The sequence below is a fragment of the Nocardia transvalensis genome, assembly GCF_015477765.1.
GTDB lineage: Bacteria > Actinomycetota > Actinomycetes > Mycobacteriales > Mycobacteriaceae > Nocardia > Nocardia transvalensis_A.
On sequence record NZ_JADLQQ010000004.1, the window covers coordinates 227,292 to 688,664 of the forward strand.

435 protein-coding genes, 6 tRNA genes, 3 pseudogenes and 1 riboswitch (2 of these 445 running past the window's edge) are annotated in these 461,373 nt (G+C 68.2%); of the genes and pseudogenes, 236 read left to right on the top strand and 208 right to left on the bottom strand.

The features are described from left to right. On the bottom strand, positions 1-484 hold the start of the coding sequence (locus tag IU452_RS12765) for an AI-2E family transporter (RefSeq protein ID WP_324192579.1). 659 nt of this gene lie to the left of the window's left edge; the window shows 484 of its 1,143 coding nt (coding positions 1-484); its start codon is at positions 482-484; its stop codon lies beyond the left edge, outside the window. Between the two features lie 156 nt (positions 485-640). On the opposite strand from IU452_RS12765, the gene IU452_RS12770 reads away from it, so the two are divergent. Then, positions 641-1,303, top strand: coding sequence for a hypothetical protein (locus IU452_RS12770; RefSeq protein WP_195109219.1), 663 nt, complete (start codon positions 641-643; stop codon positions 1,301-1,303). 28 nt (positions 1,304-1,331) lie between these two features. After that, entirely contained in the window at positions 1,332-2,009 is a 678-nt protein-coding gene (locus IU452_RS12775; RefSeq protein WP_195109220.1) for a LysR substrate-binding domain-containing protein, read from the top strand. A gap of 92 nt (positions 2,010-2,101) precedes the next feature. Here IU452_RS12775 and IU452_RS12780 read toward each other — a convergent pair whose 3' ends face one another. Continuing rightward, complete coding sequence (locus IU452_RS12780) at positions 2,102-2,386, bottom strand: DUF2631 domain-containing protein (protein ID WP_195109611.1); 285 nt, start codon at positions 2,384-2,386, stop codon at positions 2,102-2,104. 123 nt (positions 2,387-2,509) lie between these two features. Between IU452_RS12780 and dxr the strand changes: the two genes are divergently transcribed. Together dxr and IU452_RS12790 are read left to right on the top strand one after the other, a co-directional pair. Further along, the gene (dxr, locus tag IU452_RS12785; RefSeq protein ID WP_195109221.1) at positions 2,510-3,649 is read left to right on the top strand and encodes a 1-deoxy-D-xylulose-5-phosphate reductoisomerase; all 1,140 of its coding nucleotides are present in this window, start codon (positions 2,510-2,512) and stop codon (positions 3,647-3,649) included. A 21-nt stretch (positions 3,650-3,670) separates the two neighbouring features. Continuing rightward, the gene (locus IU452_RS12790) at positions 3,671-4,894 is read left to right on the top strand and encodes a M50 family metallopeptidase (RefSeq protein WP_195109222.1); all 1,224 of its coding nucleotides are present in this window, start codon (positions 3,671-3,673) and stop codon (positions 4,892-4,894) included. A 4-nt stretch (positions 4,895-4,898) separates the two neighbouring features. Here the strand turns inward: IU452_RS12790 and nfi are convergent, their stop codons facing one another. Next, positions 4,899-5,582, bottom strand: a complete 684-nt coding sequence (gene nfi / locus IU452_RS12795) for a deoxyribonuclease V (protein WP_195109223.1) — start codon at positions 5,580-5,582, stop codon at positions 4,899-4,901. Positions 5,583-5,833: 251 nt separating this feature from the next. Between nfi and ispG the strand changes: the two genes are divergently transcribed. From ispG to IU452_RS12810, 3 genes are all read left to right on the top strand, one after another. Then, positions 5,834-6,988 (top strand): flavodoxin-dependent (E)-4-hydroxy-3-methylbut-2-enyl-diphosphate synthase, encoded by a 1,155-nt coding sequence (gene ispG, locus IU452_RS12800; protein ID WP_324192581.1) that lies wholly within the window; start codon positions 5,834-5,836, stop codon positions 6,986-6,988. Positions 6,989-7,099: 111 nt separating this feature from the next. Beyond that, positions 7,100-7,963, top strand: a complete 864-nt coding sequence (locus tag IU452_RS12805) for a GNAT family N-acetyltransferase (protein ID WP_195109224.1) — start codon at positions 7,100-7,102, stop codon at positions 7,961-7,963. A 52-nt stretch (positions 7,964-8,015) separates the two neighbouring features. Beyond that, positions 8,016-9,803, top strand: coding sequence for a penicillin-binding transpeptidase domain-containing protein (locus tag IU452_RS12810; RefSeq protein ID WP_195109225.1), 1,788 nt, complete (start codon positions 8,016-8,018; stop codon positions 9,801-9,803). A gap of 64 nt (positions 9,804-9,867) precedes the next feature. Here IU452_RS12810 and IU452_RS12815 read toward each other — a convergent pair whose 3' ends face one another. Then, positions 9,868-10,026 (bottom strand): hypothetical protein, encoded by a 159-nt coding sequence (locus IU452_RS12815; protein WP_195109226.1) that lies wholly within the window; start codon positions 10,024-10,026, stop codon positions 9,868-9,870. A 149-nt stretch (positions 10,027-10,175) separates the two neighbouring features. After that, positions 10,176-10,709: a peroxynitrite isomerase gene (locus tag IU452_RS12820; RefSeq protein WP_195109227.1), complete on the bottom strand. Its 534-nt coding sequence runs from the start codon at positions 10,707-10,709 to the stop codon at positions 10,176-10,178. Positions 10,710-10,869: 160 nt separating this feature from the next. Here IU452_RS12820 and IU452_RS12825 point away from each other — a divergent pair, with 160 nt between their 5' ends. Both IU452_RS12825 and IU452_RS12830 read left to right on the top strand, forming a co-directional pair. After that, the gene (locus IU452_RS12825) at positions 10,870-11,700 is read left to right on the top strand and encodes an ABC transporter permease (RefSeq protein WP_324192582.1); all 831 of its coding nucleotides are present in this window, start codon (positions 10,870-10,872) and stop codon (positions 11,698-11,700) included. After that, entirely contained in the window at positions 11,697-12,503 is an 807-nt protein-coding gene (locus IU452_RS12830; RefSeq protein WP_195109228.1) for an ABC transporter permease, read from the top strand. The genes IU452_RS12825 and IU452_RS12830 overlap by 4 nt, the downstream gene beginning before the upstream one ends. Here IU452_RS12830 and IU452_RS12835 read toward each other — a convergent pair whose 3' ends face one another. From IU452_RS12835 to IU452_RS12850, 4 genes are all read right to left on the bottom strand, one after another. After that, positions 12,504-13,367 (bottom strand): helix-turn-helix domain-containing protein, encoded by an 864-nt coding sequence (locus IU452_RS12835; protein WP_195109229.1) that lies wholly within the window; start codon positions 13,365-13,367, stop codon positions 12,504-12,506. 287 nt (positions 13,368-13,654) lie between these two features. Then, positions 13,655-14,308, bottom strand: coding sequence for an isochorismatase family protein (locus IU452_RS12840; RefSeq protein WP_195109230.1), 654 nt, complete (start codon positions 14,306-14,308; stop codon positions 13,655-13,657). Positions 14,309-14,347: 39 nt separating this feature from the next. Next, on the bottom strand, positions 14,348-15,475 hold the full coding sequence (locus IU452_RS12845; protein ID WP_195109231.1) for an isochorismate synthase: 1,128 nt from the start codon (positions 15,473-15,475) through the stop codon (positions 14,348-14,350). A 9-nt stretch (positions 15,476-15,484) separates the two neighbouring features. Next, positions 15,485-16,285 carry an SDR family oxidoreductase gene (locus tag IU452_RS12850; RefSeq protein ID WP_195109232.1) on the bottom strand — a complete coding sequence of 267 codons (801 nt, stop codon included), beginning with the start codon at positions 16,283-16,285 and terminating at the stop codon, positions 15,485-15,487. Between the two features lie 98 nt (positions 16,286-16,383). Here IU452_RS12850 and IU452_RS12855 point away from each other — a divergent pair, with 98 nt between their 5' ends. Beyond that, positions 16,384-18,033 (top strand): (2,3-dihydroxybenzoyl)adenylate synthase, encoded by a 1,650-nt coding sequence (locus tag IU452_RS12855; protein ID WP_195109233.1) that lies wholly within the window; start codon positions 16,384-16,386, stop codon positions 18,031-18,033. A gap of 56 nt (positions 18,034-18,089) precedes the next feature. Here IU452_RS12855 and IU452_RS12860 read toward each other — a convergent pair whose 3' ends face one another. The 9 genes and pseudogenes from IU452_RS12860 to IU452_RS12900 all read right to left on the bottom strand — a co-directional run bounded on the left by IU452_RS12860 (position 18,090) and on the right by IU452_RS12900 (position 25,758). Further along, entirely contained in the window at positions 18,090-18,329 is a 240-nt protein-coding gene (locus IU452_RS12860) for a phosphopantetheine-binding protein (protein ID WP_195109234.1), read from the bottom strand. Positions 18,330-18,335: 6 nt separating this feature from the next. Then, positions 18,336-19,172, bottom strand: coding sequence for a siderophore-interacting protein (locus IU452_RS12865; protein WP_195109235.1), 837 nt, complete (start codon positions 19,170-19,172; stop codon positions 18,336-18,338). A 4-nt stretch (positions 19,173-19,176) separates the two neighbouring features. Beyond that, positions 19,177-20,400 (bottom strand): enterobactin transporter EntS, encoded by a 1,224-nt coding sequence (gene entS, locus IU452_RS12870; protein ID WP_195109236.1) that lies wholly within the window; start codon positions 20,398-20,400, stop codon positions 19,177-19,179. After that, on the bottom strand, positions 20,397-21,392 hold the full coding sequence (locus IU452_RS12875) for an ABC transporter substrate-binding protein (RefSeq protein WP_195109237.1): 996 nt from the start codon (positions 21,390-21,392) through the stop codon (positions 20,397-20,399). Before IU452_RS12875 ends, entS begins: the two co-directional genes overlap by 4 nt. 26 nt (positions 21,393-21,418) lie before the next feature. Continuing rightward, the gene (locus IU452_RS12880; RefSeq protein ID WP_195109614.1) at positions 21,419-22,114 is read right to left on the bottom strand and encodes a thioesterase domain-containing protein; all 696 of its coding nucleotides are present in this window, start codon (positions 22,112-22,114) and stop codon (positions 21,419-21,421) included. After that, positions 22,005-22,839 (bottom strand): annotated as a pseudogene (locus IU452_RS12885) (ABC transporter ATP-binding protein); the annotation flags it as partial. The pseudogene IU452_RS12885 and the gene IU452_RS12880, both read right to left, overlap by 110 nt. Before the next feature lie 23 nt (positions 22,840-22,862). After that, the gene (locus tag IU452_RS12890) at positions 22,863-23,918 is read right to left on the bottom strand and encodes a 2-aminoethylphosphonate ABC transporter substrate-binding protein (RefSeq protein WP_195109238.1); all 1,056 of its coding nucleotides are present in this window, start codon (positions 23,916-23,918) and stop codon (positions 22,863-22,865) included. A gap of 5 nt (positions 23,919-23,923) precedes the next feature. Then, positions 23,924-24,631 carry a phosphonatase-like hydrolase gene (locus tag IU452_RS12895; RefSeq protein WP_195109239.1) on the bottom strand — a complete coding sequence of 236 codons (708 nt, stop codon included), beginning with the start codon at positions 24,629-24,631 and terminating at the stop codon, positions 23,924-23,926. A gap of 11 nt (positions 24,632-24,642) precedes the next feature. After that, positions 24,643-25,758 (bottom strand): TIGR03364 family FAD-dependent oxidoreductase, encoded by a 1,116-nt coding sequence (locus tag IU452_RS12900; RefSeq protein WP_195109240.1) that lies wholly within the window; start codon positions 25,756-25,758, stop codon positions 24,643-24,645. 96 nt (positions 25,759-25,854) lie between these two features. Between IU452_RS12900 and IU452_RS12905 the strand changes: the two genes are divergently transcribed. Beyond that, positions 25,855-26,568 carry a GntR family transcriptional regulator gene (locus IU452_RS12905; protein WP_195109241.1) on the top strand — a complete coding sequence of 238 codons (714 nt, stop codon included), beginning with the start codon at positions 25,855-25,857 and terminating at the stop codon, positions 26,566-26,568. A 1-nt stretch (position 26,569) separates the two neighbouring features. On the opposite strand, the gene IU452_RS12910 is transcribed toward IU452_RS12905, so the two are convergent. The 7 genes from IU452_RS12910 to IU452_RS12940 all read right to left on the bottom strand — a co-directional run bounded on the left by IU452_RS12910 (position 26,570) and on the right by IU452_RS12940 (position 33,644). Then, a complete protein-coding gene (locus IU452_RS12910; protein WP_195109242.1) occupies positions 26,570-27,757 on the bottom strand; it encodes a hydroxymethylglutaryl-CoA synthase in 1,188 nt (395 codons plus the stop codon). A 13-nt stretch (positions 27,758-27,770) separates the two neighbouring features. Next, the gene (locus IU452_RS12915; RefSeq protein WP_195109243.1) at positions 27,771-28,814 is read right to left on the bottom strand and encodes a hydroxymethylglutaryl-CoA reductase; all 1,044 of its coding nucleotides are present in this window, start codon (positions 28,812-28,814) and stop codon (positions 27,771-27,773) included. Next, positions 28,811-29,914, bottom strand: coding sequence for a type 2 isopentenyl-diphosphate Delta-isomerase (fni, locus tag IU452_RS12920; RefSeq protein WP_195109244.1), 1,104 nt, complete (start codon positions 29,912-29,914; stop codon positions 28,811-28,813). The genes IU452_RS12915 and fni overlap by 4 nt, the downstream gene beginning before the upstream one ends. Beyond that, on the bottom strand, positions 29,911-30,999 hold the full coding sequence (locus tag IU452_RS12925; protein ID WP_195109245.1) for a phosphomevalonate kinase: 1,089 nt from the start codon (positions 30,997-30,999) through the stop codon (positions 29,911-29,913). Before IU452_RS12925 ends, fni begins: the two co-directional genes overlap by 4 nt. Continuing rightward, positions 30,996-32,012: a diphosphomevalonate decarboxylase gene (mvaD, locus tag IU452_RS12930; RefSeq protein ID WP_195109246.1), complete on the bottom strand. Its 1,017-nt coding sequence runs from the start codon at positions 32,010-32,012 to the stop codon at positions 30,996-30,998. Before mvaD ends, IU452_RS12925 begins: the two co-directional genes overlap by 4 nt. Further along, positions 32,009-32,980 carry a mevalonate kinase gene (gene mvk / locus IU452_RS12935; RefSeq protein ID WP_195109247.1) on the bottom strand — a complete coding sequence of 324 codons (972 nt, stop codon included), beginning with the start codon at positions 32,978-32,980 and terminating at the stop codon, positions 32,009-32,011. Before mvk ends, mvaD begins: the two co-directional genes overlap by 4 nt. Positions 32,981-33,104: 124 nt before the next feature. Then, entirely contained in the window at positions 33,105-33,644 is a 540-nt protein-coding gene (locus IU452_RS12940) for a DUF1453 domain-containing protein (protein WP_195109248.1), read from the bottom strand. An 86-nt stretch (positions 33,645-33,730) separates the two neighbouring features. Here IU452_RS12940 and IU452_RS12945 point away from each other — a divergent pair, with 86 nt between their 5' ends. Together IU452_RS12945 and IU452_RS12950 are read left to right on the top strand one after the other, a co-directional pair. Continuing rightward, positions 33,731-34,159 (top strand): MarR family winged helix-turn-helix transcriptional regulator, encoded by a 429-nt coding sequence (locus tag IU452_RS12945; RefSeq protein ID WP_195109249.1) that lies wholly within the window; start codon positions 33,731-33,733, stop codon positions 34,157-34,159. Positions 34,160-34,234: 75 nt separating this feature from the next. After that, positions 34,235-35,533 (top strand): FAD-dependent oxidoreductase, encoded by a 1,299-nt coding sequence (locus tag IU452_RS12950; RefSeq protein WP_195109250.1) that lies wholly within the window; start codon positions 34,235-34,237, stop codon positions 35,531-35,533. Here IU452_RS12950 and IU452_RS12955 read toward each other — a convergent pair. The 9 genes from IU452_RS12955 to IU452_RS12995 all read right to left on the bottom strand — a co-directional run bounded on the left by IU452_RS12955 (position 35,433) and on the right by IU452_RS12995 (position 47,505). Then, positions 35,433-37,256 carry an AMP-binding protein gene (locus IU452_RS12955; protein ID WP_195109251.1) on the bottom strand — a complete coding sequence of 608 codons (1,824 nt, stop codon included), beginning with the start codon at positions 37,254-37,256 and terminating at the stop codon, positions 35,433-35,435. The genes IU452_RS12950 and IU452_RS12955 overlap by 101 nt on opposite strands. 1 nt (position 37,257) lies before the next feature. Continuing rightward, complete coding sequence (locus tag IU452_RS12960) at positions 37,258-38,271, bottom strand: ketoacyl-ACP synthase III family protein (protein WP_195109252.1); 1,014 nt, start codon at positions 38,269-38,271, stop codon at positions 37,258-37,260. Beyond that, entirely contained in the window at positions 38,268-40,031 is a 1,764-nt protein-coding gene (locus tag IU452_RS12965; protein WP_195109253.1) for a prenyltransferase/squalene oxidase repeat-containing protein, read from the bottom strand. Before IU452_RS12965 ends, IU452_RS12960 begins: the two co-directional genes overlap by 4 nt. Then, entirely contained in the window at positions 40,028-42,550 is a 2,523-nt protein-coding gene (locus IU452_RS12970; protein WP_195109254.1) for a UbiA family prenyltransferase, read from the bottom strand. Before IU452_RS12970 ends, IU452_RS12965 begins: the two co-directional genes overlap by 4 nt. Further along, a complete protein-coding gene (locus IU452_RS12975) occupies positions 42,550-43,482 on the bottom strand; it encodes a polyprenyl synthetase family protein (protein WP_195109255.1) in 933 nt (310 codons plus the stop codon). Before IU452_RS12975 ends, IU452_RS12970 begins: the two co-directional genes overlap by 1 nt. A gap of 312 nt (positions 43,483-43,794) precedes the next feature. Beyond that, positions 43,795-45,126, bottom strand: coding sequence for a hypothetical protein (locus tag IU452_RS12980; protein ID WP_324192583.1), 1,332 nt, complete (start codon positions 45,124-45,126; stop codon positions 43,795-43,797). Beyond that, positions 45,123-45,503, bottom strand: coding sequence for a hypothetical protein (locus IU452_RS12985; protein ID WP_195109256.1), 381 nt, complete (start codon positions 45,501-45,503; stop codon positions 45,123-45,125). The genes IU452_RS12980 and IU452_RS12985 overlap by 4 nt, the downstream gene beginning before the upstream one ends. Beyond that, positions 45,500-45,673, bottom strand: coding sequence for a hypothetical protein (locus IU452_RS12990; RefSeq protein ID WP_195109682.1), 174 nt, complete (start codon positions 45,671-45,673; stop codon positions 45,500-45,502). Before IU452_RS12990 ends, IU452_RS12985 begins: the two co-directional genes overlap by 4 nt. Then, positions 45,670-47,505 carry a hypothetical protein gene (locus tag IU452_RS12995; protein ID WP_195109616.1) on the bottom strand — a complete coding sequence of 612 codons (1,836 nt, stop codon included), beginning with the start codon at positions 47,503-47,505 and terminating at the stop codon, positions 45,670-45,672. Before IU452_RS12995 ends, IU452_RS12990 begins: the two co-directional genes overlap by 4 nt. Positions 47,506-47,680: 175 nt before the next feature. Here IU452_RS12995 and map point away from each other — a divergent pair, with 175 nt between their 5' ends. From map to IU452_RS13010, 3 genes are all read left to right on the top strand, one after another. Further along, positions 47,681-48,544 (top strand): type I methionyl aminopeptidase, encoded by an 864-nt coding sequence (gene map / locus IU452_RS13000; RefSeq protein WP_195109257.1) that lies wholly within the window; start codon positions 47,681-47,683, stop codon positions 48,542-48,544. Positions 48,545-48,672: 128 nt separating this feature from the next. Further along, a complete protein-coding gene (locus IU452_RS13005; protein ID WP_195109617.1) occupies positions 48,673-50,178 on the top strand; it encodes a cobyric acid synthase in 1,506 nt (501 codons plus the stop codon). A gap of 151 nt (positions 50,179-50,329) precedes the next feature. Beyond that, positions 50,330-50,893: an alpha/beta hydrolase gene (locus IU452_RS13010; RefSeq protein ID WP_195109258.1), complete on the top strand. Its 564-nt coding sequence runs from the start codon at positions 50,330-50,332 to the stop codon at positions 50,891-50,893. A 13-nt stretch (positions 50,894-50,906) separates the two neighbouring features. Here IU452_RS13010 and IU452_RS13015 read toward each other — a convergent pair whose 3' ends face one another. After that, positions 50,907-51,947 (bottom strand): alpha/beta hydrolase, encoded by a 1,041-nt coding sequence (locus tag IU452_RS13015; protein WP_195109259.1) that lies wholly within the window; start codon positions 51,945-51,947, stop codon positions 50,907-50,909. 191 nt (positions 51,948-52,138) lie between these two features. Between IU452_RS13015 and mqo the strand changes: the two genes are divergently transcribed. The 8 genes from mqo to IU452_RS13055 all read left to right on the top strand — a co-directional run bounded on the left by mqo (position 52,139) and on the right by IU452_RS13055 (position 60,740). Continuing rightward, positions 52,139-53,641, top strand: coding sequence for a malate dehydrogenase (quinone) (mqo, locus tag IU452_RS13020; protein ID WP_195109260.1), 1,503 nt, complete (start codon positions 52,139-52,141; stop codon positions 53,639-53,641). A gap of 21 nt (positions 53,642-53,662) precedes the next feature. Beyond that, complete coding sequence (locus tag IU452_RS13025; RefSeq protein WP_195109261.1) at positions 53,663-54,112, top strand: GNAT family N-acetyltransferase; 450 nt, start codon at positions 53,663-53,665, stop codon at positions 54,110-54,112. A gap of 292 nt (positions 54,113-54,404) precedes the next feature. Next, a complete protein-coding gene (locus tag IU452_RS13030; RefSeq protein ID WP_195109262.1) occupies positions 54,405-54,572 on the top strand; it encodes a hypothetical protein in 168 nt (55 codons plus the stop codon). Positions 54,573-54,600: 28 nt separating this feature from the next. Further along, a complete protein-coding gene (locus tag IU452_RS13035) occupies positions 54,601-55,434 on the top strand; it encodes an aminoglycoside 6-adenylyltransferase (RefSeq protein ID WP_324192585.1) in 834 nt (277 codons plus the stop codon). Positions 55,435-55,591: 157 nt separating this feature from the next. Then, positions 55,592-57,583, top strand: a complete 1,992-nt coding sequence (locus tag IU452_RS13040; RefSeq protein WP_195109618.1) for a magnesium chelatase subunit D family protein — start codon at positions 55,592-55,594, stop codon at positions 57,581-57,583. 766 nt (positions 57,584-58,349) lie between these two features. After that, the gene (gene cobO / locus IU452_RS13045; RefSeq protein ID WP_195109264.1) at positions 58,350-58,964 is read left to right on the top strand and encodes a cob(I)yrinic acid a,c-diamide adenosyltransferase; all 615 of its coding nucleotides are present in this window, start codon (positions 58,350-58,352) and stop codon (positions 58,962-58,964) included. Continuing rightward, the gene (locus tag IU452_RS13050) at positions 58,958-60,361 is read left to right on the top strand and encodes a cobyrinate a,c-diamide synthase (RefSeq protein ID WP_195109265.1); all 1,404 of its coding nucleotides are present in this window, start codon (positions 58,958-58,960) and stop codon (positions 60,359-60,361) included. The genes cobO and IU452_RS13050 overlap by 7 nt, the downstream gene beginning before the upstream one ends. After that, complete coding sequence (locus IU452_RS13055) at positions 60,354-60,740, top strand: cobalamin biosynthesis protein (protein ID WP_195109266.1); 387 nt, start codon at positions 60,354-60,356, stop codon at positions 60,738-60,740. The genes IU452_RS13050 and IU452_RS13055 overlap by 8 nt, the downstream gene beginning before the upstream one ends. Here the strand turns inward: IU452_RS13055 and IU452_RS13060 are convergent. From IU452_RS13060 to IU452_RS13070, 3 genes are all read right to left on the bottom strand, one after another. Next, positions 60,737-61,765 carry a DUF2293 domain-containing protein gene (locus IU452_RS13060; RefSeq protein WP_195109267.1) on the bottom strand — a complete coding sequence of 343 codons (1,029 nt, stop codon included), beginning with the start codon at positions 61,763-61,765 and terminating at the stop codon, positions 60,737-60,739. The two genes, IU452_RS13055 and IU452_RS13060, sit on opposite strands and share 4 nt — an antisense overlap. Before the next feature lie 299 nt (positions 61,766-62,064). Then, positions 62,065-63,177: a hypothetical protein gene (locus IU452_RS13065; protein WP_195109268.1), complete on the bottom strand. Its 1,113-nt coding sequence runs from the start codon at positions 63,175-63,177 to the stop codon at positions 62,065-62,067. 21 nt (positions 63,178-63,198) lie between these two features. After that, positions 63,199-64,338 (bottom strand): phosphotransferase family protein, encoded by a 1,140-nt coding sequence (locus tag IU452_RS13070; protein ID WP_195109269.1) that lies wholly within the window; start codon positions 64,336-64,338, stop codon positions 63,199-63,201. 267 nt (positions 64,339-64,605) lie between these two features. Between IU452_RS13070 and IU452_RS13075 the strand changes: the two genes are divergently transcribed. Beyond that, on the top strand, positions 64,606-65,964 hold the full coding sequence (locus IU452_RS13075) for a DoxX family protein (protein WP_324192587.1): 1,359 nt from the start codon (positions 64,606-64,608) through the stop codon (positions 65,962-65,964). A 92-nt stretch (positions 65,965-66,056) separates the two neighbouring features. On the opposite strand, the gene IU452_RS13080 is transcribed toward IU452_RS13075, so the two are convergent. Then, entirely contained in the window at positions 66,057-67,019 is a 963-nt protein-coding gene (locus IU452_RS13080) for an alpha/beta hydrolase (protein WP_195109270.1), read from the bottom strand. 75 nt (positions 67,020-67,094) lie between these two features. Between IU452_RS13080 and IU452_RS13085 the strand changes: the two genes are divergently transcribed. The 3 genes from IU452_RS13085 to IU452_RS13095 are packed head-to-tail and all read left to right on the top strand — an operon-like array spanning position 67,095 to position 70,314. After that, positions 67,095-67,502: a PPOX class F420-dependent oxidoreductase gene (locus IU452_RS13085; protein WP_195109271.1), complete on the top strand. Its 408-nt coding sequence runs from the start codon at positions 67,095-67,097 to the stop codon at positions 67,500-67,502. A gap of 46 nt (positions 67,503-67,548) precedes the next feature. Further along, positions 67,549-68,823: a uroporphyrinogen-III C-methyltransferase gene (cobA, locus tag IU452_RS13090; protein WP_324192588.1), complete on the top strand. Its 1,275-nt coding sequence runs from the start codon at positions 67,549-67,551 to the stop codon at positions 68,821-68,823. A 6-nt stretch (positions 68,824-68,829) separates the two neighbouring features. After that, positions 68,830-70,314: an MFS transporter gene (locus tag IU452_RS13095; protein WP_324192589.1), complete on the top strand. Its 1,485-nt coding sequence runs from the start codon at positions 68,830-68,832 to the stop codon at positions 70,312-70,314. A 12-nt stretch (positions 70,315-70,326) separates the two neighbouring features. On the opposite strand, the gene IU452_RS13100 is transcribed toward IU452_RS13095, so the two are convergent. From IU452_RS13100 to IU452_RS13115, 4 genes are read right to left on the bottom strand one after another with little or no spacing between them, the layout of a single operon-like run. Then, positions 70,327-71,322 carry an SMP-30/gluconolactonase/LRE family protein gene (locus IU452_RS13100; protein ID WP_228817504.1) on the bottom strand — a complete coding sequence of 332 codons (996 nt, stop codon included), beginning with the start codon at positions 71,320-71,322 and terminating at the stop codon, positions 70,327-70,329. A 50-nt stretch (positions 71,323-71,372) separates the two neighbouring features. Continuing rightward, entirely contained in the window at positions 71,373-72,860 is a 1,488-nt protein-coding gene (locus tag IU452_RS13105; protein ID WP_195109273.1) for a gamma-aminobutyraldehyde dehydrogenase, read from the bottom strand. 25 nt (positions 72,861-72,885) lie between these two features. Beyond that, entirely contained in the window at positions 72,886-74,256 is a 1,371-nt protein-coding gene (locus tag IU452_RS13110; protein WP_195109274.1) for an aspartate aminotransferase family protein, read from the bottom strand. Between the two features lie 14 nt (positions 74,257-74,270). Continuing rightward, positions 74,271-75,761, bottom strand: a complete 1,491-nt coding sequence (locus tag IU452_RS13115) for a CoA-acylating methylmalonate-semialdehyde dehydrogenase (RefSeq protein WP_195109275.1) — start codon at positions 75,759-75,761, stop codon at positions 74,271-74,273. Between the two features lie 134 nt (positions 75,762-75,895). Here IU452_RS13115 and IU452_RS13120 point away from each other — a divergent pair, with 134 nt between their 5' ends. The 4 genes from IU452_RS13120 (at position 75,896) to IU452_RS13135 (ending at position 80,619) form a co-directional block, all read left to right on the top strand. Then, positions 75,896-77,464 (top strand): PucR family transcriptional regulator, encoded by a 1,569-nt coding sequence (locus IU452_RS13120; protein WP_228817713.1) that lies wholly within the window; start codon positions 75,896-75,898, stop codon positions 77,462-77,464. Between the two features lie 149 nt (positions 77,465-77,613). Next, positions 77,614-79,119, top strand: a complete 1,506-nt coding sequence (locus tag IU452_RS13125) for an APC family permease (protein WP_228817506.1) — start codon at positions 77,614-77,616, stop codon at positions 79,117-79,119. A gap of 45 nt (positions 79,120-79,164) precedes the next feature. Continuing rightward, positions 79,165-79,614 (top strand): nucleoside deaminase, encoded by a 450-nt coding sequence (locus IU452_RS13130; protein ID WP_228817508.1) that lies wholly within the window; start codon positions 79,165-79,167, stop codon positions 79,612-79,614. Between the two features lie 141 nt (positions 79,615-79,755). Then, positions 79,756-80,619 (top strand): LLM class F420-dependent oxidoreductase, encoded by an 864-nt coding sequence (locus IU452_RS13135; RefSeq protein ID WP_195109277.1) that lies wholly within the window; start codon positions 79,756-79,758, stop codon positions 80,617-80,619. Between the two features lie 12 nt (positions 80,620-80,631). Here the strand turns inward: IU452_RS13135 and IU452_RS13140 are convergent, their stop codons facing one another. Next, positions 80,632-81,054, bottom strand: coding sequence for an ankyrin repeat domain-containing protein (locus tag IU452_RS13140; protein ID WP_195109278.1), 423 nt, complete (start codon positions 81,052-81,054; stop codon positions 80,632-80,634). Between the two features lie 141 nt (positions 81,055-81,195). On the opposite strand from IU452_RS13140, the gene IU452_RS13145 reads away from it, so the two are divergent. Next, positions 81,196-81,435 carry a hypothetical protein gene (locus tag IU452_RS13145; RefSeq protein ID WP_195109279.1) on the top strand — a complete coding sequence of 80 codons (240 nt, stop codon included), beginning with the start codon at positions 81,196-81,198 and terminating at the stop codon, positions 81,433-81,435. Between the two features lie 27 nt (positions 81,436-81,462). Here IU452_RS13145 and yaaA read toward each other — a convergent pair whose 3' ends face one another. Next, positions 81,463-82,206: a peroxide stress protein YaaA gene (gene yaaA, locus IU452_RS13150; RefSeq protein WP_195109280.1), complete on the bottom strand. Its 744-nt coding sequence runs from the start codon at positions 82,204-82,206 to the stop codon at positions 81,463-81,465. 58 nt (positions 82,207-82,264) lie between these two features. Between yaaA and IU452_RS13155 the strand changes: the two genes are divergently transcribed. Then, positions 82,265-84,022 (top strand): proline--tRNA ligase, encoded by a 1,758-nt coding sequence (locus IU452_RS13155; protein ID WP_195109281.1) that lies wholly within the window; start codon positions 82,265-82,267, stop codon positions 84,020-84,022. Between the two features lie 46 nt (positions 84,023-84,068). Here IU452_RS13155 and IU452_RS13160 read toward each other — a convergent pair whose 3' ends face one another. Continuing rightward, positions 84,069-84,500 (bottom strand): ferritin-like domain-containing protein, encoded by a 432-nt coding sequence (locus tag IU452_RS13160; RefSeq protein WP_195109282.1) that lies wholly within the window; start codon positions 84,498-84,500, stop codon positions 84,069-84,071. Beyond that, positions 84,497-84,997, bottom strand: a complete 501-nt coding sequence (locus IU452_RS13165) for a hypothetical protein (RefSeq protein ID WP_324192592.1) — start codon at positions 84,995-84,997, stop codon at positions 84,497-84,499. The genes IU452_RS13160 and IU452_RS13165 overlap by 4 nt, the downstream gene beginning before the upstream one ends. A gap of 256 nt (positions 84,998-85,253) precedes the next feature. Between IU452_RS13165 and rimP the strand changes: the two genes are divergently transcribed. The 9 genes from rimP (at position 85,254) to IU452_RS13210 (ending at position 95,030) form a co-directional block, all read left to right on the top strand. Then, positions 85,254-85,883, top strand: coding sequence for a ribosome maturation factor RimP (gene rimP / locus IU452_RS13170; RefSeq protein ID WP_195109283.1), 630 nt, complete (start codon positions 85,254-85,256; stop codon positions 85,881-85,883). Next, complete coding sequence (gene nusA, locus IU452_RS13175; protein WP_195109284.1) at positions 85,880-86,911, top strand: transcription termination factor NusA; 1,032 nt, start codon at positions 85,880-85,882, stop codon at positions 86,909-86,911. Before rimP ends, nusA begins: the two co-directional genes overlap by 4 nt. Positions 86,912-87,132: 221 nt before the next feature. Beyond that, on the top strand, positions 87,133-87,426 hold the full coding sequence (locus IU452_RS13180; protein ID WP_228817722.1) for a YlxR family protein: 294 nt from the start codon (positions 87,133-87,135) through the stop codon (positions 87,424-87,426). Positions 87,427-87,538: 112 nt separating this feature from the next. Next, complete coding sequence (infB, locus tag IU452_RS13185; RefSeq protein WP_195109286.1) at positions 87,539-90,496, top strand: translation initiation factor IF-2; 2,958 nt, start codon at positions 87,539-87,541, stop codon at positions 90,494-90,496. 138 nt (positions 90,497-90,634) lie between these two features. Next, positions 90,635-90,925, top strand: a complete 291-nt coding sequence (locus IU452_RS13190) for a DUF503 domain-containing protein (RefSeq protein WP_195109287.1) — start codon at positions 90,635-90,637, stop codon at positions 90,923-90,925. A 97-nt stretch (positions 90,926-91,022) separates the two neighbouring features. Next, on the top strand, positions 91,023-91,466 hold the full coding sequence (gene rbfA, locus IU452_RS13195; RefSeq protein ID WP_195109288.1) for a 30S ribosome-binding factor RbfA: 444 nt from the start codon (positions 91,023-91,025) through the stop codon (positions 91,464-91,466). 27 nt (positions 91,467-91,493) lie between these two features. After that, positions 91,494-92,495 (top strand): DHH family phosphoesterase, encoded by a 1,002-nt coding sequence (locus tag IU452_RS13200; RefSeq protein ID WP_195109289.1) that lies wholly within the window; start codon positions 91,494-91,496, stop codon positions 92,493-92,495. Between the two features lie 195 nt (positions 92,496-92,690). After that, on the top strand, positions 92,691-93,992 hold the full coding sequence (locus IU452_RS13205) for an MATE family efflux transporter (protein WP_324192627.1): 1,302 nt from the start codon (positions 92,691-92,693) through the stop codon (positions 93,990-93,992). Between the two features lie 78 nt (positions 93,993-94,070). Continuing rightward, complete coding sequence (locus IU452_RS13210) at positions 94,071-95,030, top strand: metallophosphoesterase (protein ID WP_324192593.1); 960 nt, start codon at positions 94,071-94,073, stop codon at positions 95,028-95,030. A gap of 33 nt (positions 95,031-95,063) precedes the next feature. Here IU452_RS13210 and IU452_RS13215 read toward each other — a convergent pair whose 3' ends face one another. From IU452_RS13215 to IU452_RS13240, 6 genes are read right to left on the bottom strand one after another with little or no spacing between them, the layout of a single operon-like run. Next, complete coding sequence (locus IU452_RS13215; protein WP_195109291.1) at positions 95,064-95,873, bottom strand: SDR family NAD(P)-dependent oxidoreductase; 810 nt, start codon at positions 95,871-95,873, stop codon at positions 95,064-95,066. 5 nt (positions 95,874-95,878) lie between these two features. Beyond that, entirely contained in the window at positions 95,879-96,844 is a 966-nt protein-coding gene (locus IU452_RS13220; protein ID WP_195109292.1) for a DUF1702 family protein, read from the bottom strand. 39 nt (positions 96,845-96,883) lie between these two features. Then, positions 96,884-97,969, bottom strand: coding sequence for an RnfABCDGE type electron transport complex subunit D (locus IU452_RS13225; RefSeq protein ID WP_228817512.1), 1,086 nt, complete (start codon positions 97,967-97,969; stop codon positions 96,884-96,886). Next, on the bottom strand, positions 97,966-99,969 hold the full coding sequence (locus IU452_RS13230) for a CRTAC1 family protein (protein WP_228817514.1): 2,004 nt from the start codon (positions 99,967-99,969) through the stop codon (positions 97,966-97,968). The genes IU452_RS13225 and IU452_RS13230 overlap by 4 nt, the downstream gene beginning before the upstream one ends. Then, the gene (locus IU452_RS13235) at positions 99,966-101,339 is read right to left on the bottom strand and encodes an aminotransferase class I/II-fold pyridoxal phosphate-dependent enzyme (protein WP_195109293.1); all 1,374 of its coding nucleotides are present in this window, start codon (positions 101,337-101,339) and stop codon (positions 99,966-99,968) included. The genes IU452_RS13230 and IU452_RS13235 overlap by 4 nt, the downstream gene beginning before the upstream one ends. 12 nt (positions 101,340-101,351) lie before the next feature. Beyond that, a complete protein-coding gene (locus tag IU452_RS13240; RefSeq protein ID WP_195109294.1) occupies positions 101,352-107,750 on the bottom strand; it encodes a type I polyketide synthase in 6,399 nt (2,132 codons plus the stop codon). A 287-nt stretch (positions 107,751-108,037) separates the two neighbouring features. Here IU452_RS13240 and IU452_RS13245 point away from each other — a divergent pair, with 287 nt between their 5' ends. Next, positions 108,038-108,592 (top strand): nuclear transport factor 2 family protein, encoded by a 555-nt coding sequence (locus tag IU452_RS13245; RefSeq protein ID WP_195109295.1) that lies wholly within the window; start codon positions 108,038-108,040, stop codon positions 108,590-108,592. A gap of 9 nt (positions 108,593-108,601) precedes the next feature. Here IU452_RS13245 and IU452_RS13250 read toward each other — a convergent pair whose 3' ends face one another. The 3 genes from IU452_RS13250 to IU452_RS13260 all read right to left on the bottom strand — a co-directional run bounded on the left by IU452_RS13250 (position 108,602) and on the right by IU452_RS13260 (position 111,838). Continuing rightward, a complete protein-coding gene (locus IU452_RS13250) occupies positions 108,602-109,303 on the bottom strand; it encodes a TetR/AcrR family transcriptional regulator (RefSeq protein ID WP_195109296.1) in 702 nt (233 codons plus the stop codon). A 70-nt stretch (positions 109,304-109,373) separates the two neighbouring features. After that, positions 109,374-111,005, bottom strand: coding sequence for an MFS transporter (locus IU452_RS13255; protein WP_195109297.1), 1,632 nt, complete (start codon positions 111,003-111,005; stop codon positions 109,374-109,376). Positions 111,006-111,211: 206 nt separating this feature from the next. Beyond that, a complete protein-coding gene (locus IU452_RS13260; RefSeq protein WP_195109298.1) occupies positions 111,212-111,838 on the bottom strand; it encodes a CcdC protein domain-containing protein in 627 nt (208 codons plus the stop codon). Positions 111,839-111,929: 91 nt separating this feature from the next. On the opposite strand from IU452_RS13260, the gene IU452_RS13265 reads away from it, so the two are divergent. Genes IU452_RS13265 through truB form a run of 3 tightly spaced genes read left to right on the top strand, consistent with a single transcriptional unit; the run spans position 111,930 to position 114,214 of the window. Then, entirely contained in the window at positions 111,930-112,583 is a 654-nt protein-coding gene (locus IU452_RS13265) for a TetR/AcrR family transcriptional regulator (RefSeq protein ID WP_195109299.1), read from the top strand. 9 nt (positions 112,584-112,592) lie between these two features. Then, positions 112,593-113,297 carry a 4'-phosphopantetheinyl transferase Npt gene (gene npt, locus IU452_RS13270; RefSeq protein ID WP_195109300.1) on the top strand — a complete coding sequence of 235 codons (705 nt, stop codon included), beginning with the start codon at positions 112,593-112,595 and terminating at the stop codon, positions 113,295-113,297. After that, a complete protein-coding gene (gene truB, locus IU452_RS13275; protein WP_195109301.1) occupies positions 113,297-114,214 on the top strand; it encodes a tRNA pseudouridine(55) synthase TruB in 918 nt (305 codons plus the stop codon). Before npt ends, truB begins: the two co-directional genes overlap by 1 nt. A 50-nt stretch (positions 114,215-114,264) precedes the next feature. Here the strand turns inward: truB and IU452_RS13280 are convergent, their stop codons facing one another. The 3 genes from IU452_RS13280 to IU452_RS13290 are packed head-to-tail and all read right to left on the bottom strand — an operon-like array spanning position 114,265 to position 116,397. Then, positions 114,265-114,924, bottom strand: a complete 660-nt coding sequence (locus IU452_RS13280; protein WP_195109302.1) for a GntR family transcriptional regulator — start codon at positions 114,922-114,924, stop codon at positions 114,265-114,267. Next, entirely contained in the window at positions 114,911-115,645 is a 735-nt protein-coding gene (locus tag IU452_RS13285; protein WP_195109303.1) for an aspartate/glutamate racemase family protein, read from the bottom strand. Before IU452_RS13285 ends, IU452_RS13280 begins: the two co-directional genes overlap by 14 nt. An 11-nt stretch (positions 115,646-115,656) precedes the next feature. Then, positions 115,657-116,397 carry an Asp/Glu/hydantoin racemase gene (locus IU452_RS13290; RefSeq protein ID WP_195109304.1) on the bottom strand — a complete coding sequence of 247 codons (741 nt, stop codon included), beginning with the start codon at positions 116,395-116,397 and terminating at the stop codon, positions 115,657-115,659. A gap of 87 nt (positions 116,398-116,484) precedes the next feature. Here IU452_RS13290 and IU452_RS13295 point away from each other — a divergent pair, with 87 nt between their 5' ends. Together IU452_RS13295 and IU452_RS13300 are read left to right on the top strand one after the other, a co-directional pair. Then, the gene (locus IU452_RS13295) at positions 116,485-117,450 is read left to right on the top strand and encodes a D-2-hydroxyacid dehydrogenase (RefSeq protein WP_195109305.1); all 966 of its coding nucleotides are present in this window, start codon (positions 116,485-116,487) and stop codon (positions 117,448-117,450) included. Between the two features lie 12 nt (positions 117,451-117,462). Then, positions 117,463-118,863 carry an amidase gene (locus IU452_RS13300; RefSeq protein WP_195109306.1) on the top strand — a complete coding sequence of 467 codons (1,401 nt, stop codon included), beginning with the start codon at positions 117,463-117,465 and terminating at the stop codon, positions 118,861-118,863. Positions 118,864-118,891: 28 nt separating this feature from the next. On the opposite strand, the gene IU452_RS13305 is transcribed toward IU452_RS13300, so the two are convergent. Beyond that, a complete protein-coding gene (locus IU452_RS13305) occupies positions 118,892-119,122 on the bottom strand; it encodes a hypothetical protein (protein ID WP_195109307.1) in 231 nt (76 codons plus the stop codon). Positions 119,123-119,309: 187 nt separating this feature from the next. On the opposite strand from IU452_RS13305, the gene IU452_RS13310 reads away from it, so the two are divergent. The 3 genes from IU452_RS13310 to IU452_RS13320 are packed head-to-tail and all read left to right on the top strand — an operon-like array spanning position 119,310 to position 122,756. Beyond that, complete coding sequence (locus IU452_RS13310; protein ID WP_324192595.1) at positions 119,310-120,887, top strand: carboxylesterase/lipase family protein; 1,578 nt, start codon at positions 119,310-119,312, stop codon at positions 120,885-120,887. Further along, positions 120,847-122,079 carry a sensor histidine kinase gene (locus tag IU452_RS38130; protein ID WP_324192596.1) on the top strand — a complete coding sequence of 411 codons (1,233 nt, stop codon included), beginning with the start codon at positions 120,847-120,849 and terminating at the stop codon, positions 122,077-122,079. The genes IU452_RS13310 and IU452_RS38130 overlap by 41 nt, the downstream gene beginning before the upstream one ends. Next, positions 122,079-122,756, top strand: coding sequence for a response regulator (locus IU452_RS13320; protein WP_195109309.1), 678 nt, complete (start codon positions 122,079-122,081; stop codon positions 122,754-122,756). Before IU452_RS38130 ends, IU452_RS13320 begins: the two co-directional genes overlap by 1 nt. Before the next feature lie 10 nt (positions 122,757-122,766). Here IU452_RS13320 and IU452_RS13325 read toward each other — a convergent pair whose 3' ends face one another. The 3 genes from IU452_RS13325 to IU452_RS13335 all read right to left on the bottom strand — a co-directional run bounded on the left by IU452_RS13325 (position 122,767) and on the right by IU452_RS13335 (position 128,882). After that, positions 122,767-124,101, bottom strand: coding sequence for a M1 family metallopeptidase (locus IU452_RS13325; protein WP_195109310.1), 1,335 nt, complete (start codon positions 124,099-124,101; stop codon positions 122,767-122,769). Next, complete coding sequence (locus IU452_RS13330) at positions 124,098-127,979, bottom strand: Pls/PosA family non-ribosomal peptide synthetase (protein WP_195109628.1); 3,882 nt, start codon at positions 127,977-127,979, stop codon at positions 124,098-124,100. Before IU452_RS13330 ends, IU452_RS13325 begins: the two co-directional genes overlap by 4 nt. Positions 127,980-128,156: 177 nt before the next feature. Then, entirely contained in the window at positions 128,157-128,882 is a 726-nt protein-coding gene (locus IU452_RS13335; RefSeq protein ID WP_324192597.1) for a DUF4360 domain-containing protein, read from the bottom strand. 150 nt (positions 128,883-129,032) lie between these two features. Between IU452_RS13335 and IU452_RS13340 the strand changes: the two genes are divergently transcribed. Next, positions 129,033-129,386 (top strand): putative quinol monooxygenase, encoded by a 354-nt coding sequence (locus tag IU452_RS13340; protein WP_195109311.1) that lies wholly within the window; start codon positions 129,033-129,035, stop codon positions 129,384-129,386. 55 nt (positions 129,387-129,441) lie between these two features. Here IU452_RS13340 and IU452_RS13345 read toward each other — a convergent pair whose 3' ends face one another. Continuing rightward, a complete protein-coding gene (locus IU452_RS13345; protein ID WP_195109312.1) occupies positions 129,442-129,939 on the bottom strand; it encodes a DUF3830 family protein in 498 nt (165 codons plus the stop codon). A 19-nt stretch (positions 129,940-129,958) separates the two neighbouring features. Continuing rightward, positions 129,959-131,200, bottom strand: coding sequence for an aspartate aminotransferase family protein (locus IU452_RS13350; RefSeq protein ID WP_195109313.1), 1,242 nt, complete (start codon positions 131,198-131,200; stop codon positions 129,959-129,961). A gap of 77 nt (positions 131,201-131,277) precedes the next feature. On the opposite strand from IU452_RS13350, the gene IU452_RS13355 reads away from it, so the two are divergent. Together IU452_RS13355 and IU452_RS13360 are read left to right on the top strand one after the other, a co-directional pair. Continuing rightward, positions 131,278-132,786 (top strand): NAD-dependent succinate-semialdehyde dehydrogenase, encoded by a 1,509-nt coding sequence (locus IU452_RS13355; RefSeq protein WP_195109630.1) that lies wholly within the window; start codon positions 131,278-131,280, stop codon positions 132,784-132,786. Further along, on the top strand, positions 132,783-133,838 hold the full coding sequence (locus IU452_RS13360; protein ID WP_195109314.1) for a tartrate dehydrogenase: 1,056 nt from the start codon (positions 132,783-132,785) through the stop codon (positions 133,836-133,838). The genes IU452_RS13355 and IU452_RS13360 overlap by 4 nt, the downstream gene beginning before the upstream one ends. A 39-nt stretch (positions 133,839-133,877) precedes the next feature. Here the strand turns inward: IU452_RS13360 and IU452_RS13365 are convergent, their stop codons facing one another. Further along, positions 133,878-134,528, bottom strand: coding sequence for a metal-dependent transcriptional regulator (locus IU452_RS13365; RefSeq protein ID WP_228817734.1), 651 nt, complete (start codon positions 134,526-134,528; stop codon positions 133,878-133,880). Positions 134,529-134,859: 331 nt separating this feature from the next. On the opposite strand from IU452_RS13365, the gene IU452_RS13370 reads away from it, so the two are divergent. The 5 genes from IU452_RS13370 to IU452_RS13390 all read left to right on the top strand — a co-directional run bounded on the left by IU452_RS13370 (position 134,860) and on the right by IU452_RS13390 (position 141,795). After that, positions 134,860-135,831 (top strand): bifunctional riboflavin kinase/FAD synthetase, encoded by a 972-nt coding sequence (locus IU452_RS13370; RefSeq protein ID WP_195109315.1) that lies wholly within the window; start codon positions 134,860-134,862, stop codon positions 135,829-135,831. 154 nt (positions 135,832-135,985) lie between these two features. After that, a complete protein-coding gene (gene rpsO / locus IU452_RS13375) occupies positions 135,986-136,255 on the top strand; it encodes a 30S ribosomal protein S15 (RefSeq protein ID WP_195109316.1) in 270 nt (89 codons plus the stop codon). A gap of 397 nt (positions 136,256-136,652) precedes the next feature. Continuing rightward, positions 136,653-138,917: a polyribonucleotide nucleotidyltransferase gene (locus IU452_RS13380; RefSeq protein WP_195109317.1), complete on the top strand. Its 2,265-nt coding sequence runs from the start codon at positions 136,653-136,655 to the stop codon at positions 138,915-138,917. A 76-nt stretch (positions 138,918-138,993) separates the two neighbouring features. Next, positions 138,994-140,307, top strand: coding sequence for a M16 family metallopeptidase (locus IU452_RS13385; RefSeq protein ID WP_195109318.1), 1,314 nt, complete (start codon positions 138,994-138,996; stop codon positions 140,305-140,307). 99 nt (positions 140,308-140,406) lie between these two features. After that, entirely contained in the window at positions 140,407-141,795 is a 1,389-nt protein-coding gene (locus IU452_RS13390; protein WP_195109319.1) for a tetratricopeptide repeat protein, read from the top strand. Positions 141,796-141,809: 14 nt separating this feature from the next. Here the strand turns inward: IU452_RS13390 and IU452_RS13395 are convergent, their stop codons facing one another. Next, positions 141,810-142,157 (bottom strand): ArsR/SmtB family transcription factor, encoded by a 348-nt coding sequence (locus IU452_RS13395; RefSeq protein ID WP_195109320.1) that lies wholly within the window; start codon positions 142,155-142,157, stop codon positions 141,810-141,812. Between the two features lie 93 nt (positions 142,158-142,250). On the opposite strand from IU452_RS13395, the gene IU452_RS13400 reads away from it, so the two are divergent. After that, entirely contained in the window at positions 142,251-143,450 is a 1,200-nt protein-coding gene (locus IU452_RS13400) for an MFS transporter (RefSeq protein WP_195109321.1), read from the top strand. 166 nt (positions 143,451-143,616) lie between these two features. Then, positions 143,617-145,125 (top strand): pentapeptide repeat-containing protein, encoded by a 1,509-nt coding sequence (locus tag IU452_RS13405; RefSeq protein ID WP_195109322.1) that lies wholly within the window; start codon positions 143,617-143,619, stop codon positions 145,123-145,125. A gap of 6 nt (positions 145,126-145,131) precedes the next feature. Here IU452_RS13405 and IU452_RS13410 read toward each other — a convergent pair whose 3' ends face one another. Further along, positions 145,132-146,262, bottom strand: a complete 1,131-nt coding sequence (locus IU452_RS13410) for a PQQ-dependent sugar dehydrogenase (RefSeq protein WP_195109323.1) — start codon at positions 146,260-146,262, stop codon at positions 145,132-145,134. Between the two features lie 167 nt (positions 146,263-146,429). Here IU452_RS13410 and IU452_RS13415 point away from each other — a divergent pair, with 167 nt between their 5' ends. The 7 genes from IU452_RS13415 to IU452_RS13445 are packed head-to-tail and all read left to right on the top strand — an operon-like array spanning position 146,430 to position 152,405. Then, positions 146,430-147,545 carry an alcohol dehydrogenase catalytic domain-containing protein gene (locus tag IU452_RS13415; RefSeq protein ID WP_195109324.1) on the top strand — a complete coding sequence of 372 codons (1,116 nt, stop codon included), beginning with the start codon at positions 146,430-146,432 and terminating at the stop codon, positions 147,543-147,545. A gap of 27 nt (positions 147,546-147,572) precedes the next feature. Then, complete coding sequence (locus IU452_RS13420; RefSeq protein ID WP_195109325.1) at positions 147,573-147,923, top strand: type II toxin-antitoxin system prevent-host-death family antitoxin; 351 nt, start codon at positions 147,573-147,575, stop codon at positions 147,921-147,923. Next, complete coding sequence (locus IU452_RS13425; RefSeq protein ID WP_195109326.1) at positions 147,920-148,345, top strand: type II toxin-antitoxin system VapC family toxin; 426 nt, start codon at positions 147,920-147,922, stop codon at positions 148,343-148,345. Before IU452_RS13420 ends, IU452_RS13425 begins: the two co-directional genes overlap by 4 nt. 55 nt (positions 148,346-148,400) lie before the next feature. Then, the gene (gene dapB / locus IU452_RS13430; protein WP_324192629.1) at positions 148,401-149,141 is read left to right on the top strand and encodes a 4-hydroxy-tetrahydrodipicolinate reductase; all 741 of its coding nucleotides are present in this window, start codon (positions 148,401-148,403) and stop codon (positions 149,139-149,141) included. Further along, on the top strand, positions 149,138-149,632 hold the full coding sequence (locus tag IU452_RS13435) for a hypothetical protein (RefSeq protein WP_195109328.1): 495 nt from the start codon (positions 149,138-149,140) through the stop codon (positions 149,630-149,632). Before dapB ends, IU452_RS13435 begins: the two co-directional genes overlap by 4 nt. 54 nt (positions 149,633-149,686) lie before the next feature. Beyond that, positions 149,687-151,033, top strand: a complete 1,347-nt coding sequence (locus IU452_RS13440; protein ID WP_195109329.1) for a TIGR01777 family oxidoreductase — start codon at positions 149,687-149,689, stop codon at positions 151,031-151,033. 55 nt (positions 151,034-151,088) lie between these two features. After that, positions 151,089-152,405 (top strand): cryptochrome/photolyase family protein, encoded by a 1,317-nt coding sequence (locus tag IU452_RS13445; RefSeq protein WP_195109330.1) that lies wholly within the window; start codon positions 151,089-151,091, stop codon positions 152,403-152,405. 28 nt (positions 152,406-152,433) lie between these two features. Here the strand turns inward: IU452_RS13445 and IU452_RS13450 are convergent, their stop codons facing one another. Next, complete coding sequence (locus IU452_RS13450; RefSeq protein WP_195109331.1) at positions 152,434-153,384, bottom strand: GlxA family transcriptional regulator; 951 nt, start codon at positions 153,382-153,384, stop codon at positions 152,434-152,436. Between the two features lie 131 nt (positions 153,385-153,515). Here IU452_RS13450 and IU452_RS13455 point away from each other — a divergent pair, with 131 nt between their 5' ends. Further along, a complete protein-coding gene (locus tag IU452_RS13455) occupies positions 153,516-154,175 on the top strand; it encodes a DJ-1/PfpI family protein (protein ID WP_195109332.1) in 660 nt (219 codons plus the stop codon). On the opposite strand, the gene puuE is transcribed toward IU452_RS13455, so the two are convergent. The 6 genes from puuE to IU452_RS13485 form a co-directional block, all read right to left on the bottom strand. Further along, on the bottom strand, positions 154,176-155,060 hold the full coding sequence (puuE, locus tag IU452_RS13460) for an allantoinase PuuE (RefSeq protein WP_195109632.1): 885 nt from the start codon (positions 155,058-155,060) through the stop codon (positions 154,176-154,178). It lies immediately after the preceding gene. Between the two features lie 23 nt (positions 155,061-155,083). Continuing rightward, on the bottom strand, positions 155,084-156,157 hold the full coding sequence (alc, locus tag IU452_RS13465) for an allantoicase (protein ID WP_195109333.1): 1,074 nt from the start codon (positions 156,155-156,157) through the stop codon (positions 155,084-155,086). Beyond that, positions 156,154-157,368 carry a DUF6986 family protein gene (locus tag IU452_RS13470; RefSeq protein WP_195109334.1) on the bottom strand — a complete coding sequence of 405 codons (1,215 nt, stop codon included), beginning with the start codon at positions 157,366-157,368 and terminating at the stop codon, positions 156,154-156,156. The genes alc and IU452_RS13470 overlap by 4 nt, the downstream gene beginning before the upstream one ends. Further along, entirely contained in the window at positions 157,365-158,105 is a 741-nt protein-coding gene (locus IU452_RS13475; protein ID WP_195109633.1) for an aspartate/glutamate racemase family protein, read from the bottom strand. Before IU452_RS13475 ends, IU452_RS13470 begins: the two co-directional genes overlap by 4 nt. A 14-nt stretch (positions 158,106-158,119) precedes the next feature. Continuing rightward, positions 158,120-159,628, bottom strand: a complete 1,509-nt coding sequence (locus tag IU452_RS13480) for an NCS1 family nucleobase:cation symporter-1 (protein WP_195109335.1) — start codon at positions 159,626-159,628, stop codon at positions 158,120-158,122. An 84-nt stretch (positions 159,629-159,712) separates the two neighbouring features. Continuing rightward, on the bottom strand, positions 159,713-160,447 hold the full coding sequence (locus tag IU452_RS13485; RefSeq protein WP_195109336.1) for a GntR family transcriptional regulator: 735 nt from the start codon (positions 160,445-160,447) through the stop codon (positions 159,713-159,715). An 87-nt stretch (positions 160,448-160,534) separates the two neighbouring features. On the opposite strand from IU452_RS13485, the gene IU452_RS13490 reads away from it, so the two are divergent. Together IU452_RS13490 and IU452_RS13495 are read left to right on the top strand one after the other, a co-directional pair. Further along, positions 160,535-160,762: a hypothetical protein gene (locus tag IU452_RS13490; protein WP_195109337.1), complete on the top strand. Its 228-nt coding sequence runs from the start codon at positions 160,535-160,537 to the stop codon at positions 160,760-160,762. Between the two features lie 232 nt (positions 160,763-160,994). Further along, the gene (locus IU452_RS13495; RefSeq protein WP_195109338.1) at positions 160,995-162,329 is read left to right on the top strand and encodes a cytochrome P450; all 1,335 of its coding nucleotides are present in this window, start codon (positions 160,995-160,997) and stop codon (positions 162,327-162,329) included. Between the two features lie 41 nt (positions 162,330-162,370). Here the strand turns inward: IU452_RS13495 and IU452_RS13500 are convergent, their stop codons facing one another. Next, the gene (locus tag IU452_RS13500; RefSeq protein WP_195109339.1) at positions 162,371-163,345 is read right to left on the bottom strand and encodes an alpha/beta fold hydrolase; all 975 of its coding nucleotides are present in this window, start codon (positions 163,343-163,345) and stop codon (positions 162,371-162,373) included. A gap of 81 nt (positions 163,346-163,426) precedes the next feature. Here IU452_RS13500 and IU452_RS13505 point away from each other — a divergent pair, with 81 nt between their 5' ends. The 5 genes from IU452_RS13505 (at position 163,427) to IU452_RS13525 (ending at position 167,775) form a co-directional block, all read left to right on the top strand. Further along, complete coding sequence (locus IU452_RS13505) at positions 163,427-164,053, top strand: winged helix-turn-helix transcriptional regulator (RefSeq protein WP_195109340.1); 627 nt, start codon at positions 163,427-163,429, stop codon at positions 164,051-164,053. 67 nt (positions 164,054-164,120) lie between these two features. Beyond that, the gene (locus IU452_RS13510) at positions 164,121-164,573 is read left to right on the top strand and encodes a flavodoxin family protein (RefSeq protein ID WP_195109341.1); all 453 of its coding nucleotides are present in this window, start codon (positions 164,121-164,123) and stop codon (positions 164,571-164,573) included. A 146-nt stretch (positions 164,574-164,719) separates the two neighbouring features. Continuing rightward, entirely contained in the window at positions 164,720-165,400 is a 681-nt protein-coding gene (locus tag IU452_RS13515) for a response regulator (RefSeq protein ID WP_195109342.1), read from the top strand. A gap of 163 nt (positions 165,401-165,563) precedes the next feature. Further along, complete coding sequence (locus IU452_RS13520; RefSeq protein WP_195109343.1) at positions 165,564-166,748, top strand: sensor histidine kinase; 1,185 nt, start codon at positions 165,564-165,566, stop codon at positions 166,746-166,748. After that, positions 166,735-167,775 carry a hypothetical protein gene (locus tag IU452_RS13525; RefSeq protein WP_195109344.1) on the top strand — a complete coding sequence of 347 codons (1,041 nt, stop codon included), beginning with the start codon at positions 166,735-166,737 and terminating at the stop codon, positions 167,773-167,775. The genes IU452_RS13520 and IU452_RS13525 overlap by 14 nt, the downstream gene beginning before the upstream one ends. Position 167,776: 1 nt before the next feature. Here IU452_RS13525 and IU452_RS13530 read toward each other — a convergent pair whose 3' ends face one another. Continuing rightward, positions 167,777-168,223, bottom strand: coding sequence for a hypothetical protein (locus IU452_RS13530; protein WP_195109345.1), 447 nt, complete (start codon positions 168,221-168,223; stop codon positions 167,777-167,779). 146 nt (positions 168,224-168,369) lie between these two features. Here IU452_RS13530 and dapA point away from each other — a divergent pair, with 146 nt between their 5' ends. Genes dapA through IU452_RS13545 form a run of 3 tightly spaced genes read left to right on the top strand, consistent with a single transcriptional unit; the run spans position 168,370 to position 171,956 of the window. Further along, positions 168,370-169,278 carry a 4-hydroxy-tetrahydrodipicolinate synthase gene (gene dapA / locus IU452_RS13535; protein ID WP_195109346.1) on the top strand — a complete coding sequence of 303 codons (909 nt, stop codon included), beginning with the start codon at positions 168,370-168,372 and terminating at the stop codon, positions 169,276-169,278. Further along, a complete protein-coding gene (locus IU452_RS13540) occupies positions 169,275-171,311 on the top strand; it encodes a ribonuclease J (protein ID WP_195109347.1) in 2,037 nt (678 codons plus the stop codon). The genes dapA and IU452_RS13540 overlap by 4 nt, the downstream gene beginning before the upstream one ends. A gap of 21 nt (positions 171,312-171,332) precedes the next feature. Then, positions 171,333-171,956, top strand: a complete 624-nt coding sequence (locus IU452_RS13545; protein ID WP_195109348.1) for a TIGR03085 family metal-binding protein — start codon at positions 171,333-171,335, stop codon at positions 171,954-171,956. Positions 171,957-171,966: 10 nt separating this feature from the next. On the opposite strand, the gene IU452_RS13550 is transcribed toward IU452_RS13545, so the two are convergent. Further along, entirely contained in the window at positions 171,967-172,770 is an 804-nt protein-coding gene (locus IU452_RS13550; RefSeq protein ID WP_195109349.1) for an SAM-dependent methyltransferase, read from the bottom strand. Between the two features lie 218 nt (positions 172,771-172,988). Between IU452_RS13550 and IU452_RS13555 the strand changes: the two genes are divergently transcribed. Next, positions 172,989-175,589: a DNA translocase FtsK gene (locus IU452_RS13555; RefSeq protein WP_195109350.1), complete on the top strand. Its 2,601-nt coding sequence runs from the start codon at positions 172,989-172,991 to the stop codon at positions 175,587-175,589. Between the two features lie 6 nt (positions 175,590-175,595). Here IU452_RS13555 and IU452_RS13560 read toward each other — a convergent pair whose 3' ends face one another. The 8 genes from IU452_RS13560 to IU452_RS13595 form a co-directional block, all read right to left on the bottom strand. Continuing rightward, positions 175,596-176,297, bottom strand: a complete 702-nt coding sequence (locus IU452_RS13560) for a cupin domain-containing protein (protein WP_195109351.1) — start codon at positions 176,295-176,297, stop codon at positions 175,596-175,598. Positions 176,298-176,514: 217 nt separating this feature from the next. Continuing rightward, positions 176,515-177,369 (bottom strand): isocitrate lyase/PEP mutase family protein, encoded by an 855-nt coding sequence (locus tag IU452_RS13565; RefSeq protein WP_195109352.1) that lies wholly within the window; start codon positions 177,367-177,369, stop codon positions 176,515-176,517. A gap of 241 nt (positions 177,370-177,610) precedes the next feature. Further along, positions 177,611-178,261: an HD domain-containing protein gene (locus IU452_RS13570; RefSeq protein ID WP_228817516.1), complete on the bottom strand. Its 651-nt coding sequence runs from the start codon at positions 178,259-178,261 to the stop codon at positions 177,611-177,613. A gap of 33 nt (positions 178,262-178,294) precedes the next feature. Continuing rightward, positions 178,295-178,741 carry a hypothetical protein gene (locus IU452_RS13575; RefSeq protein WP_195109354.1) on the bottom strand — a complete coding sequence of 149 codons (447 nt, stop codon included), beginning with the start codon at positions 178,739-178,741 and terminating at the stop codon, positions 178,295-178,297. 97 nt (positions 178,742-178,838) lie between these two features. Then, entirely contained in the window at positions 178,839-179,285 is a 447-nt protein-coding gene (locus IU452_RS13580) for a MarR family winged helix-turn-helix transcriptional regulator (protein WP_195109355.1), read from the bottom strand. A 24-nt stretch (positions 179,286-179,309) separates the two neighbouring features. Next, complete coding sequence (locus IU452_RS13585; protein ID WP_195109356.1) at positions 179,310-179,804, bottom strand: hypothetical protein; 495 nt, start codon at positions 179,802-179,804, stop codon at positions 179,310-179,312. A gap of 89 nt (positions 179,805-179,893) precedes the next feature. Then, positions 179,894-180,328 (bottom strand): TIGR03668 family PPOX class F420-dependent oxidoreductase, encoded by a 435-nt coding sequence (locus IU452_RS13590; RefSeq protein WP_228817762.1) that lies wholly within the window; start codon positions 180,326-180,328, stop codon positions 179,894-179,896. Positions 180,329-180,348: 20 nt separating this feature from the next. Continuing rightward, entirely contained in the window at positions 180,349-180,765 is a 417-nt protein-coding gene (locus IU452_RS13595; RefSeq protein ID WP_195109358.1) for a nuclear transport factor 2 family protein, read from the bottom strand. A gap of 104 nt (positions 180,766-180,869) precedes the next feature. Between IU452_RS13595 and IU452_RS13600 the strand changes: the two genes are divergently transcribed. After that, on the top strand, positions 180,870-181,331 hold the full coding sequence (locus tag IU452_RS13600; protein ID WP_195109359.1) for a TetR/AcrR family transcriptional regulator: 462 nt from the start codon (positions 180,870-180,872) through the stop codon (positions 181,329-181,331). 10 nt (positions 181,332-181,341) lie between these two features. Here IU452_RS13600 and IU452_RS13605 read toward each other — a convergent pair. The 5 genes from IU452_RS13605 to IU452_RS13625 all read right to left on the bottom strand — a co-directional run bounded on the left by IU452_RS13605 (position 181,342) and on the right by IU452_RS13625 (position 183,134). Further along, a tRNA-Arg gene (locus IU452_RS13605) sits at positions 181,342-181,414 on the bottom strand. A gap of 67 nt (positions 181,415-181,481) precedes the next feature. Next, a tRNA-Leu gene (locus IU452_RS13610) sits at positions 181,482-181,555 on the bottom strand. 363 nt (positions 181,556-181,918) lie between these two features. Beyond that, a complete protein-coding gene (locus tag IU452_RS13615; protein WP_195109360.1) occupies positions 181,919-182,083 on the bottom strand; it encodes a hypothetical protein in 165 nt (54 codons plus the stop codon). A gap of 197 nt (positions 182,084-182,280) precedes the next feature. Then, on the bottom strand, positions 182,281-182,565 hold the full coding sequence (locus tag IU452_RS13620; protein ID WP_195109361.1) for a YciI family protein: 285 nt from the start codon (positions 182,563-182,565) through the stop codon (positions 182,281-182,283). Between the two features lie 26 nt (positions 182,566-182,591). Beyond that, positions 182,592-183,134, bottom strand: a complete 543-nt coding sequence (locus IU452_RS13625) for an amino-acid N-acetyltransferase (RefSeq protein ID WP_195109362.1) — start codon at positions 183,132-183,134, stop codon at positions 182,592-182,594. 211 nt (positions 183,135-183,345) lie between these two features. Here IU452_RS13625 and pgsA point away from each other — a divergent pair, with 211 nt between their 5' ends. The 7 genes from pgsA (at position 183,346) to IU452_RS13660 (ending at position 189,609) form a co-directional block, all read left to right on the top strand. Then, positions 183,346-184,008: a CDP-diacylglycerol--glycerol-3-phosphate 3-phosphatidyltransferase gene (gene pgsA, locus IU452_RS13630; protein ID WP_416382311.1), complete on the top strand. Its 663-nt coding sequence runs from the start codon at positions 183,346-183,348 to the stop codon at positions 184,006-184,008. Beyond that, positions 184,005-184,529, top strand: a complete 525-nt coding sequence (locus IU452_RS13635; RefSeq protein WP_195109363.1) for a CinA family protein — start codon at positions 184,005-184,007, stop codon at positions 184,527-184,529. The genes pgsA and IU452_RS13635 overlap by 4 nt, the downstream gene beginning before the upstream one ends. A gap of 52 nt (positions 184,530-184,581) precedes the next feature. Continuing rightward, a complete protein-coding gene (locus tag IU452_RS13640; protein WP_195109364.1) occupies positions 184,582-184,998 on the top strand; it encodes a helix-turn-helix domain-containing protein in 417 nt (138 codons plus the stop codon). A gap of 210 nt (positions 184,999-185,208) precedes the next feature. After that, the gene (locus IU452_RS13645) at positions 185,209-186,018 is read left to right on the top strand and encodes a PspA/IM30 family protein (RefSeq protein WP_195109365.1); all 810 of its coding nucleotides are present in this window, start codon (positions 185,209-185,211) and stop codon (positions 186,016-186,018) included. Between the two features lie 324 nt (positions 186,019-186,342). Beyond that, complete coding sequence (gene pspM, locus IU452_RS13650) at positions 186,343-187,350, top strand: phage shock envelope stress response protein PspM (RefSeq protein WP_324192599.1); 1,008 nt, start codon at positions 186,343-186,345, stop codon at positions 187,348-187,350. Positions 187,351-187,474: 124 nt separating this feature from the next. After that, the gene (locus tag IU452_RS13655) at positions 187,475-188,587 is read left to right on the top strand and encodes a hypothetical protein (protein WP_195109366.1); all 1,113 of its coding nucleotides are present in this window, start codon (positions 187,475-187,477) and stop codon (positions 188,585-188,587) included. 2 nt (positions 188,588-188,589) lie between these two features. Next, positions 188,590-189,609, top strand: coding sequence for a phosphotransferase family protein (locus tag IU452_RS13660; RefSeq protein WP_195109367.1), 1,020 nt, complete (start codon positions 188,590-188,592; stop codon positions 189,607-189,609). 160 nt (positions 189,610-189,769) lie between these two features. Here IU452_RS13660 and IU452_RS13665 read toward each other — a convergent pair whose 3' ends face one another. Next, positions 189,770-190,546, bottom strand: coding sequence for a PRC and DUF2382 domain-containing protein (locus IU452_RS13665; protein WP_195109368.1), 777 nt, complete (start codon positions 190,544-190,546; stop codon positions 189,770-189,772). 217 nt (positions 190,547-190,763) lie between these two features. Here IU452_RS13665 and IU452_RS13670 point away from each other — a divergent pair, with 217 nt between their 5' ends. Continuing rightward, positions 190,764-192,128 carry a cytochrome P450 gene (locus tag IU452_RS13670; RefSeq protein WP_195109369.1) on the top strand — a complete coding sequence of 455 codons (1,365 nt, stop codon included), beginning with the start codon at positions 190,764-190,766 and terminating at the stop codon, positions 192,126-192,128. 156 nt (positions 192,129-192,284) lie between these two features. On the opposite strand, the gene IU452_RS13675 is transcribed toward IU452_RS13670, so the two are convergent. Then, positions 192,285-193,043, bottom strand: coding sequence for a PAS and ANTAR domain-containing protein (locus tag IU452_RS13675; protein WP_228817521.1), 759 nt, complete (start codon positions 193,041-193,043; stop codon positions 192,285-192,287). Positions 193,044-193,119: 76 nt separating this feature from the next. On the opposite strand from IU452_RS13675, the gene IU452_RS13680 reads away from it, so the two are divergent. The 3 genes from IU452_RS13680 (at position 193,120) to IU452_RS13690 (ending at position 196,303) form a co-directional block, all read left to right on the top strand. Then, complete coding sequence (locus tag IU452_RS13680) at positions 193,120-194,697, top strand: sugar porter family MFS transporter (protein ID WP_195109370.1); 1,578 nt, start codon at positions 193,120-193,122, stop codon at positions 194,695-194,697. A 69-nt stretch (positions 194,698-194,766) separates the two neighbouring features. Next, entirely contained in the window at positions 194,767-195,393 is a 627-nt protein-coding gene (locus IU452_RS13685) for a class I SAM-dependent DNA methyltransferase (RefSeq protein WP_195109371.1), read from the top strand. 7 nt (positions 195,394-195,400) lie between these two features. Continuing rightward, positions 195,401-196,303, top strand: a complete 903-nt coding sequence (locus IU452_RS13690; RefSeq protein ID WP_195109372.1) for an alpha/beta fold hydrolase — start codon at positions 195,401-195,403, stop codon at positions 196,301-196,303. 25 nt (positions 196,304-196,328) lie between these two features. Here the strand turns inward: IU452_RS13690 and IU452_RS13695 are convergent, their stop codons facing one another. Beyond that, entirely contained in the window at positions 196,329-197,225 is an 897-nt protein-coding gene (locus tag IU452_RS13695) for an endonuclease/exonuclease/phosphatase family protein (RefSeq protein ID WP_195109373.1), read from the bottom strand. 187 nt (positions 197,226-197,412) lie between these two features. On the opposite strand from IU452_RS13695, the gene IU452_RS13700 reads away from it, so the two are divergent. The 5 genes from IU452_RS13700 to IU452_RS13720 all read left to right on the top strand — a co-directional run bounded on the left by IU452_RS13700 (position 197,413) and on the right by IU452_RS13720 (position 201,765). Beyond that, entirely contained in the window at positions 197,413-197,871 is a 459-nt protein-coding gene (locus IU452_RS13700) for a PPOX class F420-dependent oxidoreductase (protein ID WP_195109374.1), read from the top strand. A 154-nt stretch (positions 197,872-198,025) separates the two neighbouring features. Then, entirely contained in the window at positions 198,026-198,199 is a 174-nt protein-coding gene (locus IU452_RS13705; protein ID WP_195109375.1) for a hypothetical protein, read from the top strand. A gap of 286 nt (positions 198,200-198,485) precedes the next feature. After that, positions 198,486-199,718: a fused response regulator/phosphatase gene (locus IU452_RS13710; RefSeq protein WP_324192600.1), complete on the top strand. Its 1,233-nt coding sequence runs from the start codon at positions 198,486-198,488 to the stop codon at positions 199,716-199,718. After that, complete coding sequence (locus IU452_RS13715; RefSeq protein ID WP_324192601.1) at positions 199,715-201,325, top strand: sensor histidine kinase; 1,611 nt, start codon at positions 199,715-199,717, stop codon at positions 201,323-201,325. Before IU452_RS13710 ends, IU452_RS13715 begins: the two co-directional genes overlap by 4 nt. Further along, on the top strand, positions 201,322-201,765 hold the full coding sequence (locus tag IU452_RS13720; RefSeq protein ID WP_195109378.1) for a response regulator: 444 nt from the start codon (positions 201,322-201,324) through the stop codon (positions 201,763-201,765). The genes IU452_RS13715 and IU452_RS13720 overlap by 4 nt, the downstream gene beginning before the upstream one ends. A gap of 6 nt (positions 201,766-201,771) precedes the next feature. Here the strand turns inward: IU452_RS13720 and IU452_RS13725 are convergent, their stop codons facing one another. After that, the gene (locus tag IU452_RS13725) at positions 201,772-202,482 is read right to left on the bottom strand and encodes a PIG-L deacetylase family protein (RefSeq protein WP_195109379.1); all 711 of its coding nucleotides are present in this window, start codon (positions 202,480-202,482) and stop codon (positions 201,772-201,774) included. Positions 202,483-202,558: 76 nt separating this feature from the next. Beyond that, on the bottom strand, positions 202,559-202,990 hold the full coding sequence (locus tag IU452_RS13730; protein ID WP_195109380.1) for an ATP-binding protein: 432 nt from the start codon (positions 202,988-202,990) through the stop codon (positions 202,559-202,561). A 379-nt stretch (positions 202,991-203,369) separates the two neighbouring features. Here IU452_RS13730 and IU452_RS13735 point away from each other — a divergent pair, with 379 nt between their 5' ends. Next, a complete protein-coding gene (locus IU452_RS13735; protein WP_228817523.1) occupies positions 203,370-203,711 on the top strand; it encodes an STAS domain-containing protein in 342 nt (113 codons plus the stop codon). A 133-nt stretch (positions 203,712-203,844) separates the two neighbouring features. Here the strand turns inward: IU452_RS13735 and IU452_RS13740 are convergent, their stop codons facing one another. Further along, the gene (locus IU452_RS13740) at positions 203,845-204,429 is read right to left on the bottom strand and encodes an HD domain-containing protein (protein WP_195109382.1); all 585 of its coding nucleotides are present in this window, start codon (positions 204,427-204,429) and stop codon (positions 203,845-203,847) included. Positions 204,430-204,575: 146 nt separating this feature from the next. On the opposite strand from IU452_RS13740, the gene IU452_RS13745 reads away from it, so the two are divergent. The 3 genes from IU452_RS13745 to IU452_RS13755 are packed head-to-tail and all read left to right on the top strand — an operon-like array spanning position 204,576 to position 207,188. Then, positions 204,576-205,739 carry a glycosyltransferase gene (locus IU452_RS13745; RefSeq protein WP_195109383.1) on the top strand — a complete coding sequence of 388 codons (1,164 nt, stop codon included), beginning with the start codon at positions 204,576-204,578 and terminating at the stop codon, positions 205,737-205,739. A gap of 57 nt (positions 205,740-205,796) precedes the next feature. Next, positions 205,797-205,991 (top strand): DUF3046 domain-containing protein, encoded by a 195-nt coding sequence (locus IU452_RS13750; protein ID WP_195109384.1) that lies wholly within the window; start codon positions 205,797-205,799, stop codon positions 205,989-205,991. Positions 205,992-205,994: 3 nt separating this feature from the next. Next, a complete protein-coding gene (locus IU452_RS13755; RefSeq protein WP_195109385.1) occupies positions 205,995-207,188 on the top strand; it encodes a phosphotransferase in 1,194 nt (397 codons plus the stop codon). A 4-nt stretch (positions 207,189-207,192) separates the two neighbouring features. Here IU452_RS13755 and IU452_RS13760 read toward each other — a convergent pair whose 3' ends face one another. Next, the gene (locus IU452_RS13760; protein WP_324192602.1) at positions 207,193-208,608 is read right to left on the bottom strand and encodes a DHA2 family efflux MFS transporter permease subunit; all 1,416 of its coding nucleotides are present in this window, start codon (positions 208,606-208,608) and stop codon (positions 207,193-207,195) included. Between the two features lie 98 nt (positions 208,609-208,706). On the opposite strand from IU452_RS13760, the gene IU452_RS13765 reads away from it, so the two are divergent. From IU452_RS13765 to IU452_RS39475, 4 genes and pseudogenes are all read left to right on the top strand, one after another. Then, positions 208,707-209,741 (top strand): Lrp/AsnC family transcriptional regulator, encoded by a 1,035-nt coding sequence (locus IU452_RS13765; protein ID WP_195109386.1) that lies wholly within the window; start codon positions 208,707-208,709, stop codon positions 209,739-209,741. Positions 209,742-209,888: 147 nt separating this feature from the next. Then, complete coding sequence (gene recA, locus IU452_RS13770; protein WP_195109387.1) at positions 209,889-210,932, top strand: recombinase RecA; 1,044 nt, start codon at positions 209,889-209,891, stop codon at positions 210,930-210,932. A 600-nt stretch (positions 210,933-211,532) separates the two neighbouring features. Further along, positions 211,533-212,102, top strand: a pseudogene (gene recX / locus IU452_RS38135) (recombination regulator RecX); the annotation flags it as partial. Continuing rightward, positions 212,079-212,363 (top strand): hypothetical protein, encoded by a 285-nt coding sequence (locus IU452_RS39475; RefSeq protein WP_416382321.1) that lies wholly within the window; start codon positions 212,079-212,081, stop codon positions 212,361-212,363. The pseudogene recX and the gene IU452_RS39475, both read left to right, overlap by 24 nt. Positions 212,364-212,682: 319 nt before the next feature. Here the strand turns inward: IU452_RS39475 and IU452_RS13780 are convergent, their stop codons facing one another. Both IU452_RS13780 and IU452_RS13785 read right to left on the bottom strand, forming a co-directional pair. Beyond that, entirely contained in the window at positions 212,683-213,000 is a 318-nt protein-coding gene (locus IU452_RS13780) for a DUF2795 domain-containing protein (protein WP_228817525.1), read from the bottom strand. 115 nt (positions 213,001-213,115) lie between these two features. Continuing rightward, complete coding sequence (locus tag IU452_RS13785) at positions 213,116-213,883, bottom strand: alpha/beta fold hydrolase (RefSeq protein WP_195109388.1); 768 nt, start codon at positions 213,881-213,883, stop codon at positions 213,116-213,118. A gap of 216 nt (positions 213,884-214,099) precedes the next feature. On the opposite strand from IU452_RS13785, the gene IU452_RS13790 reads away from it, so the two are divergent. The 5 genes from IU452_RS13790 (at position 214,100) to IU452_RS13810 (ending at position 222,621) form a co-directional block, all read left to right on the top strand. Next, positions 214,100-215,317 carry a methyltransferase domain-containing protein gene (locus tag IU452_RS13790; RefSeq protein WP_195109389.1) on the top strand — a complete coding sequence of 406 codons (1,218 nt, stop codon included), beginning with the start codon at positions 214,100-214,102 and terminating at the stop codon, positions 215,315-215,317. A 107-nt stretch (positions 215,318-215,424) separates the two neighbouring features. Further along, positions 215,425-217,347, top strand: a complete 1,923-nt coding sequence (locus tag IU452_RS38880; RefSeq protein ID WP_195109390.1) for an ABC transporter ATP-binding protein — start codon at positions 215,425-215,427, stop codon at positions 217,345-217,347. A 352-nt stretch (positions 217,348-217,699) separates the two neighbouring features. Further along, positions 217,700-218,914, top strand: a complete 1,215-nt coding sequence (locus IU452_RS13800; RefSeq protein ID WP_195109391.1) for a DUF6236 family protein — start codon at positions 217,700-217,702, stop codon at positions 218,912-218,914. An 829-nt stretch (positions 218,915-219,743) separates the two neighbouring features. Continuing rightward, positions 219,744-221,408 carry a B12-binding domain-containing radical SAM protein gene (locus tag IU452_RS13805; RefSeq protein WP_195109392.1) on the top strand — a complete coding sequence of 555 codons (1,665 nt, stop codon included), beginning with the start codon at positions 219,744-219,746 and terminating at the stop codon, positions 221,406-221,408. Then, positions 221,395-222,621 (top strand): MFS transporter, encoded by a 1,227-nt coding sequence (locus IU452_RS13810; protein WP_324192603.1) that lies wholly within the window; start codon positions 221,395-221,397, stop codon positions 222,619-222,621. The genes IU452_RS13805 and IU452_RS13810 overlap by 14 nt, the downstream gene beginning before the upstream one ends. A 21-nt stretch (positions 222,622-222,642) precedes the next feature. Here the strand turns inward: IU452_RS13810 and IU452_RS13815 are convergent, their stop codons facing one another. The 4 genes from IU452_RS13815 to IU452_RS13830 all read right to left on the bottom strand — a co-directional run bounded on the left by IU452_RS13815 (position 222,643) and on the right by IU452_RS13830 (position 225,864). Continuing rightward, positions 222,643-223,536 carry an amino acid ABC transporter permease gene (locus tag IU452_RS13815; RefSeq protein WP_195109394.1) on the bottom strand — a complete coding sequence of 298 codons (894 nt, stop codon included), beginning with the start codon at positions 223,534-223,536 and terminating at the stop codon, positions 222,643-222,645. Beyond that, the gene (locus IU452_RS13820; RefSeq protein WP_228817783.1) at positions 223,533-224,159 is read right to left on the bottom strand and encodes an amino acid ABC transporter permease; all 627 of its coding nucleotides are present in this window, start codon (positions 224,157-224,159) and stop codon (positions 223,533-223,535) included. Before IU452_RS13820 ends, IU452_RS13815 begins: the two co-directional genes overlap by 4 nt. Before the next feature lie 104 nt (positions 224,160-224,263). Continuing rightward, positions 224,264-225,091, bottom strand: coding sequence for a glutamate ABC transporter substrate-binding protein (locus IU452_RS13825; protein ID WP_195109396.1), 828 nt, complete (start codon positions 225,089-225,091; stop codon positions 224,264-224,266). Between the two features lie 44 nt (positions 225,092-225,135). Further along, on the bottom strand, positions 225,136-225,864 hold the full coding sequence (locus IU452_RS13830) for an amino acid ABC transporter ATP-binding protein (RefSeq protein WP_195109639.1): 729 nt from the start codon (positions 225,862-225,864) through the stop codon (positions 225,136-225,138). Positions 225,865-226,124: 260 nt separating this feature from the next. On the opposite strand from IU452_RS13830, the gene miaB reads away from it, so the two are divergent. Continuing rightward, on the top strand, positions 226,125-227,684 hold the full coding sequence (miaB, locus tag IU452_RS13835) for a tRNA (N6-isopentenyl adenosine(37)-C2)-methylthiotransferase MiaB (RefSeq protein ID WP_195109397.1): 1,560 nt from the start codon (positions 226,125-226,127) through the stop codon (positions 227,682-227,684). Between the two features lie 344 nt (positions 227,685-228,028). Continuing rightward, the gene (locus IU452_RS13840) at positions 228,029-228,610 is read left to right on the top strand and encodes a hypothetical protein (RefSeq protein ID WP_195109640.1); all 582 of its coding nucleotides are present in this window, start codon (positions 228,029-228,031) and stop codon (positions 228,608-228,610) included. 40 nt (positions 228,611-228,650) lie between these two features. Here IU452_RS13840 and IU452_RS13845 read toward each other — a convergent pair whose 3' ends face one another. Further along, on the bottom strand, positions 228,651-230,108 hold the full coding sequence (locus IU452_RS13845) for a DUF349 domain-containing protein (protein ID WP_195109398.1): 1,458 nt from the start codon (positions 230,106-230,108) through the stop codon (positions 228,651-228,653). A 378-nt stretch (positions 230,109-230,486) separates the two neighbouring features. On the opposite strand from IU452_RS13845, the gene IU452_RS13850 reads away from it, so the two are divergent. The 10 genes from IU452_RS13850 to IU452_RS38145 all read left to right on the top strand — a co-directional run bounded on the left by IU452_RS13850 (position 230,487) and on the right by IU452_RS38145 (position 240,791). Further along, the gene (locus IU452_RS13850) at positions 230,487-231,287 is read left to right on the top strand and encodes a hypothetical protein (RefSeq protein WP_195109399.1); all 801 of its coding nucleotides are present in this window, start codon (positions 230,487-230,489) and stop codon (positions 231,285-231,287) included. After that, on the top strand, positions 231,284-232,222 hold the full coding sequence (gene miaA / locus IU452_RS13855) for a tRNA (adenosine(37)-N6)-dimethylallyltransferase MiaA (RefSeq protein WP_195109400.1): 939 nt from the start codon (positions 231,284-231,286) through the stop codon (positions 232,220-232,222). Before IU452_RS13850 ends, miaA begins: the two co-directional genes overlap by 4 nt. Next, on the top strand, positions 232,219-233,067 hold the full coding sequence (locus IU452_RS13860; protein ID WP_195109401.1) for a TrmH family RNA methyltransferase: 849 nt from the start codon (positions 232,219-232,221) through the stop codon (positions 233,065-233,067). The genes miaA and IU452_RS13860 overlap by 4 nt, the downstream gene beginning before the upstream one ends. Before the next feature lie 108 nt (positions 233,068-233,175). Beyond that, positions 233,176-234,057 (top strand): diaminopimelate epimerase, encoded by an 882-nt coding sequence (dapF, locus tag IU452_RS13865; RefSeq protein ID WP_195109641.1) that lies wholly within the window; start codon positions 233,176-233,178, stop codon positions 234,055-234,057. A gap of 129 nt (positions 234,058-234,186) precedes the next feature. Continuing rightward, positions 234,187-234,990, top strand: coding sequence for an endo alpha-1,4 polygalactosaminidase (locus IU452_RS13870; protein ID WP_324192604.1), 804 nt, complete (start codon positions 234,187-234,189; stop codon positions 234,988-234,990). Positions 234,991-235,051: 61 nt separating this feature from the next. Continuing rightward, positions 235,052-236,545, top strand: coding sequence for a GTPase HflX (gene hflX, locus IU452_RS13875; protein WP_195109403.1), 1,494 nt, complete (start codon positions 235,052-235,054; stop codon positions 236,543-236,545). A 75-nt stretch (positions 236,546-236,620) separates the two neighbouring features. Next, positions 236,621-237,487, top strand: coding sequence for a lysophospholipid acyltransferase family protein (locus IU452_RS13880; protein WP_228817529.1), 867 nt, complete (start codon positions 236,621-236,623; stop codon positions 237,485-237,487). A 211-nt stretch (positions 237,488-237,698) separates the two neighbouring features. Beyond that, positions 237,699-238,844 carry an acyl-CoA dehydrogenase family protein gene (locus IU452_RS13885; protein WP_195109405.1) on the top strand — a complete coding sequence of 382 codons (1,146 nt, stop codon included), beginning with the start codon at positions 237,699-237,701 and terminating at the stop codon, positions 238,842-238,844. 168 nt (positions 238,845-239,012) lie between these two features. After that, the gene (locus IU452_RS13890; protein ID WP_195109406.1) at positions 239,013-239,822 is read left to right on the top strand and encodes an SAM-dependent methyltransferase; all 810 of its coding nucleotides are present in this window, start codon (positions 239,013-239,015) and stop codon (positions 239,820-239,822) included. A 120-nt stretch (positions 239,823-239,942) separates the two neighbouring features. Next, complete coding sequence (locus IU452_RS38145; RefSeq protein ID WP_228817531.1) at positions 239,943-240,791, top strand: hypothetical protein; 849 nt, start codon at positions 239,943-239,945, stop codon at positions 240,789-240,791. Here the strand turns inward: IU452_RS38145 and IU452_RS13900 are convergent, their stop codons facing one another. Beyond that, positions 240,792-241,619: an LLM class F420-dependent oxidoreductase gene (locus IU452_RS13900; protein WP_195109407.1), complete on the bottom strand. Its 828-nt coding sequence runs from the start codon at positions 241,617-241,619 to the stop codon at positions 240,792-240,794. A gap of 189 nt (positions 241,620-241,808) precedes the next feature. On the opposite strand from IU452_RS13900, the gene IU452_RS13905 reads away from it, so the two are divergent. Continuing rightward, positions 241,809-242,867, top strand: coding sequence for an NAD-dependent epimerase/dehydratase family protein (locus IU452_RS13905; RefSeq protein WP_195109408.1), 1,059 nt, complete (start codon positions 241,809-241,811; stop codon positions 242,865-242,867). 6 nt (positions 242,868-242,873) lie between these two features. Here the strand turns inward: IU452_RS13905 and IU452_RS13910 are convergent, their stop codons facing one another. Genes IU452_RS13910 through IU452_RS38150 form a run of 3 tightly spaced genes read right to left on the bottom strand, consistent with a single transcriptional unit; the run spans position 242,874 to position 246,070 of the window. After that, a complete protein-coding gene (locus IU452_RS13910) occupies positions 242,874-243,896 on the bottom strand; it encodes a sensor histidine kinase (RefSeq protein ID WP_195109409.1) in 1,023 nt (340 codons plus the stop codon). Beyond that, entirely contained in the window at positions 243,886-244,581 is a 696-nt protein-coding gene (locus IU452_RS13915; protein ID WP_195109410.1) for a response regulator transcription factor, read from the bottom strand. Before IU452_RS13915 ends, IU452_RS13910 begins: the two co-directional genes overlap by 11 nt. Positions 244,582-244,585: 4 nt before the next feature. Beyond that, on the bottom strand, positions 244,586-246,070 hold the full coding sequence (locus IU452_RS38150; protein WP_416382312.1) for a hypothetical protein: 1,485 nt from the start codon (positions 246,068-246,070) through the stop codon (positions 244,586-244,588). A 125-nt stretch (positions 246,071-246,195) separates the two neighbouring features. On the opposite strand from IU452_RS38150, the gene IU452_RS13925 reads away from it, so the two are divergent. Genes IU452_RS13925 through IU452_RS13935 form a run of 3 tightly spaced genes read left to right on the top strand, consistent with a single transcriptional unit; the run spans position 246,196 to position 248,754 of the window. After that, a complete protein-coding gene (locus IU452_RS13925) occupies positions 246,196-246,861 on the top strand; it encodes a glycosyltransferase family 2 protein (protein ID WP_195109411.1) in 666 nt (221 codons plus the stop codon). Further along, entirely contained in the window at positions 246,858-247,544 is a 687-nt protein-coding gene (locus tag IU452_RS13930; RefSeq protein ID WP_195109412.1) for a TIGR04282 family arsenosugar biosynthesis glycosyltransferase, read from the top strand. The genes IU452_RS13925 and IU452_RS13930 overlap by 4 nt, the downstream gene beginning before the upstream one ends. 49 nt (positions 247,545-247,593) lie before the next feature. Continuing rightward, positions 247,594-248,754, top strand: a complete 1,161-nt coding sequence (locus tag IU452_RS13935) for a molybdopterin-dependent oxidoreductase (RefSeq protein WP_228817533.1) — start codon at positions 247,594-247,596, stop codon at positions 248,752-248,754. Between the two features lie 399 nt (positions 248,755-249,153). Here the strand turns inward: IU452_RS13935 and IU452_RS13940 are convergent, their stop codons facing one another. The 4 genes from IU452_RS13940 to IU452_RS13955 are packed head-to-tail and all read right to left on the bottom strand — an operon-like array spanning position 249,154 to position 251,426. Then, complete coding sequence (locus IU452_RS13940) at positions 249,154-249,726, bottom strand: hypothetical protein (RefSeq protein WP_195109413.1); 573 nt, start codon at positions 249,724-249,726, stop codon at positions 249,154-249,156. Then, positions 249,723-250,493: a class I SAM-dependent methyltransferase gene (locus IU452_RS13945; protein WP_324192605.1), complete on the bottom strand. Its 771-nt coding sequence runs from the start codon at positions 250,491-250,493 to the stop codon at positions 249,723-249,725. The genes IU452_RS13940 and IU452_RS13945 overlap by 4 nt, the downstream gene beginning before the upstream one ends. Next, positions 250,418-251,095, bottom strand: a complete 678-nt coding sequence (locus IU452_RS13950; RefSeq protein WP_195109414.1) for a cation transporter — start codon at positions 251,093-251,095, stop codon at positions 250,418-250,420. The genes IU452_RS13945 and IU452_RS13950 overlap by 76 nt, the downstream gene beginning before the upstream one ends. Position 251,096: 1 nt before the next feature. Beyond that, the gene (locus IU452_RS13955; protein WP_195109415.1) at positions 251,097-251,426 is read right to left on the bottom strand and encodes an ArsR/SmtB family transcription factor; all 330 of its coding nucleotides are present in this window, start codon (positions 251,424-251,426) and stop codon (positions 251,097-251,099) included. A gap of 180 nt (positions 251,427-251,606) precedes the next feature. Between IU452_RS13955 and IU452_RS13960 the strand changes: the two genes are divergently transcribed. From IU452_RS13960 to IU452_RS13980, 5 genes are all read left to right on the top strand, one after another. After that, positions 251,607-252,425 carry an alpha/beta fold hydrolase gene (locus IU452_RS13960; RefSeq protein WP_195109416.1) on the top strand — a complete coding sequence of 273 codons (819 nt, stop codon included), beginning with the start codon at positions 251,607-251,609 and terminating at the stop codon, positions 252,423-252,425. Between the two features lie 76 nt (positions 252,426-252,501). Next, positions 252,502-253,509, top strand: coding sequence for an iron-containing redox enzyme family protein (locus tag IU452_RS13965; RefSeq protein WP_195109417.1), 1,008 nt, complete (start codon positions 252,502-252,504; stop codon positions 253,507-253,509). Positions 253,510-253,559: 50 nt separating this feature from the next. Beyond that, positions 253,560-254,216 carry a HemK2/MTQ2 family protein methyltransferase gene (locus tag IU452_RS13970; RefSeq protein ID WP_195109418.1) on the top strand — a complete coding sequence of 219 codons (657 nt, stop codon included), beginning with the start codon at positions 253,560-253,562 and terminating at the stop codon, positions 254,214-254,216. Further along, positions 254,194-254,439, top strand: a complete 246-nt coding sequence (locus tag IU452_RS13975; RefSeq protein WP_195109419.1) for a CDGSH iron-sulfur domain-containing protein — start codon at positions 254,194-254,196, stop codon at positions 254,437-254,439. Before IU452_RS13970 ends, IU452_RS13975 begins: the two co-directional genes overlap by 23 nt. 71 nt (positions 254,440-254,510) lie before the next feature. Continuing rightward, complete coding sequence (locus tag IU452_RS13980) at positions 254,511-254,972, top strand: GNAT family N-acetyltransferase (protein ID WP_195109420.1); 462 nt, start codon at positions 254,511-254,513, stop codon at positions 254,970-254,972. Between the two features lie 247 nt (positions 254,973-255,219). Here IU452_RS13980 and IU452_RS13985 read toward each other — a convergent pair whose 3' ends face one another. The 8 genes from IU452_RS13985 to IU452_RS14020 form a co-directional block, all read right to left on the bottom strand. Further along, positions 255,220-256,191 (bottom strand): SCO2521 family protein, encoded by a 972-nt coding sequence (locus IU452_RS13985; protein ID WP_195109421.1) that lies wholly within the window; start codon positions 256,189-256,191, stop codon positions 255,220-255,222. Position 256,192: 1 nt separating this feature from the next. Further along, positions 256,193-257,203: an SCO2522 family protein gene (locus IU452_RS13990; protein ID WP_195109422.1), complete on the bottom strand. Its 1,011-nt coding sequence runs from the start codon at positions 257,201-257,203 to the stop codon at positions 256,193-256,195. 5 nt (positions 257,204-257,208) lie between these two features. Continuing rightward, positions 257,209-258,123: an SCO2523 family variant P-loop protein gene (locus tag IU452_RS13995; RefSeq protein WP_195109423.1), complete on the bottom strand. Its 915-nt coding sequence runs from the start codon at positions 258,121-258,123 to the stop codon at positions 257,209-257,211. Positions 258,124-258,133: 10 nt separating this feature from the next. Then, positions 258,134-259,984: an SCO2524 family protein gene (locus tag IU452_RS14000; RefSeq protein WP_195109424.1), complete on the bottom strand. Its 1,851-nt coding sequence runs from the start codon at positions 259,982-259,984 to the stop codon at positions 258,134-258,136. 138 nt (positions 259,985-260,122) lie between these two features. Next, positions 260,123-262,192, bottom strand: coding sequence for an acyltransferase family protein (locus IU452_RS14005; RefSeq protein ID WP_416382313.1), 2,070 nt, complete (start codon positions 262,190-262,192; stop codon positions 260,123-260,125). Positions 262,193-262,515: 323 nt separating this feature from the next. Next, a complete protein-coding gene (locus IU452_RS14010) occupies positions 262,516-262,905 on the bottom strand; it encodes a hypothetical protein (protein WP_195109425.1) in 390 nt (129 codons plus the stop codon). Between the two features lie 69 nt (positions 262,906-262,974). Further along, positions 262,975-263,799: an SAM-dependent methyltransferase gene (locus tag IU452_RS14015; protein WP_195109426.1), complete on the bottom strand. Its 825-nt coding sequence runs from the start codon at positions 263,797-263,799 to the stop codon at positions 262,975-262,977. 37 nt (positions 263,800-263,836) lie between these two features. Beyond that, positions 263,837-264,733, bottom strand: a complete 897-nt coding sequence (locus tag IU452_RS14020) for a helix-turn-helix domain-containing protein (RefSeq protein WP_195109427.1) — start codon at positions 264,731-264,733, stop codon at positions 263,837-263,839. A 170-nt stretch (positions 264,734-264,903) separates the two neighbouring features. On the opposite strand from IU452_RS14020, the gene IU452_RS14025 reads away from it, so the two are divergent. Together IU452_RS14025 and IU452_RS14030 are read left to right on the top strand one after the other, a co-directional pair. Next, positions 264,904-265,089: a hypothetical protein gene (locus IU452_RS14025; protein WP_195109683.1), complete on the top strand. Its 186-nt coding sequence runs from the start codon at positions 264,904-264,906 to the stop codon at positions 265,087-265,089. 1 nt (position 265,090) lies between these two features. Continuing rightward, positions 265,091-265,291, top strand: a complete 201-nt coding sequence (locus IU452_RS14030) for a hypothetical protein (RefSeq protein WP_195109428.1) — start codon at positions 265,091-265,093, stop codon at positions 265,289-265,291. 9 nt (positions 265,292-265,300) lie between these two features. On the opposite strand, the gene IU452_RS14035 is transcribed toward IU452_RS14030, so the two are convergent. The 3 genes from IU452_RS14035 to IU452_RS14045 form a co-directional block, all read right to left on the bottom strand. Continuing rightward, positions 265,301-266,521, bottom strand: coding sequence for a helix-turn-helix domain-containing protein (locus tag IU452_RS14035; RefSeq protein ID WP_195109645.1), 1,221 nt, complete (start codon positions 266,519-266,521; stop codon positions 265,301-265,303). 650 nt (positions 266,522-267,171) lie between these two features. Then, on the bottom strand, positions 267,172-268,467 hold the full coding sequence (locus IU452_RS14040) for a diguanylate cyclase domain-containing protein (protein ID WP_195109429.1): 1,296 nt from the start codon (positions 268,465-268,467) through the stop codon (positions 267,172-267,174). Positions 268,468-269,015: 548 nt separating this feature from the next. Continuing rightward, positions 269,016-269,351: a histone-like nucleoid-structuring protein Lsr2 gene (locus IU452_RS14045; RefSeq protein WP_195109430.1), complete on the bottom strand. Its 336-nt coding sequence runs from the start codon at positions 269,349-269,351 to the stop codon at positions 269,016-269,018. 221 nt (positions 269,352-269,572) lie between these two features. Between IU452_RS14045 and IU452_RS14050 the strand changes: the two genes are divergently transcribed. Beyond that, a complete protein-coding gene (locus IU452_RS14050; RefSeq protein ID WP_195109431.1) occupies positions 269,573-270,271 on the top strand; it encodes a PAS and ANTAR domain-containing protein in 699 nt (232 codons plus the stop codon). Here IU452_RS14050 and IU452_RS14055 read toward each other — a convergent pair. The 4 genes from IU452_RS14055 to IU452_RS14070 form a co-directional block, all read right to left on the bottom strand. Then, a complete protein-coding gene (locus IU452_RS14055; RefSeq protein ID WP_195109432.1) occupies positions 270,268-270,846 on the bottom strand; it encodes a hydrolase in 579 nt (192 codons plus the stop codon). The two genes, IU452_RS14050 and IU452_RS14055, sit on opposite strands and share 4 nt — an antisense overlap. A gap of 39 nt (positions 270,847-270,885) precedes the next feature. Continuing rightward, the gene (locus IU452_RS14060; RefSeq protein ID WP_195109433.1) at positions 270,886-271,347 is read right to left on the bottom strand and encodes a MarR family winged helix-turn-helix transcriptional regulator; all 462 of its coding nucleotides are present in this window, start codon (positions 271,345-271,347) and stop codon (positions 270,886-270,888) included. Between the two features lie 157 nt (positions 271,348-271,504). Further along, entirely contained in the window at positions 271,505-273,262 is a 1,758-nt protein-coding gene (locus tag IU452_RS14065; protein ID WP_195109434.1) for an NRAMP family divalent metal transporter, read from the bottom strand. Positions 273,263-273,379: 117 nt separating this feature from the next. Then, the gene (locus IU452_RS14070; RefSeq protein WP_195109684.1) at positions 273,380-273,556 is read right to left on the bottom strand and encodes a hypothetical protein; all 177 of its coding nucleotides are present in this window, start codon (positions 273,554-273,556) and stop codon (positions 273,380-273,382) included. Positions 273,557-273,879: 323 nt separating this feature from the next. After that, positions 273,880-274,048: riboswitch (M-box (ykoK) riboswitch) on the bottom strand. A gap of 200 nt (positions 274,049-274,248) precedes the next feature. Here IU452_RS14070 and IU452_RS14075 point away from each other — a divergent pair. Together IU452_RS14075 and IU452_RS14080 are read left to right on the top strand one after the other, a co-directional pair. Continuing rightward, on the top strand, positions 274,249-275,235 hold the full coding sequence (locus tag IU452_RS14075; protein ID WP_195109435.1) for a cation diffusion facilitator family transporter: 987 nt from the start codon (positions 274,249-274,251) through the stop codon (positions 275,233-275,235). Between the two features lie 72 nt (positions 275,236-275,307). Then, positions 275,308-276,285 (top strand): cytochrome c oxidase assembly protein, encoded by a 978-nt coding sequence (locus IU452_RS14080; RefSeq protein ID WP_195109436.1) that lies wholly within the window; start codon positions 275,308-275,310, stop codon positions 276,283-276,285. 2 nt (positions 276,286-276,287) lie between these two features. On the opposite strand, the gene lexA is transcribed toward IU452_RS14080, so the two are convergent. Further along, positions 276,288-277,004, bottom strand: coding sequence for a transcriptional repressor LexA (gene lexA / locus IU452_RS14085; RefSeq protein ID WP_195109646.1), 717 nt, complete (start codon positions 277,002-277,004; stop codon positions 276,288-276,290). A 327-nt stretch (positions 277,005-277,331) separates the two neighbouring features. On the opposite strand from lexA, the gene IU452_RS14090 reads away from it, so the two are divergent. The 3 genes from IU452_RS14090 (at position 277,332) to nrdR (ending at position 279,844) form a co-directional block, all read left to right on the top strand. After that, positions 277,332-277,859: a LysM peptidoglycan-binding domain-containing protein gene (locus IU452_RS14090; RefSeq protein WP_195109437.1), complete on the top strand. Its 528-nt coding sequence runs from the start codon at positions 277,332-277,334 to the stop codon at positions 277,857-277,859. A 134-nt stretch (positions 277,860-277,993) separates the two neighbouring features. Beyond that, on the top strand, positions 277,994-279,247 hold the full coding sequence (locus tag IU452_RS14095) for a hypothetical protein (protein WP_195109438.1): 1,254 nt from the start codon (positions 277,994-277,996) through the stop codon (positions 279,245-279,247). Between the two features lie 120 nt (positions 279,248-279,367). Next, complete coding sequence (gene nrdR / locus IU452_RS14100) at positions 279,368-279,844, top strand: transcriptional regulator NrdR (protein WP_195109439.1); 477 nt, start codon at positions 279,368-279,370, stop codon at positions 279,842-279,844. Positions 279,845-280,026: 182 nt separating this feature from the next. On the opposite strand, the gene hrpA is transcribed toward nrdR, so the two are convergent. Then, positions 280,027-284,151 carry an ATP-dependent RNA helicase HrpA gene (hrpA, locus tag IU452_RS14105; RefSeq protein WP_195109440.1) on the bottom strand — a complete coding sequence of 1,375 codons (4,125 nt, stop codon included), beginning with the start codon at positions 284,149-284,151 and terminating at the stop codon, positions 280,027-280,029. A 126-nt stretch (positions 284,152-284,277) separates the two neighbouring features. Between hrpA and IU452_RS14110 the strand changes: the two genes are divergently transcribed. From IU452_RS14110 to IU452_RS14120, 3 genes are all read left to right on the top strand, one after another. Beyond that, a complete protein-coding gene (locus IU452_RS14110; RefSeq protein WP_195109441.1) occupies positions 284,278-284,451 on the top strand; it encodes a hypothetical protein in 174 nt (57 codons plus the stop codon). 582 nt (positions 284,452-285,033) lie between these two features. After that, complete coding sequence (locus IU452_RS14115) at positions 285,034-285,660, top strand: Pr6Pr family membrane protein (RefSeq protein ID WP_195109442.1); 627 nt, start codon at positions 285,034-285,036, stop codon at positions 285,658-285,660. A gap of 134 nt (positions 285,661-285,794) precedes the next feature. Beyond that, a complete protein-coding gene (locus IU452_RS14120) occupies positions 285,795-287,018 on the top strand; it encodes an aspartate aminotransferase family protein (protein WP_195109443.1) in 1,224 nt (407 codons plus the stop codon). Positions 287,019-287,022: 4 nt separating this feature from the next. On the opposite strand, the gene IU452_RS14125 is transcribed toward IU452_RS14120, so the two are convergent. Then, complete coding sequence (locus IU452_RS14125; RefSeq protein WP_195109444.1) at positions 287,023-287,478, bottom strand: GNAT family N-acetyltransferase; 456 nt, start codon at positions 287,476-287,478, stop codon at positions 287,023-287,025. Between the two features lie 132 nt (positions 287,479-287,610). Between IU452_RS14125 and IU452_RS38885 the strand changes: the two genes are divergently transcribed. Then, a complete protein-coding gene (locus IU452_RS38885; protein ID WP_195109445.1) occupies positions 287,611-288,231 on the top strand; it encodes a DUF5134 domain-containing protein in 621 nt (206 codons plus the stop codon). A 10-nt stretch (positions 288,232-288,241) separates the two neighbouring features. Here IU452_RS38885 and IU452_RS14135 read toward each other — a convergent pair whose 3' ends face one another. After that, the gene (locus IU452_RS14135; RefSeq protein WP_195109446.1) at positions 288,242-289,183 is read right to left on the bottom strand and encodes a GlxA family transcriptional regulator; all 942 of its coding nucleotides are present in this window, start codon (positions 289,181-289,183) and stop codon (positions 288,242-288,244) included. 106 nt (positions 289,184-289,289) lie between these two features. Between IU452_RS14135 and IU452_RS14140 the strand changes: the two genes are divergently transcribed. Continuing rightward, entirely contained in the window at positions 289,290-289,763 is a 474-nt protein-coding gene (locus IU452_RS14140) for a nuclear transport factor 2 family protein (RefSeq protein WP_195109447.1), read from the top strand. Positions 289,764-289,766: 3 nt separating this feature from the next. Here IU452_RS14140 and IU452_RS14145 read toward each other — a convergent pair whose 3' ends face one another. From IU452_RS14145 to IU452_RS14155, 3 genes are all read right to left on the bottom strand, one after another. Beyond that, positions 289,767-290,462, bottom strand: a complete 696-nt coding sequence (locus tag IU452_RS14145; RefSeq protein WP_195109448.1) for a PhzF family phenazine biosynthesis protein — start codon at positions 290,460-290,462, stop codon at positions 289,767-289,769. 122 nt (positions 290,463-290,584) lie between these two features. Next, entirely contained in the window at positions 290,585-291,124 is a 540-nt protein-coding gene (locus IU452_RS14150) for a carboxymuconolactone decarboxylase family protein (RefSeq protein WP_195109449.1), read from the bottom strand. Between the two features lie 13 nt (positions 291,125-291,137). After that, positions 291,138-291,725 carry a peroxiredoxin gene (locus IU452_RS14155; RefSeq protein WP_195109450.1) on the bottom strand — a complete coding sequence of 196 codons (588 nt, stop codon included), beginning with the start codon at positions 291,723-291,725 and terminating at the stop codon, positions 291,138-291,140. Positions 291,726-291,832: 107 nt separating this feature from the next. Between IU452_RS14155 and IU452_RS14160 the strand changes: the two genes are divergently transcribed. The 4 genes from IU452_RS14160 (at position 291,833) to IU452_RS14175 (ending at position 297,996) form a co-directional block, all read left to right on the top strand. After that, positions 291,833-292,759 (top strand): hydrogen peroxide-inducible genes activator, encoded by a 927-nt coding sequence (locus IU452_RS14160; protein ID WP_195109451.1) that lies wholly within the window; start codon positions 291,833-291,835, stop codon positions 292,757-292,759. Beyond that, complete coding sequence (locus tag IU452_RS14165; RefSeq protein ID WP_228817538.1) at positions 292,749-293,585, top strand: MBL fold metallo-hydrolase; 837 nt, start codon at positions 292,749-292,751, stop codon at positions 293,583-293,585. The genes IU452_RS14160 and IU452_RS14165 overlap by 11 nt, the downstream gene beginning before the upstream one ends. 191 nt (positions 293,586-293,776) lie before the next feature. Continuing rightward, positions 293,777-294,283 (top strand): gamma-glutamylcyclotransferase family protein, encoded by a 507-nt coding sequence (locus IU452_RS14170; RefSeq protein ID WP_324192606.1) that lies wholly within the window; start codon positions 293,777-293,779, stop codon positions 294,281-294,283. A 239-nt stretch (positions 294,284-294,522) separates the two neighbouring features. Further along, entirely contained in the window at positions 294,523-297,996 is a 3,474-nt protein-coding gene (locus tag IU452_RS14175) for an indolepyruvate ferredoxin oxidoreductase family protein (RefSeq protein ID WP_195109453.1), read from the top strand. 152 nt (positions 297,997-298,148) lie between these two features. On the opposite strand, the gene speD is transcribed toward IU452_RS14175, so the two are convergent. The 4 genes from speD to IU452_RS14195 form a co-directional block, all read right to left on the bottom strand. After that, on the bottom strand, positions 298,149-299,363 hold the full coding sequence (speD, locus tag IU452_RS14180) for an adenosylmethionine decarboxylase (RefSeq protein WP_195109454.1): 1,215 nt from the start codon (positions 299,361-299,363) through the stop codon (positions 298,149-298,151). 8 nt (positions 299,364-299,371) lie between these two features. Further along, the gene (locus IU452_RS14185) at positions 299,372-300,484 is read right to left on the bottom strand and encodes a type III PLP-dependent enzyme (protein ID WP_228817540.1); all 1,113 of its coding nucleotides are present in this window, start codon (positions 300,482-300,484) and stop codon (positions 299,372-299,374) included. A gap of 257 nt (positions 300,485-300,741) precedes the next feature. Further along, complete coding sequence (locus tag IU452_RS14190) at positions 300,742-303,249, bottom strand: DEAD/DEAH box helicase (protein ID WP_195109649.1); 2,508 nt, start codon at positions 303,247-303,249, stop codon at positions 300,742-300,744. 76 nt (positions 303,250-303,325) lie between these two features. After that, entirely contained in the window at positions 303,326-304,270 is a 945-nt protein-coding gene (locus IU452_RS14195; protein WP_195109650.1) for a proteasome assembly chaperone family protein, read from the bottom strand. Positions 304,271-304,510: 240 nt separating this feature from the next. Here IU452_RS14195 and IU452_RS14200 point away from each other — a divergent pair, with 240 nt between their 5' ends. The 3 genes from IU452_RS14200 (at position 304,511) to IU452_RS14210 (ending at position 307,672) form a co-directional block, all read left to right on the top strand. Continuing rightward, a complete protein-coding gene (locus IU452_RS14200) occupies positions 304,511-305,227 on the top strand; it encodes a DUF5642 family protein (protein ID WP_195109455.1) in 717 nt (238 codons plus the stop codon). Between the two features lie 24 nt (positions 305,228-305,251). Beyond that, positions 305,252-306,184 carry an aldo/keto reductase gene (locus tag IU452_RS14205; RefSeq protein WP_195109456.1) on the top strand — a complete coding sequence of 311 codons (933 nt, stop codon included), beginning with the start codon at positions 305,252-305,254 and terminating at the stop codon, positions 306,182-306,184. Between the two features lie 177 nt (positions 306,185-306,361). Then, positions 306,362-307,672, top strand: a complete 1,311-nt coding sequence (locus IU452_RS14210) for a DUF4192 domain-containing protein (protein ID WP_195109457.1) — start codon at positions 306,362-306,364, stop codon at positions 307,670-307,672. A 14-nt stretch (positions 307,673-307,686) separates the two neighbouring features. On the opposite strand, the gene galE is transcribed toward IU452_RS14210, so the two are convergent. Then, a complete protein-coding gene (gene galE, locus IU452_RS14215; protein WP_195109458.1) occupies positions 307,687-308,667 on the bottom strand; it encodes a UDP-glucose 4-epimerase GalE in 981 nt (326 codons plus the stop codon). 3 nt (positions 308,668-308,670) lie between these two features. Beyond that, positions 308,671-309,357 carry a metal-dependent transcriptional regulator gene (locus IU452_RS14220; RefSeq protein WP_195109459.1) on the bottom strand — a complete coding sequence of 229 codons (687 nt, stop codon included), beginning with the start codon at positions 309,355-309,357 and terminating at the stop codon, positions 308,671-308,673. 249 nt (positions 309,358-309,606) lie between these two features. Between IU452_RS14220 and IU452_RS14225 the strand changes: the two genes are divergently transcribed. Both IU452_RS14225 and IU452_RS14230 read left to right on the top strand, forming a co-directional pair. Then, on the top strand, positions 309,607-310,836 hold the full coding sequence (locus IU452_RS14225) for an acetoin utilization protein AcuC (RefSeq protein ID WP_195109460.1): 1,230 nt from the start codon (positions 309,607-309,609) through the stop codon (positions 310,834-310,836). Further along, positions 310,829-313,543 carry a bifunctional GNAT family N-acetyltransferase/acetate--CoA ligase family protein gene (locus IU452_RS14230; protein WP_195109461.1) on the top strand — a complete coding sequence of 905 codons (2,715 nt, stop codon included), beginning with the start codon at positions 310,829-310,831 and terminating at the stop codon, positions 313,541-313,543. The genes IU452_RS14225 and IU452_RS14230 overlap by 8 nt, the downstream gene beginning before the upstream one ends. Positions 313,544-313,564: 21 nt before the next feature. On the opposite strand, the gene IU452_RS14235 is transcribed toward IU452_RS14230, so the two are convergent. Beyond that, entirely contained in the window at positions 313,565-313,807 is a 243-nt protein-coding gene (locus IU452_RS14235; RefSeq protein ID WP_195109462.1) for an alpha/beta hydrolase, read from the bottom strand. A gap of 189 nt (positions 313,808-313,996) precedes the next feature. On the opposite strand from IU452_RS14235, the gene ppc reads away from it, so the two are divergent. Next, positions 313,997-316,765 (top strand): phosphoenolpyruvate carboxylase, encoded by a 2,769-nt coding sequence (gene ppc / locus IU452_RS14240; protein ID WP_195109463.1) that lies wholly within the window; start codon positions 313,997-313,999, stop codon positions 316,763-316,765. Here ppc and IU452_RS14245 read toward each other — a convergent pair. Both IU452_RS14245 and IU452_RS14250 read right to left on the bottom strand, forming a co-directional pair. Continuing rightward, the gene (locus IU452_RS14245; RefSeq protein WP_195109464.1) at positions 316,722-317,555 is read right to left on the bottom strand and encodes a CPBP family intramembrane glutamic endopeptidase; all 834 of its coding nucleotides are present in this window, start codon (positions 317,553-317,555) and stop codon (positions 316,722-316,724) included. The two genes, ppc and IU452_RS14245, sit on opposite strands and share 44 nt — an antisense overlap. Before the next feature lie 83 nt (positions 317,556-317,638). Next, positions 317,639-318,421 carry a putative hydro-lyase gene (locus IU452_RS14250; RefSeq protein ID WP_195109465.1) on the bottom strand — a complete coding sequence of 261 codons (783 nt, stop codon included), beginning with the start codon at positions 318,419-318,421 and terminating at the stop codon, positions 317,639-317,641. Between the two features lie 233 nt (positions 318,422-318,654). Between IU452_RS14250 and IU452_RS14255 the strand changes: the two genes are divergently transcribed. The 5 genes from IU452_RS14255 to IU452_RS14275 are packed head-to-tail and all read left to right on the top strand — an operon-like array spanning position 318,655 to position 321,618. Further along, entirely contained in the window at positions 318,655-319,023 is a 369-nt protein-coding gene (locus tag IU452_RS14255) for a VOC family protein (protein WP_195109466.1), read from the top strand. Next, positions 319,020-319,979, top strand: a complete 960-nt coding sequence (locus IU452_RS14260; RefSeq protein WP_195109467.1) for an ABC transporter ATP-binding protein — start codon at positions 319,020-319,022, stop codon at positions 319,977-319,979. The genes IU452_RS14255 and IU452_RS14260 overlap by 4 nt, the downstream gene beginning before the upstream one ends. Then, a complete protein-coding gene (locus tag IU452_RS14265; RefSeq protein WP_195109468.1) occupies positions 319,976-320,788 on the top strand; it encodes an ABC transporter permease in 813 nt (270 codons plus the stop codon). Before IU452_RS14260 ends, IU452_RS14265 begins: the two co-directional genes overlap by 4 nt. A gap of 21 nt (positions 320,789-320,809) precedes the next feature. Continuing rightward, positions 320,810-321,178 (top strand): ArsR/SmtB family transcription factor, encoded by a 369-nt coding sequence (locus tag IU452_RS14270; protein ID WP_195109469.1) that lies wholly within the window; start codon positions 320,810-320,812, stop codon positions 321,176-321,178. Beyond that, positions 321,175-321,618, top strand: a complete 444-nt coding sequence (locus tag IU452_RS14275) for an SRPBCC family protein (RefSeq protein WP_195109470.1) — start codon at positions 321,175-321,177, stop codon at positions 321,616-321,618. Before IU452_RS14270 ends, IU452_RS14275 begins: the two co-directional genes overlap by 4 nt. Positions 321,619-321,737: 119 nt before the next feature. Here IU452_RS14275 and IU452_RS14280 read toward each other — a convergent pair whose 3' ends face one another. From IU452_RS14280 to IU452_RS14290, 3 genes are all read right to left on the bottom strand, one after another. Further along, positions 321,738-322,541, bottom strand: coding sequence for a hypothetical protein (locus IU452_RS14280; protein ID WP_195109471.1), 804 nt, complete (start codon positions 322,539-322,541; stop codon positions 321,738-321,740). 209 nt (positions 322,542-322,750) lie between these two features. Then, positions 322,751-323,719 (bottom strand): sigma-70 family RNA polymerase sigma factor, encoded by a 969-nt coding sequence (locus IU452_RS14285; protein WP_195109472.1) that lies wholly within the window; start codon positions 323,717-323,719, stop codon positions 322,751-322,753. A 268-nt stretch (positions 323,720-323,987) separates the two neighbouring features. Continuing rightward, positions 323,988-325,520: a DUF7059 domain-containing protein gene (locus IU452_RS14290; protein ID WP_195109473.1), complete on the bottom strand. Its 1,533-nt coding sequence runs from the start codon at positions 325,518-325,520 to the stop codon at positions 323,988-323,990. 135 nt (positions 325,521-325,655) lie between these two features. Between IU452_RS14290 and IU452_RS14295 the strand changes: the two genes are divergently transcribed. Both IU452_RS14295 and IU452_RS14300 read left to right on the top strand, forming a co-directional pair. Further along, a complete protein-coding gene (locus IU452_RS14295; RefSeq protein WP_195109474.1) occupies positions 325,656-325,991 on the top strand; it encodes a DUF485 domain-containing protein in 336 nt (111 codons plus the stop codon). Then, complete coding sequence (locus IU452_RS14300; RefSeq protein ID WP_195109475.1) at positions 325,988-327,601, top strand: cation acetate symporter; 1,614 nt, start codon at positions 325,988-325,990, stop codon at positions 327,599-327,601. The genes IU452_RS14295 and IU452_RS14300 overlap by 4 nt, the downstream gene beginning before the upstream one ends. An 18-nt stretch (positions 327,602-327,619) precedes the next feature. Here the strand turns inward: IU452_RS14300 and IU452_RS14305 are convergent, their stop codons facing one another. Continuing rightward, positions 327,620-328,612: a GlxA family transcriptional regulator gene (locus tag IU452_RS14305; protein ID WP_195109651.1), complete on the bottom strand. Its 993-nt coding sequence runs from the start codon at positions 328,610-328,612 to the stop codon at positions 327,620-327,622. A gap of 38 nt (positions 328,613-328,650) precedes the next feature. After that, the gene (locus tag IU452_RS14310) at positions 328,651-329,388 is read right to left on the bottom strand and encodes a VOC family protein (protein WP_195109476.1); all 738 of its coding nucleotides are present in this window, start codon (positions 329,386-329,388) and stop codon (positions 328,651-328,653) included. Between the two features lie 168 nt (positions 329,389-329,556). Between IU452_RS14310 and IU452_RS14315 the strand changes: the two genes are divergently transcribed. Then, the gene (locus IU452_RS14315) at positions 329,557-330,819 is read left to right on the top strand and encodes an MFS transporter (protein WP_195109652.1); all 1,263 of its coding nucleotides are present in this window, start codon (positions 329,557-329,559) and stop codon (positions 330,817-330,819) included. Positions 330,820-330,913: 94 nt separating this feature from the next. Here the strand turns inward: IU452_RS14315 and IU452_RS14320 are convergent, their stop codons facing one another. After that, entirely contained in the window at positions 330,914-331,357 is a 444-nt protein-coding gene (locus IU452_RS14320; protein WP_195109477.1) for a DUF3099 domain-containing protein, read from the bottom strand. A 73-nt stretch (positions 331,358-331,430) separates the two neighbouring features. Here IU452_RS14320 and IU452_RS14325 point away from each other — a divergent pair, with 73 nt between their 5' ends. Continuing rightward, the gene (locus tag IU452_RS14325) at positions 331,431-331,673 is read left to right on the top strand and encodes a DUF3039 domain-containing protein (RefSeq protein WP_228817828.1); all 243 of its coding nucleotides are present in this window, start codon (positions 331,431-331,433) and stop codon (positions 331,671-331,673) included. Positions 331,674-331,921: 248 nt separating this feature from the next. Here the strand turns inward: IU452_RS14325 and IU452_RS14330 are convergent, their stop codons facing one another. From IU452_RS14330 to IU452_RS14340, 3 genes are all read right to left on the bottom strand, one after another. Continuing rightward, complete coding sequence (locus tag IU452_RS14330) at positions 331,922-333,046, bottom strand: cytochrome P450 (protein WP_228817544.1); 1,125 nt, start codon at positions 333,044-333,046, stop codon at positions 331,922-331,924. A gap of 174 nt (positions 333,047-333,220) precedes the next feature. Continuing rightward, the gene (locus tag IU452_RS14335) at positions 333,221-334,162 is read right to left on the bottom strand and encodes a phosphotransferase (protein ID WP_324192607.1); all 942 of its coding nucleotides are present in this window, start codon (positions 334,160-334,162) and stop codon (positions 333,221-333,223) included. A gap of 96 nt (positions 334,163-334,258) precedes the next feature. Then, positions 334,259-335,017, bottom strand: a complete 759-nt coding sequence (locus IU452_RS14340; RefSeq protein WP_195109479.1) for an APH(3') family aminoglycoside O-phosphotransferase — start codon at positions 335,015-335,017, stop codon at positions 334,259-334,261. A gap of 73 nt (positions 335,018-335,090) precedes the next feature. On the opposite strand from IU452_RS14340, the gene IU452_RS14345 reads away from it, so the two are divergent. Together IU452_RS14345 and IU452_RS14350 are read left to right on the top strand one after the other, a co-directional pair. Then, the gene (locus IU452_RS14345) at positions 335,091-335,642 is read left to right on the top strand and encodes a nitroreductase/quinone reductase family protein (RefSeq protein WP_228817545.1); all 552 of its coding nucleotides are present in this window, start codon (positions 335,091-335,093) and stop codon (positions 335,640-335,642) included. 114 nt (positions 335,643-335,756) lie between these two features. Next, positions 335,757-336,182: a contact-dependent growth inhibition system immunity protein gene (locus IU452_RS14350; protein ID WP_195109480.1), complete on the top strand. Its 426-nt coding sequence runs from the start codon at positions 335,757-335,759 to the stop codon at positions 336,180-336,182. 32 nt (positions 336,183-336,214) lie between these two features. Here IU452_RS14350 and IU452_RS14355 read toward each other — a convergent pair whose 3' ends face one another. The 3 genes from IU452_RS14355 to IU452_RS14360 all read right to left on the bottom strand — a co-directional run bounded on the left by IU452_RS14355 (position 336,215) and on the right by IU452_RS14360 (position 338,384). Further along, a complete protein-coding gene (locus tag IU452_RS14355; protein WP_195109481.1) occupies positions 336,215-336,874 on the bottom strand; it encodes a DUF4360 domain-containing protein in 660 nt (219 codons plus the stop codon). A gap of 138 nt (positions 336,875-337,012) precedes the next feature. Then, a complete protein-coding gene (locus IU452_RS38890; RefSeq protein ID WP_267467542.1) occupies positions 337,013-337,147 on the bottom strand; it encodes a hypothetical protein in 135 nt (44 codons plus the stop codon). Between the two features lie 289 nt (positions 337,148-337,436). After that, on the bottom strand, positions 337,437-338,384 hold the full coding sequence (locus IU452_RS14360; RefSeq protein WP_195109482.1) for a helix-turn-helix domain-containing protein: 948 nt from the start codon (positions 338,382-338,384) through the stop codon (positions 337,437-337,439). Between the two features lie 807 nt (positions 338,385-339,191). Here IU452_RS14360 and IU452_RS14365 point away from each other — a divergent pair. Further along, positions 339,192-340,082 (top strand): alpha/beta fold hydrolase, encoded by an 891-nt coding sequence (locus tag IU452_RS14365; protein ID WP_195109483.1) that lies wholly within the window; start codon positions 339,192-339,194, stop codon positions 340,080-340,082. 36 nt (positions 340,083-340,118) lie between these two features. Then, positions 340,119-341,078, top strand: a complete 960-nt coding sequence (locus tag IU452_RS14370; protein WP_324192608.1) for a cation transporter — start codon at positions 340,119-340,121, stop codon at positions 341,076-341,078. A gap of 10 nt (positions 341,079-341,088) precedes the next feature. Here IU452_RS14370 and IU452_RS14375 read toward each other — a convergent pair whose 3' ends face one another. Continuing rightward, a complete protein-coding gene (locus tag IU452_RS14375) occupies positions 341,089-342,747 on the bottom strand; it encodes a hypothetical protein (RefSeq protein ID WP_324192609.1) in 1,659 nt (552 codons plus the stop codon). A gap of 386 nt (positions 342,748-343,133) precedes the next feature. Between IU452_RS14375 and IU452_RS14380 the strand changes: the two genes are divergently transcribed. Continuing rightward, positions 343,134-343,910, top strand: coding sequence for an arylamine N-acetyltransferase family protein (locus IU452_RS14380; protein ID WP_195109484.1), 777 nt, complete (start codon positions 343,134-343,136; stop codon positions 343,908-343,910). Between the two features lie 6 nt (positions 343,911-343,916). Here IU452_RS14380 and IU452_RS14385 read toward each other — a convergent pair whose 3' ends face one another. Together IU452_RS14385 and IU452_RS14390 are read right to left on the bottom strand one after the other, a co-directional pair. Beyond that, a complete protein-coding gene (locus tag IU452_RS14385) occupies positions 343,917-344,408 on the bottom strand; it encodes a DUF4383 domain-containing protein (protein WP_195109485.1) in 492 nt (163 codons plus the stop codon). Positions 344,409-344,507: 99 nt separating this feature from the next. Then, positions 344,508-345,254, bottom strand: a complete 747-nt coding sequence (locus IU452_RS14390) for a phosphatase PAP2 family protein (protein WP_195109486.1) — start codon at positions 345,252-345,254, stop codon at positions 344,508-344,510. A gap of 141 nt (positions 345,255-345,395) precedes the next feature. On the opposite strand from IU452_RS14390, the gene IU452_RS14395 reads away from it, so the two are divergent. Beyond that, positions 345,396-345,800, top strand: coding sequence for a Fur family transcriptional regulator (locus IU452_RS14395; protein WP_195109658.1), 405 nt, complete (start codon positions 345,396-345,398; stop codon positions 345,798-345,800). 48 nt (positions 345,801-345,848) lie between these two features. After that, positions 345,849-348,074, top strand: a complete 2,226-nt coding sequence (gene katG, locus IU452_RS14400) for a catalase/peroxidase HPI (RefSeq protein WP_195109487.1) — start codon at positions 345,849-345,851, stop codon at positions 348,072-348,074. Here the strand turns inward: katG and IU452_RS14405 are convergent. After that, positions 348,067-349,176 carry a YhjD/YihY/BrkB family envelope integrity protein gene (locus IU452_RS14405; protein ID WP_195109488.1) on the bottom strand — a complete coding sequence of 370 codons (1,110 nt, stop codon included), beginning with the start codon at positions 349,174-349,176 and terminating at the stop codon, positions 348,067-348,069. The genes katG and IU452_RS14405 overlap by 8 nt on opposite strands. A gap of 196 nt (positions 349,177-349,372) precedes the next feature. Here IU452_RS14405 and IU452_RS14410 point away from each other — a divergent pair, with 196 nt between their 5' ends. Next, a complete protein-coding gene (locus IU452_RS14410) occupies positions 349,373-351,094 on the top strand; it encodes a DEAD/DEAH box helicase (RefSeq protein ID WP_324192611.1) in 1,722 nt (573 codons plus the stop codon). Positions 351,095-351,359: 265 nt separating this feature from the next. Here the strand turns inward: IU452_RS14410 and IU452_RS14415 are convergent, their stop codons facing one another. After that, positions 351,360-351,971, bottom strand: coding sequence for a TetR/AcrR family transcriptional regulator (locus IU452_RS14415; RefSeq protein WP_195109490.1), 612 nt, complete (start codon positions 351,969-351,971; stop codon positions 351,360-351,362). A gap of 107 nt (positions 351,972-352,078) precedes the next feature. Between IU452_RS14415 and IU452_RS14420 the strand changes: the two genes are divergently transcribed. Continuing rightward, positions 352,079-352,819, top strand: coding sequence for an SDR family NAD(P)-dependent oxidoreductase (locus tag IU452_RS14420; protein ID WP_195109491.1), 741 nt, complete (start codon positions 352,079-352,081; stop codon positions 352,817-352,819). A gap of 3 nt (positions 352,820-352,822) precedes the next feature. On the opposite strand, the gene IU452_RS14425 is transcribed toward IU452_RS14420, so the two are convergent. Beyond that, positions 352,823-353,734, bottom strand: coding sequence for a helix-turn-helix transcriptional regulator (locus IU452_RS14425; protein WP_324192612.1), 912 nt, complete (start codon positions 353,732-353,734; stop codon positions 352,823-352,825). 55 nt (positions 353,735-353,789) lie between these two features. Between IU452_RS14425 and IU452_RS14430 the strand changes: the two genes are divergently transcribed. After that, a complete protein-coding gene (locus IU452_RS14430) occupies positions 353,790-354,356 on the top strand; it encodes a class I SAM-dependent methyltransferase (protein WP_195109492.1) in 567 nt (188 codons plus the stop codon). Between the two features lie 49 nt (positions 354,357-354,405). Here the strand turns inward: IU452_RS14430 and IU452_RS14435 are convergent, their stop codons facing one another. Then, on the bottom strand, positions 354,406-354,966 hold the full coding sequence (locus IU452_RS14435; protein WP_195109493.1) for a hypothetical protein: 561 nt from the start codon (positions 354,964-354,966) through the stop codon (positions 354,406-354,408). 1 nt (position 354,967) lies between these two features. After that, positions 354,968-356,698, bottom strand: coding sequence for a DEAD/DEAH box helicase (locus IU452_RS14440; RefSeq protein ID WP_195109660.1), 1,731 nt, complete (start codon positions 356,696-356,698; stop codon positions 354,968-354,970). Positions 356,699-356,817: 119 nt separating this feature from the next. On the opposite strand from IU452_RS14440, the gene IU452_RS14445 reads away from it, so the two are divergent. Further along, on the top strand, positions 356,818-357,570 hold the full coding sequence (locus IU452_RS14445) for a TetR/AcrR family transcriptional regulator (protein ID WP_416382314.1): 753 nt from the start codon (positions 356,818-356,820) through the stop codon (positions 357,568-357,570). 102 nt (positions 357,571-357,672) lie between these two features. Here IU452_RS14445 and IU452_RS14450 read toward each other — a convergent pair whose 3' ends face one another. After that, entirely contained in the window at positions 357,673-357,867 is a 195-nt protein-coding gene (locus tag IU452_RS14450) for a DUF7455 domain-containing protein (RefSeq protein WP_195109494.1), read from the bottom strand. A gap of 353 nt (positions 357,868-358,220) precedes the next feature. Here IU452_RS14450 and IU452_RS14455 point away from each other — a divergent pair, with 353 nt between their 5' ends. From IU452_RS14455 to IU452_RS14465, 3 genes are read left to right on the top strand one after another with little or no spacing between them, the layout of a single operon-like run. Further along, positions 358,221-358,601, top strand: coding sequence for a DUF952 domain-containing protein (locus tag IU452_RS14455; protein ID WP_195109495.1), 381 nt, complete (start codon positions 358,221-358,223; stop codon positions 358,599-358,601). A gap of 15 nt (positions 358,602-358,616) precedes the next feature. Further along, positions 358,617-359,099 carry a cation:proton antiporter regulatory subunit gene (locus tag IU452_RS14460; RefSeq protein WP_195109496.1) on the top strand — a complete coding sequence of 161 codons (483 nt, stop codon included), beginning with the start codon at positions 358,617-358,619 and terminating at the stop codon, positions 359,097-359,099. Between the two features lie 4 nt (positions 359,100-359,103). Then, entirely contained in the window at positions 359,104-360,330 is a 1,227-nt protein-coding gene (locus IU452_RS14465) for a cation:proton antiporter (protein ID WP_195109497.1), read from the top strand. A gap of 9 nt (positions 360,331-360,339) precedes the next feature. Here IU452_RS14465 and IU452_RS14470 read toward each other — a convergent pair whose 3' ends face one another. Continuing rightward, positions 360,340-361,104, bottom strand: a complete 765-nt coding sequence (locus tag IU452_RS14470; protein WP_195109498.1) for a rhomboid-like protein — start codon at positions 361,102-361,104, stop codon at positions 360,340-360,342. Between the two features lie 234 nt (positions 361,105-361,338). On the opposite strand from IU452_RS14470, the gene IU452_RS14475 reads away from it, so the two are divergent. Continuing rightward, positions 361,339-362,751 (top strand): ethanolamine ammonia-lyase subunit EutB, encoded by a 1,413-nt coding sequence (locus IU452_RS14475; protein WP_195109499.1) that lies wholly within the window; start codon positions 361,339-361,341, stop codon positions 362,749-362,751. Next, a complete protein-coding gene (eutC, locus tag IU452_RS14480) occupies positions 362,748-363,554 on the top strand; it encodes an ethanolamine ammonia-lyase subunit EutC (protein ID WP_195109500.1) in 807 nt (268 codons plus the stop codon). Before IU452_RS14475 ends, eutC begins: the two co-directional genes overlap by 4 nt. Before the next feature lie 3 nt (positions 363,555-363,557). Here the strand turns inward: eutC and IU452_RS14485 are convergent, their stop codons facing one another. The 5 genes from IU452_RS14485 to ppgK form a co-directional block, all read right to left on the bottom strand. Further along, positions 363,558-364,388: an MHYT domain-containing protein gene (locus IU452_RS14485; protein ID WP_195109501.1), complete on the bottom strand. Its 831-nt coding sequence runs from the start codon at positions 364,386-364,388 to the stop codon at positions 363,558-363,560. A gap of 236 nt (positions 364,389-364,624) precedes the next feature. Continuing rightward, on the bottom strand, positions 364,625-366,250 hold the full coding sequence (locus IU452_RS14490) for a cation:proton antiporter (protein ID WP_228817548.1): 1,626 nt from the start codon (positions 366,248-366,250) through the stop codon (positions 364,625-364,627). 58 nt (positions 366,251-366,308) lie between these two features. After that, positions 366,309-367,901, bottom strand: coding sequence for a Na+/H+ antiporter (locus IU452_RS14495; RefSeq protein ID WP_195109502.1), 1,593 nt, complete (start codon positions 367,899-367,901; stop codon positions 366,309-366,311). Positions 367,902-368,034: 133 nt separating this feature from the next. Then, on the bottom strand, positions 368,035-369,417 hold the full coding sequence (locus tag IU452_RS14500; protein ID WP_416382315.1) for an RNA polymerase sigma factor: 1,383 nt from the start codon (positions 369,415-369,417) through the stop codon (positions 368,035-368,037). Positions 369,418-369,638: 221 nt separating this feature from the next. Beyond that, on the bottom strand, positions 369,639-370,397 hold the full coding sequence (gene ppgK / locus IU452_RS14505) for a polyphosphate--glucose phosphotransferase (RefSeq protein ID WP_195109503.1): 759 nt from the start codon (positions 370,395-370,397) through the stop codon (positions 369,639-369,641). 142 nt (positions 370,398-370,539) lie between these two features. Here ppgK and IU452_RS14510 point away from each other — a divergent pair, with 142 nt between their 5' ends. Next, entirely contained in the window at positions 370,540-371,484 is a 945-nt protein-coding gene (locus tag IU452_RS14510; RefSeq protein WP_195109504.1) for an inositol monophosphatase family protein, read from the top strand. Between the two features lie 15 nt (positions 371,485-371,499). Here the strand turns inward: IU452_RS14510 and cei are convergent, their stop codons facing one another. Further along, the gene (cei, locus tag IU452_RS14515; RefSeq protein ID WP_195109505.1) at positions 371,500-372,177 is read right to left on the bottom strand and encodes an envelope integrity protein Cei; all 678 of its coding nucleotides are present in this window, start codon (positions 372,175-372,177) and stop codon (positions 371,500-371,502) included. Between the two features lie 450 nt (positions 372,178-372,627). Between cei and IU452_RS14520 the strand changes: the two genes are divergently transcribed. Then, positions 372,628-372,930: a DUF4193 domain-containing protein gene (locus IU452_RS14520; RefSeq protein WP_195109506.1), complete on the top strand. Its 303-nt coding sequence runs from the start codon at positions 372,628-372,630 to the stop codon at positions 372,928-372,930. 211 nt (positions 372,931-373,141) lie between these two features. Here IU452_RS14520 and IU452_RS14525 read toward each other — a convergent pair whose 3' ends face one another. After that, positions 373,142-373,627, bottom strand: a complete 486-nt coding sequence (locus IU452_RS14525; RefSeq protein ID WP_195109664.1) for a DUF3093 domain-containing protein — start codon at positions 373,625-373,627, stop codon at positions 373,142-373,144. Positions 373,628-373,751: 124 nt separating this feature from the next. Here IU452_RS14525 and dut point away from each other — a divergent pair, with 124 nt between their 5' ends. After that, on the top strand, positions 373,752-374,249 hold the full coding sequence (gene dut / locus IU452_RS14530; RefSeq protein WP_195109507.1) for a dUTP diphosphatase: 498 nt from the start codon (positions 373,752-373,754) through the stop codon (positions 374,247-374,249). A 2-nt stretch (positions 374,250-374,251) separates the two neighbouring features. Then, complete coding sequence (locus tag IU452_RS14535) at positions 374,252-375,121, top strand: DUF3710 domain-containing protein (protein WP_195109665.1); 870 nt, start codon at positions 374,252-374,254, stop codon at positions 375,119-375,121. Between the two features lie 127 nt (positions 375,122-375,248). Here IU452_RS14535 and IU452_RS14540 read toward each other — a convergent pair whose 3' ends face one another. Further along, positions 375,249-375,965 (bottom strand): alpha/beta fold hydrolase, encoded by a 717-nt coding sequence (locus IU452_RS14540; protein WP_195109508.1) that lies wholly within the window; start codon positions 375,963-375,965, stop codon positions 375,249-375,251. Positions 375,966-376,177: 212 nt separating this feature from the next. On the opposite strand from IU452_RS14540, the gene IU452_RS14545 reads away from it, so the two are divergent. The 3 genes from IU452_RS14545 to IU452_RS14555 all read left to right on the top strand — a co-directional run bounded on the left by IU452_RS14545 (position 376,178) and on the right by IU452_RS14555 (position 378,091). Then, positions 376,178-376,603, top strand: coding sequence for an OB-fold nucleic acid binding domain-containing protein (locus IU452_RS14545; protein ID WP_228817549.1), 426 nt, complete (start codon positions 376,178-376,180; stop codon positions 376,601-376,603). 3 nt (positions 376,604-376,606) lie between these two features. Further along, on the top strand, positions 376,607-377,335 hold the full coding sequence (locus tag IU452_RS14550; protein WP_195109509.1) for a DUF3159 domain-containing protein: 729 nt from the start codon (positions 376,607-376,609) through the stop codon (positions 377,333-377,335). Between the two features lie 99 nt (positions 377,336-377,434). Then, entirely contained in the window at positions 377,435-378,091 is a 657-nt protein-coding gene (locus IU452_RS14555) for a sigma-70 family RNA polymerase sigma factor (RefSeq protein ID WP_416382316.1), read from the top strand. Between the two features lie 16 nt (positions 378,092-378,107). On the opposite strand, the gene IU452_RS14560 is transcribed toward IU452_RS14555, so the two are convergent. Both IU452_RS14560 and IU452_RS14565 read right to left on the bottom strand, forming a co-directional pair. Further along, positions 378,108-378,776 (bottom strand): potassium channel family protein, encoded by a 669-nt coding sequence (locus IU452_RS14560; protein ID WP_195109510.1) that lies wholly within the window; start codon positions 378,774-378,776, stop codon positions 378,108-378,110. Next, positions 378,773-379,444, bottom strand: coding sequence for a potassium channel family protein (locus tag IU452_RS14565; protein ID WP_195109511.1), 672 nt, complete (start codon positions 379,442-379,444; stop codon positions 378,773-378,775). The genes IU452_RS14560 and IU452_RS14565 overlap by 4 nt, the downstream gene beginning before the upstream one ends. 163 nt (positions 379,445-379,607) lie before the next feature. On the opposite strand from IU452_RS14565, the gene IU452_RS14570 reads away from it, so the two are divergent. Together IU452_RS14570 and IU452_RS14575 are read left to right on the top strand one after the other, a co-directional pair. Further along, the gene (locus IU452_RS14570) at positions 379,608-381,596 is read left to right on the top strand and encodes an APC family permease (RefSeq protein WP_195109512.1); all 1,989 of its coding nucleotides are present in this window, start codon (positions 379,608-379,610) and stop codon (positions 381,594-381,596) included. Between the two features lie 29 nt (positions 381,597-381,625). Further along, positions 381,626-382,891, top strand: a complete 1,266-nt coding sequence (locus IU452_RS14575; protein WP_195109668.1) for a class I SAM-dependent RNA methyltransferase — start codon at positions 381,626-381,628, stop codon at positions 382,889-382,891. Between the two features lie 126 nt (positions 382,892-383,017). On the opposite strand, the gene IU452_RS14580 is transcribed toward IU452_RS14575, so the two are convergent. After that, a complete protein-coding gene (locus IU452_RS14580; protein ID WP_324192613.1) occupies positions 383,018-383,689 on the bottom strand; it encodes an SIMPL domain-containing protein in 672 nt (223 codons plus the stop codon). Positions 383,690-383,874: 185 nt separating this feature from the next. On the opposite strand from IU452_RS14580, the gene dxs reads away from it, so the two are divergent. The 5 genes from dxs (at position 383,875) to IU452_RS14605 (ending at position 389,295) form a co-directional block, all read left to right on the top strand. Then, the gene (dxs, locus tag IU452_RS14585; protein WP_195109513.1) at positions 383,875-385,767 is read left to right on the top strand and encodes a 1-deoxy-D-xylulose-5-phosphate synthase; all 1,893 of its coding nucleotides are present in this window, start codon (positions 383,875-383,877) and stop codon (positions 385,765-385,767) included. Positions 385,768-385,918: 151 nt separating this feature from the next. After that, a complete protein-coding gene (locus IU452_RS14590) occupies positions 385,919-386,272 on the top strand; it encodes a hypothetical protein (protein WP_195109514.1) in 354 nt (117 codons plus the stop codon). A gap of 12 nt (positions 386,273-386,284) precedes the next feature. After that, positions 386,285-386,989, top strand: a complete 705-nt coding sequence (locus IU452_RS14595) for a response regulator transcription factor (protein WP_416382317.1) — start codon at positions 386,285-386,287, stop codon at positions 386,987-386,989. Continuing rightward, a complete protein-coding gene (locus IU452_RS14600; RefSeq protein WP_195109516.1) occupies positions 386,986-388,452 on the top strand; it encodes a HAMP domain-containing sensor histidine kinase in 1,467 nt (488 codons plus the stop codon). Before IU452_RS14595 ends, IU452_RS14600 begins: the two co-directional genes overlap by 4 nt. Positions 388,453-388,491: 39 nt before the next feature. Further along, positions 388,492-389,295: an enoyl-CoA hydratase gene (locus IU452_RS14605; protein ID WP_195109517.1), complete on the top strand. Its 804-nt coding sequence runs from the start codon at positions 388,492-388,494 to the stop codon at positions 389,293-389,295. Here the strand turns inward: IU452_RS14605 and IU452_RS14610 are convergent. Together IU452_RS14610 and IU452_RS14615 are read right to left on the bottom strand one after the other, a co-directional pair. Further along, positions 389,283-390,560 (bottom strand): ribonuclease D, encoded by a 1,278-nt coding sequence (locus IU452_RS14610; protein ID WP_195109518.1) that lies wholly within the window; start codon positions 390,558-390,560, stop codon positions 389,283-389,285. The genes IU452_RS14605 and IU452_RS14610 overlap by 13 nt on opposite strands. A gap of 22 nt (positions 390,561-390,582) precedes the next feature. Then, positions 390,583-391,221 (bottom strand): DUF3000 domain-containing protein, encoded by a 639-nt coding sequence (locus IU452_RS14615; RefSeq protein ID WP_324192614.1) that lies wholly within the window; start codon positions 391,219-391,221, stop codon positions 390,583-390,585. A 72-nt stretch (positions 391,222-391,293) separates the two neighbouring features. On the opposite strand from IU452_RS14615, the gene hemE reads away from it, so the two are divergent. The 3 genes from hemE to hemQ all read left to right on the top strand — a co-directional run bounded on the left by hemE (position 391,294) and on the right by hemQ (position 394,793). Next, positions 391,294-392,361 carry a uroporphyrinogen decarboxylase gene (gene hemE / locus IU452_RS14620; RefSeq protein ID WP_195109520.1) on the top strand — a complete coding sequence of 356 codons (1,068 nt, stop codon included), beginning with the start codon at positions 391,294-391,296 and terminating at the stop codon, positions 392,359-392,361. A 141-nt stretch (positions 392,362-392,502) separates the two neighbouring features. After that, positions 392,503-393,852, top strand: a complete 1,350-nt coding sequence (locus IU452_RS14625; RefSeq protein WP_195109521.1) for a protoporphyrinogen oxidase — start codon at positions 392,503-392,505, stop codon at positions 393,850-393,852. A gap of 245 nt (positions 393,853-394,097) precedes the next feature. Beyond that, entirely contained in the window at positions 394,098-394,793 is a 696-nt protein-coding gene (hemQ, locus tag IU452_RS14630; RefSeq protein WP_195109522.1) for a hydrogen peroxide-dependent heme synthase, read from the top strand. 63 nt (positions 394,794-394,856) lie between these two features. On the opposite strand, the gene msrB is transcribed toward hemQ, so the two are convergent. The 4 genes from msrB to IU452_RS14650 form a co-directional block, all read right to left on the bottom strand. Beyond that, positions 394,857-395,300: a peptide-methionine (R)-S-oxide reductase MsrB gene (gene msrB / locus IU452_RS14635; protein ID WP_195109523.1), complete on the bottom strand. Its 444-nt coding sequence runs from the start codon at positions 395,298-395,300 to the stop codon at positions 394,857-394,859. A 9-nt stretch (positions 395,301-395,309) separates the two neighbouring features. Beyond that, complete coding sequence (locus IU452_RS14640) at positions 395,310-396,647, bottom strand: glycosyltransferase family 87 protein (protein ID WP_195109524.1); 1,338 nt, start codon at positions 396,645-396,647, stop codon at positions 395,310-395,312. A 65-nt stretch (positions 396,648-396,712) separates the two neighbouring features. Continuing rightward, positions 396,713-398,269 carry an alpha/beta hydrolase gene (locus IU452_RS14645; protein ID WP_195109525.1) on the bottom strand — a complete coding sequence of 519 codons (1,557 nt, stop codon included), beginning with the start codon at positions 398,267-398,269 and terminating at the stop codon, positions 396,713-396,715. A gap of 32 nt (positions 398,270-398,301) precedes the next feature. Further along, the gene (locus IU452_RS14650; RefSeq protein WP_195109526.1) at positions 398,302-399,075 is read right to left on the bottom strand and encodes a pyrimidine reductase family protein; all 774 of its coding nucleotides are present in this window, start codon (positions 399,073-399,075) and stop codon (positions 398,302-398,304) included. Between the two features lie 35 nt (positions 399,076-399,110). On the opposite strand from IU452_RS14650, the gene zapE reads away from it, so the two are divergent. From zapE to IU452_RS14665, 3 genes are all read left to right on the top strand, one after another. After that, entirely contained in the window at positions 399,111-400,130 is a 1,020-nt protein-coding gene (gene zapE, locus IU452_RS14655; protein ID WP_195109527.1) for a cell division protein ZapE, read from the top strand. Between the two features lie 45 nt (positions 400,131-400,175). Further along, positions 400,176-400,985 carry a tyrosine-protein phosphatase gene (locus IU452_RS14660; RefSeq protein ID WP_195109528.1) on the top strand — a complete coding sequence of 270 codons (810 nt, stop codon included), beginning with the start codon at positions 400,176-400,178 and terminating at the stop codon, positions 400,983-400,985. Positions 400,986-401,158: 173 nt separating this feature from the next. Next, positions 401,159-402,067 carry a class I SAM-dependent methyltransferase gene (locus IU452_RS14665; protein ID WP_195109529.1) on the top strand — a complete coding sequence of 303 codons (909 nt, stop codon included), beginning with the start codon at positions 401,159-401,161 and terminating at the stop codon, positions 402,065-402,067. Here IU452_RS14665 and IU452_RS14670 read toward each other — a convergent pair. Continuing rightward, complete coding sequence (locus IU452_RS14670; RefSeq protein WP_228817553.1) at positions 402,048-402,587, bottom strand: GNAT family N-acetyltransferase; 540 nt, start codon at positions 402,585-402,587, stop codon at positions 402,048-402,050. The genes IU452_RS14665 and IU452_RS14670 overlap by 20 nt on opposite strands. Positions 402,588-402,668: 81 nt before the next feature. On the opposite strand from IU452_RS14670, the gene IU452_RS14675 reads away from it, so the two are divergent. The 4 genes from IU452_RS14675 to IU452_RS14690 all read left to right on the top strand — a co-directional run bounded on the left by IU452_RS14675 (position 402,669) and on the right by IU452_RS14690 (position 406,160). Beyond that, positions 402,669-404,402, top strand: coding sequence for a phytoene desaturase family protein (locus IU452_RS14675; RefSeq protein ID WP_195109530.1), 1,734 nt, complete (start codon positions 402,669-402,671; stop codon positions 404,400-404,402). Between the two features lie 45 nt (positions 404,403-404,447). Continuing rightward, positions 404,448-404,771, top strand: coding sequence for a nitroreductase/quinone reductase family protein (locus IU452_RS14680; protein WP_228817879.1), 324 nt, complete (start codon positions 404,448-404,450; stop codon positions 404,769-404,771). Beyond that, positions 404,768-405,031 (top strand): glutaredoxin family protein, encoded by a 264-nt coding sequence (locus tag IU452_RS14685; protein ID WP_195109532.1) that lies wholly within the window; start codon positions 404,768-404,770, stop codon positions 405,029-405,031. The genes IU452_RS14680 and IU452_RS14685 overlap by 4 nt, the downstream gene beginning before the upstream one ends. A gap of 184 nt (positions 405,032-405,215) precedes the next feature. Beyond that, positions 405,216-406,160: a hypothetical protein gene (locus IU452_RS14690; protein WP_324192615.1), complete on the top strand. Its 945-nt coding sequence runs from the start codon at positions 405,216-405,218 to the stop codon at positions 406,158-406,160. Here IU452_RS14690 and IU452_RS14695 read toward each other — a convergent pair whose 3' ends face one another. From IU452_RS14695 to IU452_RS14710, 4 genes are all read right to left on the bottom strand, one after another. Next, on the bottom strand, positions 406,161-411,047 hold the full coding sequence (locus IU452_RS14695; protein WP_195109533.1) for an HAD-IC family P-type ATPase: 4,887 nt from the start codon (positions 411,045-411,047) through the stop codon (positions 406,161-406,163). Continuing rightward, entirely contained in the window at positions 411,047-411,490 is a 444-nt protein-coding gene (locus tag IU452_RS14700; protein WP_195109534.1) for a hypothetical protein, read from the bottom strand. The genes IU452_RS14695 and IU452_RS14700 overlap by 1 nt, the downstream gene beginning before the upstream one ends. 351 nt (positions 411,491-411,841) lie before the next feature. After that, positions 411,842-413,065 carry a hypothetical protein gene (locus IU452_RS14705; protein WP_324192616.1) on the bottom strand — a complete coding sequence of 408 codons (1,224 nt, stop codon included), beginning with the start codon at positions 413,063-413,065 and terminating at the stop codon, positions 411,842-411,844. Between the two features lie 252 nt (positions 413,066-413,317). Beyond that, positions 413,318-414,706: an MFS transporter gene (locus IU452_RS14710; protein WP_195109535.1), complete on the bottom strand. Its 1,389-nt coding sequence runs from the start codon at positions 414,704-414,706 to the stop codon at positions 413,318-413,320. 120 nt (positions 414,707-414,826) lie between these two features. On the opposite strand from IU452_RS14710, the gene IU452_RS14715 reads away from it, so the two are divergent. Continuing rightward, the gene (locus IU452_RS14715) at positions 414,827-415,594 is read left to right on the top strand and encodes an ArsR/SmtB family transcription factor (RefSeq protein WP_195109536.1); all 768 of its coding nucleotides are present in this window, start codon (positions 414,827-414,829) and stop codon (positions 415,592-415,594) included. 12 nt (positions 415,595-415,606) lie between these two features. On the opposite strand, the gene IU452_RS14720 is transcribed toward IU452_RS14715, so the two are convergent. Further along, positions 415,607-415,984: a hypothetical protein gene (locus IU452_RS14720; RefSeq protein WP_195109537.1), complete on the bottom strand. Its 378-nt coding sequence runs from the start codon at positions 415,982-415,984 to the stop codon at positions 415,607-415,609. Between the two features lie 421 nt (positions 415,985-416,405). On the opposite strand from IU452_RS14720, the gene IU452_RS14725 reads away from it, so the two are divergent. Together IU452_RS14725 and IU452_RS14730 are read left to right on the top strand one after the other, a co-directional pair. Further along, positions 416,406-417,590 (top strand): tyrosine-type recombinase/integrase, encoded by a 1,185-nt coding sequence (locus tag IU452_RS14725; protein WP_195109538.1) that lies wholly within the window; start codon positions 416,406-416,408, stop codon positions 417,588-417,590. Between the two features lie 11 nt (positions 417,591-417,601). After that, complete coding sequence (locus IU452_RS14730; RefSeq protein ID WP_195109539.1) at positions 417,602-419,035, top strand: hypothetical protein; 1,434 nt, start codon at positions 417,602-417,604, stop codon at positions 419,033-419,035. Here IU452_RS14730 and IU452_RS14735 read toward each other — a convergent pair. Then, positions 418,997-419,887, bottom strand: a complete 891-nt coding sequence (locus IU452_RS14735; protein ID WP_195109540.1) for a phosphotransferase enzyme family protein — start codon at positions 419,885-419,887, stop codon at positions 418,997-418,999. The two genes, IU452_RS14730 and IU452_RS14735, sit on opposite strands and share 39 nt — an antisense overlap. Positions 419,888-420,162: 275 nt before the next feature. Between IU452_RS14735 and IU452_RS14740 the strand changes: the two genes are divergently transcribed. The 12 genes from IU452_RS14740 to IU452_RS14795 all read left to right on the top strand — a co-directional run bounded on the left by IU452_RS14740 (position 420,163) and on the right by IU452_RS14795 (position 427,317). Further along, positions 420,163-420,381, top strand: coding sequence for a helix-turn-helix domain-containing protein (locus IU452_RS14740; RefSeq protein ID WP_195109673.1), 219 nt, complete (start codon positions 420,163-420,165; stop codon positions 420,379-420,381). Then, positions 420,378-420,593: a hypothetical protein gene (locus tag IU452_RS14745; RefSeq protein WP_195109541.1), complete on the top strand. Its 216-nt coding sequence runs from the start codon at positions 420,378-420,380 to the stop codon at positions 420,591-420,593. The genes IU452_RS14740 and IU452_RS14745 overlap by 4 nt, the downstream gene beginning before the upstream one ends. Further along, a complete protein-coding gene (locus IU452_RS14750; protein ID WP_195109542.1) occupies positions 420,590-420,835 on the top strand; it encodes a hypothetical protein in 246 nt (81 codons plus the stop codon). Before IU452_RS14745 ends, IU452_RS14750 begins: the two co-directional genes overlap by 4 nt. Beyond that, positions 420,832-421,539, top strand: coding sequence for a hypothetical protein (locus IU452_RS14755; RefSeq protein WP_195109543.1), 708 nt, complete (start codon positions 420,832-420,834; stop codon positions 421,537-421,539). The genes IU452_RS14750 and IU452_RS14755 overlap by 4 nt, the downstream gene beginning before the upstream one ends. A gap of 168 nt (positions 421,540-421,707) precedes the next feature. Beyond that, the gene (locus IU452_RS14760; RefSeq protein WP_195109544.1) at positions 421,708-423,672 is read left to right on the top strand and encodes a hypothetical protein; all 1,965 of its coding nucleotides are present in this window, start codon (positions 421,708-421,710) and stop codon (positions 423,670-423,672) included. Further along, positions 423,669-424,115, top strand: coding sequence for a hypothetical protein (locus tag IU452_RS14765; protein WP_195109545.1), 447 nt, complete (start codon positions 423,669-423,671; stop codon positions 424,113-424,115). Before IU452_RS14760 ends, IU452_RS14765 begins: the two co-directional genes overlap by 4 nt. 33 nt (positions 424,116-424,148) lie before the next feature. Then, complete coding sequence (locus IU452_RS14770) at positions 424,149-424,592, top strand: hypothetical protein (protein ID WP_195109546.1); 444 nt, start codon at positions 424,149-424,151, stop codon at positions 424,590-424,592. After that, a complete protein-coding gene (locus IU452_RS14775) occupies positions 424,589-425,134 on the top strand; it encodes a hypothetical protein (protein WP_195109547.1) in 546 nt (181 codons plus the stop codon). The genes IU452_RS14770 and IU452_RS14775 overlap by 4 nt, the downstream gene beginning before the upstream one ends. Beyond that, positions 425,131-426,321, top strand: a complete 1,191-nt coding sequence (locus IU452_RS14780; protein ID WP_195109548.1) for a hypothetical protein — start codon at positions 425,131-425,133, stop codon at positions 426,319-426,321. The genes IU452_RS14775 and IU452_RS14780 overlap by 4 nt, the downstream gene beginning before the upstream one ends. 66 nt (positions 426,322-426,387) lie before the next feature. Beyond that, positions 426,388-426,903: a single-stranded DNA-binding protein gene (ssb, locus tag IU452_RS14785; protein WP_195109549.1), complete on the top strand. Its 516-nt coding sequence runs from the start codon at positions 426,388-426,390 to the stop codon at positions 426,901-426,903. Next, a complete protein-coding gene (locus IU452_RS14790; protein WP_195109550.1) occupies positions 426,900-427,109 on the top strand; it encodes a hypothetical protein in 210 nt (69 codons plus the stop codon). The genes ssb and IU452_RS14790 overlap by 4 nt, the downstream gene beginning before the upstream one ends. 22 nt (positions 427,110-427,131) lie before the next feature. Further along, positions 427,132-427,317 carry a hypothetical protein gene (locus IU452_RS14795; protein ID WP_195109685.1) on the top strand — a complete coding sequence of 62 codons (186 nt, stop codon included), beginning with the start codon at positions 427,132-427,134 and terminating at the stop codon, positions 427,315-427,317. 85 nt (positions 427,318-427,402) lie between these two features. On the opposite strand, the gene IU452_RS39480 is transcribed toward IU452_RS14795, so the two are convergent. The 3 genes from IU452_RS39480 to IU452_RS14805 form a co-directional block, all read right to left on the bottom strand. Next, positions 427,403-427,690, bottom strand: a complete 288-nt coding sequence (locus tag IU452_RS39480; RefSeq protein WP_416382318.1) for a DUF6374 family protein — start codon at positions 427,688-427,690, stop codon at positions 427,403-427,405. A gap of 616 nt (positions 427,691-428,306) precedes the next feature. Beyond that, positions 428,307-429,479, bottom strand: a complete 1,173-nt coding sequence (locus IU452_RS14800; protein ID WP_195109551.1) for a competence protein CoiA family protein — start codon at positions 429,477-429,479, stop codon at positions 428,307-428,309. Positions 429,480-429,778: 299 nt separating this feature from the next. Further along, complete coding sequence (locus tag IU452_RS14805) at positions 429,779-430,930, bottom strand: hypothetical protein (RefSeq protein WP_195109552.1); 1,152 nt, start codon at positions 430,928-430,930, stop codon at positions 429,779-429,781. A gap of 419 nt (positions 430,931-431,349) precedes the next feature. Between IU452_RS14805 and IU452_RS14810 the strand changes: the two genes are divergently transcribed. From IU452_RS14810 to IU452_RS14820, 3 genes are read left to right on the top strand one after another with little or no spacing between them, the layout of a single operon-like run. Then, complete coding sequence (locus IU452_RS14810) at positions 431,350-432,861, top strand: DNA cytosine methyltransferase (RefSeq protein WP_324192633.1); 1,512 nt, start codon at positions 431,350-431,352, stop codon at positions 432,859-432,861. Then, the gene (locus IU452_RS14815; protein WP_228817555.1) at positions 432,861-433,061 is read left to right on the top strand and encodes a hypothetical protein; all 201 of its coding nucleotides are present in this window, start codon (positions 432,861-432,863) and stop codon (positions 433,059-433,061) included. The genes IU452_RS14810 and IU452_RS14815 overlap by 1 nt, the downstream gene beginning before the upstream one ends. Continuing rightward, a complete protein-coding gene (locus tag IU452_RS14820; RefSeq protein ID WP_195109554.1) occupies positions 433,058-433,762 on the top strand; it encodes a hypothetical protein in 705 nt (234 codons plus the stop codon). Before IU452_RS14815 ends, IU452_RS14820 begins: the two co-directional genes overlap by 4 nt. Positions 433,763-433,775: 13 nt before the next feature. Here IU452_RS14820 and IU452_RS14825 read toward each other — a convergent pair. The 3 genes from IU452_RS14825 to IU452_RS14835 form a co-directional block, all read right to left on the bottom strand. Beyond that, a tRNA-Val gene (locus tag IU452_RS14825) sits at positions 433,776-433,850 on the bottom strand. 16 nt (positions 433,851-433,866) lie between these two features. After that, positions 433,867-433,937, bottom strand: a tRNA-Cys gene (locus IU452_RS14830). Positions 433,938-433,959: 22 nt separating this feature from the next. After that, a tRNA-Gly gene (locus IU452_RS14835) sits at positions 433,960-434,032 on the bottom strand. Between the two features lie 322 nt (positions 434,033-434,354). On the opposite strand from IU452_RS14835, the gene IU452_RS14840 reads away from it, so the two are divergent. Further along, positions 434,355-434,426 (top strand) — tRNA-Val (locus IU452_RS14840). A gap of 173 nt (positions 434,427-434,599) precedes the next feature. On the opposite strand, the gene IU452_RS14845 is transcribed toward IU452_RS14840, so the two are convergent. Then, positions 434,600-435,709 carry a DegT/DnrJ/EryC1/StrS family aminotransferase gene (locus IU452_RS14845; protein WP_195109555.1) on the bottom strand — a complete coding sequence of 370 codons (1,110 nt, stop codon included), beginning with the start codon at positions 435,707-435,709 and terminating at the stop codon, positions 434,600-434,602. A 31-nt stretch (positions 435,710-435,740) separates the two neighbouring features. Then, a complete protein-coding gene (locus IU452_RS14850; protein ID WP_195109556.1) occupies positions 435,741-437,045 on the bottom strand; it encodes an NDP-hexose 2,3-dehydratase family protein in 1,305 nt (434 codons plus the stop codon). 248 nt (positions 437,046-437,293) lie between these two features. On the opposite strand from IU452_RS14850, the gene IU452_RS14855 reads away from it, so the two are divergent. Beyond that, positions 437,294-438,025, top strand: a complete 732-nt coding sequence (locus IU452_RS14855) for a class I SAM-dependent methyltransferase (RefSeq protein ID WP_228817558.1) — start codon at positions 437,294-437,296, stop codon at positions 438,023-438,025. 11 nt (positions 438,026-438,036) lie between these two features. Here IU452_RS14855 and IU452_RS38895 read toward each other — a convergent pair whose 3' ends face one another. Continuing rightward, positions 438,037-439,122: a nucleotide disphospho-sugar-binding domain-containing protein gene (locus IU452_RS38895; protein WP_324192618.1), complete on the bottom strand. Its 1,086-nt coding sequence runs from the start codon at positions 439,120-439,122 to the stop codon at positions 438,037-438,039. A 55-nt stretch (positions 439,123-439,177) separates the two neighbouring features. Continuing rightward, a complete protein-coding gene (locus tag IU452_RS14865) occupies positions 439,178-440,338 on the bottom strand; it encodes a glycosyltransferase (protein WP_195109558.1) in 1,161 nt (386 codons plus the stop codon). 249 nt (positions 440,339-440,587) lie between these two features. Between IU452_RS14865 and IU452_RS14870 the strand changes: the two genes are divergently transcribed. From IU452_RS14870 to IU452_RS14880, 3 genes are read left to right on the top strand one after another with little or no spacing between them, the layout of a single operon-like run. After that, positions 440,588-441,430: an ABC transporter permease gene (locus IU452_RS14870; RefSeq protein WP_228817560.1), complete on the top strand. Its 843-nt coding sequence runs from the start codon at positions 440,588-440,590 to the stop codon at positions 441,428-441,430. Between the two features lie 12 nt (positions 441,431-441,442). Continuing rightward, on the top strand, positions 441,443-441,895 hold the full coding sequence (locus tag IU452_RS14875) for an SRPBCC family protein (RefSeq protein WP_195109559.1): 453 nt from the start codon (positions 441,443-441,445) through the stop codon (positions 441,893-441,895). Positions 441,896-441,914: 19 nt separating this feature from the next. Then, complete coding sequence (locus tag IU452_RS14880; protein ID WP_195109560.1) at positions 441,915-442,448, top strand: EF-hand domain-containing protein; 534 nt, start codon at positions 441,915-441,917, stop codon at positions 442,446-442,448. On the opposite strand, the gene IU452_RS14885 is transcribed toward IU452_RS14880, so the two are convergent. Both IU452_RS14885 and IU452_RS14890 read right to left on the bottom strand, forming a co-directional pair. Next, on the bottom strand, positions 442,449-443,576 hold the full coding sequence (locus tag IU452_RS14885; protein ID WP_195109561.1) for a DegT/DnrJ/EryC1/StrS family aminotransferase: 1,128 nt from the start codon (positions 443,574-443,576) through the stop codon (positions 442,449-442,451). Then, entirely contained in the window at positions 443,573-444,796 is a 1,224-nt protein-coding gene (locus IU452_RS14890; protein WP_228817562.1) for a macrolide family glycosyltransferase, read from the bottom strand. The genes IU452_RS14885 and IU452_RS14890 overlap by 4 nt, the downstream gene beginning before the upstream one ends. A gap of 190 nt (positions 444,797-444,986) precedes the next feature. Between IU452_RS14890 and IU452_RS14895 the strand changes: the two are divergent. From IU452_RS14895 to IU452_RS14905, 3 genes and pseudogenes are all read left to right on the top strand, one after another. Beyond that, positions 444,987-445,883: pseudogene (locus IU452_RS14895) on the top strand (ATP-binding cassette domain-containing protein); the annotation flags it as partial. Beyond that, positions 445,880-446,719 (top strand): ABC transporter permease, encoded by an 840-nt coding sequence (locus IU452_RS14900; RefSeq protein WP_195109563.1) that lies wholly within the window; start codon positions 445,880-445,882, stop codon positions 446,717-446,719. The pseudogene IU452_RS14895 and the gene IU452_RS14900, both read left to right, overlap by 4 nt. 13 nt (positions 446,720-446,732) lie before the next feature. Next, positions 446,733-447,464 carry a class I SAM-dependent methyltransferase gene (locus IU452_RS14905; RefSeq protein ID WP_195109564.1) on the top strand — a complete coding sequence of 244 codons (732 nt, stop codon included), beginning with the start codon at positions 446,733-446,735 and terminating at the stop codon, positions 447,462-447,464. Positions 447,465-447,467: 3 nt separating this feature from the next. On the opposite strand, the gene IU452_RS14910 is transcribed toward IU452_RS14905, so the two are convergent. Further along, on the bottom strand, positions 447,468-448,706 hold the full coding sequence (locus tag IU452_RS14910; RefSeq protein ID WP_324192620.1) for a class I SAM-dependent methyltransferase: 1,239 nt from the start codon (positions 448,704-448,706) through the stop codon (positions 447,468-447,470). 124 nt (positions 448,707-448,830) lie between these two features. On the opposite strand from IU452_RS14910, the gene IU452_RS14915 reads away from it, so the two are divergent. Continuing rightward, the gene (locus tag IU452_RS14915) at positions 448,831-449,808 is read left to right on the top strand and encodes an aldo/keto reductase (protein WP_324192621.1); all 978 of its coding nucleotides are present in this window, start codon (positions 448,831-448,833) and stop codon (positions 449,806-449,808) included. A gap of 62 nt (positions 449,809-449,870) precedes the next feature. Beyond that, entirely contained in the window at positions 449,871-450,500 is a 630-nt protein-coding gene (locus IU452_RS14920; RefSeq protein WP_195109566.1) for an SRPBCC family protein, read from the top strand. Between the two features lie 170 nt (positions 450,501-450,670). Here the strand turns inward: IU452_RS14920 and IU452_RS14925 are convergent, their stop codons facing one another. Both IU452_RS14925 and IU452_RS14930 read right to left on the bottom strand, forming a co-directional pair. Beyond that, positions 450,671-452,374, bottom strand: a complete 1,704-nt coding sequence (locus tag IU452_RS14925) for an ABC transporter substrate-binding protein (protein WP_228817566.1) — start codon at positions 452,372-452,374, stop codon at positions 450,671-450,673. 104 nt (positions 452,375-452,478) lie between these two features. Beyond that, positions 452,479-453,192 (bottom strand): class I SAM-dependent methyltransferase, encoded by a 714-nt coding sequence (locus IU452_RS14930; RefSeq protein ID WP_195109567.1) that lies wholly within the window; start codon positions 453,190-453,192, stop codon positions 452,479-452,481. 19 nt (positions 453,193-453,211) lie between these two features. Between IU452_RS14930 and IU452_RS14935 the strand changes: the two genes are divergently transcribed. Beyond that, positions 453,212-454,252 (top strand): NAD-dependent epimerase/dehydratase family protein, encoded by a 1,041-nt coding sequence (locus IU452_RS14935; protein ID WP_195109568.1) that lies wholly within the window; start codon positions 453,212-453,214, stop codon positions 454,250-454,252. On the opposite strand, the gene IU452_RS14940 is transcribed toward IU452_RS14935, so the two are convergent. Beyond that, complete coding sequence (locus IU452_RS14940) at positions 454,218-455,297, bottom strand: acyltransferase family protein (RefSeq protein ID WP_195109569.1); 1,080 nt, start codon at positions 455,295-455,297, stop codon at positions 454,218-454,220. The genes IU452_RS14935 and IU452_RS14940 overlap by 35 nt on opposite strands. Positions 455,298-455,380: 83 nt before the next feature. Next, positions 455,381-456,619 carry a DUF885 domain-containing protein gene (locus tag IU452_RS14945; RefSeq protein WP_195109570.1) on the bottom strand — a complete coding sequence of 413 codons (1,239 nt, stop codon included), beginning with the start codon at positions 456,617-456,619 and terminating at the stop codon, positions 455,381-455,383. Between the two features lie 285 nt (positions 456,620-456,904). Between IU452_RS14945 and IU452_RS14950 the strand changes: the two genes are divergently transcribed. Then, on the top strand, positions 456,905-458,224 hold the full coding sequence (locus IU452_RS14950; protein ID WP_195109571.1) for a nucleotide sugar dehydrogenase: 1,320 nt from the start codon (positions 456,905-456,907) through the stop codon (positions 458,222-458,224). Positions 458,225-458,229: 5 nt separating this feature from the next. Further along, on the top strand, positions 458,230-459,207 hold the full coding sequence (locus IU452_RS14955) for an NAD-dependent epimerase/dehydratase family protein (RefSeq protein ID WP_195109572.1): 978 nt from the start codon (positions 458,230-458,232) through the stop codon (positions 459,205-459,207). A 75-nt stretch (positions 459,208-459,282) separates the two neighbouring features. On the opposite strand, the gene IU452_RS14960 is transcribed toward IU452_RS14955, so the two are convergent. Next, positions 459,283-460,614 (bottom strand): NDP-hexose 2,3-dehydratase family protein, encoded by a 1,332-nt coding sequence (locus IU452_RS14960; protein ID WP_195109573.1) that lies wholly within the window; start codon positions 460,612-460,614, stop codon positions 459,283-459,285. Between the two features lie 90 nt (positions 460,615-460,704). Here IU452_RS14960 and IU452_RS14965 point away from each other — a divergent pair, with 90 nt between their 5' ends. Continuing rightward, a protein-coding gene (locus IU452_RS14965) for a methyltransferase (RefSeq protein ID WP_195109574.1) crosses the window boundary here: on the top strand, positions 460,705-461,373 show its 5' portion. 336 nt of this gene lie beyond the right edge of the window; 669 of the gene's 1,005 nt are visible here — the first part of the coding sequence; its start codon is at positions 460,705-460,707; its stop codon lies off the right edge, out of view.

The following is a 461,373-nucleotide window of genomic DNA, read 5'->3' on the forward strand; positions in this document are numbered from 1 at the left end:
CGATCTGCTCGGAGCTGGACTGCAAGCGCTGCACGATCGCATCCACGGCCGAGGACAACTGCTCGTCGCGCAACCGCAGCGGTGGGCCCTGCAACCAGTCCCGGACCCGCTCGATGCCCTCGGTCGCCCGGTCGGCCAATTGCGGTGCCTGGTCGGCGACCGAGGGAACGATCAGCGCCACGATCCCGGCGAATATGCCGAGGAACCCCAGCATCGTCACCATCGCCGCGGCACCCGGCCGAAACCTGTGCTGGGTGAGCCAGCGGGTGGGCGGCCACAGCACGCTGGAGACGATCAAGGCCAGCGCGATGGGTAGCAGCACCACCCAGAACCTGGCGACGACGTAGCCGATCACCCACGTCCCCGCCGCTATCGCGACGATGCACAAGGCCCATTTGGCCAGCCAGAGGATCCCCGCCCCGATCACGTCGCCGCGGTCACGCCCCGCGGCCGGTCCGCTGTGGTTGCCGTCCTGGTCACTCACGCACGCCAGTTTGGCACGGGCTGTCCGGATCGGCGGGATTGTCGCTGGTGCGGCGATCCGGGTTTCCGAGGTATCCGTGCGAGGCAAGCGGATTCGGCCGCCGATTCGGCCGCCGATTCGCGAGTGAGACAGACCTCACAGTCATACGATCGACGCATGCCGGATCCATGGAGTGGATCGATGATGATCGAGGGGCGGGTTGTACGTGAGGTGTCGGAGCCGCCGCGGATCGTCTTTCGAAGTGGCCCAGGGGATCCGATCGCCGTAGCGGCGCGCGAGGTGCCCGGCGCGACGCCGCGCAGGAGGCCGATTCGGTTGGGACGCAGCGCGAGTCGCGGCCATGCGCATGTGATCACCTACGCCGACGGGTACCGGGTGCGGCTCGAACCGGACCGGGACGGCTCGACGGTGTTGAAGAGCAGAGACGGCACCCGCATCGGCCTCATCATGGTGACCGACACCGCGACCGCCATCTCGATCACCGGTGGCACGCTGTGCCACTTCGTCCCCCATCCCGACGAATGCCGCACCACCGACTCGTTCCGGTTGCTGGTCCTCGATCAGTGCGGTGCGGAAATGGGCCGGCTGAGCCTCATTCGGGCCGCCGAGGGGTGGGGCCGGCGCGGTGACGACCCGGCCGACACCCATCTGTGGTGGGACCGCACGGGCGAACCGTTGTCCGTCCCGATCCTGGGCGCCCGGCTGGCGGTGGAGCGCCGGATCGACCGGGACGAACGCGATGCCCTGCTCGCCGCGTGCGTGGACATGGTGCTCGGGCTGCGCCCGTACATCACGGAGCTGAAGTGCCTCGACGGTTGAACCGCGACCATGCAATACGCTTGCTGGAATGAGTGGGTTTACTCCCGATGCGCTGCGGGTGGGCTACGTGCCGGGCGTGACCGTCTCCAAATGGGAACGCATCTGGGGTGAGAGGCACCCCGGCAGTCCGCTGGAATTGATCGGCGTGCCGCAGGCCGAGCAGGAGGCGGCGCTGCGCGAGGGCCGGGTCGACATGTGCTTCGTGCGGTTGCCGATCGATCGCGAAGGGATGCACGCGATCCCGCTGTATCACGAGCTTGCGGTCGTGGTGGTGCCGAAGGACCACCCGATCTCGCTGTTCGAGGAGGTCACCCTCGCCGATCTGGCCGACGAACGCCTGCAGGACGCGCAGGACGTCGACGCGATGGCCGACACCGTCGCCCTGGTCGCCGCGGTCGGCGGGGCCGCCGTCATGCCGCATTCCCTGGCCCGGCTGCACCACCGCCGCGATCTGATCTACCGCACGGTCACCGACGCCCCCGACACCCGGATCGCCCTCGCCTGGCCGATCGATCGCACCACCGACACGGTCGAGGAGTTCATCGGCGTCGTGCGTGGTCGGTCCGTACGCAGTACCCGCTCTCCCTCGGCGCGCGCCGAAACCGCTGAGCCCCAGCGGAAAACGGCCAAACGATCCACCACGAAACCGCGGTTCGCCACGAAGAGGTCCGCCAGGAACAAGCCCACTCGGCGCCGCGGCCGCTAGCCGGTCCCCGGCAATCGCCGAGTAGAGGAGGGGATTGAGCACACCTGTGGGCTGCCCGCAACGGCCGTCGGACGGGCCGACCGGAAACCGATCTAGCGCGGGCGGCGCTGCAGCCAGGAGTCGCGGATCAGAATGCCCGCGAGGCCGAGGGCGGTGCCGATGAGGAACAGATAGCCGACATTGCCCGTGCCCGACGAGGCACCCTGCGGGCCCTCGAACAGCATGGCCAGCAGAATCACGACGACGACCCAGCCGGCGACGCGGAAGGTGCGCCGCGATTCACCGCTCCAGCCCCAAGCGGCGGACGGAACCTCGGCGGGGTCGACCTTGGTGACGACACCGGCGCTCTTGGTGGGTTCCAGTTCCGTGGCGGCCACGTTCGCTCCCATCGGTTCATACAGGTACGTGCTGTCGTCCATATGGTGGCATACGACCGGCCGTCGTAGCCAGCGGGGTGAGCGGGTGTCGGGTCCCGGACCGAGTTCCGCGACAATGTGGGAGTGTCCGACATCGTGAGAGTCCTGCTGCTGGGCAGCACAGGTTCCATTGGCACGCAAGCGCTGGAGGTGATCGCGGCCGACCCGGAGCGGTTCCAGGTGGTGGGGCTCGCGGCCCGCGGCGGCAATACGGCGCTACTGGCCGAGCAGATCCAGGCCACCGGAACCGGCAACGTCGCCGTCGCCGACCCGGCGGCCGCCGCGAAACTCGGTGTGGCGCTTGCGGGTCCGGATGCGGTCACCGAACTGGTCCGGCGCACCGACGCCGATGTGGTGCTCAACGCCCTGGTCGGCTCGCTGGGCTTGGAGCCGACGCTGGCCACGCTGGAATCCGGTCGCCGCCTCGCGCTGGCCAATAAGGAATCGCTGGTCGCCGGTGGTTCGCTGGTCACCCGGGCGGCGGCCCCCGGCCAGATCGTGCCCGTCGACTCCGAACATTCGGCGATGGCGCAGTGCCTGCGCGGCGGCCGCGAGTCGGAGGTGGCCAAGCTGGTGCTCACCGCCTCGGGCGGCCCGTTCCGCGGCTGGACCGCCGAGATGCTGGAGTCGGTCGGTCCCGCCGCGGCCAAGGCCCATCCGACGTGGGCGATGGGCCTGATGAACACGATGAATTCGGCCACGCTGGTCAACAAGGGACTCGAGCTGATCGAGGCGCACATGCTGTTCGGCGTCGCCTACGACGACATCGAGGTCACCGTGCACCCGCAGTCGATCGTGCATTCGATGGTGACCTTCACCGACGGTTCGACCATCGCCCAGGCCAGCCCGCCGGATATGAAGCTGCCGATCGCGCTGGCGCTCGGCTGGCCCGACCGGGTGCCGGGGGTGCTCGCTCCGCTCGACTTCGGCGGGGCGTTCAACTGGGAATTCGAGCCGGTGGACAACGAGGTGTTTCCCGCAGTCGAGCTGGCCCGCCAGGCCGGTAAGGCCGGTGGCTGCGTCACCGCCGTCTACAACGCCGCCAACGAGATCGCGGTGCAGGCGTTCCTCGACGGCCACATCCGATTCCCGGATATCGTGCGCACGGTAGGCCGTGTGGTCGAGTCGGCCGACCGGTGGACGGCGGAACCGGCTACCTTGGACGAGGTGCTCGCGGCCGATGCGTGGGCGCGGCAGCGTGCGCGTTCGCACGTGAGTAACTGACGCAGGAGGGTTCGATACCGCATGGGGTTCGCGATCGGGGTCGTGCTATTCGCCGTTTGCATCCTCGTATCGGTCGCACTGCACGAATGCGGACACATGTGGGCCGCCCAGGCCACCGGGATGAAGGTCCGCCGCTACTTCATCGGCTTCGGACCGAAGATCTTCTCGTTCCGGCGCGGGGAGACCGAATACGGCCTCAAGGCGCTGCCGCTGGGCGGCTTCTGCGACATCGCCGGGATGACCGCGCTGGACGAGGTGGAACCGCACGAGCTCGACCGGGCCATGTACCGCCAGGCAACCTGGAAGCGCCTGCTGGTGATGTTCGGCGGCATCTTCATGAACTTCCTACTGGGGTTTTTGCTCATCGTGCTGTTGGCGGTGGCGTGGGGGCTGCCCCGGCTGGAGGCACCGCCGGAAACGATGATCGGCACGGTGGGGTGCGTGCCGGCGCAGAAGCCGGACGGCAAATCCGCGGAATGTGCCGGGGAGGGCCCGGCGCAACGGGCGGGGCTGAAGAAGGGGGATCTGGTCACCGCGATCGACGGCGTTCCGGTGAAGACCTGGAAGCAGTTCCAGGAGAACACTCAAAACAAGACCGGCACGGTCGTGTACACGGTGCAGCGCGACGGGCAGACCCTCGAGATCCCGGTCGTCCCGGAGCGTTCGGTGACCTATCCACTGGATCCGAAAACCAAGGAGCCCTCGACGACACCGCAGGTCGTCTCCAAGATCGGCGTCGGCAATATGGTGGCCTACCCTGCGGTGAAACACGACATCGTCAGTGCGATTCCGGCCTCGGTCTCCTTCACCGGCGATATGACGGTCGAGGTCGCCAAAGCACTGGCGCGTATGCCGCAGAAAGTGGTGAGCCTCTGGCACGCCGTGACCGGCGGTGAACGCGATGACGACACCCCGGTGAGCGTGGTCGGCGCGAGCCGCATCGGCGGCGAAACCGCGGAGCGTGGCCTGTGGAATGCGTTCGTCCTGACGTTGGCGAGCCTGAATTTCTTCCTTGGGGCGTTCAACCTGCTGCCGCTGCTCCCGCTGGACGGCGGCCACATCGCGGTGGTGATCTACGAGAAGCTGCGCAACCTGTTCCGCGGCCGCCGCGGCCTGCCCCCGGGTGCCCCGGTCGACTACCTCAAGCTCCTGCCCGCCACCTATGTCGTCGTCGTGATCGGCGGGGCCTATATGGTCCTCACCCTCGTCGCCGACGTCGTGAACCCGATCAAGCTGTTCCCATAGCCGATCACGCGTCGGACACGTCCTGCCGCAACAGGGTTCGGCAGAGGTGGTCGGCTCGGCGGGTGGTTTCGGGCTGGCGGTAGTGCGGGGAGAGGGCGAGTACCTGGGTGCAGGCGGTGTCGAGGTCGATGCGGTGGCCGGTGGAGACGAAGACCGGTTTGATGGATGGTTGGGTGCGTAGGGCGCGGCCGACTACCTCGTTGTCGATGGTGATGTTGCTTGTCGAGCCTCGGGTTGGGGCGGGGTCGGTGTAGGTGCCCCACACCGTTTTTGCGACGCCGATGGTGGGGAGGTCGGTCAGGACGCCGAGGTGGCAGGCTAGGCCGAAGCGGCGGGGGTGGGCGATGCCCTGGCCGTCGCAGATCAGGAGATCCGGTGTGGTGGAGAGCTTTTCGAGGGCGGTGAGGGTGGTGGGTAGTTCCCGGAAGGCGAGCAGGCCCGGGACGTAGGGGAAGGTGACCGTGCCGCGGGCGGTGGCGGTGTCGATGGGCTCGAGTGTGGTTGCATCCAGAACTACCACGGCCGCAACGACATTGCCGTTGTCGTCGTAGGCCGAGTCGAGTCCGGCGACCGTGCGGAAGGGTGGCGCGGACGGGTCGCCGGGTTCGACGAGAGTCCGTAGCCGATCCTGTAGCGCTGCGGCCGCTTCCGGATCAGCGGGCAGCTCCGCCTCCCGCGCCAATCGCACCGATCCACCTCACTCTCCATGGTTGTGGTCGATCGTAGAAGATTCGCGGAAGGTGCCCGTTCATCGAAGAATGACGATATATCGCCGATACTCTAGGATGTGCTGACTGTTCTGTCGACAGGACGAGACATATCCGGCTGACCGGGGCGGCGGGCACGCTGTCGGCGCACTCACAAGGCGGGGGTTCGAACGGCCCCATTAGACTCGGCCCCGAACGGGTGGAGCACGCAGACGAAAGTAGGCAGCCGAACGTGAGTGCCATTGCATTGGGGATCCCGTCCGCACCGGCGGCGGTCCTCGCACCCCGGCGCAAGACCCGCCAGTTGATGGTGGGGAAGGTCGGGGTGGGCAGTGATTTCCCGATCTCGGTGCAATCGATGACGACCACCAAGACCCATGATGTGAACTCGACTCTGCAGCAGATTGCGGAGTTGACCGCGTCGGGGTGCGACATCGTGCGGGTGGCGTGCCCGCGTCAGGAAGACGCCGACGCCCTGGCGGCCATCGCGAAGAAGTCGCCGATCCCGGTGATCGCCGACATCCACTTCCAGCCCCGCTACATCTTCGCCGCCATCGATGCCGGGTGTGCGGCAGTGCGAGTGAATCCCGGCAACATCAAAGAGTTCGACGGCCGCGTGAAAGAGGTCGCCAAGGCCGCCGGAGACGCAGGCATCCCGATCCGCATCGGCGTCAACGCCGGGTCGCTGGACAAGCGGATGATGGAGAAATACGGCAAGGCCACCCCCGAAGCCCTGGTCGAATCCGCGCTGTGGGAAGCGAGCCTGTTCGAAGAACACGGCTTCGGTGACATCAAGATCTCGGTCAAACACAACGACCCCGTCGTGATGGTCGAGGCGTATCGGCAGCTGGCCGCGCAGTGCGATTACCCGCTTCACCTGGGTGTCACCGAGGCCGGTCCCGCCTTCCAGGGCACCATCAAGTCGGCGGTCGCGTTCGGGGCGCTGTTGAGCGAGGGCATCGGCGACACGATTCGGGTGTCGTTGTCCGCGCCGCCGGCCGAGGAGGTGAAGGTCGGTTCCCAGATCCTGCAGTCGCTGAACCTGCGCCCGCGCAAGCTCGAGATCGTGTCGTGCCCGTCGTGTGGGCGCGCCCAGGTCGATGTCTACACCCTGGCCAACGAGGTGACCGCCGGGTTGGAGGGCATGGAGGTGCCGTTGCGGGTCGCGGTCATGGGCTGTGTGGTCAACGGTCCGGGCGAGGCCCGCGAAGCCGATCTGGGTGTGGCGTCGGGGAACGGGAAGGGTCAGATCTTCGTCAAGGGCGAGGTGATCAAAACCGTCCCCGAGCATCAGATCGTGGAAACCCTCATCGAAGAAGCCATGCGCATCGCGGAGGAGATGGGTGAGGCCGACGGTGCCGGCGATCCCGTCGTCACGGTCGGCTAGGCCGTGCCCGAGGCATCCGCGGATCCCGCCGCGGATGCCCTGGTCGGCGCGGGATCCGCTTGCGCCGTTCAAAAACCAGCACGTTTACACCGTTCGTGGCAGGCTGTGAACGTGCGGAGTGTGCTGGAGCCGACCCGCCGGACGCGACTCTCCGGTGCTCGACAGCTTGGCAATCGCGATCTGGCGCAGGTCCTGCAGGTGCTGGATACCGACCCGATCGCCAGCTGTATGGTTGCGGCCCGATTGCAGGAATACGGCCTCGACACCCGCGCCGGCTATGGCGAACTGTGGAGCCGGGGCGGACCCGTCGACTCGCTGTGCTTCTCCGGCGCGAATCTGGTCCCGCTGCGCGGCGGCCGCGACGATCTGGCGGCCTTCGCCGAGCGCGCCACGCGCTGGCCGCGCGTGTGCTCGTCGGTCGTCGGCCGGCAGGAACTGGCGCTGCCGCTGTGGGAAATGCTCGCCGACACCTGGGGCCCCGCCCGCGACCTGCGCGCCGACCAACCGCTGCTGGCGCTGGAAGGTCCCGCCCGCACGGTGCCCGATCCCAAGCTGCGGCGCGTGCGCCCCGACGAACTGGACCGCTACCTGGTCGCGGCGGTGGCGATGTTCACCGAGGAGATCGGCGTCGACCCGCGCATCGGCGACGGCGGCCGCAGCTACCGGCGTCGGGTGGCGAGCCTGATCCAGGCCGGTCGCGCGTGGGCCCGGTTTGAGGACGATCAGGTGGTGTACAAGGCCGAGGTGGGCGCGCTGTCGCGGCGCACCGGCCAGATCCAGGGCGTGTGGGTGCATCCGGACTGGCGCGGCCGCGGGCTGGGCACCGCGGGAACGGCCGCGATCGCCAATACGGTCGTCGCCTCCGGACGCACCGCGAGCCTGTACGTCAACTGCTACAACGAGGTTGCCCGCCGCGCCTACGCGAAGGTCGGGTTCCGTCAGGTCGCCACCTTCACCACGGTTCTGGTCGACTGACGCCGAGTGTCGCCCCATCTGCAGGGCATTGTCTGGCTACCATCTGATGCCGATGTGGACAAGGATGCTCGCGCCGCTGGCCGCCGCGGTCGCGCTCGCCGCGAGCGGCTGTTCGGTGGCATCGCAGGGGCCCATACCCGTGGCCGATGAGTTCGTGACCGCCTTCGCCCGCCACGATCTACCGGCCGCTGCGCGGCTCACCAATCAACCCGAAAAGGCCAGGGCGGCACTGGCTTCGGCATGGGACAAACTTCAGGCCGAAAAGCTCGATGCGCGTGTCGGCGCGGCGCGGGTTACCGGTGACACCGCCACGGTCGATTACACCTACGAGTGGCGGCTGCCGAAGAATCGCCTCTGGAGCTACACCGGGCAACTGCAGATGGGCCGCAGCGACGGCCGCTGGCAGGTGCGGTGGACCGCATCGGACATTCACCCCAAACTCGGCGACACGCAGACCATGGAATTGCGTGCCAATCCCGCCCCGCGCGCCCGTGTCAACGAACGCGCGGGCACCGATGTGCTGGTTCCCGGTGTGGTACATCGAATCTCGTTCACCGCGGGCGCGGCCTCCGACCCCGAGGGCGTGGCCGCCGAGCTGGCAACGGTCCTGGGACGCTTCGACGGCAAACTGACCCCCGAGGCGATTCTGGACGCGGCGCACGCGACCACCGGCGCGTATACCGTTGCGAGCCTGACGGATCGGGAGTACGAGCAGATCGGCACGGACCTGTTGGGCCTGCCCGGCGTATCGATCGACGAACAATGGGATCTCGTGCCCACCGACCGCGGTTTCGCCCCCGATCTGATTATCCAGGTGCGCAAGACCGTCATCGACGAGGTGGACGGCAAGGCCGGATGGAGCGTGGTGACGGTCAACGCCAACGGCGTCGACACCGACGTTCTGAAAGAGGTTGCGCCGCAACCCGCCCCGTCGTTCTCGCTGAGCCTCGACCGTTCGGTGCAGAATGCCGCGCAGCGCGCCGTGGACGGTCGCACCGAACAGACCGTGATGGTGGTGCTGCAGCCGTCGACCGGGGCCGTCCTGGCGGTGGCGCAGAACCGGGCCGCCGACGTCGACGGCCTGGTGGCGACCTCGGGCCTGTACCCGCCCGGATCCATTTTCAAAACGGTGACGGCCGCCGCGGCGATCACCTCCGGCCTCGCCACCCCCGACACCGTGCTGCCCTGTCCGAGCACGATTATCATCGGCCAGCGCACGATCCCGAACTTCAACCTGTTCACCATCGGTGACGCGCCGATGGCGCAGGCCTACGAACGCTCCTGCAATACGGCGTTCGCGCACCTGGCCAGTCGCCTGGCACCCGATGCGCTCACCGAGGCCGCCGCGCGGCTCGGCGTGGGCCCGGACTTCACCGTGGCGGGACTGTCCACGGTGACGGGATCGGTCCCGCCCGCGGCCGAGACGGTGCTGCGTACCGAGAACGGCATCGGGCAGGGCAAGGTCGTGGCCAGCCCGTTCGGCATGGCACTGATGGCGGCGACCGTGGCGCGCGGATCGGTGCCCACGCCGTATCTGATCTCCGGACACCCGACCACCGTCACCGATGCCCGCCCCGCGCCCCCGCCCGCGGTGGTGAAGGGACTGCGGCTGATGATGCGCAAGGTGGTGACGGGCGGCACCGCCGAACGCATTGCCGATCAGGGCGAGGTGTACGGCAAGACGGGGGAGGCCGAGGTGGAGGGCGGTTCGCACTCGTGGTTCGTCGGCTACCGCGGCGATCTGGCCTGGGCGACGCTGATCGTGAAGGGCGGCAGCTCCGACAACGCGGTCGCGGTGACCCGGGACATGCTGGCCGCGCTGCCGCCCGGAACGGCCTAGCGACGACAACGACCGGAGCCGTCGCGGCGTCCGGTCGTCTCGGGTTGTGGTGGGTGCGGCTCGATTACGGCGACTGCGCAGGCGTGCCGTTCGCGACGGCGGGCGGCACGCGCGGAGTCGGGTCGGACACCTCGGCGGAGGAGGCATCACCCAGCAGCTCGACGACGCCGGCGCCGGCCAGAATCATGCCCACGGTGATGAGGGCCAGTGTCGAACGCTTCATGGTCTTCTCCCTTGTGGGTGAGTGAGATCGAAGCCTCGAGCAAACGGTTCGCCGACTGTTGGCCGACTCGAAAACGGTAGACCGACGACGCTGGAAGATTCAACCCCTTGATGGGCGTTTAGACCGTTCGTGATCGGAATACGGGCAGGTCAGCCCGCAGATTTCGAATCCGGATCGGTGCGGTGCAGGCTCGCGGCCAGGTGGTGCTGCTTCGGTTGCCCGACCGCCGCCATCCGCAGTGTGTAGTCGATCGTGTCGCCGGACAGCCGGATCGAGCGGCCGAGCGCGGTCACGAGTTTGGCGGTGGTGGTGCGGCCGATGTGGGTGGAGTCGAACTCCATCCGCAGCGCCCCGTCGGCGACATCGAGGGTGCCCTCGCAGATCTCGGTGATGCCGGTGGGGTGGGCCAGGATCAGCTCGATGCGATCCGGACCGGCGCAGCGCAGGTACCCCGTCTCGGCGTGCAGCGAGCGGCCGTCGCCGGCGTGGCGGGTGCGCTGGCGGTAGGTGAGGAAGGGGCGGCCGACATGGCCGAACTGGATTTCCTCGTGATAGTCGAAGGCGTCGATGGTGGGGTACTCGCCGTGGCCGGAGCCTCGCCAGGTGCCCAGCAGCGGGGCGAGGTGGGCGATATCGGGATGCGGCGCGACGGGAGGCTGGGCTTCGAGCACGGCGGACAGCATAGTGGGCGGTCGGGTATTCGGCTGGCTGTCGGCGCGCCGAGTTGCACGGAATGGCGGCAGGGGGACTTGACGGCTCGCGGTACCGATGCGGATCCGGCCGATCGCGCGATGTGTCTGGTGAGATGACGATTATGCGGTCGGCGGGTGGGAAGAGGCGGCGGTGAGCATCGATGCGCGGCCGCGTGCCCGGGCGTCCCGGGCCTCGCGTCGGCGCGCGGTTGTGCAGTGCTGGGTGCTGGCGCGGCGGCTGGTGCGCCCCTCGCTGCGCAACGGCGAGGTGCTGACCGCCCTGCTGTCGCCCGCGGTGTTCACGGTCGGCTTCTACGTGCCGCTGAACCGGGTCATGAGCTTCGTCGGCTACGGACTGAGCAGCTACGCCCAGTTCCTGATGCCGATGATCGTGATGCAGGCGGTGTCGTTCTGTGCGACCGCGGCCGCGTTCCGGGCGGCCGTCGACGCCCGCGACGGATTGGACGCCCGGTTCGCGACGATGCCGATGCCGCCGGTGGCGCCGCTGGTGGCGCGGACCCTCGCCACCGGATACCGCATCGCGCTGTCGCTCGCGGCAGCGTTGGTGTGCGGGCACATGATCGGATTCCGGTTCTACGGAAGTTGGTGGCATACCGCCGGTTTCGTGATCTTCGCGCTGCTGATGGGACTGATGCTGAGCCTGGCGGGCGATCTGCTGGGCACGTTGTCGAAGAGTCCGGAGGCCACCACCCAAATGCTGGTTCTGCCGCAGCTGATCCTCGGCATGGTGTCCACCGGATTCGCACCGGCCACCCAATTCCCGCACTGGATCCAGGGTTTCGCGCGCGATCAACCGGTATCGCAGTTCATCGGTGTCATGCGCGTGCTCGCCGGTGACCGTTCCGGCAGGGCCGGGGCGGTGAGCTGGGCGACGCTCGGGCCGGGGCTGGGGTGGCTGGCGGCGGGACTGCTGATCTTCGGTGCGGCCGCCGTGCTGGTGGCGATGCGGAGGCAGCGATGACGATGCGCTTGCCGGTAGCCGACGGCCGCACCGAGACCTGGCGACAGCTGGTGCCGCAGACGCTGATTCAGACCCGCAGGCTGCTGATCCGGTGGCGGCGTGACCCGTTGACCATCGCGCAGTCGCTGATGTTCCCGGCGGCGCTGCTGATCGTGCTGAATACCGTGCTCGGACGGCAGATCTCGGCCTTCTCGGGCGCGAGTGCGCTGTACGGCTCGGTACCGATGGTGACGCTGGTGTCGGTGATGTCCGGCTCGCTGGCCGGGGCCATCACCCTGGGCCGGGAACGCGATGCCGGGCTGCTGGCCCGGTTCTGGGTGCTGCCGGTGCACCGCGCCTCGGGCCCGGCCGCACGCATTCTCGCCGAGGGAGTGCGCATCCTGACCTGCACGCTGGTGCTGTTCGGGGTGGGGGTGCTGCTCGGATTCCGGTTCCGGCAGGGCTGGCCCGCGGCGGTGGCGCTGCTGGGCGTGCCGGTGGTGTACGGGCTCGGATTCGCCACCCTGGTCACGGCGGTCGCCGTGTTCACCGCGAAAGCCGCACCCGTGGAGGCGATTTCGCTGGGTTCGTCGCTGCTGATGTTCTTCTCCACCGGGTTCGTGCCGCTGGCGGCGTACCCGGCGTGGGCGAAACCGATTGTGGCGCATCAGCCGATGAGCTATGCGATCGAGGCCATGCGGGGACTGTCGCTGGGCGGCCCGGTGCGGGCGCCGCTGACGGCGACGCTGGCGTGGTCGCTCGGCGCGATCGTCGTCTTCGCGGTGCCCGCCGTGCTCGGGTATCGGCGGGCCAGTCGTCGCTGATCAGCGCAGCCCGTCGGCCACCCCGGCGATCATCTCCGCCGAATCGCGCGGGCTCAGCGCCATCGCGCGCAGCTGGTCGAACATGACGCCGAACCGGCGAATCTCGTTGTGGCCCTCCACGATGTCGTCACCGGCGATGCCCTCCACATAGACCAGCTCCGGATCGGCCGGATCGGGGAAGTCCAGCACCACGAACGAGCCCACCATCGCCGGATGCGCGCCCGCGTCGAACGGCAGCACCTGCAGGATCACATTCCGTTTGTCCGATTCCTCGGCGAGCCGCAGCAGTTGTTCGCGCATGACGTCGGGCCCGCCCACGACCCGCCGGATCGCCGCCTCGTCCAGCACCACCCACAATTCCAGCGGATTACCGTCGCGGGTGAGCACCTTGGCGCGCTCGACGCGGGCCCGCAGCCGCTGCTCGATCACCGAGGTCTCGACCTTCGGCATGGCGGTATCCAGCACCGCCCATGCGTACCGTTCGGTTTGCAAGAGGCCGGGAATGAACGAGGTCTGGAACAGCCGCGCCGACAGCGCCTCGGTCTCGAAGTTGATGTAGGCGGCGTAGACCTCCGACACCGCGGCCTCGAACGGCCGCGACATGCCCGGCTTCTGCGCCTCCTGCAGTAACTGCACGGCGTCCGAACGCTGCGGATCCTCGACCCCGTACAGGTCGAGCATGGCCATCAGGGTGCGCCGCTGCGGGCGGGCCTGGGCGGTCTCGATCCGGTACAGCGTGGTGACGTTGATGCCGGTGCGGGCGCTGACCACCTCCTTGCTGAGCCCGGAGGTTTCGCGCATCTCGTACAGCAGGGCCGCGAGCCGGCGCAGCCGTACCGTGAGAACCGTGCGTTTGCCTGCCATTGCGCGCTCTCCTCTGCGCACTCCCTGGAACGGACCATTGCGTTCGTGCATGGGTACGAGGCCGCCGTCCGCGGCAAATGTGCCGCGGAGGTGTGTTGATAGGCGCTGAGCATACCGCCTCTCGTGTCGTGGCCGTGGTGACTCGGGCCGTGCAGCTTCTCGGCAGCTGCGGCAACCGCCACACCGAACGCGGCCGATCGGCGTGGCGGAAACCATTCGGCACGAACTGCTTCGGCTCGACAGCGAGGGCGGTGCCGAGACGGTGACGGGATCGCCCGCGCGAAACGTTACGCCGCGCGGAGGGGCACGCCATCCAGGTGGCGCAGCAGCTCGTCGGTGGTGAGGACCGCGCCGCAGCGGCGGGCGACGTAGTTGAGGGCCATGAGGTGTTCCTCGCGGGAGAAGTCGGCGGTGGCGTCGAGGACCAGGAAGGGGCGGATGTCGCTCATGAATGCCTCCGCCGCACTGAGCATGCAGCCCATGTGGGTGTAGACGCCGGTGACCATGAGGTGGTCGCGGTTGTAGTAGGAGAGCAGCTCGCGCAGGTCGGTGCGCTGGAAGGCGGAGTAGCGCCACTTGGTGACCTGGATGTCGCGGTCGTCGGGGCGCAGTTCGGCAATGACCTCGGTGTCGGCGCCGCGGGACATGCCGGTGCCCCAGAAGTCGGCGAGGATGCCTCGGCGCGACGGGTGCTGGTTACCCGGTTGCATGGTGTAGATCACCGGAATCCCCAGCGCGTGACAGCGATTCCGGAGCCGCGAGATGTTCGCGACCAGCGTGCGGGCCGGGTCCTGATCGCCGTCGTAGGCCGACAGGAAGTACTGCTGCATGTCGTGAATGAGCAGCGCGGTGCGGGAGGGAACGAGCGTCCAGGACACCTGATTGTCGACGACGTCCTCGGGCGTCGGCATGGCATAGGGCGCGATCGGTGGGATGGGCATAACAAATCTCCTGGTGGTGGGAACTGTGGTGTGCGTCGGTCAGGCGACGGTGATGGGTAGCTCGGCGATGCCCAGCGGGCGCAGGATGCGCTGGAATTTGCCGGTGGTCTCGGCCAGCTCCGCGGCCGGATCCGATTCGGCGACGATGCCGCCGCCCGCGTGGGCGAGCAGGCTTCGCCCGTCGGCGGCCAGTTCGGCGCAGCGGATGCTCACCATCCACTCGCCGTCGCCCCGGGCGTCGCACCAGCCGATCGCGCCCGCGTAGAAGCCGCGGTCGCCCTCGAGCTCGGCGATCAGACGGGCGGCCTCGTCGGTGGGTGTGCCACAGATCGCGGGCGTGGGATGCAGGGCGGCCGCCAGTTCCAGCGCCGACGGCCCGTCGGCACGCACCGCGGCCGTGATCGGGGTGCCGATATGCCACATCTCGGGAGTACTGGTGAGTTCCGGTGCGGGCGTGTGCACGTCGGCACACCGATCACGCAGCACCGCACCGACCTGCTCGACCACGTACCCGTGCTCGTGCCGATCCTTCGACGAGGTGAGCAGATCGGCGGCGACGGCGCGGTCGGCCCGTTCGTCACCGGTGACCCGGCGGGCCGATCCGGCCAGCGGATGACTGAGCACCTCGGTCCCGTCCCGGCGAATCAGCACCTCGGGACTGGAGCCCACCAGATGCCGACCGGTGAAGGGCGCGCCCGCGGCCGACAGATCGACGAGGAAGCCGTTGCCCATCGGGTCGGTCGCCACCAGCTGCTCCAGAATGTCGTGTGCCCGTACCGGTACGGCCGAGCGGGCGCGAATGGCCCTGGCCAGCACGACCTTTCGGATCGGATGGGTCGGATCGGCGAGCAGCCGCACGGCCTCGGCCACGCGCCGCACATGGGTCTCCGGATCCGGGATGGCGGCCTCGAATTCGAAGGTCGGCGGCGTCGCCGGTGCAACCGGGCGTATGTCGTTGTCGCGCACCGTTATCGATTGCGGGGCCCACAGCGCCGCGGGGGCGTCGGGCGCGAAGGGCAGCGCACCGACGACGTGGGTGACCTCACCGCCGCGCAGGGCGGCGGCGGCCTCGGCCACGGAGGAGAAGACTCGTCCGACGCCCCACGCGCACACGGTGCGGTACGGGCGGGACAGGACGAAGGCGGGATCGGCGGAAATGGAGATCATCCTTTCGGATCACATGTCGAGCGTCGCTCCGCCGTCCACCCGCAGGTCGTGCATGGTGATGTGGCGGGCGTCGTCGGATACCAGGAAGCGGACCGCCGCGGCGATATCGGCGGGTTCGGCTATGCGCCGCAAGGGAATTCCGAGGCAGTACGCCTCGGGGTCGCCGTCGAGCAGGCTCGCTCGGGCGGCGTCGTCGAGCGCGCGATCACCGTCGTCGGCGTAGAGGCCGCGCAGCATGGCCGTATTCGTCGAGCCCGGGGACACCAGGTTCACCCGCACGCCGTGCGGGGCGACCTGCAGCGCCAGTGCGCGGGTGAAGGCGGTGGCGGCCGCCTTGGACGCGCAGTAGGCCGCCATGCCGAGGCGCGGGGTGCTCGCGGCATTGGACGAGACGACCACGATCGCCCCACCCCCGGCGGCGACCATGTCGCGGGCCGCGCGCTGGGTGACGTGCATGGTTCCGGTGGCGTTCACGGCGAGGCTGCGCTCCCATGCCTCGGGCGTGATGTCCAGCGCCGCCCCGGAATCCATCACCCCGGCGGCATGCACGACCACATTCGCCGGGCCGTGCTGCGCGGTGAACGCGTCGAAGGCGCGGGCCACGGACTTGCCGTCGGCCACGTCCACCTCGGCGGCGTGAACGGAACACGGTGTGCGGTCGGCAATGTCACGCGCAACCTCGTGAACTGCGGAGTCCCGGTCCCACAGCGCCACGGCGCGTGCGCCGTCGGCGAGTTCCGCCGCGATCGCCGCGCCGATGCCTGCGGCCGCCCCGGTGACGACGAGTACTCGCTCGCCCGAATCGATCATGGATGTAAGGTTAGCCTAACCTGATGAAAAATGGGGTGTTCGTCCGATTCGTGAACATCCGGCACAGGCCTGTCCCCACTGGAAAGAGGTGTCCCACAATGCCATCCACCGTTCTCCCCGGCTTCACGCCGTGGCCCGCGGCCGACGCGCAGCGGTACCGAGAGCTCGGTTGCTGGGCCGGAGAGACCTTCGGTGACATGCTGGCCGCCCGCGCGGCCGCGGTTCCCGATGCGGTCGCCGTCGTGGACGGCGCGCACCGCTGGACCTACGCCGAACTCGACCACCGGGCACGATCGCTGGCCACCGGCCTGGCGCGGCTCGGTATCGGCCGCCACGACCGGGTGCTGGTGCAGTTGCCCAACCGCGCCGAATTCGTGGAGGTGATCTTCGCGCTGTTCGAGCTCGGGGCGTTGCCGGTGTTCTGTCTGCCCGCGCATCGCCGAGCCGAACTGGTTCCCATCGCCACGGCGAGCGGGGCGACCGCGATCGTCACCTGTGGTGTGCACCAGCGCTTCGACTATGCGGCGCTGGCGGATTCGATCCGCGAGCAGGTTGCCACCGTGGCACACCTCGTGATCGTCACCGACGACTCGCAGGGCCCGCTGCCCGCGGGCGCCCGCACGATCGACGAATTCCGGGACGAACCGGGCGATCTGCCCGTCATCGACGCGAGTGACGTTGCGTTCTTGCAGCTTTCGGGCGGCAGCACCGGTATCCCGAAACTCATTCCCCGCACCCACGACGACTACCACTACAGCGTGCGGCGCAGTGCGGAGATCTGCGAGCTCGGCAGCGACAGCGTCTATCTTGCGACACTGCCCGTCGCGCACAACTTTCCGATGAGTTCCCCCGGCATTCTCGGCACGCTGTGGGCCGGTGGCACGGTGGCCCTGACCCCGGATCCGACTCCGGCGGCCGCATTCGGCGCCATCGAGCGGTTCGGTGTGACCATCACCGGGCTGGTGCCGCCGCTGGCGCGGCTGTGGGTGGAGCGGGCCGAGGCCGGTGGCACCCCGGATCTGTCCAGCCTGAAGGTGGTGCAGGTGGGTGGCGCGCGCTGTCCGGACGAACTGGCCCGGCGGGTCGGCCCGGCGCTCGGTGCCACGCTGCAGCAGGTGTTCGGGATGGCCGAGGGGCTGGTGTGCTATACGCGGCTGGACGATCCGATCGAGGTGGTGATCGAAACCCAGGGCCGCCCGATGTCGGAGCACGACCGGATCGCGGTGGTCGACGACGCGGGCAACCCGGTGCCGCCGGGTGCGGACGGCAACCTGATCACCCACGGCCCGTACACGATTCGCGGCTACTACGACAATCCCGAGGCCAACGCCCGCAGTTTCACCGCCGACGGCTGGTACCGCACGGGTGACATGGTGGCCGTGCGGCCCGACGGCAATCTGGTCGTCAAGGGGCGCGCGGGCGACTGGGTGAACCGGGGCGGGGAGAAGGTCTCCGCCGAGGAGCTCGAGGCACACCTGCTGGCCCATCCGGGGGTGCGGGATGCGGTGATCGTGGGGACACCCGACCCGGTTCTCGGACAGCGAATCTCGGCCTTCGTGCAACCGAACGATCCGGCCGGGAAGCTCACGCTGACCGCGGTGCGAGCCTTCGTGCGCGAGCGTGGTGTGGCGGCCTGGAAGATGCCCGATGCCGTGGTGATCGTGGACAGCTTCCCGGAGACGGGGGTGGGCAAGATCAGCCGCAAGGAGCTGCGGCAGCTGCTCGCCGAAGGCGCGCTCGGGAAGTGACCCGGCGGTGGTGCGGCCCACCCGGTCCCGAGCGACCGGGCGGCCGCGCCACCCACTCACTTCAGGATGTCGAGCCACGATCCCAGGACGGGATCCGAAGCGAGCGTGGGGAAGTCGACGTGCTCATAGCCCGCCGCGCGCCACTTCTCGACCAGCGACATGATGCGCACCGAGTCGAGCCCGGCATCCAGCAGATCGGTCTCGTCGGTCAGTTCGCCCGGGTCCACGCCCAGCGCCGACGCCACGTCCGCGATGACCCGCCGGCGATCCGACGCTGTGGTCTGGTCGGTAGTCATGGTCGTTCATTCCTCTCTGTCGAAATCGGCCACGCCGCGCTTCCAGTAGCCGGCGATCAGGCAGTCCTTCGGGCCCACTCCCAGTTCCGTGCGCACCCAGCGGCGCAGCGGGCGCAGCGCACCCGCCTCACCGGCCATCCAGACGTAGACCCGTTCTCCGCTGGGCACTTTCACCTCGCGAACCGCCTGCTCCAGCCCGTTGCCATCGCCCGGTTCGGCGGTGTCGCGGTGCACCCAGCGCACCGCGACACCGGGCGGCGGGTCCAGCGGAATCTCCTCGTCGGCGCCGCCTACCGCGAGGAAGGCCCAGCCGGACGCCTCCCTGGGCAGCCACTCCAGCCAGCGGGCGATCGCGGGCAGCGCGGTGATGTCACCGGCGAACAGGTATTTGTCGTAAGTTCTCGGAACCACCACGCCCCCGGGCGGACCCGCGATGTGGATTCGCGTGCCGGGTGTCGCCGCGAGCGCCCACTCCGAGGCAAGGCCGCCGGGGTGAATGGCGAAGTCGATGTCCAACTCGCACTCTGTCGCGCTGTGGCGGCGCACCGTGTACTCCCGCGACACCGGCCGGGGATTTCCCCATTCCAGCGACAATCCGTCCTTCCGCGGCAGCCGCAGCACGCCCTCGTCGTCCGGAAAGACCAGGCGCACATGCTCGTCGGGCACGTAGCTGTGAAATCCCGCCAGGTCCGGCCCGCCGAAGGTGATGCGCAGCAGCGCGGAACCGAGGCGCTGGGTGCGGATCACCTCCACCTCGCACAGCCCGATGGGGTAGCCGACCTTGGCGCCGTGCGCTCCCGACAGCACCGCGGTGATGTTTTCGGCATAGGCGGCACGATCCATGGACCTACTCCTTTCCCAGCAGCGGCCCGGCGGTCAGAGCCGCCAGGGCGCCCAGTATCAGTACGGACAGCCCGTAGACCACGAGAGCGGTTGCGGGCGAGAAGAATTGACCAGCCAGGCCCGCCACCATCGACCCGATCGCAGTCCCGGTCACCGCTTGGACCATGAGCAGCCCGGAGACCCGCCCGCGCAACTCCTCGGGCGCATTGTGTTGCAGCACCGAGTAGCGCAGCACCATGTTGACCGCGCGGGCGAGACCGAATCCGGCCAGCCCCAGGAAGACCAGGGCGGCGTGCGGTGCCACTCCGGCGACGATCACGCCGATCGGCATGAGCGCCAGCGAGATCAGCAACGCCCGGCCCGGATGGCCGGTGCGGCCGATCCATCCGCTGGTCAGCGAGCCGAGCACCGCGCCCGCGCCGGGTGCGGCGTAGAGCAGGCCGAGGGCCGTTGTGCCCGCGCCGAGTTCGTGCTCGGCCAGGGCGGGCAGCAACACCAGCGGTCCGCTCACCAGCATGGCGATCAGGCCGGTGAGCAGGGCGGGGCGAATCACCGGATGCCGCACGGCGAATCGGATGCCGATGGCCAGTGCCCGCAGCGGATGGTCGGTGTGGCGTTGCGGGGGCGGCTGCGGGCCGATGGCCCGGATCAGGGTCACCGTGGCGACGGTCGCGGCCGCGGCGAGGAAAAATGCCGGGGCCACACCGGTTTTCGCGATCAGCAGACCGGCCAGCGCCGGTGTGATCATGGTGCCCAGGTCGGAGGTGAGCGCGGTGAGCGCACCGGCGGCGGGCACCTTGTCCCGCCCGACCAGCTTGGGAACCAACGCCATCAGCGCCGAACCGCTGATCCCGCCCGCCAGGCCGTCGATCACACCGGCGGCGTAGATCACCGGCAGCATCGGATGCGGCAGTAGCGCATTGACGCCGAGTACGAGGAAGCCGAAACCGGCTGCGCTGCGCGACCATTGGATGACGTCACGCCGGTCGTACCGGTCGGCGATCACGCCCCCGAACAGGCTTCCGGCGAACAGCGCGACCGCGGTGACCGTGGTGACGCCCGCGACGTGCAGCGAGGATCCGGTCAGCCGGTAGACCTGCACGGGCAGGGCCACCATGAGCAGCCCGATGCCCAGCACCGACACCAGCCGTGCGGCGAAGGCGCAGCGGAACTCCCGGCTGGCCCGCAGCGGCGAGACGTCGATGAGCAGGCCGCCGACGGCCGTCACTTGAAGCGCTCCGCGAGCAGATCGAGGGTGCGCATGACGTTGCGGTAGTCGGGACGCTGGCTGGTGGCGGGCAGCTCGAAGACGTTGCCGGACTTGAAGGCCGGGAGCTTGGCCAGCATCGGGTCCTGCCGCAACTGCTCGAGGCCGCGGCCGCCCTCGAGTTGCACGACGAACAACACCGGGGCGTCGGCGACGGTGGTCAGCAGTTCCGGGCTGAACCCCACCCAGTCGGCGGCGGCCGCACGGGTCGGATTCCCGGCCTTGGCCTCCACCTTGTCGTCGATGGTGAAACCGACCTCGGCCAGCAGCGCGGGCAGGGGGGTGCCCGGCGCGATCACGGAGGGCTTCTGATCCTTGCGCGACTGGTAGATCGCGGCCGCGCCCTGAGGGACCTTGATCGAGGACTTCACCTTCGCGACCTTGTCGCCGTAGGCCTTGATCAGTTCGTTCACCCGGTCCGAACGGTTCACCACGTCGGCGACGGCCTTCAGCTGGTCCTGCCAGTTGGTGATGGAGGAGGAGATCAGCACCGTCGGTGCGATGGCGGTGAGCCGGTCGTAGGCGTCGATGGACTGCTGACCCGGATATCCCTGTCCGCCACCGATGATCAGGTCCGGATGCTGGGCGGCGATGAACTCCAGATTGATGTTGTCGCCGGACGGCAGCACCTGCGTGCCCTGCTTCTCGGCGTCCTCGGCCCAGGCCTGCGGGAACTTGCCGGGCGCGAGCGTGACGCCGAGCACTCGCGGGTCCGCGGCCTTGACCTTGGCGCCGAGATCGTAGAGATATCCGGCGAGCGAGCCGTTGACCACGACGATGCGCTGCGGGTCCGCGGGCACCGCGACCGCCCCGCGCTCGGTCTGCACCTGCCGGGTGGCCGAGCCGTCGGAGTCCTTCGAGGCGGAGCTACTACAGCCCGCCACCGCGGCGAGGGCGACGATCAGCAGGGCGACGGCGGCGCGTAGCCGGGCCGTCGTTCGGTACACAGTCATGGGTTCCTTCTTGTTATGGGGGAGGCTCATGCGCCGATCGCGGGATCGACGTCGAGGAGGGCGGCGATCTCGGTCCAGCCCGTGGGGGACACGATGTCGAAGTGCGAGTAGGGGAGTCGGCGCACGATCACGTGCGCGTCGGCGGCTCGCCATCCGGCCAGTTGCGTGCGCGTGTGGTCGGGCTCGGTGCCGGTATCGGCGACATAGAGCGCCATCGGGCCGGTGTAGCGCGGCGTGGCGGAGCGGGTGACCATGCCGAGCAGATCGGTCGCGGCGGACCGGATAGCGGCCGCGAGTTCCGGGGCGTCGCCGGGCAATTCGGGCAGTAGGCCATCGAGCCGAGCGGGATCGCGCAGCGACCGGACCGCCTGCGCGGTGAGCTCGGTGAGTGGATGGGAGTCGACGAGGCCCACATAGGCCGCGGTTTCACCGCTCTCCTCCAGCGCGGCCGCCAGCGCGTGAACGATATTGCCGCCCAAGGAATATCCGAGCAGGTGGTAGGGGCCGTGGGGTTGGATGCGCCGGATGGTGTCGAGGTAGTGGCGGGCCAGCGCGTCGAGGGTGGGCGCTGGCCGACACCGAGTTTCGGAGCCTCCGCCCGCAGGGTGCGGTCGCCGACGGTGACCAGGGCCGCCGTGCCGGAGACGTGTTTCACCGTGCACGGCAGCAGGTTCGCGCCGCCGAGGAAGGCGGCGGTGAACGAGCTGGGCGGGCGGCGCCACAGGTTCTGCGCGGTGTCGACGTCGACCAGGCGGGCGTCTCGCATCACCGCGATGCGGTCGGCCAGCGCCAGCGCCTCGGCCTGGTCGTGGGTGACATAGAGCATCGCGGTGTCCGGCAGGGCCTTTCGCAACTGCTGTAGTTCGGTGAGCATGGATTGGCGCAGCTGCGCGTCCAGCGCCGCCAGCGGCTCGTCGAGCAGCAGTACTTGCGGGCGAATGGCCAGGGCGCGGGCGATCGCGACCCGCTGTTGCTGCCCGCCGGACAGTTCCCGCGGTAGCCGCCCGGCATAGGCGGCCATGCCGACCATGTCCAGCGATTGCGTGACGCGGTCGGCAATCTCCTTGCGCGGCACCCGATGCGCCTCGAGGCCGAAGGCGACATTGTCGCGGACCCGCATATGCGGGAACAGGGCATACGACTGCACGACCACGCCGATACCGCGCTTGGCCGGTGACAGATCGGTGACCTCGCGCCCGGCCAGCCGCACCGCGCCGGAGGTGGGCCGGACGAACCCGGCCAGCGCCTTCAGCGCGGTCGACTTACCGGAGCCGCTGGGCCCCAGCAGCGCCACCGTTTCCCCGGCGGCCACGCGCAGGGTGAAATCGGCCAGCGCGACGGTGGCCTTGCGGCCGCGTCCGTAGCTGACGCCGACCCGGTCGAATACGATCGCCGGTTCGGCATCCCCCGCGACGGTTGCCGAGGCCGAGGTGATCGGTGCGGACATGGTTGCGCTCCTGGGGATGTCGATCAGCTTCCGGTGGCCTTCTGATAGGCGGCGATGTCGCCGTCGAGCTCGTCGCGCACCGTGTTCCAGTCCGGAGTCACCACCGTCACGCCCTGGAGAGAGGCGGCCGGTGACACGGTGCCCGCCGGGGCGGGCACATCCTTCAGGTCCGTGCGGACCGGGACCGCCATGGCGTCGGGGCCGAGGGTCTTCTGCACGTCGGCCGACAGCAGGAATTCCATCAGCTGCTTCGCCGCATCCCGGTGCGGTGCGCCCTTGGCCAGCCCCATCACATACGGCACGGCCACGGTGCTGCGCTTGCCGTCGGCGGTGGCGGGGAAGAAGACGGTGAACTTCGAGCCCTTCTCCTTGATGGTCGCCAGATTCATCTGCACATCGCCGTTGGCGACCAGCAATTCGCCGTTGTCGACCTTGGGCTGCAGCTTGCCGGTGGAGGCGGACGGTCCGACATTGTTGGCCTGCAGCCTGCCCAGATAGTCGAGCGCACCCTGCTTACCGAACAGCTGCTGCAGCAGGATCAGCACGGCGGTGCCGTCACCGGCTTGCCCGGGCGTCGAATACTGGATCTTGCCCTTGAATTCCGGCTTCAGCAGGTCGTCCCAGGCGAGCTTCGAACTGTCGACCGACGGATGTGCGATGAACGACAGGTAATTCCCGGCCAGCGTGACGTATGCGCCGCCCGGATCCTTGTCGGTGGCGGCCACCGCACCGGTGTCGATGCCGCTGTCCTGCAGCAGACCCGACCTGTTCGCCTTCTGAATGAACGGCGGCAGTGTGACCACGACGTCGGCCTGCGGGTTGGACTGTTCCTTGTCGACCCGATTGACCACCTCACCGGATCCGGCCTCGACCAGATTCACCGAAATGCCGGTCTGTTCCCTGAATTTCGCGAACTGGGTCCGGTACCAGTCGCCGACACCGTCGGCGGAGTACACGGTGACGGTCTTGTCGTCGCCGGAGGTCCCGGTGCCGCCACAGGCCGCGGCGGTGACCGCGACGGCGGTGGCACAGGCCAGAGCGAGCGTGGTGCGTGCGAGGCGGGATGTCGAGAGACGCACGATGACTACAACTTTCGTGTGGAACGGAAGGGTGAATCGAAGGGAAGGAGCAGGTCGGCGAACTGCACGACCGACGGCACGATGTGGGTGGCACCGGCGGCACGCAAGCGGTCCTCGTCATGAGCGCCGGTGAGGGTGCCCGCGACGATGCGCGACCCGGCGGCAAGTCCACTGGCGATATCGCTGGCCGTATCGCCCAGCACCGCAACGCGATCCACCGCATTGATGCGCAGCCGCATCAGGGCGGTGAGCACGAGGTCCGGATACGGTCGGCCGCGTCCGGCCTCCGACGGTGCCAGCGTGAGATCGGCGAGGTCGGACCAGCCCAGGGCGGCCAGCAGCTTGTCCTGGGTGCCGCGGCTGAATCCGGTGGTCAGCGCCACCTTGATCCCCGCCGCACGCAGGGCCGAGATCGCCTCGGCCGCACCGGGAATCGGTACCGCCTCGCTCGCGAACTCGTCGTAGGCGGCCTCGAAGGCGCGGTTGGCCAGGTGGGCGCGGTCCTCGTCGCCGAACAGTGCACGGAACACCGTGATCTTCGATTGGCCCATCGTGTCGACCACGTACTTCCGCGCGGCCTCGCGGTCGGGGCCGTCGGCCTCGAGACCGGCGGCGGTGGCGGCGGCGTCGAAGGCGCGCAGCACCAGCCCGCCGTCGGCGACGGTGGTACCGGCCATATCGAGGACGGCCAGCTCGATCTGCTTGTCGGACATGGCATTTCCTCTCAGAGATTCAGCAGGTCGGCGGTTTCCTCGCCGAGCGCGGGGCCCAGGGTCATGCCACGCCCGCCCGGGCCGGTGATCACCCAGACGTTGTCGGCGGCCCGGGTGCGGGTGACGATTGCGGCCGGATCGATGCTCTGGCTGTACACCCCGGCCCAGCGCCGCACGATCGGCGGCAGTCTGCGGCCCAGCAGGTCCTCGGTGACGGCGGCGAGATGCTCGTAGGGCGCCTCGTCCACGTCGAAGGCGAACGGTTCGTCGTATTCGTGGGTGTCGCCGATCGTCAGGCCGCCGTGCAGCCGCTGCACACACAGCAGCTGCATCTGGTGCCGGGCGGCGGTGAAGCCCTGGGACTCTTCGCGATTCAGGCGGTCGAGTGCGGGCCCGGCGAAACCGGGGTAGTAGCGGAAACTGTCGCCGTCGGCGATGGCGGTGGTGAGCTGCTCACCCAGCGGTGCGGTCTGCATCATCTGCAGCCGCACGCGGCGAACCGGGATGTCGCCCACCAGTTCCCGGGTCAGGCCCGAATGGGCGGCCCCGGGGCACACCAGGACCAGATCGGCCGCGAAGCGGCGCCCGCGATCGTCGACGACGGTGGAGCCGGTGACCGCGCGGGCCTCGGTGCCCGCGTGGAAGGTGTAGCGGCCGGTGGCCTCCATATGGGCGCGCAGGGCCGGCATGGCCTGGCGGGACTCCACGGCGGCGTCGAACGAACAGTGCAGTCCCGCAAGGAATTTTCCGCGCAGCGCCGGATTCAGCGCGCGGACCTCGTCCGGCTCCAGCAGCGTGAATCCGCGCTCGGCCGCCGTGGGTCCGGCGGCCGCGGCCTCGGCGACCGCCAACTCGGCCGCGGTGCGCACCAGCGTGATCGACCCGGCCGGACGGAAACCGACCCCCGCGACCCGGCCCCCGATCTCCTCCCACAGTTGCCGCGACCGCAGCGTGATCGCCAATTCGCCTGCGCTGCGGCCCGATACCCACACCAGGCCGAAATTGCGGACCGTGGCGCCGCGGGCCTCGGTCTCGCGCTCCAGCTGCACCACCTCGTGGCCGCGGCCGATGGCCGCGAAGGCGTGCGCGGTGCCGAGAACGCCGCCGCCGATGATGACCAATCGCATGCCCACATCATGCGCAATGGTCTAGACCGTTGAGTGTGTCCCGTGCGAACGCTGGGTTAACAATTGGTATAGACCAATTGCGGGTACGCTGTCGGCATGGACGCACAAGAGGTGGCGCGCCTGCCCAAGGCGTATCGGGTGCGCACACAGATCGAGAGCATCATCGGCGAATTGGCCGAGGGCGATCCGGTGCCCTCGGAGCGGGAGCTCGCGGGCCGATTCGAGGTGGCGCGCGAAACCGTGCGCCAGGCGCTACGAGATCTCTTGGTGGAGGGCAGGATTCGCCGCCAGGGCCGCGGCACGGTGGTCTCGCGCCCGAAGATGGTGCAGCCGCTGTCGCTGCGCTCCTACACCGAAGCCGCGCTGAGTCTGGGCCGCACACCGGGCCGCCTGCTGGTCGGCTGGGACGATCTGCCCGCCGACGCGGACACCGCCGAGGCGCTGGGCGTGCCGGTGGGCACCCCGGTCATGCATCTCGAGCGCATCCTGCTCGCCGACGGCGAAAAGATCGGCCTGGAGAGCACGTTCCTCACCCTGGAACGCTTCGGCGGCCTGCGGACGAGCTTCGACCCGACCACCTCGCTGTACGCCGCGATGCGCGCCGCTGGGGTCGTCTTCGGCTCGGCGCGCGAGCGAATCGAAACCGTGCTCGCCTCCCCGCGGGAGGCCGCCCTGCTGGACTGCACCACCGCGCTCCCGACGATCCTGCTGCACCGCCGCACCCTCGACGCCGACGGCGCCCCCATCGAACGCGTCCGCGCCCTCTACCGCGGCGACCGCATCGCGTTCGAGGCGCACCTGCGCGAGTAGGTCAGCGCGTGGCGGAGTGGTTGACCTCGTAGATCCGCTTGTGCTCGTCGATTCCGGCGAGCCGGTAGGGAGCAGTGGTCGTGCGTGGAAAGCGGTGAGTGCCACCATCGGTCGGCAGCTCCGTCGCATGCAGCGCGCGGTAGCTCTGGTAGTCGATGGGCTGTCGCCGGGCGATCACGTCTCGGTGGTGGTCGGCGCGGCGGTGATCGCGGTAGCCGGGCATCACGGTCGCACCGAAGAACTCCGCGACGCAGCCGGACCCGTAGCTGAGCATGCCGACCGAGCGCCCGTCGAGATCGTCGGTGTGGTCCAGCAGCGACGCCAGCGCGATGAACACCGAGGCCGTATAGCTGTTGCCGATCACCCGGTTGTACAGGGTGGTGGGCTCGATCGCCGCGCGGATCGACTCCTTGTCGGTGGGCAGGCCCGCGATGGCGGCCAGGTGCGCGTGCGCCTTGTATGCCATCTTCGTGAACGGCTGGTGGTAGCAGAAGGACGCGAATTCACTTGCCGCAAGACCGTTCTGGGCGCTGTAGTCCTTCCATGCCGCCTCCACGGCCTGCAGGTAGGCATCGATCGACGCCTTGCCGTCGACCACCGCGGTGGATCGATAGTTCGGACGCCAGAAGTCCATGATGTCGGCGGTGTACAGACCCGAGGGACCGTCTATGCGCACCAGCGCGGGATCCGCGCCGACCAGCAGCGCCACCGCGGCCGCGCCCTGCGTCGGCTCGCCGGGGCTGTCGAGGTCGTATTTCGCGATATCGCTGGCGAGAACCAGAACTCGCTGGTCCGGATTGCGCGCGACCATCGCCAGCGCGAGCTGCAGCGCGCCGGTGGCGCCGTAGCACGCCTGCTTCAGTTCCAGCACACGCGTCGCCGAGGACAGCCCGAGCAGCGACGCGACGTAGATACCGGCCGACTTGGACTGATCGATACCGGTTTCGGTGCCCAGCAGCACCGTCCGGATGCCCTCGGTGCCGTGCCGGTCGATGATCGGCTGCGCCGCCGCTGCCGCGATCGTGACGATGTCCTCGTCCAGCGCCGCGACGCTCATCAGTTCCTGGCCGATGCCGGCGTGGTATTTCGCGACATCCACACCGGTGTGCGCCGCCAACGTGCTGTGCGCCAAGACATTCTCGGTGGTGGCGAAACACAGGTCGTGGATTCCCAGCGGTTGTTCCTGCATGATCTTCGCTTTCCTATCGGGTGGACGCTCGTTCGAGCTGCACGTGGGCGCGCATGAGCTCGCCCGGGTTGGTCTGCGCCGCCATGAGCGACAACTCACCGCACAGGACTCCCGCGGCGGCGAGGACCGCCAGTCGGCGCGCATTCTCGCCCGGGTTGCGCTCCGCACGGCAGCCCAGCCGGGTGAGGTTGTCGGACACGAAGTCGATCCCCTTTCCGTTGCCGACGGTTCCGACGATCAGATTCGGCAGGGTGCAGGAGAAATACAGGTCCCCGTCGCGGTCCTCGGCATAGGTGATGCCCTGCGAGCCTTCGACGATATTGGCGGCATCCTGTCCGGTGGCCAGATAGAAGGCCAGCAGCATATTGGCGTAATGCGCGTTGGCCGAACGTATTCCGCCCGCCAGCAGCGTGCCGATGAGGTTTTTCTTGATGTTCAGTTCGGCGATCTTGCCGGCGGTGGTGTGCAGCACCTCGCGCACGACGGGCTCGGGCACCAGTAACTCCGTCACGACATTCTTGCCGCGGCCGAGGATGCCGTTCACCGCGGTCGCCTTCTTGTCGGTGCAGTAGTTCGCGGAAATCGATCCGTACGACAGCTCCGGATGCAAGTTCAGGATGTGCTGGGTCAGCAGGTCCGCGGCCAGGGTGGCCATATTGTGCCCGGAGGCGTCGCCGGTGGTGAATTCGAAGCGCAGGTACAGCAGATTCGCGACGATCTCGTAGCGCAGTCCGACCAGGTTCGCGAATTTGCTGCCGCCCGCGACCACGTGCTGCAGCCCGTCGAGGTCGGCGGTCAGTCGCTCGGCCGCCGATCGCGCGGCCGCGGCGTCGGGCGCCTCCAGCAGGATGGAACGGGTCATCCGCTCATCGATCACCGTCGCCACGATGCCCCGCTCGACGAGGCGCGTGATCTTCGCGCCGCGACCGACCGAGGGCCACAGCGGCGATTCGTAGGTGGCCAGGGGGATCTCGGTCTCGATCTCTCCGGCATCGCCGGTGATCCGGATCGGGCCCACCCAGCGGCAGGGTATGGCCGCCGTCACGGTTTCGGTCATGGGTTCACATCCTCTTCGATCGCAAGCTTCTGCCGGACCCGGTCGCCGGTGCGGGACCGACAGCCGTAGCCGCCGATATCTATACCGCGTGCCTGGCAGAACTCCCGCAGCGCACCGGTGATGAGCAGGTCCGTCTCGGCCAGCTCGGCCGGTGTGCGCGCACCCAGCACGGTCATGATGCCGACCAGTTGATCCAGCCATGACGAGATGTGGGTGATCAGCGCGGCGACATCGCCCTCGACGAGAACGCTGAGGAACGGTCCGGAAGCACCCACCGCCGCGGCCCCCAGGGCGAGCGAGCGGACGATGTCGAGAGGGTGGCGCACACCGCCGGACGACAGCAGCGGAATCTGTGCGCCACCAAGGCAATCCAGCAGGCTGGCCGGTGCGCTCTGTCCCCAGCCGGTCAGATACTCGAAATCGCGCAGCGCGCGGCGGTCGTTCTCGATGCGGGCGAAATTGGTGCCGCCGCGGCCGCCCACGTCGACGGCCGCCACACCCAGATCCGTCAGGAGCGCGACGGTTTCGCGGCTCATGCCGAATCCGACTTCCTTCACGATCACCGGCACGCCGACCGCCGCCACGATCTGCTCGATCTGTTTCGGCCAGTCGCCGAAGGACCGGTCGCCCTCGGGCATGATCGTTTCCTGCACCGCGTTCAGATGAATCTGCAACGCGTCGGCCTCGACCAGTTCGATTGCCCGGCAAGCATCGTCGGCCGTGGTGCCCGCGCTGACGTTGGCCATGACGAAACCGTGCGGATTCTCCCGGCGAACCACCCGGAACGTGTCGGCGGTCGACGAATCGCGGAAATAGGCGCTCATCGATCCGGTGGCGACGGCGAGCCCGGTCTCACGGGCGGCGATCGCCAGATCGCGGTTGATCCTGCCGGTCCCGGTGCTGCCGCCGGTCATGGCGTTGATGTACAACGGTGCGCGCCATCGCATTCCGGCGACGACCGTGTGCAGGTCGACTTCGGCGCGGTCGATCCCGGCGAGCGCGTGATGAACGAAGTTCACATAGTCGAATTCGTTGCCCGCGCCCGGGGTGTGCTGTCGTACGGCGAGTCGGACGTGATCGTCCTTGCGATTACCGGTCATCGGAGGGCCCCCTCGCGCTCCGTCACACGCAGCGGGAGCGGTGTGATGTCCGCGGCGGTCCAGGCGTCCCGCACGCGCGCGGCGGAATCGCCGCCCGCATCGGTGATCGCGATCCCGCAGTCGCCGCCGCCCGCTCCGGAGGGTTTGGCCGCCGCGCCGCAGGCTTCGGCGGTCTCGCACAGGGTGCGCAACCGGTCGGTGAAGATGCCGATTCCGGTGGCTCGGTCGAGATCGGCCAGCAACCGGCGGCATGCGCGGACGGTCTCGGCGAGCCGGTCGCCCGCGCCCCGCTCGAGCGCCGCCACGGCCTCGTCCACGAGAGCCGAACTGCCGCGCAGGAATTCGCGGTGAGCGCTGCTGCCGCGCCATCCCGAGGCGTCGGCGCGGCCGACCCGCGCCGCCGTGCTGGCCGGTGCGCCGGTCCAGCCGACCAGGAGTTCGGCATCGGCGGGCGGGGGCAGTGGGCGGATCGAGAAGCCCGGCCAGTCCGCCCGCAGGGCCGCGGTGAGGCCGTCGCGTGCGGCCATGGCGCGGATCTGTTCGCGATCGGGGGCGCTGTAGCGGATCCATCCGCCCCACACGCTGGCTGCCAGGTCGCCGCCCGAGGCGCGCGGATTCAGGCGCGCGGTCGCCAGCATCGCCAGCCGGTACCGGATTTCGGGGGAGACCGGGAGCTCGTACAGGGCGGTGAGCGCCTCGATGGTGGCCACGGTGACCGCGCCGCTGGAGCCGAGGCCGAATTTGGTTCCGGCGTTGTGCAGCGTGCTGTCGACGGCGAGTTCGACCGGGCCCGGCCGCCGACCGGCCTCGCTCAGCAGCTCGGTCACCACGTCGACGGCCGAGACGATCGGCGCCCAATCCGCCGCCGCATCGTCCCCGTGTGCTGTCAGGCCGTTCGGGCCGTAGTCGAATTCCGCCGTGCCGGAACGGAGGTCGGACCTCACGCGCACCTCACTCGGTCCGGAGCCCGGTGTCGCGGTGACCGTCACGTAGCGGTCCACCGCGACCAGCAGCGCCGGGTGGCCGGGCTCGACGACGGCGTACTCACCGGCGACGAACAGTTTCCCTGGCGCCCGGCCGATCATGCGGGCACCTCCGAACTCACCAGCCGGGCCTGCGGGCCGGGCCGGGCGGTGACGACCGAGCGGGTGCAGTCGAGCGCCGTGAGCGCGGCCGCCACGGTCCGCGCATCGCGGCGATGGCACAGCACCTTCACGTTCGGGCCCGCGTCGATGGTGGCGTAGGCGGGCACACCGTCCTCGCGCAGCAGGCGGACCCGGTCGAGCACCGTGAGGGTGGCGGGGGACAGGTACCGGACCGCGGGGCGGGCGGCGAGCATCGTGGCGTGCATGCCGAGCGCGTTGTGTTCGGCGATCTCCCCCACTTCGTCGAGGTTACCGGCCGCCAGGGCGCCCAGCATGCCGCGGAAGTCACCGGCACTCGACTCCGCCCACGCCCGATACAGCGGCGAGGTGTCCACGGTGTGGCGCATGGCGGTACGGCTCGACACCGATTTGGCGCCTGCGTCGACGACCGCGACGACCATCGCGGGATCCAGGGCCGACGCGACCGGCTCGGCGAAGGAGGTGCGGTCGCCTTCGGCGCCGAATCCCGTTCCGGCATACCAGGCTACGAAGCCGCCGAAGATCGAGCGGCTCGCCGATCCCGACCCGCGCCGCGCCAGCCGCGACAGCGCGGTGCGGTCGTAGTCCAGGCCGTAGGCGTGTGCGGCGGCGGTGGCCAGCGCGGCGAACCCGCTGGCCGAGGAGGCCAGTCCGGCTCCGGTCGGCACGGTGTTGATCGTATCGACCGCGGCCTTCTCCGATCGCCCCGCCGTGGCGCGGACCAGCTCGAGAAATTTCACGACGCGCCGCTCGAAGTCGCCGGTGGCCGGTGCGCCCGCCACGGTGACGACGTCCCGGCCGGCGGACTCGTCGATGCGGACGGTGGTGGTGGTCGGGTAGATGTCGAGCGTCATCGAGACGCTGTCGGTGACGGGCAGGGCCGTGTCCTCGTCCCGCTTGCCCCAGTACTTCACCAGGGCGATGTTCGGGTGCGCGACGGCCGTGACCGCCTCGCCGGCTGTTTCCACGGTCACGGCCGTCCACCGCCCGTCGGTGCGGTGAACGAGGCGGGACTGTCCAGCCCGAGAGTGTCGGTGGGCACCGTCCACACGGCGGTGGCCCCCGCTGCCCGCAGGGCGCCGGTGACCGCGGCGACGTCGCGGTCGGGCGGGACCAGCGCGACGATGCAGCCGCCCAGGCCGCCGCCGGTGAGCTTGGCCCCCGCCGCTCCCGCGTCGGCCGCCGCCTGCACCAGGCGGTCGAGTTCGACGGTGCTCAGGCCCAATTCGGCCAGCGCGCCGTGATTGTCGAGCAGCAGAGAGCCCAGCCGCTGCCACTGTGCCTCGGGGAGGTAGGTCATCGCCTCGGTCACCCACCCGGTGCAGCGGGCCGTGAAGTCCTCGCCGCGGGCCGGATTCTCCGTGAACAGCCGACGCACGTGTGCCACCGCGTCGCGGGTGGAGCCGGTGACGCCGCTGTCGGCGACGACGAGCGTGGCGCCCGGGGCGAAGGGACACGGTGTCGCCGTGCCGCCGACGAACAGCAGTGGATGCGCCGAGCCGGTGGCCGCGGCGTCGATGCCGCTCGCGGTGCCGTGTGCCCCGCGTTCGGCGGCCTGGACGAGGTCGTAGAGCTGAGATTCCTCGAGCGCGAGATCGAACAGATCGGCCACCGCCGCGAGGGCGGCGCGCACGCAGGCCGCGCTCGAACCCAGCCCCCGGCCCGGGGGAATGCCGCAGTCGAAGCGGATATCGATGCCGCGCTGCGTTATTCGATGCTGGGCGAGCAGATCGGTGACGACGACGCCGAGGCGGGCGGCGTGTTCGTCCTCGCTCCCGCCGTCGACGGTGACGCCGACGCCGGTGGTCGGCACCGCCGTCGCCCGCACCGAGACGTCGTGCAGCGGAAAGACCACCGCGGGAGCGCCGTAGACGACCGCGTGCTCGCCGAGAAGAATTGTCTTGGCGTGTGCCGAGCCGATACCGAGCGCCGAAAAAGCCAAGACTTTCCCTTCGTCGCGTCAGATCGCCGTACGACAATCAACTTGCGTACGGCGGAAGTCGCAACAATGCTGGCACAGATTCGCGACGACAGTCTATTTGCTGTGATCCTGCTCTCGTTCCCAGTCAGTTTCCGCTGGCAGCGGGCTCGGCGAGCGTGTCGCCAGTTGGCTGAACCGAAGCCCCGGCGGTGCGGAATTTGATGTACAGCACCGCCGTTCGGGCGATCACCTCGCACAGCGCCATGAGGATGAGGGCGGTCGGCCAGGTACTTTCGGAATGCAGATCCAGCCGGGTGCTCCATTCGGCGATCGTCTGCGCGCCGCCGTGCAGGGCGAACAAGCCGAAGGCCAGCCGCCCGCTCATGCCGATGATCCACAGCGCCGCCGCCGTCGCACCGGCTTTGGCCATCACGACGCCCTCGCGGGTGTACACCGAGGTGTAGAGGCCGCAGGCCGTGCCGAGTGCGGTGCCGAGGACGGCGAGCGCGATCGCGAACAGCCAGTCCGATCGATAGGACGGGAAATCGCCGAGGTATTCGAATCCGGCCCACACCACGAGCCCGACCGGCCACAGCAGCCCCGTGACGGTGAGCTTCTTGCCCCTGATCTGGCGCAGGACCAGCAGGATCAAGGCGAGCGAGATGAGCCATTCGGTCCAGGTCATCGGATCTCCTTCCCGGGGACGAATCGAATATATCTGTAGAGATACATCTGTCAAGATTGAATTCCCCACTGCGGTACGCTCCCGGCGTGGACGTGGTACGGCTCAACCGACTGGCCCGTGACCTGCGGGAAATAGCGCTGCGGGCCAGTCAGGGCGGTGGGGATCTGCCCATTTCGGTCACCGAGTTGGCGGTCGTCGAGCATGTGGCCCGGCACCCGGGCGCCTCGGTCGGCGATATCAGTCGCGGGACCGGTGTGGCGCAGAGCCGGATCTCGCAGATCGTGCAGCAGTTCACGCGCGAAGGGGTATTCGCGCTCGAACGCGATCCCGAGGACCGTCGGCGCACCCGGGTGCGCCTGGATGCGGAATTGCGGCGGCGGGCGTATCAGGATCACGGCCGGCGCGATATTCGCGCGGCGCTGGCGGAGGCGTTGCCCAAGCTTTCCGAATCGGAGGTCGAGCACACGATGTCGCTTCTGGAGGAATTGGGGGAATTGTTCGAATCGGGGGCGTGAGAGGTCGATGACTGTGCTGAATGTCTCGCCCGCGCGACCGTGTTCGAAACTATGCGAGGCGCATACCATTCCGGTATGGCGGCGCGTGATTTCGATGTCATCGTGTGTGGCGCTGGCGTCGGCGGTTTGACGGCAGCCATTCGATTCGCTCGACAGGGGCGTTCGGTGCTGCTGATCGATAAGCAGGACGGGGCCGCCGAGACATTCAAAGGCGAACTGCTGCATCCGGCGTCCATGGCGACGCTGGACGAAATGGACGTTCTCGAGTCGTTGCGCGACCACGGCGCCCGGGTGGTCGATCGGCTGATCAGTTCGACCGCCGACGGTACCGAGTTGTGCTCGATGAATCTGCGCTGGTTCGACGGTCCGTACGACCATTGTTTGACCAGTTCGTACAAAGATATTTGCGATGTATTAACCCGCTCTTTGCCGAATGGCGTCACATTTCTACGGCGAACGATCGTCGAGGACCTGATGCGGGATGCGGACGGGCGGGCGTTGGGCGTACGGGTGAAGTCCGGCGGTGCGGTGGACTCGGTGCGCGCCCCACTCGTCGTGGCCGCGGACGGGCGGTCGTCGCGATTGCGCACACAAGTCGGTATCACCGTGGCGCAGCAGGAGTACGGGCATCAGGTGGTGGGTCTCGAGCTGACCGACGAGCCGAGCCTGCACACATGGGCCAATACCGTGATCACGCCCGAGGGCATGCGGGTGATGTACCCGATGCCGCACCGCGGTGGCCGGTTGTACCTGCAGATTCCGAAGGGATTCGCGAACCGGGTCGGCAAGGCCGAAATCGGCGAGTGGACGCTGCGCACGGTATCGACCACACCGGCGTTGCGGCAGTTGCAGGATTCGGTGGGTCGTGCGGTTCCCGACGCACGCGTGTTGTCGGCGCGACGGTTCGTCGCCGATCGATTCGACCGCGCGGGTGTGGCATTGATCGGCGATGCCGCGCACGTGCTCCATCCGATGGCCGGTCAGGGCATGAACGCCGCGATCGCCGACGCCAAGGTCTTGAGCGCCGCGCTGGCGGAAGTCGATGTCGACGACCGCGGTGCGGTCGACGCCGCGCTGGCCGCCTATACCGCTACACGGCATCCGGAAACCGTCACTATCTGCGAGTTCAGCCACCGATTCGCGGACCTGTTCACCAGCACGACGACCGCCCTCGGTTATCTCAAGACCCGCTACATCCTGGGCTGTCACGGACGCAATCAGCGGCTCAGTTACAAGATCATGCACAATATCGCGGGCCTGGGATATCAGCGGTTCACCGTGCTCGATCGGCTGCAGCAGTTGGGCTTTCCGGATCGCAATGCCGGGCTGCCAGGTCGGCCAGGTATGCGCGATCGAGTTTGCAGTGCGCCGTGAGCCGGAACCGCCCGACGGCGAGCACCCGGTCCGGAACCATATAGGCGGGCAGCGTTCTCGCCAGCCCGGACCGCAGCGCGGCCTCGTCGACATCCGGTGTCTCGACGAGCAGCACGAGCCGGGCGGACGAGGGGGAATGCGATATCCGCACGGCCGCCGCGCGCGTCCCGCCGAGCAGTTGCGCCGCGGTGTGCTCGATCTCGCCCAGTTCGACGCGGTACCCGCGGATCTTGACCTGCGCGTCGGCCCGGCCGCGATGCGACAGCAGGCCGGTCTCGGTCGCGGTGACGAGGTCGCCCGTGCGGTACCACCGGCGCCCGTCGAATTCGGCGAACCGGCCGTCGTTCAGGCTCGGATCCAGATAGCCGCCGAAGACCTGCGGCCCTGACAGCAGAAGCTCGCCGTCGTCGGTGATGTGGGTGTCGACGGTGGGGTGGGGTGAGCCGATCGGGATCGTGGGTCCGGCGGGCAGCGGTTCGCGCGCGGGGATCCGGAGACCCGTCACCCAGACCGTCGCCTCCGCCGGTCCGTACGTGTTGTCGAGCACGGCATCCGGTGCGGCGGCACGCGCCAGCGACGCGGCCTGCGGGGACAGCGGTTCGCCGCAGCTGACGATGTAGCGCACCGCGGGCAGCGATCCGGGCGGGAGATGACCGGCGCGTGCGGCGTTCTCGATCAGGCTGGGTGTGCACGTCCACACCGAGACACGGTGCCGCGCAAGGGTGTGCGCGGCCGTGAGAGCCTGCATGCGCGGCACGGACACCAGCGCCGCGCCGGTGGCCCACGCACCCCACAGTTCGAAGACCGACAGATCGAACGTCAGCCCGTGGCTCTGGGAGAACACATCACCGGGGCCCACCCGGTAGTTCGGCAGCACGCTGGTCAAGAAGGCGTCGACATTGGCGTGCGTGATCGCGACACCTTTCGGGCGTCCGGTGGAGCCCGAGGTGAAGATCAGGTAGGCGAGGGCCGTCGTCGGCACTCGGGCGGGTTGCCCGGACGTTGGCTCGCCCGTGGGTAGTTCGTGGCCGTCGATCACCACCGAATCGGCTGCCGCCGCCGTGATCGCCTCCAGATGGGCCGCCGCCGACGGATCATCACCAGGATCGGTGCGCACGATATAGCGCACACCGGCCTGGGAGACGATGGCGGCATTGCGGTCGGCGGGTACGTCCGGCGACAGCGGGAGCACCGTCGAGCCCGCATGCAGGACGGCCAAATAGGCTCGGTAGCAGTTCGTTTCGCGCTCGCCCAGCACGGCCACGATCTCGCCCGTGGGGATCCGGCGCGCCAATTGCGATGCCTGATGGGCCATCTGCGCGTAGGTGAGTGTGGTGTCGCCGTCGACGAGGCAGGGCTCGTTCGGGAATCGCCGTGCCGTGTCGGCGAACCGCTGTGCCAGCGTCGATCCGCCGACTCGTGCCGCGTCGGACTCGAGGTGAGGGCCGCCGCCGGTGTGGGATGGACTGTCGTCGCAGGGCTGCGGGGTATGACCGGAGGCGAACAGCCAGAGCGAGCGGGCCGTCCGGAACGCCCGTTCGGTGAACGCCGACAACGGGACTCCGTATCGCGCGGACAGGGCGAGGCCGAGTTCCAGTTGCCCCAGCGAGGTCAGGCCGTAGTGGGTCAGCGGCCGATCCGGGTCGAGGGCGATGTGCTCGTCCGCCCCGTCCAGTTCCGTGCGGAGCAGGCGTTCGAAGTCGTCGTCCCACGGTGCGGACATGTCACAGGTCCGCCACGATCTCGACCACCGCGGCGGTGATCGTGTATCCGGTGCCGCCGCCGATGAGCAGCACCCGGTCGCCGCGGCGTACCTTGCCGGTGGTCACCAGATGGTGCAGGCCGAGGAACTGGTCACCGGAGCCGATGTGGCCGACCGTCCGGCCGAACTCCCAGGTGGACCGTTCCAGAGGCACCCCGACGAAGCGTTCGAGCTGAATCTGCGTGCGCCACTTCGTGGTCACGGTCGGCACGACGTAGGCCAGTTTGTCGGCGGTCGTCTCGGCGGCTTCGAATGTTCTGCTCACGCAGTCGCGCAACACCTGCTGCAACCGCTGGTAGTGGTCCAGCATCGGGACCGCGGTGGTGTGGAAGCGTTCGCGCATCCGGTCGAAATCGACCGCGGTATCGCTGACGGGACCGAAGGCGCCGCCGCGCGGTTCGGCCTCCAGCGAGTTGTCCGCCATGGTCACCATGGCCGTGATCCGGGCGAAACCCGTTGTGCCGCTGAGTAGGAGCGCGCTGCCTCCGTCGGCGAACATCGATTGGTCACCGTGCCAGCGGCGGATCCACGGGTTGTCGAAGCGGTCACCCGTGGTGAGGAGCACGGCATCGCCCGGTCCGGTGATGAATCGCCGGGCCAGTTCCATCGAGCCCAATCCGCCGTTGCATTCCTGCACCACATCGAAGGACGGCACCTCCGCACCGACGGTGTGCAGGGCGACATGCGGTGCGGCCTGCCAGAAGTGGGCTCCCTGATAGTCGACGTAGGAGTGGATCAGCGCGCGGACCTCCCCCGCGGTGTCCGCGGCCATCGCCAGTGCGTCACGACCGGCAGCGGCGGCCATTTCGGCCGGAAACAGCTGCGGCTCAACGCAGATCGAGGCGATATCGTCGGCCTCGGCGCCGACCGGATCGTAGTGTCCCGCGGCAATCGCCTCCGCCGCGGTCTGCCGGGGCGGGAGGTACGCGCCGACCCCGGCGATGTACAGCCCGGCGTCCTCGGTGGTGATGATCATCGTGTCGATGGCCCTCTCCGATATGCCGCCGCCATGCCGTCCTCGGATTCCCGAATCAGGGCGCGGTAGCGGGCAAGTGCCTGCAGGGCGTAGCCATTGGCGGTGTGGTCGTGGCGGTAGAGCAGTTCGAGGAAGTAGACGCCGACCAGGCTCGGTTCCCACAGGGAGTCGCGGCGGCGGTTGTCGATCAGCCAGTGCGCCCCGGCACGGAGGACCGGATCGTCGGCATTCACACCGACGGCGCACAGGCCGAGCACCGCCATCGCGGTCTCCTCCGTCGTGGACGTGCCGCGCGGAGACAGCGCGTCTCCCCAGCCGCCGTCGTCGTTCTGGTTGCGCCGCAACCAACCCAGTGCCCGGCGCGCCACCGGTGTATCGGACATGCCGGCGTCGCCGAGGGCGCGCAGCACCGAGCCGGTTCCGGTGACCCTGCCCAGGTACCACCGGTTGTCGAAGGCGCCGTCGGGGTGCTGCACCCGCTCGAACCAGCGGTACACCCGTTGCAGCGGGGCGTCGCTCGGGCGGCACATCCCGGTCACGGCCAGCGCCGAGACGGCTTCGGCCGTCATCACCGCGCAGGCACCGTACAGGACCTTCGGCGAACGGGCCTTGCCGACCATCGCGAACGACGGATCCATTGTCGCCAGCCGCCCGACGCGGGTGAAACAGCTCCAGGATCCGTCCGAGTTCTGTTGCCGCAGCAGCCATTCCGCACCCTTGCGGACCCGCGGATCCGACACGCCGCGGCCATCCCCGGCCAGAGCGATCAGCGCGTCACCGGTATTGCCGGTGTTGGGCCAGCCGGACGGCAGCGCCCACGCCCAGCCGTGTGCGGGCGCGCCGGTCCAGATGAACTCCTCCGGGCGCTGGGCGCGGGCGATCCACTCGGTCGCGGCCCGCACGCGGGGGTCGCCACCCAATCCGGCGTGCTGCAGACCCACGCTGATGAAATTGGTGGCGTCCACCTCCAGATCGCGGGTGACCGACCAGGCGCCCTCCGGTTTGATCGTCTCGCGGAAATAGGTCAGCCCCTTCGCCACCATGTCCGGCCGCTGCCGCGCGAGAGTCAGGCCGATGACGACGTTGGCGGTCATCATCGGCGACTCCACGAATCCGACTGCGCCGCGGCCGAATCCGACCAGACCGTCGAGGTAGGTGAGGGCGCCCGGTGTGGCGGCACGGTTGACGGCGCGGCGGATCGGCCCGCCCGCCATCAGTTCGGCGCACATCAGACCCCACGCCATGGCGGTCGGCATCGCGAAGGTCAGTTTGCGGCGCAGCGGGGCGGGCAGCAGCGACAGCTCGATCGGCACGCGAAGCAGGTTCTCCTCGCTCATCACTCCGGCCAGGGCCAGGTAGCGGTGGACGAGCACGGTCAGCGAGCAGCGTTCGACATCCCGGACCGCCTCCGCCCCGCCGAATGCTTCCACCGCTCGCCATCCACGGCGGATCCGATCGGCCGCGCGGTCCGGGGCGATCAAGGCCAATGCCGCCACGCTCAGGGCCGTCCCGTTGAGCGTCGACTCGGTGCCGATGTCATCGCCCCAGCCGCCGTCCGGATTCTGGGTGTCGAGCAGGAAATTCAGGCCGCGCTCGATGAGGTCGGCACATCCCTGCCGGTCGGCCAGGTGCATGGCGATGAGCACGTCGGCGGTGGCCGGGGCGCTCGGCGACAGGCGACCCTCCCAGCTGCCGTCGGGCCGTTGTAACCGCAGCAGTGCGTCGGCGACCTCGGTCAGAGCGGTGTCCACGGACGTCATCGGCCCACCTTCGCTGGTTTTGCGGCCAGCCGGGTCACCCATTCCTCCGCCGTCGGCGGCGGTTGGAGGCGTTTGGTCTGGCTGGCCTGCTTGATCTCGGCGAGTATTGCGCGCGCGGCGGGGTCGTCGAGTTCGATGCCGAGCGCCTCGGCGACCGCTCGAACCGCCGACGTTCCGGAATGCTTACCGAGCACGATGCGGCGCGTGCGGCCGACGACGGCCGGGTCGTACGGCTCGTAGGTCCGCGGGTCCTGTGTGAGACCGTCCAGGTGCAGGCCGCTTTCGTGGGTGAAGGCGTTACCCCCGACCACCGGTTGATACGGGGCAGTGGCGGCGTTGACCAGACCGGAGACGTAGTCCGCGAGCGGCAGCAGGCCCGTCAGGTCCAGGCCCGGATCGACGCCCAAGGAGGCGAACAGGGCCAGCGCCACCTGTTCGAGCGGCGCATTACCGGCGCGTTCGCCGATGCCGAGCACCGAACACTGCACGCCGGAGGCGCCCGCGGCGACCCCGGCGAGGGAATTGGCGGTGGCCAGGCCCAGATCGTTGTGGCAGTGCACCGCGATCGGCAGGGCACAGTCGGCCGCCACGGCCGACACCAGCGCCGCCATCGAGTGCGGATTCGCGATGCCGACGGTGTCGGCGATTCCGAGGGTGTCGACCCCGGCCTGCGCGGCGGCGTCGAAGACGCGCAGCAGCTGGTCCGGTTCGGTGCGGGTGGCGTCCTCGGCCGCGAAGACCACTTGGCGCCCGGCACGTTTGGCGCGGCGGACCGCGTGGTCGACGCGGGTGCACACCTGGTCCAGCGTCAAGCCGAGCTTGGCGGCCAGGTGAATCGGCGAGGTGCCGATGAAGATCGCGATGCTGTGTGCCCCGCTGGCCAAGGCCGCATCGACGTCTCGGTCGAGCGGTCGCGCAATGGCCTGCACCAGTGCGCGGTCGCTCGCCGTGGCCTCGACGTGGGCGACCACCGCGCGCACCGCCTCGGCCTCCTGTTCCGAGACCGCCGGGTAACCGGCCTCGATCAGCGGAATGCCCAGGCGGATCAGGTGATCGGCGATGGTGAGCTTTTCGGCGGGCGTGAAGACGACACCGGGCATCTGTTCGCCGTCGCGGAGGGTGGTGTCGCTGACGACCACCGTGTGGGGCAACTGCGGGGGCGCAGCGGACTCGTTCGGCACCGCGCGCGCGGACGGCCGGGGCGCCGGAGAGTCGTTGGCGCGGCGAAAGTTGTTGAACAACTGGTTGATTCGCACCATGTCCGAGGGCGAGGCCGCGAGACCGAGCCGCCGGGTGAGATAGGCGCGACGCGGATTGCTGGTGCCGAGCAGGAAGATGTCGCGGAATACGTCACCGGTCGTGGTGATCGTCAGCGTGGTGAGGGCGGGAGCTCGGTCCCCGGGATCCGATCGGCGCAGGCGTCCGCCGTCGGCGACGAGCCTGATGTGCAGGTCGGGATCGGACAGGACGATATCGATCACCCGGCTCCATCCGGCCAGGCCGGACATCTCGGGCAGTCGTGCCAGTTGGGTGTCGACGTAGTCCAGCACCTCGGCCGCCGTGATCGGGGTTCGCGGGGAATCGAATTCGTGGCGCGCCCGCAGCAGCCGCTGACTCGTCCAGGTCGCGGCCAGCGCCGCCGCGACGACGATCCAGCTCACCGGCCGGGGCAGCGCCCACACGAACAGCGCGCCCGCCACCAGGATTCGGGCGAAGACGAGGACCGTGTGGGCCCGGTAGGCGGCCGGACGCAGCGTGTCCTCCGGACGGCCGAACAGCGGGGCCACCGCCGAGAACGCGGCGGCGCAGGCGATCACGAGCAGGGCGGTGTAGGCGATCGTGACCGGATGCCCGGTGACCGCCGGTGCGGCGAGTGCGAGACCGTAGGCGATGACGAGCAGCGCCACCGCCGTGCGCTGGGCCGCGAGGGCGCCGACCTGCACGGGATAGGTCAGATAGCCCGCGGCCCGATCGCCCGCGATATCGCGCAGCGCCCCGACGAGATTCGACGCCGCATCGTGGGCCACGAAGATCAGGGCGAGCGGCGCGACCCGCAGCGGTGGCCAGTCGGCCGTCATCATCGTGCCGTACAGGAAGGCGAAGCCGGTGATGCTACCGCGGATCAGATTGCCTGCCAGCCCTCGTGCCTTGAAGACCGTGCTGTAGGCCACGCCGCATGCCATCGCCGCCGCGACCAGCAGCACCGTGCGCCAGTTGACCAGTATCGACAGCGCCGCGCCGAGCGCAGCGAAGCCGAGAAAGCACGCCAGCGCGGTGCGCGGCGACATCCGCCCCGACGGGATCGGCCGGTGCGGTTTGGCCTGCGCGTCCAGATGCCGATCGAAGTAGTCGCCCCCGTACAGACCGGCCAGCCAGCCCAGGGTCGGGATCGCCCAGGCGCAGGCGAGCCGCTTCGGATCGGCCGCGGCGTCGGCCAGTGCGGCACCGGCGAGACCGACGATGCCGACATAGCACGCCGTGTAGGGCCGCGAGGTCTCCAGATGGGCGAACCAACCCATCAGTTCTCCCGCGTGATCGCCGACCGCGCGAAGAACTCCAGCGACTCCCGGGACGGAGTCGGTTCCAGCGCGGCGACCGCCGCCAGCGCCTGGTCGGCGTACCCCCGCGCGGTTTCCGCGGCGCGGTCCAGGGCGCCGGATTCCGCCAGCAGCCCGCGTAGCCGATGGAAGCGCTGCTCCACGGGACCGTCGGCGCGCAGCAGATCATCGATCGTCGTCGCCAGTGCGCCGTTGTCCACAATTCGGCCGAACAGCACGGGAAGCGTCAGGCGACGGTTCGCCACATCGCTGAACTGCGATTTTCCGGTCGTTTGTGAACTGGATATGAACGGCAGTAGATCATCGTGTATCTGAAATGCGAGACCGAGCAGAGTCCCGTACTGTCCGAGTAATTCGACCTCCTCGGTGGTGCCTCCGCCCAGCAGCGCGCCGATGGAACAGGAACCCCGGAACAATGCCGCGGTCTTACCGTCGATCATCGCCAAATAGGAGTCGACGCGCGTGTCGTAGCTCTGCGCTATCTCCTCCTCCATCATCTGCCCGCGGCACAGTTGGACGCCCGCGTCCGCCGCCACGGCCAGGGCGGAGACAATGCGGTCGGACGGCACCGTGCCCGCGCAGCGGGCCAGCGAGCCGAACAGGTAGAAGATGAGTGCGTCGCCGCCGACGATCGCGCGGTCGCGGCCGAAAACGTTAGGGGTCGAAGGCCGCCCGCGCCGGACGTCGTCGCCGTCGATGATGTCGTCGTGGACCAGGCTGGCGACGTGGGCGCCCTCGGTTCCGGCGGCCGCGGGGAGGACCGCGTGGACATCCGAACCCACGGCGCCGGCGCTCTCGATCAGCAGAATGGGGCGAAAGAGTTTTCCCGGTGCGTTGAGGGAATAGCTGCATACGTCGTGCAAAGTGTTGCCGGCGGGCCAGTCGTCGATCATTTGTTTCCGGACCGACTGCGCGAGAGTGTCGATTCTGTTCAGTACACGGTGCCGCGAGGAATCGGGCCGATACGAAATTCCGGCAACCGGGGATTGCATTTCTGTCATCCAGCTGTCCTCGCCGATGATTACTCAACTGCCGACTATTGTGGCTGGCAAACTCGCAGTAATGTTTACATGTGGAAGTAACCCGGTCAAACCGATGTGAGCGTAATCACCGGCGCCGATAATTGGCCGAGCCAAATTGTCCGGAAGGGGTGAATTGGCGCGATACCGGGCTCGACGGGATCCGGGCGCCACCTGCTGTCGCGGCTAGGACTCGAAGAGCAGATACAGTCCGGTGAAAGTGAATCCGACCATCGCCAGCACGAGCGTCAGCTGTCCGGTGAGGCGGTGGGCGGGCGGGAACAACCGCAGGCTGCGATCGTGGGCCGCGGTCACCCCGAGGATGTGCCCGGTGAGGACCGCGAGCACCTTGATGCCGCCGAGCAGCGCCGGGTGGGTCGACAGCACGTAGTGCACCTGCAGGTCGGTCAGCCCGCACAGTTTCAGCGTCGCCTGCCCCTTCTCGACCAGGAACGTCAGATAGTGCGCGATCACATAGCCCGCGACGATCGGGGTGAGGCTGTGGGCCAGCCGTTGCGGCAGCAGGGCTCGTTCGCTGGGCTGGAGTCCGCCTACCGCGCGGGCCGCGGTGCGAAAGATGATGAAGACGGCCGCGATGAACGCGAGCAGCCCCGCGGTGCGGACAACCGTCGCGAGCGGAGCGGAGCCACCGCCGAACTGGTCGACCGCGTTCCGCCATGCGGGAAAGGTCGAGAAGCTGTCGAAGGCGGTCGATCCGAGCAGGGTGCAGGCGACAGCCGCCGATCCGGCCACCGCGGGCGTGCTCGAAAGATTGGTCAGCGGTGTGCGCAGGGTGAATCCACCACGCCGGTCGCGGGCGAGCGGGCCGAGCCGCGCCAGCAGGCTGCTGTACACCTCCAAGGGGTCGGCGCGTTCGGCCCAGATCGGGCCGAACAGGAACAGCCCGCAGGTCGTGACGGCCAGGTAGGCCACCACCCAAACCGCTACGGCAGCAACCGAACCCGGCTCCGGCGAGGCGAGTTCCAGCCAGACGAACGAAAACAGGCCCAGCACCGCGGGCCGCAGTCCCCACGAATCCGGATAGCGCAGTGGCGCCCGGTCCACCGGCCGCCGCAGCAGTCGGCAGAGGACACCGTGCAGCGCCCGCGGGGGAGACAGCAGCTTCCACACCGGTCCGAACACCAGGGATGCGACCATCGCCCCGACCCACACGAAGATGTACACGATGCCCGGCACCGGATTTCGCGCCGAATCGGTGGGGCCGAACCACGCGGTCAGCAGTACGGCAACAGTCAGGGCCAGGCTCGCCGAGGCCAGTACCGCCCGCGTTGCGCGCGCGTCGATCAGGCGTCGGATCCGGTCCGGCAGTGGGCGGCCGGGCGCATCCGGATCCAGACGCGGTGTACGCCAAGCGAAGAACAGGAGGACGACCGAGAAGGTGAGCGCCCACGAGGCGCCGATCAGGGCGTAGGACAGCGGGATCGGCAGATCCGCGGCACCGCCGAGACCGTGTGCGAGGACAGCCTCGGTCAATGGTTCGCTCGCAAGCTCGCTCACGGGCGCACGAGCAGGGTCGTGACGGTGCGGTGCGTGCGATGGAGTTCGATCTCGACCCGGCCGGGGACCTGCACGGTGAACTCGAAGCGCTGATCCGGTGCGGCCGAGACCGCGAATGTGTGCTCAGGAGTGGCGTGGACGTGCAACTCATCCTCGCTGTCGCTACTCACCAGCAGCACAACGGGCTGCCCCACCTTCGCCTCGTCCTGCGCATTGGCCGGTGTTACCGAACCGTCGGCGATCCGCACCCGGATGGTCACCGTCTCCGCCGTTGCGGATGCGGTGCCCGCGGATTCGCCTGTGCGCGTGGGCTCTTCGGCTCCACAGCCGAGAACCGCGGTGCCGACGATCAGCAGCAGCGCACACCAACTTCTCATCGTTCCTCCTTCGCGGTGGGTTGCTCCTGTCTGTCGGAGCGCTCGGCGCGGCGATCCCGCATGGCGATGAACAGTACGATGCCGACCACCGCGACGGCCGGTGCGAAGGCGGGCACGGCCAGCAGCAGCGAGTGGTCGGCCAGCACCGTCACGCGTTCGGCCGCGATCACTGGGTCACCACGGGGTCGGGAGCGACGGCCCCGGCCTTCAGATAACGGTCGTTGATCCGGCCCGCGCCCCACGCCAGCGCACCGATCAGCGCCAGGCTGCAGGCCAGCACGACCAGCGAGGCCGCGCCGAACAGCCAGGCGGGGTGGTCGAAGGAGCGTTCGCGCTGCAGGACGGTGATCTCGGCGACGAACGGCCGGGTGAACGAATTCGGGGCGGGCACGTCCGCGGCGCCGATGCCGCGGTCATGGGGCATATAGATCGGCAGCGCGGTCAGCATGCGGCCGTCGTGCACGCGCAGCACCGTCTTCCAGGTGCCGTATGCCGGTACGGGTTTCGTGGAGACGAAGTGATCGTCGCCGACGCGGTCGAGCCGGTCGACGACCAGGCCGCGACCCGGGCTGTCGGTGCCTACGCCGCCCTGCCACGCCAGGATCTGCACCCACTCGGGGTCGCCGCCGATCAGGTCGGCGGGCTCGACGCGCACGTCGGCGGTCACCATCCGGTCCCCGTTCGTGGTCGGGGAGTCGGCCAGAGTCACTGTCGCGCTTGCCTGCTCGGGCGTCCGGATGATCAGGCCGTTGGTCGTCGCGGCGGCGGCCACCACGACGGCGGCCACGACGAGGCCGCGGCGTATTGCCGGGCGCGGCAATGGTTCTGCGCGCATCACCAGGCCCAGCAGGGCGCCCACCATGCCGCCCGCGACACCCGTCGGCACCGCCATGGCCAGCATCTCCGGCCACATCGACGACGGCCACGGGTTGACGAACATCGCGCTCACCCACAGCGATTCGAGCCACATGCCGACGGTGGCGATCGCGAATCCCGCCACCGCACCCCAGACGATCCGCCGCCGCAGCAGCGGGAGCAGCGCCAGCAGCTCCACGATCACGGCGGCGCCCAGATACAGCGGGAAGACAGTGCGCGGCGCGTCGATGACGGGGCCGCCGACGAGGAAGGCCACCACGAGACGGACGAAGGCCGCGAAGGCGACCACCACGAGGGTGCTGAACGGGCCCAAGGCGATTCGGGCCGCGACCAGAGCGATCGACGCCGCGATGACCAGCAGCATCGGCTGCAGGACGAGCCGGAACTGCTGCACCCCGAAGTCGTATTCGACGGGGAAGACCGACAATCCGATCAGCAGCCCGCCGTAGGCGAAGGCGCGCAGCATCCACATCAGTCGCCCGTCGGAGCTCTCGGGTTCGGGCCTGCTGTTGCGGCCTTCGAACTCCAGCAGCAGCACGCCGACCAGGGACAGCCCCGCGCCGCCGATGAGCATCAGGTGGGTGGGGCCCCACAGGGTGACGTCCTGTCCGAACAGCCGATGCCAGACGTCGTCGAGCGGGAATCCGATGAGCGCGTAGAACCCGGCGCCCGCGAGCAGAATCCCGCCGACCGGCGCGTACCAGGTGCGGGTGATGCGCACCGCCGCCGGGCCCGGTTTCTCGTCCAGCGGCAGGACCATCGCCGTCAGGCCCGCGGTGAACAGGAAGAACAGCCCGGCGAGGATGAAGTAGTGCGCCGGATTGGCGAGCGGGCCCGGATCCCGGCCCTTGCCGATGTGCAGGCTCACGTCCCAGATGAAGCCGAGCAGGGCGGTCAGGATCGTGGCCAGGAACAGCGCGATCGGCAGGGCGACCCAGCCCGGACGGTTGAAGCGGCGGCCGAGCCGGTCGGCCAGCGCCCCGAGCCAGCTGATGCGCCGGGTGCGATGCAGATATCCCACCCACAGCAGGACCAGTGCGACCACGCCGGCCGAACCGGTCAGGATCACGACCTGCTCTAGTTCAGCGCCCCCGCCCTCGGGGCCGCGTTGGGCGAGCCCACTCATTGCCTGGTAGATCGTGCTGGGCACGGCGAACCTCCGGTTGTCACCTTCATCTCGGTCATCTCGGCGGTGTTCCAGTGCACACCTGTTCGCTGAATTACCCGGCGGGGCCGGAGTATGTATCGATCTCGGGGATCGGCCACGAGTTTCTTCGCCGGGTCCGGATAGTCTTGGTGGCATGTCTGTCCGCACCCGCAAACCGCTCGTTCCCGGAACCCTCTCGCCGACCCGCGAGGTGCCGCGCTCGATCGAGCGTCCGGAGTACGCGTGGAAGAAGACCGTCAACGAGGGCCGTGAACCCTGGGTGCAGACGCCGGAGACGATCGAGAAGATGCGCTTGGCGGGCAAGATTGCCGCGCAGGCGCTCGAGGAGGCGGGTAAGGCCGTCGCGCCGGGCGTCACCACCGACGAACTGGACCGCATCGTGCACGAGTTCCTCTGCGATCACGGCGCGTACCCGTCGACGCTGGGCTACAAGGGCTTTCCGAAGTCCTGCTGCACCTCGCTGAACGAGGTGATCTGCCACGGCATCCCGGATTCGACGGTGATCGAGGACGGCGACATCGTCAACATCGACGTCACCGCCTACATCAACGGCGTGCACGGCGACACCAATGCCACCTTCCTCGCCGGTGACGTGGACGAGGAGGCCCGGCTGCTGGTGGAGCGCACGAGGGAAGCGACCATGCGGGCCATCAAGGCGGTGCGGCCCGGCCGCGCGCTGAATGTGATCGGGCGCGTCATCGAGGCCTACGCCAACCGCTTCGGCTACGGCGTGGTGCGCGACTTCACCGGCCACGGCGTCGGCCCCACCTTCCACAGCGGCCTGGTGATCCTGCACTACGACCAGCCCGCCATCGACACCGTCATCGAGCCGGGCATGACCTTCACCATCGAGCCGATGATCAACCTGGGCGGCATCGACTACGAGATCTGGGACGACGGCTGGACCGTGGTCACCAAGGACCGCAAGTGGACCGCCCAGTTCGAACACACCCTGGTAGTAACCGACGACGGCGCCGAAATCCTCACCCTCCCGTGACCGAAAGATTGGAAGCGGGCCCCCTTTCTTCCACGGAGGCGGGCCTCCTTTCCTCCACGGAGGCGGGTCCCCTTTCTTCCACGGAGGCGGGCTTCCTTTCATTCCCCGAGCCGAAGGCGAGGGGTGCTCTGCTCGTCGCAGGGACGACCTCCGATGCGGGGAAAAGTGTTGTCGTGGCGGGTATCTGCCGAATGCTCGCTCGGCGGGGGGTGCGGGTGGCGCCGTTCAAGGCGCAGAACATGTCGAACAACTCGGTGGTCACGCTCGATGGGGGAGAGATCGGGCGGGCGCAGGCGTTGCAGGCGCGTGCGTGCGGGCTGGAGCCGAGCGTGCGGTTCAACCCGATCCTGTTGAAGCCGGGCAGTGATCGGCGTTCGCAGCTGGTGGTGCGGGGGCAGGCCGTGGATACGGTCGGGGCCAAGGATTACTTCCGGCACCGGCAGCAGCTGCGGCAGGTGGTGACCGATGAATTGGCCTCGCTGCGAGATGAATTCGATGTGGTGATCTGCGAGGGCGCGGGATCGCCCGCCGAGATCAACCTGCGTGCCACCGATTTGGCGAATATGGGACTGGCGCGGGTCGCGGATCTGCCGGTGCTGCTCGTCGGCGATATCGACCGGGGCGGCGTGCTCGCGCATCTGTTCGGCACGGTGGCGATCCTGGAACCCGAAGACCAGCAACTGATCTGCGGCTTCATCATCAACAAATTCCGGGGCGATGTGGATCTGCTGCGTCCGGGGCTGGACCGGCTGGCCGCGCTCACGGGCCGACCGACGCTCGGCGTGCTGCCCTACGCCGAGGAGCTGTGGATCGATGCCGAGGATTCGCTCGGGACGGTGACCGATGCCCCGGTCGGCCGTCCGCAGCCGCCGCTCGGCTCGCAGTGGTTGACGGTGGCGGCGGTGCGCCTGCCGCGCATCTCCAACTCCACCGACGTGGAGGCATTGGCCTGTGAGCCGGGTGTGGCCGTGCGCTGGGTGAGCGATCCGTCCCGGCTCGCCGATGCCGATCTCGTCGTCCTGCCCGGCACCAAGGCGACCGTCAGCGATCTGGAATGGCTGCGCCGCAGCGGAATTGCCGAGGCGCTGACCGCCCGTGCCGCGGCGGGCCGCCCGATTCTCGGTATCTGCGGCGGCTACCAGATGCTCGGCCGCCGCATCATCGATCCCGTGGAATCCGGTGCCGGTGAGGTCCCCGGACTGGGCCTGCTCGATCTGGAGATCGAGTTCGCGGACCCGAAAGTCTTGCGTCGCAGCACGGGTCGGGCCGGCCGAACTCCGGTGCACGGCTATGAAATTCACCACGGCCGTGTCCGGCGCAGCGGTGACCCGGCCTGGCTGGAACTCGACGGCGGAGGCTCCGAAGGCAATGTGCGCGAGGCCGTTTGGGGCACCCACCTGCACGGTCTGCTGGAATCCGACGAGTTCCGCCGCGATTGGCTGCGCGAGGTCGCAGAAGCGGCCGGACGCACCGGATTCGCCGTCGCCGACGACGTGTCCGTCGCGGCCGTCCGCGCGGCTCAGCTGGACCTGCTGGCCGACCTCATCGAGAAACATCTCGACCTCGACCATCTCGAGCACCTCATCGGCACGGGCGCACCCCCGGGTCTCCCCGTTCTCACCGTGCAATCTTGACCCGCACGGTGCCCCGGAGGGCCTACGTGACGGATTCGACCTGTGATATCGGACAAGCCGAGACCCGGCACTGCGCGCAGGCAATCACAGGCTCGAATGGTGCTCAGCGACACGCGGTCCGGCGCGCCGTCGCGGTGTAGCGTGGGGCGGCATGGAAAACCGGCGTATCGCGGTAGGAGACCGCGCCTGGACCGTGCGAGTCAGCGGCCCGCAGTCTCGCCACACGGTGCTGCTGCTGCCCGATGCGGGTGACCCGCCCGACGTCTACGACGAGGTGTGCACCCGGCTGCACACCTCGGATCTGCGCACGATCGCGATAGAAGACATCGACGGCCTGGACATCCAGGCGGTCTACGCCCTCCTCGACGACCTCGGCGTCCCCTGGGCGCACCTGGTCGGCTGCGGTGCGGGCGCCACCCTGGCCTGGCAGCTGGGCGGGCGAGGATTCGGCCGATTCATCGGGCTGGTCGCCGCCGGTCGCGGCCATCCCGCCGCACCTGCGGCCGACGGGACCATCGCCGATCCGACCTGCCCGGCGGTGGAGCTGCCGACCACGGTCGTGGCCACCAAACAACTGCCCTGGTCGGTCGCCGAGGCCTCCGGCCGATTCGTCTTCGGCGAATTCCGGGTGGCCCAGGCCGACGTCACCGATCCGGCCACCGAGGCCGCCCACGAACTGGCCACCGAGATCGTCCTGCGCAGCGGCCTGTGGTGAGCCCCCCTCGGTACTAGCCCTCCGTCGGGCCCTCCTTGGCCCGGAACACGGCCAGCCAGTCCAGCCACGCGTCGAGCTCCTCGAACGCCTTGGCCCGGACCGAGGGCGAGGACAGGAAGACGTCGTGGCGGGCGCCCTCGAGCGGCACGATCGAGGTCCGATCGCCCAGGCACCCCGACCAGCGCTGAATCTGGCGCACATCGAGCACCACATCCGACACGTCCGCGGCCGGGCCGTACCGGCGCATGAACTTGGTCACCTTCGAACGCAGGATCAGCGACGGCACCCCGACCTCGAGACCGCGCTGCAACTGGGCGTGTCCCTGCCGGATCGCCCGCAACCAGCCGAAATGCACCGGGAAACCGGTCAGCGGCTTCCAGTCCAGGTTGTAGTCCCACTCGCCCGAGACGGTGTGGTGCAGGCTGGAGCCGTAGGTGCTGATCTCCGCGCCCGGCAACCTGCTCATCGCGCGCAGTTTGCCCAGGCTGTTGATGACGGCCGTGCCGACCGTCCGGTAGTAGGACGGGCCCTGCAGATCGAACCACGGGCTGTTCAGCACCAGACCCGTGATCTCATGGGCCGCAACGCCTTCGGACCGATTGAGCCGGTCCAGCCACAGCGAGCTCACCAGCCCGCCGGTGGAATGACCCATCACCAGCACCGGCAGGCCGGTCTCCTCGCGCACGATCCGCAGCGCCCGATTCAGCTCCGTGTCGTAGAGGGCCAGATCGGTCACGAAGTGGGCGGTCTGCCCCGGGCGCCGCGACCGGCCGCATTTGCGCAGATCGATCGCGTAGAAGCGGTGACCGCGGGCGGCCATGTGCTCGGCCAGATGTTTCTGGAAGAAGTAATCGGTGAATCCGTGCAGGTACAGCACGGCACTGGTGGCCGTGGCGTCGGTATCGGCGAGGTAGCGGACCAGCGTGGCCTCGACGGTGCCCTCGCCGTCGGGATCGGCGCCCAGCGGGATGGTCCGCTGCTCGTATCCCGCGCCCAGCACATCGGGCTGCCAGGTGTCGGTCTGTACGGGCGCAACCGGCGTCTCGTTCGTCACAGCTCCACGATATTCGACCCGCTCAGTGCCGGCAGCCCGGAGCCAAGTCGGTCACATCCGGTGTTGTGGTCTTCGGAAACGGGCATGGTGAGGGGCAGAATTAGGTTGAAGTGAACGGCGGGTAACCTTCCCGCTGAAGTTGCTGACCCGCGCAGGACAAGGAAGTCGAACTACCCGTGCCGAACGCTGCGATGACTGAAAAGACCGATGTAGTCCTCATCGGTGCCGGCATCATGAGTGCCACCCTCGGCGCCCTGCTTCGGCAGGTGCAGCCGAACTGGTCGATCACCATGTTCGAGCGCATGGACGCGGCCGCCCCGGAGAGCAGCGACCCGTGGAACAACGCCGGCACCGGCCACTCCGCGCTGTGCGAGCTGAACTACACCCCGCAGAACGCCGACGGTTCGGTCGACATCTCCAAGGCGATCGATATCAACGAGCGCTTCCAGGTGTCGCGGCAGTTCTGGGCGTACGGGGTGGAGAACGGGGTGCTGGGCAACCCGTCGGAGTTCATCAACCCGATCCCGCACGTCAGCTTCGTCCACGGCGCGGACAACGTCGACTACCTGCGCAAGCGTTATGAGGCGCTGGTCCGGCATCCGCTGTTCGACACCATGGAGTACATCGACAGCCCCGCCGAATTCGGCCGCCGCCTGCCGCTGATGGCCAAGGGCCGCGACTTCTCCGATCCGGTCGCGCTGAACTGGACCGACAGCGGCACCGACATCGACTTCGGCTCGCTGACCAAGCAGCTGCTGGCCTACCTGGGACGGTCGGGGGTGTCCATCGCCTTCGGCAACGAGGTGCGCAACCTCGACAAGCAGTCCGACGGCAGCTGGAACGTCAAGGTACGCAACACCCGCACCCGTGAAATCCGCACGGTGAACGCGAAATTCGTCTTCGTCGGCGCGGGCGGCTATGCGCTGCCGCTGCTGCAGAAGTCCGGCATCGAGGAGATGACCGGTATCGGTGGCTTCCCGGTCAGCGGTCTGTTCCTCCGCTGCACCAATCCGGAGCTGATCCATCAGCACGAGGCCAAGGTGTACGGCAAGGCCGCGGTCGGCGCGCCCCCGATGTCGGTGCCGCACTTGGACACTCGCGTCATCAACGGCAACCGGGGCCTGCTGTTCGGGCCCTACGCGGGCTGGACGCCGAAGTTCCTCAAGGACGGCAAGAACTCCGATCTGTTCAAGTCGGTCAAGCCGAACAATGTCTTCTCGATGATCGGCGTCGGGCTCACCGAGATGAGCCTGACCAAGTACCTCATCTCCGAGTTGCTGAAGTCGCAGAGCGGCCGGGTGGTTGCGTTGGAGGAGTTCATTCCGCGCGCCGACGGCCGCGACTGGGAGCTGATCACCGCCGGGCAGCGCGTGCAGGTCATCCGGCGCAAGGGCGCCGGGGGTGTGCTCGAGTTCGGCACCGCGGTGATCGCCGCCGGCGACGGCTCGATCGCCGGTCTGCTGGGCGCCTCGCCGGGCGCGTCGACCTGTGTCAGCGCCATGCTGGACGTGCTGCAGAAGTGCTTCCCCGGTGAATTCACCGGCTGGATGCCGAAGCTGAAGGAAATGGTCCCGTCGCTGGGTGTGAAACTGTCGGAGAATCAGGCGCTGTTCCACGAGGTGTGGGACTGGTCCACCAAGACGCTGCGGCTGACCGACAACACGCCGAAGTTGGCGGGGGTCGCGCAGAACTGATCTATGTGATAGCAAGACGCGATGATGTCAACGGTTGCACTCAAAAGGTCGTGGGCCGCGGATCTGGACACCGCGACTCTCTACAAGCTGTTGAAACTGCGCGTCGCGGTCTTCGTCGTCGAGCAGAAATGCGCGTATCCGGAATTGGACGGATTGGATCTGCTGCCGGAGACCCGGCACTTCTGGCTCGACGACGAGGGTGAGGTCATCTGCACCCTGCGCCTGCTCGAGGAGCACAACGACGGGGTGAAGTCGTTCCGCATCGGCCGGTTGTGTACCGCCCAGGAGGCCCGTGGGCACGGGTACACAACCCGCCTCCTCCAGGCCGCCCTCGCCGAAACCGGTTCGGCCACCGTCCGTTTGAACGCTCAGACCTACCTGGTCGACATGTACACCAAGCACGGCTTCAAGCCCGACGGCGAGGAGTACATCGAAGACGGCATCCCGCACATCCCGATGCGCCGCGGCTGATCCCGGCGAAAAGCGCGCCGGGATGACGAGTGTCGGCGGCGCGCCAGGATGACGAGTGTCGGCACGCCGGGATCTTCGTCGCGGGACCGGGTTTCCCCCAGCCGTCACGCCGGTGAAGGTCCCGGTTGCGGTCGGTCGTTCGATCTCGTCGACGATCGCCCGCGCGAAATCCGGGTAGGCGATGCGCAATTCGGCGTCCGCCGGGGCCCTACTCCGAACTGCGAATTCCCTTGGCCCGCATCACTCCCAAGGTCATGACCCAGTCCCTGCGCACCCTGGTGCGGATGGCGTGGTGGCTCGCACCGTCGAGGGCCGCCACGTCACCTATGAGCTGACCGCGCTGGGCTACAGCCTGCTCGAACCGGTGCGCACCATGTGCGCCTGGGCCGAGGAGCATTGGGACGAACTGGTCGATGCCTACGACCCCGACGACGGGGTGGAGGTCCGCGCCGGGGCCTGACGTGCGGCGGGCCGCTAATGTGGCGGCAGTGAGCAACAACGATGAGCAGTTCGTTGCCGGACTGATCGAGTGGGCGGGGGAGCGGGACGAAATTCGGGCGGTGCTGCGCACCGGGTCGCGGGCGCGAGGGGACGGTAGCACCGACGCGCTGTCGGACCACGACATCGAGCTGTACACCACCGATCTCGACCGATACACCGAATCGGACGCGTGGGTGCGTGAACTCGGTGCGGTGGCGGTGAACATCGAACTCGAGGGGCCCTACGACAATCCCGCGCATCTGGTCTTCTTCGCCGACGGGACCAAGGCCGACTTCCAGGTGGTGCCGGTGGACATGCTGGCGGAACTGGCGGCGGGCCTGGACGACCTGCACGAGCGCGGCTACCAGGTGCTGTTCGACCGGGACGGGGTCACCGCCGGGCTGCCCGCACCCTCGGGGGCCGCGCCGGAGGTGGAGCTGCCCGACGAGGACGAATTCCGGGCGCACTGCGCGGAGTTCTGGTTCGAGATCGCGCATCTGCCACGGTATCTGGCGCGGGGCGAGCTGTGGGTGGTGAAGGCCCGCGATTGGGAGACCAAGGAACTGCTGCTCACCGCGATCGAATGGCATGCGCGGGCGCACTACGGGCCGGGGCACGATGTCTGGCACAACGGGACCAGGATGAGCGAATGGGCGGCGCCCGGCGTGTGGGATCGGGTCGAGGCGATGTTCGCCATCGGTGACTCGCTGCGGCAGGCACAGACGGCTGCCGACCTGTTCGCCGATCTGACCCAGGACATCGCCACCGCATCCGGATTCGCGTATCCAAAGGAGTTCGAGCAGGCTATCCGGCCGTCGCTCGACCGGTTGCCGAATCGCTGACCCGACCCGGCGGCATCACTGACCCGACCCGTGAGCATCGCTGACCCGACCCGACGCTTGCGAAGGGTTGTGTGAGTGCGGTGGCTCACAGGAGGGCCGGGGCGGACCGGTGGCGGTGCGGGCCTAGAGTTGGGGCGTGTCCGATTCCCGAACCTCGGTGGTAGCACGTCCGGATTCGTCGACCTCGGCCCAGGAGAGCGAGGTCGGATTCCCGTTCTCGGCCGTGGTGGGGCAGGAGCGGCTGCAGTTGGCGTTGATCCTGTGCGCGGTGCATCCCGGAATCGGGGGTGTGCTGGTGCGCGGGGAGAAGGGGACCGCGAAGTCGACCGTGGTGCGGGCGCTGGCGCAATTGTTGCCGCCGGTCGTGGACGATCGGGGGCCGCGCCCGGCGCGGCTGGTGGAGTTGCCGGTGGGTGCGACCGAGGACCGGGTGGTGGGGTCGCTGGATCTGGAGCGGGTCCTGCGCGACGGTGAGCAGGCGTTCCGGCCCGGTCTGCTGGCGGCGGCCCATCACGGCGTGCTCTACGTCGACGAGGTCAACCTGCTGCACGACCATCTGGTCGACGTGCTGCTCGATGCGGCCGCCATGGGCCGGGTGCATATCGAGCGCGATGGGGTGTCGCATTCGCATCCCGCGCGTTTCGTGCTGGTCGGGACCATGAACCCGGAGGAGGGGGAGCTGCGGCCGCAGCTGCTGGACCGGTTCGGGCTCACCGTGGACGTGGCCGCGTCGCGGGAGGTGGATGTGCGGATGGCGGTGGTGCGCCGCCGCCTCGATTACGAGGCCGATCCGGCGGGATTCGCGGCGCGCTATGCCCCCGCGGATCGTGAGGTGGCCGAGCGCATCCTGTCCGCGCGGGAGCGGCTGGCCGAGGTCCGGCTCGACGATGTGGACCTGCGGCGGATTGCCGCGCTGTGTGCCGCCTTCGATGTCGACGGTATGCGGGCTGACCTGGTGGTGGCCCGCACCGCCACCGCGCACGCGGCGTGGCGCGGAAGCGATTGCGTGACAGCCGAAGACGTGCGGATCGCCGCGGAACTGGCGCTGCCGCACCGCCGCCGACGCGACCCGTTCGACGAGCCCGGTATCAGCGAGGAGCAGCTCGACGAGGCGATGCAGCAGGCCGCGGAGGAGGCGGCGCGGGCCGAATCATCGGGTGGTAGTGACGATATCGCGCAGGATCCGGGGGCTCGTGACGATCGGGACGATGGTCCGGAGGACGGCTTCGACGGTGGGCCGGAGGGCCCGGACGATGGTCCCGACGACGGTGGGCCGGACTCGCCGAACGGCGGGCCGGGCGGTGGTGCGCGGGAGGGCCGCGCCGCGGCGCCGGTGAATTCCGTTGCCCGCCCGCCTCGTTGGGAGATTCCCGGGGTCGGCGAGGGTGCGCCGGGCCGCCGGTCGCGGGCGCACACCCGGCACGGACGCGTGGTCCGCTCCACCACGGATACCTCCTCCGGCCTGCATCTGCTGGGCACCGTGTTCGCTGCCGCGCCGCATCAGGTGGTCCGCGGCCGGGTGTCCGGCCCGCTCGCCCTCGAGGCTGCGGATCTGCGCGGCGCGTATCGCGAAGGGCGCGAGGGCAATCTGGTGCTGTTCGTGGTCGACGCCTCCGGTTCGATGGCCGCGCGGGATCGGCTCTCCGCGGTCACCGGCGCGGTCGTGGCGTTGCTGCGCGATGCCTACCAACGCCGGGACAAGGTCGCGGTCATCACCATGCGCGGCAGCGAGGCCGAACTCGTTCTGCCGCCCACCTCTTCGGTCGATATCGCCGTGCGCCGCCTGACCGACCTGCGCACCGGCGGGAAAACCCCCCTCGCCCAGGGACTTCTGAAGGCTCGCGAGATCGTGCGCCGCGAACGTGTCCGCGATCCGCAGCGCCGCCCGCTGCTGGTCCTGCTCACCGACGGTCGCGCCACCGGCGGCACGGACCCCGTCCCCCGCGCCCGCACCGCCGCCCGGCTACTCGCCCAGGACGGCACCACCGCCGTCGTCGTCGACTGCGAACGGGGCATGATCCGCCTGGGCCTGGCCCAAGACCTGGCCCGCGACCTCCACGCCACCTACCTCCAACTATCCGAACTCACAGGCAATTCCGTCGCCGACATCGTCCGCACCGGCATCCAAGCCACCCCCCGAGCCGCCTGACCCAACCCTGCATCCGGCGCTGGCGCGCCGGATGCAGGGAACCCAGAGTGTTCGCGTCGTGCGAGGAGCCAGGGTGTTCGTGTCGTGCGAGGGGCCAGGGTGTTCGTGTCGTGCGAGGGGCCAGGGTGTTCGTGTCGTGCGAGGGGCCAGGGTGTTCGTGTCGTGCGAGGGGCCAGGGTGTTCGCGTCGTGCGAGGAGCCAGGGTGTTCGCGTCGTGCGAGGAGCCAGGGTTCTTGCGCCGTGCGGGGAACCAGAGTGCTTGCGCCGTGCAGGGAACCAGGCTGTTCGCGTCGTGCAGGGAACCTGGGTGCTTGCGTCGTGTGAGGAGCCAGGGTGTTTGGGTCGTGTGAGGAGCCAGGGTGTTTGGGTCGTGTGAGGAGCCAGGGTGTTTGCGTCGTGTGAGGAGCCAGGGTGCTTGCGTCGTGCGGGGAACCAGAGTGCTTGCTCCGTGACCACGAGGTCGCGATACGGGAGATTGATAGCTCGGGTCGCGGCTCTCCCCTTCGTGGTGCGAGCGGGTCAGTTCCTGTCTTCGTGTCGGTGTCGTCGCGCCCTGCGTTTGGTGCGTGTTCATTCCTGTAGGTGGCGCGTGTTTTCATTCCCTGGGGGCGGCGCGTGTCTTCATTGTCTGAGGGCGGCGCGTGTTTTCATTCCCCGCATCCGGCGCGCCAGCGCCGGATGCGGGGCGGGGACCGGCGGGGCAGCCGGGGGTGTGTGGGGGCTGTGTGGCAACGTGAATGGCAATGGTGGGTTGGAAGGAGAGGCGATGCCCAAGGGTGTTCCGGTGGTGGTTCCCGAGGATGGGTTGACTACGCGGCAGCGGCGGAATCAGCCGGTGTTGGCCGTGCATACCGGGCCGGGGAAGGGGAAGTCGACGGCGGCGTTCGGGATGGCGTTGCGGGCCTGGAATCAGGGGTTCGATATTGCCGTGTTCCAGTTCGTGAAGAGCGCCAAGTGGAAGGTCGGTGAGGAGGCCGCCTTCCGGACGCTCGGGCGGCTGCACGAGGAGACCGGGGCGGGCGGGCCGGTCGAATGGCACAAGATGGGGGAGGGCTGGTCCTGGACGCGCAAGCACGGCAGCGAGGAGGACCACGCCGCCAATGCCGTCGCGGGCTGGCAGGAGATCGCCCGCCGCCTCGCCGCCGAACAACACCGCTTCTACGTACTCGACGAATTCACCTACCCCCTGAAATGGGGCTGGATCGACGTCGACGAGGTGGTGCAGACCCTGATCTCACGCCCCGGCAACCAGCACGTGGTGATCACCGGCCGCGACGCTCCCCAACCCCTGATCGACGCCGCCGACCTCGTCACCGAAATGACCAAGGTCAAACACCCGATGGACGCGGGCCGCAAGGGCCAACGAGGCATCGAATGGTGACCACCTCGCGCTCGAGCGTGCCCGCGGTTGTGGTGGCCGCGCCCGCGTCGGGGAGCGGGAAGACCACTGTCGCAACCGGTTTGATCGGCGCCCTGCGGCGGGCGGGGCACCGGGTGGGGCCGTTCAAGGTGGGCCCGGATTACATCGATCCGGGGTATCACGGGCTGGCGGCCGGGCGGCCGGGGCGGAATCTGGATCCGGTGCTGGTCGGGGAGGAGCGGGTGGTACCGCTGTACCGGCACGGGGCTCGCGAGTGCGATATCGCAGTCGTCGAGGGGGTGATGGGGTTGTTCGACGGCCGGATCGACGACAACTCCTGTGCGCCGATCGCGGAGGGGTCCACGGCCCAGGTCGCCGCGCTGCTCGGGGCGCCGGTCGTGCTCGTGGTCGACGCGCGCGGGCACAGTCAGAGCCTGGCCGCGTTGCTGCACGGCTTCGCCACCTTCGACAGCAGCATCCGGCTCGGCGGGGTGATCCTCAATCGGGTCGGCAGCGAGCGGCACGAGGAGGTCCTGCGCGCCGCCTGCGCGCGGGTCGGCCTGCCGGTGCTGGGCGCGCTGCCCCGCATGGCCGAATTGGCGGTCCCCTCCCGGCATCTCGGCCTGATCCCCGCGGTCGAACACGGCACCGCCGCGCACGCCGCCGTCGACGCCATGATCGAACTCGTTGCCGCCCATGTGGATCTGCCCGCGATCGTACGGTTGGCCGCGGCATCCGCCTCGGGTCCGAGCTGGAATGCGGCCGACGCGGTAGCCGACACCGGTGGACCGGGCCCGGTGATCGCAGTGGCCGGGGGACCGGCATTCACCTTCGGCTATGCCGAACACCGGGAACTGCTCGAGGCGGCGGGTGCCCGAGTCGTCGTATTCGACCCGTTGCATGACGGTTTGCCGGGCGGCACCGCGGGTTTGGTTCTGCCCGGCGGCTTTCCGGAGGAGCACGCCGCCGAACTCGCCGCCAATACACCGTTGCTGCACGCGGTCGCCGACGCCGCCCGGCGCGGGATGCCGATCCACGCCGAATGCGCGGGGCTGTTATATCTGACGCGCTCGCTGGACGGCCACCGCATGGCCGGAGTCGTCGACGCGACAGCGGAATTCGGGCCACGACTCACCCTCGGCTATCGAGATGCGGTGGCACTGGCCGATTCTCCGCTGTGGTCGGCCGGAGAGCGAGTCCGCGGCCACGAATTCCACCGCACCCGTCTGGTGGGCACCGGTTCGGATACACCGGCCTGGGGCTGGCGCGCCCCGAGCGGCGAGACCGTTCGCGAAGGCGCCCTGGTCGCCCGAGTACACGCCTCCTACCTTCACACCCACCCCGCCGGAAACCCCGCCACGATCGGTCGCTTCGTCAGCGCCGCACGGCAATTCGACGGCACCCGCGTCGATGGCTGAGACCGGACCTGCCGAGGACATCTCAACGGATGTCATCGTGGGGCTCGGCTTCCGACCCGGGGCATCGGCCGAGTCGATCCTCGCCGCCGTACGAGATGCGGTGAATCCCTGCCGAATTCGATGCCTCGCCACCGTCGATCGCCGAGCCACCGAACCTGGCCTGCGCGCGGCCGCTGCCGACCTGGCGGTGCCGATCGTCGCCTACACGTCGGAAGAGCTTGCCTCGGTCGAGGTCCCGAACCCCGCAGCCCGCACGGCAGCGGCCCTCGGGACGCCCAGCGTCGCCGAAGCCGCCGCTCTGCGCGCCGCCCCGACCGGCGAGCTGATCGCTTCGAAACGGGTCGTCGGCGGCATCACCGTCGCTGTCGCGAAGCCCTAACGCCAGGACTCCAGCACCTTGTCCACGGCCGGGCGGATCGCCGCTCGTGCCTCCATCCGCGGCACGCCGTCCATCAGCAGTCGGTCGTAGTCGGTGTCGCGGTGGCGGACCGAGGCGATGACGGCGAGGGTGACGGCCTCGGGGTCCAGCACCTTCGCCGCGGCGCTGCGGCCCACCCGGCCGCTGCCCCGCAGGGCGGCATGTTCGGCGATCTCGGCCGCCCGGTGCGGCGGACAGCCGGGGAACAGGCGGCGAATCTGCTCGGCCATGCGGCCACAGAATTCGACATCCTGCTCGGCCCGGCGCACCCGATCGCGCTCACGGCGGCGCAGCCGCGCCTCCTCGTCGGCCAGACATTGCTCCTCCGCCCGTGCCAGGGCGGCCTCCTCGACCAGAATGCCTTGCCGCTCATAGCGTTTCCGCCGCCGATTGAACCGCACCACCACGGCGGCCAGCGTGCTCTCCTTCTTGGCTCGGCGGCTCAGCGCGGCATCCCCGGCGGGCAGGAATTCCAAATGGTCCAGATCCGAGCACGTCGGGCACAGCGCACCCGCACCCGACATGATCAGATAGGGCCCGGTGTCCGCACATTCGACACAGGTCCACGGCTCGGCCGCCTCGACCACCACGAGATCCGGCGCCTTGTTCTGACGCCGGATCAACTGTTCGCGCCGGGCCGGGCTCAGCTCCGCCGACAGCCAGTGCACCCGAAAGTCCGCATCCGCACCGTCGTCGACGAACCGCAGCGCCTCGCGGTCCCGGCCCCCGGACACGTAGGCGGTGTCACTGGCGGTGAGCCCGTTCGCCCGCGCCCACTCGCCCAGAATCTCCACCGCATCGCGCATCCGCCGCCCATCCACGGCCGCGACCTGCTCCAACGAGTCCACCCGCCCCTGCCGCCAGCGATCCACATCGCTCGACCGAACCCACCGCAACCCGGCGAACACATCGACCGCCGACACATACTTCCGTTGGGCCAGCGCCGCTTCCGCAGCCTCGACCACCCGCCGCCGCAGCTTGGACACGAAATCCCACCCTAGCTCGAGCGCGTCGACAAGCACCGAGCAGCTACACCACCATCGCACAATTCGGCGCAACCGTGGACATCGACAACCGGACGATCGTCCTGCGAGGCGGCGCCGCGAACGGGACGCCCTATGCCGAGTGGCGATACGAGCGCCCCGGACACGACCGTATGGCGCTGGACGGACCCTGAGCGGTCAGCCGGTCCACGTGCTCCTCGAACGTGTCGACGAGACAGGGCTTCCGCTGACCGGCCGCGGATTCCACTGGATACAGGAATATCCCTACAACCGGTGAGTGGCTACGGGGCGACCGAGGTCCAGTCGGTGAAGCCGGTGGGGTCGTGGCGGCCCATGCTGGCGTGCTCGAACAGGCCCCAGCCCTCGGCGTCGCCGCAGCGGGCCTGGCCGACGTGGTCGATGACGCCCCACGGGATGCGGGCGGCCACGTCCGGGTCGGTGAGGTCGTAGACGGAACTGGAGGACCAGTTCTCGCCCTTCCACTGGCCGTGCAGCCAGTCCGGGTCGCCGCCGTAACCGCAGCCGATGTGCAGCGGCACGAAGGTGTGGGCGCGGACCTCCACCTCGAGGGGTTTCCCGTCGGGCGTGGTCAGTTCCAGCCGTACCGATACGGGAATCCTGGTGCCCGAGCGGTATTGGAGGTGGACCCGCGGCCAGCCTAGCTGCTCGACCCGCCCGTCCGGCCACACCCGCACCGCATCGTTGAGGGTGCGGAAGCCGTCCGGGTTCTCCTGCACGATCACCACGATCGCGAAATCGTCGAAACGCAACGGCACGTACAGCCACCAGAATCCGCCCGGGCCTTCGCTGTTCGGGCGCCCGGCCGGTTCCGCCTCGCCGACCGGCCGGATACCCCAGGACCGGTCGCGGGTACCGGTCCACACCGCGGGATCGACCGCGATATCGGTGCCGTCGACGTTCAGCGTGCCCTCCCACGAGCCCACCTGGGCGAAGCGGGACGCGTCGATGATGGGGCGGTCTCCGGCCAGAATCAGATGCCGCTCCTCCTGCACCGCCGGGAAGGCGCCGGTCCAGGCGAGATCGAAGCTCAGATCATCGTGCTCGCACAGGAGCCGGATGCGCTGCAGCGGTTCGATGATCTCGACGCGATAGCCGCCCACCCCCAGATTCAGGTCCCGCTGCTTCAGCGCGTCGGAGAAACGCACCACGCGTTGGGTATTGCCGCGCCGAACCAGCGCATACGCATCGGTCACACCGAGATTCGGATACACCCCCATGCCGGTGATCAGGAAGGTGCCACCGGAACGGTCGTGGGCGTTGAAATAACTGCGGTCGTAGAAGTTTCGGTCGCTGCTACCGACGCGGGCCAGCGACAAGGGGGTCTGGTGAATCGGATACTCGTCCAACGGGACGGGTGCGGAGCCGTAGGGCACAGCGGTGATCCTCTCTGTCGGTCAATCCCATTCGTAGGTACCGGCGAGCAGCGATTCCAGGCTCGCCCGGTGCATGACGTAGTTGTCGCGGTCGCGAGTGTCGGTGTCCTCGCCGAAATGGATCATGCGGCGCTTGACCCGGCCCATCACGATGCCGTGGCGCAGCGCGGCGTAGACGATGTACCAATCCAGGTCGCGCAGTGTGTATCCGGTGCGCCGCTGGTAGTGCGAGACGACGTCGTCGCGGCGCAGGAAGTCCGGCAGGCCGGGCTGGTCGAACTGCGTGGCGATGTCCTGGAAGAAGCGATGGATGAAGATCACCCACGCCACGTCCAGTTCCCGCGGCCCCAGCGCGGCCATCTCCCAGTCCAGCACGGCGGCGGGCTCGAAGCCGCGATAGATGATGTTGCCGGGCCGGGCGTCACCCCAGCTGAGCACGTCCGGGCCGGGATCGGCGGGAAAGTTGTCCGCCAGCCAGTCGAAAGCGCGCTCCAGCAACGGGATTCGATATCCGTCGCGGGCCAGAGCCCAGTCGTACCAGGCCCGCTGCGCCTGGAAATGCCGGCGCAGCGACGAGCGCTCGCCGGTCGCCAGCATCGGGAACTTCGCCGCGGGATCGGGGATGGCATGGATCTTCGCCAGCACGTCGACGGTGTTGTGAGTGAGCCGCAGCCGCTCCTGCGGCGTGGCGTCGAACAGCCAGCCGATGAACACGTACGGCGGATTGTCCTCGGGGATACGGCCATCCACCCGCCGCATCACGAAAAACGGCGCGCCCAGCACGGATTCGTCGGTCTCGAGCCAGCACAGCTGCGGGACCGGCACATCGGTGTGCTCGGCCACGCCCGCCATCACCGCGTACTGGGTGGCCAGGTCGTAGGTCTCGAACACCGGCAAATCGCCCGCTTCCGGGGGCATCCGCGCCACATACGACCCGCTCTCGGTGCGGCCGTCCTGCTCCCACGAGGCATCGAAGAGTACCGATCCGCTCGACATGCCGCCGGCCTGCGGTCGGGTCAGGTTGGTGATCTTCGGCGCGCGGTCGGCACGTACCTTGCCGCCGAGCCAGCGCGTCAGCCGATCGGCGAGATCGTCGAGATCGCGGGCGCTCGTGGTGAGCTGATACCGATTGCCTGGATCGCGGTCGGGATCGACCGTCATGGTATGTCCTCCTGGGCATGAAGAAGCAGATGCGCGGAATGTAACGCGTTCCAATCAGTGTGCGGAGCGGAATCCGGAGCCGAATATGCCCAGTTCCGGTCACTGGGACGTGCGGTTGCCGGGGTGGGGTGGGGCCAGCACCACCGGGCCACGTCGGGCCGGCACGTAATCCGGGAGACGTATCGCGAATTCGGGGTGTTTCCCGGAGGCGGAGCGAGGGTTGCGCTCCGTAGCTTCGATGCGTCGGCTTTCATGGAAGGGACTGATGTGGGCTCAGTCGTAACCGCGGCGAATTCGTCGCAGGTGCAACCGGATACGGAACACTCCGAGCATGCGGGCTGGAATCCGCTCACCCGCATAGTATTTCGCTTCACATTCCTGTATTTCGGCTTGTTCTGCCTGACATATCCCCAACTCATCACCGAATTCGGTAGATGGTTCATCACCTGGCTCGGCGGTTCGACGGACGCGGTGATATGGCAGACGACTCTGCTCGGGCCGCTGCTTGGATGGGTGGGCCGCACCGTTTTCGGTGTGGACGCGGTGGTGCGCGGAACCGGCAGCGGAGATCAGACGATCTATTGGGTTCAGCTGTTCTGTCTGCTGGTCGTCGCGACGGTGGGGACGGCGGCGTGGACGCTGCTGGCTCGGCGGCGCACCGAACACCGTCGCCTCGCCGGATGGTTCCTGCTGTTCGTCCGCCTGTGCGTGGCGGGGCAGATGTTGAATTACGGGTTCGGGAAGTTGATTCCCACCCAGATGCCCGAACCCGGCTTGACCACACTGTTGACGCCCTACGGCGAATTCACGCCTATGGGGGTGCTGTGGAATCAGGTCGGCACATCGATGCCATACCAGATACTGCTCGGTGCGGCAGAGGTGCTGGCCGGTGTCCTGCTGTTCATACCGCGGACCGCGGTCGTGGGCGCGATGCTGAGCGTGGTTTCGATGGCGCAGGTGTTCGTGCTGAATCTGACCTTCGATGTGCCGGTGAAGATCCTGTCGGGCCATCTGTTGCTGATGTCGCTGCTCCTGCTCGCCCCGCAGGCACGCAGACTGGTGGAGGTGCTGGTGCTCGATCGTGCGACGGGACCGTCGACCGCGCCGTATCCGTTCCGGACGCGGACATCCCGGCGGATCGCCGCCGCCGTTCAGATCGCACTCGGTATCTGGATCGGCTCGAGCCTTCTGCACGTCAGCATGCAGTTCTGGCGCGACGAGGGGCCCGACCGGCCCAAACCGCCGCTGTACGGGATCTGGGCGGTACAGGACTTTGCCCGGGACGGGCAGGCTGTGCCGCCGTTGCTTACAGATGAAACACGCTGGCAGCGAATCGTTTTCGACTATCCGGGCGTCATGGATTACCAGCGCATGGACGGCACGCTGGTGCCCGCGCAGGTGAAGGTGGACACCGCGACGCATCGTGTGGAACTCGCCGACCTACCCGCGGGCCAGGATGCTCAGCCGAAGCCATTGGGCACCTTCACCTTCCAGCAGCCCGGTCCGGACCGGCTGCGACTCGAGGGAGAGTTGGACGGACACCCGGTCACGATCACGCTCGATAGGGTCGATCCGAACACGTTCCCCCTGCGCAGCACCGGCTTTCACTGGATCCGGGACGAATAGACGTCCCCGTGACCCGGTCCGGGCCGCCCACGCACCGGGCCGCGACCGCCGCCCCGTTCGGATCCCGAGCTCCGGACGGGGCGGCCGGTTGTTCAGCTCGCCTCGGCGCCGATCTGGTTGGCCCAATAGGGGTTCGGCCGATAGAACTCACCCGAGCCGGGTATGAACCCCTGCCCCGCGGCCCCGCATCCCCACAGCCGGGCCACCAGCCACGCGGTGGGGTATCCGAGGTAGCCGTAGACGCCGGTGGTGCACGGCTTGGATGCCTGTGCGCAATCGGGCTGGCCCTGAATATCGTTGTGGTTCGGGCCGTTCAGGGTTCCCCATGCCTTGGTCACCGAGGCGGGCGTGGCCTCGTAGTAGGCGCGGTTGGACTGCAAGCCGGGCAGGCCGGGCAGTTGTTCCGACGGCGAGATCAGGGCGTCGCTGGAGCCGTTGACGAACAGCACCGAGCCGGAGCTCAACCGGTGGGTGTCGGTGCAGCGCTCCGGGCTACCGCAGAACGCCTGTGCCGGAAGTTCCGTCGCCACCGCTGTTTTGATCGCACCGCCCGAGCCGATCATCGCGTTGAGCACACCCGTGGCGCCCTGCGAATGGCCCATGGCGCCGACCGCCTCGGTGTTCAGCCGGTCGTGGAAGATGCTCGACGGGTCGGCGGCCTGCTCGATCAGAAACCGTACGGCCCCGGCGATATCGGCTCCCGAGCCGGTGTTGCGGTTCTCCGTGGCGATCACGACGAAACCCCACGACGCCAGATGGCGCAGCAGGTAGTCGTATTGGCTCGGCACCGCGTTGGTCCCGTTACCCCAGGTGATGATCGGATGGTGGACGCCGTGCGCACCCAGATCGGTGGGATACCAGACGTCGTAGGCCGCGCCGGTCGAATCGCAGCAGCCCATACCGAGTTGTGAACTCACCGCCCACGGGCCGGGCTCGGCGAATGCCGCCTCGATCATGCCCAGCGGCCGGTACGCCTCGTCGGCGGTGGCGGCCGGCGCGGTCACCAGCACGAAGGCGGCCAGCACGGCCAGGATCCGGAAGGCGGCGCGTCGCATGACCGAAGCATAGAAGCAGACCGGTCCTTGCTTCGCGCGGGAATTCCACGCCGCCCGGTCGGGTTCGCATCCGACGTGACGGTTGAATTCTCCGATGATCTGAAGAAGTACCTCGACGACGGTAAACCCTTTGTCACCGTGGCCACCATCGGCCGCGACGGTCAGCCGCATCTGACCGTCACCTGGCTCGACCGTGACGGTGATGAGCTGTGGTACTCCACCACCGTGACGCGGCAGCAGTACAAGAACATGCGTCGTGATCCGCGGGTGACGATCATGATCAACCCACCGGAGAACCCGTATGTGTACGCCGAGATCCGCGGAACGGTCACCCTGATTCCCGATCCGGACAAGTCATGGGCCGACCGGATGTCGCTCAAGTACACCGGACAGCGCTACGCCGACTTCAATCCGGATGCGGTCAACGATGCCGAGCGGGTCATCGTGCGCATCACGCCGACGAAGGTGCTCGGCCGCCTGTAGCGGCCGGTTCCGGGCGGCGGGACGCCAGGTCGTAGGCTCGAACCTTGTGCCGAACACCCCAGATGACCAGCATGCCGGTGACCCGAACTATTTGGTCGGGCTCGATCTCGCGGGCCGTCGCGTGGTCGTGGTCGGCGGCGGCACCGTCGCCCAACGCCGACTCGGGCTGCTGATCGCCTCCGGCGCCGATGTCCACGTCGTCAGCCGGGCGGTGACACCGGCCGTGGAGGGGATGGCCACCGCCGGCCAGATCACCGTCGCGCTGCGCGACTACGCCGACGGCGATCTCGAGGGTGCCTGGTACGCCATCGCGTGCACGAACGAACCCGACACCAATGCCGCCGTCGTGGCCGAGGCCACCCGCCGCCGCATCTTCTGCGTGCGCGCCGACAACGCCCGGCTCGGCACCGCCGTCACCCCCGCCACCGCCCGCTACGAGGGCCTGTCGCTGGGGGTGCTGGCGGGTGGGTTGCATCGGCGCTCGGCCGCGGTGCGCACCGCGCTGCTGGAGGCCCTGCAGTCCGGGGTGGTGACCGATGATTCGGAGCCGATCCCGCCCGGGGTGGCCCTGGTCGGCGGCGGCCCCGGCGATCCGGATCTGATCACCGTGCGGGGGCGGCGACTGCTGGCCCGGGCGAATCTCGTTGTCGCCGACCGGCTCGCGCCGCCGGAGCTGCTGGCGGAGCTGTCGCCGGAGGTGGAGGTGATCGACGCCGCCAAGATCCCGTACGGGCGGGCCATGGCGCAGGAGGCGATCAACACCGCGCTCATCGAGGGGGCCGAGGCGGGCAAATTCGTCGTCCGTCTCAAAGGCGGCGATCCGTACGTATTCGGGCGCGGCTACGAGGAACTGGAGGCCTGTGTGGCCGCCGGGATCCCGGTGACGGTGGTGCCGGGTGTCACCAGTGCGATCTCGGTGCCCGCCCTGGCCGGAATCCCCGTCACCCATCGCGGCGTCACCCACGAATTCGTGGTGGTCAGCGGGCACGTCGCACCCGACCACCCGGACTCGCTGGTGGACTGGCCCGCCCTGGCCCGGCTGCGCGGCACCATCGTGCTGCTGATGGCGGTCGAGCGGATCGAACAGTTCGCCGCCGCGCTGATCGCCGGTGGCCGCCCCGCCGACACCCCGGTCACCGTGATCCAGGAGGGCAGCCTGCGCACCCAGCGGGTGCTGCGCGCCGACCTGGCCACGGCCGCCGAACGCGTGCGCGCCGAGGGCATCCGTGCCCCGGCCATCGTCGTCATCGGCCCCACCGCGGCGTTCACCGCGGGCGCCCCGGACGACGACCGGACCCCCGCCGAATATCCGATACAGTGAGTCACTGTGCTCGATAACCCCGCGTCGACGATGCAATATCCGGTGACCAAGCGGGCCTTCGGGCTGCCGATCCTGGTCCTCAGCGGGCTGAATCTGATGGTGGTGCTGGACGGCACCGTGGTGATCTTCGCGATTCCCCGCCTGCAGGAGCAGATGGGGCTGTCCAATGCCGCCAGCGCGTGGACGGTGACCGCCTACGGTCTGCCGTTCGCCGGTCTGATGTTGCTCGGTGGGCGGCTCGGCGACGTCTTCGGGCGAAAGCGGATGCTCATCTACGGCGTGGCACTGTTCACGCTGGCGTCGGCGCTGTGCGGGGCGGCGCAGAACGACTGGATGCTGTTGGTCGCGCGGGCGATTCAGGGCACGGGTGCGGCTGTCGCGGCACCGACCGCGATGGCGCTCGTGGTGAGTACGTTCGCGCCCGGTCCGGTGCGCAGCCAGGCGATCGCCATCTACGGGTCGATGATGGCCCTCGGCTCGGTGGGCGGGCTCGTCGTGGGCGGCACGCTGACCCAGTTGAGTTGGCGGTGGATCTTCCTCATCAATGTGCCCATCGGGGCGCTGATCGTGCTCGGCGCGGTCTACTGCCTGTCCGACACCACGCGGCATCGGATCACCCTCGATGTGCGCGGGGCGGTGCTGGGCACCCTCGGCTGCGTGGCCATCGTGTTCGGCGCGACCGAGGGACCGGAGATGGGCTGGACGAATCCGGTCATCCTCGGGTCCATCGCCGTGGGCCTCGTGCTGTTGCTGGTGTTCGTTTTCGCGGAGCGGGGCGTCGACAATCCGCTGCTGCCGTGGTCGCTGTTCGATCAGCGCGATCGGGTGGCCACCTTCGCGGCGATCGTGCTGGCCGGTGGGGTCATGGGTGCGATGACGTTCTATGTCGCCCAGTTCATGCAGAACGTGCTCGGCTACAGTCCACTGATGGCGGGTATCGCGGCGATTCCGTTCACCGTCGGCATCGGTGCCGGTGGTGCCCTGGCATCGAAATTGGCGATGCTGATCCAGCCCCGCTGGTTGCTGAGCGCCTCCGCGGCCGTGCTGGCCGCCGGTCTGTTCGTCGGATCTACGCTGGACGAGTCGGTTACCTATGTCCCGACGCTGTTGATCCTGCTGCCGGTGATCGGTTTCGGCGTCGGCATCGTCATCGTGGTCGTCCCGCTGTGCCTGCTGGTCGGGGTTCCGGTCGGCAACATCGGGCCGCTGAGCGCGATCGGCCAGATGGCATTCAACCTCGGTGGCCCGGTCGCGATCGGCCTGCTGACGCCGGTCGCCTTGTCGCGCACCCTGTCTCGGGGTGGGAGCAGCGGCAAGGTGGCGGATATGAACCCCACCGAGATCGCCGCGCTCAGCAGCGGGTACACCTTCGTGCTGTTCGTCTGCGCGGTGGTGGTCGTGATCGTCGGCGTGGTCGCGCTCAGCCTGCGCTACACCCCCCAGCAACTCGCGCAGGCCCAGCACGCCGAGCAAGAGGCCCAGCAGGTCTGACCAGCCGTGGGGTCAGCCGGGGATGTAGGTGACCGCGATGGCCGGTTCGGTGAGGCTGCCCAGGTACAGGGTGCCGGTCTGTTCGGCTACGCCGGTGACCATGGCGTAGTCGCCGCCTTCGCGCTGTAGGTCGTGGGCGAGGGTGCCGTCGAAGTCGTAGGCCTGCACCCAGGCCGTCTTGGCCGGTTTCGGCCGCAGCTGCTCGGGGATCGCCCAGACGATGCGGCGCAGGATGCCCGGCAGCGGAAGCAGCGTGTCCAGCAGGGGGTTTCGCGGCGTCACCAGGGTCACCCAGGCCAGGCCGTCGCTGCCCAGGCCCATGTTGTCGGGGAAGCCGGGCAGGTTCTCGACCAGATAGTCCGAGGTTCCGGCCTTCGGACCGCTGAGCCAATAGCGGGCGACGCGGTAGGCGGCGGTCTCGGCCACCAGCACCTGCGACCGGTCGGGGGCCAGCACGACGCCGTTGGCGAATTGCAGCCCGTCCAGCAGGGTTTCGACGCTGCCGTCCGGCGTGCGGCGGAACAGCCGCCCGGTTCCGGAGTGCTCGAGGAAGTCGCCCGTGTACTTGTCGAGCGGATACCTTCTGGTCGAGGAGGAGAAGTAGATCGTGCCCTCGCCGTCCTCGACCACATTGCTGGCGAAGGGAAGCCGTTGCCCGTCCACCTGGTCGACGAGGACCTCGAGCTGGCCGTGCGGTTTGTCCAGGCGCAGCAGTCCGCGTTCGAAATCGCAGATCAGCAGCGAGCCGTCCGAACCCGCGTGCAGGCCCAGCGGCCGGCCGCCGGTGTGCGCGATCTGCTCGACCGCGCCGTCGCGGGGATCGACGGCCAGCACCGACCCGTCGGCGATGCCGGTCAGCACTCTGCCGTCCGGTGCCACCACCACATCCTCCGGCCCGGCTCCCGGCAGCGGCAGCAGCCGGGGCGCGGGCATCGGTGGGGTACTGCGGGTTTCGCGGGCGCGGGGCGTCGCCGACGGCGGAGTCCACCGCTGAGGCTGGAACGACATGGCCTCACGGTACCGCGCCCCGCCGCCGGGTTTGTCGCAAATCCGCTAGGTCAGTCGCCGTGGAATATCACATCGTGCCAGGGTTTACGGGTGGCGCCGGTGATATCCGACATGACGTGTTTGATGTTGGTGTACTCGTCGAACGAATACGCCGACATATCCTTGCCGAATCCGGAGGCCCGGTATCCGCCGTGCGGCATCTCGCTGATGATCGGAATGTGGTCGTTGATCCACACACAGCCCGCGCGGATTTCACGGGCCGCGCGCTGGGTGCGGAACACATTGTTCGACCACGCCGAGGCCGCCAGCCCGTAGACGGTGTCGTTGGCCAGGTCGATGGCCTCGTCGTCGGTGTCGAACGGCAGGCAGACCAGGACGGGACCGAACACCTCCTGCTGCACGATCTCCGAGTCCTGCGCGGCATCGGTGATCAGCGTCGGCTCGTAGTAGGCGCCCGCGTCCGGGGTGTGCGCCGGAATCCGGCCGCCGCGAACGATTTTCGCGCCCGCCGCAGTAGCCCGCTCGACCATGGCGGCGACACGATCGCGGTGCGCGAGCGAAATCAGCGACCCCAGATCGGTCTCCGGATCGTCGACCGGCCCGATCCGGACCCCTTCGAGCAATTCGGCGACCCGCTGCACGAATTCGTCGTAGCGGGGCCGCTGCACATAGGCGCGGGTGGCGGCCGTGCAGTCCTGCCCGGCGTTGATCAGCGCACCGGCCACGGCCCCGCGGGCGGCGGCCTCCAGGTCGGCGTCGTCGAACACCACGAACGGCGCCTTGCCGCCGAGTTCCAGGTGCACGCGTTTGACCGCACCGGCGGCGGTGGCCGCCACCTGCCGCCCGACCACGGTCGAACCGGTGAACGACACCATCGCCACCTCGGGATGCGACACCAGCGCCGCACCCGTGACCGGGCCGGTGCCGGTGACGATATTGATCACTCCCGCCGGGATCCCCGCCTCGACGGCGGTCTCGGCGAACACCAGCGAGGTGAGCGGTGTCATCTCGGAAGGCTTGAGCACCACGGTGTTTCCGGCCGCGACTGCGGGCAGGATCTTCCACGCCGCCATCTGCATCGGGTAGTTCCACGGGGCGATGGAGCCGACCACGCCCACCGGTTCGCGCCGGATCGTGGAGGTGTGGTCGCCGGAATACTCCGCCGACGCCTTCCCGTCGAGATTGCGCGCCGCACCGGCGAAGAACGCCACATTGTCGACGACGCCCGGAATATCGAAGCCCTCGGCCAATTTGATGGGTTTGCCGCCGTTGCGCGATTCCAGGGCGGCCAGCTCGTCGGCACGGCCGCGCAGGACATCGGCCCACCGGTACAGCGCCTCCGATCGGTCCGCGGGGGTCCGGGAGGACCATTCCGGAAAAGCTTGCGCCGCAGCCGAAACGGCGGCGTCGACGTCGGTAGTGGCGGCGGCGGTGCCCGTCGTGATCTCCGCGCCGGTGGCCGGTTCGATGATCGACAGCTCCTCCGCCGACCCCGGCCGTCGCTCGCCCGCGATGAACTGCAAATGGGTATGACTCATACGACTCCTGACTCCGTTGCGGGCATTATGCGGCTGCGGTGTGCCGATCGGCCACCGCCAGCGCCTCGTCCAGGATCGCCAGCCCCTCCTTGGCCTCGGCCTCGGCGATCGTGCACGGCGGCACCACGTGCAGCCGGTTGTAGTTCACGAACAGCAGCAGCCCCGCCGCCCGGCAGGCCGCGGCGAGCTCGGTCATGGCCGGACTGGTGCCGCCGTAGGGGGCCAGCGGTTCCCGGGTCGCCTTGTCGCGCACCAGCTCCAGCGCCCAGAACACTCCCAGTCCCCGGACCTCGCCGATGCTGGGGTGGCGTTCGGCCAGCTCACGCAGGCCCGGACCGAGCACCCGGGCGCCGATGTCGGCGGCGTTGTCGACGATGCCTTCCTCGGCCATGGCCGTGATCGTCGCGACCGCGGCGGCGGTGGCCAGCGGATGACCCGAATACGTCAGGCCGCCCGGATAGGCGCGCTCGTCGAAGCTCGCGGCGATGTGCGGTGCGATGGCCACCCCGCCGAGCGGCACATAGCCGGAGTTGACGCCCTTGGCGAAGGTGATCAGATCCGGGACCACATCGAAATGCTCGATGGCGAACCACTTTCCGGTCCGGCCGAAGCCCGACATCACCTCGTCGGCGATGAACACGATCCCGTGCCGGTCGCACAGCTCGCGCACGCCCGCCAGATATCCCGGCGGCGGGACCATGATTCCCGCTGTGCCGGGCACCGATTCGAGCACGATCGCCGCGATCGTCTCCGGCCCCTCCAGGGCGATAGTCTGCTCGAGATGCGCCAGCGCCCGCTGCGTCTCCTCGGTCTCGTTGCGGGAGTAGAACTGTGACCGATACAGGAACGGGCCATAGAAGTGCACCACGCCGCTCGCGCCCCGATCATTGGGCCAGCGCCGCGGGTCGCCGGTGAGATTGATCGCCGTCTCGGTGCCGCCGTGATAGGAGCGGTAGCGCGACAACACCTTCGGGCGCCCGGTGTGCAGGCGGGCCATCCGCACCGCGTGCTCGATCGCGTCGGCACCGCCGTTGGTGAAGAAGATGCGGTTCAGCTCGCCGGGCGTGCGCTCGGCGATCAACCGGGCCGCTTCCGAGCGCGCCGCGTTCGCGTGCTGCGGCGCGACGGTGCACAGCTTGGCCGCCTGCTCCTGCACGGCCGCAACGACTTTCGGATGCTGATGACCGATGTTGGTGTTGACCAGCTGGGAGGAGAAATCGAGCAGCCGGTTGCCGTCGCCGTCCCACACGTAGCACCCCTGCGCGGCGGTGATGGTCATCGGCGTGAGCTGCTTCTGCGCCGACCACGAGTGGAAGACGTGTTCGCGATCGAGGGCGTAGGCGCGTTCGGCCTCCGCCCGCGCCGCCTCGACGGTGAGTCCGTTGGGGAGTGTCATGGGCAGGTCCTGGTTCAGTGGTTCTGCGGGAAACCGAGATTCAGTCCGCCGTGGCTGGGATCGAGCCAGCGGGTGGTGACGGCCTTGGTGCGGGTGAAGAACTGCACGCCGTCGACGCCGTGCGCATGCGAGTCGCCGAACAGCGAGGCCTTCCAGCCGCCGAAGCTGTAGTAGGCCATCGGAACCGGGATCGGCACGTTGATGCCGACCATGCCGACCTCCACCTCCGTGTGGAACCGGCGGGCGGCCCCGCCGTCGTTGGTGAAGATCGCCGTGCCATTGCCGTAGGGGTTGGCGTTGATCAGCGCCAGCGCCTCGTCGTAGCTGTCCACACGGACCACCGACAGCACCGGACCGAAGATCTCGTCGGTGTAGACGCTCATCTCGGGACGCACGTGGTCGAGAATGGTGGGGCCCAGCCAGAATCCGTCCGCCTCACCGTCGGCGCGGATGCCGCGTCCGTCGAGAACGACGGCGGCGCCCTCGGATTCACCGGCGGCGATGTAGTCGGCGACCCGGTCCCGATGCTGACGGGTCACCAGCGGGCCCATATCGGTGCCGCGGGTGCCGTCACCGGTCTTGATCGTCTCGGCGCGCTCGCTGATCCGGGCCACCAGGTCGTCGGCGACGTCACCGACCGCCACCAGGACGCTCACCGCCATGCAGCGCTCACCCGCCGAGCCGAATCCGGCATTGACCGCGGCATCGGCGGCCAGGTCCAGATCGGCGTCGGGCAGCACCACCATGTGGTTCTTCGCCCCGCCCAGCGCCTGCACGCGCTTACCGGCGGCGGTGCCGCGCTGATAGACGTAGCGGGCGATCGGTGTCGACCCCACGAACGACACCGCCTTGATGCCAGGGTTGTCCAGCAGTTCGTCGACGGCCACCTTGTCGCCCTGTACCACGTTGAATACGCCCGCGGGCAGACCGGCCTCGGCCCAGAGCCGGGCCAGCCACAGCGAGGCCGAGGGGTCCTTCTCACTCGGCTTGAGCACCACGGTATTCCCGGCCGCGATCGCGATCGGGAAGAACCACATCGGCACCATGGCCGGGAAGTTGAACGGCGAGATGATCGCCACCGGCCCCAGGGGCTGGCGCAGCGAGAAGATATCCACCTTCGTCGACGCGTTCTCGGTGAAGCCACCCTTGAGCAGATGCGGTATGCCGCACGCGAATTCGACGACCTCCAGGCCGCGGGTCACCTCGCCGAGCGCATCGGAGGCCACCTTGCCGTGCTCGGCGGTGATGACGGCCGCCAGCTCGTCCTTGCGTTCGTTGAGCAGTTCCCGGAACCGGAACAGGATCTGGGTGCGGCGGGTCAGCGAGGTGTCGCGCCAGGCGGGGAAGGCCGCGGCCGCCGCCGCGACGGCCGCCCGCACGTCGGCGGCGTCGGCCAGCGCGACCTGCCCGGTCACCACGCCGGTCGCCGGGTTGGTCACCGGCGCGCTCGCCGCACCGGTCCCGGTGAACGACTTACCGTCAACCCAGTGCGCAATGGTCTGCATGGTTCTCCTTTACGGCGAGTGGTATCCCTAACTATCACGCCGTGAAGTCCCGCTGAGTGGCGACAAAGTGTCGACAATCGGGCATTTCGTATTACGATTCGTCGGTGCTTCCGACCGTTGCCGACATCCTCGCCATGCCCGTCGTCCGCGCCGGGGAGCCCGAGGTGGCGGGCGGTCGCGAGGGCCTGTCGCGGCCGGTGCGCTGGGTGCACGTCAGCGAGGTCTCGGATGTGGCGACGCTGCTGGCCGGGCGCGAACTCATCCTCACCACGGGGCAGCCGCTCGCGCACGGCACCCGGGCGAGCGTGACATATCTGGAATCGCTGGCGGCGGCGGGTGTTTCGGGGCTGGTCGTCGAACTCGGCAGCTACGTCACCGAATTGAGCCCGCCTGTTGTCGCCGCTGCCGACCGGCTCGGCCTGCCGGTCGTCGCGCTGCGGCGCATCACCCGATTCGTCGAGGTCACCGAGTCCGTGCACCGGGTGATCGTGGCCGACCAGTACGCGGAACTGGAATTCGCGCATTCGGTGCACGAGACCTTCACCGCGCTGAGCGTGCGGCGCGCCTCCCTGCCCGAGATCGTGAAAACCGCGGCGAACCTACTGGATTCGTCGGTGATCCTGGAGGATCTGGCGCATCGGGTGCTGGCGCTGACCGCCCGGCACACCTCCACGGCGGCGCTGTTGGAGAACTGGGAATCCACCTCGCGTATGCTCTCCGACGACTGGAGTGTGGTGCCGGTGGGCCCGCATACCCAGCGCTGGGGGCGGCTGATCCTGCGCTCCAACCGAATTCCCACCGCCCGCGCCCGGATGGTGCTCGAACGCGCCGCCCAGACGCTGACCCTGCACCGGATGATCGAGAAGGATCGGTTCGGACTGCACCGGCAGGCTCAGACCGGTCTCATCGACGATATGGTCGGCGGCCGCGTCAGCGACGAGCAGGACGCGGTGGCGCGGGCCGCGGCGCTCGGGCTGGCCCGCCGGGCCCGGTACGTGCCGCTGGCCATCCATGTCGCCGCACCGGTCGAAGCGGATCCGGTGGCGCGGCAGCGGCGCGGGGCGGCGCTGCTCGACGCGGTCGGGCACGGTGTGGCGCTGACCAAGGCGACGGCGTTGAGCGCCGCCGATCAGCACCGGGTCACCGTGATCCTGGCCGTCGGCCGCGGCGGTGATCTCGACGAGCGGCTCGGTGAGGTGTGCACGGCCATCGGCGCGGAGGTGCGCCGCGTCGACGGGGTGCGCAGGGTCGCGATCGGTGTGGGCGCGGAATCGGAGTCGCTGCTGGACACCGCGCGCGAGCTCACCCACGCCGGGCACGTCGCCGAGGTGGCGCTGTCGCTGAAATCGGCTGCGCCACGCGCCTTCTACCGCAGCGGCGACGTCCGGTTGCGCGGGCTGCTGTCGCTGATCCGCAACGAGCCCGGCGTGCAGCGCTTCGCCGAGACCGAGCTGAGCGCGCTGCTGCGCCACGACATCCGCCACCGCGGTGATCTCGCCGTCACCCTGCGGCAGTTCCTCGACGTGGCCGGGAACAAGACCGAGTTGGCCCGGCGGATGAATATCAGCAGGCCCACCCTCTACGACCGGTTGGCGCGCATCGAACGCATCCTCGATGTCGATCTCGACGATGGGGAGGTCCGCACCTCGCTGCACACCGCATTGCTCATCCGCGACCTGACCGCCATGCCCGACGAAATGTAATCGGGCTCACAGCTTTCCGGTCGAAATGTCGCATTTGTGGCTGGAGTCACACAGTTCGTTGCTGGTGGTAACGCCGTTTCATCTCGCGGCAACATGGCGGCCTCGACAATTCACCAAGGTCTTTCGACCGAGTGATGAGGAGTTGTGGCATGGACACCAGCACGGTCAGGCCGGCGGCCGCCGACGAGCACGGACATATGCACCGGCTGAAACCGAATGCGGTCGGCCTGCTCGGCGTGGTGTTCATGGCGATCGCCACCGCGGCACCGATCACGGCCATGACCGGGAATGTGCCGTTCATGATCAACTCGGGCAGCGGGATCGGCACGCCCGCGGCATTTCTGATCGCGATGGTGGTGCTGGCGGTGTTCTCGGTCGGGTTCACCACCATGTCCAAGCACATCACCGCGACCGGCGCGTTCTACGGGTTCATCTCCTACGGACTCGGCCGCACCATGGGCTTGGCGGCCGGGTTGCTGGCGGCCTTCGCATATATGGTCTTCGAGCCGTCGATCGTCGGCATTTTCGCCAGTTTCGCCACCAACACCTTCACCGATCAGGCGGGTGTGCACATTCCGTGGTGGGTCTTCGCGATCGTGATGCTGGCGATCAATGCCATGGGCACCTGGTTCGGTGTCGCCGTCGCGGAGAAATTACTGGTGGCATTGCTCGCCACCGAGGTGACCGTGCTGGCGGTGATGGCGGTCTCGGTCGCGCTGCACGGCGGTGGGCCGGACGGATTTTCGCTCACCCCGCTCAATCCGGTGAACGTATTCCACGGTGCCTCGGCCGGTTTGGGGTTGTTCTTCGCGTTCTGGTCGTGGGTGGGTTTCGAATCGACCGCCATGTACGGCGAGGAGTCGCGCGATCCGAAACGAATCATCCCGCGCGCCACCATGGTTGCGGTGCTGGGTGTCGGCATCTTCTATGTCTTCGTCTCCTGGATGGCGATTTCCGGCAACGGGCAGGATCGGGCGGTGGCGCTGGCCGGGTCGGACAATCCGATGAACGTCTTCTTCAACCCGACCACCCACTATGTCGGGCACTGGGCCGTCGACGTGATGCAGTGGCTGATGATCACCGGATCGCTGGCCTGCGGGATGGCCTTCCACAACTGCGCGGCCCGCTACCTGTACGCGCTGGGGCGCGAGGGCGCGCTGCCCGGCCTGCAGCGCACCGTCGGCCGCACCCATCCCAGGCATGGTTCACCGCATATCGCGGGCGTGGTGCAGACCGTGGTCGCGGCGCTGATCGTGCTGGCCATGGGGCTGGCGGGTAAGGATCCCTACAACGGCATCTACACGCTGCTGGCGATTCTGGGCACCATGGCGATCCTGGTCGTGCAGTCGGTGTGTTCGTTCGCGGTACTGGCGTATTTCCGCACGCATCACCCCGAGAGCCGGCACTGGTTCCGCACGCTGGTCGCTCCGCTGCTCGGCGGGCTGGCGATGCTCGGTGTGGTGGCGCTGCTGGTGTTCAACATGAGTACCGCGGCGGGCAGTGAGGCCGGTTCGGTGATTCTGAAGGCGACGCCGTGGCTGGTGGCCGCGGTCGCGCTCTTCGGCATCTGCTACGCCCAGTACCTGAAACGCCGCGATCCGGACCGTTATCTGCTGCTGGGCCGCACGGTGCTGGAGGAAACCCACGAGCGGTGAGCCCGGACGCCGATGCCGGACGCGGGCGATGGCACCATGATCATCATGATCAAAGCCGAGCAGCTGCTGGAGGCGGCATACGAACAAGCGCAGCGAGGACTGGCCGAAGGCGGTATCCCGATCGGGGCCGCGCTGTTCGATTCCGCCGGAAATCTGTTGGGGCGCGGGCACAATCGGCGCGTACAAAACGACGACCCGAGTGTGCACGCCGAGACCGACGCCTTCCGCAACGCGGGCCGTCGCCGCGACTATCGCGACACCATCATGGTGACCACGCTGTCGCCGTGCTGGTATTGCAGTGGGCTGGTGCGCCAGTTCAACATCGGCACGGTCATCGTGGGTGAGGCACGGACCTTCTCCGGCGGCCACGACTGGCTCGCCGAGAACGGGGTGTCGGTCACGGTGCTCGACGATCCGCGGTGCATCGAGATGATGGAGAAGTTCATCGCCGAGCAGCCGCAGCTCTGGTACGAGGACATCGGTGTGGCCGACTAGCTGTCCTCCGGTAAACGTCGTCGAGGCGACGCCTGCTGCCGGTTTCCGGCACGAACGAAAAATCGCGTGCGCTCGCGACCGGTATTTGGGAAGGCTGGAAGGGTCAGTGCCACTCCACCTTTCCCGACACGAAGGACAGTGATGACCACGCGAGAGTTCCGGTTCGGTGCCAGCATGCGGGCCTCGGCCTCGAAGACCGAATGGCAGCAGGCGGCACGTCAGGTCGAGGATCTCGGGTACGACGTGCTGCTCGTCCCGGACCATCTGGGGATGGTGGCGCCCTTTCCCACGCTGGTCTCCGCCGCCGACGTGACCGAGCGGGTCCGGCTGGGCACTTTCGTCCTCAACGCCGGCTTCTTTCGACCGGCCCTGCTGGCCCGCGACGTCGCGGCCGTGGACCAGCTCAGCGACGGCCGGTTCGAATTGGGACTCGGCGCAGGGTATGCCCGGGAGGAATTCGAGGCGGCCGAGATTCCGTTCCCGAGTGCGGGCAGCCGCATCGATCATCTCGAACACACGGTGACCGAGGTGCGGCGACTGTTGGCGGATCCGGCTCATCAGCCGCGCCCGGTGCAACCGCGCATCCCGATCGTCGTTGCGGGGCAGGGTGATCGGCTGCTCACGCTCGCCGCCCGGCACGCCGACACCGTCGGCATCGCCGGCGTGCAGCCCGGCGACGATGTGACGCAGCGGGGCACGCTGCCCGAGCGCGTCGATCTCCTGCGCCGGGCGGCCGGGGAGAGGTTCGCCGAGCTGGAACTCAATCTGATGATCCTGTCCGTCCACATCGACGGCTCCGGCCCGGCCGACTTCGGATTGGCCCCCCTGTTCTATCCCGACTTCTCCGACGAGCAACTGCTGACCGTGCCCACGGTGTTGCACGGCTCCGAAGAAGGGATCGCCGACACCCTGCGCGAGTTCCGCGACCGCTTCGGAATCACCTACTTCACGGTGACCAGTCACGACATGCAGGCCTTCGCCAAGGTGATCGCCCGGCTGCGCTGACGGGCGGGCGAGTCAGGAGTTGCCGAACAGCTGCAGCAGCTGGGCTTTGCCGAACATGGTCGCCGAGTCGCGCGCCGAGGGGGTACCGGCGTCCGGGTCGGCGCCCGCTGCCAGCAGCGCCCGCACGATCTCGTCCTCGCCCTTGAACACCGCGCCCGCGGCCGGGGTCTGCCCGCGGTCGTTGGCGCGGTTCGGATCGGCGCCGCGATCCAGCAGCACTCGCACGGCATCCAGATGGCCGTGATAGGCGGCCAGCATGAGCAGCGTGTCGCCGCGGTCGTTCGTCAGGTTCACCGGCACACCCGCGTCCAGATATGCGGTCAAAGCCGTCACATCGCCCGCGCGGGCCAGGTCGAACAGCTTGGTCGCCAGCTCGATCAGCTCGGGATCGGTCCCTTCGTTGTCCACCAGCCCACTTCTACCAGCTCGCGGCATCCGTGTTCGGCAACATCGCGGCAACGCGCGTGGGTACCATGGCCGTCGAGGGCGACTCGCCCGCAACCGGACAGGGAACGTGGCCGTGCACAGCGCATCCGACACCGCATCCGTCGTGTGCCTCGACGAAAGTGCGCCGAGGTGAGCACGCGCGAGCCACTCCCCGAACCGGAGCATTCACAAGCGCTCGATTCGGTCCGCGAATGGGCGCACACCATCGAAACCGATGCGGGGCCCGGCTATCGCGTCGAGCGCGAACCGAACCCGCCCTTCGGCTGGAATCTCGTCGACGGCGAAGGCGCAATCGTCTGCAGCGGCAGCCTGGACCGTTTGGAGCAGTGGGTCCTGCGCCGCACCCGTCCTCCGGAGGTGGAGGGATAGCGACGCTCTACCCGATCCATAGCGCCGCTAGGTGAGGACGAGCAGTTCGGTCGACGAGGCCGTTTCGACCCGGAGTCCGGCCTTCTCGGCGACGCGGGCGAGGTCGCGGATGCCGGCGGGTTCGGAGCGGGTGGCTACCAGTGCTCGCGCCAGTAACCCCTTGTGGTGCTTGTTGAAATGGCTGACCACCGTGCGGGTGCCGTCGGGGCGTTCGGTGAGAACCGTAGCGGTGATAGCACCCGGAATGCGGCCCAGCTGCTGATAGGTGCCCGAACGCAGATCGACCACCAGCTGCCCGGCGGTCTCCGCGCGCAGCGCCGGAGCCAGGACCGGCTTCCAGATCGACGCCAGGGTCGGCAGTCCGGGCAGTTTCGAGCCGCCCGACAGCCGATAGGCGGGAATCGGGTCGCCCGCGCGCGCCACCCCGAACAGCGCCGAGCCGATGGCCAGGCGGGAGAGCGCCTTCTCGCGCTGAGCCTTGGTGAACGAACCGGCATCCAGTGCGTCGTAGAGCACACCGGTGTAGCGCTCGAGGGCGGGGCGGGTGGCGGAGGTGCGCAGGGCGGCGTTGCGCGCGAGCTCGGTATCAGCCCCCTTGCCGAGACCCAACGCGGTGCGCGCGGCGTCCGGCTCGGCCGCCAGCGCGATCAATTCGGTGACCAATTTGTCGCGCACCGCGGTGAGCTGCGGCAACGACAGGGCATCCAGGTCCAGCGGGCCGAGTTCACCGCCGTCGGACTTGGTTTCGGAGGGAGGCAAGATCACCAGCACGAGCCGATACGGTAATGCTTTGCGAGCACGGTCGGAGCACGGGCTACGCTGTGCAGCCGTGATCACCCGTCTGTCCCACCTGTTCCTGCGCACCCTGCGTGACGATCCCGCCGACGCCGAGGTGCCCAGCCACAAGCTTCTCGTCCGTGCCGGATACATCCGTCGCGTCGCGCCGGGGGTGTACTCGTGGTTGCCGCTGGGCCTGCGGGTCCTGCGCAAGGTCGAGACCGTGGTGCGGGAGGAGATGGACGCCATGGGCGGCCAGGAGATTTCGCTGCCCGCGCTGCTGCCGCGTGAACCGTACGAGACCACCAACCGCTGGACCGAGTACGGCGACAGCCTGTTCCGGCTGCAGGACCGCAAGAAGGGCGACTACCTGCTCGGGCCGACGCACGAGGAGTTGTTCGCGCTCACGGTGAAGGGTGAGTACAACTCCTACAAGGATCTGCCGGTCACGCTCTACCAGATCCAGACCAAGTACCGCGACGAGGAGCGGCCGCGCGCGGGCATCCTGCGCGGGCGCGAGTTCATCATGAAGGACTCGTACTCGTTCGACCTGGACGAGGACGGGCTGAAGAGAAGCTACAACGCGCATCGCGAGGCGTATCGGCGGATCTTCGACCGGCTCGGGGTGAGGTACGTGATCGTCGCGGCCACCTCGGGCGCGATGGGCGGTAGCGCGTCGGAGGAATTCCTGGCCGACAGTCCGGTCGGCGAGGACACCTACGTGATCTGCCGCGAGTCCGGGTATGCGGCGAACGTCGAGGCCGTGGTGACGCCCGCGCCGCCGGAGATCCCGATCGAGGGGCAGCCCGCGGCGCAGGTCCACGACACCCCCGACACCCCGACCATCGCCACGCTGGTCGACTGGGCCAATTCCGCTGGGATCGCGGAGCAGTACGGGCGCCCGATCACCGCGGCCGACACGTTGAAGAACGTGATGGTCAAGCTGCATCACCCCGACGGCAAGACCGAGATCGTCGGCATCGGCATCCCGGGCGATCGCGAGGTCGACGACAAGCGGCTGGGCGCCTCGCTGGAACCGGCGGAGGTGGAACTGCTCACCGACGCCGACTTCGCCGCCAACCCTTTCCTCGTGAAGGGCTACATCGGCCCGAAGGCGCTGCAGGACAACGGGGTTCGCTACCTGGTCGACCCGCGGGTGGTGTCGGGCACGTTGTGGATCACCGGTGCCGACGCACCCGGTAAGCATGTGGTCGGCCTGGTCGCGGGCCGCGATTTCACCCCCGACGGAACCATCGAGGCCGCGGAGGTCCGCGACGGCGATCCCTCGCCCGACGGCCGCGGCGTGCTGCACGCCGCGCGCGGCATCGAGGTCGGCCACATCTTCCAGCTCGGCTACAAGTACACCGACGCCTTCGAGGTCGACGTGCTCGGCGAGAACGGCAAACCGGTCCGGCTGATCATGGGCTCCTACGGCCTCGGCGTCTCCCGCATGGTCGCGGTCCTCGCCGAACAGATGCACGACGACAAGGGCCTGCGCTGGCCCCGCGAGGTCGCCCCCTTCGATGTCCACGTCGTCATCGCCAACAAGGATGCCGCCGCCCGCGAGGGTGCGGAACAGCTTGCCGCACAACTGGATGCGTCGGGCCTCGAGGTCGTGCTCGACGACCGCACCGCCTCCCCGGGCGTCAAGTTCAAAGACGCCGAACTGCTGGGCATGCCGCTGGTCCTGGTCGTCGGCCGCGGCTGGGCGGACGGCAAGGTCGAGTTGCGCGACCGCTTCACGGGCACGAGCGAGGAGATCGCGGCCGACCAGGCCGTAGCAGCGGTGCTGACCAAGGCCCGCGGCTGAGTTCGACGGGCCGCCCGGGTTTCGCCGGGCGGCCCGACCAGGTTCGTCAGGCCTTGCCGGGGAACGAGGCCGTCGCGGGGTTCGTGCCGAGGATGGATTGCCAAGTCGCCAGGCGGACTGCGGATTCGGTGAGGGCCTCCAGGGCGGTGCGGCGCAGGGTCGGGGTGTTGGAGTGTTCGACGACGTAGCGCCAGGCGGTCGCGGTGTCGGATTCGACGGTGACGGCCAGTTTGGCGGCGGGGATGGGGTCGTTGACGGGGAAGGGCGGGGTGTAGGCCGCGGCGGGGGTGGGGACGGGGACACCGGCGGATTTCAGGGCGTCGATGGTGGCGTCGCGGCGGGCGCGGTGGGCGGCGGAGTATTCGGCCACGATCTTGGTGCGTTCGGGGGAGGCGTAGGCGGCGATGACCCCGTAGGCGTAGACGGCCGCGTATTCGGCGTTGAGGGCTTCGGTGAGGGCCTGGTGGTCGGCGGTCATGCGAGCAGCACCCCCGCGTGGGTTGCGCAGCAGGCGCTGATCGAGGCGAGCAGACCCGCGCGGTGGCCGGACAGGGTGGTGGCCAGGTCGGCGGCCGACCGCTGGGATCGGGTCAGCTGGTCGCGCAGCGCCGCGACGGTCGGTGGTGGTGACGGAGCGGGCGGGGGTGGCACGGGCGGGTTGTTCGACTTCGGCTTGGTGCCGTCGCCGTACACCCCGAGCGCGCGATCGATCTCGGCACGCAGGGCGTCGGCGTGTTCGGTGCGCTGAGCCGCGATGAGGTTCAGCGCGACCGTCCGCTCCGGCGCCACCGCCGCGGCGGCCTTCGCCCACACGGCATCCGTGCGCGCCGACTGCTCCTGTGCCAGTAGCACATCCGGCCCGGGCGGTTGCTTCTCCGAACATGCCGTCGCCCCCATGGCGCCGGCGGCGAGGACGCCGCCTCCGGCGATCCGCAGCATTGATCGACGGTTCAGAGCGGGGGTGATGATCGGCACGTCTACATCGTGCCAGCCGTTGTCTCGAGACAATTCGCCGAGCCCGCCCGACACGCTGTGATCTGCACGGACGCTGTCGAGTCCGCAGGTACACCCATGGGAAACTGGAGAAGGTTGGCTGGTCCTTTACACTCTTCGGGCGCGTTACGCTAGACCTTCGGCGGAGTATTCCGCCGAAACCGCGCGCCGACCGTGCCCGACCAGGACCAATACCGACAACTCCACCGCGCCACAATTGAACCAGGAGCCGCCCCACATGCCGATGCCGACCGAGGAAAGGGTGAGCCAGCTTGTTGCTGGGCTCGTCGAGCGCCGAGGATTCGACCTCGAGGGCGTAGCGATCACGGCTGCCGGTGGGTCGCAGGCGCGCGTGACAGTCATCGTCGACAGCGACTCCGGAGTCGACCTGGACGCGGTCGCGGAACTGAGTTCGGACATCTCTCAGGCCCTCGACGACGCCGGTGATTTCGGCGCGACCTCGTATCTGCTGGAGGTCACCACACCCGGTATCGACCGCCCCCTCACCGCACCCCGTCACTGGCGCCGCGCCCGCGGCCGCAAGGTGCGCGTCACCCTGCGCCCCGGCGCGCCCACCCCGGAGGGCAGCGCCCGCTTCGACGCCCGGGTGGGTGCGGCCACCGAAACCGACATCGCCCTGGTGATCGGCGGAAAACGACGACCGCACCGCGTCACCGTGCCGCTGGCGGATATCGAAAAAGCCGTCGTGCGGGTCGAATTCTCGCCGCCCGGCGCGGCGGAGATGGAGCTCGCGGGCGGGGTCGCCCCCGGGCGCCCGGAACCGGGTGCATCCGACTCCGGGGAAGAAACAGCAGATGGAGTGGTACTCAACCGTGTAGTCGCGTCGACCGAAGGGATCGTGGAATGAACATCGAAATCGAAGCCCTGCGCGCGATCGTCGCCGACAAGGGGATCTCGATGGAGACCGTGATCTCCGCGATCGAGTCCGCGCTGCTGACCGCCTATCGGCACACCGAGGGGCACCAGCCCAACGCCCGCATCGACATCAACCAGAAGACCGGTGTGGTGCGGGTGATGGCCCGCGAGCTCGACGCCGACGGCAACGTCATCTCCGAATGGGACGACACGCCAGAGGGTTTCGGCCGCATCGCCGCCACCACCGCCCGCCAGGTGGTGCTGCAGCGGCTGCGCGACGCCGAGAACGAGAAATCCTTCGGCGAATTCTCCACCCATGAGGGCGATATCGTCGGCGGCGTCGTCCAGCGCGATGCCCGCATGAACGCCCGCGGCACGGTGGTGGTGCGCATCGGCAGCGAGGCCCACGGCGCCGAGGGGCTGATCCCGCCCGCCGAGCAGGTGCCCGGCGAAACCTATGAGCACGGCGATCGCATCAAGTGCTACGTGGTCGGCGTCTCCCGGGGCCCGCGCGGGCCGCAGATCACGCTCTCGCGCACCCATCCGAATCTGGTGCGGCGGCTGTTCGCGCTCGAGGTGCCCGAAATCGCCGACGGTTCGGTCGAAATCGTGGCGGTGGCCCGCGAGGCCGGGCACCGCTCCAAGATCGCCGTGCGGACCACTGTGCCGGGCGTGAACGCCAAGGGCGCCTGTATCGGGCCCATGGGTCAGCGGGTGCGCAACGTGATGAGCGAGCTGGCGGGGGAGAAGATCGATATCATCGACTACGCCGACGATCCGGCGACCTTCGTCGGGAATGCGCTGAGCCCGTCGAAGGTTGTATCCGTCACGATCGTCGACCCGGAGGCCCGCGCGGCCCGCGTTGTCGTCCCCGACTTCCAGCTCTCGCTGGCGATCGGCAAGGAGGGTCAGAACGCGCGGTCGGCCGCGCGGCTGACCGGCTGGCGCATCGACATCCGCTCCGACGCGGCTCCCGATGTTGCGGGAACGATGCCCCGCACCGAGGCCCAGCACGGGTAGGGATCCCGGCAAGAGCATGCCGGGATGAGGAAAGTGGTGACGGGCTCGGCCGGGATGAGGAACGTGGTGATGGGCTCGAAAGCCCTGATCAAAAATGGCTCGCGCGTGCTGCGTGCGGGCCTCAGGATGACATGTTGGTAACTAACCAGAGGGCTGGATGCGGGGATCGGGACGTGGCAGCGGTAGAGTGGACGCAGGCTCAGCACGAGTCTCCGACTTCTCTGTGCGCTGTACGGGTGTCTGCACCCGTCCGGACCTGCATCGGCTGTCGGAAACGCGAGCTGGCCGCCGATCTGTTGCGGGTCGTGGCGCTGTCGTCGGAACAAGGCGGCGTTGCGGTCGTTCCCGATCCGCGGCGCAGACTTCCCGGAAGGGGTGCCTGGTTGCACCCCTCTTCGGCTTGTCTGAGCACAGCAGTTCGGCGCCGGGCGTTCGGCAGAGCGCTAAGAGTGTCCGGAACACTGGATATCTCAGCCCTGGAGAACTACGTGGAGAACAGGCACGAGCACTCATGAGCACACCGTGATGAAGTACCAACGATGAACGGCCATCGAAGATAACCGGAGGTCGTGCGGGCTTTCCGTCCAACGGACGGGCGCCACGCTCGACCTCTCAGTGAGGAGAGCAGTGGCAGGCAAGGCCCGCGTGCACGAGTTGGCAAAAGAACTCGGTGTCACGAGCAAGGAACTACTCGCAACGCTGAAGGAGCAGGGCGAGTTCGTGAAGTCGGCGTCGTCGACGGTGGAGGCCCCCGTCGCCCGTCGGCTGCGAGAGTCGTTCGCGGCGAAGTCCGCCCCGTCGAACGGCACCAAGACATCCGCGAAGCCCGGTCAGAACCAGGCGCGCCCGGCGGCCAAGCCCGCGTCCGGTGCGACACCCGGTCCGCGCCCCGGGCCGCGTACCCCTGCGCCCAGCCCGGCACAGGCCAAGCAGACAGCCAAGCAGGCAGAGGAGGCTCCGGCCGCCAAGCCCGAGGCTTCCGCGAAGCCGGGGCCCGCGGTGAAGCCCGGTCCGGCCCCCAAGCCCGGCGGCCCCGCACCGCGCCCGGCTGCGCCTTCGCCCACCGGCTCCACGCAGCCCGCCCCCGCCCCGCAGGACCAGCGGCCGACTCCTGGCGCCCCGCGCCCCGGGCAGCAGCAGCGTTCCGGCGGTCAGGGACAGGGCGGCCCGCGTCCGGGCGGTAGCGGCCCCCGGCCCGGTCCCAAGGCGCCCCGGGTCGGCAACAATCCGTATTCCTCGGCTCCGGAACGCCCGGCTCCGCGCCCGGCCCCGGGCCCCGGTGGCCCGCGTCCGGGTCCGTCGCAGGGTGGTCCCCGGCCGACGCCGGGCCCGCGTCCCGGCGCCGGTCAGGGTGGTCCGCGTCCGGCCGCCGCGCAGGGCGGCGGTCAGCGTCCGTCCGGTCCGCGTCCGAGCCCCGGTTCGATGCCGCCCCGGCCCAACCCGGGTGCGATGCCGCAGCGTGCGGCCCGTCCCGGCCCGTCCGGTGCCGGTCGTCCCGGTCGTCCGGGCGGTGCGCCCGGTGCCGGTCGTCCCGGTGGGGGCGGCGGCAACTACCGCGGTGGCGGCGGCGGCGCGCCCGGTGCGGGTGCCGGTGCTCCCGCGGCCGGTGGTTTCCGCGGTCGTCCCGGTGGCGGCGGTGGCCGTCCGGGTGGCGGTGGCGGTCGCGGCGGTGCCGCGGGCGCATTCGGCCGTCCCGGTGGCGCGCCCCGCAAGGGCCGCAAGTCGAAGCGGCAGAAGCGGCAAGAGTACGACTCGATGCAGGCACCGAGCGTCGGCGGCGTGCGGCTGCCGCGCGGTAACGGCGAGGTCATCCGCCTCGCCCGCGGGGCCTCGCTGTCGGACTTCGCCGAGAAGATCAACGCCAACCCGGCCACGCTGGTCCAGGCACTGTTCAACCTCGGCGAGATGGTCACCGCGACCCAGTCGGTGAGCGACGAGACCCTGGAGCTGCTGGGCGCCGAGCTGAACTACTCGGTGCACGTGGTCAGCCCCGAGGACGAGGACCGCGAGCTGCTGGAGAGCTTCGACCTCACCTACGGCGAGGACGAGGGCGACGAGTCCGATCTGCAGGTCCGCCCGCCGGTGGTGACCGTCATGGGTCACGTCGACCACGGTAAGACCCGACTGCTGGACACCATCCGCAAGGCCAACGTCCGCGAGGGCGAGGCCGGCGGCATCACCCAGCACATCGGTGCCTACCAGGTGAAGACCGCGGTCGGCGAGGACGAGCGCCTGATCACCTTCATCGACACCCCGGGTCACGAGGCGTTCACCGCCATGCGTGCCCGCGGTGCGAAGGCCACCGATATCGCGATCCTGGTGGTCGCGGCCGACGACGGCGTCATGCCGCAGACGGTGGAGGCCATCAACCACGCGCAGGCCGCGGACGTGCCGATCGTGGTGGCGGTCAACAAGATCGATAAGGAAGGCGCGAACCCGCAGAAGGTCCGCCAGCAGCTGACCGAATACGGCCTGGTCGCCGAGGAGTACGGCGGCGAGACCATGTTCGTCGACATCTCCGCCCGGCAGGGCACCAATATCGAGCAGCTGCTCGAGGCCGTGGTGCTGACCGCGGACGCGGCGCTGGACCTGCGGGCCAACCCGGACATGGACGCGCAGGGTGTCGCCATCGAGGCGCACCTGGACCGCGGCCGTGGCCCGGTGGCCACCGTGCTGGTGCAGCGCGGCACGCTGCGGGTCGGCGACTCGATCGTCGCCGGCGACGCCTACGGCCGCGTGCGCCGCATGGTCGACGAGCACGGCGAGGACGTCGAAGAGGCGCTGCCGTCGCGTCCGGTCCAGGTCATCGGCTTCACGTCGGTGCCCGGCGCGGGTGACAACCTGCTGGTGGTCGACGAGGACCGCATCGCGCGGCAGATCGCCGACCGGCGCAGCGCACGCAAGCGCAACGCGCTGGCCGCCCGCAGCCGCAAGCGGATCAGCCTGGAAGATCTGGATGCCGCTCTGAAGGAGACCTCGGAGCTGAACCTGATCATCAAGGGCGACAACTCCGGTACCGTCGAGGCCCTCGAGGAGGCGCTGCTCGGTATCGAGGTCGGCGACGAGGTGCGGCTGCGCGTCATCGACCGCGGTGTCGGTGGTGTCACCGAGACCAACGTCAACCTGGCCTCGGCGTCGAACGCGATCATCATCGGGTTCAACGTGCGCGCGGAGGGCAAGGCCAACGAGCTGGCCAACCGCGAGGGCGTGGACATCCGGTACTACTCGGTGATCTACCAGGCCATCGACGAGATCGAGAAGGCCCTCAAGGGCATGCTCAAGCCGATCTACGAAGAGGTCGAGCTGGGTCGCGCCGAGATCCGGGCCGTCTTCCGGTCGTCGAAGTTCGGCAACATCGCCGGCTGCATGGTCACCTCCGGGTCGGTCAAGCGCAACGCCAAGGCCCGCCTGCTCCGCGACAGCGTGGTGGTCGCCGATACGACCATCCAGTCGCTGCGCCGCGAGAAGGACGATGCCATGGAGGTCCGCGAGGGCTTCGAGTGCGGTATGACCTTGGGCTACAACGACATCAAGGAAGGCGACATCATCGAGGCCTACGAGCTTCGCGAGAAGCCGCGGGACTAGTTCCGGCGAAAAGCGTGCCGGAACCAGTACGTGGAAACACCTGGTTCCGGCACGCTCGAGGTCCCTGTGTCCCGGGATGTTCGAGTCCCCTTTTCCCGGCGTGTCTTTGGCCGGGACGCATCACGAAGAGGTGAGCCGTTGTACGTCGGGGCGCTGGAGTTCGACATTCTGCTCGGCGATATTCATTCGCTGAAGGAGAAGCGCTCCGTGATCCGGCCCGTGCTGGCCGAACTGCAGCGCTTCGGCGTGTGCGCGGCCGAGGGTGGGGAACACGATCGATACCGCCGCACACTGCTGGGCGTCGCCATGGTCAGCGGGGGCATGGGACATCTCACAGAGGTGCTGGACAAATGTGAACGCCACGTGGCGGCCCGTCCGGAGTTACAGTTGCTGGCAGTACGCCGCCGCATCTTCGGACCGGAAGATTGAATCGAATACCGCGGCGGCGGGAGGTCGGCGGTAGCCTGCGTAACCACGTAGGGCCCGCTCCCGCCGCCCAGAGAACTACAGTGAGGAGGGTCGGCCCATGGTGGATCAGGCCAGAGCACGCCGACTCGCGAAGCGGATCGTCACCATCGTCGGCACCGCGATCGAGTACGAGATCAAGGATCCGCGGCTGCGCTTCGTGACGATCACCGATGCGAAGGTGACCGGCGACCTGCGGGAAGCGACCGTGTACTACACGGTGATGGGGGAGACCCTCGCCGCCGAACCGGACTTCACGGGCGCCGCGGCCGGGCTGGAGAAGGCCAAAGGGGTGCTGCGGTCCAAGGTGGGCGCCGCGACCGGCATCAAATTCACTCCCACGCTGACCTTCGTGCTGGACACCGTGCCCGATGCGGCGCGGCAGATGGAGGAACTGCTGGCCAAGGCCCGGGAGGTCGACGAACGAGTGGCACAGGTCGCGGCCAATGCAACCCCCGCCGGCGACGCCGATCCGTACAAGTCCGACCGCGACGAGGAAGACTGACCGCCGCGGCGGTCGCGATGGATTGCGATGACTGCAGTAACGCCGGCGGCACAGCTTGCCGCGGCCGTCGAGGTTCTGGACGCCGCGCGCTCGGCGACTGTGCTGTGTCATGTGCAGCCCGATGCCGACACCATCGGCAGCGGCCTGGCGCTGGCGCAGGTGCTGCATCGGCGCGGGGTTCCGGTGCGGGTGTCGTTCGCCGAGCCCGCCGAATTGCCCGCCTCGATGCGCTCGCTGCCGGGCGTGCAGTTTCTGGTACCTCCCGCGGAGGTGCCGCGCGAGGTGGACGTCTTGGTGGCCGTCGATTGCGGCAGTGTCGGACGGCTGGGGGCGCTGGCCGACCGCATCGCGGGTGCGGCAACGACTTTGGTGCTCGATCACCATCGCTCCAACACCCGGTTCGGCACGGTGAATCTGGTCGACGACACCGCCGAGTCCACCACCAGCCTGCTGGCCCGGGTGTTCGACGCCTGGGGTGAACCGATCGACCCGGCGATCGCGCACTGCCTGTTCGCCGGGCTGGTCACCGACACCGGCTGCTTCCGGTGGGCAGGACCCGGCACGCATCGGCTTGCCGAGCGTTTGCTGGCAACCGGTATAGACGGCGCCGGAATCACCCGCACCCTGATGGACACCCACCCCTTCGGATGGCTGCCGATGCTGTCTCGGGTCTTGGGCACGGCCCGGCTCGAGCCCGCCGCTGCGGGCGGCGCCGGACTGGTCTACGCCTTCGTCCGCCGCGCCGACATCGACGGCCTGCGCTCGGAGGAGGTCGAAAGCGTCATCGACGTCGTCCGCACCACCGCCGAGGCGAGCATCGCCGCGGTCTTCAAGGAGTCCCGCACCACCCCCGACCTGTGGACCGTCTCGCTGCGCTCCCGCGACAGCGGCGTAGGCACCGACGACGGCGTCGACGTCGCCCAGGTAGCCACCCGCCTCGGCGGCGGCGGCCACCGCTACGCCGCCGGCTACACCTCGACCGGCACTCCCGACGACCTGATCGCCGCCCTCTTGGCCGAACTGGCCTAGGCGTTCGGGGCCCGGTCGTCCCATGTTTGTCGGTGGCCTGTGCGATGGTGGGTGCCTGGACGGGACGACGAGTGGGAGGGTTCGCGTGAGCAGGCTGGGGATGGGGTGCCGTACCCGGGGAGTGGCGCGGTGACGGCGGAGCCGGGAACGGCCGTTGCGGAGGGGGACGATCCGTCTGCTGCGGGTCCGCGGCGGATACTCGGGATTGCGGTTCCGACATTGGGAGTGCTTGTCGCCGAACCGATCTACCTGCTGTTCGATATGGCGGTGGTGGGGCGGCTGGGGGCTTTGGCGTTGGCCGGGTTGGCCGTTGGCGGGCTGATCCTGGGGCAGGTCAGCACCCAGTTGACGTTTCTGAGTTATGGCACGACCGCTCGGTCGGCGCGGCGGCACGGGGCGGGGGACGAGCGCGGGGCGGTGGACGAAGGGGTGCAGGCGAGTTGGATCGCCATCGGCGTCGGTCTGCTCATTGTCCTTGTGCTGCAAGTCTTTGCCGAGCCCGTGACGCGCGCGCTCGCGGGTGGGTCCGATATCGCAGACGAAGCGTTGCAGTGGTTGCGGATCGCGTTGTTCGGGGTGCCGCTGATCCTGTTGACCATGGCGGGAAACGGATGGTTGCGCGGGGTGCAGCAGACCCGGCGGCCACTCGCGTATGTCGTTGCGGGGCTGGTTGTTTCGGCCATTTTGTGCCCCGCCCTGGTACACGGGCTGTTCGGTGCCCCGCGCCTGGAACTGGCCGGGTCCGCGGTGGCCAATGTGGTGGGACAGGTGGTGTCGGCCGGGTTGTTCCTGGGTGCGCTGGTGCGGCAGCGGGTTTCGCTGATTCCGCGGCCTGCGGTGATGCGCGCGCAGTTGGTGCTCGGCCGCGACCTCATCGTGCGCAGCCTGGCGTTCCAGGCCTGTTTCGTCTCTGCCGGGGCGGTGGCATCGCGGTTCGGCGCGGCGTCGGTGGCGGCCCATCAGCTGGTGTTGCAGCTGTGGAATTTCCTTGCGCTGACGCTGGATTCGCTGGCCATTGCGGCACAGACGCTGACCGGGGCGGCGCTGGGCGCGGGCGACGCTCCCGGAGCGCAACGGTTGGCGCGGCGAATTACGGCGTGGTCCACGGTATTCGCGCTCGTGCTGGCAGTGGTGTTCGCCGCCGGGGCCGGGATGATTCCGCACCTGTTCACCGATGATCCGCAGGTGCTCGACCGTATCCACGTCATCTGGTGGTTCTTCGTCGCCCTCATCCCGGCGGCGGGTGTGGTGTTCGCACTCGACGGGGTGCTGCTGGGTGCCGGCGATGCGGCCTATCTGCGCAACACCACCATGGCGGCCGGGCTGATCGGCTTCCTGCCGGTGATCTGGCTGTCGCTGGCGTTCGACTGGGGAATCGCCGGTATATGGTCCGGGCTGTCCGCGTTCATCCTGCTGCGCTTGGTCGCGGTGAGTGCGCGGGCGCTGTCGGGGCGCTGGGCGCGGGTGGGGGCCGAGGTGCCTCGGTTGACGCGATAATCGCGTGGCGTGGGAATCTGGAGGTGATCGCCGCGGTTGCCGCAAGGGCGTGGTGAGCGAACAGAGAGGTAGTGCCGGGTGGTTCCGAAGCTGATGGCGGTGAGCGATATTCACGTCGGTCACCAGGGCAATAAGCCGGTCGTCGAGGGGATTCGGCCGGATTCTCCCGAGGACTGGCTGATCCTGGCGGGCGATGTGGGCGAGCGCACCGACGACGTCCGCTGGGCGCTGCGGACCCTGCGGGAACGTTTCGCCAAGGTGATCTGGGTGCCCGGCAACCACGAACTGTGGACCACCGCCAAGGACCCGGTGCAGATGCACGGGGCCGCCCGCTACGACTACCTGGTGTCGATGTGCCGGGACCTGGACGTGCTCACGCCCGAGGATCCCTTCCCGGTGTGGCAGGGCGCCGGGGCGGAGGAGTACGGCGGCGCGGTGACGCTGGTGCCGATGTTCGTGCTCTACGACTATTCGTGGCGCCCCGAGGGCACCAACACCAAGGCCGAAGCCTTGTCCGTCGCCCGCGAACGCAATGTGGTCGCCACCGACGAATTCCTGCTCAGCCCCGACCCGTACGTCACCCGCGACGCCTGGTGTCACGCCCGCCTGCAGTACACCAAGCGTCGCCTCGACGCCCTGGAACCGGGCACTCCGATGGTGCAGATCAACCACTGGCCGCTGCGGCGCGAGCCCACCAGGATGCTGTTCTATCCGGAGTTCTCGCTGTGGTGCGGCACCGACGAGACCGCCGACTGGCACACCCGCTACAACGTCGTGTGCTCGGTGTACGGCCATCTGCACATCCCGCGCACCACCTTCTACGACGGCGTCCGCTTCGAGGAGGTCTCGCTGGGCTACCCGCGGGAGTGGCAGCGCCGCGGGCTCCCCGACAAACTGCTGCGCCAGATCCTGCCCACCCCGCAGTACGGCCCGGACGACCTGAACGAATGGGGTGGCCATTTCAAGGTCACCCCGGCCATGCGGGCCGCCGCGGCCGAGATGCGGCGCCTGGCCGACCGGCGGCGCGGGCTGTCCTGAGGCCCGGCCAAAGCACGCCGGGACCGCAGGACGTCAATTTCGCTGCTGGCTCGCCCGCTTGGCCCGGGCGATGCTGCGGCGGAAGAACGGGCGGGACAGGTCCTCGGGGAGGTTGGCCCAGCGCATGAAGAACGAGGTCAGCGGGTCCAGGGCGATGTGGTGGCGGCCGCGTTCGAGGCCACGGACCGCCGCGTCGGCGACCTTGTCGGCGGGCATGGGTGTGATCGAACCGGTGATGGCCTTGGTTTCGGCAGGCTTGCGCAGGTTTTCGCGGGCCAGGCCGGGGGTGTCGGTATCGGCCGGATACAGCACCGACACCGTCACCCCGGCCGGTTCGGCCTCGTAGCGCAGGCACAGCCCGAGCTGACGCACGCTCGCCTTGGTCGGCCCGTAACTCGAGTATCCGACGATGCCGAGGAAGGCCGAGGTGGAGCTGAGCAGCAGGATGTGCCCGCTGCCGCGCTCCACCATGCCCGCCAGCACACACCGCACCGCGTACACCGAGCCGAGGTAGTTCGCCTCGATCTGGGTGCCGAATTCGTCGTCATCGATGTCGAGGAACCGGCCCGGCAGGGTGAGCCCCGCGCAGCAGGCCAGCACCGCACACGGCCCGTGCCGGGTCTCGAGTTCCTTGATCGCCGTCGCGAGCCCGGCGCGATCTGTGACGTCGGCGCGGCACCACTCGGCGCCGATCCGCTCCGCGGTCGCCCGCAGCGGCTCCTCGCGCCGGGCGATGATCGACACCCGGGCGCCGCGCCGTGCGAATGCGGCGGCCACGGCGGCCCCGATGCCCTCGGAGCCGCCGGTGACGATCACATGCCTGCCGGTCCAGTCGACCCGCATGTCGCTCAGTTCCCCTGCGCCACAGCAAGTTCCCCGACGCGCTGGCGCCAGAGCTGGTAACTGGCCGCCGAACCGTCGGAGGGAATCTCGCCCAGCGCCTTATCGATCAGCGCCGCGGCCTCGCCGATCGAACAGCCGCAGTAGGTGTTCACGGCGGCCTCGGTGTGCGGGGTGGGGGTGCCGGTCTTCTCCCGGATCTTGGCGACCATGGCGCAGCCGCCCGCCAGGTCCGCCCGGAACTGCGGCACCAGCTCCGAAATGGCCTTCAGGTCGGCGGCTTCCACACCCCCGGCGAAGGTGGTCGCGATGCCGACGCCGTTCCACAGATCCCCGTGCCGATGCGGCTCGAACTGCGAGATCCGTTGCGCGAGCAGCTCCACCGAGCCGCCGCAGATGAACCACAGGGCGCGGCCGAGCCCCTGATCCGCGGCCCGGCGCAGCGGCTCCGGATTGCCCATCCAGCGCGGGAACCGCTGCTCGACATGCCTGCCGATCACATATTTCTCGGTGCGGAAGAAGGCATTGTAGAAACCGAAACCGTCCAGAGTCAGCCATCGGTACACCGGATGCTTCGGAAATGCCTTGCCCCACAGTGGTTTCGGCACCCGGCCATAGGACAGCCCGACACCGACGTACATGGTGAGATCGTGTTTGGCGGTGGGCCCGCTGAACATGTCGGCGGCGCGGTGCCCGCCCGGGGTGAGCGCGTCGAGGACGGCCAGTCCCGTTGCCGCGCCCTCGTAGGCGAACCCCTGGTACTGCTCGGGCACCCCGGCGAGATGGGCGATCACTTCGTCGTTGTTCTTGCTGCGCACCGCGAAGTCGATGGCCTGGGACAGATGGAGGGAGACGCGCTCGAGTTCGGCGGCGGTGGCCGGGCTCGGGGCCGCGAAATGCGGCCGGTTCAGCGGGTCGGGCACGGCTCGCGTGCCGAGCAGCAGCGAGCGCAGCGGGCCGATCGGTGAGGGCATGGGAATCTCGATTCTGTCGGGATTGCGGACGCTCGGAATTCAGACGTTCGCCGGTTGTTTCTCCGGTTCCTCGGTCGGAGTGTCGGTCTCCGGCACGGGTGTGGCGACGGCCGGTGCCGCGGTGCGGGCGGCCAGCTTTTCCTGGATATTGCGCGACCACCAGAACAGCCCGCGGGCCGCGCAGACGATCACCAGGGCGAAGAACAGCCCGTAGGAGACGTGCAGGGCCGTCAGCACCCCGTACAGCACGCCCACCGAGGCGCCGAAGGCGATCTGATCGCGCTTGGCGAACGGCGAGGTGGCCGGGTCGGTGATCATGTAGTTGGTGTAGAGCACGAAGGCCAGACCGGTCGCGGGCAGCAACGCCGCGATGATCGAGGTGCCGGGGTCGAGGACGCCGCGCACCACCGCCTGCAGCACGAACGCGCCCAGCCAGGCCAGGATCAGCGGCGTCTTCTTGGTCAGCTTGGCATTGAGCATGGTGCCGGTCATCAGCAGACCGAGCACGATCAGCACGTCGAGCGGTCCGGAGATGTTCTCCACGAAGTGGTACGGCCCGGCGATGGTGAACATCGGGAACAGCAGCAGCGCCACCACGATCCCGAAGTTCGACGGGTTCATGAAGTGCCGCACCTTGCCGTTGATCTTGGCGCGCAACACCCACTTCGCGCCGACCGCGACCGTGACCGCGAACATCACCGGCAGCAGCCGATCGGCGGAATAGACCAGGAAGTTCAGCGCCAGGCCGGTGATGTGGGCGGGCATCAGGAAGATCATCAGTCCGCGCAGCCCGTTGCCGCGGTAGGCGGGCGGGCGCCGATAGGCCCACGCGGCCAGGGTTTCCAGCAGCAGCTCCACCGAATACGACGTCGCGAGGGCGACGAACGGCGACACCCACATCTGCTCGAAACCCAGCAGCGGGAACCCGATCAGGTTGAAGATCGTCAGCGACGCCGCGAAATTGCGCAGCGCGAGGTAGCGCGGATCACGCCCTTCCTTGTTGACGCCCAACCACTTCCGCCGGAACCGCTGCCAGCCGGTGTCCCCTGTCGCGACAGAGCCGTTCGTGTGGCCGTCCGCCACGGCCGTTCCGTTGGGATGCAGCCCATTTCCGTCGGCGCTCATCGCTGGACCTCCTTGGCTTCGGCGTCGAGAACGAGGGTGTGCAGGCCTGGCCGCAACTGCAGCTGCTGCTGGTGCACGGCACCGGAGTTGTCCCGCCAGGTCAGCTGAACCGGCAGCGGGGCAGTGGCATCGACGTCGCCGAGCCCGAGATGGATGTCGGTGGAACGCTTTCCGGAGTGCCCGCTACCGCCGTCGAGCTGTGCCACGTGCAGCTTCCCGTCGGGCGTGCGCACGCTGACCTGCGCGCCGAGCGCGGGGGACCCGAGGATCGGCTTGCCGGCGATGGTGGTCTCCCCGGCCGCCGCGGTGGTCGGCGGGGTGAACAGCTGCAATTCCAGCGGCTGTCCGCGATCGGGAGAATCGTTGCGGTAGTACACCGGGTCGGCCCACTGCCGGGCCACCGCGAAGCCGAGGGCACCGGTTCCGGTCGGATCGCCGACGGCGATACCGCGCGACGGGATCGCCGGGAAGACGCCGAGCGCGGGGGAGATGTTGGTGAACTTCCCGTTCTCGTCCTGGGCGAAGAAGGTCATCCGGTCGTCGCCCGCGAGATCGTCACCCTCTTCGAACTTCGGCCAGGCCCATGGGTATTTGGTCAGGACGTCGTTCATGGTGGCCAGCTCCTGCATCTGCGGCCACCGGTTGGTGTCGCCCTTGAACATGCCGTTGCTCTGCACGATCTGCGGGCGCCCGCTGTTGTCGAAGTCGGCGATCTTGGCGTCCCAGGCCCAGCCGCCCCAGGCGATGCCCTTGTTCACCGCCTCGTTCTTGAACGGTGCCACGCCCGAATGCAGTTGGTCGGCGGCCTGTTTCGGATCGGCGGCGGTGTTGTAGAAGGCGAAGTTGCTCTCCACGATGCCCCACCGATCGGCGATATTGCTGACGAACAGATCGGGCATGCCGTCGCCGTCCAGGTCGGCGAAGTCGGCGCCCATACTCTTGAACGATTCGCTGCCGAGCACGAACGACTTCGGATCGGTCATGCCCCGCTTGCCCTCGGCCAGCCGGAATTTGATGTGGCCCGGTGTCGACTCGTTGACGTAAAGATGGTCGTGACCCATGTCGTTGGCGACATACAGCGACGGCAACTGGTTTCCGGTGAGATCGTGCGCGGCCGCCGCCAGGGTCCAGCCGTGATCGGTGCCCTCGGGCAGCGCGTTGTGCACCTCACCGTAGACGGCGGTGGGATTGGTGCCTCCGGAACCGTTCTGGTAGGTGAAGATTCGATCGCCGCCGCCGTTGGTGGCCTTGGAGAACGACTCGTTCATGGTCAGGCTCTGCTCACCGTCACGGCCGATGAAATCGCTGTCCGGGAAGTAGTTCCCGAGGAAGATGCTCGGGTTGCCGCTGCCGTCGAAGTCCGCGACCGAGGCGGCCATCGTGACCCAGCGCGGGCCCTGGTAGCTGTTGTCCTTGCCGACCGCCGAGGGCACCAGTTCGGTCGGCCTGAAGGCGGCCGAATCCAACTGCCTGGCACCGGATTTGGGCAGGAACAGCACGGGGGTCCGGCCGGCGTAGTAGACCAGCAGGCCCATGCGGCCGGAATGGTTGAAGTCGCCGGGCACACACCCGGTCGGCACCATGTTGTCGTCGGTCGGCAGCGGTGCGGCATCGAGGACGAACGGCTGATACCGGCGGGTGTCGCTGTCCGGGGTCGGGGTGATGATCACCTTGTCGGACTGCGTATCGACCACGCACAGATCATCGGCGCGGCCGTTGCCGTCGAGGTCGTTGATCGCCACTGCCGAACCGACCGCCGACAGCCACGCGCCGATGTGCTTGTAGCGGTCCTGGACCTCGTGAATCGTGTGTTTGGGCAACCCGGGCGGCAGTGCGATCGGCATCTCGGTGAACCGGAACCGGCTCGCTACAGGGCCGTTCGGATCGGTGGCCGTCGGCGTGACCATGGCCGAGTGCGCGGGCACGAACAGCACCGCCATCAATGCCAGTGATGCGAAGGGCACCAGCGCTTTTCGGAGCAGGTAGGAATCGACTTTCATCGCTGGAGGTGGCCTTCCGTGGTGAGACCGTCGAACACCCGACGCAGGGTGTGCAACGCGTGATCGAGCTGTTCCTCGGTGTGGCGGCAGTTCACGAAGAATCGCAGCCGCGCCTCGCCCGCGGGCACCACGGGGTGACCGATGGCGTTGGCGTTGATGTCGTGGTCGAGCAGGGCCAGTGAGGCGCGCAGGGCGGGCTCGTCGGCGCCGGTGATGATCGGGGTGATCGGCGTGCCCTGGGCGTTGCCGGTGTCGAAGCCCAGTTCGCGGGCGCGGCGGTAGAAGTAGTCGCCGTTGTGACGCAGCGCCGCAACGCGTTCGGGCTCGTCGTGCAGGACCGCCAGACCGGCCAGCGCGGCCGCGGCGGCCGACGGCGCGGGGGAGGCGGTGTACATGCTCAGCCCCGCGGCCGAGTACTTGAAGCCCTCGACGAGCTCGCGGTTGGCGGCCAGGTAGCCGCCCACGCTGCCGAGCGCCTTGGACAGCGTGCCCATCCACACGTCGACGGCGTCGCCGGGCAGGTCGAACAGCTCGCGCACGCCCAGTCCGCGCTCGCCGAGCACCCCGAACGAATGCGCCTCGTCGATCATGATCGAACAGTCGTGTTTGCGTGCCACCTCGATGATGTCGGGCAGCCGCACGACGTCACCGTCCATGCTGTAGACACCCTCGATGAGCACCAGGGCCCGGTCGAAGCTGCGCCGCGACATGGACAGGATGGCGTCGAGGGATTCGGGGTCGTTGTGCCGGAAGGTGAGTCGTTTGCAGCCTGCCCATTCGGTGCCCGACACCATGCTGTTGTGGATCAGCGAATCACACACGGCCACATCGCGTTTACCGAGCAGGAAGGCGATCGCGGCGGCATTGGTGAGGAAGCCGCTGGCGGTGACGATCGCGGCTTCGGTGTCGTAGATGCGGGCGATCTCGCCCTCCAACTCCCCGTAGAGCGGAAGTTCCCCGGCGACCATCCGCACCGCCGCGGCCGAGGTGCCGTAGCGGTGGATGGCGTCCACGGCGGCGGCATGCACGCGCGGTTCGGCGGCCAGATCCAGGTAGCCGAAACTGGAGAAGTTGAGCATGTCCCGCCCGGCGAAGCGGGTGACCGGGCCGCTGATGCCCTCGTGCGGCAGGTAGTAGGGGTAGAGCCCGCCGGATTCGCGCGTCCAGGCGTCCAGGGCGCCGAACTTCCGGGTGGCGTCGAGCACGCCCGGATGGTCGCGGAACGAGGTGAGCGGGGTGCTGCGCGCGGCCGGTGTGGCAGGGGTGGGCGCGGTGGCGGCCGGTGCGGCATCGGGGACGTTCCCGCCCGGGTCGTGTCGGTTCATCAGCGCGCGAGCCAGCTCGCGGGCGTCGATGCTGTCGGTGGTCATCTCATTCCCTCGTCATGCGGCGGAATCGGTGGGCGTGCTTATTTCTTCGTGGGCGATCTGGGCGGCGACGCGGACGCCGAGCCCGGCCAGTGAGGTTCCCGAGGCAATGGAGACCGCCGACATCTTCACGCCCAGGCTCTTCACCACGCGCGCGCCGAACTCCATGGCCATCAGCGAATCCAGGCCCAGTTCCGCGGTCGGGGTGGCCGGGTCGAGGGAGTCGGCGTCGACGCCGAGCACGATCGCCAGCTGTTCGGCGAGCAGCCACGTCACCACCTCGCCGCGGTGTTCGGGATCCAGCGCCAGGATTTCCGCGCGCAGGGCGCCGGAGCCGCCCGCACCGCCGCTGGCGGCGGCGACCAGTTCCGCGAAGCGCGGTGCCCGGGCCGAGGCGCGGTGCGCGGCGGCCCATTGCCCCCAGTCCACGTCGAACAAAGCCAGCTGCGCACTGTCCAGGCGCAGGCACTCCCACAGCAGGACGGTGGCCAGGTCCATGTCCAGCAGGCCGTAGCCGGTCATCTGGGCGTATCGGGACACCGCGTGGGAGTCGGCCATGCCGCCGCCGTCGCCGCGCATGAATCCCCAGTCCACAGCCACGGCGGGACGGCCCTGCGCGCGGCGCGACCAGGCCAGCGCGTCGATCGCGGAATTGGCTGCGGCATAACCCAGTTGGGGAGAGGCCCCGGCGATGCCGCTGGCGGAGGAGTACAGCACGAACAGGTCGAGCTCGACATCGGCGGCGGTAGTGGCGCGATCCAGGTTGACCGCGCCGGCGAGCTTCGGCGCGAAGATCTCGTGCAGCGATTCCGCCGTGATCGCCGGGATTTCGGTGTTGTTCACCACCCCGGCGGCATGCACGATGCCGCGCAGGGGTGCCGGGCTCGCTTGGATCCGGGCCACGAGGTCGGCGACCGCGTCGTAATCGGCGACGTCGACGCGTTCCTCACGCACCGCCACCCCTTCGCGGGCGAACTGCGCGAGCTGGGCGCGGGCGGCGTCGGTGGTCGCGCCGCGGCGGCCGACGAGCACCAGGTGGCGGGCTCCGCATCGCACCAGGTGGCGGGCCGTGGCCAGGCCGAAGGCGCCGAAGCCGCCGGTGACGAGATAACTTGCCGCCGGGTCGATCTCGACATCGGTGGGGATCTCCCGCACCGGTGGATCGTCGGCGCGCAAGTCCAGGGCCACGCGGCCGATGTGGGCGGACCGGGTGACCGTCTCGAACGCCTCGGTGAGTTCACCCGGCCCGAACACCGCGGTCGGCAGGGCCGTGTACTCGCCGCTGTGCAGGGCGGCGGTGACGCGGCGGGCGGCGTGGCGCACGCGGTCGGGGCGGTGGGCGAGCATGCGGTCGATGTCGACGGCGAAGAAGGCCAGGTTGCGGTCGAACGGCCGCAGATCGATGGCGCCGCCGCCGTAGATGTCGGCCTTGCCGATATCCACGATGCGGCCGAATTCGCCTGCGACGCGGAAGTTCTGCTGCAGGATCTCGCCGGGCGCGGAGCTGTAGACCACATCGACACCCCGACCGTCGGTCATCCGCAGCACCTCGTCGACGAACCCGATCGACCGCGAATCCAGCACCTCGGGTACGCCGAGCTCACGCACCCGGTCGCGGCGCTGCGGGGAACCCGCGGTGGCGATCACTCGCGCGCCGCTGCGCAGCGCGACCTGCACGGCGGCCATCCCCATGCCGCCCGCGGCGCCGTGGACGAGCACGGTTTCGCCCGGCTGTACCCGGGCCAGCTCGCCGAGTCCGAATTCGGCGGTGAGCAGCGGCATCACCGAGGTCCAGTGCAGCGGGTCGAATGTTCCCGGCGCGAAGATCTCCATCCGGTCGGTGGCGCCCGCGTCCGGCCGGACGGTCACGTAGCGGCGCAGGACTCCCGGTGCCACCACCGAAATCTCGTCGCCCGGTGTGATTCCGGTGACTGCGGAGCCCACGCGTTCGACGATGCCGTAGCCGTCCATGCCGATCTCGGTGCCGAAATACGTTCCGGTGAGCTCCTTTTCGGTGAGCACGCCGAGGGCTTTCAGGGCGTCCTTGTAGTTGAGGCTCACCAGCTGCATGCGGACCTCGACCTCGTCGGGGCCCGGCGCCACCCGCTCGGTGGTGCGCCACGCCAGCTCCGACAGCAGCCGCGAGCGCGGCACGTCGAGCCCGAATGAGCGTTGCGGGTCGGTCAGTGGTCGCGAATTGTTCCAGCGCGCCAGGTGATCGGTGAGGGTGTGCCGCCAGCGGGCGGTCCAGCAGGCTCCGGCTCGCAGCGCCACCTCGTCGACGGTGGTGTCGGCGTAGATCCGGTCGAGGACCTCGGCCAGGGCGGTGCCGGGTTCGGTGTCCACCAGTCGCCACTGCCCGGCGGGCACCTCGTTGAGCAGCTCGCGCCGCGCGCCGGTCAGCGCGGCGTGCTCGAGCCGGACGAACCGGTCGATCGGCAGGCAGAACGCGTGCTCGGTGACGACGACGGCGTGCAACTCGAGTCGTATGGCCGAATCCTGGTCGGCGACAAGCCGTTCGATGGCCTGGGCGACGCGGGCGAGGGCGTGGGTGTTCTGCATCGCGTCCAGCTCGGCTCCGGCCACGACCACCAGCCGCATGCGCGACCGGCCGAGGTCGTCGCGGGCGGCCCGCAGGAGTGCGCACAGCTGTTCGCTGCTCAGCGCGGTCGCGTGCGGACCGACGGTGACCAGTTCGGCGGTGGCGCGGACGCTGGCGATTTCCTTGGCCCGCTGCGAGATTTCCGCGCCGAGGTTGACCACGAGCACGTACTCGTCGTCGGTGGGCTGCTCGCCGTCCGCCGCGTCCGCGGTGTCGGTGACGATCTCCCACACGGGTTCGTAGAACAGCGGGTCGAGGCGGTCGTGCAGCGCGGGTTGTCCCGTGAGGGCGCGGAAGCGCACTCCCGACAGGGTCAGCGCGACATCTCCGGTGGCCGAGGCGATGCGGATATCGGCGCGCAACCGGTCGTGCGGATCGCGGGCGACGAGGACCACCGGGTCGTCGGGCAGCGGCCCGGTCCAGCGCACCGCGTCGATCATCGCGGGTACGACCACCTCCGGTTCCGTACCGGGTTGCGGGGCGGCCGTTGTCGCATAGAGGGCGGCGAAGCACTGCAAGGCGGCATCGACGATCGCCGGATGTGCCAGGTGCCGCGGAGCCTCCGAGGCCGGGAGGCCCAATCGCGCCACAACCCGGTCGGGGCTCACCCACACCTGCCGCAGCAGCCGGAACGACGGACCGTAGCCGAGTCCGTGGGCGGCCATCGTCTCGTAGAGTTCGTCCACCGCCAGGCTGTTCGAATCCTGGTTCGGCACAATTGATATCCAGGTGGGTTCGACCTCGGCTTCGATCAAGCGGCCGTGGGCGTTGACCGTCCACGCACCCCCGGTTCCCGGGCGCGACCGCACGGTGAACCGGCGGGTGGTCTCCTCGACGGTGAACCGGACGACCGGGACATCGTGCTCGTCGACGACCAGAGGCGCCACGAATTCGACCGATTCCAGTCCGAACGAGGCGCGCCCGGTGCGCAGCGCGATCGCGCTCAGGGCCGCGTCCAGATAGGCCGCGCCGGGCAGCACCACCGCACCCGCGACCCGGTGATCGCGCAGCCACGGCAGAGTCGCCACCGACAGCTGCACTTCCCACTCCGGTTCCGCGGCCGCGGTCCGATCGCCGAGCAGGGCGAAACTTCCCGGTGTGCCGAGGCGGTTCAGCTCCGCCTCCGGTTCCTGCGTCCACACGTAGCGGCGCTGCCACGGATAGCGGGGCAGCTCCACGTGCCGAGCGGGTCCGGAGAACGGCTGGGGCAGGCGCGAATTGTCCAGCGCGCCCGCACGATACAACTCCCCGACCGCGGCGAGGACCTGCTCGCGATCGTCACCGTCGCGGGCCAGCGTGCCGATGGCGGCACCGGAGATGCCGCGCTGCACCAGGATTTGCTTGATATTGCCGCTGAGCACGGGATGCGGCCCGACCTCCAGGAAGACCCGATGCCCCGCCTCGAGCAGCGCGCCGACGGCGTCGGCGAACCGGACCGGCTCGCGCACATTGCGGCACCAGTATTCGGCATCCCAGTCCGCCGCGGTGGCGGAGTCCGCGGTGACCGTCGAATACGCGGGCACGAGGGGATCGGTGGCCGTGAGAGTGGCCAGTGCGGCGCGCAGTTCGGGCAGGATCGGGTCCATCAGGGGACTGTGGTACGGCACCTCGACGCGCAGGGTGCGGGCGAAGACGCCGTCTGCCTCCAGCAGTTCGCGGATCCGTTCCAGGACCGCGGAATCACCCGCGAGAGTCACCGCCGACGGTCCGTTGACAGCGGCGATCGACACAGTTCCGGTGTCGGGGAGCAATTCTCGCGCCTCGGCCTCCGACAGGCCCACCGCCAGCATGCCGCCGGTACCGGCGGTGGTGGCCTGCAGCCGCGAGCGGTGATAGCTGACCGCCACGGCCTGCGCCAGCGTCAGCGAACCCGATACGTAGGCGGCGGTCACCTCGCCCACGCTGTGCCCGACCACGACCGACGGCAGGATCCCGAGATCGGCCAATTCCGCGGTGAGCGCCGCCTGCAGCAGGAAGTTGGCCGGTTGCGCCACCTCGGTGCGAGCCATGCGCGACTCGCCCTCCGGCCGCAGCATCTCCGTGAGCAGCGACCAGCCCGCGAGTTCGGTGAATTCCCGGTCGATCTCACGCGCGACGGCCGCGAAAGCGCCGTCCCCCTCCAGCAATCGGCGACCCATCGCCCACCACTGCGGCCCCATCCCGCTGTAAACGAACACGGGAGCGGTATCCCCCTCGGCGATGGCCCGCGCGGGCGCCGAGCCACCCCCCGCGGCGAATTCGCCGAGCTGCGACCGTAAGTCGTCGCCATCCCGATACCGGAACACCGCCCGCAGCGGATGATGCGCCCGCCGCACCCACGCCGCCGCAACGAGATCGTCGACGGGAGTCACCGTGTCGGAAGCGATTTCGGCAGCCAGGACCCGCAGCGCCGATTCGCTGCGCGCCGACAACGGCAGGATCGGTAGCCGCCCACCCTGGACCACCGCGCATCGGTCGACATCCTGGGCTACCGTGCGTCGGTCTATATCCTGGTTCCTCGGCCTGCTGCCTACATCCTGGTTCCCCGGCCTGTTTTCGGCCGGGGGTGGACCGATGATCACGTGGGCGTTGGTTCCTCCGTAGCCGAAGCTGTTGACCGCCACCAGCGGTTGGCTCAGGGGCTCGGGTTCCAGCGGGACGCGCAGGCGCAGCGCCTCGAAGTCGATGTCGGGGTTCGGGCGGTCGAGCCAAGCCTGGGGTGCGATGGTGCCGTGATGGACCGTCAGTGCGGCCTTGATGACACCGGCGACTCCGGCGGCGGCCTCGGTGTGGCCGATATTGTTCTTCACCGAACCCACCGGCAGCGGGTCGAGACGGCCGTCGACCGCGCCGTACACCGCGCCCAGCGCCGACAGTTCGATCGGGTCGCCCACCGGGGTTCCGGTGCCGTGTGCCTCGACGTAGCCGATCTCGTGCGGCGCGATGCCGGCTCGGTCCCGGACGGTGCGCGCAAGCTGTTCCTGCGCAACGGGGTTGGGCACCGGAATGGCCAGGGTGCGGCCGTCCTGGTTGACGCCGCTGCCGCGGATCACCGCGTAGATGCGGTCCCCGTTGCGCAGCGCGGTCTCGACGGGCTCGAGGACGAGTGCGCCCGCGCCCTCACCGCGGCCGTAGCCGTCGGCGGCGGCGTCGAAGGACTTGCAGCGGCCGTCGACCGACAGGAATCGGCCCTTGCACATGGAGATGAACGTCTCCGGCTGCAGCATGGCGTTGACACCGCCGACGATGGCCGCCTCGCATTCGCCCGCCGCCAGCGCCTGCACCGCCTGATGCAGCGCGACCAGCGACGACGAGCAGGCGGTGTCCACGGTGAAGGTCGGGCCGTGCAGATCCAGCAGGAACGCGATGCGGGCCGACAGCAGCGTATGCGACGACGCGGTCGGGGTATGGCTCGAAATGGCCGACCGAATCCCGTTGCGGGCCACCGCATTGTCGGTCATGAAACCGCCGACGAACACGCCGACCTGGCGGCCGCCGATGCGGCCTGCCATTCCGCAGTCGTCGAGCGCCTCCCAGGTCACCTCGAGCAGCAGGCGCTGCTGCGGATCCATGATCGACGCCTCGCGCTGTGAGATGCCGAAGAAGTCGGCGTCGAACTCCCACAGGGACTGGGTGAGGAATCCGCCGTGGCGGGTGTACATGCGGCCGGGTGCATCCGGGTCGGGGTCGAAGAACTTCTCCGTATTCCAGCGATCCGGCGGCACCGCCACGATGCCGTCGCCCTTGCCGATCACGAAATCCCAAAAGGTGCCCGGACCGTCGATACCGCCCGGAAAACGGCAGCCGATCCCGACGATTGCTACATCGGACATTGCGGTCCTCTGATTGTCTACGCGAAGTGGTGAACGAGTTGCTCGGGAGAGTGGAGCGATTGTCGCCTAACGATAGGCAGCCTACTTTCGATCTTCAACCCGTACGCCTGAAATCAGCCAAAACTGCTCCAGTGCAGCCGTTTTGGCTGGTAGAGAGCCGAAATACATTGTTATTGAGCGCCCTGACACTGTTATTTTCGGAAATGACGATGTTATTGCGGAGGCGGACCTCGGAAATAACATCGTCATCGGATCGAATAACAATGTGATCCGGGTATGGTGCCGCCATGAACTCCGGTGAATTCACCCTCGACCCCGATGCCGAACCCATCGAGAGCGCAGAGTGGTTGCGCGACTTCACGGCCCGCTACATCGCCGGATGGAACGCCGGCGACGCCACCGCGGTCGCGGCCTGCGTCACCGAGGACACGCGCTGGCTCGATCCGTCCGAACCCGCGGTCATCGTCGGCCGCGCCGGTGTCGCCAAGTTCGTTCGCGACACCAGGCGCGCGTTCCCGGATGTCTCCTACACCCCGGTGTTCGAGCCGACCATGACCGCGGACCAGCGGACCGCCATCGTGCCGTGGCGCATGAGCGGCACCAACCTGGGGCCCATCGACCCGCCCGGATTCGCCGCTACGGGAAAGAAGTTCGACCTGTTCGTGGTCGACATCTGGCAGTTCCGCTCCGGCCTGATCCGGCGCAGCAAGGCCACGTGGGATATGAACGAGCTACTGCTGCAACTGGAATTGCTGCCCAAGCGCAACGGGTTCACCGAACGAGCCCTGGCCCGCGCACAGCGACTCGGTGTCGCGGTGCGCGGGCGGCGCCGGGCGGGCTGAGATGACGGTTTACGTGCAGGCCCAAGCGGGCAGCCGAGCGATCGCGGCCATCACCGAATGACGGACCTGCGCCCGCTCGGCTCCCATCCCCACCAGCACATTGCTGATCGACGGCAGCAATACGTCGGCCAGGCCCCGGTTGCCGTACAGCCCGGCCATATCCAACTGGATGAACCCGTAGAGCCCGGTCCAGAACTGGGCGGCCGCGATCCGGGCATCGGCCGCGCACAGCACGCCCGCGTCGAGCGCGCGCTGGGTGGCGCGCACGACGTGATCGAAGCTCTCGGTGAAGTTCTCGAAATCGGATTCGCCCATGCCCGAGAGCACATTACCGCGGTTCAGTTTCACCTCCGCCTTGGGCGAGTCGGTGGCGAACATCAGGCGGAACAGCTCCGGCCGCCGCAGCGCCTCGTCGCGAAAGACGAAGCCCAGCACCAGGATGTCGGCGATCGGATCGTCGGTGACCGGACACTCGGCCAGGCGGGCGCCCAACTGGGCGAAGCCCGCCGACCCGACCGCGCGCAGCAGACCCGGCATGCCGCTGAAGTTGGAATAGATCGCCATCGTGGACACCCCGCAGATCCGCGACACCCGGCGCACGGTGAGAGCGCCGAGCCCCTCGGCAGAGATGAGCTGAATTGTCGCCTCCACCAGACGCTCACGCAGCGAGCCCTCCGCGGGTTCGGCGGGCCGGGCAACCGATGAGCTCATGCTGTGTCCTTTCCGACATGAGCGGGGCCCTGCGTGGTTACGCTCCGCTGCCTCCTCCGGGCCTGACCGCTCATGCCGCCACCTCCTGCAACTCCGCGGCCGTGATCTCCTCCAGCGTCCGGCGGCGGGTCTCGACCAGATAGGCGACCGCCGCCACCGCCGCGACGGCGACCGGCACCATGCCCAGCAGCGCCATGCGGCTGATCGAGGGCGCCGCGATCGCCACCACTACCAGCGCGAGCACGCCCACGCCACCGGCCTTGGTCATGGCCGCGGCGACACCGCTTCCGCGCGAGCGGATTCGGGTCGGATAGACCTCGGAGCCGTAGGACACGATGACCGCGACGATCGAGCTGGATCCCCAGATCGGCACCACCAGAAGGGCATACAGCACCACCTTGTGATCGACGACGTTGTCACCGAGCAGCACGAAGCCGCCGAGCGCGAGGGCGAGCAGCGTGCTGAGTGTGATCAGCGTCCACTTCGCCGAGCGGTGGTAGCAGTACGCCACAACGAAATTGAGAGGAAAGCCGATCAGTGCGGAATCGCGCAGGATGCGGTCGGCGCTGACGCCGCTGAATCCGAGTGCACGCAGATTGGTGGGCAGCCAGAACTGGAATCCGTAGGTGACCAGTCCGACTCCGAGCCCGAGCAGCGCCAACACGAGGGTGACACCCATGAAAGGGCGGCGCAGCAGTTGATCGAACCCGCCGCGCACCCGCTCGTCGGCGACGGGTTCGGGCTCGTCGGCCGGGATGATCTCGGCGTTGTAGGTGCGCAGCACCTGCTCTGCCTCCCGGTGGCGGCCGACCGCCAGGAGGAATCGTGGCGACTCCGGAATCCAGCGGACCAGCAGCGCCAGCAGCAGTCCGGTGGGCAGGCCGATCAGCCACAGGCTGCGCCAGCTGTAGGTCTCGCCGATGGTCGAGGACAACCAGCTGGTCACGATGTAGGCACCGGCGATGTCGCCGCCGATCAGCACCAGCAACCACCCGCGGTGCCGGGCCGGAATCGTCTCCGACAGCAGGGTGAACGCGACCGGCAGCATCCCACCCGCGCTCAGGCCCATGAGGAAACACATCACCACGTTGAGTTCGAAGCTGGGCATCGCGCCGCAGATCGAGGTCGCGATGAAGCAGATCGCGGCCAGCAGGATCGCCGCCTTGCGCCCGATCCGGTCGCCCAGCCAGCCCCACAGGAACGACCCGAGGGCCGTGCCCGTGATCCCCGACAGCGGCAGCAGTGCCACCGGCAGCGCGTCCAGGTGCGGGTTCGTGGGCGTGCGCAGGTGATATTCGCTGCCCATGCCGGGGACCACGAACGACAGCGTGGTCGGCTTCATCACGTCGATGGTGATGGCGGCGGCCATCACCAGCAACAGCAGGACGTGGACCTTGCCGATCGGTGCGTCGTCGAGGGCCCGGACCCGCAGCTTCGTCATCGTCTGCTGGACCGGGCGCCGCGGGAACAGGCCGTAGGTCGTGACGGCCAGGCCGATCACGATCAGGACCATCCCGGCGATCATCGGACCGTCCATCGGCATGCCGGCCATGTGGTAGCCCATATCCCTGGCCATGAAGTACATCGGCAGATGCAGCAGCGTCCCCACGGTGGTCGCCGCGAGGCCCACCCAGAATGCCCACCTGTGTCGAAGATTCGTCGTCGTGTCCGACGGTCGAGAGACGTCTAGAGCATCGTCCATGCCCTGCACCACCAGATTCTCAGGTAGCGGAGCCGTCCAACGGCTCCGGCCATCTAGTTACCGATGAGTAGCGTACAAACGAATCGACATCTCTAGGGCCCGATTCGCGAGATTCGTTCTGAAACCCTCGCTCCGCGTGCTGTATTCGGGATCGGCGTCGCGCAGGCCGAGGCCCATTGCCTCCCAGCGGGTTCCGGTCTCGCCACCTACTCCCGGTCGGCGCGCCGCAGGCCGTCCAGCACCGACCGCGCATCCCCGGTCCGTTGCCATTCGGAGACCGCCGATCGGAGGCCGCGTGCCGTCACGGCCGTGCGAAGGCGTTGGCGGTCAACGGGTATCGGCTCCAGGGGCGATCCGGTCCTGCGCACGCGTTCGGGCGCGAAGGGATAGCCGGTGAACACGCCGCGCAGGCCCAGGGCCAGCGCCTCACCGAGCATGCTCACGCCGATCGACAACTGCACCGGCCGCGCATCCGCATGCGCGCCCAGATGAACGCCGAGAAAACCGATGCTCGCGCTCACCGCCAGCGAAAACACCCAGACCCCGAGCGTGGCGCCGGTGTAGCGCTGCCACAGCACCCCGTCGCGGGTCAGCAGCGTGATCGTGGCGCCGCGCCAGGCGCCGAAGGAGAATCCGACGAGCAGGCCGACGGCGATCCAGGCGATGTCGACGGCGGTCGGATGGTGTTTCACCATGCCCTGCACGCCGATGATCAGCAGCGGGATCGGGGGAACCAGGAGGTCCCTGGCGTTGAGCGGTTCGCCGCGGAACCGCCTGACGATCACGAAGATCAGCACGGCGGCGACGACGAGCACGATTAATAGCTCAGGCATGCTATTTAAAATAGCTCAGCTGTGCTATAAAGACAAACGACCGGACGAGGCTCGGCTCGCCGAGGCGGAAGGGAACGTAGGATCGCTGCTCATGCCCAAGATCGTGGATCCGGCCGAGCGTCGGAAGACGGTGGCCGACGCGGTATTTCGGGTCGTCGCCCGGGAAGGGGTGGAGCACGCCTCGCTGCGCCGCGTGGCCGAGGAGGCGGGGCTGGTCGTCGGCTCGGTGCGCCACTACTTCGCCAGTCATGCCGAGTTGCTGAGTTTCACCCTGGCCGAACTGAATCGGCGGGTGACCGATCGGGTGCTGGCTCACCTGGCCGAGGCGTTTCCGGAGGGCCTGGTCGTGCCGGAGGTTCCGGGCAGTGTCGCCGAGCGAATTCTGGCCGAGCTGTTGCCCGTGGACGAGCAGCGATTCGAGGAGTCGGCGGTATGGCTCGCCTTCACCACGGCCGCCCGGACCCGCCCGGAGCTGGCGGAGCTGGCGGTGCAGCCGCTGGCGGGAGTGCGCTCGCTGGTGCACCGGGTGCTGTCCGCGATGTCCGAGGCGGGTGTGCTGCGCGGGACCGTCGGTGATCTCGAGCGGGAGGCCGATCGGCTCGCCGCGCTGCTGGACGGTCTGGCGCTCGCGGCGGTGGTGGATCCGGATCGGCGCGACCCGGACCGGATGCGCGCGGTGCTGCGGCTGCATCTGGCGAGCCTGGTGGGCGGCGACGTCACCCACGGGCGGCGGCTACCCTCGTGAGGGCAAAAGATGTCGAGTCAGGAGGCGGTCATCGACGAGCGGGCGAGCGCGCGGCTCATCGGCAATATTCTTCCCGATGGGGTGGCCGCGGCCGAATTGCGGGAGTTTCCGGAGGGTCTGAAGCCGTATCCCGGTGAGGAACATCTCATCGAGAAAGCGGTGGAGAAGCGGCGGCGCGATTTCATCGGCGCGCGGTACTGCGCGCGGGTGGCGTTGAAGCAGTTGGGTGAGCCGCTGGTGGCGATCGGTAAAGGTGAGCGGGGGATGCCGCTGTTCCCGCGCGGGGTGGTGGGCAGTCTGACCCACTGCGCCGGATATCAGGCGGCGGCGCTGGCACACCGGCTGCGGTGGCGCTCGGTCGGCATCGATGCCGAACCGCATGAGAGCCTGCCCGAGGGGGTGCTGGAGTCGGTGAGCCTGCCGGAGGAGCGCGACTGGTTGCGGGAGGCGATTCCCGCGACCGGGCTGCACCTGGACCGGCTGCTGTTCTGCGCGAAGGAGGCCACCTACAAGGCGTGGTTCCCGCTGACCCTGCGCTGGCTCGGATTCGAGGAGGCGCACATCACCTTCACCGTCGACGGCAACGGCGGCACGTTCCACAGCAAGCTGCTGGTGCCAGGGCAGACCAACGACGGTGGGGCGCCGCTGACCTCGTTCGACGGGCGCTGGCTGATCGGCGACGGGCTGATTCTGACCGCGATCGTGGTGGGTTGATGGGCGAGGCGCGGGTGGGGCCTCTCGGCGGCCTGCTGGTGGTGGACAAGGACGGCGGGCGGACCAGCCACGATGTGGTGGCTCGCTGCCGGAAGCTGTTGGGCACCAAAAAGATCGGGCATGCCGGGACGTTGGATCCGATGGCCACCGGCGTGCTGGTGCTGGGCGTGGAACGGGCCACCAAGATGCTCGGCCTGCTCAGTCTCACCACCAAGGCGTATGCGGCGACCATCCGGCTGGGGCAGTCGACGATCACCGACGACGCCGAGGGAGAGGTGGTCGCGACCGCGTCCGCGGCGCATCTGGCCGACGCCGACATCGCTTCCGGTATCGCCGCATTGACCGGTGACATTCAGCAGGTCCCCGCGACCGTGAGCGCGATCAAGGTCAACGGTGAACGCGCCTACGCCCGCGCCCGCGCCGGTGAGGATGTGCAGCTGGCCGCCCGCCCGGTCACCGTGAGCCGTTTCGAGGTGCTCGAGCGCCGCGATATCACCTCCGGCGACACGGCATTCGTCGACCTCGATGTGGTCGTCGAATGCTCCTCCGGCACCTATATTCGAGCCCTGGCCCGCGACCTCGGCGAAAAGCTCGGTGTCGGAGGGCATCTCACCGCGCTGCGCCGCACCCGCGTCGGCCCGTTCACCCTGGACCACGCCCGCACCCTCGACCAGCTCGCCGACGATCCGACCCTGAACCTCGATATCGATTCCGCCGCCCGCCTGGCCTTCCCGTGCCGCGACATCACCGCCACCGAAGCGGAGTCCCTGCGCGACGGCCGCTGGCTCGATCCCCTCGGCGTCGAGGGCGTGCACGCGGCCGTCACGGCCGACGGCAAAGCCATTGCCCTGCTGGAAGAAAAGGGCAAACGCTCCTCCCCGGTCTTCGTCATCCGCCCGCGCGGTTTGATCGACTGAGGTCCCGGCCGAAAGCACGCCGGGACCATGAGGGACGGCGCGCCGGAACCTCACATCCGCGGGCTGAGGCGTTCGACCGCGTCGTTCATGTGGTCGAGGAGGAGTTTGCGGGCGCGGGCGGGGGCGCCGGAGCCGATGGCCTCGCGCAGGTCGACGTGTTCCTGGGCCTGGTCGCGGACGTCGGCGTAGGCGGTTTCCAAGGCGCCCAGGCACATTCGGGTCTCGATGAACAGGGTGCGGGCGGCGCGGATCAGGCGCGGGCTGCCCGCGCTGGCCACCAGCGCCTCGTGGAAGGCCTGGTCGGCGTCGGAGACCCCGGCGGCGTCGCCGCTGTCGGCGCAGGCGAGCATGGCGGTGACGCTCGGTTCCAGGGCGCGGTAGGCGATGTCGCGGCGGCCGTCCAGGATCAGCTCGAGGGCGCCCCCCTCGAGGGCGGTACGCGCCCGGTAGACGTCGATGACATCGTCGAGGGTGAGTTCGATGACGAAGATGCCGCGGTGGCGGATGCTGTGCAGCAGCCCCTCGGACACCAGCCGCTGCATGGCCTCGCGCACCGGCCCGCGGGACACGTCGAACTGCGCGGCGAGATCGGCCTCGACCAGCTGCGCGCCGGGTGCCAGCACCCCGCGCATGATCGCGGTGCGCAGCCGGTCGGCGATCATCTCCGCCGTCGACTGCCGGTTCACCGGCTCGAATTCAATGACCGACATGGATCAGCCTTTCCGAGAAGAGCCTGCCGAGGTTCGGCTCGCCGCCGGGCGAATGTCCGGACAGTCGTAGCCCCTCCCAGATGGTGACCTGGTTCGCGGTGAGCACCGGTTTGCCGAGGGCGGCCTCGAGCTCCGGCAGCACCGCCACGGTGTGCATGGCGGTGTCGGGAATCAGCAGCGCCTGGGCGTCCGGATGATCGTTCGCGAGGGCCAGCTCGCGCACCCGGGCTCCGGTGAGTGTGCCGACCTCGGCCGCGGTGTCGATTCCCGCGCTGGACATCGAGACAACCCGGATACCTTCGGCGGCAAGGAACTCCACGAACAGCGTCGCGACATCGTCGGGATAGCTCGCGCACACCGCGACGGTGCTCACCCCCAGTGCCCGCGCGGCCTCGACGAACGCGAAGCTGGTGCTCGACGCCGGTACCCCGGCCGCCTCGGCCAACCCGCGCACCTGCTCCCGGGCTCCCTGCGGGCCGTAGACGAAACTGCCCGACGTGCACGCCCACACCACCGCGCTCGGGCGATGCGGCGCGAGCAGCTCCGCCCCGTGGCGCAGCTTGTCCGGGCTGCCGAGGTCGAGCAGTTCGGGCACGGCGTGCAGATCGGTGCCGTAGATGTGCGCGACCCGCAGATCCACGCCGAGCATCGCCGCCGCGCGCGGATAGTCGTCCTCGGCGGCGTGGTCGGGATAGATGAAACCGATGGTCGGTGTCTGCATCGTCGAGTCCCCTAGAAGACGTTTCGGAGCCATTTGCCGGGCCCCATCATGGGTAGTTTCATGCGCCCCAGACACGCCCACATGGTGAGCTGATTGGCGGTCAGCACCGGTTTGCCGAGGGCCTGTTCGAGCGGTTCGACCAGATCGTAGGTGGGCAGGTTGGTACAGCTGACGAAGATCGCCTGCGCCTGCGGGTCGTCGGCGGCGATGATGCGCTCGGCGATGGTGCGGTAGCTGACCTTCCAGATGCCGCCACCGAGCCCCAGATGATCGGAACGAATGACCTCACAACCGATTTCGGCGAGAAAGTCGTGCAGCTTGTGGGTCAGGATCGCGTCGTAGGGGGTGATCACCGACAGGCGCGACAACTCGAGCGCGCGGATGACCTCGGCCAGCGCCCCGGACGTGGTGATCGCATCCCGGGCGCCCGCGCGACAGATGGTGTCGCGCAACGACTTTTCGTAGGCCAGCCCCTTGATGAAGCTGCCCGAGGTGCACAGGTAGGCGATGACTTCGGGATCGACGTGTAGGACGTTGCGGGTGGCCGCGGTGAGGTGTGCGGCATCGGAGACCAGCTCCGCCATCTCCAGCGACACCGGGACCGGCTCGTAAGGGGTGCGCGCCAGATGCAGGCTGACCTCGAGGGGTGCCCAACGCCACAGTTCGCGTTCCAGCGCCAGGTCGAACGGTGCGATGATACCGATTCCCCGCTGTGCGACAGGACCGTCGATTTCGGGAAAGTTCAGTTCCAACGAGGGCCCCTCTCGCGTTCAGCCGGGCAGTCCTCCGCACACGATCGGATTGTTGACAATCATACGAGGCGTTCATAATGTGTCAATGTGGTTGAGGGCCCTATCGTCACCGTTCTGCACGATGGCACCAGGCCCGATGCGGAGCTCATGCGCCCGGTCGCCGAGCGGGCCGCCGTGCGCTACGCCGCGGCGGATGAGCTGGTCGACGCGTTGCATGGTGCCGACGTGTTGTTCGTCTACGACTTCATGAGCACGGCCGTCCCGGGCGCCTGGCCCGCGGCCGACCGGCTGCGCTGGGTGCACGTCGGCGGCACGGGCGTGGATGCCGTCATGTTCGACGCGCTGATCGGCAGCGACGTGGTCGTCACCAATACGCGCGGCATCTTCGATGCCCCGATCGCCGAATACGTGCTCGCGCAGATTCTCAATTTCGCCAAGGATCTGCCCGAATCGCTGCGCCTGCAGCAGCGCCGGATCTGGCGACATCGCGAATCCGAGCGGGTCGCCGGGGCGTCGGTGCTGGTCGTGGGCACCGGTTCGATAGGGCGGGCCATCGCGCGACTGCTGCGTGCGGTCGGCATGCGGGTGCGTGCGGTGGGGCGCACGGCCCGCGCGGACGATCCGGATTTCGGCACGGTGGCCACCGATCTGTACGCCGAGTTGCCCTCGGCGGACTACGTCGTGGCCGTCGCGCCGCTCACCGCGCAGACCCGGCACCTGTTCGACGCGCGGGCCTTCGCGGCGATGAAGTCACATGCCCGTTTCATCAACGTCGGTCGTGGGGAACTAGTAGTGACAGACGATCTCGTCGACGCCCTGCGGGCCGGTTCGCTCGCCGGAGCGGCGCTCGATGTCGTCGATCCCGAGCCGCTGCCGCCCGGCCACGCGCTGTGGGATCTGCCGAACGTCCATCTCACCCCGCACAATTCCGGCGACTTCATCGGGTGGCGCGGGGAGATCGTCGCCGCGTTCGCGGCGAACTTCCGCAAGTGGATCGACGGCCTGCCACTGGACAACGTGGTCGACAAGAGGCTGGGCTACGTACCCAGCTGAAGGGAGTCAGTTATGGCCCACCCCGATATCGACATTCCCACCGAACCCGCCGCCATGACCGCGGTGGAGCTGGTCACGGCGTATTCGGCGGGCGCGTTGTCGCCGGTAGAGGCGACCGAAGCGGTGCTCGACGCCATCGCCGAGCGCGACGGTGCGGTCAACGCCTTCTGCCTGGTGGACGGCGAACGCGCGCTGATGCAGGCCAAGGAGTCCGAGTCGCGCTGGCATTCCGGGCACGTGCAGGGCCTGCTGGACGGGGTGCCGATCTCGATCAAGGACGTGTTCCTCACCGAGGGCTGGCCGACCCGCCGCGGCTCCACCTCGATCGAGGCCGATGTGCCGTGGCCGCTGGACAGCCCGGTGACCGCGCGGCTGCGCGAGGACGGGATGGTGTTCGTCGGGAAGACGACCACGCCCGAACTGGCGTGGAAGGCGGTCACCGACAGTCCGCTGACCGGTATCACCCGCAATCCGGTGGATCCGTCCAAGACCTCCGGCGGGTCGTCCGGCGGCAGTGCGGCGGCGGTCGCGGCCGGGATGGGACCGGTGTCGGTCGGGACGGACGGCGGTGGGAGCGTGCGCATCCCCGCCTCGTTCTGCGGCATCGTCGGATTCAAGCCGACCCACGGGCGGATTCCGCTGTATCCGGCGAGCCCGTTCGGGCCGCTGGCGCACGCCGGGCCGATGACTCGCACGGTCGAGGACGCGGCGCTGCTGATGGACATTCTGTCGCTGCCCGATCCACGCGACCCGACCGCGCTCGCGCCGACGCTGACCACCTTCCGGGGACAGTTGCAGCGCGATGTGCGCGGGCTGACCGTCGCCTACTCCGCGACGCTCGGTTATGCCGACGTCGATCCCGAGGTGGCCGCCGTCGTCGAGGCGGCGGTGCAACGGCTGGACGAGGCCGGGTTGCGCGTCGTGGCCGCCGATCCCGGCTTCCGCGATCCGCTGACGGCGTTCGAGGATCTGTGGGCGGCGGGCGCGGCGACCATGCTGTCGAAATTCCCTGCCGGAACGCGAGATCGGGTGGATCCGGGGCTGGGGCGGGTCTGGGATCACGGCGCCTCCCTCGGGGCGGTGGAGTATCTCGAGGCACGCGCCGTGGCCGCCGAGATCGGCATCGTGATGGGTGCCTTCCACACCGCCTACGACGTGCTGATCACCCCGACCATGCCGATCACCGCCTTCGATGCCGGCCACGACGTGCCGCCCGGCGGCGATCTGCGCAGCTGGCCGCAGTGGACCCCGTTCACCTACCCGTTCAACATGACTCAGCAGCCCGCGATCAGCATTCCCGTGGGCACGACGAGCGCGGGTCTTCCGGTGGGGCTGCAGATCGTGGGTCCGCGGCACTCCGATGATCTGGTGCTGGCCTTGGCGCGCTTCGCGGAACTGGTCGTTTCGGAATGAGAGGTCGATAGCCCGGCGGGGTGGCGGGTCACTGCATTTGCTTGGTCTTGTCGTGGGCCCAGCCCGCGAGGATCGCCCCGAGCGCGGCCACCAGGACGAGCACGGCCACCTGCCCACCCCAACCGCCGGGCACCCAGTTCAACGCGCCCCACAGCGGGGACTTGTGATGATCGAACAGGTTGCGGATCGCGGCCTGTGCGCAGACGATCATCACGACCATTCCCGCGATCTGCATTCCTGTATATGTTCCCTTGCCCATCGGCGTTCTCCTTCTCGTGCGCTGCGGTTTCGTGCGATTCGATTCTGGTGAGAACGCTCGTCGCGCACATCGGCTCCGCGTCTATCGCCGATTCATCCTTTGGTCTACTGCAGGTTGCGACTCGAGTCAGTGGAAACCATTCTCGGGCAGCATGTATCGTGCGGTCCCGACCGCGCATGATGCTGTCGTGAATCGGAAATCGAAGCTGATATCGGTCGTACTGATTGCCGCCGGGCTGACCGCGTGTACGGCCGTAGTGGACGACGACCGTGCCGAGGTCCGGGTCGATACCGGCGTGCTCGAGGGTGACCGCACCGCGGATTATCGGCTCTTCCAGGGGATTCCGTATGCCGCGCCACCGGTCGGCGAGCTGCGTTGGCGAGCCCCCGAGCCTGCGGCGTCGTGGTCGGGCACCCGCAACGCGCATGCACCGGGCCCGAGATGCATGCAGTTCGACAAGGGGCCCGGCTCGCGCATCATCGGGGGCGAGGATTGTCTGTATCTCAATGTCACCGCACCGAACGGCGCGGCACCGAAACGGCCCAAGCCGGTCATGGTGGAATTGCACGGCGGTGGGTTTCACAGCGGTTCCGGCGACGAGATGAATGCGCGGCGGCTCGCCGTCCGCGGCGACGTCGTGGTCGTGACCGTGAATTATCGTCTCGGAGCACTCGGATACTTCGGCTATCCCGGATTGCCCGAGTCCGGAAGTTTCGCCGCGCAGGACCAGGTCGCCGCGCTGCGATGGGTCCGCCGGAATATCTCGGCCTTCGGCGGCGATCCCGGCAATGTCACGCTGTTCGGCCAATCCGCGGGCGCGTACAGCACCTGTGCCCTGCTCACCTCGCCCGCGGCCGAGGGGCTGTTCCATCGCGCCATCGTCCAGAGCGGCTCCTGCATGATGAGCTCCCCGAAGGGCATCGCCGTCGAGGGCGTCGAAATCCCGTCGGTCTACCTCGCGCAGGACGTCGTCGAGCAATACCACAAACACCTTCTCTCGTCGGCGAACATCGGCTGCGGCGATGCCCCTGATCCGCTGAAATGCCTGCGGGCGTTGCCCGCCGAGGCACTCATGCCCCTCCACGAGAGCGTGATCAGCCCGGTGTTCGGCAGTTCGGTTCTCCCGGAGAATCCCGCCGCATCGCTGCGCGCCGGACGGTTCGCCGACGTGCCGGTCATGATCGGGAACACTCGCGACGAGGAACTCAGCAGAGCCTCCCTGCCCATGACTCAGGAGGACTACACGAGACGACTCCGGGAGGCATTCGGCGACAACGCGTCCCGAGTCGCCGAGGAATACTCCGCGAGCGGCTACGGCACTGTCCCGCGGGCATGGAGCGCTCTGTCCACCGATCGCCTGTGGACGTGGCCCAGCGCTGTCGCCGCCGACCTGATATCGCGGCGCACCACCGTCTACAACTACGAGTTCGCCGACCCGCACCCGCCCGCCGAACTCGCCCGGGAGTTCGGAGTCGACCCGGCGATACCCGGGGCATTTCACGGCTCCGAGATCGCCTCCCTGTTCCCCGAGCCGGGCGTGTTGACACCGGAGCAGGCGGAACTGTCGGATGCGATGATCGCGTACTGGACGAACTTCGCCCGCACGGGCGACCCCAACGGACCCGGACTGCCCGGCTGGAAGCCGTTCGCCACGAACGGGACGACGCCGTTCACCCTGGGCCTCGCGCCCGGTGCGGGCGGAATCGCACCGATCGACTCGAGGAGTGGACATCATCTGGACCTCTGGGATGCGCTCGCGCGATAGGGCCCGCGACCCGGCCGCCCTGGGAGTATGGCAACAGGGCTGGCGGCTGCTGGCGGCCGCGCTGATCGGGGTGGGCGTCTGGCTGATCAATGCGGGCAAGCTGCCACCGGGAACCGGTGGCATGACACTGGTCTGGCTGTTCGTCGCAGACCCGCTCATCGCCGTGGTGTGCCTGGCGCTGGTGATGCTGCGCCGGCGCTACCCGCTGGCGATCACCGCGATCGTGAATGTCGCCTCCTCCGCCTCGGCCCTGGCCAACGGCGCCGCGCTGCTGGCACTGTGTTCGCTGGCCACCCGGCGGCGCTATGGCGAGACCGTCCCGATGGCCGTGGTCTGCGTGATCACCGGCCTGCTGACCGACAGCCTGTACCCGAAACGGGAAGGGCAGGACTCGTTCTGGTATCTGCTGGCGGTCACCACCCTCGCCGTCTGCGCGGTGGTCGCGGTGGGTTTCGCGGTCGGTGCCCGGCGCGAAACGGTGTCGTCGCTGCAGCAGCGTGCGGAGATCGCCGAACGCGAGCAGGTCGCGCGCGCCGCCGAGGCCAGAATTCTGGAGCGGCATCGGATCGCCCGCGAGATGCACGATGTGCTCGCGCACCGGATCTCGCTGATCGCCATGCAGGCCGGAGCGCTCGGTTACCGCACCGATCTGGAAACCGAGCAGGTCACGACCATCGCGAAGAGTATCGCCGACAGCTCCCATCAGGCGCTGGAGGAACTGCGCGACATACTTGGCGTGCTGCGCTCCGACCGGCTCACCGACGACGACCGGCCGGAGCCGCCGCAGCCCTCGCTCGGCACGCTGCCTACGCTGGTGGCCGATGCGCGGGCCTCCGGTCTGGTGGTCACCTTCGACGACAGCACGATCGGGGAGCCGCCCGTCACCAGTGCGCGCACCGCGTACCGGGTCGTTCAGGAGGGGCTCACCAATGTCGGCAAACATGCGCCGGGTGCGACCGTGTGGGTCGGCGTCGGCGGTTCGGCGGGACAGGGATTGCAGGTCACCGTTCGCGATTCCGGAGCCACCCGTGCCGCCTCGGCGGCGCCCACCTCGGGTTTCGGCCTGCTCGGTCTCACCGAACGCGTCGAGTTGGCCGGGGGCACACTGTCGTTCGGTCCCGACCCGGACGGCGGCTTCCGGTTGCATGCCGGCCTGCCCTGGCCCGCTCGAGCCTCGGAGGCGAGCACCTGATGGCCGCTGACCGATCTCCGATCCGCGTCGTGCTCGTCGACGACGATCGACTCGTCCGCATGGCGCTCACCCTCATCATCGAGGGCGACGCCGGGCTGGCGGTCGTCGGGGAGGCGGCCGAGGGGAACAGCGCCGTCGACGTGGTCCGGGAGCAGCACCCCGACGTCGTGCTGATGGATATCCGGATGCCCGTTCGGGACGGCCTGAGCGCGACCGCCGAAATCCTCACCTGGCCCACCCCGCCGCGCATCGTCGTGCTCACGACCTTCGACACCGATGACATGGTGCTGCAGGCGCTGCGAATCGGTGCTCACGGATTTCTCCTGAAGGACACTCCGCCCCCGGAACTCGTCGCCGCGATCAAGGGCGCGGCCGCCGGGCTTCCGATGCTTTCGCCCAGTGTCACAACGCGATTGATCGCCGCGGCCACCGCGCAGGGCCCCTCCGACGAACGCCGGAGCGACCGCGGTGCCGCCCGCGCGGCCCTGGCCACGCTCACCGAGCGTGAACTGGAGACCGCGCGTGCTATCGCGCAGGGCATGTCCAATGCCGAGATCGCCGAGCATCTGCATGTCAGCATCGCGACGGTGAAATCCCACACCAGCAGGCTGCTCACCAAGCTCGCGGTCGACAACCGGGTGCAGATCGCCCTGCTCGTGCGCGATGCCGAGGACTGAGTGGCCGCGGTCAGGCCGGAGGAAGCTCGGGTAGGGGGAGGGAGTACACCCAAGCGTCCCACAGCGGGCGCAGGGGAGTGTCGCTGTAGTGCGACGCCAGATCGGCGAAGTCTTCGGTGCTGACGGTGCCGTGGCGATGGCGGGTGGCCCAATCCTGGAGCAGGGCAAAGAATGTCGTGTCACCCACGGTCAGCCGCAGCGCGTGCAGGGTGAGGGCGCCGCGCTTATAGACGCGGTCGTCGAACATCGACCCTGCCCCGGGGTCGCCGACCAGGATGTCCTGCGGTGATCGGGAAAGTTTCTGGTGAGCGATGCGGGCCATCGCGTCGGCGGTGGGGCCACCGGAGGCCTCGGACCAGATCCATTCGGCGTAGCAGGCGAAGCCCTCGTGCAACCAGATATCGCGCCACTGCCGCACGGTGAGGCTGTTGCCGAACCACTGATGCGCCAGCTCGTGGGCGATCAGGCGTTCGGCGCCGCGCTCACCGTCGCAGTGATTGGCGCCGAAGATCGACAGTCCCTGTGCCTCCAGCGGAATCTCGAGATCGTCGTCGGTCACCACCACCGTGTAGCCCTCGAAGGGGTACGGCCCGAACCGCCGCTGAAATTCGGCCATCATCTGCGGCTGGCGGGCGAAATCGTGGTCGAAGCGGGCGCGCAGCCGCGACGGCAGCACCGCCTGCATCGGCACGCGGTCGCCGTGCGGGGCCGGGTCGATCCGATACTTCTGATAGGGGCCGATCTGCACGGTCGCCAGGTAGCTGGACATCGGCTCGGCCTGTTCGTACACCCAGGTCGTCTGGCTCGCCTTGGCCCGCTTGTGCGTCAGCACGCCGTTGGCCACGGCGTAGTACGGCGAGTCGGTGGTGATCGAAATCCGGTAGCTCGCTTTGGAGCTGGGGTGATCGTCGCAGGGGAACCAGGAGGCCGCACCGTTGGGTTGACCGGCAACCAGCGCACCGTCGGTCAGCTCCTCCCAGCCGATTTCACCCCACGGCCCGCGTATCGGTTTGGGCGTTCCGGCGTAGTGGACGACGATCGCGAGCACGGCGCCCGCCGGAATGTGCTGTGCCGGGGTGACGGTCAGCTTGCCGCGCTGATGCGAATACTTCGCGGCCTTGGTGCCGTTGACGAAAACCTTGGACACACTGAGGGATTGGGACAGATCCAGCGAGAACCGCGGCCGCACCGCCGTGGTGACCGCGGTGATCGAGGCCCGGCCCGCGAGCCGGTTGCTCGCGACCTTGTACTCGAGGTCCAGTTCGTAGCGCGACACCCGATAGCCGCGGTTGCCGTTCTGCGGCAGGTACTCGTCGATCGGCTCCTCGTAGAATTTGTCGATCATCGGCGCCGGGCCTCCGTCTCCGGCCACGGCGCGATCGGGTTGCCCCACCAGCGCGTCGAGGGCGGAACGGTGTCCCCGCGCATCACCAGCGACGCCGGTCCGACCGTCGCACCGGCCCCGATCCGGGCGGCGGGCAGCGCCACGCAGTGCGGGCCGAGCGTGGCGCCCGCGTCCAGAGTCACCGTGTCCATGGCCATGATCCGATCATGGAACAGATGCGTCTGCACAACGCAGCCGCGTTCCACGGTGGCTCCGTCGCCGAGGGTCACCAGGTCGGCCTCGGGCAGCCAATACGATTCGCACCACACCCCGCGCCCGATCCGCGCCCCCAGCCCGCGCAGCCAGATGTTCATCACCGCGGTGCCGGTCGCGGCGCGCGCGAACCACGGCGCCGCAACGGTTTCCACGAAGGCGTCGGACACTTCGTTGCGCCAGACGAACGAGCTCCACAGCGGATGCTCTTCGCGGCCGATGCGCCCGACCATCGCCCATTTCGCGGCCACCGCGCACAATCCGGCCAGCACGCCCGCCGTGAGCAGAACCACGCCCGACAGCAGCGCTGCGAACCAATAGCCGGTGACCTCGGCCAGCCGCGCCAGGGTGAACAGCACGCCCAGCCCGATGCCGAAGGTGACCATGACCGGAATCAAGCGGCAGGTCTCGACGACGGCGCGGGCCAGCTTCAACCGCAGCGGCGGATCGAAGGTGCGCGCGGTGTCGGACTCACCGGCCTTGCGCCGCAACCTAACCGGCGGGCTGCCCAGCCACGACGAGCCCGCCTTGGCCTTCTCCGGTGCGGCCGACAGCACCGCCACCAGGCCGTTCTTCGGTACCCGGCGACCGGGTGCGGTCATCCCCGAATTGCCCAGGAACGCCCGCTTGCCGACCTTCGCGCCGCCGATGCGCATCCAGCCGCCGCCCAGTTCATAACTGGCGATCAAGGTGTCGTCGGCCAGGAAGGCGCCGTCGGCGACGGTGGTGAACTTCGGCAGCAGCAACACGGTCGACGCCTCGACACCCTTGCCGACCTGGGCGCCGAGCAGCCGCAACCACAGCGGGGTCAACAGGCTGGCATACAGCGGGAACAGGAAGGTACGCGCGGAATCCATCAAGCGTTCGGTGGCCCACGCCTGCCAGCCGATGCGGCTGCGCACGGGATGGTAGCCCTCGCGCAGTCCGAGGCTCAGCAGCCGGATCGCCACCACCGTGAGCGCGGCGAACACGGCCAGGCTCACCACGGTCGCGAGCGGCAGGATGGCGAAGGCGTGCGCGAGGGCCGTAGGCAGGGTGCGGTCGGCGCGGATCCACCAGGCGATCAGCGCCCCGCCCGCGGCCAGACCGAGGACGGGCAGGGCCGCCAGGATCATGGAGGTGATCCCGAAGACCGCCACCCATCCGGCCGCGCGGGGCGGGGTCGACGACGGCCACGGATAGTCGGCCTTACCGACCTTCACCGCCGGTGAACCGGCCCACTCCTGGCCCGCCTTCACCTTGCCGAACACCGCCGAACCCGGCGCGACCACCGCGCTCTTCCCGACCACCGCACCCGGCAGCAGCGTCGAGCGCGAGCCGACGACCGCTCCGGCGCCGATGCGGATCGGGCCGATGTGGACGATGTCGCCATCGATCCAGTAGCCCGCCAGATCGACCTCCGGCTCGATGCTGCATCCGTCGCCCAGTTCGAGCATGCCGGTCACCGGCGGCAGCGTGTGCAGGTCGACGCCCTTGCCGACGCGAGCGCCCAGCGCGCGGGCGAACGGCACCATCCACGGTGCGCCGGAGAGGTTTTCGGCGCCGCTGGCCTCCGACAGCCGCACCGCGGCCCACAGCCTCAGATGCACCGAGCCGCCGCGGGGATAGCGGCCGGGCCGCACCCCGTGCAACAGCAGCCGCGCTCCGGCCACGCAGATCGCCATGCGGCCCGGCGGCGAGATGAACAGCACGAAGCCGGTCAGCGCCCACCACCACGACAGGCCGGGCATCCACGGCAGCGCACCGGACCAGCTCGCGATATTGGTGACGATCCCGAGCCAGGTCAGCCACTGCAGTCCGGTCAGCGTGGTCAGTGGTACCAGCGCCAGCACCTGCGCCCACTGGGCGGTCCGCGGCGTGGGCGCGACAATGCGCGGTTCGACCGCGGCGGCGGGTGCGGCCGCGTCGAGCAGGTCGGCCAGCGCACCCAGGCGCGGACGGTCGTAGAGGTCGGCGACGGTGACCTGCGGAAAGCGCTCGCGCAGCGCGGTCACCAGCTGGGCGGCCGCCAGCGAACCACCGCCGAGATCGAAGAAGTCCGCATCGGGGCCGGTGATGTCGGCGCCCAGGATCGAATGCCACAGTCCGGCCACCCACGACGCCGTGCCGGTGAGGCCGTGGGCGGGTTCGGATTCGGCGCCCGGCAGCGGCCACGGCAGCGCGTCCCGGTCGACCTTTCCCGAGGTGCGCGTGGGCAATTCGTCGAGCACCGCCAGGCGTGGCACCAAGGGCGCGGGCAGGCTGTCGGCGAGCAGGGTGCGGGCGTGCTGCACGTCGAAGCCGGGATCGGTGGTGGCGAGGTAGCCGACGAGAATCTTGTTGCCCGCCTTGGTGGTTCGCACGGCGGCGGCCGCGGCGGTGACGCCGGGCAGATGTTGCAGCGCATTGTCGAGTTCGCCGAGTTCGATGCGGCGGCCGCCGATCTTGACCTGATCGTCGGCACGGCCGAGGAAGATCAGACCGGCGCTGTCGTTGCGGACCAGATCGCCGCTGCGGTAGGCCCGCTCCCAGCCCAGCGACGGCATCGGGGCATATTTTTCGGCGTCCTTGGCCGGATCCAGATAGCGGGCCAGGCCGACGCCGCCGATCACCAGTTCCCCGGATTCGCCCTCGCCCACCGGATTTCCGGCCGGATCGACCACGGCCAGATCCCAGCCGTCGAGCGGAAGCCCGATCCGGACCGGGCCCTCGCCGGTCAACCGGGCGGCGCAGGCGACGACGGTGGCCTCGGTGGGGCCGTAGGTGTTCCACACCTCGCGCTCACCGGTTCCGGCGGGGCGTTCGGCGAGTTCGGGCGGCACCGCCTCCCCGCCGAAGATCAGCAGCCGCACCGATTCCAGGGCCTCCGCGGGCCACATGGCGGCCAGGGTGGGCACGGTCGAGACGATGCTGATGCCGCGGCGCATCAGCCACGGCCCCAGATCCATTCCGCTGCGCACCAGGGCGCGCGGCGCGGGGACCAGGCAGGCGCCGTGCCGCCAGGCCAGCCACATCTCCTCGCAGGAGGCGTCGAAGGCGACCGACAGCCCGGCCAGGACCCGGTCGCCGGGGCCGATCGGGTTGTCGCGCAGGAACAGTCGCGCCTCCGCGTCGACGAAGGCGGCGGCATTGCGATGGGTCACCGCCACGCCTTTGGGGGTGCCGGTGGATCCGGAGGTGAAGATGATCCACGCGTCGTCCTGCGGCCGCGGCCCGCGCGTGGCTCCCGCGCCGGTCCCGGTGCCGACCGCCGAGATGCCGTCGGCGGTGACGATCGCGCAGATCCCGGCCTCGCCGAAGACCAGCCGGGCGCGCTCCTCGGGATCGTCGGCGTCGACCGGAACGTAGGCGGCACCGGCGTGCAGCACGGCCAGGATGGCCACGTACAGCTCGCTGGTCCCGGACGGGATGCGGATGCCGACCCGGTCGCCGGCCCGTACTCCGGCCGCCCGCAGCCGGTCCGCGGTTTCCTCGATCTCGGCGAGCAGTTCGCCGTATCCGAGGATCTCGACGCCGTCGTCGATGGCGGGTGCGTCGGGGTGGGCTCGGGCGGTGGCGGCGAGGATGTCGACGAGGGTGCGGGGCGGGGGCGTGTCGAGGGATCGCAGCAGAGGTGCCGACACCTCGGATAGCTCGGAACCGAGCATCACGTCCTGTCCGCCTTTCCTGTCGCCCCCAATTCGTCGGTTGTTCTATCGTGCCGAGGTTACCGATGGGCAAATTGCCCGGCTCATTCTCGCAAGTCCGACACCCCGGACAGACGCCGACCCCACCGCGGGGGCGATGGGGTCGGTATCGGTCTCGCCGTGGCTATCGTCGTGCGCTCAGCACTTCTTCCAGGCGAAGTGGTAGGTGGTCTTGATGCTGCCGTCCGTGGAATCCATCGTGATGAAGCTGGTGGTCTTCTTCGGGTCCGACGTACCGGCGTCCACCCGCAACTGGGTATTGATGTTGAAGTTGCGGAATTCGCCGCAGGGCTTGAAGACGATCGCCCCGACCTCGGTCTTGTCGGTCACTTGCCAGTCGTCGTTGAAGGGACCTTTGAACGTGTGATCGATGAACTCGGTCGGTGAGTTGCCCTGGAAGTAGTACCGAGCCCGCTCCAGGGCGGTCGCACCCGATTCCAGATGCGCGAATCCGCGATAGTCGGCCTGGGCTATCCCATAGGTGAAGCCTTGTGGCACATGAACATTCAGGTTCAGCTGACAGTTCTTCCGGAAATCGGTCGGCGTGGACCCCACCCCCACCTGCGCGGTGTACTCGCTGTAGGTGACCGTGAAGGCCGTATTGTCGGGCGAAACCGCCACGGCCGCAGTGCCCTGCGGGCACCCGGACCCGTTGACGGTCACCACGTCGATGACGATCTTGTCGGGTGGCGTGGGCATCGGGTCGCGCGCCGGCGCCCCGGAAGCCTGTGACCACGAAAAAGGTAAAACGAAAGCGAAAACGGCAGCGCTGAGCGCGCCAAACTTCTTGAACATGGATTCCTCGCGATATTCCGAACAAACGGCCCGCAGACAGCCATAACTGTAATCTTCGTCACAGCGCACCGAAACCCCTACTGGGAGAAGGGATTCGGCGCTGCCATATGGAAAAGACCCTGCGTTACTTAGTGATTGGTGCGAACCATTGTGAGTCGAAATAGGCCCGTCGTCGGGGCCGGTGTTCCCCGGTTACCGCCGCCCTGATCGAATGGTGGGATGAGTTTCTTCGTGCGGGCGCGGTTCGATGTACGGGACGGGCGGCAGGACGAGTTCGAGGAGGCTGCGCTCGGGCTGCGGGCGCAGGCTCTCGAGGAGCCTGGGACGGTCAATTATCGGTGGTTTTCCGCTGGGACCGGTAGCTATCTGGTGATCGAGGAGTATGTCGACTCGGCCGCGGCGATGGCGCACAACGAGCGTGGGGCGCAGTTGCTGGCGCGGGTGGGGGAGTGTGCGGAGATGGTTTCCGCCGAGCTCTACGGGCCGATCGGTCCCGAGGTGCGCGTATGGGCCCGGGCGCGGCCGCAGGTGTCGATCTACCCGGAATTCCCCGGCGCGACCGTGACCCCCTGACCTCGTAGGTCCCGGCGTGCTTTTGGCCGGGACCTACGAGGTCAGGCGGGTGGTGTCAGTCGGCGCGGGCGAAGGCGAGGGTTTCGCCCTCGACGCCGCGCAGCCACAGATTGTTGCAGGCGGTGGCGATGTCGGCGAGGCCCTCCTCGATGGTGGCGAAGACGCTGCCCGGAACCCAGCCGAGGTCGCCGTTGATCAGGAGATTGTTGCGGCCGTAGAACAGGGCCAGGTCGGTGGCGCCCTGGGCGTGGTGGGCCGCCGAGCCGGGCTCGTAGCCGTAGGCCGGGTTGCCGATTTCCCACGGTTCGAAGTCGAACAGGCAGACGTCCCCGGGAATCGGTGTGACCGTGGGATTTTCGCGATGCGGGGCGGCGGTGATGCGGGGCAGCAGGGTGTAGACCTCGTTGCGGGCGTATTTGGCGTGGAAGGCGTCGCCCTCCTGGGGGAGGGCGTCCCACACCGCGTCGCAGGTGCGGGGGGCCTCGGCGTCCAGCAGGCGGGCACGGCAGCTCACCCCGGCCTTGGTCAGGGTGATCGTGATGTAGCGGGGCATCGAAACCTCCTGGGGCGGATTACAGTTCGTCGAGCACGGCCGACCAGATGCCGAGTGCCTCCTCGATCTGGTCGCCGGTCACGACGAGCGGTGGAATCATGCGGACCACATTGCTATAGGCGCCGCAGGTCAGCAGGAGCAGGCCCTTGTCCACCGCGAGCCGCTGCGCGGCCGCCGCTGTCTCGGTGTCGGGTTCTCCTGTCGCGGTGGTGAATTCGGCGCCGACCATGAGGCCCAGGCCGCGGACGTCGCCGATCGCCTTGGTCGCGCGGGCCCGCACGCCCTCGAGCAGCTGACGGCCCCGGGCGGCGGCATTGTCCACCAGCCCTTCGGATTCGATCACCTCGATCGTCGCCAGGGCGGCGGCGCAGGCGACGGCATTGCCGCCGTACGTGCCGCCCTGCGAACCCGGCCACGCCTTGGCCATCAACTCGCGCGAGGCCGCGATGCCCGACAGGGGGAATCCGCTGGCCAGTCCCTTGGCGATGGTGATGACATCCGGTCGCACACCGAAATGCTGGTGGCCGAAGAACTTTCCGGTCCGGCCGAATCCGGTCTGGATCTCGTCGAAGACCAGCAGGATGCCGTGCGCGTCCGCCCGCTCGCGCAATCCCTCGAAGAAGCGGGTGTTGCCTGGGATGTACCCACCCTCGCCGAGCACCGGCTCGACGAAGAATGCGGCCGTCTCGGCGGGCGCGCTGAGGGTGGTCAGCAGATAGTCCAATTCGCGCAGCGCGAAGTCGGTGGCCTGCTCCTCGCTCCAGCCGTAGCGGTAGGCGGTGGGGAACGGCGCGACGTGCACTCCTGCCATGAGCGGGCTGAATCCGGCGGAGAATCGCGTGCCCGAGGTCGTCATGGTGGCCGCGGCGACCGTGCGGCCGTGGAAACCGCCATGGAACACAATGACATTCGGCCGCCCGGTGGCCTGACGGGCCAGGCGCAGCGCGGCCTCGATCGCCTCGCTGCCCGAGTTGGAGAAGAAGACCGAATCCAGCCCGTCCGGCAGCACCTCGCCGAGTCGTTCGGTGAGTGCGAGCAGCGGCCGGTGCATCACGGTCGTGTACTGGCCGTGGATCAGGCTGCCGACCTGGGCGCGGGCGGCCTCGACGACCCGGGGGTGGCAGTGACCGGTGCTGGTGACGCCGATACCGGCGGTGAAGTCGAGGTAGCGGCGGCCGTCGGTCGCGTAGAGGTAGCAGCCCTCGCCGTGGTCGACGGTGATCGGAGTGGCCTGTTTGAGAACGGGGGAAAGCGCCGTCATGGTGATCCGACCTCTCGCAGATTGTCTATTGTCGGATTGTCGACAATATGCATAACATGGCGGACAGGGTCGCAGCAATGGGTGCGGCGGACCAGGGTGAGGAGCGGGCAGTGACGCAACTCGACACGGGCCTGATTCGGGCCGAGCAAACCGCGATCGACAGCGTGCCCACGGGCTTGTACATCGGCGGGCAGTGGCGCACGACGGCCGCCACTATGCCGGTCACCGACCCGGCGACCGGGCAGCCGCTGTGCGAGGTCGCCGATGCATCGGCGGCGGACGGGCTCGCCGCGCTGGATGCCGCGGCAGCCGCGCAGGCGGACTGGGCACGGACGCCGCCGCGTGAACGCAGCGACATACTCCTGCGCGCCCATCGGCGGCTGCTCGACGACATCGAGCGGCTGGCATTGATCGCGACCCTGGAGATGGGTAAGCCGCTGGCCGAGGCGCGGGGCGAAATCGCCTATGCCGCAGAGTTCTTCCGCTGGTTCGCCGAGGAGGCCGTGCGGCTGGACGGGGGATATATGCCTGCGCCGGGCGGTGGGTCGCGGTTCTTGGTGACGCGGCAGCCGGTCGGGCCGAGCCTGCTCATCACGCCGTGGAACTTCCCGATGGCGATGGCGACCCGAAAGATCGGGCCCGCCCTGGCGGCCGGATGCACCTGCGTGGTCAAACCCGCGGAGCAGACTCCGCTGTGCACGCTGGCGCTGGCCGAGATCCTGGACGAGTGCGGTGTTCCCGCCGGTGTCGTGAACGTCGTGACCACCTCGGATCCGGGTGCGGTGATGACGCCGCTGATCCTCGACGAGCGGTCCCGCAAGCTGTCGTTCACCGGCTCCACCGCCGTCGGCAAGAAGCTGCTCGAGCAGTGCGCCCGTACCGTCATGCGCACCTCCATGGAACTCGGCGGCAATGCCCCGTTCATCGTGTTCGACGACGCCGATCTCGACGCCGCGGTCGAGGGCGCGCTGGCGGCGAAGATGCGCAATATCGGGCAGGCGTGTACCGCCGCGAATCGAATCTTCGTGCAGCGCGGCGTTATCGATCAGTTCGCGGGTCGGCTCGCCGAGCGGATGGCGGCGCTGCCGAGGGGACGCGGTACCGATCCGGGTGTCGTTGTGGGCCCGCTCATCGATGCGGATGCGGTGGCGAAGGTGACCGAGCTGGTGGCCGATGCGCGGGAGCGGGGAGCGCGTGTGCTGACCGGTGGCGAACCGGTCGAGGGACCTGGGAACTTCTATCCTGCAACGGTTCTCGTGGATGTTCCCGACGAGGCGCGGATGTGCCACACCGAGATCTTCGGGCCCGTCGCGGCCGTCACCGCCTTCGATACCGAGCAGGAGGTCGTCACCCGCGCCAACGACACTCCCTACGGCCTGGTGGGATACGTGTTCACCGAGAATCTGCGGCGGGGGCTGCGGGTGTGTGAGGCGTTGGAGACCGGAATGGTCGGGCTGAATCAGGGCGTGGTGTCGAATCCGGCCGCCCCGTTCGGTGGGGTGAAGGAGTCCGGACTCGGTCGCGAGGGCGGCCTGCTCGGTATCGATGAATTCCTGGAGACCAAATACATCGGAGTGCAGTTGTGACATACCGCATCGCCACCATTCCCGGCGACGGCATCGGAGTCGACGTGACCGCCGAGGCGGTCAAGGTCGTCGATGCGGTGTTGCCCGGTATCGCGTGGACCGAATTCGATTGGTCCTGTGAGCAATACCTGCGCACCGGGGGTATGATGCCGCCGGACGGTCCGCAGCTGCTCGCCGGATTCGACGCGATTCTGCTGGGCGCGGTGGGGTTTCCGGGTGTCGCGGACCATATCTCGCTGTGGGGGTTGCTGATTCCGCTACGGCGTGCGTTCGGTCAGTACGTGAACCTGCGGCCGGTGCGCCTGCTGCCGGGTACCGAATCGGCCCTGCGCGACCGCACCGCCGAGGACTTGGACATTCTGATCGTGCGTGAGAATTCCGAGGGTGAGTACTCCGAGATCGGCGGTATCCACAATCCGGGCCGCGCGGAGGAATTCGTGCTGCAGGAGTCGGTGTTCACCCGCGCCGGCTGCGAGCGGATCATCCGCTACGGTTTCGAACAGGCTCGTGAACGCCGCGGCCGGTTGTGCTCGGCCACCAAATCCAACGGCCTCATCCATTCGATGCCGTACTGGGACAGCGTCTTCGAGCGCATTGCCGCCGAATTCCCGGAGGTACAGACCCGCCAGATGCATGTGGACGCGCTGGCCGCCGAGATCGTGCTGCACCCCGAGCGGCTCGACGTGATCGTCGCGTCGAACCTGTTCGGCGACATCCTCTCCGACCTCGCCGCCGCCGTCACCGGCGGCCTCGGCCTGGCCCCGTCGGGCAACATCAACCCGCACCGAGACGCCCCCTCGATGTTCGAGGCCGTCCACGGCAGCGCCCCCGACATCGCGGGCCAGGGCATCGCCAACCCGATAGCCCAAATCCTCGCCGCCGCCATGATGCTCGACCACCTCGGCGAACCGAAGGCCGCCGCGGCGGTGGATCGCGCGGTCTGCGAAGTCCTGGCGGACAACGGCATTCGCACACCGGACCTGGGCGGCACCAGCACCACCGCCGAATTGGGCACAGCCATCGCCGAACGCGCCGCCGACCTCATCGGGTAGGAGATTGCCCTTAGTTCTCCGGCGTGCTTTTCGCCGGAATCAGTGGGTCAGCCAGATGGCTTCCGCTGCCGGGCTGCCGAGGTCGATGGTGCGGTCGGCGATGCGGATGGCGATCGTGCCGGCGAAGTCGCGGCGCTCGACGACCGTGATGAGGGTGTCGAGGGCGATGCCCACCGAGTCGAAGTAGCGCAGCATGGCGGGGTCGAAATCGGCGATGCGGGCGACTCGGCCGGACTCGCCCGCCTGGAAGCGGCTGAGCTGGCGGGCGACCGGGGTGGGGACGGCGCCGTCGACAGACGGGATCGGATCGCCGTGCGGGTCGCGGTCGGGGTGGCCGAGTTTGGCGTCGATGCGTTCCATCAGGGTTTCCGAGACCGCGTGCTCGAGCACCTCGGCCTCGTCGTGCACCTCGTCCCAGCCATAGCCGAGCTCGTTCACGAGGAAGGTCTCGATCAGCCGGTGCCGGCGCACCATGGCGATGGCGGCGCGGCGCCCGTTCTCGGTGAGGGCGATCGACCCGTAGCGGGCGTGTTCGACCAGGCCCTGGTCGGCCAGCTTGCGTACCGCCTCCGACACCGTGGACGCCGAGACACCGATGCGCTCGGCGAGCAGCTTGGTCGACACCTTCTCCTGCGACCACTCCTGCGCGGTCCAGATCACCTTCAGATAATCCTGAGCGACCGAGGACAGGACCGGCGCTACCGTCGCGCCGTCGCCGGATTCGTGTGGCGCGGAGGGGTCGACCAGCTCGCGTCGGGTGGCGATGTCTCGTTTGCCAGGCACGTCACCGAGCTTAGCGGTGGGAGCGACGGGCCCGGAGGCGGCAGCTTGCGTAACCACGTAGGGCACCGCGGACGCCGCCATCAGGCACAGCACACCTGCGTAGGTTTCCCACATCGGCACGCGCGGCCCCCAGCCGGGTGACGCGGATATGACCAACCGCGAATCCGGGCGCTACCGCGCTGTGAACATCCGCACCGCCGAATGCTGTCCGTGACCCGTCTTGCGTAGGCTGCCGGGTGTGCAGAGATGGCGAAGTCTCGAGGAGATGCCCCCGGACTGGGGCCGGTGCGTGCTCACGATCGGGGTGTTCGACGGTGTGCATCGCGGTCACGCCCAGCTGATCAGCCGTGCCGTGAAATCCGCTGCGGTGCGCGGGGTTCCCTCGGTCCTCATGACCTTCGATCCGCACCCCATGGAAGTGGTGCGGCCCGGTTCGCATCCCGCGCAGCTGACCACCCTGACCCGGCGCGCGGAGCTGGTCGAGGAACTCGGCATCGACGTGTTCTGTGTGATGCCGTTCACGCACGAGTTCATGAAGCTGACCCCCGCCCGCTACGTGCACGACCTGCTGGTCGAGAAGCTGCACGTGGTCGAGGTCGTGGTCGGCGACAACTTCACCTTCGGCAAGAAGGCCGCAGGCACCGTCGACACCATGCGTGAGCTGGGCGCGCGCTGGGGTTTCGAGGTCGACGGGGTCAAGCTGGTCGGCGAGCACGCGGTCACCTTCTCCTCCACCTATATCCGCGCCTGCGTCGACGCCGGTGATATGGCCGCCGCCGCCGACGCGCTGGGCCGTCCGCATCGGGTGGAGGGCGTGGTCGTGCACGGCGACGGCCGCGGCCGCGAACTCGGGTTCCCGACCGCGAACGTGGCGCCGCCGATGCATGCCGCCATTCCCGCCGACGGGATCTACGCCTGCTGGTTCACCGTGCTGACCCCGGGCAAGACGGTCGGCACCACCCTGCCGGGCAAGCGCGCCATGGCGGCGGTGTCGGTGGGCACCAACCCCACCTTCTCCGGGCGCAGCCGCACGGTCGAGGCATACGTCCTCGACGCCGACGTGGACCTCTACGGCCAGCACGTGGCCATAGATTTCGTCGACCACATCCGTGGCCAGGGCAAATTCGCTTCCGTCGACGAGCTGATCGAGGCCATGGGCCGCGACGTGGAACAGACCCGCAAGGTGTTGGCGCCGGAGGAGGAGAAGTAAGCCCCGCCAGGCTTCGCCAGGCCGGGGGGGGGCTTGTCGGCGCACTCGGTGGGTCCGGTAGGCTGATCCGTCGGGTTTGCTGCGGTCCGCGGTGGCGCCCGCCCGGGACATCCCGGTTCTTCCGAGCGCGGACTGGAACACCAGGAGTGAATCAGTGGCTCTGTCCACCGAGCAGAAGAAGACGATCCTCGCCGAGTACGGCGTGCACGAGAAGGACACCGGTTCGCCGGAGGCCCAGATCGCGCTGCTGACCAAGCGGATCTCCGACATCACCGAGCACCTCAAGAAGCACAAGCACGATCACCACACCCGCCACGGCCTGATGCAGCTCATCGGCCGTCGCAAGCGCCTGTCGAAGTACCTGCAGGACAAGGACATCGAGCGCTACCGTTCGCTGATCGAGCGGCTCGGACTGCGCCGCTGACGTCGCGACGCACGAGCTGCGAGCAGGCAGTTCGCTAGGCAGCCGACGGGGAGGCATAGAATCTCCTCGTCGGCTAGTCGTATATCGGGACCGACTCGGTCCCCGGGTACGACGATCCACACCAGCCGTACGCACCCGCATGCGTGGCGTCGGTCTTCGGTAGTGGCCTTTCGGCACGACGGTGGTCTTCCACGACGACAGTGCCGCCGGAGGGCTTCGATCGATGACCGCCTCCGCGTCACCGCTTCCAAGGGGAACGGTCGGGTGTGCGCGTCGCGGCCACGAGGGCTGCCGCGCGCCCGCACCGGGTACGGCTGCACCCTCCCCGAGGGTAAGCACAGCCGAATCGCGCCACGAGGGCGCTGGATTCGGCGAAGACGAGAGGTTGAGAAGAGAAATGTCCGAAACACAGACCAGCTCCGCCGTCGAGGTCGAACCCGGCGTCTTCGAGTCGGTGGCCCTGATCGACAACGGGTCCTACGGCACCCGCACCATCCGCTTCGAGACCGGCCGCCTGGCCAAGCAGGCCGCCGGTTCGGTCGTCGCCTACCTCGACGACGAGACCATGCTGCTGTCGGCCACCACCGCCGGTAAGCAGCCCAAAGATCAGTTCGATTTCTTCCCGCTGACGGTCGACGTCGAGGAGCGCATGTACGCCGCGGGACGCATCCCCGGCTCGTTCTTCCGTCGCGAGGGCCGCCCCTCCACCGACGCGATCCTGACCTGCCGCCTGATCGACCGCCCGCTGCGCCCGTCGTTCGTCGACGGCCTGCGCAACGAGGTCCAGGTCGTGGTGACCGTGCTGAGCCTGGATCCGAAGGATCTCTACGACGTGGTCGCCATCAACGCGGCCTCGGCGTCCACCCAGATCGCGGGCCTGCCGTTCTCCGGCCCGGTCGGCGGCGTGCGCGTGGCACTGATCGAGGGCCAGTGGGTGGCGTTCCCGACCACCGAGCAGCTCGAGGGCGCCGTGTTCGACATGGTCGTCGCGGGCCGCGTGGTCGACTCCGGCGACGTCGCGATCATGATGGTCGAGGCCGAGGCCACCGAGAACGTCATCGCCCTGGTCGAGGGCGGCGCGCAGGCGCCGACGGAAACCGTTGTGGCCGAGGGCCTCGAGGCCGCCAAGCCGTTCATCGCGCGGCTGTGCCGGGCCCAGCAGGATCTGGCCCAGCTGGCGTCGAAGCCGACCGAGGACTTCCCGGTCTTCCTGCCCTACGAGCAGGACGTGTACGAGGCCGTTGCGGGCACGGCCGAGCGGCCGCTGTCGGAGGCGCTGTCGATCTCCGGCAAGCAGGAGCGCGAGGAGAAGATCGACGAGATCAAGCTGGAGGTGCTGTCCGGCCTCGCCGAGGACTTCGAGGGCCGCGAGAAGGAGATCGGCGCGGCGTTCCGCTCGGTCACCAAGAAGCTGGTGCGCCAGCGCATCCTGTCCGACGGCTTCCGCATCGACGGCCGCGGCCTGGCGGATATCCGGGCGCTGTCGGCCGAGGTCGCGGTCGTGCCGCGGGCGCACGGTTCGGCGCTGTTCGAGCGCGGTGAGACCCAGATCCTGGGCGTCACCACCCTCGACATGGTGAAGATGGCCCAGCAGGTCGACTCGCTCGGCCCGGAGACCTCCAAGCGCTACATGCACCACTACAACTTCCCGCCGTTCTCCACCGGTGAGACCGGCCGCGTGGGTTCGCCCAAGCGCCGCGAGATCGGCCACGGTGCGCTGGCCGAGCGCGCGCTGATCCCGGTGCTGCCCAGCCAGGAGGACTTCCCCTACGCCATCCGTCAGGTGTCGGAGGCGCTGGGGTCCAACGGCTCCACCTCGATGGGTTCGGTGTGCGCCTCCACCCTGTCGCTGCTGAACGCCGGTGTGCCGCTGAAGGCCCCGGTCGCCGGTATCGCCATGGGCCTGGTGTCGGATGCGATCAAGAACGACCAGGGCGAGGAGGAGGTCCGCTACGTGGCGCTGACCGACATCCTCGGCGCCGAGGACGCCTTCGGCGATATGGACTTCAAGGTCGCGGGCACCCGGGACTTCGTGACCGCGCTGCAGCTGGACACCAAGCTCGACGGCATCCCGTCGAAGGTTCTCGCGGGTGCTCTCAACCAGGCCCGCGACGCGCGCCTGACCATCCTGGACGTGATGGCCGAGGCCATCGCCACCCCGGACGAGATGAGCCCCTACGCCCCGCGCGTCACCGCGATCAAGATCCCGGTCGACAAGATCGGCGAGGTGATCGGACCCAAGGGCAAGGTCATCAACCAGATCACCGAGGACACCGGCGCCAACATCTCCATCGAGGACGACGGCACCGTGTTCGTCGGCGCGACCGACGGCCCGTCGGCGCAGGCCGCGATCGACGCGATCAACGCCATCGCCAACCCGCAGCTGCCGAAGGTCGGCGAGCGCTTCCTCGGCACGGTCGTCAAGACCACTGCCTTCGGCGCATTTGTGTCACTGCTGCCGGGTCGCGACGGTCTGGTGCACATCTCGAAGCTGGGTAACGGAAAGCGAGTCGGCAAGGTCGAAGATGTCGTGAACGTGGGCGACAAGATTCGCGTCGAGATCGCCGACATCGACAACCGTGGCAAGATTTCGCTGGTTCCGGTCGAGGACGAAGGTGAGTCGAGCGACAACACTGCTGCGGCCGAGGCCGGTGCGGAGTAAACATCTCGGTGTGACGAAGAAGAAGTCAGCCACCCCCTTGCTCGTCGCTACCGAGCAGGGGGGTTCTTCTCTCCGGATGAGCGCGACGGATGTTCCGCTGTCCGACAGCGGCGTCCGGAAAACCGTTCTGCCCGGCGGCCTGCGGGTCGTCACCGAACATGTGCCGGGCGTGCGGTCGGCCTCGATCGGTGTGTGGGTCGGGGTCGGATCGCGCGACGAGGGTCCGAGCGTGGCCGGTGCCGCGCACTTCCTCGAGCATCTGCTGTTCAAGGCGACCCCGACCCGCTCGGCGCTGGATATCGCACAGGCCATGGACGCCGTCGGCGGCGAGCTGAACGCGTTCACCGCCAAGGAGCAGACCTGCTACTACGCCCACGTGCTCGACGAGGATCTGCCGCTGGCGGTGGATCTGGTGTCGGATGTGGTGCTCAACGGGCTGTGCCGGGCCGAGGACGTGACCGTCGAGCGGCAGGTGGTGCTCGAGGAGATCTCGATGCGCGACGACGATCCGGAGGACACGGTCGGGGACGCCTTCCTGACCGCGTTGTTCGGCGATCATCCCGTCGGGCGGCCGGTGATCGGGACCATCGAATCCATCGAATCCATGACCGCGGCCCAGCTGCGCGGCTTCCATGTCCGGCGGTACCGGCCCGACCGGATGGTGGTCGCGGTGGCCGGAAACGTGGAGCACGAGCACACGGTCGAACTGGTGTACCGCGCCTTCGCCGGGCACCTCGACCCCACCCGCGACCCGGCGCCGCGGCGGGAGGGACGCTTCCGCATGCGCACGCCGCCGCAACTGCACTGGATGCGCCGCGACAGCGAGCAGGCGCATCTGGTGTTCGGGGTGCGCGCGTTCGGGCGCCACGAGGGGGAGAAGCGCTGGCCGCTGTCGGTGTTGAACACCGTGCTCGGCGGCGGGCTCAGTTCCCGGCTGTTCCAGCGGATCCGGGAGGAACGCGGGCTGGCGTACTCGGTGTACTCGACCGTCGACACCTTCGCCGACACCGGGGCGTTCTCGGTGTATCTGGGGTGTCAGCCCGAAAACCTCGGGCAGGTGGCGAGTTTGGCGCGCGGCGTGCTGGAGGAGGTCGCCGCCGACGGGATCACCGACGCCGAATGCGCGCGGGCGAAGGGTTCGCTGCGTGGTGGCCTGGTGCTGGGGCTGGAGGATTCCGGTTCCCGCATGAACCGCATCGGCCGCAGCGAACTCAGCTACGGCAATCACCGCAGTGTCTCCGAGACCCTCTCGCGCATCGACTCGGTGACCACCGAGGAGGTGTCGGCGGTGGCGCGGGCGCTGCTGTCGCGCCCGTTCGCGGTGTCGGTGGCCGGTCCCTACCGGCGCGCCCGGGAGCTGCCCGCGTCGGTGCGCAAGCTGGTCGACTGAGCGAAAGGCCGTCCGCGCCGGGATAATCCGGCGCGGACGGGCCGGGGTGCTGCATAGGCTCCAAATATCACGGGGCCATTGCGAATTTCGGGGGGAAGAATGATCGTCGACGTGGACCGGGCGCTGGCTCGTGCGGACGCGGCGGTGCACCTGGGCCGTCTGGACGAGGCTCGCCGGATCGTCGGGACGGCGTTGGTCGGGGCGCCCGAGGATGCGGCGCTACTGGAACGGATGGCCGATATCGCCTATCGGCTCGACGAATTCGACGAGGCGCTGCGGATGGCGGGTGCGGCCCTGGCGGCCGACCCGGACCGGACGGATGCGCATCTCACCGCGGCGCTGGCATTCGAGGTGAAGGGGCGGACCGAGTCGGCGCTGCGGCACGCGCGACTGGCGGCGGCGCTGGCACCGCACGACACCGGCGTGTTGCTCACAACCGCCGGGATTCTGGCGCGTTCGCGGAACAAGACGAAGGAGACGGAGGCCCAAGCGCGGGACATGGTGGAGCGGGCCGCCGCATTGGCTCCCGGGTCGCCGGGCGTCCATGCCTCGGCGGCCCGGGTGTATCTGCGCCTGGCCGAGTCCGAGTCGGCCCGCCGCCACGTCGACGCCGGGCTGGCGACCGATCCGGCCGACGCCGACCTGCTCACGCTGCGGGCGCGACTGACATACGACTTGTCGTTCGGGTTCGGGCGCATCAAGGCCGTGGCCGTCCTGCGCGGAGTGCTGGCGACCAGCCCGGTGCACACCGAAGCGAGACGGCTGCTGGCGGCGATCACGTGGCGAGCCCTGATGCGGCTGGCGACCTGGGTGTGGGCGTACGTCGCCGCGGTGGTGATCGCGTCGAGCTGGATGTCCGGTGGTGCTTTGCGTGCGGTCGGTCATGTGGTGTTCTGGGCGATACCGCTGGCGTGGTTCGGCGTATTCCGCAAGCTGCGTCGCCAGCTGCCCCAGGGCTATCTGCGGCGGCGGCTGCTGAAACGACCGGAGGCGCTGCTCGCGCTGCTGGTGTTGATCGTGGCCGCGCTGATCGCCGACATCGGAGCCGCGCTGCTGTATCTGCGGCCGATGCCGGCCTCAGTGCGCGGCGGGTACGTGCTGCTGGTGGTGGCCGTGCTGGGCGCGGTGTTCGGACACCTACTGCTGTTCGGGGCCTGGATGCGCCGCTGTGCGGGCGAGGAGGATCGTGAGGCGTGCAGTGACTACGCCCTCTTCGGGTTCGTCGTCATCGGCGGCGCGGCGGTTCTCATCGGCGGACCCCTCGCGGCCGTGGCCTACTGGTCCCACCAGCCCGTCGCGATGTGGGCGCTGCTCGCGATCGTCTGCGCCCTGCTGCTCACCATGATCGTGGAAGCGATCCCCGCCACGGTCCTGTCGCTCGGCCGTCCGGACTGGTGGGTGTATGTCGTGCTCGCGGTGATCGTTGTCCTGCTGCTGGCCGGATTCTGGTGGGGCACACACCATCTGCTCCACGACACGCTGCACTGAGTCCTTCGGGCCGACTACTTGTCGCCGGCGTGCTCTGCGGACTGCCGGGCCTTGTTGGCGGCGTCCACGATGGCGGGCAGCAACCCGGGGAGGGCGGCGTCGAGTTCGTCGGTGCGTAGGCGGGCGTAGGTGTGGCCGTCCTGGACGATGCGTTCGGTGATGCCCGCCTCGCGCAGGATCTTCAGGTGGTGGGTCGCGGTCGACTTGTTGATCGTGTCGTAGAGCAGGCCGCAGCGCATGGCCCGGCCCGCGTTGCCGAGCCGGCGGACCATTTCCAGCCGCACCGGATCGTGCAGTGCGGCCAGCACCGCCTGCACCGAGCCGACGGGATGCGCTTCCACGATCGCTTTGGTATCCGTCATGATCTACCTCACTGGCCGGTTTGATAGGAATCGAACCGGTGATCGGGATGTTGAGTTCGATCGAAATCAAACGTACCTGATGGAGAGGGATCTATGGCAGCGACTGTGGCTGTTGCCCCCGGCGAGCGGACGACGCAACCCTGGGCTTACGCCCTGATCCTCGCCGCCAGCGGCGTCGCCCTCGGCGTCTCCGGGGCGCCGGCGCCGCTCTACGGCATCTACCAGAAAGAATGGCATTTCTCCCCGCTGACCACGACCATCGTGTTCGCGCTGTATGCGATCGGGGCGCTGGCGGCGGTGCTGGTGTCGGGCAAGATTTCCGATGTCGTCGGGCGAAAACCGGTGCTGCTGGGCGCCTTTGCCACCATGGTGGCGGGGCTGGTGGTGTTCCTGCTGGCCGACAACGTCGTGATGCTGCTGATCGCGCGGGCACTGCACGGCATGGCCGTCGGCGCCACGGTGGTCGCGGGCGCGGCCGCGCTGCTGGATCTGCGGCCCAAACACGGCGCGCGGTCCGGGCAGCTCACCGGTGTGGCCTTCAATGTCGGCATGGCCGTGGCGATTCTGGGTTCGGCCCTGCTGGCGCAGTACGTGCCGCATCCGCTGCGCACGCCGTACGTGGTGATCACCATCCTGTGCCTGCTGATCGCGGCCGGTGTGGTGGTGATGGAGGAGACCCATACCGCCCGGGTGTCGGCACCCATCCGGATCGCGAAACCGGCGGTGCCGCAGGAGATCCGCGCCGACTTCTGGTTCTCGGCGCTGGGTGTGATGGCGGCCTGGTCGGTGCTGGGCGTGCTGTTGTCGCTGTATCCGTCGCTGGCGGCGGAGAAGACCGGCGTGCACAATCTGGTCTTCGGCGGTGCGGTCGTGGCGGCGACGGCCACCGCAGGCGCGCTGTCGCAGCTGTTCGCCACCGGGATCCCGGCGCGGCGCGCGGCGGTCGCCGGTGATGCCGGGATGGCCGCGGCGCTGTTGCTCACCATTCCGGCGCTGAGCACCCACAACTGGGTGGTGGTGCTGGCCGCGGGACTGCTGCTGGGTGGCACCTTCGGGCTCGGCTTCGGTGGTTCGCTGCGGCATCTGTCCAACGTCGTGCCGCAGCACAAGCGCGGCGAGACCATGTCGGCGTACTACCTGCTGGCCTATTCGGCGATGGCGCTGCCGACCGTGATCGCGGGGTGGGCGGCGACCATGTGGGGGATGAGCACGGTGTTCCCGTGGTTCGTGGCGGTCGTCGCCCTGGCCTGCCTGGTGGCTGCGGGCATCGGGTTGCGCGGCAGCCGGGCGTGACCCAGCTACCGGGGCGGGTTCTCGATCGCGGTGGTGCGGTCGGACCCGCCCCGGCGGTAGCGCCAGGCTTGCCGCAGTAGGGGGTGAGAGTGTGAAAGATCTTGTGGGGTAACGGAAGACGCTGGTCGGACTGCGCCATGTCGGACCCAACGGATACCATGCCGCTATGTGGCGGAGGGGGTGGTTCGGCACACGGCTGAACCGGAGGGTGCAGCACTCGACGCTGTTGCTGTCGGTGGTGTCCGCGGTGGTCGGCGGGTTGGCGATCGCGGGATTCACCTGGTGGCTGCTGTGGTTTCTGTTCGGGGCCAGGGCCGAGCCGCCGAATCAACTGGACCTCACCAAGATCGCATTGTCGGTGACGGCCGGTGTCGGCGGCGCCGTCGCCCTGGTCGTCGCCTATCGGCGGCAACGCGATTCCGAACGCACCCGTTTCGCCGAGCTGTTCGGCGCGGCGGCCAAACAGCTCGGCGACCCGGATGTGGCCGTCCGGATCGCGGGCGTCTACGCCATGGCCGGTGTCGCCGACGAATTCGTTGCGCCGAGCCGCCGTCAGCAGTGCATCGATGTGCTGTGCGGATATCTGCGGCTGCCCTACGAGCCGGAGGCGGGCGCCAACCACCTGATGAGCCGCACCGAGACGGTGGGTGCGGAGTCGACGGTGGAGCTGCGCTACCAGTTCCGGCAGAACGACCGGGAGGTGCGCCGCACCATCGTCGACGTGATCGCCGCCCATCTGCGACCCTCGGCCGAGATCTCCTGGTCGGACCGGAACTTCGATTTCGCCGATGCGGTGCTCGAGGATGCCGATTTCCGGTATGCGGTCTTCGCCGGGGAGCGAACGTATTTCGCGCGGGCGGTCTTCACCGGGACGCGGGCCACGACCTTCGAGTTCGCGACGTTCACCTGCCGCTACATCTCCTTCCGCGACGCCGTCTTCCGCGGAGCGACCACCTTGTTCAGGTATGCGGAGTTCGCGCCCCGCGACAGCAGCCGGACCGAGCGCCGGGGCGTCGGGGTGAAATTCGACGGCGCGGTCTTCCGTTCCCCGGCCGCCTTCGACGAGACCGTCTTCCGCGGACCGCACATATCGTTCCGGGGCGCGACGTTCTCCGGTGACCGGACCTCGTTCGGGCAGACCAGGTTCCTCGCCGAGCGGACCGACTTCGGCGGCGCCACCTTCTCCGGCGATCAGACCCTCTTCACCGGTGCGCGGTTCGCCGGTGCGGCCACGTCGTTCGAGAACGTCACCTTCGACGGCTCGCGGGTGCGGTTCGACGATGTCGAATTCGGCGGTACCGAGATCGTTTTCAGCGGTGGCCGGTTCTATGCCGCCCGCACCAGCTTCGACGACGCCCGGTTCGGCCTGCGTTCCCGATGGCGCGGGGCCACCGTGACCACCCACTTCGCTCGCGCCGAATATCACGGCACCGTATCGTTCGACGACGCGGTTCTCGACGGTCGCACGGTCGATTTCTCCGGCGGTGACTTCTTCGGCGAAATCTCGTTCCGCCGGACCAAATTCGCCGCCGCCGAGATCCGGTTCGACCGCCCCAAAGCCTGGGTCGGCACCGAGTTCTTCTGGGATCCGGACCCCGGCCTCAAACCCTCGAACGTCAAGCCCGACGTCTGGCCGCCCACACCGACCGAACAGCCGCCGGTACCCGCCGATTGAGCCGGTTCACCGTGCCGGGAAGCGGATGATCCGATCGTCGCCTCGGCGGATATCGCCGCGGCCATCGGTGTTGGACGTGGTGAGCCACAATGCCCCGTCGGGCGCTACCTCGACCGTGCGCAACCGGCCGTACCGGTCGCGAAGGTGCTGCTCGGGGTCGCCGAGGCCGCCGTCGCGCAGCGGTACCGACCACAGCCGCTCGCCGCGCAGCGCGGCCACGTAGACGGTATTGGCGGTGATCGCGATGCCGGACGGTGAGGAGTCTCGGGTCCGCCAGGTGACCAGTGGATTGGTATAGCGCCCGGCCTCGGTGTCGCCGACGCCCTCGACCGCGGGCCAGCCGTAGTTGCGGCCCGGCTCGATCAGGTTGATCTCGTCGAGGGCGTTCTGGCCGAATTCCGATGCGTAGAGTCGGCCCTCTCGATCCCAGGCCAGGCCCTGCACATTGCGGAGACCGAGGCTGTAGACGGGCGAATCCGGATCCGGGTTGCCGGGGGCCGGGCGGCCGTCGGGAGTCAATCGCAGGATTTTGCCGTTGGGGCTGGTGCGGTCCTGGGACCGTGGGCCGGATTGCGCATCACCCGTGCCCACGTACAGCATGCCGTCGGGACCGAAGGCGATGCGTCCGCCATTGTGGTTGCCGGCCTTGGCGATTCCGGTGAAGATGTCCTGCGCCGGTCCGTCGAGCCGGAAGCGCACGATCCTGTTGTCGCTCGCGCCGGTGAAGTAGGCGTAGACGTAGCGGTCCTCGGCGTATCGCGGCGATATCGCGAGCCCGAGCAGCCCGCCCTCGCCTCGGGCCACGACGCCGGGCACCTCGTATACCCGCTCGGGTGCCGAACCGGGTACCAACCGCAGGATCGCACCGGTATCGCGTTCCGCGACAAGGGCCGAGCCGTCCGGTAGAAAGGCCAACCCCCACGGGACATTCAGTCCGTGCGCCAACTCCTCCCCGGCGTCGAGATTCGGGGCACCGGCCGGATCGCTGACCGCCGTCGTCGGCGCGGCCGCGGGCGGGGGTCCGGACGATCCGGTGTCGCCGCAGGCCGTCGCGCTCAAGATCACGGCCAGGGCAGCCACGCCCAGGCGCGTCCGCGTCGTCGACACCGCGGTGTGCGCCCGTGATCTTGTCACCATGTCTACCGATTACCGCCGGTCACCACGGTCAGCTCTCGTCTGCATCGACTCGCCTCGTCCCCTTCCTCGACGTCCTACCGATTATGCCTGTGGGGAGGTGTTTCCGGACGTTGTCGGCCGTCCCGAGTCCGTGACCGCCGCGGCGGGTACGCGGTAGCGTCGCGCGCATGAGGATTCGTGGTGCTGTCCTGGAGCGGATCGGCGACCCGGCGCCGTTCGCCGAGTCGAAACCGATCGTTGTCGATGAGCTGGATCTGGGCGAGCCGGGGCCGGGGGAGCTGCTGGTGCGGATCGAGGCGGCGGGGCTGTGCCACTCGGATCTGTCGGTGGTCGACGGGAATCGGGTGCGGCCGGTGCCGATGCTGCTCGGGCACGAGGCGGCCGGGCGCGTGGAGCAGGCCGGACCGGGCGGCAGCGATCTCGCGGTCGGACAGCGGGTGGTCATGACCTTCCTGCCGCGCTGCGGGTCCTGCGAGGGCTGCGGTACCGACGGACGCACCCCGTGCCTGCCGGGCAGTCTGGCCAACAACACCGGGGAACTGCTCGGGGGCGGGCGGCGGCTGCTGCGCCGGGGTGAGCCCGTGCACCATCACCTCGGGGTCTCCGGGTTCGCGACCTACGCGGTGGTCGATCGCCGCTCGGTGGTGCCGGTGGACGACGATGTGCCGCCCGAGGTGGCCGCCGTGCTCGGCTGCGCGGTGCTGACCGGCGGTGGGGCGCTGTTGAATTCGGCGAAACCGCGCCGAGGGGACCGGATCATGGTGGTGGGTCTCGGCGGGGTCGGCATGGCGGCGGTGCTGGTGGCGGCCTCGCTGCGCGACGAGCTCGGCTGTGAGGTGATCGCCGTCGACACCCTGCCCGAAAAGCTCGAGCTGGCAAGGGAACTCGGGGCCACGCAGGTGTACACCCCGGCGGAGCTGGCCGAGCGCAGGGTGCAGGCGGAAGCCGTGGTCGAGGCGGCGGGCAATGTGCGTGCCTTCGAAACCGCCGTGGCCGCGACCGCGCCGGGTGGTGTGACCGTCACCGTCGGCCTGCCCAATCCCGAAGCGCGAGCGAGTATTTCACCGCTCGCTCTGGTGGCGCAGGGGCGTTCGATCGTGGGCAGTTATCTGGGCTCGGCCGTGCCCGCGCGCGACATCCCCGAATACGTGCGGATGTGGCGGGCGGGCCGGTTGCCGGTCGAGCGCCTGGTCTCCGCGCGTATCCGGCTCGACGACATCAACCACGCCATGGACGAGCTGGCGGCCGGGCACGGGTTGCGGCAGGTCATCGTCTTCGACTGAGCTCCCCGTCCGTCATACGACCTGCCTATGGACTATCCTGACTACTTTGACTATATTGGTCAAAAGGAGGTGGTTCGGGTGGCGGGAGATTCGTCGAACGAGAACGACCGGGGGGAACGCTTCGATATCGCATGGCCCCTGGCGGAGGCGAAGGCCCGGTTCTCCGAGCTGATCGACAAGGTGGAAAGGGAGGGACCGCAAGTGATCAGCAAGCGTGGGAAAGAGGTGGCCGTCGTGGTGCCGGTGGAGGAATGGGTGCGGAAGAGCACCAGAGCGGGCAGCTTGGCGCGATTCCTTGTCGAATCTCCGTTGCGGGATTCGGGATTGGTGGTCGAGCGAGATAGGAGCGAATCGCCGCACCGGAGTGTGGAGCTGTGAAGAAATTCCTGCTCGACACCAATGCCGTTTCGGAGGTGGTGAAACCGGAGCCGGATCCTGGCTTGATGGAGTGGCTCGACACCGTTGACGAGGACCGCACCTATCTCAGTGTGATCACCATTGCCGAGCTTCGCCAAGGAGTGGATCGTTTGCCGAATGGGTCGAGACGAAAGCGCCTCGACCAATGGTTGACCACCGAGCTGTCCGGTCGATTCGGAACCCGGCTGATCCCGGTCGATGAGGTTGTCGCTCACGCGTGGGGTCGGGTCCGTGCCCGAACCGAGGCAGTAGGGCGGCTCATCTCTCCGATGGATGCGTTCCTCGCGGCGACGGCCGAGTCGCATGGTCTCACGCTCGTCACTCGCAATCGCAAACATTTCGAGGTTACCGGCGTTTCGATGGTCGATCCATGGACCGGATAGGCTCGGCGGGGATTGTTCTACGGGATGTGAGGAGTTCAGGGTGACCACGAACCGGATCCGGGTGGGTGTGCTCGGTGCGCGCGGCAAGGTCGGGCAGGCCATCTGCGCGGCCGTCGAGGCGGCCGAGGATCTGGAGCTGGTCGCCGCCGTGGACAAGGACGACGCGCTGGAGACCTTCACGGACAACGGCACCGAGGTCGTCGTCGACTTCACCCATCCGGATGTGGTCATGCCGAATCTGCGGTGGCTGGTGGAACACGGTATCCATGCGGTTGTCGGCACCACGGGCTTCGACGAGGCCCGGCTCGACGAGGTGCGCGGCTGGCTGGCGGGCAAGCCGGAGGTCGGCGTGCTGATCGCGCCCAACTTCGCGATCGGGGCGGTGCTGTCGATGCGGTTCGCCGAGCAGGCGGCCCGCTGGTTCGATTCGGTGGAGGTCATCGAACTGCACCACCCGAACAAGGCCGACGCCCCGTCCGGCACCGCGTACCGCACCGCGGGCATCATCGCCGAGGCGCGGAAGCGGGCCGGTGTGGGCCCGAGCCCCGATGCCACCACCACCGAACTCGACGGCGCCCGCGGGGCGAGCGTCGAGGGGGTGCGGGTGCATTCGGTGCGGCTGGCCGGTCTGGTCGCCCATCAGGAGGTGCTGTTCGGGACGCAGGGCGAAACGCTGACGATTCGCCATGACTCGCTGGACCGCAGCTCGTTCGCGCCCGGTGTGCTGCTCGGTGTGCGGCAGATCGGCCGCCGCCCCGGCCTGATCGTCGGCCTCGACCCGCTGCTGGATCTGTGAGCACCCCCGAACAGGACTCCTCCCGGCAGGTGCTGCGGACCGTCGGTTTCATCGCCTTCCTGGTGGTGGCGCTGGCGTTCTATTTCCTGTTGCTGGGACGCATCGCGGTGGAGCTGATCGGCTCCGGTAAGGCCGTCGCAGTGGCCATGGGCATCGGTGTGCTGATCCTGCCGATTCTCGGCGTGTGGGTGGTGGGGACGAGCATCACGGCGGCCCTCGCCCACCAGCGCCTCGCGCGCCGCATCCACGAGGAGGGCCTGGAGCTCGACGTCTCCGAACTGCCCCACCGCCCCTCCGGCCGCATCGAAAAGGCCGCCGCCGACGCCCTTTTCGACCAGGTCAAAAAGGAATGGGAGGCCGACCCGGACAACTGGCGCACCAACTACCGGGTAGCACGCGCCTACGACTACGCCGGTGACCGCACCCGCGCGCGCGAAACCATGCGCCGCGCGGTCGCCCTGGAACGGCTGGAGCGCCGCCGGCCACAGTGAGCTCGCTCGGCGCGGGCCCGCCCGGTTCGTTTGCTGGGTGGTTACAGTCGAGGTGTGAGCATCTCGTGTTCGAGCGTTGTGGCGGCACCGCGGGACGAGGTGTTCGCCTGGTACGAGCGTCCCGGCGCGTTCACCCGGCTGGCGCCGCCGTGGCAGCCGGTCGACGTCGCCGCCGAGGCCCGCTCCCTGGCCGACGGTCGCGCGGTGCTGCGCCTGCCGGGCGGGTTGCGCTGGGTCGCCCAGCACCGCAGCGCCGACTACGACCCGCCGCGGCGGTTCGTGGACGCGATCGCCGTGGACGGTCTCGCCTCGGCGCCCGCCGCTGCGCTGCTGCGCTGGCGCCACACCCATGACTTCGAGATCGTCGACGAGACGCATACGCGCGTCGTGGATCGGGTCGACACTCCCGTGCCCGAGTCGGTGTTGCGGCCGATGTTCGACTACCGGTATCGGCAACTCGCCGACGACCTGGCCGCCCATCGTGAAGCGGCAGAGCGGGGATTCCGGCGGTCGACGATCGCAATTACCGGGGCCTCCGGTCTGGTCGGTTCCGCACTGTCGGCATTCCTGGGCACCGGTGGGCACACGGTGCTGCGCCTGGTCCGCCACGCACCGACCGATCCGGCCGAACGGCAATGGAATCCGGACGATCCGGATGTGCATCTGTTCGATGGCGTCGATGCCGTGATCCATCTGGCGGGCGCGTCCATCGCGGGCCGGTTCACCGACGCGCACAAGCACGCCATCGCCGACTCTCGCATCGGCCCTACCAGGAAACTGGCCGAACTCGCGGCACGCGCCGGGCTGCCGACCTTCGTCAGCGCCTCCGCGATCGGCTACTACGGTGCACATCGCGGTGACGAGCCCTTGGATGAGAACAGCTCTCGCGGCGAGGGTTTTCTCGCCGATGTGGTCGCGCAGTGGGAAGCCGCCGCAGCGGCGGCCGCGGGCGCGCGAGTGGTCACCGTCCGGACCGGCATCGTGCAATCACCGCGAGGCGGAACACTGCGGCTGCTACGACCCCTGTTCGCGGCCGGGCTCGGCGGGCGCATCGGCGACGGTCGGCAGTGGCAGTCGTGGATCGGCATCGACGATCTGATCGACATCTACCACCGCGCGCTGTGGGACACCGAGCTGTCGGGGCCTGTGAACGCCGTTGCAGCCCAACCCGTTCGAAACACCGACTACACCGCAACCCTGGCCCGAGTGCTGCGTCGCCCGGCGCTGCTACCGGTCCCGTCCTTCGGCCCGGCCCTGCTGCTCGGCCGCGAGGGTGCCGACGAACTGGCCAACGCCGATCAGCGCGTCGTTCCTGCCCGTCTCACCGCCGCCCGGCACCGCTTCCGCACCGTGGACCTCGAGTCGACGCTGCGTCATCTGTTCGGTCGGACGGGCCGATAACGGTGCGCCACACCGTATTGCGGCTTCCCGGATCGCGGGCACGTAAGGGGATGCGGTGAGCATCGCCGTCGCACTGTTCACCCGGGACCTCCGCGTACACGACAACCCTGTGCTGGTGGCAGCCCATCGCGCGGCCGATGCGGTGGTGCCGCTGTTCGTCGTGGACGAGACGATCCTCCGGATCCCGGCCGTCGGACCCAATCGCCTCCGTTTCCTCGCCGCCGCACTCGCCGAACTCGACACCGAACTGCGCTCTGCCGGAGGTCATCTGGTGATTCGGCACGGCGATGTCGTCGATGAGGTGGAGCGGGTGGTCGCTCGCGTGCATGCCGACATCGTGCATATCGCCGCCGATGTGAGCCGGTACAGCCGCGACCGCGAGGCGGCCCTGCGTGAGCGCCTGGCTCGGCACGATTGCCGTCTGCAGGTACATACTCATTCGATCACCGCCGTCGCCCCGTCGGACCTGCGGCCGGCCTCGGGGCGAGATCATTTCGCCGTCTTCACCCCGTATTACCGGCATTGGCAGCAGGTTCCGCTGCGCAAGCCGCTGGCCGCGCCGCGCACCCTGGTGGTGCCGTCCGTGCAGAGCGATCGGTTGCCCCACTTCGCCGACCGGGGCGAGGGCTCACCCCACTTGGCCGTGGGCGGCGAGACCACAGGGCGAAAGATGTTGCGGCGCTGGCTGTCCGGCGGGATCGGCCACTATGGCAGCGCGGACGAGCTGACCGCCGACGCCACCTCCCGATTGTCGCCCTATCTGCACTTCGGATGCCTGTCCGTGACCGAGATCCTGCCGCGCATCGACACGACGACGCCAGGTGGCGAGGCCTTTTCGCGACAGTTGGCCTGGCGCGATTTCCACCACCAGGTGCTGGCCGCCCGACCCGACGCGGCCTGGAACGACTACCGCCCGGGCCCCATTCGATGGCGCGACGACCCGCACGCGGCCCAAGCCTGGCGAACCGGCAACACCGGATTCCCGATCGTCGACGCCGCCATGCGCCAGCTGCTCGCCGAAGGCTGGATGCCCGGCCGCGCCCGCCTGATCACCGCCGGCTTTCTCACCAAGACCCTGCGGTTGGACTGGCGACTCGGTGCCGCTCACTTCCTGCGCTGGCTGGTCGACGCGGACGTCGCCAACAACCAGCTCAACTGGCAATGGATGGCCGGGACAGGCACCGACACACGCCCGAACCGAGTCCTCAACCCGCTCCGCCAAGCCGCCCGCCACGACCCGGCCGGCGACTACGTCCGCCACTGGCTCCCCGAACTGGCCCGCCTCGAAGGCCCCACCATCCACCGTCCCTGGCGCACCTCCACCCCACCCGAGATCTACCCCGCCCCGATCACCGAATGCCCAGGCATGTAACCACCGTCCCGTCGGGGTATTCCGGTCCTCACCTCACCGGGGTGCGGAAGGAGCGGCGGTAGGTGGTGGGGGTGACGCCGACCGTGCGTTTGAAGCGGTCGCGAAAGGCGGTGGGGGAGCCGAAACCGGCTTGGGTGGCGATGTATTCGACGGGTTGGTCGGTGGTTTCCAGGAGGTGCTGGGCCCGGCGGATGCGGGCGCGCAGGAGCCATTGCAGAGGGGTGGTGCCGGTTTGTTCGCGGAAGCGGCGGGAGAAGGTTCGTTCGCTGAGGCCGCTGCGGCGGGCGAGCCGGGTGAGAGTGAGGTCGGTGGTGAGGTTGTTCTCGATCCACGTCAGCACCGGCTCCAGCAGCGAGCCTTGGGGTACGGGTGGTGTCGCGTGCGTGACGAACTGTGCCTGCCCGCCCTCGCGTTCGAGCGGTACGACGGCCACCCGTGCGGTGTCGGCGGCCACGGCCGAGCCGAAGTCGCGGCGAATCATGTGCAGGCACAGGTCCAGACCCGCCGCGGCACCGGCCGAGGTGAGGATCTGCCCGTTGTCCACATAGAGCACATCCGGTCGCACCTCGACCTTCGGGAACATCTCCGCCAGCCGTTGCGCGGCAAGCCAGTGCGTGGTGGCGGCCTGCCCGTCCAGCAATCCGGCGGCGGCCAGAACGAATGCGCCGGTACAGATGGAGGCGATACGAGTGCCCGCATCGGCCGCCGCTCGCAGCGCCGCGAGCGCACGCTCGTCGGGGGGACCGGCATGGTCGCCACAACCGGGCACGATCACGGTATTCGCCTGCGCCAGCAGGTCGAGGCCGTGCGGGACCGTGAGCGCGAAGGCGTCGGTCACCACCTGTGCGTGCGGCGCACAGACCAGCGCCCGGTACGGCCGTTGCCCGTCGGCGAGCCGGACGCGGCCGAAAGCCTCGATCGGCGTCGCCATGTCCGCCGGTACGACGTGATCGAGAGCCAGGATCGCCACCGTGTGCACGATGCCACGATAAGCGGCCCGCCGCCGCTGGCGAGAATCCGTGGAAAGTTGGCGATTTCTCCCCTGGGACAGCAGGTTTCGGTCGGCCTACGCTGGCCGCACCTAGATCACGACCAGCTTTCGGGAGTCCCATGTACGTGCAATTCGCCCTGTTCGACGGCTTCGCTCTCTTGGACGTCGTCGCCCCCTACGAGGCCCTGTACGCCGCCGGTCTCGCGACCGAGGGCGGGGTGTCCGTCGAATTGGTCACTGCCGAGGGCGCCCGCGAGGTCACCAGCGGTATCGCGTCGGTGAGCCTGCGCGCGACCGCCGCACTCGATCCGGAACGCGCCGATGTGATCGTCGTACCGGGAGGCGTCGGGTTGCCCTCCGACGACACCGCCGATCCGGATCACAACCTCGTCGCCATCCTCGCCCGGGCGGCCGGAACAGGGTTGTCGCCGCTGTTGTCCCAGGCCCTCGAGCGCGGCGACACCCTCGTCGCCACCGTCTGCGGTGGCTCGATGATCCTCGCGATGGCCGGGCTGCTCGCGGGTCGCCCCGCGACCACCCATCACCTCGGCATGGAGGCCCTCGCCGCCGCGGGCGCCACCGCGGTGCACGCCCGCGTCGTCGACGACGGCAACCTCGTCAGCGGCGCGGGCGTGACCTCCGGCTTGGACGTCGCCCTCCACGTGATCGAACGGGAAATCGGTCCGCAGGTGGCCCACGCGGTGGAAACCCTGTTCGCGCACGAGCGTCGCGGCGTGGTCTGGTCGCGACGCGGCCCGGTCCCGTCCTTCACCGGCTGATCAGCGCGGCGGGTGCACCTGTGCCCAGTGCTCGGCGATATCGATGCGGCGGGCCAGCCACACCTTGTCGTGGGACTGCACGTAGTCCAGGAACCGGCCCAGGGCCGCCGCTCGCGCGGGACGACCCGCCAAGCGGCAGTGCAGGCCCACCGACAGCATCTTCGGCGCACCGGCCGCGCCCTCGGCGTAGAGCACGTCGAAAGCGTCCTTCAGATAGGTGAAGAACTCCTCGCCGTTGGCGAAACCGGCAGGGGACGAGAACCGCATATCGTTGGTTTCCAGCGTGTACGGCACCACCAGGTGGTCGGTGTCGTGCACGCGCACCCAGTACGGCAGGTCGTCGGCGTAGGAATCGGAGTCGTAGGTGAATCCGCCGTGCTCGACCACCAGTTCCCGGGTCTGCGGCGAGTCGCGCCCGGTGTACCAGCCGCGCGGCGGTGCGCCGAACAGCTCGGTGATGATCCGCACGGCCTCGGCCATGTGCTGCCGCTCGGTCTCGGGATCCACCATTTGGTAAGAGATCCAGCGCAATCCGTGGCAGGCGATCTCGTAGTCGAGCCGCTGGAATGCCGCCACCGCCTCCGGATTGCGTTCCAGCGCACGGGCGACGGCGAAAATGGTCAACGGAATTCCGCGGCTCTCGAATGCCCGCAGAACCCGCCACAGCCCGGCCCGCGACCCGTACTCGTACAGCGACTCCATACTCAGGTGCCGGTTCGGGAACGCCTGTGCGGGAACGATGTCCGACAGGAACGTCTCCGACGCCGGATCACCGTCGAGCACGGTGTTCTCCCCGCCCTCCTCGTAGTTGAGGACGAACTGCACGGCGATATTCGCATCGCCGGGCCACTGCGGGTGCGGCGGAGTCGGGCCGTAGCCGACCATATCCCGTGGATACGCGTTCACAGTCACTCCTGTCCGTCCCGCAGCTCGTCGAGGGCCGTGTCGAGGAAGCCGTCGAGCACCTGCTCGGCGCGCAGCCTCTCCCGGGCGGCGTCGGTGAGCGTCCCGTACAGCCGCAACCGCGCGAAACCGCCGTCGGGATAGACGTCCAGACGCACCTCGGTCACCGGCTCGGCCACCTCGATCGCGAACCGGTGCCGGGTGTCGGGCAGCAGATCGGTATGCGACAGCAGTTCGACTTCGCTTCCGTCGGACCGGATTCCGGTCAACCGCGCCGCTCCGGGGCTGTTGAACAGGAAATAGGAGGTGTCGATCTCGACCTGCCGCAGCACACCCTCTCCGGTGAGGCGCACCCGCACCCAGTCGTTACCGCGGTCGCGTCGCCGCGCGGTCTCCCACCCGTCGCCCATCACCCGGGCCCGCCCCGGCATCAACAGATTCTGCGGATGCGAGTAGAAGCGATTGGAGCAATCCACCACGCGCCCACCGTTCTCCAGCGCCGCCAGATCGAACGGTCCCGAATCCAGCCACCGCAGATCGGGTTTCGCCTCCCCATGTACCCGTAGCCGGGCCACGCCGCCGTCGGGATACATGCGCAGCCGCACATGCGTGAACCGCCGCTCCGACTCGACGACGAACGGATTCTCCGAGTCACCGGCGACCTTGCTGCGCGGCACCACCACGGTCCAATCGTCGTGGGCGGCGATCTGTTCGGCGGGCGGATAGCCCTCGACCGCGATCGCCTCGACCGAGACCTCGGGCGGATAGTTGCCCTTGAACCACGCGGTATCCACGATCACGCCGCGAATCACGCCGGGGACACCGAGCCGCACGATGGCCGCGTCGTTGTCCTCGGAGGCGGGCGCCGCCCCACCCGGCCGGCGCCGGCGCCGGGTCTCCCAGCCGTCGTACACCTGGCCCTTGTGCCCGAAGGTGGCCGCGGCGAACGTGGCGGCCTCGGGCCGGATCAGATTCTCCTTCTCTGCGAACGATTCGTCGTCGGCCCAGATCACCGCGCCACCGAGGGTGCGCACGGCCAGATCGGGCAGCAGGGTGAATTCGGTTGCTTCGCCGCTCATCGAGGGGGCAGTTTCCTTTCTCGCAACAGGGACAGCACCTCGACCGTGGCGGCCGGGGCCAGTGCCGTGACGTCGTCGGGCCCGAAGGCGCCGCAGTCCAGGCCGCGCAGCACGACCGTGGCCAGCGCCTGCGCGGTCGCCGGCTCGTCGACGACGGCGCCGCCCCGACGCTGCAGATAACGGTCGATCCGCGGGGCGGCGGCGGCCAGCGCACCACGGAAGAACGAGAACGTCGCCAGCCAGCGCGTCACCAGATGGCCGGGATGCATATCCCAGCCCTGGTAGAAGCCGCGTTCCAGCGACCGGGTCACCAGGCGGTAGTGCCGCGACACCGCCGCGGCCACCTCGGCGTCGGAGCCGAGCGGCACCACCTGTGTCGAGCCGTCGCACACCCAGACACCCGTCTGCGCCGCGGCGGCCTGCATGACGGCCTTGGCATGATCGGCCACCGGATGCTCCAGCGACTGGAACTGCGGCGAGATACCGCATGCGGCACTGTAATCGTAAGTGCCGTAATGCAATCCACTACAGCGCCCGGAGGACCGGTGGATGGCCCGGGCCACGGTGGCCGTGCCGTCGGCGGCGACGATCGCCTGCGGGCTCTCGATCTGCAATTCGAAACGCAAAGTGCCGCACGGCAATCCGTGGGCGGACTCCAGTTCCTCGCACAGCCGCACGGCGATGCCGACCTGCTCGACCGACCGCAGCTTCGGGACGGTGAACACGAACCCGTCGGGCACCCCACCGGCGCCGTCGAGCACGCGCTCCAGGGTGCGCACCGCACGCTCCCATTCGGCCCCGGTCAGCCCCTTGATGCGGATACCGCGCGAATGCACCGCCGCGGGCAGGGCCGCCAGGATCTGCCCGGCACGGGTGGCATCGCGGTCCTCGATCTCGTCGCCGCGGGTGCCGTAGCCGTCCTCGAAGTCGAGGCGCAGATCCTGGATCGGCCGCTGCGCCAGGGTGTCTCGCATTCGGGCGAGCACCTCGGCCCCGGCCAGCTCGGTGAGCAACTCGGCATGCCGATCGGCCAGGTCGAGTGCGGCCGTGCCCCATTCGTGGGGCAGCTCCTTGGTGGCGTCGGCGGCGCACACATAGGCGGTGTGAATCGGCTGGCCGGGGCGATCGCCCGGATAGCGGCGAGCCAGCTCGGCGTCGATCGCGTCCAGCCGCGCGGCCAGGCCGGACAGGAACTCGGGGGGCAACGTCACTGGGCGACTCCATCGGTGCCGAAGGTGGACAGGGGGCCGGTGTAGGGCTTGGGCAGGGGTGCGGCGAACTCGCCGCGCCCGGACTTGCGCAGACCCAGCGTAATCAGCGACTGCACCCACAGGGTGGCCGCCGCCACCCCGTCGACGACCGGGACGCCGACCTCCTCGGTCAGGTATTCGCACAGGTCGGCCATGCCCGCGCAGCCGAGGACCACGGCGTCGGAGCCGTCGGCGGCCACCGCGGCGCGGCAGGCGTCGGCGATAACGGTGCGCACCTTCGGGTCGTCGAGTTCGAGCACGGGAATGTCGGTGGCGTGCACGCCCAGGCAGAACCGGCTCATGCCGTAGCGTTCGGCCAGATCCACGGCTTGGCCGACGGTGCGGGACAGGGTGGTGACGACGCTGAATCCGCGGCCGAGATGGCTGGCCGCGTGCATCGCCGCCTCGGCGATACCGATCACCGGGCCGCGGGCCGACTCGCGCGCCGCATACAGTCCCGGATCGCCGAAACACGCGATGACGTAGCCGTCGATGCCCTCGGCCTCGCCGCGCGCGATCTCGGCGAGCAGTCCGGGTACCGCGAGCGCCTCGTCGTAGTGACCTTCGATGGAGGCCGGGCCCATCGTCGACGTGACGGCCTCCACGACGGTGCCCGGACCGGCCACGGCCCGGGCGCACTGGTCGATGACGGCGGTCATCGCGGCGGTGGTATTCGGGTTGATGACGCGAATTCGCATGATCCTCACGGGGTTCAGGTGACAGGGGAGTAGGTGGGCAGCCGCAGCGGGCCGCGGGTGGCCAGGACGTGGTAACCGGCCAGGCCCAGGCCGCAGCCGATGAACCAGCTGTACTGGGCCGCGGTGTACATGCCGGGGAGATGGCCCGAGGTCAGCACGGGGAACACCGCGGCGAGCGCTCCGACGACGGTGGCGACGATCGCCGCGGGGTTGTAACCCTTTCGGTACCAATAGGTTCCGTTCGGCGACATAGTGAACAGGTCGTCCACCACCACCTGCTGGCGGCGCACCAGGTAGTAGTCGGCGATGAGCACACCGAACAGCGGGCCGATGCAGGCGCCCAGTGTCTCGAGCGTGTAGTGGATGACCTCCGGATTGTTGTACAGATTCCACGGCGTGATGACCAGCGAGCCGACCGCGGCGATCATGCCGCCCGCGCGCCAGCTGATCTTCTGCGGATTCACATTCGAGAAGTCGAAGGCGGGGGAGACGAAGTTGGCGACGATATTGATGCCGATGGTCGCGATGGTGAAAGTCAAGGCGCCCAGCACGATTGCGAAGGTGTTGTCGATGCGGGCCACGGTCTGCACGGGATCGGTGATCAGCTCGCCGTACACCGGCACGGTCAGCGAGGCGGTGATCACCACCAGCAGTGCGAACACCAGGAAGTTGATCGGCAGGCCCAGCAGGTTGCCGCGTTTGACGGCGGTGAAGGATCTGCCGTAGCGGGAGAAGTCGCCGAAGTTCAGCATCGGTCCGGAGAAATACGAGACGACCAGGGCGATCGCGCCCAACATGACCGGCACCGCCGACCATCCGGTGTGGGTGACGGTGGACAGGTTCAGGTCGATGGCGTCCCACCCGGCCTCGGCGATCAGATATCCGCACAGCGCGAACATCACCACGTAGACGGCCGGGCCGCAGAAGTCGATGAATTTCCGGATCGACTCCATACCGCGCCAGAACACACACGCCTGCAATACCCACAGCAGCAGATAACTGCCCCAGCCCAGCGCCGAAAGGCCCAGGAAGCCGTAATCATCGGCCACCGCGTAGGGAGCCAGCCCCGGAAACAGCTTGATCAGCACCACATCCAGGGCCGCCGAGGCCAGGAAGGTCTGAATCCCGTACCAGGCCACCGCGATCAGGCCGCGCATGATCGCGGGAATGTTGGCGCCCAGCACGCCGAACGCGCTGCGGCAGATGACCGGATAGGGCACGCCGGTGCGCTGACTCGGCTTGGCGACCAGATTGCAGAACAGGTGGACGATGCCGATCCCCACCACCAGCGCGATCAGCACCTGCCAACTGGCCAGACCCAGTGCGAACAGACTGCCCGCGGTGACGTAGCCGCCGACGCTGTGCACGTCCGACATCCAGAACGCGAAGATGTTGTAGGCGCCCCAGGTCTGCTTCGCGAGCGGGGCGAGGTCGTCGTTGGTCAGCCGGGGGTCGTAGGTCGGCGTTGCACGTGCCGGGGGTGTCGGTACTGCCTCCGCCGGCAGCGCAACCGTCTCGCTCATGTCGCACATCCGATCGTCTGTCCCGCAGGCGGGAGTCTGATCGGGCGACGCTATCGAGCCGGTATTGCCGGTTTGTTGCGAAAACTATATATCTTCTCCCGAGCCCGGCTCGGCAAACAGACCCGTATCGGTCGGCAGACCCTCCACCACTTTGTTCAGACGAGCATGGTGCAATTCGGTGGCCTTCAGCAACTCGGCGGCATCCCGGTCCAGGAAGGCGGCCAGCTGGCGGCTGTGATCGGCATGCAGCACTGCCCGCTCGCCGGCGCTGACGTGGACCATGGGCTGCACCGGCTCGGTGATGTTCCAGGCGTATTCGAGCATGTGTACCAGCCGTGCCATGCCCGACGGCCTGGTCAGGGCCAGATGGAAGGTGCGGGTCTCGCGGTGGTAGGCCGCCGGGTCGTCGTCGAGTACGGCCCGCTCGAGCCGGGCATGGGCCTCGGCGGCGATCCGGTGATCCTCCGCTCCCGCCCGGTCGACCGCGGCGGCCAAGGCCACCGACTCCAGCCGCTCCCGCACCACATAGAGTTCGCGCAGCTCACCGGCCGTGAGGCGGGTCACGGTGTATCCGAAGTTGGGCCGGTGCTCGACCAGCCCCTCGCCGATCAGGGTCTGCAGCGACTCCCGCACCGGAATCGCGCTCACATCGAACCGCTGCGCGAACTCCCGCAGCGGCAGCCCCGTGCCCGGTGGCAGGTTGCCGTCGAGGATCAGCCGCCGCAGCTCGGCGAGAATCTCCTGCTGCGAATACCCCCGCCGCGGGTCCTGCGGCGGCGTGAGCTCGGGCAACCTGGGCAAACGCGATCGAGAAGGCACGCCCGGTACGGTACCCGGCTGGGAGCCCGTGGAATTGGGGGCGGCGGTGCGTGCAACGTACGCTGTCGGTGCCGCGATGAACGGGTCATGATCGCTCGGAAACTCGCGGTGGGCGGAATGCTCTGTGCCGCATCACTTTTCATTGCCGCTCCGATGGCTCAGGCCGGAACGGGCAGTTCGTCTCTCAGCTCGCAGATCGATGTGGGGTGCATCCTGCAGTCGCTGTCCGGTGAGCCCCCGACCGCCGACTGCAAACCGCCGCAGATCCCGGTCAGCGGTGCCGACGACGGCGGAGCGGAGCTCGCGATCCGCTGATTCTGCCTCGGTCCTGCCCGCGGCCGGTCGTCCCATGATGACCGGCCGCGGGTTCGTTCGTCCAGGGGGGCGTCTCGAACCCCTAGTGCCCGTTCGGGCTCCGGTCGATACGCATTCGACCTGCGATGGGCGGGTATTTCGGTGGGATTCTCTCGGCCCCAAGGGTTTTCGTTCCTTGCGTGAAAAGCTTCCGTGCGGGAGCATGGCGTCACGCACTACCTGGAGGGTGGCGATGGAAACAGGCGCCGACGGTGCTTTCGAACGAATTCCCGGACCTCCCGGCGACGGTGACGGCACCGCCGAGATCACGGCCGCCGGTGGGCTGCACAACTATCAGATGACATTGCACGCCGAGTACGGGCCGGTGGTGCGGTTCCGGCTCCCCGGCGCCCGGAGGGCCGTGTCGATTGCGGATCCGGTTCTGCTGGAGGCGACGGCGAAGGTCGACGAGCGGCCGGACAAACTGTTCGAATTCCTTGTCCCGCTTCAGGAGTCCGGCAATCTGCAGACCATGTCCGCCGAGGAGCACACGCCCTGGCGGCGGTTGCTGCTGTCCGTGCTGGCCGGACGCCCCTCGCACGAGGCGCATTTCGCCGGGTTCGTGGCGCTGTGCCGCGACCTGGCCGATCGCTGGGCCGCGCAGGACGGTCCGGTGGAGTTGCAGAAGGATCTCAGCGAACTGTCGCTGCGGATGGTGTGCGAGTACGCGCTCGGCAGCGCGGTGGATTCCCCGGAACAGGCCGGACGGATCGTGTCGGCGTTCCAGGACGTCCTGACCGAGCATCTGGCCCGGCTGTACCACGTCGACGTCCCGGGCACCGAGGCACAGCGTGCCGACCGGGCCGAGCAGGCCCTGGCATATCTGCGGGCGACCGTGGACCGGGTGCTCGCGGCGCACCGGCCCGGCTCCCACGGCAGCGATCTGATCGACGCCTTGGTGGCCGCCGGCCAGCCTCCCGCGCGCATCCGCGACACCGTCCTGATGACCATGCTGGCCGCCCACCACACCACGGGCGTCGCCGTGTCCTGGAGCCTCTACCTGCTCGCGCAATATCCGGAGGTGACCGACCGCGTCATCGCGGAACTCGGCCTCGTCCTCGATGACCGCCCGGCCCCCGACTACGCGGACCTCAAGCGCCTGCCCTATCTGAAGATGGTTCTCGAGGAGTCCATGCGGCTCTACCCACCCGGCCCCTACGCCGCGCGCGAAACCGTCGGCCCTCTCGACCTGGGCGGCTACTCGATCCCGGCCGGAACCACCATCTTCTACCCCATCCGCGCGGTGCACATGAACCCCGAATACTGGCCTCAGCCGGCACGATTCGATCCCACCCGCTTCACCCCGCAACGGATCTCCGAGCGCCCCCGCCTCGCCTACATCCCCTTCGGCCTGGGCCCCCGCAGCTGCGAAGGCGCCGCCCTGGCCATGCTCGAAGCCCAACTGGCCCTGGCGATCCTGCTGCACCGTTTCCGCTTCGCCCTCGACCCCGACCACCCCGTCATCCCCGTCGAACGCTTCGTCCTCTGGGCCGCCGACGACATCCGCATGCACCTCGCTCCTCGCTGACCGAATGCGCAGCGCCCGCTGCCGAGTCGGTGTTCGCGCACCTACGGCGTGTCTTGCTGCGTGCTGTCGTCGCGCCCCGTGCGGGTGAGAGTGGCCTTCAGGTCTGTCTCGCCCGCACGACTCGCGTCTCCGCGCTGCGTCGCTGCCCAGTCGCGGATCGCGGCGACGAACTCCTCGGGCGCGTCGGACTCCACGTACAGGCCGGTGCCCTCGATGATCACGGTCTTGTGGTCGCTGAAGATTTCTTCTTGGCGTTCGCGCTCCTGGGGGCGGAAGCCGATTTGGGCGTCACCCCACACGATCAGTGTCGGCAGGTGGGCGAGGTCGGCAAGGCCGGCCCCGACCTCGGCGAAGAAGGCCCGGCTGGCGATGATCCGGCCGGGGAGCACGGCGGAGGCCTGGCGCCGCTCGGGGGTGTCCAGCGCCCGGCGGTAGTGGGTCATCTCGGCTGCGGTCGGCTTGCGCCTTCGGTGGCCCATGGGGATGAACGCGTTGACGACGAGGTTGAGCCGCCGGGCCAGGAAGCGGATCGGGGGTCCGCCGGCGATGCGAGCGAAGGCCTCGAAGTAGAGGTCGCCGTTGACCGGCCAGGCCCAGGCGTTGGCGAGCACCAGCCGATCGAAGACGCCCGGCCGCCGTACAGCGGCGGCCAGACCGATCGGACCGCCCCAATCCTGCCCGACCAGAGTGACCCCGTCGAGGCCGAGCGCGTCGACGAACCCGGTGACGACGTCTGCGTGTTCCTCGGGCAGGTAACGGTAGCCGGGCTTCGGCGTCGACAGCCCGAATCCCGGGTAGTCGAGGGCGATGCAGCGGAAGTTGTCGCGCAGCGCGCGGATCACGTCGCGCCAGAGGAACGACCAAGTCGGGTTGCCGTGCAGGAGCAGCAGTGTGGGACCCGATCCCTCGTCGACGTAATGCACGGTGTGCCCGTCGATATCGACGAAGCGGCTCTCGAACGGGAACAGGCCGTCGTCGACCCAGGCCGGCCGCACACTCTTGGTGGTATCGGCCATGGCGGGCCCCCTCGACTCGATCGTAAAGTAGGCTTGAATATCTCACACGTACTGGGAAATCTCAAGTAGAAGGAGGAGGCGATGCGTAGCTACGGCCAGTACTGCGGGCTCGCCCGGTCCCTCGAGGTCGTCGGCGACCGGTGGAACCTGCTCATCGTCCGCGAGCTCCTCATCGCCCCCGCCCGCTACCGGGACCTGATCGAGGGCCTCCCCGGCATCGCGACCAACCTGCTGGCCGACCGGCTCCGCGACCTCGAGGCCGCGGGCGTGGTCGAGCGGCGACTGGCCGGCGAGGGCAGCGTGGTCGAGTACGCCCTCACGCCGTGGGGTGCCGAGCTGCGCCGGCCGATCGAGAGCCTGATCCGCTGGTCCACCCCGCTGATGGTCCGCGGCCCCGACGGCGACACCTTCCGCCCCGAGTGGCTCACCCTCACCATCCCCGCCCTGCTCGACACCCGGGTCGAGGTCCGCCGCTCGGCGACGGTCGGCCTCGAGATCGGCGGCCCGCCCTACCAGCTCCGCGCGACGCGCTCCGGCTTCGAGGTCGGCCCGCATGACGGCCGCGACCTCGACGCCACCGTCCGCGCCGATCCCGCTTACATCCTCGGCCTCGCCGCCGGGGCCCTCACCCTCAGCGACGCTCGCGCCCTCGGACTGGTCGAGATCGACGGCGACGAGTCCGTCGTCCGCACCGTCTTCGCCGCCTGACGGGCCGCTCCGACCGGGGCGTGGTCATGAACCGTGAAGCCGGGCGCGGCGCGTTAGGCTCGGCGGTGTGTCGCGATTGCTGATCATCCACCACACGCCCTCGCCATTCCTGCAGGATATGTTCGAGGCCGTGCTGTCGGGGGCGACCGATCCGGAAATCGAAGGCGTGGACGTCGTGCGGAAAGCGGCGCTCGCGGTGACGGCGAGTGACGTACTGGAAGCCGACGGCTATCTGCTGGGCACCCCTGCCAATCTCGGCTATATGTCGGGAGCCCTCAAGCATGCGTTCGATACTTTTTACTATCCCTGCCTCGACTCCACTCGCGGCCGCCCCTACGGCTACTACATTCACGGCAATCAGGGCACCGAGGGGGCCGAGCGCAGTATCGAGACCATCACCACCGGGCTGGCGTGGGAGAAGGCGGCCGCGCCGGTGATCGTGACCGGGCAGCCGGACAAGCAAATTCGGGAGAAGTGCTGGGAGCTCGGAGGGACGATTGCCGCACAATTGATGTCCTGACCGGTCAAGAAATCCGGCCCCCTGAATTCTGGGCTCACACCTGAGCGCTCGGGCCCTGCATACTCGACACACAAGTATGCTCCGGTCGCCGATGCGCGCGGGCGGACGGAGCGAGGTGTTCGGGACTGGGAAGAGGTGACTGCGCCGTGGAGGCGACACAGCAGGGTACGTCGAGACCGGCGCGGATCGGGCTCGTCGAGGACCACGAGTCCGTGGCGCTCGGCCTGGCCACCATGCTGGCCCCCGAACCGGATCTGGAACTGGTCCTCACGGCCGGGACGGTGCGCGAATTGCTCGCGACGGCACCGGAATTGGATCTGGTGGTGCTGGATCTGCGGCTCGCCGACGGTTCCACGCCGGAGGACAACGTGCGCGCGCTGCGCGACCGCGGCCTCGAGGTGCTTGTCTTCACCGGCGCCGACAATCCGTTCCTGGTGCGTTCGGCCGCCCGCGCCGGTGTGCTCGGGGTGGTGCGCAAATCCGAGGACGTGCAGACGGTGGTGTCGGCGGTGCGCGCGGCAGCCTCGGGTGAGCAGGTCGTGACCACCGACTGGGCGGCGGCCATCGACAGTGACCCGCAGCTGTCCGACGTCGGCCTGAGCCCGCGCCAACAGGAGGTACTCACGCTCTACGCCTCGGGGGAGAAGGCGTCGCGCGTGGCGCGGCTGACCGGACTGTCCGAGCAGACCGTCAACGACTATCTGGGGCGTATCCGGCAGAAGTACGCCGACGCCGGCCGTCCTGCGCCCACCAAGACCGATCTGTACAAACGGGCCGTGGAGGATGGTTGGCTGCCGGTGCCCGAGCGCAATACTCCGCGCGGATGAACCGCTCGACCAACAGCGCGACCACCGCGGTGGTCGTGATGATGCCGCGTGCATGTGAGGCACTGTCGTGATCGCCGGCACGTTGGAAACTCCGCTGACCAGACCGGGCGCGCTACCGCGGATCGCGGGATGGTGGCGCGGGCGGTCTACGGTGGAGCAAGATATGAGCGCTGTCGCCTTCGACCGGATCATCCGGCGGCTCGGGCTGTCGGTCGGAATCGGTGGCGTGATCATGGGTCTGGTCGACCTGCCCGAGATCAGTGAGCAGGGCCGGATCGCCGCGGTCTGGTGGGCGCCGCTGGCCGTATTGCTGATGTTCGGGTTGTATCCGCTGCTGGCGGCGGTCTCGATCCGGTCCAGCCCCAGGGTGATTCGCATGGTCGCCGGTGCCGCGGCGCTGTGCAATCTGGCCGCCCTGGCGACGATGCCCTTCGCCCTGCACGTGCACAGCATCGATGCGACGGCGGTGTGGCTGTATCGGATGATGCCGCTGGGCGTGGTCGCCGCGGCGATGGCCTGGTCGCGGAGACTGTCGATCGGCTATCTGGTGGTCGGCTCGATCGGGTCGGCCCTGAGCAATATCTATCTGGTCGAGCCGTTCACCGCGGCGTCGGCACTGACCGCGTTCGCGCGCATCTTCGGGTTGTCGGCGCTGTTTCTGTGGTGCACGACCTGCGCGCTGGGTGCGGCGGCCCATGTGGACCGCGAGTCGGCCATCGCCAGTCGCCGCGCGGCCTCGGCGGCGGCCGCCGCGGCCCGCGATCACGAGCGCGCCCGCTTCGCCGCGCTCATTCACGATGCGGTGCTGTCCACGCTGCTGGACGCCTCGCGGGGCGGCGAGAGCTCGGAAGTGTTGCGCCGTCAGGCCGAACGTACGCTGGAACAGCTCGACGAGATCCGGGTCGAGGCGCACGAACCCGATGTGCTCGACGCCCGCGCGGCGGTCATCTTCCTGCGCTCGGCCGTGCACGAGGTGAATCCGGGCATCCGCTTCGCCACCCGGACCTGGCCCGGATTCGACGACTTGCGCATGCCCGTGCACGTCGCGAGCACGCTGGCGGCGGCGCTGGGCGAGGCGGTGCGCAACAGCCTGCGCCACGCCTCGGTGCCCGGCCGCGACGTGCATCGCACGGTGACGTGCACGATCAGCGCGGGCAGTATCAGGATCGTATTCGCCGACGACGGAGCGGGTTTCGACGTGCGCCAGGTGTCGGCCGACCGGCTCGGGATCTCGGTCAGCATCCTGGGCCGCATGCGGCAGTTGGCCGGTGGCGCCGGATTCGTGGAGTCGGCCCCCGGCGAGGGGACGACGGTGACCCTGGTGTGGGGCGGCGATGGCTCACACTGATCCGGGCCTGGAGAACGAGGCGCGGTTCGGGCTGCGAGAGCTGCTGGGCCTGCGCGGCGGGATGGCATGGCTGTTCCTGGTGATCCTGGAACTGACCATCGTGCTGTACATGATGGGCAATCTGGCCAGCGCCCCTCCGGTCGCGGCGCTGGCCGGCATGATCGTGCTCGCCACCGCCGGGGCGCTGGTGCTGGTGGTGCCGGTCGATCCGCTGCCGTTGTCGGTCACGATGTTCGTGGCCGCCGCCGCGCCGGTGGCGTCGGCGCTGACGACGTCGAATCTGAATACCGAACGCGCCCACCACATGTTGTGGACCACCTTCGCCTCCTCGTATGTGCTGGCGGTGCTGGTGCTGCGCGGCCGGATGGGCTGGGCGTGGCTGGGTGTCGCGGGGGTGGCGGCGGTGATCGCGGTGGCGGGCGCCCGCGCCGGGGAGTCGGCCGGCACGATCGTGGCGCCCATCGTGCCCGTCGGCACGGTGATCGCGATCTCGGCGTTCGCGCTCATCATGCGCCCGACCCAGCATTCGCTGCGCCGCTTGCGCGAGGAGGCCACCATTCGCGCGGCCGCGGAGGCGACGATGGCCGCCGCCGACGGCGAACGCATCCGGCAGCTGGCCCGCCTGGATCGGGTGGCCCGCCCGATCCTGGAGCGCATCGCCGAGGGTGCGGCGCTGACCGTCGCCGAACGCGAGGAATGCCGCCTGCTGGAGGCCGAACTGCGCGACGGATTGCGCGCCCCGCAACTGGTCACCGACGAACTCAGCGGCGCCGCCCGCGGCGCCCGCTCCCGCGGGGTCGAGGTCGTGCTGCTCGACGACGGCGGCTTCGCCGGTGTCCCACCCTGGGTGCGCCAACGCGTAATCGAAGCCGCCACAAGGGAATTGGACGCCGCCAACGCGGGCTCGGTAACGGTTCGGGTACTCCCGCTGGGCCGCCGGGTGCTCGCGACGGTACTCGCCCATTCCCTGGACTACGACCGCCGCACCGAGATCGACACCGACGGCAACGTCACGGTGTCGGACTAGGTCAGTCGTCGCAGCGGCCGGGGCCGCCGCGGCGCATCTGGTCGCGTAAGGCGCCCTGAACGGCGGTGGAGAGCCAGGAGTTGAGGGATTGGCCGCTCTGGGCGGCGGCCTCTTCGGCTCGGGCCTTGATGTTCTCTACCAGGCGGAGGGTGACGCGGCTGATGTCGCCGGTCATCTCCTCGAAGGTCGGGTGGTGCTCCTCGGTGGCGTTGGGGCGGACGTCGACGCGGGCGTCGGTGCCGTCGACGGAGACGTGCACGGTCCGGTCGCCGAGGGTCTCGCTGATCTCGGTGGCCAGATCCGACAGCGCCGCCAGCAGGGTCAGGCGCGCGGAATTCTCGGTGGCCGCGGCCAATGCGGCCGCGGTGGCCTGGGTTTTCTCGTCGCCGAGGGCGGCGGCCGCCACCAGATCCTCGCGCAGGCGGGCCGTATATCTGTTCAAATCCATGGCACCAGCGTGACGTCATAGATGACATCACGCAAGCAGCAAAATGATGTCACCGATGTTGTCGCAGGGTACACCGGCGGGTTCGGTTGCGGATAAGGCGGACAACCGTTCAATGGCCGTTCGCCGACCGGGTAGCCTTTCTGACCATGACGTACGGTGAATCGACGCGAACGGAGCTGCGCGCGTCCGGCACGGTCGGAGTCGCGATGGTGACCCCCTTTACCGCGGAGGGCAAGCTCGATGTCGACACCGGCGTCGCATTGGCCGCCCGTCTGGTCGACAGCGGCGTCGATCTGCTGGCCATTTCCGGCACCACCGGGGAGTCGCCGACGACCACCGAGTCGGAGAAGTTCGATCTGCTGCACGCCGTCGTCGACGCCGTCGGAGACCGCGCCACCGTCATCGCGGGTGCCGGCACCTACGACACCGCGCACAGCATCGAATTGGCGCGCAACGCCCAACGCGCCGGCGCGCACGGATTGCTGGTGGTAACCCCCTACTACTCGCGGCCCTCCCAGGAGGGACTGGTCGCGCACTTCACCGCCGTCGCCGACGCCACCGATCTGCCGGTCACCCTGTACGACATCCCGCCGCGCTCGGTGGTGCCCATCGCCCCGGAGACACTGCGCCGGTTGGCCGAACATCCGCGCATCGTCGCGGTCAAGGACGCCAAGGGCGATCTGGGTGCGGGCGCCGAGATGATCGCCGAAACCGGGCTGACCTACTACTCCGGCGACGATGTGCTGAACCTGCCGTGGCTGTCGGTGGGCGCGATCGGATTCATCAGTGTCATCGGCCATCTCGTGCCCGACCGCCTGGTACGGCTGCGCGAGGCCTACCTCGCCGGTGACGTGGCCCGCGCCCGCGAGATCCACGTGAGCATGCTGCCGCTGATGCGGGCCATGGCCCGGGTCGGCGGAGTGTCGCTGGTCAAGGGTGCGCTGCGCGTGCTCGGCACCGAAGTGGGCGCACCCCGCCTGCCGCAATTGATGCCCGATCCCGACCAACTTCGCCTGATCGCCGCCGATCTGGAAGCGGCGGGAGTGTCCGCATGAGTGAACCGACCAACCGCCGTCAGCGCCGCCGTGCCGCCTCCCGCGCCGCGGGAGCCCCCGCCCCCGCCCCGCCGCCGCAGCGGCCCTCGATCCAGGGGACCGAGCAGGCGAAAGAGGTTGCGCAGCAGGCCAAGCAGACCGCTCACGCGGCCGAGCAGACGTTGCGCGAGGCGGAACAATCCGTTCCGCAGGCCGAGCCGTCGAGCTCCGACCGCAACGACCGGGGCCGCCGGGGTCGCGGTCGCAACAACGGCCGGGGTCGCGGCGAACGACCCGGCCGCGCTGCCGAATACGCGGGTCGGGGTGCCGAACAGCCCGGCCGCGCTGCGGAGGCCGAACAGCAGCCGCAGGCCGACCCGCACGCGCTGGGCCTGCCGCCCGAGCTACCGCGCAACGGCCTGCGGGTGTTCGCACTCGGGGGCATCGGCGAAATCGGCCGCAATATGACCGTTTTCGAATTCGACGGCAAACTGCTGATCATCGACTGCGGCGTGCTGTTTCCGGAGGATCAGCAGCCCGGTGTCGACCTGATCCTGCCCGACTTCCGGCCCATCGAGGACCGGATGGACGAGGTGGCGGCCGTCGTGCTGACCCACGGCCACGAGGACCACATCGGCGCGGTGCCGTTCCTGCTGCGCCAGCGCCCCGACATTCCCGTCGTGGGTTCGAAGTTCACCCTCGCGTTGGTGGCCGCCAAGTGCCGCGAGCACCGGCTGCAGCCCAAGCTGATCGAGGTCACCGAGGGCGAGAAGACCACCCACGGCCCGTTCGAATGCGAGTACTTCGCGGTCAACCACTCGATTCCCGATGCCCTCGCGGTGGCCGTGCGCACCCCGGCCGGGCTGGCGCTGCACACCGGCGACATCAAGCTCGACCAGCTGCCGCTCGACGGCCGCCTCACCGACCTGGCCGGCTTCTCCCGGCTCGGCGACGAAGGCGTGGATCTGTTCCTGGTCGACTCCACCAATGCCGAGGTGCCCGGCTTCGTCACGCCCGAGCGCGAGATCGGGCCGGTGCTCGACAATGTCATCGGCAAGGCCAAGGGCCGGGTCATCGTCGCCTCGTTCGCCAGCCACGTGCACCGCATCCAGCAGGTGGTCGACGTGGCCGAGCGCCACGGCCGCCGGGTGTGCTTCGTCGGGCGCTCGATGGTGCGCAATATGCAGATCGCCCAGGACCTGGGTTATCTGAACCTCCCCGACGGGCTCGTGGTGGATCTGGATCAGGCGGCAAACCTGCCGGGCCACAAGCTGGTGCTGATCTCCACCGGTTCGCAGGGCGAACCGCTGTCGGCGCTGTCGCGGATGGCCCGCGGCGACCACCGCCAGATCAATATCCGCGCCGACGATCTCGTCGTGCTGGCGTCGTCGCTGATCCCGGGCAACGAGAATGCGGTCTTCGCGGTCGTGAACGGCCTGGCGCGGCTCGGCGCCACCGTGGTCACCCAGCAGAGCGCGAAGGTCCATGTGTCCGGCCATGCCTCGGCCGGTGAGCTGCTGTACCTGTACAACGCGGTGCGGCCCACCAATGCCATGCCGGTGCACGGCGAATGGCGGCATCTGCGCGCCAATGCCGCGCTGGCGGTCGCGACCGGCGTGCCGGAGGATCGGGTCGTGCTGGCCGAGGACGGTGTGGTGGTCGACCTGGTCGACGGCATCGCCTCGATCGTCGGCCGCTTCCCGGTCGGGCAGGTGTATGTCGATGGCCTGTCGGTCGGCGACGTGGGCGAATCGACGCTGTCGGATCGATTGATCCTCGGCGAGGGCGGATTCATCGCGATCACCGTCGCCGTCGACTCGTCCACCGGTAAGGCGGTCAGCGCGCCGGAGGTGTCCGGCCGCGGCTTCTCCGACGATCCGGGCGCGCTGGTCGAGGCGCAGGAACTGGTCGAGGCCGAGCTCATGCGCCTGGCCGGTGAGGGCGTCACCGACACCCACCGCATCGCCCAGAGCGTGCGCCGAGTGGTCGGCCGCTGGGTCGCCGAGGCCTACCGCCGCCGCCCGATGATCGTCCCCACCGTCATCGGAGTCTGAGCCGGGGCTACCCTCGGGTACATGAGTATGGCTCAGCGGGAGCGCCGGGCGCTGGTCGTGACCATGACCGCGGCCGGTCCGGACGCGCCTACCCTGTGCGGGGCGTGGACGGTGCGGGATCTGGCCGCGCATCTGGTGGTGCGTGAACGCCGTCCCGACGCCACGCCCGGTATTCTGCTCAAACCCCTTGCCGGGTATACGAATTCGGTGCAGGCGGCGACGGCGCGCAAGCCGTTCACCGAACTGCTGGAACAGATTCGCACCGGCCCGCCGTGGTGGTCGCCGCTGCGCCCGATCGATGCGGTCGTCAACCTCACCGAGATGTTCGTCCACCACGAGGATGTGCGCCGCGGCCGATCCGGCTGGGAGCCACGGGAATTGCCCTCCGGCGACGAGGCGCGACTATGGAACGTGCTGCGGCGCATGGCCCGCATGGCCTACCGCAAATCCCCGGTGAGCGTGGTGCTGGCCACGCCGGAGGGGGAGCGGGTCACCGCCCACAACGTCGGCGGTGATGCGGTCGTCCTCACCGGCAAACCCTCCGAGTTGCTCCTGCACGCCTTCGGCCGCAACGAGGTTCGCCTCGACGCCGTCGGCTCCGAGGACGATGTGCGGGCGGTCTTCGCCGCGGACCGCAGCGTGTAGCTCCGGCCGGTCAGGACTTGCGGGCCAGGCCCGAGACGATCAGTTCCTCCCAGGTCGTGGTCTCGGGGGTCCGTCCGGTGTGGTCCGTGTCGGGGCGCCACAGGGCGCACGGGACCAGGCCGGGGTCGAGCAGCTCCAGGCCGGAGAACAGCTCGGCGATCTCGGAATCGCTGCGCCAGCGGCCACGGCCCCAGGTGCCCTGCAGTTTCTGCTCGGCCGCCGAGGTCTGCCCGTTGTATCCGGAGCGGAAATGCGAGATGTAGACCAGGCTGCCGGGGGCGATGCGGTCGGCCCAGAAACCCATGATGGCGGTCGGGTTCTCGTCGTCGTTGAGGAAGCCCAGCACCGCGCTGAACAACAGCCCGGCGGGTTCGCCGAAGTCGATCAGCCGCCGCGTGTCCGCGTTGTCGTAAATCGACAGCGGCTCCCGCACGTCGGCCTGGATCGCGCAGGTCCGCTCATCGGTGGCCATGGTCGCGCGGACGTGCGCGACCACGATCGGATCGTTGTCCACATACACCACGCGCGCGGCCGGATCCGCACGCTGGGCGATCTGGTGCACATTGTCGACGGTGGGCAGGCCGCAGCCGAAGTCGACGAACTGGCGCACCCCCGCGCGCGCGATCTCGCGAACGGCGCGCTCGACCGCTCGGCGGGCGGAGGTGGCGATGCGCACCGAGCCGGGGAGCACGTCCAGGAAATACTGGCCGATTTCCTGGTCGACGGCGTAGTAGTCGCGATCTCCGAGCAGATAGCTGTAGGTCCGGGCGATGCTCGGTTTCGCCTGGCCAGCCTTGACGTCTTCGTCGTTCATCGGAACCGCACCAGCGTGGGGGTGGGACATGCACATACATCGTAGGAGCGCGCACGGCACAGCGGTGCCCGCACGCGAATTTTGCTGGCTGAGCAGGCAAATAATCCCGGTGGGCGGTCGTTCGGCGTGGTTCCCGGCTCGGCGACAGCGACTGTGATATCGGTGGTGTGGGTGTTGCGGATGGTCTGAATGAGGCCGTTGCGGTTAGCCTGAGGGACATGGCAGGTAAGTCCCGCGGCACCACGACGTCCAGCACGCGGGCGGGATCGACCCGCGGGCGGGCTCCGGCGCGGTCTCGTTCCGGCGCTTCCCGGACGCGGTCGACGCCGCGCGGACGGGCCACCCCCGCGCGCCGTCCCGCTCGGCAGCGGTCGAACACCGCCCCGCTGGCGGTCTTCAGCCGCGGCATCGGCAACGGCTGGAATATGCTCGCCCGCGGCGTGGGCGCCACCACGCGCACCCTGAGCCGCGCCGGGGAGATCGAACACGGGCATCGGCGCGACGGAATCGCCTTGGTGCTCATCGCGTTCAGCGTCATCATCGCCGCCGCGGTGTGGTTGTCGGCGGGTGGTCCCGTCGGGCACTGGGTCGATACCGCCGTGCGGTGGGTCTCCGGATCCGCATCGGGCGCTCTCCCGTTCGTGGCCACGGGCATTGCGGTAATCCTCATGCGCACCGAACCACACCCGGAGATCCGGCCCCGGCTGGTGCTGGGCGGGCTGCTGCTCGGATTGCCGGCGCTGGGGCTGTGGCATATCGCCGCGGGCGCGCCGACCGATCAGCACGGCCGGGCCCATGCGGCCGGTTTCGCGGGATATGTGGTGGGCGGACCGCTGCGGGACGGCCTGACCTCCTGGCTCGCGGTCCCGCTGTTGCTGCTGGCCATGGTGTTCGGCCTGCTGCTGGTGACCGGCACCACCGTGCGGGAGGTGCCCGAGCGGCTGCGGCACCTGTTCGGCACCGGGAGCGGCGGCGACGAATACGACTCCTACGATGGGCAATACGGCCTCTACGGCCCGGAAAGCTATGACGCGGACGGCTTCCCGGTGCATCGGAAGTCCTCGCGCCGCAAAGGCCGCACCCCACAGGAGAATTACCCGACCGACGAATTCGGCGGTTCCGACGCGGTGACCGAGGTGATCGGCGAGCCGCCGCTGCGCGATGCCAAGGAGATCGCCGCGGAGACGGAAAAGGCCACTCCCGCACCCCCGCCGAAGGCGAAACCCAAGAAGGCGCCCAAGGTCGTCGACCAGACACCCGAACCGCCCGCTCCGCAGCAGTTGGAGTTCGTCACCGAACGTCAGGTCGAGGGTGACTATCAGCTGCCGTCGCTGTCGCTGCTAGTCGACGGCGAGCCTCCCAAGAAGCGCAGCGCCGCCAATGAATCCATGATCGAGGCGATCACGGAAGTGCTCGTCCAGTTCAAGATCGACGCCGCGGTCACCGGTTTCGTCCGCGGCCCGACGGTCACCCGCTACGAGGTGGAACTCGGGCCCGGCGTGAAGGTCGAGAAGATCACCGCACTGGCCCGCAATATCGCCTACGCGGTGGCGACGGAGAATGTGCGGCTGCTGGCACCGATCCCCGGCAAGTCCGCCGTGGGTATCGAGGTGCCCAATGCCGATCGCGAACTGGTCCGGCTGGCCGATGTGCTCAAGGCGCCCTCGACGCGAAACGACCACCACCCCTTGGTGATCGGGCTCGGCAAGAACATCGAGGGCGAGTATTTGGCGGCGAATCTGGCCAAGATGCCGCATCTTCTGGTAGCCGGTTCGACAGGGTCGGGTAAGTCGAGTTTCGTGAACTCGATGCTGGTGTCGTTGCTGCATCGCGCGACTCCCGATGAGGTGCGGATGATCCTCATCGATCCGAAGATGGTGGAACTGACTCCCTACGAGGGCATTCCGCACCTGATCACGCCCATCATCACCCAGCCGAAGAAGGCCGCCGCCGCGCTGGCCTGGCTGGTGGAGGAGATGGAGCAGCGCTATCAGGACATGCAGGCCAGCAAGGTCCGCCACATCGACGACTTCAACAAGAAGGTGAGATCGGGCCAGATCACCGCGCCGCTGGGCAGCGAGCGGGTGTACCGGCCCTACCCCTACATCCTCGCCATCGTCGACGAGCTGGCCGATCTGATGATGACCGCGCCGCGCGACGTCGAGGACGCGATCGTGCGCATCACCCAGAAGGCCCGTGCCGCGGGCATTCATCTGGTGCTGGCGACCCAGCGGCCCTCGGTGGACGTGGTGACCGGCCTGATCAAGACCAATGTGCCCTCCCGCCTGGCCTTCGCCACCTCGTCGCTGACCGACTCCCGCGTCATCCTGGACCAGCCGGGCGCGGAGAAGCTGATCGGCATGGGCGACGGGCTGTTCCTGCCGATGGGTGCGTCCAAACCCACCCGCTTGCAGGGCGCGTTCATCTCCGACGAGGAGATCGCGCGGGTCGTCGAATTCACCAAGAATCAGGCCGAGCCGGAGTACGAGGAGGGCGTCACCGCCGCAAAGGCCGGTGAGCAGAAGGATATCGATCCGGATATCGGCGACGATCTGGATCTGCTGCTGCAGGCGGTGGAGCTGGTGGTGACCTCGCAGTTCGGCTCCACCTCGATGCTGCAGCGCAAACTGCGCGTCGGCTTCGCCAAGGCCGGACGCCTGATGGATCTCATGGAGACCCGCGGAATCGTCGGGCCCAGTGAGGGTTCCAAGGCCCGCGATGTGCTGGTGAAACCCGATAAGCTGCCGGGTGTGCTGTATTCGATCCGCGGCGGTGGGGGCGACGAGCCGCCGCCCGACGGCGAGGACGGCGCGCTGTAGTTCCTGTTATCGGCGGCGGCCGATCACGATCGGTTCGATCTCGGCCGGGATGGGAGCGAACGTGGATTCCGGTACTCCGAACGCGGCGGCGAGCACGTCGCGCGGCATGGCGTTCAACGACGCCACGATGCCGATGTCGTCGTAGGGCTCCCCGGCGCTCGAATTGAAGATCACCAGCACGTCCAGCGGCGCATCGCTGCGAGCGTTCTCGAAGTAGTGCAGGTGACCCTGCGGGGCGAAGACCAGATCGCCCTGCTCGGCCTCGAAGGTGGTGGTGTGGTACCGCCCGTCGGGGTGGGTGCCGAGGATGGTCCACTTCGACTTGCCGGAGATGACGAAGTTCAGCTCCCAGGCCGTGGGATGCCAATGCGGCTCGCGGAATCCGCCCACCTCCAGGCGCACGAAATACACCGCGCCACGCTGTCCGCGCAGAATCGGGAACGTATTTTCGTTGGCACCCTGCAGATATCCGCCGTCGTAGGTCGACTTCTGCGCGGCGGTGAGTTTGAACAGGTGCGACGACTGGTCGAGGTGGGTCTCCATATCGCCCTCGGACGGCATGGGGGCGGGCTCGGCCGAACCTGCCTTCGCTCCGATCAATCCACCACCGACCGCGGCCGCGGCGACCGCGGCACCGCCGCCCAGGACGAGGCGGCGATCAATACCTTTGCCGTGCCCGTCCTGGTGCTCAGTCGAATCTTCCGGCATCGGGGCCCTTTCTCTGCGCCGGTATTTCATCGGCCGACAACAGCCCGAGCCTACCTCTGTCATGCCGCAGAGCGCGGTAGGCAGCGAGGCGCGCGATTATTGTCGCAGTGCCCCGGAACGGTGGTCCCGGGGCACTGCGCGCGATACCGATCGTCGCAACCGGTCGACATTCAGGGGCCAATGCCGATCGGCCGGAACCGCGACGCCGGTAGGCGATTCACGCGGCGAGCTTGACCTGGCGATGGCGCGCCATATTGCGTTCCAGCAGCGAGAGCGACGCTGCTACACCGATACTGGAATCACCGAATTCCGGCAGCCGACCGTCGTTGGCACGCAATTCCACCAGTGCGTCGGTGATCGCCGTATGCGCGGCGAACAGACACGGCGTGGAGTAGATCGCGACGTTGACGCCGAGATCCTGCAGTTCGGGTAGTGACAGTCGCGGGGACAGGCCCCCGGCGATCTGGTTGAACAGCAGCGGCTTGTCGCCGATCACCTTGCGTACTTTGCGAATCCAGTCGATGCTGCGGACACCGTCGACCAGCAGCACGTCGGCGTCGGTATCGGCCAGGGCGGCGGCGCGATACAGGATGTCGGACTCCTCGGTGGCGTCCGTGCGCGCCACGACGACCAGATCGGATCTGGTCTCGAGCACCAGATTCAGCTTCTCCAGATACTCGTTCAGGGGAAGGATTTGCTTACCGGAGACGTGCCCACAGCGCCGGGGCCGCTTCTGGTCCTCGAGGATGACACCCGAGGCGCCGATGCTTTCGAGATGCGTGATCACATGGCAGGCGACCTCGGGATCGACATAGCCATCGTCTATATCTATCAGCAGGTGCTGGTGCGGGAAGGCCAGCCGGAGCCGCTGCACGAAGTGGACGACGTCCGGCCAGGCGATGAATCCGATGTCGGGCAGGCCGTAGTGGGAGGCCGCAAATCCGAAGCCGGACACGAACATGCCGTTGAAATGTTGGGAGGCCAGCGATGCGGAATACATATCGTAGATTCCGATGAGTGGCGTGATGTTGTCGTGATGGATGTCGTTGCGAAGGGCTCTTCCGTAACTCATGGTACTCACCTGGGAGATTCTTGAATTCAGGTAGGCGCCGGCGCCAGCGCACCTGCATTCGGTTCGGAACAACCGGCCCAAACGGGCCGGTTGCCCGAAACTAACAGTTACATCAGTCCAGGTCAACGAGTTGTATGCAGTTCGATCGAAAGCTTGACAATGGCGGAGGACGGGCAGATACTTCCAGATGGAAATATGAAACGCGCCATTTCCAAAAGTCTTCGGTGAACGTCTTTTACGGTCAGTCGCCCCATCCGTTGGCGGAGATCGTGTCCCAGGTCGGATAGGGCGATTCGGGGTGGCGTTGGCGCACGATCTCGCCGGGCAGCGATCCGGGGGGTGCCTTGTGGAGGTTGGTGATGGCTTGGGCTGCAATGGATTCGGTGAGAGCGCGCGTGCCGCCGAGGCGCGGATAGGCCGCGTGGACCAGATCGGCATAGCCGGGCGGCAGGTCGCCCGGCCCGCCCATGACGTCGATGCCGATCCCGTCGACGGCGATCCAGATCTCCGCCGGTCGCCGCCGCCGATAGACCGGTGAGCCGCTGAGCCCCGTGGTGTGTGCGGCGATGGCGTCCCAGACGATGTCGACCCGATCGTCGGTGACCCCGCGCTCCTCCAGGAAGGTGGCGGCGTAGTCGGCGCCGTCCATTTCGAATCGCTGATTGCCGTTGGCCCGATCCGACAGCCCGATATCGTGCAGGGCGCAGATGAGGAACATGGTTTCGTCGTCGTAGTCCACCCCGGGCCGCAGCCCGTGACCGCGAGCGACGGCCAGGCCGAAGAGGTAGCCGCGAATACTGTGGTGGCGCAGATGATCCGGCAATGCCTCGGTGAGCAATCGGTGCGCCGCGGTCGCCAGCGGCGTCTCGGGCAGCGAGATCGTCTCCGTCATCGGAACTCCTTGATGTAGTTGTTGTTTCATGCCTCAGGCGGACGAGCCGGGGCGGACGATCATGAGCACCACGACGATCAGCCACAGCGTGTTGTAGATCCCGGCCAGCATGCCCAGCGATCGCAGCCGTCGGCCCTCGTCGGGGGAGTCGAGGGCCTGGCGCTGCATCGGGTGGATGATCGTGGTGATGATGCCGGCGGCGCATGCGGTGAGGGCGATCGCGAGGGTTATCCAGATCTCGCCCATCCGCCCCTGGACGAATGCCAGGGCGATGCCGACCACCGGAACGATCAGGCCGAGCATGGCGTAGGTGCCGGTGATGCGATGCAGGGCGGCCGCGACGGCGCGATTGCGCTCGGGCCCTGGATCGGCTCCCTCGGCCAGCGGGGCGTAGCGGGGAAACAGGCTGGTGGCGACGGCCGAGCCGCCGACGAAAACGATCGCCGCCACCACATGAATCGACAGCAGGAGATTGCGCACGGACAGCTCCCTTCCTTCAGGTGAGCTGAAGCCTAGCAATATCCTTCAACTAGTCTGAAGGATGTGCGCGATGCCACATCGATTGGGCGCGTTGGTATCAGGACGTGGGCTCGCCGGAGAAGGCGTCGAGTACGGCGGAGCCGATCTGCCGGAGAATGGGATCGGCCTCGGGGCCGAACAGCCGCTGGTCGACCTCCGCCACCACCTCCTCGGCCGCCTGCAGCAGCCGAACGCCCTTGGGGGTGAGCTCGATCGTCGACGCCGATCCCGCGCGGGCCGTCCGGTCGCGGACCAGCCCCGCACCGACCAGCGCCTTCACCGCGGTGTGGACGCTCTGCACGCTGATGCGCGACATGCGTGCCAGATCGCTGAACGACGCGCCCGGCACGCCGGAGATGTGACCGAGCAGGCCGAGCCGCCCGACCGTCAGATCCAAGGGGGCGAGCGCCGCATTCAGCTCTGCCTCCGTGCGCTTGGCCAGGGTCAGTACCAGGATCGAGGGACTGGTCAGCGGCGGGGTGCGGCGGTCGTTCTCGGTACTCACCGCTTCAGTCTCGCGCACCCGCGTTCACCAGCGCAGGTTGGTCCCGGAGGCGAACTGGAAGCCGTGGCCGGTGGTGTCGTCCACGCACAGCACGGCCGAGGGGCGGGACGTGCAGGTGAAATTGGTGACGGTGAGGCTGGTTTCGTAGGGCAGGGTGTGGTCCGGCGTTGCGGCGGTGAAGGTTCCCTCCGGTGCGCACACCAGGCGGGTCTGGCCGTCGGTGAAAACCATGGCGGCTCGCGATGGCGCGCCGAGACGTGCTGTGGGACAACCGGTTCGATCGCGTTCGGCAATGCCCAGTCGCTGGCAGCCTGCGGTCGCGGGCGGGTCGCCCTGCGGGGTGTCGCGAATTCCGCAGCCGATCTCGCCGTCCGGGGTGGTGAAGAAGTAACCGTCGTCCTGCCGGTACGCCGCGGGATCGACGGTCGCCGCGGCAACCGGGGACGCCGACACCGCGGTGCCGCTCAGGATGCCCAGCCCGGACGCAGCCACGGCACCGGCGAGGATATGAGCGCGCATGTGATTCCCCTTCTCTCGATCGACCCCTGCATTGCCCGCCGAGCCTACCGGTGCGCGCGAAGATCCAGTGAATTGCGCGCCGCTACCCCCTATGTGGAGGAGGACCAGCCGCGTATGGCGTCGACGTCGATCCGGATCACCGGCCCCTGTGGCGAATTCGCCTGGTACTGCGGGTATTTCGCGATGAGCCAGTCGATCGCCGCCCCGCGGTCCACGCCGTCGGTGAGAATCCGGGCCGTGCCGTCCAGCCGGACCCACCACAGCCGCTCCCAATCCTCGTCGTAGGCGTCGGCAAGGATGGAGACGCGGTCGTTCGCGGCAATATTGCGCAGCCGCCGCAGATTTGTGGTGGTTTTGGGTTTGTGATCGATCGCGGTCACGACGACAGGATGTCCGGTATCGGGCGAATCCGGTGCTATCGCAAAGGTCACCGGCACGAGATGCGGTTGCCCGGCCGCGCCGACGGTGGCGAGCCTGGCGACGCGGGCCGCCCGGAATCGCGCCACCGCCGTCGCTTCGTCCAACCGCACAGGGCTAGCCTCGCTCACGCATCGGCGGCCTCGCGCTGCAGTTGCTCCGTGGCCTCCTGCTTGATGCGCTCGAACTGGGCGCCCATGGCCTCGGACAGGGCGGTGGCCGCCGAGAGCGGGCGAACCATCACCGTCAGGTCGTCGACCTTGCCGTCGTCGTTCAGATGGATCAAATCGCAACCGGTGACCTTCTTCCCGGCGACGGTGGCCTCGAAGACCAGTGCGGTATCGCGGCCGTTCGGGTCGCCGATCTCACGCAGGTACCGGAAGTCCTCGAACACCCGCAACACCGCGCGCAGGAATGCCGCGGTAATGGCCTTCCCCGGATACGGTTTGAACGCTACGGGGCTGGTGAACACCACATCATCGGCCAGCAGCGCCTCGATCGCCGCCGGATCCCCCGATTCCACGGCTTCCCGGAACGGATGCATCTCGCCACCTCACATATGCAACTAGTTGAGTAAGGGTGCTGCGATCCTATCCCGTCATTCCGGCGAAAAGCACGCCGGAACGACGGGATGGGTGGAACGCGCCGATGACGGGATTGAAGGCGCTGGCCGATGCGGCCCTGCGGCTGTTCCTGGAGCGTGGCTACGGCGCGGTGAGCCTGAAGGAGATCGCCGAAGCGGCCGACGTCTCGGTGCCCACGTTGTTCGCGCACTTCCCGGACGGCAAGGTGTCGCTGGTCTTCGATATGGACGCCGAACGGGAACAGGCGCTGGTGGCCGCGGTCCGCGACCGGGCGCCCGGTACGACCGCGCTGCAGGGTTTGCGAGACGCCTATCTGAACGGGCCGCGTGTCACCGATACCGCGCAAATGCCGGAATTCATGCGGCTGATCGAGGAAACTCCGGCGCTGAGCAGCTATTTCCGGCACATGTGGGAGCGGCACGAAGGCGCCTTGGCTCGTGCCATCGCCGAAGATGCGGGACTGGCACCGGGGCCGAACTCGCCCGCATCTTCGATCTACTCGAACACAGTTGGGGCACACTGCTGAAGCGGTGACGTGTGCCCGGGAAGATTCGAACTTCCGGCCTCCTCGTTCGTAGCGAGGCACTCTGTCCCCTGAGCTACGGGCACGTGACCCGCGCCGGGCGTCGACGGTGACACCCACTCGGCGCTGAGGTGCGCGGGTCGGAAAAGTCGGTTCCCTCGGCGAGATTCGAACTCGCACCGACCGGTACCTAACACCGGTGCCTCTTCCAATTGGGCTACGAGGGAGTGTGTGAACACGTCCGCGGAGACGAAAAAGGGCCGCTCCGTGGTGAACTGGTGGGAGCGGCCCTCAGGGATGGTCCGAACGGAAGTCAGACCACGGGGCCGCAATGGACGTAGGCCCATCGGACGCGGAATACCGGTAGCGCGACGCACACGAGCCGTGTGATCATTTGCCGCTCCTTTCCGGTAGGTCCGATGTCGTGTTTCGACGATAGCACCGCGAAATTCGATGCGAAACCGAATTTCTCGCTGCCGGGGTCACTCCCGGTGGAAGAGCCGGCCGCGGAAAATCGGTGGCAGAGCTGGGTCCCGGGGCGGCGTCATGAACCGCATGTTCAGGGAGAGGTTCCCCTCATGGTCAAGCAGTCAGCCGGGTAGTTTGCCGAGCAGCCAGCTGCCGACACCTTCCGGATTCTCGTCGAAGTAATAGTCGTGGATGGCTTGGAGCAGATCGTCGGTGGTGACGAAGCCGTCGCCGTCGGTGTCGAGCCTGCGGTGGATTTCGCGGGCCTCGTCGGCAGGCAGGTGCATGAGTGCCCCCCGTCCAGCGGACGTGCTGCAGTTGCAGCAATTGTTGCGCGGCAGGCGAATCCGGTCGTGACATCGTCGGCTCCGTAGCCCGTTGGCCACCAACGGAATTCTCCGCTGATCGCGACCGCGCCACGCCACGAATCCCGATTCCCGGACCCGACCGGAACGTGCTGTTCCAGCAGAGGCCGGCCGCCCCGCTACTCGGCGAAGGCGCCCAGGACCGGCTGCCACTCCACGACACGCACGGCGTCGATCAGTCCCTGCTGAGCGAACGGATCCTGGGCGAGCAGTTTCTCCATCGCGTCGGCGTCGTCGGCGCGGAACAGGATCAGCGCGCCCGAGCCGTCCGGGTAGGGGCCGCTGGTCAGCACGACCCCCTGGTCGACCAGGCCCGACAGCCACGCCCGGTGTTCGGGACGGTGCTCGTCGCGGCCGGGGACGGTGGCCTCGGAGTAGGTGTAGTGGACGGCGAACAGCGGCACGTGCAACTCCTGCGGAAATCCGGAAATCAGAGGGTCAGCAGCATTCGAGTATTGCCGAGGGTGTTCGGTTTGACATAACTCAGGTCCAGGAACTCGGCGACACCGGTGTCGTAGGACCGGCACATCTCGGCGAACACCTCCGCGGTCACCGGCGTGCCCTCGATCTCGACGAAGCCGTGCCGGCTGAAGAACTCCACCTCGAAGGTGAGCACGAACAGCCGCCGCAGCTCCAGTTCGCGCGCGGTGGCGACGAGCCGGTCCACCATCAGCCGCCCGATACCCTTGCCCTTCACCTCGGGGTGCACGGCCACCGTGCGCACCTCGCCCAGATCCGCCCACAGCACGTGCAGCGCCCCGCAGCCGATCAGCCGCCCGTCCATTTCGGCGACCCAGAATTCCTGCACCGACTCGTACAGCGTGACCAGGTTCTTCTCCAGCAGGATCTTGCCCGCGTACATGTCCACGAGGGCCTTGATCTCCGGCACATCGGAGGTCCGGGCACGTCGGACGATCGGGGTGCCCGCTGCCGCGCCGCCGATCGAATCCGTGTGTGGTGCCCGTGTTGTCATGGGGTGCACAGTAGTCGGCCCCGGTACCGATAGTCTGGTGGAGTGCCGCACACCCAGCCCGCCCGATCGCCCGACGCTGTGCGTGTCCGCGGTGGCCGTGTGCGCCTCGCTCTCGGGAGCGGTGGGGGGTGCCGGTGAGCGAGCTTGCGAGCGAACCAACGACACTGCGCGCTTCGCGCACGGCGCCGACGAGCGCCAGCGAGGAGGTGCCGTGAGCGTGCAGAGCGACGATATGGATCGCGCCTGGGTCGAGGCCGCGCGAGCGCGAGCGAATCTCGTATCCGCGCAGTCGGCGCGCATGGTGGAGCCGTCGGCGGTCCCGCTGATGAATATCGCCAATATCCTGACCGTGGCGCGGATTCTGATCGTGCCGCTGTTCCTGCTGGCACTGTTCGCCGCGGGCGGGCACGACACGGGCTGGCGGTTCGCGGCGACCGCGCTGTTCGCGGTGGCGGCCATCACCGACCGCATCGACGGGCAGCTGGCCCGCAAGTACGGCCTGGTCACCGATTTCGGCAAGCTCGCCGACCCGATCGCCGACAAGGCGCTGATCGGTGCCGCCCTGATCGGCCTGTCGATCCTGGGCGATCTGGCCTGGTGGATCACGCTGGTGATCTGTGCGCGCGAGATCGGGGTGACGCTGCTGCGGTTGGCGGTGGTGCGCCGCGGGGTGATACCCGCCGGGCGCGGCGGCAAGCTGAAGACCTTGATGCAGTCGCTGGCGATCGGGGTTCTGCTGTTGCCGCTGTCCGGCGTATTCGCCGCCGCGGGCATGGCCCTGATGTATGTGGCCCTGCTGCTCACGGTGGCCACCGGCCTGGACTACGTCGTCCAGGCGGCCCGCCTCTGGTCCGGCCCGGTCAAGCGTTCATGACCGATCCCCTGCTCGAGGACGTGCCCGCGGTGGAGCTCGTGCGGATGCTGCGGGCCTCGGGACAGACCGTCGCGACCGCGGAATCGCTGACCGCGGGCCTGCTGTCGGCGACCATCGCGGGGGTGCCCGGCGCGAGTGTGGTGCTGCGCGGAGGACTGATCGTCTACGCCACCGATCTCAAGCAGACCCTCGCCGGAGTGAGCGAACACACACTGGCCGCCGACGGCCCGGTGTCGGCGAGCACCGCCGAGCAGCTGGCGGTCGGGGCGCGCACGGTCTGCGCCGCGGACTGGGGGATCGGTCTGACCGGTGTCGCGGGCCCGCAATCGCAGGACGGTCACCCGGTCGGCACGGTCTACCTGGGCCTGTCCGGCCCGGCGAGCACCGAGGTGATGCGGTTGAAACTGGCGGGAGACCGGTGGACGATCAGGAAGGGAGCGGTCCGCGCGGCCGTCACCGAACTGGTCCGCAGCCTCGGCTGTGAGCGTGGCCCGGTCGGGAACCAACCGGGCGGCGTGTGACGTTGTCATGGCAGACACTCGGTCCGGCGAGGAGAGACGTAAGGAGAACGAGATGACGCTGCTGCGAGAGGCCATCGGGGAAAGTCTGCGGCGTGCTCGGATCGCCCAGAGCCGGACCCTGCGGGAGGTGTCGACCTCGGCGCGGGTGAGCCTGGGGTATCTGTCCGAAGTCGAGCGCGGCCGCAAGGAGGCGTCCAGCGAACTGCTGGCCGCGATCTGCCAGGCGCTGGACCTGCCGCTGTCACAGGTGCTCTTCGACGTCGGCGCGACCATGGCCGACGCCGACGACGTGGCGGCCCAGCGCGAGCCGGTGCCGGTCGAGGCCGAAACGGCCGCCGAGCCGGTGCCGGTCGATGCCGCCACCGCGACCCTGTCGGCCGCGGGTTCCCTCGGCACCATCGCCGAGGAGACTCGGATCGTCATTCCGGCGCCCAGGGCCGAACGGCTGGTGCTGGTTCAGGCGAAGTGAGTATCACAAGTTGCCGGCGTCGACGCGTTCGGCGCCGGCAACGCTGTACGACGGAGCGGAAACGGATAGATTCTCTATAAGCGTTGGTAACCGGGCGGTTTTCCGATTCGGGACGCCCGCGCACAGGATAGGGACATACAGGGGTGCGTGACGGTCGCGCACCACAGTCGCGCTGGAGCGCGGCGCGTCACATGGAGGCGGGATCAATCGATGGCTAATCCGTTCGTGAAGGCCTGGAAGTACCTCATGGCCCTCTTCGACTCCAAGATCGAGGAGCATGCGGATCCGAAGGTCCAGATTCAGCAGGCTATCGAGGAAGCCCAGCGTCAGCATCAGGCCCTGTCGCAGCAGGCGGCGTCCGTGATCGGCAACCAGCGGCAGCTGGAGATGAAGCTGAACCGTCAGCTCGACGAGGTCGAAAAGCTCAACGCCAACGCCCGGCAGGCGGTCATGCTGGCCGACCAGGCCACCGCCGCGGGCGACACCGAGAAGGCGATCCAGTACACCAACGCCGCCGAGGCGTTCGCCGCTCAGCTGGTCACCGCCGAGCAGGCCGTCGAGGACCTGAAGGTGCTGCACGACCAGTCGCTGCAGGCCGCCGCGCAGGCCAAGAAGGCGGTCGAGCAGAACGCCATGCTGCTGCAGCAGAAGGTGGCCGAGCGCACCAAGCTGCTGAGCCAGCTGGAGCAGGCCAAGATGCAGGAGCAGGTGTCGGCCTCGCTGCAGCAGATGGACTCGACCCTGTCCGCGCCCGGCACCACGCCGAGCCTGGACGCGGTGCGCGAGAAGATCGAGCGCCGCTACGCCAACGCCCTCGGCGCGGCCGAGCTGGCGCAGAACACGGTGCAGGGCCGCATGATGGAGGTGCAGCAGGCCAGCGTCCAGATGGCCGGCCACAACCGGCTCGAGCAGATCCGCGCCTCCATGCGCGGCGACGCCCTGCCCTCCGGCGACGCCCAGCAGGCGATCCCGAATCCGGCTCAGCCGCAGGCCAACAAGGGCCAGACCGCCCAGCAGTAAGGCAATACCGGTTCGAAAGGCATTGGTGTGATGGGGAGGTCGCGGACCAGGACCGACTCCGCGACCTCCCGCGTCCGCATCCCGGGCCTGCCGGGTCTACGCGTCACGGAATCTCCGCGCGACGCCGGGTACCGACCGTCGGAACCCGGCTCCGCCTCCCAGCCGATGCCACCCCACCCTCCTGCGACGACTCCGACTCCGAACGGGCAGAGGCCCGCGGACAGCAGTGCCGCCACGTCGGCATCGCGCACCGCACGGTCGCCGCAATCCGGCGAGACGTCCGAGAGACAGCGGGCCGATGCCGTCGGCGGCGGTGCCGGGGCGGTGCCGGGCTCGGCATGGACCGAATCCCCGGGGCACGGCGGCGATCCGGAGGGACGGCCCGCCGGTGGGACTGCTGGGGCATTCGGCCCGGGGTCGGCGAGCGCGCGGAAATCTCGGAAGTCTCGACGCCGGGACGACGCCGACAGCCGCCGCAGCGGTTCGGTGCGGCGGCGGGCGGGGCGCGCGGTGCGAGAGGCGCTGGCGCAGCAGGGAGTCGACGGGGAACAGCTCGAGCAGGCGCGGCGGATGTCGGAGGGGCTGCGCGAGGTGGGGGAGCATGCGCTGCTGGCGGTGCGGAAATGGGCCGATCCGCGGGAACGGGAGCTGCGGCGGCGTCGGCGGGTGCGGCGGCGCGGTCTGCGGCTCGGCGCCGCCTCCGGAATCACCGCGCTGGGGACCGCCGGGCTGGTGGTCATCTCGGCGCCCGTGTGGGCCGTCATCGTGGTCGGTAGCGGGGCGGCGGCGTTGGTGACCGGTGCGGCCGTCACCACGAAGCGTTATCTGGAGCTGCGGCGAAATCCGTTGCCGCCCGCGGCTTTCGTGCCGCGTAAGCTGCCGCCGGTCCGCTCGGCCGCCCGTGCGCCGATCGCTCGGCTGATCCGCGCCGAACGGGCCCTGCACACCCTCGGGCAGCAGATCGCGCGGGGTGCGCGCCTGCCCGCCGACGATCTGATCGATACCCTCGAAACCGCCGGTTCCGGAGCCGCCGCCCTGCATGCGCTGGCCGCCGACGTGGCGGCCATGGAGAAGGCCATCGACGTTGTGGGACAGGTGAATTCGATCTCGGGCCCCGGCCTTGCCGAGCATGTCCGCACGTCCGTGGGCCGCCTCGAATCCGGTGTCGCCGAATACGAGCAGTTGGTCGCCGCCGCGGGCAGGGTCCTCGCCGTCCCCGAAAGCCCCGCGCTTCCCGACGATCTCGGCTGGGCCCTGACGAATCTGCGCGATGCCGCCGACCGCCTCGACGGCTGGGCCCAAGCCCTCACCGATCTCGCCGACCGGCGCTGACCACAACCAGTCCGACTGACTGGGACGGCTGCCCGGTTCCGACCCCTGTCGCCGCACCTCGGGAATACGCTGCCTCTGCGCGCATGTGGAACACGTTTCCCCTCCGCCCGAGAGAGGCCCGCCGATGCTGACGCCCCAGGACGAACTGCTCTGTCATCAGCTGCCCACCACGTTCGACCATGTGTCGCAGAGCGATCTGCGATGGACCGAACGAATCGCGCTGTACGGCTTCGATACCAACGGCTCGGTGAGTGTGAACACGGGGCTGGCCCGCTACCCCAACCGCAATGTCCAGGACGCGTACGTGATGATCACCGTCGACGGTGCCAAGGCGCATGTCGTGCGGTTGTCGCGCGAAATATCGGGCCATTACGACGATCTCGCCTCCTGGCAGGTCGGTCCGTATCGCTACGAGGTCACCGAGGCGCTGCACACAGTGCGCGCCACACTGGACGACAACGAGCACGGCCTGCGCATGGAACTGAATTTCCGCGGCAGATTCCCGGCCTACGAGCAGGCCCCGGCGTTCTTCCGCAGCCGCGGCCGAGTTCGCGAGGACGCACGCCGGTTCTATCAGAACGGCACCATTTCCGGCTGGCTGGAATACGACGGTGAGCGAGTCGACATCGACCCCGGCACCTGGTTGTTCGGCCGCGACCACTCGTGGGGCACCCGTCACGGCGGGGGCGGCGGCAGCCTGTCCGAGGGTGCGGGCCTGCAGCCCATGGACGTGCCCGAGGGCGTGCTGTATTTCATGGGCATCTTCGAATTCGAGGACAAGCTCGTGCATTTCGCGCAGCGCGAGACCGCCGACGGGCACCGCTGGCATTTCGAGGGCACCGTGGTCTCACCGATCGACGCCGGGGCGCCACCGGTGCCGATCACCCATGTCGACCACGATCTGCGTTTCCGCGACGGCGCGCGCATCATCGGCGGCGGCACGTTCGCGGCACATACCGCGGACGGCCGGGTGCTGGAATTCGAGGTGACGCCGAAATCGGACTTCTGGCCGGGGCTCGGGGGCTACGACCTGTACCGCGGCTACGCCTCCGGCATCTGGAAGGGCCCGTACTACAGCGACGGATTCACCGCCGATCTCACCGATCCGGAGGTGACGGGGCAGCTCAGCCCGCTCACCGAAACCCTCTGCCGGGTCGAGCATGCGGGCGCGACCGGCCACGGCCTGGTGGAGATGGTCTGCTACGGTCCCAACACCCGCTACGGTTTCCGGGGCTGACGTTGAGCGGCCGGCCCCCTGCCGAACAGCTCCCGGCCCTGCTGGAACCTGTTCTGCAGCAGCGTATTCCGGGTGCCGATCAGGCTCGGATCCGGCATTGGGCGCCCAGCTCGCACGGATTCTCCACCGAGACCTACCTGTTCGACCTCGAGGGGCCCGCGGGCACCGTGCCGCTGGTGTTCCGCAGGCTCCCCGAACTCCCGTTGTTCCCCGACTACGACCTGCTGCGCCAGGTCCTGGTCATGCGCCGCCTGGCCGGAACCGCTATTCCCGTGCCGCGGGTGCGGTGGCTCGATCGCACCGGTGCCGAACTCGGTGATCCGTACTTCGTGATGGACCGCCTCGACGGCGACGCGCCCAGCGACTACCCGTCGTATCACGCGGCCGGGACCTACTTCGAGGCCGACTCGGACCAGCGGGCCCGCATGTGGTGGGGCTGTGTCGACGTGATGGCCGAGGTGCACAGGCTCGATTGGCGCGCATTGAATCTCGGCTTCCTGGCCATGTCCAGGCATGGGCGTGGGCCGGTGGAGCAACTGGTGAATTACCTTGCCGCCGCGGTCGACTGGGCGGCGCCGCGGCCTCCGCCACTGCTTCGGCGGGCCGTGGACTGGTTGCGCACCCATGCTTACGAGCCGGAGCGGGTGACGCTGTGCTGGGGTGATGCTCGCATCTCGAATGTGCTGTACGACAACAATTTCCGGGTCAGCGGCGTACTGGACTGGGAGCTGGCGCGCCTGGGCGACCACGAATCGGATCTGGCGTGGCTGCTGTTCGTGGACTGGGCGTGCAGCGACTACGAGGGCCACCCGCGGCTGGCCGGGACGCCCAGCCGCGAGGACACCATCGCCTACTACGAACAGCGCACCGGCCTTCAGGTGAAGAACCTGCACTACAACGAGATGCTGTCGGCTGTATTGCTGGCCGTGCCGCTGCTGCGCCTGTCCGACCGCGCCCGCCTTCCTCCGGAAATGAATCCGACGGCGTTCTGCACCGCCCGCATCGAGCAGCTGCTCACGTGAACATGCGCCGACGGAGATCCGTCCGGTGCGGCTGACCGCGCAGGGCCCGGGCGGAATCTCCGTCGGCATGTCACCCCGGATCCGAGTGCCGGCGGCACTGCCCAATGGAGGTGACGTACCAAGGTTTATCCCAGCGAGCTGGTTGTGAAACTGTTCGCTGCTATTGCCGCCGGTCGTCGCGCAGGCCGCGGCGGCGGGTTTCCTCGGTGTCGACGCCTTCGGCCTCGATCCGCTCCTTGCGGACGGTGTCGGAGACGGTGCGTTCGTCCTCCACCTCGTCGACCGCCAGTCGGACCTGTTCCACCGGGACGGACTGTTTGTCCACCCGCACCCTGTCCTCGTGCAGGGTGACCTCCTGCTCGGCCTCGCCGATGTCGGCGCGGCGCACCGCGGACGGGTCGGTGATCGGTTCACGCTCGACGTGGACCTCCTCGTGCTGCACCGGCACGGTGACCGACTGATCCTCGGTCACGACGTACTTGCGCAGCCGAGCCTTCCCGACCTCCTCCGGCTCGGTGCGGACGTTCAGCCGCTCCTCCGAGCGCACGATCGCGTCGTCGGCCACGCCCCGGCCCTGCCGATCATCGGCGGTCCGGTAGCGCCCGCGGCCCATCTGCCCCGACCGGTTCGGGTCCAGTCCGTAGTGGGCGAACAGCTTCTGCTCGGCGTCTCGGCTGATGTGACCGCCGCTCTCGACGTGCGGCGCCGATTTCACCGATTCCTTGGTCACCGGCACGCCCAGGGTATGCGCGGCCGGATCGTGCGAGGATCCGGCCAGCGGAACCAGCGCGTCGCCGTGGAACATTCCGGTGGACGTCGCCACCCAGGTCGGTGCCCCGGTGTTGTCGTCCAGGTAGATCTGGGTTACATCGCCGATCTTCTCGCCATGTGCGTCGTACACCGTGCTACCGATGAGACTCTGCATTACGTCGGTCATGTCTCCTCCTCTACCGATACGTCCTCAACTGGCGTGACCGGGCCGTGCCGGTCGGCAGTCGCAGGCTTCACCCCTCCTCTCGATCCGATGTGTTGCTGCTATAGCTGTCGGGTAGCCGGGCCTGTGCCGACCAAACGTCGGGCGATTCGAACCGCAGCGTGGGGGTAGTGCCAAGCACGACGAGTCCGATCGCTTCGACGATGCTGGGAGGTAGGCGATGGCGGCGCCGAGAATCGCGGGTGTGCGCGCGGCGGCGACACTGGCGGATCTGGGGTTCGCCCCGGTCGCGTCGGGGGTCATCGCCCGGCGACGACCGGTGATGGCCCTGCTCGAACGGATGCAGGCCGATTCCCGGGCGATGACGCGCATGCGGCGGCTGCGCGGCGAATTCGGTTGCGGCCCGGTCGAACTCGTGCTTCCTGGGCGACGGATCGTGATCGTGACCGACCCCGGCGACGTCGGCCGTGTGCTCGCGCAGGCGCCGACGCCGTTTCATCCCGCCAATCGGGAGAAACGCGCCGCGCTCCGGCAGTTCCAACCCCACGGTGTCCTGCTGTCCGAGGGCCCGGTGCGTGAGCGGCGCCGCGCGGTCAACGAGGCCGCCCTGGACACCGGGTCGCCACTGCATCGGCTCGCGGAACCGTTCACCGAGACGATCGCCGACGAGGCGGCCGTCCTGATCGACACCGCGCTGCGCGAGGGCCGTCTCGATGCCGCCCGATTCACCACCGCGTGGTGGCGATTGGTGCGACGGCTGGTGCTCGGTGCGGCGGCACGTGACGACGACGGCATCACCGACGACCTGTGGCGGCTACGCTCGGCCGCGAACTGGTCGTTTCTGGCCCTGCCGCATCGTCGGCGGCGCGACAGGTTCTTCGACGGGCTCTACCGGTATGCGGAATCGGCCCAGCCCGACAGTCTGATCGGCGCGCTCGCCGCCGCACCCGCCGACGCTGCGGTCGATCCGGTCGGGCAGGTGCCGCACTGGCTGTTCGCCTTCGATGCCGCGGGTATCGCGCTGACCCGCGCGTTGGCGGTGCTGGCCACCCACCCCGAGCAGTACGCACGGGCTCGCGAGGACGCCGCGCATCCGGACCGTCCGGAGCTTCGCCCGTATCTGCGGGCAGCCATGGTGGAATCGGTGCGGCTGTGGCCGACCACGCCCACGATCCTGCGTGACATCACCGAGCCGGTGACCTGGCGCGAGGGAGTCGACACCGCGCCGGGCGCGGCGCTGATGATCGCCGTCCCCGCCTTCCACCGCGACCCGGACCTGGTGCCGTTCGCCGACACGTTCGCCCCCGAAATCTGGCTGGACGGCCGGGCCGGGCAGTATCCGCAGCTGGTGCCGTTCAGCGCCGGGCCCGCCGAATGCCCGGGCCGCAATCTGGTCCTGTTCGTCACCAGCACGCTGTTGGCGCATCTGCTGACCGCGGTGGATTTCACGCTCACCTCGCACCCGCGGCCCACCCCGGCGGCGCCGTTGCCGCTGACCTTCGACAACTTCCGCCTCGACTTCGCTGTCGCCCCGGCCGCCATGTCGGAGCCCGGTTCCGGCCCGGTACGGGGCGAGCAGGTGTAACGTCAGTGCCGTCGAGGCACTCCCGTTGTCGACGGTCGGTGCACGACGTCGGCTGCGAACCCCTTCCGGTCCGCAGGATGCCTCCTTTGAACAACCAGCGGAGGCGATTCGAACCGTCCGGTGCCGTGCACGTGCCACCGGCACCGGACTCGTGTATCAGGCCTGAACGCGTTCGTGCACGGTGAGCAGGATGTGATCGAACCGCTGGCGCAGGCCCGCCCGGTTCGGCTCGACATGGCGAGCCTCGCGCACCAATTGCGCCGCCAGGTCGCGCAGCTTGACGTTGGTGGCCTGGGAACGCCATCGCAGCACACCGAACGCCTGCTCACAGTCCAGCTCGTAGATCAGCGACAGGATTCCCTTGGCCTGTTCGATCGGCGCACGGGAGTCGATCATGTCGGGGATGATCTCGCCGATCACGTCGTTGCGCTCCTCGGCCAGGATGCCGGTGAGCTCGATGTAGTACCCGCTGGTGCCGGTGATCATCCCGTCGCCGTCGGTCTCGCAGTCCGCGATCACGATCACCTCGTGGGTGTGGCCCTCGGTGTCGATGATGCGATGGCGGCTGCAGAACGGCTCAGCGGACTCCACGATCGTGCTGATGAGGGTTTCGACGGTGGCCCGGTCCTCGGGATGCTGATGCGACAGCAGCAACTCGGTGGTCGGCTCGACGGTGCCCGGCTCGTAGCCGTGCATGCGGGCCAATTCCTCCGACCACTCCCAGCGCTGGTCGGCGAAGGAGAAGCGGAACTCACCGGCCCCCGAGCAGGACCCGTTCCCGATCACGCCGCCGAGCACGTTCACCAGCGGTTCGAGCTTTTCACCGTCGATCACCGCCTCAGTATCCCCGAAGTGAGCCAGGTGCAGCCGTAGGAATACCATGCGGAGCCCCCGCTCCACGCTCGTCGCGGTCAAACCGGAACGTTAGCGAATTCACAAAACACACCCCTCGGTTTGCGTAACGTTCCTCGTCGGCGTTCGACTGGAACCCATGGTTAGCGAGACCTCGACGACAATCAGGCGCAGAGGTTTCCTTCCTCGACTGCGCCGCCGGAACCTGGACGGCTACGAGATAGTCGTCTCCGCGCCGGAGAAGCCGACGCCGGACGAGAAGCACATCGCGCACCGCAATGTGCTGATCGTGGCGTTGTTCGCCGCGCTGGGCGGCATGCTGTACGGCTACGACACCGGCATCATCTCCGGCGCGCTGCCCAAGATGTCGGCACAGTGGGGAATCGGCCATGCGCGCCAGGAGATGGTGACCGCCGCGATCCTCGCCGGTGCGGTGATCGGGGCGCTCGTCGGCGGCACGCTGTCCAAGGTGCTCGGGCGGCGCAAGACGATCTTCATCATCGCCTGCATCTTCGCCGTAGGCGTGGTGTCCTGCGCCCTGGCCGTGAACGAATGGATGATGATCGCGTGCCGGTTGTTCCTGGGTTTGGCGGTCGGCGGATGCTCGCAGATCGTGCCGACCTATATCGCCGAATTGGCGCCGCCGCACCGGCGCGGGGCGATGGTGACGTTCTTCAACATCGCGATCGGTGTGGGCATCTTCCTGGCCAATCTGGTGAGCCTGCTCGCGGCCTCCGGCGGCTCGATCGACACCTTCGAGGCGACTGACGACTGGCGGTGGATGATCGGTATCGCGGTGTTCCCGGCGCTGGTGCTGGCCGTGGCCATGCTGCAACTGCCGGAGACGCCGCGCTGGCTGATCGATCACGGGACGGTCGGCAAGGCCCGGGTGGTGCTGCGCTGGATGCGGCCGAATCGGTCGGCCGCCGTGGAGGAGACCCTCAAGATCTGGGCGATCTCGCAGCAGGAACGCACGGAGTCCCGCGGTGGCTGGGCGAATCTGACGCAGCCGTGGGTGCGTCCGGCGCTGCTCGCGGGCCTGGGTATCGCGGCGTTCACCCAGCTGTCCGGGCTGGAGATGATGATCTACTACTCGCACACCATCCTCGGCAGCGCCGCCGGGTTCGGGCCCGGCCTGGTCGCCTGGTCCGGTCTGGGGATCGCGGCCGTGTACCTGATCTTCACCGCGGTGGGGGAGCGGCTGGTCGACGTGGTGGGCCGCCGCCGACTGATGCTGGTGCTGATTCCGGGCGCGACGCTGTTCCTGTTCGGCTTCGGCCTGCTGTTCGTGCTCACCGCCCACCCCAACCGCTACCTCACCCTGGCCCTGATGCTGGCCTATATGGCCTGCAACGCGGCCGGGCTGCAGGCGGTCGGCTGGCTGCTCGGCTCCGAGCTGTATCCGCTGAGCATCCGCGACCGCGCCACCAGCCTGCATGCGGTGGCCCTGTGGGGTTCGAATCTGATCCTCACCCTCACCGCCCTGACCACGATCGACGGTCTGGGCATCGGCCCCGCCTTCGTCCTCTACGCGGGCTTCAACCTGCTGTCGCTGGCCTTCGTCTACTTCTTCGTCCCCGAAACCAAGGGTCACTCCCTCGAGGACATCGAACAATCCTTGCGCGAGGGAACCTTCCAGCCCTTGCGGGGCAATATCGGCAGCCGAGTGGAGCTTCCGGCCAAAGGCCCGGTGCCGCAGGAGAAGTCGGCTCCCTAGCCGCTCGGCCCGCGGTAGCGGAGGAAAGTCGTTGGCGCGCCGGGAGGTCGCGCTGTTACCGTTCGCCTGATGCAGCGGGATCCCGAGGACATCGTGGCAGCGGGCTACGACCTGATCGCCGACCGCTACCTGCAGTGGTCGGACGAGGTCCGCGGCGACCCCAGCCTGCGCCTGCTCGAGGAGCTGATATCCCGGTTGCCGCAGCGCCCCGCGGTGCTCGATCTCGGCTGCGGTGCCGGAACCCCTTGCACCGCACTGCTTGCCGAGCGCGGCGAGGTGACCGGCGTCGATCTCTCCGCACGCCAACTCGAGCTGGCCCGGGCGGCGATCCCCACCGTTCGATTCCTCCGAGCCGACATGTCGACCGTCGAATTCCCGCCCGCCACTTTCGACGCCGTCACCGCCTTCTACTCGATCACTCACGTCCCGCGCGCCCAGCAGGGCAACCTGTTTCGCCGCATCGCCACCTGGCTGCGTCCCGGCGGGCTGTTCCTTGCCTCACTGGGTGCGGGTGCCATGGAGGGCACGGTTCCCGACTGGCTCGGCACCCCGATGTACTTCAGCAGCCACGCCGCCGCCACCAACCGGAACCTCCTGGCCCAAGTGGGGCTGCGGGTATTGATCGACGAGGAAGTCACGATGACCGAGCCGGAGGGCCCGGTCACCTTTCAGTGGGTGATCGCCGCGAGAGAGTGAAGACACGATGACCGAGGAAAAGGCGTGTGGTGTCGGCCCGTCGCATATCGAGCTGGCCTATGAACGCTTCGGCGATCCCTCCCGGCCGCCGGTGTTGCTGATCACGGGTGTCGGTGCGCAGATGATCGACTGGCCGGAAGGGTTCTGTGCGGAGCTGGTGGAGCGCGGCCTGCATGTCATCCGCTTCGACAACCGCGATACCGGTCGTTCCACGCGGTTGTCCGCCGCGCCGATTCCCGATCTGGGAAAGGCGATGGGCGGCGATCTGTCCACGGTGCCGTACACCCTGTCCGATATGGCCGCCGACACCGTCGGTCTGCTGGATGCGCTCGGCATCGACAGTGCGCATCTGGTCGGTGCCTCCCTGGGCGCGATGATCGCGCAGACGGTCGCGATCGAGTATCCCGGCAGAGTGCGCTCACTGACATCGATGATGGCGACGACCGGAGACCCTGGCGTCGGCAGAACCGATCCCGCCCTCCTCGGCGCATCGGGTGCGCCGCCGACGGACCGCGCGGGCTACATCGCCTGGCAGGTCCGGTTCGCGAGACCGTTCGCCGGTCCCGGGTTCGCCTTCGACGAGGCCGAGGTGGCGGAGCGGGCGGCGCGCGCGTACGACCGGGGACGCGACGACGGCGCGATGGCGCGCCAACTGGTCGCGGTCCTGGCATCGGGTGACCGCACGGCCCTGTTGCGGACGCTGCGCGTTCCGACCCTGGTGGTGCACGGCACCGCCGATGTCATGTTCGACGTCAGCGGCGCCACGGCAACCGCCGCGGCGATCCCGGGCGCGAAACTGGTCGTCATCGACGGTATGGGCCACAGCCTTCCCCGGGAGCTGTGGTCCACGATCGCCGGTCACATCGCCGCCCTGGTCCGGGACGCCGAGGACACCGCACGGCGCGAATGACTCTGCCCGCGAGGGAGATCCGTGGTTATCGCCGCTCGCGGCGCAGCTGGATCGGCGCCACCAGGGCGCGGTGGTCGGCGCCCGGTATCCCCACCGTCTCCGCTTTGAGCGCGCGGCCTCCGGCGACGAGGATGTGGTCGATGCCGACCAGAGGCGGGGACTTCTTGTCGGTCGGATAGGTGGCCAGGTGCCCTGCACCGGCCTGCTCGGCAGCGTCGCCGAAGCGGTCCGACGCCAGCACGCGGTATTGCCAGTGATCGTAGGTGGCGTTGAAGTCGCCGCCGACTATCGCGGGCCGGTCCGAGGGCGTCTGTTCCAGAATGTCGCCGAGCCGGGACAATTCGTCGGCCCAGACGTCGGTGCCGAAGACCGGGGGCACCGGATGGAAGGCGTACACCGTGACCGGCCCGGCGTCCGGGATACGGGCGGTCGCCGAGATCTGGTTGAGCACGAACCCGTCGTATTCGACGGTGTCCGACAGCGGGTAACTGCTCCAGATCCCTGTTCCGCTCGCGGTCCTCCCCGGAGCGAGATGCCGGTGGGGCAACAGGTCGTCGAGCCCTGCCCTGCCCAGTCCCTCGACCGCCGCCGGGGTGAGCTCGTTGACGGTGAGTATCGAAACCTTCCGTGCGCGTACCTGGTCGACCAGCGCGCGGGGATCGGCTCCGTCGAACAGCAGGTTGGCCTGCATCACGGTCACGACGGGCCCGTCGTCGCCGTCCGAGCGGCCCATGTACAGCGGAGCCTGCGTCCAGATCGACGCCGCAACGACAACGATCGCCGCCACCACACCGCCGCGGTGCCGCAGCCCCGCGAACGCCACCACCGCAACGGCCCCGGCCCCCATCAGATACGGCGCAAACGAAGCCGCCAAGACCACCACACGCAACCCGGACCGACTGAAGTGCAACGCCACCCCCATGGCCCCCACCACCAGAGCAACCCACGCAACCAGGACGACGCCGCTTCTAACCCATCTCGACCGCACACTCAACCGACGAACACCCCCCGTGGAAAGTTCCGTGACGGCGCGAGCAACTCCGGCACCGTGGTTTCCTGGATGAAGCGTAATCGCACCGGTGCGCTCAGGATCTCGCGGAGGAGGCGGCGTGGGTGTCGAGTTGGACGACGATATTCGTGCGTGGTTGCGGCGCCCGTGGTTCTGGGTGCTGGGGACGCTGAATCCCGATGGCGGGCCGCAGCTGACGCCTATGTGGGTGGGCCTGGAGACGATCGATGGTGCCGAGTGGATCGTGGTGAACACCTCGCGTGGGCGGATCAAGGAGGAGAATCTGCGCCGGGACCCGCGGTTGTCGCTGTGTTCGTTCAATCCCGACAGCCCCTATGAGCGGGTCGAGATCCGTGGGCGCGCAGCGGGTTTCGTGGAAGGGGAGCCCGCGGTGCGGATCATGGACCGACTGGCGCAGAAATACCTTGGTACCGAGACCTTTCCGTGGCTGGTCGACGGCGAGGTGCGGGTGGCGGTGCTCATCGAGCCCGAGCACGTGCACCGGGTCGTGGGTGTGGAGCCGTTCCGCCCCGGTGTCCTGCCCGGCGGCCGGAAGTAGGCGAGTCGACCCCTAGGCGCCCCCGGGGCTCCGGGACAACCCTGATCTTTCCCCCAGATCGGCGCTGACCTGGTGATTTTCTTGGTGGGGCTTGACAGTATGGACGTGTCGGATCGCGTTGACGGCGGTTCGGAGAACTTCGGGAGGAATGGATATGTTCTGGAAGATCCTGGGCGTCGTCGCGCTGGTGTGGCTGGCCTTGATCGTGGTCGGAGCGCTGATCAAGGCGCTGTTCCCGATTCTGATGATCAGTTTGGTGGTGTTCGGGCTGTATCTGCTGTACAAGGCGTTGTCGGGGTCGAACAAGTCGACTGTCGGCAAGGTGTAGTAGTGGGGGGTCACACGGGCCGTTCGGCATCGATTGCCGAACGGCCCGTGCGTGTTTCGGCCTTCATACGGTGTGGTGCTGCCGCCCGCCCGGAAGATCGGTTACGATCTCTGCTGCCTCTCGGTCCAGAAACCGGCCGTTGAGTCAGTCGGCGTGCGGCTGAAGCCGCCATGTGTGATCGGAGGCCGTGCGTTGGTGCATGCCAACGGCGCCGGAACAACCGGCGATCCGATGGGAAACAGTTCGGTGCTTGGGTCCGGTGGCTGCACGTCGGTATCGTCCGGTGGTGACCGTGCGGCGTGAAGGAATCGGCGAACCCGGCGTCGGCATCGATTCGAGCTGGACCTGGCAGGAGCCCTGGCTACTGCTGGTAGAGGACGATGCCGGGGACGCGCTGCTGGTGCAGGAGCTGGTCTCCGACGGAGCGCCCGGGCTGCGGCTCGAATGGGTGCGATCGCTGGCCGAGGCCGCGGCGCGCCTGGACACCGACGCGCCCGACTGCGTCCTGCTGGATCTGCATCTGCCCGACGCGCACGGGCTCGAGGCGCTGGCCAGCATTCGCGAATACACCGACGTCGCCGTCGTGGTGATGACCGGTCTCGACGAGGAGCAGACCGGCCTGGCCGCCGTCGCCTCGGGCGCCCAGGACTATCTGGTCAAGGGCCGTGTGGAACCGGAGCTGTTCGGCCGCGCGGTGCGCTACGCCATCCAGCGCAAACAGGCCGAACGCACCGCCGCGGCGCTGCAGGCCAGTCAGCTGCGCGCCCAGGAGAACGCCCGCCTGGAGCGTGGCCTGCTGCCGACGCCGCTGCTGCCGGCCGACAGCGGTGTCAGCGTCATCGCCCGCTATCGCCCCGGCCGGGCACACGCCCTGCTGGGCGGCGACTTCTACGACGTCGTCCAGGACGGCGACGGCACCGTGCATGCCGTGATCGGCGATGTGTCCGGCCACGGACCGGACGCGGCCGCCGCCGGCGTGGCACTCCGATTGGCCTGGCGCACACTGGTACTCAGTGGAGTGACCGGAGCCCGGCAGCTGCGGGTGCTCGAGCAGGTGCTGCTGGCCGAACGCACCGACCGCCAGACCTTCGCTACGGCCACCACCCTCACCCTGGAGCCGCGCACGGGTTCGGTGCGGGTGTTGCGCGCGGGCCATCCCGGCATGGTGCACCGGCGCGGTGCGGAGCTGCGTTGGATCGAGGTACCCGGCGGCCCCGCCCTCGGTTTCCTGCCCGACCGCGCCGAATGGCCCGTCCAGGAGCTGAGCATGCCCGCCGACGACGGCCTGATGTTGTTCACCGACGGATTGTTCGAAGGATGCGTGGGCAGCGACCGGGCACGGCTCGGCGAACAGGGCATGCTGGAGGTGGCTCGATCCGTCCAGGCCGATCACGCGGAGATCTTCGTCGACGAACTGATCGGACGGGTCGAGGATCTGGCCGGTGCGACGGGCGGCCTGGACGACGATCTGGCCATTCTGTATCTGCGATGGAGCGAGGGCAGGGAGCAGACTCTGTGACACAGGATTCGCGTTTCGTCGGCCGACTGAACGTTCAAACCTGGTTCCAGGTCGTGCTGGCGTCCATGATTCTGGTGGTGATCATCGGGGCGGTCGCGGGCGCCCAGGTCATCGCGAACACCACCCGCATCTCCGATCGACTGCTGGAGCGGACGTTGCCCGCCGCCGCGGAGGCCTACCGGTTGCAGAGCGCGCTGAGTGATCAGGAGGCCGGCGTGCGCGGGTACGCCATCGCCGGGGAGCCGAGTTTTCTGCGGCCCTACGAGGACGGCAAACGGTCGGAGCAACAGTCCGCGGCGCGGTTGCGGGAACTGCTCACCGACCGTCCCGCCCTGCTCGCCGACCTGGACACCATCGAACGGCTGGCCGAGCAGTGGCGTCGCGACTACGCCGAACCTCTGGCCGCGATCCAGGTGCCCGCGCAGACCCGCTCGGTCGGCAGCGAAACCGCGGAGCGCGGCAAGTCCGGCTTCGACGACGTCCGCGCCCAATTCACCCGGCAGAACGACGGTCTCGCCGCCGCCCTGGCCGACGATACCGCCGCCCTGCACCACGCCCGTACCGTGCGCAATGCGGTGCTGGTCGGTCTGCTCGCGATCTTCCTGCTCGCGGGCGCCACCTTCACCGTGCTGGTGCGGCGGCTGGTGGCACGCCCGCTGCGCCGTCTCACCGAATCGTCGCTGCGGGTCGCGGGCGGCGAATTCGATCATCGGATCGAATCCCACGGGCCCGCCGACCTGGCCGCCGTGGCGGTGGCGGTGGAGGATATGCGCCAGCGTATCGTTGCCGAACTGGATTCGTCGCGGTCGCAGGAGTCGATTCTGCTCCAGCAGAAGGAGTATCTGGACTCCCAGGCGATGGAGCTGCGGCGATCCAATGCCGAACTGGAGCAGTTCGCCTACGTCGCCTCCCACGATCTGCAGGAGCCGCTGCGCAAGGTGGCCTCGTTCTGCCAGCTGCTGGAGAAGCGGTACGGCGCACAGCTCGACGACCGCGGCAAGCAGTACATCGACTACGCCGTCGACGGCGCCAAGCGCATGCAGGTGCTGATCAACGATCTGCTCACGTTCTCGCGGGTCGGCCGGATCACCGGCGACAGCACCCCGATCGGCCTCGGCGAACCGCTGGACAAGGCGCTGGACAACCTGTCGTCGGCCATCGAAGATACCGGCGCACGCATCGAACGCCCCGACGAATTGCCGGAGATCGTGGGCGAACCGGTGCTGCTGACGATGCTGTGGCAGAACCTGATCGGCAACGCCCTCAAATTCCGCAGCCCGAATCGGGCGCCGGACATCCGGATCACCTGCGAGCGCGACACCGGCGACGGCTGGCTGCTGACGGTGACCGACAACGGCATCGGCATCGCCCCGGAATTCGCCGACAAGGTGTTCGTCATCTTCCAGCGCCTGCACACTCGCGAGGAGTACAGCGGGACCGGGATCGGGTTGGCCCTGTGTAAGAAGATCGTCGAATTCCACGGCGGCAAGATCTGGATCGACACCGACCACACCGACGGCACCCGCATCTGTTTCACCCTCGTCGGCACCGACACCCCCGCTCTCCCCGCGGCGTTCGTCCCCACCATCGAAGGAGTCCCCTCATGACCGCATCCGGCCGGCCGATCGACATCCTGCTCGTGGAGGACGATCCCGCCGATGAGCTGATGACCCGGGAAGCCTTCGAGGACAACAAGATCGGCAACAACCTGCATGTGGCGCACGATGGCCAGGAGGCGCTGGACTTCCTGTACCGGGAGGGGGCCTATGCGGACGCGCCGCGACCGGACCTGATCCTGCTGGACCTGAACCTACCCAAATACGACGGGCGCGAGGTGTTGAGCAAGATCAAGGCCGACCCGGACCTGGCGTTCATTCCGGTGGTCGTGTTGACCACGTCCGCGGCGGAGGAGGACATCCTGCGCAGCTATCAGTTGCACGCCAACGCCTATGTCACCAAACCGGTCGACCTGGACCAGTTCATCGCGGCGATCAAGCATATCGATGAATTCTTCGTCCAGGTCGTGTGCCTGCCCCCGGTGAAATAGGCGGCGTCAGCCCCCGAAGTAGTACAGCTCGAATCCCACCGCCCGCTCGGCCGGGAAGCCCGGCTGCGGCGCGGTGGCCAGGTCGACGATGGCGCGGGCCTGCTCCGGGATCGGTGCAGGGCTCAGCGCCGCCAGGTAACGGGCATGGGCGACAAGGGATTCCACGGCCACCTCGACCGTGTTCGTGACGTCGACCGCGTGGCTGACGACCGGTCCCGCCACCGCCGCCCAGCGCGGCGACCAGATCGGCAGCTCGGCCAGTTCGGGGAAGATCCACTCGTTGCCCGCGTCGGAGACGGCGTCGAGCCCGGCGCGGCCGACGGCGCGATGGTCGGCGCTGTTGGCGTATCCGGGTGCCCAGGCATCGCCGAAGTGGGCCAGGATCACCATCTCCGGGCGGTGCCGCCGGATCGCCGCGGCCAGATCGCGGCGCAGTGCCAGGCTGTATTCGATTCGGCCGTCCGGGTAATCGAGGAATTCCACCTCGTGCACACCGACCACCTTCGCCGCCGCGATCTCCTCCGCCTCCCGCAGCGGACCGGCCTTTTCGGGCGGCAGTCCCGCGATACCCGCCTCACCCCTGGTGACCAGCAGGTAGCGGACGTCCTTGCCCTGCTCGGTCCACCGCGCGACCGCGGCGGCCGCCCCGTATTCGATGTCGTCGGGATGGGCGACGATCACCAGACCGCGCTGCCAATCCTCGGGTACCTGTTCCATGCGGCCATTCAAGCATCGGTGACGAGGTCAACGGCTCGGTCACGGCAATCTGCTCGACCGCTGCGGCAGTTGCCGACTATTTGCCAATCGGCTCGAGTGGCATCCGGAGCTCCACCACCGTGCCCGCTTGTCCGGTACTGACGGTCGCCCCCGGAACCAGCGCCCCGATAATCGTCAATCCCCGTCCCCGCCGCGGATCGGGCGGCGTGTCCCGCGGCTTCCAATGTCCGCCGTCGGCGATGGTGATCCGCAGCTCGGCACCGACCACCGCGGCTTGCAGCCGGACCAGCCCGCCCTCGCCCCGATAGCCGTGCTCCATTGCATTACTGCAGGCCTCGGTCGCCGCGAGCAGCAGATCGTAGGTGCGGTCGGAGTCGACCCCGCAGCGCATCAACCACTCGCGCAGCAGTTGGCGGACGTCGGCGAGTCTGTTCGGGATCGCGGGGAAACTCAGATCCAGCGGGTCCGGTGGACCGTCGATTCTGGGCCGGCGAAGCGTGGTCACCATGCTGCCTTCCTGTGCGGCGTGGTCAGCGACAGCAATGACGCGCCCCGGTAAGGGTCCGCCGCTCTGGTCATCTCACCGCCGCTGGTTCTCGTTTCTCGCGGCGGCGACCATCGGCCTTCTCCGCGAGAATGGCCGCCAGCCGCCGTCGGTCTAGTACGCTCGTTGGTAGCTATACCCAGTGAATCGGCGGCCATTCGGATCTACGGCGAAAACCGCATACCGCGCCTCGATGATTACCGACACACCCATCGGGTAAGTAAAGTGCGGGAGACAAGTTCCCTGTCCGCGTCGCGGCGTGCGCGGCGGAAGTTCGAGGCTCCAGAGGTGGAACGTGGTTTATACGGAGGGCCGGTCTGTGAGCGGTGAAGGTACATCTCGGATGCTGGACGTCAAGGTGCATACACAGGGCACTACGACGGTGATCACCGTTCGCGGGGAGATCGACATCGCGTCGGTGCCACACCTGCAGTCCGCCCTCGCGGAGGGGCAGCAGGGCGGGAGGCCCGTGGTGGTCGACATGTCGAACGTCGGCTTCATGGGCTCGGCCGGACTGAGCGCACTGCTGGTCGCCTCGGAGGCGGCCGAACCGCAGCGCCTGCGGGTCGTGGCCTCCGATGCCGTGCGCCGCCCCATCGAGGTGACCGGACTGGACAAGCTGCTGGCGATGTACCCCGACCTGGACGCCGCGCTCGCGGCCGGCGGGATGACGGCGAAGAACTGACGCCCGGTTCAGCGGACCGCCGCGGCCACGCGTTCCAGGACCGGACGCCAGGTCTCGAGCGGTGCGACCGCGAGTCCCACAACCTTGCCCGCGTCGTCGGCGCGGGGCCACGGCCGCGGCGATCTCTCCGACGTTACCGGGGGCGGCTGACGGCGGTTCCCCATGCCGAGGCCGCCACCCGGTCGAGAACCGGACGCCAGGTTTCGAGCGGTGCGGTGGTGTGGCCGACGATCTTGCCCGCGTCGTCGGCGCGACGCAGGGCCACGGCGGCGGCGAAATCCGGGTCGGATTCGAACGCGCTGATCTCGTCGGTGGTCATCGGGCCGCCCTGGATGATCAGCGTGCGCTTGCTGGAGGGCGACAGCTGCCGCGCATGTGTCGAATCCGCCGCCGCCAGATAGCGTTTGGCGACGACATGGAGCTCGACCAAGCGGGCCACCCGCGGACCGAGCAGGTCCCGCACTGCGGAGGCGCCGTGGCGGCCGTGGCCGGCGTCGTCGCCGGGCACCAGCACATGGCCGATGTCGTGGACCAGCCCGGCCGCCTGTAGTTGCTCGTCGGCGGGGAAGTCGCGGCGTAGCAACTCGGCGCACTGGCGGTCGTGGTCGAGGATGTCCACCGGGTCGCCGCTGCGGTCGGGGGCGTCCCAGGTGTCGGCGCAGGCGGCCAGCAGGGCCATCAGTTCGTCCACCGAGGTGAGTGGTCGCGGCGTCGTCATGGCGTGCGACCGTAGCGGTGCCGGGCGAACGGTGCGTGTCTCGGCAGAGGTCGGCCGTCGTGCTCGTCGGTGGTGAGCAGCCGCGGCCACGGTGCCCGGTGGGCGCGGCGGCGGCGATGCCGAATCCGGTGTGGCAGTCTGGGCGCATGCGAGTGGCTGTTGTCGCGGGACCGGATCCTGGGCATGCGTTTCCGGCTATCGCGCTCTGTCTGCGATTGCTGGCCGCGGGTGACGAACCGGTCTTGTTCACCGGGCCCCGATGGTTCGAGGCGGCGCGGTCGGCCGGGATCGGGGTGCGGCGGTTGAAGGGGCTGGCGCCGCGTCCGCAGGACGACGATCGCGACGCCGGTCAGCGCATCCATCAGCGGGCCGCCCACATCTCCACCGAAATCCTGCCGGACCTGAGCGCCATGCTGCCGGAGCTGGTGGTGTCGGACGTGCTGACCGCCGGGGGCGGGATGGCCGCCGAACGGCTCGGTGTGCCCTGGATCGAGTTGTCGCCGCATCCGCTGTATCTGCCGTCGAAGGCGTTGCCGCCCATCGGAAGTGGGCTGGCCGCGGGGGAGGGGTTGCGCGGCCGGGCCCGGGATGTGGTGCTGCGCGGCATGACCGCCCGCGCGCTGCACCGCGGCGAACGGCAGCGAGCGGCCGCGCGGGCCAGTGTCGGCCTGCCCGAACAGGATCCGGGCCCCGACGCCCGCCTCATCGCGACCCTGCCCGCCCTCGAGGTGGAGCGTCCCGACTGGCCCGCCGACACGCACCTGATCGGCCCGCTGCTGTGGGAGCCGACCGCCGATGTGCTCCCGCTGCCGCCCGGGGACGAGCCCCTGGTGATGGTCGCCCCCTCGACCGCGCACACGGGCGTGTCCGGCATGGCCGAGGGGGTGGTGTCCGCCCTCGAGGGATCAGGGGTGCGCGTGGCGGTCTCGATGCTCGGCACACCCCCGTCGAACCTTCCGCCCTGGGCCACCGCCGGTCTGGGCCGCCAGGACGAACTTCTGCGCCACGCCGCGGTCGTGGTCGGCGGCGGAGGCCACGGTCTCCTGGTGAAATCCCTGCTGGCGGGCGTGCCGATCGTCACCGTGCCCGGCGGCGGCGACCAATGGGAGCTGGCCAACCGGGCAGCCCGCCAGGGCAGTTCGATCGTGGTGCGCCCGTTCTCCGCCGAAGCGGTCCGCGAGGCAGTCCGGCGCACGCTCGACGACCCCTCCTACCGCGCAGCCGCAGCGTCCGCCGCGGCATCGATGTCCGAGGTGGCCGATCCCGTCGAGATCTGCCACCGCGTGCGTGACGCCGCCCCGGCCCGATAGGCGCTCGAACCGGTGCGGCCGGATCCGGCGGATTCGCGGGCAGGTAGCCTCGATACGGTGCGATTGACTGACTTCCGAGAGCTGTTGCACGGCGAATTCGGCGTGGCCCGCGGCGACGCCCTGCTGACCGACCACACCCTCCCCACTCTGGGCGGCCGCACCGGCGCCCGAGCCATCGAGGACGGCGTAGACCCCCGCGACGTCTGGCGAGCCCTCTGCGCCGAATTCGACGTCCCCCGCTCCCGCTGGTAACCCATGACCCTGAACAACCGCCACCGGCTCGACGCCCGGCTGCGGATGATCCCGGTCGATCGGGAGCAGTTGTGCCGCGAGGTAGCGGATGCTCATCCGGTGGACTACGCCTCGCTGCGGCGGACCGGTATCGATCTGTTCGTCCTCGGCCGCTATCCCGAGGCGCTCGACCTGCTCGATCGCGCACTCGAGCTCGCCGATTCGGACGAACGCCGAACCGCGGTGCTGCTGAATCTCGGTGACTGCCATCGCTATCGCGGTGATTATGTCGCGGCGGAAAGGCTTTACGAGCAGGCGGCGGATCTTGCGGCCGCTTCCGCTACTGAGCTGCGATCGTTCGTATGGCAGCATCGCGGCAAGATGTTGGCCGAGTTGGGGCGGACCGAGCCCGCGCGTGCGCTGCTGGAACAGGCGCTACGTTTACGCGCGGGTGCGCCCGCGCTGGCGGCATCGACTCAGGCCGCATTGGATCGACTGGAGGAGCTCGTGATCCCGCTTCCACCGAAAGTGGTCGCGCTGCTGGGTGATTCGCCGACTCGGTCGGTGGATCACGAAGGACGTAGTGGGGGAGTGGAGTTCGTCAATGGGGCCTATTGGATGAAGCGGGGGACGGAGGCTGTGGGGGAGTACGAGCGGCTGGTGTGGTTGGGGGAGCAGGGGGTTCGGGTGCCTGCGGTTGCGGTGTTCGAAGGGGATGTGCTGGTGCTCGAGGATGCGGGGGTGGCGAGTTCGGCGGCGCATGAGTCGCCGGGGGTGTTGCTGGGGCAGGTGTTGCGGCGGTTGCATGACATCCGGGTGTCGGACTGCCCATTCGATGGGCGGCTGGATGTGGTGCTCGCGCAGGCGCGGCGCAGGGTGGTGGAAGGGCTGGTGGATGCCGATGATTTCGATGACGACCGTCGCGGGTGGACACCGGAGCAGGTGCTCGAGCGACTGCTCGCTGAGCGCCCCGAGGAGACGGAACTCGTTGTCGCGCATGGAGATTACACGCCGCCAAATGTTTTGGACGGCGGGATCGTGATCGATGTCGGGCGGCTGGGGGTGGCCGACCGGTATCGGGATCTGGCGCTGGTCCATCGGGACCTGCTCGACGATTACGGCCCGGACGAGGTGGCGGCCTTCTTCGCCGCCTACGGGCTGGCCGACCCCGATCCGGTCCGCCTCGAGTATTACCGGCTGCTGGACGAATTGTTCTGAGGCATCAACCGACGAGCACCTTGTCGGCATCGGCGTCGGCCTCGACTCGCTTTACCCGAACCCGGCGATGGAACAGCGCGAACGACAGCACACCCAGCAGGATGCCGGCCCCGCTCGCCACCGCAACCGCGGCGTCCAGACCGGACACGAACTGCGGCAACGCAATTCGATAACCGTCGCCCGCCGCACTGCGAAACACCGTGCCCAGCAACGCAACCCCCAATGCCAGACCCAGCTGCCGAGCCGTATTGACCGCCCCGGCCGCCGTCCCGCTCTGCTGCGGCGGCACCGCCGCCATCCCGACCGCCACCAGCGCCGGAGCCATCACGCCGACACCGACGCCGACCACCACATAGCCGAGAAGCAGAGCGCTCCAGGACGATTCGGTATCGATCACACCGAGTAGACCGGTGCCGACCCCGATCACCACGAGCCCACCGCCGACCGTCCACTTCGGCGCCGCATCGTGCAGGATCCGGCCGAACACGCCCGACACCAGGAAGGCCGTCGCCGCCATCGGCAGCATGGACAGCCCCGCCCGCAACGGCGTCAGGTGCAACTGCTGCTGCAGCCACAGCGAGATCAGCGGGCTGACGGCGAAGGCGGCGAAGTTGAGCCCGGTGGCCGCGATCAGTGTCGCGCCGAATTCGCGGTTGCGCAGCAGTGCGAGCGGGAACATCGGTGCCGCACTGCGGGTTTCGACCACCGCGAAAACCAGCACCGCGACCGCGCCCCCGATCAGCGTGACCAGTGCCTGCGCCTCGCCCCAGCCGTGCTCACCGGCGCGGATGATGCCGTAGGTGATGGCCGTCGCGGCCACCGCGAACGCCACCATCCCGGCGAGATCCACCCCGCGCCCGGCGCGCCGCGGCGACGGCCCGAACACCCAGGCGGACAAGACGATCGTCACCGCCGCCACCGGCAGATTCACGAAGAAGATCCACCGCCACGACAGCAGATCGGTGAGCACGCCGCCCAGCACCACCCCGATACCGGCCGCCGCGCCCGCGACGGCACCCCAGGCGCCGAAGGCGACGCCGCGGTCACGGCCGGTATAGGTGGCATGCAGCAGCGACAACGTGGTCGCGAACATGGCCGCGCCGCCGATACCCTGGAAGGCCCTGGCCGCCACCAGAATTCCCGGCGACTGCGCGATCCCGCACACGAGCGAGGCCGCCGCGAAGACCGCCAGCCCCACCAGATAGGTGGGTTTGGCGCCCACCCGGTCGGCCAGCGATCCGAGCACCAGCAGCAGCGCCGCCAACGCCAGCGCGTACCCGTCGACCACCCACTGCAGCCCGGACAGGCCGGTGCCCAGATCGGCGGCGATATCGGGCAGCGCCACGTTGACGATGGTGACGTCGATGAGCAGCATCAGCGTGCCGAGACACGCCGCGAACAAGGGGAGCCATTTCCGCACGGCGACCTCCAGAAGTGAACGAACGATATCGACGCCCAAGCCTGCGGGATGCTTGAATATCCACCTAGCTGTCCGCCCTTCTCTATTGGATTCCTCCTATGTCGCGTGAAGATATCGCCGAAACCTCCGTTTCCGATCTGCTCGACAAGCAGATCGTGCACGCGCTGATCACCGATGCGCGCATCCCGTTCGCCAAGCTAGGCGCGATCCTCGGCGTCTCGGAACAGACCGTCGCGCGGCGCTATCGGTCGTTGCGCCAGCGCGGCATCATCCACCTCTCGGGCCTGGTGAACGCGGTTCCGCTCGGGCACACCCGCTGGATGCTGCGACTGCGTTCCACCCCCGACAAGGCGTTGCGGCTGGCCGAATCGCTGGCGCGGTTCCCGGACGTGAGCTGGGTGTCGCTGCTGTCGACCGGTTCGGAGGTGGCCTGTGTGAGCCGCCCGGAATCCACCGAACGGCGCGATGCGCTGCTGCTGCACACCCTGCCGCGCGCGGCGCAGGTGACCGAGATCCGTGCCCACGAGGTGATCCATCGCTTCCCGCTGGAGTCGGAGTGGCCGCACTACGACGGTCTGCTGACCGCCGACCAGCGCCGGGCGCTGGGAGAGCGGCCGCCGGTGCGCGACGACGGCCCGGATGCGCCGGTCGATCTGTCGACGGCCGATCAGGTGATGCTGGCGATCCTGGCCCGCGACGCCCGCGCCCCCTATGCCCGGATCGCCGCCGAAACCGGGTGGAGCCCAACCCGAGTGGCGCGGCGCATGGACGAGCTGGTCGAGGCCGGGGTGCTGTACTTCGATATGGATTTCGCGATCGAACGCATGGGGTATGCGGTGCGTGCCCTGCTGTGGATGCGTACCCGGCCCGCGGATCTCGAGGAGGCGGGCAGCGCCATCGCCACCCATCCGGAGGCCGCATTCGTCGCCGCGACCACCGGCCCGACCAATCTGGTGGCCTCGATCATCTGCCGCGACACAGCCCATCTGTATCGCTACGTCACCGAGAAGCTGGGCACGCTCGACGGCATCGCCGATATCGAGATCACTCCCGCCCTGCGGGTGCTGAAACAGGCCCAGGCGCTGATGCATACCGACCGCGTCACCCTGGTTCCCGAACCGAATCGCAGGTAGTTCGCCGGCGGACACGCGTGTCGTGGGCGCGTCGCTTGCCTCGAACACGTGTTCGTCTAAGCTGGCCGTCAGAACTTGTCGGTGCCGCCCTCTAACGTGGGCGTCAACCACACAACGAGATCACCCGTCGAGAAGGGGAACCAGACGATGGCACCACAGGCTTACGACCGCGACAAGGCGCTGGAGCTTGCGCTCGCGCAGGTCGAGAAGAGCTTCGGCAAGGGCGCGGTGATGCGCCTGGGCGAGGAGGCACGCCAGCCCATCTCGGTCATCCCGACGGGGTCGATCGCGCTGGATGTGGCGCTCGGTCTGGGTGGTCTGCCGCGCGGACGCATCGTGGAGATCTACGGTCCGGAATCCTCCGGTAAGAGCACCCTCGCGCTGCATGCCGTCGCCAATGCGCAGGCCAACGGCGGTGTCGCGGCGTTCATCGACGCCGAGCACGCGCTGGATCCGGAGTATGCCCGCAAGCTCGGCGTCGACACCGATGCGCTGCTGGTCTCCCAGCCCGACACCGGTGAGCAGGCCCTCGAAATCGCCGATATGCTGGTGCGTTCCGGCGCGCTGGACGTCATCGTTATCGACTCGGTGGCCGCGTTGGTGCCGCGCGCCGAGATCGAGGGCGAGATGGGCGACAGCCACGTGGGCCTGCAGGCCCGCCTGATGAGCCAGGCGCTGCGCAAGATGACCAGCGCGCTCAACAACTCCGGCACCACCGCCATCTTCATCAACCAGCTGCGCGAGAAGATCGGCGTGATGTTCGGCTCGCCCGAGACCACCACCGGTGGTAAGGCGCTGAAGTTCTACGCGTCGGTGCGCCTGGATGTGCGGCGCATCGAGACGCTCAAGGACGGCACCGACGCGGTGGGTAACCGCACCCGGGTGAAGGTCGTCAAGAACAAGGTCTCGCCGCCGTTCAAGCAGGCCGAGTTCGACATCCTGTACGGCGTGGGCATCTCCAAGGAGGGCTCGATCATCGATATGGGTGTCGAGCAGGGCTTCATCCGCAAGTCCGGCTCCTGGTACACCTACGAGGGCGATCAGCTCGGTCAGGGCAAGGAGAACGCGCGCAAGTTCCTGCTGGAGAACACCGACGTGCGCGACGAGATCGAGAAGAAGATCAAGGAAAAGCTCGGTATCGGTGCCGATGTCACCGCAGACGCGGGTGCCGAGGCGCCCGTCGACTTCTAACCGATGCCAGACCGGGAAGCGTCAGGGCCCCCTCCCCTTCAGGGCCCTGACGTGACTCGGCTCGATGCGGTGGAACGGCTGCGCCGGCAGCTGGCCGAGATGGAGGGCGGCCGCCCCGCCGGGGATTCGGAGGAGCGGCCGAAACCGGTTCGCTCGCACCGCCGTTCCCGCCGGGGGAGGAATAGTGCAGGGCCGGAAGGGAGCTCGAGCGGCCTGTGGCGTTCCGATGGTGGCCCGGTGGATGCGGCCATCGGCGATCCGCACCAGGGAGACGCGGGGTTCCCTGGTGCGGAGGGGTTCGGGCGCCGCCCGGCGAGATCGTCGCGGCGGTCCCGTCACCCCGACCCGACCAGTTCATCGAGCGTGCTGTCTTCGGGCGATACCTCGTCGCCCGGATCCGAATTCGAGGAGTCGGTTGCCCCGGATGATTGTGCGCCGGTGGATGGTTCCGGCGACCCGGCGAGTGTCCTCGGATATGGCTCGCGACCGACAGATTCGTCGGCGGTAGTCCGAGGTGAACGTCGGTCGGCCCACACGGGCGGTGGGGCGGACAACCCTCGGGGCGTCATCTCCTCGGGCGACGGCGACCCCGAGCGACCGTTGACGGATACCCCTCGGGGCGGCCGGTCGGCTGATTCCGGGCGGGGAGGCAGGCGCGGTGCACGACGGCGTGACGGCGGCTCCGAAGGTGAGCCGCACGGCGGGGGCACCGAGGCGCAGGCGAAGGATGTGTGCCTGCGTCTGCTGACCGACCGAGCGCGCAGCCGGGCCGAACTGGCCGACAAGCTGGCGGCCAAGGGGTTCACCGCCGAGGTCGCCGAGCGGGCCCTGAACCGCCTCGCCGAGGTCGGCCTCGTCGACGACGCCACCTTCGCCGAACAGTGGGTGCACTCCCGCCATACGTACTCCGGCAAGGGGAAGAAGGCCCTAGCCGAGGAGCTGCGCCGCAAGGGCGTGGCCTCGACCGACGCCCAACCGGCCCTCGCCGCCGTCACCGCCGACGACGAATACGCCCGCGCCACCGGCCTGGTTCGCCGCAAACTGCAGACCCTGTCCCCGGACCTGGAGCGCGACAAGGCGATCCGCCGCCTCGTCGGCATGCTCGCCCGCCGTGGCTACAACCCGTCCACGGCACATGCCGTGGTCATGGCCGAACTGGCGGATGCGGGCTTCGGCATCACCGAGTCGCCGGACGGCTCGCGTTCGCGCCGAAGCGCTGGGCCCACCGAACCGCCACACGGTCCGGACGCCGACGAGGCCGCAGTCGATCTCGTCCGCCGCAAACTACGCACCTTGCCGCGAAACCTGGACCCGGACAAAGCGCTTCGTCGCTTGGTCGGCGCGCTCGCCCGGCGCGGCTACAGCGCGTCCACCGCCTACGCGATAGCCAAAGCCGAACTCGCGGCAGCGCATTCGGAGGACGATCGGTAACCTTCCGGCGAGGCGGTCGTTTCTCGTTGATCAGCAGAGAATCTCGCTTCCCGTCGCACGGCGACGGGAACACTCACTTCTGCGGGATCCGCCCGGTCGAGCCGCAACCCGGTCTCCGCACCCGCCTGCCCCGCCCAGGCCACAAGGCCGAGCGTGACCGCCCGGCCGCAACAACATTCGCCACCATTCGCTTCATCGACGGCACTCCTTCATCACCGCCGTTCGGCGGTGTCGGCGCGAGGTCAGCGGTGTTGATCTCGGCCGAGGCAGCCGACAGTTGTGGCGCCCCCTGATGCCGGGGCGCCGCTGCGACAGCCCGTCAGCTGCCGCGGTTTTCGCCGAGTTCGTCGACGATCGGGCCGGCGGGGACGTCCTTCTCCTGTTCGGCCAGGCCCGGGTGGGTGTGGGTGCGGCGCTGGGCGGCCCGGTCGGCGGGGGCTCGGTCGGGAGCGAGGTCGACCGATTGCAGGACCTCGGTGATGTTCGCGTAGGACTCCGGCGGGATGGCGCGCAGGGCGCGGACCGTGTCGTCGTCGGCGCCCGCCTGGGTGGCGTAGCGCACCAATTGGTCCTTGTCCGCGGGGAAGTCGGCGTCCGAGAGGGCCTGCCGGACACTGTCGACATCGGTTGCCACCATCGCGAAACCTCCTCGAGCTCGGGTTTGTGGTTCGGGCGGTCGTCCAGCGGCAGTACCCGGCACGGGGTGCGGCAAACGGCAAGATCGCGAAATCAGCCGTGGTTCTCGAGGACTACTACTCACCTTCGGATCGGGTGGACTCGAGGAGTCTCGCTACCGCGGTGGCGAATTCGCCAGGGTTGTGGGAGTGCACACGGTGGCCGACCGGGATGGTGACCATTTCGGCATTCGGGAGCGTATGAGTCAGCTGTTCCAGCCGGGCGGGGGCGATATGGCTGCTGGGGCCGCCGCTGATCACGAGGGTCGGCATGGTGAGGGTGCCGAGCCGCGACCACCACTCGGGGTCCGGTTGGCGCAGATGGGCCACCAGGGGCCGAATGGAACGATGGTCGAATTCGCGGGTACGGCGCAGGCCGTCGAGTTGGGCCAGCAGGATCGGGGCCAGGTGGCGCATGCGGTGGCGCGGGGCGGCCGCGGCGTCGCGGGGCGGGGGCGGAGTGTCCTCCAGGACAAGGGTCCGCAACCGGTCGGGGGCGGACTGGGCGACGAGGGTGGCGATATAGCCTCCGAGTGAGTGCCCGATCAGGTCCACCCGGGGCAGTGCCAGCCGATCCAAGGCGGAGACGACCGTCGATCGGAACAGGTCGAAATCGTAATGGCCTGGCCGCCAACTACTTCCGTGACCCGGAAGGTCGAATGCGATCGCTCGGCACCCTATCGTTGCCAGCCCTTCGGCAATAGCGTCCCAGGTAGCGGCGGTACTGGCGAGGGCGTGCAGGAAGACCACGGGTCGGCCCCGGGGATCCCCGGTTTCGCGGTAGCCGACGACTGCGCCGTCGAGGTCGAGGGCCCGAGCGGTGGTTGTCGGCCTGTCTGAGGTCACGGGAGGCCATGATAGGGCGGCTCACCCAGTTCCCATCGTGAAACCAGCGCGCCGGAAAATCGGGCGACGCGTGCCCGCCGCGCTGCTAGCATCCGCGTCATGACCTTCTTCCACCTGCGTTGAGGACCCGTCGGCGAGACGAGGAGCTCCCGTCGCCGGCGATGCGGAACGGCGTGGTGTCGTTGCGGGCCTCGATGTGGGAGAAGTACGTTCATCATGAGCATTCGCCTGGTGGCGCGGTGCGTGCGTGGTTTGGAATCCATTGTCGCCGCGGACATTCTGCGGCTGGGTCTCGGCAAGATTTTCGAGTTGGGACATCGCGAAATACATTTCGAGCAGCCCCGGCCGCATCCGGCGACGACGCGGCTGTGGACCGCCGACGACGTCTTCGTGCTGGTCGGCTGCGCGCCGGATATCGGTTCGACCAAGGACTCGGTGGCGGCGCTGGAAGAACTCGCCGCGGCCCTTCAGCCCCGATTGCTGCGGGAATCGCGATGCGGCTGTGGCGGCCCGGACGGGTTCGGCAGCGGTGTGGAGGTGTCGGCCTCGTTCCTGGGCCGGCGCAACTTCAACCGCTACGACGTCGAGGACGTCGTCGGCCGGGCACTGGCCCGCCGCCTCGGCCTTCGCTATCACACCCGCCGCAACGGCACCCGCCCACCCGAATCCTGCAGCGCCTGGCGAGTACACCTCGACGGAACACGCGCCCGCCTACTGCTGCGCCTCGCCGACCGCCCCCTGCACCGCCGGGCCTACAAGCAACACACCATCCCCGGCACCCTGCACCCCCCGCTGGCATCGGCCATGGCCCACCTCGCCGACATCCGCCCCGGCAACCAAGTCCTCGACCCATGCTGCGGCGCCGGAACCCTACTCATCGAAGCATCCCTCCTCCAGCCCACCGCCTCCTACACCGGCTTCGACCTGAACCCCACCGCCATCCAGGCAGCACAACGAAACATCACGACCATGTCTGCTTGTTTGCCACCGGCACAAGCGGATTCCGCCCGAGAACATGCCGGAACGCCGCGAACACCAGCCGAGTCGATATGGCTGCGAAGAGGATCGGCCGCCGAGCCCGCGCACGGGGAAGCGGAGATTCGGCGGGCGGATGCGGGGGAGCTGCCATTGCGGGAGGGCAGTGTGGATCGGGTTGTTTGTAATCCGCCGTGGGGTGAGCAGGTTTTGGGGCGAGGGTTGCTTGCCGGTGATTCGCGGCGGCTGTGGGGTGAGTTGCGGCGGGTGGTCGCAGCCGAGGGGATTGCCGTGGTGTTGGTGCCTGATCCAGGTGAGCTTGCCGCTGCCGTGAACGCCGGGTTTGCGCCGACATATGTTCAGCAGGTGCGGGTCTCGGGGAGGCAGTCGTTTCTCGTTCGACTCACGCCGCAGCATGCCGGAGTGCGGCGAAACGGCAAGCGCTCCCTGAGGCCGTGAAATGTGGTGTCGCCGATCGCTTTTCCCGTGGCAGGATCGAGCGGGAGTGCCGGTCCGGCCACGGGGGCGGGTGAACGACGGACGATCAGGACGGAGAAGGCTGCAGCATGCGGATTCGGGGCGGACGCGAGGCGGCGGCGGTCGAGGTGGCCGAGCCGTTGATCGGGGTGGAGCAGTATGCGGCGCCGGATTGGGCGCAGCTCAGTACCGAGGCGGTCGGCGCCGGATTTCGGCAGGCGGTGCGGGCGCTTCCGGCGGCCGTGTCTGTGCTGCTGCGGCTGGCGTGGCGGGCCTCGCCGGGGCTGACGATGCTCGCGGGAACCATCCACCTCGTGTCCGGAAGCGTCACCACCTTCGGGCTGCTGGCCACGGCGGATGTGTTCACCTCGCTGCTGTCGGACGTCCCGACGCCGACCCGGGTGATGGACGCACTGCCCGCGGTCGCGGTGGTGGTGGCCGCCTACGCCGGGCGGGCACTACTCCAGGCCGCGGCCGCAACGGTGGACGGTGCGCTGCGGCCCCGGGTCGTCACCTCCGCCGACGCCGAGGTCACCGCCGCGCTCACCCACTGCCGGCTGCTCGCTTTCGAGGATGCGGACTTTCGCGAATTGGCCAGGCGTGCAACCGAAGACGGTGTGCTGGCGGTGGAGGTCGGCTTCCGGCAGCTGCCCGAGCTGGTATCGGCCGTGGTCGCCGTGGTGGCCGCGGCGGTGGCGGCGGGCCTGCTGAATCCCTGGCTGGCGCCCGCGCTGCTGTTGGCGGCGCTGGCCGACGGCTGGGCATCCGGGCGGGTGGCCAATCTGCGTTACCGGTATCAGCTCGACACCTTGGTCCGCACCATGCGCAAGGAAGTGGTGCGCGATGTGGCGGTGGACCGCGGCTTCGCGCTCGAACGGCATGCGCTCGGCCTGCAGGACCGGCTGCTCGCGGAGTATCGGCGCATCGCCGAGAGCATCATGCGCGACGAGATCCGGCTCGAGCGCCGCAGCAGCGTGGTGGAGCTGATCGGCCGTGCCGGCTCCGGGATCGGCAGCGGCGTGGCGTATCTCGTGCTCGGGCTGTTGCTGTTCACGGGCTCGCTGGCCCTGGCGAAGGCCGGCAGTGCCGTACTGGCCCTGCGTACCGCGGGCAACGCGCTGACCTCCCTCACCGAGAACGTCAACTACCTCTACGAGAATTCGTTCAACCTCGAGTTCTACACCAAACTGCTCGAGCAGGCCGCCGAGCACCGCCTGCCGACCTCGGGGCTGACGGCACCGGCCGACCCGGCCGAGATCCGACTCGAGAACGTGTCTTTCACCTACCCGGGACAGGACACACCGGCATTGTCGGAGATCAGCCTCACCATCCGTCGCGGCGAGGTGGTCGCCCTGGTCGGCGAGAACGGTTCGGGCAAAACCACTCTCGGCAAACTGATCACCGGACTGTATCCGCCCAGCAAGGGGGCGATCTACTGGGACGACATCGATCTCTCCGTCGCCGAACCGCGGTCGGTGCACAGCCGGATCGCGGTCATCGCCCAGGAGCCCGCCCGCTGGCCGATGACCGCCTACCACAATGTCGTCGTCGGCCGACTGGACCGGCCCGATCGGGAGGCGGCGTGGCAGGAGGCCATCACCGCCTCGGGCGCCGATCAGGTGATCGACACCCTGTCGCTGCGCGAGAAGACGGTGCTGTCCAAGCGATTCAACGCCGGCACGGATCTGTCCGGAGGGCAGTGGCAGCGCATCGGCGTGGCCCGCGGCATCTATCGCGACGCCGCGGTCCTTATTGCCGACGAGCCCACCGCCGCACTCGACGCCAAGGCCGAGGCCACGGTGTTCGCCGGTCTGCGCCACGCCGGAAGCGGACGCACGACGGTTCTGGTCACCCATCGGCTGGCCAATATCAAGGACGTCGACCGCATCGTCGTGCTCGATCACGGCCGCATCATCGAGGCGGGCACCCACGCCGAACTGATGCGGCACCGCGGCCGCTATCACGAACTGTTCGACCTGCAAGCCGCCGCCTATCGTGACGCCGAGGAGTGACCCGGGGGCTCATGACTCGGGAAGCGGGATCAGCTCCAGATGTTCCGCCGGTGCCGCCGCCTTCGTGCAACCAGTGCGCGCCGCGACCACATTCACCCCACCCCGATGCGCAACCAACCACCGCCCGCACACACACCGCAGGTAGCGAACCGAACCATGGGCCGACACGAACATCGGCGACGACCAGGAGCATGCGGGGCAGGTTGCGGACATAGCAGCCCACTCTGGGGATTGGTCGGATGTATTGCAATCACCGCCGCGGCGTGGCGGACGAATTCGTCGGCGGCGCCGCGGTGATCGCGAACTGTGATCGGCGTTACGATGATTCATCGGCCGAACCGAGGAGGGGCGCGTGGTCGACTCGGTTGCCCTCTACTACCCGCACATCCATATTCGCGATGACGACTGGCTGAAGTACGCGGTGCTGTACTGGCCCAGAATGACCAGGCTGCGACCGTTCGGCTATCCCACATCCGACTCGTCGGTTGCCCGGATCCTGCGAGATCGGGAGCGCTGGCTGGTCGATCTGGCACCCCCGGCGTGGGCGGCCGACGAAGTCGGGCAACTGTTTCTGGCTCTGCTGGACAGTCGCTCGGATGAGCTGCGGCACAGTTTCGGGATCGGCCGCCGACGCCGGTGGGTGGTCGACTCCTCGTCGAGCTCGTTCGCCGGGCACAGCGGATCACAGACGGGCGGTCACCCCCGATCCGGCGAACGCGTCGCGCCCGCATTCGATTCCCGGCTCGGATATCTGAATATCGACAAGGTCGATACACGCGTGTTGGCGGCCTTACTGGACGCGGGCCTGGCCATTACGGTTACCGGCCTCGGCATGTGGGTGGGAATGCATCCGAAACTCGCCTCGATCTACAGCTGCGCCCTGACCGAGCGCATCGCGATCGCGAACCACCTGCACCCGGTGACCGACCAGGAACTGCCCCACACGGCCCTCTCGGGGTGGACGGTCGAGCGGTTGATGCAGGTCCTGCTGGACGAACCGGCCACGGACGAGAGCAGGCCCCGTACGGATCTGTCGGACGCGTTCGTGTTGCTGGCGTTCAAAACCGTTGTCCCCGACGGCCTGTCCCGCCAGCCGATCGAGAAGATCCTCGAAGTCCGCGCCCGATTCGGCACCGAACTCGACGCCTTCCGTTCCTACGTCACCGACCAGGCTCGTCAATTGGCGGAGCTACAAGATATCCGTGACCTCCCGGTCTTCGAGGAATACCTGCGCACCGAGGTCGAGCACACTGTCACCACGCACCTGAGCGAGCTGCGAGAACGATTGCGCAGCATCGGCCTCGACTCGGTCACCGCCGTGGCCAATGTCAAAACCGTCGCCCTCCCGCCGCTGGCGGCCGCACTGGCCGAGACCGCCGGATTGCCCGCAACCGTCACCGGCCCAGCCGCTTTGGCCGCCTGTGTACTCGGAGCGCCGATACAGTGGCGCCGCGACCGCCGAGCCGCCGTCCGGCAATCCCCGGTCGGTTACCTGTTCCGCATCGAAGAATCCCTCGACCCACCCGGCCTGATCGACCGGTTACGACGATCGTGGGCGGCGCGCTGACATAGTTGGACAACCGCCCCGGCCGCCGGCAGTGGCGAGACCGACGGCCGGGAGCAGTGCGATACCAGCATGACATCGGCCGATCCTCCGGACGATGTTTGAACTCAGCGCGAGTGTTAGCCGACCCGGCCCACGAAGGCTCGATGAGTGCGGATGGTGCTCTGCTGCGAAGCGCCGATCTGCTGGTCCTGGCGACGATCTCCTGATAGGTGATTATGTAGCCCAGTGTCGAATCCTCAGCGCGGAGATAAGTAGGGCCGGACCGTCTGGTAGGTTGGTTTTCAGGCGTCCTCCACATAGTGGCTGTTTCTGCCAATACCCCTGTAAACCCCTGCCTTGTGATAGCTTCCGTTCAGGACTATCCTTTCTCGATATGGCTGGGTGAGTAGATCGACTGGCCAACGTATCCAAGGAGCTGGCTTCTCCTGCGGCGTCTAGCTGTTATCGGGAATGCCGGCGCAGGGGGAGGTTGAATGAGTCTTATTATCAGGGTGGCAACTGTTCTTGCAGCTGCACGTGGGCCGGCACATATCGGCGAACACCCAAGACTCGGTTGAACGTCGCAGGGGGGTTGTTCAACGACATCATATTGTTTCGGTCTGGAGGAGCTGCAGCATTCCAGCGGAGCGCCGTCATGAGTCCGCGCTGATTCTCGGTCGAGTGTGCTCTGCGGTACGTCTATGGCTACCGGACGATCGAGAGCCGTAACTCGAAATTCTTTCGAGTCGAAGGCGCTTCGTTCACGGTATCAGCTCATGTCGAGTCCGCGGAATTCGGGCTCGGTGGCCTGACGACCACTGATTGTTCAGATCATGAAGAGGAGATCCACGTGCGAATGACACTCGAGCCCGCCGAGGAAAAAGTCGGCGTCGATTCGCGCTACTCGTGGCAACTACCACTACCGGCAACCAACCCGCCACAACGGAAGTTGCGCTCCGTATGGTATGTGGGACTTCCGCTGACCTCGGCGCATCGGGGAGGTCATTCTGGTGGTGGCGCACTGATCGAGGGTGTCGGGGGACAGGACCGCTACCGCAACGAAGGGTCGGTCTATCCCCATGCCGGGCTCATGGAAATTGTCACCTACCATGTCAGATGTTTCCCCGAAGTGCCGTGGCGGTACCTCGATATGAGCCACGTCGGATGGACGGACGTGCAGGCCCAAATCGCGTCGAATCCGCCGGACGTCGCGGCATTCACGGTGTACACCTCTACCGCGCCGTGGGCCTATATCGTGGCGGCCGAGATCAAGCGAGTCAACCCGGGCGCAGTGATCATATTCGGTAATGACCACGCCGGTATCCTGCACAAGGAGGTGCTGTCCGGAAGATACGGCGGCAGCCTGGTCGATTTTGTGAGTACCGGAAACAATGGGCCGTTCACGATGATGGGCCTGCTGTACGCACTGCGCGGTCAACTGGATTTCACCCGTATACCGTCGTTGGCGTACCGGCACAACGGGAATATCGTCAACCAGGCCGCTCCGACCTTCCCGATCAATCGCAGGATTCTGCCGGACTACCGGCTCATTCAGGACCAGTTGGAGCGATACTACGACCGGGCATTCGAGGTCTGGTACGCCCGGCATTACGAGTTGAAACGAATGGTCACCCTGCCGCTGGACGGTGGGTGCACCTGGGGACGCCGGTCAACCCGACGGTGCAAGCACTGCTCGATCCAGGGCCTCACTCCGAAGACCGTGGACGTCCCGTCGGCGGTAGAGGCGCTGGAAACCGTTGTCGGGGAACTGGGTGCGAATGTGTACGCAGCCGGAGATTCGACATTCGGGTTCTCTCGTGATCAGTGGGGCGGCGATATCAGTTACCTCGACGAACTCGCGGAGGCGTGCGCGGCATCGCCGGTACTCAGAGATTACCGGTTCATGCTGGCATACGGATTGGTGTACGAATTCATCCAGTCCGCACCGCTGTGCAAGGGATTCATTCGTACATGGAACGTCGGGCTCGAGGCGTTCGATCCCAAACTGTTGAAAGGCGACTCGAAGGGCATCAATAAGGGCCCCGACCGGGTGCACGAGGCACTGGAGTTGGCCAGGGACCTCGATTACAAGCTGTACGCGTCCGGCATCATGGGGCTACCGGGCACCACGCTGTCACTGTTGCGCACCGAGGTGGACAACTGGCTGGCGCTCGCCGAGACCTATCGAGACCAAATCACCACGATCTCGGTCGCCGCCCCTGGGATCATCCCGGGCTCGCGGATGTACTGGGAGACCTACCAAAGCCATCCGTCGGTACGCGCGTGGCACGGCGAGATGCTGCCGACCCGGCGCCTCACCGAGTTGTATGTGCGGGAGAACACCGAGGTGGAGCTCGCCGATGTGGAGGCGGCGATCACCGAGGTCGGTCGGGGGGTGATCGCGTTGGGCCTGGAACGCGGTGACATGAAGTTCGGTGGCTACATGCTCGGCGGCACCGACGAAGACGAGGCAGCCGAGCGACGACTGCTGGACGGGATCTGTGCCCGGATCTGATCCGGCAACCAAGCTCGCGGTCGGCGGAACCTACACGATCACCGTATTGTGCACGGGATCCAGCATGCCCACCGCGCTGTATGCCGACTACGCCCGCATTTTTCACCTTGTTCCATTCGGGATGACGGCACTGTTCGCCAGCTATGTGGCTGCGGTCGTGCCCACAATGATGTTGTGCGGCAGTCTGTCCGACGCGTGGGGACGGCGGCGCACAGTGCTGTATGGGCTGTGTCTCTCCGCTGCTGGCTCGGTGATGCTCGCGACCGCCGCCGGGCCGCTGCAACTGTTCTTCGGTCGTCTGGTGCAGGGCTCGGCACTCGGCATGAGTACCGGTGCGACGACAGCGGCGTTGGCCGATGGGTTGTCCGACCGGCGCGCCGCCGCACTCGCGGCCGCGGGGATCTCGATCGGTAGTGCGGCTGGGCCGCTGCTGTCCGGCGTGATCGCCGAGCTCGCCCCGGAGCCGCTGAGCTATCCGTTCCTGGTGCATCTGCTGTTGCTCATACCCGCAGGCGTCTGGCTACTGACCCTGCCCCGGCAATCGCAGCGGTTGCCGTGGCGGCCACGCCGTCCGTCCGTCCCCAAGGAGATCCGACGGCCGTTTGCCATGGCCGGATGCACGGTCCTGCTGACGTGGAGCCTGCTCGGATTCTTCTTGTCCCTGGCCCCTTCCATGATGTATGAACTGACCCCGGCCGACAGAACCACGTTCGCGGCAGGGATCGTGACCCTCATGCTGGGGGCTGCCACTCTTGCCGAGTCCCAGTCGGCGCGGCTATCGAAGCGGGTCGCTAAGACCTCTGGGCTCGCCGCGCTGGCGTCTGGCATAAGCATGCTGATGGCTGCGGTGATCACCCGTCAGCCATTGATTGCGTTGATTGCCGCCGTCGTAGTCGGCGTGGGTAAGGGGCTTGCGTTTGCCGCCGCACTGGCCGAAGTGACGGTGATAGCGCCGGTCGAAAAGCGCGGTGAAGTACTGACCACGGTGTACCTGATCGGATATCTGGCACTGGCCGTGCCGGTTCTGTGCATCGGCCTGCTGGCCGGACACATTGGCCTGTTGCCTTCGGTGTTGTGGTTCGGGGCACCGACGACGGTCGGTTGCTTGATACTGCTGTGGCTTACCCTCCGCCGTTCCCCTTCCGTGGCGGCAAATCCCCGCGGTGCCTTCTCACCAGGTCTGGGAGCACCGCCTGACTCGGCAGAGGTGTGACGTCAACCAGAGAAATGCGGATTACTTCGTGGTGGACAGATCCATTCCGGGTGCTGCGTCGATGATCACCGAATCGGCCGCCACGACGGCCCGCCCGCGGCGGCGCGAGCGCAGGCGACGCTCCAACCGTGTGGCGAAAACCGACAGCGCCCAGTTCAAAGCGATCATGATGACCGCGACGACGATGAGTGCGGGGATGGTGTTCTGCATCGCAGCGCCGAGCTGCTGGCCCTGGCGGACGATCTCCCCGTACGTGATCAGATAGCCGAGGGCCGAATCCTTCAGCGCCACAACCATTTGCGAGATGAGGGCGGGCAGCATGGCCGTGATCGCCTGCGGCAGCAGGATCATGCGCATGAGCTGGCCCTTGCGCATGCCCAGCGCGGTCGCGGCCTCGGTCTGCCCGCGCGGCAGCGAACGAATGCCTGCTCGGACGATCTCGGCGATGACCGAGCCGTTGTAGATGGTCAGCGCGATGACCACCGCGGCGAGCGCCAACTGGTCGGACGGGAACACCTGTTCGTCGGCGAAGAAATTGAACAGGAAGATCATCATGATCAGCACCGGGATGGCGCGGGCGAATTCGACGATCGTCCCCGCGACCCACCGCACGCTTGCGTGGTCCGACAGCCGCGCGATGCCGAAGATGATCCCGATCACGAGGGCGAAGACGATCGATAGCACGGCGGCGACCACGGTTCCGCGCAGACCGGGCAGAATATAGGTCTGCCAGACCTGGCTGTCGACGAACGGCTTCCACTTCTCGACCGTGAACTGCCCCTTGCTGTCGAGGCCTCGGTAGACGAACCAGATCGCCGCGGCGACCGCCGCGGCGACGATCACCGAGTAGACGTTGTGCCGCAGCCGCGCCCGGGGGCCCGGCGCGTCGTAGAGGACCGAGGGACCGGAACTCATCGTGCCACCTCGAATCGCTTGGCGAGCCAACCGAATACCAGGCCGGTCGGCAGGGTCAGAATGACGAAGCCCACGGCGAAGATCGCGCCGATCACCAGGATCTGTGCCTCGATTTCGTTCATGTCGTACATCAAATACGCAGCCTCGTGCACGCCGATGGCCGAGGCGATGGTCGAATTCTTCGTCAAGGCGATCAGCACGCTACCCAGCGGGGCGATCACCGAGCGAAACGCCTGCGGCAGAACGATGAGGCGCAGATTCTGCCCGAAGGTCAAGCCCAGCGAGCGGCCCGCCTCTGACTGGCCCACTGCCACGGTGTTGATGCCCGCGCGCAGCGATTCGCAGACGAATGCGCCGGTATAGACGCTCAGGCCGACCAAAGCCCAGCGGAAGGCGTTGTCCGCGAGTTCGTTCGGACCGGTGGCGAGCTGGATGCGTAGCGTGTTCAGCAGGCCGATCGAGCAGAACACCAGGATGAGAGTCAGCGGGGTATTGCGGAAGACGGTCACGTACGCCGCGCCGACCCAGCGTGCCACCGGCACCGGCGACACCCGCATAGCGGCGACGACAGTGCCGAGCACCAGCGCTCCGACCGCCGACAGGGCGGTCAGTTTGATGGTCATCCAGAACGCGTCGAGCAGTTGGGAGTCGTATCTGGAGATCAGGTCGAACACGGCGGACGTGCTCCTTGCAGTGTGTCAGGGATGATTCGAGTCGAACGACGGGATCAGTACCGGTCCACCGTCGGCGGCTGCGGCACCGCGAATCCGGTTCCGGCCGTATTCTTCTCCAGCGCGGTCTTCCAGCTGCCGTCGCTGATCATGGCCTCGATCGCATCGTTGATCTTGTCGCGGGACTCCTTGTCGCCCTTCTTGACTCCGATGCCGTACTTCTCGGTGGCGAAGGGCTTGTTGACCAGCTTGAGCTGACCGGGAGACTGCGCGGCATATCCAGCGAGGATGATGTTGTCGGTGGTCACGGCGTCCATGGAGCCCGCCTTCAGCGCCTCGACACACAGCGCGTACGTGTCGTAGGTCTGCAGCTGAGCCTCTTTGTAGTTCTTCTCGATGTTTTGTGCGGGGGTGGAATTCTTCACCGAGCACACCTTCTTGCCCTTGATCGTGTCCGGGCCGGTGATGTCGGTGTTGTCGGCCCGCACCAGCAGATCCTGACCGGCAATGAAGTAGGGCCCCGCGAAGTCGACCTTCTCCTTGCGCTGGTCGGTGATCGAGTAGGTGCCGACGATGTAGTCGACCTGGCCGTTCTGGATCAGCGTCTCGCGCTGGGGTGTGGGGGCTTCCTTCCACTGGATGTTCTCCGGCTTGACGCCCAGCTTGCCCGCGACATATGTGGCGACGTCGACGTCGAAACCGGAGAACGAGCCGTCCTTGTTGCGCAGGCCCAGGCCGGGCTGGTCGTACTTGATGCCGACGGTCAGCTTGCCGTCGGCGGCGTGCTGGGCGGCCGACTTCGAGTCGCCGCCGCCGCAGCCGGTCGCAACGACCGCTATGGCCAGGGCGCCGATGCCGAATCGCAGTGCACGGGTGATCCTCATCGAATTCCTTCTCTCTCGTGAGGTGTGGACCTGATTGTGGTCGGTCAGTGACTCAAGATCTTGCCCAGGAAATCCTTGGCGCGCTCGGATTTCGGGGCAGTGAAGAAGGTTTCGGGATCGGTGTCCTCGACGATCTCACCGTCGGCCATGAACAACACCCGGTTACCGGCGCGGCGGGCGAAACCCATCTCATGGGTGACCACCAGCATGGTCATACCGTCCTTGGCCAGCTGCACCATCACCTCGAGCACCTCGCTGACCATCTCCGGGTCCAGCGCCGAGGTGGGCTCGTCGAACAGCATCACCTTCGGGTTCATGGCCAGCGCCCGCGCGATGGCGACGCGCTGCTGCTGACCGCCGGACAGCTGCGCCGGATACTTGTCGGCCTGATCGGCGATGCCGACCCGCTGCAGCAGCTGCATCGCCTTCTCGCGCGCACTCGTCTTGTCCATGCGGCGCACCTTCACCGGCGCCAGCATCACGTTCTCCAGGATCGTCTTGTGCGCGAACAGGTTGAACTGCTGGAAGACCATGCCCACGTCGGCGCGCAGCCGGGCCAGCGCCCGTCCCTCGGCCGGTAGCTCCACACCATCGATGGCGATATCACCGGAATCGATCGGCTCGAGGCGGTTGATGGTGCGGCACAGCGTGGACTTACCGGAACCGGAGGGTCCCACCACGATCACCACCTGGCCCCTGGGCACCTCGAGATTGATGTGCTGTAGGACGTGCAGATCCCCGAAGTGCTTGTCCACGTTGCGCATCGAGATCATCGGCGGCGCGGTGGCGGCGGGGGTGGAGCCGGATTCGACGGCGCTGGTGTCGGTGGCAGTGCCGGGTGTTGCTTCGGCAGCGTCGGTCATGGCTCGACCTTAGGGTGAAAATGCTGGAAATGCGCAATTTTGCGAAACGCGTCGGAACCGCTCCGGTCACGATTAACCGAAGCTTGACATTGGTGATCGGTATCACGCCCGCTCAGGGGCCCGGCGGGCGGGGTGGGGGAGGGGATCGGGCGAGCGGATACCCTGGACGGGTGAATTCCCAGGCCGGTTCCGAACAGGTGCGCACCTACGAGGTGCGGACCTACGGCTGTCAGATGAACGTGCACGACTCCGAACGGCTGTCGGGCCTGCTCGAGGACGCCGGATACGTCCGGGCCACGCCCGGCGCGACGGCCGATCTGGTCGTGTTCAACACCTGCGCGGTGCGCGAGAACGCCGACAACAAGCTGTACGGCACGCTCGGTCACCTGGCCCCGATCAAGGCGGAGCGGCCGGGTATGCAGATCGCGGTGGGCGGGTGCCTGGCGCAGAAGGACCGCGACACCGTGGTGCGCAAGGCGCCCTGGGTGGACGTCGTGTTCGGCACGCACAACATCGGGTCGCTGCCCGTGCTGCTGGAACGCGCCCGGCACAACCGCGAGGCGCAGGTCGAGATCCTCGAATCGCTCGAGGCGTTTCCGTCGACGCTGCCGGCCAAGCGGGAATCCGCCTATGCCGGATGGGTGTCGATCTCGGTGGGCTGCAACAACACCTGCACCTTCTGTATCGTCCCGTCGCTGCGTGGCAAGGAGGTCGACCGCCGCCCCGGCGATGTGCTGGCCGAGGTGCAGGCGCTGGTCGACCAGGGCGTCCTGGAGGTGACGCTGCTCGGGCAGAACGTCAACTCCTACGGCGTGAACTTCGCCGATCCGGCCGCTGTGCCGAATGGGCGCTCCGCAAGCTCCGCGCCTGGCCGTGATCGCAGCGCCTTCGCGCGGCTGCTGCGGGCCTGCGGGTCGATCGAGGGGCTGGAACGGGTCCGGTTCACCTCGCCGCATCCGGCCGAATTCACCGACGACGTCATCGAGGCGATGGCCGAGACGCCGAACGTGTGCCCGCAGCTGCACATGCCGCTGCAGTCCGGCTCCGACCGTGTCCTCAAGGCCATGCGGCGCTCTTACCGCAAGGCCCGCTTCCTGAACATCATCGAGAAGGTGCGGGCGGCGATGCCGCACGCGGCCATCACGACCGACATCATCGTCGGCTTCCCGGGCGAGACCGAGGAGGACTTCCTCGAGACCCTGGACGTGGTGCGCCAGGCGCGGTTCACCAGCGCCTTCACCTTCCAGTACTCGATTCGCCCCGGCACCCCGGCGGCGACCATGGCCGATCAGGTGCCCAAGCAGGTCGTGCAGGAGCGCTACGACCGGCTGATCGCCCTGCAGGAGCAGATCTCGCTGGAGAGCAATCAGGCCCTGATCGGCACCGAGGTCGAACTGCTGGTCGCCGAGGGCGCGGGCAAGAAGAACGCGGCGACCGCGCGGATGAGCGGCCGTGCTCGCGATGGTCGCCTCGTGCACTTCCGGCCGGCCGCGGATCAGGCGATCCGGCCCGGCGATATCGTCACCGTCGCCATCACCGACGCCGCTCCGCACCATCTGATCGCCGACGCCCCGATCCGCAGCCACCGCCGCACCCGCGCGGGCGACTCCCACGAGCGCGGCATCACGCCGAAGACCGCGCCGATCGGCGTGGGCCTCGGAATCCCCCGCATCGGCGCCCCGGAGCCGGAACCGGTGGCCGCCGGATGCGCGTCGGGCTGCGGCGCATGAGAGGTGAGCCCGTGGCCGGTGGCATGCCGGAACGACGGGGGAGTACCGTGCCGCAGAGATGCGGGCGGCGTCGTCCGGCCCGTATGAAAAATCCGGCAGCACAACCCGATACGGCACTGAAGCGGTGGTGACTCGTGGCTGATCGCGGCGAAGACGAAGTGCGGCGCGACGATGGCGTGCCCGCCGAGGGCGCGTCCGGTGCGGGCGCGGAGCGCGGGGACGCCGAGCAGGTCGCGCCCGACGGGGGCGGTCAGCCGACCGAAAGCGCGGGCTCGCACGGTAAATCGGGCGCGCCCGGTGCCGAGCCCGCAGATCAGGACGCACCCGAGCCGAACGAGGAGACGATGAATCCGGCCGAGACCAAGACCTTCGAGGAGTACCGCGACGACCTCGAGGCCGTCGAGCGCAAAATCGCCGGGGAGATCGATCCGGGCTACCGGGCGATGGTGGTGGCGAGCGCGGTGTTCGTGCTGCTGCTGTCGCTGGTGCTGCCGCATGCCGGGGATGCGCGCGGGCTGGATGTGATCCTGTACGACAGCACGGCGCGCGCCGAGCACATCGGGCTGCCGTCGCGGGTGTTCGAGTGGTTCGTGGTGCTCTTCGGGATCGGCTTCTCGTCGCTGGCGCTGGTGACCCGCCGCTGGGCGCTGGCGTGGATCGCGGTGGCCGGGTCCGCGGTCGGCAGCGTCTTCGGTGTGCTGTCGATCTGGCATCGCCAGACCCCGGGCCTCGGCGATTATCGCGGCGCCGGACCGGCCGTCGGCCTGATCCTGGCCACCCTCGCGATCATCGTGCTGACCTTCCACTGGATCAAGGTCGTGTGGAGCCGCACCGCGGTGCACCTGGAAGCCGAGGAGCAGCGCCGCATCGCCGCCGCCGAGGAAGAGGAGAAGCACCGCCGCTGGCTGCGGGGTGAGGACAAGTAGGTCCCGGCGAAGGACACGCCGGGATCCGAGGGGCCCTGGACTATCGCTGGCTGACGGCGCCCTCGGCGGCCTCGGCCCATTCGCGCCACTGTTTGGCCTGTTCGAGGGCCTTTTCGGCGTCGCGGGTGCGGCCTGCGGCCTGGGCCTTGGCGGCCTGCTCCTCGAATTGGGCTACGCGCTCGCGGAATTGGGCGGCGCGGGCCATGGCCTCCGGGTCGGTGCGGCGCCATTGGGCGTCGACCGCCTCGCGGACGCGCTTTTCGATGGTGCGCAGGCGGCCCTCGAGCTCCTGGATGCGCTCGCGCGGCACCTTGCCGACGGCATCCCACTTCTCCTGCAGCTCACGCAGAGTCGCGCGCGCGGCGTCGAGGTCGGAGCCGGGATCGATACGGTCCTCGTAGGCGCGTAGCAGCTCCTCCTTGGCCGCGGCGTTCTGCTCGAATTCGGCGTCGCGTTCGGACGCCGCGGCGTTGCGGGCGGCGAAGAACACGTCCTGGGCGCTCTTGAACCGCCGCCACAGCTGTTCGTCGGCCTCGCGCGGGGCGCGCCCGGCCGCCTTCCACTCGGCCAGCATGTCGCGGAAGATCGCCGCGGTGCCGACCCAGTCGGTGGAACCCGACAGCTCCTCGGCGCGCACGCACAGCTCTTCCTTGCGCGCCTTGGCCGCGGCCCGCTCCCGGTCCAGTTCGGCGAAATGCGCACCACGCCTGCGGTTGAACGATTCACGGGCCTTGGAGAACCGCCGCCACAGCGCATCGTCGACCTTGCGGTCCACCCCGCGGATGGTCTTCCACTCGTCGAGGATCTCGCGCAGCCGGTCACCGGCGGCCTTCCACTGCGTGGATTCCGCCGCGATCTGCTCGGCCTCCGCGCACAGCGCCTCTTTGCGCTCGGTCTGCTCGTGGCGGGTGCGCTCCTTCTCCTCCCGCGCGTGGGCGGCGGCCTCATCGGAATGTTCGATGATCGCCTGCAGGCGCCGGGACAGGCCGTCGATATCGCCGATGACCGCCGCGGTCGGCAGCGATTCGGCCAGCGCTACGGCGGCGGCCTTGGTCTTGCGGGCATCGGTGCCTGCGGCCAGCCGCGCCTCGAGCAGCGCCACCTCGGTGGCCAGATCGTCGAAGCGCCGGCCGAAGTGCGCCAGGCCCTCCGCGGCGTCCCCGGCCTGCCAGGATCCGACAACGCGTTCGCCCTCGGCGGTCTTGACCCAGGCGGTGCCGTCCTCGTCGACCCGGCCCCACTTGCTGGGATCGCTCACCGTCGGCACGACCACCGGATGCGGATGATCGGCCGGGCCGGGAGCGGGTTTGATCGCATGCGGCTTGGGGGATTCGGGTTTACGGCCGCCCGGTTTCGGGGTACCGGAGGTACGCGGCGTGTTGCCGGGATGGTTGGCGGCATCGGCGGGCGTGGGTCGTGTCGCGGCGGAGTTGCTGGACCGCTGCGCCGTGCCGGTGTCCGGTTGGGTGGCCTTCTCGGTTCCGCTGTTGTCGGTCATCGCTCCTCGTCCCTGCCGCGCGTCACGGCTGCCTGGTTACGCCCTAGCTCATCCCATTCAACCAGCCAAGGGACAGATTTGCCGTGTCTTGTTGCCGGTGGCGCTGCGGTGACGGTAGCTGCGGGTGTGAATGCGGTGGCCAGGAGCCGGTCCGCAATACCGGCCCGGCGGCGCCGTAGGTGGGATGAACGGCCGGATCCCCGCCGGCGGCGGGCCGAGTCGTCACCTGCGGAAACTGATCGCTTGACCATGACAGCTCTGTTGATGTCCAGATGTTTGCTGGGGTGGTAGGTGGGGGAATGGGGAGGACAATGTGGGCGAACCGGCCCACTGCCTGCGCGTGTTGTCGAACGCGGGCAGGCGGTTACGGTTGACTGCGTGTTCCGTGTTGCCGTGCTGATACCGTCGCCGCCTGTTCTGGTGCCCGAACTGTGCGGCGGATCCCCGCTGGCGGATCCGGCGCATCGGGCGGCGCAGGTGCCGGTGGTGCGGGAGGAGGTGCTGGCGGCCGGTCGGATATTGGCGGAACAGGCGTCGCAGTGGACCGTCGTCGGCGTGGGCGAGCGGGCCCAGGCGCTCGGCCCGGACGCGGTCGGCACGTTCCGGGGGTACGGGGCAGATCTCCAGGTGGCGCTGTCGGCGGCGGCGCTGGCGGGTGGGTCGGCCGATCCGAGCCTGCCGCTGGCCGTGCTGACCGGCCCGTCCGCGGACCCGCGGCTGCCGTTGGCGGCGTTGATCGGGGGCTGGCTGCGCGGGCAGGTGGCACCGGAGGCGGTGGCCGATGCGCGCATCGTCGAATCGGACGCACCCGCGGACCACTGCCTGGAGGTGGGCGCCACGCTGCGCGGCGAGCTGGATGCCCGCGCCGAGGACTGCGGGGTGCTCGTGGTCGCCGACGGCGCGGCCACCCTGTCGACCGCCGCGCCCGGCTATCTGGATCTGCGCGCGGGCGAGCTGCAGGAGCGCATCGACCGTGCCCTGACGGCGGGCGACCGGGACGAGATCGCGCGGCTGGACGCCGGGCTGTGCGCCGAACTGGACGTCTCGGGCCGCGCCGCCTACCAGGTGCTGGCCGGACTGTTCGGCGATGCCGCCCCGACGGTCGAGACTCGATACCAGGCAGCGCCTTTCGGCGTCGGCTACCAGGTGAGCGTGTGGCATCCGGGAGGCGGGGCGTGAGTACCCCCATCGCGGTGATCGGACCGACCGCCACCGGAAAGTCCGATCTGGCACTGGAGTTGGCCCAGCGGCTGGACGGCGAGATCGTCAACATCGACGCCATGCAGCTGTACCGGGGCATGGATATCGGCACCGCGAAGCTGCCGGTCGGCGAGCGCCGCGGCATCCCGCATCATCAGCTCGACGTCCTCGAGGTCACCGAAACCGCCACCGTCGCCGCCTATCAGGTCGCCGCGTCCGCCGATGTGGAGGCGATCATGGCGCGCGGGCGCACCCCGATCATCGTGGGCGGCTCGATGATGTATGTGCAAGCGCTGCTGGACAATTGGGACTTCCCCGCCACCGACCCGCAGGTCCGGGCGAAATGGGAGGCACTGCTGGCCGACGGCGGTGTGGCGGCCGTACACGCCGCGCTGCGCGCCGCCGATCCGGTCGCGGCCGACACGATTCTGCCCACCGACGGCCGCCGCATGGTGCGCGCGCTCGAGGTCGTCGAGCTCACCGGGCAGCCGTTCGCGGCGTCGCAGCCGCGGATCGGTGAACCACGCTGGGGCACGCTCATTCTCGGCGTCGACCGCGACACCGCCGAACTCGATGCCCGCATCCAGGCCCGGACCGCGAAGATGTTCGCCGACGGCCTGGTCGACGAGGTGCGTGGACTGCTCGAGCGCGGCCTGCGCGAAGGCCAGACCGCCCGGCGCGCCATCGGTTATGCACAAGTCCTTGCGTACCTGGACAACGAATACGACCTGAAGCATGCGCAGGAACGCACCCTCATCGGCACCCGGCGCTATGTCCGGCGACAGCGGTCGTGGTTCCGCCGCGACCCGCGGGTGCGGTGGGTGGACGGCGCCGATCCGCGGCTGGTGGAGGCGGCGCTGACGCTGGTGGGTTCCCGGGCATCCCGCGACGATCAGGAACGAGTTCGGCAGTGACCACCCGCAACGCCGCCGTCGGCGCATGGCAGGCGTATCTCACCAATCGCGCCAAGCGCCATCGCGACGGCCGCTTCCTCGTCCACGGCCGCGATGCCATCGGTGCGGCCGTCGCCCACGACTGGCCGCTGGAGACCCTGCTCTATCGGCTGGGCACACCCGAACTACCGGCGTGGGCGCGCGAACTGCTCCAGGCCAGCGGCGCGCCGAGCATGGGGCTCGTGCCGGAACTGATGGCCGAACTCGCCGAACCGGCCACCGGCACACCGGAACTGGTGGCGGTGGCGAAAACGCGGCAACCGCGCCTGGACGGCTTCGCGCCCGGAACTCCCGGGGATCGCGAGTCGCCGGTGGTCGTGGTGATCGAGCGGCCCGGGTCGGCGCTGCGGCTGGGCAGCGTGATCCGCACGGCGGATGCGTTCGGGGCCGCGGCGGTCGTGGTGAGCGGTACCGGCGCCGATCACTACGACCCGCAGTGCGTGCGCGCCTCGGGCGGTTCGCTGTTCGCGCTGCCGGTGTTCCGGGTGCCCGGCGCCGGGCCGGTGCACGACTTCTGCGACCGGCAGGCCGGGCGCGACATCCCCACCTGGATCGTCGGTATCGTGACCGGTCGCGAGGCCCGCGCGACGCGGGCGGTGTACGAGCAGGATTTCACGGATGCGACGATCGTGGTGATCGGCGACGACGCCGAAGACCTGGGCCCGGCGTGGCGGGACGGCTGCGACGAGCTGGTCTCGATCCCGGTCGCGGGTGCCGTGGCGGCCCCATGCGCGGCCTCGATCGCCTTGTACGAAATCTTCCGGCAGCGCCGGATCGGGTTCGCGGCCGGCTCGGGCCTGGACTGACGGAGCGGGGGAGCGTAGGAGGGAAGGGCCGAGCCATCGGGGCCGCGAACCGTGGCGCCGAAGGCGACACAATTCAACACAGCGGTAGGAGCTATGGAGCAGACCGATATCGAGTTCACCAAGGGCCACGGCACCCAGAACGATTTCGTGGTGTTGCCGGACCCGCAGGCCGCGCTGGCGTTGCCCGCCGAGCGGGTGGCGGCGCTGTGCGATCGGCGGCGCGGTCTCGGCGCCGACGGGGTGCTGCGGGTGGCGCGCGCGGGTGCGCTGCGCGATACCGGCGTGCTGAGCGAACTGCCGCAGGGCGTGTCGGCCGACGACTGGTTCATGGACTACCGCAATGCCGACGGCTCGATCGCCGAGATGTGCGGCAACGGGGTGCGGGTGTTCGCGCACTACCTGGTGGCGCGCGGATGGGAGCAGCGCGACAGTTTCGTGGTGGGCAGCCGAGCCGGTGCCCGGCCGGTGACGGTGCACTCCTTCGACTCGGCCGCCGGAGATGTCACCGTCGCCATGGGCCCGGTCCGCACCCTCGGTGAGTCCACCGCCACCATCGGCGGCCACGCCCTGCCCGGTCTCGGCATCGACGTCGGCAACCCCCACCTGGCCTGCGTGGACCCCGGCCTGACCGCCGACGCGCTGGCGAAACTGGATCTCACCGTGCCGCCGGGCTTCGACCCGGAGCTGTTCCCGCAGGGCGTGAATATCGAGATTCTCACGGCCCTGGACGGGGATCGCGCGGTGGATATGCGTGTCTACGAGCGCGGTGTCGGCGAAACCCGTTCCTGCGGAACCGGAACCGTCGCCGCCGCCGCGGCCGCGCTGGCCCGCGAGGGCTTCGACCTCGAGGCCGATACCGGCGAGATCCGGGTGCGCATCCCGGGCGGCGAGGTCACCGTCGGTATCGACCGCGGTAACGCCTGCCTGCGGGGCCCGTCGGTCCTCGTCGCCTCCGGTCATCTCGCCGCCGCATGGTGGTACGGCGCCTGAGCTTCGAGTCCCTCCCGGAATGCCCACGGGCTCAAGAGGTTTGCCCTTGACGGTTGCCGATCCGGTTGGTTGACTGCGACTCGCGTCGAAATGACTTCGACGTTTCTCGCGAATCGCTTGGAGCTCAGCGTGAGCCATCTTCTGCGTGCCGCCGCCGCGAGCGTCGCGGTCCTGGCCGCTCTGTCGACGACCGGTGCCGCCGAATCCGCGGCGGCGCCGTCGGCCGTCACCGTCCCGCCGCCGCATGCGGGCTTCGACTACCAGATCGGTGGCCCGTACAGCCCGCCGCCCGGGGTTGCCGTGGTGGCCCGCGACCACACCGTCGATCCGGCGCCGGGGGTGTACAACATCTGCTATGTCAACGCCTTCCAGGCGCAGCCGGGCGCGGAGGGTGAGTGGGATCCCGATCTGCTGTTGCGCGACGACGAGGGCAATATCGTCTGGGACACCGCGTGGCAGGAGGCCCTGCTCGACCTGCGCACCGACGACAAGCGCCAGCGGATCGCCCGGAAGGTGAACGGCTGGATCGACGAGTGCGCCGCCAAGGGATACCAGGGCGTCGAGCCCGACAACTACGACAGCTTCTCGCGCTCGAATGGTCTGCTCGGCCCCGAACAGGCCCAGACGTACATCCGGTTGCTGTCGGCGCACGCCCACGACAAGAACCTCGCGATAGCGCAGAAGAACACCTCCGAACTCGCCGAGAACCGCCGCCGGAACGGGCTGGACTTCGCCGTCGCCGAGGAATGCGGGGAACAGCAGGAGTGCGGCGACTATGTCGCGGCGTTCGACGACAACGTCATCGTGATCGAATACACCGACGACGGCCTGTCGAAGGCCTGCTCAGGGTATGGAGACAGGCTGAGCATCGTCCAGCGTGACAGGGATGTCCTGCCCCAGGGCGAACCCGAATACATCCGCAAGACGTGCTGAACAACCGTGCGAGAAATATCCGAGTGCGCCTGGTCGTTGAGTCGTGGGACCATGGAGGCGTATGAGGAAATCAGAAACGTACGAGTTCACCCCGATCGAGGAGCTCGATCGCGACGAGGGCGGTAACGGCTGGGAGCCGGCGCCGACCGTCGGCGAGCTGCAACTCGAGGACCGCAGCGCCCTGCGCCGCGTCGCCGGGCTGTCCACCGAACTCACCGACATCACCGAGGTCGAGTACCGCCAGCTGCGCCTCGAGCGCGTGGTGCTGGTCGGTGTCTGGACCGAGGGCACCGCGGCGCAGGCCGAGGCCAGCATGGCCGAACTCGCCGCGCTCGCCGAGACCGCGGGCTCGCAGGTGCTGGATGCGCTCATCCAGCGCCGCGACAAGCCGGATCCGGCCACCTACATCGGTTCCGGTAAGGCCGACGAACTGCGGTCCGTCGTGCTCGAGACCGGCGCCGACACCGTGATCTGCGACGGTGAGCTCACACCTGCGCAGCTGACCGCGCTGGAGAAGGTCGTCAAGGTCAAGGTCATCGACCGCACCGCGCTGATCCTGGACATCTTCGCCCAGCACGCCACCTCCCGCGAGGGCAAGGCGCAGGTATCGCTGGCCCAGATGGAGTACATGCTGCCGCGGCTGCGCGGCTGGGGTGAGTCGATGTCGCGGCAGGCCGGTGGTCGCGCCGGTGGCAGCGGCGGCGGTGTGGGTCTGCGTGGTCCCGGTGAGACCAAGATCGAAACCGATCGCCGTCGCATCCGCGAGCGCATGGCCAAGCTGCGCCGCGAGATCAAGGATATGAAGACCGCCCGCGACACCAAGCGCGCGCGGCGCGACGCCAGCGGCATCCCGTCGGTGGCGATCGTCGGCTACACCAACGCCGGCAAGTCCAGCCTGATGAACGCGCTCACCGGCGCGGGCATCCTGGTGCAGAACGCGCTGTTCGCGACCCTGGATCCGACCACCCGCCGGGCGGCGCTGGAGGACGGCCGCGAGGTCGTGTTCACCGATACCGTCGGCTTCGTGCGGCACCTGCCCACCCAGCTGGTCGAGGCGTTCCGCTCCACTCTCGAGGAGGTCACCGGCGCGGACCTGCTGCTGCATGTCGTGGACGGCTCCGATCCGACGCCCGATCAGCAGATCAAGGCCGTGCGCGAGGTCATCACCGACGTGCTGCGCGAGTCCGACCGCCCGGCGCCGCCGGAACTGTTGGTGGTCAACAAGATCGACGCGCTGGATCCGACCGAGCTGTCGCATCTGCGGGCCCAGCTGCCCGGTGCGGTGTTCGTGTCGGCACGCACCGGCAGGGGACTCGACGAGTTGCGTGACAGGCTGGTCGAATTCCTCAGCGGGCTCGACGTCGAGGTGAGCGTGCTCCTGCCGTACACCCGAGGCGACCTGCTCGCCCGCATCCACTCCGACGGCCGGATCCTGGAATCCGCGCACGAAGAGGGTGGTACGCGGGTGCGGGCCCGAGTGCCGGCAGCGCTGGTCGGCGCGCTGTCGCAGTACGCCTTCGCAAGCACCGATGGAGCAGTGAAGCTTTCACACTGAAGTTTTCATAGTCTGTGCCCCGCAGCCGTTTTCGTTACCATGGCGTTATCGAAAACGACTGCAGGGAGGGTGCTCTTGTCTGGAAATGATTCCACTCCAACCGATCTCGAACTCAGCGACGGGGCGCCGTTACACATTCGATGGGGGGATCTCGACCGGCTGCTGGCCGATGCGCTGACCGCGCCGGTGCGGGCCTGGACCAGTCCGCGCTTCTACGGGCTGGACAACATTCCCGACGAGGGCCCGGTATTGCTGGTCGGCAACCACACTCTGCTCGGAGGTGTCGACGCGCCCCTGCTGGTGCACGAGATCCTGCTCCGGCGAGGCCGTCTGGTGCGCGGGCTCGCCGAGAACGTGCTGATGCGGGTGCCGCCGGTGCGGGATCTGGTGCATCGCATGGGCAGTGTGCGCGGCAATCGCGACAACTGCCGGGCATTGCTGGCCAATGGCGAGGCGGTGATCGTCTTCCCCGGCGGCGGCCGCGAGGCCATGCGCCGCAAGGGGGAGAAGTACGTGCTCAAGTGGGAGGGCCGCACCGGATTCGCCCGCATGGCCATCGAGGCCGGGGCGCCGATCCTGCCGGTGGCCATGATCGGCGCCGACGATGTGTTCGATGTCGTCTTCGACGGCGATCATCCGGTGATGAGTCCGCTGCGCTGGACGGTCGAGGCGCTGGGAATCCGCCGCGAACTCACTCCGCCGCTGATGCGCGGTCTCGGCCCGACCTGGATCCCGCGTCCGGAGCGGTTCTACTACTCGGTCGGCGCGCCGATCGAGACCACGCCGTGGCGCGATGCGGATGATCTGGACGAGGCCGCCGCCGAATTGCAGGCGGTGGTCCGCAAGGCGCTCGAGGAGGAGCTGAAATTCCTGCTCGACGAGCGCGAACGCGACTCCGGTCGCACGCTGTGGGGGCGGGTGCGCGGGGCCGTCGGCCTGTAGGTGCGGGGCTTGCCCTGGGCGTTGTTTGCCTGGGCTTGCCCTGGGCGTTGTTTGCCTGGGTTTACCGGCGTTCAGGTCGACAATGGCGTCGGCCTACCACGCGGACGCGCAGGTGGGGCAGTTTTACAGGGTCTGAAGTGAACCGCCATTCGACTTCCGGGTACCGTATTGGGCACAGGCAGTGTGCCGATGAGGTCACTAGGAGGTTGGCGTGGAGCGCACCCTTTTCGAACCCGAACACGAGCTGTTTCGGGAGTCTTTCCGCAAGTTTCTCTCCCAGCATGTCGCGCCCAATCACGCGAAGTGGGAAGAGCAGGGCGTCGTCGACCGGGACGTGTGGCTGGAGGCAGGCAAGCAGGGCTTCCTCGGCATGGCGGTGCCGGAGGAGTTCGGCGGCGGGGGTGTGAAGGATTTCCGCTACAACGCCGTCGTCACCGAGGAGACCACCCGGGGCCAGTACTCGGGGCTGGGATTCGGTTTGCACAACGACGTCATCGCGCCGTATCTGCTGGAGTTGGCCAACGAGGAGCAGAAAAAGCGCTGGCTGCCCGGTTTCTGTTCCGGGGAGATCATCACCGCGATCGCCATGACCGAACCCGGGACGGGCTCGGATCTGCAGGGCATCAAGACCCGCGCGGTCCGCGACGGCGACGACTGGATCCTCAACGGCGCCAAGACCTTCATCACCAACGGCATCAACTCCGATCTCGTGATCGTGGTCGCCCAGACCGATCCGGAGAAGGGGGCGATGGGTTTCTCGCTGCTGGTGGTCGAGCGCGGCATGCCCGGTTTCGAGCGTGGCCGCAATCTGGACAAGATCGGTCTGAAGGCCCAGGACACCGCCGAGCTCAGCTTCACCGACGTGCGCGTGCCCGGCCGGAACCTGCTGGGGGAGGAGGGCAAGGGCTTCATCCACCTGATGCAGAACCTTCCGCAGGAGCGCCTGTCGATCGCCGTCATGGCCGCCGCCGCCATGGAGGGCTGCCTGGAGATGACCATCCAGTACGTCCGCGACCGCAAGGCATTCGGCAAACCCATCGGCGCCCAGCAGAACACTCGCTTCGTCCTGGCGGAGCTGGCCACCAAGACCACCGCGGTGCGTGTCTTCGTCGACCGCTGCATCGAACTGCTCAACGAGGGCAAGCTCACCGCCGAAGAGGCCGCCATGGCCAAGTGGTGGAGCACCGAGGAAGAACTCGATCTGATCACCAAATGCCTCCAACTCCACGGCGGCTACGGCTACATGCGCGAATACCCGATCGCCAAGGCCTACATGGACGCCCGCGTCCAGACCATCTACGGGGGCACCACCGAGATCATGAAGGAGATCATCGGCCGTTCACTGAAACTGGCCTGATCCTCGGAGTTTCCTACCCATCCTCATGGTTCCGGCCTGCTTTCGGCCGGAACCGTGAGGGCCGTCGACGGGGGCCGTCCCGCTGACCGGAACCACTTGTGCTGCACGATGTTCGGCGCACCTGTTTCAATCGAGTTGGTGGACAAGTGCTTCGAGGAAGGCGGCAGTATGGAGTTCGGGCGCGAGCTGGATGAACCGATCGACCTGAGTACGCCGAACATCGCGCGGATGTACGACTATGTGCTGGGCGGGGGTGCCAATTTCGAGGTCGATCGGCAGGCCGCCGACGCGATCCCTCCCGACATGCCCGGGAGCCGGGGCTGGGCGCGTGCCAACCGGTCGTTCGTTGGCCGCGCCGTGGCGACGCTTTGTGACCTGGGTATCGATCAGTTTCTCGACCTCGGTTCCGGGGCGCCAACCGTCGGCAATCCCCACGAGATTGCGTTGCGGCACAACCCGAATGCTCGGGTCGCGTATGTGGAGCGGGAGCAGGTCGCCGTCGGCTATGCGCACAAGGTCCTGGCCGACCAGCCACAGGTCACCATGACCTGGGCGGATTTCCGCGATGTCGACAGCGTGCTCGAGGCACCGGGTGTGTCCGGTCTGCTCGACTTCACCCGTCCGGTCGCGATCCTGGCGATGGCCGTCCTGGACCTGCTCGAGGACGTCGATCCGGCCGCGCTGATGGCCCGCTACCGCAATGCGTGTTGCGCGGGCAGCGCATTGGGCATTTCGCACGCGGTAGCCCTGACGCTCACCGCCGAACAGCAGGAACAGGTCCTGTCGGTCATGCGCCGAACCAACACACCCAACGCCGTCTTCAAAACAATCGACGACGTCGCCGCGCTGATGCAGGGATACACCCTGCTGGACCCCGGGGTCGTCCCCCTGGACCTGTGGCGCCCGGAGACCCCGGTCAGCGCCGACGTCGCCCGCCGGGCGAATTATGTCGGGGCAGTAGGCATCAAAGCGGACTGACGACCGAACGAACTGCAGCTTCTTCTCCCAGCGGTAGTGGTCGGTGAGAAACGGGTTTCGGCGGGTGGCGACCTGCCAGGATGTAGTCGATGGGTGCGGGAGAGATCGAGGGGAGCCGCGATGTCCTGGCGATTCAATCCTCCTCCGGAATGGCCGGTACCGGACGGGTTCGTGCCGCCCGACGGATGGCAACCGGATCCGTCGTGGCCGCCGCCTCCGCCCGACTGGCAGTGGTGGATCCCGGCGGGCGACGAGGTGGTCGCCGTGGAGGACCGAGCGGGCGCGACCCGCAAAGGAGGTTGGCGAGCTCGTCGCGAATCGAGGCAGCAGGAGAAGCGATACCAGCAGGCGCTGGCCCAGGCGCAGCAGGACTACGCCGCAGGGTTGGCGCGTTGGCAGGCCGAGCAGGATCTCCTCGACGAGATGGTCTGCGCGGCGACCGCCGCCATCTGGAATCAGGGTGGCTCGGCGTACGGACTTCTGCTGAAGGCCAAGGAGTCGGCGCTGTGGGCCATCGACGCCATGCTGATCGAACCGCGGCGGCAGCGCGGTTACTACGTGGGCCGGTCGTCCGGCGTCAGCGTCCGCGTGATGAAGGGGCTCTGGTATCGGGCCGGGTCCAGCCGAGGCCAATACATCCCGGGCCCCGAACTGCAGACCCCGATCGATCAGGGGCAGGTCATTGTCACCACCGCCCGGGTCGTCTTCAAGGGACGGAAGACAACCCGGGAGTGGCGCTACGACAAACTTCTCGGTACCGATACCGACCCCGCTGACAACGCGGTGCTGCTCCACGTCGCCAACCGCCAGAAGGTGTCCGGCCTGCTACTGGGCGACGGCACCGCAGCCTTCGAGGCATATCTGGGAACGGGTTTGGCCATCGCGGAACAAGGCGCCGAGGCGATCGCCAGGGCGCTGGAAGGCCATGCGTCCCGGCACATGGTGACGCGTCCGCGACCGCCGGGCTGACTAGCCGAGATAGCGGGCGGCCAGTTCGGCGAGTTTGTCGAGTTCGCGGAGGGTTTCGGATTCGGGGAGGGTGTCCAGGGGCAAGGTGGCTCGTTCTACACCCGCCTCGGCGTATGCGTCGAGGAGGGCGGGGTCGGCGGCGGCGCCGACGGTGATGGGGAGGTCTTTTCCGCCGATATCGGTCAGTTGGGCGATTTGGGCGGGGACTGCGGATGGGTCGGGGACGCCGAGGGGGACCCAGCCGACGCCGTGGCGGACCGCGCGTTTGGCCGCGGCCTCGCCGCCGCCGATGAAGATCGGCGGATGGGGCTGCTGGATTGGTTTGGGCCAGGCGTAGATGGGATCGAAATCGATGAAGCGGCCGTGGTATTCGGCGAGGTCCTCGGTCCAGATCTTGCGGATCGCCTCGAGTTGTTCGTCGAGCAGGGCGCCGCGGGTGCGGGGATCGGTGCCGTGGTTGGCCATTTCCTCGCGGTTCCAACCCGCGCCCACCCCGAAGACGGCTCGGCCGCCCGAGATTCGGTCGAGGGTGGCGACTTCCTTGGCGGTGTGGATGATGTCGCGCTGAATGAGCAGCGTGACCCCGGTGCCGAGGATCAGGCGATCGGTGACCGCGGCGATCGCGCTCAGTGCGACGAACGGATCCAGGGTCCGGTAGTAGATCCGCGGCAGTTCGCCCCCGCCCGGATAGGGCGTCTTCCTGCTGGCCGGGATGTGCGAATGTTCGGCGAGGAACAGCGATTCGAACCCGCGTTCCTCGAGCGCCCGGCCGAGTGCCACCGGGCCGATGCCCTCATCGGTGAGAAAGGTGTTGATTCCGAGCTTCATACCGAACCCGAACCCCGAACGGGCTGGTGATATTCCATTGCATTCGGGGATGCGGTCGGTCGAAGTGTGACCAATCGCTGACATGCTGGCGCCACCTCACCGCGAGGCGGGGCAACGCGTGGTGGAGTGGTGAGGACTCGCTTGCTACGAACCGACGCCGGGCCGTGCGGCCGCAGGGAAGGGCTGGAGATGCGAATTCTGTTGACCGGAGCCGCGGGGTTCATCGGCTCGCACATCCGCAGGGCGCTCGTTGAGGCCGGGCACGAGGTCGTAGCGGTCGATCTGATGCTCGCGGCGGCGCACGGACCCGATGCTGTGCCGCCGGATGGCGTGGAGCGGGTGGATGTTCGCGATCCCGCTGCGCTCGACCCGTCCCTGCGTGGTGTCGATGCGGTGTGCCATCAGGCCGCGGTCGTCGGTGCCGGAGTGAGCGCGCAGGATGCGCCCGCGTATGCCAGCCACAACGACCTCGGCACCGCGGTATTGCTCGCGGCCATGGACCGGGCGAAGGTGCGGCATCTCGTGCTGGCGTCGTCGATGGTGGTGTACGGGGAAGGGCGATATCTCGATTCGCGGGGCGAGCCGGTGATACCCGAACCCCGTCGCCCCGACGACCTCGACCGCGGCATCTTCGACCACCGAGCCCAGACGGGCGAGGTTCTCACCTGGGCGCCGATCGATGAGGCGGCGGCCCTGGATCCCCGCAGCCTGTACGCCGCCGGCAAGGTGGCCCAGGAGCACTATGCCCGGGCGTGGGCGACCGCCACCGGGTCGACGGTGACGGCGTTGCGCTACCACAACGTGTACGGCGACGGAATGCCCAGGGATACACCCTATTCCGGCGTGGCCGCGATATTCCGGTCCGCGCTCGAGCGCGGCGAGGCCCCGCGAGTGTTCGAAGACGGCCGCCAGGCCCGCGATTTCGTGCACGTGCGCGATATCGCCGCGGCTAACGTAGCGGCGCTCGAATGCCCATTGACACGGTTCGTCCCGCTCAATATCGCGTCAGGACAGCCGATCACGATCGGCCAGGTCGCCGCCGTGCTGGCAGCGGCGAGCGATGGCAAGCAACCGGTGGTGACCGGCGAATACCGTGCCGGTGACGTCCGGCATATCGTCGCCAGCCCCGAGCGAGCCGAGCGAGACCTCGGTTTCCGCGCCGCCGTCCCCCCGGCCCAGGGCCTCACCGAATTCGCCACGGCCCCATTGCGTTCCACGCCGGGAGCCGGTGCGCCCGAGTGGCGCTGAGTGGCCTCAACAACCGAGCAGTGGCAGCCGCACCTCGAAACGGCAACCCCGCTCCCGGTTTTCGGCCCTGATCATCCCGTGATGTGCCTCGATCAAGCCCGCGGCGATGGCCAGGCCCATACCGCTGCTGCTGCCCAGATCGTCGGCCACCGGGGTGCGCGCGGCCGTACCGCGATAGGCGACCTCGAAGATCCGCGGCAGATCGGTCTCGGCGATACCGGGACCGGTGTCGTCGACGCGCGCCCAGGCGTGCCCGCCGTCGGAGCCCGCCGAGATGTCGATGCGCCCGCCCGCCGGTGTATGCGCTATCGCATTGGCGACCAGGTTGGTCAGCACGCGGCTCAACGCTCGATCGCTCCCCGCGACCACGATCCGATGGCCCGGCTGGTGCGCCGCGAGCGTCACCTGCGCCCGCGCGGCCGTAGGACGATTGGCGGCCAGCACCTCATCGATCAGCTCGCGTAGGTCCAGCGGTTCGAGGGTGAGTCCCAAGGCGCCGGAATTGATCTTCGACATCTCGAACAGATCGTCCACCATCGCCGCCAGCCGATGGGTCTCCCGAACGATCTGATTCGCGTACCGCTCGATATCGGCGGGCCGATCGACCACACCGTCGGCCAGCGCCTCACCCATCGCCCGGATACCGGCCAGCGGCGTGCGCAGATCGTGGCTGACCCAGGCGATCAGCTCGCGCCGGGAGCGTTCGGCGGCCCGCTCCTGTTCGATCATCTCCCGCTCCCACACCGTGCTGCGCGCCTGCGCGCGCCCGAGCAGGACCGCCGCCGGAACAGTAATCGCGGTGACCACGCCGAGAACTACTGCGGTGCGTGCCAATTCGTCGGTGAACATCAGCCCGCTCACCGCGATCACCCCGCTGAGGGTGGCCAGGGTCGGGATCAGCACCAGCACGGCGGTGCTGGTGGTCAGCGAGCGGTTGCGGGTCCAGCGCAGCAGCAATGCCCCGATCACGACCACCGGCAGCGATCCGGCCAGCGCATAGCCGATCACGCCGGTCATATCAGTCGGCATCGCCGTACTCCTCGGAACCGTTTCGCCCCCAGGCATATCCGCGGCCCCACACCGTATCGATGCGGTGCGCGCCACCGAGTTTGGCGCGCAGCCGCTTGATGTGCACGGTAACGGTGGACAGATCGCCGAAATCCCAGCCCCAGACCTGCGCCAGCAGTTCCTGGCGGCTGTACACCCGGCGCGGGTGGGCGAGCAGGAACACCAGCAGGTCGAATTCGCGGGCGGTCAGATCCACCGCGGCGCACGCGACGTGCACCGTGCGGGCGGCCCGGTCCAGTTCGATCTCGCCGTCGCGCAGCGGGCCATCACCGACGGGAGCGGGATGCGCGCGGCGCAGCACCGACGCCACCCGCAGCGCCAGCTCTCGGGGGCTGAACGGCTTGGTGACGTAGTCGTCGGCACCGGCCTGCAGTCCGACGATGCGGTCGTCCTCCTCGCCGAGCGCGGTCAGCAGGATGATCGGCGTGTCCGGATGTGGACCGGACCGCACCGCGCGGCACAGCTCGATCCCGTCCGGCGGCGGCATCATCACATCGAGAATCGCGAGGGCGATATCGTTGCGCGCCAACACTTCCGCCGTCGCCGGTCCGTCGGCGGTCTCGACGACCGTGAGCCCGTCGCGTTCGAGATAGCGCCGGACCACGTCGCGGACCACCGGGTCGTCGTCGGCAACGAGGATGCGCATGAGGTCACCAGTTCGTGAGGATAAGATGCTGGATCAGCAGGGTCGCGACCGCCTGCGCGCCGAGCCAGAGGCGGGCGTCGCGCGCAGGGAGCAGGGCGGTCGCGGCGAGCAGCCAGACCACGAACGGCAACCAGATCCGTTCGGTCTCCGCCTTGCTCAGCCCGCTGAGATCGGCCGCCAGTATCGCCAGCGCGCCTGCGCAAGCGAGCAGGGCCGCCGGGTCGACGGCCGCCCGCCACCGCGACAGCCCCGTGTGGATGGTGGGCACCAGAAGGTCGTGGCGCGCCGTGCGTTGGGGCGCGTTCGTCGTGGCGAGCGGGGTCGTAGGGGCGGCGGTTGCCTGCGGTTGCGACGGTTTCGTGCGGATGGTGGGCAGTCGTAGGTCGCGCACCATCCGGTGTGCGGCGGCCGCGGTGGCGGGCCCGACGGCGCAGATCATCGCGGCGAGATTGCCCCACACCCAGTACGAGTACGGCCGTTCGCTGGCAATGCCCTGGTAATACCGTTGCACCACAAGGTGATAGCCGTCGAACCACCAGAACCCGGCTGCTGTGAACACCGCGACCACCAGCAGGACACCGACGGCCGCCGGTAGCGCGGGCCGCACGGTCCGGGCGAGCAGGATCGCGGCCGCCGGAATCGCCATCAGCACCAGTCCGTAGCTGAGGAACAACCCGAACCCGAACAGCAGCCCGGACGCGAAACCGTAAGCGGCCCAGTGCCGCTGCCGTAGCGTGGCCATCGCCAGCAGCGCCACCGCCCATGCCGTCACCCCGGCGAACAGGGCGTCCGCCGACACCGCGAGCCAGATCGCCGCCGGGGCCAGCGCCAGGAACGGCGCCGCGGCGCGGGCGCGTTCCTCCGACCCCAGCGCCCGCAGCGCCACCAGCACCGCGGCGGCCGCACTGCCGCCGACCACCGTGCACAGCGTCGCGGCCCACGCGCCGCCGCCGAGCCCGGCGCGATCCAGCAGCACGAACGTCAGCAGCGCGCCCGGCGGATGTCCGGAGACGTGGGTGGTCCAGGAATCGGGCTGGAAATCCAGGATGCGGCCGGAGAATCCGCGCAGCACGGCCGCGATATCGGTGACGCCGCCGACCTCGTGCAGGTACTCGTCGCGGCTGGTGAGCCGGTCGGCGAAGCCGCGCCCCCAGCCGTCGACCATCGCCAGCGCGAACGCCCAGCCGACGGCGGTTGCCCAAGTGGCGAGCAGCAGTCGGCGCCAAGGCAACCGGCGGGCCAGGGACGGGCCCTGCGTGACGACGGCGACCGCGAGGGCGACGGCCGGGACGGTGCCACACCCGATATGCGGCAGCCACACGCCGAACAGCGGCGCCGCGCCCGCATACAACCGGCGACTCCACTGTTCGCCCCGAATTAGCGGAATCAGAATGGCGATACCGATCAGCAATAACGCTCCGGCCGCGCAGCAGAGGTCGGCCCGGCTCGTGACGCCGCGCCGGGCGGCGGTTGCGGAGAGGTTCGGCACGCGTCCCACCCTAGGCCCCCGGCCGCGACGAGACCGCCAAGATGAGCATCGGTCCAGCTCTCGTCATACTTTTGTCACCGTTTTCCTGACACCGAAAACGGTGTGGCGGCTCTACGGTCATCGGTGTGACCGAATCGGACGAGGAACCGGGCGTTACCGTCGTCATCCCGTGCCGGGACGAGGCCGGAGCGTTGCCGGGCGTACTCTCGGCAATCCCCGCGGGGTATCGGGTGATCGTGGTGGACAACGGATCCACCGATGCGACGGCGGCCGTGGCCCGGTCGGCCGGGGCGACCGTCGTGGCCGAACCGACCCCCGGATACGGCAGCGCCGTGCGGGCGGGAGTGGATGCCGCGCGCACCGAGATCGTGGCCGTCCTCGACGGCGACGGATCCATGGACGCCGCGGAATTGCCGCGCCTGGTGGCCGAACTCGGCCCGGGCATCGACATGGTGGTGGGCCGTCGCCGCCCTGCCGGTCGGGGCGCGTGGCCGTGGCATGCGCGAGTGGGCAATCGGCTCGTCGCCCATCGGCTGCGCCGCCGCTACGGGCTACCCGTGCACGATGTGGCCGCGATGCGGGTGACCCGGCGGTCGCGCCTGCGTGCCCTCGGACCCTTGCACCCGCGGTCGGGTTACCCGCTGGCGCTGCTGGTGCAAGCCGCGCTCGGCGGGTGGCGGATCGTCGAGCGCGATATCACCTACCGGCCCAGAACCCATGGGGTATCGAAGGTTTCGGGATCGATCCGCGGCACCATCCGGGCCGCCCGCGACTTCTGGAGTGTGCGATGAACGCCGATATCCCCGCGACCATCCTGGTGGTGGCGAAGTCGCCGATCGCGGGTTTCGCCAAGACCCGCCTGACCCCGCCGCTCTCGCCGGGCGCGGCCGCCCGGCTCGCTGCCGACGCGCTGCTGGACACGTTGGCGGCGGTGCGGTCCAGCGGGGTGCGCGAGCGGGTGGTGGCCTGGACCGGTGACCTCGCCCGCGCCGAGTACGCCGCCGATATCGCCGTCGCGCTGGGCGATTTCACGGTGGTGCCGCAGCGGGGAGAGGACTTCGGGCAGCGGCTGGCCAATGCCCATGCCGATGCCGCCTGTTTCGGCCTGCCGGTCCTGCAGATCGGCATGGACACCCCGCAGGCCGGGCCTGCCCTGCTGGCGAGTTCGGCGACCGTCCTCACCGACCACGGCGACGCCGCGCTCGGCCCGGCCGCCGACGGCGGCTGGTGGGCGCTGGGCCTGACCGACCCTCGTCCCGCCCGCCTGCTCACCGGGGTGCCGATGTCCACCGACCGTACCGGGCAGCTGACCCGAAAGATGCTGTCCCGCTGCGGGTGCCGAGTCCACGACCTGCCTGTCCTCACCGACGTGGACCACTATGACGACGCCCTGACCGTCGCCGCCGAATCCTCCGGCCGCTTCGCCCGCGCGGTGGCGGGTCTCCCACTCCCCAGCGCGCGGGTATTGCAATGAATATCGTCGCGCCCGTGCCGGTTACCGCCGCGTGCGACCGCCATCACCCATGAGTGACACCGTAATGAACGACGAGAGAGCGAATTCGGCTCTGCCCACCCGGATCACACGACGACTGTCGGCGGCGCGCGGCCCGGATGTCGCGGCCCGGGTGGGGATCGCACTGGGTATCGCGGTGATCCTCTGTTTTCTGACCGGACTGCTCAGTCACTGGATTCAGCACCCGCCCGGATGGTTCGTGTGGCCCGCGCATCCGGTGTGGCTGTATCGGGTGACGCAAGGGACGCACGTGATTTCGGGTGTCGTCGCGATTCCGCTGCTGCTGGTGAAGTTGTGGTCGGTGTATCCGCGGTTGTTCGCGCGGCCGCTGATCGGCAATCCGCTGCGGTGGCTGGAGCGGGGATCGGTTGCGCTGCTGGTGGGTTCGGTGACTGTTCAGCTCGTCACCGGGCTGTTCAATATTGCGCAGTACTACCCGTGGCGGTTCTTCTTCACCACCACCCATTACGCCATGGCCTACGTTGCGGCGGGGGCTCTCGCGGTTCATCTCGCGGTGAAACTTCCTGTGGTCCGGGCGGTTCTGACAAGGCCCAGCAGCGATCGTGGCGAGAACACGGGATTGTCGCGCCGGGTGGTGCTGGTCGCCGCCGGTGCGGGTGCGCTGGTGGCGGGGCTGTCGATGGCCGGGCAGACCGTGCCGTACCTGCGTTGGCTCGCCGTCCTGGCGCCACGCAGTGGGCAAGGGCCGCAAGGCGTTCCGATCAATCGGACCGCTGCCGACGCGGGCGTCGCCGAGCAGGCCCGCGCCGCCGACTACGAACTGACCGTCACCTGCGGTGGGCGTAGCCGCGGCCTGTCGCGTGCCGACCTGGAATCCTTGCCCCAGACCGAGGTGGAGTTGCCGATCGCCTGCGTCGAGGGGTGGAGCGCCTCGGCCCGGTGGTCCGGGGTGCGGCTGCGCGACCTATTGGCCGCCGTGGGCGACTATCGCGGCGGCGATGTCGGTTTCACCTCCCTCGAGCGCGGCGGTCTCTACCGGCGATCGGTCCTGCCGCAGCGCCACGTCGTCGACGACGCGACGCTGATCGCCTTGCGCATCAACGGTGCGGACCTGAACCTCGACCACGGCTATCCGTGCCGGTTGATCGCGCCGAACCGGCCCGGTGTGCTGCAGACGAAATGGCTGTCCTCGATCGAGGCACCGCCATGACGATCGTGCGAATCCTGCTGGCGGCGGCCGGAATATGGCTCGCCGGATACGGCATCGCCCAGCTCCTGGACATGAACCCGACAGATCTGCGGTCCGTCGCGATCTGGTTCCTCGGCGGAATCCTCATCCACGACGCCGTTTTCGCACCCCTGTGCGCCCTCGTCGGTGTCACGGCCAAGCGGCTGTTCCCACCCGCATCGTGGGCGCCCCTCGCCTACGGCGGCGTCTGTACCGTCACCCTCGTCCTCGTTGCCGTCCCGGTCCTGGGTCGAGAAGGCGCGATGGCCACGAACCCGACCGTGCTCGACCGTGCCTATGGTCCCGGGCTCGCGGCCGCGGTGGGCATCGTGTGGCTGCTTGTCCTGCTCCGCCTCGTCGGTCTTCGCCGTACGAACCGGGCTAGCCGGGAAACGCGGCCGACACCAGGCCCAGCACGATGGTGGTCAGCGACAGCGCGCCGGTTCCGAAGGCCGCGGCGAGCGCATAACCGATGAGCACGTCCTCCACCGACGGTTCGGGCGGGACCACGGTGGTGCCGAGTCCCTTGATCGTCACCGGCACGGCCCATTCGACCGCGATCGAGCCGTCGGAGTGGGCGGTGAATTCGCCGAACTGCTTTTCGGTCTCGTGTGGGTGGCCCTCGATGAACCGGCATGTTCCGATGTCCTTCGGCCCCAGGCTGAGGACCCGGTCGCCGACCTCGGCCACGACACGGTAGGTGCGTTTCACGACCCTGCCGCTGCCCGGGAGGAGACGGATCTCGCGGTCGCCCACGCGACCTGTCAGGCACTTCGGATCGCGCGTTCCGATGGGCACACTCTTGCGTGTGCGCGGGCCGATTCGTTCGATGGTCACCACCGTCGACCCGTCGGACTCGAGCCGCACCGCAACGCTGTGCTCGGTGCGGGTGATCAGCACGTTCCCGAAGAGCAGGCTGTCGCACGTCGATTGCCGCGGATAGGACAGCGTCACTGTGAATTTCCTTCGTCGGTGGGCAGGGTCTGGGTGATGCGCCAGAGGCGGCGGGGGAGATCGCCCTCCTCGAAGGCGTGCAGGTCGGTCGGAATCCAGCCATCGGCCACTGTGTCGACCAAGGCGCGCGAAAAGAAGTGCACCGCGAATCCACCGTGTTCGTAGATGTCGTCGCCCAGCGAGGTGCCGGTGCCGAAGTGGGCGTCGCCGGTGTGGCGGACGGTGTAGACGAAGGTGCCGCCCGGACGCAGCACCCGCCGGATCTCGGCGACCAGCGCGAGGATCTGCGGGGTGGACAGGGCCATGCACAGCAGCATATGCGCGAAAACGGCGTCGACGGACCGGTCGCGGAGTGGAATCGGTTGGCGCACATCGTGTTCCAACACGCTCACCCGCTCGGACACGCCGGTCTGCGTGGCGGTCCGCACCAACTGGTCCAGGCCGACGGAGCTGAAATCGGCGGCAGTCACCCGAAATCCGCAGCGCGCCAGATACAGCGCATCGCGGCCGTGCCCGGCACCGAGCTCGAGCACCTCGTGCGCGCCGGCGGTCCCGAAGACCTCCGCGGCATACCTGGCCGCCTCCGACGGCTGCTCACCGTACATGCCGGGATGGTCGCGATAGGTGCGCTCCCAGTGCGCGTGCTGATCGTTGCCCACGCCGGACATCCTGCCGCACGGCCGCTCGGCGGTCAGTGGCAGCAGTCGCAGTCGTCGTCGTCGGTTGCCCGCGCGGCCGGTGCCGGGCAGCAGGCATCGCCGCGCCACGCGTTGCGGCCCTCCACCACCGCGACGGCGGCGATGACGAGGGCGGCGATCGGGTCGGCCCACGACCAGCCGAACAGGCTGTTGAGCAGCAGTCCGCCCAGCAGGACCGCCGACAGGTAGGTGCACAGCAGCGTCTGCTTCGAATCGGCGACCGCCGAGGAGGAACCCAACTCACGTCCCGCCCGCCGCTGGGCCCGGGACAGCACCGGCATCACCACCAGGCTGACCGTCGCCAACCCGATCCCGACGGGGGAGTGACGGGCCTCGCCGCCGCCCAGGAGGGCGCCGACGGCATCGACGGTCACGTAGGCGGCCAGGGCGAAGAACGAGACCGCGATGATGCGCAGCGCGATCCGTTCCCGCGCCTCGGGGTCGCGCCCGGAGAATTGCCACGCCACCGCCGCCGCGGACGACACCTCGATCACCGAATCCAGACCGAACCCGATCAGCGCCGTCGACGAGGCGCGGGTACCGGCGGTCAGTGCGATGACCGCCTCGATGACGTTGTAGGTGATGGTGGCGGCTACCAGCAGGCGAATCCGCCTCGCCAGCACGGCCTTTCGGGGCTCGCTCGAATTCCCGGCCCGCAGGGTCGGTGACATCTCAGCAGCACTCTTCCGTCTCGGCGGCCGGGCAGCATGCCGGATCCACCTCGAGCACCAGCCCCAGCAGATCCTCCAGCGCGGCCGCCAGGCGCGCATCGGCCAGTTCGTAGCGGCTGCGCCGCCCCTCCGGGACCGCCACCACCAGTCCGCAACCTCGTAGGCAGGCAAGGTGATTGGACAGGATCTGCCGCGAAACCCCGATCTCATCGGCCAATTCGGCCGGATACCCGGACGCGGCGCGCAGCCGCAACAGGATCTGCGCGCGCGTGGGGTCGGCCAGCGCCCGGCCGAAGCGGGTCAGGGCGTCCCGGTGCACCAACGTCTCCACGGCACAGATAATACAGGAGATTCTGTATTCAGGAACAGCTGAACTGTTGTGATCTCGACCAGGGCACGGTCGCGCGGTTGCGGCGGATCGCCCATGGCGCGCGGTGCTCTTGCGCGGGCATGCTGGAGTGGCCCCGTGTTGTGCGCGGGGATCTCGGGATGCCATCGAAGGAGCTGGCCGATGACCGTATGGAATCGAATCGAGCGCGGGGCCGGGCGGCCGCTGGTGCTGCTGCACGGGGCCGGAGGGACGGCGCGCAATTGGCTGCCGGTACTGGACCGGCTGGCCGAACAGCGGCGCGTCATAGCCCTGGACTTCCCGGGATTCGGGCACACGCCATTCCCCGACGACGTCGAATTCACCATGGACTGGGTGATGCGGCAGCTGGCCGAGGAATTCGACCGGCTCGGGCTCGACGGGCCGGTGGATCTCGCCGGTAACTCCATGGGTGGCTGGTTCGCCCTGGAGGCCGCCAAGCGGGGGATGGCCAGTTCGGTGGTGGCCGTCGCACCGGCCGGGCTGTGGCGCGGCACGGGTATGCCGAATCTGCTGTTCGCGCAGTTCCAGGCGGCCATGGCGTTCGGGCTGTGCACCCGCGGCATCGCCGGTGCCGCCCTGCACGTGGCGCCGATCCGATGGGCGGGTCTGGCATTGGTCGCGCGTCATCCGCAGCGCATCCCCAGGCGTGCGGGCATCGGCATGATCCGGGACCTGGACCGCTCGGAGCGGGCCCTGCGGCTGGCTGTGCGGCACGCGCGGTCGCTGCGGTTCGAAGGCGGCCGGAATATCGACGTCCCGGTCACCGTGGCATTCGGCACCCACGACCTGATGCTGCTGCCGGGTGTCAGTCAGTTCCGCGACGAACTTCCCCCGCACACCCGGTGGGTGACGCTGCCCGGCTGCGGGCACGTGCCGATGTCCGACGAGCCGGAGCTGGTCGCACGCACGATTCTCGACGGTATTTCCGCCGCCGCCGAGGTGCGCGAGATCGGGGCATAACTGCCTGGCGTCGGGGGTAGTGCCTGGGCACCGGGCCGGTGATCTTCGCCCGGACGACGTCTGACGGAGGTGCACGATGGCAGGTTCGACGGCTCTGGTGGCGCAGGCGCTGCCCCGACCGCGCGGGGAGCTGTCGGGCGCGGTCGTGGATCTGCTGCGCGGCGGCACGGCCGAACTCCCGGACCTGCCCGTCGCCGAGGCCGACCCCTACGGTGAGGACCTGCAGCTGGCGCTGCACACCTGTTACGAACTGCACTACCACGGTTTCGACGGCGTCGATCCGCGGTGGGAATGGGATCCGGGCCTGCTCGCCCTGCGCGCCGAACTCGAGGACAGATTCCTGATGGCGCTGCGCCGCGATGTGCCCGGCGGCAGCGACCTCTCGGCGGAATTGGAGCAACTACTCGTCGAACCGATCGAGGCGACCGGAATCGGACAATTCCTGCGCGACGAGGGCGAGTGGTGGCATATGCGCGAATATTTCGTGCACCGCTCGATCTACCATCACAAGGAGGCCGACCCGTACGCCTGGGTGATTCCGCGGCTGCGCGGCCAGGCCAAAGCCGCCCTGGTGGCCGTCGAATTCGACGAATACGGTGGCGGGCGCGGCGAGCGCATCCACGCGCGTTTGTTCGCCGATCTGCTCGACGGCGCCGGAGTGAATTCGGAGTATCTGCACTATCTCGACGTCGTGCCCGCGCCGATGCTGGCGCTGGTGAACATGATGTCGCTGTTCGGTCTGCACCGCAGCCGCCGCGGCGCGCTCGTCGGGCATTTCGCCACGGTCGAGATCACCTCCCCGCCCGCGGCGCGGCGCATGGTGGAGGCCCTGCGGCGGCTGGAGGCCGATCCGGCGTGCGTGTTCTTCTACGCCGAACACGTCGAGGCCGACGCGGTCCACGAACAGGTCATGCGGCGCGATGTGATCGGTGATCTGCTCGCCCAGGACCCGGCGCTGACCGAATCGGTGGTCTTCGGCATCCAGGCCACCAATCTGCTCGAGACCCGCCTCGAACAGCACATCCTGCACGACAGCTGGCGTAGCGGCCGAAGCTCGCTGCGCTCACCCGGCCTGTCGGAGTAGCCACCCCGGAGTGTCGGAGTAACTGTCGGCATTCCGGTTATCCGGGGTTCGTGATCATCTTTCGCCCGCCGGGTGTCTACCGGCCGCAAACCGATACGAACCTGCTGGTGAGAGCGCTGCGGTCGGCGGCGATCCCGCGCGACGGCAGCGTGCTCGACATTTGTACGGGAACGGGGGCCGTGGCCATCCACGCCGCCAGGACGGGTGCGCGGCAGGTGACCGCGATCGACGTGTCCGCGGCGGCGCTGGCCTCGGCCCGGGTCAACAGCCTGCTGCGCGGGGTCCGGCTCGAGCTGCTGCGCGGCGACTTCGCCGAGGTCCTGGGCGAGCGCAGCTTCGACGTCGTGCTCGCCAATCCGCCCTACGTGCCCTCACCGCACGGTCTGCCCGTCTCGGGCCCCGCCCGGGCGTGGGATGCGGGGATCGACGGGCGGATCGTGCTCGATCGGCTGTGCCTGATGCTGCCGCGGTTGTTGAACCCGCGCGGTGTCGCCCTGGTGGTGCATTCCGAGGTCTGCGATCCGGACCTGACACTGAACCTGCTGCGTGCGGGCGGACTCAAGGCCGCGGTGGTGGCCCGTGCCACGGTGCCGTTCGGACCGGTGATGACCGAGCGTGCACCATGGCTGGAAGAGGCCGGACTCATCGAGCCCGGCCGCCGAGACGAGGAATTGGTGGTGGTCCGTGCCGACCGAACGCAAGCCTGAGCACCGCCGGGTCGTGCTCACCAAGGACGGCCCCGCGCTGATCGAGGGGCCCGTAGAGCTGGTCACCGATGACGGAGCGGTGATCAGGTCCGATCGCTTCGTCGTGGCCCTGTGTCAGTGCCGCCGATCGAAGAACTATCCGCTGTGCGACACCAGCCATCGAAAACGCCGCCGCTGCACCGATACGCCGCGAGAGGACACACGGGCCGGCAGGGCTGACTAAACTGACCCGGTTGGTCGGGGGAGGTCTAGGCTGGAAATCGGGACGGCTGATGCCCTGGCGGTAGGGAGAACATGGAGATCACCGACGGTTCGCAGCCGGTCTATCGACCGGCGGAATTCACCGATCTCGAGGCCATTGCGGCCATCGAGGACGAGGTGTTCGACGAACCGTACCGTTATCTGATGCTGCGGCAGCTGTTCGATTTGCACGGATCGCAATGGTTGGTCGCGGAATTGGACGACGCCGTGATCGGATACGCGCTGACACTCGAGAAGAACGGCCGCGCGCTGCTGTTCACCTTCGCCGTGGCCAATCAGTTCCAATGCCGCGGCTACGGTCGCGCACTGCTCGAGCATGCCCTGCGGCGAAGCCGCGAACTGGGTGCCGAGGTCGAATATCTGACCGTGCGCCCGGACAATCTCCCGGCCTCGAATCTGTTCAAACAGGCCGGATTCGAGTTCATCAGACACGACGAGCAGTACTTCGGCCCGGGCGAACCGCGCGACCTGTATGAGTACCGCCTGCGCCCCTGACCCGAGTGTGTGTTCATGGCCGAGATCCCGCCGTTCGTGGCCTCGGTCTCGACGCGCATCACCCGCCGCGCCGCCGAGCACACCGTCTACATGTGCGTGGCCAGCTTCCTCAACCCGCTGGGCCCGGGCGACAGCGAGAACCTGCATGCGGCGGCACGCCCGCTGTATGCGGTCGAATCGTGGGTGGGGACGGTCTCGATGTCGGTGTTTCTTCGCGCTGCTGGTGCGCAAATGGTTCTGGGTGTGACTACCAGCCGGGATCGAATGCCTTGTGCCGCATCGCTTCCAGCATGGCGACGGCGATATTGTCGCGCAGCCGGTCGGTGAGCACACTCCACTGCCGGGAAAATCCGGGCTCGTTCTGCAGTTCCTTCCACAGCCCTCGCAGTGCCGGTGGGGTGTGTGCGCCGGGCATCCACAGCCCGGTGACATGCTGCAGCAGCGGCGCCATGATGTCGAGGCGTTCGCGGCCGGCCGAGCCGAAGCGGTCGGCCTCGGCGAGGGCGGCGGCGGTGACCGTCAGCAACCAGTCGTGCGCGGCGAGATCCTCGCAGAACCGTTGCGCCGCAGCAAGGTCTGGTTCCTCGCGCACGATCAGCCGTACCGAACGGGTGGTGTCGTCGTGCAGCCGCAACGCCACGGCGGGGCCCGCGCTGCCGCCGACCCGGGCGATCCAGCGCAGCCGCGTGGTGCCCGCCTGCATCGGCGGCGACTGATCGAGCCGGGAATCGGCGCGGATCCGGGCCAGCAGGCGCTCGCTGATCGACGCCAGATCCAGGGTGGCGCCGTGCGCGCGGCCGTCGAGATACCCTTCGGCCAAAGCCGTTCCGGCGGCGGCACGTTCGGGAATGCGGCTGATCACCTCCGTGACGCCCTTCTGGCTGAGGTAGTGCGACCAGGTCTGGCGCCGCCGCTCACCGGCCCGCACCACCCGGGTGTGGGCCGAGGACTGCAGTATCCGTCCGCCGACCAGTGTCACGCCGGTGGCCACGGTGCCGACGACGCGTGCCGTATTCGCGCCCAGTGCCAGATCGCAGTCCACACCGACCGCGATGGTCGGCGAAATCGCCAGTGTCCCCGGCCGTTCCCGCCAGCGCACCGCCCGTCCGGGCATCAGCGCGAGCAGTTCCCCGGCCTCGTCCCGGGTCAGTGCGGCGGCGGAGGGGAGCAGGCACGTACGCACCTCGCCGAGCACGACCAGCGGCGACGTGGAGGCCATGTCAGGACCCGTCGAGCAGCAGATGGGACAGGCGCTCACCGACCTTGCGCGGCACCGCGACCGGTACCTCGTCGGCGGCGCCGCAGGCGATGATCTGCGCGACCACGTCGTCGTCCAGATCGAGGTGGTCGAGGATCACCCGGACCGCGTGTTCGATGGCGATATAGCGCTTGGGCAGCATGGACAGGGCCTGGTACGCGGCGAACGGGGCGGCATCCGGATTGAGCTGAACCACCGGCGGCACGTCCTGCCAGCGCCGCGGCCAGGGCTCACCCGGCCGCCACGGATGCGGGTCCACCACGGAGGCACCGTGATAGCGCAGCATGCCCAGCCGCAGCAGATGCCACACCGCGGCCAGGAACGGACACGACCAGCGGGTGACGGTCCGCCCGTCGGTGACGTGGGTGCTCCACAGCTGCACATCCAGGAAGATCGAATGCTCCCGGCGGCCGAACTCCTCCGGCGGTCGATACATGCGCCCGCGCATCGCCTGCGCGGGCTCCTCGACGGAGGAGCGGCGACCGTTGCACAACCAGCCGGATTCCGCTGTGGGCGGGCGGCTTCCGGTGTCGGGCGGGGCCGGTTCGGCGACGATGCGGGCCGCCACCATCTCCGCCACCGGAATCGGCTCACCCAGCGGTACCCCGTCGACGAACGGGGAGATCTGCCAGCAGCCGGATTCGCGGGCGAGGTAGTCGATGCTCAGCCCCGCCTCGTCGGCCGCGCGCAGCAGCCTGCCGAGGACCTCGGCGGCATCGGTGTCGGGCTGGAAGTAGTCGTCGAGCAGATAGCAGGTGCTGACCCGCGCGCCCGCGCCGAACCGGATCCTGGCCGAGTCGACGAAGGCGCTCACCAGCGGGACGATGCGGCGGAATTCCGCGCGCACATGGTCGAGGTCGGCGGTGATGTCGTTGAGATAGAAGTGGCCCACCTCGATGGACAGATGCGACATCGGCACCGTGGCGATCCACGGCTGCTCGGTGGCCTCGCTGTATCCGCGTGCCTCGCGCATCCCCTCTACAGCCTTTCCCAGGTGGCCTGGTCGACCAGGCGGCGGGCCAGTTCCGTGTATGCCAGTGCGGTCTCCTCGTTGGCGATCTTGGCGTTGACGTCGATATCGAGAATGAGCTGTTCGCGCCACTGCAGGACCGGTTCGATGGGCGTGCTGCCCAGCACGGCCGTCGCGCCGAGCCGGTTGGCCGTGGCCAGCCGCTCGAGGGCGGCATCCTGCTCCTGCAGCCACGCCGCCTGGGCGGCCCGTGCCGCGTTCTGATACGAGTCCGGCGCCGCGACGGCGGTGCGGATGTAGCGGATCGAGCCCTTCAATTCGTCGCGGTCGTGCCCGCATTCGGCACCGGTCTGCAGCAGCCCGTGCGGGCCGTGCACCAGACCGGCGGCGGCCAGGATGTGCTGGCGGGTCCAGCGGTGGAAGATCAGCCAGCGGGCGGTGCGCCGGCGCAGTTGCGGCAGCGCCGTGGACTGCAGGGCGATCTCGAGGGCCACCGACCGGCCCGCGCTGAGATCGATGAACACCACCTTGAATTCCTGTTCCAGCCCCACCAGCAGTTCCGCGCAGCGCGTCACGACGGCGTTGTCGCAGGTGAGGAATTCCGCCCCGCCCTCGTCGCCGGGCAGCAGCACCAGTCGGCCCGAGCGCGGGCCGACCCGGCGCAGCTGCACCCGGTCGGTGCTCGCCCCGACGTCCACCCGGGCGGCCGTGCCGGTCTCGCCGAGCAGATACGAATGCACCCCGCCCTTGTCCACCCCGCGTTCGACCGCGCTGATCTCGAACAGCGCCCCGGCGGTCGGTGAGCCGAAATCGAAGTCCACATAGGCGACATTGCGGCCGGTCAGGCACAGCCGGTAGGCGATATTGCAGCTGGTGACCGAGCGGCCGGTGCCGCCCTTGTCGGAGGTGGCGAAGACCAGCACTACCGTGTCCTCATCGTCGGGCGTCCTGACGGGCGAAGGCGAGTTCGTCGAGTTGGAGCAGGGCCTGGATGGCCCGGCCGAACGCGGTGCCGGGCCGCTCGTCGAGTTCGTGGCGGGCGCGGTCCAGCGATTGCTCGATCCGCTCGAGCGCCCTCCACTTCGGGGATAGGTCACCCTCGCTGACCAGCAGCCGCTCCTGGTTGTGCAGATGCTCGGCCTCGCTGAGCAATTCGATCGCGCGCCGTTTGGTGGGCTGCGGCGCCAACGGCGGCAGCCGGTAGGTGTTGAACGCCACCACCAGGCATTCCATCACCCGCTCGGTGACGAACCAGGACGGCCCGTCCGCGGCGTGCCCGGCCGGACCGAGCAGCTCGGAGGTGTCGTCCCACAGGCCCGTCGCCGGGCCGCGGCGTAGCATCCGCCGATCGAGGTGACCCATCGCCGATTCGGCCAGCGCCATCAGCTGATCGCGGGTGGTGACATCGCTGCGCAGCCGCGCGGCCTGTAGGCTGCGCTTGAGCATCATCGTCACGAAATCCGGTACATGCCAGCGCAATTGGGTTCCATCATCGATATCCTCGCTACCGGCCAGCCGCAGTCGCACCCCGGGGTAGTGCAGGGCGGCTGCCGGATCCCGGTCGGTCAACCGGCTGATGACCCGGCCGCGGCGGGCCAGCTGGTCGAAGACGGCGACCGTGCGGGTCAGATCCTCGGTGCTGTCGCGGACCACCAGATCCTGAATCAGCATGGCGGCGACCACCAGGCTGTAGTAGTCGGATTCCTCGCCGTCGGAGGTGCGCCAGGGAATGTCCTCGAGGGGCCAGCGGCCGGTGCCGAAGCGGGCCACCGTCGACCAGTACTTCTGGGTCAGCTCCAGGCGCAGTTGCAAGGCGTCGGCGAGTTGGCGCTGGGTCTTGTCGAGCAGGTCCAGTTCGCGGATGCGCTGCGAGGACAGGTCCAGGATGCCGTCCAGGGCGACCGCGGTGAAATACAGGTAGGGGCGGGATTCGGCGTAGCCGACCGCGTCGGCGACGTGGCTGTGCACGAAGTCGATCGGCTCGGCCCTGCGGTAGATCCCCCAGCTCCACCCGCATTCGAACAAGCGCAGATCGTCGGCGACGTCGACCTCGGCGGTGCGGCCGAGCCGAACCTCGTTGGCGGCCTGCACCCGCAGCCGCTCCAACCGCCTCGACAGGGTTGCGACGACGTCCTCCACGGGCGCGCCGGTTTGGTTGATCATATGCAAGATCGCCTGCCCGGCAACGGATTTCGGGTCGGGCGTATTGATGACAAAGCTGCGCAGCAGCCCGGTCATGGCGGCGGTGAGCCGGGCGCGGACCTGCTCTTCGACCGCCTCGATGCGCGGCACCAGATCCCGTGCCTCCTGGCGGACCTCGCCACGGACGAATCGGCCGAAACCGCGCAGGAACCGCAGCGCGGCAATGCACAGGCTCAGCGACATCGAGTACGAGTCGACCACCTCGACGGCCCGCTGGGCCGCCTTGGGCTCGCGGTCGTCGAATCCGCCGAGGTAGCTGCCCGCGGCGAAGTCCGGTTCGCCGTCGGGGCCGGTGTGGCGCGCCAGATACTCCTCGATCAACCGGACCAGCACGCCGCCGATGCGGCTGCGTTCGCCGAACGGGGACAGCGCGCGCTCCACATCGGAGGCCATATCGTCGGGGCGGTCCAGCGCGAAGGCCTCGATCTCGGTGGCCGGGTACAGCAGGCAGAGCAGCTGTTCGGCATCGCTGATGGAATTGGTGCCGTCGCGGCCGCCCCAGGTCCAGGCGTCCTCGTGATAGCAGCAGTCCAGCACCGCCTGCCACAGGTCCAGCAGCTGTTGCCGCGGCCGAATTCTCATCGCCCCTGTCCTAACCCCCGAATCCGGCATCCACCGCCGAATGTCGCCACCTAAAGTGTGCCCCTGTCGGGCTCGCTCTACCAGCGCTTTTCCGACATTTGTCCAGGAAACGGCAAACGTGGGAAAACGATTACCCGCTCACCACCAGTGCAGGATGGGCGCCAGGCGACGGCCGAGTTCGGGGGCCAGGGTGCGGGAGAAGCTCGCGGTGAAGTGGTGCTCATCGTGGTAGACCAGCACATTGCCGATCACCACGGGGCAACTATCCGGCTCGCAGACGGCGTCGGTGAGGTCGAGGGGAAAGACGTTGGGGTAGGCGGCGGCCGGTTCGGCGGCAGGGTTGACCGGGGCGAGCGCATCCCCGCGGGGCATCCCGCAGCCGACGGGCGTGCCGCCCTTGGCCAGGCAGTCGATGGCTCGATAGCGAACGCCGTTGTGCCGCAACCAGGGTGTGTCGCGGATGGCGAGCACATCGAGGCCGCGTTCGGCCAGCGCCGACCAGACGTCGAGATAGTCGGCGGGGGTTTCGTCGCCCCCGGCGTCGACGGGTCGGGTGGCGGTGGTGAACACCCAATCGGGGCGCTCGGCGGCCAGCAGCTCGATCACCTCGCGGGACCAGTCGCGGCAGTCCGGATTGGGTTCGCCCTTGTAGGTGGCGTCGTCGGAGAGGGTGAGCGGACACCCCATCTTCAGGTGCACGAGCAGGCGGAACCGGTGCTGTTCGGCGAGCAGCTGCAGCGCCGGCATCCAGTGTTCGGCATGAGAGTTGCCGACGACGGCAATGGTGCGCGCGGCGGTGGTGTCGCCGTACTCGCAGGTGACCACCGCGCGGGTGTCCCAGTCGGCGATACAGCCGTCGCGGGTGGGAGCGGGCAGTTCCGCCGGGGCCTCGTGCACGGTGGGGCGCATGGGCGCCGGGAGCACCGACAGGTTGGCGGCCAGTGCCTCCGCGCCCGGATAGAGTGCCACGGTCAGATCGCCGGCGGGGCGGGGTGGATTCGCATCGCGCACCACCTGCCAGGCCAGCACCGACACGGCGACGGCGAGCCCGGTGACCGACACCAGGGCGGTCAAGGTCCGCCGGTGTCGGGGACCGAATCCGACGGCGGTGGCGCGCAGGGGTTGTTCGACGAGCCGATGGGTGGCATAGGCGAGGACCCCTGCGGCGCAGAGCACCCCAACGCCGGTGGTCGGCCCGGCCGTGGGTGTGCCCCGCTCGGCGAGGACGAAGATGAGGATCGGCCAGTGCCACAGGTAGAGGGTGTAGGCGAGGTCGCCGAGCAGGACCGGGATCGGCGCCGCCAGCAGGCGGTTGGGCAGCGGCAGCCCCTGCGCGCCCGGGTTCAGACCCGCCACCACGAGGGCGATGGTCGCGCCCACCGGCAACAGCGCGGCGGGACCGGGGAAGTGGTGCACGCCGTCGATGATCCAGCCGCACAGCAGCACCGCCCCCAGCCCGCAGCCGGCGAGCAGCGTGCGGACCGCCCGCGAGGGCGACAGGTACGGGGCGACCACGGCCAGACCGGCGCCGGCGAGCAATTCCCATGCGCGCGCGAAACTGTCGTAGTAGTTCCAGCCCTGATGTGTCGAAATACCCTGTGCCGCATAGCAGAACGAACAGAGGGCCGCGGCGGTGATCGCCCAGGTCAGGGCGGGACGGATCGCCGACGGTCGTCCCAGGGCGCGACAGGTCCGGATCACCGCCGCGACCAGCAGCAGGATCGCCAGATAGAACTGGCCCTGCACCGACATCGACCACAGATGCTGCAGCGGGCTGACCGAGGGATCGGCCGCGAGATAATCCGACCACGACAGCGCCAGCTGCCAATTCTGGTAGTAGAGCAGCGATGCCAGCGTCTGCGTGCCCAGCTCCGACCACTGCGTAACCGGCCGCAGCACCACCGTCGCGACCACCACCGCCGCCAGCACGACGACCAGCGACGGCAGCAGCCGGCGCGCCAGTCGCCGCAGTGTGACCGCCACACCCACGGATTCGCCACGCCGCAGCAGCGACCCGGTGACGAAGTATCCCGACAGCACCAGGAAGACGTCCACGCCGCCGGACACCCGCCCGACCCAGACGTGGAACACCACGACCAGCGCGATGGCGATCCCGCGCAGGCCGTCCAGATCGCGCCGGTAATTCTCGGCGCGCACGGACGTACCGGACGTACCGGCCGTACCGACGGCCGAGGTCGTATCGATCACCGCGCCGCCGCGGTCCCGGCGTCCGGCGAACCCGGAACCGAGTACAGGTCGTCGACCGACAGGCGAACGGCGAATGGATACGGCACGACAATCTCTTATCACGCCCCCGAAAGGCCGGTCCAATTCCCCGCGGGTGGGCAGGGTTGTGAAATCTCACGATCGGCTGCGGCTGGGCACGGGAAAGGCTTAAAGTTGTTGACGGTCAATCTTGTTGGCCGCACCCGGCGGTCACCGCATGCCGGGCGAGCTGCCCGCGTGGCGTGCGGGCACGCGCCGGGACATGCGGAAGCCGTTGCGGCGTCAGTGAAACCGACGATCGATGATCAGGGGTGATCGAATTCGCGCTGGTGTACTCCGTGGTGGAAGGCATCGAGTTCGGCTTGGTCGAAGACGAGTTCGACGCCCGGCACGGGTTGCTGTGTCGCGGTACGGAATACGAACATACCGTCGGCACGGCGGGTGACCGTCAATGCGGCGGGTTCGACGCATTCGCCGCGCACGGTGGCCTGGTAGGTGTCGAACTGTTCATCGGTGAGCAACAGCAGTTCGTCGGCGGGTAGTTCGGTGGCCGGGGTGATGCGGTCGGTGGCGCGCTTGTCGTCCCAGATCGCCGTCCAGCCCTGCTTGCGTGCGATGCGCACGCAGTTCTGGTTGGGGGAGCTGGCGCTGGCTTTGCGGAATTCGCCCGCGGTGAAGATCGGTAGCAGCGTCATTGGTGTTGCCTTTCTACGGAGTAAAGCCCCAGGCGCGCGGGCATCGACGTCCACGCGCCTGCGTGTCGCCTATGGCTTGTAGCCGACGGCGGCGAAATTACACGGCCGTGCCGGATCCTGGGAATCCACAGGTTCGGTGGGCCGCCAGTCCGGTGCATGCACCAGCCCGGGCTCGACCAGCTCGAAACCGTCGAAGAACGCCGCGAATTCGTCGCGCGTCCTGGGGACGACGGGGTCGGAAGTCTCCTTGTACAGCTCGGTGATCGCCAGTATTCGCTCCTTGATTTCCGGGCTCGCCTCCTCCAGGGAGGAGTGGCTCATCGCCGCGTAGCTGCCGGCTGGTAGCCGGTCGCGCAAGTGCGCCATCAGCTCGTGTGGGCGGTCGCTGTCGGGAACGAACGGCCAGACGCTGACGATGAGCAGGCCCAGCGGCTGGTCGAAATCGATCAGGCGGCGGGTGTCGGGGTGATCGAGGATCAGGTCCGGACAGCGCAGGTCGGCCTCGATGATCGCGGTGGTGTCCAGCGCGTTCTGCTGATAGAGCAGTTCGTGGGCGCGGTTGACCGCCTCCAGGTCGTTGTCGACGTACACCACCCGGCTCTCGGGGGCCGCCGCGCGGGCGACCTCGTGGGTGTTGCCCACCGTCGGCAGCCCGGAGCCGATATCGAGGAACTGCCGGATTCCCTGATCGGTGAGGAATCGGGTGGCACGCTGGAGGAAGCCGCGATTGTGGTGGGCCCAGGCGTCGGCATAGGGAAAGAGCTCGAAGATCTTCTCGCCGAAGATCTTGTCGACATCGAAGACGGCCTCGCCGGACAGGTAGTAGTGGTACATGCGCGCGGCCGACGGGCGGCTCGCGTCGATCTCGCGCGACCCGAATTCGTTGTCGCCCATTCCCCTTACCCCTTCTGTGTGCTGGACGGGTGGCGATTCACCCGGCAGTGAACGTCTTGCGGCGGAACGAGCGCGCGACGTGCTCGATGTACTTGCGCGAATCCTCGGCGCTCAGCGCGGCGGCGGACAGTCGCGACCACACCGTCTCGCGGGCGGTGACCGATACCTTGTCGTCGATGTAGCGAATATCGCCCTGGCTCTCGACGATCGCCATGTCCAGATCGCCGGCCGCGCCCGGCGAGGGCACCCGCACCAGGGTGAACCGATCCTCCATCCCGGCGCCGCGGGTGGTGACGGTGAACGGCAGCACCTGGATCATGATGTTGGGCCGGTGCGACAGCGCCAGCAGATGGTCGAGCTGCTCGAGCATGACCGGATGGCCGCCGTATTCGCGCCGCAGGCACGATTCGGACAGGACGGCGCGGAACTCGGGCGGGGACGATTTGATCAGGATCTCCTGGCGGGCCAGCCGGGCTCGGACGGAATCCTCCACGGCGTCGCGCTCGGCGCCGTCGGGATGTTCGGGCTCGTGCAGGGCGCGAATGTAGGACTCGCACTGGATGAGGCCGGGCATGATCTCCGCCTCGGCCACGCGCAGCAGGCTGGCATACGCCTCGAGGTCGACCAGTAGCCGCAGGTCCTCGAGGTAGGCGCGCCGGAAGCCGGAGTTCCAGAAGCCGCGTTTGTGGTTGTCACGGCGCAACTCACGCAAGGTGTCGAGATAGCCGGGATCGGCGAAACCCAAGGCGGTGGCCAGCCGTTCCAGATCGCCGACGGTGATGGAGCTGGCGCCGTTGATCAGCATCGCGATGCGACTCTGGCTGGTCTCGATGATCTTCGCGGCCTCGTTCTGGCTGACGCCGGCGCTGGTGATCATGTGCTCGATCTCGCGGCCCAACAGCAGTTTTCGCGCCGTGCGTAGTCGTGTCCCCATAGTGGTCGGCGAACCGGCCGTTCCGATACGCCTGAACCCCTTCCACCCCAACCTCTTTCGCTTGCGTGATTATCACGCTAGCATTTATCACGTTCAGAGTATCACAGTTTCACTATGTAGCGGGCGTTAGCGGTGACACATCGCGGGCGTCTGGTGGGAGGGGAGTCGTCATGACGACTACCACGCGAATGTGTTCGGCGCCTTGCCGTTTCGGCGATATGCAGGCATGTGGGGGTGCCGACGAACCGTTGACCTACAATGTTGCTCGCCGGATTCTCGGTACCGAGCATGCCTTCTCGTGCACCCGATGGCTGGCAGCGGTGGCGTTCCTGTCGGCCGGACTGGACGACGATTGAAATGAGCGGTTTTCAGTCGTCGATCTGGCCGACCGGGTGGCCGCACGAGGCGCCCGAGGATCCGCTGTCGGTGGAGGAGGCACACCTGACCATGCAGCGACACCGCGGCTGCCTGCGCGAGGAGTGCCCGCGCAAGCAGGCCGCCTATCGCACGCTGGTCGAGGCGGGACGAATCAGACCCGACTCGGGACGGGCCCGCTGACTCGGCGGCTCAGCCGCGGTAGGTGCGGGCCACCAGGGCCGAGCGCAGGTACCACAGGCCACTCGCCTGCGTCGGATCGAAGCCGGTCAATTGGCCGATGCGCTTGAGCCGGTAGTCGACGGTGTTGGTGTGCACGTGTAGCAGGCGTGCGGTCCGCTGTCGATTGAGGTTGTGGGCGATATGGGTCCGCAGCGTGTCCAGCAGTTCCGGATGCTCGTCGAGCGGGTCGAGCAGCGAGCCCAGATATTCGCGGCCCGGGCCGGGGCGAGTGAGCTGATATTCCAGGGCCAGATCGTCGAAGCGGTAGAGCCCGGGCACCGACTGCAGCCGCGCCACCATATCGAGCAGTTGGTGCGCCTGGTCGGCGGCGGTGGGGATGGCGTCGGTGGCCGCGGTGACGACCGTCGCGGTGACCGGTACCCGGGCCGCCCGGGCGAGCCGGCCGATGAGCTCCTCGAGATCGGCCTCCTCGACCTGGTCGGCGGGGACCAGCAGGGTGCCGCCGTCGACGCTCAGCAGCGACAGCGCGGATTCTCCGCAGTGCGTGGCCAATTCGGCCTGCACGCGGCGAAGTTTGCGCCGCGCCACCACCTTTGCGTCCAGCATGGGATTGGATTCCTCCGGATGCGGCGGGATCGCCAGCGCGAGAACCCGGTACCGCTCGGCGATCTCGATGCCGCATTCGCGGGCCATGGTCGAGGTCGGATGCCCGCCCAGCAGGGCAGAGGTCAGGGTGTGCACCGCCGTGTGGTGTTCGCTGACCACCGCGCGCAGCTCGCGGACGTAGGCCATCGACACCGCCGAGGTCATGGTGTCGAGCATTTCGACGACGAGTTTGGCCCCGCCGATGAGGTTTTCGTAGTCGGCGAGGTTGAGGGAGAGCACGGTGTCGTGGTCGCCGGAGCCCGCCGCGCGGTGCCGGTTGGCGGCATTGCTGACCACCAGATCGAAGCCGATCTTGAAGCCCTCGTGGATGGCGTGGTGGATGGTGTCGATGGGTACGCCCTCGCGCGCCCACTGCGCGGCGGCCTCGGACAGTCGTTCGGTCTTCTCCGGGATGTCCTTACCGTCGAGCATGCTGACCGCCAGCTCGAGGCAGATCCGGGTGATGGTCGTGACATCGCCGTAGATGGCATCGCCGGGCAAGGTGCCGCACGGCGCGACGTTCTCGACGAAGTGGCCGACCATCTGCCGCGACAGTGCCCACACGTCCTTCAGCGCGGACGACATGGGTCGTCCGGACACCGTCAGGCCCGGCCGGTCCGGAGTGGCGGCAACAGACATGTCGACATCTTCCTTCCACCCCCGTTTACTGCACTGCTGTATCAACGTAACCGGCCCGAGATGCCCGGGCGCGGTTTTGTGGATGGATCGTGATACTTCGGCACCGGCCGCCGGAAGGCTTTCGTGAACAGTCACAACGCACTCGTGGCCGGGTGTGGCACGGGGCGCTCGGGGCGGGCCGGACCGTCGGCGGGGGTGAACGCCCGCGGCTGCCTCGGATCGGCGCAAACCGCCCGATACCCGCCGTGTCGCCCATCCGGGACCCGTCCTGCGCCGAATACCTGTCAGTACCGGCAAATCCGATGCGAATTGCCAGGGCTGGATGTAATCGCAACTGCCAGAAAATAACCCAGAAGGAAGGAGCCCGGTGATGATCCCGCAATTGATCGGCGCCATCTTCGGCGCAGTAACCGATTTCCTCGGAAAGCTGCTCGTGCCCTGACCACCCGGCGTCAGGCCTCGACCGCTATGCCAGGCACATCCGTCCGGCGGCCGGACCTCGGGCGGCGGTTCGTCCGGATCCGGCCGCCACCGTGACAGTGGGACCGGGCCGGGATCGGGCACTCTCGAATCATCCGGTGGCGCACAGGTTTCGCCTAGGCCGGGCAGCGCCCTGCGGCGGTGTCGATACTGTGCAACACCCAGCGATTGGGGCCGGCAGCCTTGGCGCGGTACAACCCGGCGTCGGCGGCATCGAGCAACTTTTCGGCGTCCGCATTCGCCACCGGGGTGACCACCGCACCGATACACGCCGACACCCGCAGCAGATGGTCGTCCACGGGGATCGGCTCGGACAGCGCGCTCAGCATCGTCTCCACGATCGTCGCCACCCGCACCGCATCGCACGGTGGGGTGAACAGGACCACGAATTCGTCGCCGCCCACCCGGGCCGTCATGGCACCCAGGGCATGGGTGGCCAGGCGGTTGGCCACCGCGGTCAGCAATCGATCGCCGACGCCGTGGCCGTAGGTGTCGTTGATCGTCTTGAAGCCGTCCAGATCGATGAACCCCAGACCCACCCGGTCACCCGGTCCGGCACCGGCGATGATCGCGGCGAGGGTGTCCACCAGCTGGCGCCGATTCGGCAGCCCGGTCAGGGGATCGTGGCGGGCCTGCCGGTGCAGCTCCGCCTGCAGGGCCCGGCGCTGAGTGGTGTCCTCGCCGACCACCAGCAGATAGGCGGACCGGCCCCCGGTCTCGGGCACCAGCGTGATCGCCCACGCGGCCCAGCCGCCGCTGCCGTCGGGGCGGCGATACCGCAGCTCCAGCCGCACGGTTCCGGAGCCCGCCGCCAGCAGTTCCTCATAGACCCGCGTTTGCATTTCGGCGCGGTCCTCGGGGTGCACCAGCTCCGACACCGACCGCCCGCGCAGTTGCTGCACCGGCAGGCCGAGCATCGCCGCGAGCGTCGGATTGACATCGACCACGCGCCCGGCGGTGTCGCCGATGCCGATGGCGACCGCGGCATTGTCGAACATCACCCGGAATCGCACCTCGGCGGCGTGGCGGGCGTCGGCCATGGCCGAATGCAGCATCTCCTGATGCTGCGCCCGTACCGACAGCAGGGCCTCGGTGTAGCCGCGTGACAGCTCACCCAGCAGTTCGATCAGCCGCTGCCCGTGCGGTGCAATCATTTCCGTGAGCGGGGCCAAGGCGCGGGCCGAGCGGGCCAGCACCTGCGGGTCGGTCAGATTGGCCCGCACCAGTTCCGCGCCCACCGGCGCCGCGGCGGCGGGGTCGAAGGGCTCGGTCGATGCGGCATCGATCAGCCGCTCGATCAGCCCGGCCAGCAGCCGGTCGAGCTCACGCATCGACATCGGGACGAAACCGGTGTCGGCGACCGCGGTTCGCCATTGCCGTGCCAGCGCCGCGATGTCGCTGCGTCGTGTCATGCAAACCCACCCCCGCCCAGATCCGACCTGCACTCACCGAATTGCGGGAACGGCGTGGCGCCGAACCAGAGCACCAGGCTACCGCGCCGACGACACTCGCTCGCGGCGGCGTGCTACCGGGCGGAATGTTCCCGCGTGGCGCAGTCGGCGTGTCGGCGAGTTCCCGCGGCGGTGACGACCGGTACTTCCCCGGCTTCGCCAACGGTGGGAGCGGCTTTCGCGCCTCCTCGGGTGCGGGTGGGTGTACCCGACGGGACGCTGCGGGGGTGGTCGTGATCGCCGAAAAGTGGTTCACCCGTGGCTGTTACGGACCGGCTGGCCACATCGTGACGATGGCCTACCGGTGCTATCAGTCCGGTTCGACCGTACTCCCGTGCGTCAGTAGGAATATTCGCCGGTAGAGTAGGCGAAACTGTTGCAGGACAGCGCTTTCGGGTAACCGGAAAGCCCGATCCCGGCTTCGCGATCGTCACCCCGGAGTGGGACCTGCCGACCGGGACGGGCTGTCCGACCCCCCTATTCTCGGGGCGGCGCGCCCGAGTGAACTGTTACTTGTTCGCTTTGTGATAGGCGGAGACGATCTCGGAGGAAATTCGGCCGCGCGCCGAGACGTTGTAACCGTGTTTCTTCGCCCATTCCCGGATGGCGACGGTTTGCTCGCGGTCGGCGGCGGTCTTCGGCCGTGCGGTAGTGCCGGCCTTCACCCGGCCCACCTTGCGGGCCTTTTCCGTCCAGGGCTCGAGTGCCCCCCGAAGCTTGCCTGCATTCAACGTCGACAGATCGATTTCATAGGCCACACCGTCGATCGAGAACTGCACGGTCTCATCCGCTTTGGACTTACCGTCGTAATCGTCGATGAGTGTGACGGTGACCTTCTTGGCCATCACTGAGCCCTTTCACACGGACACGGAACTAACTGGGATTGTGTATACCGTACCGCAAGGGCGTCCTGTACAGCGAATCCGACGCTATTTCGGCGTTTCCCGGACGGAATGACGGAAAGGCGCAAAACAATCACCGCCGCCGCAATTCCTGAGCGGCAGGCTTTCGTATATCTTAATGCGGTCCGGTCGCGCCGGGCGGCGGGGAGTCGGATACTGGCACAGTGGCTGCTGACGGCGAACTGAACCCGGAGGATGCGAACACGATCGAGCAGGTCATCGGCACCGGTGCGCCCGAAGAGGGCATCGGCACGTTTCGGTACCTGTTCGCCGAGCGGCACTGGGAGTGGTCGCCCGAGGTGGCGCGGATGCACGGCTACAGACCGGGCGAGGTGGAGCCGACCACCGAATTGCTGCTCTCGCACAAACACCCCGAGGACCGCGACCGCGTGGCCGCGCTGATCACGTCGGTGGAGGACGGGGCACCGTTCTCGAGCAGTCACCGCATCGTCGACACCACCGGGCGCATCCATCATGTGATCGTGGTGTCGGACCAGCTGCTCGACGAATCGGGTCAGCAGATCGGCACGGCGGGCTATTACATCGACCTCACCACCACCGTGGCCGAACAACAGCGGCGCACCTTGGACGAAACGCTGCCCGAATTGTTCGCCGCGGGCGCCGAGATCGAACAGGCCCGGGGCGCGCTGATGGTGGTCTACGGAATCAGCGCCGAGCAGGCCCTGCGGTTGCTGCTGTGGCGTTCCCAGGAGACCCGCGTTCCACTGCGCTCCCTGTGCGCCCGGCTGACCGCCGAGATCGCCGAGCTCACCCGCACCGCCACCGATGTGCGCGGCCGCTTCGACCATCTGCTGCTGACCGTGCATCAAGGCATCGCGGACAGCAATGGGGACTCGAATTAGCGGGCCGCGAGCAGCGTGAGGATTTCCTCGGTCGTGGCGGTTTCGCCGAGCCGGGGAAAGATCTTGTCGACACTGTGCCGGTGCGAGTCGGTATCGCGGTCGCCGATCGCGTCGGTGGCCACGGTGACGTGATAGCCGTGCTCGTGTGCCGCGCGGGCGGTGGACTCCACGCCGATGCTGGTCGCGATCCCGCCCAGCACGATGCCGGTGACGCCGCGGCGGCGCAGTTGCAGATCGAGTTCGGTGCCGTGGAAGGCGCCCCACTGCCGCTTGGTGATCACGATATCGGTGGGCTGCACGTCGAGTTCGCCGACCAACTCGTCCCAGCCCTGGGGCAAAGCACCTGTCGGACCGGCGACCTCGGTCCGGCCGGGCGGCGCGTCGGCACCGTCGGGTGCGAACGAAACCCGCACGAGCGCCACCGGCAGGCCCTCCTTGCGGAAGGCGCGGGCGAGTTCGGCGGAGTGCGCCACCACCTCGTGGGCGGCATGCGGCACGGTCGGCATGGCGGTGATGCCGCGCTGCAGGTCGATCAGGACCAGGGCGGTACGGGGGTCGAGGGTGGTCGCGGGCATGGGCGTCCTCTCAGTTCGGTCGAGATCGGCTCGATGAGGTCAGGGCTCGAGGAGCCGGCGCAGCACCGGAATCGCGGCGAGCAGCGAATCCTGTTCGGCGGGGGAGAGTTTGGTGGCCATCGCGCGGGCCAGCCAATCCTCTTTGGCCAGGCGCGCGGCGTCGAGCAGTTGGTTACCGGCGGGGGTCGGGGACATCAGCACCTGGCGTTGGTCGGTCGGGTGCGGCGCCCGTTCGACGAGGCCGCGTTCCTCCAAGGCGCCGAGGGTCAGGCGCATCGATTGCGGCCGCACGCTTTCCGCGCGCGCCAGCGCCGCCACCGTCGCCGGGCCGTCGGTACCGAGCCGTCCCAGCACCACCGCCTGGGAGGGGGTGAGCTCGTGGTGGGAGTGCTGGGCGCGCAACTGCCGCAGCAGCCGACTGATCACCACGCGCAATTCGCTCGCCGCCGCGGCCAATCTGTCGGATGGTGGCGATACCGGCCGATCAGCTGCGTCCTCCATGCGAACCAGTCTGAAATAGGACAGGCAAACTTGCAAGTTTGCCTGTCGAATTGACAGAACACGGCCGGGCAGCGCACCGAAGGGTGCGGTGCCCGGCCGTGATGTGCCGGCCCGCCGTCTGTCCCGAACCACTGTGACGGCGGGTGGCGGTCTCGGGTCAGCCGCCGATCGACTGCGCGATCTTCACCGCGACCAGGACGACCGCGAGCGCCAAATAGCCGCGCAGGGCAACCATTCCGGCGAGCCGCAGCGGCGAGAACGCCGGGCGCGGCAAGGTGTCCAGGGCCGGAGTGCGCCAGCAGTCGCGGTCCCGCTCCCGGATCGCCTTGCGCTCGGCCCGCGACAGCCGGGTCGACTCGAGCTCCTCGATCTGATCCGGATCCAGCCCGCCGAGTTCGGCCGCCGTCCGCTCGGCGGCGGCCCGTCGCCCTCCGCGGCGCAGGGCGACGGCGAGGACCGCACCGCCGAGCAGGCCGACGAGCGCGCCCACCGCGAAGAACATCTCCAGGCTCACGGTGGACAGATCGGGGAAGAACGTCGCCGCGGTGAGTGCCAGCGACAGCAGCACCAGCACCCACACGATGGCCCCGGCGACGATGTTCTGCCGTGCGGTATTCACCCACGGACCGAGGACGGCCTTGTCGTTGCACAGCAGCACCAGGAATACCGTCGCCGAGGGCAGCAGCACTCCGGCCAGCGCCTGCACGCCCTGGGTGAGCAGGCCGAGCACGTGGTCGGGGCTGAACGAGACGGCGGCGGCGACGGCCAGCAGCAGGGCATAGCCCAGATAGAACACCGGTGCCTCACTGAGCTTCCAGTGCAGCGAGTGCCGCTTGCCGAGGGTGTCGCCGAGCGCGTAAGTGGTGGCCAGGCCGACGGCATTGGCCCCGATCAGCGAGGCGTCGAGCAGCAGAATGGCGAACAGGGCGCCGACGGTCTCACCCAGGTGGTCGTGCAGCGCCTGCGCCACCGCGCCGGCGTCGGTGAAGTTGCCCGCCGCCTCGGTTCCGGCCAGTCCGAACGCCGCCGCGGCCATGATCGCGACCGCACCGAGCATCACCACCACGATGCCGATCCACAGATCGATGCGTTCGTAGCGGATCCAGCGGGGAGTGATGCGCTTGTCGACGATGTTGGACTGCTGGAAGAACAGCTGCCACGGTGCGACGGTGGTGCCGACGACGGCGACGATGAGCAACAGCAGCGCGGAATTCAGCCCGCCCGGCAGCGACGGAAGGAAACCTCGTGCTGTCTCGGACACTCGGGGATGCACCATGAACGCCAGCGGGAACATCACGATGTTGATCGCGATGAGCCCGAACAGGAAGCGCTCCCAGCGCCGGAACGATCCACCGGCGACGACGGCGAACAGCAGCACCGCCGCCAGCGGCACCGAAATCGCCTTGGGCAGCCCGAAGTAGCCGAGAGCCAGTGCGACACCGATGAATTCGGTGACGATGGTCAGGGCATTGACCAGAAACAGGTCGCCGACGCTGAACGCGCCCCAGAACTTGCCGAAGCGGGCGAAGATCAGCCGGGCGTGTCCGACACCGGCGACCGCGCCCAGGCGCACGACCATCTCCTGGTTGACATACAGCACCGGAATCAACAGCAGCAGAGTCCACCCCAGGGCCATGCCGTAGTTCTGACCGGCCTGGGCGTAGGTGGCGACACCACCGGCGTCGTTGTCGCCGACCATGACGATCAGTCCGGGACCGATGACGGCCAGCAGCATCTTGAACCGCTGCAATCGGCTGCGACCGTGCGGGGTGTCGTGTTCGCCGATGGTGCCGAGCGCACCGACGATATCGCCGACGTGCGCGCTGTCGAGAACCGCGCCGGTGGGCGCGGCGTGGGCGGTTGTGGTGTCGGCGGTCGGGGTGCGGCGGGTCGCGCCGCCGGAGAAGAAGGCCATGGCCGTTTCTCCCTTCCTTGTCGTCGCGGCCAGCGGCATCACCGGCACCCCGGCCACATCGGTGTCGTGCGGGAAGAGGGCACGCCGATGACCCCGGCGTGCCGGAACTGAGGACGCCTACCGGTGGTAGGGGTGGGCGCCGAGCGAGGCGGTGACGACCGCCAGCGGGGTCTGGGCGGCCCGCAGGTTGCGCCGCTCCTCAGGGGTGAGGTTGTAGCGGGCGCGGACCCGGCGGGCGGATTCGCCCAGGGCGGCCATCAGGGAAACGTGACGGGGGAATGCGGTGAAGGTCATGACGTACTCCTTCGGGAAAAGCAGCCGCCACAACAGCTTTCGCGCACGATCGAGCGCACGTGGACACGCGCCGACCCCGAGATCGGGTGGGTCGCACAGACCCGTGATGATTGCCGGGGACGGCGGTGAAGGTGCCCGCTCGATCAGGCGCGAACGGTGTCGCAGCAAGCCGGGAACGGAATGGATTGTCGACTCGGACTCGGATACGGACCATCGCCGGATGTCATCTCGTCCCTCACCTCCTTGCTGCCAGGACGCACGCGCGCGTCGCTCACTCGATATCAGAACCACGCACAAGGGGGAGTGCCCGTCGAAAGACGAGGTAGGCACCCCTCTCGTCAGAGCTTCGGCACTGCACGACGTATCCCGATCGGGAAGCCACCTCGGATCACCCCTTAATCCGGGAAGATCTGTCCTAACCCTGGGCGTCTCTCGACGTCGTCGGATCAGTGGCCTGTGTTCGTACAGGAGCCTCGCCTAGCGAGGTGCTGACCCGGAAAATGGTGGACCGGTTTCCGGAATAAGTCAAGTTGAGGTCGCCGTGTAGCGAAAACCGTTGACGGGTAACCCCTTTCATGTCCGGATCGACCGATTTCGGGCTGTGAGGCAGGCCACTGTGACCGCCCGCCTTGCATACATAGTGATGTGTGCATATGATCGCGGACGGCCCGAACGAACGAGAGGGGACAGCAATGGGAGCCGGACACGCACACGGTCACGGGCACACCCACCAGCACGCGCACGCCTCGCCCGACAGCGATCGGCGCTGGCTGGCCGGTGCGCTCGCGGTGTTCGTGGTGTACATAGTCGGCGAGGTGGTCGTGGCCGTGATCGCAGGCTCGCTGGCGCTGCTGTCCGACGCCGCTCACATGCTCACCGACGCCGCGGCCATCGCCCTGGCGCTGTGGGCGATCCGGCTCGCCGCCCGCCCCGCCACCGGGCGGATGACCTTCGGCTGGAAACGAGTGGAGATCCTGTCCGCCCAGGCCAACGGGATCACGTTGCTGTTGCTGGGGGCGGTGCTGGGGTACGAGTCGATTCGCCGCCTGATCCATCCGCCCGAGGTCGCCGGTGGCCTGGTGCTCGGCACCGCACTGGTCGGCGTCGTGGTGAATCTCGTTGCCACCTGGATGATCTCGCGAGCCAACCGGACCAGCCTCAATGTCGAGGGCGCGTACCAGCACGTGCTCAACGACCTGTACGCCTTCATTGCCACGGCCGTGGCCGGTGCCGTGATTCTCATCACCGGCTTCGCACGCGCCGACGCCATCGCCACCCTCGTCGTGGTCGTGCTGATGCTGCGGGCCGGGTTGAACCTGGTCCGCCAGTCGAGTCGCATCTTCCTCGAGGCGGCGCCCGTCGATATGGACCCCACCCGGATCGGGCAGGAGATGGCCGCCCGCGACGGCGTGGTCGAGGTGCACGATCTGCACATCTGGGAGATCACGTCCGGTTCTCCGGCACTGTCGGCGCACGTGCTGGTGGAACCGGGAGGCGACTGCCACGCCGTCCGTGAGGACTTGGCGCACTGGCTGGCCCACGACCATCACATCGAGCACGCCACGCTGCAGGTCGACCACGCCGAGCCGGAGCTGATCGAGATCGGCGCGCCCGCGCAGGCGCACTGCGAGGATGCCCACGGACCCACCCACCGCAGCGCCCTCCACCGGCTCGCCTGAATTGTCCGATCAGCGCAAACGCCCCCCGGCCGCGAGTCGGGGGGCGTTCTCGTGCCGTGCATACTGGCTGCCGTGGCATGGACTGACGCACCGCTGACGCTGGCGTCGATCGTGACGTCCTGGCGCTGGGACACCGCGGCGATCGTGGTGCCCGGGGTGCTCGCGGTCGGCTATCAGTACGCGCGCGGCCGGGCCCGGAGGCGCACGCAGACCGTCCCGGCCGGGCGGCTGGCCTCCTTCGCCGGACTCGGGCTGGGGGTGTGGCTGCTCACCGGAATCAGCGTGATCGGCGTGTATTCGGACACGCTGTTCTGGGTGCGGGCGCTGCAGACGCTGCTGCTGCTCTATGTGGTGCCGTTCGGTCTGGCCGCCGGGCAACCCGTGACCGTGCTGCGGGACGCGCTCGGGCCGCAGGGGCAGGCGCGGCTGGATCGGGTGGTGCGCTCGTCGCTCGCGCGGGCGCTGACCTTTCCGCTGGTTCCGTCGGTGGCCGTGCTCGCCGCGCCCTGGTTGCTGTTCCTCACGCCGTGGTACGAGCTGGTGCTGCGGCACGGGCCGATCGACGCGCTGACCCGGCTGCTGTTGGTCGCCATCGGCTTCGTCTACTTCTATTCGCGGCTGCAGACCGATCCGGTGCCGCAGCGTTTCTCGCAGTCGATCTCGCTGCTGATCACCGTCTTCGAATCGCTCGCCGACGGCATTCTGGGCCTGGTGCTCTGGTGGGGGCCGCTGGTGGCCGCCGACTACTACGCCGAGATCGGCCGCACCTGGGGCCCGGACCCGCGCATGGACCAGATCATCGGCGCGGGTGTGCTCTGGGTGCTCGGCGATGTGCTCGGCCTGCCGTACCTGCTGTCGCTCATGCGGTCGTGGGCCTCGGACGAGCGCCGCCGGGCCGCCGAGATCGATGCCGAACTCGATGCGGCCGAGGCGGATCCGCGCCCGCCCCGTTCGCCGCGACACGCCTCGGTGGCCGTCGACGAGGAGCCGCCGACCACCGGCCTGTGGTGGGAGAACGACCCGCAGCTGCGGGCCCGCTTCCGCCGCTGACCTCAGACCTTGCGGATGACCGTGACGACCTTGCCCAGGATCTGGGCCTCGTTACCGGGAATCGGTTCGAACAACGGGTTGTGCGGCATCAGCCAGACCTGCTTGCCGGTGCGCTTGAACGTCTTGACCGTCGCCTCACCCTCGATCATCGCGGCGACGATATCGCCGTTGTCGGCGACGTTCTGCTGGCGGACCACCACCCAGTCGCCGTCGCAGATCGCCGCGTCGATCATCGACTCGCCGACGACCTTCAGCAGGAACAGCGAGCCCTCGCCGACCAGTTCGCGCGGCAGCGGGAACACATCCTCCACGGCCTGCTCGGCCAGGATGGGACCACCGGCGGCGATGCGGCCCAGCACCGGCACATAGGTGGGGACCGGCTGACCGGCCGAACCCGCGTCGGTCTCGACCGGGCGCAGATTCGCCACGGGGGCCACCGCGCGCACCGCGGTTTCGTCCAGGCCGCGAACGTCGACCGCGCGCGGGCGGTTGGGGTCGCGGCGCAGATAGCCCTTGCGCTCGAGGGCCCGTAACTGGTGGGCGACCGACGAGGTCGAGGTCAACCCGACCGCGTCGCCGATCTCCCGGATGCTCGGTGGGTAGCCGCGTTCGCTCACCGACTCGCGGATGACCTCGAGCACCTTGCGCTGACGGACCGTGAGATCCGCCCCGCCGCCTGGTGTTTCGGCGCTGTCGGACGCGGTGACAGGGTCGGCCACGTCGTCGTGTCCGCCCACCGTAGTTTCGTTCACGGTCGCCGTCCTCCGTTCATGGGTGTGCTGGGTCCTCCTCGCGCGGCGGGACCGGCCCGCGCGGCGCTCGTCATTGGGTCTCACCGGATTTCGTGTCTCGAATGTAGTCCGCTCACGCCCAGGTTTCAAACATCTGTTCGACGCATGTCGCGCAAACCCGTGACTTTGTCGGTGCCCCGTGGTAGAAATCGAACACCAGTTCTTCGAACACATGATCGAACACCGCGATTCTCGGCTCGCCGGCTCCAACCGCACAGAGTTCCCTTCCCGCACATCTTCCTGGAGGTCTGTCCGATGCGCACTGCGATCAGCGAATTCGACTCCGCCGACGCCGATCTGGGCTTCGACACCGTCCCGCGCGCCGAGCGGCGACCGGCGCGGGTCGGCGTGCCGAGCCGCGAGCGCCCGGCCGCCGTCGGCAACCGGCGCCCGCGCTGCGCCCGCCCGGCGTCCGCCCGGGTCGATTACCGGCGCGTGCGAACGCGCGCCACCGCGGGTGACCGGGATCGGGGCCTACATCCCATGGCCCGTGTGGAGCGGGCCCGGGTGGGCTTCGCGACGCTGGCGGTCACCGCGGTGCTCAGCGCCACGGCGGTGGGCGGGCTGATCGGGGTGGCCCAGTGGCGTTCGGGGGCTCCCGGCGCCGAGCGCACGACCGTAGTGCAGGTCCAGTCGGGGGAGTCGCTGTCGGACGTGGCGGCCCGGATCGCCCCGGGCGAGCCGGTGTGGGCTACGGTCCGCAAGATCGTGGAGCTCAATGGATTGCGCGGTGCCGAGGTCACCGCGGGGCGGACGCTGGTCGTGCCGGCGCGGTCGCGTTGAGCCGGGCGGGATGCGGGTAGAGGGCCAAGCGGAGTGGCCGAATTTGTTGATCATCGACTGAAACGGGTTGCTACTGTGCTCGGAATGTGACCTGGGCGACATTCGCCGATGATCGATTTCGAGGGCATGGCACCATGACTCCACCCACCACCGCACGCCGGGTGCGCACGTTCGCCCGCATCGCCGTTCTGCTGACGCTGGCGCTGATCGGAGCGACGGCCGCGCCGGTCGTCCACGCCGATCCCGGTTACGCCGCCTATCTCGACCTCCCCGCCGTCAACGGCGACGGGTCCGCGGGCGGCGGGCTCAATCCCGCACTGCCCCTGGACGTTACGGCCCTGCGCGCCGCGGTCGAGCAGGCCCGGGCCGATGGGGTGCCGCCGCGGCGCTATGCCGCACTGCTGCATCAGTATTGGCTCGTCGTAGCGGCCGACAACGCCGGTATCGATCTGGCCGAATGGGATCCCGGGCGCGGCGTCGCCGCCAATGCCCGCACCTTCACCCAGGTGTATGTGAACTACCGTCGGCTGGCCACCACCCATCCGGACTTCTACTGGGCGGGCCTGGCCGAATTGGCCGGCGGGTCGTTCGCCGCCGGATTCTTCGATATGAACGACGTCGGCGCGGTGGTGAGCGTGCCCGGCGTGCACCAGCTCGGCAGTGCCGTCGCCGATCTGCTCCGTCAGACGCCGGCACCCCTGCTGGAGTTGCTGCCCTCGGATCTGCGGTTGCTGGGCACCGAGGGGGAGCGACTCACGGCCGCGGATCTGACCTGGTACCAGACCCGGTTGATGGTCATGCAGCGGCATATCTTCCTCGACCAGGTGCCGATGCACGAGGCCTATGCGGCCGAGGGGCTGCCCGCGATCGAGGAGATGTACCGGGCAGGGGTCCTCGACGACAACGCCGTCGAGTCCTGGCGTTCCATCGCCTCCGGCACCGAGGCGGGCCGCATCGACGCCCTGATCCGGATGACCGACCGGGAGCAGAACCAGATCATCGCCGACCAGTGGGACGCCACCGCGGCGGGCCGCGGCGTGATGGGCCGGGTGCTGACCTACGTCAGCACCGTCGCCGGTAAGCCCGCGGTGCCGGGCGTGCGCGCCCCCGGCCTGTTCGCCTCGGCCACCGTGTCCGCCGACGTGGACGGTCGCCGGTGGGCGCTGCGCACCTCGCTGCCGAACTTCAACTGGGCCGATCGCGACAGCCGCTGGACCTATCTCACCGGCGATATCGTGCCGCGCTATGGGGATCTGCAGGCCGACCGGGCCGTGGCCCAGGCCGTGCTGTCGGTTCCGTTCCCCGACCAGCTCGCGCGCGGCCGCCTGGTGGTCCGGCTGCCCGAACTGCTCGCCGACCTCACCGGCGCCTGGCAGCTGACCGTCTGAGACCGGCCGGTCGGCGGCGCGACCTGGGCTGCGGGTATCCTCGAGGTTGCTATCGGGAAGAGAGTCCTGTACACCCGCTCCGGTGCGACCGCGAGCCCAGGCATCGACGAAGGATCTCGGATGCATTGCCCGTACTGTCGTCACCCGGATTCACGTGTGGTCGACTCGCGTGAGGCCGAGGAAGGCACCGCGATCAGGCGCCGCCGCGCCTGCCCGCAGTGTGGGCGACGATTCACCACGGTCGAGACCGCCATTCTCTCGGTGGTCAAGCGCAGCGGTGTCACCGAACCGTTCAGCCGGGAAAAGGTGATTCGCGGGGTGCGCCGCGCCTGTCAGGGCCGCGAGGTCGACGACGATGCGCTGAACCTGCTCGCCCAGCAGGTCGAGGATGCCGTGCGGGCCAAGGGATCTCCGGAGGTGCCCAGCCACGAGGTGGGCCTGGCGATTCTCGGCCCGCTGCGTGACCTCGACGAGGTCGCCTACCTGCGGTTCGCCTCGGTCTACCGATCCTTCAGCTCCGCCGAGGATTTCGAGCGCGAAATCGCCCATCTCCGCCGCCACCGCGCCGACCACGCGGTCGGTGCCAATGCCGACTGACCCTGTGTGATTCCGGCCAAAAGCACGCCGGAATCAAACAGGGAAGTGAGCACGCCGAAACCCGGAATCACACAGGGCCGCGAGCACGCGGAACCCGGAATCACACAGGGCCGCGAGCACGCGGAATCCGGAATTACGCAGGGCACGGGCACGCCGGAATCAACGGGACGTGGGTCGCGGGCTTATCTGGTGGGGCGTTTGGCCGGGGCGGTGCGGACGGCGTTGATGGCCTTCTCGATTCGCTTGGCCGACACCGGGTAGGGGGTGCCGAGTTGCTGGGCGAACAGGCCTACGCGCAATTCCTCGATCATCCACCAGATTTCGGTGACGTCCGGGGCGGTGCGGCGGGATTCGGGGAGGCTGTCGAGCAGGTTCTGGTAGGCGGCGTGGGCGCGGTCGAGTTCGGCCATGCCCTGGCGGTCGCGGCCCGTCGAGGCGGGCAGCGCCTGCAGGCGCAGCACGGCGGCCTGCAGATAGCGGGGCAGTTCGCGCAGCCGAATGCTGCCGAATTCGGAGATGAAGCCGGCGAAGACCAGCTCGTCCAGCTGATGGCGGACATCGTCGGCGATATCGCGATCGGCGGTGTCGGACAATGCGGTTCGCACCCGGTGGGCCTCGGCGAGCACCGGCACCACCAGGCGCACGATGCGGACGACGGTGTCGCCGAACCGCGGCCGGATCCGTTCGACCAGTGCGCGGAACTCCTCCGGACTGCGGACCGGGCCCCCGTTGGCGGCGATCAGCTCATCGGCGGCGCAGGCGCGGCAATCCTCGATCAGCGCCTCCAGCGAGCCGTACGGGTTCTGGCTCAGCGCAAGACGATCGGTGGGTGACAGCCCGGCCGTGGCTGCCCGCGCCGAGGTCGGCAGCTCGTTCAGCAGCAGGGCGCGGGTACCGGCGCGCATGGCCGCGACCTGCTGGGCGGGCGAGGACAGCACCCGCACCGCCACTCCGTCGCCTTCGGGCACCAGCGCCGGATACCCGGTGATGGTCTGGCCCCCCACCTGGCGGCGCACCGTCGGCTCCAGCGTGCCCAGCGACTCCGAGGTCCACACCGTCGTCGGTGGTCGTTCGGCGGCCTTGGTGGCGCGCGCGACCGACTTCGAAACCTGGTCGGCCAGGCGGTTTTTCAATGCCGCCAGATTCTTGTCGCGATCGATGATCGTGCCGTCCGGCGCGGTGGCGGCGAATGTCATGCGCAGGTGATCGGGCAGCGCGGAGAAGTCGAGATCGTTCGCCGTGATGGTGACCGAACCGAGCTGTGACAGCTCGCGCGCCAGCCCGATACGCAGTGGCTCGGCCCGCGGGGTGAGCCGGGCCAGGGCCGCCTTGGCGAAGTCCGGCGCGGGAACGACGGTGCGCCGCAGCTGTTTCGGCAGCGTCTTGATCAGCGCTGCGGCCAACTCCTCGCGCATACCGGGCACCAGCCAGTCGAAGCCGACCGCCCGCACATGCGCGAGCTGCGCGACCGGAATGTGCACGGTGACACCGTCGTCGGCCTGCCCCGGCTCGAACTGGTAGGTGAGGGGGAAGGTCAGCTCGCCCTGGCGCCAGGTGTCGGGGAAGGCGGCCGGATCCAGCACGGCGGCATCGGAATTGACGACTGTCGAGGTCGAGAAGTCCAGCAGCGTCGGATCCTTGCGCCCGGCCTTGCGCCACCAGCTGTCGAAGTGCCGGACCGAGACGACGTCGGCGGGGATGCGGCGGTCGTAGAAGTCGAACAGCACCTGGTCGTCGACGAGAATGTCGCGGCGGCGCGCCCGGTTCTCCAGATCGGCGACGTCGTCGATCAATTCGCGGTTGCGGTGGAAAAATTCGTGCCGGGTCTGCCATTCGCCCTGCACCAGCGCATGACGGATGAACAGTTCCCGCGCCAGCTGTGGATCGATGCGGCCGAAGTCGACGCGGCGCTGGGTCACCAGCGGAATCCCGTAGAGAGTGACCCGCTCGTAGGCCATGGCGGCGCCGCGCTTGGCCGACCAATGTGGTTCGGAATAGGTGCGTTTGACCAGATCCCCGGCCAGCCGTTCGGCCCATTCCGGTTCGATGCGGGCCGCCATCCGCGCCCACAGCCGGGAGGTCTCGACCAATTCGGCTGCCATCACCCAGCGCGGCGGCTTCTTGGCCAGCGACGAACCCGGGAAGATCATGAACTTGGCATTGCGGGCGCCGAGGAACTCCCGGGTCTCCGCCTCGCGCAGTCCGATATGGGACAGCATTCCCGCCAGCAGGGATTGATGAATCGCGGTGGAATCCCAAGGCAGGGAGTCGGAGTCGTCGCCCGCCGGGGGCACGGCCCGGTCGCTCTCCCAGCCCAGGCCCTTGGTGATGGTCCGCAGCTGCCCGTGCAGGTCCTGCCACTCCCGGATCCGCAGATAGTGCAGGAACTCCTCGCGGCACATGCGGCGGAACTGGTTGGACGACAACGACTTCCGTTGCGACCGCAGATAGTCCCACAGCCGCAGATAGGCCAGGAAGTCCGAGCCCTCCACGGTGAACCGAGCATGTTCGGCGTCGGCGGCCTGCTGGGATTCGGCCGGTCGCTCGCGCACATCCTGAATCGACAGCGCCGCCACGATCACCAGCACCTCGGGCAGACAGCCGTTCTTGTTGGCCTCCACCAGCATTCGCGCCATGCGCGGATCCACCGGAATCTGCGCCATCTCCCGGCCGACGGGAGTGAGGACGAGATCACCGACCATCGCCTCGCGCTGACGTCGTGGTTTCGCCGTCCGGTCGTGCCCGTCGGCACGGTCCTCGGGGCCGCCCTCGTCCTCGGTCGCGGCAGGGCGCGCTTGTTTCCCGTCCCCGCGCGGGCCGGATTCTTGTGCGGCCGAGGGCTTCCGGGCGAGGGCGCCCAGCTCTTCCAGCAGCGCGATGCCGTCGCGGATCGCACGTCGATCCGGCGGCTCCACGAAGGGGAAGTTCTCGATATCGCCCAGCCCGAGCGCGGTCATCTGCAGAATGACCGCGGCCAGGTTGGTGCGCAGGATCTCCGGTTCGGTGAATGCCGGGCGGGATTCGAAATCGTCCTCGGAGTACAGCCTGATGCAGATGCCGTCGGCGACGCGACCGCAGCGGCCGGAGCGCTGGCGGGCCGATGCCTGCGAGATCGGCTCGATCGGCAGCCGCTGCACCTTGGTGCGCATCGAATAGCGGGAGATGCGGGCGGTTCCCGGATCCACGACATAGCGGATGCCCGGCACGGTCAGCGAGGTCTCGGCGACGTTGGTGGCCAGCACCACGCGGCGCCCTGTGTGCGGCTGGAACACCCGATGCTGTTCGGCGGCCGACAGTCGGGCATACAGCGGCAGGATCTCGGTGCGCGGCAGCTTCAGATCGCGCAGAGCGTCGGCGGTGTCGCGGATTTCGCGTTCGCCGGACAGGAACACCAGCACGTCGCCGTCGCCCTCGGCGAGCAGTTCGGTGACCGCATCGCCGATGGCGTCGACCGGATCGCGGTCGACGATGCGCGGGTCGACGTCCTCGTCGTCCTCGCCCTCGCCCACGGGCGCCGGAATCTCCAGCGCCAGCGGGCGATAGCGAACCTCGACCGGATACGACCGCCCCGACACCTCCACGATCGGCGCCGGCGTGCCCTGTGCGTCGGCAAAGTGGCGGGCGAACAGCTCCGGATCGATCGTGGCGGAGGTGATGATCACCTTCAGGTCGGGCCGCTTGGGCAGCAACTGCTTCAGATAGCCGAGCAGGAAGTCGATATTGAGGCTGCGCTCGTGCGCCTCGTCGATGATGATCGTGTCGTAGCGGCGCAACAGCCGGTCGCGCTGGATCTCGGCGAGCAGGATGCCGTCGGTCATCAGCTTGACCAGCGTCCGCTCGGAGGCTAGGTCGGTGAACCGCACGGTGTAGCCGACGACGTCGCCGAGTTCGGTGCCCAACTCCTCGGCGATCCGCTCGGCCACCGTGCGCGCGGCCAGCCGGCGGGGCTGGGTGTGGCCGATGGTGCCGCGGATGCCGCGCCCGAGCTCCAGGCAGATCTTCGGGATCTGGGTCGTCTTACCGGAGCCGGTTTCACCGGCGATCACCACGACCTGATGGGCGGCGATGGCCGCGGCGATATCGTCGCGCCGGGCCGACACCGGCAACTGCTCGGGATAGCGGATGGCCGGTACGGCGGCGCGCCGGGCCTCGATCCGCCGCTCGGCGGCCGAGATCTCGGCCTCGAGGGTGCCGATATCCCCGCCGCGGGCCTTGTCGAGCCGTCGGCGCAACCGATGTTCGTCGCGGATCGAGAGATCGGCCAGGCGGGTGCGTAGCTCGCGAGAATGTGCGGCGGTCCTGGTCATTGCACCGACCAGCGTAGCGAAGCCACGCCCGCGACCGGCAGTCGCGCCCCGAGCAGAAGATCACTGAAAGATTGCTGTCTGATTGATCTTGCCCCCTCGCCCCGCCCGATATGTCAGCATCGACCCATGACCGCTGGTTCGGGAACTCCAGGGTGGGTCCGCGCCCTGCGGGCCATCTCCGTCATCATCGGCGTCGTCGCCTTCATCTGGGACGAACTGCGCACCCTCACCACCACCATCACAACCTTCCTCACCCACCTCCGCCCCACCAACAGCCACCCCCTCCCCAACCGCCCCTAACCACCTTGCCCCCTCTCGGGACCAGCAGTTCCCCTCACCCACCCGCAAAACCCCGCCCCTCTTACCGCCCCGGCTATAACCCCACCGCCCAGCCACTATCGTCCGGCCACCGGGTCGCCCCGCATTCCCACCACCTCCCACCGAGGTGCCTCGCATTCCGCCGCTTGCCTCGCCCCCCAATCCCGCGTCTCGTCGGGAGGGCCCAGCTCCGGCCGTCTGTCAGCGACCTCGCATCCATGCCGTCTGCTGGGTTGCCTCGCATACCTGCTCTCGGCGAGTGACCTCAGGTCCCTGCCGCCTGCCGGGTCGTCCCGCATTCCCGCCGCTTGCCTCGCCCCCGCAATCCCGCGTCTCGGCGGGAGGCCCAGCTCCCGCTGGCTGTCAGCGACCTCGCATTCCCGTCGTCTCTGGGTCGTCTCGCATTCCCGTCGTCTCTGGGATGTCTTGCATTCCCGTCGTCTCTGGGTTGTCTCGCATCCCCGTCACCCGGCCGCCAGGCCGGGCGACGGGGGTCTCGGATTGGGTTGCCGGGTGGCTGCTGGGATGCGGCTTTTGGGCTTGGGGTGTGCGAGGATCGGGGGCATGATCACCGGTGCGGGGTCGCCAGCGTGGATTCGTGTGGGGCGGATCGGGTTCGGGGTGCTGGGAGTTGTTGCGTTGGTGTGGACTCCGGCGCGCAACGGTGGGGCCGAGTGGTTTTCGCTGGGTAACTACCTCAGCTTCTTCACCGTCGAGTCGAACATTCTCGGGGTGATGGTTCTGCTGGGTGGGGGACTGTTCGATCCCGGCGGGCGGGGCTGGCAGGTGGTGCGTGGGGCGGCCACGTTGTATCTGCTGATCACCGGGGTGGTGTACGCGGTGCTGTTGGCCAATGTGGACGTGCTGCTCTACGACAGATGGGTCAACCACACGCTGCATCGGGTGCTGCCGATCGTGCTGGTGGTCGATTGGCTGTTGGTGTCTGCGCGGTTGCGGGTGACCGCTCGGCTGGTGGTCGGCTGGATGGCCTATCCGGTGCTGTACGGGGTCTACAGCCTGATCCGGGGCGCGATGGTGGGGTGGTATCCGTACCCGTTCCTGGATCCGCGCACGCAGGGGTATCCGTCGTTGCTGATCGGCTTGGTGATGTTCGCGGTGGTGTTTGCGCTGATGGCGGTCGCGGTGGCCGGTTTGGACGCGAGGCGCGAACCGCGGGATGCGCCCGCCTGAGTGAGCCGCGGCGCGGTGGCGGCCGATCATGGTCGCCGCACTGCGCGCGGCCGTGGCGTCGGCCGCAGGTACTCTGGCGACGCGGCGGCGGCGTGGTTTGCTGCGGTCGGCCGGATGAGGAGAGGAGCCTGAACATGGGTGCGCTGTGGCACGGATTCGCCGATATGGGTGCGGTGGAGCGCGACGGCGCGTTCGTGGTGGCTCGCGGGGACGGCGCCTACATCTGGGACCAGGCGGGCACCCGCTACCTCGACGCGACCGGCGGCCTGTGGTTCGCCAACGTCGGACACGGCCGTCGTGAGATCGCCGACGCGGTGGCCGCTCAGCTGTCCACGCTGGCGCACTACAGCAACTTCGGTGACCTCGCCGCACCGGTGACCCAGCAACTGGCGCAGCGGCTCTCGGAGCTCGCGCCGGTGCCGGGCAGCAAGATCATGTTCACCTCGGGCGGTTCCGATTCCGTCGACACGGCCGCCAAACTGGCCCGCCGGTACTGGCACGAAATGGGCCGTCCCGACAAGAAGCTCATCGTCGGCCGCCGCCTGGCATATCACGGTATGCACGTCGCGGGCACGGCCCTGGGCGGAATCGCGGTCAACCGCGAGGGATACGGCGAACTGATGCCCGACGCCCGCACCGTCGAATGGAACGACGCCCGCGCACTGCGCGAACTGATCGACGAGGTGGGCTCCGACCGCATCGCGGCCTTCTTCTGCGAGCCGATCATCGGTGCGGGCGGCATCTACCTCCCGCCGGAGGGCTACCTGACCGAGGTTCGGCAACTGTGCCGCGACCACGACATCCTGTTCGTCGCCGACGAGGTCGTCACCGGCTTCGGACGCATCGGCGGCTCCTGGTTCGCCTCCACCCGCTTCGGCCTGGAACCGGACCTGATGACCACCGCCAAGGGACTCACCTCGGGCTATGTGCCGATGGGCGCGGTGTTCGTGGCCCCGCGGGTGGCCGACCGGTTCTTCTCCGGCGGCGTCTGGTTCCGCCACGGCTACACCTACGGCGGCCACGCGGGCGCGGCCGCCGCGGCCATGGCCAACCTGGACATCATCGAACGCGAAAACCTGCTCGACGCCAGCAAGAACCTGGAATCGCTGCTGTACGAACACTTCTCGCCGCTGGCGGCCCATCCCCGGGTGGCCGAGGTCCGCAGCGGTCTGGGCGCCGTGGCCGCGGTCCAGCTCGCCGATCCGGCCGAGGGCCCGGCCATGGTGAAGGCCCTGCGCGCCCAAGGGGTTTCGGGCCGAGTGGCGGGTCAGGGCGCCCTGCAGATCTCGCCGTCGTTCGTCATCGGCGAGCAGCAGGTCGCCGAGATGGCCGCCGCTTTCGCGCGCGCCCTCGGCTGATCGGCTACAGTGCCAGCGTCATGAAGACGCTGTGCGGATCCTCCACGTAGTCGGCGAACGGCGGGCAGAGCCGGAAGCCGTGCCGATGGTAGAGCCGGACCGCGGGCGCGAAGAAGGCATCGGCCCCGGTCTCCAGGCTGAGCCGGTCATAGCCGCGATCGCGGGCCTGGTCGACGATGTGGTCCAGCAGTAGCGATGCGACGCCGCGGCGCTGGAATCCGGCCGCGGTGCGCATCGACTTGATCTCCCCGTGGGTGGGGTCGAGCTCCTTCAGCGCACCGCATCCCGCCAGCGCATCGCCCTCCCACACCGTCCACACGGTGACCTCCGGTTTGCGCAGCCCATCGAGATCCAGTGCATGCACGCTGTCCTCGGGAGAATGCGCATGCATATCCGCCAGATGTTGGCCCAGGAGCCCGATCATCTCGGCACCGGTCACATCGTCCACCACAATTCGCATACCGACACGCTAAACCGACCGTACGGCTTCCCTCCAATCGAATTGCCACCCGGAAAGGGTGCCCTTACCTGGCAGCGGATGCGAGCATGGAGACAAGGGCAGCGGAGGGGCGAGGCGGAAAGGTGGTCGGGTGTGGCCGAATTCGTCTTGGCGTTCGGTCCGCTGCGGTGGGGAGTGGTGGCGGCGTTCGCGGTGACCGCGGTGATCGTGCTGACCCGGGTGGCGGCGGTGCCGATCGGCGCGAAAACCGGAGGAGCGACCGATATTTCACCCTCGCTCGATTACGAGTCGGAGGCCGCGCACCTGCTGATGTGCCTGGTCATGATGGCGATGCTGGTATTCCCGGTAGCAGCCAGCCCGCAGGCACTCGATGCGGTGCTGACCGCGATGGTGGTGGTCTACGCGGGTCTGCTGCTGGGGCGGATGCTGCAGTGGCGCACGGGAAATCGCTCCATGCCCGGCGCCCGCGTCGCGATGATCGCCTACCACCTGCTGGCGGCGGCGGCCATGCTCTACGCCATGTCGGGGCATGGGCACCATGATCAGCCCGGCACGGGCCCCGCGCCGGTGCCGATCATGGTGCTCGCCGCGATCTTCGTCGCCGACGCGGTGCTGACGCTGGTGCCGATGCGGCGGTCGCTGTGGCATGCGGCGGCGCATCCGTCCGGCGGCACCGGGCCGCTCGCCCTGATTCCGCACGTCGTCATGGATTTCGGCACGGCTCATATGATGATCGCCGCACTGGTTCGATGAGCACCCTCGATCAGCGAAAGGCCTTGCGGTAGGCCAGCGGTGCCACGCCGAGCTGGCGACCGAAATGGTGCCGCAGCGTCACCGCGGAGCCGAATCCGCACTGCTCGGCGATCTGCTCGACCGAGAGGTCGGTACTCTCCAGCAGTTGCCGGGCGCGGTCGATGCGGGCCCGCAGCAACCATTGCAGGGCGGTGGTGCCCAGCTGCTCCTGGAAATGCCGCTGCAGGGTGCGCACCGAAACACCCGCCGCCCGAGCGATATCGGTCTGGCTGACCGGCTGATCCAGATGGTGTTCGATCCAATCCAGCACCGGCTGCAAGGCAGTGCGATCGGTCGGCTCGGCGGGGTGGGCGATGAACTGCGCCTGCCCGCCGTCGCGCTGCAGCGGCATCACCATGCGCCGCGCGGTGTCCGCGGCGGCCTTCGCGCCCAGATCGCGGCGCACCATATGCAGGCACATATCCATACCGGCGGCCGAACCGGCCGAGCTGAGCACCGAGCCGTTGTCGACGAACAGCACCTCGGGGTCGACCTTGATCTCGGAGAAGCGGCGCGCGAGTTCCGCACAGGCGGCCCAATGGGTGGTCGCCCGCTGGTCGTCCAGCAGTCCGGTTGCGGCCAACAGGAACGCGCCGGTACATACCGAGGCGACCCGGGCGCCGGATCGCCCGGCGCGACGGATCCGCTCGACCAGATCCGGATCCGGGTCGAAAGGCGGCTGAAAACCGGGGACGAGGACGGTGTCGGCGGTCTCGATCGCCTCGGCCGGCCAGGGCACGCGCATCCCGAACAGGTCCTGATGCCAGGCCAGCGCGGTGGTGTCCGAGCCGCACAGCCGGACCTCGTAGGCACGTTCGCCCTGCGCGGTGCGCGCTGCGGCAAATACCTGGCATCCGACGATGAGGTCGAAGATCTCGACCCGTTCGGGTACCACCGCCGCAACGACGTGCATGTCGTGATCATAACGGAAAGTGACCTTCACGACGCTGGGCAGCACCTTCGCCGACGGCGCACGATGGTTTGTGGCCCGAATCACCGCTGGTGAAAGGAGCAAGTGCATGGTGACGACCGAATCGGATCTGGTCGGTCTGGACGAACAGCGACGCCTGGATCGGGTAGCCATCCTCGACAGCTTCGCGCGGCAATCGGCGCGAGATGTCGACGGCTATCTGGCGACGCTGACCGAGGATGCGCGCGTTCTATTGCCCTGGCAACCGGCTGGCTTCCCTCGTGAGTTGATCGGTCACGAGCAGATCCGCGCGGCCTTCTTCGCCTTGGATTTCCACGATCGATACTCGATGACCGTCACCGTCATGCGACCCTTTCTCGAGCCGGGCCGATGGCTGGTCGAGGCGGATATGGAAGGTGACCTCGACAGTCCGTTCGCGCCCGACCACAGACTGTCCCGACAGCACAGCGTGGTGCTGATTCGGATGCGCGGGCACAAGATCGCCGACTACATCTGCTACCACAACCCGACGGTGCTGATGTCCGCGCTGGAAACGGCATTCCCTGCCGCCGGGCCCTGCTGAGGTTCAGACCACGACGGGATAGTCGGCGACCACCCGGCCGCCCAGTCGCACCCAGCCGTCGGAATCCCATTCGGTGAACAGCTGGGAACCGCGGCCCTGAGTGATGATCAACCCGCGCCGCAGCACGGCGGTGATGGCGACCGCGGCCGCACCGGTGGCCTCGTCCTCGGCGATGCCCAAGGCAGGGGCGAACATTCGGGAGCGAATGGTCCCGCGACGCTCGTCGACGCAGGTCCAGACGTAGCGCTGGCCTTCGGTGAAGTCGTCGGGACGCAGCGCCATGAGATCCTCGACGGTGGCGACCTCATCGAACGAGAACGTCGGTGTCCACTCCGCGCGGGCCCGGATCCAGGTCAGTCCGGTATCGGAGGTTTCGACCTCGACCGGACCGGCGGGCACATCGATCACCTTCACCGGGCGGAGCTGGTTCGACAGCCACCAGGCCGCGCCCACGGACGGATGGCCCGCGAACGGAAGCTCCTTGGTGGGGGTGTAGATCCGCATCGCCGTGCGTCCGTCGGCGGGCTCGTCGATGACGACGGTCTCGCTGTATCCGGCCCGGGCGGCCAAGGCCTGATGATCAACAGCGACCACCTCGTCGGCGCGGACGATCCCCAGCGGATTGCCGAAGCGCCCCGCGGCGTCGGTGAAGACCCGAACCACCTCGATCTGCGTGCCGTCGCTCTCGAGTTCGTCCATGGTGTTCCAGGGTACCGCCGGTCTCTGGCAGCACAGCTGACCGCGGTCGGGTGCCCAATGCGCACGATGCCCTGCCCCGAATCGTCCGGGGCAGGGCATCGTCGGCTATCGAATTGCGTGAATCAGACGTTCGCCGCAGCCAGCGCCTCGGTGGACTGCACCGCCTGGCCGACACCGGCGACGATGGCGGCCACGCGCAGCGCCTCGAAGATCAGCTCACGTGACACACCCGCCTCGCGCAGGGTGTGCTCGTGCGCCTCCAGGCAGTGCTGGCAGCCGTTGATCGACGACACCGCGAACGACCACAGCTCGAAATCGGCCTTGTCCACGCCCGGATTGCCGATGATCTGCATCCGCAGCCCGGCCCGCAGATCGTCGTAGCGGCCGTCGAGGAAGGCACGGCCCCGATAGAACACGTTGTTCATGCCCATGATCGAGGCGGCGCCCAGCGCGGCGTTGTAGGCCTCCGCCGACAGGGTGTCGGCGGCCTCCTCGGCGATCTCACGCAGCGTGGTGGCCGAGCGGGTGGCCGCGGCCGTGGCGAGCAGGGTGCCCCACAGCTGCTGTTCGTTCAGCACCGTCGAGCGCGCCACGGACGACAGGTTGAGCTTGAGGTCCTTGGCGTACTCGGGCAGTGAGTTCTTGAGGTTCTCTACAGACAAATCGTCCTCCTCATCAGACGCTGGCGGCCAGCAGCTCGCCCGCGTTGATGGTCGGGTCGCCCTTCTTCCAGTTGCAGGCGCACAGCTCGTCGGACTGCAACGCATCCAGCACGCGCAGCACCTCGTCCACGTTGCGGCCCACCGAACCGGCGGTCACCGACACGAACTGGATCTCGTTGTTCGGGTCGACGATGAAGGTGGCGCGATCGGCGACGCCGTCGGCGTTCAGCACGCCGGTCGCGGCGGACAGCTCGCGCTTGAGGTCCGAGAGCATCGGGAAGGGCAGGGTCTTGAGGTCCTCGTGCTGGGCCCGCCACTGGAAGTGCACGAACTCGTTGTCCACGGACACGCCGAGCACCTGCGCGTCGCGGTCGGCGAACTCGTCGTTCAGCTTGCCGAACGCCGCGATCTCGGTCGGGCACACGAAGGTGAAGTCCTTGGGCCAGAAGAACACGATCCGCCACTTGCCCGCGTAGTCGTCACTCGAAACCTGAGTGAAGTAGTCGTCCGGCTGCTGCGCATTCACCTTGGACAGGTCGCCGCCGATGACCGCGGTCAGGTTGTAGGCGGGGAACTGGTCGCCGATGGTCAGCAGAGCCATGCTTTCTCCTCTTCGTTTGTCGGGATTGCCGTGCGAAGTGTTCGTATGTGATCTTGCCCAACCTTCAGTGAAAGGTAAAGGTGATCAGTCGCACTATACTAATAGGCGTGACTGATCAGACTTATCAGCCCACCCTGTCACAGCTGCGTGCGTTCGTAGCAATCGCCGAGTATCGGCATTTCGGCACCGCGGCCGCGCGACTGAATGTGAGCCAACCCACGTTATCGCAGGCTCTGGCCGCGCTGGAAAACGGACTGGGGCTGCAGCTGATCGAGCGCTCGACGCGCCGGGTGCTGGTGACATCGGCGGGCAAACGCCTGCTGCCGCAAGCGATGGCGACCCTCGAGGCCGCCGATCGGTTCGTCACCTCCGCCGCGGGCGACGGGTTGGGCGGCACGGTGAGACTCGGCATCATCCCGACCGTCGCACCCTATGTGCTGCCGGGGCTGCTGCCCGAACTGCGGCGGCAGTTACCCACATTGGTGCCGCATGTGATCGAGGATCAGACCGCGCGGCTGGTGGACGGGCTGCGCACCGGCGTGCTGGATGTGGCGCTGCTGGCGGTGCCGACCGAGGCCACCGGGCTGATCGAGATTCCCCTCTATACCGAGGAATTCGTGTTGGTGACACCGCGCGGCCACGAATTGGCCGGGCGGACCGACGTCTCTCCGGCGGCACTGGATACGCTGCCGCTGCTGCTGTTGGACGAGGGCCACTGCCTGCGCGATCAGACCTTGGAGCTGTGCCGGGCGCAGGATGTGCGCCCCGGACCGGTCGGCGACACCCGCGCGGCGTCGCTGGCGACGGTGGTGCAGTGCGTCGCGGGCGGTCTGGGCGTATCGCTCATTCCGGAGATGGCGGTGGCGGCCGAAACGGCGCGCGGCACACTCGAGACCGCGCGATTCGCGCCCCCCGCGCCGGGACGCACGCTGGGTCTGGTCTTCCGTGGTTCGACCGCCCGTATCGAGGATTACGAACAGCTCGCCGAGATCGTGCGCGCGCAGCGGCCGCGCGGGATCTCGGATGCCAATTGACCAGTTGGTGAGCGTCTGGGACGCTCGGGCCGTGCGGATTCATCATCTCAACTGCGGCAGCATGGGCATGGGCATGGTCAACCACTGCCTGCTCATCGAGACCAGAACCGATTTGGTCCTGGTGGACACCGGATTCGGGCTCGACTGCGTCCGCAATCCGGGGAGGTTGGTGGGCCCGAGTCGCTTCCTGCTGGGCGCCCGGCCGGCCGAGCACGAGACCGCGATCCGCCAGATTCAGGGGTTGGGCTACGACTCGGCCGATGTCCGCCACATCGTGCTCACCCATCTCGATCTGGATCATGCCGGGGGACTGGCCGACTTCCCCCAGGCGGTGGTGCATGTGCACGGTCCCGAGTTCCGGGCGGCCACGGCCGGCCGGACGGCTTCGGAGCGGATGCGCTACCGCGCCGCGCAGTGGGCGCACGGACCCCGGTGGATGGTGAACGAAATCGACGGCGGCGAGGGCTGGTTCGGCTTCCGCGCGGTCCGCGACCTGCCCGGCCTGCCGCCGGAGATTCTGGTGATCCCGTTGCCCGGGCACACCCGCGGGCATATCGGGGTGGCGGTGCAGATCGACGACCGATGGATGCTGCACGCCGGTGACGCCTTCTTCCTCGACAGCGAGATCGATCCGGTCGATCCGCGCGCGCCGCTGATGTGGCGGATATACGAGCTCGGTTCGATCGTGCCCGGGGCCTATCGCGACAACCGCCGCCGGTTGATCGAACTCAATCGCGACCACGGTCAGGAGATCACCATCTTCTGCTCGCACGATCCGCACGCCTTCGCGCGCCTGACGGGTACGGCGGTGCGCCGGGCGGGCTAGCCGCACCCCTCTGTCGCCTCAGCAATCCTCCAGCACCGGATTGGTCCGCGTGCCTGTCGTCGGCGTCGCGCACTGTGGGGAGTGAGGGAGCTCACTGGACGCTGAACCCGGGCGGGGCTCAGCATTCGGCACAGTGGTTGCATGGGATCGATGCGTGCGTCCGAGGTCCGGTTGGCAGAAGTAGCAACAGTGTGGCGAACCATCCGTCGCGCGGGCGGGTGGTCGGCATGAGTGCCGCGGCGCCCTCGGATGCCGCGGATTCCGAACGGTTTGCGCGCCTGCGGGGAGTCGGCACGGAGCTGTTCGTCTACGGCACCCTGCAATTCGGCCCGGTGCTGGAGGAATTGATCGGACGCACACCGGAATTCGAGCTGGCTGTCACCAGGGATCGCCGGGTGGCGGCACTGCCGGGGCGGCTGTACCCGGGGCTGGTGCCGGAGCCCGGCCGGATGGCGGGCGGTCTGGTGCTCGGCGATCTCACTCCGGCGGAATGGCGGATCCTCGACGCCTTCGAGGACGAGGAGTACGAGCTGCGGCCGATCGAGCTGATCGGCCACGACAAGCCTGTCCCGACCTACGTCTGGACCGCCGACGTCACCCGCAACGATTGGCATCCGGAGGTTTTCGCGACCGATCACCTGGCACGCTATCTGGCGTACTGCGCGCGCTGGCGGCGCGAGGCCCAGTGGGAAAGCTGATTCGACCCCGGCCGTGGTGTGCGGGGACACAAGAACAGCGATTGTAGACCCTTCGGGTGGCCCGCGTGTCCCGGGTCACACTCTGCACAGCCCGTGCCCACTCCGGGTGTGCTCGCTTGCGCAGATTGCGCAGTTTTCATTCCATCTGTTGTTCATTCAGCGCTGCGGAGACAGGATGGCGGCGACGAATGCTCAAGTTGTGAGGCGCTCACGAGGCGTCGAACGGACGGGTGGAACTGATGACCGAGCTCGCCGACCGCGAACTGATCCCAGCACCGTACGACCTCGCCGACCGTTACCGCGTCGGCGGCGGCACCGTTGTCCTGACCGGCGTGCAAGCCATTGCGCGGCAACTGGTCGAACAGCATGTGCGTGACCTGCGGGCGGGCAGACGGGTGGGCACCTTCGTCTCCGGATACCAGGGCTCCCCCCTGGGCGGTGTCGACCGGATGCTCGGCGGGATGCCGGAAGTATTGGCCGACCACGATATTCGCTTCGTGCCCGGCCTGAACGAGGAACTGGCCGCCACCGCGGTGTGGGGCAGTCAGGGCGAACTGCCCGTGGGCGCCACGCTGACCCACGACGGCGTGGTGGGCGTCTGGTACGGCAAGGGGCCGGGCCTGGATCGCTCCACCGATGCGCTGCGGCACGCGAACATGTACGGCGCCAACCCCAACGGCGGCGTGCTGCTGCTGGTCGGTGACGATCCGGCGTCGAAATCCTCCACGGTTCCGGCGGTGTCGGAGCGCTCGCTGGCCGCGATGAACATTCCGGTGCTGTTCCCGCGCAATGCCCGCGAGATCATCACCATGGGCCTGCACGGCGTGGCGCTGTCGCGCGCATCCGGCTGCCTGGTGGCGCTGAAGATCGTGGCCGATGTGGCCGACGGCGCGTGGACCGTCGAGGGCTCGGTCGGTGACATCGACATCGTCGTGCCCGAAATCCAGTGGGAGGGCAGGCCCTTCACCTATCGGCAGCGGCCGATGGCGGCGCCCACCGACAGCGTGATCGCCGAGGCGGATCTGTACGGGCCGCGCTGGGAGATCGTCAAGGCCTACAGCACCCTCAACGATCTGGACGTCATCGAGGTCGATCCGGCGCACGCGCGCATCGGCATCGCCGCCACCGGCACGACCTTCGACGCGGTGCGCCAGGCGCTGATCGATCTGGGCGTGGACGACGAGGCACTGCATCGCGCGGGTGTGCGGCTGCTGCGCATCGGCATGCCGTTCCCCGTTGCGCCGCAACGGGTGCGAGAGTTCGCCAAGGGCCTGGACCGGCTCATCGTGGTGGAGGACAAGACCGCCTTCATCGAGACCCAGATCCGCGAGATCCTCTACGGCACGGCCGACGCACCACAGATCGTCGGCAAGCACGACGCGCAGGGGCGGCCGCTGTTCGATCAGGACGGCGAGCTGACCGCCGGGCGGATCGTGAAGCCGCTGCGCCGGGTGCTCGACGGCCACCTGGACATGAAACGACCTCTGCCGCAACCGCTGTCGCTGTCGGTACTGCCCGCCAAGCGCGCCGCCTACTTCTGCAGCGGCTGCCCGCACAACCGGTCCACCGCAGTGCCGGAGGGCTCGCTGGCCGGTGGCGGCATCGGCTGCCACACCATGGTCACCATGTCCGGCCGCGACGACAGCAAGGTGCTCGGCCTGACCCAGATGGGCGGCGAGGGCGCGCAATGGATCGGCCTGGCCCCCTTCACCGATGTGCCGCATCTGTTCCAGAACATCGGCGACGGAACGTATTTCCATTCCGGTCAGCTGGCGGTGCAGGCGTGCATCGCGGCCGGGGTGAACATCACCTACAAGCTGCTCTACAACGATGTGGTCGCGATGACCGGCGCGCAGGATGCGGAGGGCGCGCTCGCCGTGCCGCGGCTCACGCACAAGCTCGCGATCGAGGGCGTCAAGCAGATCATCATCTGCGCCGACGAGCCCAAGAAGTACCGCAAACGCGATCTGGCGCCGGGCACCCTGCTGTGGCACCGGGATCGGCTCGACGAGGCGCAGCGCGTCCTGCGTGAGATCCCCGGGGTGACCGTGCTGATCTACGACCAGCACTGTGCCGCCGACGCGCGCCGCCAGCGCAAGCGCGGCACCCTGCCCACGCGCCGCACCCGCGTGGTCATCAACGAGGCGGTGTGCGAGGGCTGCGGCGACTGCGGAGTGAAGAGCAACTGCCTGTCGGTGCAGCCGGTCGAGACGGAATTCGGGCGTAAGACCCGCATCGACCAGACCTCCTGCAATACCGACTACAGCTGCTTGGACGGCGACTGCCCGTCGTTCGTGACCGTCGAGCTGCCCGATCCGGGGAAGGCCAAGCGGCGCAACCGGTCCCGGCCCGAACCGCCCGCGCTGCCCGACCTCGAGTTCGCCGCGCCGACGACCACCCAGAACGTCTTCCTCGCCGGTATCGGCGGCACCGGCATCGTGACGGTGAATCAGGTGCTGGCGACCGCGGCCCTGCGGGCGGGATACGAGGTGGCGAGCCTGGATCAGATCGGGCTGAGCCAGAAGGCCGGTCCGGTGGTGTCGCATCTGCGGTTCGCGCCGGGGGAATTGGAGCCGTCCAACCGGCTGACCCCGGGCAGCGCCGACTGCATCGTGGCCTTCGATCTGCTGGCGGCCACCGACGCCAAGAATCTGGCGTACGGGTCGAAGGAGGTCACCCTGTCGGTGGCCTCGACGAGTAAGACCCCGACCGGCGAGATGGTCTACGACAAGTCGGTGACCTATCCGGAGACCGAGCTGCTGCTGTCGCGGCTGGAGCGGACCTCGCGCACCGTGCACTCCTTCGATGCGCTGGCCGCCGCCGAGACGCTGTTCGGCAATACCACCGCCGCGAACTTCCTGCTGGTGGGCGCCGCCTATCAGCTGGGCGGGCTGCGGTTGCCAGCGACGGCGATCGAGGAGGCCATCGAGATCAACGGCGTGGCGGTGGCGGCGAATATCGCGGCCTTCCGGTGGGGCCGGGTCGCGGTGGCGCGGCCCGACGAATTCGCCGCCGCGATTACGCCGCCGCAGCGCAAGCGGCCCGAGATCGCCGTTCCCGCCGATCTTTTCGAGGGACTGACCGCGACCGGGGAGACCAGGCGACTGGTCGAGCTGCGCGCGGTGGAACTGATCGGCTTCCAGGGTGTGCGCGTGGCCCGCGACTACGTGCGGACCGTTCAGCGCATCTGGGAGGCGCAGCAGCGGGTCACCGACCGCACCGAGTTCAGCGAGCAGGTGGCGCGCGGGCTGTACAAGTTCACCGCCTACAAGGACGAGTACGAGGTCGCCCGGCGACTGGTCGATCCGGCGTTCGTCGACGAGGTCGCCGCGCAGGTACCCGACGGTGCGAACCTCACCTACAAGCTGCACCCGCCGATCCTGCGCGCGATGGGCCGCAAGAAGAAGATCGGCTTCGGCCCGCGCAGCCACGTCGCGCTGAAGCTGCTGGCCAAGGGAAAGCGGTTGCGCGGCACCAAATTCGACCCGTTCGGCTATATGCACGTCCGCAAGGTCGAACGTGCCCTGCTCGCCCACTACACCGATATGGTCACGAATCTGGCCGACACCCTCGCCACCGACTACGACCGCGCCGTGGAGGCCGCATCGCTGGCCGACGCAGTCCGCGGCTACGAGGACGTGAAGCTCGCCTCCATCGAGACATACCGAACCCGATTGCGGGAATTGGGGATCGAGCCTCCGGCCCTGCCGTGAGGTCGCGGCGGTGCGGTTCGCAGTGAGGGGCCGCACCGCAACGAAAAGCCCGCCCGGACAAGCTGTCCGGGCGGGCTTTTCACGTATTCGGTTGTACCGCGCGGTCAGGCCGGAACGCCCACACCGCTCAGACCGCTACCCCCACCCGCGTCTCAAACCGCTACCCCCACCCGCAGGGTGTGGGGTTCGATCGCGCCGCGGATCAAGGCGCGCTCATCGATCGTCTCGGCACGGTAGGGGAGGGTCGAGAGGGTGGTGATCATCTTGGCCACCGGGTCCTCGATCACCTTCGGGGTGCCGAAGATGAACGTCCATTCGTGCTCGTCGCTGACGTAGGGCACGACGGTGGGGAACAGGTTCTGGAAGCGGCTCCACGAGCGCTTCAGAGTTTCGTTGCGCCACATCGTCTGACAGCCCGCCTGTGCCGCGAGCACGCCGCCCTCGGCCAGCAGCCGCCGACAGCGCTCCAGGAACTCGTCCTCGTACAGGCGGTTGTGCTGGGCATCCTCGACCCGCTCGTCGGGCAGGTCGATGACGATCATGTCGTAGCGGATGCCCGCCGCCTCGGCCTGGGCCAGGAAGTCCCAGCCGTCGGCGTAGTGCATCTTGATCGGGCCCTTCTGGGCGACCGCCTCGGCCAGATCGGCCTCGGTGTAGCCGTAGGGGAGGTGCCTGGCGCACAGCTCCACCTCCAGCTGGTCGATGTCGACGTGGTCCACGAGCGACGCGCCCGCGGCGACCGACATCTGCGAGGCCACGCCCTCGCCGGAACCGACGATGAGCACCCTGTCCAGCTTCTCGGCCAGCGCGTAGCCCGGCACGAGCATGGCCTCGTGGTAGGTCAGCTGGGAGTACTCGGTGGACTGGCGATCGTCGTCGGAGAACAGGGACACGCCCTGCTCGGTACGCGCGATCACCATGTGCTGAAACGGGGTTCGGGTGTCGACGATGACATCCTGCAGATCCCAGATCCGGGTCAGCCCGTCGCCCACCGGCTCGTGAATGCGCCGGGCGGCGTGCCCGCGCTGAATCACCTCCATGTGAACGCTGTTCGGCGACAGCTCCTGCTGTAGCAGCTCGACCGCCTTCGTGGCACCCGCGCCGATACTGCCGCAGGTGAATACGTCGACGAAGATGTCACCCGATTCCGGATAGGTGTGAATCGAGGCATGCGACTCCGACAGCAGCGCCAACACCGTGACACCCTGCGGCTCGAACTTCTTGTGAGTCACATCGCAGATGGTGACACCGGCTCCTAGCAACGATTTTCGAAGCGCTGTTTCGAGTCGTTCGAGATCGTCGCAAAGGGCTGCGTCGACACCACCGAACTCGGCCAGCACGTGCCAGCCGGTGAATTCTGCCGTCATGGGCAAACTCACTCTCGCTCAGCGCCAATGACATGAACAGTCAAAGGCGGGAAACCATTGAAGGACACCGACGAATAACTCGCCGTATAGGCGCCGGTATCGAGGATCCGAACGGGATCACCGGCTCGCAGCGTGATAGGCAGGAGGACACGCGTGCGTTGATAGAGTACATCGTCTCCGTCACAGGTCGGGCCGGCTATCACCGCCTCGTCCGTCGGGTCGCCGTCCCGGCCGGTTTCGATCCGGTAGGCGATGTACTCGTTCTCGGTTTCGGCCATACCGTTGTAGCGGCCGATATCGAGGTATATCCAGCGCCGCCCGTCCGGCGCGATGCGCACGTTCACGACCTCGGCGTGGATCACGCCGGCATTGCCCACCAGGGCGCGGCCGGGTTCCACCACCAGATCGGCGTGCTCCGGGAGGTGTCGGGACGCCGCCTCGGCGATCACCGCACCCAGTTCGGACAGCTCCGGCGCCGGATCGGCGTACGAAATCGGCAGTCCACCACCGATATTCACAGAGCTGACCGGAATATCCTTGACCGCCAAGGCTTCCGCGATGGCACCGGCCTGTTCGATGCCGATCCGCCAAGCCGCCGGGTCCAATTGCTGTGAGCCCACGTGGAAGTAGGGACCCACCACACGCAGGCCCAGATCGCGGGCGCGCACCAGCAGTCGCACCGCTTCGCCGGGCGCGCAACCGAATTTGGTGCCGAACGGCGTCTGCGACTGCGGGGCCGAGGCCAGGAATCGGCACTCCACCTCCGCGCCGGGAGCGTGCTCGGCGATGCGGGCCAGATCGTCTTCGGTGTCGAAGGCGTAGCGGCGCACCCCCGCGGCGTAGGCGGCGGCGATATGGCTCGCCTTCTTGATGGGATTGCCGTAGCAGAGCGCCGCCGGGGCGACGCCCAGGCCCAGGCACTGCTCGATCTCACCGATACTGGCGACGTCGAATTCCGCACCCTCGGCGGACAGCAGCCGGATGATCTCCGGCATGGGGGAGGCCTTGACCGCGAACCGAATTCGCGCTGTGGGTAGCGCCGACCGCAGTGCGCGGTAATTGTCGCGCACCCGGGCGAGGTCGATGACGAGACAGGGCGACTCGGGCGCGTGTGCATTCAACAATCTAAGGGAACTCTCTTTCTTCCGGGCAGCCTCCCGCTGCGGGCAGCGAGCGAGACAGTATCAGCAGGAAGCCGTGGGGAACGAACCGGATTAACGTCGTCTTGATCACGCGTACGGACGGCAGGCGTCAGCGCTCGTGATCCCGAGAGGCAGCAGACCGCAGGTTCAGGCGTCAGGTCTCAGGTCCCCGGCGAATGCCGGGATCTGTTTTCGGCGCAGAATCTCGCCGACGACAGGTACGCGACGGTCGGTGTTCATCCCGCCGTCACCGTGACCTCGTCGAATTTCACTTCACCGGCCGCATCGGATTCCGCGAGGTCGACCACGGCGTCGATGGACCAGCCGTGATCGCCCGCCGGATCGTCGAGCACCTGGCGGACATGCCAGAATCCGGGTCGCTGTTCTATACGGAAAAGTTGCGGGCCGCGCGCATTGGGGCCGGTGCCGATGGTCTCGTATTCGGCGAAATAGGGTTCGAGTTCTGCTTCCCAGTCCGGGCCATCGCCCAGGTCGGCGAGTTTGTCCCAGCGCCGCAAGGCGGCCAGTTCCACGCGCCGGAACATCGCATTGCGCACCATGACGCGGAAGGCACGTTCGTTGGCCGAGATGGGGCGGACCGTTTCCGCGCCGAAGGCCAGCTGTTCGTCGTCGGTTTCCGCGCCCGGATTGGTGAGCTGCTCCCACTCGTCGAGCAGGCTGGAATCCACTTGCCGGACAAGCTCTCCCAGCCATTCGGTGAGGTCGTCGAGTTCCTCGGTGCGGGCCGATTCGGGCACCGTGCGGCGCAGCGCGCGGTAGGCGTCGGCCAGGTAGCGCAGCACCATGCCCTCGGAGCGGGCCAGCTCGTACTCGCTGATCAGTTCCGCGAAAGTCAGTGAGCGCTCGATCATTTCGCGCACCACCGACTTGGGGGACGGGCTGAACTCCGACACCCACGGGTGACCGGCGCGATAGGTCTCGAACGCAGGTTCGATCAGGTCGGCCAGGGGTCTGGGCCAGGTGATGTCCTCGAGCAGCTCCATGCGCTCGTCGTAGTCGATGCCGTCGGCCTTCATCTCGGCGATGGCGGTACCGCGCGCCTTGTGCTGCTGGGCGAGCAGCAGCTGGCGCGGGTCCTCCAGCGTGGACTCGATGATCGACACCACATCCAGTGTGTAGGTCGGGGCGTCGCTGTCAAGTAGTTCGAGTGCGGCGAGTGCGAACGGCGACAGCGGCTGATCGAGGGCGAAGTTGCGCTGCAGGTCGACGGTCAGCCGGGCCCGGCGGCCGTATTCGTCGGGTTCGTCGAGCTGCTGGACCACGCCCGCGTCGCGCAGCGCCCGGTACAGCCGGATCGCCTTCAGAATATGTTTGCGCTGCGCCGGGCGCGGCTCGTGATTGTCTTCGAGCAGATGCCGCATGGCATCGAAGCAATTGCCGCGGCGGGCGATGACATTGAGCAGCATGGAATTGGTCACCCGGAACCGCGACACCATGGGTTCCGGTGCGGCGGCCACCAGCCGGTCGAAGGTGTCCTGCGACCAGGAGACGAAGCCCTCGGGCGGTTTGCGGCGCTGCACCTTGCGCTGCTTCTTCGGATCGTCACCGGCCTTCGCGAGCAGGCGGGCGTTCTCGATCTCGTGCTCGGGCGCTTGCACCACGACCGTGCCCATGGTGTCGTAGCCCGCGCGCCCCGCGCGACCGGCGATCTGATGGAATTCGCGCGCCTTGAGCCGCCGCGTGCGCACCCCGTCGAATTTGGTGAGCCCGGTCAGCAGCACCGTGCGGATGGGGACGTTGATGCCGACCCCGAGGGTGTCGGTGCCGCAGACCACCTTCAGCAGGCCCTCCTGGGCCAGCCGTTCCACCAGGCGGCGGTACTTGGGCAGCATCCCGGCGTGGTGGACGCCGATGCCGTGGCGGATCAGCCGCGACAGCGTCTTGCCGAAACCGCTGGAGAAGCGGAAGCTGCCGATCGCCTCGGCGATCGCCTCCTTCTCCGCCTTGCTCGCGAAGTTCACGCTCGTCAGCGCCTGGGCGCGTTCCAGCGCGGCGGCCTGGGTGAAGTGCACGACGTAGACGGGGGACTGGTTGGTGGTGACCAGTTCCTCGAGCGTCTCGGTGATGGGGGTGCGCGCATACGAGAACAGCAGCGGCACAGGACGTTCCGAGCCGGTCACGATGGCGGTGGGGCGGCCGGTGCGACGTTCCAGGTCCTTCTTGAAGAAGTCGACCTCACCGAGGGTGGCCGACATCAGCAGGAACTGCGCCTTCGGAAGTTCCAGCAGCGGCACCTGCCAGGCCCAGCCGCGGTCGGGGTCGGCGTAGAAATGGAATTCGTCCATCACCACCTGGCCGACCTCGGCATCGGGGCCCTCGCGCAACGCCAGATTGGCCAGGATCTCCGCGGTGGCGCAGATGATCGGCGCCGTCGGGTTCACTGCCGCGTCGCCGGTCACCATGCCGACCTTGTCCGCGCCGAACACCTCGCACAGCGCGAAGAACTTCTCGCTGACCAGTGCCTTGATCGGGGCGGTGTAGTAGCTGCGCTCGCCGCGGTTCAGCGCCGCGAAATGGGCGCCCACCGCCACCATCGACTTCCCTGAGCCGGTCGGGGTGGCGAGAATGACGTTGGCGCCGGTCATCAGCTCCAGCAGCGCCTCTTCCTGCGCCGGATACAGCGTCAGGCCCTGCGCGCCGGTCCACTCGGCGAAGGTTTCGTACAGCCAATCCGGATCCACGTCGGGCACGGCACGATCGGGCACGAGTTCGGACAGCTGCACGTAACTCAACACTACAGTGCTGTGTCACGGCATTTTTCGCGCCCCGTCCGCGCCGCCGTCGTGGCAGCGCACGACGTCAGCGAGCCTGGCCGCCGTCCTCGTCACCCAGACCGTTCTGCTCGGCCAGGAAGCGCTCGAACTCCGCGCCCAGCTCGTCGCCGGTCGGCAGGTCGGCGTCGCCGGCGAGCAGGCTCGACTGACGCTCCTGAGCGGTGACGAAGCTGTCGTACTGGCGTTCCAGGGCGTGCACCACCGTTTCCACCTCGGCGTTGCCGGCGATGTGCTCGTTGACCTGTTCGCGCACCCGGGCTGCGGCCTCGCCCAGTGCGGCCAGCGGCAGTTGCAGCCCGGCGTTGTCGGCGACATTCTCGAGCAGGGTCTGCGCTGCCTCCGGATACGCGGTCTGGGCCAGGTAGTGCGGCACGTGCACGGAGAAGCCGATGGACTCGTGGCCGTGCTGGGCCATCCGGAACTCCAGCAGCGAGGAGGCGCTGCTCGGGACCTGCAGCTCGCCGGGCCAGCGCTGGTGCTCGCCGATCAGGTCGCGGTCGCTGGCGTGCGCGGTCACGCCCAGCGGGCGGGTGTGCGGGATCGCCATCGGGATGGCGCTCAGGCCGATGGTGCGGCGCACGCCCAGCTGCTCGGCCAGCAGCCGCACCGCGGTCACGAACTTCTCCCAGCGCAGATCCGGCTCCAGCCCGGCCAGCAGCAGGAACGGGGTGCCCGCGGTGTCGCGCAGCGCCCACAGGTTCAGTTCGGGGTCGGCATAGTCGGAGAAGTGGTCGGTCTTGAACGTCATCAGCGGGCGTCGCGAGCGATAGTCGAGCAGTTCGTCCACATCGAACGAAGCGACCAGCTCCGACTCGAGGCTCTCACGCAGATGCGTCGTCGCCAGGCGTACCGCGTGGCCGGCGTCGGTGAAACCCTCCAAACCGTGCACCAGCACCGGACCCGCACCGTCGGCGGACGACAGCTGCGGAGCGGGGAACTCCAGCTCGTACATTCGCGACTCGTAGTCCATCGCGTACTCCTTCCTGCGGTGGTCCACCACATCGGCGCTGCGGCGCGGGCGGTTCTGCTGCTCGTCACCGCCGCTCGACGGATGCGCAGACCACCTCCATTGTCCCTCATGTTCTTCGGAGGCCGCGCCGGGTGGGTGTGCACCGCAACCACACAACAACAGGTACCCGATCCGCATTCCCGTACGCGCGTACCGGCGTGGCAGCGTGGGCGGATCCGGGGGTTCGGTCATAGTGAACAGGTGATCGTGCCGGATTCGCCGGGCTCGCGGGTACGCCGTGTGTTCGGCCGTGCCCTCGGGTTCGTGGCGATGGGCTGCGTCGCCGCGTGCGGATCGACCATATCCGGCCATCCCGGTCCCGACCGGCAAACCACCGTGAGCAGGCATGTCGGCACCCCGCTGCCCAGGCTGCTGCCGGGCCAGGGGCAATTCCCTCGGGGCTATACGACGGTGGTGCTGTCGTCGGATCAGGCTCGCCGTGCCGCGGGTGACATCGTGGGTGTCCAGGCCGGAGCCCAGGTCGATCCGGCCGACTGTGCGCCGCCGCCGCAACAGTTCGATGCCGACCGGACCGCCGTGGTGGTCGGCACCGATGACGACACGCGCGCCACCATCACCGTCGAGCTGACCCGCACCGACCAGCCGTTGGCGCGGCTGCGTGACCAGCTGCGGCGCTGCGGCACCGTGCACGCCCGCCGCGGACCTGTCACCAATACCGTTGTCACCGAACTGGATCCGCCCCCGCCGGTGAATGCCGACGACACGCTCGCGCTGCATCGGAAGGTCACCGGTCAGCACGGTGGTCCGGGCCTGGACCGCTCGCTGCGCACCCTGCTCGCGCAGATCGGTGACGTGCGCATCAACGCCACGTATATGGGTTTCGGGGACGGCCGCCCGGATACGGCCGGGCTGGATCAGGTGTTCACCGCCACGGTGGGCGACGTTCGCAAAGGGTGAACGGGCGGGAGTACGTTCGAAGGCATGGCAAAACTCGGTACAACGGATCTCGACGTCTTCCCCCTCTGCCTCGGCGGCAATGTCTTCGGCTGGACGGCGGACCGGGCGGGTTCCTTCGACGTGCTGGACGCCTTCGTCGCCGGCGGCGGCAACTTCATCGACACCGCCGACGTGTATTCCGCGTGGGTGCCGGGCAATTCGGGCGGCGAGTCCGAGACGATCCTCGGTGAATGGCTGGCCGCGCGGGGCAATCGCGCCGATGTGGTGATCGCCACGAAGGGCAGTCGGCTCGCTCCGTTCGAGGGTCTGTCGGCCAAGGCGATCCACGGCGCGGTGGAGGCGTCGCTGCGGCGCCTGGGCACCGACTACATCGACCTCTATTACGCGCACTACGACGATCCGGATACGCCGATCGAGGAGACCGTCGCGGCCTACGACGAGCTGGTGCGGGCGGGCAAGATCCGCTACGTGGCCACCTCGAACATGTCGCCCGAGCGCATCCGAGCCTCGCTGGCCTTCGCCGACCGGGAGGGCCTGGCCCGGTATGCGGCCGTGCAGCCGCAGTACAACCTGGTGGAGCGCACCGAATTCGAGCGCGACCTGCTGCCGCTGGCCGAGGCCGAGGGGGTGGCCACCGTGCCGTACTACGCGCTGGCCAAGGGCTTCCTCACCGGCAAGTATCGGCCCGGTGCCGAGGTGAACAGCCCGCGCGCCGAGGGCGCGGCGGTCTACCTGAACGAGCGCGGGCTGCGCGTTCTCGACGCCCTCGACGCGATCGCCGCCGCCCACGGCGTCCCCGTCGCCGCGGTCTCCCTGGCATGGCTCGCCGCCCGCCCCACGGTCGTGGCCCCCATCGCCAGCGCCCGCACCACCGACCAGCTGGCGGGCCTGATGCCCGTGGGCACCCTGCACCTGTCCGAGGACGAACTGGCCCGGCTCACCGCTGCCTCGGAGTGATTTTCAGACCCTGGGCATTGCTCGTGTGTGGCAACCGTAGCAGCGGGGGCCGACACCGACGGCGGTGGAACTTCGCTGGGCGGGAGGCTGTTCCACAGGTGCGAGTTGTCCCCAGGGTTTGTGAAAGCCGAGGTCGGCACAGTCGGTGGGGAATGCGGCCGGGAGACGCTGGATCGCATGACGACGCCTGCCGAACCCGTACCCACCGACAACGATCCCGCCGCGACACCGGGCCCCGCGCACGAATCGGTCGGTGACCCGCCTCGACACGAGAACGAACAGTCGCCGGAGCGTCCACATTCCCTGTGTGATGCGGTGGTTCGGCTCGGATCGGGTGAAACCGGCTGCGGTTGCGCCGGATCCGATGAGGATGCGCCGCTGTGGCCGCATCCTCTGTTGCGGGTCGACGATCCCGGCGAGTTCATCGCGGCGGTTCCGGCGCTGCTGGGGTTCGTCCCGCATCGGTCGCTGGTGGTGTGTCTGCTGCAGGAGGCGCCGGAGCGGCCGGATTCGCTGCGATTGGGCACCGTGGCGCGCCACGACCTGGACGTACCCGGATGCGGGGCCTGGGCGCGGTTGGCGGCGCAGCTGGCCGCGATCTGCGTGCAGGAGCAGACGCTGGCCGTGCTGGTGTTGGTCGTGGACGACCGGGCAGGGGCACCGCGGACGGGCAGCCCGGGAGCGCGGTCGGCCCGGCACCGCGATCTGATCCGGGTGCTCGAGGCGGCCCTGCGTGCCGAGGACGTGCCCATTGCCGACGCGTGCGCGGTCCGCGAGATCACCGCCGACGCCCTGTGGTGGAGTCTGCTCGATCCCGACTGCGTCGGCGTGCAAACCGACCCGGCGGCCTCCCCGGTCACCCTGGCCCATGTGCTGGATGGACGGCCGGTCCGCTCCTCACGGGCCGAACTCGCGGACGTGGTGGCCGCCGACCCGGTGGCCGCCGACGAGGTGGCCGCACAGCTCGAGCCGGCGGCCGCGCAGGCGCGGCACCGATACCGCCGCGCGGTATGCCGCCGCGACCCGAACTCCTACAGCAGGGCCGCCCTGGAAATGGTGTTGTGGCTGATCTCGGCCACCGATTCCGGTGACCGGATCGACGCGCGCGAACTCGCGGATCTGGCCGTGGCCCTGCGGGACCGGACCGTGCGCGATGCCGTGTTCGCCCTGGCCGTCGGCGTGCATGCGCAGGCGGCGGAGGCGCTGTGGGGGCGATTGTGCCGGGCGGTGACCGGGGCGGATCGCGCCGAGGCGGCCGCGCTGCTCGGCTACAGCGCCTATGTCCGCGGCGACGGCCCCTTGGCCGGGGTCGCGCTGGAGGCCGCGCTGGACGCCGACCCCACGCACTCCATCGCGGCCCTGCTAGAGACCGCCCTGCACACCGGCATGCCGCCGCAGGAGATCCGCAAGCTCGCCCACAGCGGCCGCGACAAGGCGGCCGCCCTGGGTATCGACCTCGGCATCGATCCGGACCGGTCCGAACCGTGACGGCCCCCCGCCGATCAGCGTGCGCTGTGCGCCCGCTCGCCCAGCGACTGCAGGAAATCCCAGGCGTCGGAGACGATCTCGTCCAGATCGTTGTGCTTCGGGGCCCAGCCGAGTTCGGCGATCGCGCGGTCGCTGGAGGCGATCAGCACCGCCGGATCGCCCGCGCGGCGGGGCGCATCCACCGCCGCGATGGTGCGGCCGGTCACCCGCTCGCACGCCGAAACGACCTGGCGCACCGAGAAACCGGTGCCGCTGCCCAGATTGAAGATGCGGTGCTCACCCGGCCGGGACTGGGCCAGCGCCAGCAAATGTGCCTGCGCCAGATCCCGGATGTGGATGTAGTCGCGGATCGCGGTGCCGTCCGGGGTCGGGTAGTCGGTGCCGAAGACCGAAATCGAATCCCGGTGTCCCAGTGCGGTTTGCAGGATCAGCGGGATGAGATGGGTTTCCACCACGCGGTTCTCGCCGAGACCGCCGTAGGCCCCGGCGACGTTGAAGTAGCGCAGGCTGGTGGCCGCCAGCCCGTGCGCGACCGAATAGGAGGTGATGGCGTGATCGATGGCCAGCTTCGACGCCCCGTAGGGGTTCGTCGGGCGGGTCGGTGCGTCCTCGGTGATCGGCACCTGCTCCGGTTCGCCGTAGACCGCCGCGGTCGAGGAGAACACCAGCCGCGTGGTACCGGCACGGCGCATCGCCTCCAGCAGCGCCAGCGTCTTCACCACATTGCCGTACCAGTACTTCTCCGGCTGCTGCACCGATTCTCCGACCAGCGACTGCGCCGCGAAATGCAGGACGCCGTCGAAGGATTCGGATTCGATCAACTCCACACCGACGGTCGCGATATCGCCGTCGAAGAATTTGGCGCCGTTGGGCACGCCGTCGGCGTTGCCGGTGGACAAATCGTCGACCACGACCACCTCGTGGCCGTCCTCGATCAGCACCTGGGCGCAGACACCGCCGACGTATCCTGCCCCGCCCGTCACCAGAAGTTTCATCCGTCAGACCAACTTCACCTGGACGGCGTGGGCCATTTCGTCGGACAGCTCGAAGCCCTCGTGCCCCGGCACCGAGATGATCACCGCGCCCGGTTTGGTCTCGACCGTCACTCGGGCGTCGGGCACCACGCCCGCCTCACGCAGCTGGCCGATGATCTCCGGATCGGTCTGGATGTGTTCGGACAGCCGGCGCACCACGACCGCCGACACCTGCCCGGGCGGCAGATCCGACAGCCGGATCAGCTTCTCCTCCGCGGAGCTGGGCGGGGCGATGCCCAATTCGTCCAGGCCGGGGATGGGGTTGCCGTACGGGGAGGTGGTGGGGTGGTTGAGGACCTCGACGAGCCGCCGCTCGACCTCCTCGCTCATCACGTGCTCCCAGCGGCAGGCCTCGGCGTGGACGTTCTGCCAGTCCAGCCCGATCACGTCGACCAGCAAACGTTCGGCCAGCCGGTGCTTGCGCATGACCGCGATCGCCATGGCGCGACCCTTGTCGGTCAGTTCGAGGTGGCGGTCGCCGGCGACGGTCAGCAGTCCGTCGCGCTCCATCCGCGCGACCGTCTGACTCACCGTCGGGCCGCTCTGCTCGAGGCGTTCGGCGATCCGAGCTCGCAGCGGAGTGACACCTTCTTCCTCGAGGTCGTAGATGGTACGGAGATACATCTCCGTGGTGTCGACCAGATCCTTCACCCTGTTACCCCTTCGTCGGCACGAATTCTACCCACGCGCGGTTGTGCTACCGGCGTCAGCTTATTTCGCTCGTCCTGCGGAAACCTCGACGGCGCCCGGGTGCGCCTCGAAGCGCGCCGGACAGCGGCGCGCCGCACTGCCTTGCATTTCTACTGCATCGCAACGACAAAAACGGTTCCTTGCTTCCCCGTGTTCGGATCGGGCTCGGGCCGCCGCCACCGGGGCGGTCGGTGCATTAGCGTGACAACCATGGCTAGCGACGCCACGGTGGTATGGACCGACCGGTTCCTGGATTACAGCTGGACACCGGAACACCCGATGAAGCCGGCCCGGCTGCGGTTGACCATGGCCCTGGCCCGCGGTCTCGGCCTGCTCGAGGGCATCGAGACGCTCACACCCGGTCCGGCCGGTGCGGCGGAGCTGATGCGCATCCACACCCCGGCCTACATCGAGGCCGTGCAGCATGCGCGGCCGCCCGCGCCCGGCGCTCCCGTCTCGTTGTCGCCGCCGCACGGGCTCGGTTCGCCCGACAACCCGATCTTTCCCCACATGCACGAGGCGGCCTCGGTGATCGTGGGCGGCACCCTGGCCGCGGCCGGGGAGATCGCCGCCGGTCGCACCCGGCGGGCGGTGAGTATCGGTGGTGGCATGCATCACGCGATGGCCGATGCCGCCTCCGGATTCTGCATCTACAACGATGTGGCCGTGGCGATCTCGTGGCTCCTGGATCACGGCTTCGACCGCATCGCCTACGTCGATGTCGATGTCCACCACGGGGACGGGGTCCAGCGCGCCTTCTACGGCGATCCGCGGGTGCTGACCATCTCGATCCATCAGCACCCGGCCACGCTGTGGCCCAACACCGGCTGGCCGGAGGAGATCGGCGCCGGCTCGGCCGAGGGCACCTCCGTCAACCTCGCGATGCTGCCCGGCACCCGGGATGCGCAGTGGCTGCGGGGCTTCCACGCGGTGGTGCCGAGCGCGCTCGCGGCGTTCCGGCCCCAGCTGCTGGTCACCCAGTGCGGGGTCGACACCCATCGGGAGGATCCGCTGGCGGATCTGGAATTGAGCGTCGACGGACAGCGGGCGGCGTTCGTGGCCCTGCGCGACTTCGCCGACCGCTATGCCGAGGGCCGCTGGCTGGCCGTCGGCGGGGGCGGCTACGGGCTGGTCCGCGTCGTGCCCCGGGCCTGGACGCATCTGCTGGCCGCCGCGCTGGACCGCGACATCGATCCGGCCGCCGAGATACCCGCCGACTGGATCGATCAGGCGCGGACCTACCTGCCGACGGTCGAACCGCCACGCACCATGGGCGACGGGGTCGAGCCGCGCTTCGATCGCTGGGACGGGCCCGGCGGCGTCGACACCGGCGACGAGCGCTCCGAACGCGTCCAACGGGCCGTCGACACCGCCGTATTGGCTACGCGCCGAGCCACTTTCGGGCTGCTCGGTCTGGATCCGGAGGACCCCCGTGACTGAACCGTCCCCGGGCGATGGCGCCCAGTGGGCGACCACCGGCACCCCCGCCGACCCGCCCCCGCCGCCGCAGCACTGGTTCGCCGATGTGCTCGCCTCCGACGGCGGCGTGGTCCGGCTGCGTCCCATCACCCCCGGCGACGCCGAGGCCCTGCAGAACTTCCATGCCGGACTGTCCGACCGCACGCGGTATCTGCGCTACTTCGGCCCCTACCCGAAGATGACGCCGAGGGATCTGTTCCGCACCACGCATGTCGACTATCACGACCGGGTCGGCCTGGTGATCGTCCTGGGCGAGGTGATCATCGCGGTCGGACGCTACGAACTGCTGCAGGAGCGGGAGGGGCCGCGGGCGGCCGAGGTGGCGTTCGTGGTCGCCGACGGACATCAGGGCCGCGGGCTCGGCTCGATCCTGCTCGAGCATCTGGCCGGTGCCGCCGCCGAGAACGGTATCGAGACCTTCGTGGCCGAGGTGCTCGCGGAGAACAACGCGATGGTGACGGTGTTCCGCGATGCGGGCTACCAGGTGCAGCGCAGCCGCGACGGATCGGTGCTGCACCTGGAATTCGCGATCGATCCCACCGAAGCCCTACTGTCGGTGCGGGATTCGCGCGAGCGGGCCTCGGAGGCGCGCAGCGTCGGCAATCTGCTCGCACCGCGTTCGGTGGCGGTGATCGGCGCCACCCCGTCCTCGGGGCGCGTCGGTGGCGCGGTGCTGGCCAATCTGTTGTCGGGCCTGTTTCAGGGCCCGGTGTACCCGGTGAATCCGAACCGCAGCTCGGTGCGTGGCGTGCGCGCCTACGCCACGGTCCGCGACATTCCCGACGAGGTGGATCTGGCGGTGGTCGCCGTGCCGGCCGCGGAGATCAAGTCGGTGCTCGACGACTGTATGGCCAAGGGCGTCAAGGGGTTGGTGGTGCTGACGGCCGGATTCTCGGAGACGGGCCCGGCCGGATTCGCCGCCGAGCGCGATCTGGTCGACGCCGCGCGCGGTCACGGCATGCGGGTGGTCGGCCCGAGCGCACTCGGCATCGCCAACACCGATCCGGCCGTATCACTGAACGCGACCCTGGCCTCGGTATTGCCCGGCCGGGGGCGCGTCGGGTTCTTCTGCCAATCCGGGCCGCTGGGCGCGGCGATCCTCGCGGAGGCGGCGGCCCGCAAACTCGGCCTGTCCACCTTCGTCTCCGCCGGTAACCGTGCCGACGTCTCGGGTAACGACCTGCTGCAGTACTGGGACACCGATCCCGATACCGATGTGGTGCTGCTGTATCTGGAGACCTTCGGCAACCCGCGCAAATTCTCCCGGATCGCGCGCCGGGTGGCGCGCACGAAACCGGTGGTCGTGGTGAGCAACGGGCGCCACGCCGCGTACATCACGCCCGCCAGCCCGCTGGAACGTTCACTCGGGCGAGACCTGTTCGCTCAAGCCGGGATCGTGCAGGTGGACACCATCTCCGAACTGTTCGACTGTGCCATGCTGCTGGCCTATCAGCCGCTGCCCGCCGGACCGCGACTGGCGGTGATCGGCAACAGTGCCGCCCTGGGCTGGCTGGCGGTGGACGCGGGACGCGGGGAGGGACTGACCGTCGGCGAGCCGACCGATCTGGGGCCGCAGGCCGATCCGGCCGACTACCTGACCGCCGTCACCGCCGCGCTGGCGGCGCCCGACATCGACGCGCTGATCGTGATCTTCGCCCCGCCGGTGCCGATCTCGATGGCGGCATTCGCCGAGGCCATCCGCACCGCCGCCCGGTCGGCGTCCAAGCCGGTGCTCACCACGTTCGTCGCCGATCACGGCATGCCGAATCTGCTGACGATGCGGGGCGAGGGCGGAATCGTGGAACGCGGTTCGATCCCCTCCTATCCCGATCCCGAACGCGCCGCCCGGGCGCTGGCGAGGGTGCGCCGGTACGCGGCCTGGCGGACCCGGCCCGCCTCGAGGGTGGCGCGCCCGGCGGACGTGTCCACCGAGCGCGCGCGAGAACTGGTGGAGCAGTGGACGACTCGCGCGCCGGAGGGCGGCTGGCTCGGTGACCTCGAGGCGGCGCAGCTGCTGGACTGCTACGGCATTCGGGTGGTGGAGTTCCGGGAGGTCCGCGACGAGGACGGGGCCGAGGCGGCGGCGCAGGAACTCGGCTATCCGGTGGCGGCCAAGGCGACCGGCGAAATATGGCGGATGCGGCCCGATCTCACCGGCGTGCGCCTGGATCTGTGGCGGCCCTCCGCGGTGCGCCGCGCCTACACCGATCTGGCCGAGATCTCGGGCAACGAGGTCGTGCACATTCAGAAGATGGCCACCAAGGGCCTGGGGTGTGTGCTGCGGGTGCAGGACGATCCCTCGTTCGGTTCGGTGATCAGTTTCGGGCTGTCGGGGACCATCATCGATCTGCTCGGCGACCGCGTCTACCGGGCGTTGCCGCTGACCGAGGCCGATTCGGTGGAGCTCATCGACGCACCGCGCGCCGCCCCGCTGCTGGACGGCCGGACCGGGGTTCCCGGCCAGACGGTCGGCGAGCCGGTCGACAAACTCGCCCTGGCGGAACTGGCGCAACGCATTTCGGCCCTGTGCGACGACCTCCCCGAGATCCGAGAACTGGCCGTCGAACCGGTCCTGGCCTCCCCCCAGGGCACCGCCATCCTCTACGCCCGCGTCCGCGTAGGCCCCGAACCCAGCCGCTTCGACCTCGGTCCCCGCCGCCTCGCCTGAGCGAAGAGTTCAGGCGAGGCGTCAGGATCGCCTCCCCGTGGTCGATGACGGTGAAACTCCGCGTCGAGTGAGCGGGCGGCAGGTCAGGCGCGGCGCTCGCGCGATCTTCTCGACCGCCTCCAGCGCCTCCGGGAGCTTCGTGAACCCATCGTCGGCGGGGAAGTGGCCGCCGCCGGGGATCACGATCTGCTCCGCGTCGAGGTCGGCGGCCAGGGCCTGCGAGGCGGCGGGCGGGACGATCTCGTCGTTGTCGGAGTAGAACATGGTGCGCGCGGCGATGTGGGGGACCAGGGCCGCGACATCGGGGCTGTCGGCGAGGTAGTCGTCCAGTCCGGGAAGGGCGTCGAGGGAACCTGCCGGTCGAGCGGCCCTATTCCGGGCGGGAGAGTGGCCGCCCCCACACTTGCGCCCTCCGCGCCGTCCCCACCTGTTGCGATGGTCGATACTGGCCGTATGCGCGAAGATCAGATCGAGGCCGCCACCGCGCCGCTGCGAGACGACATCCGCTTTCTCGGCGCGATCCTGGGCGAGACGATCCGCGACCACGAGGGCCCGGAGGTTTTCGACCTCATCGAACGGGTCCGCGTCGAGGCGTTCCGCATCCGCCGGTCGGAGGTGGAGCGCAGCGCGGTCGCCGATATGCTGCGCGATACCGATGTCCGGGTCGCGATTCCGCTGATCCGCGCGTTCAGCCACTTCCTGCTGCTGGCCAATCTGGCCGAGGATCTGCAGCGCGACCGGCGTCGCGCCGTCCATATGGCCGCAGGGGAGCCGCCGCAGGACTCCAGCCTGGCTGCGACCTGCCGCAAACTGGACTCCGCGCGGCCCGACGGCGGCACCGTCGCCGACCTGCTCGCCGACGCGCTGGTGTCGCCCGTGATCACCGCCCACCCCACCGAGACCCGCCGCCGCACCGTCTTCGACGTGCAGGCCCGCATCACCGAACTGATGCGGCAGCGGCAACGCTACGACCGCTCCGAACCGGAGTACGCCGAGATCGAGACCCGGATCCGGCGCCAGGTGCTCACCCTGTGGCGCACCGCGCTGATCCGCCTGGCCCGCCTGCGCATCAAAGACGAGATCGAGGTGGGGCTGCGCTACTACGACATGACCCTGCTGGAGGTGATTCCGCGCATCAACGCCGAGGTCCGTGCGGCGCTGCGCTCGCGCTGGCCCGAGCTCGAGCTGTTGGCGCGGCCGATCCTGCGGCCCGGTTCGTGGATCGGCGGCGATCGCGACGGCAATCCGAACGTCACCGCCGAGGTGGTGCATCGCGCCACCCACCGGGCGGGTGCCGTCGCCGTCGGCTATTACCTCAAAGAGCTTGTGGGGCTGGAGAAATCGCTGTCGCAATCGGCCCGCCTGGTGTCGGTGACCCCGGAACTGGCGCAACTGGCCGACGCCGGATACGACGAATCCCCGCAGCGCGCCGATGAACCCTACCGGCGCGCGATCCGCGGCATCCGGGCCCGCCTGACCGCCACCGCCCGGCACGCGCTGGGCGAGATCCCGGGCGACGGTGAGGGCGTGGACGTGGGCGCGCAGCCGTATGCCGGGCCGCAGGAACTGCTCGACGATCTGAATATCGTGGACGCCTCGATGCGCGCCTCCGGCGACGGCCTGCTGGCCGACGACCGGCTGGCCGCATTGCGCGGCGCGGTCGAGACATTCGGCTTCCACCTGCAGGGTCTGGATATGCGCCAGAACTCCGAGACGCACGAGCAGGTGGTGGCCGAGCTGTTCGCCTGGGCGGGTGTGCACGCCGACTACACGAGCCTGTCCGAGCCGGACCGGGTGCAGTTGCTGGCGGCCGAATTGAACACCCGTCGCCCGCTGCTCGGTCCGACCGCCAGGCTGAGCGAACTGGCGGTCAAGGAACTCGGCGTGGTGCGCGCGGCCAAGGCGGCCCTGGACGATCTGGGTCCGGACACCGTGCCGAACTACATCATCAGCATGTGCACCTCGGTCAGCGATCTGCTGGAGGCCGCACTGTTGTTGAAGGAGGCCGGAATCCTCGATCCCGGCGATGCGCAGACCCCGCCGAGCAGCCCGGTCGGGGTGGTGCCGCTGTTCGAGACGATCGAAGATCTCCGCCACGGCGCCGAGACGCTGGTCGCCGCCCTGGAGGTGCCCGCCTACCACCGCCTGGTCGCCGCCCGCGGCATGCAGCAGGAGGTGATGCTCGGCTACTCCGACTCCAACAAGGACGGCGGATATCTGGCCGCCAACTGGGCGCTGTACCGGGCCGAACTGGATCTGGTGGAGGCCGCGCGCAAGACCGGAATTCGGTTGCGGCTGTTCCACGGTCGCGGCGGCACGGTGGGCCGCGGCGGCGGTCGCAGCTACGACGCCATTCTCGCCCAGCCGGCCGGTGCGGTGCGCGGCTCGCTGCGGCTGACCGAACAGGGCGAGGTGATCTCCACCAAATACGCCGACCGCGGCAGCGCCTATCGCAATCTGGAATCCCTGGTCGCGGGAACCCTGGAATCGACACTGCTGGACGTGGAGGGACTGGGCGCCGACGCCGAACCCGCCTACGAGCTGTTCGACGAACTGGCCGAGCTGGCGCGACGGGCGTATTCGCGGCTGGTGCACGAAACTCCGGGATTCGTCGAGTATTTCCGCGCCTCCACCCCGATCGCCGAGGTCGCCGACCTCAATCTGGGCAGCCGCCCGGCCTCGCGCAAACCGACGAATTCGGTGAGTGATCTGCGCGCGATCCCCTGGGTGATGGCCTGGAGCCAGTCGCGCGCCATGCTGCCCGGCTGGTACGGCACCGGCACCGCGATCGAACAGTGGGTGGGTGAGGATCCGCAGCGCCTGGCCACCCTGTCGGATCTGTATCGGCGCTGGCCGTTCTTCCGCACGGTCATGTCGAATCTGGCGCAGGTGCTGGCCAAGGCCGATATGGATATCGCCGCCCGCTACGCCGAACTCGTCGAGGATACGGCGTTGCGGGAGCAGATCTTCGGCATGATCCGCGACGAATACGACCGCACGTGTCGCATGCACGCCGCCGTCACCGGCAGCGATCAGCTGCTCGCCGACAACCCGGCATTGGCCGAATCCATCCGCAACCGCTTCCCCTACCTGGAGCCGCTCAACCAGATGCAGGTCGAACTGCTGCGCCGCCGACGTGCGGGCGACAGCTCGGAGCTGGTCGAGCGCGGCATCCTGCTCACGATGAACGGCTTGGCGACGGCACTGCGGAACTCCGGCTAGCGCGGCGGTGCACCGCCCAGAGCAGAATCGCGGTGCAGGCGAACGGGATCACGATGAAGGTCAGGTCCAGCACCTCCGGGTGGTCGATCTCTCCGTTGCCTCGGTTGTTGAGATACTGGCTCGTCACCATGAAAGCGGTGTGAAAACCGAGGCAGGGCCACAGACTTCCGATCGTCGCCCGCAACGCGCCCAGCAAGGAGCCGAATGTCAGCAGCAGCACGATGCGGAACGGGTCCGCCTGCAGGGTGATTACCGTGCCCAGCACCGTGAACGCCATGGCTTGGCCGAGGACGGCCACCCAGGCGGGGTAGCGCTGCGCCAGGGTGCCCTGAATGTAACCGCGAAAGGCAAGTTCCTCGGGTATCGGCTCGATCAGCAGCACGAGCACGGTCAACACGGCGACGCCTGCGACGATCTCGAGGACCGGCTTGTGCACGCTGATCGAGATCCATCCGAACGTCTCCGCCGCCACCGTCGAGATCGTGGCGGGCACGAGCCAGCACGCGACTCCGAAAAGGAAAGGCCGCCATGCTTTTCGGGGTGCGGTCAGTCCCATGAGCGACCATGACCAGGGGCGGCGATCCAGATATCGCCGGGCCACGACGATCAACGGCAGGGTGAAGCCGATCGCCAGCAGCCCGCCCGCCACATGCCGTCCGCGCGAATAGCCCTGCCCTGCAAGGAGATCCGATCCGAGCACAAGCAGCCACCAGAGCGTCATCGCCACCACGACGACCGCCGGTCCGATGACGCCCTTGAAACGGTGTGATTGCTCCCCCGACGCGATCATAGGCGAACTATATCGGTGCACCAACGGTTTCCGGGCGGGATTGCTGGCGGTGAGCGGACATCGTTTCACCTCAACCGGTTTTGTCACTCCGCGTCGTCGCGCAGATCGGTGACGAACATGTGTCCTGGGGCATGGGTGATGGCCAGTGGCGGGCGCGTGGTCCTGATCACCGCCTGCGGGGTGACTCCGCAGGCCCAGAACATCGGTGTCTCACCGGGTTCCGGCTCGATCGGATCGCCGAAGTCGGGGCGGGCGAGGTCGTCGATGCCGAGTATCGACGGATCACCGACATGCACGGGAGCGCCGTGCGCCCGGGGGAGTGCGGCGGTGACACGCCGAGCCGTCTCCACGCTGTCGGATGCGATGGGCCGCATGGACACCACCAGCGGCCCGTGGAACCGCCCCACCGGCGTGCACGGCCGCGAGGTGACGAACATGGGGACGTTGCGGCCCGATTCCTGATGGCGCAGGCGAACTCCCGCCGCCAGCAGCCGCGCCTCGGCGGTGAAACTGCAGCCGAGCAGGAACGCCACGCCGTCGTGGGGCCAGACGTCGCGCACATCGGTCGGTTCGGCGTCGAGCACGCCGTGGCGGTAGACGCGGTAGCGCGGCAGATCGGTGCGCAGGTCCGCGCCGGGTGCGGCCTGGCGCGGCTCCGGATCGCCCGGGCCGGTCACCTCGATGAGCGGCAACGCCTGCGGATTGGCCAGGCAGAACTCGTGGAACTCCGCCGCCGCCTCGGCGGGCAGCACAACGAGATTGGCCTGCACATACCCGAGCGACAAGCCCGTCGTCGCCCCGCTCAGCTCACCCGAGCGACACCGGCGACGCACCTCGTCCGGTCGGGCGCGGCCAAGCTCCTCCATGCCCGCGATGGTAGTCGCGCGAACTCGGCGGCCGAGCCCGAAATCGCCCCCGATGCAGCGCGGACGGTCGGCAACGTGGGTCGGATACCGCCTGCCGACGGGTCGGCATTCGGTTCGTCGCCGAGACGGCCCGAGCCACCGCAGCTGCTCGCCACATCGGAAAGTGAGACCGATTCACGTAGGAAATCTCCTACGCTTGACGAGTAGGATATTTCCTACATATAGTCGCGGGCATGACGATTTCGCAGATCGGGAAAATTACGGCCTTCGTCTCCGACCAGGATCGGGCCGAGAAGTTCTACACCGAGGTGCTCGGCTTCGACGTCCGCGTCGACAATGTGTGGGGCGACAACCGGTGGCTCGAGGTCGCGCCCGGCGCGACCGGCACCTCGATCATCCTGCACACACCATTCCCCGGCGCGAGCGCGGGAACGCTCGCGGGAGTCATGCTGCACAGCGCCGACATCGACGCCACCGTGGCGCGGCTGCGCGAGGCCGGGGCCGAGGTCGCCGGACCCACCGACGAGCCGTGGGGCAAGCAGGCCACCTTCTCCGACCCCGATGGGAATTCGTTCGTCCTCATCGCGAATCCGGCGCAGTGACGGCACTTTTCGAGGCGCACGGTGTCACCAAGCGATTCGGTGACACCGTGGCGCTGGACGGGTTGCAGTTGTCGGCGGAGCGGGGAAGTCTGCTGGCGATTCTGGGTCGCAACGGGGCGGGCAAGACGACGCTTGTGCGCATGCTGGCCACCTTGACCCCGCCGGATGCCGGGACGATCCGGGTCCTCGGCCACGACGTCGTGCGGCAGGCCCCGGCGGTGCGGCGGTCCATCGGACTGGCCGGACAGCATGCGACGATGGAACCGCTGCTGACCGGCGCGGAGAACCTGGAGATGATCGGGGTGCTGTTCGGGCTCCCGCGTCGGGCGGCCCGCAAGGCCGCCGCCGAGGTGTTGGAGCGGCTGGGACTGGCCGACGCGGGCGGGCGGCGGGTCGGAACCTACTCCGGCGGTATGCGCCGCCGCCTCGATCTCGGCGCGAGCCTGGTCGGCCGACCGCAGGTGCTGTTACTGGACGAGCCGACCACCGGCCTGGATCCGGCGGCGCGCCACGGGCTTTGGTCGCTGGTCACCGAACTGGTTTCCGGCGGCACCGATGTCGTGCTGACCACCCAGTACCTGGAGGAGGCCGACGCGCTCGCCGACCGGGTGGTGGTGCTCGACGGTGGTCGCATCCTGGCCGACGGCTCACCCGCCCAGTTGAAGGCCGCCCACGGCGAGGACATCGTCACCGTGCGAACCCGCCGCGCCGACGACCTCGAGACGATCCGCCGAGCGCTGGCGGCGCGGGGCCGCACCGATGTCACCGTCGACACCGCGGCGGGCGTGATGACGTGGCCCTCGCCGGCCGGTGGCGAGGATGCGGCGACCTGTTTCTCGCTGCTGCCCACCGGCACCGTCGACGAAATCACCGTGCGCAGGCCGACTTTGGAGGAGGCGTTCCTGAACCTGACGGCCGCCGCGCCGACCGAACAGCGAATCGAGGCGATGACATGACCGCGACCGTGATCGACTCCTCGGCCGTTCCCCGCGTGAACCCCGTGGCCTGCACCGCCGCCGTGGCGCGGCGGGTCGCCCTGATGACGCTGCGCAACCCGCAGGTGATCGTCATGTCGGTACTGCAGAGCGTGGTCTTCCTGCTGATCTTCCGCTATGTCTTCGGCGGGGCGATCGCCTCGGACGGCCTGCGTTACGTGGACTTCATGGTTCCCGGCATTCTCACTGTGGGCATGGTGTTCTCGGTCATGGGCGTCGGACCGGCGATGGCGGAGGATCTGCAGCGGGGGATCGTGGACCGGTTCCGCTCGCTGCCGATGCCGCGCTCGGCCGTCCTCGCCGGGCGGGCGCTGGGTGCGCACGCATTGACCGCGGTCACCGCGGCCGTCACCTTCGCGGTCGCCTTCGCCGTGGGGTTCCGCGTCCACCACGGGATTGCGGGGCTGGTGGCGATGGTGGGTCTGTGCCTGCTCACCGCGGTCGCCTTCACCTGGGTGTTTATTGCCCTGGGGCTGGCCACCGGCGATGTGCAGGCAGCGCAGGGCCTGGGCTTTCTGGTGCTGCCGCTGTCGTTCGTGTCCAGCGCCTACGTTCCGGTCGACACCATGCCGGGCTGGCTGCGGATCTTCGCCGAATATCAGCCGCTGACGGTCGTGATCGAGGCCAACCGCTATCTGACCCAGGGCACGGCCGGACTCGGCGGTTTTCAGCAATCGGGTAGCTACTACGTTGCGGCCGCGGTGGTCTGGTGCCTGGGTATTCTCGTGGTCGCCGTGACCGCCAGTGCGGCGCTGTTCCGGCGACGATGAGACCGACCGAACGAGGGCCCGATGCCGCATCGCGTGAAATCCAGCAGTACCGATCTGGTGTTCGGCGCGCTGGCCAATCCGACCCGACGCGAGATCCTGGACCTGCTGCTCGACGGCGAGCAGACGGTCCAGGCGATCGCCGAACGGTTCGATATGGCCCGGCCCAGTGTGTCCGAACATCTGAAGGTGCTGCGCGACTGCGGGCTGGTCGACGAGGAGAAACGCGGCCGCTACCGCTACTACAGAGTGGAGCCACAGCCATTGCACGACCTGCAATCCTGGCTCGACCCGTTCGAACGCTACTGGCGGGCGCGGCTGCGTGACCTCGGTGCGGTCCTGGACGCCCTGCCCGACGACTCCGATCACAGAACGGACTCCGAGAAGAAGTGACCGACGATCTGACCACCATCGAGCTCGACCACTTCTACCCGCACCCGCCGGAGAAGGTGTGGCGCGCCCTCACCACACCGGAGTTGATGGCCCAGTGGATGATGATGCCCACCGGCTTCGAACCGGTGGTGGGCAATGTCTTTCACATGCGGGGCCGCGCGGTGCCGCAGACCGGGTTCTCCGGCGAGATCCGCTGCGAGGTCCTGGAACTCACCGCCCCCGAAAAATTGCGCATCAGCTGGAACGACGCCCACTCCGACACCGACAGCGGTTGGGTCGTCACCTGGGAACTGCGCCCCGAGGGCATCGGCACCCGAATGCTGCTGACCCACACGGGCTTCGACCCCGACGACGCCAATGCCCAACTGTCCCGCAAGATCATGCGCGGCGGCTGGCCCGGCATGCTCGATCGCCTGACCGAGACCCTGGCCACCGCGTAACGAAGCCCTCGACAGCCGCACCCGCGACATGCGATGGCCCGAAGCTCCGCGACATGCGATGGCCCCGAAGCGCTTTCCTTCGGGGCCATCGGACCGGGAGGTCGGAGGAGGAGCGGACCTTACTGGGGCACCTGCTGCTGCTGTTGCTGCTGGTCGCCGGACTTCTTTTCGTCCTTCTGCTCGTCCTTCTTGCCGTCGCTCTTCTTGTCCTTCTTGCCGGACTTGTCGTCCTTGGTGCCGTCGGACTTCTTGCCGTTCTTCGACTCGTCGCCCGACGAGTTCTGATCCGGCGAGGACTGGTTGCCCTTCTGGCCGTCGTTCCCCTTCTGCTCGTTGCCCTGCGGGCTCTCCTTACCCGGACCCTGCAGGCCGAAGTTGCCTATGCCGGGGAAGTCCGGAATGCCCTGCGGGAGCATCGTTCCCAGGCCACCCAGACCCTGGTCGGCCAGCATGCCGCCGAGGCCGCCTTGGTTGGGCAGGTTGGGCAGGCCACCGGGGAGTTGTTGCTGGTTGCCGCCAGGGAGGGGGAGTTGGTACGGGTTGTTGCCGCCCGGGGTGGGGAGTTGATATGGGTTGTTGCCGCCCGGGGCAGGGAGCTGGAACTGGTTGCCGGGCAACTGCTGGCCGTAGCCGCCGGGCGACTGCTGTTGCTGTTGTTGCTGCTGTTGCGGCTGCTGGCCATACCCGCCGGGGCCCTGCAGTTGGCCATTGCCGCCGAGGCCGCCGCCCAAGCCGTTGCCCGCACCGCCCTGAGTGCCTCCGGTACCACCCTGGTTGCCGGTGCCGTTACTGGTGCCCGGGCTACTCGGATCGCTATTAGGAAACGCGACCGCGGCCGGAGCCGCAGCCACCATCGACATAAGACCGGCCGATACTGCTGCGACGGTCCACTTCAGGATTCGCTTCGTTCGGTATGTGGTCATTACCACATTAAATAACGACCTGACGGTTTGTGTTGGTCGTTTGACGAAATTCAGCGTGTCGCGCGGTCGGGCGTGTCGAGAATAGCTGATCGGTTGCTGGCAAACAACAACGCCGGTCGGCTCGCGCGTCCCCGGAGAGGCGGGGTGCGCGGACGCCGACCGGCGTTCGGGGGAGCTGGGCCGGATTCCGGACGGCCCAGCCGTCTTTATCAGCTGGCGTAGGCACGCAGGCGGTCTGCCCGCTCGCCCTTGCGCAGCTTGGCCATGACCTCACGCTCTATCTGCCGCACCCGCTCGCGGGACAGGCCGAAGAGCTTGCCGATCTGATCCAGCGTGCGCGGCTGACCGTCGTCCAGGCCGAACCGCAGCCTGATGACCTGCTGTTCGCGCTCGTCGAGGGTGGCCAGCACGCTGCGGACGTCGCGGTGCATGAGGCCCGCGATGACCGCGCTCTCGGCGGAGGTGGCCTCGGAGTCCTCGATGAAGTCCCCGAGCGGGGCCTCCTCGTCGTTGCCGACGGGCATGTCCAGGCTCACCGGGTCACGGCTGTGGTCGAGCAGATCGGCGATCTTGTCGACCGGGATGCCGGACTCGTTGGCCAGTTCCTCGTCGGTGGCCTCGCGCCCGAGTTGCTGATGCAGTTCACGCTTGATGCGGGCCAGCTTGTTGACCTGTTCGACCAGGTGGACGGGCAGCCGGATGGTGCGGCTCTGATCGGCCATACCGCGGGTGATGGCCTGCCGGATCCACCAGGTGGCGTAGGTGGAGAACTTGAAGCCCTTGGTGTAGTCGAACTTCTCCATCGCTCGGATCAGACCCAGGTTGCCCTCCTGGATGAGATCGAGCAGCGGCATGCCGCGGCCGGTGTAGCGCTTGGCCAGCGACACCACGAGCCGCAGGTTGGCCTCGAGCAGATGCTGCCGCGCGGCCTGGCCGTCGCGAACGATGATCGCCAGGTCCCGTTTCCGGCTGGCCGACAGGCGCTTACTGGTCTCCAACAGGTATTGGGCATAGAGGCCCGCCTCGATGCGCTTGGCCAACTCGACCTCGTCGGCCGCCGTGAGCAGCGCCGTCTTACCGATCCCATTCAGGTACACGCGTACCAGGTCGGCGGCGGGGCTCTGAGCGTCGAGGTCCGAATCGCTGGCGCGCACTCCAGTGGTGGCGGGGCTTGTCATGACTTGCCTCCTGTCGGTGGTGTCTCACTCCGAACAACGGACCCGACATTGGGAAAGTTCCCCGGGGCGGTCTCGATAAACCGCTCTGAACTGCGGTTTTCGTCACTCCCATCTGAGAAGTTCCTAAGAAGGGAACCCTCTGGGGAACGTGTGCACCCGGCGTTGCCCGGTGGCGATCCGGCAGGTATCAACCCGTGACAGTGCGCCCTGGTCCGTTGCTCCCGTCGGGCCTACCCGGCGGAGCGATCGGTAAGCACCCGGAATCGGATCACACCGACGTGGCGTCGATCGGATGGATCAGCCCGTGCCGAACCAGTCCGGTGACGATGCCCAGCGCCGCCGCCCGCAAGTCCGGCGAGGCCGCCGTGCCGGTGTGGCCGATAGCCAGGAGCTCGACCAACTCTTCCAACGGCAATCCCTCGGGCCGCATTCCCGCGAGCAGGGCGGCGGCGGTGTCGTCCACCTCGTGCTGCCACCGCGGCCCGTCGCCGCGGTGCAGACGGGCGACCCGCTGCTCCCAGCCGTCGGCTCCCGGCAGGTAGACCCGCTCCAGTGCGGTGGCCGGATCGACCTCGAAGCGCGCGCCCCAGGCGATGTCGTTGTCGGCGGCGACCGCGCGCAGCCAGGCCGAGCGCTCGAAATATTTCGCCGCCTCGTCGCCGAGCGGGTCGTCGAAGCCGTGGGTGAGGTCCTCGGCGAGCAGTTCGGTCGAGCCGTCGACGGCACGCAGATAGACGAAGCCGAATCCGATGCCCTCGACATCGGCGGCGGCGAAGGCGTCCAGCCACCGTTCGGCGCGCTCCTGGGCGTCGCTGTCGCGCGGATCGAGCCCGGCGTCGCGCAGCCAGGTCCCGACGTACAGGGCCGGATCGGCGACATCGCGCTGCACGATCCAGGCATCCACCCCGTGCTCGGGCAGCCACGACGACACCCGGGCCCGCCAGTCTTCGCCCGCCACATGGACCCAGGAGGCGAGCAGGGCCGCGGTACCTCCCGGATTCAGCATCTGCGGCACCCGGGAGACGACCAGTTCGCTCGCGCCGTCGAGGGCCAGGCCCGAGTCGCGGTAGGTGTGCTCGACCCGGGCCGGGCCGACCACGAACGGTGGATTGGCGACCACCTGATCGAAGCGGCGGCCGGCGACCGGGTCGAACCAGGCACCTTCGCGCAGTTCGATGTCGAGCCCGTTGAGCGCGGCGGTCGTCGCGGCCAGCCACAGCGCCCGCCGACTGATGTCGGTGCCGGTCACCGTGCGGGCGTAGGAGGCGGCGTGCACGGCCTGCACACCGCAGCCGGTGCCCATGTCCAGGACCGAGCCGACCGGTCGAGTCGGGGTCGCGCGCAACAGCGACAACGACGCCTGCCCGACCCCGAGCACGTGATCGGCGCTCAGCGAGCGGCGCCGCATCGAATCGTCCAGATCCGACAGGACCCATCGGTTGCCGTCGCCCAGATCCAGCGGTCGCAGATCGAGCGCGGCCCGTACTCGCTCGCCGTCGCGCTCGAGCAGCCCGGCCGCGACAGCGCGGTCGATGTCCACCGGCGCCAGTGCCGCGGCCACCTCGTGTTCGGGCATCGGATCGCCGAGCAGCAGCAGCCGCACGAGGGTGCCCAACTCCGCGGCGTCGCGTACCGCGCGCCGCACCGGAACCGGCTCCGAGCGGCCCAGCGCGGCATGCACGTCGTCGCCCAGGAGCTCGAGGAGGGTGTCGGCGTCGTATCGCACGCGGGTCAGCGCGGTACGCAGATCCGCGGCGAGCGCGGCGAGGCCGGACGCGGCGGTCGTCGAATTCGTCGGCATAGCTGGGAACTCTGCCACCGCAACCTTCGAGCATCCGGGAGCGGGGTGGAATTCGGGGGCCGGACAACCCCTTTCGGGGGGAGTTGAAATGTCCGGGTTCCTGATATTGTGACCTGGCTCACGAGGAGGTTGCAAGTGACAACAGAACAGGCCGGGGCGCCCGCCGAGGATTGGGCGCGCACCTACGACAGCCCCGAATTCCAAGGGTTACGTCGCAGATTCCGGCGCTTCGTGTTCCCGATGACCGCGCTGTTCCTCGCCTGGTATGCGCTGTACGTGCTGCTGGCCGACTACGCGCACGGATTCATGTCGCAGAAGGTGATGGGCAACATCACCGTCGGGCTGATATTCGGTCTGCTGCAATTCGTTTCGACCTTCGTTATCACCGCGCTGTATGTCCGCTTCGCCGACCGCGAGCTGGACCCCGTCGCCGACGAACTGCGCACCGAGCTGGAGGGGCCGGTCCGATGAACAGCATTCTCGCCGCCGCGGTCGAGGGCAGCCGGCCGGGGCTCAACATCACCATCTTCGCGATATTCGTGGCGATCACGCTGGTGATCGTGTTCCGCGCGAGCCGCGACACCCGAACCGCCGCAGACTATTACGCCGCGGGGCGTGCCTTCTCCGGCCCGCAGAACGGGATCGCCATCGCCGGTGATTACCTGTCGGCCGCGAGTTTCCTCGGCATCGCCGGTGCCATTGCCCTGTACGGATACGACGGTTTCCTGTACTCGATCGGATTCCTGGTGGCCTGGCTGGTGGCCTTGCTGCTGGTCGCTGAATTACTCCGGAACACAGGCAAATTCACCCTCGGCGACGTGCTGGCTTTCCGCATGCGCCAGCGTCCCGTGCGTGCCGCGGCGGCCACCTCGACGCTGGCGGTGAGCCTGTTCTATCTGCTGGCCCAGATGGCCGGTGCCGGTGTGCTGGTCTCGCTGCTGCTGGGCGTGTCCGGGGATCTGGGTCAGAATCTGGTGATCGCGGTCGTCGGCGCGCTGATGATCGTCTACGTGCTCGTCGGCGGCATGAAGGGCACCACGTGGGTGCAGATCGTGAAGGCGGTCCTGCTGATCGCCGCGGCCGCGGCGATGTCGGTGTGGGTGCTGGGCAAATACGGGCTGAACCTGTCGTCGCTGCTGCAGGATGCGGTGAACCGGGGCGGCCAGAACGGCGCGAAACTGCTCGAACCGGGATTCCGCTACGGCAAGTCCGAGACCTCCAAACTCGACTTCCTTTCCCTCGCCCTGGCTCTGGTGCTGGGTACGGCGGGTCTGCCCCATGTGCTCATGCGCTTCTACACCGTGCCGACCGCGAAGGACGCCCGCCGCTCGGTGGTGTGGGCGATCGGATTGATCGGGCTGTTCTACCTGTTCACCCTCGTGCTGGGCTACGGCGCCGCGGCGCTGGTCGGGCCGGAGAAGATCGCCGCGGCGCCGGGCCGGGACAATGCGGCCGCACCGCTGCTGGCCCTGGAGCTGGGCGGTCCGATCCTGCTGGGATTCGTTGCGGCCGTGGCCTTCGCGACGATTCTGGCCGTGGTGGCCGGGTTGACCATCACCGCCTCGGCCTCGTTCGCCCACGACGTGTACGCCAACGTGATCAAGCGGGGCAATGCCGACAGTAAGACCGGCGAGGTGCGGGTGGCTCGCATCACGGCCGTGGTGATCGGGGCGGTTGCCATCATCGGTGGCATCCTCGCCAAGAACCAGAACGTGGCCTTCCTGGTGGCGCTGGCGTTCGCGGTGGCGGCCTCGGCGAATCTGCCGACGATCCTGTACTCGCTGTTCTGGAAGCGGTTCAACACCAGCGGTGCGCTGTGGAGTATCTACGGCGGTCTGGCGGTGACGGTCGTGCTGATCGTGTTCTCCCCGGCGGTGTCCGGCGCCCCGACGGCCATGATCAAGTCCGTCGACTTCCACTGGTTCCCGCTGGCCAATCCGGGCTTGGTCTCGATCCCGGCATCGTTCCTGCTCGGCTGGCTCGGCACCGTGCTGTCCAAGGAACACGACGAGGAGAAATACGTCGAGATGCAGGTTCGTTCGCTGACCGGCGCGGGCGCGGAAAAGGCCGTCCACCACTGAGTCCTCGGAGCGGACCGCTCAGCGGCTCAGCGCTTTCGGCGCCGCACGGAACGTTTTACGGTACGCCAGCGGCGACACTCCCAGTTCGGCGCGCATGTGATGGCGTAGGCAGGCGGCGGTGCCCAGCCCGGCGGCGCGGGCCACCTCGTCGATCGGCATATCCGTCGCCTCGAGGAGGTGGCGGGCGTGGCGCAGCCGCTGCTGCAGTAGCCATGCACCGGGGGCCAGGCCGGTTTCGGCCTTGAAGCGGCGGGTGAAGGTGCGCACGCTCATCCGGGCGTGCGCCGACAGGGTGGCCAGGTCCAGGTCGCGGTCGAGGTGCTGCAGCGCCCAGGCGCGGGTGGGTGCGGTGCCGTCGGAACCGTCCACGGGGACATTGCGGTCGATGAACTGGGATTGGCCGCCCTCCCGCCACGGCGGCACCACACAGTAGCGGGCCACCCGGTTGGCGACCTCGCTGCCGTGATCGGTGCGCAGCAGATGCAGGCACAGGTCGATACCCGCGGCCAGACCGGCCGCGGTGCAGAAGTTTCCGTCCTCGACGAACAGCAGGTTCTCGTCCAATCGCACCCGCGGGAACAGGCGGCGGAAGTCGTCGGCGAAAGCCCAGTGCGTGGTGGCGCGGCGGCCGTCGAGCAGGCCCGCGGCCGCTAGGACGAAGGCACCCGTGCAGATCGACACGATGCGCGTGCCGGGCCGGATACGCGCCAACACCTCGGCCAAATCCGGTGGCAGCGTGCCGAATCGGCGTGGCTCAGGCATTTGAGTGCCCGGCACGATGACCGTGTCCGCACTCGCCAGCAGTTCCGGCCCGCCCTGCGGCACGATGGCGTACCCCATGTTCGACAGCACCGGCGCGGTGCTCGGACCGCACACCTGCACGTCGTAGAGCGGGGTGCCGTCGGAGGTCGCCGCGTTGCCGAGCACGGTCGGGGGAATGGTCGTGTCGAACCCGATGACGGGTGCGAGGGCGAGCACGGCCACCCGATGTGGAACCCCCGAGGAATCCACGCGAGGGGAGTGCGCCACCCGGGAGAGGGTCGGCGTGCTCACTGTTTCACCGTGCCGGTCAGCGGATTACGGGAGGTCAGGCAGTACACGCCGCCGGTCGGATCGTTCATCACCATCCAGTGCGCTCCGCTCTCGATGCGGCGGGCGCCCAGCGATTCGTGCCAGGCGGCGATCGCGTGGATATCCGAGCACGCGACATCGAGGTGCGCCGAGGCGGGCCGGTCTTCGTTCAAGCGCTGCAACAGGATTCGGATCGGCAGTGTGTCCGGCTGGGCGAGCCGCAGGAATTCGGGCTGGGTGGTCTCGCGCAGTTCCCAGCCGGTGAGATCGGCCCAGAACCGGACCTCGCTGTCGTATTCACTCGCGCCGATATCGAGGCAGACCTGGTCGAGTCGGCTGATGGTGCCGTCGGGGCCGGTCACCGGTGGTGGGATCTGCCTGCCGTCATCGGTTGTCAGGCAAAACAGGTGTCCGTGGGGCGATTGCACCAGCGACCACCCGTCGTGGTCGGCGAGAATGGTGGCGCCCAGTTCGCGGGCGGTCCGTCGGGCGGCGTCCAGATCGTCGACGTCCAGGTCCACATGCGCACCGCCGGGGCCGCCGACGGCCTGTGCTCGCAGACACGGATCGCCCTCGGGCGGTTCCAGCGTGGCGAATTCGCCGTTCTCGCCGCCGCGTTCGGACAGCGTCGTCCCGGTCACGGCGGTCCAGAAGGCGAAGGCCTCGTCGAAACGATCGGCGGGGCGGTCGATGAAAGCCCAGTTCCAGCGGATCATGCTGTCTCCCAACGTTGGCCAGATATTGACGGATTGTGGCATTCAGGCCACTCGTTCGACAACCGGTTTCGCGAGACGATCTCCGGCGTGACCGAACTGCGAGAACCTTCCGCGACAACGGAATCGAGCGGCCCGGCAGGATCGGTCCGCGCGACGTTATCGAGCCGCATGGGAGTGCATCCCGCCTGGTTCGTCGCCATCATCGGCTTCTTCGCGCTGATCGGCGCGGCCGGATTCCGATCGGTGCCCAGCGTGCTGATGGATCCGCTGCACGACGAATTCGGCTGGTCGCACGGCACGATCGGCGCGGCGGTGTCGGTGAATGTTGTGCTCTACGGCCTGATTTCGCCGTTCGCGGCGGCGCTGATGGACCGGCTGGGGATGCGGCTGGTGGTGGCGGGTGCGCTGGTGCTGGTGGCCCTGGGTGCCGGCCTGACCGTCTTCATGACCCAGACGTGGCAGCTGTGGATGACCTGGGGCGTGCTGGTCGGGGTCGGCGTCGGATCCATGTCGATGCCGTTCGTGGCCACGGTCACCGGGCGCTGGTTCGTCCGGCATCGCGGGCTGGTGACCGGCGTGCTCACCGCCGCGGGGGCAACTGGCCAGCTGGTCTTTCTGCCGCTGGTGTCGATGCTGGCGCAGTCGTACGGCTGGCGGACGCCCTCGCTCGTGGTCGCGGGCATCGCGCTCGCGGCGGTGCCGCTGGTGTGGTTGTTCCTGCGCGACTACCCCAGCGATGTCGGCGTGCTGGCCTATGGTGCCGAACCGGGCAGCACGGCCGGTGTGCGCACCGAGGTGCGGGGCGGGGCCGCGCGGGCGGTGACGGTCTTGGTGAATTGCTCTCGCAAGCCGGTGTTCTGGCTGCTGGTCGGTGGCTTCATGATCTGCGGCGCCTCCACCAACGGCCTGATCCAGACGCATTTCGTCACGGCCGCCCACGATCACGGCATGCCTCTCACCATGGCGGCGAGTCTGCTGGCCGTGATCGGCATCTTCGATGTGGTGGGCACGGTGCTGTCGGGCTGGCTGACCGACCGCATGGACTCCCGCTGGCTGCTCGGCGCGTACTACACGCTGCGCGGGCTATCGCTGCTGATCCTGCCGTCGCTGCTGGGCCCGCACGCCCAGCCCAGCATGTGGGTGTTCATCATCTTCTACGGCCTGGACTGGATCGCCACCGTGCCGCCGACGGTCGCGCTGTGCCGCGAGCACTTCGGCGACGACGGGCCTGTCGCCTTCGGCTGGGTGTTCGCCTCGCATCAGGTCGGCGCGGCCATCGCGGCCACGGGCGCGGGCGTGATCCGCGACATGCAGGGCACCTATGACCTGGCGTGGTACATCGCGGGCGGGTTGTGCGGGATCGCCGCACTGATGTCGTTGGCCATCCGGCGCAAAGTCACGTCGACGCAGCCGCAACTCGCCTCGGCCTGACCGAATGCTCGGCGATCGGTTCGTCGTGCCGGTGCCGCCGTGCAGGGGGTGGCGGCACCGGCACGGCGGTACCCTTCGCGATGACTGGAGAATGTCAGCCGTCGATGGCGCGGTGGTGGCCGGATTCGAGGGCCTTCGCCGCGCGGCGCTCGTCCCAGCGGCTGGGTTCGTCCTTGCGGCGGGGCGGGCGGTCGTTGGCGATGAGGACCGCCATCCACGGCAGCGGGATCGACACGCCGATGATCAGCAGCGAGATCACCCAGTTGCCCCACAGGCTGTAGGCGATCGCGGCCAGGATCAGGCAGGGGATGCGAAAGCCCATGAGCAGCATGTACCGGCGTACGCGGGCGCGATGCTGCTGCTCCAGGGAGGGAGCCGCCTCGGTGATCAGGACCGGATGGTCGTCCGCACCGGGGAAATAGCCTTCCGAGCGGCGTGCCGGGCGCGGTATCGACCCCGGCGGACGGATCTCGAATTCGGGGCGAACACCGCCGTTGTCGCGGTTCTCGGCATCGGGGGAGTCGCCGTCACGCTGCATGCACCCGAGTCTTCCACTCCGCATGATCGAATGCACACGGGGTGCGGAGATCGGAGCGGCCCGCCCTGGCATCATGGATGGGGTGAGCAGCGATACTCTGGTTCGCCCGGATACGACCACCGACGAGTCGACCGACAGCGATATCCCGAAGTACTTCCACTATGTGAAGAAGGACAAGATCGCCGAGAGTGCCGTCATGGGCACCCACGTGGTGGCGCTGTGCGGCGAGGTATTCCCGGTCACCAGGTCGCCGAAGCCCGGCTCCCCGGTCTGCCCGGAATGCAAGCGCATCTACGAAACGATGCGCAAGGACTGACCACATCCGCTGATCAGGGCCCTGTCTACTGCCGGAACAGGGCCCATTCTGGCGTCGGCAAGGGCAAGGGAGCCGACCCGCTGCCCTCACATCCGATGTGCCGTCAGCAGTGCGAGCACGTAATCGGCATCGTGGTGCGTTGTCGGCCTGGCATGTTTGGTCGAAGTGCGAACTGCCGGCCGTCCGGGCGGTGGCAGGTTCGCGTCTTGATCATGGTTTTTCACCTCCTTCCGGGTTGTGGGCTTCGGTCAGGCTCGGTGCAGGGCGAAGGGGCGGGGAGTGTTGGCGTTGGTCACGATCGGGCGAAGGTTGCCGCCGATGACGGTGACGGGGGCGGCGCTGGTGAGGGCTGTGACGGCGTCGGTTATCAGGGTGTGGGCGATCGCGGCTCCGGCGCAGACGAACGGGCCGGTGCTGAAGGGGAGGTAGGGGCCGCGGCCATCGGATTCGGCCCAGCGTTCGGGCCGGAATACACCGGGGTGGTTCCAGCGGTGTTCGTCGTGGTGCAGCAGATAGGGACTGACCGACACGACGTCGCCGGTGCGGAAGGTGATTCCGCCGAGTTCGATGGCGTACGGGGCGGGGCGGCCGACCATCCAGACCAGCGGGCGATGCCGCGAGGCTTCGCGGACGATCTGGTCGGCGGGCCACGGCCAAGGCGAGCCTGCCGGTGCGTGCAGGCCGGCCAGCAGGACCGACCAGGCCAGTGAGTAGCCGACCGTCCCCACGATCGACACGAACAGCAGCATGTACAGATCGGCCACCGTCCGGTCGTCGACCTCGTCGGGGCAGGCATCGATGATGGCATCCAGCACGTCGCGTGGTTCGCCGTGCCGGGTGTCCTCTCCTCGGCGATCGCGGACGTGCTCGGTCACCGCGGCACGGAGCTTGTTGCGCAGCAATTGCGCGCGTGCCCGCTGGCGGATGCGTGGTGCGCGGATCAGCACGTTGCCGCGTGAGGCCTGTGACAGCAATCGCCGCAATCCGGGCGGGGAATCGGGGTGCAGCATCGTGTCGGCCGTGCATCGATAGACCAGTTCGGTTCCGGCGGTGGGCCACTGGGTGACCGCGGGCATCTCGTCCACGGCTGCGGCGAGCCTGTCGCGGTAGTCGGGCAGTCGTGCTCCGACGATGTCGCGGACCGCGTGGCCGACCTCGATCTGGGCCGACCTGGTCGGCAGCATCTCCCCGAAGAAGATCGACCTCCCGCCGTTGAAGGTCTTGCCGGTCAACACCTTTCGCGCCAACTCGGCGTCGCCGACGCACCACCCTCCCCAGGGCAGCGGAAACACGCCCCCGGGGTGGCGGTGAGAAAGATTGTCGAGAAAGCCCAGCGGATCGCGCCGGAACCGGCGCATCTGCCACAAGCTCATACAGCGACCCCTGCCGTGTGTGCGGTTGGTGCCTTCACGATCAAGAGCTTCCAGTCGGGACTTATCCCATATGTCCGGATCTAAACATGCATCGGCGCAAAGGATTCAAGGACATGACTCACGAAACACGTTCTCTGGCAATCGGTTCGGCGTCAGTTGCGGAGTGGAGCAGGTTCAGTGGCCAGAGGCGTCCACTGCGAACGGCGGCGCCGTTCGCCATTGCTCGATGGACGGTTTCAACGCCTCCTCGAGCATGGGCAACTGCGGAACGAGCGCCAGGCACGCCACCGTCCGGGACATGCCAACGGCATTGACGAAGCGCAGCACGCGCTCGTCCAGCCGACGGGAACCTCGTCGGTGCGCGGCCGAGTTGTACGCGGCCTCGCACGCAGGTCCGAAGAACGCCAGATCCCATTCGACCGGTCCGAGCGAGACCAGTTCGAAGTCGGCGTACAGCGCGCCGCCCGACGTCGTGACGATATTGGCCGCGGGCGCATCCCCGTGGATCGGCTGGAGGTCGATTCCGGGGAACGCCGCCTCGAACGCTGCGCGCGAGCGGACGACAGGCTCCAAGACCTCCCATTCCCGCCGCGCGCGGCCGAGATCAGCTGGGCCGATGAGGTCGGGATGCGCTTCGAGGGCGGCAAGGCCGTCTTCGACCATCCTCGGTTCGGCCGCCGACAGGAACGGCAGATCACCCGGGTAGTCGCGCAGCGCGGCGTGCAGGTCGGCGACCAGGCGGCAGTTGTGCTCATAGTCGGGCTCGACGCTGTTGTCCTGCTCGACGAATTGCCAGAACGTCATGGAGAAACCGTTGCGCTGCACGGGTTCTCGTGGCACGAGCGGACTCGGTGGAATCACCGGGGTGCCCTGTTCCGCAAGCCACGTCACCACGTCGAGCTCCGCTTGCTGTCGTGTCGCCTGGGCCTCGAGGTCGAGGTAGGACGGCGCAACGGTGGGTACCCGCACCACCACCGGCGACGGAACGAGATGCACGACAACGGAAAACACGTCATGGAGCACAGTCGCGTCGGTCACCGTGAGCCCCAGACCGCGACCTGCGGCGACGGCCGCGTCGAGAGCACGCGACGTACGGTCGGCGAGCTGGTCGGGCATCATCACTCCTGGCATGCCCGGCGATACTGCCACACCAGGCACGACAGAGCGATCGATTTCTGGCGTTGCCGGCGATGGGGCGCGTCGGTCGTGGGGTCAGAAGAACTCGTCGAGGAGACGGTAGTAGTCGATTCGCCACGGGTCGGCGTCGGTGTGTCGGCCGACCCAGGTGGCCAATTCGGGGCCATAGTTCGGGTTGAGAGCGGTCGAGGTGATGGAACGGGTGAGGAGGGCCAGGTCGAGGTGGCGGTCGGCGACTCCGAGCCGACCGACGTCGACGGTTCCGGTCACCGAGAGTGCGTCGGGATCGAGCAGCACGTTGGGCAGGCAGAGGTCGCCATGGCAGACCGAGAGGCTGGACTGTTCCAAGGCTTGGGCGCGGTCCCGATCCGACAGCAGCTCGCCGAGAAGACTGTCGGCGGTCCGGCCCCGACGCTCCTCGTCGAAGTCCTGGTCGTCGACCAGCCCCGCGCTCGTGTTGGCTGCGGCCGCCGCCAAGGTCACGTCGAGACGTCGGTCGAACGGGCACTCGTCGATGGGGAGGTCGTGCAGGATGTCGAGGAATTCCACCAGCGCCCGTGCCGCGGCCGGGGCGTCGGCCGCGGGTATCGCGCTGGCCGGTGCTCCGGGTAACGCCGAGGTGATCAGGGTAGCGCTACCGTCGCGCTCATTCCAGTCGACTACCTGTGGGGCGGTCACCGTTGTTGTGCCCAGCCATATCAGCCGATCCCGTTCATCGGTCAGTTCGACCAATGCGGAAGGCGTGCAGGCGGTCTTGGCGAACATCTGGCCGTCGGGGCTCCGGCGAACGACCGAGTCGCTGCATCCAGTTGTGACCACCTCCCAATCCCGCACGAACGGCAGTCTGCCACAGCACCGAGTCGGCCGACGCGGTCGTCTCCCCCGCTGCTCGTAGCTGCTGTGGGGTTTGTCACCAACGGTCGGTCGCCGCTGCCTAAGTGTTGCTGCGTCGGCTCAGCGGATGTCTACTGGCGGCATGTCGCTGTGGGCCCAATTCGTCTCCGCCGGTGCGCAATTTGCCAATAGGCACGGAATCTACGCAGGTCGGCGGTCCACCAAAGTTCATGTCCTGCTGTACCGAAGGTCCAAGGGCAGGATCGGCGGGCGCTTTTTCGGTCGGCCCAACGCCCCTATCCTGCTGCTCGATCATGTCGGCGCGAAAACCGGTGTTCAGCGAACGTCGCCGCTGATCTACGTCGATCACGGCGACGCGGTTGCGGTCGCGGCGTCCAAGGCGGGGCAACCGAACCATCCCGCGTGGTTTCACAACGTCGTCACCACCCCGGACACCAGCATTCAACTCGGTGCCCGATCTCGTCGAGTGCGGGCCCGAGTCGCGACCGATCCTGAGCGGGAACAGCTTTGGCCGAAATTCGTTGCCGCGTTGCCCGACTTCGAGTTCTACCAACACCACGCCGGCCGCCGGACCATCCCGATCGTGATCCTAGAGCCACGGTAAGCCGCCGTAGACCCCCTCAATTCGATCGATCCCCAGTCCTGCAGGCGATCTCGTGAACGCGCGCACCTGTCGATTACAGTGCTCGGGAGAAGAAGTTGAGGAGGTGCGCCCGCTATGAGCCACATGGTCGGCAACGCCGGAAACCGATCCGTAGAGGACATCGAGGGCGACGCCTGGGATGCAGCGCAGTCGGATGCGACCTACGTGATCCGGAGAATTCACGAGCTGCGCCGGGTCCCCGTCCGGGAGTTCGGTATCGAGGATATGCGGATCATGTTGTCGCAGAAGGTCGGAACCGCAGCGGTCTTGCCCCGGGCGCTGGACGTGTTGGAAGGGAACCCGCTGTCTTCGGGCGATTTCTACCCGGGCGATCTTTTGGTGGCAGTGCTGGGGTTAGGGCCTGACCACTGGTCGGGCGATGCCGCCCTGTTGGACCGTGCTCGGCGTATTGCGGAGCAGGCAGAGGCTGTGACCGCGGAACTGGGGGGATCTCACATCCGGGAGATTCGCCGGTTGGCCAGCGAATTCCTCTCGGACTAGTGTCCGAGCCCAGCCCCTGGCGACCGCCGCGCTCAGCACTTCTTCCAGGCGAAGTGGTAGGTCGTGTGGACACTTCCGTCCGTGGAACCCATGGTGATGTAGCTGGTGGTCCTGGACGGGTCCGAGGTGCCGGCGTGCACCCGCAACTGGGTGTTGATGTTGAAGTTGCGGGTTCGGCCGCAGGGCTGGAACACGATCTCTCCGACGTCGGTCGTGTCCGTCATGTGCCAGCGGCCGTGGTAATAACCGCTGAGCGGGTGGTCGACATAGTCGGTCGCCGAATCACCCTGGAAGTAGTACGTGGCCCTTTCCAAGGCGGTCGCTCCGGCTTCCAGATGGGCGAATCCTCGGTACTCCGCTGAGGCTATTCCGTAGGTGAAGCCTTGGGGGACATGCACTTGCAGGACGATCTGGCAGTTCTTCCGGAAGTCGGTCGGGTCGGCTCCCACACCGACCCGTGCCGTGAATCGACTGTAGGTCACCCGGAAGGCCGTGTTGTCGTCCGCGACCGCCACGGCCGCTGTGCCCGGAGGACAGCCGGATCCGTTGACGGTCACGACGTCGATAGTGATTTTTCCGGAGGGAGGGGATGCGTTCGGGTCGGAGGTCGGGACTCCGGAAGCTGGCGAACCCGACATCGGCAGAGAGAAGGCGAAAAGGACAGCGCCGAGGGCGGCCAACTTTTTGTACATGATTTCCTCAGTTGTTCCAGCCGCAGACGCATCTCACTGTAAGCAGGCAACCCGTATCCGCGAACCCCTACTCGCCGTTCGATTTCCGCCCCTATGATCGTTGCCGTTGCGCGGCTGTCGCAAACTTGTTCGAGGTCGTCAGGCGGAGCCGATCAACGCCGATCCAAGGGCCAGCACGGCCGCGATACTGCCCAGCGGGAAGCCGACCATGGAGGCGACAATGGCCAGCGGTATGTAGATGGCGGCAAGGGAACCCAATATGAGGGCGTCCATGATTCCTCCTGGTTGTAGTTGAGCATGTGTACTCAGCCAGCTCCACTGTTGTGGAGCAGCCACCAGTTAGAGCCAAGCCGAACCAGATCGAATGGCGGTTTGTTTGGGTGAGCCCTATCTGCGTCGAAACGACCACTGTTCAGTTCGTAGACCGCGCCTCATCAGCAAAGATAGCGTAACGCTCGGCTCGGCGTAGCAAAATAAGCGGTCGATTACCGGAAGCGATCGGCAGTAGCGCCGGCGATTTTTTCGGATACTCAACCACACGGATCCGTAAGGCGGAGCGTGCTCACGATCGGCGGATTTCGCGGGGGCTGGCGCCGAAGCGGCCCCGGAATGCGGTGCTGAATGCGCTGGCGGAACCGAAGCCGAGTCCGTGGGCGATATCGCCGATACTCCACCGGCGGTATGCGGGATTCTGCAGCCGCGCGTAGGCGAGCCGCAAGCGTTCCTCCTTGATGAGTTCGCGAGGGGTGGTATCGGCGCGCTGGAGCGCGACCTGGATCTGGCGCAGCGACCAGCCGAGCGCGCGGGCAACGGAGGCACCGGTCAGCTCGGGCTCGTGAGCGTGGGCGCGAATGTACTGGCGGACAGCGGATTCCACGTCCGCGAGATGATGACGCTCGGTGGGATGGTCACCGACGATGTGCATGCACAGCAGGTCGACCAGTCGATCGGAGACGGCATCGAACTGCGCGCGGGTGAGGGTGTCTATCTCGGCCACCAGGCCGGTGGCGAGGTCGACGACGATGCGCCCGAGCCCGGTCGTGAAGTCCAGCAACCGTGCGGGTGGCGCAGCGCCGCCCAGGCGGTGATCGATCTCGCGCCGAGGGATGGTCATGGTGAATCCCGCGGTGCCGTCGACCTGGGTGTACGCGACGGGTTGGTCGACGGTCACCAGGCAGCCGGAGCCGGGTGACATCGGCACATCCTGACCGTCCTGCCAGATCGTGATGTGTCCGGTGGTCGGCAGCATCAGGCGGTAGTCGTCGTCGGAGGCGGCCCGCACATGTCCTGGCGTGCGGTAGTAGGTCACGGCGTCGGCGCGCCATCCGATCATTTGGTGGTTGGCGGTCCGTCGCCGCACGGTGCGTCCGTGGAAATCGCGTCGGGGGAATGCGTAGCCCACCCGCGTACGCATGTGCGACTGGACCAGCTCTGCCCAGTAGTCCGTGCGCTCACGCAGCGCGACATCGTGTGTGGAATGGGACTCGACGCTGTCGATTCCGTACTTCATGGGCATCACCTCCAACCGCCGCATATGGCGCGTCCACAGCATAGGTCGGCGCCATTCGCCACAGACCGCAGGACCTCTGCGCGCAGCGACAACTTTCGTGCGTCCGACGGCACTTGCCGTGCCCGTCCCCCCTCTACCTTTGTCATTTCAGCAGGACGCCGCCGAGACGACGAAAGGTGCCTATGCAACTGCCGCTGGGGCGCGAGTTATCCGAATCACCAGATATCGAAAGGTCATGATGCACAAGATGAGCAGGCTGGATCGCGACGCCGATAAAGACGGCGACGAAGTCGTTCGCTGCGGCGACGTCACCCGGGTCGTCGGCGATTGATCTGCACGGCAATCCGATTCGCCACCACCGCATCGGCCCACTCGCGGGGTGTGGGCCGGCGGTGCCGCATGGTGCAGACACGCTACGAACGACCGAGGTCAACGGAGAAGGGGTGGTGAAACATGCCTCGCGGTACCGCCCGCCGGCCGAGTTGGTGGGCGTGGCGGCTGCCGCCATCGTGGTGCTGACCGTCGCCATCGTGGTGTCGATCGCCGTCGCTGTCGGTTCCGCCCCCGGTCGCGCACCCCGGCACAGCGGAGGTCCCGCCGGGAGGTCGCGGGAATACCGACAATTCGATGTCACCGAGACACCTCGTCCCGAGCCTGTTGTGCGAGCGCGGTCAGCGGGCGGAAAGGCGGTGGGCTGGTGCTCATTCGAGAGCGTAGGTGGTCACGCTACTGATCGGATGCTAATTCGCGTGCGGCAGAGTCGGTTGCGCCCGCCGCCCGGCGGATCCGCTACGACGAAAGCACCGCATGCAGACACCGACCATCCCCGGCTTCGACTATCAGCGCATCCGGGTCGCCGACGGCATCGCGCTCAACGCGGCGATCGGCGGCTCCGGCCGTCCGATCGTGCTGCTGCACGGCTTCCCGCAGACGCACCTGATGTGGCGGCACGTCGCCACCGATCTCGCGGCCGATCACACGGTGATCTGCCCCGACCTCCGCGGCTACGGGGCAAGTGACAAGCCCGCCGACGTCGATGGCACCGCATACGCCAAACGCACCATGGCCGCCGACATCGTCGCGCTGGCACGGGCCCTCGGCCACGAGCGGTTCGCGCTCGTCGGGCACGACCGCGGCGGCCTGGTCGCCTTCCGCGCCGGGCTCGACCATCCCGACGCCATCACCCACCTGGCCTGCCTCGACATACTGCCGACCCTCGATATGTGGGATGTCATGCGCGGCAGGAGCGCGGCGGTGGGATTCCACCTCTACCTCATGGCCCAGCCACCGGGCCTCCCCGAACGGCTCATCGCCGCGGCACCCGACGCCTTCTTCGGTCACTTCCTCGACATCTGGACCCGCGACGCCGAGGCGATACCCGCCGAAATCCGCGCCGCCTACCTGCGGGCATGCCGGGAAGCGGTGCCCTCGATCGTCGCCGACTACCGCGCTTCCGCCACGACCGACGTCGAGCACGACGAAGCCGACCGGGCTGCCGGTAGCCGACTGCGGATGCCGGTCACCGTCCTCCAGCAGGATTGGGGCGCCGCCCTCGGCTTCGACGCAGAGGCGCTGTGGCGTGCCTGGACAACGAATCTGGCCCGCGCGACGGTCACCTGCGGCCACTTCATGGCCGAAGAAGCACCCGAGGAGATCACCATGGAACTGCGCAAACTCCTGCTACGGGATGCGTCGTAAGACGTTGCGTGCGGTGGCCCGTGTCAGACTGCGTGGGTGAAGAGGGCGCCAGCTTTTCGACGCGAGAAGGCCGACACGGATGTGGGCGGGGAAAGCGCGCGCACGGTGGTGATCGCGTTCGGCGTGAATGTTGCCATCGCGCTCGCGAAGTCGGTCGCGGCGACGCTGTCCGGGTCGGCGTCGATGGTGGCCGAGGCCGCGCATTCGTGGGCCGATGCCGGGAACCAGATCTTTCTGCTGGTCGCCGGCCGTAGAAGCGCGCGTGCCGCCGACACCGACCACCCCCTCGGCTATGGCCGGGAAGCCTACGTCTGGTCGCTGTTGGCGGCGGTCGGCCTCTTCGTTGCCGGTGCGGCGGTCTCGGTGTGGCACGGCATCACCGAACTCCTGCACGAGAGCGTCGGCGAGCAGGACTACACGGTCGCCTACATCGTGCTCGCCGTCGCCTTCGTCTTGGAGAGCACGTCCTGGATGCAGGCCACCCGGCAGCTCCGCGCGGAAGCCGAAAGTTACGACCGCGACATCCTCGAGTACGTGCTCGACACGTCGGACCCGATGGTGCGCGCGGTATTCGCGGAGGACAGCGCGGCGCTGATCGGCCTCGTCATCGCCGCTGCCGGAATGGGGCTGCACCAGCTCACCGGCGTCGCATGGTGGGATGCGCTGGGGTCGATACTCGTCGGTGTGCTGCTCGGCGTGGTCGCGGTGGTGCTCATCGACCGTAACCGGCGGTTCCTGACTGGTGAACCGGCCTCGGATGCGGTGCGGGCCGCAGCGATAGCTCGGATCGAGCAGATGCCCGAGGTTGCGGCGGTGCGTTTCGTCCGGCTCGAATACGTCGGGCCGAAGCAGGTATTCCTCGTCGCCAGCGTCGACCTCGAGGGCGATGACGCCGAATCGCGCATCGCGCCCACCCTTCGTGCGCTGGAGCATGAACTCGAACGCAACAAACACGTCGTCAAGGCCGTACTGACGGTCTCGGATCCGAGCCGGTGAGTTCGGGTCGTCAGCTGGCGAGGGTCTGGCCGGGTCGCAGCACCGGCCCGCAGCCGTTCGTCTGGAACTGGGGCCACAGGGGTGGGAGTACCCGGCCTGCGTATTGGCGCAGTTGTTCGAGTTGCTGTTCGTCGCGCACCGCGTCTTTGCGGACCCAGTCCTCGTCCGGGCGGGCAGGATCCGGGGACTGGTGAATCCGGTAGTAGTCGCGTCCGATTCGCGGGTCGACGGTCAGCTCGTTGTGCAACCAGACGCCGTGCGTGTGGATGAAGGTGGGTTTCAGTTCCTCGAACACGTAGTCGCTGAGGTCGGTGTGGTCGGTACCGGCGTAGATGTCCGCGATCCGCGATTCGGCGAGCCCGGCCATGTCGATCAGCTGCAAACGCGACGTCAGTGAACTCCCGCCCATATCGGGGGTGAACAAGGTGCCCCGCTGTATGCCGAGGATGTCCGCGTAGCCGTTGAACAGGCGCCCGAACCGGAGGGTGATCCAGCACAGGGGCACATCCGAGGTAGTCCGAAACTCCTCGGACGCGACGGCGAAGGCGGAACCGGACGGAATCAAGACACCGACCAGCGTCAACACGACCAGAGCCCGGCCACGAGTGCGCAGCCGCGCCAGCAGTTCCCCTGCCGAGATCACGACAACGAAGGCACCGAGTACCCACACCGGGGTGGCGAACCGGAATTGCGCCATCCAGTCCGGCTGCAGAACGCAGTAGGCGATCATCGCCAGTGCCAATGGCACCAGCAACGCGACGATGCCGTCACGCCACCTGCTCGGCGGAGCCAGGGCAAGCCCGACTACTCCGATGGCCGCGATCACCGCGGGGGCGCCCGCATACTGCACCAGGTCCCCTGCTCTGGTCAGGTCGTGCACGGTCGGTATCGCCTGATTCTTGGCGACCGCGGTGTTCGCGACGAGCCTGCCGAATTCGCTGATCCGCCACAGCAGATAGGCGCCGAACGGGACCGCGAACGCGAGTCCTGAATACAGCCCGCACCGCAGTGCGGCGGGCCACGTCGTGCGCCGAACCAGGACCGCCGAAACCACGGGATACGCGGCCAGGTAGATCAGGCCGTCGGGGCGGGTCAGTGCCGCGAACGCTGCTATGACACCGGCTGTCACCGCCACCGTCGGTGTCCACAAACGGTCGTCCAGCACGGCCAGGAACAGGTGGACGGCCAGTACGAACACCGTCAGCGCGAACAACGCGTTCTCCAGGCCGGAAAAGCACCAGATCACGAACGACGGGATCGCGGCCAGCACACCGCCTGTCGCGAACGTGGCCAGTGCAGGCCAGCGCGTAACCCGTCGCGCGGCGAGATAGCAGGCGGCGAGAATACCCGCGCAGCAGAGCAGCGCCATCGCCTTCGGATACAGGACATAGTCGGGGATGCCGAAAAGGGTGCCTCGGTCGAAAAGTCCACACCATTTGCCCACCACCAGGATGAAAAGCCAGGTGGGGTTGGAGAACCCTTCGACCGGTGCCGCGCCGGGCTGCAGCACCGGCCCCAGACCCTCGGCGACGCTGCGCGCGTACGCGAAGGTGATGCCCGCATCGTCGATCATCCAGTTGCCGAAATCACAAGCGCGCCAGCCCAACAACACTGTGCCGCCCAGCACCGCCGCCACCGAAGCCACCCACGACCGGCCGCGCCGTCGCACACCTTCCAACACCTCGACCGATGCCCACCGCCGCGCCTTCAACACCTCAACCCATCCACCAGACCCCCACCCGCTGCCAACCGAGCCAACTATGACGGTGATCTGCACACAGCCGGTTCTCGCAACGCATCATAGCCACAGCGGCAAACCGGCTTCGTCGGCACGGCAACGATTGTGGTTCCGTGCGGTTCTCCGACCCTCCGGCCCGAGATCGTTTGCCCGGCAGGGCTTCCTCTCCGCTGCTTTCGTTCCGGACGTTCGGATTGGTTGGCCGACAGCGGATCTGCGCTTCTGCTGCGTCCAGCGTGCACCGGGGACTCCGGAAGGTGCTTTCCTGCCCTCCTCGGTCTTGACCTCGAGTGTGCTCGAGGGTGCACCGTGGAGACATGGATCACGACCTCGTACTCGAGTATCTGCGGCGCATCGGGGTGAAGGGACCGGTGCGTCCCGACATCGACACCCTGCGCGAGTTGCACCGGCGACATCTCGAGGCGGTGCCGTTCGAGAATCTCAGCATTCACCTCGGCGAGCGCATCGTGCTCGACGAAAAGCTGTTGGTGGACAAGATCGTTCTGCGGCGGCGTGGCGGATTCTGCTACGAGTTGAACGGGGCATTCGGCGCCCTGCTGTCGAGTCTCGGATACCGCGCCACGCGGCTGGCCTCCGGGGTGTTCGACGACGGGCACGTCAGGCCGCCGTTCGACCACCTCGTGGTGCGCGTGGACCTGGACCGTCCCTGGCTGGTGGACGTGGGGTTCGGCCGGAACGCCCGATATCCGCTGCGGCTGGACAGCACCGACGAGCAGCCCGACCCGGACGGCGTGTTCCGGGTCGTACCCGTCGACGACGGCAGCGGCGACCTCGATCTGCTCTGCGACGGGCAGCGGCTGTACCGGATCGAGACCCGCCCCCGACGGCTGATCGATTTCGAGCCGTTCTGCTGGTACCACCAGACCTCGCCGGATTCGCCCTTCACCGGCGACCTGGTGTGCTCCCGAGCCACTCCCACCGGCCGTATCACCCTCAGCGACCGCACCCTCACCCGCACCGAGAACGGGCAGCAGGCCAAGCAGACGCTGACCGATGACGAGACCTCGGCCGCCTACCGCGAGCTGTTCGGCATCGAGCTGGACCGCCTGCCCGTAGTGGCGAAGCCGCGGTAGCGCGCGTCAGAACTGCCCGGGAGGACCGCCGGCGCGCGGGTGCATGCTGGCGTTCGTTTGTGCCACGGCGAGGCGAGGGAGGAACAGGCCCAAGGCGATCATGCCGGCGCCGAGGACCAGATGCAGCCAGTTGTCGGCGTTGTTGACCGGGACGAAGTTGGCGTCGCTCGCGCGGTCGATGACCAGGCCGTAGATCCACAGCACCAGGTAGACGACGCCCCCGCCGATCAGGAAGCCGCGCGACCAGAGCGCGGTACGGGAGGCCACGAGGCCGGCCACACCGAACGCGAGGTGAACGATGTTGTGCAGCGCCGAGACCTGGAACAGCCCGAGCAGCTTCGCATCGGTGTGGTGTCCGGCCCACACCAGCGTGTCGTAGTCGGTGGTGATGCCCGGGATGAAGCCGAGCACCCCGACGAGCAGGAAAAGGGTGCCGACGGCGAGAGAACCGTATTGCACGAGGGACCGTCGCGTAGCTTGGGTGTCGAAAGTAGCCACGGTGAATGCCTTTCCGATCGAAGACCGAGAACGGCGCCGAGCCGTTCGCCGCCGACATACCCAGGGCTGAGGACCGAAAACCGCCGACACGGCAATTGGCTACGGCCGCAGGGAATCACCGGCACGGGGCACCGGCGAGCGGTGGTCCACGCGCAGGCGGTGCAGGCTCAGATGAACGCTCAGGCCGACGGCCGTCCACAACAGGCCGATCGCCCAGCCCGCCAGGACATCGGTGGGCCAGTGCACGGCCAGATACACCCGCGACAACCCGACGGCGAGCACGAACAGGGTCGCGGCAGCGGCCACCGTGAGACGTGCGATGCGTTGTCGCAGAGTCGGTACCGTCAGCGCGGCCACGATGCCCACGACCGCCGCCGCCCCGAGCGCATGACCCGAAGGAAACGCCTGGCTGGTCACGACTGCCAGACGGTCGGCCTCCGGTGGGCGCTCGCGGCCCACCAGAATCTTCATCACCGCCGAGGTGATGCCCGCGCCCGCGGATACCGTCGCCGTCAGCACCAGCCGCGGCCACTGCCGCCGCCAGGCGAACCAGGCGCACGCGGCCACCGCGACGGCTGTCATCGCCGTCTCGCTGCCGAGTTCGGTGACGCTGAGGGCGATCGGAGTCAGCCAGCTCCGGCGGTGGGACACGACCCACTCGATCGCGGCCGGATCCATGGCCGTCGCGCCGTCGTCATCCACCACATGATCGGTGAGGTCGACGATGCCTCCGGTCAGCGCGGCCATCGAGATCAGGCCGCCGGCCCCGCCCCTCTGCAGAGTCCCACGCCGGACGAGCACGACGGCGACGACTGCCGTCAGCAGAGCCAGGGTCAGCAAAGCCACACCATGAGCCTATGCTGCCCCCGGACGCCCGTGACAACACCACTGGCAGAACGACTTTCGTGCCTTTTCCGCAAACCCTTGACTCATTCCAGAAAACGGACGAGACTTCCGTGCGTGCCCACGGCCGTGGAATTCCAGCAGATGCTGCGGGGAGTTTCGTTGCGCGTGACCGCTCCCCGCGTGGCGGTGCTGAGCGCGGTGCACGACCACCCGCACGCCGATACGGATTCGATCATCCGCGCCGTGCGATCGCGCCTGTCGGCGGTGTCGCATCAGGCGGTGTACGACTCGTTGCGCACGCTCACCGCCGCAGGCCTGATCCGATGCATTCAGCCATCCGGCTCGGTGGCGCGCTACGAATCGCGAGTCGGCGACAACCACCACCACGTCGTATGCCGGGCGTGCGGGGCGATCGCCGATGTCGACTGCGCGGTCGGCGAGGCCCCGTGCTTGACCGCGTCCGACGACCGCGGCTTCGCGATCGACGAGGCCGAAGTCATCTACTGGGGTCTGTGCCCCGATTGCGCGGCTCTACAAGACACCTGATCACATCCCCGAATCTCAGCCCGCACCACTTATTCAGGAAGGAATGTCGTGACATCCGATAGCCGCCCACCCACTCCCGACACCGCGACTCGAAGCGCAAGCGAGAGTGAGAATCCGGCGATCCCGTCGCCTACTCCCAAGACCGACCATCGCCCCCGCAGCAACAAGGACTGGTGGCCGGAGCAGATCGATGTCTCTGTGCTTCATGCACATTCGTCGAAATCCAATCCGCTGGGCGAGGATTTCGACTATGCCGAGGAGTTCAAGAAGCTCGACGTGGAGGCGCTCAAGGCCGATGTCGCCGCGCTCCTGACCGATTCGCAGGATTGGTGGCCCGCCGACTACGGCAACTACGGTGGCCTGTTCATCCGGATGAGCTGGCATGCCGCGGGCACCTACCGGATCGCCGACGGCCGCGGCGGCGGCGGTCAGGGCGCCCAGCGCTTCGCGCCGCTCAACAGCTGGCCCGACAACGCCAGCCTGGACAAGGCCCGCCGGCTGCTGTGGCCGGTCAAGCAGAAGTACGGCAACAAGATCTCCTGGGCCGACCTGCTGGTGTTCGCCGGCAATGTGGCCCTGGAGTCGATGGGGTTCAAGACCTTCGGCTTCGGCTTCGGCCGCCCGGACATCTGGGAGCCCGAAGAGGTCTACTGGGGTCCGGAGGACACCTGGCTCGGCGACGAGCGCTACAGCGGTGAACGGGAGCTGTCCAACCCGCTCGGCGCCGTTCAGATGGGCCTGATCTACGTCAACCCCGAAGGGCCCAACGGCCGCCCGGATCCGGTAGCCGCCGCGCGGGATATCCGAGAGACGTTCGGCCGCATGGCAATGAACGACGAGGAGACCGCCGCCCTGATCGTCGGCGGTCACAGCTTCGGTAAGACCCACGGCGCGGGCGACCCCGACCTGGTCGGTCCGGAACCCGAGGCCGCCCCGATCGAGCAGCAGGGCTTGGGCTGGAAGAGCGCCTACGGCACCGGCAAGGGGAAGGACGCCATCACCAGCGGTCTGGAGGTCGTCTGGACCTCCACTCCGACCAAGTGGGGCAACGGTTTTCTCCAGAACCTGTACGGCCACGAGTGGGAGCTGACCAAGAGCCCCGCCGGGGCGTGGCAGTGGCAGGCGAAGGACGCCGAGGCCACCATCCCGGATCCGTTCGGCGGACCCGCGCGCGTCCCGACCATGCTGACCACCGATCTGTCCCTGCGGGAAGATCCGATCTACCGGGAGATCACCAGCCGCTGGCTGGAACACCCCGAGGAGCTGGCCGAGGCGTTCGCCAAGGCGTGGTACAAGCTGCTGCACCGCGATATGGGGCCGATCAGCCGCTATCTCGGGCCGTGGGTTCCCGAGCCGCAGCTGTGGCAGGATCCGGTTCCCGCCGTCGACCACGAACTGATCGACGAGCAGGACATCGCCGCCCTGAAGAGCAAGGTCCTCGAGTCCGGCCTGTCGGTGGCGCAACTGGTCAAGACCGCCTGGGCGTCGGCGGCGAGCTTCCGCAGCACCGATAAGCGCGGCGGCGCCAACGGTGCCCGGATTCGACTCGAGCCCCAAAAGAACTGGGAGGTCAACGAACCGGCCGAGCTGGCGAAGGTGCTGCCCGTACTCGAGCAGATCCAGCAGGATTTCAACAGCTCGGCCGCCGGCGGCAAGAAGGTCTCGCTGGCCGACCTGATCATCCTGGCCGGGTCCGCGGCGATCGAGAAGGCGGCCAGGGATGCGGGCCACGACCTCACGGTGCCGTTCGCGCCCGGACGAACCGACGCCACGCAGGAGAACACCGATGTGGAGTCGTTCGCGGTGCTCGAACCGCGGGCGGACGGGTTCCGCAACTATGTGCGGCCCGATGAGAAGGCTCCGCTGGAGCGCCTGCTGCTCGATCGGGCGTACATGCTCGATCTGACGGCTCCGCAGATGACGGTTCTGATCGGCGGCCTGCGCGCCCTGGGTGCCAACTACGGCGGCACCGAGCACGGGGTCTTCACCGATCGGCCGGGCACCTTGACCAACGACTTCTTCGTCAACCTCCTCGACATGAGCACCGAGTGGAAGGCGTCCGAGTCGGCGGAGAACGTCTACGAAGGCTTCGACCGGCGCACCGGCGAGCGCAAGTGGACCGCCACCGCCAACGATCTCGTCTTCGGGTCGCACTCGCAGCTGCGGGCGGTGGCCGAGGTGTATGCGCAGCAGGACGGCGAGGCGAAGTTCGTGAACGACTTCGCCGCCGCGTGGGTCAAGGTGGTCAACAACGACCGGTTCGATCTCACCTGATCCGCATCGATGAGTTCCGGGCCGGCTCTTCGGGGTCGGTCCGGGGTCGTCCCGATTCCGGTGGTACCGGGTCGGGTTCCGGTGTGTCCGAGACCGGGCCCGAGCCGGGGGCGCGCGAGACCGCTCGCCGCATCCGCCGGATCAGCCGGTGCCGGATCCGCTCGACGCGGGTGGTGCGGGCCGGCCAGAATTCCTGCACGGTGGCGTTGAACTCCGCGCCGAGGATCACCGCGAAGGCCAGGAAGAACGTGAACAGCAGGAAGGCGATCGGGGTGGCCAACGCCCCGTAGCTGATTCCGGTCCGGGTCACCCACGCCAGATACCGCCGCAGCCCGTCGCTGGCGGCCATGAAGAACACGCCCGCCACCAGAGCCCCGCCGAACAACCGGTGCCACGGCAGCGACCGGTGCAGGGCGAGCTTGTACAGCGTGGTGAGCCCGACGATGAGCAGTAGCCCGGTCGTCGGATAGTAGAAGGTGTCGATCAGCCGCAGTCCCGGCTCGCGCCAGCCGTCGGGCAGCACCCGGCCGACCAGGGTCGGTCCCACCGCCACCAGCGGCAGCACGAAGACCGCCACCACCAGGAACAGCACATACAGCAACAGGGCAAACAGCCGCTGCCACACCGGATGCCGGGCGTCCTGCTGTCCGTGCGCCTCCACGATCGCGTCGACGAAGGTGGCCATCGCCGACGAACCCGCCCACAGCGACAACACGAAGCCCACCGACACCACCGCGCCGCGCCCGCGCTGCAGCACATCGCTCACGGTCGGGGCGATCAGATCGTCGACCACGCTGGGGCTGAACAGATTCCGGCTGAAACTCATGATCTTGGTCTCGACGATGTGCACGGTGTCGGGCCCGAACCAGCCGCCGACGTAGCCGAGGCTGCCCAGCAGCCCCAGTAACAGCGGTGCCAGCGACAGCGTCTGCCAGAACGCCGCGGCCGCCGACTTGGCGAAGATCGAATCGCCCCACGCCTTGACCGCCACCCGCACGACCAGCTGCCGCCCGCACCGCGTCCTGTCGACGACCCACTGCCACACGACCACGCCCCGGGCACGGGCGGCGGCACGGAGCGGGGTTCTACCGGGCGCATTCATCGTCTACAGCATCACCCACCCGAGCGATCGATACGCATCCACCCGGGAAACGTGTCCGGTGTTTCCGGCCGGGGGTGGGCGACGACACACCGCCGGGGCCCGCGTCACCCTCGTGGCCTGGATGTGAGCAAGCCGCGACACGGCAACCGAGCGCCGGAGTGGAACGGTGTCGGTGGGGGTCGCTAATCTCTCTGGAGTGACTTCGGGTGGTGGTGGTTCGTTACGTGCATGGCAGCGCAGGGCACTCACCAAATATCTGACGACGAAGCCACGCGACTTCCTCGCGGTCGCGACGCCGGGCGCCGGTAAGACGACCTTCGCGCTGCGGCTGGCCTCCGAACTGCTGGCCGACCGCACCGTCGATCAGGTGACGGTGGTGGCGCCGACCGAGCACCTCAAACATCAGTGGGCCGCCTCGGCCGCGCGGGTCGGTATCGCGCTGGATTCGAACTTCTCCAACACCACCGGCGCGACCTCGGGCGACTATCACGGCGTGGTGGTCACCTATGCACAGGTGGCGTCGCATCCGTACAAGCATCGGGTCCGCACCGAGAATCGGCGCACCCTGGTGATTCTCGACGAGATCCACCACGCCGGTGACGCCAAGAGCTGGGGTGAGGCGACCGCGGAGGCATTCGGCGACGCCACCCGGCGGCTCGCGCTGACCGGTACCCCGTTCCGCAGCGACGACTCGCAGATTCCGTTCGTCACCTACGAACCCGACGAGTCCGGATTCCCGCGTTCGCGCGCCGACTACACCTACGGCTATTCCGAGGCGCTCGCCGACGGCGTCGTGCGGCCGGTGGTGTTCCTGGCCTACTCGGGCGAGGCGCATTGGCGCGACAGTGCGGGGGAGGAGTATTCGGCGCGGCTGGGCGAGCCGTTGAGCCTCGAACAGACCGCGCGGGCCTGGCGCACCGCATTGGATCCCGCGGGTGACTGGATGTCGAAGGTGTTGTCGGCCGCTGATACCCGGCTGCGCCAGCTGCGCGCCACCGGCATGCCCGATGCGGGTGGTCTGGTGATCGCGACCGATCAGGACAAGGCCCGCGACTACGCCGAACTGCTGGAACATATCAGCGGTTCCAAGCCCGCGCTGGTGCTGTCGGACGACCCCAGTTCCTCCAAGCGGATCGGCGAGTTCTCGGCCAGCACCGAACCGTGGATGGTGGCGGTGCGCATGGTGTCCGAGGGCGTGGACGTGCCGCGGCTGGCGGTCGGCGTGTATGCCACCAGTGCCTCGACCCCGCTGTATTTCGCGCAGGCCATCGGCCGGTTCGTGCGTGCGCGCAGACCCGGTGAGACGGCGAGTGTGTTCCTGCCGTCGGTGCCGGTGCTGCTGGATCTGGCGGCGCAGCTGGAGGTGCAGCGCGATCATGTCATCGGCAAACCGCATCGCGAGAAGAACGGTCTCGAGGACGAGCTGCTGATCGAGGCCAACAAGCAGCAGGACGAGCCCGGCGAGGAGGAGCGCAAATTCGTCGCCCTGGCCGCCGACGCCGAGCTGGATCAGGTGATCTACGACGGCGATTCGTTCGGCACCGCCACCTTCGCCGGTAGCGACGAGGAGGCCGACTACCTGGGTATCCCGGGCCTGCTCGACGCCGAGCAGATGCGCGCCCTGCTGCGCGACCGCCAGGCCCGCCAGGTCAAGGAACGCAGCGCCGCCGCGGCCGCACCCCCGGCCCCCGACGCCGGCACGAACGTCGCGGCCGCCGCCGAACGCGTCGCCACCGCCGACCGCCTCGGCGAACTACGCCGCGAACTCAACAGCCTGGTGGCCATGCACCACCACCGCACCGGCAAACCCCACGGCGTCATCCACGGCGAACTCCGCCGCGAATGCGGCGGCCCACCGACGGCCCTGGCCACCGCCGACCAACTCTCCCAACGCATCGCCGCCCTCCGCCGCATGTAGGCGGTCCTGATCCCGGCGAAAAGCACGCCGGGATCAGGAAATTGGGACGCCTGCCGGGATCGGGAAATTGGGATGGCCGCCGGGAAGTAGAGCGTCCGCCGGGAGGTCAAGTGGGCCGGGAGGTGGAGTGGCGGCCGGAAGATGGAGTAGCTGCCGGAACGTGTTGCGGTGCGCGTAGCGCCAAGTCGTCATCCCGACGTGCTGTACCGCCTCGTATTCCTGGCGTGCCGAACTCCCTCATGTCCCGGCATGCTTGTGGCCGGGATCAGGTTGGGGCGGTTTCGGGGACGGGCCAGGCGGCCATGGCTCGGTCGATGGAGCGGTTGAGTTGGGGGAGGGTGGCGCCGTCGCGGGCCTGGATGGAGAGGCCGAACAGGATGGTGGCGTAGAAGGTGGCCAGTTCGGTGGTGTCGGTGTCGGCGGGGAGGTCGCCGTCGGTGATGCCGCGGTCGAGGCGGCTGCGGATGTCTTCGGTTGTGTGCCTGCGTTTTTCGGCGAGGAAGTCGCGGATGGTGGCGTTGCGGGTGGTGTAGGTGGAGCCGGCGAGGACGACCATGCAGCCTCGCGGGGTGGTGCCGTCGACGTAGGCGGTGGCGTTGTCGCGCAGCATCGCCTCGATGCTCGCGCGGGCGGTCGGCTCCTCGCGCAGGGCGCGGGCGGTGTAGCTGCCGTCGGTGGTGCGGTACAGGTCCACGGCCTCGCGGAACAGGTTCTCCTTACTGCCGAAGGCCGCGTACAGGCTGGGGGAGTTGATGCCCATCGCCGCGGTGAGGTCGCTCATCGAGGCGCCCTCGTAGCCGTGCTCCCAGAACACCTCCATCGCGCGCCGCAGCGCGAGGGCGCGATCGAAGGCGCGCGGTCGTCCGCGTTCGGCCATGGTCACCACCCTTTCTGTATCGATCGTTAAATATACCCCTTGACACTCCTCGTCGGCATCTGCTTGGGTTATTTATGTACTGATCGACACAGAATTAGGAGTTCGAGATGAACGACCTCACCGGCACCGCGGCCCTCGTCACCGGCGGCAGCAGGGGCATCGGCGCGGCAATCGTGCGGCACCTGGCCGCGGCGGGCGCCGATGTCGCACTGACCTACCGCGGCGGCGAGGAGGACGCGCGCAAGGTGGTGGCCGAGATCGAGGCGCTGGGCCGCCGTGCGCTGGCCATCCGGGCCGACAGCGCCGCCGCGGGTGAGGTCACCGCCGCCGTGCATCGCGCCGCCGACGAGCTGGGACGGCTCGACGTCCTGGTCAACAACGCGGGCATTTTCCCGGCCAAGCCGTTCGAGGAGTTCACCGTCGCCGAGATCGATCAGGCGCTGAACATCCACTCCCGGGCCGCCTTCGTGGCCGCGCAGGCCGCGGTCGCCCACATGACCGAGGGCGGGCGGATCATCAGCATCGGCTCGAATCTGTCCGAGCGCGCGATCTTCGGCGGTATCTCGCTGTACAACCTGAGCAAGTCGGGGTTGAACGGTTTCACCCGGGCTTTGGCGCGCGAGCTGGGCCCGCGCGGCATTACGGTGAATCTGGTGCAGCCCGGTTCCACCGACACCGATATGAACCCGGCGGGTGGCGAGCACGCGCCCCAGCAGTTGCAGTTCAATGCTCTGGGCCGGTACGGCAGCCCGGACGATATCGCCGCGGCAGTGGCCTTCCTGGCCGGACCGTCGGGTCGCAGCATCAGCGGCGCCGTCCTGACCGTGGACGGTGGCACCAACGCCTGAGCCTCAGCGGGCGAAGTACCGTCCGGGGGAAACCCCCACGGCGCGGCGGAAGGCGGCCACGTAGGCGCTCGCGGTCCCGTAGCCGACCCGCTCGGCGATCCGGGCCACCGGCAGCCCGGCAGCCAGCAGCGGCAGCGAGGCCGCGAGCCGAATCTGAGTCCGCCACTGCCCGAAGGTGATTCCGGTCTCGGCGAGAAACAGCCGGGCCAGGGTGCGCGGACTCGCCGCGGCGCCGACGGCCAGCTGCGCCAGCGTCCGGTCATCGGCCGGATCGCGCAGCAGCGCCTCGGCGACCGTCCGGGCCCGCGCATCGGTGGGTAGCGGAGCGCCGACAGGGATCACCGGTACCGGTTCGAGGAGGTCGAACACCACCGCCTCCGCGCGTCGGCGACGATCGGCGTCGAGAGCATTGCCGTGGCGATCGGCGGTGTCGAAAGATGTTGTTGTGCGGTGGTTTTCGCTATCGGTCCGGGGCGCCCGGGCGTTGTCGCCGGCCGTGGTGTCGGCCCGGAGCATCGTCGTCCACTGTGCCGAGGAGGCGGGATGTCCACTGCCTGCCGTCAAATAGTCGAACAGCTCGTGCAGTAAGCGGCCGACGCGCAACAGCGTCGGGGCCGCGAAGGTGACCGGGCACCGAGCGGGCTCGACGAAGATGCCGCGCATGGTCGCGCCGCCGGAGGTTCCGGTGCGATGGACGGTGCCGTGGGGGATCCACAGCGCTCTGGTCGGCGGTAGCACCCAGTGCCCGCCGCCCACGTCCACGGCGAGCACTCCCCGTGAGGCCCAGACGATTTGGTGTTGCGGGTGCTGGTGCCGGTCGAACCAGTGGCCCGCCGGAAGCACGCTGGCCCCGAACACCATGGCGGTCGGTCCCGTCGGCGCGGGCAGCAGGCGGGCATGACCGTTTGGCGACACAATCTGTCACGGTAGCGTCTCGCGGTCACCCGCGGCGATCCCTAGCGTCGTGACCATGACGATGAATCTCGTGCACCGCCTGCTCTGCCGTTCCGCGCGATGGGAACGCGCCAGCGCCACCCGGATCGTGCCGTGGGCACTGTCCGGTGTCGACCTCGGGGACGCCACTTTGGAGGTCGGACCCGGCTACGGCGCGAATGTGCGTGCGCTGCACCAGCGCACGCGAAAGCTGGCCGGAGTCGAGATAGACCCGGTCCTGGCCGCGCGACTGCGCGACCGGCAGGGTGACCTGATCGACGTGGTGGAGGGGGACGGTGCCGCAATGCCCCTGCCGGACAAGGAATTCAGCGCGGTCGTGAGCTTCACGATGCTGCACCACGTCCCCTCGCCGACCCAGCAGGACGCCCTGTTCGCCGAGGCGTTCCGTGTCCTGCGCCCCGGTGGTGTCTTCGCGGGCAGCGACGGCCTGGACCGCCTCGGCTTCCGGCTGCTCCATATCGGCGACACCTGCGTCCCCGTCCCACCCGACACGCTCACCGATCGCCTCACGCGCGTCGGGTTCACCGACGTCGAGGTCGAGCGGGGAACCGGAAGCTTCCGCTTCCGGGCCTACCGCCGGTAGCGTTCTCGCCGTCCCGGAACGTCGGGGCGCCCGCCCGGATCGGCGTGGGTCATACCGCGGGAATCGTGAAATATGTTGCTGGGTCGAGGGAGTCGAGCGGTGTCCAGCGTGGTGGTGGGGTGTCGGTGGTGGTGGGTTCGTCGGTGAGGTCACGGCGGTAGCCCTGCAGGTCCAAGGCCAGCCAAGGGTTTTCGTCGACACGGCGGGTCAGGGCGTAGCAGGTGGCGAGGTAGTGCAGGCAGCGCGGGGTGCGGGCGGAGCAGGAGCAGTCGGTGCTCAGCAGGCGAGGAGCGACGGAGATGCCCGCTGCGCTCAGCGCGGCGTGTAGATCGTCGCCGAGTTCGACCGCCTGGGCGGGCACGACGGTACCGATGGCGGTGATCGTTTCGCGCGACAGCGGGGTCAGCTCCAGATAGGTCACCGACGCCTGCGCACCGCGGTGGATGCTCGCGCGCACCGTGGTCCCGTCGATCTCGAGGTGCACGCCGCCGTGGCGGGCCACGCTGCGGGCGCGGGGCAGCAGCGGTTCGGGGCGGGTCAGGCTCAGCGGTTCGGCCAGGCGGACCCAATCCATCCCCCAGGCCGTATACCCGAATTCGTTGTCGGCCATCTCAGTTCCCTCGCTTCCGCCGCAGGATCTCCAGCAGGTGTTCGTCGTCCAGACGGGCCAGGGCGGCCACGAGATTGGTTTGGGCGTCGCCGAGATCGGCCAGCACGGCCTTGCGTTCGTGCATGGCGGCGATATGTTCCTCGACCGTCGTTCCGGTGGTGAGGGTGGTGACGGTGACCGGGCGGGTCTGCCCGATCCGATGCGCCCGATCCGAGGCCTGGGCCTCCACCGCGGGATTCCACCAGCGATCGAAGTGCACGACGTCCGCCGCCCGGGTGAGGGTGAGCCCGGTGCCCGCCGCGCGCAGGCTCAGCACCAGCACCGGCGGGCCGTCGGCGGCCTGGAAGCGGGTGACGATCTCACCGCGTTCGGCGGAGTTCAGGCCGCCGTGGAAGAACGGCACCTGCACGCCGAATCGTTCCGCACAGTGACGGACCAGCAGCTCACCCGTTCGCCGGTACTGCGTGAAAATCAGCGTGGGGGAGTCCAATTCGAGATTGTTGGCGAGGATGTCGAAACAGACGTCGAATTTGCCGGAGCGCCCGTCCAATTCGTCGAGGTCGCCGGTCACCAGGCCGGGGTGGTTGCACACCTGCTTCAGTTCCGTGAGCGCCGCCAGCACGCGACTGTGCCGCTGGGCGCCGACACCGAATCCCTCGGCTTCGGCGCGGTCGAGCAACTCGTCGTAGAGCCGCTGCTGTTCGTCGGTGAGATCGCACACCAGATCGCAGTGGATCTTCGGCGGCAGCGCGGCGGCCACCTCGCTCTTCTTGCGCGCCAGCACGATCGGCTCGAGGGTGTCGCGCAGCCGGATCACCGCGTCGTGCGAGCCCTCGTGGATCGGCCGCACGAAGCGCCGCCGGAATTGCGCCTGGTGAGTGAAGGACTGCGGGACAACGAGATTCAGTAGCGCCCACAATTCGTCCAGATGGTTCTCCACCGGCGTCCCCGTCAGCGCCACCCTGGCCTGCGCGGCGATCGACCGCGCTGCCCGGGCCACCTGGGTCCGCGGATTCTTCAGCACCTGCGCCTCGTCGAAAACCGCCGTGGCCCACTGGTGTTCGGCCAGCGCACGGCCGTGCCCGCGCAGGGTCGGATAACCCACCACCACGACCGTGCCCGGCCCGGCCGCCAGTTCGCCACCGCGCCAGGCCACCGGCCGCAGCTCGGATGCGAACCGTTCGATCTCGTGCACCCAATTGCCGACCAGCGAGGTCGGGCAGATCACCAGCTGCGGACCCTGCTCGCCGCGCCCGAGTAGATAGCCGATGGCCTGCACGGTCTTTCCCAGACCCATCTCGTCGGCCAGGATCGCCCCGCCGTGCGTCGCTGTCGTCTCCCGCAGCCAGGCGATGCCGCGGGCCTGATAGGGGCGCAGCTCGGCCTTCAACGTATTGCGCAGTTCGGCGGCGACGGCCAGCGTGCCGGTGCAGGCCCGCACCGCCCGGTCGGCCGACACGACGGCCGTGCCCGCCGCATTGGGTACCGCATGCCCGGCCGTCGGTAGCGTCGGATCGGGCGCGCCCGCCAGGACCGAGTGCCAGGCCGCGACGGACGCGCCGGGATCCCCGGGAACGAGGGCGGTGAACCGCTCCGGCTCGGCGATCGTGCACTCGACCGCGGTGACGGTGAACCCGCCCGCGGCGGCCGGGACGGCGAGGGCGATGGGCTCGGATTCCGCGCCCGGTGCGGGCCCGGGGCCGTGGCCGGTCCAGGTCCACAGCGCGAACAGATGCCGATCGGGCAGATAGGTGGCATGTGTGGTGGGCAGAACGAACCCCTCTGATCAACGTACGGCGTACGGGGTATTATAACTCCGTACATCGTACCGATATTCCGACGGGAGTGTCCGTGACCGACGACACGGCGGTCGAGCAGGCGAAACAGCTCATGACCCTGCTGTGGCGGGAGGCGCTTCCGCCGCAGCAGGGCGTGCGCGGGCCCAAGCAGACGGTCAGCGTGGACGAGGTGGTGTGGGCCGGTATCGCGATCGCCGACCGCGACGGCTACGACCGGGTGTCGATTCGTGCGGTGGCCACCGAACTGGGGCTGGGCACGATGAGCGTCTACACGTATGTGCCCAGTAAGGAAGCGCTGATCATCCTCATGGTCGATGCCGTCGCCGCCGAGGACGCGCCGATCGACGCCACCCTGCCCACTCGCGAGCGGATGGCCGAGATCGCCCGCGGCGTGCGCGCGGAGCTGATCGCGCATCCGTGGCTACTGGAGGTGCCGCCGTGGCGATTGGTGTTGGGGCCGGGCCGGTTACGCCGCTACGAGCGGCAACTGGCCGCGCTCGACGGGATCGGCCTGACCGACCTGGAGATGGACCGGGTGATCGCGGTGCTGTCGGAATTCGCGACGGGTAATGCCCGCATGGCGGTCGCGGCCCAGCGCAGCGCGCGCGAGATGAGCGATGCGCAGTGGTGGGAGGTGCACGGCCCGTTGCTGACTCGGGTCATCCCGCCCGCGGAGTTCCCGCTCTCCGGGCGGGTGGGGGCGACGGTGGGGGAGAAATATCAGGCGCCCGGCGATCCGGACGGGGACTTCGACTTCGGCCTGGCGCGGCTGCTCGACGGCATCGAGGCGGGGCTCACGCTGTGAGATAGCTCTCTTCCGGAACGACTGACGGGCGGCCCCGAAAGGGCCGCCCGTCGTGGCTTGTTCAGTTGAGGGATTTACTTGTCGAGCGGACGAAGGAGCTGATTACAGCGCCGGTGCCGACTCCGTGTCGATCACGGCCTCGAGCTCGCGCAGACGCGCCATGTGCTCATTGGCGTGATGCTGGCAGAAGAGCAACTCGCCACCAGCGGGAAGGGTCGCGCGCACGCGCGCGGCCGCCCCGCAGCGGTCGCAACGGTCGACCGCGGTCAGTGGGGTGCTAGTCAGTGTTCCTGGCATGACTCCTCCGTCCTGGCTCCCGGCGCAGAAAGCCGTTCGCCTGGGTGTGGGGCCCGCGGTCCCTTCCGCGGGCTCGCTACCGCTACTTCCCAGCAGTGGCTATGACTACTTTGTCAGACGTTCGGGACGGGGGCTTTGTTCCCGGAGATGTTTCTTTGTGTTTTCCCTAACATGACCAGGCATTTCGCGGAAAGCGAACACGCTGGCCAGCTCGGGTGGTACGCGGGCCCACCTCCGTGAACAGGCCGATCCAGTTGTCTTGTCGGCAGATTACCCCGGCCCACCGACACTCACACTCGGGTTTCGGCAAACTCCGAGGCCACAGCCGGTGTGACGTAGGTTATGGTCGACCCATGGTCGCCGAGAATGCCCGAATTGCCAAGGCGCGCATGCTGCTTCACATGTGCACCCGCGACGAGTGGGAGGTCGCCCGCGCCGTGGGGCAGCGGCTGGCCCCCTCGCTGGACACCGAAGGCTTCATCCACCTGTCCACGCCCCAGCAGGTGCATCTACCCGCCAACCGCCTGTTCGCCGGTCGGGAGGACCTGGTGCTGCTGTGGCTGGACCAGGACCGACTGGGAGCCCCGGTGAAGTGGGAACCCGGTGTGCCCGGCGATCCGTCCGCGATGCTGTTTCCGCACCTGTACGGTCCGATCCCGGTCGCCGCCGTGGTCGAGGTTACCGACTACCGACCCGGCGCCAACGGTGCCTTTCCGGAGATTTCGGACGCCTGACCTAGGGTGTAGGGCGTGAATGTCGACGTGACAGCGCTGCCCGGAATCGGGGTACGCAAGGACTTCGAGGCACGATCCGGCCGCCGGATCGGGGTGGTCTCCCACCGTGACGGCGGCATCGACCTGATCGTCTCCAAGACCGACGATCCGGACGCCTGCGCCGCCCAGATCCCGTTGACCACCGACGAGGCCGCGGTCCTGGCCAACCTGCTCGGCGCGCCGCAGTTGGTGGAGAAGCTCAACGCCGACCATCGCGATATGCCGGGCATCATCACCCGTCAGTTGCCCATCGGTGACTCCTCGCCCTTCCAGGGACGCGCACTCGGCGAGACCCGCATGCGCACCCGCACCAAGGCGTCCATCGTCGCGGTCATGCGGGCCGGGCAGGTCTACCCGTCGCCGGGCCCTGATTTCGTCCTGGCCGCCGATGACCTGCTGGTCGTGGTCGGTACTCCGGATGGGCTGGATGCGGCCCTCGCGATCCTGACCGACGGGTGATGTGGTGGGATCGACTGCACTCGCCCTCGTTCAACTCGGTTCCATCCTGTTCGCCCTGGGGGTGCTGGGGCGGGTCGCAGGCCGCTTCGGCATGTCGCCGATCCCGCTGTATCTGCTCGGTGGCCTGGCCTTCGGCCAAGGCGGTGTGATCGAGCTGGAGTCCGCCACCGAATTCGGCCATGTGGCCGGGGAGATCGGGGTGGTGCTGCTGCTGTTGCTGCTCGGTCTGGAGTACACCGCGCCGGAGCTCATGACGGGACTGCGAAGATCCTGGGTGGCCGGCGTGGTCGACCTGGTCGCCAATGCGACCCCGGGCGTGGCGGTGGCATTGATACTCGGCTGGGGGCCGACCGGTGCCGTCACCATGGGCGGGGTCACCTACATCTCCTCCTCGGGGATCGTGGCCAAGGTGCTCAACGATCTGGGCCGGCTCGGCAACCGCGAGACGCCCGTGGTGCTGACCATCCTGGTGTTCGAGGATCTGGCGATGGCGGTGTACCTGCCGGTCCTCACCACGCTGCTGGCGGGGATCGGCTTCATGGCCGGATTGCGTTCCCTGGCGATCGCGTTGCTGGCGATCACCGTCGTGCTGGTCGTGGCGCTGCGTTACGGCCGGTACGTGTCGGCGATCGTGGACAGCGCCGATCGGGAGGTGTTCCTGCTCAAGCTGCTGGGTGCGGCGTTGCTGGTGGCCGGGGTGGCCTCGTCGTTGAACGTATCGGCCGCGGTCGGGGCGTTCCTGCTGGGCATCGCGATCTCCGGCTCGACCGCGCAGAATGCGGCCAAACTGCTCGAGCCGTTGCGCGATCTGTTCGCGGCCATCTTCTTCGTGGCCTTCGGGCTGAACACCGACCCGCGTAGTATTCCGCCGGTCCTGGGCTGGGCGGTCCTGCTCGCGGTGGTCACCACGCTGACCAAGATCGGCACGGGGTGGTGGGCGGCGCACCGGCAGGGCATCCGGCGGCTGGGTGCGGCTCGCGCGGGCGCCGCGCTGGTGGCGCGCGGCGAGTTCTCCATTGTCATTGCGGGACTGGCGGTGACGATGGGGGCGGTCAGCGCTGAACTGGCCGCGCTGGCCTCGGCGTATGTGCTGTTGATGGCGGTGCTCGGGCCGATCGCCGCCCGTGTGGTCGAGCCCGCGGTGCGGATGGTGAAGCGGCGGGAACAGGCTCCCGTCGCGGTCGAGTCGGAGACGGCCGGGGCGGGAGCGCCGCGGGCAGGGGACCGATAGCGGCGCGGATCAGGTGGTCGGGGCCCGCTCACCGCGGGAGTGCCCGCCGATCCGCTCCAGCCACCGCGAGACGGCGACGGCCACGGCTCCGACGAACACGCCGATCACCAGCGCGGTGAGGTGGCCGTAATCGGTGAACGTGCGCCCGTGCCACGCCCCGAAGGCGAACCAGCCGAGCAGCCCGGCGATCCAGATCAGCCGGGCGGTGCCGCGCAGATGATAGGTCAGCGTCCCCAGCACGGCCGAAAAGCCGTACGAGGCACCGACATCGGCGGCCACCACCACCTTCAGCGGGATCAGCCGGTGGTCGACGGCGTAGGCGATCCCGGTGACCACGGCCAGCGTGGCGGCGACATGGCCGGTGGCGAAGACGAGGATCCAGCGCAGGGTGCCCAGCCAGCGCTCGGCGAAGGCCATCACGGTGAGAAAGCCGAGGACGGTCACCCACGGGAATCCGCCCTCGGTCCAGAACGCCGAGGCGACCAGCACCTGCACCGGATCGCGGCGCATATTGTGCAGATTCGTCGACGCCGACAGGATCAGCCGGTGCCCGGCGAAATCGCTGATGCCCCGCAACGTCCACCAGGTCACGAACAGGGTGAACGCGTAGGCGCAGCTGGCGGGCGCGCCACCGAGGAAGTCGTGCACGGCGCGCAGCGGGCGGTACCACCGCGGGCGGCGGTGCCACCGGGTCCGTAGCGCACGCCATTCGGCTGCGAGGTCGATCGTGCGGGTCCACGGGGACCGGTAATAGTTCAGCACGGAGGCACCCACGCCGATCAGTCTCGCGTGTCCCGGGCGCGCTCGCCCGTCGACGCGCCCGCCGGAAGTTGCGTACGGGTGTGGCGCACATCGCGGTCCGTGGCTGTGGGCAAAAGGCCAGCTCAGTCGCATTCTGGTGGGGGAGGGTGCCGCGGCGACATCTCGGCGCAATATTCGCCAACCGGACGGCAACATTGTCCGATCAGAATCGGCAGCCGTGATATCGGCGGGCGGAGGAGGACTCGTATGACGGTGTATCGGCAGTCCCTCGGCGGCACCACCTACACCTTTCACGGTCTGGTGGAGCTGTTGGCGAAGGCCACACCGCAGCGCAGCGGCGACGAACTGGCCGGATGCGCGGCCGGATCGGATGCCGAGCGCGCGGCGGCACAGTGGGCGCTGGCGGAGGTGCCGTTGCCGGTCTTCCTGACCGAACCCGTGGTGCCCTATGAAACCGACGAGGTGACCCGGCTGATCATCGACACGCACGATCGAGTGGCGTTCGCGCAGGTGTCGCATCTGACGGTCGGCGGGTTGCGGGACTGGTTGCTGGCGACGGCCGCTCGCGACGACGCGGCGGCGACACTGGCGGCGGTGTCGCGCGCACTGACGCCGGAGATGGTGGCCGCGGTGAGCAAACTGATGCGCAATCAAGACCTGATCGCCGTCGCCCGTGCCGTGGACGTGCGCTCCGCATTTCGGACCACGATCGGAATACCCGGCACGCTGGCGACCCGGCTGCAGCCCAACCACCCGACCGACGATCCGCGCGGGATCGCCGCCGCGGTTCTGGACGGCCTGCTGCTCGGCTGCGGAGACGCCGTGATCGGCATCAATCCGGCCACCGATTCGCCCCGCGCGACAGCGGATCTGCTGATGCTGCTGGACGAGGTGCGCCGCCGCTTCGACATCCCCACCCAGTCGTGTGTGCTGGCGCATGTCACCACCACCCTGGAGTTGATCGAATCCGGGGCGCCGGTGGATCTGGTGTTCCAGTCGATCGCCGGGACCGAGGGCGCCAATTCCGGCTTCGGCGTGAATATTTCGCTGTTGCGGGAGGCCAACGAGGCCGGTCGCTCGCTGGGCCGCGGCACCGTCGGCAACAACGTGATGTATCTCGAGACCGGGCAGGGGTCGGCATTGAGCGCGGGCGCGCATCTGGGCACCGACGGCCGCCCCGTCGATCAGCAAACCCTCGAGACCCGCGCCTACGCCGTTGCGCGCGACCTGGATCCGCTGCTGGTCAACACCGTGGTCGGCTTCATCGGCCCGGAATACCTCTACGACGGCAAGCAGATCATCCGCGCCGGGCTGGAGGATCACTTCTGCGGCAAGCTGCTCGGCCTGCCCATGGGTGTGGACGTCTGCTACACCAACCACGCCGAGGCCGACTCCGACGATATGGATACCCTGCTGACCCTGCTGGGCGCCGCGGGCGTGGCCTTCGTCATCGCGGTGCCGGGCGCCGACGACGTCATGCTCGGCTATCAGAGCCTCAGCTTCCACGATGCGCTGTATGCGCGAAAGGTGTTGGGGCTCGCGCCCGCTCCGGAATTCGCCGCGTGGCTCGACGGTCTCGGCATGCTGGACGCGGCCGGTCGCATCCGTGAGGTCGCGCCGCTGGCCTCGCCCCTGCGTGCGCTGGCGGGGACCCGATGAGCGCCGCGGTGGCGTGGGAGCCGGAGGATCCCCGAGACTTCTGGAGCGAACTGCGGCGCAGCACCCAGGCCCGGATCGGGCTCGGGCGGGCCGGGGACGCGCTGCCGACCAGGCAGGTGTTGGTGTTTCGGGCCGCGCACGCGGCGGCACGCGATGCGGTGCACACGCCGCTCGCGGTGCCGGAGCTCACCGCCCGGGCGGCGGCGATCGGGCCGGGGGATCCGGTGTGGGTGCGCAGCCGGGCCCTCGACCGCTCGGAGTACCTGCGCCGGCCGGATCTGGGACGATTGCCGGAAACCGAATCGGGACAGGGCTTCTCGGAACTGCGCGCGACCGGCGCGGATATCGGGGTCGTGCTGGCGGACGGGTTGTCGCCGCGGGCGCTGCACGATCACGGCGTCGCCATGCTGGCCGCGTTGAAAGACGAACTGGGGCAACAGTACCGGTTCGCACCGCCGGTGATCGCGACCCAGGCGCGGGTGGCCATCGGCGACCACATCGGCCACGCGCTGGGGGTGAGCACCGTGCTGGTGCTGATCGGCGAGCGGCCGGGGCTGTCGGTCGCCGACAGCCTCGGCATCTACCTCACCCACCTGCCACGGCCCGGCCGCGCCGACTCCGAGCGCAACTGCATCTCCAATATCCATCCGCCCGACGGGCTGGGTTACGCGGCCGCGGCGAAGATCGCCGCCGGACTCGTGGCCGGGGCGCGCCGGCTCGGCCGCTCCGGCGTGGATCTCAAGGACACCACCGACCGCACCGAACTGCCTTCCTCGACCGGACGGGTCCTCGACGTCGGATGACGGTCACCGTCGCGGTGGGTCGAAAGGCCCGTCGGAGAAGGGTTCCCGCTTCGGCGCGGGGCCGCGGCTGGGCCAGTACCGGCTCGCGTACTGGCCCCGGATGCGGCTGAGATCGGGTTCGTCCGCATCGGTGACGCCCACCTGCAGGAGCAGCAGCATGGTGACCATGCTGACGCCGACGATCAGCGGGGTCAGCAGCTGGTGGGCCTGGGCGCCCACCGGAGCGGGGACGTGAGACGCCACGTGCGCGTGCATGGCGAACATGCCCGTGTAGTGCATACCGCACACGGCCACACCCATGATCATCGCCGAGCCGACCGTGGCGAGGATGCCGCGCACGTGCAGGGTGAACCACAGGGCCGCGGTCGCCGCCACCACCGCGATGGCGATCGACAGGGTGACGATCCAGGGGTCGTACCCCACGGCCGCATCGGTTTTCATCGCATACATGCCCGAGTAGTGCATGGCACCCACGCCGAGACCGGTGACCGCCCCGCCGGTCAGCAGCGCGAACAGCCCGCCGTGGCGGCGCACCACGATCGACAGCCCCACCCACACCACGACCATCGCAATCATCGCGCTGAACAGCGTGATGGGCACGTCGTAGCGGATGGTGGCCTCGCGCACCGAAAAGCCCAGCATCGCAATGAAATGCATGACCCAGATGCCGGTGCCGCCGAGCGCGATCGCCGCGGTGGCGATCCATCCGCCGCGACCCGGGCTCGTCCGGGCCCGCACCATGCAGCGCAGGGCCAGCAGCGACCCGATGACGGACATGGCATATGCCACAACGGGTGTCAGCCACCCATAGCTGAAGTGGTCGATTTCCAGCATGCGGACTCCTGGCCAGTACGCCTTCTTCGACGACTGCGTCGCCGACAGTGCCGAACAGTAGCCAAAAAACCGCAGGTAGAAAATTTGCGCTAGAAGGATTGGAAATATTAGCTGAGTTTGCTGGTGAGCATGCGCCCAGCTAGCGGCCCCGTAGCCGATCCGCATCCACGACAGCGGTGGGTGTCGAGAATGCTCGACAGATCCGGGCTGATCGGGCAATTCACCGCGGCAGGGCGCTAGGGTCCGGGGTGGAGGTGGGAGCGGAGGTCCAAGTGGCGGATGACGCGGTCGACGATGTCGGTGGGGGCCATGGGCTCTCGACGGGCGGCCAGCGCCTCGGCACGGCCCGCCGCGTGAATGTCGTTGGTGAGGCGGCGGATTCGGGCGGTGAGGAGCAGGGTGCGGTCGGTGGTGACGGCGACGGTGGGGTCGGCGCCGGTGCCGAAGGTCGGGCGGGTCGCGAAACCGTCGCGCAGGCTGCGGTAGATCTCGTCGGAAAGCTGTTCGGCAGCGGCGATCTGGTCCAGGCGGGCCAGTTGGGCGTCGCGAATGCGATGCCACAGGCGGTGTTCGAATTCGTGATCGTCCTCCGCGTCGGCGCGCACCCCGCTCGCGTGCACCACCGAGGGCAGGGTCGGGCCCTGAACCAACAGGGTGAACAGGACGACCGCGAAGGCGACGAACAGAATCACGCTGCGGTCCGGGAACGGTTCACCGGTCTTCGTGGTGAACGGAATCGCCAGTGCCAGAGCCACTGTCACCACACCGCGCTGGCCGGCCCACCACGTCACGAGGGTTTCGCGCCAGGTGTAGGGCTCGTCGGCCGCGCGGCGCCGCCACCACCGGTGCAGCACCGACCATGTCGCCATCAGCCACCCCAGCCGCAGGGCGACGACGACGGCGATCGTCGCGGCGGCGATGCCGAGCAGGGACGGCCAGTCGCCGCTCACCGCCTGCAGGGCGCTGCGCAACTCCAATCCGACCAATCCGAAGGCGAATCCGGTCACCAGCATCTCGGTGATCTGCCAGAACGAATCGCCCATCAGCCGATAGGCGCTGCCGCAGGATCCGAGCGCCGCCTCGGTCAGATACAGCGAGCACACCAGGGTCGCCAGCACCGCGGAACCACCCCACGCGGTGGCCGAACCGTACGCGGCGAAGGGCAGGAGCAGCCCGAGCGCGACCTGCCAGCTCGGCTCCGCGAGCCGGCGGGTCAGCAGGCTGCCGCACCAGCCGAGCCCGAGCCCCACCGCGACGGCCACGACGGCCGAGACCGCGAGATCCCACAGCGCTCCCCACCCCGAGAAGTGGCCGGTGACCACCACCTGCACCGCGACGGTGTAGAGGACCGCCGAGGTGACGTCGTTGAACAACCCCTCACCCTCGAGCGCCGCCACCAGCCGCCGCGGCAGCCCGAGCCGCCCGGCCACCGCCGCCACCGCCACCGGGTCCGGCGGGGCCACCAGCGCACCCAGCACCAGGGCGGCGGCGAACGGCACCGCCGGACGCCAGGCGTGGACCACCGCCGCGACCGCCACCGCCGTGGCCGCCACCAGCCCCACCGCCGTCAGGGTGATCGCACCCCATCCGGCCGCGATCTGCCGCCACGACGTGCGCCGTGCCGAGGCGTACAGCAGCGGCGGAAGGACGAGCGGCAGAATGAGATTCGGATCGATATGGGTGTGCGGCACGAACGGCGCCACGGCCAGCCCGCACCCGAACAGCGTCATCAGCACCGTCGGCGCCAAGCCGGTGCGGCGGGCTACCGGTTGCGCGAGAATCGTCGCGAACAGCAGCACGAACACCAACACCAACTTGTCCACGATCACCGACAGTGCTCGTTCCAGCTGAGAACCGACCAAGCGGTTCCTGAGGCCCGTCGGGTGTAAAACGCCTGGACCGGTGATATCGGTCGCAGGGTCAGAACAGGGGCGACGGGCGCGGCATATCCAGGCGGCGCATGACGCGGTCGACCAGATCCGGCGGCATCTCGCGGCGGGCCGCCAGCGCCTCGGTGCGCCCGGCCTCGAGGACCTCGTTGCTGATCTCGCGGATGGCGTCGGTGAAATGCGTGGCGCGCTCGACGGCCTTGGTGTCGGCGACCTCGGCCTGTTCGGCGGCGTCCGGATCGGCGCGGGCCAGGCGGCGTTCGAAGTTCTCACGCAATCGCCGATAGATGTCTTCGGGCAGATCCTCGCGGTCGGCGATCTGCTCCAGCCGGGCCAGTTCGGCCCGCAGAATCCGCGTCCACAGGCGGCGTTCCAGTTCCCGTTCGACCTCGGTGTCGGCTTGGACGTGCGTGGCTCGCACGATCAGCGGGAGCGTCGGCCCCTGCAGCAGCAGGGTGAACAGCACCACGGCGAAGGCGATGAACAGGATTCGGTCCCGGCCCGGGAACGGCGACCCGTCGGCGGTGGTCAACGGCACGGCCAGCGCCAGCGCCACGGTGACGACCCCGCGCATACCGGCCCACCACGTGACGATCGACTCACGCCAGGTGTACGGCTCGTCGGTGTCGTGCCGGCGCCACCACCGGCCGCCCATGGCCGTGGTGATCAGCAGCCACGCCAACCGCAACAGCACGACCACCGCGATGACGGCCGCCGTCCCACCCAGCAGTTTCGGCCACTCCGGCCCCGCGGCCGTCAGCACGGTCGTGAGTTCCAGTCCGATGAGCCCGAATGCGACACCGGTCACCAGCAGATCGATGACCTCCCACACCGAATCGCCGACCACGCGAAAGGCACTGTCGCTGAAATCCGTTGCGGCATCGACCAGATACAGCGCACAGATCAGCACCGCGAGCACCGCCGAACCGTGCCAGAACTCGGCCAGCCCGTAGGCGCCGAACGGCAACAGCAGACCGAGGGCCACCTGCCAGGTGGCCTGTCCGAGTTTGCGCATCAATCGGCTGCCCGCCCAGCCCAGGACCACCCCGACCGCGATCGCCACCACCGCCGAGATCACGAAATCCAGTGCGGTGTGCCAGGCCGAGAAGCGCCCGGTGAGCACGGCCTGCACGGCCACGTTGTAGAGCACCACCGCGGTCACGTCGTTGAACAGCCCCTCGCCCTCGAGCATCGCGACCAACCGGCGCGGCAGCCCGAGCCGCCCGGCCATGGCGCTGACCGCCACCGGATCCGGCGGCGCGACAACCGCACCCAGCGCGAGGGCCGCGGCCAGCGGCACCGCCGGGTACCACGCATGGAACACCGCCGCCACCGCGAACGCCGTCGCCACCACCAAACCGACGGCGCGCAACAGGATCGGCAGCGCGTTCGCGGCGAACTGCTGCCAGGAGGTGCGCCGCGCCGAGGCATACAGCAGCGGCGGCAGCACCAGCGGCAGAATCAGATCCGGCTCGATATCGATGCTCGGCACGAACGGAATCACCGCGAGGATCAGCCCGAACACGGTCATCAGCACGGCCGGAGCCAGGCCGATGCGCCGGCCCAGCGGCTGGGCGAGAATCGCCGCGAACGCCAGCACGAAGATCAAGACCAACTGCTCCACGGCGGTCCAGTCTGCTGGCGGCGCCGGGGAAAGTCACCGACCGCTGCGGCGCGTCCGCTTGCGGCGGAAAGGTTTTCCGCAGAAACGACGAGCGCCGCCGGAACTTCGGCGGCGCTCGTGTGCGGGTAACGACCTAGTCGAGGTAGTCGCGCAGGACCTGCGAGCGGCTGGGGTGGCGCAGCTTGCTCATCGTCTTCGACTCGATCTGGCGGATGCGTTCGCGGGTCACCCCGTACACCTGGCCGATCTCGTCGAGGGTGCGCGGCTGGCCGTCGGTGAGGCCGAAGCGCAGGCGGACCACGCCCGCCTCGCGTTCGGACAGCGTCTCCAGCACCGACTGCAGCTGATCCTGCAGCAGCGTGAAGCTCACCGCGTCCACCGCGACGACGGCCTCGCTGTCCTCGATGAAATCACCGAGCTGCGAATCGCCTTCGTCGCCGATGGTCTGATCCAGCGAGATGGGCTCCCGGGCGTACTGCTGGATCTCCAGCACCTTCTCCGGGGTGATGTCCATTTCCTTGGCCAGCTCCTCGGGCGTGGGCTCGCGGCCCAGGTCCTGCAGCAGCTCGCGCTGGATACGGCCCAGCTTGTTGATGACCTCGACCATGTGCACCGGAATGCGGATGGTGCGGGCCTGGTCGGCCATCGCGCGGGTAATGGCCTGCCGAATCCACCAGGTGGCGTACGTGGAGAACTTGTAGCCCTTGGTGTAGTCGAACTTCTCCACCGCGCGGATCAGGCCGAGGTTGCCTTCCTGGATCAGATCCAGGAACGCCATGCCGCGGCCGGTGTAGCGCTTGGCCAGCGAGACGACCAGACGCAGGTTGGCCTCGAGCAGATGGTTCTTGGCCCGGTTGCCGTCGCGCATGATCCACTGCAGATCGCGGCGCGCCTGCACGGGCAGTTTCTCGCCCTTCTCGGCGAACTCGCGCAACTTCTCGGTGGCGTACAGCCCCGCCTCGATGCGCTTGGCGAGTTCGACCTCCTCCTCGGCGTTGAGCAGCGCGACCTTACCGATCTGCTTGAGGTAGGCGCGCACCGAGTCGGCGGAGGCGGTGAGTTCGGCATCCTTGCGGGCCTGCCGCAGGGCCTCGGACTCCTCCTCGTCCCAGACGAAGTCGCCGGAGGCCTTGTCCTTCTCCGAGGGTTCGTCCTCGGCCTCCTCGTCGTCCTCGACGGCCACCTCCTCGTCGACGAGCTCGGCGTCCTCGGCCAGATCGTCGTCGGGGACTTCCAGATCACCGAGATCGTCGAGATCCAACGACTCGTCGTCGAGGTTCTCCTCGACCTCGTTCTCGGCACCCGGAGCGGCCTTCTTCGCGGCCGCCTTCTTGGCCGGAGCCTTCTTGGCGGCCTTGGCACCGGCCTTCTTGGCAGGCGCCTTCTTCGCGGCGGCCTTCTTGGCGGGAGCCTTCTTGGCGGCAGCCTTCTTGACCGGCCGTGCGGCGATGGTGCTTTCTGCGGAGTCGGCGGCTTCGGCCGATTCGGCGGTCTGTCGGGTATTCGTGGCTACCACGTACGCCCTTTCGTGACGGTCTCGTGCGGCGTCACGCCAGAGTGAAACATCCGGCGGAGCGGTTCTGTCGGGGGTAATCCGGCTCTCGTGCCGGTGTCGGGTCCGGCCTACCGCCGGTCATGCGTTCCATTGTAACGATCGAAACCAGATGCCCACGTCGACACCTCATCGGCGCGCGCGCCGGATGTTTGCGGTATTTTCCAAGGCTCACGACATCTCGCTCACGGCGCGATCCCCGCCTCGACGGCCATGGCGGCGCCGACGATGCCGGCGGTGTTCTTCAGATGGGCGGCCACCACCGGAGTCCGGTTGCCCAGCAAGGGGATCCAATGGTCGGCGTCGCGGCTGATGCCGCCACCGGCGACGATGACATCGGGCCAGAGCAGATTCTCGAGCGTCACCAGCACCCTGGTCACCTCGGTGGCCCACTGCTTCCACGACAGATTCTTTCGCTCCTTGGCCGAGGAGGCGGCGCGGTGCTCGGCCTCCTTCCCGTGGACCTCGATGTGCCCGAACTCGGTATTGGGGACCAGCGTGCCGTGGTACAGCAGCGCCGAGCCGATCCCGGTGCCGAAGGTCAGCAGCATGACCAGCCCGTCGATATTGCGGGCGGCGCCGTAGCGGTCCTCGGCCATACCGGCGGCGTCGGCGTCGTTGAGCACGACCACCTCGCGGCCGCCCAGCGCGAGGGAGAACAGCTGCCGGGCGTCGGTGTCGATCCAGCTCTTGTCGATGTTGGCGGCCGTGCGGGCGATACCGTTGACCACCACACTGGGCAGGGTGATGCCGACCGGGCCCTCCCAGTCGGCCTGGGCGACCAGCTTGGCGACGGTCTCGGCGACGGCGTTCGGGGTCGAGGGCTGCGGAGTGGCTATCTTGATGCGGTCGTGGGCCAGTTCGCCGGTGGTCAGATCCACCACGGCGCCCTTGACCCCGCTACCGCCGATGTCGATACCGAATGCGTGCCCCCGAACGGACATTGAGACTCCTCGTTCCCTGTGGTGCCGGCCGAAACAAGTGCGCGCGGCACAATACACGGCGCTGTGTGAATGGGCTGCCCGACGAACGGATCTGTGTCGTGCACGACAAGCCTAATGCGCGGTCCGGACGATCTGTGTTGCGATGGATGTCGTGCCCGAATCCAACTCACCCGTCTCCACCGCAGCTACCGACCCCGTCCAGCCGTTCGATCCCGCCGAGATCGCCGAATTGCGCCGCGTGGCAGTGCATCTGGCGCAGACCGCCGCCGCCCACGTGCGCTCCCGCCGGCCCGAGGTCTTCGAGTCGGCGTCCCGCCCGGACGGCGCCGTGCAGGCCAAGAGCTCGCCGACCGACCCGGTCACGGTCGTCGATACCGAGACCGAGCAGCTGATTCGCCGCCTGCTCGCCGAGCTCCGGCCCGGTGAACGGGTGCTGGGGGAGGAGGGCGGTGGCAGCCTGGACGGCGATCGCGGCGAGATCGTCTGGGTGGTCGACCCGATCGACGGCACGGTCAACTTCATGTACGGCATCCCCGCCTATGCGGTCTCGGTGGCCGCCATGCGGGCCGGGCATTCGCTGGCCGGTGCCGTGGTCGATGTGGCCCGGGACGTCACCTACAGCGCGGGCGTGGGTGCGGGCGCGCAGTCGGTGGGTCCCGACGGGACGGTAACCGCCTTGCGCTGCAACCGGGTCGACTCGCTCTCGATGGCGCTGCTGGCTACCGGCTTCGGCTACGGAGCCGCCCGCCGCGCCCGGCAGGGGCAGCTGGTTGCCGAGGTATTGCCGCATGTGCGCGACATCCGCCGCATCGGCTCGGCCGCGCTGGATCTGTGCATGGTCGCCGCGGGCCGGGTCGACGCCCACTACGAGCACGGCCTCAACACCTGGGACTGGGCCGCCGGTGCCTTGATCGCCGCCGAGGCGGGGGCGCGCCTGGTGCTGCCCCCCGCCGGGGCGGTCAGTAAGACCGGTGACCTGACCGTCGCCGTTGCGCCCGGCATCGCCGACGAACTGCTCGGTCTGTTCGGCCGCTTGGGCGTGTCGGACGCGATTCCGGAGATCCCGGCCAAAAGCATGCCGGGATGAGGAGGTGCGGTGCGCTCAGCAGTGGCCCTGGCGGGCGGCGTCGAGGAGTTTGGAGTCGATGCCCGGGTCGCCGGGAGCGGGGTTCTTCAGGGACTTCAGAACCTCTTCGGCGTCGTTGCCGGGTTGGATGTCGTTGCCGAACAGTGAGCCCAGGGCCAGGTCGACGGTCTCGTCGGTGCGATGGTCCTCGATCAGCTCGGCGCACGGGGCGATCAGCTGCACCGAGGCCGCGGCCGGGCGGCCGTTGACGCCGAAGCGGATCTGGCCGGTGCACTCGAGGTCGCCGTTGACGTATACCGGATCGTTAGCGAATTGTGGCGCGGGCGGGCTGGCGAACCCGTAGTCACTCAGTCTCGAGGCGATGTGCTCGGCCAGGCCGCGCTGTCCGGAGGCGTTGTAGACGCGCACCTTGGCCCGGTCCAGTGGCGCGGGCTTCACGTCGTGCAGCCGCGACGAGGACACCCGCTGGCCCAGCGGCGCCGGCTGCTGCGCGGCCGGATCCGCGGCCGGGGCGGGCGAGTTGCACGTCATCGCCGCATGGCTGCGGCCCTCGGTGGTCAATGCCTTGATCCACACGATCGCGCAGATCAGGGCAAGGATCGCCACCATCGCGACCCAGGGTTGGTAGCGGCGGCGCAGGAACGGCCGCCCCTTGTCGTCGACGGCGCTGCCTTCGGTGATCAGTGAAACCACATGCACACCTTACGAGTTGGCCGGGCCCAATCGCGCATGCGGACTCCGCCGCGTGCCGGGGATGAGCTGGATATCGCCCAGGTAACGATTCGCTCGACGGTCGACCACGGAATAGGGGGCGATCCACCCTGGGTGGTGACGATTGCCCGTCAGTTTCGCCGTGCTCGAGTTTTGATTGCGACTTTTGCGCCGACGTCCGCTATTGTCTGGCGGCCCGATTCGAATCGACTGATGTGTATCAGGGGAGCGATTTCGGGAACAACCAGGGCATGTCCTGCGTTGACCGAGCGCGATCCGGTACGGATCCCGAGGATCCGGCCCGGTCGGCGACCGGTGTACACGTGACGTACACCACGGCGGGACGGTGCTCGCCGAGTCGATTCCCCTAGGGAGTCGGGGCGGAGGGGGCCGGTTCCGGGATATACGGAGTAAGGACGAGGGGAAGACGACATGGCAACCGACTATGACGCACCGAGGCGTAGTGAGACCGACGAGGTGTCGGAAGACTCGCTGGAGGAGCTGAAGGCTCGTCGCAACGAGGCCGCGTCCGCCGTCGTGGATATCGACGAATCCGATACCGCGGAGTCGTTCGAGCTCCCCGGCGCGGACCTGTCCGAGGAAGTGCTGTCGGTCCGGGTGATCCCGAAGCAGGCCGACGAGTTCACCTGCTCGAGCTGTTTCCTGGTTCATCACCGCAGCCGGCTCGCCAGCGAGGCGGGCGGCCAGATGATCTGCATGGACTGCGCGGCCTGAGCATCGGTTACGGGTTATTCGTTCAGTCCGCGCTCGGCACGCCCGAGCGCGGCCAAGACCCGCGCGTGTGGAGCTACGCGCGCTGAAGTACCCCGGCGCCGGGACGCAGCCTGACCCAGCCCCAGGCCTTCACCCGGCGGCCGGGATGCCCGGCGCGGTCAGGACGCGCTCGGGACCATCGGCACAGCCGGACCAGTCGGCCCTCGGCCACTCATCCGGCGGCCGGGATGCCCAGCGCGGCCAGGACGCGCTCGGGATGACGCGTGCTGACCAGCCAGTACGGCGTCGGGTCGTCCGGGTCGTCGAGGACGAGCAACACCATGGGCCCGATCCAGGGCCGATGCTGGACATAAGCGGCGGGGTCGAGCTGTCGGCCCAGTGCCGCGCTTTTCGCGCTGGCCGGTACGGCCGCTGCCCGGGCTACATACGTTACCGGCAGATGGGCCCGGTCCGCGCGCAATTCGACAGTTCCCGTCGCATCCGTCACCACTTCGACGCGATGGCGGCTCACCCACAGCAACGCCCACACCGGAATCGGCAGCAGCAGCACATACGGCAGCCAGGCCCGGACGCCCGGTGCACCCATGTGGATTTCGGCGGCGAGCAGTCCGGCGATGGCCAGGCCGACCGGCCACCACCACAGCGGCACCCACAGTCGCTCGGAGTAGCCGGGGGCGGCGGTTTCGTTCTGCTGCATGGTCACCTGACGGGACTGGTCGGACACGACATAAGAGTAGGTCAGCGCGCGATAGGGGGTGCCAGTGGCCCTTCGGGCCCGTCGCTCCCACCGCAGGCACCGCGACCGCGTAGGCTCGCTGTACGTGACCGGTATTCCACCCATTTCTCTGCTGCGGCTCGATCCCGGCATCCCCGTGCCCACCCGCGCGCACCCGGGCGACGCGGGCGTGGACCTGTGCACCACCGAGGACGTCATTCTGGAGCCGGGGGAGCGGGTGCTCGTGGGCACCGGTATCGCCGTGGCGCTTCCGGTCGGCACGGTCGGCCTGATCCATCCGCGTTCGGGACTGGCCGCCAAGGCCGGCCTGTCGATCGTCAATACGCCCGGCACGGTCGATGCGGGCTATCGGGGTGAGATCAAGGTCTGCCTGATCAACCACGATCCGCGCACCCCGATCGAGCTGCGCCGCGGCGATCGGATCGCCCAGCTGGTGGTGCAGCGGGTGGAACTGGTCGATTTCATCGAGGTCGACTCGCTCGACGAGACTTCGCGTGGCGCAGGCGGTTACGGGTCCAGTGGTGGGCACGCGAGCCTGGCCGCACCGTCGGGCGGGGCGGGCCCGGCCGGCAAGGAGGCATGACGATGTTCGGACGGAAGAAGCGGTCCGGAGACGATCGCGACAGACATTACGACGAGTACGCCTACGACGAGGAGTACGACGAGGCCGAGTACGCGGACTACGACGAACCCGCGTACGCGCAGGCGGGCTACGACGACCGCTACGAGGAGGCGGCCGCCGGTCCCGCCGAGCGCAGCGGCCCCTACGACTACGACGAGGTCGCCGATCTGCTCGATAACGTCGCCGATCAGCGGCTGGACCTCGGCTCGGTGATCCTGCCGGTGCCGCCGGGCGGTCAGCTGCAGGTCGAGATGACCCCGGACGGCACCCCGCAGGCGGTGCACCTGGCCACCCAGCACGGCCGGCTCACCGTCGCCGCCTACGCCGCGCCGAAGTCGCCGGGGCAATGGCGCACGGTGGCCGCGGATCTGGCCGAATCGCTGCGCGCGGACGGCGCGCAGGTGTCGGTGCAAACCGGGCCCTGGGGACGCGAACTGCATGCCGTCACCGAGGGCGCCGATCTGCGCTTCATCGGTGTCGACGGCTACCGCTGGATGGTTCGGCTGGTTGCGGCCGGTCCGTCCGGGGCAGCCGACGAGGGCACCCCGCTGGTGGCCGCGGCCCGCGCCATCCTCAGCGAGACGGTGGTGCGCCGCGGCGACGAACCGCTCCCGGTCCGCGAACCGCTCCCGGTCGTCCTCCCCCAGGAACTGGCCGACCAGCTGATCGCCGCCCACCACCAGCAGATGGCCGCCCAACAACAGGCCCTCGCCGCCCAGGCCGCCGCGGCCCAGGCCCACGCCACCGGCCAGCACCCGGTCGTTCCCCCGGAACAGCAGGGCCCCCGCCGCGGCGCCGAAGGCTCCGCGATGCAACAACTCCGCCGCAACTGACCCCGGGCCCCGGCCAAAAGCATGCCGGGGCCATAAGGGGATCTCTACGCCCGGGACGCTCAGGGACTGTGCTCGGCGGACTGTGCTCGGGCCCACACGGGCGCTGTGTTTTGCCCCACAACGGATTTCAGCGGTGGGCGGCGTGGCGGCCGATCAGGCGGGACAGGCCGCGGGTGCCGAGGATTGCGGGGTCGGCGCCGAGTTCGTCGAGTGTGATGCGAATCAAGTCGGCGCGGGGGATGAGGTCGGTCCACTGTTCGGCGACCGGCAGCGGGTGTACCGGATCGTCGACGGCCGAGACGACCGTGGTCGGAACCGGCAGTGCGGCAAGGGTTTCCGGGGTCGGCCAGGCGTAGGCCGCGGCCTCCTCCAGGGCGTCGGGCAGATGCGGCCACTGGGCGGTCCACGACTGAGTGAGCGCATCGGCCAGCCAGCGCGGGCTGTCGGCGCGCATGCGGGCCACCACCGCGTCCAGGCCGTCCGCGCGCAGCTGGGCGGCGGTATTCGCCGCGCTCAGCGCGGCGGGACACCCGCCGATCCGGGAGCTCGTCCAGGCGGGCAGCGCGGCGATCACACCGAACGCCGACTCCGGATGCGCGACCACCCACTCGACGGCGATCGCGGCGCCCAGCGAGATCCCGGCCGCCAGCACCGGCCCGGAACGGGCCGCGGTATCGAGCGCGGCATGGCAGCTGGCGACCACCCCGCGGGGGTCCGGATCGACCGCCAGAAACGGCAAATCCAGTGCGGCACAAGCGGGTCCGAACGCGCGGCGAGCGAAGTCGGCGTCGGATCCCGTGCCGGGCAGGGCGACGACGAGCGCGGGGCGGGGTAGATCGGGCACGCGCCGAAGCCTACGCGGCAAACGGCGTGGTTCGGCGGAGGCGGGCGTGGGTATTCATCGGTGGTGCCGTCACCGGTCACCCGGCCTCCGGGCCGCGTGGCGGGGGCCCCTGCCCCCATCTACAGTGACGGTATACGGCCAATCGGCCGCTCGAGTGGGAAATCCGACGACGTGCGACCCACGCCGTCTGCAGTTGCAGGAAGTGTTGCGAAATGCCTTTCACAGGCAGAAACAGGGCGGGATCCGGCACCGCCGACGGCAAGGCCGGACCGGACAGCGGATATTTCCGGCGGCTGGGCCGTCGGCTCACCGCAGACCTGGACCGACTCGACGCCGAAGAACTGGCCGAGACGTCGGAGGCGTCGGGAGCCTGTCAGGCGGCCGCGTGTCGGCGCGGCGAGGAGGTCACCATGCTCGGCAGATTGCGCAGCGTGGAGACCTGTCCGTCGTCGGCCACGGCGGGGCTGGAGGCCGAATTCTTCGACGGCACCGACGCGGTCGCGCTGGTGTGGATCGGACGGCGCCGCATCCCCGGCATCGAGACCGGACGTCGTATCCTGGTCCGCGGCCGCATCGGGGAACGCGATGGCGCCAAGGTCATGTACAACCCCTACTACGAACTACGTGGGAACCTCTGACGTATGCCGACACCCAGCAAGGACGACGGCGCCGAGCGCGCTGCGCTCGCCGACGACCAGCCCACCGCCGTCCTGCCGGTCGTCACGCCCGAGGACGAGACCGAGGACCTCGAGCGTGAGGAGGCGCTGGAGCAGACCCTGCTGGAACAGCTGGGCGGCATCAGCGGCCTGATCTACTCCACCCTGCCGGTGGTGGTGTTCGTGCCCGCCAATGCGCTGTGGGGCCTGGCTACGGCCATCTGGTCCGCGCTGGGTGTGGCGGCCGCGATCCTGGTGTGGCGATTGTTCCGCCGCGACCCGGTGCAGCCGGCGATCTCCGGCTTCCTCGGGGTGGGCGTGTGCGCCTTCATCGCCTATCGGATGGGCGCGGCGAAGGGGTTCTTCCTGTTCGGCATCTGGGCCAGCCTGATCTACGGCGGCGCGTTCCTGGTCTCGATCCTGGTGCGCTGGCCGCTGGCCGGGGTGATCTGGAGCGTCCTCAACGGGCACGGGCACGAGTGGCGCTCCGACCGCCGTGCGCTGCGCCTGTACGACCTGGCGACCGCGGTGTGGGTGGTGGTGTTCGGCGCCCGCTATTTGGTGCAGAACCACTTCTACGAGACCGACAGCACCGGGTTGCTGGCCGTCGCCCGCATCGCCATGGGCTGGCCGCTGACCGCCATCGCGCTGCTGGTCACGGTGTGGGCGGTGCGCCGCGCCGGACATTTTCCCGCCGCGTCCAAGCGAGCCTGAACCGCCGGGGGTGGGGGGAACCCACCCCTGGGGTGGCTATTTCGCGGACCCGGATCATCGCACGATCGTTCATGAGAACTTCGGGCGAAAGGATCCCCAGTGGGTACCGACAACAACGCGGTGGCGTCGCAGGACCGGCCGAAGGGCCGCGGCACGAGGCCGGCACGTCCCGGCGCCGCTGGTTCGGAGAGCCGCAAGACCGCCGCCGAGCTGGATCGGTTGATCGGACCGGCCGCCGCCGGTGATCGGCACGCGGTCACCGAGATCGTCAAGATCGTGCACCCGCTGGTGCGCCGCTACTGTGCGGCCCGCATCGGCTCCGGCGGCCACCTGCACGTCACCGCCGACGACATCGCGCAGGAGATCTGCATCGCCACCGTCCAGGCCATCCCGCGCTACCGGGATCAGGGCAAGTCGTTCCTGGCGTTCGTGTACGGGATCTCGGCCAACAAGGTGGCCGACGCGTTCCGCCGCGCGCAGCAGCATCCGGCCTATCCGGTGGCGGAGTTCCCGGAGGAGGCATGCCCGGCCCCGGGGCCCGAGGAGATGGCCCTGGCCTCGGAGCGCCGCCGCGCGACCCGCGACCTGATGCAGGTGCTGGCACCGGCGCACCGCGAGGTGCTGGTCATGCGGATCGTGTTGGGGTGGACCGCCGCCCAGACCGCCGAGGCCATCGGGACCAGCCCGGGCGTGGTGCGGGTGATGCAGCACCGGGCGCTGAACAAGCTGCGCGCCCAGCTGGCCGCCGCCTCCTGAGCACGCGCGGCGTCGGTCAGTAGGACCCGTTGACGCCCAACACCTTCCGCAGCTCGTCCTCGGCCTCGACCGAGGTCACGAACAACAGTTCGTCCTCGCCTTCGAGCGGGTCGTCGGGCTGCGGAACGATCACCCGGCCACCCCGCAGAATCGTCACCAGCGCGGCATCGCGCGGGAGCGCGAGGGTGCGCACCGCCTTTCCGGCCAGCGCGGTATCGGCGGGCAGGGTGATCTCGACCAGATTCGCCTGACCCTGCCGCAGCGTCATCAGCCGCACCAGATCACCCACCGACACCGCCTCCTCGGCCAGTGAGGCCAGCAGGCGCGGGGTCGACACCGCGACGTCGACTCCCCACGAGCCGTCGAACAGCCACTCGTTGCGTGGATCGTTGACCCGGGCCACCACCCGCCGCACACCGAACTCGGTCTTGGCGAGCAGGCTGTACACCAGATTCACCTTGTCGTCGCCGGTCGCCGCGATGCAGACCTCGTAGTCCTGCAACCCCGCCTCCTCGAGCAGTTCCAGCTCGCAGGCGTCGCCGTGCACCCACGTCGCGGCGGGAGCGACGACCGGGTCGACGTGGTCGAGGCGGCGTTCGAGCAGCATCACCTCGTGCCCGCCGCGAAGGAGTTCCTGGGCGATGGAGCGGCCGACGGCACCCGCCCCGGCGATCGCTACTTTCACGATTGGTCCTCGGTCGAAGGGGGAGCGGCGGCGAGGGCGACGGCCTCGCCGACGGAGCCGGAGGCGGCGGCGATATAGACGATGTCATCGGCCTGCAACACCGTTTTCTTGGTGGGCACCACGCCCTGACTGAATCGGATGAGGACGGCCACGCGGGCGTGAATCACGTCCTCCAGATCCCGCACTGTACGCCCGTACCAGTCCTCGTGCAGGGGGAGCTCGATGACCGCGACGGTGCCGGTGGGGTCGCGCCAGCTGGTCGCCGCCGCGTCGCCGACGATCGTGCGCAGGAACCGATCGGTCGTCCAGGGCACGGTGGCAATGGTCGGGATGCCCAGCCGCTCGTAGACCGCGGCCCGCTTGGCGTCGTAGATGCGTGCCACCACGCGCTCCACGCCGAAGGTCTCCCGGGCGACCCGGGCGGCGATGATGTTGGAGTTGTCTCCGGAGGACACGGCGGCGAATGCGCCCGCCCGCTCGATGCCCGCCCGCTGCAGCACGTCCCGGTCGAAGCCGACCCCGGTCACCCGCTCACCGGAGAACTCCTTGCCGAGCCGCAGGAAGGCGCTCGGATCTCGATCGATCACGGCAACCTCGTGCCCGACCCGGACCAGGGCGCGGGCGAGCGAGGAGCCGACTCGGCCACACCCCATGATCACTACGTACACCGTGCCATCCCCAATTCGAAAACCGTGGTGTGCGGTCTGGTTCGTTATCGGAGGAACCGTACCCGCCGACGGTCCTTGCAGCCACATTCCCCCTGAGCGACCTCTCGAAACGCGGGTGGCCCGGCGCTGTGTGGCCTGGAACACCGCAGTTATGCTGGGGCGAGTGTCCAAGTTGACGACGGCCGTCAAACGCATGGTGGTCGGCCGCCCCTTCCGCAGTGATTCGCTGGGACATACCTTGCTGCCCAAGCGGATCGCACTGCCCGTTTTCGCCTCCGATGCGCTGTCGTCGGTCGCCTACGCACCGGAGGAGATCTTCCTGGTGCTGTCGGCGGCCGGGCTGTCGGCCTACGTCTACGCGCCCTGGGTGGGCCTCGCGGTCGCCGCGGTGCTCGCCGTGGTGGTGGCCTCCTATCGGCAGAATGTCCACGCCTACCCCTCCGGCGGCGGTGACTACGAGGTGGCGACGAAGAACCTCGGGCCGACCGCCGGGCTCACCGTCGGCAGCGCGCTGCTGGTCGACTATGTGCTGACCGTCGCGGTGTCGATCTCCTCGGCGGCCTCCAATATCGGGTCGGCCGTGCCCTTCGTCGCCACCCACAAGGTGCTGTTCGCGGTGGCGGCGATCGCGCTGCTGGCGGCGATGAATCTGCGCGGGGTGCGGGAGTCCGGCACCGCGTTCGCCATCCCCACCTACGCCTTCATGATCGGCATGGTCTTCATGCTGGGCTGGGGAATCGTGCGGATCGAGGTGTTCGGCGACGAGGTGCACGCCGAGTCCTACGGTTTCCAGCTGCATGGGGAGGATTCGCACCTGTACGGGATCGCGTTCGCATTCCTGCTGGCGCGGGCGTTCTCCTCCGGCTGTGCGGCGCTGACCGGTGTCGAGGCCATCAGCAACGGTGTTCCGGCGTTCCGGAAGCCCAAGTCGCGCAACGCGGCGACGACGTTGCTGATGCTCGGCCTGATCTCCATCACCCTGCTGCTGGGCATCATCCTGCTGGCCCGCCGGGTGGGTGTGGTGTACGCGCAGAATGTGTCCGATCTGGTGGGCGCGCCGGCGGGCTACGAGCAGAAGACGCTGATCGCGCAGCTGGCCCATGCGGTGTTCCAAGGCTTCCCCGCGGGCTTCTACTTCATCACCGTGGTGACAGCGCTGATCCTGGTGCTGGCGGCCAACACGGCGTTCAACGGGTTCCCGGTGCTCGGTTCCATCCTGGCTCAGGACCGATTCCTGCCCCGCCAGCTGCACACCCGCGGTGACCGGCTGGCCTTCTCCAACGGCATCTTGTTCCTGTCAGGTGCGGCCATCGCGTTCGTGGTGATGTTCGGGGCCGAGGTGACACGGCTGATCCAGCTCTACATCGTCGGTGTGTTCGTGTCGTTCGTGCTGAGCCAGACCGGCATGCTGCGGCATTGGACACGCTTGTTGCGCACCGAGACCGATCCGATCGTGCGTCGGCGGATGCTGCGGTCGCGGGTGATCAACGCGATCGGCCTCACCATGACCGGGGCGGTGCTGGTGATCGTGTTGATCACCAAGTTCCTGGCGGGTGCCTGGATCGCGATCGTCACGATGGCGGCGATCTTCGTGCTGATGCGGATGATTCGCAAGCACTACGACACGGTCGCCCGCGAGCTCGACGAGTATGTGGCCGACCAGGTCCTGCCCAGCCGCACCCATTCCATCGTGCTGGTGTCCAAGCTGCACCTGCCGACGCGGCGGGCGATCGCCTATGCGCGCGCGACGCGGCCCGACGTGCTGGAGGCGGTCACTGTCAACGTCGACGAACCCGACACCCGGCAGCTGGTGCGCGAGTGGGAGAACAGCGATATTCCGGTGCCGCTCAAGGTGATCGAGTCGCCGTATCGCGAGATCACCAAGCCGGTGGTGGATTACGTCAAGCGGGTGCGGCGGGCGTCGCCGCGCGATGTGGTGACCGTGTTCATTCCCGAATACGTGGTCGGGCACTGGTGGGAGCAGTTGCTGCACAACCAGAGTGCGCTGCGGTTGAAGGGGCGGCTGCTGTTCGAGCCCGGCGTCATGGTCACCAGCGTGCCGTGGCAGCTCAGCTCCTCGGCGAAGGCGCGGCAGCCGGGTCTGGTGAATGCTCCCGGTGCGGTGCGCCGCGGTTATGAGGAGCGATCGTGACCGTGCGAACCGATAATGGTTGGGAGGGAATGCTTCTCGAGCTGCGATTGGGTCCTCCCGGGCACGGCGGGTTCTGCGTGGCGCGGCACGAGGGGCGGGTGGTGTTCGTGCGGCACGGGCTGCCGGGGGAGTTGGTGCGGGCGCGGGTGACCGAGGATCGCGGCAAGTCGTTCTGCCGTGCCGAGGCGGTGGAGGTGCTGGAGGCGTCGCCGGACCGGGTACCGGCGACCTGTCCGGTGTCCGGGCCCGGCGGGGCGGGGTGCTGCGACTTCTCCTTCGCCACGCCCGAGGCCCAGCGCGCGCTGAAGGCCGCCGTGGTGACCGAGCAGCTGCGGCGGCTGGCCGAGTGGGAGACCAAGGTCACGGTCGAACCGATCCCGTTGGGTGACAACGGGAATTCGGAGACCGGGGGCTGGCGGACGCGTATTCGGCTGGTGGTCGACGACGAGGGTCGTGCCGGGATGCACCGCTATCGCAGCAGCGACGTGATCACGGATCTGCGCTGCCCACAACCGATGGCGGGAGCCCTGGACGGGATCGCCGACAGCCGGTGGACGCCGGGAGCCGAACTCGTGATCGCCGTCGACGACGACGGATTGCGGCACATCGTGGAGTTGGCACCGCCGAAATCGGGACGGCGATCCGGCGGCGATCGGCGCAGTACCACCGCGCGGCGCGCCGCCACGCACGGTCCCCGTCCCGAGCGGGTGATCGAAGGCAGCGGTCGCGCAGTGCAATACGTGGCAGGCCGCCGCTGGGAGGTCTCGGCGACCGGATTCTGGCAGCCGCATCGCGGTGCGGCCCAGTGGTATTCGGATGTCGTCGCCGACTGGGCCGACGCGTCCCCGGGCGCACTGGCGTGGGATCTCTACAGCGGCGCAGGCGTTTTCGCGGCCCGTCTGGCCGAGCAGGTCGGCCCGGAGGGCAGCGTGCTGGGCGTCGAATCCTCGCGTTCCGCGGTCGCCGACGGCACCGCCGCCCTGCGCGACCTCCCTCAGGCCGAACTCCGAGCCCACCGCGTCGAACGCTGGCTCGACGACCGGATCCTCTCCGCCCCACCCCAAGTCGTGGTCCTCGACCCACCCCGCGCAGGCGCAGGCAAGGACGTCATCACCGCCCTCACCGCCCCCCTCCCGGCCCGCATCGTCCACATCGGCTGCGACCCCGCCGCTTTCGCCCGCGACCTCGGCCTCTACCGCAGCGCGGGCTACACCCCCACCCACCTCCGCGCCTTCGACGCCTTCCCGGCCACCCACCACGTCGAATGCCTGGCACTCCTCGAACCCACCCCCTGACCCCGCCGCCCGGCCTGGCGGCCGGGCGGCGGGGATGCGAGTAGACCGGTCTCACGCATAGCGGGTAGACCGGTCTCACGTATGTCGATACAGGTCGGCCGGGGTTCTTCACCATTCCCGACGGGGCTAGTCCAACTGCCAAGTCACTCGGAGGGTGGTGGAGAGCTCGGATTCGCCGTATTCGAGGGGGATGGGGGAGGCGCTGGCTTCGGCCGACATGAATTGGACCGCGCGGGTGGGGATGGGTGGGGTGGTCGGGGCGGTGTTTTCGGTGATCTCCAGGACCTGGCCGAGGGTGCGGCCGGCGCGGGCGGCGTACTGGTCGGCCTTGGCGCGGGCGTTGTCCCAGGCGGCGTCGCGGGCGCGGGTCAGCAGGGCCTCCTGGTCGGCGAAGGTGAGGTTCAGCCCGCCCAGGCGCACGTCGTCGCCGCCCGCGTCGACGGCATGGCCGATGATCGTCGCCGGATCCGGCGTGTCTTGGGCCTCGACGCGCAGCGACACCGTCAGCGAGGTGCTCGCGACATAACCGGTGATGCGGGAGCCACCGCCCTCGACCCAGGTGGTCTCGGTGTGCACCGACAGGCCGCTGGTGGCGATATCGGCCGATCGGACGCCGTCGGCCCGCAGCTTCGCCGTGACCGCGGTGGTGCGCTCGGCGGCGTTGTGGTAGGCCAGAGCCACTGTGCTGGCGCGGGTTTCGATGGAAATCGACACCTCCATGCGGTCGGGTGTGGCGGCGGCGGTGCCGTGCCCGAAGGTGGTCACCGTCGCGGTGGTGCGGGACTGGTCGGCGGTCACAGGGATCCCTTCTGTCTCCGAGAGTGGCTGCGGCACAGCGCACCGCCCACACTATCGGCGCGCGGATATGCCGAGGCTCACATATCGGACGGATGTCGCGAGTAGCTTGCCGTTCCCGTCCTCGGGACTCGACACGGCTCCGTAGACTGTCCCAAACAGACGAGCCATCCAGAGGAGCGATAGCGGTGGGAGTTCTTTCCCGGGTCGATACGCCCGAGGACCTGCGGCGGCTGACGGTACCGGAACTGCACGAGCTGGCGGAGGAGATCCGCGAGTTCCTGGTCCGCAAGGTCGCGGTGACGGGCGGTCATCTGGGACCGAACCTCGGTGTGGTGGAGCTGACGATCGCCCTGCACCGCACCTTCGATTCGCCCGCGGATCCGATCGTCTTCGACACCGGTCACCAGGCCTACGTGCACAAGATCCTGACCGGCCGCAAGGACGGCTTCGACCGGCTGCGCAAACAGGGCGGCCTGTCCGGCTATCCCAGCCGCGCCGAGAGCGCCCACGACTGGGTGGAGTCCTCGCACGCCTCCGCGTCGCTGTCCTATGCCGACGGCCTGGCCAAGGCGTTCGCGCTGACCAAACAGCGCCGCCACGTGGTGGCTGTGGTCGGTGACGGCGCGCTGACCGGCGGTATGTGCTGGGAGGCGCTGAACAATATCGCCGCCGGGCCGGACCGCTCGCTGATCATCGTGGTCAACGACAACGGGCGCTCGTATTCGCCCACCATCGGCGGGCTGGCCGACCGGCTGACCGCGCTGCGGATGCAGCCCGCCTACGAGCAGGCACTGGATGTGACCAAACGGTTCGTTCAGGGCATCCCGCACGTCGGCGGCTCGGCCTACTCGATGCTGCACGCGCTCAAGGCCGGGATCAAGGATGCCGTCGCGCCGCAGGAGCTGTTCAGCGATCTGGGCCTGAAATACGTCGGCCCGGTCGACGGCCACGACATCGTCGCCCTGGAGGCGGCGCTGCGCCGGGCCAAGGATTTCGGCGGGCCCGTCATCGTGCACGCCGTGACCCAGAAGGGCCGCGGCTATCAGCCGGCCGAGGATCACGAGGCCGATCAGATGCATTCGATCGGGGTGATCGACCCCGAGACCGGCGAGCCGATGGGCGGCAGCGCGGTCGGCTGGACGTCGGTGTTCTCCGACGAACTCATCCGCCAGGCCGAGCAGCGCGACGATATCGTCGCGCTCACCGCGGCCATGCCCGGGCCGACGGGGCTGACCCCGTTCGGCGAGCGGTTCCCGCATCGCATGTTCGACGTCGGCATCGCCGAGCAGCACGCCATGACCTCGGCCGCGGGTCTGGCCCTGGGCGGTCTGCACCCGGTGGTGGCCATCTACTCCACCTTTCTCAACCGCGCCTTCGACCAGCTGCTGATGGATGTGGCGCTGCTGAAGCTGCCGGTCACCCTGGTGCTGGATCGCGCCGGTATCACCGGTGACGACGGCGCCAGCCACAATGGCATGTGGGATATGTCGGTGCTGGGCATCGTGCCCGGCATCCGGGTCGCCGCCCCGCGCGATGCCGCCACGCTGCGGGAGGAATTGGCCGAGGCCTTGGCCGTGCACGACGGCCCGACCGCCCTGCGGTTCCCGAAAGGCGCTGTCGCCGAGGAGCTTTCGGCCGTGGAGCGGCTGGACGGCGTGGACGTGCTGCGCATGCCCGAGGGCGGCGCGGCGCAGACGGTGCGCGGCGATGTGTTGCTGGTGGCGGTCGGCCCATTCGCGCAGACGGCGGTGCGAGCCGCCGACCTCCTTGCGGCGGAAGGTATTTCGGTGACCGTGGTGGACCCGCGCTGGGTGCTGCCGGTCTCGGACACCCTCGTCAAACTGGCCGAGAACTATCGCCTGGTGGTGACCGTCGAGGACGGTGGCCTGCACGGCGGCGTCGGCTGCACGGTCTCGGCGAAGTTGCGCGCCGCCGGACTGGACGTGCCGACCCGCGATATCGGTGTGCCGCAACGGTTCCTGGATCACGCCTCGCGGGCGCAGATCCACCAGGAACTGGGTTTGACACCGGCCGCCATCGCCCGCCGCGTCACCGGATGGCTTGCCGGTAACGCCTGAACGGCGGCGGTTCTTCTGTCCGTTTTCTGAACGGCGGCGGTTCTATCCATTTTCTAACCGTTCTCGAACGGTCTCCCAGCACTGGGCCCATACCGTCGACGGCGTTCGACAAGCCGGACGGAAATCGTCCCCGAGCGCAGGAGATATGCCCATGCCGTTGTACACCCTTCGCCGCCTCGTCGTCGCCGGAATCGCCGGAGGCGCCGCCACCGTGGCTCTGGCATTGCCGGCCGTGGCAGGGGCGCAGGTCCCGTTATCGTCCGGGTCGGCCTCGTCCGGGTCCGGGTCGTCGGGGCCGGACGTCGCGGGCCCGGTGATCGTCTCGCCGGACGGTCCGGGCGCGGGGCCCGCGATCGTCTCGCCGGGCGGCCCGGGGCGGGGTCCGGTGATCGTGTCGCCGGGCGGCCCGGGGCCCGGTCCCGTGATCGTGGACCGTGACGGGCCCGGTCACTGCTATACCGTGCCCTCCGATCGCGGCCAGATGATCACCTGCACCCGGCCGTAACAAGCGCCGCCCGTGGCTATCGTCGGAACCGTGAACAGTCGAGTACTGGTGGTGGACGACGACACCAGGGTGCTGACGTCGGTGGCGCGGGGGCTGCGGTTGTCGGGTTTCGAGGTCGACACCGCGGCCGACGGCGCCACCGCGCTGGCATGCATCGCCGCGAGCACCCCCGCGGCGATGGTGCTGGACCTGAACATGCCGCACCTGGACGGCGTCCAGGTCGTCACCGCCCTGCGGGCGTTGGGTAACGAGATCCCGATCTGCGTGCTCAGCGCCCGCTCGGAGGTGACCGACCGGATCGGTGCTCTCGAGGCGGGCGCGGACGACTACCTGACAAAGCCGTTCGACCTGGGTGAGCTGGCGGCCCGGCTGCGCGCCCTGCTGCGCCGGGTGCCCGCGCCCGCGGTCGATCCCGGCCGCACGGTCGTCGGGCCGCTGACCGTGCTGCCCGGCGCCCGCCGCGCCTACGTCGACGATCGGCCGCTGGATCTCACCAAGCGCGAATTCGATCTGCTGGCGGCGCTGGCCGCCGCGCCCGGGCAGGTGTTCAGTCGCGCACAACTCCTGGATCGTGTGTGGGGTTACGACTTCCGCACCCAGACGAAGGTGGTGGATGTCTTCGTGGCCTATCTGCGCCGCAAGATCGAGGCAAGCGGCTGCCCGCGACTGGTGCACACCGTCCGCGGCGTCGGCTTCGTCCTGCGGGTGGAACCGTGAGGCGGCCGCTGTCGCTGCGCGCCCGAGTCGCCGTCGCCGGCGCCGCCACCGCGGCCCTCGTCGTCGTGGCGATGAGCGCGGTGTTCTTCGCCCTGGCCCCCTCCGGCACCGAACAGCAGGTCGATTCGACGGTGCGCGCGCTGCGCATCACCAGAGCCGCCTCCGGCGAGGCGGATCCCGCCCGGAGCCCGACCGCACCGACACCCCCTGCTTCCCTCGGGGTCGGTGGCGCGTCCGCTCCGGGCGGGCCGGGGGTGCCTTCGCCGGGGGAGGCGGCCGCTCCGGGCGGGCCGGTGCTCGGAACGCAGGGCGCGCATGGTGCGGGCGCTCCCGGGTCCGGTGCGGGGGTTTCGGGGCCGCGGATATTTCTGTCCGACGGGGGACCCGGTTCCGGACCGCCGGAACCGTTCCTGTCGTGGGATCTGCCCGCGAAGATCGGGAAGGGGGACACCATGCTGGTGGCTGCCGCGGTGCCGAAGCAGGCGGTGGCGGATACTGTTGCGGCGCAAAGGAATCGCATCGTTGCGGTGGGTGCGGGGGCAATCGTGGTGGCCGCCGCGCTGGGGTGGTTGTTCGCACATCGTGCGGTGCTGCCGCTTCGGCGGTTGACCACGGCCACCAAGGGGGTGGGGACGCGGCTGTCGCTGGAGGTGCCGCCGACGAAGGGAACCACCGAAACCGCCGAACTGACCGCGGCGATGAATCAGATGCTCGAGCGCATCGCCGACGAACGCCGCCATACCGCCGACGCACTGGCCGCCGCACGGGACTTCGCGGCCACCTCGGCGCACGAACTGCGGACGCCACTCACCTCCATGCGCACCGATCTGCAGGTGCTGCGCACAATGGAGGTGTCCGAACGCGAACGCCTCGACATTCTCGACGATGTGCTGACGACTCAGCAGTCGGTGGAGGACACCCTGGCGGCGCTCGAACGGCTGGCACTGGGCGAATTGACCACCGAGGACGATTTCGACGAGGTCGACCTGGACGAACTGATCGATCAGGTCGTCGAGGACGCGGGCGGGAACCACCCGGAGGTGACGGTCACCTCCACCGTCGCCGAGCCGCTGCCCATCCAGGGACTGGCGGCGGGTCTGCGGAGCATCCTCGACAATGCGGTGACCAACTCGGTGCGCCACGGCCGAGCCACCCGCGTGGACGTCGCCGCTCGGAGGATCGACGGCGACATGGTCGAACTGACCGTGGACGACAACGGATCCGGCGTACCGCCCGGCGACCGAGAGCGAGTGTTCGAACGGTTCGCCCGCGGTGCCACCGGCGCCGCGGGTAGCGGCCTCGGCCTCGCCCTCGTCGCGCAGCAGGCCCGATTACACGGCGGCGCGGTGCGATTGGACGATAGCCCGCTCGGCGGCGCCCGGCTGCGGGTCACTCTCCGCGCGCACCCCGACCGGCCCGCCGCGGAAACATCCACCGCGCTGGACACTTCGCGTAGATTCTGAAACAGGTTACAGTTTCAGGTATCGCCGGTAGGAGTCCGCATGTCGTTCGTGCTCGTCGAAAAGCCGCGTCCGCAGGTCGCATTGGTCACCCTGAACCGGCCGGAGCGGATGAACGCGATGGCCTTCGACGTCATGGTCCCGCTGCGCGAGACGCTGGAGGCGGTGGCCGCCGACAACGATGTGCGGGTGGTGGTGCTCACCGGGGCGGGGCACGGCTTCTGCTCCGGCGCGGACCTGCAGGGGGCGGGGAAGGTGCCCAATATCGGCGGCCTCACCCGCACCAGCATCGCCCGGCGCTCGATGGATCTGCTCAACGACGTCATGGTCGCGCTGCGCCGGATGCATCAGCCGGTGATCGCCGCGGTCAACGGTGCCGCGATCGGCGGCGGATTCTGTCTGAGCATGGTGACCGATATCCGCATCGCCTCCGAGGACGCCTACTTCCGCGCGGCCGGTATCAACAACGGCCTGACGTCGGCCGAACTAGGGATCAGCTACCTGCTGCCGCGGGCCATCGGCGCGTCGCGGGCGTTCGAGATCATGCTGTCGGGCCGTGACGTCGATGCCGCCGAGGCCGAACGCATCGGCCTGGTCTCGCGCACGGTCCCGGCCGACAAACTCCTGGACACCTGCTACGACCTGGCCGAGCGCATCATCGGCTACAGCCGGGTCGGCACGGAACTGACCAAGCGGATGCTGTGGAGCGGGCTCGAGGCCGGTGCCTTCGAATCGCATATGCAGCACGAGGGCATGTCGCAGCTGTATGTGCGGTTGACGACGGAGAATTTCGACGAGGCCATCCGTGCGCGCCGTGACCGGCGCCCGCCGATCTACGAGGACTGACTCCCGAACAACGCCGTCACCAGACGCGGTACGGCCAGCTCGCGTTGCCAGGCCCGCGCGCCGCCCGCGATCAGAAACTCGTCGATCGCGCGCTCCGGATCCTCCGGCACGGTGCCCGAACGAAACTCGGGCAGCCCGTCCCAGCACAACCGGCGCAGCAGATCGGGGGTGAGCAGATTCTCCACCGGCACCAGGTATTCGGCCGACAGTTCCGCCATGGCGGCGCGGGCTGCGGTGAGGCGGGCCGCCGCCTCGGGATCGCGGCGCTCCCAGCGGTTCACCGGCGGCGGACCGTCATAGGGCTGACTGAGCGTCGGCAGCTCCGAATCCGACAGGGAGCGAGCGCGTTCCACCGCGGCGAGCCACTCCCGGGAATAGCGGCGCTGCCGCGGCCCGCCGAATATCGGCAGCGCGCGAAGCTGTGCGACCGACTTCGGATCCGCCTCGGCGGCGGCGATGATCGCCGAATCCGGCAGGATCCGGGCCGGTGCCACATCCCGGGAGCGGGCCAATTGGTCGCGCGCGGTCCACAATTCGCGCACGATGGCGAGCTGACGGGGGCGGCGCAGGGTATGGATGCCGGAGGTGCGCCGCCACCGGTCGGCCTTCGGCGGTGTCGGTTCGGTGCGGCGCACATGCTCGAATTCCTGTGCCGCCCACTCGGATTTGCCCTGATCGTCGAGGATGGCGGCCACCGCGTCGCGCAGTTCCAGCAGCAACTCCACATCCAGCGCGGCATAGTTGAGCCACTCGGCGGGCAGCGGCCGCGTCGACCAGTCGGCGGCGCCGTGGCCCTTGCGCAGCTCGCGGCCCAGCAGCTTCTCCACCATCGCCGCCAGACCCACCCGTTCGAGACCGGCCAGCCGCCCACCCAGTTCGGTGTCGAACAGCCGCGCCGGACGCAGCCCCAGCTCCGCCAGACCGGGTAGATCCTGATCGGCCGAGTGCAGCACCCACTCCAGCTCGTTGATCGCCTGCGCCAGCGGCGTCAGCGCACCGTCGACCGGGATCGGATCGATGAGGAAGGTTCCGGAGCCTTTGCGCCGCAACTGGATCAGGTATGCGCGGTTGGAATAGCGGAAACCCGAGGCGCGCTCGGCGTCCACGGCCAGGGGGCCGGTGCCGGCCGCCAGCCGGGCTGCGGCGTCGGCGATGTCCGCCGCGGCGTCCAGCACGGGTGGCACGCCGTCGGCGGGTGCCAGCAGTGGGGCAGCGGTGGCATTCCCTCCAACCCCACCCGGGAAATTATCGGACTCGTCGGGCATAGCCCAGAACTTTACGTGGCGGTCAGAACCGGTCGTCGGCAATCTGCGGACGCGGCCGCAAATGGGTGATGCCGGCGGGCGGCAAACCCGCCGCATAGGCCAGTACTTCGCAGAAGGCTTCCACGTGGGGTCCGAGCCGGGTCGAGCCCACCGTCCACGAGGCCCGTAGCTCCAGCTGATAGGCGCGCGGCGGTCCGGCGATGTCGCCGTAACGGACCGAGCTGGTGGATGTGACCGTGCCACCCAACGCGGTGAACGGTTCCGCCCGCGATTCCAGCGCATCCACCAGCCAGCTCCACGCCACCTCCGGGAGCAGCGGATCGCCGGCCAGTGCGGCGTCGATATCGGCCTGGATGTAGGCGACCAACCGGAACACGCCGTGCCACGCCTCATGCCCGTTGGGGTCGTGTAACAGGATCAGCCGCCCGAAGGCGTCGCCCTCCGAATCCACCGGAATCACGTTCGTGTCCGGATGTTTGACCTCGGCCCCGATGGCGTATGAATAGGGTGCCAGGCGTTGCGGCGGCCGGATCGGTGCGAGCTCGATCCGGGGGTGCACGGATGCGGTGCCCATCGCATCGACCGCGGCGCGAAACTGGGCTGGTTCGCTGTCGGGGCCCGGGGTCGGTGCGGCGCCGTCGCGGAAGTCGAGCGGTGTCACGCCTGTGAACCTAGACCTGAACCGGTCGGCGCGGTCGGAGGCGCGCCGCTGGCGGCGCATACGATAGCGGGGATGATTACACCAACTCGCCGCCGGTTGTCCGACGCGCCGTTCCTTGCCGCCGCCACCGGCGGCACCCCGAGCCGGCGCCCCGTGTGGTTCATGCGGCAGGCCGGGCGGTCGCTGCCCGAGTACCGGGAGCTGCGGGCCGGGGTCGGCATGCTGGAGTCCTGTTTCGATCCGGAGCTGGTGTGCGAGATCACCCTGCAGCCGATCCGGCGCCACCGCGTGGATGCCGCGATCCTGTTCTCCGACATCGTGGTTCCGCTGAAGGCGGCCGGGATCGACCTCGACATCGTGGCCGGGGTCGGGCCGGTGGTGGCGCAGCCGGTGCGCAGCGCCGCGGATGTGCGGGCCGTGCCGCGGTTGCGGCGCGAGGAGGTGGGCGCGGTCACCGAGGGTGTGCGGCTGCTGGTGGACGAGCTCGGTGACACTCCGCTGATCGGATTCGCCGGGGCGCCTTTCACTCTCGCCTCGTACCTGGTGGAGGGCGGGCCGAGCCGCCATCACGAGCGCACCAAGGCGATGATGCTCGCCGATCCGGACACCTGGCACGAGCTGCTGGGCGTGCTCACCGACATCACGATCGAATTCCTGCGCGCCCAGCTGGCCGCCGGTGTGGACGCGGTGCAGCTGTTCGATTCGTGGGCCGGGGCGTTGCCGCTGGCGCAGTACCGGGAGTTCGTGCTGCCGCATTCGGAGCGGGTGTTCGCCGAGATCGCCGACGCGGGCGTGCCGCGCATCCATTTCGGCGTCGGCACCGGTGAGCTGCTGGGTGCCATGGGTGAGGCGGGCGCCGATGTGGTCGGCGTCGACTGGCGGGTGCCGCTGACCGAGGCGGTCCGGCGCGTGGGCGCCGGAAAGGCGTTGCAGGGCAACCTGGATCCGGCGGTCCTGTTCGCCGGCGCCGAGGTGATCGAGCGCGAGGTCCGCCGCATCGCCCACGAGGCCGACGAGGCCCTGGCACTGGGCGCCACCGGACACATCTTCAACCTCGGCCACGGTGTACTTCCCGACACCGACCCAGGCGTGATCACCGCCACCGTCGAGCTGATCCACAGTCTGTCCTCACCCCTGTGATCGATGCCCCGCCGAACCACCGCCGGGGAACCGGTACCTTGCACAACAGCGGCGTCCCGTCGGCGGTATACCGCACCGTGCGCGAACCGGTGATCGGGGTATGGGCGGGTGTATGGCGCCCACTGTGACAAGGAGAGGTCGATGCGTATCGCGGTGGTGGGAGCCGGAATCAGCGGGCTGGTCGCGGCATATCGCTTGCGAATGGCCTTGGGGGACGACCTCGAGCTGACGCTGGTGGAGCAGGGCGAGCGGGTCGGTGGGATTCTGTACACCGGTGAGCTCGCGGGGGATCCGGTGGATCTGGGCGCCGAGGCGTTCGTGGGGCGACGGCCCGAGATCCCTACGCTGCTGCGGGAATTGGGGATCGAGGACCAGTTGGTGTATCCGGCCGGGCGTCGGCCGCTGATCTGGTCGGATGGGACGGCTCATCCGCTGCCGGAGCGGACGCTGATGGGCATTCCGGCCGGGCCGGATGCGGTGGCCGGGCTGGTGGACGAGGCGACGCTGGTACAGATCGCGGACGAACCGAATCGGCCGCTGCGATGGACCCGCGGCGGGGATGTCTCGGTGGCGGAGCTGGTGGCCGACCGGTTCGGCGAACAGGTCGTGCGGCGCAGCGTCGATCCGCTGCTCGGCGGCGTCTATGCGGGACTGGCGGGCACGATCGGCATCCGAGCGGCACTGCCGACCCTGGTCGCGGCCCTCGACGCGGGGGCGGCGAATCTGACACAGGCGGTCCGCGAGGCGCTGCCACCGCCGTCGACCGCGCCGGTGTTCGGCGGTATCCGCGACGGCTACCGGGTGCTGCTCGACGCGCTGCTCACGGCCGCCCAGCCGAAGCTGGAAACCGGTACGTCCGCAACGGGGCTGGAGCGCACCGCGCACGGCTGGCGGCTGGATCCGGTCGGAGACGTCGACGCCGTGGTTCTCGCGACCCCGGCGCCGATCACGGCGCACCTGCTGCACGAGGTCGCGCCCGACGCGGCACGTGCTGCCGGGCAGATCGAGCTGTCGTCCTCGGCGGTGGTGGCACTGGCGCTGCCCGCCGATACCCCGCTGCCCGACAATTCCGGTGTCCTCGTCGCCACCGGAGAGCCCCTGCGCGCCAAGGCGTTCACGCTGTCCAGCCGCAAATGGACCCATCTGGCCGAGCGCGAGGTCGCACTCGTGCGCGCCTCGTTCGGCCGCTTCGGCGACGACACCCCGCTGTCCTGGTCGGATGCGGAGTTGATCACCGCCGCCACCGAGGACCTGTCGACGGTCACGGGCCTGACGATCACCCCGTTGGAAGCGGTCACCCAGCGCTGGCGCGGCGGCCTGCCGCAATACACCCCCGGCCACACCGACCGCGTCGCAACGATCGAAGCCGCAATCGCCGACCTGCCCGGCCTCGCCGTCGCCGGTGCCTACCTGCACGGCGTCGGCGTCCCCGCCTGCGCCGCCTCCGGAACCGCCGCCGCCCGCCGCATCCTCGAGACGCCGCCCCGCTGATCGCCCGGCACCGGCGCGGTCGGTGAGGATCGTGCGCGACGGGTGCGGCTTGCGGCGCAGAAGGTTCGCGAGCAGAGCGAGGATCGTCGATGTCATGCCCGCAGCGTGGCAGCGGCCACCGACAACCGAAGCTATCCGCACCCCTTCCGTACAAACGCACCCGTTGTTGTCGGCATGTCGTCGGTGTGTCGCACGCAACGGGTGCGACTGCGCACGACGAGAAAAGCGGGTGGCACGATAGGCATATGGCGCGACTCGACTACCAGGCCCTCAACTCCACCATCCGCTACCTGATGTTCTCGGTGTTCCAGGTGCAGCCCGGCGTGCTGGGTGAGGACCGGGAAGCGGCGATCAAGGAGGCGCGGGAGTTCTTCGACTCGCTCGCCGACCGTGGGGTCGTGCTGCGTGGCCTGTACGACGTGGCCGGGATGCGCGCGGACGCCGACTTCATGATCTGGTCGCACGCCGAGCGGATCGAGGATCTGCAGGCCGCCTACGCCGACTTCCGCCGCACCACCGAACTGGGCCGAGCCAGCGCCCCGGTGTGGAGCAATGCCGCCATCCACCGCCCGGCCGAGTTCAACAAGAGCCACATCCCGGCGTTCCTGGCCGGTGAGGAGCCCGGCAAGTACATCTGCGTGTACCCGTTCGTGCGCTCCTACGAGTGGTACCTGCTGCCCGACGAGCAGCGCCGCAAGATGCTGGCCGACCACGGCAAGCAAGCCCGCGGCTATCCGGATGTGCGGGCAAACACCGTCGCCTCGTTCGCCCTCGGCGACTACGAGTGGATCCTCGCCTTCGAGGCCCCGGAACTGCACCGCATCGTCGACCTCATGCGCGATCTGCGCGCGACCGAGGCCCGCCTGCACGTGCGCGAGGAGGTGCCGTTCTTCACCGGCCCCCGCGTCGATGTGGACCAGCTGATCAACGCCCTGCCCTGACCGAACCCCCGGCCATCCCGGGGCATGCACGTCGCGGACGGGCACGCGTACCGTGTGCCCGTCTCAGCGGGTTGTGTTGTCCGAGGGGTTCAGTCGCAACGCGATCGAGTTGATGCAATAGCGCTTGTCGGTCGGGGTCGGATAGCCCTCGCCCTCGAAGACATGGCCGAGATGGCTGTGGCAGTTCGCGCACAGCACCTCCACGCGCCGCATGCCGAGCGAATCGTCCGACCGCAGGATCACCGCATCGGAGTCCGCGGGATCGAAGAACGACGGCCACCCGCAGTGCGAATGGAATTTCTCGGTGCTGCGGAACAGCTCGGCGCCGCAGGCCCGGCACGCGTAGACGCCCTCGGTCTCGGTATCGGTGTATTCGCCGGTGAACGCCCGTTCGGTGCCGGCCTCGCGCAGAACCGCGTACTCCTGCGGGCTCAGCCGCGCCCGCCATTCCTGCGGCGTGAGCTGAATCTTCGGCGCGGGCAGCGAGGTGTCGGGGTCGGAACTCATAAGCCGAGTCTAATGACTGGCCGGGGTCAGCTCAGCCTGCCTGCTCCCGTCGGCCGGTCGGGCACCACGCTCGGCACCCGGGCGCAGGAACACCGGATCGATGCCCTCCGCCAGCCGTCCGTCGCGCCGCGCGGCCAGATACCGGTCGCCCAGCACGCAGAACACCACGATCAGCAGCAGACCCCACCCGAAGGTGACCCGAAGATATTCCAGCGCCCGTCCGGTGCTCTGCCAGTGATCCAGCAGCCACTTGTCGTAGGTCATGAATCCGAAGATCGCCAGCCATGCGGGCCAGTTGCGCAGCACCGAATTTCGCAGCACCACGGTCATCAGGAACGGGAACAGCATCATCGAGTAGTACTGCTGTCCCAGGCCCGACAGCAGGAACCACGCGGTCAGGATGACCCCGGAGGCGGTGCACACGAAGAACAGCTCGTCGTTGCGGTAGTAGCGGTACAGCAGCCACAGCGAGATCAGCACCAGCACACCCATGACGATGCGCATACCCCAGGTCAGCCACTCCGGCAGCCCGTAGTAGCCGGCATTGCCCACGATCGCGCTGTTGAAGTAGTCGCGATTCTCGAGCAGGTATGGCAAGGTCCGGCGCACGAAGTCCATCGGATCGGTGATCAGCGGCCACGCAATGACATTCAGCACCAGCGGCACGCCCAGCGAGGTGATGAAGACCTGCCACTGCCGGCGCGCCAGTGGAATCAACAGCAGCGGAGCGAGAGTCGGCTTGACGGCGATCGTCAACCCCATGACGACACCGGCCAGCAGGTCGCGGCGCGCGAGCAGCAGGTGGATGAACACCACCTCCGCCAGCAGGACAACTCCGTTCACATTGCCGAACGCCAGTGTGTTCATGACGGTTTCGGACAGGAACATCAGCAGGAGCAGCAGCGGCGCGGCCGGGGAGGAGAGCCGGAACTTGAACAGCCGCAGCAGCAGATACCAGGCGAGGATGATGGCCAGGGCATTGAGCCCCATGAAGCACCACTTCGACTTCTCGGGGTCGATGATCGCCAGCGGCGCGATCAGCAGCGTGCCGCTGGGCGGGTACAGGTAGTGCGGATCGACGTAGTCGAAGTTCTCGTTGTAGACGGCTCGATGGTTCAAAAACGCCAGCGACGCCCGATAGACCGGCGCGAAGTCGTCGGTGATCGTGAAGTTGGTGGCCTTGACCACGATCCGGTGCAGCACAGTCATGACCGCGAACGGCCACAGAGCGAAGTTCAGGACCTCGGCGGTGGTGCGAGCGGTTCGAGGCTCGAGCTGACGAAACAACACTGGGGCACGGTACACCGGAACGGGCCCGAATGGTTGGCCGGACCCGCCCTCTGGCATGCCGATCTCGGCTCAGGGGCCGCGAACCGCCGAGCGGAGCGAGGCCATCGAACACAGACCGTAACTCAGGCGGGGCAGGCGGTGCCGTCGGCGGGCAGTTTCGCGTCCTTCAGGTACTCGGTCACCGCTTGCTGTGCGCAGGCGGAGTGATTGGCCACCGGATGCCCCCATCCCTGCCACCGGACGCTGGCGATCGTCGCACCCGCCCGGCCGAGCACCCCGGTCACCATCGGCAGCCCGTCCACGCCGACCACGGGGTCGGCGGCGGCGCCGAGGACCAGCACCGGCAGCGCCAGCTTGGTCGGCAGCGGCGCGGGATCGGGGACCGGCCAGGCGCTGCACGCCATCAGGCGCACGGCCGCGTCCTGTCCGAAGACCGGATACTGGGCCGACCAGGTGGGCACCAGTTGCCTGGCGCGCTCGAGTGTTGCGGGCTGCTGGTTGTCGCTGCAGCGGGCGACGAACTGCCCGTCGGAGGCGACGGCCGCCGATTCCCGTTGCACCAGTTGGCCGATCGGGCCGCGGTCGCCCCGCCCGGCGGCCGACAGCGCATCCGCCAGCTCGCCGACGTGGGCGGCCTGATCGGCGCGCGGATCGCCGAGGAATGCGGAGATCGTGGTCAGCAGCGCGCCCGCGGACAGGTCACCGAGTCCGCCGCTGCGGGCCCGGTTCACCAGATCGAGCACCGCACCACGCGGGTCGGCGCCCAGCGAGCAGCTCAGCGCGGCGCAGCGCTGGGCGAAGGCGGTCAACGCCGCCTCGGCCCCCTTGACCCGCTGTTCGGCCCGCGTGGCGGCGTCGGCCTCCACGGCCTGCGGTGCGTCCAGGACCAGCCGCGCCAGATGGTCGCCGTACTTGGCGGCGTAGCTCAGCGCGACCTGTGCGCCGTTCCCGGCGCCCAGGAGTGCGATCCGGTCCACCTGCCACTGCTTGCGCAGCTGCTCGATGTCGTCGGCGGCGTGGGCGGCGTCGAAGGTGCGCTGATACGGCTGCAGGAAGTCCGTGCAGGCGACGGTGGCGTCCTGGCTCAGTTTCGCCATCGCCTCGATCTGATCGCCGGAGGCGAATTGGGCGCTGTCGGCCAGGGCGCGGCGGGTGTCCGCATGCAGGCAGTCGATCGACTGCGAACTGCCGATGCCGCGCCGATCCACCGCGACGACCGGATGCGCGGTCAGGATCGCCCCGGCCGGTCCGGTGGCCAGGCCCGCGAGGGTCGCGGTGGACGATCGGTCCGCGCCCGAGGTCAGCACCAGCGGCGCGGCGTCGGTGGGGGTCTGCGGCAGCCGGGCCCGCACCGCGGCATTGCGGAAGGTGCCCAGCACCGTGCCGCCGGCATCGATCCCGGTGGAGTATTCGGCACATTCGAAGATCAGTCCCGGCGGGGGCGCGCCCAGTCCCAGCTTGCCGAAGGTCGGGGCCGCGCAGTCGTGCCAGCTCAGATCGGTCTTGGGAACCTCGGCTCCGGGCGGCGGCGCGGGGGCGGACGAGGTGGTCGGTGTGCCGGCCCGGTGCGGGCGCTCGACCGCGACGCCGGGGCGGTCCGAGGGCCCCGCACCGCAGGCGGCGGTGAGCACAACCGTCAGCGACGACGACACCAGCAGGGCGGCCCGAGTCCAGCGCATGCGCTACAGCCTGCCAGGTTCGGTGCGTTGCTTCAGCTCTGGGTGTGGGCGCGTTCCCAACGGGTCAGCACCGTACCGTCGTCGTCGAGCAGCGCGTGCACCATCGCCATCGGCGTGGGCAAGGCGTTGGGCGACACCGCAATTCGCCCCGCGGTACCGCCGACGAGCAGCGGTGACACGGTCAGGCACAGCTCATCGACGGCACCGGCGACGATCAGCTCGCCGAACAGCGACGGCCCGCCCTCGCACAGCACCCGCAGCAGCCCGCGTTCGGCGAGGGCCGCGGCGATGGCGGCGGCGGTGACGGTGGTGTCGCCCGCCTCCACGACGTCGGCGCCGGTGTCGGCGAGCAGGCGCTTGCGCTCGGCGGGCGCGGCGGCGGTCGTGAGCACGATGGGCGGGATCGCGGTGTCGGTGAACAACCGGCTCTCCGGATCCAGTGCGGCACTGGCGGTGACGACCGCGATCGGCGGTGGTGTGCCGTCCTGGCTGCCGCCGAGACCGTGGTGGTAGAGCCGGATGCGGCGGTGGCTGTCGGCGCGCGCGCCGGCGTAGTTCTCCGTCCGCACGGTGCCCGCGCCCACCAGCACCACATCGGCCAGATCGCGCAGGATGCGGAAGACGGTCTTGTCGGCCGGGCCGCCGAGCGCACCCGAGCGCCCGTCCAGGGTCATGGCGCCGTCGATGCTCGAGATGAAGTTGACCCGAAACCACGGCGATTCCAGCCGCGCCGGGTAGGTGTACAACCGCACCAGGTCGTCGGCGCCCAGCGTTGTGAACTGGATCGCATTGGGGACACGCTGCATAACGACCGATCACACCACGTCAGTACGCTACGTGCGTGCAACAACACCTCGTCGATCGCAACCCGGAGGTTCCGGCCGATCAGCTCATCGCGCAGATGGTGCCGCCGCCCACCTTCGACGAGGTGAGTTTCGCCTCCTACATCCCCGATCCCAAGGAGCCCAGCCAGGCCGCCGCGGTGGCCAAGGCCGAGCATTTCGCCGGGCAGGTCGTCAAGATTCACGCCGCGGCCGGGAAGAAGGGGCTGTTCGGTAAGAAGAAGCAGGTGAACGGCGCGGGCCTGTATCTGGACGGCGGTTTCGGCGTCGGCAAGACGCATCTGCTGGCCTCGATCTTCCACGCCTCGCCCGCGCCCAAATCGTTCGGCACCTTCGGCGAGCTCACGAATCTGGTGGGCGCGCTGGGCTTCACGAATGCGCTGGAACGCCTGTCCGGCAACAGCCTGCTGTGCATCGACGAATTCGAACTCGACGATCCCGGCGACACCATGCTGGTGTCGCGGCTGCTGACCGAGCTCACCGCCCGCGGCGTATCGGTGGCCGCGACCTCGAACACCCTGCCGGATCAGTTGGGGGAGGGGCGGTTTGCCGCACAGGACTTCCTGCGCGAGATCCGCAAGCTGGGTGCGCTGTTCGAGACCGTGCGCGTCGACGGCCCGGACTACCGCCACCGCGACCTGCCGCCGGCCCCGGAGCCGACCGCCCCGGAGCAACTGGTCGAAAAGGCCGCGGCCACACCGGGTTCCACCCTCGACGAATTCGATGCGCTGCTGCAGCACCTGAGCACGCTGCACCCGTCCCGCTACGGCGCGCTGATCTCGGGTGTGTCGGCGGTGTTCGTCTCCGATGTGCACACGGTGACCGATCAGGCGGTGGCGCTGCGGATCGTGGTGCTGGCCGACCGCCTCTACGACGCCGGGATCCCGGTCACGGTGTCGGGGGTGAAGCTGGACAAGATCTTCTCCGAGGAGATGCTGGGCGGCGGCTATCGCAAGAAGTATCTGCGCGCCGTTTCGCGTCTGCTCGCCTTGTCGCGGTTCGAGGTCCCGGCGGCCTGACCGAGCGGTCGCTCGGTGTACCGTGAGCAAACGAAAGGAGTTGCCATGGTCCACCGGACGATTCGCCTCACCGCGGCATTGGCAGCCGCCACCACGATCGCCCTCGGCCCCGCCGTGGGAACCGCGCTGGCGACCGACCCGCCCGCGGCGACGAGTTCGGTGATCGCCGGGCTCGACGATCGTTCCCTGCCCTTGCAGGGCGTGCTCAACGCCCGCGATCTCGGCGGCTACCGCACCACCGACGGCCGGGTCGTGCGCAGTGGACTGGTTTTTCGCAGCGGTGAACTGAGCAAGGCGACCGACGCCGATCTCGCGGCGCTGTCCGATCGCCGAGTGCGTTACGTCGACGATCTGCGGATGGGGATCGAACGGGCGATCCTTCCCGATCGGGTGCCCGGCGGGGCGACCGAGCACTGGGACGACATCATCGGCCAGGCGCCGCCGCAGGTCATGGCTTCCACGCTGGCGGCCGGGGCCGACCTGTACCGGGCCTTCATCACCGCGCCCGGGGCGAATCAGGGCTTCGCGAACGTGCTGCACGACATCATCGACACCGACAACGGGTCGGTGCTGTTCCATTGCACCGCGGGCAAAGACCGCACCGGCTGGATGGCCGCCGTCCTGCTGACCATCCTCGGCGTCGACCGCCAGACGGTGACCTACGACTACCTGCTGTCGAACTACTACCGCAACGCCGCCCCCGGCGACGGCCTCAACGGCGTTCTGCCCGCGGCCCTGGATGCCGCCTTCGACCAGGTGAACCAGACCTACGGCAGCTTCGACAACTACGTCCACGACGGCCTGAAGCTGACCGACGACGACGTCGACGCGCTGAAGGCGAAACTGCTGTCCTGACGGACGGTTTCGACGGGCCCCGGACCGGCCGGTCCGGGGCTCATTCGTACGGGTCGGTACTTCTAGGTGGCAGCAATGTCGTTAGCGGACGTAAGATCCTCTGTGTCCGTGATCACGGACAACCGCTCGATATCGCTCGCGTCACACGAAGTTCGACCAATCGGAGGAAAGCCGTGCGTACTGAAGGGGACACCTGGGACATCGTCAGCAGCGTCGGAGCGACGGCGCTCGGGGTGGCTGCGACCCGGGCCGTGGAAACCGTCCAGCCCGATGCGCTGGTGCGCGACGAGTACGCCGCGCTGTTCGTGGCGGCCTCCGGTCACGAGGGGATGAATCGGATTATCGCGGATCCGTCGGCCCTGCGGGACTCACCCATGGGCCCTGCGATGATCGGCCTGCGCAGCAAGTTCTTCGACGACCACTTCCTGGATGCGGCCGCCGATGACGTGCGGCAGGCGGTGATTCTGGCCGCGGGTCTCGATGCCCGAGCCTATCGCCTGCCCTGGCCGCCGGGCACCGTCGTCTTCGAACTCGATCAGCCCAAGGTGCTCGAATTCAAGCGGCAGGTGCTGACCGAGCACGGTGCCGTCGCGCCCGCCGACCGGCGCGAGGTGGCGGTGGACCTTCGCGACGACTGGCCGCAGGCCCTGCTGGAGGCGGGATTCGACCCGTCCGCTCCGACGGCGTGGTCGGCCGAGGGCCTGCTGCCGTATCTGCCCGGAGTGGCACAGGATGCGCTGTTCGAGCGGATCGCGCGGCTGTCGGCGCCAGGCAGCCGGTTGGCCACCGACACCATCAGCAATTACGAGGAGTTGGGCCGGATGGCCGAATACCAGGCCGACCATATGCAGGACACCCCGTTCGCGGAGATCGATCTGAGCGGCCTGTTCTACACCGACGACCGCACCGAACCCGACGCCTGGTTCGCCGCCCACGGCTGGTCGACGACCGCGCAGTCGCCGACCGAACTCGCGTCCCGCTACGAGCGGGCACTGCCGCCGGTTCCCGAACAGTTCGAGGCGATGTTCCGCAGCAGTCGCTACGTCACGGTCACCAATCCGGTCACAGCTCCCTCTGCATGACGTAGTCGTGGCAGAGCTGCGAGCCCACGGTGAAGGTCTTGGTGCCGACGGTCCGAAAGCCGTGTTTGCCGTAGAACCGTTGGGCGCGCTCGTTCTGCTGATTGACCCCCAACCAGACCACCGCGTAACCGCCGCGGCGGGCGCTGTCGACGGCGGCGCGCATCAAGGCCGTCGACACCCCGCTGCCGTGGTGGCCGGGTAACACGTACAGCTTGCTGATCTCGATGACGGGGCGGCGCTCGACCGCCCGGGCGACATCCGGATCGGCGGGTTCGCCCGCGACGAGCATGGCGTAGCCGACGATCTCGCCGTCGGCCTCGGCCTTGAGCACGATGCGGTCGGGATCGCTGAGATAGTCGCCGAAGCGGTCGTGCGAGAGCACCTCGGCAATGAATTTCTCGATGTCCTCCGGCTGCAGCCCGGGCGGGCAGGCCAGCGGAAAGGTCGCCGCCGCAACGTCACTGAGGGTCTCCACGTCCCACAGCCCGGCCCGGTCCACGATGACTGGGATGTCGCTCATACCTGTCATAGCACCACATCGCCGCCGTCCGGCGCAGATCCGGTCTTGCGGGTAAACCGATCGTTATACTACGGTGCGGAGATGGGTGTTACCTATAGTTACGCCAATTCGGCGGAGTACGACGCGATCGTCGTCGGTTCGGGGATGGGTGGCATGGTGGCCGCGGCCTACCTGGCGGCGGCGGGTCGGCGCACGCTGGTGCTGGAGGCCTACGACGTGATCGGCGGCTGCACCCACGCGTTTCGCCGGGCGGGGAAGTGGGAGTTCGACGTCGGACTGCACTATCTCGGGGACTGCGGGCCGCACGGGATGGTTCCGACGATTCTGCGTGGGGTCGGGCTGGACAAGAAGATCGAATTCCGGCCGCTGGATCCGGACGGCTTCGACACCATCGTCTTTCCCGATCTGACCCTGAAGATTCCGCGCGGCTGGGACAACTATCAGCGCAATCTGATCGAAGCCTTTCCCGCCGAGGCGGATCGGATCCGCGCGGTGGTGCGCATCCTGCGGCGCATCGGCCGCAGTATCGACCACAGCCGCACGCCCGCCTCACTGCTGGGCAATGCCCGATTCGTGTGGTCGGCGGGCCCGGCGGCGGTGTGGGCCATGCGCCCGCTGACACATCTGCTCGATGCCCACGAACTCGGTCCACGGCTGAAGGCGGCGATGTCGGTGCAATACGGCACCTACGCCAGTCCGCCGCATCGCACGCCGGTCATGGTGCACGCCTTCATGTTGCACAACTTCCTCAACGACGGCGCGTGGTTCCCGAAGGGCGGCGGTCAGGTGTTGTCGGCGCGGCTGGGTGAGGTGGTGGTCGCCCACGGCGGGCAGATCCGCACGCGGGCGGCGGTGCGGCGGATCCTGGTGCGGGACAAGGCCGTCACCGGTGTCGAACTCGAGGACGGGAGCCGGTTCACCGCGCCGATCGTGGTGTCCAACGCCGATGTCAAACACACCCTGCTCGATCTGGTCGGCCGTTCCCATCTGAACCGCCTCACGGCGGCCCGTGTGCGCGGATTCCGGATGTCGCAGTCGTTCTTCAACTGCTACCTGGGCGTCGATCTCGATCTCACCGAACGGGTCGGCAACACCAACTTCTACTCGGTCCCCACCTCCGAGGACGTCACATCCCTGTTCGAGGATCTGGCCGAGAACAAGGGCGGCTATACCCGGGACGAGCGAATCGCGCAGGCACGCAAGCGGCTTCCGGCCTATGTCAGCATCACCACGGTCAAGGATCCGGACAACCCGTTCGGCGCGCCGCCCAGTTCGTCGGTGCTGGAGGTGATGACGCTGATCTCCGCCGAACCCGACTTCTGGGGCCTGCCCGCATGGCCCGCCCACGGCGACACCGAATACCGGCACAACCCCGAATACCTCAGGATCAAAGAAGCTTTGACCGACATCATGATCCAGCGGGTGGCCGAGGTGATCCCCGGCATCGAGGAGCACATCCGGTGGCGGGAGGCGGCCACCCCGCTCACCCAGCACCGGTACACGCGCTCCACGAGCGGTACGCCGTACGGAATCGAGATGTCGCTGTTGCAATTCGGGCCGTTCCGGCCCGGGGTGCGCACGGAGATCCGCGGACTGTTCCTCGCCGGTGCCTCCACCGCCTGGGGACCGGCCGTCGAAAGCGCGATGCTGTCGGGCCTGCACGCCGCCGCGGCCGCACTGCGCCGCGACCTGGATGCCGAGATCCGAGCGGGGACGGTGCTCGGCGACGCCCACGATCTCGGGCCCGACGGTGCGGACTGGGAACCCCTGGCCGCCGCGAAACGGCTCGCGGTGCGCACCGCACGTCGCGGCTGAACAGCATCGATGACCGCCGGCGCTACGCTTGGATCCGTGACCGCAATGCGCTTGCTCGCACGGATCAATCGGTATCTGACCAATCCGCTGTTCCGGGTGGTGGCCGGGCGGGTGCGGGGCTATGCGAATATCGTGCACACCGGCCGCCGCTCGGGCCGCAGCTACCGCACCCCGGTGGGGATCACCTGGGACGGCAACCAGCTGATGGTCGCGGTGAACTATGGTGCGACCAGCGACTGGGTGCGAAATATCGTGACCGCCGGAGCATTCCGGCTCGAACATCGGGGCCGCTCGATCGCGATGGACCGGCCCGAACTGGCCCGCATCGGCGGCCGCGATTTCCTCATCGCAGAAAGGGCTCCGGCATGACCGATTCCTCGCCCGACGCGCCGCCGGTCACCGTCTACTGGCGGTGGTGGTGCACCTATTGCCTCCGACTCGGAATCGCCATGCGCCGCGCCGGAATCGCGTTCGACAAGATCGACATCACCCGCGATCCGGCGGCCGCGGCCGACCTGCGCGCCCTCACCGGCGGCGACGAGATCACCCCGACCGTCCTGGTGAACGGGCACACCCTGATCAACCCGAAGGTCGACGACATCCGCGCCGCCCTCGCCGACTCTGCGTGATCGGTTCGGCATACCGACCATTCGGGTGCTCGAATCGAGATGAAAGCGGCCCCGATGATCACGCTGGGCTCCCGGTTGAGTAACGAATCCGGTCATGATCACGTGAAGGGCCCTGATATTTACGGCACTCTGGAAGGAGCGGACTGGAACGGCCCGCGGGTGCACGGGTAGGGGAAGTGGTCGCGTGAGCACGAAGGATCGGACCGAGATCGGGAGCGGACAGGCGGCGGTGCTGGCTCCTCCGGAGCCGGTGAATCTCCCTGAGGTGGAACCGAATCCACGCGGCCATCGGCCGGGGGAGCGCTGCCAGGAGGCCGGGTGTGGCAATTGTCACTGGGACGTGCAGCGACTGAAATACTGGCTACGCGGCCGGCTGCTGGCGTCGGGGGCCGACGACGCGGAGGTGGACAAGTCGCTGGGTGCGCAGACGCCCGGCGTGCTGTGGCGGCGCGGTTCTCGGCTGTGCGCGATCGAAGTGCGCAGTGCCCCGGTGTTTTTGGCGCACGCGCAGGAGCGCACGGCGCGATTGCGCGCGGTGGGCTGTGACGAGGTGCTGTGGTTGTGCCCGCCCGGCTACTGGGTCCCGCGGTTGCCGGCGCTCGGTATCGACGACTTCGCCCCGCTGGTCTGCGAGTACCGGGTGGTGTCCGGGATGGTCGAGGCGGGGCCCTCGGGTGCGGTGGTGCCGCACGAGAAGCCCTGGGCGGTACGGGAATTCATCGAAGGCTGGGTGGCGGGCGAACTGGCCTGGGGCTACCGCGACGAGACCACGGGAGGATGGGCAAGGGTGACCGACTGGGAGCAGCACACGCACGCGCAGGCCCTCATGATCGCACGGCAGCGGCAGGAGCTGATGCACCAGCGCACCACCTTGGCCTTGGCGCGCAACGCCACTCGTGAAAAGGCCAAGCAGGTGCACAAGCTGCTGGGCCGCTTGGAACGCGCCGAGCGGATCGCCGAGGAGTTGGACGGGGCCCGCCGCCGCCTGGACGATCACAAGCGGATCGACGCCACCCTGCGGGTGACGATCGCCCGCCAGCGCGAGGCCCTGGTCCGCTGGCAGGCGCTCACCTGTTTCGCCATGCTGGTGATCGTCACCTTCATCGTGGCGGGGTTGATGCTGCGCTGATCAGCGCATGGTGTGCCCGGCGGCCACCGATCCGGCGGTACCGGCCACGGCACAGCCGATCACGATCGCCCACGCCAGCGGTCCCAGCGGTACGCAACCGAAGAAGCGGTTGACCCCCGGCGTCATGATGATCGCGGCGAGCAGAGCGCTGCTGCCCGCCACGGTCGCCCACACCAGCGGGCTGTGGCGGCCGATCACCAGGGTCTGGCCCAGCTGGGTGCCGATCAGGGCGGCCAGGGCCATGGTCTCCGCGCGGTGGCGACGGCCGGTATAGCGGCCCAGCAGCCACGCGGTTCCGGCTCCGACGGTGGTGAAGGTGCCGCGAACGGCCACCGCCCGTAGGAAGTCTCCGCCGATCTCCGGGGGCGGGCCCAGCGAGGGCTCGTCCGAATCCTCCGCGTCGGCGGGCCGGGTGTCCGACAGCGCCACGGCCATGGCCGGGCCCAGATCGGTGAGCAGGTTGACCACCAGGAACTGCCGGGTGCCGATCGGCGCGCGACCCGACAGCAGGGTGCCGAGCACGGTGAAGGCGACCTCACCGGCGTTGCCGCCGACCAGCACGCCGATCGCGTCGCGCACCCGCTGCCACATGCCCCGGCCCTCGGCCAGTGCATCGCGCAGCACCGTCAGATCCGATCCGTTGTCCGGTTGGGTGAGAATCAGATCCGCGGCCTCACGGGCGGCGACCGAGCCGCGGGCGGCCAGCCCGATGCCGACATCGGCGGTGCGGATCGCGGCCGCGTCGTTGCTGCCGTCGCCGGTCATCGCGACCGCATGGTTGCGGCGCTGCAGCGCGGTCACGATGCGCACCTTGTGTTCGGGGGAGACGCGCGCGAAAACCGTCGCCCGCTCGATGAGTTCGGCCTGCGCGTCCTCGTCGAGCGCGTCGATATCGGCGCCGGTGGCCACCACGTCGGCCGGAATACCCAGCTGTTCGGCGATGGCCCGGGCGGTGATCGGATGGTCGCCGGTGATCATGCGGACCCCGATGTCGTTGCGGGCCAACTCTTCCACCAGCTCGGGCGCGCGCGGGCGCGGCGTGTCGGCGATGCCGATGAACCCGAGCAGGGTGAGCTGTTCGATCTCCTCGGTGACATCGTCGGGGGCGGTGGCGAAGTCGCGCCGGGCGACCACCAGCACCCGCAGCCCGCGGGCCGCCAGCCGCCGCACCGCCGCCTCCGCGTCGGCCCGATCCTCAGCGCCGATCGCCGTCACCCGGTGCCCGCTGGAGCCGTCGGCGCGCAATACCTGTGCGCAGCGCGGCAACACGACCTCCGGTGCGCCCTTGACCGCCAGCCGCAGATGATGGGCGGTGTGGCCGATGGCCGCGGCATATCCGCGGAAACTTTCGAACGGGATCTCCTCGATCGGATCCCAGGTGTGCGCGGCCCGATCGCCCAGCAGGCTGGTGGAGGCCTCGACGACCGCCCGGTCGGTGGCGTGCACCAGCGGGCCGTCGTCGGGATTCGGGCAGGCGCGGGCGGCGGCGCGCAGCAGCCGCCGGGCCTGCGGGGAGTCCGCGGCATGGGCGGTGTCCCAGTTCTCGTCCAGGTCGGCGAGGGCTACCAGGCGCAGCCTGCCCTCGGTGAGGGTGCCGGTCTTGTCGAAGCAGACGGTGTCCACCCGTCCCAGCGCCTCGATCGTGCGGCTGGAACGGACCAGCACCCCGCGGCGCGACAGGCGACGGGTGGCGGCCAGCTGGGCGACGGTCGCGACCAGCGGCAGGCCCTCCGGCACCGCGGCGACGGCGACCGCCAGCCCGTCGGCCAGCGCCGGTCGCAACGGCAGCCCGCGCAGGAAACTCGTTGCGGTGACCGCACTTCCGCCGCCGAGTGTGAACGGCAGCACCTGTGCGGTGAGGCTGCGCAGCTGCGCCTGCACACCGCCGGTCGGGGGCGGACCGGCCACGGCCAGCGCGCGTCCGGCCTCGGTGCCCGAGCCGACGGCCACCACCACCGCCCGCGCGGTGCCGTTCACGATCACGCCGCCCTCGAACACCATGCAGGTGCGATCCGCCAGGGCCGCACCGGGTGTCGCGCCGGCCTGCTTCTCCACGGTCACCGATTCGCCGGTCAGCCCGGATTCGTCGACCTCCAGGCCGGCGGTTTCCAGCAGCCGGGCATCGGCCGGAACCACCTCGCCGGGGGCCAGGGCGATCACGTCGCCGGGTTGCAATTCCGCTGCGGGCACGGTCTTTTCGATGTCGTCGACGATCAGCCGGGCTTGGAGCCGCTCGCCCACCAGCAGCCGGTGCAGCGACAGCCGGGCCCGCCGCCGCTGCAGCGCGGACACCGTGGCGTTCAGGCCGAGCACCGACCCCACCAGCAGCGCGTCGGTGGGGGAGCCGAGCAGCGCGGAGGCGACGGCGCCCACCGCCAGCAGGGGCGTCATCGGATCGGCCAGTTCCCGGCGCACGTGCCGGGCCAGATCGACGGCCGCGGTGGCGGGCGCGCTGAAGCGGCCCGCGAGTGTCTGCGTGGCGGTGGACAACCGCGACGGCGGCGGCGCCGGTTCCCGATGCGGCGCGGGCAGCCGGGCCAGCACCTCGTCCGGTTCCAGCGCATGCCACGGCACCAGCGGGACCTCGGCGTGTGGTGCGGCCCGGGCGGCCCGGCGGCCGCTGAGATATCCGGTGACCAGGCCGATCATCGTGGCCGCGGCGACCGGACTGGTGACACGCGCGGGCCGGCTGCCGTGCGGTCCGGCGGCCAGCAGCAGTCCGCTGAGTGTCGCCGCCGAGAGCGTGAGCACGCGGCCGCGCTCGCTCACCTCGCGCGCCCGCCCCGCCGCGGCGATGATCTGCCGGGCACAGCCCAGATCCGGGCACACCACATCGGCCTGCCAGGGGATCCGCACGGTCCCGTCCGGTCGTCGGGTGACGATCCCGATACCCAGATCCGCCGCCCCGAGCCCGCGATGCGCCTGCCCGCTCAGCAACGCCACCACATGCCCCTGCCGCTGCAACCGATGCACCAGCCCCGACACCGATCCTCCGGCGCGCACGAATTCGTCCGCGCTGCGCCGCAATTCCCCGGTGCCTTCGTCCCCGATCAACACCACCCGCAGCCCGGCCTTCCGCGCCGCCGCCAACAACCCCACGGCTTCGGGATGCGGCTCCCGCCCGATCAAGACCCGCCCGACGACCCGCCCCCGCTCCCGCAGCAAATACCACCGCGGATCCCCGGGGTCGGTCTTTCGTCGCGAGCCATTATGCGCTGCAGCATCTTTCGTCGAGCGCGCGGGCGCCGTCGATTCGGCCGCCGACTCGTTCCCGGTCGGTGACACCGCTGTCGTCGGCGCCGCCCGCCGTTGGTCGGGCGGTGTAGGAGGGGCGGCTCCCGATGTCGGTTCGGGGGCGGTCGGCCTGACCGTTTCGGTCGGATGGCCCGTCGCTTCCTCGGTGACCTCGGCAGGGACGGCTTGCGGACTGTGCTCGGAAGCTTCGGTGATCGTCTCGGCCGCTGCCCGGGTCGGCCGTCCGGCAGAACCGGCGCGCCTGCGAGGCACCCAGCGGGCCGCATCGGGTCCGGTGGACGAATCCTGCTGCCGCGGAGCGTTTTCAACGTCCCCCGACTCGGATTCGGGAGTCAGGTCGAGGTCGGGGCGGTGACGGCCGCGCGGGGGTGGGATCGGCAGTTCGTGGCCGTTGCGCCACAGGAGGCGCTGGGTGGCGCTCCAGACCTCTTCGGTGGGCCAGGACGGGTCCTCGGTGTCGGCGGCCAGCACCACGGCGCGGTGCCCGCGGACGGCGTTGCGGTCCACGACGATTGCCGAGACGCGGTCCAGGCGCCGCCACAGCAGCGGGTCGAGGGTCAGCACGCCGCGCCCGGACATGATGGTGGCCAGGGTCGCGGCGAACAGCTCGCGGCCCGCGCGAGCGGCCTTCGGGACGCCCGCCGTGATCGCGTCGGCGGCGTCGGGTGTGCCCCGGCCGCCGGTGAGCGTGGCCGCCGAGGCCAGCGCCGAGGCGCTGCTGACCTCGTCGGTGCAGCGCTCGACGGGGCCGCGCGGCAGCGGCGCGGGCCGCGGCGCGGGAGGGCGAAATTCGGGGACGCCACGATGACGCGGATCGGCGATCAGATCGTCCCAGCGTCGCCATTGCGCATACCGGGCCGTGGCCTCGACCAGGCGCATCGCCCGCTGCACGGCGTCGGCGAACAGGCCGGTGATCTCCGCATCCATCGCCTGGCCCAGCGCATTTCCGAGGGTGATCACGGTGTCGGTGCGGTGGCGGCCCAACTGCTCCTCCAGCATGCCGCGCAGTCGCGGCTGCCCGTCGACCAGCGCGACGGCGGCACGGAACATGTGCGCGGGCGCGGGCATCGGCAGCACGCGCCCGGCGACGGCGGCGCTCAGGCCGATGACGTCACCGGCCAGCTGCAGGGCCGCCGTCAGCACCGGTTCGCGCTCGCAGGGGTGTTCCAGGCGGCGGCTCCACGACTGTCCCTCGGTGTCGGCCAGGGCTTCGACACGTTCGAGAATGGCCTCGATATCGCTGGCCGACAACCGTTTCGGGTCCGCCGCGACGGTGAGCCACCCGGTGGCGGCGTTCACCCGGAACCAGTGCACCCCGGGCACCCGATCCAGCTGGCGGTGCAGTACCTCGCCCACCCGGGCGCCGCGCTCACCACGCAGCCCGCGCACCTCGGCGTGAATACGGTCGCCGCGCACCGCGACTCGTCGCTGGTGCCGCAGTCGGCGCGGCTCCAGCAGCGCCGACAGCTCCCGGCCGATGCCGTCGGTGAGCTCGGTGACGATCTCGCCGACAGCCGGATCGACGGCCCGGGCGGCGGCGGCCACCGGCCGGCGCATGAGCCCCAGCGTTGCGCCGGTGGCGGCCAGCGGCAGTCGGATCGGTGCGGTGGCGAGACTCCGGAGCGAGACCATTACTTCGCGCTACGTGCCGACCGGCCGGTCTGCTTACGCGTCGACCGGGATTCCGTAGCGGGACGTGAGCGTCCCGATCCGCGTGCCCGTGAAGCCGTCTTCGTCCCCGATCCGGGTGGCCGACGGGTCGCCTCCTCGCTCGATTCCTTTTGTGCCGGTGGTTGTTTCGTGCGTCGCGCCAGGTAGGCGATTCCGGCGATGCCGCCCGCCGCCGCCACGACCGGCCATTCGACCAGCCCGGCCACCCCTGCCGCCGCGATGCCGAGGGCGGTGGCCGTCGGTGCATCCATACCGGTGCGGGCGCCGGAAACGGCGCCGGAGATCATGCCGCGCGCGGCCCCGGTGGTCGCACCCACGGCGGCGCCGCCGACCGCCCCGACCGCCTGCGCGGTCGCGGATGCCGTGGCACCCAACGCTTTCGCAGTGCCCGATGCAATGCTCATGATCAGTTCCCAGTTGTCGAAAGTTGGCGATGTGCACGACGTGCCCGCCTATGCGCCGGGCAAACATCGCCCGGGCCCTCGACCTGGACGGATTCTCACGCGTGCACCGGTGCGGGACCGAGTTGGGTAGCAATCGCTCACGCAGGCAAGGGATTCCGCGCTACAGCCCCATCTGCCAGGGCGGTAGCGCCGACCGGTATCGAGATGATTCGTGGGCCGTGGCCCGAGCGACCGAGCTGTCGCCGGACCTACCGGATGCGCCTCGCCGGACCGTGACCACTCGACGTGGCGACTCGGCTACCGTTCAGGATCCGCTCGGGCGGCATCCATTGGCGCGACCTCGCCTATCGATCACCGCGACAGGTGGGCGCTCGTCACCCGGTCGGCCACCGTGTCGCGGCTGAGTCGGAACGGCCCGCGTTCCCAGCGCCAGCCGTGGCGCAGGGTCATGGCCGCCAGGTCCACCACCTCGATGCCGGTCTCGTCCACATAGCGGCGGAACTCCGCCCAGTCGATCGGACCGGCGGCGAGGCGATTGCGCAACAGGTTCTCGTGCCGGGCGTCGACGGTGTGCCGCAGCAGGTCGGGTTCGCCGAGGCGGCTGCCGGTGAACACCAGCCAGCCCCAGCCGTGTTCGTGGGCGCGGGTGTGGGCGGCGGCGAGTTTGGCGCGATTGCCGTGCACCGCCAGCCGCCCCAGCGGGACCACATCGATCACCAGCACCCGGCCGTCGGTGAGCCGGGCGGCGACGGTGGGGTGATGGGTGCGCCGGACGCCGTCGAGGCGATAGTCGACGCCGACCGGGCGCTCGACGAACGTGGCGACCTGTTCGCTCTCGTCCAGCATCCGCAGCAGCCGTGCCTCCAGGGCGGTGTCGAAACTCGCTTCCCGGCCCAGCTTTTCGGTGAACATCGCGCCGCGGGCGTCGTCGTCGGCATCGACGGTGGTAACGGGTGCGTCGGGCAGGGGAGCGGACGCACCGGTGGGCCAGTCGGTGCGACGCAGCAGCGGAAGAAGCTGTCCGGCAACCGGATCCGACTGCCGCGGTTCGGTCGGATGCCAGCGCCCGCGCTGCTGCCATCCGGCGATGCGCTGGAAGACGAAGCCCGCTATCCGCTTGGCATCCATCAGGGCGTGTCCGGCCAGGCGGAGTTTGAGGTAGGCCAGCTCTTGGGCGGCGATATCGCTGTCGGTGACATACGTTTCGGTCAGCAACGTCCGCACCAGCCGTTCATCGCCCCAGCCGACCGGGTAGCGTGCGGCGAAGACCGCGGTGTCCGGGAAGCCCGTGGCCTGCACGCGCCGCACCATCTGCCCGACCGCGCGGGTGTAGACCTGGCGCACCCGGTCGCGCGACAGTTCGTAGCGGGCGCCGAGCAAGGTCAGGGTTTCCGGTCGCTCCCCGTCGAGGCCGAGCCGCTGGGTGAGCAGCTCGCCGTCGCGAGGACGCTCCTCGGCCTGGGCGGCCACGATGGCGGCGATCGCCTCGTCCACCTCTTCGAGTTCGAACGAGAGCCCGTCGCGCACGTCGTCGAGCAGCCCCGCTCGTATCGCATCCGTCCGGCTCGTCGTCACCGCGTCCCCTAATCATCTTTCGCACGTTCATTCGAAAGCCTAGGTCCTCGAGCCGAATCCGTCGGGTAACCGGGCGCGTGTCCGGTTCCCGGACGGTCTTGGCCGCGCGTGACCTTGGGAGCGGCCTTCGTCGGCCGTGCCGGGTCGGTGAGATCCCGACATCCGCAGCGGTGAGTGAGGGCCGCGGTGGCTTACCCAACTATCGGGCTCGCTGTGCGGGACGTGGAGGGGCTGGCTGGGCGGCCGCGGTGCTCAGGGGCGGGGCTGGGCGGCGATGCCGAAGCGGGTGACGGCCAAGGCGGCGAGCCAGGCCACCGTGGCGGCGACGGCGAGCCCATGGATGGCACCGAGGAAGTGGCTGCCGGAGGGCGCACCGGCGATCGCGCCGAAAATGGCGACACCACAGGCGGTTCCGATCTGGCGTGCGGTGTTCGACACGCCGGTGGCGAGCCCGGAACGATCCGCCGGAGTGGCCCGCACGACCGCGGCGACGACCGAGGTGGTCACCAAACCGGCGCCGCAGCCGAGCAGCGTGAAACCGGCCAGCAGCCAACCGGTTCCGGTGGTGACGTCCAGGCCGATCAGCAGGAGCGAACCGGTCGCCGCGAGCACACAGCCGACGCTCACCGCGGTGCGCGGCCCGCGGGCGGCGGTGAGCCGACCCGACACCGGTGCCAGCACGACCAGCGGAACCGCCAGCGGCAGCACCATCGATCCGGCGACGAGCGGGGAGTAGCCCAGGACGTCCTGCAGATACAGCATGCATACGAACAACATTCCGTTGAAGATCAGATTCATGGTGAGCGCCACCACGTTGGGGCTCAGGAATTCCTTGCGGCGCAACAGGTCCAGCGGCAGGACCGGATGTTCACTGCGCCGCGCCGACCCCAGCGCTGTCGCCAGTGCCGCCACCGTCAGCGCGGCGGCCGCGGTCACCGTGACCGCATTCGCGCGGTGGCCCGCCTCGATCACGGTGAACACCGCCGCGCCCAGCCCGACCACGAATCCGAGCAACCCGATCAGATCCAGTCGTCCCCGCCGATCGCCCGCCCGGTTCGGCACCACCAGCAGCGCCCCCACGACGGCCGCCGCGGTCAACGGCATATTGATCCAGAACACCGGCCGCCACCCCAGCGAGCCGACCAACAGCCCACCCAGCAGCGGACCCGCGGGCAGCGCGAGCGACGAGACGGCCGCCCAGAGGCCGAGCGCCTTGGCCTGCTCGCCGCGTTCGGGGTAGACGTCGACGATCACGGCCATGGTGCTGGGCAGCAGCAGCGCCCCACCGACACCCTGCAGCACCCGCGCACCGGCCAGGACGCCGACGCTCGGCGCCAGCGCACACACCAGCGACGTCGCGCCGAACAACGCGAAGCCCGCGACCAGCACCCGCCGATGCCCGAGCCGGTCCCCGAGCGTGCCCCCGGCCAGCAGCAGACCGGCGATGGCGACGACATATCCGTCGACCACCCACTGCAGCATGGCCACATCCGAATGCAACTCGCGCCCGATACTCGGCAGCGCAACATTGACGATGGTCACATCCAGCAACACCAAGAACATGCCGGCACACATCACGCCCAACACCCGTCCACGCTGTGCCGCAACGGTTCCGGGACTCTCGAGTATCGAAGTGGTCATGCCCGAAGTCTGTCCCGCAAATTCTTCGGTCGGCGCCGAAGCGTGGGCGGCCTGCTGTCGGGTGTGTCCTGCACGCATTGTTCGGCGGCGGCCGAAGTGTGTGCGCGGCAGACTGGGCTCATGACGGATCACCGACCTGTGCACGGATATGCCGACATCGCCGCGGTCGGGGCGTTGCTGGCGGATGCGACGCGGGCGCGGGTGCTGGCGGCGCTGGCGGATGGTCGCGCCCTGCCGTCCTCGGTCCTGGCGGCCGAGGCGGGTGTGGCGGCGTCGACGGCGAGCGAGCACCTGGCGCGGCTGGTGGAGGGCGGCCTGCTGACGGTGGAGCGCTCCGGTCGCCACCGCTACTACCGATTGGCCAACTCCCGGGTCGGGGCGGCGATCGAGGCATTGGCCGTGCTCGCGCCGACCCATCCGGTGCGATCGCTGCGCGAATCCACCCGCGCGGCGGCCCTGCGCCGCGCGCGCAGCTGTTACGACCATCTGGCCGGACAACTGGGTGTGGCGGTCACCGAGGCGCTGCTGGATCACGGCGCGCTGATCCGCACCGACGGAGCCGTGGGAACCGAACGCGCCCAAGGCGATCGGCTGTCCGCCCCGGTCCGCGAGCACGCCTACGAACTGGGACCCAATGCCGATACCGTCTTCGCCGAACTGGGCGTCGATCTGGACGCCGCCCGTCGCCAGCGTCGCCCGCTGCTGCGCTTCTGCGTGGACTGGAGCGAACAACGCCACCACCTCAGCGGCGCGTTGGGCGCCGCGGTGCTGACGCGCATGGAGTCGGCGGGCTGGCTGCAGCGGCACGGTTCGCGCCGGTCACTGCGGCTCACCGATTCGGGCGCACGCGCCCTCGACAGCGTGCTCGGCATCCGGCCGGCCGCCTGACCGCGACCCGAGTCAGCGGTCCTCACAGTCGAAGGGGGTGAACTCGAAGCGGACCGTGCTGATCACGCGGGCCCGCGTCGTCCCCTCGACCAGCACCGGGGTAATGATGCCCGCATGCTCGGATTCCTGCAGCGAGGCCAACAGCCGGGCACACGCCTCCGGCGCATCGACCGGCTCGGCCGGCGTCTGAATCAACGTCCGATGCAGCAACGTCATATCCCACGAATCGCGCGCCCCACTCCCCGCCGACACCGCAAGCGTCGCATCCACCAGCCAGTGCGACGGCTTCCCCGCCAACGCCGGAGTCGTATGCGCAGACACCCCGATAATCTGGTCCGCCCGCACCAGCCCATCCCGCAACGTCCGCACCCACACCTTCGACAACCCCATCACACACCTCCCGTCCATCCGGTCGCCTCCATCATCGTGCGACCGCCCCCCGAACGGACGAAAACGCAGTGAGCCCCAGTCGAAACCGGGGCTCACTGCGTGGTTGTTGGTGCGCGATACTGGGATTGAATTAATAACGCGCGTATTGCTCGCGCAACTCCGTTGCCAGGGGAGTCTAGCAAAATTCAGCGCTCTACCTGCATAGATGCGCTTTGGACAAATGCCGACATTGGCGCCTACCTGTGTACATTTGTGAGGCACGGATTGGGCAAAACACTGCGTATTGGGCACGAATTGGGCATAGAATCAGACTACGCTCGTGGGCCCGAAGTGTGTTGGGCCGCAACTAGTTTGTGGCCAGCCAGTCCGGGCCTCTCGATAGCGATCCGACGGGGTCTGACCAACAGGCAAGGAGTGCGGCATGGCGCGGAAGGACGGGGAACCGAAGCGGTCGTTCGGGACCATCCGTCAGCTAAGTTCGGGTCGTCATCAGGCGCGCTACACCGGCCCTGACCTACGCCGTTATAAGGCCGAGCAAACTTTCGCAACGGAGGACGACGCGAAGGCATGGCTGCGGCGCATCCACCGAGAGATTCGGGACGGATTGTGGAGTCCACCTGGCTTACAGAAGCAGTCGCGGGCCGGGATCACGCTGAAGGAGTACGCGGACGATTGGCTGAAGCACCGGATTGTCCGCGGCCGTCCACTGAAGCAGCGAACCAAGGATCACTACCGCGACCTTCTGGATAACCACATCCTCCCCGAACTGGGATCCATGCCGTTGAAGTCGATCACTCGCGATGATGTCCGGGAGTGGTATGACATCACGCTTCTGGGTCGTCCGACCTATCGTTCGCATGCCTACTCGCTACTTCGCACCATCCTCAGCTCTGCAGAAGACGAAGAGCGAATTCTGGTGAACCCGGCGAAGATTCACGGCGCCGGCGCAGTCGACCCAGCGCATCATGCTTCCCCAGCAACTCTCGAGGAGCTGGGCATCATCGTTGGCGAGATGCCTGACCGGCTGAAGCTCATGACCCAGCTTGCTGCCTGGTGTGCGTTGCGGTTCGGTGAGCTGACCGAGCTTCGGCGTATGGATGTGATTCTGGCGAAAGATCAAGTGGTGTTGCATGTTCGGCGTGGAGTTGTTCGGACGAAGAGCGGACGTCAGACGACGACACCAAAATCACGAGCCGGAATTCGACGAGTCAACGTTCCTCCCCACCTACACGACGCTGTTCGTGCTCACTTACGTGATCACACGAAGCCGAAGCGAGATGCCTTGCTGTTTCCGGCCGATCACGGTGGTCACCTTGCTCCGAGCACTCTGTACCGGCACTACTACCGGGCACGGAAGGCTGCTGGGCGAGAGGATCTTCGTTTCCACGACCTACGTGTTACCGGGGCGACGATGGCCGCTCACGCCGGTGCGACCTTAAAGGAGCTGCAGGCCCGTCTCGGTCACACGACCGCGGCAGCCGCTATGCGCTACCAGCGGGCCGTTGAGAACCGTGATGTCCAGCTCGCACGGAAGCTTTCAGCGATGGTGGACTTGCGCACCCGTGGCGAGACGGATCCGAGACAACCGGGGCCAAATGATCGGTGACGGTGGTGTACTTGACGGTCAAGGAGACAGGGGGTCCGATCATGCCTAGACCTGCGGAGCGGATACCGAACCAGCACCTCAAAGATCTCATCAAAGAGGCCGGGATCAGCCATAAGGCACTCGCATGGAGGATGCGTGAGTTCAGTAAGAGGGGCGGTGGTACACCAGTTGGTACGCAGCACGGGGCTATCGCAAAGTACTGTGACGGCAGGATCAAGCAACCGGAGTACAGGACGGGCGACGTACTGCGAGCCGTGCTGAGCGAGCTAGTCGGCCGCCGCTTGTCCTTTGAAGATCTTGGTTACTCGTATTCTTCCACGGTCGAGAATATAGACGTAATAAAGTATCCGGAAAATCCGGTCGGAAGTGTGGAGGCGCTGGATTCTCTTGTCAGATCGGCGCAGAACGGTTCACAATTGATTGTGATTCCACAGGCGTGGGCGGACCTGCTTGTGAACGCAATTTTCGGAAGCGACATGTTTGCAGATCTGTGCACGTCAGGAAACGTAACCGAGGTCGAAGTACAAGCCGTGCGTGACGCAGTGGAGATGTTCTCCAGCTTCGACTATCGATATGGTGGCGGTCAATCCAAATCGTTGGTCGCAAAATTCCTCGAAACTAGCGTCCTGCCCTGTATAAAGAATGTGAATCCTGGCACTGAGATCGGTAGGCAATATTTTCAGGCTGCGGCAACCCTGGCGCGACTCGCTGGCTGGACCGCGTACGATATGGGTGAGCATGGCTTAGCTCAAAGATACCTCTTCCACGGATTCCGACTGGCGAAGGCGGCTAATGATCGACCGCTGTGCGGCAGACTCTTAGCGGGTATGAGTCACCAAGCGAACTTCTTGGGCCATTTTGATTATGCAACTCATTTGGCCCGCGCTGCTGTGCATGTTGCAAGTGGATATGCAACGCCGACTACTATGGCGTTGTTCCACGGTATGGAAGCGCGCGCTCTGGCTTCGCTCGGAAATGAATCTGGGGTAACCGAAGCTCTGGGTAAGGCGGAGCAATATATGAGTCGACGAAATCCAGACGAGGATCCTAAATGGATTAGATATTTCGATGAGGCCGAGTTGCATGCTGAATATGCACACAGCTTCCGTGATTTAGGGCGATCAGAATTAGCTATCAACTATGCGGCCTCATCTATCGCCGAGGCCGACAGCCTATATGTGCGCAGCGTGCAATTCGTCAGAACTGTGTACGCCACGGCGCAACTTCAAGAACGTGAACTAGATGAGGCCGTGTCGCTCGCACAAAGCGTGGTCGATGTAGTCGCGCACTTGCATTCGCACCGGCTGATCTGCTATCTGACCGACTTCCGTCGTCGGCTACATCGTACGGCCGCGGGCGCCAAACCAACAGTTTCATTCGATGAGTACGCCTACAATGCCCTCAAATCAAAAGGGTTCCCAGCGCCGGGTGCTGCCATTTCGTAAGTCAGCGAGTCTCTTTCGTATCTCGGCATCGATCTGCTTGGAGTGTCCGCCCAGTTGCATGAGCCATGTTGTCATATTGAGTTCACGCGCCGCCTGCACTGTAGGGAAGCCATCCCATTGCAACGCATCAAAACCGTATGCGTTTGCGAATGATCGGTAGGTCGATTCCGGCACCGTACCAACCTTGTAGCTAACCGCGAGTGTGCATACGTCCCACTCACGGGGACCGAAACAGAAGTCTCCATAATCAATCAACCGGATCGTGCCATTCTTGTCGCGCATCAGGTTCCCTATGTGAGCATCGCCGTGTAGCGGCCCCCAACCTAAGACTGATCGAATCTTGCAGAAGTCGTCTTCGATCCGCGACTTTCTCTTCTGTATAAAACTAATATCACCCGCGTCGAATTTCTCTCGAAGATGCTCAATTCTTCCGTCTATTTTTGGCATAGGCTCGAATTTGGGCAGCCTGAAAGATGTTGGTTCAGGGAGAGCGTGTAGAGCCTTGATAACGTACCCAAGATCATCTGCAGTTGGCGCTATTGAACCTACCTCGATCAGCTTCCAAAAAGTAACCGGCAAGCCGTCAATGACCAGAAGCGAGGTTTCTGGATAAGCAAGCTCTGTGCCTGGTATCCCGTTCCTATTGAGCCAGAGCGAGACGGCGACCTCTTTTCTGCTCTCCTCGATGGACCGCCCTACTCGTACGATTGTAGGCTCAGTATTGAGGCGAAATAGGGCATTCTCGCCGAGTCTTATTAGCTGGCTATCAGCAGAATTAATTCCAAGTTGCCGACAGGCGGCAAGCATCACGCCGTACGTTGTGTCCGGATCCAGGTGCGTCGCAGTCGGCATTTCATCAGGCTACCGGTTGAGGCTGAACGATCATGTCGGTACCGAGGGGAGCCCCCCGGCACGAGTGTGCGTCGGGAGGATCGCGGCCGTGTGTGCGGGGGGTACACGACAGAACTCGTGTGCCCCCTCTGTGCCTCGATTGCCTCCTGTCTGTGCACTGCCGAACCCCTGGCTGTCGCGAGTGTCCTTGTATGCGAGCAGTTTTCGCTCAACTCGCGACGATAGGAGTAGGTGTCATGGGTCGTTCCAGAAGGCGGGATGACGATAGAGAACAAATGGACTTGATCCGGCTGTCCGAAGGGGCGGAACTAGTCGATGTCCACGTAAGGACGCTGCGGCGTTGGATTTCCCAGGGCAAGCTGACCGGGTACCGGTTGGTATCTAACCAGATTCGGATCAACCGCGCGGAACTGCTGGGGTTAATCCGTCCTGTTACTGCGACAACACAGTGGTCCTCGCGTTACGCAATGCCTCCTACTGGCGGTGCGGCATGAGTGTCTCGGATGCGTTCGCTGATCTTGATCCGGAGGTGCGGCAGGCACTGATGGCGTGGGACAGGTTGACCGCTGCTGAGTGGGATTACGCCGTCGGTTACGTGGCTGGTTATGCCCCGGCAGTGATGTTGAAGGCCGTCGAGTATGCGGTGGCCACCGCAACAGAGGTGGCGGAGCTGAAACACCTGTTCCGTATGGAGGCACAGCAATGACTGTGACCGACGAGTGGCGTAGGCGTGAAGAACTTTCCGACCGGGCACTGGAGACGTTGCACGCGCTGCCTCATCAGGAATGGGCCGGTGTTCTCGGCCGTCTGTGCTGGGACGCACCGGAATCAGTGATCAACGCCTGCGCACAACAGCGTGAGTCACTGGCTCGCACCGAAGCTGAGCGACAACAGAAGGCGTCCGAGGCCCGCACGGAACAGCGGCAGCGGATGGAGGAACAACTGTGACGACGGAGCGGAATGCGATGGCGTGGGAGTGGTTGGCTCAGCAGTATGGGGCGTCGATCAGCACGGTTTGCCGACTGTGTGAGGTGAGCCGTCCCCGTGGTTATGAGCTGGCTCGCACCTGGCAGCAGGCGGGGTTTGTGCATACGCAGCGGATGCCGTCGGAGGGGCCGGGCGGGTCGTGGTCGAACGAGTTGTGGGTGTGGCCGACCCGGGAAACTGCCTGGGCGTTTCTGGGTTTCGATCCGGGGCCGTGGTTTCCGCGGTTGACGACGGTCGCGCACACGCGGGCGTTGGCGGAGCTTCGGCTGACGTTAACCGGGCGCGAGCTGGATCCGGAAGTCTGGACCAGTGAGCGGTTGTTGCGGCGGGAGTCGAATCCCTGGCGGTCGCAATGTAGTCGCCATGTGCATGACGGGTGGTTCACCGACGGCTCCGGGGATCGTTGGGCGGTCGAGGTGGAGTTGTCGGTGAAATCGCGCGCAGGTCGCGCGGTGAGGTCGTTACGTGCCGCATTGGAGGCCGCACATAGCGAAAACCTCACCGGTGTCGTGTATTTCGTTCGCGGTCGTGCCGTTCGTCGGTCGGTCGACAACGCCGCCCGCATCCTGAGCGAGCAAGGCCAGGACGAACTGCTGGCAATGCTAGACATCCGCGATCTGGACCGCTTCCTCACTGGCACAACGAATTCGGAGGAGGCGAGCTGAATGGCTTGTTATCCATTGCAACCTGATTGCGGGTACACACCGCCCGCGCAGCTTGTACTAACCCCGCCTCCGACGACTACGCCGTCGTCGCCGCCTGTCGAGGATCCGGTGTTTCCGGGTGTGGGCGGGGTCGATAAGCCGCCGGGGGTGCCTGAGCAGGTGCCAGACGTGCCGTCGCAGTGGACGACGCATTGGAACGGGAATCTGCCGGACGCGCAGGTGCTGGCCGATGTCGTGCACGTGGTGACCGCCGGAGGCGGTGTCATGGCGGTCTCGGCCGCGGGACTACTGATCACCGCGAACGCATGCGGGTGGACGCCGGGCCGCGTAGGCCGAGCGGCTGCTGGTTCATTGGTGATGCCGGTGACGTCGATGCTGGTGGATGGATCGCCCTCGGCACCGCTACGGATGCTGACCGAGGGCGCGCACGTCGCATGGGACGGGTGGGCACCGGGTGGCGTAGTCGGGATGGCGGTACTCGGGGTGCCGCTCGCGTGGTCAGTGGCCGCGTGGTGGTGGGCTCGCTACTGCCACCGGCTGGCCACTCTCGGCCATAAGTCACCGGAGAAGACCCACCGCATCACTCGCCGTATCGGCGACGCCCGCGACCAAGCCGCCCGCGCGGCGGTCCGGTATCCGACCCCGCTCACCCTGCACAACCGGGTGGTGTTGGGTCCGTGCTCGCAGGTGTCGGCGCGACGGGATCCGGGGGTGCTGGGGTCGCTGCTGCGCCGCCGGGAGCGGTGGCTGACAGTGCCGGTGCGAGCGGTGGACGAGCATCTGGTGGTGACCGGCAACAGCGGGTCGGGTAAGACGACGCTGCTGTTACGGACGGTCGCCAGCGTGTACGCCCACGACTGGAACCGGTACCTGCGCAGCCGCAAACGGCGGCCTCTGATCGTGTTCATCGACTGCGGTGGCGACCTGCATACCGGGCGGCGGTTCGTGCAGTTGATGACCCGGTTGGGTGTGGACCCGAACCAGATCGGGTTGTGGCCGGTAACGACCAGACTTGAGTTGTATGACATGGCGGCACCGGATATGACCGAGACGTTGCAGGCAATGCTGTGCCCCGCACCAGCCACCGACGCCAGTCAAGTGCATTTCGAGAACAACCGCCGCCGCGTCGTTTCGCTCGTGGTCGGGACAGCGTTGTCGGATGCCGGTGTGCGCCTGGACAAGCCGCGTAATCGGGCGCAGTTGTTCGAGCGGTTGTCGACAAAGAAACTACTGGAGTTGTATGCAGCCGATCACGCGATCTGTGAGGAGATCGCGGCATTGAACGAGTCGAAGCCGCCGGCGGTGCCGGATGTGGCGGGCAAGCTGCGGGATCTGTTCGAAACGCTCGGGGACGCGTTCGAAGGTGGCCGAAGCGTCGGTGATTTCGACGCCCTGTATGTGTGCACGCCCGGCACCACCCGCAAGGAGACCGCGCGGGCACAGGTGTCGGCGATCAAGACCATGGTGCTGCAGTTCGCGGCCACCGGTCACGATCGGCGGATCCGGATCGTCATGGACGAGAAATCCGCGGTCGCCGATGACAAGGGCGACGTGGACGTGATCGACCTGGTGGAGCGGGCCCGCAAGCTGAACTGCTCACTGATCTATGCCGCGCAGTCATTCCTCGGTCTCGCTCGCACGGAGGAGGAATGCCACCGCATCGTGGATTCCACCTCCGGTGGGTGGATCGGGATGCGAGGGGAGAACAACGGGGTGCTGTGCGAGAAATTCGGCACCCGCACCGTCTTCGAATCCACCCGCCACCTCACCGGATCCCGGCTGGGCGAAGACGGCACGGTGAATTCCAGCGAGGCCATGCTCGTGCACCCGAATCGGCTGCGGCGCTTCGAAGTCGGTCAAGCCGTCTACGTCAGCGGCGGCCACGCCGTCTGGGGCCAAGTCGCCCCCATCGACCTGGACGAGTTACCGACCCTCGAATACCCGCAGTGGGCGCGCATCGACACCACAGAGAACCAAGGTGCCTCCGATACGGCGGATCAGACAGGACCGCAACGGAATCGGTCCCCGCGGGACCGGCCGATAGCGCGCCGCGCCGATATCGACAGGCCGCAACGGCCGAAACCCCCAACGAAGAAGAGGAACGACCCCGATGAAAACGAGGAACAGCAATGAATTCCGACGATGAGATCAACACGAAGACGTCTCTGGATTGGGACAACGCACTGCGGGACCTGTTGTCAGCGTGCGGCATCGACCCCGATACCGCTCAGCGGCCGAACCCGCGCACGATATTCAGGCGCAGGCTCAAAGCCGCCCGCGCAGGCATGGCGGCCACCGGAATCGCCGCACCGGCGGTGGTGGTGACAGCGGTGTCGGGCGCGCCGCCGACGGCGGTGGTGCCGGTGTGCGTGTGGGGTGTCGGGTGGATCGGGTACGGCATCTGGGTTTCCGTCGGGGCCCCGCACCCGCTCACTGTCATCACACATGGATGGCGGCTGATCCGACGTGGAGCAGTGCTGGGGTGGCGATGGCTCAACCACCGCGCCTACCAGCTGCGCGATGCCAGCCGTCTCCCGGCACCAGCCGATCCAGCCACCGAAGCACCGCCGTTCTAACCGGAATCAACGAATCAGGAAGAAGGACAACGTATGTCAGGATCGGAAGTCGATGAGATCAGCCACGACACCAGGCGGTTTGGGCAACAGATCGCCCAAGTGTGGTGGCAGATCCGCAATGTCTTCGCCGCGCAGGCCGCGAACCAGGCGAACTACCGCAACCTGGTTATCACGCAAGCGAGCCAGCTGCGGGAAGTGATCGCCGAGCGGGATCAGCTGCTGATCGATCTGGCGGAGGTGACCGAGGAACGAGACCAGCTCGCGCACGAATTGGAGGGTGCGCGAGCCCAACTCGACTCCTACGCCACCGCCGAAGCCCGCGAGGAAACCACCGAGACCGCCGAAGTCGTCGAGGTGATGAACGTGCCGGTTTTCGAAGAGATCCCGTTCGAGGACTACGACGACCACCCGCACAACCCACGGGTCACCGAGGTCGCTCAGCAGCAGGCACCGCCGCGGATGGAGGAACAGGCATGACCGCGGCACCCGAAGAGGTTGCGGGGGTACAGGAATGGATGCGGCAGGCTTACACCCGCATCAAGGACCTGCATGACCGGATGGACGCGGCCACGGATCCGGTTGAGCAGCAACGGTTGTCGGACGAATCGTCGTTGGTTGCCGAACCGTGGGAGTCTTCACGGTTCGCTGAGCAGTGGCATCGGCTGTGGCTTACCGATAGCGCCCCCGGCGCCGTAGATGGTGCTGAGGTGCAGGCAGAGCGGGACCGGCTCGCTATCGAGCTCGACACCATGCGGGCTGAACGAGATCAGCTGCGGGCAGAGAACACGCAGCTGCAGGCCGACCGCACGGAGCTGGCAGGGCAGCTGACGGCGGCGCTCAACGAACGTGACCGGCTGCAGCAGCTGGTGCACGACCTTGAGGTGGAGGTAGACGACGCGTTGGACCTGGTAGAACCGCACGTGCTCGACGCCAACCACGAACGCCTCGTGACAGCAATACCCCGCTACGGCTCCGCCAGTACACCACAGCGAGCGCAACGGGCGGTGATGCAGCAATGACCAGGACCAACGGAACTGTCATCCACACCAACACGCTCCTGCACCGACTGCAAGCGCCAGTTCCGCAGCCGTGGCGGGTGACCGCGCACGGTCTGGTGTTGCCCGCCGACGCCCACGACTCGGTGGAGCCGGCGGTCGTCGACGAAGTGGACGAGGCGGTGACCACCCTGGCGCGGCGGGTGGCCACAGCCCGGGCGCAGCTGCCACTGCAGGACGACGCCGCATTGACTGAGGTACTGTCCGAAGCCGAGCTGGCCGCCGAACGCGAACTCGCCGAATGGATCCGGGCGCAACGCCGCGCCCAACGCCGCCGCGCGATCGAAGCCGAGTTGGCCGCTGAGGCCCGCGACCGCAAGGCCGCGGAGACGATAGCGCGGGAACAGGCGGCGGATGCGCGGTGGCACCGGAGGGCGCTGGCAGCACGGGCGCGGGTCACTAGTGCGGATGCGCGGCTCGCGCAGCTGTACCGGCGGGCGGAATGGTCCTCACGCGCGCTGATCGCGGTGGTCGTGCTGGGGATGGTGTGGGCGGCGGTGAACGTGCAGCACAACCTTGTCCCGGACGGCAACATGGGCAATCCGCTGTATTGGCTGTCCTATGGCATCGAGGCCATGATCTCGATTCCGTTGATCGCGATCATGCTGGTGGCCACCACCGCCGCCCGGTGGGGACAAGCAGTGCGCCGCCGCACTGTGGTCGTGTTCGAGTCCGCGCTGCTGGCCATCACGATCGGGTTGAACACCGGACCGCACCTGGTCGCCGGTCAGATCGGCCGGGCCGCCGAATACGCGGTGGCACCGCTGATGGTGGGGGTGGTGATCTGGCTGCACGCCTGGGTCGCAGCCCGCTACGCCACCCTCATCGAACACGCCGCCGCGGCGCCGCACCCTAAACCGCAGGTTGAACCGCACCTCGCACCTGCGGACCGCACCCAACCATCTGCAGTCGGCAAACAAGCTGGTCAAGCTCGTGCGGATCATGCACGGCGTCTCGCGGTTGAAGTGCTGCAGCGCAGACCGGGGATGACGAAAACCGTTGATGAGGTGACAGCGGTTGTCGCCGAAGCGATGGCCGGAACCGCGCCGACGACGATCGCCGACCGCAACCAGCTGCACCACACCACGGTGCGCAACATCCTCGCTGTTCTCGATGAAATCACAGGCCCCGGATTGCGGGGCCGCTCTTGAACTTCCAGCCCGCGTGGCTGGGGGATCCGATATCGGAAACAACATGAAGAAAGGGACAGAGATCCGATGAGTGACAAGATTCAGGTGACCGTGGCGGGCAATCTGACCGCCGATCCGGAGCTGGTGGCGACCCCGAACGGGAACTACGTCACCAAGTTCACCGTGGCGTCAACGCCGCGGACCTACAACCAGCAGTCCGGTCAGTGGCAGGACGGGCAGACCAGTTTCGTCAACTGCCAGGTGTGGCGCGATCAGGCCGAGAACGTGGCCGAGTCGCTGCACAAGGGTGACCGGGTCGTGGTGACGGGTGCGTTCAACCAACGGTCGTGGACCGATCAGGAGAACAAGCGGCACACAGTGTGGGAGCTGCAGGCCGACGATGTGGCCGCGTCGATGAAATTCGCGCAGGTGAAAGTCAACCGGCGGCGCGCCAACCAGCGTGCGGGCCAGCAGTATTCCAACGGCAGCCAGCAACACACCGAACAAGCTGGCGACGGAATGAGCGAGTTCGCACCCAATGGTGACGACAAACCCGCCCGAAAGGTGGCTGGGCGCAAGCAGCAAATACAAGCCACCGCATGAACACCGAATACGCGCCGTTGGTGTGGTCTCGCCGCGCGATCGGCAACGGAGCTGAAACACGCTACGAGACAGGGTTCTACGCACCGGACGGCCGTTGGGTCACCCATAGCAGCTACGACTCGGAATTGGAGGCCGAGGACGGACTGCAGTGGCTGGCCGGACGCCAGGTCGCCGCCCACCAGCGACACCAGCAGATGCAGCAGTGAACGACAAGGCAGGAGGTATGACGTGAGCTGGGTGTATATGCGAACCGAACCACAGCTCTGGACGGTTGGCTTCTACACGCCGGACGGTGAGTGGAAGACCGATTCCGATTACGGCAGCCGTGAGGAAGCTGCCGAACGCGTGAGCTGGCTAAACGGCGGACAGCACGCCGAGCGGCAATCTCGCAGCCAACGCCAGATGCAGCAGTAACGCAAAAGGAGGCCAGTACCTGAAAGGACAGGGGCGGCGCTCGTGCCCATTGGAGGAGGGCACCAGCGCCGCCCCTGTCATTGTGTCAACAACACCCGCGACCGGGTGTCATCGGGGTCGGCGGAACCGGCCGCGGTAGTCGACGAAGGCGTGGTCCGCCGGCCCGGCATCTGCGGTGGAGGTGCTGGCGGCGCAGGCGTGCAGCACGCCCGCCAGGGTGCGTGCGATGTGTTCGGTGATCGGGTGTGAGGTGTTTTCCGAAGGCGGCGGCGTCGAGCAGTTGGCGGCGCACGTCGGCGATCAGCGCGTAGGTGGAGGGCATGGGGTCGAGTTCGGGCATGGTCCGCGAGACTACCTCGAGTCGAACATTCATTCGATACTTGCGAGGTGTCCTGGTGCTGTCTTCCCCTTGCGGCGCCCGGGTCGACTCGACCACGCCCGCAATCGCGGTCCCGCAGCCACCCCACCCAGGTCTCTCGGACTGTTCGGCCGCGGTTGCGGGTGTGGTAGACCCGTCCGTGCCGCAAGGGGAAGACAGCACCCGCACGCATCTCCCAGCGCGGCCATTTCCGTTCGCCAGCGCCCCCGTCTTCCCCGCAGCGGTGCCCGCCGGAGGCAAAACCCTCCCATCGGCACCAATGACTCGGCCGTACCGGTGAATTCGTGCCGCTACGCCGATTTTGGCACGACCACACCACTTTCTGCGCAACGATAGAAGTGAATGTAGCCCTTACAGTTCGTCATAACGGCCCAGGACGCTGCTCTTACAAACCCCTTACCGACCGAGTGGTACCAGGTAAGGGGACTCGTTCCTGCTGACCTGCAGGTTTGGACGCTGTGGTGTCCCCGATTCCGAAGAGACCAAAGACCCACTTCGTTGTGTCTTTGGTCTCTTCGGAATCGGGGACAGTTGGGAGAGTGGGACAGGTCAGCAGGAACGAGCAGTGAGCAAGATCAGAAAGTGTGGGTTGGGTTAAGTGTGGGTTGGGTTAGAAGAGGGAGAGTTGGTTTGGGTCGGGGGGTGGGTTGCGTCGGGTAGATCGTGGTTGGGTGCGGGGAGTTGGTTCGGGTTGAGTGGCGGATAGTTGGGTGGGTAATGCTGGTGTCTGTTGGGTGCTGGAGGGCCTGGTGGGGTCTGTTGGTCGGCACGCTGGGACTTCGGTTGGGCTCGTATCTGGTTGCAGGATGTGGCCGCATTGTGTGCAGTGCACTGACTGTGGTGGTGTGAACAGCCCCCGTGTGTCGAAGCGGTCTGACCGGTCGGGTGCGTGGCCGGTTTTCCTGAACGCGCTCTGCAGGCGGATCCAATGGGCCCAGATACGTGCGGCATGGACGACTGGCCAGGCTGTTTGGTCGCGATCGTGTTCGTGGCGAAGCTCGGTGGCCAGTGATTGCTTTAGGGCAGTAGGGATGTCGAGTCCGTCGGGAGTCAGGGGCAGTTCGTCGAGTCGGAGCTGGTGTGGGATCAGTTGGTCGCCGATGCAGGGTGGTATGTGCCGTACTCGGTATTGGATTTCGTCGCGGGGCCACAGGGTTCGGTGTGGCGCCGCGATCATCAGGGCGATGGAACGGTCTTGCGGATCGAAAGTCCACAATTGCTGTCTGTCGTCGGGATCGTTGAGGACGATCCAGTGTGGTCGGCTGGCGGGATGCCACAGCCATACATCGGTGACGCCGTTGCGCTGGTAGTCGCGGTGCCGGCTGGTCCATTCGCTATCGGTCAACCGGTAGCCCTGGATTTCGAGAGCGACTTGGCGTCCATCGGCGAACAGCACCTGGACGTCGGCACGCCGCTCGCGGTCGGGAAGCCAGACCTCGTTGCGGACCTCGATCACGTTCGGCTGTTGCCGTGTCCAGTCGGCCAGGATCGTTTTGCTGGTCAGATGCCATACCGTTTCCGGGTGATGTTGACCGCCGTCCGGTGTGTGGCCTGCCGGGTGCGCGAAGTGTGGTCGGCGAAGGCCACCCACACAGCCTCTGACGATCACGGGAACCTTGCACCCGAATTCGATGTAGCAGAGAGCGCACACCAGCGTCCGGTCGCCGATGTAGCTCATGCTTCTGAGTTCTTGCATATACGGGTCGGCCGGATCCATTGGCGCGCAGACGTACTGCTGACGCGTGAGGTCGAGCGCGACGACGAGTTGGTTAGAGGAACCCACTCGGAACACCCCTTGTCGAATAGGAAGGTCGCCTTCCGGCGATCGCAGGAAGGCGTTGGCAGGCCGCGCTATTCGATGAGATGTCAGGGGTTCGGCTGAGTTGAGTTAGGGGAGCCTGAATCGGCTGAAGTATCAGTTGAGTATGTATCGCCGAGGTGTGTATGTAGTTCAGGTTGTGGATGCGGTGCGGCCGTATCCAAGGTTAGAGCTGAACACCATGATTGTCGATATCGGTTGCAAGTGGTCTTGTTCGGTCGCCATTGACGACTGACTTGCGGTGGTGTAGCGAATCGCAGCGGTTACTGCGAGTCAGGTCGTTCGGCTTGCGGTCGGCGATCTTCGGGCTCGTCAGCGTCGATCACCGTAGGGCGCGATGGATCGCGGTCGACGGGATTGACCAGGATTGGGTGCAGCCAACGGACATCCGCAACTTGCTCGTCATGGGGACCGGTCCAGTAGGTGTGCCAATGGGCGCGCCGGATATGTGATCGGATGCGTCTGCCGGATCCGAGTCCGGCTTCGGAGTTCGTCGCCGCTTCCTGGGCAGCGAGAAGTTTGGGCCCCACGTCGAATCCGAGATCGATGACAGTGCTCATGACACCTTGAGTGCGGCGTTTCTTTCGGCCTGGTAACAGTTCGGTCGCCGATCCCAGATCGCAGCGGTTGCTGCACAGATACAACAGCAAGCTGACGGCCAACCGGTAAGCATTGAGTTCGATGTCGGTTGGAGCGGCGTTCGGACTGATGCCGTCGAGGGGATGGTGAACTTCCCGGATCATCTCCTCCACCGTGTAGCGATGCTGAGGAGAACAAGGAATCTGAATGCTGTACCAGGGATAGTCGGGTTCGCTGTTGCCTACGGACTGCACACGTCCGATCAACGTCACCTTCAGCATCCACAACCGCGGGTCAGCTGTCGAGCAGAGCGTGATCTCGTTGGTCCATCCAACCACCAGTATGCCGACATACACCGGAGGTGCAGTCACCTGCTTCGCACCTGTAGGGTGGGGCGCCGGTAACGGAGTCGGGAAAGTGATGAACGGGTCGGGATGCGGAAGCCGCCGAAACACCTCGCACGGGATCTGTGTTCCGGGCTCGGTCTCGGCCAGACTCACCGCTAGCTCGGGGTGCACACGGTAGATCACTCGATGCTCGCGCCAAATCTGAACGGTTTCAGACTCAAACAGCATTGACTGCAAGCTGTCGACAACGGTTCGACCGTTGGGGCCATTGGCGGCGATGAGCGCGGTCTTGTCTATGGGCGTGAACCGGTCAGCGTCTCGGATGCCGGGCTCGATCTGATTGATGACCCAACCTAGCTGGGGACTGCTACGCATGTCCTTGGTCAGTTGCAGGGTTGCCTTTTCGTATGCAGTAGCAACGGCCGCAGCTTGTTTGGCGGTCTGCAAGCCGAACTTTTTCTGTGTGCCTTCGGGTGCAAACTTCGACATACGTCAATGACATCACCACGTACCCATACACCGCGGCGATATTGAGTCAGCTTCTTGCCGCGGGAGATCTGAGCGCGCGCCGCTGATTGTACGGCATCGTCCGCTTCCTCCACCCGCCGCGCTGGGTGCGGTCCGCGCCCGGCACGGACGAATTCGCGTCCAGGCCAGGCAAATTGGTGCGGTGGTGGTGCGGCGAATTCGTCCGTGCACGCTCCGGCGCGTTCCGCACCAGCACGCTCGGGCGGATCCACTACAGCGGACGATGCCAGGGCAGGCGGTGCGGGCAGGCCGGTGGGCCTGCCCCGGGCGGGGCGCGGCGCGCGCTCAGCAGATCAGGCGTCCTGCCCGGTTCATCCAGCTTTTTGACACGTACGTGTCAATGGCGTTGCCCGGGAAGGGGATGCGTGCCGATGTTGACGATGACGGACTTGTTCTGTGGTGCTGGGGGCTCGAGCAGTGGGGCGGTGTTGGTGCCGGGGGTGCGGGTGCGGATGGCGGCGAATCATTGGGCGTTGGCGATCGAAACGCACAACGCGAATCACCCGGAGACCGATCATGATTGCGCGGATATCACGCAAGTGGACCCGCGCCGGTATCCGAGCACGGATCTGTTGTGGGCGTCGCCGGAGTGCACAAACCACAGCATGGCACGAGGACGGAGCCGCAATATCGACTCCACCCCGGACCTGTTCGGCGAGATCCTGCCCGACGAAGCGGCCGAACGCAGCCGGGCGACGATGTGGGATGTGGTGCGGTTCACCGAGTTTCACCGGTATCGGGCGATTGTGGTGGAAAACGTGGTGGATGCCGCGAAATGGGTGCTGTTCGCCTCGTGGCTGCACGCGATGGACGCACTCGGCTACGACCACCAGACCGTGTACTTGAACTCGATGCATGCCCAAGCAGTGGGCGCTCCGGCGCCGCAGTCGCGTGACCGGGTGTATGTGGTGTTCTGGCGACGTGGGCAGCGCCGACCGGACTTGGATCGGTGGACTCGGCCGAAAGCGTGGTGTCCGGGGTGTGAGCGGGTGGTGTTGGCCGTGCAGGCGTGGAAGAACCCGACGCATCCATGGGGCCGCTACCGCGCTCAGTACGTGTGGCGGTGCCCGAGCATCCGGTGCCGCAATACGGTTGTGGAGCCGGACTGGCTGCCCGCCGCCACAGTCATCGATTGGCAGCTGCGCGGGCAGCGGATCGGCGATCGCGACAAGCCCTTGGCGGCGAAGACGGTAGCGCGGATCGAGGCGGGGTTGGCGAGGTTCGGGGATGAGTCGTTCCTGTCGCTGTTCCGGTCCGGGCGGGTGCGGAACATTCCGGTAACGGAAACGTTGGCGACGGTGGTGGCCGACGGGTCCAATCATGCGCTGCTGGTGCCTGCCGGGGGGACGTGGCGGGATCAGGCGGTGTCGGTGGTCGAGCCCATGCCAACCCGGACCACGCGGGAGGCCGATGCCCTGTTGGTGCCGGTGGAGGGCCGCGACAGCAAGCAAGCCCAGCCCGCGAGTGTGCCGATGCGGACGATGACGACACGGTCGGAGACCGGGCTGCTGGTGCCGTACTACGGGCATGGCACCGCCCGCACCACCGACGACGCGTACGGCACGGTCACCACACGGGAGCGGTGGGCGATGGTCGTGCCGCTACGAAACCACAACACCGCGAAATCGACAGCGGAACCGCTGGATACGGTCGCAGCGGCCGGGAACCATCACGGGTTGGCACGGCCGGTGACGGCGCGGGTGGAAGATTGCGAGTTCCGGATGCTGGAACCGTACGAGATCAAACAGGCCATGGCATTCGACCGCGACTACATCATGCGAGGCAACCGCCGCGAACAAGTCCGGCTCGCGGGCAACGCTGTCACCCCACCCGCCGCGCGGGATCTGATCGCCGCCGTGGCGGAATCGCTCGGCCATGAGGTGGTGGCGTGATGGCGCGGCTGATGTCGGTGTCGCTGACCGAGCCGCAAGTTGTTGCCCGTGCGAAGACGGTGACCCGCCGCGTCGGGTGGCGGATGCTGCGGGCCGGGGACCAGATCACGCTGTTTGTGGCGTTCTTCTGCCGCGCCCACCGCGACTGTCGCCCGGAGACCGAGGTGACCCGGATCGAATGGCGGTACCTCGAGCCATGACCGGGACACCGAATACGGTGACCGGGCTCCTGGTCGCCGCCCTCGAATCCACGTGGGCGGCGATCCGGGCGCGCCACCCCGACGTACCGGAGGTGGTGCTGGCGATCGCGTCCGGCTCCACACCCGCCGGCCTGAACCTGGGGCACTTCGCGCCGCATCGATGGGTGCGCGGGGACTACGAGCTGCACGAGCTGTTCGTGGGCGGGGAAGGACTCAACCGCGGACCAGTCGAGGTGCTGTGCACGCTGCTGCACGAAGCCGCTCACGGCATGGCAGTCACCCGCGGTATGAAAGACACCAGCCGACAGGGCCGCTGGCACAACAGGCGCTATCGCGACCTCGCAGTGGAGCTTGGTCTGACCGTCGACGCAGACCCAGGGCATGGATGGGCAGTCACTTCGGTGTCTGACATCACCCTTATCCGGTACCGGCCGCATCTTCAGGAGCTCAGTCTCGCGCTCATTGCCTACCGCCACCGAGAGCCGGACATCAGCGAGCGGGGAGGAGGGCACAACAACGGGATTGCGGCCGTCTGCTCATGTGGCCGTCGGATCCGCGTAGCGCCAAGCACGTTCGAACTCGGAGGAATCACGTGCGCCGTCTGCTCCAGCCAGTTCGCAGCTCAGGGACGTAGCAGCAACCAGGAGATTGGGCACGCGTTGGGCACGAACGCAATCAGCCCCGGTAAAAACCGGGGCTGACCTGCGTAAAGGTTGGTGCGCGATACTGGGATTGAACCAGTGACCTCTTCCGTGTCAGGGAAGCGCTCTCCCGCTGAGCTAATCGCGCGTGGTCGCCTTCTCAGAGGCGGCGACGGGAATCGAACCCGTGTGCACGGCTTTGCAGGCCGTTGCCTCACCACTCGGCCACACCGCCAACCAAGGCCGGTTGGCCTTCGAGCGGATGACGGGATTCGAACCCGCGACCCTCACCTTGGCAAGGTGATGCGCTACCAACTGCGCTACATCCGCGTGGCGCCTCCGGCGGCTCTTTCGTGCCGTCCGGCTGCGAGAGAGAACATTAGCCCACTATCCGCACGAGCAACAAATCGGCTGGTAGAAGGGGGTGATTGTGAATGACAACGGTGTAGTTCGCCCGCTCCCCCCGGAACCGAAGCCCACTGCCCTTCCCTGTCACCCACCCCGCCCCCTGTCCACCCCACGCCCTCCACCCCCGAAATCCCACCCACCAACGAACCCCCAGGTAGAACCCCGATTTGGTGTGACGCGGGTGATGCGTGTTAAGGTTCCATCTCGTTCGGAACGGCACGCAAAGCCGCCCGAATCCCACTCCGGTCTCATAGCTCAGTGGGAGAGCGCTCGCCTCACACGCGAGAGGTCGCTGGTTCGAACCCAGCTGGGACCACAGAGAAGCGTTAGGTCAGCACCGGTTTGGTGATCACCTGCCGCTTTCGCGTTCGGTGTCGGGGAATCCGAGCTAGCTTATTGGAGACCACTTCGATGGTCTGCTCGGGCTGGCGGACCGGCGTCGAGGCGGGGTGTCGGTGGCGGCGAGCCGGATTCCGTTCAGGACCGCGGTCATACATCCGCCAGCACTTCGCGCAGCGCGTGGATCACCTTGTCCTGGATGCCTTCGGGCAACGACGGGTACATAGGCAGCGAGAAGATTTCGTTCGCGAGGGCCTCGGTGACCGGCAGTGCGCCCCTGGCATAGCCGAGGTGAGCGAATCCGGACATAGTGTGTACCGGCCAGCGATAGCTGACGTTCAGTTCGATGTCGTAAGCCCGCAGGCGCTGCAGGATCTTTTCCCGCCTCGGATGTCGTACGACGTACAGGTAGTAGGCGTGATCGTTGCCGGGGGAGACGTGTGGTAGCACCAGGTCGGTGTCGCCGAGCCCCTCGGCATACCGCCGCGCGATCGAGCGCCGGGCAGCGACGTAGTCGTCCAGCCTGCGCAGTTTCCGGCGCAGAATCTCGGCCTGGACTTCGTCGAGACGGCTGTTGTGGCCAGGTGTGGCGACGACGTAGTAGCGGTCCGTCATGCCGTAGTAGCGAAGGCGCCGTAAGGCCGCCTCGAGACTGTCATCGGATGTGATCACCGCACCGCCATCGCCGTACGCGCCGAGTACTTTGGTGGGATAAAAGGAGAACGCCGCTGCCGTGCCCATGCTCCCGGCGGGGCGGCCATGGTGACGTGCCCCGTGTGCTTGGGCGCAGTCCTCCAGAATCGCGAGTCCGTGCTGCTCAGCGAGATTCATCAGCGGTGCCATGTCGGCGCACTGGCCGTAGAGGTGTACCGGCAGCAGGCATTTGGTCCGATCGGTGATGACTTCCGCCACCTGTTCGGTGTTCATGAGATAGGTGTCTGGGTGGACGTCCACGAATACAGCGGTGGCGCAGACCTGGTCGATGGCCACTACGGTCGGGGCCGCGGTGTTGGACACAGTGATCACTTCGTCGTCGGCCCCGATCCCGAGTGCACGCAGGGCCATGACCAAGGCGTTGGTGCCGTTGTCACAGCTGACGCAGTGTCGCACCCCGTGGTACGCGGCGTATTCCCGTTCGAACTGCTGGACGCTCTCGCCGAGCACGAGGCGGCCCGAACGGAATACCTGGTCCACCGCGGCGAGGATGTCTGCTCGCTCGGTCTCGTACTCCTGGAGGTAGTCCCATACCCGCGTTGTCATGGCTGTCTCGGATTCCGTTGATGAATAGGGGTCAGTACGTGGGCGTGTGCAGGCTGCGCAGGCAAGCCAGCAGGCTGCGTGCCTGGACGTTCACGTAGTGGCTGTGCCGGAGCAGATCGGTCAGCTGGTGCGGCGCGATCCAGCGGTAGTCCGGGTATTCGTCTTCGACACGGACACCGAGGTCGGTCTGCACTATGAGGTAGCGAGTTCGTGCATGGTAGAAACGCCCGCCCTCCTCCGACTGGATTGCCCCGAACAGCACCTGGTGCCTGGACGCACCCAGCACCTGGTCGAGGAACGGCGGGCGGGCAGCTTTGGGAAGGTGCGGCAAGTTGCTCGGAGCGCACTGCACGGTCGGTGCCAGTTCGGCGACGTCGACACAACCGGGCTCAGTTCGGGCGTGCGCCAGCACATGCAGCACTCCATCGATCCGGTTGACCAGGAACGCGACGAGCCCCATGCCGTGCGGCCTGAACATCGGCTGGCACCACTGGTCGACCTCACGGGCGCTCGTCTTCACCTGGACCCCTATGACATCGAAGAACGCGCCTGTGCTGTGGCGGATTCCGGCGTCGTCGACATGCCAGTCGGTGAGGTCGCGCAGCCCGATCCGTTCGGTGCCGAGCTCGGTACTGGTGCGGATGTCCGTGATCCACTCGAGGATGTCGTCCATGTGGTGTCTGCTGCCCGCGGCCGGCTCCCTGAATGGCAAGCACGACAACACGGTCCGGGTGTCCATGTTGACCATGTCGTCCACCGCGAGCATTCGGCATACCGCGCCGAGTGGCAGCCATCGGAATCCGTCGATCGCCGTGACGTCGTCGGTGGTCTCCACGACCATATTGCGATTGCGCTTACGGAAGAACCAGGCTCCCTGCTCGGACTGGCGCACGTCAGTGACCAGCTTGCTACCGGAGGTGTCCTGGAAGTACTCGAGATAGGGCACGGCACGGCCACCGTGAACCCTCGTGTAGTTGCTGCGTGTGGCTTGGACCGTAGGCGAGAGCTGGAGTCCGTTGTGGTTGCCTGGCTCGGCCTTGGCCTGTAACAGCAGGTGCGGCACGCCGTCGATCCGCTTGGCAAGGATGCCGAGGATGCCGACCTCGGGCTGATGGATGATGGGCTGGTCCCAGTGCGGCACCGGCCCGTTCGGCCGATCGACCCTCAGGCCGTGGACGGTGAAGAACTTGCCGCTGCGATGCCGGATATCGTCGGTCTCCGGATCGTGCTGCCAGCCGGATAGGCCGGCCAGCGGCACGATGGCGGTGCTCATCCGCCTGCGCTTGGCGATATCGGCCAGCCATGACTGGACAGTGGCAGCCGACTTCTCCGTCATGCATGTGCTCCCGTGTCACCTGCCCCAGCGAGCAGCTCGTTGGCGGCGGACCCCGCAGATGTTGAGCAACGCGCTGCCCTGCATGGTGGACCATTCGTCGGATCACCGAACTCTTTCACTATACTATTAGTTAGTAAAACTCCGTCAGGATTCGGGGATTCTGCGCTGGTGACCGTGGGATCGCGGCAACTTTCCGTACCTGACTTTAGTATCTGATAGCCTTTTAGAGCTCTGGAATCGCTAGCATCATGTGGACGCACGACACTATCTACAGCAACGACTACGTCGACGTCTATGCCGCGATCCATGCCTCCCGTGGCTGGGACTGGCGTGCCGAGGCGGAGGACATCGCCGCCGAGGTGCGCCGCCACAATCCGGATGCTGGTTCGTTGTTGGACGTGGCCTGCGGAACCGGCAACCACCTTGCCGAGTTCAGCAGGCTTTTCGAGCGGACGGCGGGCGTCGACCTGTCGGCGGGCATGCGCTCGGTGGCTGCCCGGACAAGCCCCGACAGCACGGTTTTCGCGGGCGATATGCGCACGTTCGATGTGCCGGGCCGGTTCGATGCCGTGACTTGCTTGTCCTACAGCATCGGGTATATGCGCACGGTCGAGGAACTGCACAAGGCCATCGCCCGCATGACGGTCCACCTTGCCCCGGGCGGTGTTCTGGTGGTCGAGCCGTGGTGGTCGCCGGAGACCTTTTTGGACCACTACGTGTCGGCCGGCCTGCACCAGGAGGACGGACGGGCGATCAGCCGAGTGTCCTACTCGGAGCGAATCGGTTCGGTCTGCCGCATGACGGTGCACCTGACCGTGGCTGACCATACCGGCATCCGCTCGTTCACGGAATACGAGATGCTCACGCTGTTTCGGGACGGCGACTATGAAACAGCTTTTCGTGCGGCCGGTCTCACGGTCGAGATGCACCAGCGGCCGGCGACCGGGCGACGTCGACTGGTCGGCGTGCTGAACCGCTGACGCGAAGCCGTTCAGCCGGACACGATGTCCAGGATGGCCCTAGCCGTTGCCGCGGGTGAAGGCAGCGCCGCGTTCTCAGCGTGTACCTCGTTCGTCGCACGACGCAAGCCGTCGTCGTGGATGAGCGCCTCGATCATCACCGGGTCGACAAGGTCGGACGAACCGGCGAAGCCGATGTTGCGCTCTCGCACTGCGGCGCAGGTGATGTGGTGCATGAGGTTGGCGGGGTCGTGCGCTATGAGCTGCGGTACATTGGCCGCCACCGCGGTCATCACGTTGCCACCACCGCCGTGGTGGATCAGTGCAGTACAGGTGCGCAGCAGCGACGCCAGCGGAGTCCAGCCGACCCGCTGGAAGTTCGGGGGCAAGTTGCCGAGCGGTTCGAGATCGACATCGCCAACCGCGAGCACGAAGTCGGCGTCGACTCGGGCACCCGCCTCGACGATGGATGCCAGCGACCCGAGACCGAACCCTTGCAGCTCCGTGGTTCCCATCGAAACGGCGATGCGCGGCCGGATGGTGGGTGGCGCGGGCAGTCGCCCGGGCACCACGGTTCCCCCGCTGTAGGGGACCCAGCGCATGAAACGCCCCTCGGACTGCCGGTTCAGCAGGCTCGGTGGGTAGAACTCCAGCGTCACGGTGGGTTTGCCCGCGTGGGCGTGGTACGGCGCGGACAGGTCGGCCAGGTGCTCGGCGATGGCTTCGTGTGTCCGGCCGGTACGGAAGCCGCCCAGGTTCTGTTGTACCGACGGCACCCCGCACCGGTCCGCGGCCAGCAGCCCGACCGTCGTTGCCTGGTCGTAGATGACCAGGCCAGGCTGCCAGTCGTCGGCCAGTGCAATGGTGCCCTCGACCAGCGGGCGATTGACCGCCGCCAGCCCGACCGCCCACTCCTCCAGATCGATCATCGGTTTGACCATCTCGGCACCCAGCATGTCCGGATGCTCAGTGGCCACCCACTCGGTGACAGTGTTCATGTCGAAATCGGGTGCGACATCGACAATCTCCAGGCCGGCCAAGGCGGCGTCGGCGGCGCAGTCCGCGATGGCGACCAGCACCTCGTGCCCGTCGGCGCGCAACGCCCATGCAATAGGCACCAATGGCAAGAAGTGGCTGATTCCCGGGTGAGAACAGAACAGCACGCGCACCGCGTCACCCTTTCGTGATCACGTGGTTCGTCAGCCGTGCGGCGATGTCCGCCGGGGACGGCAGTGCGGCGACCTCCGCCGCGACCTCGGCGGTCGCCCGCCGGAGCGTGTCGTCGGTGAGCAGCCGCTCCAGTTGGCCGGGCGTGATCTCTCCGGCTGAGGTGGAGATTCCGATGCCACGGTCGCGCACCGCATTTCCCATGATCTGTGCCGCCGGGTCGAGGTCCATGCGCACAACCATCTGCGGAATGCCCGCGTTGATAGCCGTCAGGATCGAGCCGCCACCACCGTGGTGCACGACCGCAGCACAGGTACGGAAAAGTTCGGTGTACGGGAACCACCGGCCGAGGGACCGCACGTTGGGCGGCAACGAGCCGAGCCGTTCGACGGACGCTTCGCCCAGTGCGATCAGGAAGTCTGCGTCGACCGCGGCCGCTGCGGCGACCACTGCCTCGAGCGCATCCAGACCGTAGTAGTCCGGCGAGAACCCGCTGCCCAGCGTCAATGCGATCCGCGGCTTTTCCGGTCGCGTGGGCAGTTCACTGCCCAGCACGCCACCGCCGTTGAACGGGGCGCCGCCCATGAACCAGCCGTCGGTCGGCACGCTGAGCATGCTCGGCGGGATCACCTCGATGGTCGCCAGAGGTGGCGGCAACTCCTGTGGGACCCTGTACTTCTCGCATTCCTCGGCGAGCAGCGCCGCGGTGGCCCGGTGCGTCTCGCCGGTGGCCATGATGGCGATGTTCTGTTGCACGGCAGGCACTCCGAGCCGCGCGGCTGCCATCAGCCCCACCGTGGCGGTCTGCTCGTAGACGACCAGTTCCGGCTGCCACCGGTCGGCGAGCTCCATGGTTCCCGCGATCAACGGACGGTTGATGGCGGCGAACATGGGCGCGCGGGGCGCGATCGTCATGTCCGGCGTGAGGGTGACGTTCCAGGCGGAGTCGAAGAACTCCGGGTCGTCGCGCAGCACTTTGCTGGTCACCGCGACTGCGTCGTAGCCGGGGGCGACGTCGACTACCGGCAGGCCCGCACGTGCCGCGACCTCCGCGTGCTCGGCCAGTCCGACCATCACCTCGTGACCCGCTGCCCGCAAAGCCAGTGTCAGTGGCACGACAGGCAGGAAATGCCCGACGGCGGGAACGGTGGTAACCAGGATGCGCATGGCGACGTCCTCTCGGCCGGCTGCGCAGTGACGAGGTATCACTATATACTATGGCAGTGAAATAGAACTATGACGCAAACCAAGTCGCTTGATCACGGTCGTGCAGGCATCTGGCTTAGGGGATAAGGTTTTTCGCTCTCCGCGGGTCCGCCTGATCCGGTGCGTACGGCCTCGAAACTTCAACTACTTGTGTCGAGGACCGCTAGACCTCCGACGGCGCACCTCTGTGAAGCGAAAGGACATGCGGCGATGAGCCTCGTGGTATCTCATAGCGGACCCGGCCCCACCATGCACGAGTTTCTGTTGACCCGGGAGCGGCCGCCGCAAGCGGGTGCGCTGGCGGCATCGGCGGCGTTCGCGTGGCGGTCGGTCCGCAAAATCAAGCATGTCCCCGACACGATGTTCGATGCGGTCGTCCAGCCGATCGTCTTCCTGGTGCTGGTCACCTACGGCTTCGGCGGCGCCATCGCCGGATCACCGCGGGAGTACCTGCAGTTCTTCACGCCCGGTGTTGCGCTGCTCGCGGTCGTCATGATCAGCATGAGCACCGGGTTCGCAATGAACAAGGACATGGCCTCCGGCCTTTTCGACCGGGTGCGGACGCTTCCTGTGCGGCCCCTCTCGGTACTGACCGGCCCGATCCTCGCCGATACGGTCCGGTACCTGCTGTCCACGGTCGTGGCCGTATCGATCGGTCTGCTGCTGGGGTTCCGGCCGTCGGGTGGCGTCCTGGGGGTGCTGCTGGCGGCGCTGTTCCTGCAGCTGTTCGCGTTCAGCCTGTCATGGGTGTGGACGTGGATCGGAATCGTGGCACGGGCCCCGGGTACCGCGGAGAGCGTGATCATGATGGTGAACTCGGTCGTGTTGTTCGGCAGCAGCATCCTCGCGCCGGTGGAGACCATGCCCGGCTGGGTACGGTTCATCGTGCAGCTCAACCCGGTCTCGCATGCTGCAGACGTGACCCGTGGCCTGATGCACGGAACCATCACCATGAGCCAGCTCTGGGTGGGCCTGCTGCTCTGTGCCGGGCTCAGCGCGGTGTTCGCGCCACTGGCGTTGGGTGCCTTCACCAAACGCCGCCGAGTCGGCTGAAGGAGCAGACAGATGAGCGACGCACTGCATTCTCCGGACCTGTCGGACCGGCCGTACGCCACGACGGTCGAACACAACACCAGCGCGCCGCCATCGGCGGTCTACCGCGCGTTCACGGAGAAGTTCGACCAGTGGTTCGCCGAGCCCGGTGCGATCCGGATGCGGGCCGAAGTGGATGCCCCGTATTTCTTCGAGACGTTTCACGAAGGCTCTCGGCATCCCCATTACGGGAGGGTCCTCGCCGTGCGGAAGGATCGGTTGTTCGAGATTACCTGGCTCAACGAGGCAGGCACGCACGGGGTCGAGACCGTGCTGCGCGTCGAGATCGAGCCGGACGGCGACGGTTCGCGTCTTCGTTTGACTCACAAGGGTTTCCGTGACGAGAAGACGAGCACCGAGCACGGGGAGGCGTGGGAGTTCCTGCTACGTGACCGGCTCGATCCGATGCTGGCGCGTTCCGGCTGAGTGCGAACAGGAGCAGATCATGGGTTCAGCGTTGCGGACCGAGGAGTACGAGATGCTCTTCGACGCATTCGACACCGACCGGGACGGACTGATCGGCCAGGTGGACATCGACGTTCTGGTCCAGCGGTGGTGCGTCGCGCTGCATGTGCCACCGGGCACGCCGGCGTGGAGCCAGATCACCCGAAAGGCCAACCGGCTGTGGCAGGACCTGATCGGGCACTTCGACGAGGCGGGCGATAAGCGGGTCAGCAAACAGGAGTGGGTGGCGTCGCACGACCAGCCGGGGTTCATCGAGAACGCCGCGATTCCTTGGGCGGTCGGTGTTTTCGATGTCGGCGACCCGGAGGGCGAGGGACGTGTCTCGCTGCAGGCCTGGATGACGTGCCAGACCGTGACCGGCTGGGGCCAGGTGGAGAGCCTGGACATGTTCCTGCAGCTCGACGACGACCGCGACGGGTATGTGCAGCGCGACCGGTTCGTCGCCTATATAGAGGAGTTCTACAGCAACGCCGAGGACAGCGACCGCTGGTGGTCGGCACGCGCGGAGGCGTGACTACCAGCCCGATCTGATGGTGTCGACAATGTGTTCACGGTCCTCGTCGGAGACCCACCAGCCGACCGGGATGTGCACGATCCGGTCGGCGACGCTGTCGAGACCGGGGAGAGGCTCTGCGTACCGCTCGACACAGCTGTGCAGATCGTTGCGGCGCGACAGCACTGTCGACATGATGTCCGCTGCTTCGAGCTTGCGCATGAACTCCGGGCGGTCGTCGACCTTGAGCGGGTACATCCAGAACGACGACTCTCGGTCGGCTGCCCGTTCGGTGTGTTCGAGGCCGGGCACGTTGGCCAGTTCCCGGTCGTAGAACGCGGCGTTCTTACGGTGCCGCTCGACCCTGGCGTCGACCGCTTCGAGGTTGGCAAGGCCGATCGCCCCGGACACCTCGTTCATCTGGAAGCGGTAGCCCCATTCGGGGACGTCGTAGTCGGCATGCACCCGATCGGCGGCACGGTCGATGCCGAACCAGCGCAATCGCTTGGCCCGCTCGTGCGATTGCGCGTCGGGCAGGACGACCAGCCCACCACTGCCGCTCGTCAGGTGCTTGATCGCCTGGAAGCTGAACACGGAAATGTTGCCCTGATTGCCGAGCGGTCGACCGCGGTACGTCGAACCCCACGCGTGCGCGCAGTCCTCGACGACGATCGGGCGCACGCCGTGCTGGGCCTCGGCTGCATCGAGCACCTGCCGCAGCCGGTCCTCGTCGACCGGGTAACCCATCCAGTGCACGAGGGAGATCGCCCGGGTGGCGGGGGTGATCTTGCTCGCCAGGTCGTCGAGGTCGATCGTAAGAGTCGCCGGGTCGATATCCACCCAGCGGATCCGCAAGCCGCAGGCCAGGATCGGCCAGTTCGTAGCTTCGAATGTCAGTGGGGTGCTCAGCACCTCCCCGTCCCGGGGCTCGTCACCACCTGTCACGGTCGTGGCCAATCGTAGGCCCAAGTGGATACCCGAGGTATTGGAGTCGACGGCGACGGCGTACGGGTTTCCTACCCGCCGCGCCAGTTCCCGTTCGAATTCGTCGACCACGGGCCCGTGTTCGAGCCGTCCGCTGTGCAGCACGTCGGCGACCCGGCGCAGCGCGCCGTCCGAGTCCATGGCGACCTTCAGGACCGGGATCATGAGCTACGACCGATGTAGTCGACGATCTCGACGGCAGCGCGGGCAGCTCCACCGGACCCGTGGATCTCCCGGCGAATGTCCTCGATGCGCCTGCGGACCTCCTCGTCGGCGGCTATGTCGGACACGGCCTTACGCAGCTCCTCGGCGCCGATGTCCGCGGCCAGCGCACGCCCGAGGCCCATTTCGACGACTCGACCTGCCGACACCTCGGCCTCAGCAGTGAAGTGGCTGAACAACAGCATCGGGCAGCCGCGGTAAAGCGACTCCATCACGGCGCCGGTGCTGCCCTGGGTGACGAACACCGACGCGTACCGCAGCACGTCGAGGAAGGAGATCCACTGGTGCACCTCGATGTTGGGAGGTAGCTCGCCGAGCACGGCCGGATCGAGTCGCTCGCCGATCACCAGCACGACATGCCACGGGGTGCCGTCGAAGGCGCGCACGCATGCCTGGAAGAAATCGGGATGCTCGTTCCACGTCGAGCCGAGCGACACGAGCAGGATCTGCGGATCGCCCGGCGGCGGCCGCCACTCCTGCTGGTCGAGGCGTGACGTTTCGATGGTCGGCCCGGTGAAGACGAAACGCTCGTCGAACGACTCCTCGGCGATCTGGAATGAGCGCGGGATGGACACGATGTTGAAGTCGTCGATCCCATCCCAGAACTGTCGGATCGTTTCGTCCACGCCGAACTCTGCCAGCAGCCTCGTGATGTGCTCGCGGGTCGAATCGAAGTCCTCCGGGTAGCCCTGGTTCAGGTTCTGGCGCAAGTGTTCCCACACGGAGTACGTCTCGTTCGCCGCGAAGATGGGCGAGAGCCGCACACCGGGGCAGTTCAGCTTCGTGGCGAGCAGTTTGCCCGCAATGAAGTGGAAGACGTCGTAGAGCACGGCGTCGGGCTTGTCGAGCTCGGCAGCCTGCTCGGCGGCACGCAGGATCGCCTCGTTGTCCTCGATGTAGACATTGTTGAGCAGTTCCTCCGCGTTCTCGGCATCCATCACGTCGGGAACGTGGAAATCTTCGAACGCCGACCGGTAGGTCACCAGGGCAGCGCCCGCACCGCTGACGGCATCTGCGAAGTCGGCGGAGGTCACGACGGTGACTCGGTGCCCCATCCGGACCAGCTCGCTCACTGTGCCGAGTGCTGGGAAGACGTGGCCGGTGCCGCCGACCACGGTGACGAGCAGGTGGTAGGACCGCATGGTGCCCCCCTCGGAGGTCATACCGGGGATGTCGGCAGAATGGTTCGAGTTTTCCTTCCTATTGATACCATAAACATATAGCGATCTACGCTACAACTGGCGACGCGGTCACTGGGAGGGAACCACCTTGAGCTCCGACGCGAAGGCGGCCGTACAGATCTTCGGGCTGCGCAAGGCATTCGGCGAGGTTACGGCCATTGACGGCCTCGATCTCACGGTGCGGGCAGGCGGCGTGTACAGCATCTTGGGTCCGAACGGTGCGGGCAAGACGACTCTGCTCCGTGTGCTTGCTACGTTGTTACGGCCGGACGACGGGTCGGTCAGTGTGTTCGGCCACGACGTGGTGCGGGACGCCGCGGAGGTCCGTGCCAAGGTCAGCGTCACCGGCCAGGACACGTCGGTCGACGAGGACCTGACCGGAGTGGAGAATCTAACCCTGATCGCTCGGTTGCTGGGCTTCAAGCCCGCCGCTGCACGCAGGCGGGCCACCGCGCTGATCGAGGCCTTCGACCTTGCCGACGCGGGAGACCGGTTGCTGAAGACGTACTCGGGCGGTATGAGGCGCCGGGTCGACATCGCCGCGAGCCTTGTCGTGACACCGGATCTGCTGTTCCTGGACGAGCCGACCACCGGACTGGACCCGCGTAGCCGCAACCGTGTCTGGGACGTCGTGCGTGCACTGGTGGATGGCGGCACCACGGTTCTGCTGACCACACAGAACTTGGACGAGGCCGACCGGCTGGCCGATCGAGTGGCAGTGTTGGACCACGGCAGGCTGGTCGCCGAGGGGACACCCGGTGAGCTGAAGGCTCGCACCGGTTCGGGCACTCTGCAGGTGCGGCTGGTCGATCCCGCCAGGGGCGACGAAGCACAGCGGATCCTCTCCGAGTCGCTGGGATCCGAAGTGCAGAAGGCCGTGGACTCATCCGAGCTGACTGCGCTCGTACCCGACTCCGACCGGGCCACGCGAGCGCTGGCAGAGCTGTCGAGCGCAGGCGTGGCGGTTAGCGACTTCGCCTTGGGCAGGCCGAGTCTCGACGAGGTATTCCTCTCTCTGACCGGGCACGTGCCCACCGAAGAGCGGAGTGAGCAGGAGGCGTCGGTGTGACTGTCTCCAGTAAAGCCTCCCAGTCCACTGTGGACGGCAAGGTTCCCGTCGGCCTGCTCGTGGCCGAGCGCCCTCCGAAGGCGGGTGCATTCGCGGCCACTGTGGTGTTCGGATGGCGTGCCCTGCTGAAGATCCGGCGTTCCCCGGAACAGCTGACCGACGTGATCGTGATGCCGTTGACGTCGACGCTGCTGTTCACTTTCCTGCTCGGCGGCGCGATCGCCGGGTCGACCACCGAATACCTCCAGTTCTACCTGCCTGGCGTGATGGTCATGGCAGTGTGCATCGCGACCGTGCATACCGGACTGCACCTGAACCGTGACATCGCCACCGGCATGTTCGACCGGGTCCGCACGCTGCCGATCTGGCGGCTGTCGGTGCTGGTCGGGGCGATCGGCGGGGACCTGATCCGGTATCTGGTCGCGGCGCTGGTGCCGCTGGTGGTCGGGCTGGCGCTCGGGTTCCGGCCGGACGCCGGGGTCGGCGGCATGGTTGTCGCGGTGCTGATGCTGCTTGTGTTCGCCTTCTGCTTCGCGTGGTTCTGGACATTCCTTGCGACGGCGCTGCCCACACCGTCCTCGGTCCAGTCGCTGAGCTGGATGCTGATATTCGTGCTGATGTTCTGCAGCAACCTGTTCGTGCCGCAACAGACGATGCCGGGCTGGCTGGAGACGGTCGTGGCCGTCAACCCGATCAGCCACATGGCCACCGCGGTACGCGGGATCGCGCACGGCACAGCCACTGCGGGCGACATCGGAATGGGATTCCTGGTATGTGCCGTGTTGACTGCGGTGTTTGGATCGCTGACGCTGTACCGCTACTACCGTCGGCGCTGAGCGGACCGGATTGGTGACCGCGAACGAGGTTGCTGCGTTCGGCCCCGAGCACGCGGACGTCTACGAGGCGACCTACCGAGCCAGGGGCAAGGACTGGGCACGGGAGGCCGCCGAGGTGACCGACCGGATCAGGGCAAGGCTGCCCAGGGCGTCGTCGTTGCTGGATGTGGCGTGCGGGACGGGCGCGCATCTCGAGACGTTCGCGGCGCGGTTCGATCATGTGGAAGGACTGGAGATCGCGGCGGCGATGCGTGAGCGCGCCGTGCGCCGACTACCTGGCGTCCCGGTGCACGCGGGTGATATGCGGGACTTCGATCTCGGCCGGTCCTTTGACGCGATTACGTGCCTGTACACGGCGATCGCATACCTGGGCACCCTTGCGGAGATGCGTGAGGCTGTCGGGACGATGGCACGCCATCTGGCTCTCCGAGGCGTGCTGGTGGTGGAACCGTGGTGGACCCCGGACCGGTTCATCGACGGCTATGTCGGCGGTGACCTGGTCCGGGTCGAAGACCGTGTGGTGGCCCGGGTTTCGCATACCACCGGGCAAGGCAGGACCGCGCGGATGGTGGTCCAGTGGGTGGTGGGGGAACCCTCGGGAGTGCGCCGGTTCACCGCAGTGGAGTGCTTCACCATGTTCACGGTGAAGGAGTACGTCGCGGCGTTCGAAGCGGCGGGCTGTCAGGTGGAATTCGAGCCGGAGGGGTTGTCCGGGTATGGGCTCTTCGTTGCCACCCGCCGATGAGGCTCAAATGACGTGCACGTCCGGCACGTAGGTCAGCCACCGCCCGCCCGCGCGGCGGAAGTCCGCCTCCTTCGCCATGATCTCTGCCGCGTGATTCCAGGCGAACAGCAGCGCGTAGTCGGGATAGGGATCGGCGAACGCTTCGGGCGGCCGGATGGGAATGCGTGACCCTGGCGTGAGCAGCCCTTGTTTGCTCACCGTCGAGTCACAGATGAACGGCACCAGTTCGGGGCCGATCCCGCAGAAGTTCAGCAGCGTGGCGCTTTTGGCCGTCGCGCCGTAGCCGACTACTCGGCGGCCACGCCGGCGCAGTGTGGACAGTTCGCTCACCAGCGTGTCACGGATCTTGCTGATCCTGCGGGCGAAACCCGCCAGTGTGATGGGGTCGGCGAGCCCTCGCGCATCCTCCTCCGCGATCAGTGCTACGACCGAGTCAGTCGGCGTCCGCGTTCCAACACGGGCGAGGGTGTACCGCACCTCGCCGCCGTGGACCGGCAGACGCCGCACGTCGACGAGCTCGAAGCCGAAGCGCCGCGCGATCCGGCTGACCGAGCGAGCCGAGAACAAGTAGAAGTGCTCGTCATAGATCTGGTCGAACGAGGTCTTCTCGACTATGTCACCGAGGTAAGGATCCTCGAAGACGAACACGCCGCGGGGGGCGAGCAGCGCATCCAGTCCGCGGAAGACCGAGTCCAGATAGGGAATGTGGCAGATGGTGTTCGCGGCGTAGACCACGTCGGCCCGTCCCTCGACGGTCGCGACAGCGCGTGCTGTGGACTCCTCGAAGAAGTCCGTGATCACTCGTATGCCCGCGGCACCGGCCATCCTTGCCACCGCGCCGGACGGTTCGAACCCCAGGTGCCGTATGCCGGCGTCCTTCATGGCACGCAACATCACCCCGTCGTTGCAGCCGATTTCGACGACGAACGGATCAGGCCCAGTGAGCTCGGCGCTGATCAGCTCTTCGGCCACGGCGGTGAAGTGCTCGCGCATGAACCTCGACCCCGACGAGGTGAACGGGTAGTCGTCGCGGAACATGAGGTCCCTCGGCACTTCTTCCATCAGCTGCACCAGCGTGCACGCGGGACATTGCCCCACGGCGAGCCGGAAGAGAAATTCGCCGGACGTGTCGCCGGGCTCCCGGTAGCGTTGCGACACCGGCTGTGGGCCGAGATCGAGGAACTCCCACATCGGGACGTTGCACAGACGGCATGTACTAGCTACCTCATCCCCTCCGGTCACAGTTTCACTATATTATATGGTTGTAAAAATGGAGCGGCCTTGCGGATCGTACCCTACGATGTGGGTTAACTAACTCATACTAAAAGAGGCATCGGGAAGACGAGTGAATGACATGGGCCGTCAAGTGACCCTTGGCTCTACCGGGCTGCGCGTCGGACGGCTCGTCATCGGCACTGTGAATCTGGGGGTGCGGACCGACGAGTCGGAAGCCCACCGCATCCTCGACGCCGCTATGGCGCACGGTATGAACATGATCGATACCGCCGACATCTACGGCTGGCGGGTGCACCGTGGCTATACGGAAGAGCTGATCGGCCGCTGGCTGGCCGACTCTCCGGGTCGACGTGACGATGTCGTCATCGCCACCAAGGTCGGAGAGCCGATGACCGACCGCCCGAACGACCGGGGCCTGTCCGCCCGGCACATCACGATGGCCTGCGAGGCGTCATTGCGCCGCCTCGGTACCGACCGGATCGACCTGTATCAGATGCACCAGTTCGACCCGAATGTTCGCTGGGAAATCGTGTGGCAGGCCATGGATCAACTGATCACCCAGGGCAAGGTGCTGTATGTGGGTTCGTCGAACTTCGCCGGATGGAACATCGCCGACGCACAGCACACGGCGCGGCAGCGCGGCCTCGCCGGGCTCGTCTCGGAACAGTGCGCCTACAGCCTCGTGTGCCGTCATCCCGAGCTCGAGGTATTGCCTGCCGCACGGGCACACGGACTGGGTGTGTTGGCCTGGGCGCCCCTGCACGGGGGACTGCTGAGCGGCGCGCTGCGCAAGGCCAGGGAAGGTACGGCGGCGAAGTCGACACAAGGACGCGCGGCGGCGGCCTTACCCGCACACCGCACGGCGGTCGAACGCTACGAGCAGTTCTGTGCCGACATGGGGCGTGATCCCGCCGAGGTGGGCCTGGCGTGGGTGCTCTCACGGCCCGGCGTGACGGCGCCCGTGATCGGGCCGCGCACGGTGGAACAGCTGGACGGAGCGGTGCGGGCGCTGGAGGTGACGTTGTTGCCCGCCGAGCTCGACATGCTGGAGAAACTCTTTCCGCCGGTCGGTCGCGGCGGACCCGCGCCGACGGCGTGGCTGGATTGAGACCGGGGAAATCAATCGACGATGGCTGAGATAACGGAACGATGCACAGTGAGGAGAACTCCATGATCGACATCAACCGGCAGATCGAAGCCGTACGGCGGGAGGTCGGCGTCCGGCGGCTGGAATCGGGTGAGGAAGGCAGGGTACTGACCCTCCGACAGACCTACACCACCGACATCGATAACCTGTGGGACGCGTGCACCAATCCGGAGCGGCTCGCCAAGTGGTACGAGTCGGTGTCCGGCGACCTGCGCCCCAACGGCCGCTACCGACTGGAGAGCAACACCACGGGAACGATCCGGCGGTGCGAGCCGCCCCGGAACCTCGCCGTCACCTGGGAGTACGAAGGGGACGTCAGCTGGGTCGAACTGCGGCTCTCAGTCGAGGCAGAGGACCGAACCGCCCTCGAACTCGAGCACCTGATGCCTGTCAACGAGCACTGGGAGCAGTACGGGCCCGCCGCAGGTGGTGTCGGCTGGGACCGTTCGCTGCTCGGGTTGGCCGCCTATACGGCCGGGCAGCCGATTGAACCGGACTCGAGCTGGGACACGTCCGAGGCAGGCGTACAGTTCGTGACGCTGAGCGCCGGGAAGTGGTGTGAGGTCGACATCGCCGCGGGTGCGGACCCGGAGAAGGCACGCGCTAAGGCAGAACGCGCCAAGTCCTTCTACACGGCGTCCGCGTCGAGCTGACGATTGGCCGTCTCCGGGCTGTGGCATTCTCCGGACTGTGGATCTGCGTAGCAGTCGCTATGGCTGCTACGCAGAAATGTCAGGATCACCGAGGCAGCCGAATCAACCCGAGGCTACTGCGGTAGGTTCCCATTCACCTGTCGAGAGAGCGCGGGATCGCCGAACAGTGCTCAGTCGGTCGGGTCGAGCCAAAGATTCGCTGCGTCCAACCAGCGGTCGACCTGTGGCATCGGCAGGGCATTGTGGACGCGCGAACTCGTCATGTGCGGAATCGTGGGTTCGCAGGCCAAGATCGGCACGATGGCCGCATCCTCCAGCACTTGTCGGTCAATCTGATGCCAGAGTTCCTCGGCTCGTTGAAAATTCTGTTCGGACAGCGCTTCGAGGATGAGCCGATCGACCTTCTCATTCCGGTAGTTGCCATAATTGGTTGTCCCCGAGGCGAAATGTGACTGGAACATGGGTTGGATGTAGGCACGGCCGTTATTGCCGAACCAGTCCGGCGTCCACGCGGCCGCGGTGATATCCCATTCCCCGGCCCGCGCCCTGGCCGGGTTCTGCAGGAACCGGTAATACTCATCGGCGGAACCGGCGAACACCAGCTCCACCTCGATGCCGACAGCGGCCAGATCCTCCGCGTAGGCCTTCGCGATGGCGTCGTGGGGGGTGTCCTCCCGGTACAACGCCCGCAGCGTCAGCCCATCCCGGTAGCCGGCCTCGGCGAGCAGGGCCCGGCTCCGTTCCGGGTCGCCGCGGTCGCCCGGCGTGGGGTAGCGATCGTATTCCCGATATCCGAAGTTGCCCTTGGGTATGGCGGTATGCGCGATCTCGGTCACCGTGCCCACGTTCATGTCGTCGAGAAACTTCACCATAGCGGCCTTGTCGATCGCATAGGCGATGGCTCGTCGCACGGTGAGATTGCGCATTGCGCCGCGCTCGTTGGGGCTGCTCATATTGAATACGAGGTACGGATTCAGCGCATAGCCGAGATGTCGGTCGGCGTCCAGCACCTTTCGGTCCGGACTGATCAGTGGCGCACCCCACGACAGGTCCGCCTGCCCGTTTTCGATGGCCTGGCGTACCTGGTCATCGCTGACCCGGGCCATTCGGACGTCTATCCCATCGACATACTGATGACGAATCGGATCGGATTCCTGACGCCAGGCCGGGTTGCGCTCCATCCGTAATGACACACTGTGCTCGTAATGTGTCAATCGGTACGGCCCGTTGGAGCGGATATTGCGGATCAGTTCCGGGCTGTCCGGAACGAATTCGTCGTATTCGGCCGGTGCGGCGGAGGCGAACGTCATGGCTAGGATGTTCAGCATGTCGTTGGCCGGCCGGTCCAGTTCTATGACCAGTGTGGTGTCGTCGACCGCGCGCAGCCCGGTGATATCTCGGGAGTTCTGGTATCCGGCCAGATCGGCGGCGGTCGGCGGACGGTCGGCGAAGGCCGCCCGATATCCCTCCGCGAACTCGCCCATTCCCTTGATGGTGCTCGTGTAGTAGGTGAGCGCGCCGGCGCCGACTATGGGATTGCACATTCGCTTGAACCCACGCACGAAGTCCGCCGCGGTCACCGGCCGCGGCGGATCAGTATCCCAGTACACCCCGGAGCGCAGTCGAATCGTGTACCGTCGTCCGTCCTGGTCGATGTCACCATTGGCCGCGGTGGGAATCTCTGCGGCAACATCGGGCACAGGTACCAGCGCGGACTCATCGAGCGCTGTTCGGTAACCAAACAGCTGTCGGGCGAACAATCGCACGATCTGGTGGGAGAACGCGTAGTAGGCACAGGCCGGATCGACGTGGTCCATGCCTCCGGGGCCGTAGTAACGGAGGATGCCGCCGTATCGCGGTTGCGGTTCCGTCATCGTCGCCAACCTTCCATGCCGGACAGCGGCAGTCACCAAACTAGATACTATAATATATAGTCGGATGCCTTCGGTGGTCCAACCCCGCCCAGCCGAGGCCGGTACTAGCGGCGGGTGCCGACGAAAAGACCACGGTCGGTTACCAGCCTCGGCAGGTACTCGACGTCCAACCCCGCCTTCGTGATGGCATCGGCGTACTGGCCCTGCGTGAAGAGGCTGAGCGTATCCGCCGTGTGGAACTCGGTGATCCCGTCTGCGGCGCCCACCAGGTACTTGGCCGTTATGCACATCGATGGTCCGGTACGGATCGAATGTGACACGCGCGCGACGGACCGGGTTTCCTCTTGCGCCACTTCGGCCATCACGTACCCGTCGATGAAGTTCTCCGGGAACCACCAGGGATCGAGCACCAGCACCCCCTCGTCGGTCAAGTGCATGGCCATTCGGCTGATCGCGGTGGCCAGCTCCGCCTCGTCACGCATGTACCCGATCGGACCGAACAGGCATGTGACCGCGTCGAATTCACGGTCGAGCCGGAACTCGCGCATGTCTCCGGAGTGGATGCGCACCCACGGGAGCTTTCGCTCGGCTTGTGCACGCATAGCCCGCGCCGGTTCGACTCCTTCGACGTGGTCGAAATCGTAGCGGAACCACGCCAGGTGGTGTCCCGTGCCGCAACCCACGTCCAGCAGGGATCTGGCCGCGGGGAACCGCTTCCGAATCTGTCGCCCGATTTCGGCAGCCTCCCCGGCGTAGTCCTTGCCCCGGCTGGAGAATACGAGGTCGTAGACGTCGGCGAGCTTCTCAGGGTATCCCATCGGCAGCCTCCGAATACGCTTGACCGAGCCGATCAGTTCAATAATATATTGTTACATGAGGCGGGTGGGGTGCGGGCGGCCGTTGATCGTCGTGTTAGGGGCCTCGGGTTTCCTCGGGTCGGCGATTGTCAGGACCCTCGAGTCGTGGCCGGTCAACGTTCGGGCCGTGACACGCCGCGCCGGGTGGTCCTGCACGGGCGGCGGGTCGGCAGAAGTGGAAGTACACAGGGCATGTCTCACCGTGCCCGGTGAACTCGCGGCAGCTGTCACGGGTGCCGACGTGGTGATCAACCTTGTCGCTCACATCTCCCCGGCGAGCTCATGGCGGATCGCAACGGACGATCCGGCCGCCGAGCGCGTCAACGTCGGTGTCATGCGCGAGTTGGTCGAGGTGCTGCGCGCGGAGAACCGGATTCGGCGCCCGGTGGTGCTCTACTCGGGAACGATTTCGCAGGTCGGGATCCCGCCCTCGATCCGGATCGACGGATCCGAAGTGGACAATCCCGTGACGACGTACGACAGGCAGAAGCTCGCGGCCGAACGGATACTGAAGAAGGCGACGGCCGAGGGTGTCGTGCGTGGCATCACGCTCCGCCTCCCGACGGTCTTCGGTCCCAGCCCGGATTCGGGTGCAAAGGCGCATGGTGTTGTCGCGACGATGGTGCGTTGTGCGTTGGAAGGGAAGCCGCTTCCGCTGTGGAACGACGGCACGGTATTGCGTGACATGGTTTATGTAGACGACGCAGCGCGCGCCTTCGTGGCCGCGCTCGATCACGTCGACCGGCTCGTGGGCGAGCACTGGCTGATCGGGACGGGCGAACCCATCCGGGTCAGCGATCTGCTGGTAACCATCGCCGAGACGGTGGCCGTTGTCACGGGCTGTCCGCCGGTTCCGGTGGTGTCGGTGACGCCGGAGCGCGCCGAGGCCACCGACTCCAAGAGCTTCGTGATCGACTCCTCCGCGTTCCGTGCGGTGACAGGGTGGTCAGCGTCGATATCGACCCGGCATGCGCTCGAATACACCGTCAAGGCTCTTGTCGCGCAGTTGGCGCGTTCGTGACGCGGGCGCGTGGAGTGGAGAACCTGCGCTGGATCGGCCTTTCGACCAGCGTGTGGAGCAACCACGACATCACGATGGACACCGCGAGCGCGATTGCCACCAGACCGGCCGCGGTCCCCGGGGTCCACGGGTACTCCGGGCCGACCGCATAGGACAGTCCGACCAAGACAGCCAGGTGTATGAGATAGAAGGCGAAGGAGATGGTGCCCAACCAGACCATCACGGGGCTGCCGAGGAACGATTGCCTGCCACGCACGTCGGCGGCGGCCGCGGCCGGAATCAGCAGCGCCAGCGGGATCACCGTGGCCGCCGCGAGACTGAACAGGAACGGCACGTGCAGCGCGGCGACATAGCCGATGACGAGAAGGATGGCCGGTATCCACAGTCCGATGTTGATCCACCGGCCGGTCTGTACGATCCGTGCGAGCATGATGCCGAGAATGAACTCCAGCAGACGGACCGGCGGGAACGCGTAGACGAACCAGTACCGCTCGTCGGAAGTCCCCGGGGCCCAAGCGGATTCGGGGCCCGCCGGGAAGAGTTCCGCCGCCAACGGAACACAGAAGACCAGTAGGGCGACGGCGCCGGCGCCGAACCACAGCCAGTTCGGCCGGATCCGGTTGGTCAGCGCCAGCCACACCGGGAACGTCGAATAGAACAGCACCTCACATGCTAGTGACCAGCTCACCGCGTTGACGCCGAAGACCACGTTCAGATCTGGGGGCCAGGCGTGCACGAGCAACAGGTTCGGTACCACCCCGACGATCGGGGCCTGCATCCACATCAGCAGTGCGACGACCGCGATGAACGTGACCACGTGGTTCGGATATATCTTGAAGAAGCGTCGTCGCCAGAATCTCCTAGCGGTGTCATCCGGCCGTGCCGACCACGTCAGCACGAACCCGCTGAGGATGAAGAAGAAGGAAACTCCCACAGCGGCGGCAGGAGCCGCGGCGAACCCGAGGCCGTCGCCGAAGACCGCGACGGGGAAGGTGCCCAGCACGGCGTGATGGAAAAAAACCAGTGCTGCGGCGAGCCATCGCATACCGGTGAGCGAAGGTAACCGGTCGCTCGCAACGCCTGTCGTGGAACCCGTCGCCGAAACCATCCCAGAGCCACCCCATCACGTCAACGTTCGTCATTCCCGACGCCGGGTGCTCTCGCTCCCAGGTCTTTCACCAGATCGGCGGGCAGCAACGGTTCGTGCAGCAGCGTCCGGTACCGGTCGGTGATACTCTGCGCAACTGGTCCTGCCGCCAGCCATTCGCCGACCAGCCGGGCGCCTTCGATATACGTCGTCGTGTACGCCCGCCACAACGGGTCGGTGAGGAAGCTGACCAGGTGCTTGGCGCGTTCCTCCGGCAAGAGCAGCCACCGCTGCAGGTACTCGATTACCTCGTCGGGATCGGCGCCGTTGTCATGCAACAGGATGGCCGCGTCCTGTCGGACCGGTAGCAGTTGCACGACCAGCCCTAGCATTCGTTCGACGAGCGGGCCGTCGATGTGCACGCCCTGCCCGTTGAGGATCGCCGCCGTCCATTCGCCCCAGCCCTCACCCATGACCACCGACAGCGCGGCTTCCCCCATTCCTTCGGACACCAGGCACTGCGGGGTGTTCACGAGCATGATCGTGTGCTCGCGCCACCCGCGTGCCTCGACCAGGTCTGTCTGTTTCAGACAGTGATGTGTGTGGTGTCCCGGGTAGGATTCGTGCGTCACGATGATGGGCAGCGCGGCGATGTTGCTGCCGGCGGTGGCGTTGAGCTGAACGGTGGACCGGTGCTCGCCGTGGTAACGGTTGAACGCGTTCCAAGGCTTGTCCCGCACGACCTCATAGGTGACGTTCTCGGTGTCCGGTAGCCCGAACAGCGGCCGGACGATGGTGCGAAACTCGTCGGATACCGCCTGTACCGAGCCCTGCAGGCGTTCGGGCGGAATATGGTTGCGAGCGTAGAAGTTCGTCAACCGGTCGTGCAGGCTTTCGTTGCCTGGGAGCAGGTCCGATATCGCGCGATGGATCTCCGCGTAGCGGTCGGTGTCACCGGGCTCGATGTGCACCTGGAAGTAGGCCTCGACCTCGGCGCGGAACGAGATCGGCCGTCCTGCCAGCCGATCGGCGACGCACTCCAGCGCGGTGAGCTGAGCGGTGAGGAACCGCCGCCGTGGTTCTTCGAGCTCGGTGTCGGCGAGCCGTTCGTTGAGCAGCCGTGCCTGTCCGGCCAGATCGGCCGGGTGTGGTCGGGGTTCGTCGACGACCTGATGGGCCAGAGACGGGTCGCCGAACCAGCAGTCGACGAAACCGTCGGCGAGCCTGCCAAACCGCAGCCCCAGCTTCAGATAGTCGGCGACGAGCTGCTCGGCGGGCATGACCTGAACGTACCATCAAAAGCATATTATTTTGAAGTAATATAACGATCCTTAGGTCGTACTTGGCCGACGGCCGCGCAGTCTCCGCTCCGAGAGGCGCGCAGCAATGGAGTAGGGCCTTCCGGACGATGGGATGTTCAACGACTTACCGAGAGACAGTATATTATTTAGTAGTTAATCGAACTGCATGTGCCAGGCCGTCGGCGGACGCCTGTGGCTGAGCGCGGACAGTGGCGGGGAAGGTGGCTTGTCGTGCGGTTTTTCTCAGGATCTCCTGACTCGCGCGTGGCCGTTGTCGGATTCGGCTACGTCGGTTCGTGCCTCGGGGTCACGCTGGCCGAGCGCGGGTTCACCGTTGTGGGGATCGACAACGACGTCGGCGTTATCGAAGGCCTGCGAGCAGGCCGGTCGCGCATTCCGGAGCCGGGGCTCGCCGAAGCCCTGGCCCGGCTGGTCGGCTCGTCGCATCTGACGTTCACGACGGACTACGACGCTGTCCGGAGTGTCGACGTGGTCGTCGTGACGGTGGGGACCCCGGTGGACGAGGCCGGAGCGCTATCGACTGCCCCACTGGAACAGGTCTGCCACCAGCTCGCCCCGAGACTGCGGCGCGGCCAGCTGGTGATCCTGAAGAGCACTGTCGCACCGGGAGTCACGCGGACGCTGGTGGCCTCGTTGCTGGCGGGGTCCGGCCTGCGGCCCGGCGAGGACTTCGGGCTTGCGTACTGTCCGGAACGGTTGGCCGAGGGCGCCGCACTGGCCCAGCTGCGCGAGCTGACTGTTGTGGTCGGTGGATACGATCTCGCCAGCGCCGAAGCGGCTGCCAGATTCTGGCGTACCGGGTTGAATGTGCCGGTGCACGAGGTGCCGTCGGCCGACGTGGCGGAGATCGTCAAGCTGGCCACCAACTGGTGGATCGACGCGAACATCGCGATCGCCAACGAGCTCGCCCGGCTCTGCGCCGCGTTCGACGTGGACGTGCTCGAGGTCATCGGGGCGGCGAGCTCGTTGCCCAAGGGCGGCGGGCATGTCAATATCCTGCTGCCCAGTGTCGGCGTCGGCGGGTCGTGCCTGACCAAGGATCCGTGGATGGCATGGCGGGCGGGCCGCGACCGCGGCGTCACGCTGCACACCATCGAGACCGCGCGGCAGGTCAACGATGCCATGCCGGAATTCTCACATGGCCTGATCCGTGACGAGCTGGTCAAGATGGGCAGGGATCCGGCCGCAGCGAGGATCGCCATCCTCGGTGTCTCCTTCAAGAACGACACCGGCGACCTACGCAATACGCCGGTGCGCGGTGTGGTCGACGCTTTGCGTGCCGCCGGAACCGAGTTCCGGGTGTACGACCCGTTGGCCGATCCCACCGAGGTGCGGGCGGTTCTGGGTGTGGACCCAGCCGCCAGTCTGGCCGAAGCGGTCGCGGGCGTGGACGCGGTGGCCGTGCTCGCCGGCCACCGCCCGTTCCACGGAATCGACATGGAGTGGTTGCGTGACCAAGTCACCATGCCATGCCTGGTGTTCGACGGCCGGATCTACTACCCACCTGAACGGATCGAACGGCTGCGCGCGCTGGGATTCCGCTACCGCGGGGTCGGCCGGTGAGTGGCGTGCCGACGGCGGTTGTCACGGGTGGTTCCGGTTTCGTCGGTAGCCACCTCGTGGAAGCGCTTGTGCGGCAAGGCTACGACGTGATCGTGTACGACCCGGCACCGCTCCCACCGGATCTGCGGTGCGACCGAGAGAAGGTTCGGTCCGTGCGCGCCGACATCCGAGACGCCGACGCGGTCGCCTCGGTAGTGACGCCGGAGGTGGACACTGTGTTCCACCTGTCCGCGATGGTCGGTGTGGACTACTACCTACAAGACCCGCTCGACGTCATCGACGTCGTCGTGACCGGCACCAAGAACGTGCTCCGGTCGGCGCTGGACGCCGGGGCAAAGGTCGTGCTCGCCAGCACCAGTGAGGTCTACGGACGCAACCCGGATCCACCGTGGTCGGAGGACGATGACCGGGTGCTGGGCAGCACCGCGGCGGACCGGTGGTCGTACTCGACCAGCAAGGCCGTCGCCGAGCACGTGACCTTCGGCTATACCCATCACCGCGGACTGCGGGCGCTGATCGTTCGGTACTTCAACGTGTACGGCCCACGTCAACGCCCGGCCTACGTGCTGAGCAAGACCATCCACCGCCTGCTGCATGAGCAGCCGCCGCTCCTATACGACGGCGGCGCGCAGACCAGGTGCTTCACCTTCGTGGACGACGCGGTGGACGCGACCGTTCGGCTCGCGGCGTGCACGGCCGCGCAAGGACAGAGCTTCAATGTCGGCAGCCAGCGCGAGACGACGGTGGCCGAGGCGATCGCGCTGGCGACCAGGATCGCAGGCGTCGACGTCGAACCGGTCGTCTTCGAGACACGTGCGGCGCTGGGGGCAACCTACGAGGACATTCCTCGGCGCGTGCCGGACACCGCGAAAGTCCGTGGCCTGCTTGGCTGGGAGTGCGCAACGACCCTCCAGGAGGGACTGACCAAGACCATCGAATGGGCCAAGACAAGCTCGTGGTGGTTGGACGGAACGCCCGTGTGAGGCGGTCGCAAGGGGGCGACGTGAAGATCGGGGGTGAGGTCGAGTCGGTGTACCGCTGCGCGGGAACGCTCGATCTCACCTGAGTTTTCCCATGGCCCGCAAGCAGAGCAGCAGGCTGCGGGCCTCGATGTCGACCTGATAGCTCGACCGGGCCAGCCCGGCGAGTTCGTCTGCGGTCAGCCACATGAACCCCTTCGGGAGGTCCTCGCCGAACTCCGGTCCTGCCTCGACAAGCAGATGTCGGGTCAGCGCCGAGGAGAACCGGCCGCCCTCCTCGGACTGCACCACGTCGTACAGCACCCGGACTTCAGGAGATTCGACGAGGTCCAAGTAACGCGGGCTCGGCCGATCCTTGTAGTTGGCTGGGGTGCATTGCACGGTCGGCCCCACTTCGACGACATCGCGGTATCCCGCTCGCACGTCCGCCCGTGCCAGCAGTTTGGTTACGCCGTCGAAGTCGCGGAGCACGAACGCCGCCAGCCCGGTGCCGCGGGGCGCAAGCAGCGGCTGGCACCAGTTGGCGACCTCTCGGTTTGTTGCCTGTATCCGCGCACCGACGACTTCGAAATACTTGCCGCTGGGGTGAAAGACGCGAACGGCGTCCCGCCGCCATTCCCGTACCTGGTTCAGCGGCAACCGATCGGCGGTCAGCGCATAGCCGGCCTTCTGGGTGGTGAGCCAGTTGCGAACCTCGATGCGCTCGACCGGTCCAGCCGGGGAATCGGTCAGTGGCAGGCAGGACAGCACGGTGCGAGCATCCATATTGATCAAATGCGGGTGGTGCAACAGCTCGAGCAGCTGCCCCAGAGTCAGCCAACGGAAGTCGTCGTGTGGCTCGACCTCGCCGGTGACCTCGACGACGATGTTGCGATTGCGTTTGCCGCGAAACCACGATCCTTGTTCGGACTGCAGCACGTCGACAAGGACATGGGCCATACCGGGCTCGGTGAAGTACTCGACGTACCGGGAGTATGCGCCGCGGTGCGCCCGCTCGTAGTTGCTCGAAGTCGCCTGCACGGTGGGGGAGACCTGGACCGTGTTGACGTTGCCCGGCTCCATCTTGGCCTGCATCAGGAAATGCAGCACCCCATCGAGTTGTTTGGCCAGAATGCCCAGGATAGCCACATCCTCCTGGTGAATGATCGGCTGTGTCCACTCCGGAATGGTGCCGTGGTTGGTGCGGATCCGGACGCCTTCCACTGCGAAGAACCGGCCGGTCCGGTGCACCAGATCGCCGGTCTCCTCGTCGAACAGCCAGCCATCCAGCTGGTCGAACGGCACCCGGTCGACCCGGAAGGGGCATCGGACGCGACGGTCGGCCAGCCAGTCCTCGACCGCGGTCACCGGTTCCGGCAGGTGCGCCGCCGATTCGGCCAGTCGCTGCGGCAGATCGGCTAGGTCCGGCATGGCTGCCCTCCCTGACGCTGGCAATATTACTTCAAAGATGTATAGCATGAATCTGGGACGGTTGGTCGCCGCCGCGTATCGGGAGGATCGATGAACTCGGAGCAGTCCGCGCTGTTTCTCTACGAGGAAGCGATGAGCTACACCTATGCCGCCGCTCTGCGCGCCGCGGCATTGATCGGCGTCGCCGATCACGTAGCCGGCGGGCCACGCGGGCTGGACGAACTGGCCGAGGCCACGGGGGCGCGGCCGGACGGCCTGCGGCGAATCCTGCGGATACTCGCCACCCGTGGGATCTTCCACGAGGAGAAGCCGGACGTTTTCGGCCTGACTGCGGCCGGGGACGCAATGCGCGCCGACGCGCCGAGATCGGCTCGTTCCGGCATCCTGATGTTCACCGACCGGCTGTTCTGGCAGACGTCGCACGCGGTTGGCGACAGCGTGCGTGCCACGGACCCGTCGATCGCCGAGTTCTTCGGTCAATCCATTCCGGACTACTTCGCCGCTGAGCCGACGACGGAGGCCCTGTTCTACGAGGGGATGGAGGCGGTCTCCGACGCGGAGAACGACCTCATCGCCCATGCCTGCACATGGCCGGAGCAAGGCACAGTCGCCGACATCGGCGGTCGCTACGGAGGATTCCTGCGTTCGGTGCTGATGAGCCATCCCTTGCTGCACGGGATTCTGTTGGACCGGGCCGACGAAGTGGTGAAACACCGGCTCGACGAGCCGGAACTGGCAGGCCGATGGGAGGTCGTCGCA

Coding starts and splice junctions, on each gene's coding strand:
- IU452_RS12770 (WP_195109219.1), top strand. CDS start 641: ATGCCGGATCCATGGAGTGGATCGATGATGATCGAGGGGCGGGTTGTA.
- IU452_RS12775 (WP_195109220.1), top strand. CDS start 1,332: ATGAGTGGGTTTACTCCCGATGCGCTGCGGGTGGGCTACGTGCCGGGC.
- IU452_RS12790 (WP_195109222.1), top strand. CDS start 3,671: ATGGGGTTCGCGATCGGGGTCGTGCTATTCGCCGTTTGCATCCTCGTA.
- IU452_RS12810 (WP_195109225.1), top strand. CDS start 8,016: ATGTGGACAAGGATGCTCGCGCCGCTGGCCGCCGCGGTCGCGCTCGCC.
- IU452_RS12815 (WP_195109226.1), bottom strand. CDS start 10,026: ATGAAGCGTTCGACACTGGCCCTCATCACCGTGGGCATGATTCTGGCC.
- IU452_RS12820 (WP_195109227.1), bottom strand. CDS start 10,709: ATGCTGTCCGCCGTGCTCGAAGCCCAGCCTCCCGTCGCGCCGCATCCC.
- IU452_RS12830 (WP_195109228.1), top strand. CDS start 11,697: ATGACGATGCGCTTGCCGGTAGCCGACGGCCGCACCGAGACCTGGCGA.
- IU452_RS12835 (WP_195109229.1), bottom strand. CDS start 13,367: ATGGCAGGCAAACGCACGGTTCTCACGGTACGGCTGCGCCGGCTCGCG.
- IU452_RS12840 (WP_195109230.1), bottom strand. CDS start 14,308: ATGCCCATCCCACCGATCGCGCCCTATGCCATGCCGACGCCCGAGGAC.
- IU452_RS12845 (WP_195109231.1), bottom strand. CDS start 15,475: ATGATCTCCATTTCCGCCGATCCCGCCTTCGTCCTGTCCCGCCCGTAC.
- IU452_RS12850 (WP_195109232.1), bottom strand. CDS start 16,285: ATGATCGATTCGGGCGAGCGAGTACTCGTCGTCACCGGGGCGGCCGCA.
- IU452_RS12855 (WP_195109233.1), top strand. CDS start 16,384: ATGCCATCCACCGTTCTCCCCGGCTTCACGCCGTGGCCCGCGGCCGAC.
- IU452_RS12860 (WP_195109234.1), bottom strand. CDS start 18,329: ATGACTACCGACCAGACCACAGCGTCGGATCGCCGGCGGGTCATCGCG.
- IU452_RS12865 (WP_195109235.1), bottom strand. CDS start 19,172: ATGGATCGTGCCGCCTATGCCGAAAACATCACCGCGGTGCTGTCGGGA.
- IU452_RS12875 (WP_195109237.1), bottom strand. CDS start 21,392: ATGACTGTGTACCGAACGACGGCCCGGCTACGCGCCGCCGTCGCCCTG.
- IU452_RS12895 (WP_195109239.1), bottom strand. CDS start 24,631: ATGTCCGACAAGCAGATCGAGCTGGCCGTCCTCGATATGGCCGGTACC.
- IU452_RS12900 (WP_195109240.1), bottom strand. CDS start 25,758: ATGCGATTGGTCATCATCGGCGGCGGCGTTCTCGGCACCGCGCACGCC.
- IU452_RS12905 (WP_195109241.1), top strand. CDS start 25,855: ATGGACGCACAAGAGGTGGCGCGCCTGCCCAAGGCGTATCGGGTGCGC.
- IU452_RS12910 (WP_195109242.1), bottom strand. CDS start 27,757: ATGCAGGAACAACCGCTGGGAATCCACGACCTGTGTTTCGCCACCACC.
- IU452_RS12915 (WP_195109243.1), bottom strand. CDS start 28,814: ATGACCGAAACCGTGACGGCGGCCATACCCTGCCGCTGGGTGGGCCCG.
- fni (WP_195109244.1), bottom strand. CDS start 29,914: ATGACCGGTAATCGCAAGGACGATCACGTCCGACTCGCCGTACGACAG.
- IU452_RS12925 (WP_195109245.1), bottom strand. CDS start 30,999: ATGATCGGCCGGGCGCCAGGGAAACTGTTCGTCGCCGGTGAGTACGCC.
- IU452_RS12940 (WP_195109248.1), bottom strand. CDS start 33,644: ATGACCTGGACCGAATGGCTCATCTCGCTCGCCTTGATCCTGCTGGTC.
- IU452_RS12950 (WP_195109250.1), top strand. CDS start 34,235: ATGGCGGCGCGTGATTTCGATGTCATCGTGTGTGGCGCTGGCGTCGGC.
- IU452_RS12955 (WP_195109251.1), bottom strand. CDS start 37,256: ATGTCCGCACCGTGGGACGACGACTTCGAACGCCTGCTCCGCACGGAA.
- IU452_RS12960 (WP_195109252.1), bottom strand. CDS start 38,271: ATGATCATCACCACCGAGGACGCCGGGCTGTACATCGCCGGGGTCGGC.
- IU452_RS12965 (WP_195109253.1), bottom strand. CDS start 40,031: ATGACGTCCGTGGACACCGCTCTGACCGAGGTCGCCGACGCACTGCTG.
- IU452_RS12970 (WP_195109254.1), bottom strand. CDS start 42,550: ATGGGTTGGTTCGCCCATCTGGAGACCTCGCGGCCCTACACGGCGTGC.
- IU452_RS12975 (WP_195109255.1), bottom strand. CDS start 43,482: ATGATCGACGACTGGCCCGCCGGCAACACTTTGCACGACGTATGCAGC.
- IU452_RS12985 (WP_195109256.1), bottom strand. CDS start 45,503: ATGAGAAGTTGGTGTGCGCTGCTGCTGATCGTCGGCACCGCGGTTCTC.
- IU452_RS12995 (WP_195109616.1), bottom strand. CDS start 47,505: ATGAGTGGGCTCGCCCAACGCGGCCCCGAGGGCGGGGGCGCTGAACTA.
- map (WP_195109257.1), top strand. CDS start 47,681: ATGTCTGTCCGCACCCGCAAACCGCTCGTTCCCGGAACCCTCTCGCCG.
- IU452_RS13010 (WP_195109258.1), top strand. CDS start 50,330: ATGGAAAACCGGCGTATCGCGGTAGGAGACCGCGCCTGGACCGTGCGA.
- mqo (WP_195109260.1), top strand. CDS start 52,139: ATGACTGAAAAGACCGATGTAGTCCTCATCGGTGCCGGCATCATGAGT.
- IU452_RS13025 (WP_195109261.1), top strand. CDS start 53,663: ATGATGTCAACGGTTGCACTCAAAAGGTCGTGGGCCGCGGATCTGGAC.
- cobO (WP_195109264.1), top strand. CDS start 58,350: ATGCCCAAGGGTGTTCCGGTGGTGGTTCCCGAGGATGGGTTGACTACG.
- IU452_RS13050 (WP_195109265.1), top strand. CDS start 58,958: ATGGTGACCACCTCGCGCTCGAGCGTGCCCGCGGTTGTGGTGGCCGCG.
- IU452_RS13055 (WP_195109266.1), top strand. CDS start 60,354: ATGGCTGAGACCGGACCTGCCGAGGACATCTCAACGGATGTCATCGTG.
- IU452_RS13070 (WP_195109269.1), bottom strand. CDS start 64,338: ATGACGGTCGATCCCGACCGCGATCCAGGCAATCGGTATCAGCTCACC.
- IU452_RS13080 (WP_195109270.1), bottom strand. CDS start 67,019: ATGCGACGCGCCGCCTTCCGGATCCTGGCCGTGCTGGCCGCCTTCGTG.
- IU452_RS13100 (WP_228817504.1), bottom strand. CDS start 71,322: ATGTCGTTCCAGCCTCAGCGGTGGACTCCGCCGTCGGCGACGCCCCGC.
- IU452_RS13105 (WP_195109273.1), bottom strand. CDS start 72,860: ATGAGTCATACCCATTTGCAGTTCATCGCGGGCGAGCGACGGCCGGGG.
- IU452_RS13110 (WP_195109274.1), bottom strand. CDS start 74,256: ATGACACTCCCCAACGGACTCACCGTCGAGGCGGCGCGGGCGGAGGCC.
- IU452_RS13115 (WP_195109275.1), bottom strand. CDS start 75,761: ATGCAGACCATTGCGCACTGGGTTGACGGTAAGTCGTTCACCGGGACC.
- IU452_RS13120 (WP_228817713.1), top strand. CDS start 75,896: ATGCCCGTCGTCCGCGCCGGGGAGCCCGAGGTGGCGGGCGGTCGCGAG.
- IU452_RS13125 (WP_228817506.1), top strand. CDS start 77,614: ATGGACACCAGCACGGTCAGGCCGGCGGCCGCCGACGAGCACGGACAT.
- IU452_RS13130 (WP_228817508.1), top strand. CDS start 79,165: ATGATCAAAGCCGAGCAGCTGCTGGAGGCGGCATACGAACAAGCGCAG.
- IU452_RS13135 (WP_195109277.1), top strand. CDS start 79,756: ATGACCACGCGAGAGTTCCGGTTCGGTGCCAGCATGCGGGCCTCGGCC.
- IU452_RS13140 (WP_195109278.1), bottom strand. CDS start 81,054: ATGCCGCGAGCTGGTAGAAGTGGGCTGGTGGACAACGAAGGGACCGAT.
- IU452_RS13160 (WP_195109282.1), bottom strand. CDS start 84,500: ATGACCGCCGACCACCAGGCCCTCACCGAAGCCCTCAACGCCGAATAC.
- rimP (WP_195109283.1), top strand. CDS start 85,254: ATGCCGATGCCGACCGAGGAAAGGGTGAGCCAGCTTGTTGCTGGGCTC.
- nusA (WP_195109284.1), top strand. CDS start 85,880: ATGAACATCGAAATCGAAGCCCTGCGCGCGATCGTCGCCGACAAGGGG.
- rbfA (WP_195109288.1), top strand. CDS start 91,023: ATGGTGGATCAGGCCAGAGCACGCCGACTCGCGAAGCGGATCGTCACC.
- IU452_RS13200 (WP_195109289.1), top strand. CDS start 91,494: ATGACTGCAGTAACGCCGGCGGCACAGCTTGCCGCGGCCGTCGAGGTT.
- IU452_RS13215 (WP_195109291.1), bottom strand. CDS start 95,873: ATGCGGGTCGACTGGACCGGCAGGCATGTGATCGTCACCGGCGGCTCC.
- IU452_RS13220 (WP_195109292.1), bottom strand. CDS start 96,844: ATGCCCTCACCGATCGGCCCGCTGCGCTCGCTGCTGCTCGGCACGCGA.
- IU452_RS13225 (WP_228817512.1), bottom strand. CDS start 97,969: ATGAGCGCCGACGGAAATGGGCTGCATCCCAACGGAACGGCCGTGGCG.
- IU452_RS13230 (WP_228817514.1), bottom strand. CDS start 99,969: ATGAAAGTCGATTCCTACCTGCTCCGAAAAGCGCTGGTGCCCTTCGCA.
- IU452_RS13235 (WP_195109293.1), bottom strand. CDS start 101,339: ATGACCACCGACAGCATCGACGCCCGCGAGCTGGCTCGCGCGCTGATG.
- IU452_RS13240 (WP_195109294.1), bottom strand. CDS start 107,750: ATGTCCGATGTAGCAATCGTCGGGATCGGCTGCCGTTTTCCGGGCGGT.
- IU452_RS13245 (WP_195109295.1), top strand. CDS start 108,038: ATGAACTCCGGTGAATTCACCCTCGACCCCGATGCCGAACCCATCGAG.
- IU452_RS13250 (WP_195109296.1), bottom strand. CDS start 109,303: ATGAGCTCATCGGTTGCCCGGCCCGCCGAACCCGCGGAGGGCTCGCTG.
- IU452_RS13255 (WP_195109297.1), bottom strand. CDS start 111,005: ATGGACGATGCTCTAGACGTCTCTCGACCGTCGGACACGACGACGAAT.
- IU452_RS13260 (WP_195109298.1), bottom strand. CDS start 111,838: ATGCCTGAGCTATTAATCGTGCTCGTCGTCGCCGCCGTGCTGATCTTC.
- IU452_RS13265 (WP_195109299.1), top strand. CDS start 111,930: ATGCCCAAGATCGTGGATCCGGCCGAGCGTCGGAAGACGGTGGCCGAC.
- npt (WP_195109300.1), top strand. CDS start 112,593: ATGTCGAGTCAGGAGGCGGTCATCGACGAGCGGGCGAGCGCGCGGCTC.
- truB (WP_195109301.1), top strand. CDS start 113,297: ATGGGCGAGGCGCGGGTGGGGCCTCTCGGCGGCCTGCTGGTGGTGGAC.
- IU452_RS13280 (WP_195109302.1), bottom strand. CDS start 114,924: ATGTCGGTCATTGAATTCGAGCCGGTGAACCGGCAGTCGACGGCGGAG.
- IU452_RS13285 (WP_195109303.1), bottom strand. CDS start 115,645: ATGCAGACACCGACCATCGGTTTCATCTATCCCGACCACGCCGCCGAG.
- IU452_RS13300 (WP_195109306.1), top strand. CDS start 117,463: ATGGCCCACCCCGATATCGACATTCCCACCGAACCCGCCGCCATGACC.
- IU452_RS13305 (WP_195109307.1), bottom strand. CDS start 119,122: ATGGGCAAGGGAACATATACAGGAATGCAGATCGCGGGAATGGTCGTG.
- IU452_RS13320 (WP_195109309.1), top strand. CDS start 122,079: ATGGCCGCTGACCGATCTCCGATCCGCGTCGTGCTCGTCGACGACGAT.
- IU452_RS13325 (WP_195109310.1), bottom strand. CDS start 124,101: ATGATCGACAAATTCTACGAGGAGCCGATCGACGAGTACCTGCCGCAG.
- IU452_RS13330 (WP_195109628.1), bottom strand. CDS start 127,979: ATGCTCGGTTCCGAGCTATCCGAGGTGTCGGCACCTCTGCTGCGATCC.
- IU452_RS13340 (WP_195109311.1), top strand. CDS start 129,033: ATGAGTTTCTTCGTGCGGGCGCGGTTCGATGTACGGGACGGGCGGCAG.
- IU452_RS13345 (WP_195109312.1), bottom strand. CDS start 129,939: ATGCCCCGCTACATCACGATCACCCTGACCAAGGCCGGGGTGAGCTGC.
- IU452_RS13350 (WP_195109313.1), bottom strand. CDS start 131,200: ATGACGGCGCTTTCCCCCGTTCTCAAACAGGCCACTCCGATCACCGTC.
- IU452_RS13355 (WP_195109630.1), top strand. CDS start 131,278: ATGGGTGCGGCGGACCAGGGTGAGGAGCGGGCAGTGACGCAACTCGAC.
- IU452_RS13380 (WP_195109317.1), top strand. CDS start 136,653: ATGTCCGAAACACAGACCAGCTCCGCCGTCGAGGTCGAACCCGGCGTC.
- IU452_RS13385 (WP_195109318.1), top strand. CDS start 138,994: ATGAGCGCGACGGATGTTCCGCTGTCCGACAGCGGCGTCCGGAAAACC.
- IU452_RS13390 (WP_195109319.1), top strand. CDS start 140,407: ATGATCGTCGACGTGGACCGGGCGCTGGCTCGTGCGGACGCGGCGGTG.
- IU452_RS13395 (WP_195109320.1), bottom strand. CDS start 142,157: ATGACGGATACCAAAGCGATCGTGGAAGCGCATCCCGTCGGCTCGGTG.
- IU452_RS13400 (WP_195109321.1), top strand. CDS start 142,251: ATGGCAGCGACTGTGGCTGTTGCCCCCGGCGAGCGGACGACGCAACCC.
- IU452_RS13405 (WP_195109322.1), top strand. CDS start 143,617: ATGTGGCGGAGGGGGTGGTTCGGCACACGGCTGAACCGGAGGGTGCAG.
- IU452_RS13410 (WP_195109323.1), bottom strand. CDS start 146,262: ATGGTGACAAGATCACGGGCGCACACCGCGGTGTCGACGACGCGGACG.
- IU452_RS13415 (WP_195109324.1), top strand. CDS start 146,430: ATGAGGATTCGTGGTGCTGTCCTGGAGCGGATCGGCGACCCGGCGCCG.
- IU452_RS13420 (WP_195109325.1), top strand. CDS start 147,573: ATGGACTATCCTGACTACTTTGACTATATTGGTCAAAAGGAGGTGGTT.
- IU452_RS13455 (WP_195109332.1), top strand. CDS start 153,516: ATGTACGTGCAATTCGCCCTGTTCGACGGCTTCGCTCTCTTGGACGTC.
- puuE (WP_195109632.1), bottom strand. CDS start 155,060: ATGGTCGGCTACGGCCCGACTCCGCCGCACCCGCAGTGGCCCGGCGAT.
- alc (WP_195109333.1), bottom strand. CDS start 156,157: ATGAGCGGCGAAGCAACCGAATTCACCCTGCTGCCCGATCTGGCCGTG.
- IU452_RS13475 (WP_195109633.1), bottom strand. CDS start 158,105: ATGCGAATTCGCGTCATCAACCCGAATACCACCGCCGCGATGACCGCC.
- IU452_RS13480 (WP_195109335.1), bottom strand. CDS start 159,628: ATGAGCGAGACGGTTGCGCTGCCGGCGGAGGCAGTACCGACACCCCCG.
- IU452_RS13490 (WP_195109337.1), top strand. CDS start 160,535: ATGATCGCTCGGAAACTCGCGGTGGGCGGAATGCTCTGTGCCGCATCA.
- IU452_RS13495 (WP_195109338.1), top strand. CDS start 160,995: ATGGAAACAGGCGCCGACGGTGCTTTCGAACGAATTCCCGGACCTCCC.
- IU452_RS13500 (WP_195109339.1), bottom strand. CDS start 163,345: ATGGCCGATACCACCAAGAGTGTGCGGCCGGCCTGGGTCGACGACGGC.
- IU452_RS13505 (WP_195109340.1), top strand. CDS start 163,427: ATGCGTAGCTACGGCCAGTACTGCGGGCTCGCCCGGTCCCTCGAGGTC.
- IU452_RS13520 (WP_195109343.1), top strand. CDS start 165,564: ATGAGCGCTGTCGCCTTCGACCGGATCATCCGGCGGCTCGGGCTGTCG.
- IU452_RS13525 (WP_195109344.1), top strand. CDS start 166,735: ATGGCTCACACTGATCCGGGCCTGGAGAACGAGGCGCGGTTCGGGCTG.
- IU452_RS13530 (WP_195109345.1), bottom strand. CDS start 168,223: ATGGATTTGAACAGATATACGGCCCGCCTGCGCGAGGATCTGGTGGCG.
- dapA (WP_195109346.1), top strand. CDS start 168,370: ATGACGTACGGTGAATCGACGCGAACGGAGCTGCGCGCGTCCGGCACG.
- IU452_RS13540 (WP_195109347.1), top strand. CDS start 169,275: ATGAGTGAACCGACCAACCGCCGTCAGCGCCGCCGTGCCGCCTCCCGC.
- IU452_RS13545 (WP_195109348.1), top strand. CDS start 171,333: ATGAGTATGGCTCAGCGGGAGCGCCGGGCGCTGGTCGTGACCATGACC.
- IU452_RS13550 (WP_195109349.1), bottom strand. CDS start 172,770: ATGAACGACGAAGACGTCAAGGCTGGCCAGGCGAAACCGAGCATCGCC.
- IU452_RS13555 (WP_195109350.1), top strand. CDS start 172,989: ATGGCAGGTAAGTCCCGCGGCACCACGACGTCCAGCACGCGGGCGGGA.
- IU452_RS13560 (WP_195109351.1), bottom strand. CDS start 176,297: ATGCCGGAAGATTCGACTGAGCACCAGGACGGGCACGGCAAAGGTATT.
- IU452_RS13565 (WP_195109352.1), bottom strand. CDS start 177,369: ATGAGTTACGGAAGAGCCCTTCGCAACGACATCCATCACGACAACATC.
- IU452_RS13570 (WP_228817516.1), bottom strand. CDS start 178,261: ATGACGGAGACGATCTCGCTGCCCGAGACGCCGCTGGCGACCGCGGCG.
- IU452_RS13585 (WP_195109356.1), bottom strand. CDS start 179,804: ATGCGCGCTCATATCCTCGCCGGTGCCGTGGCTGCGTCCGGGCTGGGC.
- IU452_RS13595 (WP_195109358.1), bottom strand. CDS start 180,765: ATGCATCCGTTCCGGGAAGCCGTGGAATCGGGGGATCCGGCGGCGATC.
- IU452_RS13600 (WP_195109359.1), top strand. CDS start 180,870: ATGACGGGATTGAAGGCGCTGGCCGATGCGGCCCTGCGGCTGTTCCTG.
- IU452_RS13615 (WP_195109360.1), bottom strand. CDS start 182,083: ATGCACCTGCCTGCCGACGAGGCCCGCGAAATCCACCGCAGGCTCGAC.
- IU452_RS13625 (WP_195109362.1), bottom strand. CDS start 183,134: ATGACAACACGGGCACCACACACGGATTCGATCGGCGGCGCGGCAGCG.
- IU452_RS13635 (WP_195109363.1), top strand. CDS start 184,005: ATGACCGATCCCCTGCTCGAGGACGTGCCCGCGGTGGAGCTCGTGCGG.
- IU452_RS13640 (WP_195109364.1), top strand. CDS start 184,582: ATGACGCTGCTGCGAGAGGCCATCGGGGAAAGTCTGCGGCGTGCTCGG.
- IU452_RS13645 (WP_195109365.1), top strand. CDS start 185,209: ATGGCTAATCCGTTCGTGAAGGCCTGGAAGTACCTCATGGCCCTCTTC.
- IU452_RS13655 (WP_195109366.1), top strand. CDS start 187,475: ATGCTGACGCCCCAGGACGAACTGCTCTGTCATCAGCTGCCCACCACG.
- IU452_RS13665 (WP_195109368.1), bottom strand. CDS start 190,546: ATGACCGACGTAATGCAGAGTCTCATCGGTAGCACGGTGTACGACGCA.
- IU452_RS13670 (WP_195109369.1), top strand. CDS start 190,764: ATGGCGGCGCCGAGAATCGCGGGTGTGCGCGCGGCGGCGACACTGGCG.
- IU452_RS13680 (WP_195109370.1), top strand. CDS start 193,120: ATGGTTAGCGAGACCTCGACGACAATCAGGCGCAGAGGTTTCCTTCCT.
- IU452_RS13685 (WP_195109371.1), top strand. CDS start 194,767: ATGCAGCGGGATCCCGAGGACATCGTGGCAGCGGGCTACGACCTGATC.
- IU452_RS13690 (WP_195109372.1), top strand. CDS start 195,401: ATGACCGAGGAAAAGGCGTGTGGTGTCGGCCCGTCGCATATCGAGCTG.
- IU452_RS13695 (WP_195109373.1), bottom strand. CDS start 197,225: ATGGGGGTGGCGTTGCACTTCAGTCGGTCCGGGTTGCGTGTGGTGGTC.
- IU452_RS13705 (WP_195109375.1), top strand. CDS start 198,026: ATGTTCTGGAAGATCCTGGGCGTCGTCGCGCTGGTGTGGCTGGCCTTG.
- IU452_RS13720 (WP_195109378.1), top strand. CDS start 201,322: ATGACCGCATCCGGCCGGCCGATCGACATCCTGCTCGTGGAGGACGAT.
- IU452_RS13725 (WP_195109379.1), bottom strand. CDS start 202,482: ATGGAACAGGTACCCGAGGATTGGCAGCGCGGTCTGGTGATCGTCGCC.
- IU452_RS13730 (WP_195109380.1), bottom strand. CDS start 202,990: ATGGTGACCACGCTTCGCCGGCCCAGAATCGACGGTCCACCGGACCCG.
- IU452_RS13735 (WP_228817523.1), top strand. CDS start 203,370: ATGCTGGACGTCAAGGTGCATACACAGGGCACTACGACGGTGATCACC.
- IU452_RS13740 (WP_195109382.1), bottom strand. CDS start 204,429: ATGACGACGCCGCGACCACTCACCTCGGTGGACGAACTGATGGCCCTG.
- IU452_RS13745 (WP_195109383.1), top strand. CDS start 204,576: ATGCGAGTGGCTGTTGTCGCGGGACCGGATCCTGGGCATGCGTTTCCG.
- IU452_RS13755 (WP_195109385.1), top strand. CDS start 205,995: ATGACCCTGAACAACCGCCACCGGCTCGACGCCCGGCTGCGGATGATC.
- IU452_RS13765 (WP_195109386.1), top strand. CDS start 208,707: ATGTCGCGTGAAGATATCGCCGAAACCTCCGTTTCCGATCTGCTCGAC.
- recA (WP_195109387.1), top strand. CDS start 209,889: ATGGCACCACAGGCTTACGACCGCGACAAGGCGCTGGAGCTTGCGCTC.
- IU452_RS39475 (WP_416382321.1), top strand. CDS start 212,079: ATGGCCGAACTGGCGGATGCGGGCTTCGGCATCACCGAGTCGCCGGAC.
- IU452_RS13780 (WP_228817525.1), bottom strand. CDS start 213,000: ATGGTGGCAACCGATGTCGACAGTGTCCGGCAGGCCCTCTCGGACGCC.
- IU452_RS13790 (WP_195109389.1), top strand. CDS start 214,100: ATGAGCATTCGCCTGGTGGCGCGGTGCGTGCGTGGTTTGGAATCCATT.
- IU452_RS38880 (WP_195109390.1), top strand. CDS start 215,425: ATGCGGATTCGGGGCGGACGCGAGGCGGCGGCGGTCGAGGTGGCCGAG.
- IU452_RS13815 (WP_195109394.1), bottom strand. CDS start 223,536: ATGAGTTCCGGTCCCTCGGTCCTCTACGACGCGCCGGGCCCCCGGGCG.
- IU452_RS13820 (WP_228817783.1), bottom strand. CDS start 224,159: ATGACCATCAAACTGACCGCCCTGTCGGCGGTCGGAGCGCTGGTGCTC.
- IU452_RS13825 (WP_195109396.1), bottom strand. CDS start 225,091: ATGAGGATCACCCGTGCACTGCGATTCGGCATCGGCGCCCTGGCCATA.
- IU452_RS13830 (WP_195109639.1), bottom strand. CDS start 225,864: ATGATCTCGATGCGCAACGTGGACAAGCACTTCGGGGATCTGCACGTC.
- IU452_RS13840 (WP_195109640.1), top strand. CDS start 228,029: ATGAATCCGGCCGAGACCAAGACCTTCGAGGAGTACCGCGACGACCTC.
- IU452_RS13845 (WP_195109398.1), bottom strand. CDS start 230,108: ATGACCGACAACAGCGGAACCGAGAAGGCCACCCAACCGGACACCGGC.
- hflX (WP_195109403.1), top strand. CDS start 235,052: ATGAGGAAATCAGAAACGTACGAGTTCACCCCGATCGAGGAGCTCGAT.
- IU452_RS13890 (WP_195109406.1), top strand. CDS start 239,013: ATGGAGTTCGGGCGCGAGCTGGATGAACCGATCGACCTGAGTACGCCG.
- IU452_RS38145 (WP_228817531.1), top strand. CDS start 239,943: ATGTCCTGGCGATTCAATCCTCCTCCGGAATGGCCGGTACCGGACGGG.
- IU452_RS13900 (WP_195109407.1), bottom strand. CDS start 241,619: ATGAAGCTCGGAATCAACACCTTTCTCACCGATGAGGGCATCGGCCCG.
- IU452_RS13905 (WP_195109408.1), top strand. CDS start 241,809: ATGCGAATTCTGTTGACCGGAGCCGCGGGGTTCATCGGCTCGCACATC.
- IU452_RS13910 (WP_195109409.1), bottom strand. CDS start 243,896: ATGCCGACTGATATGACCGGCGTGATCGGCTATGCGCTGGCCGGATCG.
- IU452_RS13915 (WP_195109410.1), bottom strand. CDS start 244,581: ATGCGCATCCTCGTTGCCGACGACGACCCGGTGGTCCGCGACGTGGTC.
- IU452_RS13930 (WP_195109412.1), top strand. CDS start 246,858: ATGAACGCCGATATCCCCGCGACCATCCTGGTGGTGGCGAAGTCGCCG.
- IU452_RS13935 (WP_228817533.1), top strand. CDS start 247,594: ATGAGTGACACCGTAATGAACGACGAGAGAGCGAATTCGGCTCTGCCC.
- IU452_RS13950 (WP_195109414.1), bottom strand. CDS start 251,095: ATGTCACCGACCCTGCGGGCCGGGAATTCGAGCGAGCCCCGAAAGGCC.
- IU452_RS13960 (WP_195109416.1), top strand. CDS start 251,607: ATGACCGTATGGAATCGAATCGAGCGCGGGGCCGGGCGGCCGCTGGTG.
- IU452_RS13965 (WP_195109417.1), top strand. CDS start 252,502: ATGGCAGGTTCGACGGCTCTGGTGGCGCAGGCGCTGCCCCGACCGCGC.
- IU452_RS13980 (WP_195109420.1), top strand. CDS start 254,511: ATGGAGATCACCGACGGTTCGCAGCCGGTCTATCGACCGGCGGAATTC.
- IU452_RS13985 (WP_195109421.1), bottom strand. CDS start 256,191: ATGGCCTCCACGTCGCCGCTGGTCGTGCTCGGCGAGGTGCGTACGTGC.
- IU452_RS13990 (WP_195109422.1), bottom strand. CDS start 257,203: ATGCGCGAGGCACGCGGATACAGCGAGGCCACCGAGCAGCCGTGGATC.
- IU452_RS14000 (WP_195109424.1), bottom strand. CDS start 259,984: ATGAGAATTCGGCCGCGGCAACAGCTGCTGGACCTGTGGCAGGCGGTG.
- IU452_RS14010 (WP_195109425.1), bottom strand. CDS start 262,905: ATGACGCTGCTACCGATCTTCACCGCGGGCGAATTCCGCAAAGCCAGC.
- IU452_RS14015 (WP_195109426.1), bottom strand. CDS start 263,799: ATGGGCGACAACGAATTCGGGTCGCGCGAGATCGACGCGAGCCGCCCG.
- IU452_RS14020 (WP_195109427.1), bottom strand. CDS start 264,733: ATGGGGACACGACTACGCACGGCGCGAAAACTGCTGTTGGGCCGCGAG.
- IU452_RS14025 (WP_195109683.1), top strand. CDS start 264,904: ATGACGACTACCACGCGAATGTGTTCGGCGCCTTGCCGTTTCGGCGAT.
- IU452_RS14030 (WP_195109428.1), top strand. CDS start 265,091: ATGAGCGGTTTTCAGTCGTCGATCTGGCCGACCGGGTGGCCGCACGAG.
- IU452_RS14035 (WP_195109645.1), bottom strand. CDS start 266,521: ATGTCGTCCGCGCTGAAGGACGTGTGGGCACTGTCGCGGCAGATGGTC.
- IU452_RS14040 (WP_195109429.1), bottom strand. CDS start 268,467: ATGACACGACGCAGCGACATCGCGGCGCTGGCACGGCAATGGCGAACC.
- IU452_RS14045 (WP_195109430.1), bottom strand. CDS start 269,351: ATGGCCAAGAAGGTCACCGTCACACTCATCGACGATTACGACGGTAAG.
- IU452_RS14055 (WP_195109432.1), bottom strand. CDS start 270,846: ATGCCCGCGACCACCCTCGACCCCCGTACCGCCCTGGTCCTGATCGAC.
- IU452_RS14060 (WP_195109433.1), bottom strand. CDS start 271,347: ATGGAGGACGCAGCTGATCGGCCGGTATCGCCACCATCCGACAGATTG.
- IU452_RS14065 (WP_195109434.1), bottom strand. CDS start 273,262: ATGGCCTTCTTCTCCGGCGGCGCGACCCGCCGCACCCCGACCGCCGAC.
- IU452_RS14070 (WP_195109684.1), bottom strand. CDS start 273,556: ATGACCTTCACCGCATTCCCCCGTCACGTTTCCCTGATGGCCGCCCTG.
- IU452_RS14075 (WP_195109435.1), top strand. CDS start 274,249: ATGGGAGCCGGACACGCACACGGTCACGGGCACACCCACCAGCACGCG.
- IU452_RS14090 (WP_195109437.1), top strand. CDS start 277,332: ATGCGCACTGCGATCAGCGAATTCGACTCCGCCGACGCCGATCTGGGC.
- IU452_RS14095 (WP_195109438.1), top strand. CDS start 277,994: ATGACTCCACCCACCACCGCACGCCGGGTGCGCACGTTCGCCCGCATC.
- nrdR (WP_195109439.1), top strand. CDS start 279,368: ATGCATTGCCCGTACTGTCGTCACCCGGATTCACGTGTGGTCGACTCG.
- hrpA (WP_195109440.1), bottom strand. CDS start 284,151: ATGACCAGGACCGCCGCACATTCTCGCGAGCTACGCACCCGCCTGGCC.
- IU452_RS14110 (WP_195109441.1), top strand. CDS start 284,278: ATGACCGCTGGTTCGGGAACTCCAGGGTGGGTCCGCGCCCTGCGGGCC.
- IU452_RS14115 (WP_195109442.1), top strand. CDS start 285,034: ATGATCACCGGTGCGGGGTCGCCAGCGTGGATTCGTGTGGGGCGGATC.
- IU452_RS14120 (WP_195109443.1), top strand. CDS start 285,795: ATGGGTGCGCTGTGGCACGGATTCGCCGATATGGGTGCGGTGGAGCGC.
- IU452_RS14125 (WP_195109444.1), bottom strand. CDS start 287,478: ATGCGAATTGTGGTGGACGATGTGACCGGTGCCGAGATGATCGGGCTC.
- IU452_RS14135 (WP_195109446.1), bottom strand. CDS start 289,183: ATGCACGTCGTTGCGGCGGTGGTACCCGAACGGGTCGAGATCTTCGAC.
- IU452_RS14140 (WP_195109447.1), top strand. CDS start 289,290: ATGGTGACGACCGAATCGGATCTGGTCGGTCTGGACGAACAGCGACGC.
- IU452_RS14145 (WP_195109448.1), bottom strand. CDS start 290,462: ATGGACGAACTCGAGAGCGACGGCACGCAGATCGAGGTGGTTCGGGTC.
- IU452_RS14155 (WP_195109450.1), bottom strand. CDS start 291,725: ATGGCTCTGCTGACCATCGGCGACCAGTTCCCCGCCTACAACCTGACC.
- IU452_RS14165 (WP_228817538.1), top strand. CDS start 292,749: ATGCCAATTGACCAGTTGGTGAGCGTCTGGGACGCTCGGGCCGTGCGG.
- IU452_RS14175 (WP_195109453.1), top strand. CDS start 294,523: ATGACCGAGCTCGCCGACCGCGAACTGATCCCAGCACCGTACGACCTC.
- speD (WP_195109454.1), bottom strand. CDS start 299,363: ATGACGGCAGAATTCACCGGCTGGCACGTGCTGGCCGAGTTCGGTGGT.
- IU452_RS14195 (WP_195109650.1), bottom strand. CDS start 304,270: ATGGACTACGAGTCGCGAATGTACGAGCTGGAGTTCCCCGCTCCGCAG.
- IU452_RS14205 (WP_195109456.1), top strand. CDS start 305,252: ATGGCAAAACTCGGTACAACGGATCTCGACGTCTTCCCCCTCTGCCTC.
- IU452_RS14210 (WP_195109457.1), top strand. CDS start 306,362: ATGACGACGCCTGCCGAACCCGTACCCACCGACAACGATCCCGCCGCG.
- galE (WP_195109458.1), bottom strand. CDS start 308,667: ATGAAACTTCTGGTGACGGGCGGGGCAGGATACGTCGGCGGTGTCTGC.
- IU452_RS14225 (WP_195109460.1), top strand. CDS start 309,607: ATGGCTAGCGACGCCACGGTGGTATGGACCGACCGGTTCCTGGATTAC.
- IU452_RS14235 (WP_195109462.1), bottom strand. CDS start 313,807: ATGTTCTACTCCGACAACGACGAGATCGTCCCGCCCGCCGCCTCGCAG.
- ppc (WP_195109463.1), top strand. CDS start 313,997: ATGCGCGAAGATCAGATCGAGGCCGCCACCGCGCCGCTGCGAGACGAC.
- IU452_RS14245 (WP_195109464.1), bottom strand. CDS start 317,555: ATGATCGCGTCGGGGGAGCAATCACACCGTTTCAAGGGCGTCATCGGA.
- IU452_RS14250 (WP_195109465.1), bottom strand. CDS start 318,421: ATGGAGGAGCTTGGCCGCGCCCGACCGGACGAGGTGCGTCGCCGGTGT.
- IU452_RS14255 (WP_195109466.1), top strand. CDS start 318,655: ATGACGATTTCGCAGATCGGGAAAATTACGGCCTTCGTCTCCGACCAG.
- IU452_RS14265 (WP_195109468.1), top strand. CDS start 319,976: ATGACCGCGACCGTGATCGACTCCTCGGCCGTTCCCCGCGTGAACCCC.
- IU452_RS14270 (WP_195109469.1), top strand. CDS start 320,810: ATGCCGCATCGCGTGAAATCCAGCAGTACCGATCTGGTGTTCGGCGCG.
- IU452_RS14280 (WP_195109471.1), bottom strand. CDS start 322,541: ATGACCACATACCGAACGAAGCGAATCCTGAAGTGGACCGTCGCAGCA.
- IU452_RS14285 (WP_195109472.1), bottom strand. CDS start 323,719: ATGACAAGCCCCGCCACCACTGGAGTGCGCGCCAGCGATTCGGACCTC.
- IU452_RS14290 (WP_195109473.1), bottom strand. CDS start 325,520: ATGCCGACGAATTCGACGACCGCCGCGTCCGGCCTCGCCGCGCTCGCC.
- IU452_RS14300 (WP_195109475.1), top strand. CDS start 325,988: ATGAACAGCATTCTCGCCGCCGCGGTCGAGGGCAGCCGGCCGGGGCTC.
- IU452_RS14310 (WP_195109476.1), bottom strand. CDS start 329,388: ATGATCCGCTGGAACTGGGCTTTCATCGACCGCCCCGCCGATCGTTTC.
- IU452_RS14315 (WP_195109652.1), top strand. CDS start 329,557: ATGGGAGTGCATCCCGCCTGGTTCGTCGCCATCATCGGCTTCTTCGCG.
- IU452_RS14320 (WP_195109477.1), bottom strand. CDS start 331,357: ATGCAGCGTGACGGCGACTCCCCCGATGCCGAGAACCGCGACAACGGC.
- IU452_RS14325 (WP_228817828.1), top strand. CDS start 331,431: ATGGATGGGGTGAGCAGCGATACTCTGGTTCGCCCGGATACGACCACC.
- IU452_RS14330 (WP_228817544.1), bottom strand. CDS start 333,046: ATGAGCTTGTGGCAGATGCGCCGGTTCCGGCGCGATCCGCTGGGCTTT.
- IU452_RS14335 (WP_324192607.1), bottom strand. CDS start 334,162: ATGCCCGACCAGCTCGCCGACCGTACGTCGCGTGCTCTCGACGCGGCC.
- IU452_RS14350 (WP_195109480.1), top strand. CDS start 335,757: ATGAGCCACATGGTCGGCAACGCCGGAAACCGATCCGTAGAGGACATC.
- IU452_RS14355 (WP_195109481.1), bottom strand. CDS start 336,874: ATGTACAAAAAGTTGGCCGCCCTCGGCGCTGTCCTTTTCGCCTTCTCT.
- IU452_RS38890 (WP_267467542.1), bottom strand. CDS start 337,147: ATGGACGCCCTCATATTGGGTTCCCTTGCCGCCATCTACATACCGCTG.
- IU452_RS14360 (WP_195109482.1), bottom strand. CDS start 338,384: ATGAAGTACGGAATCGACAGCGTCGAGTCCCATTCCACACACGATGTC.
- IU452_RS14365 (WP_195109483.1), top strand. CDS start 339,192: ATGCAGACACCGACCATCCCCGGCTTCGACTATCAGCGCATCCGGGTC.
- IU452_RS14380 (WP_195109484.1), top strand. CDS start 343,134: ATGGATCACGACCTCGTACTCGAGTATCTGCGGCGCATCGGGGTGAAG.
- IU452_RS14395 (WP_195109658.1), top strand. CDS start 345,396: ATGCTGCGGGGAGTTTCGTTGCGCGTGACCGCTCCCCGCGTGGCGGTG.
- IU452_RS14405 (WP_195109488.1), bottom strand. CDS start 349,176: ATGAATGCGCCCGGTAGAACCCCGCTCCGTGCCGCCGCCCGTGCCCGG.
- IU452_RS14415 (WP_195109490.1), bottom strand. CDS start 351,971: ATGGCCGAACGCGGACGACCGCGCGCCTTCGATCGCGCCCTCGCGCTG.
- IU452_RS14420 (WP_195109491.1), top strand. CDS start 352,079: ATGAACGACCTCACCGGCACCGCGGCCCTCGTCACCGGCGGCAGCAGG.
- IU452_RS14430 (WP_195109492.1), top strand. CDS start 353,790: ATGACGATGAATCTCGTGCACCGCCTGCTCTGCCGTTCCGCGCGATGG.
- IU452_RS14435 (WP_195109493.1), bottom strand. CDS start 354,966: ATGGCCGACAACGAATTCGGGTATACGGCCTGGGGGATGGATTGGGTC.
- IU452_RS14450 (WP_195109494.1), bottom strand. CDS start 357,867: ATGCCAGGAACACTGACTAGCACCCCACTGACCGCGGTCGACCGTTGC.
- IU452_RS14455 (WP_195109495.1), top strand. CDS start 358,221: ATGGTCGCCGAGAATGCCCGAATTGCCAAGGCGCGCATGCTGCTTCAC.
- IU452_RS14475 (WP_195109499.1), top strand. CDS start 361,339: ATGACGGTGTATCGGCAGTCCCTCGGCGGCACCACCTACACCTTTCAC.
- eutC (WP_195109500.1), top strand. CDS start 362,748: ATGAGCGCCGCGGTGGCGTGGGAGCCGGAGGATCCCCGAGACTTCTGG.
- IU452_RS14485 (WP_195109501.1), bottom strand. CDS start 364,388: ATGCTGGAAATCGACCACTTCAGCTATGGGTGGCTGACACCCGTTGTG.
- ppgK (WP_195109503.1), bottom strand. CDS start 370,397: ATGTCCGTTCGGGGGCACGCATTCGGTATCGACATCGGCGGTAGCGGG.
- IU452_RS14510 (WP_195109504.1), top strand. CDS start 370,540: ATGGATGTCGTGCCCGAATCCAACTCACCCGTCTCCACCGCAGCTACC.
- IU452_RS14520 (WP_195109506.1), top strand. CDS start 372,628: ATGGCAACCGACTATGACGCACCGAGGCGTAGTGAGACCGACGAGGTG.
- IU452_RS14525 (WP_195109664.1), bottom strand. CDS start 373,627: ATGCAGCAGAACGAAACCGCCGCCCCCGGCTACTCCGAGCGACTGTGG.
- IU452_RS14535 (WP_195109665.1), top strand. CDS start 374,252: ATGTTCGGACGGAAGAAGCGGTCCGGAGACGATCGCGACAGACATTAC.
- IU452_RS14545 (WP_228817549.1), top strand. CDS start 376,178: ATGCCTTTCACAGGCAGAAACAGGGCGGGATCCGGCACCGCCGACGGC.
- IU452_RS14550 (WP_195109509.1), top strand. CDS start 376,607: ATGCCGACACCCAGCAAGGACGACGGCGCCGAGCGCGCTGCGCTCGCC.
- IU452_RS14575 (WP_195109668.1), top strand. CDS start 381,626: ATGCTTCTCGAGCTGCGATTGGGTCCTCCCGGGCACGGCGGGTTCTGC.
- IU452_RS14590 (WP_195109514.1), top strand. CDS start 385,919: ATGCCGTTGTACACCCTTCGCCGCCTCGTCGTCGCCGGAATCGCCGGA.
- IU452_RS14605 (WP_195109517.1), top strand. CDS start 388,492: ATGTCGTTCGTGCTCGTCGAAAAGCCGCGTCCGCAGGTCGCATTGGTC.
- IU452_RS14610 (WP_195109518.1), bottom strand. CDS start 390,560: ATGCCCGACGAGTCCGATAATTTCCCGGGTGGGGTTGGAGGGAATGCC.
- hemE (WP_195109520.1), top strand. CDS start 391,294: ATGATTACACCAACTCGCCGCCGGTTGTCCGACGCGCCGTTCCTTGCC.
- IU452_RS14625 (WP_195109521.1), top strand. CDS start 392,503: ATGCGTATCGCGGTGGTGGGAGCCGGAATCAGCGGGCTGGTCGCGGCA.
- hemQ (WP_195109522.1), top strand. CDS start 394,098: ATGGCGCGACTCGACTACCAGGCCCTCAACTCCACCATCCGCTACCTG.
- msrB (WP_195109523.1), bottom strand. CDS start 395,300: ATGAGTTCCGACCCCGACACCTCGCTGCCCGCGCCGAAGATTCAGCTC.
- IU452_RS14640 (WP_195109524.1), bottom strand. CDS start 396,647: ATGCCAGAGGGCGGGTCCGGCCAACCATTCGGGCCCGTTCCGGTGTAC.
- IU452_RS14645 (WP_195109525.1), bottom strand. CDS start 398,269: ATGCGCTGGACTCGGGCCGCCCTGCTGGTGTCGTCGTCGCTGACGGTT.
- IU452_RS14650 (WP_195109526.1), bottom strand. CDS start 399,075: ATGCAGCGTGTCCCCAATGCGATCCAGTTCACAACGCTGGGCGCCGAC.
- IU452_RS14660 (WP_195109528.1), top strand. CDS start 400,176: ATGGTCCACCGGACGATTCGCCTCACCGCGGCATTGGCAGCCGCCACC.
- IU452_RS14670 (WP_228817553.1), bottom strand. CDS start 402,587: ATGAGCGACATCCCAGTCATCGTGGACCGGGCCGGGCTGTGGGACGTG.
- IU452_RS14675 (WP_195109530.1), top strand. CDS start 402,669: ATGGGTGTTACCTATAGTTACGCCAATTCGGCGGAGTACGACGCGATC.
- IU452_RS14680 (WP_228817879.1), top strand. CDS start 404,448: ATGCGCTTGCTCGCACGGATCAATCGGTATCTGACCAATCCGCTGTTC.
- IU452_RS14685 (WP_195109532.1), top strand. CDS start 404,768: ATGACCGATTCCTCGCCCGACGCGCCGCCGGTCACCGTCTACTGGCGG.
- IU452_RS14695 (WP_195109533.1), bottom strand. CDS start 411,047: ATGGTCTCGCTCCGGAGTCTCGCCACCGCACCGATCCGACTGCCGCTG.
- IU452_RS14700 (WP_195109534.1), bottom strand. CDS start 411,490: ATGAGCATTGCATCGGGCACTGCGAAAGCGTTGGGTGCCACGGCATCC.
- IU452_RS14710 (WP_195109535.1), bottom strand. CDS start 414,706: ATGACCACTTCGATACTCGAGAGTCCCGGAACCGTTGCGGCACAGCGT.
- IU452_RS14715 (WP_195109536.1), top strand. CDS start 414,827: ATGACGGATCACCGACCTGTGCACGGATATGCCGACATCGCCGCGGTC.
- IU452_RS14720 (WP_195109537.1), bottom strand. CDS start 415,984: ATGGGGTTGTCGAAGGTGTGGGTGCGGACGTTGCGGGATGGGCTGGTG.
- IU452_RS14725 (WP_195109538.1), top strand. CDS start 416,406: ATGGCGCGGAAGGACGGGGAACCGAAGCGGTCGTTCGGGACCATCCGT.
- IU452_RS14735 (WP_195109540.1), bottom strand. CDS start 419,887: ATGCCGACTGCGACGCACCTGGATCCGGACACAACGTACGGCGTGATG.
- IU452_RS14740 (WP_195109673.1), top strand. CDS start 420,163: ATGGACTTGATCCGGCTGTCCGAAGGGGCGGAACTAGTCGATGTCCAC.
- IU452_RS14745 (WP_195109541.1), top strand. CDS start 420,378: ATGAGTGTCTCGGATGCGTTCGCTGATCTTGATCCGGAGGTGCGGCAG.
- IU452_RS14750 (WP_195109542.1), top strand. CDS start 420,590: ATGACTGTGACCGACGAGTGGCGTAGGCGTGAAGAACTTTCCGACCGG.
- IU452_RS14765 (WP_195109545.1), top strand. CDS start 423,669: ATGAATTCCGACGATGAGATCAACACGAAGACGTCTCTGGATTGGGAC.
- IU452_RS14770 (WP_195109546.1), top strand. CDS start 424,149: ATGTCAGGATCGGAAGTCGATGAGATCAGCCACGACACCAGGCGGTTT.
- IU452_RS14775 (WP_195109547.1), top strand. CDS start 424,589: ATGACCGCGGCACCCGAAGAGGTTGCGGGGGTACAGGAATGGATGCGG.
- IU452_RS14780 (WP_195109548.1), top strand. CDS start 425,131: ATGACCAGGACCAACGGAACTGTCATCCACACCAACACGCTCCTGCAC.
- ssb (WP_195109549.1), top strand. CDS start 426,388: ATGAGTGACAAGATTCAGGTGACCGTGGCGGGCAATCTGACCGCCGAT.
- IU452_RS14790 (WP_195109550.1), top strand. CDS start 426,900: ATGAACACCGAATACGCGCCGTTGGTGTGGTCTCGCCGCGCGATCGGC.
- IU452_RS39480 (WP_416382318.1), bottom strand. CDS start 427,690: ATGAATGTTCGACTCGAGGTAGTCTCGCGGACCATGCCCGAACTCGAC.
- IU452_RS14805 (WP_195109552.1), bottom strand. CDS start 430,930: ATGTCGAAGTTTGCACCCGAAGGCACACAGAAAAAGTTCGGCTTGCAG.
- IU452_RS14810 (WP_324192633.1), top strand. CDS start 431,350: ATGACGGACTTGTTCTGTGGTGCTGGGGGCTCGAGCAGTGGGGCGGTG.
- IU452_RS14815 (WP_228817555.1), top strand. CDS start 432,861: ATGGCGCGGCTGATGTCGGTGTCGCTGACCGAGCCGCAAGTTGTTGCC.
- IU452_RS14820 (WP_195109554.1), top strand. CDS start 433,058: ATGACCGGGACACCGAATACGGTGACCGGGCTCCTGGTCGCCGCCCTC.
- IU452_RS14845 (WP_195109555.1), bottom strand. CDS start 435,709: ATGACAACGCGGGTATGGGACTACCTCCAGGAGTACGAGACCGAGCGA.
- IU452_RS14850 (WP_195109556.1), bottom strand. CDS start 437,045: ATGACGGAGAAGTCGGCTGCCACTGTCCAGTCATGGCTGGCCGATATC.
- IU452_RS14855 (WP_228817558.1), top strand. CDS start 437,294: ATGTGGACGCACGACACTATCTACAGCAACGACTACGTCGACGTCTAT.
- IU452_RS14865 (WP_195109558.1), bottom strand. CDS start 440,338: ATGCGCATCCTGGTTACCACCGTTCCCGCCGTCGGGCATTTCCTGCCT.
- IU452_RS14870 (WP_228817560.1), top strand. CDS start 440,588: ATGAGCCTCGTGGTATCTCATAGCGGACCCGGCCCCACCATGCACGAG.
- IU452_RS14875 (WP_195109559.1), top strand. CDS start 441,443: ATGAGCGACGCACTGCATTCTCCGGACCTGTCGGACCGGCCGTACGCC.
- IU452_RS14880 (WP_195109560.1), top strand. CDS start 441,915: ATGGGTTCAGCGTTGCGGACCGAGGAGTACGAGATGCTCTTCGACGCA.
- IU452_RS14885 (WP_195109561.1), bottom strand. CDS start 443,576: ATGATCCCGGTCCTGAAGGTCGCCATGGACTCGGACGGCGCGCTGCGC.
- IU452_RS14890 (WP_228817562.1), bottom strand. CDS start 444,796: ATGACCTCCGAGGGGGGCACCATGCGGTCCTACCACCTGCTCGTCACC.
- IU452_RS14920 (WP_195109566.1), top strand. CDS start 449,871: ATGATCGACATCAACCGGCAGATCGAAGCCGTACGGCGGGAGGTCGGC.
- IU452_RS14925 (WP_228817566.1), bottom strand. CDS start 452,374: ATGACGGAACCGCAACCGCGATACGGCGGCATCCTCCGTTACTACGGC.
- IU452_RS14930 (WP_195109567.1), bottom strand. CDS start 453,192: ATGGGATACCCTGAGAAGCTCGCCGACGTCTACGACCTCGTATTCTCC.
- IU452_RS14940 (WP_195109569.1), bottom strand. CDS start 455,297: ATGCGATGGCTCGCCGCAGCACTGGTTTTTTTCCATCACGCCGTGCTG.
- IU452_RS14945 (WP_195109570.1), bottom strand. CDS start 456,619: ATGCCCGCCGAGCAGCTCGTCGCCGACTATCTGAAGCTGGGGCTGCGG.
- IU452_RS14960 (WP_195109573.1), bottom strand. CDS start 460,614: ATGCCGGACCTAGCCGATCTGCCGCAGCGACTGGCCGAATCGGCGGCG.